The 461373-nt window shown below is 51.7% G+C and carries 421 protein-coding genes, 4 tRNA genes, 1 other RNA gene, 3 pseudogenes, 1 riboswitch and 1 other annotated feature (2 of these 431 cut by a window edge); of the genes and pseudogenes, 221 read left to right on the top strand and 208 right to left on the bottom strand.

Features of this window, described 5'->3' with window-relative positions:
• From MUG06_RS06930 to rluE, 8 genes are all read right to left on the bottom strand, one after another.
• On the bottom strand, positions 1-493 hold the 5' end (the start) of the coding sequence (locus MUG06_RS06930; protein ID WP_243078141.1) for a cupin domain-containing protein. The gene continues 632 nt to the left of window position 1, outside the view; only the first 493 of its 1125 coding nucleotides appear in the window; the start codon lies at positions 491-493; the stop codon falls past the left edge of the window.
• A 70-nt stretch (positions 494-563) separates the two neighbouring features.
• The gene (gene phoQ, locus MUG06_RS06925; protein WP_243078140.1) at positions 564-2009 is read right to left on the bottom strand and encodes a two-component system sensor histidine kinase PhoQ; all 1446 of its coding nucleotides are present in this window, start codon (positions 2007-2009) and stop codon (positions 564-566) included.
• 2 nt (positions 2010-2011) lie between these two features.
• On the bottom strand, positions 2012-2680 hold the full coding sequence (phoP, locus tag MUG06_RS06920) for a two-component system response regulator PhoP (protein WP_215847044.1): 669 nt from the start codon (positions 2678-2680) through the stop codon (positions 2012-2014).
• Between the two features lie 104 nt (positions 2681-2784).
• Positions 2785-4155: an adenylosuccinate lyase gene (gene purB, locus MUG06_RS06915; RefSeq protein WP_243078139.1), complete on the bottom strand. Its 1371-nt coding sequence runs from the start codon at positions 4153-4155 to the stop codon at positions 2785-2787.
• Between the two features lie 42 nt (positions 4156-4197).
• Positions 4198-4839, bottom strand: a complete 642-nt coding sequence (gene hflD / locus MUG06_RS06910) for a high frequency lysogenization protein HflD (RefSeq protein ID WP_215847042.1) — start codon at positions 4837-4839, stop codon at positions 4198-4200.
• Between the two features lie 35 nt (positions 4840-4874).
• Positions 4875-6023, bottom strand: coding sequence for a tRNA 2-thiouridine(34) synthase MnmA (mnmA, locus tag MUG06_RS06905; RefSeq protein ID WP_243078138.1), 1149 nt, complete (start codon positions 6021-6023; stop codon positions 4875-4877).
• Between the two features lie 42 nt (positions 6024-6065).
• Positions 6066-6539: an NUDIX domain-containing protein gene (locus tag MUG06_RS06900; protein WP_215847040.1), complete on the bottom strand. Its 474-nt coding sequence runs from the start codon at positions 6537-6539 to the stop codon at positions 6066-6068.
• A gap of 47 nt (positions 6540-6586) precedes the next feature.
• Positions 6587-7246 (bottom strand): 23S rRNA pseudouridine(2457) synthase RluE, encoded by a 660-nt coding sequence (rluE, locus tag MUG06_RS06895; protein WP_243078509.1) that lies wholly within the window; start codon positions 7244-7246, stop codon positions 6587-6589.
• 110 nt (positions 7247-7356) lie between these two features.
• On the opposite strand from rluE, the gene icd reads away from it, so the two are divergent.
• Together icd and MUG06_RS06885 are read left to right on the top strand one after the other, a co-directional pair.
• Positions 7357-8607 carry an NADP-dependent isocitrate dehydrogenase gene (gene icd / locus MUG06_RS06890; RefSeq protein ID WP_215847039.1) on the top strand — a complete coding sequence of 417 codons (1251 nt, stop codon included), beginning with the start codon at positions 7357-7359 and terminating at the stop codon, positions 8605-8607.
• Positions 8608-8661: 54 nt separating this feature from the next.
• On the top strand, positions 8662-8943 hold the full coding sequence (locus tag MUG06_RS06885; RefSeq protein ID WP_243078535.1) for a hypothetical protein: 282 nt from the start codon (positions 8662-8664) through the stop codon (positions 8941-8943).
• 46 nt (positions 8944-8989) lie between these two features.
• Here the strand turns inward: MUG06_RS06885 and MUG06_RS06880 are convergent, their stop codons facing one another.
• Both MUG06_RS06880 and MUG06_RS06875 read right to left on the bottom strand, forming a co-directional pair.
• On the bottom strand, positions 8990-9160 hold the full coding sequence (locus MUG06_RS06880; protein WP_215847037.1) for a YgdI/YgdR family lipoprotein: 171 nt from the start codon (positions 9158-9160) through the stop codon (positions 8990-8992).
• A gap of 247 nt (positions 9161-9407) precedes the next feature.
• Positions 9408-9656, bottom strand: coding sequence for a CsbD family protein (locus tag MUG06_RS06875; RefSeq protein ID WP_215847036.1), 249 nt, complete (start codon positions 9654-9656; stop codon positions 9408-9410).
• A 184-nt stretch (positions 9657-9840) separates the two neighbouring features.
• On the opposite strand from MUG06_RS06875, the gene MUG06_RS06870 reads away from it, so the two are divergent.
• A complete protein-coding gene (locus tag MUG06_RS06870; RefSeq protein ID WP_215847035.1) occupies positions 9841-10047 on the top strand; it encodes a DUF2767 family protein in 207 nt (68 codons plus the stop codon).
• Positions 10048-10081: 34 nt separating this feature from the next.
• Here MUG06_RS06870 and MUG06_RS06865 read toward each other — a convergent pair whose 3' ends face one another.
• The 3 genes from MUG06_RS06865 to MUG06_RS06855 form a co-directional block, all read right to left on the bottom strand.
• Positions 10082-11095, bottom strand: coding sequence for a phosphatase (locus MUG06_RS06865; protein WP_243078137.1), 1014 nt, complete (start codon positions 11093-11095; stop codon positions 10082-10084).
• A gap of 17 nt (positions 11096-11112) precedes the next feature.
• Complete coding sequence (locus tag MUG06_RS06860; protein WP_215847033.1) at positions 11113-11670, bottom strand: hypothetical protein; 558 nt, start codon at positions 11668-11670, stop codon at positions 11113-11115.
• 64 nt (positions 11671-11734) lie between these two features.
• Positions 11735-12064 (bottom strand): hypothetical protein, encoded by a 330-nt coding sequence (locus MUG06_RS06855; protein WP_215847032.1) that lies wholly within the window; start codon positions 12062-12064, stop codon positions 11735-11737.
• 214 nt (positions 12065-12278) lie between these two features.
• Between MUG06_RS06855 and MUG06_RS06850 the strand changes: the two genes are divergently transcribed.
• From MUG06_RS06850 to MUG06_RS06835, 4 genes are all read left to right on the top strand, one after another.
• Positions 12279-12458, top strand: a complete 180-nt coding sequence (locus MUG06_RS06850) for a hypothetical protein (protein ID WP_243078508.1) — start codon at positions 12279-12281, stop codon at positions 12456-12458.
• A gap of 136 nt (positions 12459-12594) precedes the next feature.
• Entirely contained in the window at positions 12595-12819 is a 225-nt protein-coding gene (locus tag MUG06_RS06845) for a YgdI/YgdR family lipoprotein (RefSeq protein ID WP_215847031.1), read from the top strand.
• A 143-nt stretch (positions 12820-12962) separates the two neighbouring features.
• A complete protein-coding gene (locus tag MUG06_RS06840) occupies positions 12963-13346 on the top strand; it encodes a hypothetical protein (protein WP_215847030.1) in 384 nt (127 codons plus the stop codon).
• Positions 13347-13368: 22 nt separating this feature from the next.
• A complete protein-coding gene (locus MUG06_RS06835) occupies positions 13369-13782 on the top strand; it encodes a GNAT family N-acetyltransferase (RefSeq protein ID WP_215847029.1) in 414 nt (137 codons plus the stop codon).
• Here MUG06_RS06835 and MUG06_RS06830 read toward each other — a convergent pair whose 3' ends face one another.
• Both MUG06_RS06830 and ldcA read right to left on the bottom strand, forming a co-directional pair.
• Positions 13783-14445 (bottom strand): MBL fold metallo-hydrolase, encoded by a 663-nt coding sequence (locus tag MUG06_RS06830; protein WP_243078136.1) that lies wholly within the window; start codon positions 14443-14445, stop codon positions 13783-13785.
• A gap of 25 nt (positions 14446-14470) precedes the next feature.
• Positions 14471-15391, bottom strand: coding sequence for a muramoyltetrapeptide carboxypeptidase (gene ldcA, locus MUG06_RS06825; protein ID WP_215847028.1), 921 nt, complete (start codon positions 15389-15391; stop codon positions 14471-14473).
• Positions 15392-15559: 168 nt separating this feature from the next.
• On the opposite strand from ldcA, the gene emtA reads away from it, so the two are divergent.
• The gene (emtA, locus tag MUG06_RS06820) at positions 15560-16189 is read left to right on the top strand and encodes a membrane-bound lytic murein transglycosylase EmtA (protein WP_215847027.1); all 630 of its coding nucleotides are present in this window, start codon (positions 15560-15562) and stop codon (positions 16187-16189) included.
• Positions 16190-16223: 34 nt separating this feature from the next.
• On the opposite strand, the gene MUG06_RS06815 is transcribed toward emtA, so the two are convergent.
• Positions 16224-17171: a sugar-binding transcriptional regulator gene (locus MUG06_RS06815; protein ID WP_215847026.1), complete on the bottom strand. Its 948-nt coding sequence runs from the start codon at positions 17169-17171 to the stop codon at positions 16224-16226.
• A 184-nt stretch (positions 17172-17355) separates the two neighbouring features.
• On the opposite strand from MUG06_RS06815, the gene MUG06_RS06810 reads away from it, so the two are divergent.
• The 8 genes from MUG06_RS06810 (at position 17356) to MUG06_RS06775 (ending at position 26319) form a co-directional block, all read left to right on the top strand.
• The gene (locus MUG06_RS06810; RefSeq protein WP_215847025.1) at positions 17356-18297 is read left to right on the top strand and encodes a D-ribose ABC transporter substrate-binding protein; all 942 of its coding nucleotides are present in this window, start codon (positions 17356-17358) and stop codon (positions 18295-18297) included.
• Positions 18298-18309: 12 nt separating this feature from the next.
• Entirely contained in the window at positions 18310-18909 is a 600-nt protein-coding gene (locus MUG06_RS06805; RefSeq protein ID WP_243078135.1) for a DUF2291 family protein, read from the top strand.
• Complete coding sequence (locus MUG06_RS06800; RefSeq protein WP_215847023.1) at positions 18909-20423, top strand: sugar ABC transporter ATP-binding protein; 1515 nt, start codon at positions 18909-18911, stop codon at positions 20421-20423. The genes MUG06_RS06805 and MUG06_RS06800 overlap by 1 nt, the downstream gene beginning before the upstream one ends.
• Before the next feature lie 2 nt (positions 20424-20425).
• Positions 20426-21532 carry an ABC transporter permease gene (locus tag MUG06_RS06795; protein WP_243078134.1) on the top strand — a complete coding sequence of 369 codons (1107 nt, stop codon included), beginning with the start codon at positions 20426-20428 and terminating at the stop codon, positions 21530-21532.
• Positions 21533-21623: 91 nt separating this feature from the next.
• Positions 21624-22454, top strand: coding sequence for a transketolase (locus tag MUG06_RS06790; protein ID WP_215847022.1), 831 nt, complete (start codon positions 21624-21626; stop codon positions 22452-22454).
• Positions 22447-23391, top strand: a complete 945-nt coding sequence (locus MUG06_RS06785) for a transketolase C-terminal domain-containing protein (RefSeq protein WP_215847021.1) — start codon at positions 22447-22449, stop codon at positions 23389-23391. The genes MUG06_RS06790 and MUG06_RS06785 overlap by 8 nt, the downstream gene beginning before the upstream one ends.
• Before the next feature lie 2 nt (positions 23392-23393).
• Positions 23394-24881: an FGGY-family carbohydrate kinase gene (locus MUG06_RS06780; protein WP_243078133.1), complete on the top strand. Its 1488-nt coding sequence runs from the start codon at positions 23394-23396 to the stop codon at positions 24879-24881.
• Positions 24882-24900: 19 nt separating this feature from the next.
• On the top strand, positions 24901-26319 hold the full coding sequence (locus MUG06_RS06775) for an L-fucose/L-arabinose isomerase family protein (protein ID WP_243078132.1): 1419 nt from the start codon (positions 24901-24903) through the stop codon (positions 26317-26319).
• Between the two features lie 68 nt (positions 26320-26387).
• On the opposite strand, the gene MUG06_RS06770 is transcribed toward MUG06_RS06775, so the two are convergent.
• Both MUG06_RS06770 and MUG06_RS06765 read right to left on the bottom strand, forming a co-directional pair.
• Entirely contained in the window at positions 26388-27491 is a 1104-nt protein-coding gene (locus MUG06_RS06770; RefSeq protein WP_215847020.1) for a mechanosensitive ion channel domain-containing protein, read from the bottom strand.
• A 98-nt stretch (positions 27492-27589) separates the two neighbouring features.
• Positions 27590-28324 carry a flagellar brake protein gene (locus MUG06_RS06765; RefSeq protein ID WP_215847019.1) on the bottom strand — a complete coding sequence of 245 codons (735 nt, stop codon included), beginning with the start codon at positions 28322-28324 and terminating at the stop codon, positions 27590-27592.
• Positions 28325-28538: 214 nt separating this feature from the next.
• Here MUG06_RS06765 and MUG06_RS06760 point away from each other — a divergent pair, with 214 nt between their 5' ends.
• Positions 28539-28787 carry a GlsB/YeaQ/YmgE family stress response membrane protein gene (locus MUG06_RS06760; RefSeq protein ID WP_215847018.1) on the top strand — a complete coding sequence of 83 codons (249 nt, stop codon included), beginning with the start codon at positions 28539-28541 and terminating at the stop codon, positions 28785-28787.
• 117 nt (positions 28788-28904) lie between these two features.
• Here the strand turns inward: MUG06_RS06760 and MUG06_RS06755 are convergent, their stop codons facing one another.
• Entirely contained in the window at positions 28905-31007 is a 2103-nt protein-coding gene (locus MUG06_RS06755) for a TonB-dependent siderophore receptor (RefSeq protein ID WP_243078131.1), read from the bottom strand.
• 174 nt (positions 31008-31181) lie between these two features.
• Complete coding sequence (treA, locus tag MUG06_RS06750; RefSeq protein ID WP_243078130.1) at positions 31182-32867, bottom strand: alpha,alpha-trehalase TreA; 1686 nt, start codon at positions 32865-32867, stop codon at positions 31182-31184.
• Between the two features lie 221 nt (positions 32868-33088).
• Between treA and ghrA the strand changes: the two genes are divergently transcribed.
• The 3 genes from ghrA to MUG06_RS06735 are packed head-to-tail and all read left to right on the top strand — an operon-like array spanning position 33089 to position 35421.
• Positions 33089-34030 carry a glyoxylate/hydroxypyruvate reductase GhrA gene (gene ghrA, locus MUG06_RS06745; protein ID WP_243078129.1) on the top strand — a complete coding sequence of 314 codons (942 nt, stop codon included), beginning with the start codon at positions 33089-33091 and terminating at the stop codon, positions 34028-34030.
• A gap of 57 nt (positions 34031-34087) precedes the next feature.
• On the top strand, positions 34088-34825 hold the full coding sequence (locus MUG06_RS06740; protein ID WP_215847014.1) for a phosphatase: 738 nt from the start codon (positions 34088-34090) through the stop codon (positions 34823-34825).
• Between the two features lie 26 nt (positions 34826-34851).
• Positions 34852-35421, top strand: a complete 570-nt coding sequence (locus MUG06_RS06735; RefSeq protein ID WP_215847013.1) for a molecular chaperone — start codon at positions 34852-34854, stop codon at positions 35419-35421.
• Between the two features lies 1 nt (position 35422).
• On the opposite strand, the gene MUG06_RS06730 is transcribed toward MUG06_RS06735, so the two are convergent.
• Both MUG06_RS06730 and MUG06_RS06725 read right to left on the bottom strand, forming a co-directional pair.
• The gene (locus MUG06_RS06730; RefSeq protein WP_243078128.1) at positions 35423-36787 is read right to left on the bottom strand and encodes a CoA transferase; all 1365 of its coding nucleotides are present in this window, start codon (positions 36785-36787) and stop codon (positions 35423-35425) included.
• A 46-nt stretch (positions 36788-36833) separates the two neighbouring features.
• Positions 36834-37718: an EamA family transporter gene (locus MUG06_RS06725; RefSeq protein ID WP_243078127.1), complete on the bottom strand. Its 885-nt coding sequence runs from the start codon at positions 37716-37718 to the stop codon at positions 36834-36836.
• 180 nt (positions 37719-37898) lie between these two features.
• Between MUG06_RS06725 and MUG06_RS06720 the strand changes: the two genes are divergently transcribed.
• A complete protein-coding gene (locus MUG06_RS06720) occupies positions 37899-38621 on the top strand; it encodes a glutamine amidotransferase (RefSeq protein WP_243078126.1) in 723 nt (240 codons plus the stop codon).
• On the opposite strand, the gene MUG06_RS06715 is transcribed toward MUG06_RS06720, so the two are convergent.
• Complete coding sequence (locus MUG06_RS06715; RefSeq protein WP_243078125.1) at positions 38609-39172, bottom strand: methyltransferase; 564 nt, start codon at positions 39170-39172, stop codon at positions 38609-38611. The two genes, MUG06_RS06720 and MUG06_RS06715, sit on opposite strands and share 13 nt — an antisense overlap.
• 232 nt (positions 39173-39404) lie before the next feature.
• On the opposite strand from MUG06_RS06715, the gene MUG06_RS06710 reads away from it, so the two are divergent.
• Both MUG06_RS06710 and MUG06_RS06705 read left to right on the top strand, forming a co-directional pair.
• Entirely contained in the window at positions 39405-40925 is a 1521-nt protein-coding gene (locus MUG06_RS06710) for an aldehyde dehydrogenase family protein (RefSeq protein ID WP_243078124.1), read from the top strand.
• A gap of 262 nt (positions 40926-41187) precedes the next feature.
• Positions 41188-41403, top strand: a complete 216-nt coding sequence (locus tag MUG06_RS06705) for a hypothetical protein (RefSeq protein ID WP_243078123.1) — start codon at positions 41188-41190, stop codon at positions 41401-41403.
• A gap of 264 nt (positions 41404-41667) precedes the next feature.
• On the opposite strand, the gene MUG06_RS06700 is transcribed toward MUG06_RS06705, so the two are convergent.
• The 3 genes from MUG06_RS06700 to MUG06_RS06685 form a co-directional block, all read right to left on the bottom strand.
• On the bottom strand, positions 41668-41898 hold the full coding sequence (locus MUG06_RS06700) for a hypothetical protein (protein ID WP_243078122.1): 231 nt from the start codon (positions 41896-41898) through the stop codon (positions 41668-41670).
• Between the two features lie 320 nt (positions 41899-42218).
• Entirely contained in the window at positions 42219-42419 is a 201-nt protein-coding gene (locus MUG06_RS06695) for a hypothetical protein (protein ID WP_243078121.1), read from the bottom strand.
• A gap of 598 nt (positions 42420-43017) precedes the next feature.
• Positions 43018-43476 (bottom strand): adhesin, encoded by a 459-nt coding sequence (locus MUG06_RS06685; protein WP_243078119.1) that lies wholly within the window; start codon positions 43474-43476, stop codon positions 43018-43020.
• Between the two features lie 105 nt (positions 43477-43581).
• On the opposite strand from MUG06_RS06685, the gene MUG06_RS06680 reads away from it, so the two are divergent.
• Positions 43582-43794, top strand: a complete 213-nt coding sequence (locus MUG06_RS06680) for a SymE family type I addiction module toxin (RefSeq protein ID WP_243078118.1) — start codon at positions 43582-43584, stop codon at positions 43792-43794.
• 54 nt (positions 43795-43848) lie between these two features.
• Here MUG06_RS06680 and MUG06_RS06675 read toward each other — a convergent pair whose 3' ends face one another.
• Positions 43849-44322: a hypothetical protein gene (locus tag MUG06_RS06675; protein ID WP_243078117.1), complete on the bottom strand. Its 474-nt coding sequence runs from the start codon at positions 44320-44322 to the stop codon at positions 43849-43851.
• A 1-nt stretch (position 44323) separates the two neighbouring features.
• Positions 44324-45211, bottom strand: coding sequence for a VENN motif pre-toxin domain-containing protein (locus MUG06_RS22795; protein ID WP_279233925.1), 888 nt, complete (start codon positions 45209-45211; stop codon positions 44324-44326).
• Between the two features lie 225 nt (positions 45212-45436).
• Between MUG06_RS22795 and MUG06_RS06665 the strand changes: the two genes are divergently transcribed.
• On the top strand, positions 45437-45556 hold the full coding sequence (locus tag MUG06_RS06665; RefSeq protein ID WP_243078116.1) for a SymE family type I addiction module toxin: 120 nt from the start codon (positions 45437-45439) through the stop codon (positions 45554-45556).
• A gap of 39 nt (positions 45557-45595) precedes the next feature.
• On the opposite strand, the gene MUG06_RS06660 is transcribed toward MUG06_RS06665, so the two are convergent.
• From MUG06_RS06660 to pth, 9 genes are all read right to left on the bottom strand, one after another.
• Entirely contained in the window at positions 45596-45898 is a 303-nt protein-coding gene (locus MUG06_RS06660; RefSeq protein ID WP_215847004.1) for a hypothetical protein, read from the bottom strand.
• Positions 45899-46378: 480 nt separating this feature from the next.
• Positions 46379-46657: a YrhB domain-containing protein gene (locus MUG06_RS06655; RefSeq protein WP_215847003.1), complete on the bottom strand. Its 279-nt coding sequence runs from the start codon at positions 46655-46657 to the stop codon at positions 46379-46381.
• Positions 46657-47520, bottom strand: coding sequence for a toxin glutamine deamidase domain-containing protein (locus MUG06_RS06650; protein ID WP_243078115.1), 864 nt, complete (start codon positions 47518-47520; stop codon positions 46657-46659). The genes MUG06_RS06655 and MUG06_RS06650 overlap by 1 nt, the downstream gene beginning before the upstream one ends.
• A gap of 546 nt (positions 47521-48066) precedes the next feature.
• The gene (locus MUG06_RS06645) at positions 48067-48483 is read right to left on the bottom strand and encodes an immunity 63 family protein (protein ID WP_243078114.1); all 417 of its coding nucleotides are present in this window, start codon (positions 48481-48483) and stop codon (positions 48067-48069) included.
• Between the two features lies 1 nt (position 48484).
• Complete coding sequence (locus MUG06_RS06640) at positions 48485-57565, bottom strand: hemagglutinin repeat-containing protein (RefSeq protein ID WP_243078113.1); 9081 nt, start codon at positions 57563-57565, stop codon at positions 48485-48487.
• Between the two features lie 9 nt (positions 57566-57574).
• Positions 57575-58105 (bottom strand): toxin-activating lysine-acyltransferase, encoded by a 531-nt coding sequence (locus MUG06_RS06635; protein WP_243078112.1) that lies wholly within the window; start codon positions 58103-58105, stop codon positions 57575-57577.
• On the bottom strand, positions 58105-59790 hold the full coding sequence (locus MUG06_RS06630) for a ShlB/FhaC/HecB family hemolysin secretion/activation protein (protein ID WP_243078111.1): 1686 nt from the start codon (positions 59788-59790) through the stop codon (positions 58105-58107). The genes MUG06_RS06635 and MUG06_RS06630 overlap by 1 nt, the downstream gene beginning before the upstream one ends.
• 1025 nt (positions 59791-60815) lie before the next feature.
• Entirely contained in the window at positions 60816-61907 is a 1092-nt protein-coding gene (ychF, locus tag MUG06_RS06625) for a redox-regulated ATPase YchF (RefSeq protein ID WP_243078506.1), read from the bottom strand.
• Positions 61908-62015: 108 nt separating this feature from the next.
• Entirely contained in the window at positions 62016-62603 is a 588-nt protein-coding gene (gene pth / locus MUG06_RS06620; RefSeq protein ID WP_215846992.1) for an aminoacyl-tRNA hydrolase, read from the bottom strand.
• Between the two features lie 259 nt (positions 62604-62862).
• Between pth and ychH the strand changes: the two genes are divergently transcribed.
• Positions 62863-63141 carry a stress-induced protein YchH gene (gene ychH / locus MUG06_RS06615; RefSeq protein ID WP_215846991.1) on the top strand — a complete coding sequence of 93 codons (279 nt, stop codon included), beginning with the start codon at positions 62863-62865 and terminating at the stop codon, positions 63139-63141.
• Here ychH and MUG06_RS06610 read toward each other — a convergent pair.
• The 4 genes from MUG06_RS06610 to lolB all read right to left on the bottom strand — a co-directional run bounded on the left by MUG06_RS06610 (position 63138) and on the right by lolB (position 67087).
• On the bottom strand, positions 63138-64289 hold the full coding sequence (locus tag MUG06_RS06610; protein ID WP_215846990.1) for a GGDEF domain-containing protein: 1152 nt from the start codon (positions 64287-64289) through the stop codon (positions 63138-63140). The genes ychH and MUG06_RS06610 overlap by 4 nt on opposite strands.
• A gap of 232 nt (positions 64290-64521) precedes the next feature.
• On the bottom strand, positions 64522-65469 hold the full coding sequence (gene prs / locus MUG06_RS06605; RefSeq protein ID WP_006118899.1) for a ribose-phosphate diphosphokinase: 948 nt from the start codon (positions 65467-65469) through the stop codon (positions 64522-64524).
• 125 nt (positions 65470-65594) lie between these two features.
• Entirely contained in the window at positions 65595-66464 is an 870-nt protein-coding gene (gene ispE / locus MUG06_RS06600; protein WP_243078110.1) for a 4-(cytidine 5'-diphospho)-2-C-methyl-D-erythritol kinase, read from the bottom strand.
• Positions 66461-67087: a lipoprotein insertase outer membrane protein LolB gene (gene lolB / locus MUG06_RS06595; protein ID WP_243078109.1), complete on the bottom strand. Its 627-nt coding sequence runs from the start codon at positions 67085-67087 to the stop codon at positions 66461-66463. The genes ispE and lolB overlap by 4 nt, the downstream gene beginning before the upstream one ends.
• Before the next feature lie 216 nt (positions 67088-67303).
• Between lolB and hemA the strand changes: the two genes are divergently transcribed.
• The 6 genes from hemA to kdsA are packed head-to-tail and all read left to right on the top strand — an operon-like array spanning position 67304 to position 72617.
• A complete protein-coding gene (gene hemA, locus MUG06_RS06590) occupies positions 67304-68560 on the top strand; it encodes a glutamyl-tRNA reductase (protein WP_215846989.1) in 1257 nt (418 codons plus the stop codon).
• Between the two features lie 42 nt (positions 68561-68602).
• Complete coding sequence (gene prfA / locus MUG06_RS06585) at positions 68603-69685, top strand: peptide chain release factor 1 (protein ID WP_215846988.1); 1083 nt, start codon at positions 68603-68605, stop codon at positions 69683-69685.
• Positions 69685-70518, top strand: a complete 834-nt coding sequence (prmC, locus tag MUG06_RS06580; protein WP_243078108.1) for a peptide chain release factor N(5)-glutamine methyltransferase — start codon at positions 69685-69687, stop codon at positions 70516-70518. Before prfA ends, prmC begins: the two co-directional genes overlap by 1 nt.
• Positions 70519-70530: 12 nt before the next feature.
• Positions 70531-70929: a SirB2 family protein gene (locus MUG06_RS06575; protein ID WP_215846986.1), complete on the top strand. Its 399-nt coding sequence runs from the start codon at positions 70531-70533 to the stop codon at positions 70927-70929.
• Positions 70926-71735, top strand: a complete 810-nt coding sequence (gene sirB1, locus MUG06_RS06570) for an invasion regulator SirB1 (protein WP_215846985.1) — start codon at positions 70926-70928, stop codon at positions 71733-71735. The genes MUG06_RS06575 and sirB1 overlap by 4 nt, the downstream gene beginning before the upstream one ends.
• A 27-nt stretch (positions 71736-71762) precedes the next feature.
• Positions 71763-72617: a 3-deoxy-8-phosphooctulonate synthase gene (kdsA, locus tag MUG06_RS06565; RefSeq protein WP_243078107.1), complete on the top strand. Its 855-nt coding sequence runs from the start codon at positions 71763-71765 to the stop codon at positions 72615-72617.
• Between the two features lie 76 nt (positions 72618-72693).
• Here kdsA and chaA read toward each other — a convergent pair whose 3' ends face one another.
• Entirely contained in the window at positions 72694-73785 is a 1092-nt protein-coding gene (gene chaA, locus MUG06_RS06560; protein WP_215846984.1) for a sodium-potassium/proton antiporter ChaA, read from the bottom strand.
• 371 nt (positions 73786-74156) lie between these two features.
• Here chaA and chaB point away from each other — a divergent pair, with 371 nt between their 5' ends.
• Both chaB and MUG06_RS06550 read left to right on the top strand, forming a co-directional pair.
• Positions 74157-74387, top strand: a complete 231-nt coding sequence (chaB, locus tag MUG06_RS06555; RefSeq protein WP_215846983.1) for a putative cation transport regulator ChaB — start codon at positions 74157-74159, stop codon at positions 74385-74387.
• A gap of 216 nt (positions 74388-74603) precedes the next feature.
• Positions 74604-75281 (top strand): gamma-glutamylcyclotransferase, encoded by a 678-nt coding sequence (locus tag MUG06_RS06550; protein WP_243078106.1) that lies wholly within the window; start codon positions 74604-74606, stop codon positions 75279-75281.
• A 164-nt stretch (positions 75282-75445) separates the two neighbouring features.
• On the opposite strand, the gene MUG06_RS06545 is transcribed toward MUG06_RS06550, so the two are convergent.
• From MUG06_RS06545 to MUG06_RS06510, 8 genes are all read right to left on the bottom strand, one after another.
• Positions 75446-76888, bottom strand: a complete 1443-nt coding sequence (locus MUG06_RS06545; protein WP_215846982.1) for a serine/threonine-protein kinase — start codon at positions 76886-76888, stop codon at positions 75446-75448.
• A gap of 43 nt (positions 76889-76931) precedes the next feature.
• On the bottom strand, positions 76932-77885 hold the full coding sequence (locus tag MUG06_RS06540) for a hypothetical protein (protein ID WP_243078105.1): 954 nt from the start codon (positions 77883-77885) through the stop codon (positions 76932-76934).
• Between the two features lie 14 nt (positions 77886-77899).
• Positions 77900-78676, bottom strand: a complete 777-nt coding sequence (locus MUG06_RS06535) for a protein phosphatase 2C domain-containing protein (RefSeq protein WP_215846980.1) — start codon at positions 78674-78676, stop codon at positions 77900-77902.
• Positions 78673-79812, bottom strand: coding sequence for a type VI secretion system-associated FHA domain protein TagH (tagH, locus tag MUG06_RS06530; RefSeq protein ID WP_243078104.1), 1140 nt, complete (start codon positions 79810-79812; stop codon positions 78673-78675). The genes MUG06_RS06535 and tagH overlap by 4 nt, the downstream gene beginning before the upstream one ends.
• Before the next feature lie 36 nt (positions 79813-79848).
• Positions 79849-80547: a type VI secretion system-associated protein TagF gene (gene tagF, locus MUG06_RS06525; protein WP_215846978.1), complete on the bottom strand. Its 699-nt coding sequence runs from the start codon at positions 80545-80547 to the stop codon at positions 79849-79851.
• A 13-nt stretch (positions 80548-80560) separates the two neighbouring features.
• The gene (tssM, locus tag MUG06_RS06520) at positions 80561-82675 is read right to left on the bottom strand and encodes a type VI secretion system membrane subunit TssM (RefSeq protein ID WP_243078103.1); all 2115 of its coding nucleotides are present in this window, start codon (positions 82673-82675) and stop codon (positions 80561-80563) included.
• Positions 82675-83892 carry a type IVB secretion system protein IcmH/DotU gene (gene icmH / locus MUG06_RS06515; RefSeq protein ID WP_215846977.1) on the bottom strand — a complete coding sequence of 406 codons (1218 nt, stop codon included), beginning with the start codon at positions 83890-83892 and terminating at the stop codon, positions 82675-82677. The genes tssM and icmH overlap by 1 nt, the downstream gene beginning before the upstream one ends.
• An 85-nt stretch (positions 83893-83977) precedes the next feature.
• Positions 83978-84469, bottom strand: coding sequence for an SH3 domain-containing protein (locus tag MUG06_RS06510; protein WP_243078102.1), 492 nt, complete (start codon positions 84467-84469; stop codon positions 83978-83980).
• Between the two features lie 488 nt (positions 84470-84957).
• Between MUG06_RS06510 and MUG06_RS06505 the strand changes: the two genes are divergently transcribed.
• From MUG06_RS06505 to cobA, 7 genes are all read left to right on the top strand, one after another.
• Entirely contained in the window at positions 84958-86181 is a 1224-nt protein-coding gene (locus tag MUG06_RS06505; RefSeq protein ID WP_243078101.1) for a nitrate regulatory protein, read from the top strand.
• A gap of 262 nt (positions 86182-86443) precedes the next feature.
• The gene (locus tag MUG06_RS06500; RefSeq protein WP_243078100.1) at positions 86444-87694 is read left to right on the top strand and encodes a CmpA/NrtA family ABC transporter substrate-binding protein; all 1251 of its coding nucleotides are present in this window, start codon (positions 86444-86446) and stop codon (positions 87692-87694) included.
• 11 nt (positions 87695-87705) lie between these two features.
• The gene (ntrB, locus tag MUG06_RS06495) at positions 87706-88578 is read left to right on the top strand and encodes a nitrate ABC transporter permease (RefSeq protein ID WP_215846975.1); all 873 of its coding nucleotides are present in this window, start codon (positions 87706-87708) and stop codon (positions 88576-88578) included.
• Between the two features lie 10 nt (positions 88579-88588).
• The gene (locus MUG06_RS06490) at positions 88589-89377 is read left to right on the top strand and encodes an ABC transporter ATP-binding protein (protein WP_243078099.1); all 789 of its coding nucleotides are present in this window, start codon (positions 88589-88591) and stop codon (positions 89375-89377) included.
• Positions 89378-89387: 10 nt separating this feature from the next.
• Positions 89388-93455, top strand: coding sequence for a nitrite reductase large subunit NirB (nirB, locus tag MUG06_RS06485; protein WP_243078098.1), 4068 nt, complete (start codon positions 89388-89390; stop codon positions 93453-93455).
• Positions 93452-96067: a nitrate reductase gene (locus MUG06_RS06480; RefSeq protein WP_243078097.1), complete on the top strand. Its 2616-nt coding sequence runs from the start codon at positions 93452-93454 to the stop codon at positions 96065-96067. Before nirB ends, MUG06_RS06480 begins: the two co-directional genes overlap by 4 nt.
• The gene (gene cobA, locus MUG06_RS06475) at positions 96064-96882 is read left to right on the top strand and encodes a uroporphyrinogen-III C-methyltransferase (protein ID WP_243078096.1); all 819 of its coding nucleotides are present in this window, start codon (positions 96064-96066) and stop codon (positions 96880-96882) included. Before MUG06_RS06480 ends, cobA begins: the two co-directional genes overlap by 4 nt.
• Positions 96883-97052: 170 nt before the next feature.
• Here cobA and MUG06_RS06470 read toward each other — a convergent pair whose 3' ends face one another.
• A complete protein-coding gene (locus tag MUG06_RS06470; protein ID WP_215846973.1) occupies positions 97053-97865 on the bottom strand; it encodes a DeoR/GlpR family DNA-binding transcription regulator in 813 nt (270 codons plus the stop codon).
• 352 nt (positions 97866-98217) lie between these two features.
• On the opposite strand from MUG06_RS06470, the gene MUG06_RS06465 reads away from it, so the two are divergent.
• The 8 genes from MUG06_RS06465 to MUG06_RS06430 all read left to right on the top strand — a co-directional run bounded on the left by MUG06_RS06465 (position 98218) and on the right by MUG06_RS06430 (position 106767).
• On the top strand, positions 98218-99015 hold the full coding sequence (locus MUG06_RS06465) for a GolD/DthD family dehydrogenase (protein WP_215846972.1): 798 nt from the start codon (positions 98218-98220) through the stop codon (positions 99013-99015).
• Between the two features lie 63 nt (positions 99016-99078).
• Positions 99079-100014 (top strand): D-ribose ABC transporter substrate-binding protein, encoded by a 936-nt coding sequence (locus MUG06_RS06460; protein WP_243078095.1) that lies wholly within the window; start codon positions 99079-99081, stop codon positions 100012-100014.
• Between the two features lie 45 nt (positions 100015-100059).
• Positions 100060-100671: a DUF2291 domain-containing protein gene (locus MUG06_RS06455; protein WP_243078094.1), complete on the top strand. Its 612-nt coding sequence runs from the start codon at positions 100060-100062 to the stop codon at positions 100669-100671.
• A 9-nt stretch (positions 100672-100680) separates the two neighbouring features.
• Positions 100681-102213: a sugar ABC transporter ATP-binding protein gene (locus MUG06_RS06450; RefSeq protein WP_243078093.1), complete on the top strand. Its 1533-nt coding sequence runs from the start codon at positions 100681-100683 to the stop codon at positions 102211-102213.
• Positions 102214-102230: 17 nt separating this feature from the next.
• Positions 102231-103298, top strand: a complete 1068-nt coding sequence (locus MUG06_RS06445) for an ABC transporter permease (RefSeq protein ID WP_243078092.1) — start codon at positions 102231-102233, stop codon at positions 103296-103298.
• An 11-nt stretch (positions 103299-103309) separates the two neighbouring features.
• The gene (locus MUG06_RS06440) at positions 103310-104107 is read left to right on the top strand and encodes an SDR family oxidoreductase (RefSeq protein WP_215846969.1); all 798 of its coding nucleotides are present in this window, start codon (positions 103310-103312) and stop codon (positions 104105-104107) included.
• Positions 104108-104298: 191 nt separating this feature from the next.
• Positions 104299-105762 carry a YchO/YchP family invasin gene (locus MUG06_RS06435; protein ID WP_243078091.1) on the top strand — a complete coding sequence of 488 codons (1464 nt, stop codon included), beginning with the start codon at positions 104299-104301 and terminating at the stop codon, positions 105760-105762.
• 99 nt (positions 105763-105861) lie between these two features.
• The gene (locus MUG06_RS06430; RefSeq protein WP_215846966.1) at positions 105862-106767 is read left to right on the top strand and encodes a bestrophin family ion channel; all 906 of its coding nucleotides are present in this window, start codon (positions 105862-105864) and stop codon (positions 106765-106767) included.
• 53 nt (positions 106768-106820) lie between these two features.
• On the opposite strand, the gene MUG06_RS06425 is transcribed toward MUG06_RS06430, so the two are convergent.
• Positions 106821-107894, bottom strand: coding sequence for a porin (locus MUG06_RS06425; RefSeq protein ID WP_279233924.1), 1074 nt, complete (start codon positions 107892-107894; stop codon positions 106821-106823).
• Positions 107895-108819: 925 nt separating this feature from the next.
• On the opposite strand from MUG06_RS06425, the gene MUG06_RS06420 reads away from it, so the two are divergent.
• From MUG06_RS06420 to spy, 6 genes are all read left to right on the top strand, one after another.
• Entirely contained in the window at positions 108820-110040 is a 1221-nt protein-coding gene (locus MUG06_RS06420; RefSeq protein ID WP_243078090.1) for an aspartate aminotransferase family protein, read from the top strand.
• Positions 110037-111083: an arginine N-succinyltransferase gene (gene astA / locus MUG06_RS06415; RefSeq protein WP_243078089.1), complete on the top strand. Its 1047-nt coding sequence runs from the start codon at positions 110037-110039 to the stop codon at positions 111081-111083. The genes MUG06_RS06420 and astA overlap by 4 nt, the downstream gene beginning before the upstream one ends.
• A complete protein-coding gene (astD, locus tag MUG06_RS06410; RefSeq protein WP_243078088.1) occupies positions 111080-112543 on the top strand; it encodes a succinylglutamate-semialdehyde dehydrogenase in 1464 nt (487 codons plus the stop codon). The genes astA and astD overlap by 4 nt, the downstream gene beginning before the upstream one ends.
• Positions 112540-113868, top strand: a complete 1329-nt coding sequence (gene astB, locus MUG06_RS06405) for an N-succinylarginine dihydrolase (protein WP_243078087.1) — start codon at positions 112540-112542, stop codon at positions 113866-113868. The genes astD and astB overlap by 4 nt, the downstream gene beginning before the upstream one ends.
• A 49-nt stretch (positions 113869-113917) precedes the next feature.
• On the top strand, positions 113918-114913 hold the full coding sequence (gene astE / locus MUG06_RS06400; RefSeq protein WP_215846964.1) for a succinylglutamate desuccinylase: 996 nt from the start codon (positions 113918-113920) through the stop codon (positions 114911-114913).
• 282 nt (positions 114914-115195) lie between these two features.
• Complete coding sequence (spy, locus tag MUG06_RS06395) at positions 115196-115687, top strand: ATP-independent periplasmic protein-refolding chaperone Spy (RefSeq protein ID WP_243078086.1); 492 nt, start codon at positions 115196-115198, stop codon at positions 115685-115687.
• 104 nt (positions 115688-115791) lie between these two features.
• On the opposite strand, the gene cho is transcribed toward spy, so the two are convergent.
• The 5 genes from cho to MUG06_RS06370 form a co-directional block, all read right to left on the bottom strand.
• Positions 115792-116652: an excinuclease Cho gene (cho, locus tag MUG06_RS06390; protein WP_215846963.1), complete on the bottom strand. Its 861-nt coding sequence runs from the start codon at positions 116650-116652 to the stop codon at positions 115792-115794.
• 63 nt (positions 116653-116715) lie between these two features.
• Positions 116716-117606 carry an aromatic amino acid DMT transporter YddG gene (gene yddG / locus MUG06_RS06385; protein WP_243078085.1) on the bottom strand — a complete coding sequence of 297 codons (891 nt, stop codon included), beginning with the start codon at positions 117604-117606 and terminating at the stop codon, positions 116716-116718.
• A gap of 65 nt (positions 117607-117671) precedes the next feature.
• The gene (gene nadE / locus MUG06_RS06380; RefSeq protein WP_243078084.1) at positions 117672-118496 is read right to left on the bottom strand and encodes an ammonia-dependent NAD(+) synthetase; all 825 of its coding nucleotides are present in this window, start codon (positions 118494-118496) and stop codon (positions 117672-117674) included.
• Between the two features lie 118 nt (positions 118497-118614).
• The gene (locus tag MUG06_RS06375; RefSeq protein WP_243078083.1) at positions 118615-119817 is read right to left on the bottom strand and encodes a multidrug effflux MFS transporter; all 1203 of its coding nucleotides are present in this window, start codon (positions 119815-119817) and stop codon (positions 118615-118617) included.
• Complete coding sequence (locus MUG06_RS06370) at positions 119814-120401, bottom strand: TetR/AcrR family transcriptional regulator (protein ID WP_215846960.1); 588 nt, start codon at positions 120399-120401, stop codon at positions 119814-119816. Before MUG06_RS06370 ends, MUG06_RS06375 begins: the two co-directional genes overlap by 4 nt.
• Positions 120402-120591: 190 nt before the next feature.
• Between MUG06_RS06370 and osmE the strand changes: the two genes are divergently transcribed.
• On the top strand, positions 120592-120927 hold the full coding sequence (osmE, locus tag MUG06_RS06365; RefSeq protein ID WP_215846959.1) for an osmotically-inducible lipoprotein OsmE: 336 nt from the start codon (positions 120592-120594) through the stop codon (positions 120925-120927).
• A 54-nt stretch (positions 120928-120981) separates the two neighbouring features.
• On the opposite strand, the gene MUG06_RS06360 is transcribed toward osmE, so the two are convergent.
• The 6 genes from MUG06_RS06360 to hxpB form a co-directional block, all read right to left on the bottom strand.
• The gene (locus tag MUG06_RS06360) at positions 120982-121347 is read right to left on the bottom strand and encodes a DUF6515 family protein (RefSeq protein ID WP_243078082.1); all 366 of its coding nucleotides are present in this window, start codon (positions 121345-121347) and stop codon (positions 120982-120984) included.
• Between the two features lie 197 nt (positions 121348-121544).
• Positions 121545-122936 carry an L-cystine transporter gene (locus tag MUG06_RS06355; protein WP_215846957.1) on the bottom strand — a complete coding sequence of 464 codons (1392 nt, stop codon included), beginning with the start codon at positions 122934-122936 and terminating at the stop codon, positions 121545-121547.
• A 151-nt stretch (positions 122937-123087) separates the two neighbouring features.
• A complete protein-coding gene (locus MUG06_RS06350) occupies positions 123088-123678 on the bottom strand; it encodes a metal-dependent hydrolase (RefSeq protein ID WP_243078081.1) in 591 nt (196 codons plus the stop codon).
• Positions 123679-123816: 138 nt separating this feature from the next.
• Positions 123817-124578 carry a 2-dehydro-3-deoxy-D-gluconate 5-dehydrogenase KduD gene (gene kduD, locus MUG06_RS06345; RefSeq protein ID WP_243078080.1) on the bottom strand — a complete coding sequence of 254 codons (762 nt, stop codon included), beginning with the start codon at positions 124576-124578 and terminating at the stop codon, positions 123817-123819.
• Between the two features lie 16 nt (positions 124579-124594).
• Positions 124595-125431, bottom strand: coding sequence for a 5-dehydro-4-deoxy-D-glucuronate isomerase (kduI, locus tag MUG06_RS06340; protein WP_243078079.1), 837 nt, complete (start codon positions 125429-125431; stop codon positions 124595-124597).
• 173 nt (positions 125432-125604) lie between these two features.
• Positions 125605-126273, bottom strand: coding sequence for a hexitol phosphatase HxpB (hxpB, locus tag MUG06_RS06335; protein ID WP_243078078.1), 669 nt, complete (start codon positions 126271-126273; stop codon positions 125605-125607).
• Between the two features lie 145 nt (positions 126274-126418).
• On the opposite strand from hxpB, the gene MUG06_RS06330 reads away from it, so the two are divergent.
• Positions 126419-126955, top strand: a complete 537-nt coding sequence (locus MUG06_RS06330; protein ID WP_215846952.1) for a YniB family protein — start codon at positions 126419-126421, stop codon at positions 126953-126955.
• A 4-nt stretch (positions 126956-126959) separates the two neighbouring features.
• Here the strand turns inward: MUG06_RS06330 and MUG06_RS06325 are convergent, their stop codons facing one another.
• Positions 126960-127853 (bottom strand): fructosamine kinase family protein, encoded by an 894-nt coding sequence (locus tag MUG06_RS06325; protein ID WP_243078077.1) that lies wholly within the window; start codon positions 127851-127853, stop codon positions 126960-126962.
• Between the two features lie 86 nt (positions 127854-127939).
• Positions 127940-128248 (bottom strand): type V toxin-antitoxin system endoribonuclease antitoxin GhoS, encoded by a 309-nt coding sequence (gene ghoS, locus MUG06_RS06320; protein WP_215846951.1) that lies wholly within the window; start codon positions 128246-128248, stop codon positions 127940-127942.
• 351 nt (positions 128249-128599) lie between these two features.
• On the opposite strand from ghoS, the gene MUG06_RS06315 reads away from it, so the two are divergent.
• The 16 genes from MUG06_RS06315 (at position 128600) to MUG06_RS06240 (ending at position 142884) form a co-directional block, all read left to right on the top strand.
• Positions 128600-129361, top strand: coding sequence for a DUF481 domain-containing protein (locus MUG06_RS06315; RefSeq protein ID WP_215846950.1), 762 nt, complete (start codon positions 128600-128602; stop codon positions 129359-129361).
• Positions 129362-129607: 246 nt separating this feature from the next.
• Positions 129608-131536 (top strand): threonine--tRNA ligase, encoded by a 1929-nt coding sequence (gene thrS / locus MUG06_RS06310; RefSeq protein WP_243078076.1) that lies wholly within the window; start codon positions 129608-129610, stop codon positions 131534-131536.
• Positions 131537-131539: 3 nt separating this feature from the next.
• Positions 131540-132091: a translation initiation factor IF-3 gene (infC, locus tag MUG06_RS06305; RefSeq protein ID WP_215848291.1), complete on the top strand. Its 552-nt coding sequence runs from the start codon at positions 131540-131542 to the stop codon at positions 132089-132091.
• A 100-nt stretch (positions 132092-132191) separates the two neighbouring features.
• The gene (gene rpmI / locus MUG06_RS06300; RefSeq protein WP_004157374.1) at positions 132192-132389 is read left to right on the top strand and encodes a 50S ribosomal protein L35; all 198 of its coding nucleotides are present in this window, start codon (positions 132192-132194) and stop codon (positions 132387-132389) included.
• A 41-nt stretch (positions 132390-132430) separates the two neighbouring features.
• Entirely contained in the window at positions 132431-132787 is a 357-nt protein-coding gene (rplT, locus tag MUG06_RS06295; RefSeq protein WP_098050756.1) for a 50S ribosomal protein L20, read from the top strand.
• Between the two features lie 115 nt (positions 132788-132902).
• Positions 132903-133027: a sequence feature (Phe leader region), on the top strand.
• Positions 132908-132952 carry a pheST operon leader peptide PheM gene (gene pheM / locus MUG06_RS06290; protein ID WP_106120997.1) on the top strand — a complete coding sequence of 15 codons (45 nt, stop codon included), beginning with the start codon at positions 132908-132910 and terminating at the stop codon, positions 132950-132952. It overlaps the preceding feature by 45 nt.
• Positions 133028-133098: 71 nt before the next feature.
• The gene (pheS, locus tag MUG06_RS06285; protein WP_215846949.1) at positions 133099-134082 is read left to right on the top strand and encodes a phenylalanine--tRNA ligase subunit alpha; all 984 of its coding nucleotides are present in this window, start codon (positions 133099-133101) and stop codon (positions 134080-134082) included.
• Positions 134083-134096: 14 nt separating this feature from the next.
• Complete coding sequence (gene pheT / locus MUG06_RS06280; RefSeq protein WP_243078075.1) at positions 134097-136484, top strand: phenylalanine--tRNA ligase subunit beta; 2388 nt, start codon at positions 134097-134099, stop codon at positions 136482-136484.
• Positions 136485-136488: 4 nt separating this feature from the next.
• Positions 136489-136791, top strand: a complete 303-nt coding sequence (gene ihfA, locus MUG06_RS06275) for an integration host factor subunit alpha (RefSeq protein ID WP_003853259.1) — start codon at positions 136489-136491, stop codon at positions 136789-136791.
• 202 nt (positions 136792-136993) lie between these two features.
• Positions 136994-137389, top strand: coding sequence for a DUF2502 domain-containing protein (locus MUG06_RS06270; protein WP_215846947.1), 396 nt, complete (start codon positions 136994-136996; stop codon positions 137387-137389).
• A 92-nt stretch (positions 137390-137481) separates the two neighbouring features.
• On the top strand, positions 137482-138465 hold the full coding sequence (gene btuC, locus MUG06_RS06265) for a vitamin B12 ABC transporter permease BtuC (RefSeq protein WP_243078074.1): 984 nt from the start codon (positions 137482-137484) through the stop codon (positions 138463-138465).
• Positions 138466-138503: 38 nt separating this feature from the next.
• A complete protein-coding gene (locus tag MUG06_RS06260; RefSeq protein WP_243078073.1) occupies positions 138504-139049 on the top strand; it encodes a glutathione peroxidase in 546 nt (181 codons plus the stop codon).
• Positions 139050-139799, top strand: a complete 750-nt coding sequence (gene btuD / locus MUG06_RS06255; RefSeq protein WP_243078072.1) for a vitamin B12 ABC transporter ATP-binding protein BtuD — start codon at positions 139050-139052, stop codon at positions 139797-139799.
• A gap of 68 nt (positions 139800-139867) precedes the next feature.
• Entirely contained in the window at positions 139868-140326 is a 459-nt protein-coding gene (locus tag MUG06_RS06250; protein WP_215846945.1) for an NlpC/P60 family protein, read from the top strand.
• 295 nt (positions 140327-140621) lie between these two features.
• A complete protein-coding gene (locus tag MUG06_RS06245) occupies positions 140622-141368 on the top strand; it encodes an EAL domain-containing protein (RefSeq protein WP_243078504.1) in 747 nt (248 codons plus the stop codon).
• A gap of 79 nt (positions 141369-141447) precedes the next feature.
• Positions 141448-142884 carry a protein adenylyltransferase SelO gene (locus tag MUG06_RS06240; protein ID WP_243078071.1) on the top strand — a complete coding sequence of 479 codons (1437 nt, stop codon included), beginning with the start codon at positions 141448-141450 and terminating at the stop codon, positions 142882-142884.
• Between the two features lies 1 nt (position 142885).
• Here MUG06_RS06240 and MUG06_RS06235 read toward each other — a convergent pair whose 3' ends face one another.
• Together MUG06_RS06235 and MUG06_RS06230 are read right to left on the bottom strand one after the other, a co-directional pair.
• Entirely contained in the window at positions 142886-143932 is a 1047-nt protein-coding gene (locus MUG06_RS06235; RefSeq protein WP_215846943.1) for a 3-deoxy-7-phosphoheptulonate synthase, read from the bottom strand.
• Between the two features lie 148 nt (positions 143933-144080).
• Positions 144081-144908 carry a pyruvate, water dikinase regulatory protein gene (locus MUG06_RS06230; protein ID WP_215846942.1) on the bottom strand — a complete coding sequence of 276 codons (828 nt, stop codon included), beginning with the start codon at positions 144906-144908 and terminating at the stop codon, positions 144081-144083.
• A gap of 451 nt (positions 144909-145359) precedes the next feature.
• Here MUG06_RS06230 and ppsA point away from each other — a divergent pair, with 451 nt between their 5' ends.
• Positions 145360-147744, top strand: coding sequence for a phosphoenolpyruvate synthase (gene ppsA, locus MUG06_RS06225; RefSeq protein WP_243078070.1), 2385 nt, complete (start codon positions 145360-145362; stop codon positions 147742-147744).
• A gap of 64 nt (positions 147745-147808) precedes the next feature.
• Here the strand turns inward: ppsA and rprA are convergent.
• An RNA gene (rprA, locus tag MUG06_RS06220) (antisense sRNA RprA) lies at positions 147809-147897 on the bottom strand.
• 293 nt (positions 147898-148190) lie between these two features.
• Positions 148191-149306, bottom strand: coding sequence for an AI-2E family transporter YdiK (gene ydiK / locus MUG06_RS06215; protein ID WP_243078069.1), 1116 nt, complete (start codon positions 149304-149306; stop codon positions 148191-148193).
• Between the two features lie 210 nt (positions 149307-149516).
• On the opposite strand from ydiK, the gene MUG06_RS06210 reads away from it, so the two are divergent.
• Positions 149517-152570, top strand: coding sequence for an FAD-binding and (Fe-S)-binding domain-containing protein (locus tag MUG06_RS06210; RefSeq protein ID WP_243078068.1), 3054 nt, complete (start codon positions 149517-149519; stop codon positions 152568-152570).
• Between the two features lie 33 nt (positions 152571-152603).
• Here the strand turns inward: MUG06_RS06210 and MUG06_RS06205 are convergent, their stop codons facing one another.
• Complete coding sequence (locus MUG06_RS06205) at positions 152604-153008, bottom strand: hypothetical protein (protein ID WP_215846940.1); 405 nt, start codon at positions 153006-153008, stop codon at positions 152604-152606.
• 390 nt (positions 153009-153398) lie between these two features.
• Here MUG06_RS06205 and sufA point away from each other — a divergent pair, with 390 nt between their 5' ends.
• The 7 genes from sufA to MUG06_RS06170 are packed head-to-tail and all read left to right on the top strand — an operon-like array spanning position 153399 to position 160068.
• Entirely contained in the window at positions 153399-153773 is a 375-nt protein-coding gene (sufA, locus tag MUG06_RS06200) for a Fe-S cluster assembly scaffold SufA (RefSeq protein WP_215846939.1), read from the top strand.
• A 7-nt stretch (positions 153774-153780) separates the two neighbouring features.
• The gene (gene sufB, locus MUG06_RS06195) at positions 153781-155274 is read left to right on the top strand and encodes a Fe-S cluster assembly protein SufB (protein ID WP_215846938.1); all 1494 of its coding nucleotides are present in this window, start codon (positions 153781-153783) and stop codon (positions 155272-155274) included.
• A 43-nt stretch (positions 155275-155317) separates the two neighbouring features.
• The gene (gene sufC, locus MUG06_RS06190) at positions 155318-156064 is read left to right on the top strand and encodes a Fe-S cluster assembly ATPase SufC (protein WP_215846937.1); all 747 of its coding nucleotides are present in this window, start codon (positions 155318-155320) and stop codon (positions 156062-156064) included.
• Complete coding sequence (gene sufD / locus MUG06_RS06185) at positions 156039-157316, top strand: Fe-S cluster assembly protein SufD (RefSeq protein ID WP_215846936.1); 1278 nt, start codon at positions 156039-156041, stop codon at positions 157314-157316. The genes sufC and sufD overlap by 26 nt, the downstream gene beginning before the upstream one ends.
• Positions 157316-158539 (top strand): cysteine desulfurase SufS, encoded by a 1224-nt coding sequence (gene sufS, locus MUG06_RS06180; RefSeq protein ID WP_243078503.1) that lies wholly within the window; start codon positions 157316-157318, stop codon positions 158537-158539. The genes sufD and sufS overlap by 1 nt, the downstream gene beginning before the upstream one ends.
• A 21-nt stretch (positions 158540-158560) precedes the next feature.
• Positions 158561-158977: a cysteine desulfuration protein SufE gene (gene sufE, locus MUG06_RS06175; protein ID WP_243078067.1), complete on the top strand. Its 417-nt coding sequence runs from the start codon at positions 158561-158563 to the stop codon at positions 158975-158977.
• A gap of 56 nt (positions 158978-159033) precedes the next feature.
• A complete protein-coding gene (locus tag MUG06_RS06170; protein WP_215846934.1) occupies positions 159034-160068 on the top strand; it encodes a L,D-transpeptidase family protein in 1035 nt (344 codons plus the stop codon).
• A gap of 69 nt (positions 160069-160137) precedes the next feature.
• On the opposite strand, the gene MUG06_RS06165 is transcribed toward MUG06_RS06170, so the two are convergent.
• The 6 genes from MUG06_RS06165 to MUG06_RS06140 form a co-directional block, all read right to left on the bottom strand.
• Entirely contained in the window at positions 160138-160374 is a 237-nt protein-coding gene (locus MUG06_RS06165) for a major outer membrane lipoprotein (protein WP_006118977.1), read from the bottom strand.
• Between the two features lie 303 nt (positions 160375-160677).
• Positions 160678-162090: a pyruvate kinase PykF gene (gene pykF, locus MUG06_RS06160; protein ID WP_243078066.1), complete on the bottom strand. Its 1413-nt coding sequence runs from the start codon at positions 162088-162090 to the stop codon at positions 160678-160680.
• A gap of 344 nt (positions 162091-162434) precedes the next feature.
• Positions 162435-162511: transfer RNA gene (locus MUG06_RS06155), tRNA-Val, on the bottom strand.
• A 10-nt stretch (positions 162512-162521) separates the two neighbouring features.
• Positions 162522-162598 (bottom strand) — tRNA-Val (locus tag MUG06_RS06150).
• A 3-nt stretch (positions 162599-162601) separates the two neighbouring features.
• Positions 162602-162678 (bottom strand) — tRNA-Val (locus MUG06_RS06145).
• Between the two features lie 153 nt (positions 162679-162831).
• Entirely contained in the window at positions 162832-164205 is a 1374-nt protein-coding gene (locus MUG06_RS06140; protein WP_243078065.1) for an MATE family efflux transporter, read from the bottom strand.
• Positions 164206-164408: 203 nt separating this feature from the next.
• Here MUG06_RS06140 and MUG06_RS06135 point away from each other — a divergent pair, with 203 nt between their 5' ends.
• Positions 164409-165062: a riboflavin synthase subunit alpha gene (locus tag MUG06_RS06135; RefSeq protein WP_243078064.1), complete on the top strand. Its 654-nt coding sequence runs from the start codon at positions 164409-164411 to the stop codon at positions 165060-165062.
• Positions 165063-165106: 44 nt separating this feature from the next.
• On the opposite strand, the gene cfa is transcribed toward MUG06_RS06135, so the two are convergent.
• A complete protein-coding gene (gene cfa, locus MUG06_RS06130) occupies positions 165107-166255 on the bottom strand; it encodes a cyclopropane fatty acyl phospholipid synthase (RefSeq protein WP_243078063.1) in 1149 nt (382 codons plus the stop codon).
• 313 nt (positions 166256-166568) lie between these two features.
• Positions 166569-167771, bottom strand: a complete 1203-nt coding sequence (gene punC / locus MUG06_RS06125; RefSeq protein ID WP_243078062.1) for a purine nucleoside transporter PunC — start codon at positions 167769-167771, stop codon at positions 166569-166571.
• Positions 167772-167878: 107 nt separating this feature from the next.
• Here punC and punR point away from each other — a divergent pair, with 107 nt between their 5' ends.
• A complete protein-coding gene (gene punR / locus MUG06_RS06120) occupies positions 167879-168784 on the top strand; it encodes a DNA-binding transcriptional activator PunR (RefSeq protein WP_215846929.1) in 906 nt (301 codons plus the stop codon).
• Here punR and purR read toward each other — a convergent pair.
• Entirely contained in the window at positions 168781-169806 is a 1026-nt protein-coding gene (gene purR, locus MUG06_RS06115) for an HTH-type transcriptional repressor PurR (protein WP_215846928.1), read from the bottom strand. The two genes, punR and purR, sit on opposite strands and share 4 nt — an antisense overlap.
• Before the next feature lie 280 nt (positions 169807-170086).
• Here purR and MUG06_RS06110 point away from each other — a divergent pair, with 280 nt between their 5' ends.
• The gene (locus MUG06_RS06110; protein WP_243078061.1) at positions 170087-170176 is read left to right on the top strand and encodes a YnhF family membrane protein; all 90 of its coding nucleotides are present in this window, start codon (positions 170087-170089) and stop codon (positions 170174-170176) included.
• Between the two features lie 43 nt (positions 170177-170219).
• Here MUG06_RS06110 and MUG06_RS06105 read toward each other — a convergent pair whose 3' ends face one another.
• Positions 170220-170996 carry a C40 family peptidase gene (locus MUG06_RS06105; protein WP_243078060.1) on the bottom strand — a complete coding sequence of 259 codons (777 nt, stop codon included), beginning with the start codon at positions 170994-170996 and terminating at the stop codon, positions 170220-170222.
• Between the two features lie 361 nt (positions 170997-171357).
• Between MUG06_RS06105 and MUG06_RS06100 the strand changes: the two genes are divergently transcribed.
• Positions 171358-171693 (top strand): Grx4 family monothiol glutaredoxin, encoded by a 336-nt coding sequence (locus MUG06_RS06100; RefSeq protein ID WP_208612774.1) that lies wholly within the window; start codon positions 171358-171360, stop codon positions 171691-171693.
• A gap of 36 nt (positions 171694-171729) precedes the next feature.
• Here MUG06_RS06100 and rnt read toward each other — a convergent pair whose 3' ends face one another.
• The 4 genes from rnt to MUG06_RS06080 form a co-directional block, all read right to left on the bottom strand.
• Complete coding sequence (gene rnt, locus MUG06_RS06095; RefSeq protein WP_215846926.1) at positions 171730-172398, bottom strand: ribonuclease T; 669 nt, start codon at positions 172396-172398, stop codon at positions 171730-171732.
• A 126-nt stretch (positions 172399-172524) separates the two neighbouring features.
• On the bottom strand, positions 172525-172932 hold the full coding sequence (gene gloA / locus MUG06_RS06090; RefSeq protein ID WP_215846925.1) for a lactoylglutathione lyase: 408 nt from the start codon (positions 172930-172932) through the stop codon (positions 172525-172527).
• A 114-nt stretch (positions 172933-173046) separates the two neighbouring features.
• On the bottom strand, positions 173047-174144 hold the full coding sequence (locus MUG06_RS06085) for an alkene reductase (RefSeq protein ID WP_243078059.1): 1098 nt from the start codon (positions 174142-174144) through the stop codon (positions 173047-173049).
• A gap of 92 nt (positions 174145-174236) precedes the next feature.
• Positions 174237-174833, bottom strand: a complete 597-nt coding sequence (locus tag MUG06_RS06080) for a TetR/AcrR family transcriptional regulator (RefSeq protein ID WP_243078058.1) — start codon at positions 174831-174833, stop codon at positions 174237-174239.
• A 172-nt stretch (positions 174834-175005) separates the two neighbouring features.
• Between MUG06_RS06080 and MUG06_RS06075 the strand changes: the two genes are divergently transcribed.
• The 4 genes from MUG06_RS06075 (at position 175006) to MUG06_RS06060 (ending at position 177401) form a co-directional block, all read left to right on the top strand.
• Positions 175006-175245 carry a DUF1289 domain-containing protein gene (locus MUG06_RS06075; protein WP_243078057.1) on the top strand — a complete coding sequence of 80 codons (240 nt, stop codon included), beginning with the start codon at positions 175006-175008 and terminating at the stop codon, positions 175243-175245.
• Positions 175246-175310: 65 nt separating this feature from the next.
• Positions 175311-176207 carry an aldo/keto reductase family oxidoreductase gene (locus MUG06_RS06070; RefSeq protein ID WP_243078056.1) on the top strand — a complete coding sequence of 299 codons (897 nt, stop codon included), beginning with the start codon at positions 175311-175313 and terminating at the stop codon, positions 176205-176207.
• Positions 176208-176289: 82 nt separating this feature from the next.
• Positions 176290-176802 (top strand): superoxide dismutase [Cu-Zn] SodC, encoded by a 513-nt coding sequence (gene sodC, locus MUG06_RS06065; RefSeq protein ID WP_243078055.1) that lies wholly within the window; start codon positions 176290-176292, stop codon positions 176800-176802.
• A gap of 131 nt (positions 176803-176933) precedes the next feature.
• Complete coding sequence (locus MUG06_RS06060) at positions 176934-177401, top strand: hypothetical protein (RefSeq protein WP_243078054.1); 468 nt, start codon at positions 176934-176936, stop codon at positions 177399-177401.
• On the opposite strand, the gene MUG06_RS06055 is transcribed toward MUG06_RS06060, so the two are convergent.
• The 3 genes from MUG06_RS06055 to MUG06_RS06045 are packed head-to-tail and all read right to left on the bottom strand — an operon-like array spanning position 177402 to position 180503.
• On the bottom strand, positions 177402-179402 hold the full coding sequence (locus MUG06_RS06055) for an FUSC family protein (protein ID WP_243078053.1): 2001 nt from the start codon (positions 179400-179402) through the stop codon (positions 177402-177404). It abuts the gene before it with no gap.
• Positions 179399-180256, bottom strand: a complete 858-nt coding sequence (locus MUG06_RS06050) for an HlyD family secretion protein (protein ID WP_243078052.1) — start codon at positions 180254-180256, stop codon at positions 179399-179401. Before MUG06_RS06050 ends, MUG06_RS06055 begins: the two co-directional genes overlap by 4 nt.
• Positions 180257-180260: 4 nt before the next feature.
• Complete coding sequence (locus MUG06_RS06045; protein WP_243078502.1) at positions 180261-180503, bottom strand: DUF1656 domain-containing protein; 243 nt, start codon at positions 180501-180503, stop codon at positions 180261-180263.
• A gap of 145 nt (positions 180504-180648) precedes the next feature.
• Between MUG06_RS06045 and slyA the strand changes: the two genes are divergently transcribed.
• Positions 180649-181086, top strand: coding sequence for a transcriptional regulator SlyA (gene slyA / locus MUG06_RS06040; RefSeq protein ID WP_215846918.1), 438 nt, complete (start codon positions 180649-180651; stop codon positions 181084-181086).
• A 76-nt stretch (positions 181087-181162) separates the two neighbouring features.
• Here slyA and MUG06_RS06035 read toward each other — a convergent pair whose 3' ends face one another.
• Positions 181163-181630: a glycine zipper 2TM domain-containing protein gene (locus MUG06_RS06035; protein WP_243078051.1), complete on the bottom strand. Its 468-nt coding sequence runs from the start codon at positions 181628-181630 to the stop codon at positions 181163-181165.
• A 285-nt stretch (positions 181631-181915) separates the two neighbouring features.
• Here MUG06_RS06035 and anmK point away from each other — a divergent pair, with 285 nt between their 5' ends.
• The 3 genes from anmK to MUG06_RS06020 all read left to right on the top strand — a co-directional run bounded on the left by anmK (position 181916) and on the right by MUG06_RS06020 (position 186536).
• Positions 181916-183037, top strand: coding sequence for an anhydro-N-acetylmuramic acid kinase (gene anmK, locus MUG06_RS06030; RefSeq protein WP_243078050.1), 1122 nt, complete (start codon positions 181916-181918; stop codon positions 183035-183037).
• A 298-nt stretch (positions 183038-183335) separates the two neighbouring features.
• Entirely contained in the window at positions 183336-185600 is a 2265-nt protein-coding gene (gene katE / locus MUG06_RS06025; protein WP_243078049.1) for a catalase HPII, read from the top strand.
• Between the two features lie 867 nt (positions 185601-186467).
• Positions 186468-186536 (top strand) — tRNA-OTHER (locus tag MUG06_RS06020).
• Positions 186537-187039: 503 nt separating this feature from the next.
• Here the strand turns inward: MUG06_RS06020 and MUG06_RS06015 are convergent.
• Together MUG06_RS06015 and aspT are read right to left on the bottom strand one after the other, a co-directional pair.
• On the bottom strand, positions 187040-188635 hold the full coding sequence (locus MUG06_RS06015; protein WP_243078048.1) for a bifunctional aspartate transaminase/aspartate 4-decarboxylase: 1596 nt from the start codon (positions 188633-188635) through the stop codon (positions 187040-187042).
• A gap of 42 nt (positions 188636-188677) precedes the next feature.
• The gene (aspT, locus tag MUG06_RS06010) at positions 188678-190369 is read right to left on the bottom strand and encodes an aspartate-alanine antiporter (RefSeq protein WP_215846914.1); all 1692 of its coding nucleotides are present in this window, start codon (positions 190367-190369) and stop codon (positions 188678-188680) included.
• Positions 190370-191193: 824 nt separating this feature from the next.
• On the opposite strand from aspT, the gene MUG06_RS06005 reads away from it, so the two are divergent.
• The 3 genes from MUG06_RS06005 to MUG06_RS05995 all read left to right on the top strand — a co-directional run bounded on the left by MUG06_RS06005 (position 191194) and on the right by MUG06_RS05995 (position 195088).
• Positions 191194-191718: a phenolic acid decarboxylase gene (locus MUG06_RS06005; RefSeq protein WP_243078047.1), complete on the top strand. Its 525-nt coding sequence runs from the start codon at positions 191194-191196 to the stop codon at positions 191716-191718.
• A 70-nt stretch (positions 191719-191788) separates the two neighbouring features.
• The gene (locus tag MUG06_RS06000; RefSeq protein WP_243078046.1) at positions 191789-192994 is read left to right on the top strand and encodes an FAD-dependent oxidoreductase; all 1206 of its coding nucleotides are present in this window, start codon (positions 191789-191791) and stop codon (positions 192992-192994) included.
• Positions 192995-193315: 321 nt separating this feature from the next.
• Positions 193316-195088 (top strand): sensor domain-containing phosphodiesterase, encoded by a 1773-nt coding sequence (locus MUG06_RS05995; protein WP_243078045.1) that lies wholly within the window; start codon positions 193316-193318, stop codon positions 195086-195088.
• Positions 195089-195146: 58 nt separating this feature from the next.
• On the opposite strand, the gene MUG06_RS05990 is transcribed toward MUG06_RS05995, so the two are convergent.
• The 3 genes from MUG06_RS05990 to MUG06_RS05980 form a co-directional block, all read right to left on the bottom strand.
• Positions 195147-195503 (bottom strand): hypothetical protein, encoded by a 357-nt coding sequence (locus MUG06_RS05990; RefSeq protein ID WP_243078044.1) that lies wholly within the window; start codon positions 195501-195503, stop codon positions 195147-195149.
• A 217-nt stretch (positions 195504-195720) separates the two neighbouring features.
• Positions 195721-195972, bottom strand: a complete 252-nt coding sequence (locus MUG06_RS05985; RefSeq protein ID WP_243078043.1) for a hypothetical protein — start codon at positions 195970-195972, stop codon at positions 195721-195723.
• On the bottom strand, positions 195959-196840 hold the full coding sequence (locus MUG06_RS05980) for an alpha/beta hydrolase (protein WP_243078042.1): 882 nt from the start codon (positions 196838-196840) through the stop codon (positions 195959-195961). Before MUG06_RS05980 ends, MUG06_RS05985 begins: the two co-directional genes overlap by 14 nt.
• A 283-nt stretch (positions 196841-197123) precedes the next feature.
• Here MUG06_RS05980 and MUG06_RS05975 point away from each other — a divergent pair, with 283 nt between their 5' ends.
• The 4 genes from MUG06_RS05975 to hchA all read left to right on the top strand — a co-directional run bounded on the left by MUG06_RS05975 (position 197124) and on the right by hchA (position 200144).
• Positions 197124-197711: an ABATE domain-containing protein gene (locus MUG06_RS05975; RefSeq protein WP_243078041.1), complete on the top strand. Its 588-nt coding sequence runs from the start codon at positions 197124-197126 to the stop codon at positions 197709-197711.
• A gap of 177 nt (positions 197712-197888) precedes the next feature.
• Positions 197889-198569 carry an SOS response-associated peptidase family protein gene (locus MUG06_RS05970; RefSeq protein WP_215846911.1) on the top strand — a complete coding sequence of 227 codons (681 nt, stop codon included), beginning with the start codon at positions 197889-197891 and terminating at the stop codon, positions 198567-198569.
• Between the two features lie 265 nt (positions 198570-198834).
• Positions 198835-199077, top strand: a complete 243-nt coding sequence (locus tag MUG06_RS05965) for a hypothetical protein (protein WP_243078040.1) — start codon at positions 198835-198837, stop codon at positions 199075-199077.
• 215 nt (positions 199078-199292) lie between these two features.
• Positions 199293-200144, top strand: a complete 852-nt coding sequence (gene hchA, locus MUG06_RS05960) for a glyoxalase III HchA (RefSeq protein ID WP_243078501.1) — start codon at positions 199293-199295, stop codon at positions 200142-200144.
• Positions 200145-200152: 8 nt separating this feature from the next.
• Here the strand turns inward: hchA and MUG06_RS05955 are convergent, their stop codons facing one another.
• On the bottom strand, positions 200153-201076 hold the full coding sequence (locus MUG06_RS05955; RefSeq protein ID WP_243078039.1) for a LysR family transcriptional regulator: 924 nt from the start codon (positions 201074-201076) through the stop codon (positions 200153-200155).
• 205 nt (positions 201077-201281) lie between these two features.
• On the opposite strand from MUG06_RS05955, the gene MUG06_RS05950 reads away from it, so the two are divergent.
• Together MUG06_RS05950 and MUG06_RS05945 are read left to right on the top strand one after the other, a co-directional pair.
• Entirely contained in the window at positions 201282-202472 is a 1191-nt protein-coding gene (locus MUG06_RS05950; protein ID WP_243078038.1) for an MFS transporter, read from the top strand.
• A 284-nt stretch (positions 202473-202756) separates the two neighbouring features.
• On the top strand, positions 202757-203035 hold the full coding sequence (locus MUG06_RS05945; protein WP_243078037.1) for a hypothetical protein: 279 nt from the start codon (positions 202757-202759) through the stop codon (positions 203033-203035).
• An 862-nt stretch (positions 203036-203897) separates the two neighbouring features.
• On the opposite strand, the gene MUG06_RS05940 is transcribed toward MUG06_RS05945, so the two are convergent.
• The 5 genes from MUG06_RS05940 to MUG06_RS05920 all read right to left on the bottom strand — a co-directional run bounded on the left by MUG06_RS05940 (position 203898) and on the right by MUG06_RS05920 (position 208354).
• Entirely contained in the window at positions 203898-204125 is a 228-nt protein-coding gene (locus MUG06_RS05940) for a YgdI/YgdR family lipoprotein (RefSeq protein ID WP_215846908.1), read from the bottom strand.
• A 15-nt stretch (positions 204126-204140) separates the two neighbouring features.
• Positions 204141-204374 (bottom strand): YgdI/YgdR family lipoprotein, encoded by a 234-nt coding sequence (locus MUG06_RS05935; RefSeq protein WP_215846907.1) that lies wholly within the window; start codon positions 204372-204374, stop codon positions 204141-204143.
• A gap of 2028 nt (positions 204375-206402) precedes the next feature.
• The gene (locus MUG06_RS05930; RefSeq protein WP_215846906.1) at positions 206403-206654 is read right to left on the bottom strand and encodes a hypothetical protein; all 252 of its coding nucleotides are present in this window, start codon (positions 206652-206654) and stop codon (positions 206403-206405) included.
• A gap of 146 nt (positions 206655-206800) precedes the next feature.
• On the bottom strand, positions 206801-206995 hold the full coding sequence (locus MUG06_RS05925) for a hypothetical protein (RefSeq protein WP_243078036.1): 195 nt from the start codon (positions 206993-206995) through the stop codon (positions 206801-206803).
• A gap of 108 nt (positions 206996-207103) precedes the next feature.
• Positions 207104-208354 (bottom strand): mechanosensitive ion channel domain-containing protein, encoded by a 1251-nt coding sequence (locus MUG06_RS05920; RefSeq protein ID WP_243078500.1) that lies wholly within the window; start codon positions 208352-208354, stop codon positions 207104-207106.
• A gap of 315 nt (positions 208355-208669) precedes the next feature.
• Here MUG06_RS05920 and MUG06_RS05915 point away from each other — a divergent pair, with 315 nt between their 5' ends.
• The 4 genes from MUG06_RS05915 (at position 208670) to pdxY (ending at position 211989) form a co-directional block, all read left to right on the top strand.
• Entirely contained in the window at positions 208670-208984 is a 315-nt protein-coding gene (locus tag MUG06_RS05915; protein WP_215846905.1) for an MliC family protein, read from the top strand.
• An 18-nt stretch (positions 208985-209002) separates the two neighbouring features.
• Positions 209003-209659, top strand: a complete 657-nt coding sequence (gene pdxH, locus MUG06_RS05910) for a pyridoxamine 5'-phosphate oxidase (RefSeq protein WP_215846904.1) — start codon at positions 209003-209005, stop codon at positions 209657-209659.
• Between the two features lie 140 nt (positions 209660-209799).
• Positions 209800-211074 (top strand): tyrosine--tRNA ligase, encoded by a 1275-nt coding sequence (gene tyrS / locus MUG06_RS05905; RefSeq protein WP_243078035.1) that lies wholly within the window; start codon positions 209800-209802, stop codon positions 211072-211074.
• Between the two features lie 54 nt (positions 211075-211128).
• Positions 211129-211989 carry a pyridoxal kinase PdxY gene (gene pdxY / locus MUG06_RS05900; protein ID WP_215846902.1) on the top strand — a complete coding sequence of 287 codons (861 nt, stop codon included), beginning with the start codon at positions 211129-211131 and terminating at the stop codon, positions 211987-211989.
• 31 nt (positions 211990-212020) lie between these two features.
• On the opposite strand, the gene gstA is transcribed toward pdxY, so the two are convergent.
• Positions 212021-212626 (bottom strand): glutathione transferase GstA, encoded by a 606-nt coding sequence (gstA, locus tag MUG06_RS05895; protein ID WP_215848285.1) that lies wholly within the window; start codon positions 212624-212626, stop codon positions 212021-212023.
• A 139-nt stretch (positions 212627-212765) separates the two neighbouring features.
• Entirely contained in the window at positions 212766-214262 is a 1497-nt protein-coding gene (dtpA, locus tag MUG06_RS05890) for a dipeptide/tripeptide permease DtpA (RefSeq protein ID WP_243078034.1), read from the bottom strand.
• A gap of 893 nt (positions 214263-215155) precedes the next feature.
• Between dtpA and MUG06_RS05885 the strand changes: the two genes are divergently transcribed.
• Positions 215156-215854 carry a CTP synthase gene (locus tag MUG06_RS05885; protein WP_243078033.1) on the top strand — a complete coding sequence of 233 codons (699 nt, stop codon included), beginning with the start codon at positions 215156-215158 and terminating at the stop codon, positions 215852-215854.
• Positions 215855-215913: 59 nt separating this feature from the next.
• On the opposite strand, the gene MUG06_RS05880 is transcribed toward MUG06_RS05885, so the two are convergent.
• The 3 genes from MUG06_RS05880 to MUG06_RS05870 form a co-directional block, all read right to left on the bottom strand.
• Complete coding sequence (locus tag MUG06_RS05880; RefSeq protein ID WP_243078032.1) at positions 215914-217260, bottom strand: enolase C-terminal domain-like protein; 1347 nt, start codon at positions 217258-217260, stop codon at positions 215914-215916.
• Positions 217238-218578, bottom strand: a complete 1341-nt coding sequence (locus tag MUG06_RS05875; RefSeq protein ID WP_243078031.1) for an MFS transporter — start codon at positions 218576-218578, stop codon at positions 217238-217240. The genes MUG06_RS05880 and MUG06_RS05875 overlap by 23 nt, the downstream gene beginning before the upstream one ends.
• Positions 218579-218842: 264 nt before the next feature.
• The gene (locus MUG06_RS05870; RefSeq protein WP_243078030.1) at positions 218843-219562 is read right to left on the bottom strand and encodes an HPP family protein; all 720 of its coding nucleotides are present in this window, start codon (positions 219560-219562) and stop codon (positions 218843-218845) included.
• Positions 219563-219782: 220 nt separating this feature from the next.
• Here MUG06_RS05870 and MUG06_RS05865 point away from each other — a divergent pair, with 220 nt between their 5' ends.
• The 8 genes and pseudogenes from MUG06_RS05865 to MUG06_RS05830 all read left to right on the top strand — a co-directional run.
• Complete coding sequence (locus MUG06_RS05865; protein WP_243078029.1) at positions 219783-220985, top strand: M20 family metallopeptidase; 1203 nt, start codon at positions 219783-219785, stop codon at positions 220983-220985.
• 11 nt (positions 220986-220996) lie between these two features.
• A complete protein-coding gene (locus MUG06_RS05860) occupies positions 220997-222289 on the top strand; it encodes an NtaA/DmoA family FMN-dependent monooxygenase (RefSeq protein ID WP_243078028.1) in 1293 nt (430 codons plus the stop codon).
• A gap of 236 nt (positions 222290-222525) precedes the next feature.
• Positions 222526-223059 carry a GNAT family N-acetyltransferase gene (locus tag MUG06_RS05855; protein WP_243078027.1) on the top strand — a complete coding sequence of 178 codons (534 nt, stop codon included), beginning with the start codon at positions 222526-222528 and terminating at the stop codon, positions 223057-223059.
• Positions 223060-223108: 49 nt separating this feature from the next.
• Positions 223109-224725: an ABC transporter substrate-binding protein gene (locus MUG06_RS05850; RefSeq protein ID WP_243078026.1), complete on the top strand. Its 1617-nt coding sequence runs from the start codon at positions 223109-223111 to the stop codon at positions 224723-224725.
• A 16-nt stretch (positions 224726-224741) separates the two neighbouring features.
• Positions 224742-225734: an ABC transporter permease gene (locus tag MUG06_RS05845; RefSeq protein ID WP_215846897.1), complete on the top strand. Its 993-nt coding sequence runs from the start codon at positions 224742-224744 to the stop codon at positions 225732-225734.
• Positions 225731-226564, top strand: a complete 834-nt coding sequence (locus MUG06_RS05840; RefSeq protein WP_215846896.1) for an ABC transporter permease — start codon at positions 225731-225733, stop codon at positions 226562-226564. The genes MUG06_RS05845 and MUG06_RS05840 overlap by 4 nt, the downstream gene beginning before the upstream one ends.
• Positions 226561-228168, top strand: coding sequence for an ABC transporter ATP-binding protein (locus MUG06_RS05835; RefSeq protein ID WP_243078025.1), 1608 nt, complete (start codon positions 226561-226563; stop codon positions 228166-228168). The genes MUG06_RS05840 and MUG06_RS05835 overlap by 4 nt, the downstream gene beginning before the upstream one ends.
• A 100-nt stretch (positions 228169-228268) precedes the next feature.
• Positions 228269-228460 (top strand): annotated as a pseudogene (locus MUG06_RS05830) (hypothetical protein); the annotation flags it as partial.
• A gap of 13 nt (positions 228461-228473) precedes the next feature.
• Here MUG06_RS05830 and nth read toward each other — a convergent pair.
• The 9 genes from nth to ydgT all read right to left on the bottom strand — a co-directional run bounded on the left by nth (position 228474) and on the right by ydgT (position 236278).
• A complete protein-coding gene (nth, locus tag MUG06_RS05825; RefSeq protein WP_243078024.1) occupies positions 228474-229106 on the bottom strand; it encodes an endonuclease III in 633 nt (210 codons plus the stop codon).
• Positions 229103-229807 (bottom strand): electron transport complex subunit E, encoded by a 705-nt coding sequence (locus MUG06_RS05820; RefSeq protein WP_243078023.1) that lies wholly within the window; start codon positions 229805-229807, stop codon positions 229103-229105. The genes nth and MUG06_RS05820 overlap by 4 nt, the downstream gene beginning before the upstream one ends.
• A complete protein-coding gene (rsxG, locus tag MUG06_RS05815; protein ID WP_243078022.1) occupies positions 229800-230432 on the bottom strand; it encodes an electron transport complex subunit RsxG in 633 nt (210 codons plus the stop codon). The genes MUG06_RS05820 and rsxG overlap by 8 nt, the downstream gene beginning before the upstream one ends.
• Before the next feature lie 3 nt (positions 230433-230435).
• Positions 230436-231494, bottom strand: a complete 1059-nt coding sequence (gene rsxD / locus MUG06_RS05810; protein ID WP_243078021.1) for an electron transport complex subunit RsxD — start codon at positions 231492-231494, stop codon at positions 230436-230438.
• The gene (rsxC, locus tag MUG06_RS05805; protein ID WP_243078020.1) at positions 231495-234227 is read right to left on the bottom strand and encodes an electron transport complex subunit RsxC; all 2733 of its coding nucleotides are present in this window, start codon (positions 234225-234227) and stop codon (positions 231495-231497) included.
• A complete protein-coding gene (gene rsxB / locus MUG06_RS05800; protein WP_215846889.1) occupies positions 234220-234798 on the bottom strand; it encodes an electron transport complex subunit RsxB in 579 nt (192 codons plus the stop codon). The genes rsxC and rsxB overlap by 8 nt, the downstream gene beginning before the upstream one ends.
• Positions 234798-235379: an electron transport complex subunit RsxA gene (gene rsxA, locus MUG06_RS05795; protein WP_243078019.1), complete on the bottom strand. Its 582-nt coding sequence runs from the start codon at positions 235377-235379 to the stop codon at positions 234798-234800. Before rsxA ends, rsxB begins: the two co-directional genes overlap by 1 nt.
• A gap of 123 nt (positions 235380-235502) precedes the next feature.
• Positions 235503-235946, bottom strand: coding sequence for a DUF2569 domain-containing protein (locus tag MUG06_RS05790; RefSeq protein WP_243078018.1), 444 nt, complete (start codon positions 235944-235946; stop codon positions 235503-235505).
• 116 nt (positions 235947-236062) lie between these two features.
• Positions 236063-236278: a transcription modulator YdgT gene (ydgT, locus tag MUG06_RS05785; protein ID WP_215848284.1), complete on the bottom strand. Its 216-nt coding sequence runs from the start codon at positions 236276-236278 to the stop codon at positions 236063-236065.
• Positions 236279-236985: 707 nt separating this feature from the next.
• On the opposite strand from ydgT, the gene ytfQ reads away from it, so the two are divergent.
• Genes ytfQ through yjfF form a run of 4 tightly spaced genes read left to right on the top strand, consistent with a single transcriptional unit; the run spans position 236986 to position 241509 of the window.
• Positions 236986-237942: a galactofuranose ABC transporter, galactofuranose-binding protein YtfQ gene (ytfQ, locus tag MUG06_RS05780; RefSeq protein WP_243078017.1), complete on the top strand. Its 957-nt coding sequence runs from the start codon at positions 236986-236988 to the stop codon at positions 237940-237942.
• A gap of 54 nt (positions 237943-237996) precedes the next feature.
• A complete protein-coding gene (locus MUG06_RS05775) occupies positions 237997-239517 on the top strand; it encodes a sugar ABC transporter ATP-binding protein (RefSeq protein ID WP_243078016.1) in 1521 nt (506 codons plus the stop codon).
• Positions 239510-240523, top strand: a complete 1014-nt coding sequence (ytfT, locus tag MUG06_RS05770) for a galactofuranose ABC transporter, ATP-binding protein YtfT (protein WP_215846887.1) — start codon at positions 239510-239512, stop codon at positions 240521-240523. The genes MUG06_RS05775 and ytfT overlap by 8 nt, the downstream gene beginning before the upstream one ends.
• Positions 240520-241509 (top strand): galactofuranose ABC transporter, permease protein YjfF, encoded by a 990-nt coding sequence (yjfF, locus tag MUG06_RS05765; RefSeq protein WP_215846886.1) that lies wholly within the window; start codon positions 240520-240522, stop codon positions 241507-241509. Before ytfT ends, yjfF begins: the two co-directional genes overlap by 4 nt.
• Before the next feature lie 65 nt (positions 241510-241574).
• Here yjfF and MUG06_RS05760 read toward each other — a convergent pair whose 3' ends face one another.
• From MUG06_RS05760 to MUG06_RS05750, 3 genes are all read right to left on the bottom strand, one after another.
• Positions 241575-242039, bottom strand: coding sequence for a GNAT family N-acetyltransferase (locus MUG06_RS05760; protein WP_243078015.1), 465 nt, complete (start codon positions 242037-242039; stop codon positions 241575-241577).
• A 250-nt stretch (positions 242040-242289) separates the two neighbouring features.
• Positions 242290-243792 carry an L-arabinose isomerase gene (araA, locus tag MUG06_RS05755; protein ID WP_243078014.1) on the bottom strand — a complete coding sequence of 501 codons (1503 nt, stop codon included), beginning with the start codon at positions 243790-243792 and terminating at the stop codon, positions 242290-242292.
• 14 nt (positions 243793-243806) lie between these two features.
• On the bottom strand, positions 243807-245492 hold the full coding sequence (locus MUG06_RS05750) for a ribulokinase (protein WP_215846884.1): 1686 nt from the start codon (positions 245490-245492) through the stop codon (positions 243807-243809).
• A 366-nt stretch (positions 245493-245858) separates the two neighbouring features.
• Between MUG06_RS05750 and MUG06_RS05745 the strand changes: the two genes are divergently transcribed.
• The 5 genes from MUG06_RS05745 (at position 245859) to MUG06_RS05725 (ending at position 251552) form a co-directional block, all read left to right on the top strand.
• Positions 245859-246842, top strand: a complete 984-nt coding sequence (locus MUG06_RS05745; RefSeq protein ID WP_243078013.1) for an arabinose ABC transporter substrate-binding protein — start codon at positions 245859-245861, stop codon at positions 246840-246842.
• 67 nt (positions 246843-246909) lie between these two features.
• Positions 246910-248430 carry an L-arabinose ABC transporter ATP-binding protein AraG gene (araG, locus tag MUG06_RS05740; protein WP_243078012.1) on the top strand — a complete coding sequence of 507 codons (1521 nt, stop codon included), beginning with the start codon at positions 246910-246912 and terminating at the stop codon, positions 248428-248430.
• Between the two features lie 12 nt (positions 248431-248442).
• The gene (gene araH / locus MUG06_RS05735; RefSeq protein WP_215846883.1) at positions 248443-249429 is read left to right on the top strand and encodes an L-arabinose ABC transporter permease AraH; all 987 of its coding nucleotides are present in this window, start codon (positions 248443-248445) and stop codon (positions 249427-249429) included.
• Positions 249430-249515: 86 nt separating this feature from the next.
• Complete coding sequence (araC, locus tag MUG06_RS05730) at positions 249516-250433, top strand: arabinose operon transcriptional regulator AraC (RefSeq protein WP_243078011.1); 918 nt, start codon at positions 249516-249518, stop codon at positions 250431-250433.
• 78 nt (positions 250434-250511) lie between these two features.
• Positions 250512-251552, top strand: coding sequence for an oxidoreductase (locus MUG06_RS05725; RefSeq protein WP_215846882.1), 1041 nt, complete (start codon positions 250512-250514; stop codon positions 251550-251552).
• 82 nt (positions 251553-251634) lie between these two features.
• Here MUG06_RS05725 and add read toward each other — a convergent pair whose 3' ends face one another.
• The 3 genes from add to malX form a co-directional block, all read right to left on the bottom strand.
• Positions 251635-252630 carry an adenosine deaminase gene (gene add, locus MUG06_RS05720; protein WP_215846881.1) on the bottom strand — a complete coding sequence of 332 codons (996 nt, stop codon included), beginning with the start codon at positions 252628-252630 and terminating at the stop codon, positions 251635-251637.
• Positions 252631-252877: 247 nt separating this feature from the next.
• On the bottom strand, positions 252878-254044 hold the full coding sequence (locus MUG06_RS05715; protein ID WP_243078010.1) for a MalY/PatB family protein: 1167 nt from the start codon (positions 254042-254044) through the stop codon (positions 252878-252880).
• Between the two features lie 33 nt (positions 254045-254077).
• The gene (gene malX / locus MUG06_RS05710; protein WP_215848283.1) at positions 254078-255667 is read right to left on the bottom strand and encodes a maltose/glucose-specific PTS transporter subunit IIBC; all 1590 of its coding nucleotides are present in this window, start codon (positions 255665-255667) and stop codon (positions 254078-254080) included.
• A 181-nt stretch (positions 255668-255848) separates the two neighbouring features.
• Between malX and malI the strand changes: the two genes are divergently transcribed.
• Positions 255849-256880, top strand: a complete 1032-nt coding sequence (gene malI, locus MUG06_RS05705; protein ID WP_243078009.1) for a Mal regulon transcriptional regulator MalI — start codon at positions 255849-255851, stop codon at positions 256878-256880.
• A 216-nt stretch (positions 256881-257096) separates the two neighbouring features.
• Entirely contained in the window at positions 257097-257513 is a 417-nt protein-coding gene (gene uraH, locus MUG06_RS05700) for a hydroxyisourate hydrolase (RefSeq protein ID WP_215846880.1), read from the top strand.
• 100 nt (positions 257514-257613) lie between these two features.
• Here the strand turns inward: uraH and MUG06_RS05695 are convergent, their stop codons facing one another.
• Both MUG06_RS05695 and manA read right to left on the bottom strand, forming a co-directional pair.
• Positions 257614-259113: a YdgA family protein gene (locus MUG06_RS05695; RefSeq protein ID WP_215846879.1), complete on the bottom strand. Its 1500-nt coding sequence runs from the start codon at positions 259111-259113 to the stop codon at positions 257614-257616.
• 124 nt (positions 259114-259237) lie between these two features.
• The gene (gene manA, locus MUG06_RS05690) at positions 259238-260422 is read right to left on the bottom strand and encodes a mannose-6-phosphate isomerase (RefSeq protein ID WP_243078008.1); all 1185 of its coding nucleotides are present in this window, start codon (positions 260420-260422) and stop codon (positions 259238-259240) included.
• 187 nt (positions 260423-260609) lie between these two features.
• Between manA and fumC the strand changes: the two genes are divergently transcribed.
• The gene (fumC, locus tag MUG06_RS05685; protein WP_243078007.1) at positions 260610-262007 is read left to right on the top strand and encodes a class II fumarate hydratase; all 1398 of its coding nucleotides are present in this window, start codon (positions 260610-260612) and stop codon (positions 262005-262007) included.
• 59 nt (positions 262008-262066) lie between these two features.
• Here the strand turns inward: fumC and tus are convergent, their stop codons facing one another.
• Positions 262067-262996 carry a DNA replication terminus site-binding protein gene (tus, locus tag MUG06_RS05680; protein ID WP_215846877.1) on the bottom strand — a complete coding sequence of 310 codons (930 nt, stop codon included), beginning with the start codon at positions 262994-262996 and terminating at the stop codon, positions 262067-262069.
• A gap of 213 nt (positions 262997-263209) precedes the next feature.
• Between tus and MUG06_RS05675 the strand changes: the two genes are divergently transcribed.
• Both MUG06_RS05675 and MUG06_RS05670 read left to right on the top strand, forming a co-directional pair.
• Complete coding sequence (locus MUG06_RS05675) at positions 263210-264394, top strand: MFS transporter (protein ID WP_243078006.1); 1185 nt, start codon at positions 263210-263212, stop codon at positions 264392-264394.
• A 190-nt stretch (positions 264395-264584) separates the two neighbouring features.
• The gene (locus MUG06_RS05670; protein ID WP_215846876.1) at positions 264585-265073 is read left to right on the top strand and encodes an Rrf2 family transcriptional regulator; all 489 of its coding nucleotides are present in this window, start codon (positions 264585-264587) and stop codon (positions 265071-265073) included.
• A 109-nt stretch (positions 265074-265182) separates the two neighbouring features.
• On the opposite strand, the gene oqxB is transcribed toward MUG06_RS05670, so the two are convergent.
• Together oqxB and MUG06_RS05660 are read right to left on the bottom strand one after the other, a co-directional pair.
• Positions 265183-268335: a multidrug efflux RND transporter permease subunit OqxB gene (oqxB, locus tag MUG06_RS05665; RefSeq protein ID WP_243078005.1), complete on the bottom strand. Its 3153-nt coding sequence runs from the start codon at positions 268333-268335 to the stop codon at positions 265183-265185.
• Positions 268336-268347: 12 nt separating this feature from the next.
• The gene (locus MUG06_RS05660; RefSeq protein WP_243078004.1) at positions 268348-269508 is read right to left on the bottom strand and encodes an efflux RND transporter periplasmic adaptor subunit; all 1161 of its coding nucleotides are present in this window, start codon (positions 269506-269508) and stop codon (positions 268348-268350) included.
• 302 nt (positions 269509-269810) lie between these two features.
• On the opposite strand from MUG06_RS05660, the gene MUG06_RS05655 reads away from it, so the two are divergent.
• From MUG06_RS05655 to MUG06_RS05645, 3 genes are all read left to right on the top strand, one after another.
• On the top strand, positions 269811-270152 hold the full coding sequence (locus tag MUG06_RS05655; RefSeq protein ID WP_215846874.1) for a helix-turn-helix domain-containing protein: 342 nt from the start codon (positions 269811-269813) through the stop codon (positions 270150-270152).
• Positions 270153-270237: 85 nt separating this feature from the next.
• A complete protein-coding gene (locus tag MUG06_RS05650; protein ID WP_243078003.1) occupies positions 270238-270672 on the top strand; it encodes a ribonuclease domain-containing protein in 435 nt (144 codons plus the stop codon).
• Between the two features lie 2 nt (positions 270673-270674).
• Complete coding sequence (locus MUG06_RS05645) at positions 270675-270944, top strand: barstar family protein (protein ID WP_243078002.1); 270 nt, start codon at positions 270675-270677, stop codon at positions 270942-270944.
• Here MUG06_RS05645 and MUG06_RS05640 read toward each other — a convergent pair.
• The 4 genes from MUG06_RS05640 to MUG06_RS05625 form a co-directional block, all read right to left on the bottom strand.
• Positions 270941-273316: a virulence factor SrfC family protein gene (locus MUG06_RS05640; RefSeq protein WP_243078001.1), complete on the bottom strand. Its 2376-nt coding sequence runs from the start codon at positions 273314-273316 to the stop codon at positions 270941-270943. The genes MUG06_RS05645 and MUG06_RS05640 overlap by 4 nt on opposite strands.
• Positions 273313-276276 (bottom strand): virulence factor SrfB, encoded by a 2964-nt coding sequence (locus MUG06_RS05635; RefSeq protein WP_243078000.1) that lies wholly within the window; start codon positions 276274-276276, stop codon positions 273313-273315. Before MUG06_RS05635 ends, MUG06_RS05640 begins: the two co-directional genes overlap by 4 nt.
• Before the next feature lie 2 nt (positions 276277-276278).
• The gene (locus tag MUG06_RS05630) at positions 276279-277598 is read right to left on the bottom strand and encodes an SrfA family protein (RefSeq protein WP_243077999.1); all 1320 of its coding nucleotides are present in this window, start codon (positions 277596-277598) and stop codon (positions 276279-276281) included.
• A gap of 161 nt (positions 277599-277759) precedes the next feature.
• On the bottom strand, positions 277760-278929 hold the full coding sequence (locus tag MUG06_RS05625) for a benzoate/H(+) symporter BenE family transporter (RefSeq protein ID WP_243077998.1): 1170 nt from the start codon (positions 278927-278929) through the stop codon (positions 277760-277762).
• 107 nt (positions 278930-279036) lie between these two features.
• On the opposite strand from MUG06_RS05625, the gene MUG06_RS05620 reads away from it, so the two are divergent.
• From MUG06_RS05620 to MUG06_RS05610, 3 genes are all read left to right on the top strand, one after another.
• Positions 279037-279582, top strand: coding sequence for a helix-turn-helix domain-containing protein (locus MUG06_RS05620; protein ID WP_243077997.1), 546 nt, complete (start codon positions 279037-279039; stop codon positions 279580-279582).
• An 81-nt stretch (positions 279583-279663) separates the two neighbouring features.
• Complete coding sequence (locus MUG06_RS05615; protein ID WP_243077996.1) at positions 279664-280089, top strand: MarR family transcriptional regulator; 426 nt, start codon at positions 279664-279666, stop codon at positions 280087-280089.
• 17 nt (positions 280090-280106) lie between these two features.
• Entirely contained in the window at positions 280107-280664 is a 558-nt protein-coding gene (locus MUG06_RS05610) for an isochorismatase family protein (protein WP_243077995.1), read from the top strand.
• A gap of 119 nt (positions 280665-280783) precedes the next feature.
• Here MUG06_RS05610 and pqqU read toward each other — a convergent pair whose 3' ends face one another.
• Positions 280784-282913, bottom strand: a complete 2130-nt coding sequence (gene pqqU / locus MUG06_RS05605; protein WP_243077994.1) for a TonB-dependent receptor PqqU — start codon at positions 282911-282913, stop codon at positions 280784-280786.
• A 224-nt stretch (positions 282914-283137) separates the two neighbouring features.
• Between pqqU and MUG06_RS05600 the strand changes: the two genes are divergently transcribed.
• The 3 genes from MUG06_RS05600 to MUG06_RS05590 are packed head-to-tail and all read left to right on the top strand — an operon-like array spanning position 283138 to position 285345.
• Complete coding sequence (locus MUG06_RS05600; RefSeq protein ID WP_243077993.1) at positions 283138-283650, top strand: GNAT family N-acetyltransferase; 513 nt, start codon at positions 283138-283140, stop codon at positions 283648-283650.
• 51 nt (positions 283651-283701) lie between these two features.
• Positions 283702-284562, top strand: a complete 861-nt coding sequence (locus MUG06_RS05595; protein ID WP_243077992.1) for an NAD(P)-dependent oxidoreductase — start codon at positions 283702-283704, stop codon at positions 284560-284562.
• A complete protein-coding gene (locus MUG06_RS05590; protein WP_243077991.1) occupies positions 284563-285345 on the top strand; it encodes a helix-turn-helix transcriptional regulator in 783 nt (260 codons plus the stop codon). It begins immediately after the preceding gene.
• Here MUG06_RS05590 and leuA read toward each other — a convergent pair.
• Entirely contained in the window at positions 285266-286981 is a 1716-nt protein-coding gene (gene leuA, locus MUG06_RS05585) for a 2-isopropylmalate synthase (RefSeq protein WP_243077990.1), read from the bottom strand. The two genes, MUG06_RS05590 and leuA, sit on opposite strands and share 80 nt — an antisense overlap.
• Before the next feature lie 190 nt (positions 286982-287171).
• Here leuA and MUG06_RS05580 point away from each other — a divergent pair, with 190 nt between their 5' ends.
• From MUG06_RS05580 to MUG06_RS05540, 9 genes are all read left to right on the top strand, one after another.
• Positions 287172-288104: an ABC transporter substrate-binding protein gene (locus MUG06_RS05580; RefSeq protein WP_243077989.1), complete on the top strand. Its 933-nt coding sequence runs from the start codon at positions 287172-287174 to the stop codon at positions 288102-288104.
• An 89-nt stretch (positions 288105-288193) separates the two neighbouring features.
• Positions 288194-289213, top strand: a complete 1020-nt coding sequence (locus tag MUG06_RS05575; protein WP_243077988.1) for a dipeptidase — start codon at positions 288194-288196, stop codon at positions 289211-289213.
• Positions 289214-289361: 148 nt separating this feature from the next.
• Complete coding sequence (pqqA, locus tag MUG06_RS05570) at positions 289362-289433, top strand: pyrroloquinoline quinone precursor peptide PqqA (protein ID WP_215848281.1); 72 nt, start codon at positions 289362-289364, stop codon at positions 289431-289433.
• A gap of 174 nt (positions 289434-289607) precedes the next feature.
• Positions 289608-290525 carry a pyrroloquinoline quinone biosynthesis protein PqqB gene (gene pqqB, locus MUG06_RS05565; RefSeq protein ID WP_243077987.1) on the top strand — a complete coding sequence of 306 codons (918 nt, stop codon included), beginning with the start codon at positions 289608-289610 and terminating at the stop codon, positions 290523-290525.
• Positions 290526-290528: 3 nt separating this feature from the next.
• Positions 290529-291284: a pyrroloquinoline-quinone synthase PqqC gene (pqqC, locus tag MUG06_RS05560; protein ID WP_215846860.1), complete on the top strand. Its 756-nt coding sequence runs from the start codon at positions 290529-290531 to the stop codon at positions 291282-291284.
• 3 nt (positions 291285-291287) lie between these two features.
• Positions 291288-291566, top strand: coding sequence for a pyrroloquinoline quinone biosynthesis peptide chaperone PqqD (gene pqqD, locus MUG06_RS05555; RefSeq protein WP_243078499.1), 279 nt, complete (start codon positions 291288-291290; stop codon positions 291564-291566).
• A complete protein-coding gene (gene pqqE, locus MUG06_RS05550; RefSeq protein WP_243077986.1) occupies positions 291553-292695 on the top strand; it encodes a pyrroloquinoline quinone biosynthesis protein PqqE in 1143 nt (380 codons plus the stop codon). Before pqqD ends, pqqE begins: the two co-directional genes overlap by 14 nt.
• Entirely contained in the window at positions 292695-294980 is a 2286-nt protein-coding gene (gene pqqF, locus MUG06_RS05545; protein ID WP_243077985.1) for a pyrroloquinoline quinone biosynthesis protein PqqF, read from the top strand. Before pqqE ends, pqqF begins: the two co-directional genes overlap by 1 nt.
• A 124-nt stretch (positions 294981-295104) precedes the next feature.
• Positions 295105-295689, top strand: coding sequence for a YceI family protein (locus MUG06_RS05540; RefSeq protein WP_215846859.1), 585 nt, complete (start codon positions 295105-295107; stop codon positions 295687-295689).
• A gap of 218 nt (positions 295690-295907) precedes the next feature.
• Here MUG06_RS05540 and dld read toward each other — a convergent pair whose 3' ends face one another.
• Positions 295908-297602, bottom strand: coding sequence for a D-lactate dehydrogenase (dld, locus tag MUG06_RS05535; RefSeq protein WP_243077984.1), 1695 nt, complete (start codon positions 297600-297602; stop codon positions 295908-295910).
• Between the two features lie 458 nt (positions 297603-298060).
• Here dld and MUG06_RS05530 point away from each other — a divergent pair, with 458 nt between their 5' ends.
• From MUG06_RS05530 to MUG06_RS05465, 14 genes are all read left to right on the top strand, one after another.
• Entirely contained in the window at positions 298061-299041 is a 981-nt protein-coding gene (locus MUG06_RS05530) for a 6-phosphofructokinase (protein WP_243077983.1), read from the top strand.
• A 10-nt stretch (positions 299042-299051) separates the two neighbouring features.
• Positions 299052-299366, top strand: a complete 315-nt coding sequence (locus MUG06_RS05525) for a PTS sugar transporter subunit IIB (protein ID WP_215846857.1) — start codon at positions 299052-299054, stop codon at positions 299364-299366.
• The gene (locus MUG06_RS05520; protein WP_243077982.1) at positions 299359-300726 is read left to right on the top strand and encodes a PTS sugar transporter subunit IIC; all 1368 of its coding nucleotides are present in this window, start codon (positions 299359-299361) and stop codon (positions 300724-300726) included. The genes MUG06_RS05525 and MUG06_RS05520 overlap by 8 nt, the downstream gene beginning before the upstream one ends.
• Positions 300713-301555: a class II fructose-bisphosphate aldolase gene (locus tag MUG06_RS05515; RefSeq protein ID WP_215846856.1), complete on the top strand. Its 843-nt coding sequence runs from the start codon at positions 300713-300715 to the stop codon at positions 301553-301555. The genes MUG06_RS05520 and MUG06_RS05515 overlap by 14 nt, the downstream gene beginning before the upstream one ends.
• A 64-nt stretch (positions 301556-301619) precedes the next feature.
• Positions 301620-301889: a hypothetical protein gene (locus tag MUG06_RS05510; RefSeq protein ID WP_243077981.1), complete on the top strand. Its 270-nt coding sequence runs from the start codon at positions 301620-301622 to the stop codon at positions 301887-301889.
• 9 nt (positions 301890-301898) lie between these two features.
• Positions 301899-302336 carry a PTS sugar transporter subunit IIA gene (locus MUG06_RS05505; protein ID WP_215846854.1) on the top strand — a complete coding sequence of 146 codons (438 nt, stop codon included), beginning with the start codon at positions 301899-301901 and terminating at the stop codon, positions 302334-302336.
• Positions 302333-302974 (top strand): glucokinase, encoded by a 642-nt coding sequence (locus tag MUG06_RS05500; protein WP_243077980.1) that lies wholly within the window; start codon positions 302333-302335, stop codon positions 302972-302974. Before MUG06_RS05505 ends, MUG06_RS05500 begins: the two co-directional genes overlap by 4 nt.
• Positions 302925-303368 carry a thiol-disulfide oxidoreductase DCC family protein gene (locus MUG06_RS05495; protein ID WP_243077979.1) on the top strand — a complete coding sequence of 148 codons (444 nt, stop codon included), beginning with the start codon at positions 302925-302927 and terminating at the stop codon, positions 303366-303368. The genes MUG06_RS05500 and MUG06_RS05495 overlap by 50 nt, the downstream gene beginning before the upstream one ends.
• Positions 303369-303551: 183 nt before the next feature.
• Positions 303552-304346 (top strand): SDR family oxidoreductase, encoded by a 795-nt coding sequence (locus MUG06_RS05490; RefSeq protein ID WP_243077978.1) that lies wholly within the window; start codon positions 303552-303554, stop codon positions 304344-304346.
• Between the two features lie 91 nt (positions 304347-304437).
• Positions 304438-304791: a hypothetical protein gene (locus MUG06_RS05485; protein WP_243077977.1), complete on the top strand. Its 354-nt coding sequence runs from the start codon at positions 304438-304440 to the stop codon at positions 304789-304791.
• Positions 304792-304836: 45 nt separating this feature from the next.
• Positions 304837-306837 carry a protein-disulfide reductase DsbD domain-containing protein gene (locus MUG06_RS05480; protein ID WP_243077976.1) on the top strand — a complete coding sequence of 667 codons (2001 nt, stop codon included), beginning with the start codon at positions 304837-304839 and terminating at the stop codon, positions 306835-306837.
• Positions 306837-307559 carry a DsbA family protein gene (locus MUG06_RS05475; protein ID WP_243077975.1) on the top strand — a complete coding sequence of 241 codons (723 nt, stop codon included), beginning with the start codon at positions 306837-306839 and terminating at the stop codon, positions 307557-307559. The genes MUG06_RS05480 and MUG06_RS05475 overlap by 1 nt, the downstream gene beginning before the upstream one ends.
• A complete protein-coding gene (locus MUG06_RS05470) occupies positions 307556-308056 on the top strand; it encodes a protein disulfide oxidoreductase (RefSeq protein WP_243077974.1) in 501 nt (166 codons plus the stop codon). The genes MUG06_RS05475 and MUG06_RS05470 overlap by 4 nt, the downstream gene beginning before the upstream one ends.
• Positions 308057-308959: 903 nt before the next feature.
• Positions 308960-312064 carry an efflux RND transporter permease subunit gene (locus MUG06_RS05465; protein WP_243077973.1) on the top strand — a complete coding sequence of 1035 codons (3105 nt, stop codon included), beginning with the start codon at positions 308960-308962 and terminating at the stop codon, positions 312062-312064.
• A gap of 84 nt (positions 312065-312148) precedes the next feature.
• Here MUG06_RS05465 and MUG06_RS05460 read toward each other — a convergent pair whose 3' ends face one another.
• Positions 312149-312484, bottom strand: coding sequence for a cupin domain-containing protein (locus MUG06_RS05460; RefSeq protein ID WP_215846848.1), 336 nt, complete (start codon positions 312482-312484; stop codon positions 312149-312151).
• Positions 312485-312622: 138 nt separating this feature from the next.
• Here MUG06_RS05460 and MUG06_RS05455 point away from each other — a divergent pair, with 138 nt between their 5' ends.
• Positions 312623-313261: an RpiB/LacA/LacB family sugar-phosphate isomerase gene (locus MUG06_RS05455; protein ID WP_243077972.1), complete on the top strand. Its 639-nt coding sequence runs from the start codon at positions 312623-312625 to the stop codon at positions 313259-313261.
• A 43-nt stretch (positions 313262-313304) separates the two neighbouring features.
• Here the strand turns inward: MUG06_RS05455 and MUG06_RS05450 are convergent, their stop codons facing one another.
• The 6 genes from MUG06_RS05450 to MUG06_RS05425 are packed head-to-tail and all read right to left on the bottom strand — an operon-like array spanning position 313305 to position 319684.
• Positions 313305-314069 carry an ABC transporter ATP-binding protein gene (locus MUG06_RS05450; protein WP_243077971.1) on the bottom strand — a complete coding sequence of 255 codons (765 nt, stop codon included), beginning with the start codon at positions 314067-314069 and terminating at the stop codon, positions 313305-313307.
• Between the two features lie 9 nt (positions 314070-314078).
• Positions 314079-314945, bottom strand: coding sequence for an ABC transporter ATP-binding protein (locus MUG06_RS05445; protein ID WP_243077970.1), 867 nt, complete (start codon positions 314943-314945; stop codon positions 314079-314081).
• Complete coding sequence (locus MUG06_RS05440; protein ID WP_243077969.1) at positions 314917-315822, bottom strand: ABC transporter permease; 906 nt, start codon at positions 315820-315822, stop codon at positions 314917-314919. The genes MUG06_RS05445 and MUG06_RS05440 overlap by 29 nt, the downstream gene beginning before the upstream one ends.
• Positions 315819-316844: an ABC transporter permease gene (locus tag MUG06_RS05435; protein ID WP_215846844.1), complete on the bottom strand. Its 1026-nt coding sequence runs from the start codon at positions 316842-316844 to the stop codon at positions 315819-315821. The genes MUG06_RS05440 and MUG06_RS05435 overlap by 4 nt, the downstream gene beginning before the upstream one ends.
• Positions 316841-318472: an ABC transporter substrate-binding protein gene (locus MUG06_RS05430; RefSeq protein WP_243077968.1), complete on the bottom strand. Its 1632-nt coding sequence runs from the start codon at positions 318470-318472 to the stop codon at positions 316841-316843. The genes MUG06_RS05435 and MUG06_RS05430 overlap by 4 nt, the downstream gene beginning before the upstream one ends.
• Positions 318473-318529: 57 nt before the next feature.
• Positions 318530-319684: a mandelate racemase family protein gene (locus tag MUG06_RS05425; protein WP_243077967.1), complete on the bottom strand. Its 1155-nt coding sequence runs from the start codon at positions 319682-319684 to the stop codon at positions 318530-318532.
• 609 nt (positions 319685-320293) lie between these two features.
• On the opposite strand from MUG06_RS05425, the gene MUG06_RS05420 reads away from it, so the two are divergent.
• From MUG06_RS05420 to MUG06_RS05400, 5 genes are all read left to right on the top strand, one after another.
• Positions 320294-321172: a manganese catalase family protein gene (locus MUG06_RS05420; protein ID WP_215846842.1), complete on the top strand. Its 879-nt coding sequence runs from the start codon at positions 320294-320296 to the stop codon at positions 321170-321172.
• A gap of 49 nt (positions 321173-321221) precedes the next feature.
• Entirely contained in the window at positions 321222-322052 is an 831-nt protein-coding gene (locus MUG06_RS05415) for an MBL fold metallo-hydrolase (protein ID WP_243077966.1), read from the top strand.
• Between the two features lie 111 nt (positions 322053-322163).
• A complete protein-coding gene (locus tag MUG06_RS05410; RefSeq protein ID WP_243077965.1) occupies positions 322164-323279 on the top strand; it encodes an ABC transporter substrate-binding protein in 1116 nt (371 codons plus the stop codon).
• 165 nt (positions 323280-323444) lie between these two features.
• Positions 323445-323852: a DUF2231 domain-containing protein gene (locus MUG06_RS05405; RefSeq protein ID WP_243077964.1), complete on the top strand. Its 408-nt coding sequence runs from the start codon at positions 323445-323447 to the stop codon at positions 323850-323852.
• A 12-nt stretch (positions 323853-323864) separates the two neighbouring features.
• A complete protein-coding gene (locus MUG06_RS05400) occupies positions 323865-325169 on the top strand; it encodes a sorbosone dehydrogenase family protein (protein ID WP_243077963.1) in 1305 nt (434 codons plus the stop codon).
• Positions 325170-325795: 626 nt separating this feature from the next.
• Here MUG06_RS05400 and idnD read toward each other — a convergent pair.
• The 4 genes from idnD to MUG06_RS05380 form a co-directional block, all read right to left on the bottom strand.
• Positions 325796-326836: an L-idonate 5-dehydrogenase gene (gene idnD, locus MUG06_RS05395; protein WP_243077962.1), complete on the bottom strand. Its 1041-nt coding sequence runs from the start codon at positions 326834-326836 to the stop codon at positions 325796-325798.
• An 11-nt stretch (positions 326837-326847) separates the two neighbouring features.
• On the bottom strand, positions 326848-328209 hold the full coding sequence (locus MUG06_RS05390) for an MFS transporter (protein WP_243077961.1): 1362 nt from the start codon (positions 328207-328209) through the stop codon (positions 326848-326850).
• Positions 328210-328212: 3 nt separating this feature from the next.
• Positions 328213-329511, bottom strand: coding sequence for an MFS transporter (locus MUG06_RS05385; protein WP_243077960.1), 1299 nt, complete (start codon positions 329509-329511; stop codon positions 328213-328215).
• A gap of 77 nt (positions 329512-329588) precedes the next feature.
• Entirely contained in the window at positions 329589-330356 is a 768-nt protein-coding gene (locus tag MUG06_RS05380) for an SDR family oxidoreductase (protein WP_243077959.1), read from the bottom strand.
• A 276-nt stretch (positions 330357-330632) separates the two neighbouring features.
• Between MUG06_RS05380 and MUG06_RS05375 the strand changes: the two genes are divergently transcribed.
• Together MUG06_RS05375 and MUG06_RS05370 are read left to right on the top strand one after the other, a co-directional pair.
• Entirely contained in the window at positions 330633-331334 is a 702-nt protein-coding gene (locus MUG06_RS05375) for a FadR/GntR family transcriptional regulator (protein ID WP_243078498.1), read from the top strand.
• Positions 331335-331421: 87 nt separating this feature from the next.
• Complete coding sequence (locus MUG06_RS05370) at positions 331422-332675, top strand: enolase C-terminal domain-like protein (RefSeq protein WP_243077958.1); 1254 nt, start codon at positions 331422-331424, stop codon at positions 332673-332675.
• A 125-nt stretch (positions 332676-332800) separates the two neighbouring features.
• Here MUG06_RS05370 and MUG06_RS05365 read toward each other — a convergent pair whose 3' ends face one another.
• Complete coding sequence (locus MUG06_RS05365; protein WP_243077957.1) at positions 332801-334120, bottom strand: MFS transporter; 1320 nt, start codon at positions 334118-334120, stop codon at positions 332801-332803.
• A gap of 379 nt (positions 334121-334499) precedes the next feature.
• Complete coding sequence (locus tag MUG06_RS05360) at positions 334500-335483, bottom strand: GT-D fold domain-containing glycosyltransferase (protein WP_243077956.1); 984 nt, start codon at positions 335481-335483, stop codon at positions 334500-334502.
• A gap of 683 nt (positions 335484-336166) precedes the next feature.
• On the opposite strand from MUG06_RS05360, the gene MUG06_RS05355 reads away from it, so the two are divergent.
• Positions 336167-338527 carry a membrane-bound PQQ-dependent dehydrogenase, glucose/quinate/shikimate family gene (locus MUG06_RS05355; RefSeq protein ID WP_243077955.1) on the top strand — a complete coding sequence of 787 codons (2361 nt, stop codon included), beginning with the start codon at positions 336167-336169 and terminating at the stop codon, positions 338525-338527.
• A gap of 184 nt (positions 338528-338711) precedes the next feature.
• The gene (locus MUG06_RS05350) at positions 338712-339701 is read left to right on the top strand and encodes a hypothetical protein (protein WP_243077954.1); all 990 of its coding nucleotides are present in this window, start codon (positions 338712-338714) and stop codon (positions 339699-339701) included.
• A 54-nt stretch (positions 339702-339755) separates the two neighbouring features.
• Here MUG06_RS05350 and MUG06_RS05345 read toward each other — a convergent pair whose 3' ends face one another.
• Positions 339756-340148: a GFA family protein gene (locus tag MUG06_RS05345; RefSeq protein ID WP_243077953.1), complete on the bottom strand. Its 393-nt coding sequence runs from the start codon at positions 340146-340148 to the stop codon at positions 339756-339758.
• A 404-nt stretch (positions 340149-340552) separates the two neighbouring features.
• Between MUG06_RS05345 and MUG06_RS05340 the strand changes: the two genes are divergently transcribed.
• The gene (locus tag MUG06_RS05340; RefSeq protein ID WP_243077952.1) at positions 340553-341017 is read left to right on the top strand and encodes a YlaC family protein; all 465 of its coding nucleotides are present in this window, start codon (positions 340553-340555) and stop codon (positions 341015-341017) included.
• A 131-nt stretch (positions 341018-341148) separates the two neighbouring features.
• Here the strand turns inward: MUG06_RS05340 and MUG06_RS05335 are convergent, their stop codons facing one another.
• Entirely contained in the window at positions 341149-341358 is a 210-nt protein-coding gene (locus tag MUG06_RS05335; RefSeq protein WP_215846832.1) for a hypothetical protein, read from the bottom strand.
• A 281-nt stretch (positions 341359-341639) separates the two neighbouring features.
• Positions 341640-343355 (bottom strand): annotated as a pseudogene (locus MUG06_RS05330) (FHIPEP family type III secretion protein); the annotation flags it as partial.
• On the opposite strand from MUG06_RS05330, the gene lafU reads away from it, so the two are divergent.
• Positions 343345-344232, top strand: coding sequence for a putative lateral flagellar export/assembly protein LafU (gene lafU, locus MUG06_RS05325; protein ID WP_243077951.1), 888 nt, complete (start codon positions 343345-343347; stop codon positions 344230-344232). The pseudogene MUG06_RS05330 and the gene lafU overlap by 11 nt on opposite strands.
• A 165-nt stretch (positions 344233-344397) precedes the next feature.
• Here the strand turns inward: lafU and MUG06_RS05320 are convergent, their stop codons facing one another.
• Positions 344398-345177, bottom strand: coding sequence for an A24 family peptidase (locus MUG06_RS05320; RefSeq protein ID WP_243077950.1), 780 nt, complete (start codon positions 345175-345177; stop codon positions 344398-344400).
• A 210-nt stretch (positions 345178-345387) separates the two neighbouring features.
• On the bottom strand, positions 345388-346419 hold the full coding sequence (locus MUG06_RS05315; protein ID WP_215846830.1) for an NADP-dependent oxidoreductase: 1032 nt from the start codon (positions 346417-346419) through the stop codon (positions 345388-345390).
• 329 nt (positions 346420-346748) lie between these two features.
• On the opposite strand from MUG06_RS05315, the gene MUG06_RS05310 reads away from it, so the two are divergent.
• Positions 346749-347048 carry a putative quinol monooxygenase gene (locus MUG06_RS05310; protein ID WP_243077949.1) on the top strand — a complete coding sequence of 100 codons (300 nt, stop codon included), beginning with the start codon at positions 346749-346751 and terminating at the stop codon, positions 347046-347048.
• Positions 347049-347148: 100 nt separating this feature from the next.
• Here the strand turns inward: MUG06_RS05310 and MUG06_RS05305 are convergent, their stop codons facing one another.
• The 3 genes from MUG06_RS05305 to MUG06_RS05295 form a co-directional block, all read right to left on the bottom strand.
• Positions 347149-348249, bottom strand: a complete 1101-nt coding sequence (locus MUG06_RS05305; protein ID WP_215846828.1) for an NADH:flavin oxidoreductase/NADH oxidase — start codon at positions 348247-348249, stop codon at positions 347149-347151.
• A 145-nt stretch (positions 348250-348394) separates the two neighbouring features.
• Positions 348395-349276 carry an ROK family protein gene (locus MUG06_RS05300; RefSeq protein ID WP_243077948.1) on the bottom strand — a complete coding sequence of 294 codons (882 nt, stop codon included), beginning with the start codon at positions 349274-349276 and terminating at the stop codon, positions 348395-348397.
• Between the two features lie 193 nt (positions 349277-349469).
• Positions 349470-350555 carry an aldo/keto reductase gene (locus tag MUG06_RS05295; protein WP_243077947.1) on the bottom strand — a complete coding sequence of 362 codons (1086 nt, stop codon included), beginning with the start codon at positions 350553-350555 and terminating at the stop codon, positions 349470-349472.
• A 287-nt stretch (positions 350556-350842) separates the two neighbouring features.
• Here MUG06_RS05295 and MUG06_RS05290 point away from each other — a divergent pair, with 287 nt between their 5' ends.
• Both MUG06_RS05290 and MUG06_RS05285 read left to right on the top strand, forming a co-directional pair.
• Positions 350843-351808: a UV damage endonuclease UvsE gene (locus tag MUG06_RS05290; protein ID WP_243077946.1), complete on the top strand. Its 966-nt coding sequence runs from the start codon at positions 350843-350845 to the stop codon at positions 351806-351808.
• 210 nt (positions 351809-352018) lie between these two features.
• On the top strand, positions 352019-353002 hold the full coding sequence (locus tag MUG06_RS05285; protein WP_243077945.1) for an SDR family oxidoreductase: 984 nt from the start codon (positions 352019-352021) through the stop codon (positions 353000-353002).
• 131 nt (positions 353003-353133) lie between these two features.
• Here the strand turns inward: MUG06_RS05285 and MUG06_RS05280 are convergent, their stop codons facing one another.
• A complete protein-coding gene (locus MUG06_RS05280; RefSeq protein ID WP_243077944.1) occupies positions 353134-353271 on the bottom strand; it encodes a hypothetical protein in 138 nt (45 codons plus the stop codon).
• 406 nt (positions 353272-353677) lie between these two features.
• Here MUG06_RS05280 and MUG06_RS05275 point away from each other — a divergent pair, with 406 nt between their 5' ends.
• The gene (locus MUG06_RS05275; protein ID WP_215846823.1) at positions 353678-353857 is read left to right on the top strand and encodes a general stress protein; all 180 of its coding nucleotides are present in this window, start codon (positions 353678-353680) and stop codon (positions 353855-353857) included.
• Positions 353858-354247: 390 nt separating this feature from the next.
• On the opposite strand, the gene MUG06_RS05270 is transcribed toward MUG06_RS05275, so the two are convergent.
• Entirely contained in the window at positions 354248-355816 is a 1569-nt protein-coding gene (locus MUG06_RS05270; protein WP_243077943.1) for a sensor domain-containing diguanylate cyclase, read from the bottom strand.
• Between the two features lie 200 nt (positions 355817-356016).
• Between MUG06_RS05270 and MUG06_RS05265 the strand changes: the two genes are divergently transcribed.
• Together MUG06_RS05265 and MUG06_RS05260 are read left to right on the top strand one after the other, a co-directional pair.
• Positions 356017-356268: a helix-turn-helix transcriptional regulator gene (locus tag MUG06_RS05265; RefSeq protein WP_215846822.1), complete on the top strand. Its 252-nt coding sequence runs from the start codon at positions 356017-356019 to the stop codon at positions 356266-356268.
• On the top strand, positions 356261-357493 hold the full coding sequence (locus MUG06_RS05260; RefSeq protein ID WP_243077942.1) for a type II toxin-antitoxin system HipA family toxin: 1233 nt from the start codon (positions 356261-356263) through the stop codon (positions 357491-357493). Before MUG06_RS05265 ends, MUG06_RS05260 begins: the two co-directional genes overlap by 8 nt.
• A 129-nt stretch (positions 357494-357622) precedes the next feature.
• Here the strand turns inward: MUG06_RS05260 and MUG06_RS05255 are convergent, their stop codons facing one another.
• From MUG06_RS05255 to MUG06_RS05240, 4 genes are all read right to left on the bottom strand, one after another.
• Entirely contained in the window at positions 357623-358792 is a 1170-nt protein-coding gene (locus MUG06_RS05255) for a dihydrodipicolinate synthase family protein (protein WP_243077941.1), read from the bottom strand.
• Positions 358793-358808: 16 nt separating this feature from the next.
• Complete coding sequence (locus tag MUG06_RS05250; protein ID WP_243077940.1) at positions 358809-360050, bottom strand: MFS transporter; 1242 nt, start codon at positions 360048-360050, stop codon at positions 358809-358811.
• 65 nt (positions 360051-360115) lie between these two features.
• Positions 360116-360949 (bottom strand): sugar phosphate isomerase/epimerase family protein, encoded by an 834-nt coding sequence (locus MUG06_RS05245; RefSeq protein WP_243077939.1) that lies wholly within the window; start codon positions 360947-360949, stop codon positions 360116-360118.
• 10 nt (positions 360950-360959) lie between these two features.
• Positions 360960-362111, bottom strand: coding sequence for a Gfo/Idh/MocA family oxidoreductase (locus tag MUG06_RS05240; RefSeq protein ID WP_243077938.1), 1152 nt, complete (start codon positions 362109-362111; stop codon positions 360960-360962).
• A gap of 268 nt (positions 362112-362379) precedes the next feature.
• On the opposite strand from MUG06_RS05240, the gene MUG06_RS05235 reads away from it, so the two are divergent.
• Entirely contained in the window at positions 362380-363015 is a 636-nt protein-coding gene (locus MUG06_RS05235) for a TetR/AcrR family transcriptional regulator (protein ID WP_215846816.1), read from the top strand.
• Between the two features lie 57 nt (positions 363016-363072).
• Here the strand turns inward: MUG06_RS05235 and MUG06_RS05230 are convergent, their stop codons facing one another.
• The 5 genes and pseudogenes from MUG06_RS05230 to MUG06_RS05210 all read right to left on the bottom strand — a co-directional run bounded on the left by MUG06_RS05230 (position 363073) and on the right by MUG06_RS05210 (position 367681).
• Positions 363073-363990: a bestrophin family ion channel gene (locus MUG06_RS05230; protein ID WP_243077937.1), complete on the bottom strand. Its 918-nt coding sequence runs from the start codon at positions 363988-363990 to the stop codon at positions 363073-363075.
• 424 nt (positions 363991-364414) lie between these two features.
• On the bottom strand, positions 364415-365125 hold the full coding sequence (locus MUG06_RS05225) for a lipopolysaccharide core heptose(II) kinase RfaY (protein WP_215846814.1): 711 nt from the start codon (positions 365123-365125) through the stop codon (positions 364415-364417).
• A 577-nt stretch (positions 365126-365702) separates the two neighbouring features.
• Positions 365703-365984: a DNA topology modulation protein FlaR gene (locus MUG06_RS05220; protein ID WP_243078534.1), complete on the bottom strand. Its 282-nt coding sequence runs from the start codon at positions 365982-365984 to the stop codon at positions 365703-365705.
• 163 nt (positions 365985-366147) lie between these two features.
• Positions 366148-366248, bottom strand: a pseudogene (locus tag MUG06_RS05215) (GTPase); the annotation flags it as partial.
• A gap of 41 nt (positions 366249-366289) precedes the next feature.
• The gene (locus tag MUG06_RS05210) at positions 366290-367681 is read right to left on the bottom strand and encodes a M24 family metallopeptidase (protein ID WP_243077936.1); all 1392 of its coding nucleotides are present in this window, start codon (positions 367679-367681) and stop codon (positions 366290-366292) included.
• Between the two features lie 129 nt (positions 367682-367810).
• Positions 367811-367913, top strand: a riboswitch (TPP riboswitch).
• A 62-nt stretch (positions 367914-367975) separates the two neighbouring features.
• Between MUG06_RS05210 and tenA the strand changes: the two genes are divergently transcribed.
• Genes tenA through MUG06_RS05190 form a run of 4 tightly spaced genes read left to right on the top strand, consistent with a single transcriptional unit; the run spans position 367976 to position 371139 of the window.
• The gene (gene tenA, locus MUG06_RS05205; protein ID WP_243077935.1) at positions 367976-368692 is read left to right on the top strand and encodes a thiaminase II; all 717 of its coding nucleotides are present in this window, start codon (positions 367976-367978) and stop codon (positions 368690-368692) included.
• Positions 368680-369420 (top strand): ABC transporter ATP-binding protein, encoded by a 741-nt coding sequence (locus MUG06_RS05200; RefSeq protein WP_243077934.1) that lies wholly within the window; start codon positions 368680-368682, stop codon positions 369418-369420. Before tenA ends, MUG06_RS05200 begins: the two co-directional genes overlap by 13 nt.
• Complete coding sequence (locus MUG06_RS05195) at positions 369417-370181, top strand: ABC transporter permease (RefSeq protein ID WP_243077933.1); 765 nt, start codon at positions 369417-369419, stop codon at positions 370179-370181. The genes MUG06_RS05200 and MUG06_RS05195 overlap by 4 nt, the downstream gene beginning before the upstream one ends.
• Positions 370174-371139 carry an ABC transporter substrate-binding protein gene (locus MUG06_RS05190; protein ID WP_243077932.1) on the top strand — a complete coding sequence of 322 codons (966 nt, stop codon included), beginning with the start codon at positions 370174-370176 and terminating at the stop codon, positions 371137-371139. Before MUG06_RS05195 ends, MUG06_RS05190 begins: the two co-directional genes overlap by 8 nt.
• 42 nt (positions 371140-371181) lie before the next feature.
• On the opposite strand, the gene MUG06_RS05185 is transcribed toward MUG06_RS05190, so the two are convergent.
• From MUG06_RS05185 to MUG06_RS05145, 9 genes are all read right to left on the bottom strand, one after another.
• On the bottom strand, positions 371182-372150 hold the full coding sequence (locus tag MUG06_RS05185; RefSeq protein WP_243077931.1) for an XdhC family protein: 969 nt from the start codon (positions 372148-372150) through the stop codon (positions 371182-371184).
• Positions 372137-372712, bottom strand: a complete 576-nt coding sequence (locus MUG06_RS05180; RefSeq protein WP_243077930.1) for a nucleotidyltransferase family protein — start codon at positions 372710-372712, stop codon at positions 372137-372139. The genes MUG06_RS05185 and MUG06_RS05180 overlap by 14 nt, the downstream gene beginning before the upstream one ends.
• Before the next feature lie 64 nt (positions 372713-372776).
• Positions 372777-375164 (bottom strand): xanthine dehydrogenase family protein molybdopterin-binding subunit, encoded by a 2388-nt coding sequence (locus MUG06_RS05175; RefSeq protein ID WP_243077929.1) that lies wholly within the window; start codon positions 375162-375164, stop codon positions 372777-372779.
• On the bottom strand, positions 375161-376153 hold the full coding sequence (locus MUG06_RS05170; protein WP_243077928.1) for a xanthine dehydrogenase family protein subunit M: 993 nt from the start codon (positions 376151-376153) through the stop codon (positions 375161-375163). Before MUG06_RS05170 ends, MUG06_RS05175 begins: the two co-directional genes overlap by 4 nt.
• Positions 376150-376638, bottom strand: coding sequence for a (2Fe-2S)-binding protein (locus MUG06_RS05165; RefSeq protein WP_243077927.1), 489 nt, complete (start codon positions 376636-376638; stop codon positions 376150-376152). Before MUG06_RS05165 ends, MUG06_RS05170 begins: the two co-directional genes overlap by 4 nt.
• A gap of 393 nt (positions 376639-377031) precedes the next feature.
• A complete protein-coding gene (locus tag MUG06_RS05160; protein ID WP_243077926.1) occupies positions 377032-377829 on the bottom strand; it encodes an inositol monophosphatase in 798 nt (265 codons plus the stop codon).
• Positions 377830-377852: 23 nt separating this feature from the next.
• Positions 377853-378908, bottom strand: coding sequence for an ABC transporter ATP-binding protein (locus MUG06_RS05155; protein ID WP_243077925.1), 1056 nt, complete (start codon positions 378906-378908; stop codon positions 377853-377855).
• The gene (locus tag MUG06_RS05150) at positions 378905-381133 is read right to left on the bottom strand and encodes an iron ABC transporter permease (protein ID WP_243077924.1); all 2229 of its coding nucleotides are present in this window, start codon (positions 381131-381133) and stop codon (positions 378905-378907) included. The genes MUG06_RS05155 and MUG06_RS05150 overlap by 4 nt, the downstream gene beginning before the upstream one ends.
• Before the next feature lie 80 nt (positions 381134-381213).
• Positions 381214-382242, bottom strand: coding sequence for an ABC transporter substrate-binding protein (locus MUG06_RS05145; RefSeq protein WP_215846805.1), 1029 nt, complete (start codon positions 382240-382242; stop codon positions 381214-381216).
• Positions 382243-382472: 230 nt separating this feature from the next.
• On the opposite strand from MUG06_RS05145, the gene MUG06_RS05140 reads away from it, so the two are divergent.
• From MUG06_RS05140 to MUG06_RS05125, 4 genes are all read left to right on the top strand, one after another.
• Complete coding sequence (locus MUG06_RS05140) at positions 382473-383507, top strand: LacI family DNA-binding transcriptional regulator (protein ID WP_243077923.1); 1035 nt, start codon at positions 382473-382475, stop codon at positions 383505-383507.
• Between the two features lie 85 nt (positions 383508-383592).
• Positions 383593-384135 (top strand): cysteine hydrolase family protein, encoded by a 543-nt coding sequence (locus MUG06_RS05135; protein WP_243077922.1) that lies wholly within the window; start codon positions 383593-383595, stop codon positions 384133-384135.
• 265 nt (positions 384136-384400) lie between these two features.
• Entirely contained in the window at positions 384401-385294 is an 894-nt protein-coding gene (locus MUG06_RS05130) for an SDR family oxidoreductase (protein WP_243077921.1), read from the top strand.
• Positions 385295-385357: 63 nt separating this feature from the next.
• Positions 385358-387193 (top strand): glycoside hydrolase family 15 protein, encoded by a 1836-nt coding sequence (locus MUG06_RS05125; RefSeq protein WP_243077920.1) that lies wholly within the window; start codon positions 385358-385360, stop codon positions 387191-387193.
• 153 nt (positions 387194-387346) lie between these two features.
• Here MUG06_RS05125 and ampC read toward each other — a convergent pair whose 3' ends face one another.
• The 3 genes from ampC to MUG06_RS05115 all read right to left on the bottom strand — a co-directional run bounded on the left by ampC (position 387347) and on the right by MUG06_RS05115 (position 390030).
• A complete protein-coding gene (gene ampC / locus MUG06_RS05120) occupies positions 387347-388492 on the bottom strand; it encodes a class C beta-lactamase (protein WP_243077919.1) in 1146 nt (381 codons plus the stop codon).
• A 31-nt stretch (positions 388493-388523) separates the two neighbouring features.
• The gene (locus MUG06_RS22840; RefSeq protein ID WP_332628022.1) at positions 388524-388775 is read right to left on the bottom strand and encodes a hypothetical protein; all 252 of its coding nucleotides are present in this window, start codon (positions 388773-388775) and stop codon (positions 388524-388526) included.
• 67 nt (positions 388776-388842) lie between these two features.
• Positions 388843-390030, bottom strand: coding sequence for a glycosyltransferase family 4 protein (locus MUG06_RS05115; protein ID WP_279233956.1), 1188 nt, complete (start codon positions 390028-390030; stop codon positions 388843-388845).
• Positions 390031-390666: 636 nt separating this feature from the next.
• Here MUG06_RS05115 and hpxO point away from each other — a divergent pair.
• The gene (hpxO, locus tag MUG06_RS05110; RefSeq protein WP_243077917.1) at positions 390667-391824 is read left to right on the top strand and encodes an FAD-dependent urate hydroxylase HpxO; all 1158 of its coding nucleotides are present in this window, start codon (positions 390667-390669) and stop codon (positions 391822-391824) included.
• A gap of 52 nt (positions 391825-391876) precedes the next feature.
• Here hpxO and dcp read toward each other — a convergent pair whose 3' ends face one another.
• The 5 genes from dcp to guaD form a co-directional block, all read right to left on the bottom strand.
• Positions 391877-393919 (bottom strand): peptidyl-dipeptidase Dcp, encoded by a 2043-nt coding sequence (gene dcp, locus MUG06_RS05105; protein ID WP_243077916.1) that lies wholly within the window; start codon positions 393917-393919, stop codon positions 391877-391879.
• A gap of 106 nt (positions 393920-394025) precedes the next feature.
• The gene (gene xdhC, locus MUG06_RS05100) at positions 394026-394805 is read right to left on the bottom strand and encodes a xanthine dehydrogenase accessory protein XdhC (protein ID WP_243077915.1); all 780 of its coding nucleotides are present in this window, start codon (positions 394803-394805) and stop codon (positions 394026-394028) included.
• Positions 394792-397158, bottom strand: a complete 2367-nt coding sequence (xdhB, locus tag MUG06_RS05095; RefSeq protein WP_243077914.1) for a xanthine dehydrogenase molybdopterin binding subunit — start codon at positions 397156-397158, stop codon at positions 394792-394794. The genes xdhC and xdhB overlap by 14 nt, the downstream gene beginning before the upstream one ends.
• Positions 397148-398590 carry a xanthine dehydrogenase small subunit gene (gene xdhA, locus MUG06_RS05090; RefSeq protein WP_243077913.1) on the bottom strand — a complete coding sequence of 481 codons (1443 nt, stop codon included), beginning with the start codon at positions 398588-398590 and terminating at the stop codon, positions 397148-397150. Before xdhA ends, xdhB begins: the two co-directional genes overlap by 11 nt.
• Positions 398587-399915: a guanine deaminase gene (gene guaD, locus MUG06_RS05085; RefSeq protein WP_243077912.1), complete on the bottom strand. Its 1329-nt coding sequence runs from the start codon at positions 399913-399915 to the stop codon at positions 398587-398589. Before guaD ends, xdhA begins: the two co-directional genes overlap by 4 nt.
• A gap of 424 nt (positions 399916-400339) precedes the next feature.
• On the opposite strand from guaD, the gene ydfG reads away from it, so the two are divergent.
• Entirely contained in the window at positions 400340-401086 is a 747-nt protein-coding gene (ydfG, locus tag MUG06_RS05080; RefSeq protein WP_215846797.1) for a bifunctional NADP-dependent 3-hydroxy acid dehydrogenase/3-hydroxypropionate dehydrogenase YdfG, read from the top strand.
• A gap of 31 nt (positions 401087-401117) precedes the next feature.
• Here the strand turns inward: ydfG and MUG06_RS05075 are convergent, their stop codons facing one another.
• The gene (locus MUG06_RS05075) at positions 401118-401444 is read right to left on the bottom strand and encodes a YnfA family protein (RefSeq protein WP_215848277.1); all 327 of its coding nucleotides are present in this window, start codon (positions 401442-401444) and stop codon (positions 401118-401120) included.
• Positions 401445-401575: 131 nt separating this feature from the next.
• Between MUG06_RS05075 and MUG06_RS05070 the strand changes: the two genes are divergently transcribed.
• Complete coding sequence (locus MUG06_RS05070) at positions 401576-401899, top strand: DUF1283 family protein (RefSeq protein WP_215846796.1); 324 nt, start codon at positions 401576-401578, stop codon at positions 401897-401899.
• A 51-nt stretch (positions 401900-401950) separates the two neighbouring features.
• Positions 401951-402247, top strand: a complete 297-nt coding sequence (locus MUG06_RS05065) for a DUF1161 domain-containing protein (RefSeq protein ID WP_243077911.1) — start codon at positions 401951-401953, stop codon at positions 402245-402247.
• 29 nt (positions 402248-402276) lie between these two features.
• Here the strand turns inward: MUG06_RS05065 and MUG06_RS05060 are convergent, their stop codons facing one another.
• Positions 402277-403743, bottom strand: a complete 1467-nt coding sequence (locus MUG06_RS05060) for an MDR family MFS transporter (protein ID WP_243077910.1) — start codon at positions 403741-403743, stop codon at positions 402277-402279.
• Between the two features lie 388 nt (positions 403744-404131).
• On the opposite strand from MUG06_RS05060, the gene MUG06_RS05055 reads away from it, so the two are divergent.
• The 4 genes from MUG06_RS05055 (at position 404132) to osmV (ending at position 407571) form a co-directional block, all read left to right on the top strand.
• Entirely contained in the window at positions 404132-404848 is a 717-nt protein-coding gene (locus MUG06_RS05055) for an ABC transporter permease (RefSeq protein WP_215846793.1), read from the top strand.
• Positions 404849-404920: 72 nt separating this feature from the next.
• Positions 404921-405778 (top strand): glycine betaine ABC transporter substrate-binding protein, encoded by an 858-nt coding sequence (locus MUG06_RS05050; RefSeq protein WP_243078497.1) that lies wholly within the window; start codon positions 404921-404923, stop codon positions 405776-405778.
• Between the two features lie 9 nt (positions 405779-405787).
• Positions 405788-406435, top strand: coding sequence for an osmoprotectant ABC transporter permease OsmW (osmW, locus tag MUG06_RS05045; RefSeq protein WP_215846791.1), 648 nt, complete (start codon positions 405788-405790; stop codon positions 406433-406435).
• Complete coding sequence (gene osmV, locus MUG06_RS05040; RefSeq protein WP_243077909.1) at positions 406435-407571, top strand: osmoprotectant ABC transporter ATP-binding protein OsmV; 1137 nt, start codon at positions 406435-406437, stop codon at positions 407569-407571. Before osmW ends, osmV begins: the two co-directional genes overlap by 1 nt.
• Positions 407572-407613: 42 nt before the next feature.
• On the opposite strand, the gene MUG06_RS05035 is transcribed toward osmV, so the two are convergent.
• From MUG06_RS05035 to MUG06_RS05020, 4 genes are all read right to left on the bottom strand, one after another.
• Positions 407614-408990 (bottom strand): nucleobase:cation symporter-2 family protein, encoded by a 1377-nt coding sequence (locus tag MUG06_RS05035; RefSeq protein WP_243077908.1) that lies wholly within the window; start codon positions 408988-408990, stop codon positions 407614-407616.
• 198 nt (positions 408991-409188) lie between these two features.
• Entirely contained in the window at positions 409189-409887 is a 699-nt protein-coding gene (gene bioD / locus MUG06_RS05030) for a dethiobiotin synthase (protein ID WP_243077907.1), read from the bottom strand.
• 113 nt (positions 409888-410000) lie between these two features.
• On the bottom strand, positions 410001-411218 hold the full coding sequence (locus tag MUG06_RS05025; protein WP_215846789.1) for an ROK family protein: 1218 nt from the start codon (positions 411216-411218) through the stop codon (positions 410001-410003).
• A 127-nt stretch (positions 411219-411345) separates the two neighbouring features.
• Complete coding sequence (locus tag MUG06_RS05020; RefSeq protein ID WP_243077906.1) at positions 411346-412242, bottom strand: LysR family transcriptional regulator; 897 nt, start codon at positions 412240-412242, stop codon at positions 411346-411348.
• A 93-nt stretch (positions 412243-412335) separates the two neighbouring features.
• Here MUG06_RS05020 and MUG06_RS05015 point away from each other — a divergent pair, with 93 nt between their 5' ends.
• From MUG06_RS05015 to MUG06_RS05000, 4 genes are all read left to right on the top strand, one after another.
• Entirely contained in the window at positions 412336-413586 is a 1251-nt protein-coding gene (locus tag MUG06_RS05015; protein WP_243077905.1) for an MFS transporter, read from the top strand.
• 170 nt (positions 413587-413756) lie between these two features.
• Complete coding sequence (locus MUG06_RS05010) at positions 413757-414014, top strand: hypothetical protein (RefSeq protein WP_243077904.1); 258 nt, start codon at positions 413757-413759, stop codon at positions 414012-414014.
• A gap of 114 nt (positions 414015-414128) precedes the next feature.
• Positions 414129-414671, top strand: a complete 543-nt coding sequence (gene cybB / locus MUG06_RS05005) for a cytochrome b561 (protein ID WP_243077903.1) — start codon at positions 414129-414131, stop codon at positions 414669-414671.
• 174 nt (positions 414672-414845) lie between these two features.
• Positions 414846-416030 carry a sugar transporter gene (locus tag MUG06_RS05000; protein WP_215846786.1) on the top strand — a complete coding sequence of 395 codons (1185 nt, stop codon included), beginning with the start codon at positions 414846-414848 and terminating at the stop codon, positions 416028-416030.
• Positions 416031-416091: 61 nt separating this feature from the next.
• Here MUG06_RS05000 and MUG06_RS04995 read toward each other — a convergent pair whose 3' ends face one another.
• Positions 416092-416349 (bottom strand): YdgH/BhsA/McbA-like domain containing protein, encoded by a 258-nt coding sequence (locus MUG06_RS04995; RefSeq protein ID WP_215846785.1) that lies wholly within the window; start codon positions 416347-416349, stop codon positions 416092-416094.
• A 25-nt stretch (positions 416350-416374) separates the two neighbouring features.
• The gene (locus MUG06_RS04990) at positions 416375-416632 is read right to left on the bottom strand and encodes a YdgH/BhsA/McbA-like domain containing protein (RefSeq protein WP_215846784.1); all 258 of its coding nucleotides are present in this window, start codon (positions 416630-416632) and stop codon (positions 416375-416377) included.
• A 298-nt stretch (positions 416633-416930) separates the two neighbouring features.
• Between MUG06_RS04990 and MUG06_RS04985 the strand changes: the two genes are divergently transcribed.
• Positions 416931-417581 (top strand): TetR/AcrR family transcriptional regulator, encoded by a 651-nt coding sequence (locus MUG06_RS04985; protein WP_215846783.1) that lies wholly within the window; start codon positions 416931-416933, stop codon positions 417579-417581.
• A 51-nt stretch (positions 417582-417632) separates the two neighbouring features.
• Here the strand turns inward: MUG06_RS04985 and rhaM are convergent, their stop codons facing one another.
• Genes rhaM through rhaB form a run of 4 tightly spaced genes read right to left on the bottom strand, consistent with a single transcriptional unit; the run spans position 417633 to position 421511 of the window.
• Entirely contained in the window at positions 417633-417947 is a 315-nt protein-coding gene (rhaM, locus tag MUG06_RS04980; protein WP_215846782.1) for an L-rhamnose mutarotase, read from the bottom strand.
• Positions 417937-418779, bottom strand: a complete 843-nt coding sequence (rhaD, locus tag MUG06_RS04975) for a rhamnulose-1-phosphate aldolase (protein WP_243077902.1) — start codon at positions 418777-418779, stop codon at positions 417937-417939. The genes rhaM and rhaD overlap by 11 nt, the downstream gene beginning before the upstream one ends.
• Before the next feature lie 10 nt (positions 418780-418789).
• Positions 418790-420046: an L-rhamnose isomerase gene (locus MUG06_RS04970; protein ID WP_243077901.1), complete on the bottom strand. Its 1257-nt coding sequence runs from the start codon at positions 420044-420046 to the stop codon at positions 418790-418792.
• Positions 420039-421511: a rhamnulokinase gene (rhaB, locus tag MUG06_RS04965; protein ID WP_243077900.1), complete on the bottom strand. Its 1473-nt coding sequence runs from the start codon at positions 421509-421511 to the stop codon at positions 420039-420041. The genes MUG06_RS04970 and rhaB overlap by 8 nt, the downstream gene beginning before the upstream one ends.
• Positions 421512-421804: 293 nt before the next feature.
• Between rhaB and rhaS the strand changes: the two genes are divergently transcribed.
• A complete protein-coding gene (gene rhaS, locus MUG06_RS04960; protein ID WP_215846779.1) occupies positions 421805-422626 on the top strand; it encodes an HTH-type transcriptional activator RhaS in 822 nt (273 codons plus the stop codon).
• A gap of 11 nt (positions 422627-422637) precedes the next feature.
• On the top strand, positions 422638-423510 hold the full coding sequence (gene rhaR, locus MUG06_RS04955; RefSeq protein WP_243077899.1) for an HTH-type transcriptional activator RhaR: 873 nt from the start codon (positions 422638-422640) through the stop codon (positions 423508-423510).
• Positions 423511-423554: 44 nt separating this feature from the next.
• Here rhaR and rhaT read toward each other — a convergent pair whose 3' ends face one another.
• Positions 423555-424589 (bottom strand): L-rhamnose/proton symporter RhaT, encoded by a 1035-nt coding sequence (gene rhaT / locus MUG06_RS04950; protein ID WP_243077898.1) that lies wholly within the window; start codon positions 424587-424589, stop codon positions 423555-423557.
• A 358-nt stretch (positions 424590-424947) separates the two neighbouring features.
• On the opposite strand from rhaT, the gene MUG06_RS04945 reads away from it, so the two are divergent.
• Both MUG06_RS04945 and MUG06_RS04940 read left to right on the top strand, forming a co-directional pair.
• Complete coding sequence (locus tag MUG06_RS04945) at positions 424948-425271, top strand: hypothetical protein (protein WP_215846778.1); 324 nt, start codon at positions 424948-424950, stop codon at positions 425269-425271.
• 35 nt (positions 425272-425306) lie between these two features.
• Positions 425307-425405 (top strand): YoaK family small membrane protein, encoded by a 99-nt coding sequence (locus MUG06_RS04940; protein ID WP_008925225.1) that lies wholly within the window; start codon positions 425307-425309, stop codon positions 425403-425405.
• A 4-nt stretch (positions 425406-425409) separates the two neighbouring features.
• Here MUG06_RS04940 and MUG06_RS04935 read toward each other — a convergent pair whose 3' ends face one another.
• Positions 425410-425676, bottom strand: a complete 267-nt coding sequence (locus MUG06_RS04935; RefSeq protein ID WP_215846777.1) for a DksA/TraR family C4-type zinc finger protein — start codon at positions 425674-425676, stop codon at positions 425410-425412.
• A gap of 337 nt (positions 425677-426013) precedes the next feature.
• Between MUG06_RS04935 and aldA the strand changes: the two genes are divergently transcribed.
• Positions 426014-427450 (top strand): aldehyde dehydrogenase, encoded by a 1437-nt coding sequence (aldA, locus tag MUG06_RS04930; protein ID WP_243077897.1) that lies wholly within the window; start codon positions 426014-426016, stop codon positions 427448-427450.
• Between the two features lie 142 nt (positions 427451-427592).
• On the opposite strand, the gene MUG06_RS04925 is transcribed toward aldA, so the two are convergent.
• A complete protein-coding gene (locus MUG06_RS04925) occupies positions 427593-428861 on the bottom strand; it encodes an MFS transporter (protein ID WP_243077896.1) in 1269 nt (422 codons plus the stop codon).
• On the bottom strand, positions 428858-430291 hold the full coding sequence (locus tag MUG06_RS04920; RefSeq protein ID WP_243077895.1) for a M20 family metallopeptidase: 1434 nt from the start codon (positions 430289-430291) through the stop codon (positions 428858-428860). Before MUG06_RS04920 ends, MUG06_RS04925 begins: the two co-directional genes overlap by 4 nt.
• A gap of 165 nt (positions 430292-430456) precedes the next feature.
• Here MUG06_RS04920 and MUG06_RS04915 point away from each other — a divergent pair, with 165 nt between their 5' ends.
• Positions 430457-431374: a LysR family transcriptional regulator gene (locus MUG06_RS04915; RefSeq protein ID WP_243077894.1), complete on the top strand. Its 918-nt coding sequence runs from the start codon at positions 430457-430459 to the stop codon at positions 431372-431374.
• A gap of 20 nt (positions 431375-431394) precedes the next feature.
• On the opposite strand, the gene MUG06_RS04910 is transcribed toward MUG06_RS04915, so the two are convergent.
• A complete protein-coding gene (locus tag MUG06_RS04910) occupies positions 431395-432987 on the bottom strand; it encodes an ABC transporter substrate-binding protein (protein WP_243078496.1) in 1593 nt (530 codons plus the stop codon).
• A gap of 119 nt (positions 432988-433106) precedes the next feature.
• Here MUG06_RS04910 and pepT point away from each other — a divergent pair, with 119 nt between their 5' ends.
• Complete coding sequence (pepT, locus tag MUG06_RS04905; protein WP_243077893.1) at positions 433107-434333, top strand: peptidase T; 1227 nt, start codon at positions 433107-433109, stop codon at positions 434331-434333.
• 37 nt (positions 434334-434370) lie between these two features.
• Here the strand turns inward: pepT and MUG06_RS04900 are convergent, their stop codons facing one another.
• The gene (locus tag MUG06_RS04900; RefSeq protein WP_243077892.1) at positions 434371-435150 is read right to left on the bottom strand and encodes a transporter substrate-binding domain-containing protein; all 780 of its coding nucleotides are present in this window, start codon (positions 435148-435150) and stop codon (positions 434371-434373) included.
• 13 nt (positions 435151-435163) lie between these two features.
• Positions 435164-436330, bottom strand: a complete 1167-nt coding sequence (locus tag MUG06_RS04895) for a methionine aminotransferase (RefSeq protein WP_243077891.1) — start codon at positions 436328-436330, stop codon at positions 435164-435166.
• A 126-nt stretch (positions 436331-436456) separates the two neighbouring features.
• On the opposite strand from MUG06_RS04895, the gene MUG06_RS04890 reads away from it, so the two are divergent.
• Positions 436457-437347, top strand: coding sequence for a LysR substrate-binding domain-containing protein (locus tag MUG06_RS04890; RefSeq protein ID WP_243077890.1), 891 nt, complete (start codon positions 436457-436459; stop codon positions 437345-437347).
• On the opposite strand, the gene MUG06_RS04885 is transcribed toward MUG06_RS04890, so the two are convergent.
• Positions 437296-438957, bottom strand: a complete 1662-nt coding sequence (locus MUG06_RS04885; RefSeq protein ID WP_243077889.1) for a methyl-accepting chemotaxis protein — start codon at positions 438955-438957, stop codon at positions 437296-437298. The two genes, MUG06_RS04890 and MUG06_RS04885, sit on opposite strands and share 52 nt — an antisense overlap.
• A 214-nt stretch (positions 438958-439171) precedes the next feature.
• A complete protein-coding gene (locus tag MUG06_RS04880) occupies positions 439172-440692 on the bottom strand; it encodes a carboxylesterase/lipase family protein (RefSeq protein WP_243077888.1) in 1521 nt (506 codons plus the stop codon).
• 191 nt (positions 440693-440883) lie between these two features.
• On the opposite strand from MUG06_RS04880, the gene MUG06_RS04875 reads away from it, so the two are divergent.
• A complete protein-coding gene (locus MUG06_RS04875; RefSeq protein ID WP_243077887.1) occupies positions 440884-441318 on the top strand; it encodes a DoxX family protein in 435 nt (144 codons plus the stop codon).
• Between the two features lie 40 nt (positions 441319-441358).
• Here the strand turns inward: MUG06_RS04875 and MUG06_RS04870 are convergent, their stop codons facing one another.
• Together MUG06_RS04870 and MUG06_RS04865 are read right to left on the bottom strand one after the other, a co-directional pair.
• Positions 441359-442699, bottom strand: a complete 1341-nt coding sequence (locus tag MUG06_RS04870) for a VOC family protein (RefSeq protein WP_243077886.1) — start codon at positions 442697-442699, stop codon at positions 441359-441361.
• Between the two features lie 67 nt (positions 442700-442766).
• A complete protein-coding gene (locus MUG06_RS04865) occupies positions 442767-444101 on the bottom strand; it encodes an aromatic acid/H+ symport family MFS transporter (RefSeq protein WP_243077885.1) in 1335 nt (444 codons plus the stop codon).
• Positions 444102-444429: 328 nt separating this feature from the next.
• On the opposite strand from MUG06_RS04865, the gene MUG06_RS04860 reads away from it, so the two are divergent.
• Positions 444430-445350, top strand: a complete 921-nt coding sequence (locus tag MUG06_RS04860) for a LysR substrate-binding domain-containing protein (RefSeq protein ID WP_243077884.1) — start codon at positions 444430-444432, stop codon at positions 445348-445350.
• On the opposite strand, the gene smrA is transcribed toward MUG06_RS04860, so the two are convergent.
• Positions 445347-445913: a DNA endonuclease SmrA gene (gene smrA / locus MUG06_RS04855; protein WP_243077883.1), complete on the bottom strand. Its 567-nt coding sequence runs from the start codon at positions 445911-445913 to the stop codon at positions 445347-445349. The two genes, MUG06_RS04860 and smrA, sit on opposite strands and share 4 nt — an antisense overlap.
• 313 nt (positions 445914-446226) lie before the next feature.
• On the opposite strand from smrA, the gene MUG06_RS04850 reads away from it, so the two are divergent.
• Both MUG06_RS04850 and uspE read left to right on the top strand, forming a co-directional pair.
• Positions 446227-446979: an FNR family transcription factor gene (locus MUG06_RS04850; protein WP_215846767.1), complete on the top strand. Its 753-nt coding sequence runs from the start codon at positions 446227-446229 to the stop codon at positions 446977-446979.
• Positions 446980-447098: 119 nt separating this feature from the next.
• Positions 447099-448055 carry a universal stress protein UspE gene (gene uspE, locus MUG06_RS04845; RefSeq protein ID WP_215846766.1) on the top strand — a complete coding sequence of 319 codons (957 nt, stop codon included), beginning with the start codon at positions 447099-447101 and terminating at the stop codon, positions 448053-448055.
• Positions 448056-448115: 60 nt separating this feature from the next.
• On the opposite strand, the gene pntB is transcribed toward uspE, so the two are convergent.
• Entirely contained in the window at positions 448116-449504 is a 1389-nt protein-coding gene (gene pntB, locus MUG06_RS04840; RefSeq protein WP_215846765.1) for a Re/Si-specific NAD(P)(+) transhydrogenase subunit beta, read from the bottom strand.
• Between the two features lie 3 nt (positions 449505-449507).
• The gene (gene pntA / locus MUG06_RS04835) at positions 449508-451037 is read right to left on the bottom strand and encodes a Re/Si-specific NAD(P)(+) transhydrogenase subunit alpha (protein WP_243077882.1); all 1530 of its coding nucleotides are present in this window, start codon (positions 451035-451037) and stop codon (positions 449508-449510) included.
• A gap of 542 nt (positions 451038-451579) precedes the next feature.
• Between pntA and ydgH the strand changes: the two genes are divergently transcribed.
• Both ydgH and MUG06_RS04825 read left to right on the top strand, forming a co-directional pair.
• Entirely contained in the window at positions 451580-452536 is a 957-nt protein-coding gene (ydgH, locus tag MUG06_RS04830; protein ID WP_215846763.1) for a DUF1471 family protein YdgH, read from the top strand.
• Positions 452537-452740: 204 nt separating this feature from the next.
• The gene (locus tag MUG06_RS04825) at positions 452741-454132 is read left to right on the top strand and encodes an amino acid permease (RefSeq protein ID WP_243077881.1); all 1392 of its coding nucleotides are present in this window, start codon (positions 452741-452743) and stop codon (positions 454130-454132) included.
• On the opposite strand, the gene MUG06_RS04820 is transcribed toward MUG06_RS04825, so the two are convergent.
• The gene (locus tag MUG06_RS04820; protein ID WP_215846761.1) at positions 454129-454542 is read right to left on the bottom strand and encodes a hypothetical protein; all 414 of its coding nucleotides are present in this window, start codon (positions 454540-454542) and stop codon (positions 454129-454131) included. The two genes, MUG06_RS04825 and MUG06_RS04820, sit on opposite strands and share 4 nt — an antisense overlap.
• A gap of 181 nt (positions 454543-454723) precedes the next feature.
• Between MUG06_RS04820 and rstA the strand changes: the two genes are divergently transcribed.
• The 5 genes from rstA to MUG06_RS04795 all read left to right on the top strand — a co-directional run bounded on the left by rstA (position 454724) and on the right by MUG06_RS04795 (position 459920).
• A complete protein-coding gene (gene rstA, locus MUG06_RS04815) occupies positions 454724-455449 on the top strand; it encodes a two-component system response regulator RstA (RefSeq protein WP_215846760.1) in 726 nt (241 codons plus the stop codon).
• Positions 455446-456747: a two-component system sensor histidine kinase RstB gene (gene rstB / locus MUG06_RS04810; RefSeq protein WP_243077880.1), complete on the top strand. Its 1302-nt coding sequence runs from the start codon at positions 455446-455448 to the stop codon at positions 456745-456747. Before rstA ends, rstB begins: the two co-directional genes overlap by 4 nt.
• A 21-nt stretch (positions 456748-456768) precedes the next feature.
• Positions 456769-458256 carry a carboxypeptidase M32 gene (locus MUG06_RS04805; RefSeq protein ID WP_243077879.1) on the top strand — a complete coding sequence of 496 codons (1488 nt, stop codon included), beginning with the start codon at positions 456769-456771 and terminating at the stop codon, positions 458254-458256.
• A gap of 171 nt (positions 458257-458427) precedes the next feature.
• Entirely contained in the window at positions 458428-458841 is a 414-nt protein-coding gene (asr, locus tag MUG06_RS04800) for an acid resistance repetitive basic protein Asr (RefSeq protein ID WP_243077878.1), read from the top strand.
• Between the two features lie 269 nt (positions 458842-459110).
• Entirely contained in the window at positions 459111-459920 is an 810-nt protein-coding gene (locus tag MUG06_RS04795; protein ID WP_243077877.1) for a serine protease, read from the top strand.
• 119 nt (positions 459921-460039) lie between these two features.
• Here MUG06_RS04795 and hrpA read toward each other — a convergent pair whose 3' ends face one another.
• A protein-coding gene (gene hrpA / locus MUG06_RS04790) for an ATP-dependent RNA helicase HrpA (RefSeq protein WP_243077876.1) crosses the window boundary here: on the bottom strand, positions 460040-461373 show its end. Its footprint extends 2569 nt past the window's final position; only the last 1334 of its 3903 coding nucleotides appear in the window; the start codon falls outside the window, past its right edge; the stop codon is at positions 460040-460042.

Genomic DNA, 461373 nt, shown 5'->3' with positions numbered 1-461373 from the left:
AGGGTTCAACCTGAAGCAGGTCTGGATGGGGACAATGCTGTTTCATTGGCACTTTTTCACCCACACGCCAGCGACGGCGTCCGGTGCCCTGAATAATGAAGACATCGTACTGGTCGAGATGCGGGCCAACGCCGCCGCCCGGTACAGCAAACGAAATCATCAAATCATCGATGCGCCAGTCAGGCAAAAAGCGGAAAGGGCGCATTAGCGCTGCGGAGGGTTCATGCCAGTTATTAACGGCCTGCACCAGCAACGACCAATTGTTCTCACCCAGATGATCAAAACTTTCAAACGGACCGTGGCTAACCTGCCATTTGCCATCCTGATGACTGACCAGGCGACTGTCGATTTCATTTTCCATTGCCAGACCAGCCAGCTCATCAGGAGAAATGGGATCAATGAAGTTTTTAAAGCCACGCTTTAACACCACCGGACGTTTTTGCCAGTAGCGTTGAATAAAATCGGGCCAGTTGAGATCGAGCTGATAGTCCATAGAAGGTTCCGCTTAGGGCTGTAAATGTCGCAAGTATAACAGCCCGAACGCCTTTCTACTCGCGGCGATGTCAGACTTCCTGGCGTTGAAAAATGACTTCCATCCGTGTGCCACCCAGCGAACTGGTTGAGGCAATAATCTTGCCGGCATATTGCTCAAGAATGTCTCGCGCCACCGCCAGACCTAATCCCTGTCCGGGCCGCAGCGTGTCGGCACGTTGTCCGCGCACGAAGACCAGGTCGCGCTTACTTTCTGGTATGCCAGGACCATCGTCATCAATATAGATATGCAAAGACTTCTCGGTTTGATGCGCGCTGACTTCGATGAATTCCAGACAATATTTGCAGGCGTTATCCAGCACATTGCCCATCACTTCCATAAAATCATTTTGATCGCCAAAAAAGGTCAGCTCAGGTGAAATATCGAGCGTGATTGCCACGCCTTTGCGCTGATAAACCTTGTTGAGAGCGGAACACAAGCTGTCGAGCAAGCCTGAAACTGAATGTAGGTCGCGCTGCAAAGGATTGTGATCGGCCTGCATGCTGGCGCGATGCAGGTAATAGCCAATCTGTTGTGAAATCCGACTAATCTGTTCCAACATCACTGGCTCAGCCTGCTCAACCGTCAGTTCCTTGCCGCTGCGTAACGATCGTAAGGTACTTTGCAGCACCGCCAGCGGGGTTTTCAAACTGTGCGTGAGATCTGACAAGGTAGTGCGATAGCGCGTATAGCGCTGCCGTTCATTGGTTAATAACAAGTTGAGATTGCGCACCAGGCTTTGCAATTCCTGCGGCGGGTTATCAGCCAAATTTTCACGCTGACTGGTTTCCAGCTCACGTACCTGCTGAGCAAGATGACCGATAGGACGCAAACTCCAGTGTGCGGCCAACCACAGCAGTGGAATAATTAAAATCAAATTGGCCGCTAACACATAGCTAAACCATGACCACACGACATCGGAATGTTGTAATTCCTGGGGAATGGAATCGACCACCACGATGGTCAGTGCGGGCAAATTGGTCGTGGCATCATAACGATTCACGGCTACCGAGTGGGTAAAGGTGTCGTCGCTGTCGGTATCCCAGGCGTGAAGCCGTCGCTGCGCTGAAATATTGTTACCCATCGCTGCCAGACTGGTGCGATTGCTGGTATCGATTTCGTAGAAATCAGGCTTGAGCAGCCAGTCACGGTGAATCTTATTGCGAATCTCAGGCACATCGCGCTGCTGCCACAGCAGCTTGCCTTGTTCGTCATAAATAAATACCAGCGTCGGGAAGTTCAACGTCATGCGCTCGGGTTGAGCAATGGTGAGCTGATTCTCTTTCCACTGAGCAAGCGTAAAGAACAAATTGCTCTCACCGCGCATCACGCGATAGGTATTTTTATCAAAACTCACGACATAGCCAATCACAGCGACCATGCCGTAGGAGAGGGACAGGAAAAGTACGATGGCCGCTGACGCTAACAGGAAGCGAGCGCGCAGCGAAATAGGGCGGTAGCGTTTAAGCCAGGACATGTTTACAGGTCAAAGCGATAACCTTGCCCACGCACGGTAGCGATGACTTCGGTGGGATGCAGCGCCAGAATTTTTTTGCGCAGACGGCCCATCAACACGTCAATGGTATGACTTTCGCGCAACTCGGCATCGGGATAAAGCTGTAGCATCAGCGAATCTTTGCTGACCACTTTGCCTGCGTTACGAATCAGCGTTTCAACAATCGTGTACTCAAAGGCCGTCAATTTAACCGGCTGTTCGTTAACGGTGAGTTCGCGACGGGAGAGATCAACCTGAAACGGTGACATGTCGATGATTTGCGAAGCGTGACCGCTGTTACGGCGCATCAAGGCTTGCAGTCGTGCGGCGACTTCTTCGATATGAAAAGGTTTGGTGACATAATCGTCAGCACCGGCTTCTAGCGCTTCCACTTTGGCTTGCCAGCCTTCGCGGGCAGTGAGCACTAAAATCGGCTGACGCACTGAATCACTGCGCCAGCGGCGAATCAGTGACATGCCATCTTCATCCGGTAAGCCCAGATCAACTAACGCGATGTCCGGCAGATGTTCCTGCAGAAAGTAATCGGCCTCTTTGGCGTCTTCGGCGGCATCAACCTGATGACCCATATCACGCAGTTGAACCGCAAGATGGTGGCGCAGCAGGGCATTATCTTCCACAACCAGAACACGCATAGAATTTCCTTACCATCAAAACGAAACGAATTGAGAGAAGTATACGCGAAGTGAATTAAACAGCAGGTTAACGCAGGCGGGTACGCACCCGCCTGCGTCAGGCATTACTTCAGGTCATCAACCATCTGAATAGCGCGGCCAATATAGTTGGCTGGCGTCATCTGCTTCAGACGAACTTTTTCTTCTTCTGGCAGCGCCAGGCTGTCGATAAAGGCTTGCATACCGGCAGCATCAACACGTTTACCACGGGTCAGCTCTTTCAGCTTTTCATACGGCTTTTCAATACCGTAGCGACGCATCACGGTTTGGATCGGCTCAGCCAACACTTCCCAGTTGTGATCCAGTTCGTCGAGCAGACGATCGCGGTTCACTTCCAGTTTTGAGATGCCTTTTAACGTCGCCTGATAAGCGATCAGCGCATAGCCAATGCCCACACCCAAGTTACGCAGTACGGTTGAATCGGTCAGATCGCGCTGCCAGCGAGAAACCGGCAGTTTGCTGGCCAAATGCTGCATTACCGCATTGGCCAAGCCCAGGTTGCCTTCAGAGTTTTCGAAGTCGATCGGATTGACCTTGTGCGGCATGGTTGACGAACCAATTTCACCGGCAATGGTTTTCTGCTTGAAGTGGTTCAGCGCCACGTAACCCCAAACATCGCGATCAAAATCGATCAGAATGGTATTGAAACGCGCAATGCAGTCAAACATCTCAGCGATGTAGTCATGCGGCTCAATTTGGGTAGTGTACGGGTTCCAGGTAATGCCCAGCGAGGTGACAAAGTTCTCGCTCAGCTGATGCCAGTCAACTTCAGGGTAAGCCGCAATGTGGGCGTTGTAGTTGCCCACGGCACCGTTGATTTTTCCCAGCACTTCAATGCGACCGAGTTGACGCAGCTGACGCTCCAGGCGGTAAGCGACGTTAGCCATCTCTTTACCCATGGTAGAAGGCGTAGCCGGTTGACCATGCGTACGTGAAAGCAGAGGAATGTCACGGTATTCGTGCGCCAGACCTTTTACAGCATCAATCAACTGCTGCCAGTAAGGCAGGATCACATCACGGCGCGCGGTTTCCAGCATCAAAGCGTGAGAGAGATTGTTGATATCTTCAGAAGTGCAGGCAAAGTGGATAAATTCAGAAACGGCATGCAGCGCAGGCACGTCTGCCACTTTTTCTTTCAGGAAATACTCAACCGCTTTAACGTCATGGTTGGTAGTACGTTCGATGGTTTTGATGCGTGCAGCGTCAGTTTCGTCGAAATTAGCCACAATCGCGTCAAGGAAAGCGTTTGCGTCGGCATCAAATGCAGGAACTTCCTTGATCTCTGCGGTATCAGCCAGTTTTTGTAACCAGCGTACTTCAACCTCAACGCGGAATTTCAGCAAACCGTATTCGCTGAAAATCGCACGCAGCGGGCTGACTTTATCGCCGTAACGACCATCGACAGGTGAGACGGCGGTCAGAGAGGATAATTCCATCAGTGCAACTCCTGAATCATTAAACAAAAATGCCGCACTGACTTAGTAAGTCAGTGGCAGCCGGGATAAAAGGGTTTTTGCTTCACGCAGCAGACGCTGGCGCGAGAACATCAGCTGCAGGCGGCCACCGCCAACCTGCTGCCAGAGCACCGCTGCACGAATACCCGCTAACAACGTCGCGCGTACTTTGCTTTGCAACAGTGGATTCTGTAATACCGTTGGTGAACCCGTCACCTGAATGCGTGGGCCGAGCGGGCTGATGACATCGACATAAATACCGGCCATAGCGCTGAGAATAGTTTCAGACTCCAGCTCATAGTGCGCCAGTTGACGATCCAACTGTCCAATACGCTGGGCCAGCGTCGCCATCGCTTGCTTGTTAGCGCTGAGTTTGCGCTCCAACACCATCATGCTCAACGTGTAACGCGTCAACTCCGCGCCTGAGCCTTGACGGCTGCTGCTGTTCAGTACCGCCATTAATGTTTCCAGGCCGAGGCGCAGGTTAGCTTCTTCGTTACCAAACACCGCCAGGGTCGAAGAGGGATTCAAATCCAGCACGCTGCGCAGCGATACGGCAAGTTCTTCCGACGGGCAATGTCCCTGATGCGCGAGTAGCTGCACCAGATGCGCGGCCTGGCAAATGCCGGCCAGCGCAACGGTAATTTCTTGATAATTCTTAGCCACGGTTACTCCTGTGTACGCGTCGTTAAGGTCGACGTTTAAGCGGCAACCCACGGCAGGCGCTCTTCGATAATACCGCCGCCAAGGCAGATTTCGCCAAGATAGAACACCGCTGACTGGCCCGGCGTGACCGCAGCCACAGGTTCGTCAAAGCGCACTTCAATACGATCATCGCCATGCGGAATAATTTCACAGGGAATGTCAGCCTGGCGATAGCGCGTTTTCACGGTGCAACGCAGTGGCGCAGTGATGGGCTGACGATTTACCCAGTGCAGCTGTTGTGCAATCAAACCCACCGACATCAGACGAGGATGATCGCCCCCTTGGGCAACAATTAGGCGATTGCGCTCAACGTCTTTGTCGACTACATACCAAGGATCGTCGTTGCTCTCTCTCATGCCGCCAATGCCGAGACCTTTGCGCTGACCCAACGTGTGATACATCAAGCCCTGATGTTCACCGACAACGTCGCCGTCAACGGTTTCAATTTCGCCCGGCTGAGCCGGCAGGTAGCGCGCAAGGAAGTCACGGAATTTGCGCTCGCCAATGAAGCAGATGCCGGTGGAATCCTTTTTCTTCGCAGTAATCAGATCCAACTCTTCGGCGATACGGCGAACCTCGGGTTTTTCCAGTTCGCCCACCGGGAACAAGCTTTGTGCAATCTGCTGGTGGCTGAGCGTGTAAAGGAAATAGCTTTGATCTTTATTACCATCGAGGCCGCGCAGCAGGTGGCTTTGGCCATCAATGTCCTGACGACGCACATAGTGACCGGTGGCAATGAAATCCGCGCCCAGATCTTCTGCGGCGAATTCAAGGAAAGCTTTGAATTTGATCTCTTTGTTACAGAGGATATCCGGGTTCGGCGTACGGCCCGCTTTATACTCTTCGAGAAAATGCTCGAAGACGTTATCCCAGTATTCCGCAGCAAAGTTAACTTTATGCAGCTTCATGCCAAGCTTGTCGCACACAGCTTGCGCATCGGCCAGGTCGTCCGCGGCGGTGCAATACTCCTCACCGTCGTCCTCTTCCCAGTTCTTCATGAACAGACCTTCAACCTGATAACCCTGCTGTTGCAGTAACCAGGCGGAAACGGAAGAATCAACGCCGCCGGACATACCGACGATCACTTTTTTCTGGCTGTTGTCCAGGTTGCAGTTTTGAAGAGTGTTCCGGGAAATATCAGACATCACAGGCTCGCATAACGATAAAAAAACAGGCGGCGCATTCTATCATGCGTCGGCGTGGCGCGCACCTTCATGAAAAGGCCAGTTAAATGGGCTGACCAAATGTAAAGGATAACGCGCACCTTGCTGCCATAAGCGTACGCTTTCTGCCACCAAAGGCGAGCGCAGGTTAGAGGCAGAGAGAATCTGCGCTGGCGGCAACCACCAGCAGCAATCTATGTCGCTGTCCTGTGGCGCGGTCGGCAGCTTTTCAGCGAGATCCAGACCAAAAAGGAAACGCACAAAAGGTGTATTGTCCGGTGCGATCCACTGTTGAACGCCGAGGAAATAGTGCATCGGTTCATCGATGCCGGTCTCTTCATACAGCTCACGCTGTGCAGCGGCTAACAGCGTTTCATCGGCCTCTAAATGACCCGCTGGCTGATTCCAGGTTGCGCAACCGTTGATCTGCTCTTCAACCACGAGCAGTTCACCTTGGGCGTGAACCAAACAGGCCACTGTGACATGAGGTTTAAACATTGAATCTCCGCAATTGTTAACCTGACGTTATCAAAACGGCAGGGCATTTAGGGCGTTTCAGTGACATCGCACCATTCGCCAGAAGGCAAATCATCCAACGTAAAATTCCCCATCGCATAGCGAATCAGGCGCAGTGTAGGGAAACCGATATGTGCTGTCATGCGGCGAACCTGGCGATTACGCCCTTCATACAGGGTAATTTTAAGCCACTGCGTGGGGATGTTTTTGCGTTCACGAATAGGGGGTTGACGCGGCCATAACCACGTTGGTTCGGCGACTTTTTCTATACCTGCGGGCAGCGTCAGGCCATCTTTCAGATTAACGCCATCGCGTAGCGGTTGCAGATCGCTCTCCTGCGGCTCGCCTTCAACCTGCACAAAATAGACCTTGCCGGTGCGCTTGCCAGGCTGCGTAAGCGCGGCCTGCAAGGCACCATCGTTGGTGAGCACCATCAAACCTTCACTGTCGCGGTCCAGCCGACCAGCGGCGTAAACATCGCTAACGCTTACGTAATCTTTCAGCGTGCGCCGTCCCGCTTCGTCAGTAAATTGCGGTAGCACGTCAAAAGGTTTGTTAAAGAGTATGACGCGCCGCGGTGCATCTGGGCGCGTGGGCGAGCGCCGTACCGGACGTGCTGGGCGGCTGAATCGTTTATCCTGGTGAATTCGTTGAGAAGTTTTTCGCATAGGCTTTGCAGTCAGAAACAATCGGCGCATTATAACGCGAAATTGCGGTGATTGGCGTAGCGGAAATATTCAAGTAGTATTGATCCGCATCTTACAAATCATTAACAAAAAATCGCTCGAAGGAGAGGTTGATGGAAAGCAAAGTAGTTGTTCCGGCGGAAGGTCAAAAAATCACCCTGGATCAGGGAAAACTGGTTGTCCCAAATAACCCAGTGATTCCTTATATCGAAGGTGATGGTATCGGCGTTGACGTATCACCTGTCATGCTGAAAGTGGTTGATGCCGCTGTGAAAAAAGCCTACAACGGCGAGCGAAAAATTTCCTGGATGGAAATTTACACCGGTGAGAAATCCGTTGAGCTTTATGGCCAGGACGTTTGGCTGCCGCAAGAAACCCTCGACTTAATCAAAGAATATCGCGTTGCCATCAAAGGCCCGCTGACCACCCCAGTCGGTGGCGGTATTCGTTCTCTGAACGTTGCCCTGCGCCAGGAACTCGACCTGTACGTGTGTCTGCGTCCAGTGCGTTACTACAAAGGCACGCCAAGCCCGGTTAAACGTCCAGAAGAGACCGACATGGTGATCTTCCGCGAAAACTCAGAAGATATCTATGCCGGTATCGAATGGAAAGCGGGTTCTGCGGAAGCAGATAAAGTGATCAAATTCCTGCGTGAAGAGATGGGCGTGAAGAAAATTCGCTTCCCAGAGCAGTGCGGTATTGGCGTTAAACCGTGTTCAGAAGCAGGCACCAAACGTCTGGTTCGTGCAGCGGTTGAATACACCATCACCAACGATCGTGATTCACTGACGCTGGTTCACAAAGGCAACATCATGAAGTTCACCGAAGGTTCTTTCAAAGACTGGGGTTACCAGTTAGTGAAAGAAGAGTTCGGCGGCGAACTGATCGATGGCGGTCCGTGGATGAAGTTCAAAAACCCGAACACCGGCAAAGAGATCATTGTTAAAGATGTGATCGCCGATGCGTTCCTGCAGCAGATCCTGCTGCGTCCAGCGGAATATGACGTTATCGCCTGTATGAACCTGAACGGTGATTACATCTCTGATGCCCTGGCGGCGCAGGTTGGCGGTATTGGTATTGCGCCGGGTGCGAACATCGGTGACGAATGTGCGCTGTTTGAAGCGACTCACGGTACTGCGCCGAAGTATGCAGGTCAGGACAAAGTGAACCCAGGTTCAGTTATCCTGTCCGCAGAAATGATGCTGCGCCACATGGAGTGGTTCGAAGCAGCTGACTTAATCGTAAAAGGTGTTGAAGGCGCTATCGCTAACAAAACCGTGACTTACGATTTCGAACGTCTGATGGACGGAGCCAAACTGCTGAAATGTTCAGAGTTTGGTGACGCAATTATCGAAAACATGTAATTGCTGTCGTCCCAAAAACCCCGCGATGGCTAATGCGATCGCGGGGTTTTTTTTATGATTATTTTCTTGGCCTCTATTTTTGGTTCCAGTGCCGCCATTATCAAGCGCGTTGATAATGTTATACAATCTGCCACCAAAGCGACTAGGCCGGTGTGGAGAGAATTAACCATGGCGAATCAGCAATATCTTTTTTGGGTAATGGCGGGGGCGTTGACGCTGTTATTTCTGGTGGTCTCGGTGTTCGTGGGTATGTCACGGACAGCAAAACACGGCTACATTACCTTCGGCATTATGTTTGCGATATTAGTCGTCGGCGCATTCATTATTAGCCGCTAGCGCTTGGGTACGATAAAAAAAACCGGCGCCCAGGCCGGTTTTTTTATTATGACTGCGGCTGTCCTACCGGACCCGAACCCAGGGTGCCACCCGGTGATGCCTGACCACTTGGCGCATGTGGACGTCCATCTTCTTTCACTGCGCTGCTACGATGTGAACAACCTGCCAGAGCAGTAAGCGTTGCTACAACCAGAAGTAATGCTGAAGCCTTCTTCATGTGACCACCTTTTTGGAAAGTTAATGAAAGTGTTTCTAAAATTGCGAAGTTTTAAGCATAGACAACGAAACCATTCCATCCAGTAAAATGTGTTTATTTTTCATGGGTTTTATCTGAAAGGAGAGGCTTTATTACTGGGGGTGAAAGCAGAATGGAAATCAATTTTGGAAAAAGGTGTAAGCAGAATGGGGAACACAGACAAGCAATAAGATAACGGAAGCCACAGGCTTCCGTTAATAGAAGGGGATTATTTACGTCCCAGCAGGAAGCCGATGAAGACACCGACGCCTGCGGCTACAGCTAATCCAGCAAACGGATTCGACTGCACCTGATCTTTGATGCAATCAGCCGCATCGCGTGCAGCATAGCTAGCCTGGTTTGAATAGCGACGTGCTGCACCCTTAGCTTGATGCTTAGGTGAATTGGTCGCTTCACCCCATTGTTCTTGCGCTGCACCCGCTGCTTCTTTTACTGCGTCTTCAATTTTTCCTGACATCTTTATCTCCTTGGTTTTAGTTACACCTCAAAGCGTAGCAAACGTGGCTGATTCTGCGGCGAAAGAAAGTAAATGAATCACTAAAAATCATTTCCGGCTGTGAACAGCGTTAACTTTGCAGGCTAAGCGTTTACTGTCTAACCTTTTCGAAGCAGCTCCTTTCAACAGCGAAAACGGAGGAACCATGAAACGTGATGTGCTGAATGAAGACGATTATGATGAAGTTTGTCGGGTGATTGGCGATGCTGTGATTATGCTGGCAGAAGCAGGCCATGACACCAAACGAGACGAAATATTCGACTTGTTAAAACGCACCCGGCATCATCGCGCACGCAGTGAACGCGATGAGCAGAAAATGCTTGAACATGCGATTCGCTTGATAAAACCCTGAGGTTAAAAAACCGGTATTCAACCGGTTTTTCTTTTTACTGCAGCAGCACACCTTGAATTAAATTCGCCTTAACCACTTCCACCTGATTAATCTTCAGGGCCTGCATATAACCTTCTACCAACAATAAATTACTGACATCAGTTGCACGGTAGTCACCGTTTAGTTCGCTGTCGCCTTTCCAGACTTGCTGTTTCGACAATGCTGTCAACGCCGCTAAGGTGTAGCGATTCTGTTTGTCAGGCAGCTGGTTTTTAATGGAGAAGCCATGTACGCCACCAATACCAATCACACGACGTGTAGAGGCATCTTGCTTGATCTGTGGCGAAACATCGTTACTGGCGTAAAATTCAACGAAACGCAGCACCGACTGGCGCCAGGAACCAATCGGATTAGGCGATCCCTGCGAAGGCACATTTCTTAACACGCTCAGGATAAAGTTTTTGAGCGTGACTGAAGCCAGTTTGCCTTGATAAACATCAGCAATCGGTTGACCTTGCTCTGGGCGATACGCTGTCATCTGCATTGACCCGCCGCCAATATCCCACACCAGCAAATCCTGATCCTTAACCTGCGGATCATCTAGCGCAGCTTTAGCGGAAAGAAAACCCAGTTCGGCTTCCTGCTGTTGGGAAATGATGCTGAGCTGAACGCCTGCCTGACGGTTAAAGCGGTCAATCACAGCCTGACCATTATTTGCCGAGCGAAACACGGCCGTGGCAACGCCAGTCATCCGTTGAGGATGATAGCGGCGAGCGTGGCTGACTAATTGCATCAGCGCATCCAGACCTTGCTGCTCAATGGTGACATCGAGCTGATTATTGCTGGCATGTGACAAGGCATCGTTGTAACCCACAGGCCGCTGATCTTCATACAGCACTTTTTCAATGCGATGGTGACAGACATCGACCTGTGCAACCGCAATTTTAGTGGTGCCGGAACCCATATCAATGCCGGCACGCGTTTGCAGGCAGTTGGCCGCCTGTGTAGAAAAAGCAAAAAACAGTGAGGCAAAAAGCAGCGGTAAAGCAGGGCGCGCAAACAGTCGCATATCGATTCCTGTGTTATTTAGGGCGAAATCAAGGGCGCAGACGCGGGATACCAGCTCACCAGAAAATGACGTAAATGATCAAAGCACCATTCCGCATCTTCCGCTTGTTGGCAATAAAACTGGATGGTGATTTTTTCGTAGTCGCGCTGACGTTGACGCAGGGGTGACCAGCACCAGTCCAGCACCGATCGCGCATAATTCACCAGCGAACCGGCAGCCATAGCGTGCTGCGTTTCTTGTTCTGTCAGGTAGCTGTAAAAGGCGTGTTCAAGCTGAAGCGCTTCTTCATGCGTGTGCCGCAGTAAATCTGGGCGAAAAGCCACATCGATGAAGCCGTATACTGCATCGCTTTTTTGCTGCCAGTCGCAGGTTAGCGTCATGAATTTGCCATCCTGCAAATTCACCTCTTCCAGCAGACGCCGCAAATTAGCGGAATGGCGAATAACAGCAATCTCTTCAATGCGATCGGTTTCTAGCGTGAGATCAATTCCGCACGGATTGACGGAGCCATCGGCATTATGCGTAGTGGGGAAGGGGAAATCGATATAACCGTTGTTATCCAGACGCTTTTCCATAAGAAGGATGACCTGCCGCTTGACGTTTTCTGACAATAAACCATCTGGCGGCAGGATTCACCCTTTAAGGGCACGTCCAGGTAATCTGCGTGTCTTGATGAGGATTTATAAGACGAAACTGTTTATTGGAAAGCCTTTGGGCGTAATAACCTTCACGCGTAACGGCGGAGGGCACATATTTGAAACGATCCACTGATTTCAATGTCCCACTCTCCACGGTGACGTTGTCTTTGCTCACGGTGAAAGCGTTGACCAAGTCAAAAATAAGGGCGTTTGTTTGTCCCATGGGTCGACCATAGATAGTTGAAACTTCTCCCGGACAATCAACGCCTTGTGGGCCAGATGAACATCCGGTGAGAAAAATAAAGAGTGTTAAAATGCCGAGTCGCAACATGATCCTGTTCCTGCTTCAATCCCTGGGAATCCGGTGACGCTGATTTTATCGCGTTGCGTCACTAATAGCTTGATCATAGCAGTTTTAAAGCAGGTTCCCATTTGCTATTTGTTTAATAGGTAAGCAACAGGAATGTAAAAGGGTGACTTTGGTAACAGTTAAACGGTATTCTTGCCATCTTTGCGCGACAGTTAAGCAAAACCAGGGATAAATGATGAAAGAAGAAGAAGCCAGTCTAATGATTATTCAGCACGCGATTGAGAAGCTTGACGTTGAAAAAAAGCAGCAAGTCAATGCGTGTGCCGGTGCAATTCGTGAAGTCATGCAGGCGTATGATGATGATTATGCTGGATTAGCACTGATGTTAATTGCGGCAGAGGTCGCAGCGGAATAATTATTTAGAAGTCTGCATCGTAGGACGCGGTGCAGACTTTTGCTGCTTCTTTCCTTACGCTTCAATTCCACCTTTTCCTGGTCTCAATTCCACCTTGCTGTGCTAAACCTGATGATTCTCAACCAAGGAGAATCCGATGAAAAAGACATTGATGCTGATTGGCGTGTTAACCAGCGGGTTAGTGCTGGCAGGTTGCGCAGATGATCATATCTTGCACACGCATGATGGTCGCACCATCGTGGTGGAAGGCAAGCCGCAGGTTGATGATGATACCGGCCTGATTACTTACAAAGATATTTACGGTCATGAGCAGCAAATTAATCGTGACCAGTTAACAGAGATGTCTACTGTTAATCATTAATTAGCCATGCGGCTTGACGCTGCAGTGATGTGAACTGCACATCTCGGCCCGTTTCCTACGGGCCGTTCGCCTTTCTTCTCTGTTCGATTATGTTAAGCTAAAAAAATCCCAACAAAATCATAAATCTTCAGCGGAGAGACCCAATGAAGGCTGCAATTATTGCCGCAACACTTTTGGCCTGCCACATTGCCCCAGCCTGGAGTGAAAGTGAGTTCCAAATCAACTGTCCAGGTCGCCCCACTATGACCGTTTCCCGCGCCGAATATGGGCTTAGCACCGTGATGTGGCCGAAAGGCCATTTTCAGGTCGCTGCGGGCCAACAACGCACACGCCTGCAAGATGGCGATAAAGTGGCGATTACCCGCTTTCGTAATGGCGATCAGCTGATTGTTAATAAAAGCAGCGATCAGATGTTTTTCGTCTATCGCGACAGCGATAAACTGCTGCCCTGTAGCCGTACTGACAAGCGCGATGTCGATATCATCAGCCTGGAGCGCTACGACGACAGCCAACATCCTAACTCTTAATCCGGTCGCGACAGGAGCACGCATGCAACTGAACATCACTGACAAGGTTACGCATCACGATTTAGATGAGATCCGCTTAGGCTTAAACGCGTTTAATAGCCGATTTATTAATATCGATGAAGTCAAATCTATTGGCGTGTTTGTCAGCAATGCGCAGGGCAAAAAACTGGCCGGATTGACCGGCTCAACCAGCGGTAATTGGCTGCGCATTGATATGTTATGGGTGAGTGAGGCGATGCGCGGGCAGGGCGTGGGCAGTCAGTTGATGCAAGCCGCAGAGGAGGAAGCGCGCCGCCGCGGTTGCTTGTATGCACAAGTTGATACCGTGAGCTTTCAGGCGCGCCCTTTCTACGAAAAGTTAGGTTATACGCTGCGGTTTAGCCTTGATCACTATCCGCGCCATCATCAGCGTCACTATTTAAGTAAAGCCCTTTAATCAAAACAGCGGCTGCTGGCGCAAATCCAGCGGCTGTTGCTCCGCTTCATCTATCGCCGCTAACCAACTTTGTAACGTCACCTTTTTCCACGAAAGGTGCCCGCGCGTGGTGCTCATCAGCACCACATCAGGCCGTAGCGTGCGGAAAAACTCCAGCGACTTTTTTAGCTCGGCAGGATTGCTATCCGGCACCAATACGCTGATCCAGCGCTCATGCGACCGTGTAATGGTATCGCCGACAAAAAGATAAGTCAGGCCCAGCGGCGAGTGATAGAGAAAGCTACAGCTGCCGGGTGTATGGCCTGGCGTGGGCAGCAGATGAAAATCACCAAAGTGGGTTTCCTGCTGGCTGAAGGTGTCGTCAGGCTCAACAAAACGGCTGATAGGCCCGAGTGAACGATTATGGCAATAGAGCGCGCTATTAAAGCGTTGCTGAATTATTGCCGCACCGGGTGCAGATTCATGCCAGTGCGTGAGGTAGTGACGGATCACGCCGCCGGCATCGGCTAACACTTCATGGTCGAGGGGGTTTTCTACACGACCAATCAACAGGTTGCCGCGTGGATGACGCAACATAAACCCGTGCATCATTAAATCATTAACGGCATCTTCCACCGGAAATTCCGGGGTTGAGATCCACAAATCGTCATACAGCGGCTTCAATGTCGATCTCCCAAACTACAAAAATTTAGCGCAAAACAGGCTGTCCAGTCGCTTGCAGCTGCGCCTGACCTTGCATCACCTGCAAGCGAGCGCTGGCACCCAACGGCAACGTTACGGTGTCGGCCGCGTGGCCAAAGGCAAGATCGCTAATAACGGGCAGTCCGCTTGTATCACGGACGCGTTGCCAGACGGTAGAAAAATCAAAGCCGTTGTCATAATCAGACAGCGCGGTGCTGGTAAAGCTACCCGTCACAATCGCCTGCTGGCGTCCCAAAATGCCGCATTGTTGAAGCTGAATGAGCATACGTTCGATACGAAAAGGGTGCTCATTGACATCTTCAATCACCAGAATGCCGTTTTCGATTTGCGGCATCCACGGCGTGCCAATCAGCGAGCAGATCATCGCCAGATTCCCACCCCATAGCGTGCCTTGCCACTCGCCGCTGTCCGGCGTATCGCTTTGCCACGCCACATTGACTGTAGGTGATGAGACCGCCTGCCAAAAGTGACGCAGCGTAAATTCAGATAAAACCTCTGCGCCAAAGTTTCCCGCTAACATTGGGGCGCTAAACGTAATTAACCCCACTTGCGCTAACAACGCTAACTGAATGGCGGTGAAATCGCTGTGACCACACAACGCCAGCGGTTGATTGAGTAAACGACGCTGCAAACCAATGTAATCGATCGACTCCAGCAAGCGGCTGGCACCATAACCGCCGCGCACCGCCAGTACGATATCCGGCAGTGTTTGCAGCTGCGCTAGCTGATTAATATCGGCCAGTCGCTGCTCATCGTTGCCGGCAAAACGCTGGAACCGACGCGTAATCACGGCGTCATTTTCTACCTGATGCCCGGCATCACGCAAACGTTCGACACCGCGTAATGCGGCAAGCTGGTTGTGACAATAACCGGAAGGGGAGATGAGACGAATTTGACGGGGAACCATAATGCTTTCCTGCTGTTAGCGGGGGATCATTCTCACGCGATAATGACGAAAAGTGACGATGAAGTCATCCCGCCACCCCCTTTTTTATGCATTTAGGATAAACGGTAATTTTGCTCTACCGCACGCCAGGTATGATAGCCAGCGTAACTCCTGCAACGAGATTAAAAATTGCTGAAAATTCGCCACCTTATGCTCTCGGCTTTATTACTCTCTGGCTGTGCCAGCGAACCGCCAAAACCCCACGTCAAAGAGAAGAACACGCCGTTAACGCAGGCAGCGCCTTCGAATGTTAATGACGCCTGGGCGTTCTTTACCGAAGATGCCGCCAGTCATTATGGTGTTGATGAGAAGTTAATCAGCGCCATTATTAGTGTCGAATCGGGTGGCAATCCAACGGTAGTAAGCCGTTCTAATGCAGTGGGTTTGATGCAGATTAAAGCCTCTACCGCAGGACGTGAGGTCTATCGCACCCAAGGACGTCGTGGTCAGCCGAGCAGCGCCGAGCTGCGCGATCCGGCCAAAAATATCGATATCGGTACGGCGTATTTGAAGATCCTGCAGGATTCAGTATTGTCGGGTATTCGCGATCCCTTGACACTGCGTTATGCCACCATCGTCTCTTACGCAAATGGCGCAGGCGCATTATTACGCACCTTCTCACGCGATCGCGATCGGGCCATTGCAATGATCAATGCCATGTCGCCAGATGAGTTTTATCAGCATGTGCAAAACAAACATCCGGCTGCGCAGGCACCGCGCTATCTTTGGAAAGTGACAACCGCTTACCGCACCATTTAATTCTAACCGGACAGAGCATCAACGGCTGTCCGGTTTACGCCATCAATAACCGCGCCGTCGGATAATCCACGATGAGTACATTCACATAACCGCCACGCAGTGCGCCGCGAATCGCAGGCGCTTTATCTTTTCCGCCCGCCAGCGCCACGACCTGTGAACACTGCTTAACCTGCGCCAGCTCCATACCAATCACCGGATCTTCGTCCGCCGTTAAAACCGGCTCGCCAGCAGCATCAAAATAGTGCAGACAAATATCGCCCACCGCGCCGCGTTCGGCGAGCGTGCGCAACATCTCTTCATCGTAATAGTTGCCAGAATTACGCAATAGCGCCGAAGGTTCCAAATCGCCAATCCCGACAATGGCTAAATCGACTTCATCAAATTTTTGTAGCACTTCCGCGACATCGGCATTGGCTGATAAACGCTGGCGATCGCTGACTGAATGTTCAATCGACTGTGAAGGCAATAACCAGGCCGGACAATTCAACAGGGCGGCAAGATTCTGCGTTAAAATCGTTGCCTGCACATTGCCGTTGGCACCCACGCCACCCAGCAATTGGATCACACCTTTACAGGGTGAATTCAACGGATGCAGCGCATCCACCATGGCGCGAATAGTCCCGCTCCAGGAGGAGATGCCAATTAGCTCATCAGCACGTAAACGCGTCTCCAGATAGTGCGCTGCCGCTGAACCAATGGCCTGCTTAATCTGCAGTGCCGACGCGTTATCCGGTACATCTACCACGATCGCCTGCGGCAGGCTAAAGCGCTGCTCGATGGCCTTTTCCAGTTCAGGAAATACATTGGCAGGTGGCACCACGCTGATCTTCACCACACCTTCTTTCACGCTGCGATTAAGAATGCGTGAGACAAACGATTGCGACAATTTTAGCGACTGGGCAATCTCTGATTGCTTCATCCCTTCGACATAGTAAAGCGTGGCAATCTTTACCATCAGCCGCTGTTCATCCTGTTTAGCCATCGATTATTCCTTCTCTGATTCTGCCCGGTATTGTTAACCAGGGCGGCAAAAATCACAACGCAGGACAAATTGTGATCGTTTTCGCTTTTTGACGATCTGGCATTGGACGATACGCCAAGGCAGGCGCATAGTCAGTTTGCATATAAAATCGCAATTGAATATTTATTCAAGCGGAGAATAACCGATGAACGTACCTCTCGTCAAAATTACCCTACTGGCTTCAATGATGGCATTTTCAGCCGCTTCGCTGGCCGCAGATAAAGGCTTGCTGGCAATTATTACCCCTTCACACGACAACCCATTTTTTAAAGCCGAAGCCGACGGCGCGTTAGCCAAGGCCAAAGAGCTGGGCTATGCCACGCTGGTCGCCTCACATGATGATGATGTGAACAAACAGAATCAGCTGATCGAAACCGCTATTGCCCGCAAAGCCAAAGCGATCATTCTGGATAACGCCGGCGCGGATGCCACCGTTGGTCCGGTACAAAAAGCCAAAGATGCTGGCATTCCGACCTTCCTCATTGATCGTGAAATCAATAAAACCGGCATAGCGGTGGCGCAGATCGTCTCCAATAACTATCAAGGCGCGCAACTCGGTGCAGAAAAGTTCGCCAAGCTGTTAGGCGGCAAAGGGGATTACGTTGAGCTGCTGGGGAAAGAGTCCGATACCAATGCAGGCGTGCGTTCGCAGGGTTATCACGATGTGCTGGATGATTACAGCGACATGAAAATGGTGGCGCAGCAAAGCGCTAACTGGAGCCAAACCGAAGCCTTCAGCCGCATGGAAACCATCCTGCAAAAATATCCCAACATCGTTGGTGTGATCTCCGGTAATGACACCATGGCGCTGGGTGCCGAAGCCGCGCTGAAAGCTGCAGGCAAAACCAAAGTGATTGTGGTCGGCTTTGATGGCAGCGACTACACGCGTGATTCCATTCTGAATAAAGGCAACATCAAAGCCACCGTGCTGCAACCTGGCTGGGATCAGGCACAAATGGCCATCACGCAAGCGGATTACTACCTGAAAAACGGTAAAGCGCAGAAAGAAGAGAAGCAGTTAATGGATTGCGTGCTGATTGACGACAGCAATGCATCGAAACTGAAAAACTTCAATCTGGCTAAATAAGGCGGAGTGCGCATGAAGCGGATGCTGATTCTGTTCGGGGCGATGACATTTCTAAGCGCCTGTACGGTGGTGGATCTGGATGCAGACGGCAAGCCGATCCTGCCAAAAGATCCTAACGCCAAGCCGGGCTACACCGATCAAACGCCGCAGCAGATCGCGGAGGAGAGTTGGCAATCTCGTGTAATGGAAACAGCAAACGGCCATGCGCTGAGCTGGGCTGATATGGAAACCAAAAGCCAGACGGTAAAAGCGGGCACCAGCGAAAGCGTGTTCGTGCGTGCCAGCGGCATCGTCACGGCTTTTGATACCAGCAATGCCCGAGAACATAAATTAACCGTCACGATCAACGGCAAGTCGGTGAACATCAATATCGGCCCGGTATTGCGCAGTAATGGCATCCGCGATGCCGCCGGTTTCCGCTTTGAAGAGTTCACGAATCAGGTGCAGTACGCGCAACTCACTCGCGCGTTGAACCGACATGCGGTGAAACAGTTGCCCAAGGTCGATGAAAGCTGGGTCAACAAACCGGTGCAAGCACTGATGGCGGTGACAATGCAACGCGGCAATGTTGATGATGTAGTCGCAGTTGAGCTGAAGCCGGGGACTCCCTGATGAGCAATGACATCATTCTGCAGGCGAATAACATTTCGATGCTGTTTCCCGGCACGTTAGCGCTGGATCGGGTTGATTACCGCGTCTGGCGCGGCAAAGTTAATGTGATTATCGGCGAAAACGGTGCGGGTAAATCGACCCTGATGAAAATTCTCGCCGGCGTTCAGCAGCCAAGCAGCGGTGAACTGCTTCTTAATGGCGAAAAAGTGACGCTGAATAGCACGCGGGATGCAGCACGTCACGGCATCGGTATGGTTCATCAGGAGTTAAACCTGTTTGAAAACCTGTCGGTGGCAGAAAACGTGTTTCTGGGCCGAGAATTGCAAAGCGGCATTCGGCCAATTAATGAAGCGGAGCAGGAGCGCCGCACAGCCGCACTGATGCAGCGGCTGGATCAAAAGATCTCGCCCAAAGAGCGCGTGGGTAACCTCAAGGTTGGGCAGCAGCAGCTGGTGGAAATTGCTAAAGCGCTGGCGGAAGACGCAGATATTCTGATCCTCGATGAACCGACTTCGGCGTTGAGTAAAACCGAAGTGGAAATTCTGTTCCGCGTAATCCGCGAACTGACGCGGCAGGGCGTTTCGGTCATCTATATCTCGCACCGGCTTGAAGAGCTGATGGCGATTGGTGATGTGATCACTATCCTGCGCGACGGACGTTTTCAGGCGGAAGCCAACGTCACTGAAATCGATGTGCCGTGGATTGTGCGCGAAATGTTGGGCAGCGAACCCGTGACTAACTTCCTGCCAGAAGAGCGTGATTTTGGTGCGCCGATGCTCGAAGCGCAGCACATCACCTGCGTTAGCCCAAACGGCAATACGCTGGTGGATGATGTGAGTTTTCAGGTACGCGCCGGCGAAATTGTGGGTATTTATGGCTTGATGGGCGCGGGTCGCACCGAACTGTTTGAATGCCTGTTAGGTAGCCAGCGCAATTATCTCGGCAAGCTGTGGCTCGACAGCAAGCCGCTGCCAACCCGACTACCTACCGCCGATCGCATCCGCATGGGCATGAGCCTGGTGCCCGAAGATCGCAAGCGCTCCGGTATTTTCCCGGTCTCGTCTGTGGCCAGTAACCTCACCATTGCCAGCCTGTGGCGGCGGTTATCGCATCGTGTGGCTATCGCTCAGCAGCAGGAGCAGGAGGCGGTTGCCCGCACGGTAGGGAATCTGGCGATCAAAGTCTCCTCACCCGAGGTGGCGATCAGCGCGTTAAGTGGCGGTAATCAGCAGAAGGTGGTAATTGGCCGATCGCTGTTGACCAATCCTCGTTTGCTGCTGCTGGATGAACCCAGTCGCGGCATTGATGTTGGTGCCAAAGCGGAGGTATTTCGCATGATGGTGCAGCTCTCAAAACAGGGCATTGCCGTGCTGTTTTCGACCTCAGATCTCAAAGAAATTATGGCGGTGGCCGACCGTATTTTAGTGATGTCCGGCGGCAAACTCACGGCTGATATTCCGCGTGATCAAGCGGAAGAGTCAGCGCTGGTTAAAGCAAGTGCGCAGGGGTTTTAAACATGAAAACCAATCCAGCCGTGGCGCTGGCCACTCAACCCGTCAAGGCGTTTAATTCGCGCGAAAGCTTTCTGCTACTGCTGCTGAAGCTGCGCACCTTTATTGCGCTGATTCTTATCGTCGGCTTCTTTTCCATTACTGTGCCGGACTTTCTCGCGGTGGGCAGTATGGTGATCATGGTGAAACACATCGCCATTAACGCCTTTCTGGCGCTGGGTATCACTTTTGTCATTATCACCGCCGGCATCGATCTTTCCATCGGCGCCACGCTGGGTCTATGCGGCATGATTGCGGGTTGGCTGATCACTAAAGGCATTGTGCTGCCGTGGTTTGGTATCGCGATTTTCCTCGATGTCTGGCTCATCGTACCGATTGTTCTGCTGGTCGGCGCCTTAATTGGCGCAGGTAACGGCTGGATCATCACCCGCTATAACGTGGCCCCGTTTATCTGCACGCTCGGCACGATGTATATCCTGCGCGGTGCCGCGATGTTGACTTCCGGTGGCGAAACCTTTCCCGGTCTGCAAGGCAATCCGCAACTGGGCAACACCGGATTCGATAAAATCGGGGCAGGCAATTTCCTCGGCTTACCTTACGCCATCTGGATGATGGTTGTGCTGGCGCTGGTTATCGCCTATATCGCCCGTCGGCTGCCGTTTGGCCGTCAGGTTTATGCCATTGGTGATAATGAACGTGCGGCTGAGCTTTCAGGCGTCAGGACTAAACGGGTCAAAATATGGGTCTATACGCTGTCCGGTTTTTGCGCCGCGATAGCGGGCATCGTGGTGTCGTCGCAATTGGTGGCGAGCCATCCCGCTAACGGCACCGCCTTCGAAATGAATGCGATTGCCGCAGTGGTGTTAGGTGGAACCTCGCTGGCGGGGGGACGCGGCACTATTCTCGGCACCTTAATCGGCGCTTTCGTTATTGGCTTTCTGGCTGATGGATTAATCATGATGGGCGTGAGCGAATTCTGGCAGATGGTGATCAAAGGCATCGTCATTATCATCGCCGTTATCATTGATCAGACGCAGAATCGTATGCAGCAAAAAGCCGCTGTGGTTGCGCAGAAAGCGCTGATAGAGGAGGGCGGTGAAGCAAAAGGTTAATCGGTAACGGTGCAAGCCACGCTTGCTTGCACCCTTTTTTTGGCTGCTATGAATATATATTCATAAACGATTTAAAATTCAGAGGTAGTGTATGAATCCTTTCAATCTCTCGGTGGATGAGCTGAAAAGCAAAGCGCGTGCGATACGCCGTCGCATTATACAACTCAACGCGGGCAGCCCAGCGGGCGGCCATACCGGTGCTGATTTATCGCAGGTCGAAATTCTGACGGCGCTCTATTTCCGCATTCTGAATTGCGCGCCCGATCGCACAGAGGACGATCAGCGCGATATCTATATCCAGTCTAAAGGGCATGCGGTAGGCGGTTATTACTGCGTGTTAGCCGAAGCGGGCTATTTTCCCACGGAGTGGCTGCCGACCTATCAGCATGCCGATTCGCATTTGCCGGGCCATCCAGTGCGGCAGAAAACCCCCGGCGTGGAGTTGAATACCGGCGCGCTGGGACACGGTTTACCGGTGGCGGTTGGCATTGCCATTGCCGCCAAGAAAGACAACAGCAAACGCCGTATTTTTGTGGTCACTGGGGATGGCGAGCTGGCGGAAGGCAGCAACTGGGAAGCGGCGCTGGTGGCGGCCCATTACGGTCTCGACAACCTGATCATCATCAATGACAAAAATAAACTGCAATTAGCGGGCAGTACCCAAGAGATCATGAACACCGATCCGCTGCCCGAAAAATGGCGCGCCTTCGGTCTTGAGGTCAGGGAATGCAGCGGCAATGACATGGCTGCGGTAGTCGAAGCCATCGAAAGCCTGCCGCAAAACGGCAAGCCGCAGGTCATCGTCGCCCATACCGAAAAAGGGTTCGGCATCTCCTTCATTCAAAGCAAACCCGAATGGCATCACCGTGTGCCGAAAGGGGAAGAGATAGACCTGGCCATGGAGGAACTGAAAGATGAGTAATGCACAACATTTAGCTAGCGTGATGGTGACCGCATTTATCGATGCGGTGAACCGTGGCGTGGATCTGGTACCGGTGGTCGCAGATTCAACCTCAACCGCCAAAATTTCGCCTTTCATCAAAGCATTCCCGGATCGTCTCATCAATGTCGGGATCGCCGAACAGACGTTGGTTGGCACCGCCGCTGGCCTGGCGCTGGGCGGTAAAGTCGCCGTCACCTGCAATGCCGCGCCTTTTCTGGTCTCACGTGCCAATGAACAGGTCAAAGTTGACGTCTGTTACAACAACACTAACGTCAAACTGTTTGGCCTGAATGCCGGCGCCAGCTACGGCCCGCTCGCCAGCACCCACCACAGCATTGATGATATCGCCGTCATGCGCGGCTTCGGCAACATTGAAATCTACGCGCCTTCGTGCCCGCTTGAGTGCCGCCAAATCATTGATTATGCGCTGGAACATGTGGGGCCAGTTTACATCCGGCTCGACGGTAAAGACCTGCCACAACTGCATGAGGAGAGCTATCGATTCAAGCCTGGTCAAATCGATCAATTGCGGGAAGGCAAAGAGATTGCACTGGTGGCGATGGGTTCCACGGTTCACGAAGCAGTTCACGCCGCGACGCAACTTGCTGAGCAAGGTATTTCAGCCGGTGTGATCGCCATTCCATCGATTAGACCTTGCGATACCCAACAACTGCGCAACCTGTTAAATCACTATCCAGCGGTGATTACCGTTGAAGAGCACAACGTGAATGGTGGCGTCGGCAGCCTGGTCGCAGAAGTCTTAGCAGAAGGTGGTTGTGGCATTCCCTTGCTGCGTTTGGGCATTCCAGACGGGGAATACGCCATTGCGGGCGATCGCGCCTCAACCCGCGCTCATCACGGCATTGACGCTGCCAGCCTGGTAAAAAATGCATTGCGCATCTGCGCAGGAGCGTAAGCATGACAGAACCTGTGATTCTGGCGATTGACGAAGGCACCACCAATGCAAAAGCGATTGCGGTTGATCGTCTGGGCAAGGTGGTGGCACGCGGCAGCCAGAGTTTGACGCTGGAACATCCGCAGCCGGGGCTGGCGGAGCAGGATCCCATGGCCATCTGGCAGGCAGTTAAGCAGGCGATCACACAATGTCTGGCGCAGTGTGCTGGCGCATCCGTTGCGGCGGTCGCGATCAGTAATCAGCGTGAATCGGTGTTGATTTGGCAGCGTAGCAACGGCACGCCGCTCACGCCGCTGGTGAGCTGGCAGGATCGCCGATCCGAATCGTTTTGTCGCGATCTGCATCAGGCAGGAAAAGCGCCGCGCATCACCGGTCTGACCGGCCTGGCGGTTGACCCGATGTTTCCTGCTGCCAAGCTCACCGGCATGCTGGCAGCCATTCCCGACGGCGCAGCGCGTGCAGCTGCGGGCGAACTGTGCATCGGCACTGTGGAGAGCTGGCTTACCTGGCAACTTACTGCAGGCGACTGTTTTATTACCGATCATGCCAACGCGGCACGCACCCAGCTTTACAGTTTGCACCGTAATGACTGGGACGATGAGCTGCTGGCCCTTTTTCAGCTGCCGCGCGCGGCGCTTCCGACCATTACCCCCTCGGCCAGTGAACAGGGTGTGGTGGCCGTGAATGACATTGCGGGTTTATCACCGGGCACACCAATCCTGGCGCGTATCGGCGATTCTCATGCGGCGTTACAGGCCCAACGCCGGGGCGACGCAGAAGTGGTAAAAGCCACTTATGGCACCGGTTCATCACTGATGATGTCAATGGCGACGCCATTGATGACCGAAAATGGTTTGAGCACCACCGTGGCGTGGCATGACGGCGAGCTGCGTTATGCCTTTGAAGGCAACATTACTCACACCGGTTCGGGCGCGGCCTGGCTGGGTAAAATGTTGGGTATTCAAGATCCACGCGAGTTGACTGCGCTGGCAGAAAGCACCGTTGATAATCAAGGCATCTATTTTGTTCCAGCACTCTCGGGACTGGGCGCGCCCTGGTGGGATCTCAAAGCCCGCGGCATGGTGTGTGGGCTGACAGATGCCGCCACACCCGCGGTTTTAGCGCGCGTCGCGTTAGAGTCGATCACCTTTCAAATCGCTGACGTGTTCTTCGCCATGGAGCAAGCCAGCGGCCAGCACCTTCCCGCGCTCTGCGTGGATGGCAGCGCAACTGAAAACGGCTGGCTGATGCAGCTACAGGCCGATGTACTACAGCGTCCGCTTCATCGCGTGCCAACCGCTGAAGTCTCTGCGCTGGGGGCCGCTTTGCTGGCAGGAAAAGTGCTGGGTTGGTGGCAGCAGGGCAATGAAATGCAGGCGCTTCAAGGCGGCAGCGTAATTCTGCCGCGTGAACACCACGCGCAAAAAATGCAGGAAAACTATAAAGGCTGGCTCGATGCGGTGGCCCGTTGCCGCTATCAGCCACAATAACTTTCTTCGGAGCAGAGCAATGTCAAAACTTCCTCAGCAGTTGACCTTCGGCGTCATCATTGGCAACCGCGGTTTTTTCCCCAGCTATTTGGTGGGCGAAGCGCGCCAGCAGGCGGTAGCGCTGTTTGAAAAACTCAATATCAATACCGTGATGTTGAATGAATCGCAAACCAACCTCGGCGGTGTTGAAACGCGCCAGGAAGCCAAAACCTGCGCCGAGCTGTTCCGCCAGCATCGTGACAATATTCACGGCATCGTGGTTTTACTGCCTAATTTTGGCGATGAAAAAGCGATTGCGGAAGCGTTGCGTCTTTCGGGGCTGAATGTGCCGGTGTTGGTGCAGGCAGAAGAAGATAACCTCGATAAAATGGGACTGGCGACGCGCCGCGACAGCTTCTGCGGCAAGATCTCGCTGTGCAATAACCTGCGCCAATATGGCATTCCTTTCAGCTTAACGCGTCAGCACGTTTGCGCCTTAAGCGGTGAAATATTCATGCAAGATTTGCAGCGTTTCACCCAGTTGTGCCGGGTCGTCCACGCCATGCGGCGGGTACGCGTCGGCGCGATTGGTGCGCGTCCGGCGGGGTTTAATACCGTGCGATACAGTGAAAAATTATTGGAAAAGATGGGCATCGCGGTAGAAACCCTCGATCTGTCAGAAATTTTTAGCCGCATCAAGCGGCTGCGTGACGATGATATTCGGGTAGCCGAAAAGCGTGAAATTCTTGAAGCGAACGCCGACGCGCGCGGCATCCCCGATGAAAAGCTGCAAACTATGGCGAAGCTGTTTGTGGTGATCAGCGAGTGGGTGAATGAAAACGATATTGATACCACCGCAATTCAGTGCTGGACTTCGTTACAGGAGAATCTTGGCATCAATGTCTGCTCCATTATGAGTGTGATGTCGGGTCAACTGATGCCCAGTGCGTGTGAGGTTGATGTAATGGGCGCGCTGTCGATGTATGCGCTGGCCAGCTGTTCACTCAATCCCGCGTCGTTAGCGGACTGGAATAATAATTTCGGTGACGATCGCGATAAATGCGTGCTGTTCCATTGCGGCAACTTTGCCAGCGCCAGCCTGGAATCACCAACCATGGGAACCGCCGATATCATTGGCACTACCGTCGGGAAAGAGAACACCTGCGGCGCGGTGCATGGACGAATGAAAAGCGGTGATCTGACCTATTTCCGCCTCTCGACGGATGATTTTAACGGCGAGATCAAGGCTTACGTCGGAGAAGGATTATCCGTTGATGATCCACTGGACACAGTGGGATGCCGCGCTGTGATTCAGGTGCCTCAACTGGAAAATTTACTGGCGTGGATCTGCCGTAACGGCTTTGAGCATCATGTGGCGATGAACCATTCAGCCACTGCCGCGGTGTTGCAAGAAGCGTTCAGCAACTATCTGGGCGTAAGTTGTTATCAACACAGTTAAGGTTTCAACGCCTCATCCCTAAACGAAAAGGGGATGAGGCGATTTTTTACCTGCCTTGCCGTTGAGGTTTACTCATTGGCGACCGCCTTTAAATCGACTTGCGGTAAGCTGCCGCCGCTGAATTCGACCTGACGAATTGGGAAGGCGAAACGAACGTTGCGCTCTTCTAACGCGGCCATTAGCTGCAAGTTAATTTCCTGCTGAATATCCATATATTTGTTGTAGTCGGCATCAAGGACAAAATAGACCACTTCAAAGGTCAGTTTGGAGTCATCAAAAGCCAGAAAATGCGCACGATCGAAACGTGTCATCTCAATGCCCTGAATAATGTCTTTGACCAACGTGCTGATTTCACGCACCTGCTTTGATGACGTGGCGTAGCTGATACCAAATTTGAACACGATGCGGCGCTGCTGCATGCGTTTGTAGTTATGGATCGTCTGCTGCAACAGAATGGTATTCGAACAGACAATTTGCTCACCGCTCAGGCTGCGCAAGCGCGTTGTCTTCAAGCCGATATGTTCAATCGAACCGGCAATGTCGCCAAACACCACAAAGTCGCCATGTTCGAACGGTCGATCTAAACCAATCGCCAGAGAAGCAAACACATCACTCAGCACCGTCTGAATCGCCAGTGCAATGGCAATACCGCCAACGCCTAAACTGGCGACCAGCGCAGTAATGTTAATGCCCATATTCGACAGAATGGCGAGCACCATCATCACCCAAACCAGGATGCGCAACAGAATACCCAGGATCACGGTGGTGACTGGATTACGCACATGCAACGGATCGCGCAGCAGGCTCTGAAGCCACAGCCGAATACCGCAATCGATCCACAACGCAAGTTGCACAATAAAGGCCAGAAACCAGCCATGCGAAATGGTGTTGCTCCAGGTTGATGGCAGATCAACGAATTTCAGCGCAATCAACAGGGAAAAAATCAGCAACAGCGTCTGGCTGGTGCTGCGTAATATCTCCACCACAATAGCAGTTGCACGAACGTGGCGGTGCTCGCTGTAGCGGGCGATACGGTTGGATATGAATCTAATCAGTGAACGGAGGATCCAGTAGATAACTAGCGTGGCGACCACCACGATAGCGCTGTTAATCCAGAAGGTTTGGTTAAAAAATATCGATTGAAAATGACGTGATGAAAGCCAGTTTTCCATTGGGGAGAATCTCCTTGCTGGGATCCGGTTTGAGGGAATAAGCAAGAAGAAGCATAGCCTGGATGCGCCAAATGTGTACGGCACATCCAGAAAGGAACTTATTGAAAACGATTAGCTTTGTCCCGTGCCAGGCGTTCTAAGGCAAAAATAACCTGCTGCAACTGCCGTTCCTGAAGCGGTTCGATAGTGGTAAAACGGAAACTCAGTCGCGGCGTGATGCGCGTTTCGTTTTTGCTGGAGACCAGGCTGCGCTCGCCAATATGCATCAGCTTTGCCCCTACTTCGAAATGACCATATTCGCCCAGCTCGACCCGGAAAGACTTGAATGCATCGCCAGGTTTTAACGCTTCAGGCAGCGCTTCATCAACCAGCACGCCAATACCGCCTAGCGAGAGATCCTGCAGACGAAAACGGGCTTTCTGCCCATTTGGCCATTGCGTATGACACCAAAATTGCGGTTCAAGTGGTGCATCAATGCGGAAAAATTCCCGGCGTTGAATCTGCCACAGCAACGCAGGCAGCCCAGCGCTAAATGCAGGCAAGCCTTCATGTTCAGTCATCTCCAGCGCGGCAAGACTGAACTCTACTTTGGCACCCTTGGTTTCAGCCGAAATACTCACTTCGCGACAGTTCAGCGCGTAATCGTTGTCCAGATTATTACTGCCTAAATCGAACACGATACGATCTTCATCTGCGGCTAACATGCGGCTGATAAATTGCCCACGTGAAAAGGTCACCATGAGCGGTGTTTGATAGCGCAGCAGCTCCTTCATTACTCCCAGGACAGCTAGCGTTCCTCTTTTGAGGTATTGTTCGTTATCGGATTCTTTCACTCACTGGCTCCAAATGATTGCTTCGTCATCATTTCTGTTTCCTTTGCCACTTGTCCGTTATCGACCTGCACAAAAAAAGCTTTAGCTTGCTAACTAAATTTTTTAACTGTGACACAACAGGCAAAATTGAAAACTGTGTCTATACTTATTGCGGTAAACCGCTTGATTAATCAGGCGAACACAATGTAATCAGAAAAAACGCAAGGAGTAGTTAATGGGCATTCTTTCATGGATCATCTTTGGTTTAATCGCCGGTATTCTCGCTAAATGGATTATGCCGGGCAAAGACGGCGGCGGCTTTATTCTTACCATTGTGCTCGGTATCATCGGTGCAGTTGTTGGTGGCTGGATCAGCACCCTGTTTGGTTTCGGTCGTGTGGACGGATTCAACTTCGGCAGTTTCGTGGTTGCGGTAATTGGTGCCATTGTGGTGCTGTTTATCTACCGTAAAGTTCGCAGCTGACGTTCAGCGTCAAAGACGATCTAAACAAAAAAGGGGACGAAGTGATTCGTCCCCTTTTTCATGTTTTGCGTTTAGCGTCTTACGCTTAAAACTGTATGTTTGTCATCTCAGTGGTGATTAAAAATCCACTCCCACCGTCGCCATCACCGTACGTTCTGCGCCCCAGTAACAATAACCGGTGCCGTAACAGGCCGCGACATAATTGCGATCGGTTAGGTTATTAGCATTAACCTGCACCCATGTGCCTTTCAAGCTGCTGTTCCAGGCCCCTAAATCTGCGCGTACCGAAGCATCAAACAGCGTAACGGAAGGCAAACGCGTGGTGTTTTCGTTATCAGCCCACTGCTTGCCGATATAACGCACACCCGCGCCCGCGCTGAGACCGTAATCGAACTGATAATGTCCCCAAAATGAGGCCATGCTGTTTGGCGTCACGTAAGGTGTGTGCCCATCGTTGCCATCCACTGAATCTTTGAAGCGCAAATGATTAAGCGTGTAGCCCGCGATCGTACTGAATCGTGGGGTGATCTGATTACGCGCCTCTAGCTCAATACCTTGCGAATGCACTTTGCCTGAGGGGGTAAAAGTTGCCGTGATCACATCGCGGTTAGAGACATTTTTTTGCATCAAATCATAGATCGCTAAGGTGTAGAGATCGCGCGTGCCGTTCGGCTGGTACTTCAGACCCGCTTCATACTGCTCTGCGGTGGTGGGTTTTAGCAGATTATTGTTGTTATCCGTCAGCGCGGTTGGCGTAATCGCCTGACTCCAGCTCACGTACGGCGATAAGCCGTTATCAAAGGCATAAAGCAGGGCTGCGCGTCCGCTGATGTGATCGTCCTGACGACGATCGCTGCCGCTGTTGTTAGCGACAATGCGGTCATAGCGACCTGAAAGATCGAGATGCCAGCGATCCAGCTTCATCTCATCTTGCAGATAAAGACCGGTTTGATAATAGCGACGCGTCGCTTCTGTCCAGCCGTAGCCCGGCATCGCACCCACTTGTTCACCGGTTACGGCATTCAGCGGGTTAGCATCACCTGACGCCTGGCTGATCTCATTCTTGTAACGGTGAAAATCGACACCAACATTAACGCGATGCTCCAGCGCGCCCGTTGCGAACTCCGCCTGCAAGCGGTTATCGGTAGCCCATGCAGAAAGTGATGAACGTTCACCTGAATAATAGCGGTTCAGTAAATCGCTGTTCGCTGTGTTCCACCCAATCTGATACACCTGATCGAGATCGACATTCGAGTGGCTGTAGCTGCCGGTTGAAGAGAAAGACCAAATTTCATTAAAGCGATGCGAGAAGTCGAAACTGTAGATTTGCTCATGGCGCTTGAACTGGTCGAGATCGCTGTTGCCTTCATAAAAACCGTTGCTGAGTTTATATCCGTTGTGTTCGGTAATGCTGCCTTCACCCGGCACTGATCCGTGATAACCACCAGAAGGATCTTTCTGCAGATAGGCTTTCAGGATCAGGTGCGTATCTTCATCCGGCTGCCACATCAGCTGCGGCATCAGGGCATATTTTTCTTCGCGGGTGTGATCGTATTGCGTATCGCTGTTGCGCGTGATGCCAGTCAGGCGAAATGCCCATTGATCGTTGATCGCATTGGTGTAATCGAAAGCCGCGCTGGTGGTCGCGTTGGATCCTGCTGAAAGCTGAAAATGTCCCTCTTCGCGGTATTGCGGGCGTTTGGTAATCATATTGACCAGGCCGCCCGGCACGGTTTGACCATAGAGCGCCGAAGAGGGGCCTTTGATCACGTCAACGCGTTCGAGAAACCAGTTATCCACCTGCATGACATTGAAACTGCCGCCATCGCTCATAACACGCAGGCCGTCGATAAAGGTGTTATCGACATCGCCGCCGTGGAAACCGCGCAGCGAAATGGTGTCGTAACGCGTCGCCGCACCGGCAAAATTGGTGAAGACGCCTGGCGTATAATTCAGTGCCTGATTGAGATCCTGTGCACCCTGATCCTGAATCTGCTGGCGAGTAATCACCGATACGGATTGGGGTGTGGTGATCAACGGCCGATCGCTTTTAGTCGCGCCCTGGCTGGTGGTCGCCAAATACCCCTGCGTTGGTGATTCGGCGCTTTCTTCTGGTTGTGCCGTGACAATCAACGTTTCAGCCGCGAAGGAAAATGTCGGAGCAGTAAGCGCCAGCGCACAGTAAACCGCGCTGCGTTTCACAGGAGAAGGCAGTGTCATTAGCGATCCTTTCAGGTCAGATTAAGGCAAGGAAACAGTATGGTAAAGATTCTCATTGTTATATTGAGAATCATTACCATTTGTTAAATTGAGTGCAATTCTGCCTGCCGATGAAAGGAAGTCAAGGTAAACAAGCTGATACTGTCGGTTTGATCCGACAGTATCAGAATAGGATCACTGCGTTGAAGCGGAACTCTGAGGAATGTCGTGGGCGCTGTTACAGGTTTTGTCTTTTGGACAATACTTGTCGAGCAGCATCAGCGTGACGCCGTTGGTCCAGCCAAAACCATCCTGTAGCGGATATTCACCGCCACCGCCGCCACCCAGGTTTTTACCCTCAACCACATACTTTTCTACCAGTTTATGTTCTTTATCGTAGGTGGTTTGCACGTTTTGCAGGAAGCGCAGGCCAACCTGTTTGGCCAGTTGCGGTTTTTTGTAGTGTTCCAAACCCTCTACCGCGACCCATTGCAGCGGTGCCCAGCCATTAGGTGCATCCCATTGCTGGCCATTATTCACCGTGGTGGTCACTAATCCGCCCGGTTTCAGCAGCTGTTTTTCAACCGCGCTGGCGGTACTGTCGGCCTGCTTATCGCTGGCGACGTGCAGGTAGAGCGGGAACAGAGCTGCGGCGGTGAGCTGCGGATGAACCTGCTTTTTCTTCCAGTCGTAATCTGCGTACCAGCTTTGCTTGCTGTCCCATAAATAGCGGTTGATCGCGGCCTGACGCTTCTCAGCGCGGTCAGCGTACTGCTTCGCCACATTGCCCTGTTTATTCAGCAGGTAGCTTTTCGAGAGAACTTTTTCCAGATGGAAAATCAGGCTGTTCAAATCGACCGGTGCTATCTGCGTGGTGCGGATTGTGGCCAGGTTATGTGCATCGGTAAACCAGCGTGAACTGAAGTCCCAGCCAGACGCCGCGCCTGAGCGCAACTCACGGTACATTTCCGCTTTATCGCGCTGCGGGGCCTTTTTCGCGGTGTTCACGTCATCCATCCAGGATTCGGTACGCGGCACATCACGGGCATCCCAATACCGATTGAGCAGGGTGCCATCGGCGAGTTTAATCACGCGCTTGCTGGCATCGCCGGCTGCCACGATGTCGCTGTCTGCCATCCAGTAGTCATACTCTTTCTGCAACTGCGGCAGATAACGCGTATAGGCTTTGTCACCTTCGTGGGTAGCCAAGAGATCAACCATCAAACTAAAGAAGGGCGGCTGTGAACGGCTGAGATAATAGCTGCGGTTGCCGTTGGGAATATGGCCGTAGCGATCCAGCAGTGAGGCGAAGTTATCCACCATATCCTGCACGCGATCCCAATGACCACTTTCTGCCAAACCTAACATAGTGAAATAGCTGTCCCAGTAATAGACCTCACGGAAGCGGCCGCCGGGAACAACATAAGGTTTCGGCAGTTGCAGCAGCGAGTCATATTGCCCGGCGCTTTTGGCGGTGCGAGTCAGTACTGGCCACAAACCATCAATGTGTGCACGCAGGCTTTGACCGGCTGGCGGCACATATTTGTCGCCATTAGTGGGCAGCGTAAAATTCGCTGACACAAAGCGTTTTAGGTCAAAGCTGCGTTGATTCTTTTGCATCTGCCAGTCGGCAAGAATCGAGGCGGGATCATATTTAGGTAGCGCATCAGCAAAGGTCTTTTGATCAGGATAAAATTTTGCTTGTTGCACAGCGTTAAATAATGGCCCTAAACGCACATCGGGCGGCTGCGGCTGATTGCTCAGCATGCGTGAATTATCATCTGCGTGAACAGTAAATGCGGGCACGCTCAGCAACAGCGTAAGCAGTAATGGTGCGTAGCCCTGACGCCCTTCAGTGGCGTTTACCTCAGTTTTTATCATCGGTTGTTCTCCTTGTCCGAAAAGCGGGTCGCGCGTAACGCATTGACCACTCGAACAACTTTAGACGCTATCTCAGTGTTTCACCCTGAAGCGAGCCGGAAATGTGAAGGCGCGGGAATAAATCGCTAAAAGCAGGGAATCAAAATCCTGCATTTAGTATGGATTTTTCCTTGTCTTCGTTGCCTTTTTCCCCGACGCTGAAAAGAAAAAAGGAGAGCAGTATGGAGATTATCTGGTTTCACCCCTCGCAAGACGCCACGCTCTGGATCAAGGGCTTACAACAACGACTGCCGCAAGCACGCGTGCGTCGTTGGCAGCCGGGCGATAACGCACCCGCCGATTACGCGCTGGTGCGTTCACCGCCAATAGAGATGTTGAGTGGAAGAGAAAATCTACGCGGCGTGTTTGCATTGGGCGCTGGCGTGGATGAGATCCTCGCGCAGCTTAAACGCCATCCCGACATGCTCTCCGATGCGGTGCCGCTGTTTCGTCTTGAAGACACCGGCATGGCGCGTCAGATGCAAGAGTACGCGACGCATCGCGTACTGGATTGGTTTCGCCGCTTTGATGATTACCGACTGCAACAGCAGCAGCCGTGCTGGCAGCCGTTGACGGGCTACAAACGTGAAACGTTTACCGTTGGTATTCTCGGTGCAGGGGTTTTAGGCCAACGCGTCGCTGAAAGCCTGAAATATTGGGGCTTCCCACTGCGGGTCTGGAGCCGTTCGCCTAAGCAGCTTGAAGGCATCACCAGCTTTGCCGGACGCGAATCGCTGAATGATTTTTTGCACGGCACGCAGGTGTTAATCAATCTACTGCCTAGCACTGCCGAAACGCATAACCTGATTAATCGGGACTTCTTGCAACAGCTGCCGCAAGGGGCTTTCTTCCTGAATTTGGCGCGAGGCGCGCAAGTCGTTGAGGACGATCTGCTGGCTGCTTTGAACAGTGGTCAACTCAAAGCTGCCGCCCTGGATGTGTTTCAGGTTGAGCCGTTGCCAGAAGGTCATCCGCTGTGGTCACATCCGCGTGTCACCATTACGCCACATAATGCGGCTGTCACGTTACCGGAAGAGGCGATGGATTATATCGCTCACGCCATCACGCAGCGCGAAGCAGGTGAAATGCCGCGAGGTTGCGTTGATCGCCAGCGCGGCTATTAATTATTAAAGCTCTGTTTTTTATCCCAGCCCATGACGGGCGATCAGCAGGAGAAAAAGATGTATCCGGTAGATCTGCATATGCACACCGTCGCCAGTACCCACGCGTACAGTACGCTGCACGATTACGTCGCGCAGGCGAAACAGAACGGCTTAAAGCTGTTTGCTATTACCGATCACGGTCCCGATATGGCAGATGCACCGCATTACTGGCATTTCGTCAACATGCGCATCTGGCCGCGCGTGATCGATGGCGTGGCGATTTTGCGCGGTATCGAAGCGAATATTAAAAACCAGCAGGGCGAGATTGATTGTTCTGGCCCGATGTTGGATGCGCTGGATTTAATCGTGGCCGGTTTCCACGAGCCGGTTTATGCCCCACGGGATAAAAAGCATCACACCGACGCGATGATTGCTGCCATGGCGGGCGGGCTGGTGCATATAATTAGCCATCCGGGTAATCCGAAGTTTCCGGTAGATATTCCGGCGATTGCTGAAGCGGCTGCACATTATGACGTTGCGCTAGAGATCAATAACTCCTCCTTTACCCATTCGCGCCCAGGCAGTGAACCAAACTGCCGCGCGATTGCTCAAGCGGTACGGGATGCAGGCGGACGTCTGGCATTTGGTTCAGATTCCCATACCGCCTTTACGCTGGGTCATTTTGAGCACTGTTTGCGGATTACACGTGAAGTGGATTTTCCTGAAGATCGCGTGTTAAATGTCACGCCGCGTCGACTGCTCGATTTCCTTGAGCAGCGTACCGGCAAACACATTGCTGAACTGGCTGATTTTTAACTTTATTGCTTCAAGGATTCTGACTCATGAATGAGTTTTCCATTCTGTGCCGCGTGATCGGCTCGCTATTTAATCGCCAACCGCAAGATCCGCTGCTGGTGCCGCTGTTTACGCTGTTGCGTGAGGGCAAATTGCAGGCGCAATGGCCGCTGGAACAAGACGATCTGTTAAAGCGTTTACAGCAGAGCAGCGATCCACAGGCGTTAGCCGCAGACTACAACGCGCTGTTTGTCGGCAGCGACTGTAAAGTTCCGCCTTATGCATCACAATGGCCAGAAGGGAAAACAGAGGCGGAAGTCCGCGCATTTTTATCCTCACGCGGAATGCCGTTGAGCGATGCGCCTGCCGATCATTTTGGCGTGTTGATGCTGGCGGCTTCCTGGTTGGAAGATCAGTCTGCGGAAGATGAAAGTGCGGCCCAGTTAGCGCTGTTTGAACGCTATTTACTGCCTTGGTGCGGTGCGTTTCTGGGTAAAGTCGAAGCGCATGCGACCAGCGCGTTTTATCGCACGCTGGCTGCATTGAGTCGTGAAGCGATTCAGGCCATGTATAACGAACTGGCTGAAAGCGCTGAAGAAGACGAAGACGACGAATAAGTTACCAGCTCGCCGGATGCGTACCCGGCAAGCATCCTGGCGTCGCGCAGATCAGCGCGGTGCCAGGAAGGTAAGCCGCAGAACGCAAGCGCACGCCCAAACCCCATTGCGTTAACTCAAACATCGCCAGATTATCGCTGACTTCAGCATGAATACCGGATTGCTGGCTTCCCTCGGGATAGCGATGCTGTTGCAACATTAATGCTGTTCGCGCCAGCGATAAACGCGCCTGGCTGCCATTGCCTGATTCTTTACGCTGACGCAATCCTTCCAGCACCGCAGCCGCCATAAGATAGCCGGTGGCATGATCCAGCGCCTGCACGGGCAGCGGCGTGGGTTTATTGCTGTGTTGACTGCGCATGCCTTGTTCAGCAATGCCGCATCCCATCTGTACCAGGCTGTCAAAACCCCGACGATTACGCCATGGGCCTTGCCATCCCCATGCATTCAGGCTGACATCCACTAAACCGGGCGCCAGCTGCTGCCGCGTTTCGGCATCAAATCCAAGCTTTTCCAGCGCATCGGCGCGATAACCCTGCACCAAAACATCGGCTTCACGCAGCAGTTGAGTGAACGTCTCGCGATCCGCCTGAAGGTTTAAGTCCAGCACCGCACGACGTTTGCCACAGGTGATCTCTTCATCCAGCGTCGGCTCTTGCCAGCCGGGTGGATCAATACGCAGCACATTCGCGCCGAGGCTGGCAAGAAAGCGTGTTGCAACGGGCCCGGCAATAATGCGGGTTAAATCCAATACCTTGATGCCCAACAGCGGACGTGCAGTAGGCAACGTCCAGGTGGGGACAGGGCCGGGCGCAGTGGTTTGCCAGGCGATCAGCGGTTCCTGATTCACCGCCTGGCCTTGAGGATGCTGCTGCCAGGCTTCTGCGCTGCGCATCTCAGCGGCACAACCGCCAGCAGCAATAATCGCCTGTTCCAGTTCAGTCGTCTGCCATCGCGCCACCTGCTGCGCTAATGCCTGGCGATCGGGATGCCGGCCCAGCACGCTTTCCATCGCCTGGCGATGATGGGCGGCGTTGGTGTGCAAACGTATCCAGCCATCCGCGCTGGCGTAATCGCCCGCAAACGGATCCCACAACGCGGGCGCAGGGCGGTTAAGAGGCATGAAGCTGTGTTGAAACCAGCGCGAAGCCAGCCGCACGTTTATCTCAACGGGCTGCGATGAAGTTATCAGGTTTGCGGCAGCTTGGGTCGCCAGGCCAAGGCTGCTGGCCGCCAGTTCGCTGACGGCATAAGCGGAGGGAAATGTGCGGGTATCAACAAAGGTGGGCAACGGTTGCGGTGCAATATTGCCGCGCAATCCTTGCCACATCTGCTGCCAAAGTGACGCGGCGAGCTGATGGTCCATGTTTATGCTCCTGAGAATCACGTTCTCTCAAGCATAGCACGCTGCTTTAACGTCGACGAAGACGCGGGAAACGTGCGTGCATGCGCAGGTTACGCAGGTTAATCACGGCAATCGCTGTTCCCAAAATCACCAGCGAGGCGCCAATAATTTTAAAGCTGTTCAGACTGTCACCCAATACCACAATCCCCATCAAGACCGACAAGACTGGCGTCAGCAGCGAGTAGGGCATGATCAAATTGACGTTGTATTTTTTCAACAGCATGTACCACAGCGTGTAAGCAACAATCGACGAGGCGATAGCGCTGTAAAAAATGGCAAACCAGCCGCGCCAGCCTGCGTGACTCAACGCCGTCAGCTGATGAGATTCCATGACTAACGAAGCAACGCCAACAATCGGAACCGCCAAAAAGGCAATCCAGCCGGTCATGGTCAGTGGTTTAATCGAGGGTGATTTTTTGACGATCAGGTTGCTGACGGCCCAGCCGGTAGCGCTGCACAACAGCAGGCATAGTACCCACCACGTAGGAATGGTTGGGCTGCCGGATAGCACCACCACGCCGCTCAGTGAAACCAAAATGCCAAACAGCTGCACCATTTTTAGCTTCTCTTTCAGCACCACCATCGCCAGCAACATGGCAATCGGCGTGCCGAGCTGCACCACAATCGCGCCGGTTCCGGCATCGGTGTAGCGCATTCCGACGAACAGCAACGAGAAGTGCATAAAACCGAAGGTGAAGGCCAGCAGCAGCAGCCAGGGGAATTGCTGCCGGTTTATACGGCAGAACGGCACCAAAATAATGGCGACCACCACGAAACGCATCCACGTCAGGAACAGCGGCGGTAACTCCAGCAAGCCCCATTTCACTGCTACGTTATTGAAGGCCCAGATACACACCACCATTAAGACCAGAAAAAAATGCCGCGCCGCCACAATACCATCCTTTAATTAGTTACCTTTGCACACTAATGATGGCACGATCTGGGGGCATTCTGTCAGGAGATGAAAGATATTTTCTGTTTTTACTTCCAATGGAAAATCATAAGACTTTTAAGGCGATTGCTGGCAGACTGATTTTCCGAAACGCCCACTTCGCAGAGGATTCGATTCGGTATGATAAAAACGCCTGCATTACCCCTTGCCTTAATTCAGCTAGAAGTTCCTCCCGCAAACGTCGTGGCACAAATTGGCGAACAGCCCGCCTGGTTTATTGACGCGTTAGATTTACAGCCCGATGAGTACGTTATTGTGCGCCCGCATTTGGGTGAAGCGCTGCCTGAATTTAGCCAAATTTCCGCTGCTATTCTCAGTGGTTCCTGGGCGATGGTGACTGACCACGCCGAATGGAGCGAGCGCAGCGCAGCGTGGGTACGCGCCGCTATCGACGCTGAGTTGCCATTGCTTGGCGTTTGCTATGGGCATCAGCTGATGTCCTATGCGCTAGGCGGTAAAGTGGCAGACAATCCGCAAGGCTGGGAACGCGGTTTATTGCCGCTGGTGTGCAGCGCGCAGGCGCAACAGGATCCGCTGCTGTCCGCGCTACCCAAATCTTTCAGTGTCTGGCTTTCACATCGACAATCGGTGATTACACCGCCGCCGCAGGCGCAGGTGCTGGCGCATTCTGCCAAAGATGGCTATCAAATCGTGCGCTATTCACCGCAGGCATTGTCTGTGCAGTTTCACCCAGAATTTACTCAGCAGATCATGCGTGCCTGTTTGCCAGAAGGTGTGGAAATGAGCGGGGCAGAATCAGAAGACGCTGACTGGGCGCGGGAGTTGCTGAGCGCGTTCTGGTTACAGACGCGCCCGGCAATCAAGCAGGCTCAAGGCGCATAGTGGCGCGTGCAGCGATAAACCCAGGCGGGTGGCACGTTTTTAAGCACCCGCTGGCGTTCCCAGGTGAAATAGCGCGACAGATCGGGTTGCGTCAGTGACGTATATTGAAACTGTACAAATACGCCGGTTGGGCTTAACGCATTAAATACTGCTCGCAGGATCGCATCACGCAAAGCAGGTGGCAGTGATAACAGCGGCAGGCCAGAGAAAATGGCATCGTATTTCCCGTTGAGGTATTCCGCTGAACAGGTACGAACCGTCATGCGAGGATCGTCCATTGCGATGAGTTTCTCTGCCAGCGAACCGCTGATCTCAAACACATCCAGCGTCGCTTCCGGCGACATACGCGCCAGGAGTTGGCGGGTTAAGACCCCATCACCTGCACCTAACTCCGCAATATTCAGTTGATTATCCCACGCGACTGAATGGGTCATGGCTCGGCACAGTGTGCCTGACGAAGGCGTAATGCTGCCCATTTTGCGCGGATTACGAATGAACTGATGAACGAAGTCTGCTTTTTTGCGCATTAAGGTAAAAGCCGAAGCCAGCATGCTGATCTCCTGTATGAATACTTCCTCATATTGACTGTTTCTCAGCGACAAGTTTCTTTTATGTGAGCGCAGCGGGGAAAAGTCGGAATTATCTGTAGCTTTACGTCGCGCAACTATTCCTTCGTCGCGGTCACAGTTTCCTCTCTCTAAATCTGACAGTCTGACGAAGATCAGCCATGTTAATAATAAGTTTAATTGTTGTTACATCCTGCACTCTACAAGGAGAAACACCATGCGTTACGCCGCTCCCGGAGAACAAGGTTCTCTCATTCAGCTACAAAAAAACTATGGCAACTTTATTAACGGTGAGTTTGTAGCGCCGGTTAATGGCAACTACTTCACCAATACCTCGCCAGTGAACGGATCAACAGTGGGGGAGTTTCCGCGCTCCGATAGCGCTGATGTCGATAATGCCGTGGCCGCCGCCGCTGCTGCCGCTGATGCATGGGGGAAAACCTCGCCGCAGCAGCGCGCACTGGTGCTGTTAAAAATTGCCGATCGGCTGGAAGAGAATCTTGAATATATTGCTGTAAACGAAACCTGGGATAATGGCAAACCCGTACGTGAAACCCTGGCTGCTGATATGCCGCTGGCTGTTGACCATTTCCGCTATTTTGCGGGCTGCGTGCGGGCGCAAGAGGGCAGTGCGGCAGAGATTGATGAGTTTACTGCGGCCTATCATTTCCATGAACCGCTGGGCGTGGTCGCGCAGATTATCCCGTGGAACTTCCCGCTATTGATGGCGGCGTGGAAACTCGCTCCGGCGCTGGGGGCAGGCAATTGCGTGGTGTTAAAACCCGCAGAACAGACGCCGCTTTCTATCACGCTTTTTGTTGATCTGATCAAAGATCTATTACCTCCGGGTGTCATAAACGTGGTGCATGGCTTCGGTAAAGAAGCGGGTGAAGCACTGGCCTCGCATCCTGGGATTGCCAAAGTTGCCTTTACCGGCTCAACCGCCACGGGCGGCCATATTCTCGAACTGGCAGCGAAAAGCCTGATTCCTTCTACCGTTGAGTTAGGCGGAAAATCACCGAATATCTTTTTTGAAGACATCATGCAGGCGGAAGAGAGCTTTATTGAGAAGGCCGCAGAAGGCGTGGTGCTCGGCTTCCTAAATCAGGGCGAAGTCTGTACCTGTCCTTCCCGTGCGCTGGTGCAAGAATCAATTTATGAACCTTTCATGGCCGCCGTGTTAAAACGCATCAAAACCATCAAGCGTGGTGATCCGATGGATACCGAAACCATGATTGGTGCGCAAGCGTCACAGCAGCAGTTCGATAAGATCCTCTCTTATCTGGAGATTGCGCAACAAGAGGGCGCAGAAGTGCTGGTGGGCGGTGGCGTGGAAAAACTGGAAGGATCGCTTTCCAGCGGCTATTACATTCAACCGACGCTGCTGAAAGGCAACAATAGCATGCGGGTATTCCAGGAAGAGATTTTTGGGCCGGTGATCGGTATCACCACGTTTAAAGATGAGGCGGAAGCGGTCAGCATCGCCAATGATTCGATTTACGGATTGGGCGCCGGCGTCTGGACGCGTGACATCAACCGCGCCTATCGCGTGGGCAGGGCAATCAAAGCCGGACGCGTCTGGACCAACTGTTACCATCTTTATCCGGCACATGCGGCATTTGGCGGTTACAAAAAATCGGGCATTGGCCGTGAAACCCACAAAATGATGCTTGATCACTATCAGCAAACCAAAAATCTGCTGGTAAGTTACAGCATTCAGCCGCTGGGCTTCTTCTAATCTCTCGGGCGTGTTGCAGCCGTTGCAGCGCGCCCGTTTTTATCAACGACGGGTTGTCGCTGTGAGAAAATACGCTGAAAGAGAAGATGCGCCGCGCGGGTAGATCGGATGAATCACGGTTTGCTGTCATAAAATAGTCAACTACGCATGTCAGAGTGCAGCAAGTTCAGAAGTCAGAATGCGTTCAAGATCAATCAGGTTTTGTCGATAGTAAGTTACAACTCTTCGTACACTGCGCGTCTTTCAATATAAGGAGATAATTGTGGAACACGTTTATAGTTATTTGAGCCAACATGATGAAGTGCTTGATGCTGTTGAGGAGAGCATTATTACCGTGAATCTGCCGGGACGTCAGTCGGTGTATGTTATCTGTCAGGAAGATGCGGATTTGCTGTTAGCAGTGAAATCACAAGAAAGTGAAAGTATGGAGCGTCAGGAATCGATTCATCAGCTGGATCAGCAATATCGCTTCTGGTAATAAAAATCCGCTAAGCCCGAAAAAGATCCTACTCATGGCGTTAACAAATCGGGCGCATATTTCCCAACAGATTCACCAGCAATTTATTTTGCTGTGGGTCCACTTTTATAAATAAAAAACCTCCATATTTAATATTTATGTCAATTTATCAGGGTTGAAAATATTTTAAATGGCGGGGGGATAACCAAAATCCAATTATCTAACGAGTAGGTGTGTGCGTTTGGCAGGTTTGAAAGATCCCATCCAAAAAGGAATGGGGTGTATTTAACGTTTTTTTATTTTAAACATATCGATAAGTTTAAATAAAATTGCTGCGAGTGTAATGGCTGAGCCTGCAATTACCCCAAAAGAAATAGCTCTTATCACCTGATGAAATGGATAGTAAAAATGCCCCTTGGATATATAAATTAATGCTGCTCCGCCCACCCCCACAATCAGATTGGCCAGCACGCAAAAAATGCAAGAATAAATAAATAGCTTTATATATTTAATCATTACTTCTCATTTCCTTTCTCATCTTTAGGAGGGCTGTTTAATCCATCCTTAACAAATCCATTGATAAACTCAAAATCACCTGCACCAATGATATCGTACGCTAAGCCCGGCACACTATTATCGTCGATGATTTTATCAACTCCAATAGGAGCAAATTTGCCGAATGCACCGCTTAATCCAGAGGCTACTCCAGCACCAGATAATGCTATAGGATTAGGCCCATTAGTAAATGCTGTTCCTCCCAGCGCAATCCCAACGTTTGTCCATAGACCACGTCCCGGAGCAAGACTGCCGGTTGCTCCCGCCGCCGCAGCACTCCATTAATCAAACGCCTTATTTTTGTTGCCTTGGTTGCTCATTTCATAGAACTGGTAGCCCGTGTTTGCGCCACTGCCTATCGCCGCTCCGGCTACAAACTGACCAAGAGACGCCGCTGGCCCAAGATAAGTCGCACCTGCTACCAAAACACCATCCTTATAACCTTCGACAATAGCTTTGGTAATATTCGCACCTTCAGGCAAATCACCTTTGGCGATCTTATCTAGTCCGGCTTGTTTCTGTTCCGGTGTCAGATTGTTATTTTCCGCGTACTGATTCCACGATTAATTCGCCGCACCAATACTCGTCATGCCCGTTCCCAGACTGAACGCATTATTATCAACCGTTGTCTTAACGGCCTGTGCTCCCGCAACCGCATCCGCCGTATTACCTCCAGACAGACTACCCGCAAACCCAGCCGGCAGGGGAGCGAGCGCGCTCACCGTTTGCTTCTCTATTTGCCCCTACTAATGGGTCATCACCATTTATTTGATAAGTTAGTGCGCTACCTGATATTTCCCACCCAACAGTTCCGAAAAAATTATTCCTCATGCTGGCTACTCTGGCCCAGATTGTTTATGTTATTAGATATTAAATCGATATTTAATCCATAATCCAAGGACGATTGTACCGCTAACAAACGAACCAATTTTAATGCTCAAAAACAAAATATCAACAACAGAAATATTGATATCACCTGTTTCAAAATAAAAAATAATGGGTTTGATGAATAGTGCAAAAAATGAACTTAAACTCATTATTATCATCAGAACCATAAAAACAGCGAGCCAACGGTAAAAGTTATTTTTCATTTTCATTCCCCAGTTGCAAGCTATTCGTAGCTTTAGAACCACCTTGTCCAGTTGCTTCTGTAATTATTGATGAAATAGCATTACCGGATATTCCGGGTATTGGTGATAAAGGTAATGGCTTACTTATCCCCATATCCATATCAACCCACTCGTAATTTTTCCATGCTGGGTTTACCCATTTATCTAATGAAATTGTGGCCGCCTTACCGATTCCATAACCGAACCCCGAAGCAGCACCACTTATTACACCACCTTTTATCGGGTCATCTCCGATCAGATAGCTTGATGTCACGCCACCTGTCGCATTCCAACCTACAGTTCCAAGGAAGCCTGTATTTGCAGTAAATGCACCTACATAACCGGCAATTAGAACATCTGTTGGATTTATTGCTCCATTAACCAGGTATTGGATACCCGCATTTGCGGTTGCGCCAATACCCGCTGTCATCTGCATTCCACCAGGTAAATATAACAATCCACCTGATGCTAAAGCTGCTGTGTAAGCTTTGTTTTTTCGGCCCGCTGACCACAACAACTATATGAGGTAGTTACTATGGCTGCGCAACATCATAAGTGCGAACACATCTCAACCAAAGCCCGGCGTTATACCGGGAGCTACATCCGGGATCAGCAGAAGTTTCAGCCGTCACCGTCCATCACCCTTAAGGGGCACTGGATGGCAGATTTTGGATTTGAGACCGGCCAGAGGATCAAGGTGATCCCGGAGGCTGGAAAGCTGATTATCCGGCTGGCGGATGAAGGTTAACTGACTGGTATGCATAGTAAAAACCCAGTTGATTGGCTGGGGTTTCTGTTTTACTTAAGTTTGAGCTATGGTAATTTCATCTGTAGTTATTAGAACTGCCTGAATACTCGCATCAAGGTTATGTTCATCCAACCATGAAAGACCGTCTCTTTTTAGATGAAATTTAATTGTTGGTAACAATGTCTCATCATCCAGAGATATAATAACGTTTAATTTATCAACATATATTTCATTCCACTTTTTAATTATGGAATTACTAAAAATAATTGAATATTCAAAATATCTTTCATTTACATAATCATCCATATGAAAAGAGTTTACAAAGCATTCAAATGAAATTTCGTCTTCAAAATTGTCAGGAGAGTTTGATTGGCAATATGAAAATAATTTTTTGGACAAAAAACACCCGCAAATTTCAATAAAACCTTCAGATACAATACTTTCTAGCTCATAAGTCAGGCAGTTTTTTCCTATTTCCGTCCAATTAATCTTGACAAGCTGGGTACGCATTAATCTATTGGTTAGCATATTATTTTTCTCCAAGATATTTTTTTATGCCTTTATCGATCGCATTTTTAAAAGCAGGATCATTCAGCTTATCATTTACACCCTTAGGTGCTCCGGGGAATGTTTGTGTTATCGGATCATAATAATATTTGTTATTACTACTATCTTGATAATGTATTTGACCAGCTCTTTTTCCTGGCGCAGGATTCTCAACATCTATCCTCTCTTTTCCTTTCCCCATCCATAAGGTTTTGCTTGGAACCGTTGGACCATTTATACCAAGCATTGCTCCATCTTTATTTAAGATGTAATTAGGCTTCCCGGCCTTACTCACTCCACCCAGCGCACTTAACGCCACGCCTGCAATAATATCTGCCTGAGCCTGATCAAGGCCATATTTCGCCATAATCTGCTCTGACACTTTATTGCTGGCAACGATCCCGTCAGCGTCCATCTGATGCGCCCAGGTCGCTGTCAGATCGTAGACCATCCTGATCGGGATATCTTCGCCCATCGCCCGATCCAGCGCTTGTTTCACCGCCATGCTGTCGGTAAGTACATCACCGTATTTCTGCTGGCAGGTCGCCGGACTGGTCACGCAGTCGCTGATAAGCTGCTTCTGCTGGGCGGTGCTCAGTTCTTCATACTTGGTGACAATGCCGCCGCAGTCGCCGCCGCCAGCCTGACACTGCTTCATTTCAGCGGACCTGGCCTCTATCTGCTTACTGCTCAGATAGTTATTCTCCACCGTCGTCATACCCGCCTGAGCCTCTGCAGCCGCATCCGCCGTACTACCGCCAGCCAGACCGCCCGCGAGGCCAGCTGCCAAGGTCGCCAGCGCGCTTACCGTCTGCTTCTCTGTCTCACTGAGCTCGCTGACCGGTTTGCCGTAAGCATTTACGGCTATCATGCCGACCATCTCCGCCGTCGCGGCACCGCCCGCACCAACGAGAGCATTATTCCCCTGAGCCGCTGCCAGTGCGGCATTTACCGCTGCGTGGGCCGCTAACCCTTGTGCCGTCTGGCCTTAAGCTGCTTTTCCACTATCCGACTGACTATCGACCACACCCCGACCGGGGGCCGACTGCTCAGCCCCAGACCGGTTCACATCGCCCACTTCCAGCAACCCGCACAGATGCGGCTGGCTACTGTCTTCTCCATCAACTGGCTGGCCGAGGCGGGATTTGGGATAGATACACCAGTTACTATCGCTGTTGAGCGGGGGCAACTGGTGATCCGGCTTGCGACTGAGTGACAAAAAAAGATCCCGGCAATTTTGCCGGGATCTCTAAGGTTATTTGCTTAATAGTTCATTAAGATGCCTCAGAGCATCAAGTAAATCAGGATCATCTGGAGAAATAGATTCATTTCTGAACAAAGCAACAGCATATATCTGCTCTAATACGAACCAATATTCATGGAAATCGTTTTTCCACTGAATATCTACCGACTGTAGACAAAATAATAAACCTTCTAAATTATCAATCAGTTTTTTAAGAGTAACTTTCCCTGATTCAAAAAGGGACAATGTTTCTTTCATCAGAGAGATCTGGCGTTCATCGTACTCACTGATATTCATATCTGACAGTAAAATCATTGTTTTATCCTTCCAAAGTCGACAGTTACGACTGTGCCAGTTTTGGTATCAGCAATAACGGTTATATTGTTCTTACTGTCATAATAAGCTGTTGTACCGGGTCGTTTACCTTGTATCGCATTTTCTGGTCGTATTGCATTTTCCACAGTAGTAGGCGTTATACCCTGCTTCTGCATACGGTCTAATGAGTGCCCAGAGTAGTCACGATTTCCTATCATTACTGGCTTATTCTGACCATCTATAATATTTAGCGGATTACCTTTTGAGCCAGTGGGCGTTTTTGCGGAGATCTCATTACTAGCTCTGTCGACTGACTTGCATAAAAAAACCGGCGCTATGGCCGGGCCTCATTACATGAACCACTCATGAGCGACTGTGCTGAAGCTCACCACAGCCTCTAACATGATCCAGTTACGGCGACGGGAAGATGGGTTTTCACAGCGTAAAAACAAAGATCCCGGCTAATCAGCCGGGATCTTGCTAGTTCAGGTTATTTTTCTTTTCTTCGTAGTCCTGTAGGTACTTTTCTATGGGGTAGGCTGTTCCAAGCTCATGTATTTCACCAGTATCTTTATCAATTATGAACGGCGAATTCCCTGCGAGTTGAGCGGAAAACTCTCCAGTCTCAAGATATTCGCGGGATTGAAAGCAAAAAAACCATCCTTCTGCAAAACGTCCCTGAAGCGTAATAACTACAGGAATATCTGCATCTTTCAGATAATTTGTCGCTTTTTCTACTGCCTCATCAAAATTAATCATCAGTTCGTTCTCAATAATTGGAATGATTTAAACTGGCTAAGATCGGCAGGTTTACCGGTTTGTCCATCAAGGAATCGGATCGTACCATTTTGGTTTACAACATTAAATACGTGCCCAGGCTGGCCTGGGCCATATGAGCCAAAAACAATCCCCCTCGACCCAGAACCTGCATCTGCCATTTGCTGCATAATATTTTCAGACGAAGATACGTATTTGAATTTGTTACCATATTGTTTTTCCAAAACGGTCAAGGGAATACCATTTTGATGATTGACAGGCAAAGCCGATGCAGGATTTCCAGCCAACGTAGCATCTGTGGCAACAGAGCAGTTCACACAATTATGTGTGCGGCCTGGCTCAGGATACCCTGGATTCACATTTTTAATTGAGCCAGCACTTTCAGAAACAGCCAAATACGCTTTAGCCAGAACATACTGCACCAGCTTCGCTTCACTGGTCGGCATACCGCTAGCTATGATTTCCGCGGCTTTCGTCGGCGTCATCGTTTCATTCGACGTCAACGCACTGACCGGCACCCCGAAGAACTCACCCCAGGCGGTCAACAGACCTTTAACCGCATCTTGGCCTTCCGGCATATCTCCTTTAGCCGCTTTCGCTAAAGCTTCAGATATCTGATCTACTCCTGCGCCATCCCTAAGCATCTGCGCACCGAGTGAACTCTGAGACATGCCGTACTGCTGCATCCCCAGACTCAGCGCATTTTTCTCCACAACAACTTTATCCGGCGTGAACTTCTCCACCGGACACAGCAATGCCAGACGCGGTGCGCCTTCCGAAGACGTCTTCGCCCAGTACTCACTTCCCGGCCAGGTAAAATTCCCTGATACGCACTTTTCACCCACGGACGCACACGCCCCGGTACTGAGTACTAGAGCCAGCAATAGCATAAGCAGGGAGGAGAGGATTTTAATGCGCGGCAGTAAACGGTGCCGTCAGCCGCTGGTAATCCCCTGATTTTGTTTTGTGACCACCATCATTACCCGAACCTGTAGCGGGGCCGCTGCTTGCTGTGGCTCCGCTACAGGTTGGCCGGGCGCGGGCTAGCGAGGCCCGTATGTTGCACTGCCGCCAGACCGGGGTTTGATTTTGCATGACCACACACAACCGGGGCGGGTTGCGGAAGCTGACCGACACGGGAACGAGCAACGCAGTGCGAGCCGTGACGGGCAGACGCAGCCGGGCGGGCATGAACGCTTTAAGCGGAGGTCAACGGCCGACCACCCTTTGAGGTGTTTGCTGAGGATTGCCGCTGAGGCCAGGACAGACGAGGAGCCGCCACGGACGGCGGCGACTGCGATGCTGAAGAACGATTACTGAAGCCCACAGCAGAGGCGCAGCCTGTGCGCCACGCCGCACTAAGATGCCAACACCGGCGGCCAGCCGCTCACCTATAGATAAAGGCTATCGTCGTAGGGCGATTCAATCAGAATTTTTTGAATTTCATGTCGTGCTTCTGGTTCCCATGCTGAATTCAGATTCGCCATTAATTCAATGAATTTTGGAAAAGCAATGCGTCTTCCATCTCTGCCTTTCACCCTGTGCTCTAACTCATATTGGAATGCTGTTTTATAAGCAAGCGCTGACATGATCCAATAAAGTAGTTCATCTAACGATCTAGTAACTTTCCTCGAGAATTCATAGCCTTTTTCTGAATAAATATAATTATATACATTATTTTCAAATGTAATATATGGAGTGCCATCACCAATAGGAGCGGTACAAAGATTAACCGAAAATCTTGGGAGACCAGCGTCTAAAATCATCTCGTCAACTTTTTTTTGTATTTCATCTATATTGAGTAGCATATCAGTGAACCTCACGAATATATCCATTCTTCAAGAGCCATTCCACATTCACTCGCTCTTGCATATTAGGTAATATTTGGATGCCGCCACCTGGCTCACCAAAAGCGGGGGCAATTTTTCCTTGTATAGCAGGTAATGGTTTTATTACCTCATATTCATAGTATTTTTCAGCTTTGGCTCCCGGCGCAAGAGCACGTTGTTCGTAAGGTGTTCCTTTTGGTGCAAGGAAAGAACCATTAGGCTCTCCATATCTATCCAAGTGAGTGCCTACCGGAATTGTAGTTTTGACAGGATCTCCTTCAAATCCCAAATTCTTAGGCCAATCCCAACCACCATTAGCATTCTTGAACCTGTCGTAGTAAGAATAACCTCCGGCTTCATTATCTGTGACTCCGCTCGAAGAATTAGGGTTCTTAGGAATACTTTCTTTGGTCACATCTTTGGCCAAAGAACTAATCTTATTTGCGGCGGCGACTCCCAGCATAGGAGCTATAGATGCAGCAACAATCTTCATCCCGTCATATGTTGATACGTATTGCTCCGCTGTCGCCTTGTCAACCCCAAGTTGCACCATGGCATAGTTCACCATCGCATCCTTCACCTGCTGCTGATTCTGGGCATCAACACTGGTGATATTCAGCAGGTTCACTATCTGCCCGTAAGCATCGCCGTACTGCTGGCTGGCTTTTGAGTTGTAGTTACCGGTGTTCTCGTACTCACCTTTGGTAGCAATGACTTCCAGCCTTGCACTGGCACAACCCGCACTTCCTGCATTTCCGTTACCACAGGCATCAATGACCTTCTGGTCACTGGTGATATCTTTTTCACGCAGTTCGTTAACTTTCTGCTGCGCTTTCTCGCGTTCAACAGGGTCTTTACTGTTGAGTTTCTGCTTCGCCAGCTCAAGCTCTGTCTTTTCAGACACGCTCAGATAGTTATTTTCAACAGTCGTCTTACCGGCCTGAGCCCCTGCAACCGCATCCGCCGTACTACCGCCAGCCAGACCGCCTGCCAGGCCAGCAGCCAGTGTTGCCAGCGCGCTTACCGTCTGCTTCTCGGTTTCGCTCAGTTCGCTGACCGGTTTGCCGTAAGCATTTACGGCTATCATGCCGACCATCTCCGCCGTCGCGGCACCGCCCGCACCAACGAGAGCATTATTTCCCTGAGCCGCTGTCAGTGCGGCATTGACCGCTGCGTGGGCCAGCACCTTGCCAGCATCATCCATTCCGCTGTGGCCGATAACATTGGTAATATACGGCGCAGAAGCCCCGGCCAGTGCTTTACTGATGTCACTGCCTGCAAGCCCCTGAACCGCCGCTGTTGCCGCCTGGATAGCCTGCTGAACTTTCCCGCCGGTGCCAAAGCCACTTTCGCTAAAGGCCTGGTTATAGAAGTTTTGGTACGCCTGGCCGCTGATGTCGTCCGCCGTTGGCGTATTGCCGGGGTTGGCTTTACGCCAGTCATCCTTTGCCGCCTGCAGCTGCTCCGGCGTCACGTCCTTCATTTTATCCGTTGCTGTTTTCGATGCTTCAATCTGCCCCTGCGTGCGGGCAATATCGCCCACCTGATTACCAATCTCGCCAATCAGCTGCGCTTCTTTCAGCCGGTTCTGCTCTTTTTCCTTATCAAAGATTTGTCCCAGCCCCGGATTGGCGTTCTCCACGTCGCGGCTCAGGTCGGCGACGTCCTGTTTCTGCGCGTGCTGGTCACGGATAACAATCGTGCCATCCGATACCGCCGCTTTGGTGGTGCTGTCCGCGCTGGCCGCGTTGTTCGCGCCGGTCAGCAGGCCGTTGGCCATATTCCCGGCAAACTGGCTGCCGATGCTGCCGCCGGTGCTGATGCCCGCGCTCTGGTGCTCGGTTTTAAACGCCGCGCTGTTGTGGATGTCGCTGAAGCCCAGCGTGCCGGTGTCGAGCCGGTTCAGGCCTGCATCTGCGGTGGCGCCGATAACCGCGCCGTTGAGCTGGGTGTGGCCGCCCACCGTGATGTCGAAGCCGCCTTTGCCCGCCAGCAGGCCGGTCTGCTCCTGCACCGACGTGTAGTCGCTGTGCATCTTGTCTTTGCTCATATTGATGCTGGCCGAGCCGGTCATCGAGCCAAAGCTGAAGCTCGCGCCCGCGCTGGTGTTTTTCTGCTGCGCGTCATAGGTCGCGCTGTCCTGTTCACTGGTCAGCGTCAGGTCGCGACCCACGTCAGCTTTGATGGATTCGCCGCTGACCTGTGCGCCGGTGAGGGTGGTATCGCGTCCGCTCACCAGCGTCACGCGGTTACCGGCCATGACCTGCGTTTCGGTGTGGCTCAGGCTGTCGCTGTTCTCATGGCCGCTGCCCTTGTTGATACTCGCTGAAACGTTGATGCCGCCGCCGCCCGAACCGCCGCCAAAGCCAATGCCCAGCGAGCCGCCGCTCGACGAGCTGGTGCCGCGCGAGCGCTCGGTTTTCTGACTGGAGGTGAGGTTGAGGTCGCGGCTGGCGTTAAGCAGCACGTCATTACCCGCCTGCAGCTGGCTACCCTGAACGTTAATGTCGCCGCTGCTGGCTATGACGTTCAGGCTATTACCGGCGGTGAGCGTGCTGCCCTGATGCGTTTTCTGTGTCAGGTTTGTCTCAGACTTCGACTGCTGGCTGCCGTAAGAGAGGCTGACACCAATCGCGTTATCGCTGCTGACCGCACCCGGCTGGGTCGTCTGCGCCGCCTGCACACCGGAAAGGGCGGCCTGTACGCCTTTCAGCGCCTGAAGCCTGCCGTTGCTCTCGTCGCGGGCGTCTTTCGCGCTGGTTACCGCCGTATTCAGCGCGCTGCCCGCCACGCCGGAGAGCGCCAGCGTCAGGCCACTCTGTTTCGTTTCATAGGTATCACGCTGGCTCAGCCCCTGTTCGGCGGCGCTGACCGTGACGTTTTTTCCGACCAGCGACAGATCTTTACCGGCGATGGCATCTGAGCCGTGTACCAGCAGGTCGTTGCCTGCCTGCATCGTCAGGTTGCCCAGCACGCTGCCCACCGTGCTGCCACGCACGCTGTCAGTATGCGTCGTTGTCGTGGATTTCTGTGCTGTGCTGCCGTAGCTGACGCCGATGCCGCCGGTACCAGACAGGCCCGATTTATTCTCCTGAATCATGCGCGACTCATCACGCTGCTCAGCGGCGGTAGTAACGGTCAGATTATTGCCCGCCGCCAGCCGCACATCTTGCGTACCGACTACATCGCTGCCCTTAACCAGCAGGTCGTGACCGGCCAGCAACTGCACGCTGTCGCCAGAAAGCGAACTGCCCACCGTCGTACGTGCATCAATAGTGGTGTGTGTCTCACGGGTGGTTTTTGATGCGATGCCGCTGCTGCCGCTGGCTTTAGTATGCTCGTCCATCTGCGTGCGGGATTCGCCGCTGACAATGCTCAGATCGTTGACCGCGCTCAGTGCCAGCTTGCCACCTGCGTTGATGTCTGCCGCCGTCGCCAGCAGATTATTGCCTGCTGCCAGGCCCACGTTGCCTTTACCGACAATCTCCGTTCCCCGCTGCGTGGATGACGACTGATGCAGCCAGTTGTCGCTGTCGAAATTGAGATTATCGCGACTACCGGTGGTGACGGCGTTCAGGTTCAGATCGCGTCCGGCGATAATAGCCGTGTTGCCATTTTCGCTGCTGTTAACCACCTGCGCGGCGGTCAGGTTGATGTCGCGTCCGGCCTGCAGCGCCAGCGTGCCATCGCCTTTATCCACGTAAATACCGGCGATACGATCGAGACTGGTGCGGGCAAAGTTGCCGTCGGCGCTTTCAGCCATACGGGCCGTGGTGGTGACGTTAATGTCACGGCCGGCCAGCGCCGCCAGCGCAGAGCTGCCTTTCAGCACGCCACCGAAATTATTGATGTCGGTGCGCGCTTGCAGGCCGGTGCTGTCGCCCTGAATCAGTCCGCCGAGATTATTAATATTTTCTGCCACTACCAGCGTGTCAGCGCGCGCATTGATGCGTCCGCTGTTGTTCAAATCGCCGCTCAGGTTCAGGCTGACGTTTTTCCCGGCCAGCAGCGCGCCGCTGCCGTCAAGGTCGCCAGATTGCACTTTGGCAAACAGCTGCGGCACCAGCACCTGCTGCTGGCTGCCGTCCGGCAGGGTGACGGTCTGCGTCACCAGCCACACCATGTCGCCGGTCATCAGGCTCATCTGCCCGGCGGTCAGCGTCATACCTGGTGCCAGATTCAGTTGCTGACCAAAGGCGATGCCGGCATCCATCAGCGCTTTGTACTGCGTCTGATCGCTGTCGTAGCCCTCCAGATAGCGCTGGCCGGTCAGGCCAATAACCTGCTGGCGGATAAGATTCTGCTCGTAATAGGCGTCGCCCAGGCGTTTGTGCACGTTGTCAGGATTGGCCTCGAACGCCTGCATCATGTAGTCGGAACCGAGCCACTTCTGCGCGTTGGTGAAGCGCGAATCGGTTTCAACCAGGTAATCGCTGCCAGTCGGATTCATTTTGTACAGGCTGTTATCCGGCAGGCGCGTGTTCGGGCCCTGGGTGCGGATCACGCTGCCCGCCGCATCGCCATTCGCAGCGGTATTCACCGGTACTTCAAAGGTTTTACCCGGCGGCAGCAAAACCGCGTTACCGGGATTAAACGCTGCGCCTGCGCTGAGATCGCCCAGCCAGATTTCGCCCACGCTACCGCCCGTCCGGTTATCAATCACCAGACCGCTTCCGTCAATTTTCTGATGCTCTTCAAGGGTGCTGGGTTTTAAGGTGATGTTCTGGATAACGGTGGGCGGAATGTAATCCGCCGTACTTTTGCCCTGACTGTCGCCACCTTTGTCGTGAATGCGCCAGTAGTGGAAAGCCTTACCAGCGTCGCTGATGTGCCGTTCTCCGGCCACCTCCACGTTGTCGAGCGTGGCGGCGTTTATCACCAGATTATTTCCGGCGATGATCTGGCTCTTGTCGTTCAGCACGTTGCCAGCATTAATCGTCAGATTGCCGCCAGCGATAATCCGCGCCGGGTCGCTGGTTTTAATCCGCGTTTCATCAACGGTGCGTTCGTACTCGTAGCGATACCAGTTGTCGTTTTTATCGTTTTGTCGCCATGGATAATCAGGCGTCAGCACGAAATTAACCTCATCATGCTCAAAACTCACCTCATCGCGACCGTAGCGATTGGCATTACCGGAGACCTGATATTCCTCGATGTTTTCCCGCGACACTTCGACAATCTCGGTTTCAAAATGGTCGTTGATGTTGTTCAGACTACCGACGTTAAGCAGCATATCTCCGGCGGATTCGAGGGTAGCGCTGTGGTTATTAACGGTTCCGGCCTGTCCGGTGGCGTGCCCGTTAGCGTCGATGGCACCGCCAAGGCGCATTGCGCCGTCGCTGTAAATCAGCGCGTGGTCGCGGTTATTGAGTGTTCCCACGCCGAGATCCAGGCGCTGACGTGCTGCGATGGTGGCTGCGATGCCGTTTTCGGCGAGGTTATTGAGCGTGCCCGCCTGAATGCTGAGAAAATCGCCGTAGATGCGCCCGGTGCCGATATTGCTGACAGTCTGTCCGTTCAGCCGGGTGGAATAACCGTCGATCAGGCCGTAATTGATCAGCGTGTTACTGGCGTCGAGGATTGTGCTGTAACCGCTGAGTTCAGCGTCCTGCAGGTTAACCAGATTGGCGGCGCTGACGTGCAGCGTCTCACCGGCCTGAATCAGTTTCTCATTGCGGATGTCGCCGTGGCTCACGAGCGCCAGATTGCCGTTGGCCTGCAGGTTGCCCTGATTGGTGAAGCTGTTCACCAGCGTCACTGCCATATTTCCGGCGGACTGCAGTGCGCCGCGCAGGTTGGTCAGCGCGCCGGCAACGAGAGAGAAATCGCCTTTGCTGGCGAGCGTGCCGTCGGTGTTATCGAGGGAAGTGTTATCCAGTGCCAGATTGTTGCCGGAAATGACCTGGCCTTCACGGTTGCTTACATCGCCGCTGCGCAGGATAAAATCGCCTTGAGCGCTAATCAGGCCGCGGGCATTGTTGAAGGCGTTGCCCTGCGTATTCCAGTCAAGAACGCCGCCGGACTGTAGGGTCCCTTGCAGGTTATTGACTGACTGCGTTTGTGTGGTGATGCCGTTCAGCCCGGTGATTTGCCCGAACTGGTTTAGCAGCTGTCCGGACGCAAGGTTGATGGCACCGGATGCCAGCAACGCGCCGCGCTGGTTATCCAGCTCACCTGTAGCCAGAAGCATATCGCCCTGGCTGATAAGGCCACCGCTGTCACCACTATTGGTATTGCTCAGCCGCTGGCCGTGGGTGTTGATACTCAGTGCCGCACCGCTCTGAATCAGGCCACCGTTATCGTTTTGCAGCCGTTGCGTGTTAAGTGTTAAATCCCCGACTGCGCCGATTTGTCCCTGGCGATTATTCAGATTTGCTGTGGCAAGCGTTGCCGCGCCGCTGCTCATGATCAGCCCGTTGCTATTAAGCAGGTCATTGCTACGCAGCAGCAGCGACTGTCCGGCAACCAGATTTCCCTGCTGATTATCCATATCGTCTGCCGTGATGCTCAGCGCGTTCTGCGCTGCCAGTAGACCATATTGATTACGAATATCGCCGCTGAACAGGCTCATATTCTGGGCGTTAATGACGCCATTGCGGTTATCCAACAGGCCGGAACGAAGCGTCAGTGAACCGAGCGCGATAACGCCACCATCAGTGCCGCTGTCGCGGTTGATAAAGGCATTACCCAACGTATCAATGCGCACATCGCCAAGGCTTTGCAGCAGTCCGGCGGTGTTATCGAATGAACCGCTGCTGATGCTGAGTTGTTCAGCAGCGGCAATCACGCCACGCTGATTGTTGAGCGTGCCACTGCCAAGCTGCAGTGTGGTGTTTGCGGCGGTGAGCAGCCCGTCGTTGTTGTTCAAACCGTTACTGGTCACCGACAGTGTCTGACCGGCATTGATTTTGCCCGTGCTGTTGTTCAGTCTCTGGCTGGTCAGTTGTGTGTTGCCCGCAACGGCGCTGATGGCACCCGCAGCGTTATCTATCACCGCGGCGAGAACGTTAAAGTTCTGGCTCGCCGCCAGCGTGCCGCTGCGGTTATCCAGCGTCTCCGCGATGGTGGTATTCAGCGAACCGGAACCGGCGGCAATGACGTGTCCGTGCTGGTTATTCAGCGCACCGGCGTTCAGGTGCACGTCACCGTTACCAGCAATTTTTCCGTCGCTGTTATCCAGCGACGAGGCGACGCTAATATTCATTGCGCTATTGCCGCTTTGCACCATCTCACCCTGACGATGAGAAAGGGTGTTCGCATCAATACGGATCTGCGCAGCGGCGGTGGTCGCGCCGTCAAGATTGAGGGTATCGCCGCGCAGCTGCAGCCCGCCGTTGGTGATAAGGCTACCCTGGCTGCCGTTCAGCGTGGCGGCAGAAATATTCAGCTCACCGCTGCCCGCGTGCTGAATTTTGCCCAAGCCGTTATCCAGCAACTCGGTGTACAGCGTCAGGTTGTCGCCGTTGCTGGCAATAGTGCCGCTGCTGTTGTCGATACCTGCTGCGTGCGACAGCAGCAGATCGGTTTGATCTAACTGATTAAGTACGCCCTGGCGGTTGGAGAGAAGTGGGGCGCTTAACGCCAGCTTGCCCGCCTGGATTTTGCCGCCGTCATTGTTAATACGCATGCTGCTGCTGGCTTGCAGGCTGCTCTTTGCCTCAACCGTTGCGCTGCGGGTGCTGACGTCTCCCGTGCTGGCGCTCAGATTAATGTTGTTGGCGTAAGTCTGGCTGCCGCTGAGATCGACCGCTGTGCCCTGAGCATTCAGATTACCCGCCGCGAGGTGACGACCCTTGCTGGCGAGTTGCCCATGCGTGGTCAGGCTCAAATCGCCTTGTATGCCCAGCGCGCCATCGGACGTCATACCAGCGGCAAGGACCCCGCTGCTGGCATTATTAAGTGAACCTGCCTGAATGCGGTTATTGCCCGCGGATGCCATTACGCCCTGATTAATTACCTCGCCAGCGGCCTGAACCTGACCGTCGCGCTGAGCGTAAACCGTGCCGCTGTTGCGAATATCGGCCTGGCTTGCCAACGCAATATTCTGCGCGCCGTTGATGCTGCCGCTGTTCTCAATGCGACCGTTGCTGGAAAGCGTAAAGTTGCCCGCCGTCGCGCCCAGTGAACCGGCGTTGCGCACGCCGACGCCCTGTTCGGTACCAATCAGGCGGATTTTACTGGCGTACATGCCGCCCAGCGCCGCCACGTCCAGCGCCACCTGTGGACGACTGGCCGCATCAGTCTGGCCTGCCGTCAGCGTTTCATGCGTCGCGTCCACCTGATTACGACCGGTAGTGACCCTGAGATCGTTGGCCCAGACGCCGGCATTCACCTTAACCGTGCGGGCAATGATGTCTGTGTAATCCTGACCGCGTGAATCCAGCCCTTTACCGTTGATGACGATGTCACCACCGCTGACCTGATAGCCCGTCAGATTGCCGTTATTGACCTGCACCTGACCGGTGGTCAGCGTCGCGCGGTTGGCGTTGATGAAGCCACAGCCGTCACAGGTGATACCGGACGGGTTGGCGATCACCACCTGCGCTTTTCTACCGGCGACTTCCACATAGCCATTGAGCTGGCTGGGGTTGCGTGAATTCACCTCGTTGAGGATCACGCTGGCCTCGCCGCGTGCCAGCCACGGGTTGCCGGTGACCATGCCGCCAAGCTGAGTATTAGTGTTGCCGTGTGAGTTGTTGAGGATCACGCCCTTCTGATCAACATCAAACTGGTTGTAGTTATTGCGCGATACGCCGCCCGCGCTGGGCGTCTGAATGTTTACCTGCGGCGTGCCGTTGGTCGCGCTGACAACGGTGGGCTGCTGGTTTCCCGGTGCCTGGCTGTTAGCAACAATCTGCGCCTGTGCAGGCAATACGGTAACGCAGCCCAGCGCGCTCAGCAGGGCGAAGCGCAGCGCCGATAGCGCACATATCCGGCTGGAAGTCCGCTGCATCCGGCACGCACGCGCCTGCTTGCCCTGACCGCTGCGGGCGATATCGGCGACCACCATCAGCATGCCGCGCGCTTTGTTGAAAATGATGCGATAGAGAAGTTTGTTCATCTGATCTCCTTATCCGATTTCAGGCAACGCCACGCTCAGTGGATGTGCCTGCTGCCATTGCAGGGCGTCGCGCCCGCTGACTTTCTTTCCATGATAAAAATGCACCCGCTGGCCGCGGAGATTGCCCTGTTGATCCTGCCAGCGGAAGCACTGCTCCGGCAGGATCACTTCACACATCAGCCGCAGCAGGTTGCGGATGTCACCAAACGGCGCAATGAAATCGGTGATCCACAGGCGGTTGCCGCTGGTCCAGTCTGCCTCTTTCATCATCACCGAGGCATGCGTGAGATAGCGCTGTTCAGCCTCTTCATCCATCCACGCCCAGCCGAGGAAGAACACCGGCCTGCCATCTTTTACGGCGATGGCGTACTGCTGTTGTTTAATCAGCGGCAGCAGAAGCGTCGGCAAGGTGTGCAGCGGTGCATCGCGGTGACGATCCGAGTGCATCCACAGCCATACCGCCATGCCCAGCACTTCGGCCTCGCTGGCCTCATCCGCAACCAGCCACGGCGCAATTAACCGGTACCCCTTGATCTCCATCAGTAGTGCCAGTTCAGGTTGAAGCCGAGCGTCAGGCTGCTGGTCTGATAACCAGCAGGCTTAGAGAGCGGAATACCGGCAAACAGGTCATAGCTGGTGCGCAGGGCGTAGCCGCGCAGTCCCACTGCGCCTCCGGCCAGATGCTTGCCGATCAGATAATCCTGCCCGCTGTTGCGTCCGCTGACTTCGCCGTAATCCAGCGCCAGATAGAGTTCCTGTGACGGCAGCGGCGTGGCCCAGCCGATGTCGTTGCGCAGAGTCCAGCCTTCATCGGCGTTCAGTGTGCGCTGGCCGTCAAAGCCGCGCACCGACCAGCGGTTACCGAGGGCAAACTGGTCCTGCGGCGTCAGCGGCGTATTGCTCATCTGGCGCAGATACTGGGTGTTAAAACTGAATCGCTGACTGAGCAGTGAGAACGGCACGGCCAGCTGGGCGTTAAGCTGGACAATTTTTGCCAGCGCGGTGGCTTCACCCCAGTACTCTTCAGGCGCAGGCTGAGCGCCAAACCAGCGGGTACCGCGCTGATAACTCACGCCCGCATCCAGCGTGGCGCTGCCGATATAGTGGCGATGCTGCAAGCCGAGTCGCCACGCCGAAGTCTGACGGCGTTGCACGTCGATTTCTGTGTCGTTGATGAAGTTGCGGGTTTCACGCGTTATTACGTCATAGCTCAGCGTGGTTTTCTGGCTGCCGTTGCGGTGCAGCACGCGGCTGAGATTCGCGTTTAGGCTTTTACTCTTGCCGCTATATTCATAATCGGTGAACGCACCAGCTACCGTCTGGTGGTAGCTGTAATCACTGGTGGTGATGCTCGCCAGCCAGTAGCCAAACGGCACCGAATAGCTGCCGGTAACGTTTTTCGTGCCTTTGTCATTGCCGAACTGCAAATCATGGCTTGCCGAGACATAGAGCATATCGCTCAGCGAAAGGGGGTTATCGAGATAGAGCGTCAGTCCGCCCTGATAGCGTCCGGTGGACGTTGAGCCGGAATCATCGAGCGATGCGGCCAGTCGCCACATCTTGCTCTGATTCCACTGCACGGCCATCACACTTTCACCGGGCGCACTGCCGGGGATCAGCGCCATATCAGCCTGAACGGTAGGCAGGCGTTGCAGGTTCTCCAGTCCCTGCTCAGTATCACGCAGGTCGTAGAGCTTGCCTTCGCGCGAGGGCAGGGCGGTGGCAAGCGTCACGTAACGATCGCTGGAATCGGTGCGACCAATATGGCTAATTTTTCCGGCCACTAGCTGAAGTGTGAGCGTGCCTTCGGTTAAATCCTGCGGCGGCGCCAGCACCCGACTGGTGACGTAGCCGCTGTCGATCATGCGGTTCAGCAGCATGCTCATCAGCAAATTAATCCCTTTGACGCCCAGGCAATGTCCCTGACCCTGATTGGCCAGACGCTGCAAAGGTAACCAGCCCGGAAAATCATTCAGGCCGTTCAGCGTGATGTGCTGAATATCAAAACAGGGATTTTCCGCCGGGAAGCTGACGCGGGAAGAGCTGACCGCTGGTGTGGATAAACGCACGTCAGGCACTGGCGGCTGAAGTTGCGCTTCAATCGCTTTCTGACGCTGTTGTTGAATGATGTCCTGCTCAGCAGCGATCGCTACATGAGGAAATATAATGCCTATTGCCAGTGCATATGCGCTGACGGCAAGCGATATGCCTGCGTTCTCTTCCATGAGTGTATTCCATATTAATGGTTGTCCTTAACTACAATTTATACTCTACCGGTTTATTTGTGGGTGGCAATATTTAAGATGGTTTTTTGATAAGTGAAAATATAGGAAATTTCCTGCGTTCATTAAAGGTTCTCTTAAAGCAAGTGAGGCGCTAAAAATTAGGGTTACGTAATATCGCTGCCGAGAGGAATATCTGAATGGCTTAATTGTAATAGTCTGTCAGGGGTAAAAAAAAGCACAGGATATAGGGTCATGAATAAAGTGCGTGAGTACAAGGCTCTCTGCAAATCAACAGAAAATCGAGCTACATTTCTTGAGAAAGATTGATTGAAAATGTGCTGCACTTATCCCTTAAAGCTGAATCAAATGAAGATAAATATAGAGGCTTTTCTTCTTTGTTGAGATGAACCCATTCCCGCCCTTAATTGTCAGGCATTGATTGTCGACCATGGCAGTCTAAAAATCTGCTGGGTCATACACATTAAAACAGGCGCCTTTCGTAAGCGCGTCATCATCTTTATTTGATTTATAATGAGATGTGCTAAATGGAATAATAAAGAATTAACGAGAGAAGAAATTAAAAAATCGTAGTCGCCAGGTCTTTTAGACAAGAAGTTAATTCTCTTTCATTTTCTGATCGGGAAAAGGACATTCCATGAAGTTATTATATTTCAGTCTCTCCTTAACCCCATCCATCAAGACTAATCTTGCTTTTTATTTTTCCGAAGATATGAAGACCTGTCTCTGATAAACACCGGACGTTAATATATTCAAAAGGGCGGACTGGACTCACTGTTGATCCTGCCTGAAATCCTGCTCCATTCAGACACAGAATTCCGGCATGATAAACAGTTCCCTGAGCGGAGGCTGTGCCGATGAAAAGTCACCATTTACCGAAGGGCAAATGTTCATTTCTTTTACCGTTGTTGTACTCACTTAAAATGAAAAATCCACGCAACGGCGTGGATTTTATGGCATTTGTTAATCTTCATAAGGTTCAGTAAAACCTCATGAGACAACAGATTTTAGACGTTAAACAAGAAGTTCATCACATCGCCATCTTTAACGATGTACTCTTTTCCTTCTGAACGCATTTTGCCAGCTTCTTTAGCACCTTGTTCACCCTTGAACGCAATAAAATCATCGAATGCGATGGTTTGCGCACGGATAAAACCTTTCTCGAAGTCGGTGTGAATTTTACCTGCAGCTTGTGGAGCAGTCGCGCCAACAGGAATAGTCCAGGCGCGCACTTCTTTCACACCCGCGGTGAAATAAGTTTGTAGATTCAGCAGCGAATAACCGGCGCGAATAACGCGGTTCAGGCCTGGCTCTTCCAGACCCAACTCTTCCATAAACTCGGCACGATCTTCATCTTCCATCTCAGCGATATCTGATTCAACGGCGGCACACACAGGCACCACAACCGAACCTTCAGCTTCAGCGATAGCACGTACTCGATCGAGATACGGGTTGTTCTCGAAGCCGTCTTCGTTGACGTTAGCGATGTACATGGTGGGTTTTAGCGTCAGGAAGCTCAGATAACGGATAGCCGCTTTGTCGTCAGCATCCAGATCCAGCGAACGCAGCATACCGGCGTTAGACAGGTGCGGCAGGCATTTTTCCAGCGCAGCCAGCTCAGCTTTAGCATCTTTATCGCCGCCTTTGGCTTTTTTCTGCACGCGCTGAATGGCACGTTCACAGGTGTCCAGATCCGACAACGCCAGCTCGGTGTTGATCACGTCAATATCTTCGGCCGGGTCTACTTTGCCTGAGACGTGAATGATGTTGTCGTTCTCAAAGCAACGAACCACGTGACCAATCGCTTCGGTTTCACGGATGTTGGTCAGGAACTGGTTGCCCAGGCCTTCACCTTTGGATGCGCCTTTAACCAAACCGGCGATGTCGACGAACTCCATGGTAGTCGGCACCACACGCTGCGGCTTAACAATTTCTGACAGCTGATCGAGGCGTAAATCTGGCATTGGCACCACACCAGTGTTGGGTTCAATGGTGCAGAAAGGGAAGTTTGCTGCTTCGATGCCCGCTTTGGTGAGCGCGTTGAACAGGGTGGATTTACCGACGTTCGGCAGGCCCACAATACCGCATTTGAATCCCATGGTTTGATACCCTTTATAACTGGATGGATAAAACATCGCAGGATGCTTTATCGGAAACGAAATAAAAAATTTCGCGCATTATACACAGAATCGCGACGACCTGGACGTTTAGCTTGGCTTGAAGGCGTGCAAACGATTCATCGCTTTTATGCGATCCTCTTTCAGCCACAATTCAGTGCAGCGCACGGCTTCATCTACCGCATCATCAATCAACTTCTGCTCGCTTGCAGGCGGTTTCCCTAATACAAAACCGGTGACTTTATTGCGATCGCCCGGATGACCAATGCCGATGCGCAGGCGATGAAAATTATTATTATTTCCCAATTTACTGATGATGTCCTTCAGGCCATTGTGTCCGCCATGGCCGCCACCTTGCTTGAATTTAGCCACGCCTGGCGGTAAATCGAGTTCATCGTGTGCGACCAAGATCTCTTCCGGCGCAATGCGGTAAAAGGTCGCCATCGCCGCGACGGCTTTGCCACTCAAATTCATAAAGGTGGTTGGCACCAACAGGCGTACATCTTCACCAGCAATCGCCAGCCGTGCCGTGTAGCCGAAGAATTTACCTTCTTCCTTTAAAGACTGATTATGGCGCTCTGCCAATAAATCCAGATACCAGGCACCCGCATTGTGGCGCGTGGCGGCATATTCTGCGCCCGGATTGGCGAGGCCAACAATCAGTTTAATGCTGCTCACGATGAATATCCTGCTGTTATACGAAAAGGGCATTAGTTTACTTCGCTGCTGCCGAGATGACAAAGGCTGCAAATGCAAGATAGTTCATTGCGGTGATTAATCATTTTTCATCTAAATCAACACGCTACCCGTAAAGATGTGTCAGCGTTTGTTGTCGATGTGTGATCGCACACGCAACGTTGCTGCCAGCCATTGCCTAAACTTATGACGAGTTAACATTGTGTGCGGTTTTAATTGCTCATACAGATGGAGGTGGAAAATGAAACGTCATCATTCTCATGTGGCGGGTAATACCTTGATGGTGCTGGGACTATTAACCATGGTGCTGGGCGTCGGTTATTCGATTCTGAATCAGCTGCCTGCACTTAACCTGCCGCAGTTTTTAGCGCACGGTGCAATGTTCAGTATCTTCATTGGCGCGTTGCTTTGGTTAGCGGGCGCCCGCGTTAGCGGACGCGAAAAAATTGAAGATCGCTATTATTGGTTGCGCCATTACGGTGATAAACGTTGCCGCCGCTCGCGCCATTCCTCACATTAAATCACAGCACTGAGGGTGAGATATTGTTCAGTACGGTTTCTGCCGCTGGCCTTGGCGCGATATAACGCTTCATCGGCCAGCGCCAGTAATATATCGAATCGGCGTTCGCTGTCGTTAGAGGAGGCAAAACCGATGCTCACGGTATAATTGATCGTATCGGGCTGAGAATTTTCCGTCGCAAGTCTCACGCGCTCACACCATAACCACGCTTCTGCTGCTGGTGCCGGAATAATGGCCGCAAACTCTTCCCCACCCAAACGGGCAAAACGGCCTTCTTTGGGCAACAACTGCTGTACTACCTCACAAAAATCAATCAGCACACGATCACCTTGCTGATGTCCAAAACGATCGTTGATGCTTTTGAAATGGTCGAGGTCAAACAAGACAGCTGTGAAGGCGCTATTTTGACGTCGGCAACGTGCCACAATTCTCTCAGAGTCATTAAATAATGCGCGGCGGTTCCAGACGTTGGTCAGGGGATCGTGTAATGACGCGTGCTTGTGCGCGATCTGGGTACGCTCATTAACCATCGCCAAAATGGTGAATGTCAGGCCAATCACAAACAAGATGGATTCCAAAATGACATAGACCGAAAAAGTCGATCCGCCGATGGCACCTTTAAGTGGGCTGGCGGCAGCACTGTCGAGAAAAATACGCGCCAGATGAAACAGTAAGTGAATCCATAACAGCAGTTGAGCGGGCCAAAAAGTGACTTTGAGCGTAGCTCGCTTGAGCCACAAAAGATGTATCAGCGCGCAGGTATAGATAATGCAGATGATGCATATCACGAACACGCGTTTAGGCAGCGAAAAGTAAAATGCAGGGAAGAAGCACAAAACTGCCCAGAGCAACCCACCTAATAACCAACTGATTCCAATGGATTTTCCGCAAAAAAGTCGAAAGGCATTAAGTAAGCCGCCATAGGCGAGCATCATCAGGATATTTCCCACTGCGACAGGTAAAAACTGCAAACCCATGCTGCGTAAGCTACTGAGGAAAACCGCGACAAGCGTTAAAATCAGTGAAAGGCAGGTGAAGCCCAATACGCGATCGTACTGCGACCCCATCCAGGCAAAAACCATGATGATACTCAAAAACCCCAGCACGTAGAGCTCGCATATAAACAAGGTATAAATGTCGAGGTTCATGGTGTTAGGCGTTCTCGTGAAAAGTGCCGAGCAAATTAACATTAATTAATTTGTGGCAAAAGCCTTGATGCCAGGCTGAGATGAAAAAAGTGATTGGCTTTTACAATAACGGTTTTGGTGAATAATTATCGCGGGAATATCAGATGAGAAAGCAGGTTAATACAGAGAACAATCGACGTAGCGTTGTGCTTTAAAAAGAAAAAACCGGGCGCGTGGCCCGGTTTAGCGAAGATTAATGCTCGAACATTGCCGAGATTGATTCTTCGTTACTGATGCGGCGAATCGCTTCGGCCAACATGCCAGACAAAGTCAGCGTACGGACGTTTGGCAGAGATTTCATCTCTTCAGACAGCGGAATGGTGTCGCAGACGATAACCTGATCGATCACTGATTTGCGCAGATTTTCCACCGCGTTGCCAGAGAAAATCGGGTGGGTAGCGTAAGCGAACACGCGTTTTGCGCCGCGTTCTTTTAATGCTTCAGCCGCTTTGCACAGCGTGCCGCCGGTGTCGATCATGTCGTCGACCAGCACGCAATCGCGGCCAGCAACGTCACCAATAATGTGCATAACCTGAGAAACGTTCGCGCGAGGGCGGCGTTTATCGATGATTGCCATATCGGTGTCGTTCAGCAGTTTGGCGATAGCGCGAGCACGCACTACGCCGCCAATGTCCGGGGAAACAACAATCGGATTTTCCAGACCGATCTGCAGCATGTCTTCCAGCAGGATCGGGCTGCCAAATACGTTATCAACCGGGACGTCGAAGAAGCCCTGGATCTGCTCGGCGTGCAGGTCAACCGTTAGAACACGGTCAACTCCAACGCTGGAAAGGAAGTCTGCCACCACTTTGGCGGTGATCGGCACACGCGCAGAGCGCACACGGCGATCCTGACGGGCATAACCAAAGTAAGGAATGACTGCGGTAATACGACCAGCAGAAGCACGACGCAGCGCGTCGACCATCACAACCAGTTCCATCAAATTATCATTGGTTGGAGCACAGGTGGACTGGATGATGAAAATATCACCACCGCGTACATTTTCATTAATCTGTACGCTTACTTCACCATCACTGAAACGGCCAACTGCGGCGTCTCCCAGGCTGGTGTAAAGGCGGTTGGCAATACGTTGTGCTAGTTCCGGGGTGGCGTTACCAGCAAATAGCTTCATATCAGGCACGAGAAGAACCTCAGGCTTTGCGTCCAGAGAATGAACGTCATGACAGTAACCGGCGAATACAGTCATAGGCGTTCACACGGGTGTGTTAATGCGAAACGTGCAGTGTCTGGAACGTGGTGACACTGTCACGCAGTCGCTGGTCGCTCGGAAAGTGTACGCCGTAGCGGAGAGACATTAACACCTCTTGCTACAAAACCACGTACTCCTTTCGGAGCAAGTTCCAGCACCTGACGTGCGGCGGACTCGGTGTCAAATTCAGAAAACACGCAAGCACCGGTGCCAGTCAGGCGCGACGGCGCGTATTCTAGCAGCCAGGAAACAAGCTCATCAACCTCACGAAAACGTTTTCTTACCACTGCTTCACAATCATTGCTGAATGGAGCAGCTAAAAGCGCTGCTAAATCACGCACAGGCGTGTCACGCGTTAAGCCCGGATCATTGAACACTTCAGGCGTACCAATGCTGACGCCAGGATGTGCCACCAGATACCACTTTTCCTCAGGCTGGGCGGGCTGTAGCTGCTCACCCACGCCTTCAGCAAATGCAGCAAAACCTTCAACAAAAACCGGCACATCGGCACCTAATTGCAGGCCCAGTTTTGCCAGTTCGTCTGATGTTAAATTGCACTGCCATAAATAATTTAGCGCGACTAAAACTGTTGCCGCATTTGATGAGCCACCCCCTAAACCGCCGCCCATCGGTAACGTTTTCTCAATACTGATTCGCGCACCAGCCTGAGCAAGCAGTGGATTTGATGTCTCTGCAGCCTGTTTGAGCAGTTTAGCGGCCCGCACAATGAGGTTCTGCTCATCGGACACACCCGCAACCGGCGTCAATAAGCTGATGTTGCCGCTTTGGTCAGGTTCGATATGCAGTGTGTCACCATAATCAAGAAACTGAAACAGCGTTTGCAGGTTGTGATAGCCGTCAGGACGACGGCCAGTGATGTAAAGAAACAGATTCAGTTTTGCCGGAGCAGGCCAGGTAGTGATCATTGAACGGTCCAGCTGTCCATGCGCAATTTAATGCGTTGGTCGCCTTCTTTCAGCTCCAGATTAGCCGGCAGCGGTGGCGTGACCTTGCTGTCGTAATCCGAGATAGTGACCTGCCATTGTTGCCCATCACGGCTGTAGTTAAGGCTGCTTAGCTGATACTGGTCGTTCAACTGATACGCTTTGCTGTCACCCGGTAAACCCATCATCCACTGACGCAGGTTAGCCAGCGGAATATCCATACCGGTTAATTGCGAAATCATTTTTTCAGCGTCAGTGCTGACGTAACGTTTGCCTTTGTTATCCACTAATTGCACCACCGAACCTTGCGCATCAAGCTGCAATTCAGTGCTGCCCAGCGGATTGGTTAACAGCAAGCGATAGCGATCGGGTGCGGTTTGCTGCCAGTTAAAACGGGCGTAGACTTTTTGCTTGTCCGATAAATAAGCAAACGCGCCGCGCGTCTGGTAATGCGTCACTTTTGTGACCGCTTGCTGATGCTGTTGCCACTGTGGCGCGGTAACGCTTGGCCCCGGACCTTGTTGCGGTTTGTTAACGCTACAGGCGGCCAGTAATACGCTGGCAAGGGGTAAAAGGCGCAACAGATTGCGTGGGGAATTAAGCATCAAGTGGTCATCTCCTCAGACACGTTTTTAATTCGTAACGGATAACGCTAACCATCCGCATTTAAGCAGTCAATGCTGTTATACGCGAAATTGCATACCTTCAGGTTAATCTTATTACAGTCATAGGCTTTGTATGGCTTTTCTTGATCTGTTGCATCTTGTAGAATGCGCCTCACAAAACCCTGACATTATTGGGACATCCCAACTCAAATCACCATGACGCTGCTCGCACTTGGAATCAATCACAAAACTGCCCCCATTGCTCTGCGCGAACGTGTATCGTTCGGGCCGGAGACGCTGGAGCAGGCTTTAAATAGCTTGCTCTCTCAGCCAATGGTGCAGAGCGGCGTGGTATTGTCGACCTGCAATCGTACCGAACTTTACCTGAGTGTAGAGCAGCAGGTTGACCTCCAGGAGCGTTTGGTGAGCTGGCTGTGTGAGTACCATCAGCTGGATGAGGATGACGTGCGCAACAGCCTTTACTGGCATCATGGCAACGAAGCGGTGAGTCATTTAATGCGCGTTGCCAGCGGTCTTGATTCGCTGGTGCTGGGTGAACCGCAAATTTTGGGGCAGGTTAAAAAAGCCTTTGCTGATTCTCAGCGCGGTCATGCACTGAGCAGTGAGCTGGAGCGCATGTTCCAGAAAACCTTCTCTGTTGCCAAACGCGTGCGTACTGAAACGGAAATTGGTGCTAATGCCGTTTCTGTGGCTTTCGCTGCCTGTACGCTGGCACGCCAAATTTTCGAGTCCCTTTCAACGGTCAATGTGCTGCTGGTTGGCGCAGGTGAAACCATTGAGCTGGTGGCGCGCCATCTGCGTGAGCATCAGGTTAAAAAATTAATTATCGCTAACCGTACCCGCGAGCGTGCTGAAACGCTGGCCGCGGAAGTGGGCGCGGAAGTCATTAGCCTGGCAGACATTGATTCACGCCTGGCCGAAGCTGACATTATTATCTCTTCCACTTCCAGTCCGCTGCCGATTATCGGTAAAGGCATGGTGGAACGTGCGCTGAAAGCGCGTCGTAACCAACCGATGTTACTGGTCGACATTGCCGTTCCACGTGATGTCGAACCGGAAGTGGGTAAACTGGCCAACGCCTACCTTTATAGCGTAGACGACCTCCAGGCGATCATTGAGCAGAACCTGGCGCAGCGCAAAGCAGCGGCAGTTCAGGCTGAAAGCATCGTGGTACAGGAGAGTGGCGAATTTATGGCCTGGCTGCGTGCACAAGGCGCAGTTAACACGATTCGCGAATACCGTTCACAGGCGGAAGACATTCGCGCTGAGCTAGAAGGCCGCGCATTGCAGGCCTTGCAGCAAGGTGCCGATCCGCAGAAAGTCATGCAGGAACTGGCGCATAAACTGACAAATCGCCTGATTCACGCACCAACCAAATCTCTTCAGCAGGCCGCCCGCGACGGCGATTCAGAACGCCTGCAGATTCTTCGCGACAGCCTGGGTCTCGAGTAGACAACTGGCTGTTGCCACCTGTTACGGGAATCCCACATTTAAATGAAAACCTCAATTGTTGCCAAACTGGAAGCGCTGCAGGAGCGCCACGAAGAAGTGGAAGCTATGCTGGGCAACGCGGCTGTGATTGCCGATCAGGATCGTTTCCGTGCGCTTTCGCGCGAATATGCACAACTCAGTGATGTCACTCGCTGCTTCCGTGAATGGCAGCAGGTGCAAGAAGATATTGAAACCGCCAAAATGCTGCTCGACGATCCCGAAATGCGCGATATGGCACAGGAAGAGTTGCAGCAGGCGCGTGAGCAAAGTGAAACGCTGGAACAGCAGCTGCAAGTCTTGCTGCTCCCGAAAGATCCCGATGATGAACGCGCCTGTTTTGTTGAAGTCCGTGCAGGCACGGGCGGCGATGAAGCCGCGATCTTTGCTGGCGATCTGTTTCGTATGTACAGCCGCTACGCCGAAGCGCGTCGCTGGCGCGTAGAGATTGTCAGCGCCAACGAAGGCGAGCATGGCGGCTATAAAGAAGTGATTGCTCGCTTCATTGGTGAAGGCGCCTATGGCCGGCTGAAATTTGAATCAGGTGGTCATCGTGTGCAACGCGTCCCAGAAACCGAATCACAAGGGCGTATTCATACTTCCGCCTGTACCGTGGCGGTGATGCCGGAATTGCCAGAAGAAGAGATGCCAGAAATCAACGCGGGCGATCTGAAAATTGATACTTTCCGCTCGTCGGGTGCGGGCGGTCAGCACGTCAACACCACCGATTCTGCGATTCGTATTACTCACTTGCCAACCGGCATCGTTGTGGAGTGTCAGGACGAGCGTTCACAGCATAAAAACAAAGCCAAAGCACTGGCGGTGTTGGGTGCCCGTATTCACGCGGCAGAGATGGCAAAGCGTCATGCGGTAGAAGCCAATACGCGTCGCAACCTTTTGGGCAGTGGCGATCGTTCTGACCGAATCCGCACCTATAACTTTCCTCAAGGGCGCGTCACCGATCATCGTATCAACCTGACAATTTATCGTTTGGATGAAACCATGGAAGGCAAACTGGAAAGTCTGATTGAGCCTATCGTGCAGGAATATCAGGCAGATCAGTTGGCGGCGCTGGCTGGTCAGGATTAATGGATATTCGTCACTGGCTAAAACACGCGATTGCGACCTTATGCGGGGGTGACAGCCCAAAGCGCGATGCAGAGATTCTGCTGAGTTTTGTCACCGGCAAATCGCGGAGTTGGCTGATGGCATTTGATGAAACGTTGCTTAACGACCAACAGCTTACACAATTGGACGCGTTACTGCTGCGTCGAGCGCAGGGTGAACCGGTAGCGCATTTGATTGGCGAGCGAGAATTCTGGTCGCTGCCTTTGCGCGTCAACGATGCGACCTTGATTCCGCGCCCGGATACCGAAATTCTGGTTGAGCAGGCGCTAGTGCGTCTACCGGCTACGCCTTCTCGCATACTCGATCTTGGCACTGGCACCGGTGCGATTGCTCTGGCGATAGCCAGCGAACGTCCCGACTGTCAGGTGGTAGGCGTAGATCGTATCGAAGCGGCCGTGGAGCTGGCGCAGCTTAATGCCGAACAGCTCGGACTTTCTAATGCTTCTTTTTCGCTGAGTCACTGGTTCCGTGACCTTGCCCCCAGCCGTTTCAATCTTATCGTTAGCAATCCACCTTATATCGATGCCAATGATATCCATCTCGGACAGGGCGATGTACGCTTTGAGCCGCGCAGCGCCTTGGTGGCAGAGGAAGCGGGATTAGCTGATTTAAGAACGTTGATTGAACAAGCCCCGCATTGGATAGCCGCGGGCGGCTGGTTGCTGTTGGAACATGGCTGGCAGCAGGAACACGCGGTGCGCCAGTTGATGATTAAAAACGGTTATCAAGCCGTGGCAACGGCAAATGATTATGGCGGTAATCCGCGCGTGACCTTTGGTCAACTGGCAAATTAACAAGGAACTGACATGTTTGCTTATTATCCTCTGATCAAACATTTACACCTGCTCACGGTGGCGATCACTATCACACTTTTCTTGTTGCGTTTTTACTGGCAACGCAGCAGTTCTGCCATGATGATGCGCCGCTGGGTACGCATTCTGCCGCACGTTAATGACACTTTGCTGCTCATTACGGGCGTCATGTTAGTTATGATCACCCATTTTTACCCTTTTTCTCCGCAAGGAAGCTGGCTGACTGAGAAGCTATTAGGGGTTATCATCTACATCGCCTTAGCTTCCGTGGCACTGAGTCGTCGTCCGCGAACTGACCGCACCCGCTGGATCGCCTTTATTGTGGCGTTAATCGCGCTGGTGATAGTCATCAAGCTGGCGGTAACCAAAATGCCGTTATTGGGGATCGTATGACCGCCACCGAACAATTAGATTATAGCCAGACGCCGCTGTGTGAAGCGGTGATTGGTGCCACGCTTGCCATCCGCGCCGATTTCCCGGCGTTGTCAGTGGAAGCGCAATTGGCGGCCTTAGTGGCTGAAGCACGCGAGTATGTCAGCTGCGAAAAAGATGCCGATTTGCAACTCGAAAAGCTGCTTGAACTGTTTTATCGCCAATGGGGATTTGGCGGGGCAAGCGGCATATACAATCTTTCAGATGCGCTGTGGTTAGATAACGTACTGAAAACGCGTCAGGGTACAGCGGTGTCGCTGGGCGTCATTCTGCTGCACATCGCTGCCGAGTTAGAACTGCCGCTGATGCCGGTTATTTTTCCAACCCAGCTTATTCTACGTGCCGACTGGATTGATGGTGACAAATGGCTGATCAATCCTTTCAATGGCGAAACGCTGGATAAACATACGCTTGAAGTGTGGTTAAAAGGCAATATCAGCCCAACCGCACGTCTGTATGACGATGATCTGGACGGCGCGAAAACAGTCAGCGTAATGCGCAAGATGCTCGATACGTTGAAAGCTGCATTGATGGAAGAGAAGCAGATGGAGCTGGCGCTGAATGTGAGCCAGGTTCTGCTGCGTATTGATCCTGATGATCCTTATGAAATTCGCGATCGCGGTTTGATCTACGCGCAGCTCGAGTGCGAACATATCGCGCTCACTGATTTAACGTACTTCGTTGAACAGTGTCCTGAAGATCCGGTTAGCGAAATGATTAAAGTTCAGATACACGCAATTGAACAAAAACAAGTGACGCTGCATTAAGGGCGCCTTCACAGATAAGGAAAGGGCATGACACAGAAAGTCGTGAGTATTGGTGATATCAAGGTTGCAAACGATCTGCCGTTTGTACTGTTTGGTGGTATGAACGTGCTGGAATCACGCGATCTCGCCATGCGCATCTGCGAGCACTACGTAAAAGTGACCGAAAAACTCGGCATTCCTTACGTGTTCAAAGCTTCTTTTGATAAAGCGAACCGTTCATCTATTCACTCTTATCGTGGCCCAGGCCTTGAAGAGGGCATGAAGATTTTCCAGGAGCTGAAGCAGACCTTTGGCGTGAAAATCATCACAGATGTGCATGAAGCTTCACAAGCGCAGCCGGTTGCGGATGTGGTTGATGTTATTCAGTTGCCGGCATTCCTGGCGCGTCAAACCGATCTGGTTGAAGCGATGGCGAAAACCGGTGCCGTTATCAACGTGAAAAAACCGCAGTTCGTCAGCCCGAGCCAGATGGGCAATATCGTTGATAAATTTGCGGAAGGCGGCAACGATAAAGTGATTCTTTGCGATCGCGGCAGCAACTTCGGTTACGACAATCTCGTGGTCGACATGTTGGGCTTTAACGTGATGAAAAAAGTCACCAATAACAGCCCGGTGATTTTCGACGTCACGCATGCGCTGCAAACACGCGATCCGTTTGGTGCTGCTTCAGGTGGACGTCGTGCGCAGGTTGCTGAGCTGGCTCGCGCGGGTATGGCGGTTGGCATTGCAGGTTTGTTCATCGAATCGCATCCTGATCCCGCTAACGCGCTGTGCGATGGCCCATCAGCGCTGCCGCTCGACAAACTTGAGCCGTTCCTGGCGCAGATGAAAGCGATTGATGAGCTGGTAAAAAGTTTCCCGGAACTCGACACCAGTAAGTAATCAGCCGCAAAAAAGAAAAAAGAGCGAGAAATCGCTCTTTTTTTTCGCGCTGAATAAGCTGCATCAGTCGGCTGAATTACAACATGATGGTAATCAGATAACCGGCAAACAGCGCCAGATGTGCTGCACCGTTCAACACGTTTGTGCGGCCGGTTGAGAAGGAAATCTGACACAGAATCAATGATGCCATCATGATCACCATTTGCGGTGGCTCAAGACCAAATATCAAATCCTGGCCGGTCAACGTAGCAATGATGGTTACCGCTGGAACGGTTAACGAAATAGTCGCCAGGACTGAGCCAAAGAAGAGATTCATGGCTCGCTGCACCTGATTCATCAACACCGCTTTGATTGCGCCTAAACCTTCCGGCGACAAAATTAACAGCGCCACCAGGAAACCGGTGAACTGCTGCGGTGCATTCCACTCTGAAAGTAAATACTCCAGCGTGTTGGCATTCATTTTGGTCACGGCAATCACGGCGATTAAATGGACGATCAACCATCCTGTATGCCAAACGTTGCTGTGTGCGGACGGTTTACCATGACTCGGGTCGCCATCGTCGCTGTCATCTTCATGTTCATAGACAAACAGACTTTGATGCGTCTTGGTTTGAATCAGCAAAAATACGCCATACATCGCCGCAGAAATGGCGGCAATAATCAGCGCTTGCGTCGTAGTAAAGTTACCGCCTGGCAGGGCATTGGGAAAGACCAACACCAAAATAGCCAGCGGAAAAATCGCAATCAAATATTGTTTAACGCCCGCCAGATTCACATATTGGGTAGCAAATTTGCGCCCACCCAGCAGTAAGGCAAAACCTACCAATCCACCGGTGACAATCATGACGATTGAATAGAGCGTATCGCGCATCAATCCGGGTGCTGCGTCGCCCGTTGCCATCAATGCCGAAATTAAACTCACCTCAAGGATCACCACCGACAAGCTGAGAATCAGTGATCCATAAGGTTCACCCAAGCGATGCGCAAGCACGTCGGCATGTCGTACTACGCTAAAAGCACTACTTAAAATAGCAATCAGCGCCAACAAGTTGATGCCAATAACGATTGGCATTGAAGTTTGTCCACTAAAAAAATAGAGGACACCCAGCGTGATGAGGGGAAATATCAGCCAGAATTCCTTGTGACGCGTTTTCTCATGTGTTGGCATTCACCATCCTCTTAAGCTGTTCAAATAGACGGAACGTGTTAGCGCACCCGTAAAATATAATGAAAATAATCAACTTAACCAGTTTAACTTTTAACCGTCATAAGATGTAAATATTTACTGGTTTTTACTTTAAGCAATAATTTTGTTAAAACGGAATTAAGAAGCTGTTATCTGATTTTAGTGATTATTAATCAGCAGGATGTGATTCTGCTATTTACACTTATCAATCGATTAATCCTCTTGTTTAAGGTGGATTAATGCGTTTTATCTCGTTTAAATTTCGTTTAATAAGCTAAGGTCGTATTAACTCAAGTTTGAGATTTTCCCAACTTCGACCAAACTTAAAGTCGGTGTTAAACACAGGAGGAGTTATGCCTTACAGTAGCCGAAGTGGATTACCGGACAGCGTTAAGCATGTGCTACCCGCACATGCGCAAGATATCTATCAAGAGGCGTTTAATAGCGCTTGGTCGCAATATAAAGATGAAGAGGATCGTCGCGGCGATGACTCGCGAGAAGAGGTGGCGCATAAAGTTGCCTGGTCAGCCGTGAAAAAAGAGTACGAAAAAGGTGAAGATAATAAGTGGCATCCCAAGCATTGAGTGCTCATTCCCTTCGGGGCCAGAAAAATCTGGCCCTTTTTTATTTTTTTCCCAAAAGGTTCGCCTTCTTTTTTTATCTTGTGAGCACCATCACGCTTGTAACCCTCAATAAAAATGAATTACTGTCGTTTTATAGAACGAAGCGCGAGATCGCTTTAGGTCAGCACAAGAGGTGAGTCATTCAGACAGGACGTCAAACGTGTCGAGGAGGTCAGATTGTTAACTCGGGAATTTTTATTAAAAGCGGATTGTAAAACGTCGTTCGGTGATATCGAAGAGACGTTGTTATGGAGTTGCGAGCAGCGTGCGGCTTCACTGGCGGCCACACTGGCATGCCGTCCCGATCACAGCCCGGTATGGATCTTCGGCTACGGCTCTCTGATGTGGAACCCTATTTTTGAAGCGGATGAAGTCGCATCCGGTTCACTGGAAGGCTGGCATCGCGCCTTTTGCCTGCGTTTGATTGCGGGGCGCGGAACATCAAGTCATCCCGGTCGCATGTTAGCGCTGAAAGAGGGCGGCAAAACCAGCGGATTGGCCTTTCGTTTGCCGGAAGCACGCCTGCATGAAGAGCTGGCGTTGCTGTGGAAGCGCGAGATGATTACCGGTTGCTATTTGCCAACCTGGTGCGAACTCGCTTTGGATGATGGTCGTAGCGTAACGGCGTTGGCGTTTATCATGGATCCGCGTCATCCGCTGTATGAATCCGATTCTTGCCCGGATGCGATTGCCCCCTTAATTGCTGCCGCGACTGGGCCGCTCGGCTCCAATGCGCAATACCTGTTTTCACTGGAGCAGGAGTTGGCAAAGCGCGGGATGGAAGAGGAAAACTTGAGTCGGCTGGCGCATCAGGTGCGGGCGCTGCAATCTTGTTGCAATCAGGCGCAAGGATAACTGACCGTTTGCGTGTGCTGCCCGGTTGACTGAATCAGGAAATTGTTTGGTTAAAGAGGGCGATAATGCTTCCGTTTAAGAAAAACTCGCCTGAAGAGTAAAGCGCCAACGAGTCGGCGATTTACTCTGCATCAGGCAAGCTTTTTTCACTAAAAGGTTAAGCGTTAATTTCCTGGGTTAATTAACCAGGTGCCTGGTTTATCAATGGTCAGAGATTGCGTGTGCGTGATGTTGCCCGCATGCACTTCCAGGCGATATTGGCCCGCAGCCAGATTCAATGCCGCAAAACCGCTGCTTCCCGGCTTCACTTCAAGCGGTTGACCATTCAACACGATGCTTTCACCATTCCCCAGCTTGAGATAAACCGTGGCCAAAGCGACAGGCACGGCGGCAACGCTGCTGGAGGCTGGCGAGTTTGCCGAGGTCGTTGGCGCTACGGATGTGTTCTCAGCCACTGGGGCAACGCTGCGCTTATTCACCATCCATGTTACGGCAATGACAGCCAGCAATGCCACGCCAGCGATGCCCAACAAACCCGGCGACAGGCGACGAACGTTGCGAGGCGTGACCGGCTCAATGATGGATGCGCCATGATTGACCGCCATCACCACCGGTTCAGGTGCGTCAACGGGCTCTTCAGCCACAACTACCGGCGCAGGCGGCATATCCGCCGCAGCTTGCAGGCTGTTAACCACGGCTTCAACGTCGCTGACCGGCAAGTCGATCAGGGCAGCGAATGCATCAACGCTCTGCGGACGATCGCCTGGCTTCATCGCTAATGCGCAATCTACCGCGTGCAACAGCGACAGCGAAAAACCTTCCAGCTTGCGCTCAACCAACGGGAGATAGTTATCTTCAATGCAGCGTACTACGCTCACCGGTGGCGGATTACCGGTAATCAGGCTGTGTAACACCGCACCCAGCGCATAGATATCGGTCCAGGGACCTTGTTCCACTTCGCCTTCTTCACTGTATTGCTCTATCGGCGCAAAGCCGGGTTTGAGCATAATCTCGGTTTCATCCGATAAATTGCCAATCTCTTTGCGCGCTGATCCAAAGTCGAGCAACACCGGCAATTGATTATCTTGAATCTGGATATTATCGAGCGAAATATCACGGTGAAGATAACCCGCCTGATGAATGGTATTAATGGCGCCTAACAGCGGCGGCAACAGGCGGCGAATCCAGGCTTCCGAAATCGATTCAGGGCTGGTTGTCTGCCACTCTTTGAGCGTCATGCCGCTGTAATAGAGCGTGCCCATATACGCGGTGCCGTTCTCTTCCCAAAAGCGCAAAACGTGCAGCAAGCCGGGATGATTAAAACGCGCCAGCAGACGAGCTTCCTGAATAAAGCTGTTCAGTCCGGCATTAAATAATTTTTGAAAACGCTCGCCACGCAGTTCAAGTGACAAATCCGTGGCGCGTTGCGCCAGTGAAACCGGCATGTATTCTTTGATTGCGATGGTGCGTTCTAACTGATGATCCCATGCGCGGTAGACAATGCCGAAGCCGCCACCACCAATCACTTCCTTGATCTCAAACTCATTAAACCGGTAACCGTCAGGCAGAGCATTCGGAACCATTTTTTGATTATCATTAGCCGACATAGTGAACTCTCTGAACACGCCTGTTCGCCAGGCTGCGCGGTAATTAATTGATGTTACGCCAGGCACCGATGGCCGGATCAACCAGATCCGCGTGCAGGGTGTCGATGAGTAACACATTCACTTTTTGCTGTGGCATAAAATGCGGCCCCCAAAGGGCACGCAAGGTTTCAACTCGCGATTTCACCGCGTTGGCGTCTTGCTCTGCAGTACTCTTTTCCATCTTCACCAATAAGGTGCCATTAAAGCGCCAGAGATGCTGTTTTGCATCAAAGGGCAAAATCAACCAGCTATCGGTAGCATCCGGACGCGTAACTATCATGCGTTGATTATTGGCGGAGACCACCTCTAACGGACTGCCGCTAATGGATAAATTAGCGATCGGGTAACCTTGATAAAACGTAACCGGCACATTCACGGACTTTCCTGTTCCCGCCAGGGTCAACTCACTTTTGCCTTCTACCCAGCCGTCTGGTGAACACTGCTGTTTGCGGACATCAGGAATAAACATCGATTCTGCATTATCATCCCACGCGGTGCGAAAATGACAGCCGCTGGGCAGATCAAAGTGCTGCAATGGCGTGCTGTCAGCCGGACGCGATAAATCGAGTGGGGCGGCATTGCTGTCGCTGGCGCTCGTGGTGGCATCAGCCATGACAATGGGGCGCCAGTTTTGTAATTTGCTGGCGCTGCCGCTGGCTAAAACGCCGCCATCTTTGTCCGTCATTTGCCACGGCACAACATCAAGCGTGCCGCATTGGTTAGCTAACAGCGTGCCAACACGCGGTAAAAAAGTGGTAAGAACCGCCGAATCTTTGCTCTTACCCGAAACGATGCGCAACGGCAGCGTCTCTTTACACCAGTCGTCAGGCGCTTTGCTCACCACATTATCGATATAGACTTCCAGCGCCAGGCTGGGCGAATAAACCACACGATAATTTTCCGCCTGCACGTTAAAGGCAATCAGCAGGGTGGCAATGCCGGGCAACCACAATTTCATATGAATCCTTGGAATCAATAACGAGGCGGCAGAAAACGAGCCGAATCAGCCAGCGAATAGAGCAAGGTGGCCTCTTGAGGCTCACCAATCCAAACAGCCAAAGCACTGAGATTATCTTTTTTAACGCTACGGCTCACCGCGCCTTCCATCAGCGCCAACCACTCTTCGCAAGCGTTAACCATGCGTAACGCTTGTTCCATCTCATTGGTGGTCAGGTTAAGCCAAAACCCATCGGTGCAGACTAAAAAGGCGTCACCATCTTCAAGCTGAATTTCATCAGAAAAACTCACCGGACGAGACGGGGCTGCACCGAGCGCATTATAGAGTAAATTACTGTTAATGCCGGTATTTTCATAGCCTGCTTCTTTGAGCTGTTGCGCCAGACTGTGGTCACGCGTCACCTGATGTAGCATGCCGTGACGAAAGTGATAAACCCGGCTGTCACCTGCATGCGCCCACCATGCGCGCTGTTGTTCACGGTCAATAAACAGGACCGCAAGCGTGGTGCTCATGCGTGAAAATTTCGGATTTTTTCCTTGGGCTTCATGCAGTAATGCCCGACAGTGTTCAACGGCTCGCTGGGTAAACGCGGGCGAAAAATCTTCACACGCTTTGAGTTGATTGATCAGGCTATCACGCACCAGTTGGGCCGCTTTGTCACCGCCAGGTAAACCAGCAACACCGTCGCACACCACAAAGCAGGCTTTACTGTCGTCGAGTTCAGCACCGGTACGATCCTGATTTTCATCGCGTAAACCCTGCTGGCAGCGGCTGGCAAAAACAATTTTCATGCTTCATCCACTCGCGTCTGAGAATCTTTGTACTGGTTGACTTCCATGTCATAGGCATGAAGAAAGGCTTCGCCAAACAAGGTGTGGAAGTCATCTTCAATTTCGCCTGCGGTGCGCTGATAGTTACGCATGAAATAGTCCCACAGCGCGGCTTTTTTGAGGGTGGAGAATGGCAGCTTCGGCAACATACCATCAACGCGCGCTTGTTCTTCCAAACGTTGCGGATTAAAGGATTGCAGCATGGCGGCAATAATGGCGCGAATACCGGCTATCATGCCTAGCTGGTGCGCCTGCAAATCCACCAGCGCATCGCGCACCGCCTGTTCCGGCGGCATAAAACCAGGCATCTGGCTTTGATACATTTGCATCAAAACGGTTTTACCTGAGGGCAAAATTTTGAAGGGATTATTGGCCTCGTTGAGGATCATCGTCATGTCAGCTTTCACGCCGCGCTTAAGAATAGAGCGCGATGACATTAAGGCAACGGTACCTTGCGAAAACAGGCTTAACATACGGCCGGTAATGCGCATCTGTTCCTCATCAATCGGCGTAGCATGGCCGTTGTTCAAACCCATGCCTTCCAGCAGCGCGGCGATCAGTTTGTCTTGATCGTAAGGCTGCGTATGAGACTGACGCTGCGGTTCATTCGTTTGGGGATCAATTGCCAGACGTGCGTCGCTGTGGCGCTCATGACGTGTAGGGCTGCTCTCCGTTTCCACCGCCAAGGCATCGACATCATGCTGTTCACCAATGCCCAATGGATTGGTGAGTTGCGCAGCTTCAGCGCTGAAGAATGCCAGCGGATCGTCTTTGCTTTCATGACTGCGTGCAGGATCGCGCACTTCCAAAGCATATTCGCCAATACGCAGCGCATCACCGTGCTTGAGATGCACCTGCATTCCGCGACCCAGCGTGACACCGTTATGTTCAACCGGCGTGACGCTGCCTTGATTGGTCAGACGGCACTCGCCTTCGTTGGAGAGGTGCACCAACGCCTGTAAACGTGAAATTGCCCGCGATTCATCAGGCAAGACCAGATCGTTATCCTGACTGCGTCCAATAGTCCCACCGGGCGGAAGGAACGCCACGGTTTTCATCGGAACCTCTGTAGTGCATTGCACAATGGTAAATTGCATGGGTCATCCCGTATTGAAGGGCAAACGCAACCGGCCTCACTCAAACATTGGTGGATAAAGGCCATTACGTCCCGGCTGTGCACCTGCCGCCGGGTTAAAGAGTAACGAAAACAGATCTGCAGTCAGGTTGCCGCTGTGCTTGTGAGTGGCATGCACGAAACCATCACTGCGATTACTCCACCAGTAACTCATGTGCTGCTGGGGATCGAAACGTTCCGCCACTTCACGCCAGCTGAGCGTGCAGGGCAGATCCTGAAAACCAATCACATCCATGATGTCTGACGGCTGCTTTACCGGCACCAGCAACGGGGGCAAGCGTTGAATATGCTGCTCTAGCTGTTCAGCATTCAGCGGCTGTTGTACCGCCTGTAGCAAGGTCGCGCCGAGATCCTGAAACCAGTCACCGGAAATAGTCAGCTGCGCCGGGTGCCATTGATTCAGTGAGAAGCTGTGCAGCGCCACCAGCGGCCAGGCGCGGCCCACGCGATCGCACGAGGGCAATAAACACCCCATCTGAATCTGCTGCCTGCCCGGCGTTATTGGCAAAACAAAATTCCACACCGGTGCGCGCAAAAAAGCCGCGCAGTTGGCATTTTCTTGCATATGCCACTGTATCAAACCCTGCTGAAACCAGTGGCTCCAGGGCGTGATGTGCTTCTCGCTGAGTCGATGATGTAGAAAGTCGCCTGTTGAAGGCAACTTGCCATACCAGCCGGGAACAGTATACGCAGCCATGTTCACCTCACCATTACTCGCTATGCAGGGTCAATCGCTCTCCAACGCGCAAAGGCGTTACGGCAAGCGTATTGCTATCGTGACCCGCATTTTTCAGATTTTCCGCAAGTTTACGCATCATCAATGCGTTATCGCGCGCATAAGGCGAAGATTGAATTTGCTGATCCAGCAACTGACTCAGATGCCAGTCAAGCTGCTGTAAATCACGGGCGCTGACATTATTGGGCAGCGTGCGTTGCAAATTCTGTAACAGCCAGGCGCGCAGAAATTCTCCATCATAATTACGCGGCTCATAAAGCATTTGATAGGCGCGTAATGCATTTCGGCTATAGGTATTGTCATCGCCTGGATCGCTACGCAGCAGATTCGTTACCTGCTGAGCCACACGCGGCAGCAGTAAAGACTTAAGCGCATTTTGATAAAGCACCCACGCGGCGTCACTCACTTGCGTACCGCGAAATAAGCCAACCCGCATAGTAAGCGGCGGATTATCGAGAGAAAACTTATCCGACAGCGGCAGCTTCACCAGGCTATTTAGAAAGGGTAGCAGATCGAAAATATTATCGGCTGGCTGATGAATCACTTGCTGACTTTGTTGGATAATTGGCGCGACGCGCGTTTCCACCAGCTGCAAGTAGTGCTGATTTTGATAATAGCTGAGTGACCACAATCCAGACAAAATCAGTAAGGCTCCCGCCAGCACGCCGTAGCCAATCCAGTGGAAAAGTTGGTTGCGGTATTCCCAGTGGCGGTTGCTGCCAGCCAAACCGCTCTCTCTAAAGATCAATGTGCTGAGCAGATCGCGAATAAAGAAGCTCTGGCCTTTGTTACCGGGAATAGGGCTGCTGCGATTGACGCTATCCCAGGCCGCAATTGAATGATCGCCTGGCTGGCGCAGTTGCAGCTTGCGGCTCAACTCCCCCATGACACGATCAAACGGCAAGCCTTCCTGGGTGCCGCTGGTAAAGAACAGGCCGCGCGGACTCCACGCCACGGCATCTTTATGATCGGAAAAAACAATATCGAGATATTCATTCAGTAAAGGGCGCAGTGAAGCGAATTCTTGCGGAAACAAGAAAGATTCAGCCCGCTGATTCAGATCGCGCTCTTGCGCCATATGCTGCGCTAATTGCTGCTGAAGCTGTTGCTCAAGACGGTGATATTGCTGCGAGAAATTGGCGTGCCAGTCATCCTTGTTCGGCTTGCCCAATTCCCAGTTAAAGGTAAAGCCCCAGATAGCGTCACGTTGTGACTTGTCGATAGCGCCAAAAAAGCTCATAAAGCCTTTCAGCAAATCGGTCTTTGTCACCATCACATAAACAGGAAAATGAATGCCGGTATGTTGATGCAATTCCGCCATGCGTTCACGTAGCGCCGTTGCCTGAGCAAAACGCGCTTCAGCAGAGTCACTCAACAGATCGGCGACGCTGATAGTCATGATCACACCGTTAATCGGTTGTCGGGTGCGATAGCGCTTCAGTAAATTGATAAAGCTGCGCCATTCGCTGGCATCACGAGCGCGCTGACTCTCCTGCAGGGCATAACGTCCAGCGGTATCGATTAACACTGCGCTATCGGTAAACCACCAGTCACAGTTGCGCGTGCCACCCACGCCGCGAATCGCGTTTTTGCCAAAACTGTCAGTCAGGGGAAATTCCAGGCCCGCATTTAACAATGCGGTGGTTTTACCGGCGCCTGGCGCGCCCATGACTAAATACCACGGCAACTGATAAAGATAGTTGGCGCTGACTCTGGATAGCCAACTGCCGCGCTGGCGACGGCCAAACTGGGCGCGTTTTAACTGCGTCGCCGCGTCACTAAAGCGTTGGTTGAGCAACTCTTCCGTAATCTGGCGTTCAGCCGGATCGTCGCTGTCTGAAAGCTGCAGTTGCGTCAGTAATCGGCTATTGAACCAGGCACGATACAAGGACGGAAGCAGTTGAAACAGCACCCACAAGACGATCAGCGCGCCGACAGTTAATTGACGATTCAGCGCGGGTTCCAGCGGGCGCGTATCACCCCATACCCAGAGCGGGCCAAGCATCCATAGCAGACAGCTCAGCGCGGTTACGCCAATAAAACTCCACAGCAGCCGATGAGTTAAAAGCAAGCGAACGGAAGCGCGCATTATTGAGCTCCTTGATGATTACTGAGCGTTTCGGGCGCGGCAAACAAGGTAATTTCAACGCGACGGTTGCGGGTGCGGTTTTCACTGCTGTCATTGGGCAACAGCGGATCGCTGTCACCGCGGCCTTCAGAACGAATGACGTGTCCATCGGCGAGTTGAACCTGCATTAATTGCGTCACTGCACGAGCGCGGGCGAAAGAAAATTCATAACTTGAGGCGAAACGGCTGTTGTCGACCGGACGATCGTCAGTGAACACCGACACCAAAATCGTTCCTTTCACGTCCTTCATCGCTGCGGAAACACGCGCCAGCAAGGCACGACCCACAGGATTGATTGCCGTGCCTTCGGCGGCAAATAGCTTGTCAGCAGGAATAATCACTTTACTGCCGAACGCGCCATCGCTGACTTCCAGCTGACCGGCAGCAATGACATCATTAAGACGCTGGCGCAAATCCAGCAGCGCCTGAGGCGAAGAAGGGCGGCGACCTACCGTAATTTGCGGCAAAGGCGTCTGATAGATAGCGCGCAGCAATGGCTCAGCAGCGTTGCCTAATCGCCAGTTCAGGCCGCTGTATATCAGGCAGGCGATTAATGCCACCAAGGTGGCGCAGGCCCAGAGCGGCACCATCGGACGTGCCAATGTGCTGACCAGCGGGTGCACCACCACTAACGGTGCAGGTGTCACGCTACGCTGCGCACGGGTTTCATCGATTAAGGTTGCCAGACGTTTGCGAATGCCTTCGCATTGGGCGCGGCCACTCTCATTACCGCGATAGCGGCCTTCATAACCAAGTAACAGGCAATAATGCACCACTTCCAGTAGCCAAAGATGTTGCTGTGGACTTTGAGAGATGCGCGAGAGCAGCTGGAAAAATTTTTCACCACCCCAGCTTTCGTTATGAAATGTCACCAGCATGCCGTTGCCGGACCAGACGCCGCGCGTACCCCAAGGCGTTTGCGCCGCCGCCTCATCCAATGCGCTGCACAGGCAGTATCGCGCGCCAATGATCATCTCAAAGGGCAAGCCGGCTTGTTTACAGCGCTGTTCAAACTGACGAATTTCATCGATAAGTGACTGGCGTAGACCGGCAGGATCGTCATGCGTAGCCGCCTGACGAATTTGCACTACAGCGTTCAGCAAAGGCGCTGCAGCATTCAGTAATAGATTCTCATTGCCTGAGGTAGTTGCCTCACGCGCAGGGGATTCCACAGTCATTAATATGTGTTCTTCCAGCCAATGGCAAATCCCTGAACCCGCAGACCAGGGCGGTGCTGCGGGCAATATGCGCCGGATTCCATGTTTAGTCTAAGATCCAGGTCGCGGTATCGTTAGTGCGACAGGCTTTACTTGCGCCGCCAACAGCAACGCAGACTTGTTTTGTCTTACGTGGACGCGGACGATCGCTACGTACGGTCGCCTCATAACGGCTGCTTTCCACGCCTGATTTCAATGGGACATAGCCAATCATTGGGCCGTCGGCTTCGTCGGCGATGGCAAGCCAGTTGTTTTCCACGCTGCCTAACACTTCAAAAGGTTTACCACTTTCCAGATAACGCACCACTTTGCCGCCGTAATCTGGGGTGGTCATCACAGATGCGCTATATAAAGCGCGCCAGGTTTGATTAACTGGCTCAAATTCCTTCGGTGCTAACACGGCGTGTCGATGTACCAATTTAACGTTGTTAACGACGCTGGTGACCAACGTATCATCGGTGACAGGGGGCGGCGGAGCCTTACAACCAGCCAAAGCCAACACTGCCAACAGCGTTAACGCGAAACTCTTTTTCACCATGTTCGTCGTGATCCCATCAAAGTATCTGCATATTGCCCGGCATCATGCAGTTGTTCGCCGAGGCTGGCTTTGCGCCGTGATTAAAATTGCCGGTTAAAAAAACGGCCAACTTACATTGAGGTAGTGCCGCCCTCAGTCTACCTAAGACTTTTGAGAATTCAAACCATTGCGCACCTCATCGATGCGTGTTAACGCGAGGGCCTTTAGGTAAACGAAGGCGCAAAAAAAACGCTGTAGTTTGTGATAGTTAAATCGAATTAAATGATTAACGTCATAAAGGAAGTAATGATAGTGGAACCTATCCTGTCACGCACCGCTTATCTTGGAAACTATTAAGTTTTTCTAATTACTTGTTAACAGAAATCTTAACGTCTTTCACTTAATTTTCTCATCAAAATCAGAATTTCCGGGGTAACGGCGATCTCACTCTTTTAATAAAGCGGCATGGCTTTTGCTTGAATTGAACTTTACGCGATGAGGGTTGGGCGATGACGGATGCGCTGAAGTACCTGCAAGCTTCATGTGAAAGTGATATTGCCAGCCTGCAACGCTTGCTGCGTACCGGCCAGTTACTGGCTGCTGTGAGCGAATTAGTACATCAACTGCAGCGAGAACGTGGCGCAAGTAATATCTGGATCTGCTCACAGGGAAAACTGTTCGCGCAAGAGCGGCGGGCGCGCGAGCAGGATGTGATTCAGTGCCAGCACGCTTTTTACCAGGTTTTACCGCCTGCGCTGGCGCAACCGGGTTACAGCCGGATGTTTATGCTGATTGCGGCGACTTTACAGGCGTTAAACGATCTCCCGACGCTTCGCCTTCAACTTTCTGATCAGCAATTGAGTCACGCGCAGGCGATGTCCGCGTTTAATCACATTATTCGCAGCTTATTAAATCTGGTGTTTGAAGCCGCTGACACCGCCAGCCATCCCGAAATTTCACGCGCGTTGATCGCATTGTTCAGTTTTATGCAGGGAAAAGAGCTGGCGGGCCAGGAGCGTGCAACCGGTTCGGCAGGATTCACCGTAGGGCAATTTAGCGCGGAGCAGCGTCGCTGCATGGTGGCGCTGATTGATGCGCAAGAGCAGAGTTTCGCAACCTTCAGCCAGTTTGCAGATGTCGACGCGCTGGCTTGCTGGCAACCGCTGGCGCAGGCCAGCCGTGAAATCGAGCGTTTACGGCGCATCGCCTGCACCGGCGGTCAAAGCGAAGAGACGGGTGCGCTGAACTGGTTTTCGCTGCTGTCGGTTCGTATCGATCACATGAAACGCATAGAAGATCATTTATCGGCAACGTTAATGACGCGCTGCCGTGAAGCTATTGCCGTCGCAAAATTACAGGCGGAAGCCCCACTCAAGGTGGCGCAAGGTGACAGCAGTTTTGCCCTGTATGTTTCCGGCGCTGACTGGCTCAATGGCGAAGCCGCAACCCTGAACAGCGATGGATTAGCGCCGCAATTAGGACGTTCGGTATTGTCAATGATTGGCGAACAGGCTCAGCGTTTACGCAATCAGGCTGAGGAACTGGCTTCAATGCGTGCCACGCTGGATGAGCGAAAAATTATCGATCAGGCCAAAAGCTGGTTGATGCAGCAGCACGGTCACAGTGAAGAGTCTGCGTGGCAGGCGCTGCGTAAAAGCGCCATGAATCAAAACAAACGCATCCTGGACATCGCTAATGCCGTGCTGGCTGTGGCGGCCACGTTAAAGGGGTAACTCAAAGGAGGTAGTTGCACAAAGCCTGTGCGTAGAGTGCGTCAGCAGGGTGCAAATTTGTGTGATTTTCCATCAGTTGTGATGGAAAAGCCTTGCCAGCTGGCTTTCAACACATTGGCACAGGCTTTGCTTTACCTTACAGACAATGCGCATTTGTTTCGCCAACGGCGGTGAAGCGAGTGCTTTGGATAAAGGCGTCCATCCGCGTGCTACGGCATGTCGGAGGACGCCTTTTTTTATTTCATTTTTTCAGGTGCCAATGATGAGCAAAACGCCTTTTTCACTCTCACGCCGTCAGTTGTTATTGGCTGGAGCCGCAGTAGGTGGCAGCTATTTATTGCCAGGTTTGCATCATGCCGCCTGGGCGGCGGGATCGGATGCACCCGAAAAAACCACGGTGCGTGTCGGTTTTATTCCACTCACCGACTGTGCGCCGGTCGTTATGGCATCGTTGAAAGGTTTCGATAAGAAATATGGCATTACGCTGCAGGTCAGCAAAGAAGCCAGCTGGGCTGCGGTGCGCGACAAGCTCACATCGGGTGAACTGGATGCCGCGCATGTGCTTTACGGCATGCTTTATGGCCTGCAACTGGGTGTCGCAGGACCGCAGCACGACATGGCTAACCTGATGACACTCAACAACAACGGTCAGGCGATAACCCTCTCTAACCAGTTGAAAGCGCAAAACGTAACGGATGCCGCCAGCCTGAAAAAAGCCATCGATGCTAAAGCCAAGGGCAGCTACACCTTCGCCCACACGTTTCCCACCAGCACTCACGCCATGTGGCTCTATTACTGGCTGGCGAATGCCGGTATCGACCCATTTGAAGATGTGCGCACCGTTGTCGTGCCGCCACCGCAAATGGTGATGAACATGAAGATTGGCAACATGAGCGGCTACTGCGTCGGTGAACCCTGGAACCAGCGTGCCATCAGCGACAACATTGGTTTTACCGCCGTGACCAGCCAGCAGATCTGGCCAGATCACCCGGAAAAAGTGCTTGGAACACGTGCGCAATGGGTCACTGAAAATCCGAATACCGCTCGCGCGCTAACCGCGGCCGTGCTGGAAGCGGCTCGCTGGATCGACGCTTCAGACGATAACCGCCGTGAAACCGTCAAGGCGTTGGCGGGGCGCGCATGGATCAACACCAAAGTCGAGACGCTGGAAGGCCGGATGCTTGGCCACTACGAAAACGGTTTGGGACAAACCTGGCAAGATGCTCACGCCATGCGTTTCTTCCACGATGGCAGCGTCAACTTCCCCTATTTATCAGACGGCATGTGGTTCCTGACGCAGATGAAGCGTTGGGGCCTGGTGAAAACTGATCCCGATTATCTGGCCGTGGCACGCCAAATCAACCGCATAGATATCTACAAGCAGGCCGCCAGCGCGGTCGGTAACGTCACGCTGCCCGCCAGCGAGATGCGCAGCAGTACTTTCATTGACGGCAAAGTGTGGGATGGAACCGATCCTGCCGCTTACGCCGCCAGCTTTGCCATCAAACGTTAACAGAGGTTGTCATGAAAACTGAAGCTCGCGCCCTGGCGCAACCTGCGAAAACAGAGAGTAGCGCAACCATTATTCCGCTACAGATTGCCCCTAAAGCGGCGGCTAAACCGGCCCGTCTGCGTCCACTGCTAGAGCGTGTCATCCCTGCGTTGAGCGGTATGCTGCTGCTGGGTTTGGTGTGGCAAATCGCCGCCTTGTCGAGCCAGGGTTTTCCCACGCCGTATGCAACCTGGCAGGCGGCACAAACGCTGTTCGCCGATCCGTTCTATAACAACGGCCCGAACGATCAGGGTATCGGCTGGAACGTGCTCGCGTCACTGCAACGTGTCGCCATTGGCTTTGGGCTGGCTGCGCTGGTGGGCATTCCCGCCGGTTTTCTGCTGGGGCGCTTTACCTTTATGTCACGCATGTTCAATCCAATTATTGCGCTGCTGCGCCCGGTGAGTCCGCTGGCGTGGTTGCCGATTGGCCTGCTGTTATTTCAACGCGCTGAACCCGCTTCCAGCTGGACCATTTTTATCTGCTCTATTTGGCCAATGATCCTCAACACCGCCGAAGGTGTGCAGCGTATTCCGCAGGATTACCTCAACGTTGCACGGGTTTTGCAACTCTCCGAATGGACGGTGATGCGTCGCATTTTACTGCCTGCGGTGTTACCGGCGGTATTAACCGGCGTGCGCCTGTCTATTGGTATCGCCTGGCTGGTGATTGTCGCCGCTGAAATGCTAACCGGCGGCCTGGGCATCGGTTTCTGGATCTGGAATGAATGGAACAACCTCAACGTGGAAAACATCCTGATCGCCATCCTGATTATCGGTGTGGTTGGGTTGCTGCTGGAGCAGGGCTTGATGCTGCTGGTCCGTCGTTTTAGCTGGGAAAAATAAGGGGATCGCCATGCAACATATCATTCGCGTACAGCAGGTCAGCCAGCGCTTTAACACATCTGGCGGCGATTTCCTCGCGCTCGATAACGTCAGTTTTGACATCCGCGAAGGAGAAACCTTGAGCCTGATCGGCCATTCCGGCTGTGGCAAATCTACTTTGTTGAATTTGATCGCCGGGCTAACGCGCCCCAGCAGCGGCGTGTTGTTGTGTGATAACCGTGAAATCACCGGTCCCGGCCCAGAGCGTGCGGTGGTATTCCAAAACCATTCCTTGCTGCCGTGGTTAACCACCTACCAAAACGTCGAGCTGGCGGTAAAGCAGGTATTCAAAGGCAAGATGAGCAAAGCGGAAATCAGCGACTGGATCGAGCATAACCTCAATCGCGTGCAGATGAGCCATGCGATGCACAAACGTCCGGGCGAAATCTCTGGCGGCATGAAACAGCGTGTAGGCATTGCACGCGCCTTAGCGATGAAGCCGCGCGTGTTGCTGCTTGATGAACCTTTTGGCGCGCTGGATGCATTAACCCGCGCCCATTTGCAGGACAGCGTGATGCGCATCCAGCAAGAGTTGAATACCACCATTGTACTGATCACCCACGACGTAGATGAAGCGGTGCTGCTGTCGGATCGCGTGCTGATGATGACCAACGGACCTGCGGCGCACGTGGGCGATATGCTCGATATCGACTTGCCACGTCCGCGTTCACGCGTCGCGTTGGCTGACGAGCCGCGTTATCACCAGCTGCGCCAGAAGATCCTGCACTTCCTCTACGAAAAACAGACCACTGCGGCGTGAGGATCGCACCATGAAGCAACAGCTGCTGGTAATTGGCAACGGAATGGCGGGCATGCGCATGGTAGAGACCCTGCTGGCACTGGCCCCGCAGCGTTACGCCATCACCGTGATTGGTCGTGAACCGCTGGGCAATTACAACCGCGTGCTGCTGTCTCCGGTGCTGGCGGGTGAAAAAGCGTTTGCCGACACGCTGATCCACGATCGTGACTGGTATGTCGAAAATGGCGTTCAGCTGCTGGCGGGTGAAACGGTTGAGCGCGTCGATCTGGCAACCCGCTGTGTGCAGACCGATCAACGTCAGCTGCACTGGGATCGACTGGTATTTGCTAGCGGTTCGCAGCCGCGGATGCCGGTGATTCCTGGTATCGATCATCCTAAAGTCAGCGGCTTTCGCAGCCTGCGAGATGTTGAAAAATTACTCAGCGCATCTGGCCCGGTCGTGGTGTTAGGCGGCGGTTTTCTCGGTATTGAAGCCGCCGCAGCGCTGAAAGCGCAAGGCCGTGACGTGACGCTGGTGCATCACAAACCCTGGCTGTTGGATCGCCAGCTGGATGCCAAAGCGGGGGAATTGCTGCTCGCCCAACTGCGCCGTCGCGGTATTCGCTGCGAACTCAACAGCGGCGTAACTGAAGTCACTGAACAGGGCGCGGTTCTGACTAACGGCAGCGTCGTCATGGCGGAGCAAGTGGTGATCGCCATCGGTGTGCAACCGGAAAGTGCCTTGGCGCAGGCGGCGGGTGTGCCTTGTCAACGTGGCATCTGCGTTGATCGTCAGTTGCGCAGCACAATTCCCAATGTTTACGCCGTGGGTGAATGCTGCGAGATAGCCGGAGAGACCTTTGGCCTGGTCGCGCCTTGTCTGGCGCAGGCTGAAGTATTAGGCGCGCAGCTGGCCGACGCGCCACGCGCCGATTTTTACCACGAAAAGAGCGGCACACGCCTGAAGGTCAGCGGCATTTCTCTGTTCAGCGCGGGCGACATTCGAGAAGCGCCGTCGCTGACCAGTTTTGATCCGCTTTCTGGCCACTATCGCCGTCTTTTTCTCAAGCACGGACGGCTCAACGGCGTGCTGTTGTTTGGCGACAGCCAGCAGGGCGCATCGCTGTTAACCCGTCTAAACGCTGCCGAGCAGATAAGTCTGAACACGCTGTTTGGCCTTGATGAACCTGAAACGCAGCCGCAGGCTGCAGGAAGCTTTGTGATGAATAAACCGACATTAGCTGTGCTGGGTCACGGCATGGTCAGCCACCATTTTTTGGAACAGCTGGTCGCACGTGAACTGCATCAGCACTATCACGTGGTGGTCTATGGCGAAGAGCCGCGCATGGCTTACGATCGCGTGCATCTTTCAGCGTATTTTACCGGTAAAAGCGCGGAAGAATTGTCGCTGGTGAGCGATAACTTTTTTGAGCAGTACGGCATTGAGCTGCGTCGCGGTTGTCAGGTCGTTGCGATTGATCGCCAGCAGCGCAGCGTGCGTGACAGCGCCGGAAACGAACTGGCGTGGGATAAGTTAGTGCTGGCAACCGGATCGCGTGCCTTCGTACCGCCAGTGCCGGGCCACGATGGCGATCGCTGCTTTGTTTATCGCACACTGGACGATCTCGATGCGATTGCGGCCTGCGCCAAAAACAGCACACGCGGTGTGGTGATTGGCGGCGGACTGCTGGGTCTTGAAGCGGCGAATGCCCTGAAACAGTTAGGCCTGGAAACGCACGTCGTGGAGTTCGCGCCGCGCCTGATGGCGGTTCAGCTCGATGAGGGCGGCGCATTGATGCTGCGTCAGAAAATTGACGCGCTGGGCGTCACCGTGCACACCTCAAAGCAAACTGAAACGATTGAAAAGCAAGAAGATGGCAGCGTACTGTTGCGCTTTGCTGACGGCGGCGAACTGCCCACCGATCTGGTGCTGTTTTCAGCGGGCATACGTCCGCGTGATGAGTTGGCGCGTGACGCCGATCTGGTGCTCGGCCCGCGTGGCGGCATTGAGATCAACGATCACTGCCAAACCAGCGATGACGATATTTTTGCTATCGGCGAATGTGCATTATGGAACGGGCAGATTTTCGGCTTAGTTGCGCCAGGCTATCAAATGGCGCGCGTGCTGGCAGGACATCTGGCCGCCGAAGCCAGCGCTTTTAGCGGTGCCGATATGAGTACTAAACTCAAGCTGTTGGGCGTGGAAGTGGCCTCGTTTGGTGATGCGCACGCGCGTACAGCGGGCAGTCAAACCTATCACTGGACCGATGGCCCTAAAGGCGTCTACAAAAAAATCGTGGTGTCAGCAGACGGCAAACTGCTGCTTGGCGGCGTGTTGGTAGGCGACAGCGAAGACTATTCATCGCTGCTACAGATGATGCTGAATCAGCTACCATTACCGGCTTCGCCAGCAACGCTGATCTTACCTGCACTGGCTGGTACACCGAGTAAAGCGTTGGGTGTGGCAGCATTACCCGACAGCGCTCAGGTCTGTTCCTGTCACAATGTGAGCAAAGGCGATATCTGCTCAGCGGTGCGAGACGGTTGTGGCGAGTTGGCCAGTGTGAAAAGTTGCACCAAAGCAGCAACAGGCTGCGGAGGGTGTTCCGCGCTGGTGAAGCAGGTGATGGAATTCCAGCTGGAAAACCTTGGCGTCGAAGTGAAAAAAGAGGTGTGCGAGCACTTTGCCTATTCACGTCAGGCGCTTTACGACCTGATTCGGGTAGAGAAAATCCAAACCTTTGATGCGTTACTGGCGGCGCATGGTCGCGGTCACGGCTGCGAAGTCTGTAAGCCGTTGGCGGCTTCGCTGCTGGCCTCTTGCTGGAATGATTACCTGTTAAAACCGGCTCATCTGCCCCTGCAAGATACCAACGATCGCTACTTCGGCAACATCCAGAAAGATGGAACTTACTCGGTGGTGCCGCGTGTCGCCGCGGGGGAAATTACGCCACAAGGTCTGATTGCGATTGGACAAGTGGCAGCACGTTACGATCTCTACACCAAAATAACAGGCGGTCAACGAATCGACCTGTTTGGCGCGCGCCTCGATCAGCTGCCCGCAATTTGGGAAGAGCTGCTGATGGCAGGGTTCGAAACCGGTCATGCCTACGGTAAATCGCTGCGTACGGTGAAATCTTGTGTCGGCTCAACCTGGTGTCGCTACGGCGTGCAGGATTCCACCGTGTTTGCCATCGCGCTGGAGAACCGCTACAAGGGCCTGCGCGCCCCGCACAAAATCAAAATGGCCGTTTCAGGCTGCACCCGTGAATGCGCCGAAGCGCAGAGCAAAGATATCGGGGTGATCGCCACCGACAAAGGCTGGAACCTGTATGTGTGCGGTAACGGTGGCATGAAACCGCGCCACGCGGACTTATTCGCCAGCGACCTCGACGATGAAACCTTGCTGCGCTACGTTGACCGTATCCTGATGTTTTATGTGCGTACCGCCGACCGTTTACAGCGCACCAGCGTGTGGATGGACAACATGGAAGGCGGCCTCGACTACCTGCGTGACGTGATCATTGAAGACAGCCTCGGCATTGGCGCCATGCTGGAACAAGAGATGCAGCACGTGGTGGAAAGCTACCAGTGCGAATGGCAAACCACGCTGCAAGATCCGTCACGCCGCGCCTTGTTTACCCCAACGGTGAACAGCAACGAACCTGATGAAACCTTGCGTTATGAGCAAGTACGGGGACAGCGTCAGCCCGCCGCCGCGAACGCGATCCCTGTTATGCATCTGCCCGCTGAACCCTGGAGCAGGGTATGCGATCTCGATTCTCTGCCGTTGCAGGCAGGAATTGGCGCACGCCTTGGCAGCGAGCGCATTGCACTGTTCCGTTTTGGCGATGAACTCTACGCGCTGGAAGATCGTGAGCCAGGCAGCGACGTCAGCGTGCTGTCGCGCGGCATTCTCGGCGACGTGGGTGGCGAACCGGTAGTGATTTCGCCGCTCTACAAGCAGCGCGTGCGGCTGCGTGACGGGCAAAGCCTGGATAATCCGCAGCACCAGCTACGCTGTTGGCCGGTGAAACTGGAAGCGGGACAAATCTGGCTGGCAAACCGACCACTTAATCTCATGGCGAAGGCATCATGAAAACCACCTGTCCTTATTGCGGCGTCGGCTGCGGCGTTAGCGTCACGCCACAGGGCGATGAACAGGCGCAGGTCGCGGGCGATCTCCAACATCCAGCCAATTTCGGTCGGCTGTGTGTAAAAGGGGCCGCGCTGGGTGACACCCTGAAAAAGGACGGGAGACTGCTTTATCCGCAGGTCAATCAGCAACGCGTGAGCATGGACGCGGCGCTAGAGGCCGCAGCGAACGGGCTGCGTGAGATCATTGAACAACATGGCCCGCAGGCGGTGGCATTTTACGGCTCGGGCCAGTTGTTGACAGAAGATTATTACGTCGCCAATAAGCTGATGAAAGGGTTCATCGGGGCCGCCAATATCGATACCAATTCGCGGCTCTGCATGGCATCGGCTGTTGTAGGCTATAAACGCGCGTTCGGTGCCGATGCAGTGCCGTGTTGCTATGAGGATTTTGAACGCGCGGATGTCGTGATCCTGGTAGGATCAAACGCAGCATGGGCACATCCGGTTGCGTATCAGCGGCTGGTCAAGGCCAAACAGCAGCGACCAGAAATGCAGGTGATAGTGATCGATCCACGCCGCACCGCAACCTGCGATCTTGCCGATCTGCATTTGGCATTACGTCCTGGTAGCGACAGCGTTTTGTTTGCCGGTTTGCTGAACTGGTTGGTAGAAAACAACGGTGTAGATACCCGCATGCTCGCGCACTTGGCCGATGTGGAACCGGCGCTGCTCGCGGCGCGCGAATGGGATCTTGCTCGGGTTGCTGCGCACTGCGATCTTGAACCGGAACAGGTTACTGCTTTCTGGCAGCTGTTTACCTCATCGCAACGCGTGCTGACCTTGTGGTGCATGGGCGTTAACCAATCCGTCAGCGGCAGCGACAATAACAACGCCATTATCAATGCACATTTGCTCAGCGGAAAAGTGGGTTTGCCGGGCAGCGGGCCGTTTTCACTTACGGGTCAGCCCAACGCGATGGGGGGCCGTGAAGTGGGGGGATTGGCGAATCAACTCGCGGCCCATATGAATTTTAATGATGCCGATTGCGATCGTTTGCAGCGCTTTTGGCAAAGCCCAACCATAGCGCGTCAGCCTGGTTTGACGGCGGTAAAGCTGTTCGACGCTATTGAGCGGGGTGACGTAAAAGCGGTGTGGATTATGGGCACCAATCCAGCGGTGTCGATGCCAGAAGGCAATCGCATTGCGCAGGCGCTGGCAAAATGTCCGTTGGTGATTGTTTCCGATGTATTAGCGCAAACCGATACCAGCGCCTTCGCTGACATTCTATTGCCCGCGCTGGGGTGGGGTGAAAAAAATGGCACAGTAACCAACTCCGAGCGACGCATCTCCCGTCAGCGTGCGTTTGCAGCTGCGCCCGGTGATGCCAAACCCGATTGGTGGCTGCTGGCGCAAGTGGCGCAGCGTTTGGGTTTCGCCGCCGCCTTTGGCTGGACCCATCCGGCGCAGATCTTCCGCGAACACGCTGCACTTTCCGGCTTTGAAAACCACGGACAGCGCGCCTTTGATATCAGCGGGCTGGCGCAGTTAAGTGACGACGGCTGGGATAAATTGCGTCCGATTCAATGGCCGGTTAATGCACAGCATCCTGATGGTTGCGCACGTTTATTCAGCGATCGTCGCTTCTTTCATCCTGACGGGAAGGCGCGTTTGCTGCCGTCCGCAGAGACAAAAACAGTCACTGTTAATAGAGATTATCCGCTGTTAATGAACACCGGTCGCGTGCGCGATCAATGGCATACCATGACGCGTACCGGGGCAGTGCCGCGTCTGATGCAACACTGCGATGAGCCTTTTGTCGCGCTGCATCCTCAAGATGCCATTGCGTATGGCTTACCTGCAGGAACACTGGCGCGCGTGCAATCGGTTCACGGCTGGATCACTGCACGCGTTACCCACGACAGCGGACTTCGACGCGGCGAACTTTTCGTGCCGATGCACTGGAACCGTCAGTTCAGCCAGCAAAGCAATGTAGACATGTTGGTAGCCGCACTCTGCTGCCCAGCATCGGGGCAACCCGCCTTAAAGCAGACGGCGGTGCGTATTCAACCGCTGCGCGTAGATTGGCAAGGTTGGCTATGGCAACGCAGCGATCAAGCGCCGAAAAATCTTCGCTATTGGGCGCGTGCGCCACAACAGGGCGCGCAGCGTTTTGTATTGGGCGGAGAAGGTTCTGTATCAAACTGGCTCGCTTCACACACGGATTTGACTTCAATGCAGTTGCAGGTTGCCGAAGGCGGCCAGGATTATCGGCTACTGGCGTGGCGCAACGGTGCGTTACAGCTGGCGTTTTATGCCGCTTCTCGCTTACCGCACCTCGATCACGCTTTCATTACTGCGGCTTTTCAGGCTGCGCCAACGCGTGCCATCGATCGTCATTCGCTACTGGCGGGGCAAGCTGCGCAAGGTGACGTGGCGGGCCGCATTATTTGCAGCTGCTTTAGCGTAGGCGAACAAACCATTTTAAATGCGGTGGCCCAAGGCTGCCGTAGCACACAGGCGCTGGGCGCCAAACTCAAGTGCGGAACAAATTGTGGCTCCTGCATCCCGGAGCTAAAACAACTGCTGTCATCATGCGTGACGGAGGAATCATGACGCTTGCTATTGATGCATTGGATAAACTGCTGACGCCCAATGGCGAAGCTTCGGAACATGGACGTGTTTGGTTAGTGGGCGCGGGTCCCGGTGATGTTGAGCTGCTCACGGTAAAAGCGTTACGGTTGTTACAACAAGCGGAAGTGGTGGTGTATGACCGATTGGTGAGCGAGGCGGTGATGGCGGAAGTGCCCGACAGCGCCTTGTGTATTGATGTGGGTAAGCGGCCTGGTTATCACGGGTTAAAGCAGTCGCAAATCAATCAGCTGCTGGTGGATTTAGCGCTGAGTGGACGCAACGTGGTGCGGCTAAAAGGCGGCGATCCCTTTATTTTTGGGCGTGGCGGTGAAGAGATGGTGAGCCTGCAACAAGCCGGTATTGTGTGTGAGGTGGTACCCGGTATCACGGCGGCGGTGGGTTGCGCCGCCGCCAGCGGAATTCCCCTGACGCATCGCGATTGTGCGCAATCGCTGCGACTGATTACCGGACACGGGCGCAGCGGTGAACCGCAACTGAATGATGCATCGTTGGCCGCTGCGAATCAGACGTTAGTGTTTTATATGGGATTGAGCTGGAGTGCCTCAATCAGTGCGCAGCTGTTGGCTCAAGGGCGCGATGCGGATACGCCAGTAGCCATCATCGAAAATGGGACGCGACCCGAGCAGCGCGTGTTGATCACGACATTGAAGGCGTTAGCGCAAACGGTTGAAAATGAAAAGCCGGTTTCACCGTCGTTGCTGATGATTGGTGATGTGGTGCGTTATTACCGTGCTGATTTAAAGATTGCTGAAGATGAATCTATAAAACAGGTGTAGATAAATTACTGATATGACTTTATCTGGCGTGCGTGAGTCAGGTAGGGCGCATCCGCCGCAGGGCTGCGGCGGATGCGCCTACAGCGAGGTATTGACGGCGTCTTTACGCAATCGCCCTTTATTCCCAACTGAACGACACCCTGTTTTTTTACGGCGCGTTTAAAACGGACTCACATCGCCCGCCTCAACGGCAACGGCGCAACCAACACCCTCACGCCCAACGCTTCGAATGCATCAACCTGTGCTGAAGAAATACCGTTGTCGGTAATCAGGCAGTGAATTTTGCTCCAGTCACACGGCAGCGCAAACATCGACACCTTATCGATCTTGCTGGAATCGGCGACCACATAAACCGTGTTGGCCGAGTTGATCATCGCCATTTTAACTTTAATGTCGGTTTCGCTGGGAAAGCTCAAACCGAGGCGCGGTGAAATACAGGCGGTTGCCAGAAACAGCTTCTCTGCCAATACATTTTCGAAGAAGTTTGCCGCTTTTTCGCCAGATGTCGACAATGTTGGAAATTTAAACGTCCCGCCTGTTAACAAGATATTTATTCCCGGCTCGCCACCCAGTTTCAGCGCAATGTTCACGGCGGTTGTGACTACCGATAAACGGCGAATATGGCTGATCGCTTCGGCAATGGCGGTGGTAGTGGTACCCGAATCGAAAATCACTGTGTCGCCATTTTCGATATGCTGCGCGGCTAAACGTCCTATCGCTTCCTTCTCTTCAAGATGTGTTTGCCGCTCCAGCAGCAGCGCGCCGGTATTCTGTTTTCCGGTCATTAATGTTGCGCCACCGTGGTAACGCTGTACAAAACCTTGTTTTTGCAGCATCCGCAGATCGGTACGTAACGTGGCTTCCGTTAAGCCAAAGGTTTCAGTCAACGCTTTGACGGTGACCGTGCCATCCTCACGGATCATTTCCAGAATCTTTTCGCGGCGTTGCTGCATATCAGCCAACTGCTCACTCTTGCTTTTCAATCGAAATGCTCCCTTTTCCAATCGCGTTAGGTGTAGGCGAACGTGGACCTGATGCTGAGTCTACCGCGCCATTTTTGCGAATGCGAGATGATGAAAACGGCCAATGATTTTCGAACGAAAATAAACAATAAACAGGTTATTGAATCTTCACATTGGGTTCAGCATCTTTATCCATGCGATTTTTTCTGTTTGTAATGCACATCACGTCTTTTCAATAAGATAATTAATATCTCTCGCCGAGTTGTATGAAATTTGATCTCACCCACACATCCTTTCAATTCGATAGCATATATTTTTGTTCGAAAATGATGATTTGCGATTGAGAAAGTTAAACCCTGAAGGAGTGTAACGAATGAGCGGTGAATATGACGTAAATCTGCGCTATGGCGTGGACACGGCGCAAGATCTCAGCGGCAAAGTCGCGGTGGTGACCGGCGGACTCGGCGGTATTGCCATGGCGAGCAACGCCATGCTGCTGGAAAAGGGCGCACGTCTGGCGCTGCTCTATCCGCCGTTTGAAGCGGAGAAAGTCAGCAGCCTCAGTGTCGGGTTTGCAGCAGAAAGCGTGCAGTTTGTCTGCTGTGACGTCACCGATCCTGCTTCGGTTGAACAGGCTTTTGATCAGGTTGAAGCACATTACGGTCATATCGATATTCTGGTGAATTGCGCCGGTTACGTGATGCTGCAACCGGTACTGGAGACTGATTTTGCCGAGTGGCAGAAGCAGATTGCCGTCAATCTCACCGGGCCATTTCTCTGCTCACAAGCGGTGGGTAAACGTATGGTTAAGGCGGGCAACGGCGGCAAAATCATCAATATCGCCTCTCAGGCAGCCTCAATCGCTATCGATAATCACGTGGCTTACACCTCGGCAAAAGCGGGCTTGCTTGGCATGACCAAGGTCATGGCGAAAGAATTTGCGCCGCATCGTATTAACGTCAACACGCTCTCGCCCACGGTGGTATTAACCCCGATGGGTGAGAAAGCCTGGCGCGGTGAAAAAGGCGAGCAAATGAAAAAACTTATCCCACTGGGCCGTTTTGCCTACACCGACGAAATCGCCGCCGCCGTGCTGTTTTTTGCCAGCAACGGCAGCGACATGATCACCGGCGCCGATCTGATGATCGATGGCGGTTTCACCATTTGGTAATGCTGTGCCAATTCCAGAGAAACAAAACACCCTGCGATAACGATAAATAGAGAGAACATCACCATGAAAAAACGTACTTTGCTGTGCACTGCAATGGCGGCCTGCCTGATCTCTCACGCGGCATTTGCTGCAGAGAAAGGCACCATCATGATTCTGGTTAACTCGCTCGATAATCCTTATTACGCCTCAGAAGCCAAAGGCGCCAACCTCAAAGCGCAACAACTTGGATACAAAACCTCCGTGCTGTCTCACGGTGAAGATGTGAAGAAGCAAAGCGAACTGATCGATGCCGCGATTGGTAAAAAAGTGCAGGGCATTATTCTGGACAACGCCGATTCCACCGCCAGCGTGGCGGCGATTAAAAAAGCCAAAGATGCCGGTATTCCCGTGGTGTTGATTAACCGTGAAATCCCGGTTGATGACGTGGCGCTGGAGCAGATTACCCACAACAATTTCCAGGCCGGTTCCGATGTTGCCAACGTCTTTGTTGAGAAGATGGGAGAAAAGGGCAAGTACGCTGAACTGACCTGTAATCTCGCCGACAACAACTGCGTAACCCGTTCCAAATCCTTCCATCAGGTACTCGATCAATATCCCGACATGCAAAGCGTGGCGCGTCAGGATGCTAAAGGCACCTTGATTGATGGCAAGCGCATCATGGACAGCATTCTGCAGGCGCATCCCGATGTAAAAGGCGTAATTTGCGGTAACGGCCCAGTGGCGCTGGGCGCGATTGCGGCGCTGAAAGCCGCAGGACGCGATGACGTCACGGTGGTGGGCATTGATGGTAGCAACGATGAGCGCGACGCGGTTACCGCAGGAACGCTGAAAGCCACCGTCATGCTTCAGGCGCAGGCGATTGCCGCGCAGGGCGTCACTGATATCGACAACTTCATCCAGAAAGGGATCAAACCGGCCAAACAGCGGGTGATGTTCCGCGGCATTTTGATCACGCCAGAAAATGCCAAAGGTGTGCAGGACTTCAATTATAAGTCGTAATTAACCGCCGCCGCGCCCGTGAAAACGGGCGCCAGGGAGAATGAGATGGATAAACGACTCTGGCTGATGCTGATAGCAGTTGTGCTCGGTGGTTGCCGTATTGTGTCGCAGCAGGAGCTGGCTGATCTGAAAAATCCCCCCAATCCAAACATGACGAATATTGCGCAAACCTGGCAGCAAAAACTGGTGCCGCAGGTCGCAGGTGAAGCGAAACCGCTGGCTGAGTTGATGAAGTCTTTGCAGTCGGCTCCCGATTTTGACAGTGCCTGTAAAACCTACGGTTATCGCAGCCAGGAAGAGAATCCCTGCGTATTCAGCGTGAGTGTCAGCGGTGATGTCACCGCAGTTAACACCACTTCTCGCAGTGGAAAGATGACGGTTAAAGATATTTCAGGTGACAGCGTCACAATTCAGGTTGGGCCAATCATTCGCGGCACTGCACTGCGCGATGCATATAAAGGGGCCAGCTATCAGGACTTCAACGATCAGGTGATGTTTGGCGATTATGGCCGGGCGATCAATCAGCAGGCTTCCACATTAATGCAGCAGTTCAAGCCAAAAGTGGGCGACAAAATCACGGTGGCGGGCGTATTCAGTGCCTGGGACATTCCGCAGAAACTGCCGGATATCACGCCAGCGCAAATCACGCGGCAGTAAGGAGGGCATATGCAAAATCCTCAATCGCAACAGGCTACCGATGTGATCATTGAAACGCGCAATGTCTCGCGGGTTTATCCTGGCGTAACGGCGCTCGATCAGGTCAATTACCGCGTGTATCGCAACAAAGTGAACGTGCTGATTGGCGAAAACGGCGCAGGAAAATCCACCATGATGAAAATGCTGGCGGGTGTAGAGACGCCGTCATCAGGCGAGATTTTACTGGAGGGAAAACCGGTGTCGCTGACCTCAACGCAGCAAGCAGAGAAGCGAGGGATCAGCATAATTTTTCAGGAGCTGAACCTGTTTCCAAACATGAATGTGATGGATAACATCTTCATTGCCAATGAGTTTTTTCAGCGCGGCGTGATCAATGAAAAGTATCAATATGCGCTGGCAAAAACGCTGCTGGAGCGGCTGGAGCTGGACGTTGATCCCTATGCGGCGCTAGGTGAACTCGGCATTGGTCATCAACAGCTGGTAGAAATTGCACGTGCGCTATCGAAAGACACCCGCGTGCTGATCATGGATGAACCGACCAGCGCGCTGAGCCAGTCGGAAGTCAGGGTGCTGTTTAACGTCATTGAACAGCTCAAACGACGTGGCGTCACTATTATCTACATTTCTCACCGGCTCGAAGAGCTGATGGAAATTGGCGATCACATCACAATTTTCCGCGATGGGCGCTTTATCAGTGAGCGCGAAGTGCGTGATGCCAGCGTGCCGTGGATCATTGAGCAAATGGTAGGCGACAAGAAAAAGCACTTCGATTATCACGCGGCGGCGCAAGGTGACACGATCTTGCAGGTAGAAGGCTTGACCGCGCTGCATCAAAACGGCGGATACAAGCTCAATGACGTCACTTTTTCGCTACGAAAAGGGGAAGTGATCGGCATTTACGGTTTGCTGGGCGCAGGACGCACCGAACTGTTTAAAGGGCTGATTGGCTTGATGCATTGTCAGTCGGGCAGTGTGTTGCTCAACGGTGAAAATCTGGCGAAGCGTAATTTCCAGCAGCGGCTCAAACGCGGCATCGCACTGGTGCCGGAAGATCGCCAAGCCGAAGGCGTAGTGCAGCTGATGTCGATCACCGCCAATATGACGCTCTCCGATCTCAGCCTGCGTGGCTTTCGCCGTGCGCTGCGAATGCTTAATCCCGGTAAAGAGAATCAGCGCGTTAATGAAATGATTGGGCATCTGGCGATCAAAGTCAGCGATGCCGAGCTGCCGATCACCTCATTAAGCGGCGGTAACCAGCAGAAAGTGGTGCTGGGCAAGGCATTGATGACCGGGCCGAAAGTGGTGCTGTTGGATGAACCCACGCGCGGTATTGATGTTGGCGCAAAAACCGATGTCTATCACCTGATTGGCAACCTGGCACAGCAGGGGCTGGCGGTGATGTTTTCCTCATCCGAACTGGACGAGGTGATGGCGCTGGCCGACCGCATTTTAGTCATGGCGGATGGACGCATTACCGCCGATCTGCCGCGCGCTGAAGCGACACGAGAAAAACTGATCAGCGCTTCGACACCGCAAGCTTAAGGTTGCTGGAGAATTTCATGAATCAAAAATATTTGCTCTATATGTATCTCCTCAAGGCGCGAACCTTCATCGCGTTACTGATTGTGGTGGGCTTTTTCAGCGTAATGGTGCCGAATTTTCTGACGACGTCCAACCTGCTGATCATGACTCAACATGTCGCCATCACCGGTTTACTGGCAATTGGCATGACGCTGGTGATTTTGACCGGCGGCATTGATTTATCCGTGGGCGCGGTAGCTGGGATTTGCGGCATGGTAGCGGGTGCGCTGCTCACCAACGGCGTGCCGCTTTGGGGCGGTAATACGCTGTTCCTCAACGTGCCCGAAGTGATTCTTGTGGTGGCGATTTTTGGCGTGCTGGTGGGATTGATCAACGGGGCAGTGATCACCCGGCTGGGTGTTGCTCCCTTCATTTGTACGCTCGGCATGATGTATATCGCACGCGGCGCGGCGCTGCTGTTCAACGACGGTAGCACTTACGCCAACCTGGTCGGTCTGCCGCAACTGGGTAATACCGGTTTTGCGTTCCTCGGCTCGGGCACGCTACTGGGCGTCTATATCCCGATCTGGTTAATGCTCGGCTTTTTGCTGTTGGGCCTCTACTTAACCCGTAAAACGCCGCTTGGGCGTTACATCTACGCCACCGGCGGTAATGAAGGGGCGGCGCGCCTGGCTGGCGTACCTATCATCAAAGTAAAAGTTTTTGTCTACGCCTTCTCTGGCTTGTGCGCGGGTCTGGTGGGGTTAGTGGTGGCGTCGCAGTTGCAAACTGCACATCCGATGACCGGCAACATGTTTGAAATGGATGCCATCGGTGCCACCGTCTTGGGCGGCACCGCGCTGACAGGCGGTCGCGGCAGGGTTTCCGGCTCGATTATTGGTGCGTTTGTTATCGTTTTCCTTGCCGACGGCATGGTGATGATGGGCGTTAGTGATTTTTGGCAGATGGTGATTAAAGGACTGGTGATTGTGACAGCTGTGGTTATCGATCAGTTCCAACAACGTCTGCAAAGCAAAGTGGTGCTGTTGCGTCGCCATGAGCAAAAGCAGCAATCCACCCCAACATCTAACGTCAGTCATGGCTAAACGGAGGCAAGATGACACGAGATTTCAGTGGAAAAACGGTGGTGATTACTGGCGCCTGTCGAGGAATTGGTGCAGGCATTGCGGCCCGCTTTGCCCGCGATGGGGCGAACCTGGTCATGGTATCGAATGCGGATCGCGTGCATCAGACGGCCAATACCTTACAAAAGCAGTTTGGCGGCGAGATTCTGTCGTTACAGGTTGATGTCACCGTTGAAAGCGAGGTGCAGCAGCTTTATCAGCAAGCATTTAAACGGTTTGGCAGTATTGATGTTTCAATTCAAAACGCCGGAGTTATCACCATTGACCGGTTTGACGCAATGCCTAAAAGTGATTTTGAGAAGATCCTGGCGGTCAACACCACCGGCGTCTGGTTGTGTTGCCGCGAGGCGGCGAAATATATGGTGCAGCAGAACAGCGGCAGTTTGATCAACACCTCTTCGGGGCAGGGGCGACAAGGTTTTATCTACACGCCCCATTATGCCGCCAGTAAAATGGGCGTGATCGGCATTACTCAAAGTCTGGCGCTGGAGCTGGCACCGTGGCACATCACGGTAAATGCGTTTTGCCCAGGCATCATCGAAAGCGAAATGTGGGATTACAACGATCGCGTGTGGGGCGAGATTCTGAGCAGCGACAAGAAAACGTACGGCAAAGGCGAATTGATGGCGGAGTGGGTTGAAAATATTCCGTTGAAACGTGCCGGGCAGCCAGATGATGTTGCCGGGCTGGTGGCGTTTCTCGCCTCAGACGATGCTCGCTATATCACCGGGCAAACCATTAATGTGGATGGCGGGTTAATATTCTCTTAATTCCTGCCGCTGTAATCAGGGGTTTGCCAGGTGGCAAACCCTTTTTTTTGCCTGTTTTTTAACCTCAGAAAATTCTCGGATAAGCACAAAAGATGAGACCTGTCCTGCACGGCTGTCACAATATGTTAAGGTAAACTCACTTGGTTGTGTAAATTCTTCCACCTTAAGACCCAAAAACGACCTCATTGCTTATGTCTTCAACCTTATTGAAACGAAAATCGCTGACATTCTGTTTGGTGGCCTCGACAATCGTCTCCACTGCGCCTGCTGCTGCGCTACAACCCGAAACTCGGGTAGCAGAAGCGCCGTTTGACGATCCCGCCCGTTTCCGCCAATCGCTGGAGAATCTGCCCTCGTTGGGCAATTACGATAACAGCGCGGAGTGGAGCAAAAAGCTCGCTTCGGTAGCGAAAAGCATTGGTGAAGCCAGTCAAAACAGCAGCAGTGAGGCTTCATTCGGTCAGCAAGCTGGCGTATGGGCGTTTAACCATCTACGTGATGAAGTGGCGGATCGCGTTGAGAACGAAGGACAGTCGCTGCTTTCTCCTTATGGCAATGCGACCCTGGATCTCATGGTCGACATGGATGGCAACTTCACCGGCACGGGTGGCGATCTGTTTAGCGCGTTAGCAGATGAAAACAGTTATCTTACGTTTAGCCAGGTTGGCCTCCATGACACTTCAGATGGATTAGTCGGGAATGCGGGTTTGGGGCAGCGTTGGGAAGCGGGGCAGTGGTTACTCGGTTACAACACGTTTATCGATCGCATTTTCAGCAGCGGTTTACAGCGCGCTTCAGTGGGTACGGAAGCGTGGAGTGATAATCTGCGCTTTTCCGCTAACTATTATCATCCGCTTTCGGGTTGGAAAAACCTCGGCGATAACCAGCAGCAGCGTATGGCGCGCGGTTATGACATTACCACACAAAGCTACCTGCCGTTTTATCGTCAGGTGGGTATGTCTTTGAGCTGGCAGCAATATTTGGGGCAAAATGTCGATCTGTTTAACAGCGGCAACCGCTATCACAACCCTTCAGCGATGACGTTTGGCCTCTCATACACTCCGGTGCCGCTGGTGACCTTTTCTGCTACGCATAAAACCAGCAGCGCGGGCGAGAGCCAGGAACAACTCGGCCTTAAACTGAATTACCGTTTTGGCGTGGCGTTGAGTCAACAACTCAATGCCAATAACGTCGCGGCTGCGCACTCGCTGCGGGGAAGCCGCTACGACAACGTAACACGCAGCGACACGCCGGTGCTGTCGTTCCGTCAGCGTAAAAACTTATCCGTTTTTCTTGCTACGCCGCCCTGGCAGCTAAACGGCGGCGAAAGCCTGCCGCTTAAGCTGCAAATTCGCGCCAGCAACGCAATCAAAGCTGTGAGCTGGCAAGGCGATACACAAGCGCTGAGTTTGACACCGTCATCAGATAATAATGATCCACAAGGCTGGAGCGTCATTCTGCCGCCATGGGACAATTCCCCCGATGCGACGAACGAATATCGCTTGTCCGTGACGTTGGAAGACACCAAGCAGCAACGTGTCACGTCCAACTGGATCACCCTTAAACTTCAGCCGCCCATGGCTGTTCGCGAGCAGCAGGATGATCGCTACGATTTGATGGCACCCACCGAAAAGAGCCCAGCGATGAGTCTCTGATCCAACGCAAAAAAAGTGTGACAATTGTCACACTTTTCCAGTGGAAAGTTTTTAAGGAAACTCGCAGAATCAGCGAAAATTCTTATACACCTGCTCACCATGATCCTTCGTCCGCAACGCCACTGGTTCGTTCGTTTGTTCGCCTGGCACGGCTCTGTGCTGCCTGATATTTTGTTTCGCTTATCGCTGAATTTAATGATGTCACTGATCGCGCTGGCATCACTGAATTGGTATGAAACGCTGGGCATTAAACTCACTCTGGCGCCGTTTAGTTTGCTGGGGGTGTCTATCGCGGTGTTTCTCGGTTTTCGCAACAGCGTCTGTTTTGCCCGCTTTAGTGAAGCGCGGCATTTTTTAGGTGCCTTGCTTATCGCCTGTCGTACTCTCCAGCGTCAGGTGATGGCGGTTTGCCCCGCTGATGCGCCGCGAGTACAAAGGCTGTTACTGGCATTTTGCGCCAGCCTTAAACATCAGCTTCGTCGCACCGATGCGCGTGAAGATTTAACGCGTTTATTAGGGGATGAAGCGGAAGGGTTACTTCAGCGGCATTCACCTGCAAACGTGTTGCAGTTGCAGCTCTCACACTGGCTGGCAGAGCAGCGTCGTCAGGGAAATATCAGCGATGTTGTCTGGGGCAATATCGACAATAACCTCAACCAGCTTGCCGCAGTATTGGGCGGTTGTGAACGTCTTGCCAGCATGCCGGTGCCTTTTGCTTACGGCCTGCTGCTGCACCGCACAGTCTATTTTTTCTGTACCTTGCTACCGTTTGCGTTGGCACCCGATCTGCATGCGATGACGCCGCTGGTTTCGATGTTTATTGCCTATACCTTTCTCTCGCTGGATACGCTGGCGGAAGAGCTGGAAATGCCGTTCGGGTATGAAAACAACCACCTGCCGATGGATGCTATCTGCACCAATATTGAGATCAATCTGCGCGAGATGGCGGGTGAATCCGACTTGCCGCTGCCCATGCAGCCGGATAAATATTATCGCCTGACATAAAAAGAAAACGGCCCGGAAGACACAGGCCGGGCCGTTAAGTGAGGGCAGGGCGATTAGAACTGGTAGATCAAGCCAAGTGCAGTGATATCGTCGGTCGCCAAGCCGAGTGCGTTATCATCTTTCAACAGGTTGATGCGGTATTCACCGTAGACCGACATGTTTTTGTTGAAGTAATAGGTCGCACCCACAGAGGTATATTTGATGATGTCAGCATCACCAATGTTCTCGATCTCTTTACCTTTTGACGAAACGTAGCCGACAGAAGGACGAATGCCGTTCAGGAACTGATACTGCGCAACGGCTTCAAAGTTCTGCGCTTTATTAGCAAAACCACCAGAAATTGGTGTGGCATTCAGCGTTTCGCCGTACATTGCTGCCAGATAGATCTGGTTGGCGTCATATTTCACGCTTGTTGCCCAATGTTGTGCTTTCTCGCCTTTACCGCGTGCGGCAGCATTCTGGGTTTCAGTACGATCAAGGCTGGCAAATGCGCCGGCGAAGCTCAAACCAAAATCAAAGTCGTAGGTCGCAGACAGCGCATAGCCATCACCGTTTGAACGGCGCACGCCGTCGGTATTGCCGCTACGATCGTTTTTCCCTTGATACTGGGCGGCGATATTCAGGCCATCAACCAGACCAAAGAAATCTTTGTTACGCCAGGTCAGCACGCCCGTTGAACGGCCAGACAAGAAGGCGTCGGTATAACCGGAATCGCCCCCAAAGAATGGCAACATGTCGGTGTTAGCCAGCGCGTCATAAACCAGACCGTAGTTACGGCCATAATCCAGCGATCCCGCCTGGCCAAATTTCAGGCCCGCGTAGCCAAGACGCGTACGGTTACCGGTTTGTGCATCGCTGCCTTCAGAGTTGCGCAAACTGTATTGATATTGCCAAAATCCGTAACCGGTTAACTGATCGGTGATTTTCGTTTCACCTTTGAAACCAAAGCGCGCATAGGACGATGTATCGCCATTGTTACTGTCATCATCAGAAAACAGGTGAGAAACGTTAATCTTGCCCACTAAATCGAGCTTATTACCGTCTTTATTATAAATTTCTGCTGCTTGAGCAGTGGAGATACTGATCAATAACGGCATTACAGCCGCCAGTAAAGAGCGCTTCATCATTTTAATATTTACCTGTATCAATTAATTATTATCCCCCAGAGAAGGGGTGAAAAGAAAATGACACAGAAACATAATTCATCCTAGCGTAATAACTGTAACAAAATGTATATTTAATCTTTGTTATCACAAAAACGCATATTTAAGGTTTATTTTTCCTTAAAGAGATTAGATTTTCATATGAAAGATAAATCGCCGGTTTTGTTTTATTATACTTAAAGATCAAGCATTTAATGATTTAAGTGGACTTAATTCCATTCAAGTAAGTTGTTCGGGTAATGAGTAGAACAAAAAAAGTGTTATAGCAATATGATCAGGCTTCATTATCAAATAAAAGCATTTCCATATCTAATGATTAGCCTGATCATGTTTGTTTTTTACACAGCAAGACAAGATATTTCTGCTTTTCTAATAAGGTTAGAAATAGATATGGAATAACGCACAGTGCGTTTTATTGATGATTAAAATGCATGCTAAATTTTGCTTTGTTTAAATTCTGTTTAATATAGATAATAAAAACCTGGCTTGTTTATCCCTTATTTCCCCGTTTGCCCCTTTCTTTAATTCACGTGATTCCTCGCTTGCACTGCAAATGCGCAAATTGCCCTCAAATTGGGCAGCAGATGCCCGTTTTTGGACAATTAATTTATCAGCGATCACAAAAGCGATATTTCATAGCGCAATTGCATAATTCCGCTATTTAATACTCGGCGCAAGCGCCTCGTTAAGATAATTATTCACTAATTATGCAAATAAAGTGAATGGTACTCGCACTTAACTCATTGATATTTGGTAAGTCAAAACGTTTTATGCATTTTTGTCCTTGGCTGGCACGCTATCTGCAATCTAGAGTAGAGCAGCGTTAATCAAGAATTTAACAACTTTAAAACAATAGCTTTACCCAGCCGGGAAAGCAGGAGAGAGAGTTATGTCACTGCACGTTTCACGTCACGACTTTGATCAATGGATGATGCCGGTTTATGCGCCTGCTGCTTTTGTGCCGGTGCGTGCCGAAGGCTCAACGGTTTGGGATCAAAACGGAAAAGATTATATCGATTTTGCGGGGGGCATTGCCGTTAACGCATTGGGCCACGCGCATCCTGCTCTGCAACAGGCGTTGCAAGATCAGGCCGCTCGCCTATGGCACACTGGTAATGGCTATACCAACGAACCGATTCTGCGTCTGGCAAAACAGTTGATTGATGCCACTTTTGCCGATCGGGTCTTTTTCTGTAACTCAGGCGCGGAAGCCAATGAGGCCGCATTAAAGCTGGCCCGTAAAGTTGCACACGATCGCTTTGGTGCGCATAAAAGCGGCATTGTCGCCTTCACTAACGCCTTTCATGGTCGCACCTTATTTACTGTCTCTGCGGGTGGTCAACCTGCCTATTCAAAAGATTTTGCGCCGCTGCCGCCCGATATTCAGCATGCTGCGTTCAACGATCTTGAAGCCGCCGCCGCGCTGATCAACGAAAATACCTGTGCAGTGATTGTTGAGCCTATTCAGGGTGAAGGCGGTGTATTACCGGCCGAGCCCGCTTTCCTGCGCGGCTTGCGCGAGTTGTGTGACAAACATCAGGCGCTGCTGATTTTTGATGAAGTGCAGAGTGGCGTGGGCCGCACGGGTTCACTTTATGCCTATATGCATTACGGCATCACGCCGGACGTATTAACCAGCGCCAAAGCGCTTGGCGGCGGATTCCCAATTGGTGCCATGTTGACGCGTGAAGATTTAGCCTTGGTCATGGGCGTGGGCACGCACGGCACCACTTACGGTGGCAATCCGCTGGCGGGCGCGGTCGCAGGCAAAGTCATGGAACTGATCAATCAGCCAGAAATGATGGCGGGCGTGGCACAACGTCATACCTGGATTGTTGAGGCGCTGGATGAGCTGAATCAGCGTTTACATCTGTTTAAACAGGTACGGGGACTCGGACTGCTGATTGGCGCGGTATTGAGTGATGACTTTGCCGGTAAGGCAAAACAGATCAATCTTGCTGCGGCTGAGATGGGCGTCATGGTGTTGATCGCCGGGGCAAATGTAGTGCGTTTCGCCCCTGCACTGAATATCAGCGAGCAAGAACTCAGAACAGGTATGGCACGTTTTGCCGAGGCGTGTGAATCCTTTGCGCGAGGAACATCGTCATGATGGTTATTCGTCCGGTTGAACGGGATGATTTAAGCCAGTTAATGGCGCTGGCGGGCAAAACCGGTGGCGGGCTAACCTCGCTGCCCGTTGACAGCGCCACCTTGCAGGCGCGTATCGAACGTTCGCTACAAACCTGGGATGGCAGCTTGCCACGCGCCGAGCAGGGTTATGTATTTGTCCTGGCGGATAGCGAAGACAATCGCGCGGTCGGCATTTGCGCCATTGAAGTGGCGGTGGGTTTACAAGATCCTTGGTACAACTTTCGTGTTGGCACGCATGTGCATGCCTCCAAAGAACTCAACGTCTATGCAGCGTTACCCACGCTCTATTTAAGCAACGATCACACCGGCAGCAGCGAGCTTTGCACCCTGTTTCTCGATCCCGATTACCGCGACGGCAAAAATGGCTATCTGCTGTCTAAATCGCGCTTTCTGTTTATGGCCAGTTTCCGCGATCGCTTTATGGATCGGGTCGTGGCAGAGATGCGTGGCGTCAGCGATGAAACAGGGCATTCACCCTTCTGGGACAGCGTGGGTAGCCGCTTTTTTTCTATGGAATTTAGCCAGGCTGATTTTCTCAGCGGCACCGGTCAGAAGGCGTTTATTGCCGAGCTGATGCCGAAACATCCGCTTTACATTCATTACCTGACCGAAGAGGCGCAGGCGGTAATTGGCGAAGTTCACCCTAAAACCGCCCCCGCGCGCGCGGTGCTGGAAGCGGAAGGTTTCCGTTACCTGAACTATATCGACATCTTTGATGGTGGCCCAACGCTGGAATGCGATATCGATCGCATTCGCGCGGTGCGCAAAAGCCGTGTAGTGAATGTCGTAAAGGGTAAAACCGAGGCGGAGGGTCCACTCTGCCTGGTAGCGAACAGCCAGTATCGCCAGTTTCGCGTGGCGCTCTTGCCGGTCGATCCTGAAAGCGGCAGCGTGCAATTAACGGATGCACAGATGCAGGCATTGAAATGTCAGCCGGGTGATAGCCTGCGCGTAGTGACACTTTTCAATGAAAATAAGAACCGCGAGGAGAAAACAGCATGACGCAGATGATTAAAGGCGAATGGTTGGCCGGTAGCGCTGAAACCCTGACTAAACAGGATCCGGTCAGCGGCGAAACGCTGTGGCAAGGTCAGGCTGCGTCAGCACAACAGGTTGAGGCCGCGTGTGAAGCTGCCCGCGCAGCCTTTCCTGCGTGGGCGAAGTTACCTTTTGCGCAACGCCAGGTGTACGTTGAAAAATTTGCCGCCCAGCTTGAAGCCAACAAAGTTGAGCTGGCAGAAACCATTGCGCGCGAAACCGGTAAGCCGCGCTGGGAAGCGTTGACCGAGGTTGGGGCGATGATCAATAAAATCGCAATTTCCATCAAAGCCTACCATACGCGCACGGGTGAACAAGCCGATGGCGAAAGCTCGCTGCGCCACCGTCCACACGGCGTGTTAGCGGTATTTGGGCCGTACAATTTTCCGGGCCATCTGCCGAACGGACATATTGTGCCCGCTTTACTGGCAGGCAACTGTGTGGTGTTTAAACCCAGCGAACTTACGCCACTGACGGCTGAGAAAACCGTGCGCTTATGGCTGGCAGCCGGATTGCCTGCAGGCGTGTTGGCGCTGTTGCAAGGCGCACGCGAAACCGGACAGGCATTGGCGTCGGATAACCAAATTGATGGATTACTGTTTACCGGCAGCGCCAACACCGGGTATCAATTACATCGACAGTTTGGCGGACAGCCTGAGAAAATGCTGGCGCTGGAGATGGGCGGCAATAATGCGCTGATCGTCGAAGATCCTGCAGATATTGATGCCGCAGTGCATGTTGCGTTGCAATCAGCGTTTATCACTGCGGGTCAACGCTGTACCTGCGCTCGCCGCCTGCTGGTAAAGCGGGGAGCGGCGGGAGATGCTTTCCTGCAACGTCTGGTTGAAGTTAGTGCACGCTTACAGCCGGGCGCTTGGGATGCCGAGCCACAGCCCTTTATGGGCAGCGTGATCTCTTGCAGCGCGGCAGAGAAAATATTCCATGAATGGCAGCAGCGGGTGAACGCAGGCGGTAACGTGCTGCTGGAAATGCGTTGGCCCGATCGCCAACGCGCGCTGCTCACACCAGGCATTATCGATCTTACCGAGGTCCAAAACCTGCCCGATGAAGAGGTGTTTGGTCCATTGCTGGGCGTTATTCGCTATGACGATTATGACCAGGCTATTCGGCTCGCAAATCAGACGCGGTACGGTTTGTCATGCGGTTTAATCTCGCCTTCACGTGCGCATTTCGATCAGCTGCTACTGGAAGCGCGCGCCGGGATTGTGAACTGGAATAAACCGTTAACCGGTGCTGCCAGTACGGCGCCATTCGGCGGCATTGGCGCCTCTGGTAATCATCGAGCCAGCGCCTGGTATGCCGCCGATTATTGTGCCTGGCCAATGGCTTCGCTGGAAACGCCCGATCTCACGCTGCCTGCCGCTTTATCGCCGGGTCTGGATTTCTCAGGAGCGACAAAATGAAAGCGCAAGAAGCTAACTTTGACGGATTGGTGGGGTTAACTCACCATTACGCCGGTTTGTCGTTTGGCAACGTCGCTTCAACGCGTAATCAGCTCCAGCCTTCTAATCCACGGCTGGCAGCCAAACAGGGCGTGCTGAAAATGAAAGCGCTGGCAGACATGGGATTTGTGCAAGGCGTGATTCCGCCGCATGAGCGTCCTAATCTGCCTTTGCTACGCCAGCTGGGTTTCAGCGGCAGCGATGAGCAGGTGCTGGCTAACGCCGCGCAGACGGCGCCGGGTTTATTGTCTTCTGCCAGTTCCGCCTCGGCAATGTGGGTGGCGAATGCGGCAACGGTTTCCCCTTCAGCGGACAGCGCCGATCGCCGGGTGCATTTTACGGTTGCCAACCTCAACAATAAATTTCACCGGGCAATTGAAGCCCCAGAAACGGCGCAATTACTTCAGGCTATCTTTCGCGATCCGCAGCACTTCAGCGTGCATGACGCGCTGCCGCAAGTTTCAATGTTTGGTGATGAAGGGGCGGCCAACCACAATCGCTTTGGCGGTGATTATGGCGAGGCGGGTGTACAGCTGTTTGTTTATGGACGCGAAGCCAGCCGCGAGGCGACATCGCCTCACCGTTTTCCCGCACGACAAACCCGTGAAGCCAGCGAAGCGGTGGCGCGCTTGCACCAGCTTTCCGCTGATCAGCTGCTCTTTGCTCAGCAAAACCCGGCAGTGATCGATCAGGGCGTTTTTCACAACGATGTTATTGCGGTCAGTAATCAAAACGTCCTGTTTTGCCATCAGCACGCATTCGTAGAGCAGGCCGCGTTGCTGGCACAGCTGAAACAGCGCGTGCCCGGTTTTGTTGCGATTGAAGTGCCAGAAAATCGGGTTAGCGTGCAGGAAGCGGTGAACACCTATCTGTTTAACAGCCAATTGCTTAGCCGGCCTGATGGCAGCATGATGCTGGTTTTACCTGAAGAGTCACGCCAACATGCCCGCGTCTGGGATTTCCTCTGTGAGGAAGTCGAAAAGGGCGGCCCGCTGCAGGCGCTTAAGGTGTTTGATCTGCGTGAAAGCATGGCAAACGGCGGCGGCCCAGCGTGTCTTCGTTTACGTGTGGTACTGACGCCGGAAGAGCAGCGGGCAGTGAATCCAGCCGTATTCATGAATGATCGTCTGTTTACTGAGCTGAATGACTGGATTGATCGTTATTACCGTGATCGCCTGACGCAAGCCGATCTTGCTGACCCACAACTACTGCGTGAAGGACGTGAAGCGCTGGATGCGTTGACCAAGCTGCTAGACTTAGGAAATGTGTACGCATTTCAGCAGTGAAGTGCGGGCAGCTGCGGCTGCCCTTCACTTCACGCGATAAGGAGGAACGATGCAGGATTTTTTACAACAGACGCTGTCCGGTAGAGCGCCACGCAAACGTAAAGGTGAAACTGCGCACCTTCACTGGCAATGGCTCGACCACGGCATTCTGTTGATGGAGCCAAAAGAAAAAGCGCTTCAGGCAATGGTGATTTCAGCAGGGATACACGGTAATGAAACCGCGCCGGTGGAGATGCTTAATCAGCTGTTGCTGCCGTTATTAAACGGCGAAAAACCGCTGCAACAGCGGCTGTTAGTGATCTTGGGCAATCCGATCGCGTTAAAAGCCGGTAAGCGTTACATGCATTACGATATTAATCGCCTGTTTGGCGGACGCTGGCAGCAGATTGTCGATGGGGATGAAGCGCACCGCGTCTTGCATCTTGAACAAGCGGTGGAAACGTTCTGGCAAGCGTGTGAGGTGGACGAAACGCGCTGGCATCTGGACCTGCATACCGCTATTCGCGGCTCATATCACACGCGCTTTGGCGTGATGCCGCAGAGCGATCGTCCATGGCCGCCGGCGTTTCTCGACTGGCTGGCAGCGGCGGGTATGGAAGCATTGGTATTTCATCGCGCGCCCGCTGGCACGTTTACCCATTTTAGCTGTGAACATTTTGCGGCTGCCAGCTGTACGCTGGAGCTGGGTAAAGCGCTGCCGTTTGGTAAGAATGATTTGTCTCAGTTCTCCGCTGCTCAGCAAGCATTGGCTGCACTGCTTTATGGCGAGGCTTTACCGGATATTACGCAACGACCAAAACATTATCGCGTAGCGCAACAGATTACGCGCAAGAGCGAAAGTTTCGTTTTGCATATGGGCAGCGACACGCTGAACTTCACGGCGTTTCCACAAGGGACGTTGTTAGCGGAGGATGGCGAGACGCGCTACTACGTTCAGCAGGCACGAGAATATGTCTTGTTTCCTAATCCCAATGTCGCACTGGGATTGCGTGCAGGATTGATGTTAATAGAAGAGGGCGAGCAGACCCAGGCGCTGCCACTCTAGAATGGGCTCTTTTTGACCTAAACCCGCGGGAGTTTTGCTTCCGCTTTCTTACCAGAACCCTTACACTCCTCCTTAATTTCTCGCGTTTCCGCAGTAAATTCATACTCTTTTGCAATTCCTCACGCATTTCTTCTCATTCTCTTCATGATTGCCGGATTTCTGTCTTTTATGCTTTCACGGCTTTACTCAGCCTCTGAGTAGTTGACGTTCAGCGTCGTATGCTTGTTTCCGAAGACACGACAGAGCGCTGTCGTCATTAATCTGAATAATAAGGACACTATTATGCGTAAACTGACTTCCCTTTTACTGGCTTCTTCGCTGGCGTTTGGTGCAGCTAGCGCTGTCCACGCTGCGGCTGACAACTTGACGCCACCACCAGCAGCCGGTAGCGAAAAGCCAATGCATAAGCCGCCGATGCACCATGGCATGAACATGATGTTTAAAGGTCTGAACCTGACCGATGCGCAAAAAACAGAGATGCGCGATATCATGAAACAGAGCCGCAAAGAGATGAAGCGTCCGTCGCTGGAAGAGCGTCGTGCTAATCATGCGCTGATCGCCGCTGATAGCTTCGATAAAGCCAAAGCTGAAGCGCAGGCTGATAAAATGACCGTCAATGCAAAAGAGAATGCGGTTGCCATGATGGAAACGCAGAACAAACTCTATAACGTGCTGACGCCTGAGCAGAAAAAACAGTACAACGCGAATTTTGAAAAGCACCTGACCGAGAAAGGCCCGCATGACGGCAAAATGACGCCACCACCAGCGGAGTAATTCGCGCTGATACTCTAAGGTCTTGAGACCGCCGACGTTGTCCACCTCATTCGTGTCGTGGGCAGCGTCGGCGGTTTTGTTTTGCCAGGGCTTTTAGTGGCGTGCTACAGAGGATGAATCGGATATTCACCCGACAGAACCGGGCGGCAGAGAATTTTGTAGCCGTCGTGATCGAATCCACCCGGCGCACGCTTCAGCAACTTTGCTTCTTCCAGCGTCGTAACCGAGCCCAGATAGAACCAGTGATCGATGACGTGAATCTGCGTCATATTTTTACCGGTTTCGACCAATCCCACCGCACCTTGCCATGGCCAGCAAAACACCCGGACATTCTCCAGTGCTGTTAGCAGGCGATCTTGATGATCGCTGATCGGCTCTTTACCGCAACACGCCCCCGCGCACTTACGTAACGCTGAGCGGAAGCAGCCGCGCTGGGCGCTAAGCGCTTCCAGTCCCAATAATCCATGACAGAGTTGATAGTCGTCCGCCAGTTGTTTGAGCCTTTCCAGTGCGGCAAAACGGCTGCGATAGAGACCAAACAGATTCGGTGACTGGGTAAAGTCGAGTTCACGCGCATACACCACCTGCGGTTTACCGTCGGTGATCTGCAAGGAGCAGAGTTGACGATTTTTTCGCAGGCGTTTGTTGAACAGCGGCTGCTGGGTTTTGATCATCTGCGCTTCAAGCAGCAGCGCGCCGAGATCGCCTGCGGTGGGGATCCATGTCACGCGGCGCGACTGACGCAGCATTTTGGCTTCATCCGGCGTTCGGAAATGGGACATCACGCGTGAACGTAAATTAACGCTTTTACCGATGTAGAGTGGCAGCGTTTCGCTTTCACCATGAAAGGTATACACGCCGGGTACATTCGGCAGGCCTTCCAGCCATTCACGCAGGTGTTCGGGATATTGATAAATAGCAGCCGCGTCGAACTCGAGGCGGTGCGTTGCTGCACGTCGGACCAAGATGAACTCCAATTACTGGTTGTCCATACAGTCTAACAGGGCGGTGAAATGTTCGCCAGCGGCTTAAAGTCGCCGCGTTGCCAGCCAGCAGACTATCGATCCCAGCGTGATCATTAATACGCCTTGCCAAAAAGCCAGCGCAGGCGTTAAACCCAGCCACAAAGATGCCAGCAAGGCGGATAATACGGGTGTGAAATAGGACGCCGTCGCCAGCAGCGTGAGGTTGCCATGCTGAATGCCGTGATTCCACGCAGAATAGGCAATGGCGGTGGACGTTCCCATAAACAGCACCTCCAGCAGCGGGCGCAGGCCAAAGTGCAGCGGTGCGCTTTGTGCATCAAAGACATATTTCAGCCACAGCGCCAGCGCGGTCATCATAAAAAATAGCGTCACACCGTTGGTTCCGCGTGAATAACGCCGTGTGATGTTATTGTAGAGCGCCCAGGCGATGGCCGCGATAAAGGCCAATGCGTAAGCCAGCGGATTACTTGAAAGATTGTTCAACAGCAAAGCGGGGGATCCTGCGCTTTGACCTTTCATCACCCAGATAATCCCCAGCAGTGAGAGCGCTAATCCGGGCCACAGCCACAGGCGAAAACGCTGCTGATTAAAGGGAATCGCCAGGATGATGGTCAGGCAGGGCCACAAATAGTTGATCATCCCCAGTTCCAGCGATTGGTTGCGATTGCTGGCAAGGCCAATCGCTAATGCCAGACTGATTTCATAACCGACAAACAACGCACCACCTCCCCATAAATAGGCTTTCGGCATAGCGCCGATGTTGGGGATACCGCGCGTGAAGCAGAGTAATAATGCGGTTGTCGAATAAATTAACGCGGCGCCACCGGTGGCACCAAAAGCCTCACTGACACTGCGTAACAGGCCAACGGTAGTGCTCCAGAGCAAAATTGCGGTAAAACCAATCAGGGTGGCACGAGAAAGCGGGGTTAGCATTGATGACTCAACAGGACTGAGTGGAGAGTATTTCCCCTGCACGCAGGCAGGGGAAATCGGTGGGCTTACTTCCAGAAATCGTCGAAAACGGTGATCGGTGGACGACGTTTATGCTCGGTTTTCAGATACCAGCCTTCAATAATATGGGCAGTTTCAGGTGCAACCTCTTTGCCTTCAAGGTAATCATCAATCATCTCGTAAGTGACACCAAGCGCGACTTCATCTTGCAGGCCAGGACGTTCGTCTTCCAAATCTGCAGTCGGCTTTTTCAAATAGAGATGCTCTGGGCAACCCAGCTCTTTTAGTAACTGCTTACCCTGACGCTTATTGAGGCGGAACAGAGGATTGATATCGGTACCGCCATCGCCGTACTTGGTAAAGAAGCCGGTTACGGCTTCTGCGGCGTGATCGGTGCCGACCACAACACCTTTGGTCATACCCGCAATGCTGTACTGCGCTTTCATGCGCTCACGCGCTTTCTCGTTACCACGGATAAAGTCGGAAAGCGTAATGCCCGCCTCTTGCAATGCACGTTCACTGGCAAGCACCGCTTCCTTGATATTCACCGCCAGCGAACGATCTGGCTTAATGAAGGCCAACGCATCCTGACAATCCTGCTCATCCGCCTGCACGCCAAAAGGCAAGCGCACCGCGATAAAGGTGTAATCATTATCGCCTGTTTCTTCACGCAACTCAGCGATAGCCAACTGCGATAATTTACCAGCGAGCGTGGAATCCTGGCCGCCACTTATACCCAGTACCAAGGTTTTTAAGCCTGTATGGCGCTTAAGATAGGATTTGAGAAAATCGATACTGGTGCGAATCTCTTGTTGAGTGTCGATTGTTGGCTTAACGCCAAGGGCTTCAATGATTTCCTGCTGCAGTGACATGAACATCTCCTCAAGTCAGTAGCCTGTCGGCACGATGCGAACTGTCTATTAAAGCTAACGTGCATAACCGAAAACAACAAGTCAAAGCGACGGATGTTTTCGGTTAACCGTTGCTAAATCAGGCAGTTTTCACCTTGGGTTCAGGTTTTTTTGCCAGCAGCGTGAACATCACTATCGCCGACATGAAGCAGCCAAAGATCGTTGCCGTCATGCTTAAGACTGAGGTTCCGCCGATACCGGTGATCGGCACAGCCAAAGCGCCCAGACTGAACATCGTGACGCCAATAACAGCCGATGCGCTGCCTGCACGATGCCCCTGGCTCTGCATTGCCAATGAAGAGGCCGTGGTCGCAATCACACCATTACTGGCGATGGTAAAGAAAAGCGCGACCAGCAGCAGCGGTAATGGCGCAGCGGTGAGGGCGGCCAGCAACAGCAGGCTTGAGGCGACAAAGGCCAGCGTCAAGCCGCCTTTCAGCACGCGATATTCACCCCAAAGCGGGCAGAGGCGGGCGCTGGTTTGCGAGGCGATAACCAGGCCAACACCATTGGCAGCGAAGCAGAAGCTGAAGGCCTGCGGCGATAAACCGTAAATTTGCTGTAAGACGAAAGGTGAAGCGCCGATATAGGCAAACATGCCTGACATCATAAAGCCTTGGGTCAGGCAAAAACCCATAAAGGGACGATGCGTTATCACCTGACCTAAAGCGGCATAGGCTGAAAAGATGGATCCTTTACTGCGGCGCTCTTCAGGTAACGTTTCATGCAATTTCCAACGTGCGAGGAAGATCAGCAACACGGCGATGCAGCCCAGCACCACAAAAATGCCACGCCAGTTAAGCACCGTCATCAGCACGCCACCCAGCACGGGCGCAGCGATGGGCGCCAGACCGTTAACCAGCATTAGCAGAGCAAAGAAGCGAGTAAGCTCGTGCCCGCTGTACATATCACGCGCCACCGCACGTGATAACACTGCGCCGCCCGCACCGGCTAATCCTTCGAACAGGCGCGCCAGCAGAAGCTGGTTAATATCCTGTGCCAGTGCGCACCCTATCGAGGCGATAAACAGCAGAACCAGCGATAACATCAGTGGGCGAATGCGGCCAAATTTGTCACTCATCGGGCCAAACAAAAGTTGTCCCGCGCCAAGCCCTAATAAACCTGCTGTCAGGCTGAGTTGTGCAGTGGAGGTTTCAGTATTCAGATCGTGCGCGAGTTGTGGCAACGCAGGTAAATAGAGATCGATACAAAGCGGCCCAAGTGCTGCCAGTAATCCCAGCGTGATGGCATAGACCAGCCGGTTAGAGTGTGCAGGTGTCATTTATCCTCTGAATTTTTAACAATATGATGAATCAAGGCGTGGTAAAGGGAGTGAAGGGAGGTGGCTGACGCCTTCTGCGGTGTCAACTGACGAAAAGCGGTACCTTCAACCAGCACCGCCAGTACCTCAACGCGAGCGGTAATCTGCTCTTCATTAAGCTGCGGATGATTCAGCTGCATGTTATGGCAGGCATTACTGAAAATACGCTCATCAGCAGCGCTCAGTATTTCTGCCACGCGTGGATTGCGGCTCGCTTCGGCAGCCACTTCCAGCATCAGCATTTCATCCTCCTCGCTTAGCGTTATGCGACAGGCAAGCAGGGTTGCAATGTGCTGGGCGTCGAAATGGTCGCTCATGGCCGCAACTTTGTTGTCGACTATGCGCTTTACCATCTCTTCAATCAGCGCGTCTTTGCTGGGAAAATAGCGATAAATTTGCCCGACGCTGAGATTTGCCCCCCTTGCCAGCTGCGCCATACTGGCCGCGTGAAAACCGAATTGGCGAAAGCAGTGACGCGCCGCTGAGATGATTTCATCCTTGCGGGTACGATGGCGTTCTTCTCGGGCTTCACGCTGTTTAGTCATGCCAACTCCAAATAATAGTTTTGAGAGTGCTTATTCTCGCTGGCGATTATACGGATGCCTTGACGTCAAAACAGCTTTCTTTACTAAAACCTGACGCTTCGGACTGCACTTAAAGTTCGCCATAAACTTGATAAACCTGCATTTATGTTCCAGGCTTCTCTGACATGGACAAAAAATGAGGAACAACAAGATGAATAAAGTGATGGGATGTATCGCTGCGGCGCTGACGCTGGCTGCTCTGTCTGGTTGTACGACTTACGATCGCGCAGAAAGCTACGTGACTAAGCCGGTAGTTAAGGATGTTAAAAAAGGGATGACGCGCGATCAGGTTCGCCAAATCGCCGGTACGCCGTCAACTGAAATCACGATGGTTCACGCACGCGGCACTTGCCAGACTTATGTACTGGGCGAGCGCGATGGAAAACCGCAGACCTACTTCGTGAGCTATAGCGATACCGGTCGCGTTATGAATTATGGCTTCCAGAGCTGTGCTGAGTACGATACTGACCCACAAGCTAATCAGTAATCGCAGATTGAAAACAAACGGCCCGTCAATGACGGGCCGTTTTTCGTTACGGGGTTATAAACCCGAAGGGCGCGGGACCTCAACATAATCGCCGTTGATTTCACGCTGATAGTAGTGACCATCCTGCACATAAAACCGCTTGCCGTTAAAGTCCAGGACGCGCATGCCGCCGCCGGAAGGTTCAGCAGGAGGCTCAACGACAACGTAATTGTCGCCCTGTCGCTGATAGTAACTGCCATTGAGCAGGTAATAGGTGAGTCCACCAATCAATACGGCGGTAGCGGCGTCAGGCAGGAAACCCAGTCGACCTCCGCCTCCCCAATGTGGGCCCGGCCCATGCCCCCAATCACCAGGATGAGCAAAGGCAAAAACAGGCGATAACAGGGTTAACGCCAGTACCGAGGCGATAACTTTTTTCATGCGTATTCTCCTACTAAGACTGCCTGCAGGATTCTCTTTTTAGCGGGTAAAGACAAGCTGAAAAACAGCGATTTTTCGCCTGCTTACTACGCTTAACGCTTTCTTAACGGGGCCGCCATGATGGCGAGAAATTGTGGAGGACTTTCTGCGGGAAGATAAGAAAGCCTGGCGTAAAGTCGCCAGGCTTTGGGCTGAATTTAGCGATGCGCCAGCTCGGCGTGCTCGTCGCTTTCCAACACTTTTTTGTCTGTTAAACCTAACCAGCGGCTGGTCAACGAGCCTGCTGTCATTGAACCATTCACGTTCAAGGCGGTACGGCCCATATCAATCAACGGTTCGATGGAGATTAGCAGCGCCACCAACGTTACCGGCAGGCCCATTGCAGGCAGTACAATCAGCGCTGCAAAAGTCGCACCGCCACCCACGCCTGCTACGCCTGCAGAGCTAAGCGTAACAATGCCAACCAGCGTCGCAATCCACAGTGGATCAAATGGGTTGATACCGACGGTAGGCGCCACCATTACCGCCAGCATGGTTGGGTAAAGTCCAGCACACCCATTTTGACCGATGGTGGCACCAAATGAGGCGGCAAAACTGGCAATGGATTCAGGAACACCCAGGCGACGCGTCTGCGTTTCAACACTTAATGGAATGCTGGCAGCGCTGGAGCGGCTGGTAAAAGCAAAGGTAATTACCGGCCAAACTTTTCGGAAGAAGCGCATCGGATTAATGCCATTTACCGACAGCAGGAGCGCATGCACGGCAAACATCATTGCCAGACCCAGATAAGAGGCCACCACGAAGCTGCCGAGTTTAACAATGTCTTGCAGGTTCGAACCGGCAACCACTTTGGTCATCAACGCCAGCACGCCATACGGCGTCAGCTTCATGATAAGACGCACCAGCTTCATTACCCAGGATTGCAGCGTATCAATCGCCACCAGCACGCGCTGACCTTTTACTTCATCATCTTTCAGCAGTTGCAGTGCAGCTACGCCGAGGAAAGCAGCAAAAATCACCACGCTGATGATCGAGGTTGGGTTCGCGCCTGTCAGATCGGCAAACGGATTTTTTGGGATAAAGGAGAGCAGCAGTTGTGGAACGCTGAGATCGGAAACCTTGCCAACATAGTTGCTTTGAATAGCACTCAGGCGCGCGGTTTCTTGCACACCTTGCACTAAACCTTCAGCGCTCAGGCCAAACAGGCCGGTAACAAATACGCCAACCAACGCTGAAATCGCCGTAGTAAACAGCAGCACACCAATAGTAAGTACGCTGATTTTACCCAATGACGAGGCGTTATGCAGGCGTGCCACGGCGCTGAGAATGGAGACAAACACCAACGGCATGACGATCATTTGCAGGAGCTGCACATAACCATTACCGACAATATTGAACCAGCTAATGGAGGTTTTCAGCGTTGCGCTGTTTTCACCATAAATCAGCTGTAATACCAAACCAAAAAGCACACCGATCACTAAACCGGTCAGCACTTTTTTCGACAGGCTCCATGAATTGCGACCGAACCGCGAAAGCAGCGCCAGTAGCAGCACAAAAGCCACAATATTGAGAATAAGAGGAAGGTCCATACTGAAACTCCAGAGTAATGCTGCAGAAAGTAAGCGGTATGCAGCATAATGTTAATCACGAATTAAGCCTGACCGAATGGTATCAGCAGGTTGTGGTGCAGCCTTATATCCAAATGGAATGCTTTATAACTTAATGTCGTGATTTGTCTGTTTACTGTGCGCTTTGTGCAGAAATAAGGCGACTGACGCCATTTTGCAGCGTATCAAACAATTGGCTGGGCCAACCGTTTGCACCAAAGGAAGGCATTCCGACCGGAAACCACAGGGCATATCCCACCAAGCCAAGGCACAAAACACGTTCCAGCTGATTGCCTTTTTGGCTTCTGAGAATCGGCAAGCGAAAACGCCAGCGGCAGGGCCACAATAGCGGTACACCTGCAGGTGTAAGCATGTCTGCCACAATATGGCTGAGATAACCCAGCGTCATGCCTTGCAGCACATCAGCCGGAAGCGGCCAATCTTTGGGAACGTTGACTTGAAACAACCATAATGCCGCAGCGACTGCCAGCAGGCTGTGAGTGAATCCGCGATGACCAAAGACGCGTGCGATAGGCTGAGAAATCCATCTTAATCGTTGGCCGAGCAGGGATTTAGGGTGATCGATATCGGGCAGCAAGCAGGTAAGTAACGTTGCTGGGATCAAATGCCACCAATCCGCTTCCGCCATCACTGGCGTGAGTTCGGCGCGTTTAGCGAATATAGCGCTGGCAATGGCAAAAATGATGTGGCCTTCGCCCGTCATGATAAAACCTGGCTGCAAAAAACTGTCGATGCATCCAGTATAGGGATTTAACCAGTAAATGAGAACATGTGACGCTGTAACGAAGCGTTAATTTTTTTCAAATAATAGCGGGCAACGTTACGTGGCCCGCCCAAATCATTAACGTGCCAGCCATCCTCCATCAACGGCGAGGGTATACCCATTGATATAGTCGGAGGCGGCAGAAGCGAGAAAAACAACCGGTCCCATCATGTCATCAGGATTACCCCAGCGTCCGGCTGGAATGCGGCCAAGAATTTCCTCGCTACGTGATTCGTCGTTACGTATCTGCTCGGTATTATTGGTCGCCATATAGCCCGGCGCGATGGCATTTACATTGATGTGGTGTTTTGCCCATTCATTGGCCATCAGGCGGGTTAAACCCATCACTGCACTTTTTGAAGCCGTATACGAAGGAACGCGAATCCCGCCCTGGAAGGAGAGCATGGAGGCAATGTTGATGATCTTGCCGCCGTGACCTTGGGCAATAAACTGGCGTGCTACCTGCTGAGAGAGAAAGAACAAGCTTTTGCTGTTGATGTTCATGACATCATCCCAGTCTTTTTCACTGAAGTTCAGCGCATCTTCGCGACGGATAATGCCGGCATTGTTTACCAGAATATCAATTTTACCGGCGGCGGCGACGGCTTCTTCGACAACCTGAGAAACCACTTCAGGATGAGTAAGATCGGCCTGCACGGCCCAAAATTTGCGACCCAGCGCTTCGACTTTGCTTTGGGTGTCATCAGGACCGGCACGGTTGACACCAACGATATCGCAACCTGCTTGCGCCAGTCCAAGCGCCATTCCTTGTCCTAAACCGGTGTTGCAGCCGGTTACCAGCGCCACTTTACCTTCCAGATTAAATGCATTCAGTATCATTTTGCTTCTCCTCTGCTTAACGCAGTTCGCTGATTTTGACGTGATCCATGTCATCAAAGACCTGATTTTCACCCACCATGCCCCAGATAAAGGTATAGCGCTGTGTACCCACGCCAGCGTGAATTGACCAGCTAGGCGAGATGACGGCTTGCTCATTGTGTACCAACAGATGGCGTGTCTCTTGCGGCTTGCCCATCATATGGAACACCGCAGTTTCTTCGCTCATATCAAAGTAGAAGTAGACTTCCATGCGGCGCTCATGAGTGTGACATGGCATGGTGTTCCACAAGCTGCCTTCTTCCAGTTTGGTTAAACCCATGGTCAGTTGGCAGGTGGGTAAAACATCGGGCACGATGAATTTATTGATTGTGCGGCGATTGGATGTGGCTGCATCGCCTAACGTTGTCGACGAGGCTTCTTGTAGCGTGATTTTTTTATCAGGAAAGGTGCTGTGCGCGGGCGCACTGTTGTAATAAAACTTTGCGGGCTGAGCGGGATTGGCGCTGCGGAAACTGAGGTTGCGGGCACCTTTGCCGACATACAGCGCTTCTTGATTGCCAATTTCCCAGGTTTTGCCATCAACCTCAATCACGCCCGGCCCGCCTACGTTGATCACGCCGAGTTCGCGTCGCTCAAGAAAGTAACTCACGCCAAACTGCTTGCCGAGCTCATCGCCGAAGTTAACGGTACTGTTCACCGGCATTACACCGCCGATAATGATGCGATCAATGTGGCTGTAGGTCAGCGTGTAGGTATCTGCTTCGAAGATTTTCTCAATCAGAAATTCGCGACGAAGCGCGGCGGTATCCAACTGCTTGGCGTGATCGCTGTGAATGCTTTGACGAACGTCCATCTCAGGCCTCTCTGCAAAATTGTTGTGCGCGCCCCGGTTGGGGGATTCTTTGCGCATCTTAGGCAGAGTGGTATGTGAATTCAATAAAAATGAAACGTTGTTTTATTTATTTGCGGCAGAGATCAATTCTCTGAACTTTGGTAAATAAAAGCCCGCCTGCTGGCGGGCTGAATTTAGCCTTGAAGATGGGCAACGGTTAATTGCGTGAGATCGTCGAGTTTAACATTGGCCAGCGACCAACGCGGATCGTCACGGTATTCGGCTGCGGGTACAACAATAGAGCGCATGCGTGCGGCTTTAGTGGCAATCATGCCATTAAACGAATCTTCCAGCGTGACGCAGTTCAAGGGATCGATACCGAGTTTGGCAGCGGCATCCAGATAAACCTGCGGATGCGGTTTGCTGTAAGGCAAGGATTCCGCAGAAACCAGGACATCAAAGTAGGCGCGCAAATCAAAAATTTCTAATACGCGCTCAAGCATATGTAGCGGTGAAGCAGAAGCGAGGCCAATTTTCATTCCCTGCTGCTGACACAGTTCTAACGCATCTTTCACGCCTGGAAGCAGCGGACGCGTCTCCTCAATCAGTGAAAGCGAACGCGCAATAATGCGGTTCGTCACTTCGTGTTGGCTTGGGCCATTCCACGGCAGTGTTTCGTACCACATTCTCACCACCTGATCGATACGAAGGCCGAGTGTGTCAGGCAGCTCATTACGGCGCGTCAGGTCAACGTCCAGCGTCGAGAAGATATCCATTTCAGCCTGATCCCAGAGAGGTTCAGAATCGATAATCAATCCATCCATATCGAATAAGGCAGCAAGAACAGGGCGGTGATAAGACATACGACGTCTCCTTATTTAAGTTTGCGCTACCTTAACACGACGGCATGAGGTGTGCTTAACGGGCGCAGTAGGCTCATTTTTTTGGGAAATTTCCCCCTGCGCAGGTAGACTGAGTGCACATTGGATTTTGGGTTCAGGAGATATCATGACCTATCAACAGGCTGGCCGTATCGCCATCCTTAAGCGCGTCGCTGGCTGGATAATCTTTTTGCTGGCATTGCTTTCAACGGTAATTTCCGTGCTGAGCTTTATGTTTAAGCACAGTGAAAAGCAGCCAGGTATTGATGCTGTGATGCTGGATTTTGTGCATGTAATAATCGATATGGTGCGCTTCAATACGCCATTCCTGGGCTTCTTCTGGCATAACTCGCCGGTGCCCGATTTTAATGGTCAAATGAATCTCGGCTTCTGGATTATCTATATTCTGATTTTTGTGGGGCTGGCGCTGGAAGCATCAGGTTCACGCATGGGGCGCCAGGCGCGTCATATAAAAGAAGGTGTTGAGGATCAAATGATCCTTGAGCAGGCAAAAGGCAGCGAAGGGCGCTCGCGTCAGCAATTAGAAGAGAAGATTCGTGTGCCGCGTCACACCCTGTTCCTACAGGTTTTTCCGCTTTATGTTTTGCCTGTCGTCATTGCGATAGCGGGATATTTCGCGCTCTCCCTGCTGGGATTCGTTTAAGCAATCAGGCCGGTTTGGCCTGATGCTGTGTTAACTCATCTTCATCCAATAACTGGCCAATGGCGAATTGCGCTTCGCCAAGCCAGTTACCACCAAAGACATTGGCGCGATTCAACAAATAGTAGAGTTGATAAACCGGTTGTCGCTGCGAAAAACCATCTGGTAACGGCCAAACTGCTTGATAACCCTCATAAATCTGACGCGGTAAATCCTCAAACCAGGTCAGCATTGCCAAATCACATTCACGATCGCCCCAGTAACAGGCCGGATCAAAAATCCACGGGCCTTGTACACTGCTAGCGCAGTTTGCAGGCCAGAGATCGCCGTGAAGCAGGGAAGGTTGCGGATGATGGGAAGCCAGCACACGCTGAACGCAGGCCACAATCAGATCTGTATCACCATACTGAACCCCTTTTTCAGCCGCGAGTTGCAGTTGCCAACCAATGCGTTGTTCAGCAAAGAAAACTGACCAGCGGCGTAACCAGCTGTTGGGTTGGGGGGTTGTAGTGATGTTGTTATCGAAGTCGAGGCCGAACTGAGTTTGTTCGCTCCACTGATGCAGATGTGCCAGCTGCCTGCCTAGCTGAAAAGCACTTTGTTCATCCAACGGTTGCGGAGCGATGTACTCAAGCAGGAGAAAGCTGTCATCGCGATAGCTTCCTACACCATAAACCTTAGGCACGCGCACAGTTTGCGTGCGCTCAAGCAGCGCCAGTTGATCGGCTTCCCAGGTAAACAGCGATAACATTTCGCGGCTGTTGCATTTGACGAACACGTCGTGCTCGCCATAGCGAACATGCCAGGCGGGATGGACGTCTCCGCCGGGGAGTTCATGGCGTTGTGTGATTTCGGCGTTGCCTAACTGCTCGCTTAACAGACGACTAATGGCTGACCACATTGGGCTATCCTCTTTATTCGCTGCGTAAGATCGATTGTCACGCTTAAATATTCACCAAAACCGCCGCGTATGCACGGCTTATCTGGTTAAGGAGAAGAACTTTTATTCGCGGCGTCTTGTAAGAAAGCGTCCAGCGTTGAAATAGTCACTTCAGGAGGCTTTCCTAAAATGCTTTCACCTGCCGCCGTGGCCTGCTGTTTCAATTCCGCTTCTTCAAGGGTTGTGACGATACCAAAACTGTTGGTACCCAGTTCGTGGGGATGCCCTTCATCATCCGTCAGCGTGGTAGTGAAGCCTGCTGACGTCATGCTGCTGGTCAATTCGAGAATATCGCCTAGACCAGATTCTTGAAAATGAAAGGTCACAATATAACGGGTTAACGATTGGCTACTCATTCTTCACCTCCACGTGTTTTTACTGTCCTCAGCGTAGACTACGATGAAAAAATGGGCGAGTTATTAAGGAGATGAGATCAAACTTTTGTTAATTTCGCGAGTAAAGAGATGTAAGGCGATAAATGCATCTTAAGAAAAATCTTCTGTTTATCAGGATGTATTTGCGTTAACTGCCCACTATAATGCCCCGCGTTAATCAGAAGGATCCCAATAATCAAGCGGTGTCAGGCCAAAAAGCGCGCTTTTTGCAGCGTTAATATTTGTTTACAAATCTTACCGTAAATTGCATTGCTTGACTTAGGAAACACTTCAAACTCTCCGTTTTTTAAACTGTCGCACGGATCACATTTAATGAAAGCCTTCAACAAGCTGTCTGCTGTTCTTTTGCTCTCTGCTGGAGCGTTTTGTCATCAGGCATTGGCCGATAACGCCGTCTTTACGTCTATGGATGATCCTTCCACGGCCAAAAAACCGTTTGAAGGTTCTGCGGCTGCAGGTTATCTGGCTCAAACCGGTAACACCACCAGCTCATCGCTGACCGCGCAAACCAACATGACCTGGTATAAAAGCTCAATGGCTTATAGCTTGTGGGGCAATGCGGCTAATACCTCATCTAACGATGAGCGTTCTTCCGAAACCTACAACATTGGCGGCCGTAGCCGTTATAACGTGAGCAACTACGATTACCTGTTTGGTCAGGCAAGCTGGTTGAGCGACCGTTTCAACGGTTACGATTCACGTGACGTGTTAACCGCGGGTTACGGTCGTCAGCTTCTGAATGGTCCAGTGCATTCGCTGCGTGCTGAATTCGGTCCGGGTGTACGCTATGACGATTTCCACGACGGTGGACATGAAACTAAAGCGTTGGGTTATGGCGCTGTTAGCTACCAGTGGCAGCTGACTGACACCACCAAGTTCGTACAAGGTGTGTCTGTATTAAGCAGCTTCGGTGAAGATACCACGCTGAACTCAGAAACTGGCCTGCAGGTAGCGATCAACGATCACTTCGCGTTGAAACTGGCTTATAACGTGACCTGGAATAACAATCCGCCAGAATCTGCGCCAGATCGCACCGATACCAAAACATCGATCATGCTTTCTTACGCGATGTAATCGCGATTTAGCGATCTTGGTTAAAAGCAGCCTGGCTTGATGTCAGGCTGCTTTTTTTTGATCTCTCCAAGGCTTAGGTGAAAAGGCATGGGTTTTTCTCCTCGCGTAAAACTGCTATCATCTGCGCCGCACTACAATCCTGGCGTCATTCCGACAATGTGGGTCTGACATTACGCCAGGCAAATAAATTTACTCAATGTGCATGTAGGCTTTCGTGTGGCTTACCACTGCAATTAAGGATATGAAATGCCTGTAATTACGCTTCCTGATGGCAGCCAGCGCTCTTTTGATCGCCCTGTCAGTGTCATGGATATCGCGCTGGATATTGGTCCAGGCTTAGCCAAGGCCTGCATTGCTGGGCGTGTAAACGGTGAGATGGTTGATGCAGTTGATCCCATCACCGAAGACGCCTCTGTCGCCATCATCACTGCGAAAGACGAAGCTGGTCTGGAAATTATTCGTCACTCCTGTGCGCATCTGTTGGGCCATGCGATTAAGCAGCTGTGGCCAGACACAAAAATGGCGATTGGTCCGGTGATTGATAACGGCTTCTATTATGATGTCGACATTGATCGTACCCTGACCCAGGAAGATATCGACCTGCTGGAAAAACGCATGCATCAGTTGGCTGAGTCCAATTATGATGTTGTGAAGAAAAAAGTGAGTTGGCAGGAAGCACGCGACGTCTTTGCCGCGCGTGGTGAAGTTTATAAAACCACCATCCTTGATGAGAACATCAGCCATGACGATCATCCTGGCCTGTATCATCACGAAGAATACATCGACATGTGCCGCGGTCCGCACGTGCCGAATATGCGTTTCTGCCATCATTTTAAATTGCAGAAAATTTCCGGTGCGTACTGGCGCGGTGACAGCAATAATAAGATGCTGCAGCGTATTTACGGTACCGCTTGGGCAGATAAAAAGCAGTTGGCGGCTTATCTGCAACGTTTGGAAGAGGCTGCAAAACGCGACCATCGTAAGATTGGTAAGCAGCTTGACCTCTACCATATGCAGGAAGAAGCGCCGGGTATGGTGTTCTGGCATAATGACGGCTGGACCATCTTCCGCGAGCTAGAAGTGTTTGTTCGCAGCAAGCTTAAAGAATATCAGTATCAAGAAGTTAAAGGTCCATTTATGATGGATCGCGTGCTCTGGGAAAAAACCGGGCATTGGGAAAACTATAAAGAAGCGATGTTCACCACCTCATCTGAGAACCGTGAATATTGTATCAAGCCGATGAACTGCCCGGGCCACGTGCAGATCTTCAACCAAGGCTTGAAGTCGTACCGCGATCTACCGCTGCGTATGGCTGAGTTTGGTAGCTGCCACCGTAACGAGCCATCAGGTGCGTTACATGGTTTGATGCGTGTACGTGGCTTTACCCAAGACGACGCCCACGTTTTTTGTACTGAAGAGCAAGTTCGTGACGAAGTGAATAGCTGTATTCGCATGGTTTATGACATGTACAGCACCTTCGGCTTTGAAAAGATTGTGGTAAAATTATCTACCCGTCCAGAAAAGCGTATTGGCACCGATGACATGTGGGACCGTGCCGAGGAAGACCTTGCTGCTGCGTTGAACGAGAACAATATTGAGTTCGAATTCCAGCCTGGCGAAGGCGCTTTCTATGGTCCTAAAATCGAATTCACCTTGTACGATTGCCTTGATCGTGCCTGGCAGTGCGGGACAGTTCAGCTAGACTTCTCACTGCCGAAGCGTTTAGAAGCCACTTATGTGGGTGAAAACAACGACCGTCAGACGCCAGTGATGATTCACCGCGCGATTCTGGGTTCGATGGAGCGCTTCATTGGCATTTTGACCGAGGAGTTTGCCGGTTTCTTCCCTACCTGGTTGGCACCGCTGCAAGCTGTAGTAATGAATATTACCGACGGACAAGCAGAATATGTTGAGTCTTTGACACGTAAGTTGCAGAATGCTGGCATTCGTGTAAAAGCAGACTTGAGAAACGAGAAGATAGGCTTTAAAATCCGCGAACACACATTGCGTCGCGTCCCTTATATGTTGGTCTGTGGTGATAAAGAGGTGGAAGCTGGCAAAGTGGCCGTTCGCACCCGCCGTGGTAAAGACCTTGGGTCGATGGATGTCGATGTGTTTGTTGAGAAACTGCAACAAGAAATTCGCAGCCGAAATCTTCACCAATTGGAGGAATAAAGTATTAAAGGCGGAAAACGAGTACAACCGACGCGTCCAAATCGAATCAACAGTGAAATCCGCGCGACAGAAGTGCGCCTAACAGGCGTTGATGGCGAGCAGCTTGGCATTGTCAGTCTACGTGAAGCTTTGGAAAAAGCTGAGGAATCGGGCGTTGATTTAGTAGAAATCAGCCCGAATGCCGAACCGCCGGTTTGCCGCATCATGGACTACGGCAAGTTCCTCTATGAGAAAAGCAAATCTTCTAAGGAACAGAAGAAGAAGCAAAAAGTTATTCAGGTTAAGGAAATTAAATTCCGTCCTGGAACCGATGATGGCGACTATCAGGTCAAACTACGCAACCTGATTCGCTTTCTGGAAGAAGGCGATAAAGCCAAAATCACGCTGCGTTTCCGCGGTCGTGAGATGGCGCACCAGCAGATCGGTATGGAAGTGCTTAATCGCGTCCGTAAAGATCTGTGTGAAGATCTGGAATTGGCCATTGTTGAATCTTTCCCTTCGAGGATTGAAGGCCGCCAGATGATCATGGTGCTCGCACCTAAGAAGAAACAGTAGGCTTTCAAGTAACACCAACCGCGCAGCGTTCGCGCTGTGCGGGGATGTGTTCGCCTGTCTGGGTCATGTTATTAACAATGCGAAGTGGATATTTTTTAAAATGCCAAAGATTAAAACTGTACGTGGCGCGGCTAAGCGCTTCAAGAAGACCGCTTCTGGCGGCTTCAAGCGTAAACACGCAAACCTGCGTCATATTCTGACTAAAAAATCTACTAAGCGTAAACGTCACCTGCGCCCTAAAGGCATGGTTTCTAAAGGCGATCTGGGTCTGGTTATTGCCTGCCTGCCGTACGCATAAGTCCATTTTTTTTAAACAGAATATAGAACAGGAGAGCTCATATGGCTCGCGTTAAACGTGGTGTAGTTGCTCGCGCACGTCACAAAAAAATCTTAAAACAAGCTAAAGGCTATTACGGTGCACGTTCACGTGTATACCGCGTTGCCTTCCAGGCTGTTATCAAAGCTGGTCAGTATGCTTACCGTGACCGTCGTCAACGTAAGCGTCAGTTCCGTCAGCTGTGGATCGCACGTATCAACGCTGCGGCGCGTCAGAACGGTATGTCTTACAGCCGTTTCATCAATGGCCTGAAAAAAGCTGCCATTGAAATTGACCGTAAAATCCTGGCCGACATCGCCGTATTCGACAAAGTGACATTCTCTGCACTTGTTGAAAAAGCGAAATCAGCTCTGGCGTAAGTCAGTTGAAAAAGGGAGCTTGCTCCCTTTTTTATTGCCTGTAACTCAAGCAAAAGATTGACATTTTCACCGCTGCGCATTTCAATAGCACCCTTAATTAATAACAAGGTAACCGCAAGCATGAATGCTGCTATTTTCCGTTTCTTTTTTTACTTTAGCGCCTGACATTAGGGGCTTTTGCGCATAAGAAAAGAAACGAAAAATCGCGCCGAAAGCCTCCCTCGTGGAGGCTTTTTTGTTTCTGGCGATAGTACATTGGACCAGCAGGTCCCAACGAGAACTGACCAGCCTGACTGGAAGAAGAGGAAAACATGTCCCAACTCGCAGAACTGGTGGCCAAAGCCACGGCGGCCATTGACGGGTCGACGGATATCGCCGCCCTTGACGCAGTACGCGTCGAATATTTGGGTAAGAAAGGATATCTGACGCTTCAGATGACCACACTACGCGAGCTGCCGGCAGAAGAGCGCCCAGCAGCAGGCGCGGTAATCAATGAAGCCAAGCAGCAAGTGACTGAGCATCTGACTGCGCGCAAAGATGCGCTGGAATCTGCAGCACTGAATGCACGTCTGGCAGCAGAAACCATCGACGTATCTCTGCCGGGTCGCCGCACTGAAAATGGTGGCTTGCATCCGGTTACGCGCACCATTGATCGTATCGAAAACTTTTTTGGTGAGTTAGGTTTCGCAGTCGTTACCGGCCCAGAAATTGAAGATGATTATCATAACTTTGATGCGCTGAATATTCCGGGGCACCATCCCGCTCGTGCCGATCACGATACCTTCTGGTTTGATGCTACGCGCCTGCTGCGCACGCAAACTTCGGGTGTACAGATTCGTACCATGAAAGAGCAGCAGCCACCCATTCGTATCATTGCGCCAGGGCGCGTGTATCGTAACGATTACGACCAAACGCACACGCCAATGTTCCATCAGATGGAAGGCCTGATTGTCGATAAAAACATCAGCTTTACCAATCTGAAAGGCACATTGCACGATTTTCTGAACAACTTCTTTGAAGAGAATTTGCAGATCCGCTTCCGTCCTTCCTATTTTCCCTTTACCGAGCCATCAGCAGAAGTCGATGTAATGGGTAAAAACGGCAAGTGGCTTGAAGTATTGGGCTGCGGCATGGTGCACCCGAACGTTCTGCGTAACGTAGGCATCGATCCTGAAATCTATTCTGGCTTTGCATTTGGTATGGGCATGGAGCGTCTGACCATGTTGCGCTATGGCGTAACCGATCTGCGTGCTTTCTTCGAAAATGATTTACGTTTCCTCAAACAATTTAAGTAAGGGCAGGTTATCCAATGAAATTCAGTGAACTCTGGTTACGCGAATGGGTAAATCCAGCCCTGGACAGCGCAGCGCTGTCTGAGCAAATCACCATGGCAGGTTTAGAGGTCGATGGCGTAGATCCTGTTGCTGGCGCGTTTCATGGCGTGGTAGTGGGTGAAGTTGTTGAATGCGGACAGCATCCGAATGCCGACAAACTGCGTGTCACCAAAATCAATGTAGGTGGCGAGCGCCTACTGGACATCGTCTGTGGCGCACCAAACTGCCGCCAGGGCCTCAAAGTCGCAGTGGCTACCGTTGGCGCAGTGCTGCCGGGTGACTTCAAAATCAAAGCCGCAAAACTGCGTGGTGAGCCGTCTGAAGGCATGCTGTGTTCATTCTCAGAGCTGGGTATTTCAGATGACCATAACGGCATTATTGAACTGCCTGCAGAGGCGCCGATTGGCACCGATATTCGTGAATATCTGCAGCTCAATGACAACACCATTGAAATCAGCGTGACGCCAAACCGCGCAGATTGCCTCGGTATCATCGGTATCGCCCGCGATGTCGCAGTATTGAATGGTTTACCGCTCAACGCACCGGAAATCAATTCGGTTGCTGCGACCATCAATGACACTTTCCTGATTCGCGTTGATGCAACAGAAGCTTGCCCACGCTATTTGGGCCGCGTAGTGAAGGGCGTTAACGTTGCTGCCTCCACACCGTTGTGGATGAAAGAAAAGCTACGTCGCTGTGGTATTCGATCTATCGATCCGGTGGTTGATATCACTAACTACGTCCTGCTGGAGCTGGGCCAGCCGATGCACGCCTTCGACCTTGACCGCATTGATGGCGGAATAGTGGTGCGTATGGCGAAAGAAGGTGAAACCTTAACGTTACTGGACGGTACTGAAGCCAAATTGAGCAGCGACACGCTGGTCATTGCCGATCATCATAAAGCGCTGGCAATGGCCGGTATTTTTGGTGGTGAGCATTCTGGTGTAAATACTGAAACGCAAAACATCCTGTTTGAATGTGCCTTTTTCGATCCGCTGGCGATTACGGGGCGTGCCCGCCGTCAAGGTTTGCACACCGATGCCTCGCATCGCTACGAACGCGGTGTTGATCCGGCGTTGCAGCACAAAGCATTGGAACGCGCTACGCAACTACTGCTGGACGTTTGTGGGGGCGAAGCGGGTCCGATAATCGACCAGACGCACCAGGCATCTTTGCCGCCGCGGGCCACTATTATTTTGCGTCGTGAAAAACTCGACCGCCTCATTGGTCATGCGATTGCAGACGATCAGGTGACGGATATTCTGACGCGCTTGGGTTGCCAGGTCACTGTGAGCGAAGGTGAGTGGAAAGCCGTTGCGCCAAGCTGGCGTTTCGACATGACGATTGAAGAAGATCTGATTGAAGAAGTCGCGCGTATTTACGGCTACAACAACATCCCAGACGTGCCGGTTCAGGCTGGTTTGATCATGACTCAGCATCGTGAAGCGAATCTTTCCCTGAAGCGTGCCAAAACCTTGCTGGTTGATAAAGGTTATCAGGAAGCGATCACCTACAGCTTTGTTGATCCAAAAATTCAACAGCTGCTGCATCCGGGTGAAGAAGCGCTGATCCTGCCAAGCCCGATTTCCAGCGACATGTCGACTATGCGCCTGTCACTGTGGACTGGATTGTTGAGTGCGGTGGTCTACAACCAGAATCGCCAACAGAGCCGCGTTCGCTTCTTTGAAAGCGGATTACGCTTTGTGCCGGATACACAAGCCGATTTAGGTATTCGTCAGGATCTTATGCTGTCTGGCGTATTGAGCGGTAATCGTAACGAAGAGCATTGGGATCTGGCGCGTCAGTCGGTTGACTTCTATGATTTAAAAGGCGATTTAGAATCGCTGCTCGATTTAACCGGCAAACTGGATAACATTAGCTTCCGTGCAGAAGCCAATCCGGCACTGCATCCGGGGCAAAGCGCAGCCATTTATTTACAGGATGAACGAATCGGATTTATCGGGGTGGTTCATCCTGAGCTGGAACGTAAGCTTGATCTCAATGGTCGCACCTTAGTCTTTGAACTGCTTTGGAATAAGGTTGCAGACCGCGTCCTGCCTGACGCGCGCGAGATTTCACGCTTCCCGGCAAACCGTCGTGATATCGCCGTTGTGGTGGCTGAAAACGTCCCAGCAGCAGATATCATCGCGGAGTGTAAGAAAGTTGGCGTAAATCAGGTAGTTGGCGTAAACTTGTTTGACGTGTACCGCGGTAAGGGCGTTTCCGAGGGCTTTAAGAGCCTCGCTATCAGCCTGATTTTGCAGGATACCAGCCGGACACTCGAAGAAGAGGAGATTGCCGCGACCGTTGGCAAATGCGTTGCGGCATTAAAAGAGCGATTCCAGGCAACCTTGAGGGATTGAACCTATGGCGCTTACAAAAGCTGAAATGTCAGAATACCTGTTTGAGAAACTCGGGCTTAGCAAACGCGATGCAAAAGAGTTAGTGGAGCTGTTTTTCGAGGAGGTGCGTCGCGCTTTGGAAAATGGAGAACAGGTAAAATTGTCTGGGTTTGGTAATTTCGACCTGCGAGACAAAAACCAGCGTCCAGGCAGAAACCCGAAGACGGGAGAAGATATCCCAATCACTGCGCGTCGCGTCGTGACATTCCGTCCAGGGCAGAAGCTGAAAAGCCGCGTCGAGAACGCTACACCCAAAGAAACTGACTAATTTCAGTATTCAAAAAAGGCCGCGAAAGCGGCCTTTTTCATATCCAGCGTCCGCAGATAACCTTAAAAGCGCTCACAATATCTTCACTCTGTCAGGATTATGTAAGCTTCTGGAAAACATCTGGAAAATCAGCACCTACTGATAGTGACCTGCCAGCGGCTTTTGTTATAACAGCGCCATCACATAACAAGAGGTCAGGCTGATGAAAAAGACAGCTATTTTATTAAGCATCCTGTTAGGCATGCCGCTGCTAGCAAACGCAAATGTTTCCGTGAGCATTAACACGCCGGGCGTTTCCGTCCATATTGGCGATCGCGATAATCGCGGTTATTACTGGGACGGTTTTGACTGGCGTCAGCCTACCTGGTGGAAGCAGCATCAGGGGCGCCACGTTGGCCTGAAAGGCCCGCACGGTTACTGGAATGGAAATGGTTGGCAGTCACAGCATCCAGGCAATCGTCAGCCAGCAAAAGCACCACAGCGGCATGACAACAAACCGCAGACCCATAACACCCAGCAGAATCAGGCTAAACCGCAGCAAAATCATGACAACAATGGTCATGGCAACAACGGTCAACCGATTCCACCACATAAATAAGTTTGCGGCGCCTCAGGCGCCGCTTCTCTATCCTTTCTTTTTTTTACAATCCCACTACAATCAAATCTCTGTTTTCTCAGCCAATCCTGCTTATGTCTCTGCTAGACCAGCTCGCCCGTCAGGCCGATCGTCGTAGCCAAAAATGGTTATACGGCTTAGGTTTCATGCTGCTTATATTGTTATTTTTTAGTCTGTGTGCGGGTGACAGTTGGATCGCACCTTCACAGTGGATGAGCGACAGCGGCAAGCTCTTTGTCTGGCAATTGCGCATGCCGCGTACCTTAGCGGTGATGCTGGTCGGTGCCGCGTTAGCGGTGTGTGGCGTGGTGATGCAGGCACTGTTTACTAATCCGCTGGCAGAGCCGGGATTACTTGGCGTATCTAATGGCGCTGGCATTGGCTTGGTGCTTGGCGTGCTGCTAGGCAGCGGTTCATTGTGGAGTCTCAGTCTGGCAGCCATCTCAGGTGCCCTGATCATTACCTTAATTTTGCTGCATTTTGCTCATCGTCAGCTCTCGGTCACGCGTTTGCTGTTAACTGGCGTCGCCTTGGGCATTATCTGCAGCGCCATCATGACCTGGGCCGTTTACTTCAGTACCAGCCTCGATTTACGGCAGTTGATGTATTGGATGATGGGGGGCTTCAGCGGTATCGACTGGCGCTATGGCTGGATGATGTTGGCTTTATTGCCCGTGACGTTGGCGCTGACTCAAACATCACGCGTGCTTAATCTGTTGGCGTTGGGAGAAACTTCAGCACGCCAGCTCGGCCTGTCGCTTTTTTTCTGGCGCAATATACTGGTGCTGGCGATGGGATGGCTGGTCGGCGTAAGCGTGGCGATGGCAGGTGCAATTGGTTTTGTCGGTTTGGTCATTCCGCATTTATTACGGCTGAGTGGATTAAGCGATCATCGCTATTTATTACCGGCAGCGGCATTAGCGGGTGCCAGCGTGCTGCTGGGTGCTGATATTATTGCTCGTCTGGTGTTAACCTCCGCAGAACTGCCAATTGGTGTGGTCACGGCAACGCTTGGCGCGCCTCTGTTTATTGCGCTATTAGTGAAATCTTCGCGCTAGCTTCGGCTGGCTTAATGCATCAACAACAGGAATTCGTTATGAGCATTTATCAAACTGAACTGGTTACGCTTGATGGGGAAAAAACCTCACTGTCTCAGTGGCAAGGCAAAGTATTGTTGGTCGTTAACGTAGCGTCAAAATGCGGTTTAACACCTCAGTATGAAGAGCTGGAGAACATCCATAAAGCCTGGCAGGAGCAGGGTTTTAGCGTATTGGGTTTCCCTTGCAACCAGTTTCTTGAGCAAGAGCCGGGCAGCAGTGAAGAGATCAAAACTTTTTGCAGTACCACCTATGGCGTAACTTTCCCGATGTTTGCCAAAACGGACGTCAACGGAGAAAGCCGCCATCCGCTGTATGCGTTATTGACAGCAGCAAAACCCGATGCGGTGCGCCCAGAGGGCAGTGGTTTTTACGAGCGCCAGGTAAGTAAAGGGCGTGCACCTAAGGCGACAGGCGATATCCTGTGGAATTTCGAAAAATTCCTGATTGGTCGCGATGGACAGGTGGTACAGCGATTTGCGCCTGATATGTTGCCAGAAGATCCGATTATTCTCGAAACGATTAAAGCGGCTTTAGCAAAATAGATGTTCTTTAGCCTGAAAGACGCAGCCGTCTCTGGACGGCTGCTGCCTTTTACCGCCGAATTACACAGCGGTAAGTTAATGCATGTTGTTGGGCCAAATGGGGCCGGGAAAAGCACCTTACTTGCGCTGTTAGCCGGTTTACAACCTTATGATGGCGAAGCCAGTTTATTGGGTAATCCATTGCATGAATGGCGCGGATCTGCATTAGCTCAGCTGCGTGCGTGGTTACCGCAGCAGCACATTCCCCTCAGCCCAATGCCGGTTTATCACTATATACGTCTGCATCTGCAATCTACACTGCCGCAGGCCGATCAACGGCTCACTGAATTACTGGATAAATTCCAACTACGCGACAAACTCAGGCGATCGTTAACCGAGCTTTCCGGTGGCGAGTGGCAGCGTGTGCGTTTGGTCGCGGCCTGCGCACAAGTCGACCCGCAGATTAATGCGCAAGGTCGCTTGCTGATCCTTGATGAGCCGATGACCGCACTCGACATTGCACAGCAAAAAGCGGTGGATGAGGTCATCAAAGAACTGTGTCAGGCAGGTATTTGCGTTATTGCCAGTAGCCACGATCTCAACCACAGCCTGCTTCATGCTGATAGCGCGTGGTTGCTGCATCGAGGCAAGCTCATGGCGCAGGGTGAACCTTCACGCGTTTTGACGCCAGAGCGCCTGTCACCCTTGTATCACATCACGTTTCGTCAGCTGGAACTGGAAGGGCGCACGCTGCTCACTGTCATGCCGTGACGGCTTGCCACGCACAGCGCTTTGCCGCTACATTAACGCGGTTACGATTTTAAAAAGGACGTTCTGCGATGCGGATGGGATTGCTCATTTTAGTGCTGCTGTTAGCGGGCTGTAGTCATCACGCACCGCCGGTTAACGGACGTCTTTCCGATTCAATTACCGTGATTGCGCAACTTGATGACCAACTGGGTCACTGGCACGGTACGCCGTATCGTTATGGTGGCATGAGCCGCCGTGGTATCGATTGTTCTGGCTTTGTCTACCTGACTTTTCGCGATAAATTTGCGCTTCAGTTGCCGCGCACCACAAGGGCACAAAGTGATATGGGAACGCGCATCGATAAAGACGACCTCTTGCCAGGCGATTTAGTTTTCTTCAAAACCGGCGGTGGCGAAAACGGTTTGCATGTAGGGATCTATGATACCGACAACGCTTTCATTCACGCCTCGACCAGCCAAGGGGTTATTCGATCATCATTAGATAATGTCTACTGGCGAAAAGTGTTTTGGCAGGCAAGGCGCATATAGATACAGCGCATATTGCCATTTTTAAGGCCTATTAAATCAGACGAAACCGCCTTTTTTAGGCTCTTATTTAGAATGGTACTTTACCCGAAGGGTTTTTAATTATAACAATAGCGCTGAAAATTTATTTTCAATCCCAACCGGAGTACGTCCCGGTTTATTTGGCTTAAGGTTGGATGTCGGGCAGCAAAGTGAAACTGAGGTATTAAGTTACCGCCTCTTCCATGATTTGGATCTATTGCCTGCTTGTTTTCAATCATATACGATGCGCCAATCGCCACATATACTGGCTCCAGAAATGAAAATTCACATATCCGCCGACTACCAGTCGGAGATTTGGCTTTATCCTGCTTATGCATTAAATGGGCAGTTAACCGCGGTTGAGCTGGTCACTCAGTTCATCCATGAAAGTGCGCCTATCACCTTGCCGCAGGACTTGCTGTTGCCGCAGCTTGATGAAGCGCAGCAACTGCGTCTGTTGCAAAGTCAAATTTTGCTGCTTGAAAAGCACCAGGCTTTTTTTGAGGCGCAGGGTGTGGTGGCCTTGATGCGTGTTGACGCTAATATGTCTCAAACCCTCCTTGAAAGTGATTTCCTGACGCGGAAAATAAAACAGCTCTCCTTTCTGTTATTAGATTTAAGCGAATCCTTTCCACATTTAGCACAAGGTCTCAACGATCCTTTAATCGCCGCCCTTCATCAGCAATTCCGATTATCACTTTCACATTTTGGTGCAGGAAAATCTCCAGCTAACGCGGTTTACGATAATTTATTTAGCTGCATAAAAATGGATAAACAATTTATTCATTCACTGGCTAAACGCGCGTCCTTCCCATCCTTTATTCAAAGCATTCTTGATAATTTTCGTTCTCACTGTGAGCAAATGATAATTTGTGGTGTAGATGATGATCAATTACTGAATAAGGTAAATAAATTATCGGGTGCGGATTTACAAGGTGCCCTATTCCCGGTGGTTAAGTCTGATTCACTTGAGGAACTCTTGTACGCCTATACCTGCCTGAGCACGTCACAGCAGCCGCTATAACCTGTCTAAACTCTGTTTTCGACGTTACACTGAAGGTTTTATAACGACAGCGTGAAATGAGCGCTGCTCGGGAGAAACTATGTTATTCGACAACAGTTGGTTTCATGAGCTGAAAGGATGTTACACCGCCCTGAATCCTACACCGCTGGAAGGCGGACGCTTGCTTTACCACAATGCGCCCTTAGCGCGCGCCATGGAACTGGACGAGACCTTATTTGCAGGCGAGGGCCACGGTGTCTGGCATGGCGCTGCGTTATTACCCGGTATGCAGCCCTTGGCACAAGTCTATAGCGGTCATCAATTTGGCGTTTGGGCCGGCCAATTGGGCGATGGGCGCGGCATTTTACTTGGCGAACAGCGTTTAGCTGATGGCAGTAAACTTGACTGGCATTTAAAAGGGGCAGGTCTGACGCCTTATTCGCGTATGGGTGATGGCCGTGCAGTGATTCGCTCAACGGTGCGTGAATTTTTAGCCTCTGAAGCATTACACCATTTAGGTATTCCTACCTCACGCGCGCTGACAATTGCGATTGGTGATGAACAGGTACGCCGCGAAACTACCGAGCGCGGTGCCATGCTAATGCGCATCGCAGAGAGTCATCTACGCTTCGGTCATTTTGAGCATTTCTATTACAGCAACCAGCAAGACAAAGTGCAGCTGTTGGCGGAGTACGCTATTCGTCATCACTGGCCGCAATGGGTTGATGAACACGATCGTTATCTGTTGTGGTTCACTGACGTGGTAAAACGCACCGCTGGAATGATTGCGCAATGGCAGAGCGTGGGATTTGCGCACGGCGTGATGAATACCGACAACATGTCGATTTTGGGTTTGACGCTGGATTACGGTCCTTTTGGTTTTCTCGATGATTATCAGCCCGACTTTATTTGTAATCACAGCGATTACCAGGGACGATACAGCTTCGAAAATCAGCCCATGATTGGATTATGGAACCTCAATCGTCTGGCACATGCTCTGTCAGGGTTAATGAGTACCGAGCAGCTTAAACAGGCATTAAGCCATTATGAACCTGAACTGATGCGTGTCTGGGGCGAACGCATGCGAGCTAAATTAGGTTTACTCAGTGCCGACAGCGTAGATAACGAAATATTGTCCGGCCTGCTGACGCTGATGACCAAAGAGCACAGCGATTACACCCTGACTTTCCGCATGCTCAGCGATACGCAACAAAATGAGGCGCGTTCACCTTTGCGTGATGAATTTATTGATCGGCAAGCTTTTGATGATTGGTATGAGAGCTATCGTGTGCGTCTGTTGCAAGACGAAGTCAGCGATGAAACACGACAAGCGGCCATGAAGAAGGCGAATCCGGCGCTGGTGTTGCGTAACTATATGGCACAGCAGGTCATTGAAGAGGCGGAGAAGGGTGAAAAAAGCGCGTTAGCGCAATTGCACCAGGCGTTACAGCAGCCATTCAGTGATGAAACGGCCGCTGAATATCGTCAGCGACCGCCAGACTGGGGCAAAACGTTAGAAGTGAGTTGTTCCAGTTAAGTTAAAAACGGCTTGAGACCGCCTCGGCCAGCAGGGCAAGCACATCTTCGCTGTCCTGCCAGCTGAGGCAAGGATCGGTAATCGACTGGCCATAAACCAACGGCTCGCCGCTTACGACTTTCTGATTGCCTTCCTCAATAAAGCTTTCAATCATTACACCCGCGACCGCATGCGAACCAGATTGAATCTGTTGCGCAACCTCAATCGCTACATCGCGTTGACGACGATGCTGTTTCAGGCAGTTACCGTGGCTGAAATCAATCACCAATTGTTCGGGTAAGTTGAATTCACGCAGATTTGCTGCCGCCTCTGCGACATCGCTGGCGTGATAATTAGGTTGTTTACCACCACGCAGAATAACGTGACCGTGCGGATTACCGCTGGTTTGATAAATCGTCATCTGGCCATTTTTATCCGGTGATAAAAACATGTGGCTGGCGCGCGAGGCGCGAATGGCATCGACGGCAATCCGCACATTCCCGTCAGTCCCATTTTTGAAGCCTACCGGGCAGGAGAGGGCAGAAGCCATTTCACGGTGAATCTGACTTTCAGTGGTGCGGGCACCGATGGCACCCCAGCTAATCAAGTCGGCAATAAACTGGCCGATCACCATATCGAGGAATTCAGTCGCGGTGGGCAGGCCGAGGGCATTAATGTCAATCAGCAGCTGCCGCGCAATCCCAATGCCGCGATTCACATCAAAACTGCCATCAAGATCCGGGTCAGAAATTAATCCTTTCCAGCCAACCACGGTACGCGGTTTTTCGAAATAGGTGCGCATCACGATTTCTAACCGATCCTGGTAGCGTTCACGCAGCGCGTTAAGGCGCTTAGCGTAATCCAGGGCCGCCTCGGGATCGTGCAAAGAGCAAGGGCCGATAATCACCAGCAGGCGGGGATCTTCTCCGGTTAAGATGCGCGCAATGCGTTTACGTGCGGCGGTAACGTTCTCGGCAATAGCCGTGGAAATCGGATGTTCTGCTGCCAGACTGGCTGGCGTTATCAGGCCGCCAATACGTGCTGTACGCAGTTCGTCAGTTTTGTTCATGGGTTTCTCGAAAGCTGTTCTTCGCAACGGTGAAATACCGGGAAGTGATGAGGGTCACAATAAACCATTAGCCTGCGAATTCAACCCAAGTACCCGAAAAGAGGAGATAACTTACGGCAGCGACGCTTTACATCGCCGCCGTAGTTAATTAATACATGCGACGAGTCAGCCCCATGATATCGAGGATTTTAGTGGCGATCTCTTCAACCGAATAGTTGGTGCTGTTGAGATAGCGAATCTGGTGCGTGCGGAACAGCGCTTCCACTTCACCCACTTCCAACCGACACTGGCGCATCGAGGCGTAACGGGTATTTTCCGCACGCTCCTGCCGAATGGCGGCCAGACGTTCGGGGTCAATGGTAAGTCCAAACAGTTTGTGCTGATGTTCTCGTAATGCAGGCGGCAATTTAAGGTTATCCATGTCATCTGCAATAAACGGGTAATTTGCTGCACGGATGCCAAACTGCATCGCCAGGTATAAGCTGGTGGGCGTCTTACCGCAACGAGACACGCCCAACAAAATGACCTGCGCCTGCTCCAATCCTCGCAACGAAATGCCGTCATCGTGCGCCAGGGTGTAATCAATTGCCGCAATACGCGCATCGTATTTACCGAGGTTGGTGGCATCCAGGCCGTGAGTTCGGTGCGCGACAGGCGCTGGTGATAAGCCCAACTCCTGCTGCAACGGTGCGACCAGTGCCTGAACTATGTCCTGACAAAACCCCTCACTTTGTACGATGATATCGCGCACTTCTGGCGTCACAATCGAGAAGAACACTAAGGGCCGAACCCCACTTTGTTGATAAAGCGCGTTAATCTGCGCTTTGACGGCTTGCGCACGCTGGACGTTTTCCACAAAAGGTAGCGTCAGGCTGGTGATGTTTACCGGAAATTGCGAAAGCACGGCATGCCCCAGCACCTCAGCGGTGATAGCAGTACCATCGGAAATATAAAAAACGCTTCTGTCAGTACTCATAATCGATGCCTGCCTTTGACGTAGAATGTAAGGAATAGGACGATTCACATAAGATTAAGTAAAACAAAAAATCCATATTTTATTTTTATGAATATTTCATTTTTTTAATAATGATACGGATTCATCCCGCATAAATAAATGAAATGCTGTTTCTTAAATTTTTATTTTGCGGCCCACTTCAATATAAAGCAGTAATAGCGCGGTTTTTTGTTGCGCAACAAAAAATAGCGCATAAGTGGCTGAAATCGAGCCAATTACATTGCCATCAGTCATTTAGCAAAAATTAAGCTGTTTGCGCAACGTCCAGCAATAATAGGTACAATTCCGAAATTAAGAATTATCGTTAGCTTTAACGATTCAACACTTAGTCTTTATTTGGGCAATGTGCCAGGCTGTTTTGGCAAATTGCAAGATATTCCATGTGCCCACTCATTTTTAAAGGATAAGCTCAATGTCCAATAAAGGCGAACAGCCGCTAGTGCTCTGGTATAACCAGCTTGGCATGCATGATGTTGATCGGGTGGGAGGCAAAAATGCCTCCCTGGGTGAAATGATTACCAACTTGTCGTCGCTGGGTGTTTCCGTCCCCAATGGTTATGCGACCACATCTTATGCATTTAATCTGTTTCTCGATCAAAGCGGGCTGAACCAGCGTATCTATGAACTGCTGGACAAGACCGATATTGATGATGTTGATGAACTGGCGAAAGCCGGTAAGCAGATTCGTCAATGGGTTGTGGATACGCCATTCCAGCCGGAGCTGGAAGCCGCCATCCTCGAAGCCTACCAACAACTTTCCGCTGATGATGCGGAAGCTTCATTTGCGGTGCGCTCCTCAGCCACTGCGGAAGATATGCCTGATGCCTCCTTTGCCGGTCAGCAGGAAACGTTTCTGAACGTACAGGGTATTGATGCGGTGATGATTGCAGTGAAGCACGTTTATGCTTCATTGTTTAACGATCGCGCTATCTCTTATCGCGTGCATCAGGGTTACGATCACCGAGGCGTGGCGCTGTCTGCAGGTATTCAGCGTATGGTGCGTTCTGATCTCGCTTCTGCGGGTGTGATGTTCACCATTGATACTGAATCGGGCTTTGATCAAGTAGTGTTTATCACGGCTGCCTACGGCCTTGGCGAAATGGTGGTACAGGGCGCGGTCAACCCGGATGAATTCTACGTACATAAACCGACCCTTGCGGCTAATCGTCCTTCGATTGTGCGTCGCAACATGGGATCGAAAAAAATTCGCATGGTGTACGCTGATTCACAGGAACATGGTGAACAGGTGCGTATTGAAGATGTGCCTGAAGCTGAACGCGATCGCTTTAGCTTAAGCGACGATGAAGTACAGGCGCTGGCGCATCAAGCCGTGTTAATTGAGCAACACTACAAGCGTCCAATGGATATTGAGTGGGCTAAAGATGGCCATACTGGCAAGCTGTTTATCGTTCAGGCGCGCCCGGAAACGGTACGTTCAAACGGCCAGGTGATGGAGCGCTATAACCTGCAAGGCAAAGGCACCGTTGTAGTAGAAGGTCGTGCGATAGGGCATCGCATTGGTGCGGGTGAAGTTAAAGTCATCCACGACATCAGTGAAATGAACCGCATCGAAAAAGGCGACGTATTAGTGACAGACATGACCGACCCTGACTGGGAACCGATCATGAAAAAGGCGTCAGCCATTGTCACCAATCGCGGCGGGCGTACTTGTCATGCCGCCATCATTGCACGTGAGCTGGGTATTCCCGCCGTTGTTGGTTGTGGCAATGCCACCGATTTACTGAAAGATGGCCATAAAGTGACGGTTTCCTGCTCTGAAGGGGATACCGGCTACGTTTACGACGATTTAATCGATTTCGATATCACCAGCTCGCAGGTCGATGAGATGCCTGATCTGCCGCTGAAAATCATGATGAACGTCGGTAATCCCGATCGCGCCTTTGATTTTGCCTGTTTACCGAATGAAGGCGTCGGCCTGGCGCGTCTGGAGTTCATCATCAACCGCATGATTGGCGTGCATCCCAAAGCGTTGCTGGAATTTGATCAGCAAACGCCTGAGCTGCAGCAGCAAATTCGCAAGATGATGAAAGGCTTTGATGATCCCATCGAGTTCTATATCGCTCGTCTAACGGAAGGCATTGCAACTCTGGGCGCAGCCTTTGCGCCGAAGCGCGTTATTGTGCGTTTGTCGGACTTCAAATCTAACGAGTATGCCAACTTAGTGGGTGGCGAGCGTTACGAACCGCATGAAGAGAACCCAATGCTGGGATTCCGTGGCGCGGGCCGTTATGTTGCTGACAGCTTCCGTGACTGTTTTGCACTGGAATGCGCAGCCGTTAAACGTGTGCGTAATGATATGGGGTTGAAAAACGTCGAAATCATGGTGCCCTTCGTCCGTACCGTTGCGCAAGCCGAAGCGGTGGTTGAAGAGCTGGCGCGCCAAGGGCTGAAACGGGGTGAAGATGGATTGAAAATCATCATGATGTGTGAGATCCCTTCAAATGCCCTGCTGGCCGATCAGTTCCTGCAACACTTTGACGGCTTCTCTATCGGCTCAAATGATATGACGCAGCTGGCGTTGGGATTAGATCGCGACTCAGGTGTGGTTTCTGCACTGTTCGATGAGCGCAACGAGGCAGTGAAAGCGCTGCTGTCGATGGCGATTCGTGCCGCGAAGAAGCAAGGAAAATATGTCGGTATTTGTGGACAAGGACCTTCAGATCACCAGGATTTCGCAGCCTGGCTTATGGAGGAGGGCATCGACAGTTTGTCGCTCAACCCAGATACTGTAGTTGAAACCTGGTTGAGTTTGGCAGAGTTAGATAAGCCTGCATAACTATCCAGAGAGAGACCAATACAGGGAAAGGTCAGCATTGCTGGCCTTTTTTATTATCTGGCAGACAAAAAAAAGCCCATCACAGGGGATGGGCAAAGACTACACACAGCAATTCTTTTCTTACTCAGGGAAATAAGGTTGTTTTAGAAATCAGGGGTTTGATTCAAAACATAAGAAACATGTTATTCACCCGGCCCTCTGGCGTCTTTAAGAATCCTCTTATTAGTTTAAAGCCAATAATATTTTGTCACGTTTACCAGGCCGTTTGGGTTAAAAAACAGTGCATAAAATAATCTTTTTTAAGCATGTTAGCGGTAATTTGCCCGGAAACTGGCTTTTTTCTTAAAATTCGCTAATGGATAAAAATAATGTTGTGACGAAAAAGAATCAGGGCAGTTAACTACCATTAACCGCCCTAATCATTGTAAGGAGAAGGGATAAAGGGATTAGACGACTGGATTTTCTTCGTCGTGCTCGGCGAGTTCTTCGACCACAGCCAAGGGATCATCGCTGGGTGGAGGAGCTTCATGCGTCCAGACTGACACCAGACGATAAGAGACTGCCAGCACCACGGGACCAATAAACAGTCCAATCATGCCAAAGGCGATTAATCCGCCAATCACGCCAGACAAAATCAGGATCATTGGCAAGTCAGCGCCTAGTCGGATCAGCATCGGACGCAGCACGTTATCCAGCGTGCCGACCACGCAACTCCAGATAAGTAATACCGTGCCCCAGGTGGTGTCACCGCTCCAGTAAAGGTAAATGATGGCGGGCACCAAGACTAAAAGCGGGCCGATTTGCACCAGGCAGCAAAGAATCATCAATACAGTTAGCAGCGTGGCATAAGGGATGCCAGAAATCGCCAGCCCAATGCCGCCCAATATGCCTTGCACTAACGCCGTCACCACCACGCCCAACGCCACAGCGCGAATCGCTTGTCCAGCCAGTAATACTGCCGCATCACCACGCCTGCCTGCCATACGAAAGGCAAAGTGGCGGATACCGTGTGCAGCTTGCTCACCGCGCCAGTAAAGCAACACGCTAAACAGCAGCATGACGGCAAGGTGGATCATGAAGCGGCCAAAATGGCCAGCTTGTGCCACGAAAAATCCGGTGGTGCGGCCAATATAAGGCTGCACTTGCGTCATGATTGCCGCGCCGCCACCTGCCACTAACTTGTGATAGCTGGAATAAAGTTTCTCGCCAATCATCGGAATGCTGTTCAGCCAGGTCAGCTCTGGCATCATATGACTTTGCGTTGCCCATGCAAAAACGGGCGCGCTATTATCGATCAAGCTGTTGACCAATAACGCGATGGGAAAGATAAACAGCAGCAGCAAAATAATCGTCATGGCGATGACCGCTAATGACCGTCTTCCCCATAAAAGGTTTTGTAACTTCAACATCAGTGGCCAGGTTGCAATCACCACCATACTGGCCCAGGCAAAGCCCAGAATAAAAGGCTGCACCACCCATAAACAGGCAACGATCAGCAGGAGAATAAACATCAGGGTGAACAGTATCTGCGGTAGATCCATATCCCGGTACAGGCTTTTCATAAGTGACTCATGACCTCGTTTGAATCCTTCAATTCCGGGCTTTATGCGCCCAGCTTAATCATGGGCTATTTAATGCCGTTTAAACAGGGTGCAAAGGAAACGATTTTACGTTTCTTGAAAAAACGGCAGCCCGATTAAAAATGTGATAAAACGAAGGATTAACGCAAATAATGCAGACGCAAACGTTTACAACATCTCGGTCTCACACTCATGATCCCACAGATTTCCCAGGCGCCAGGCCTCGTTCAACTGGTGCTGACGTTCCTTGAGTCGCTGAAAGAGCAAGGCTTTACCGGCGACACCGCGACCAGCTACGCCGATCGTCTTTCGCTGTCCACCGACAACAGCATTTATCAATTGCTGCCTGATGCGGTGCTGTTCCCCCGTTCAACTGCTGATGTGGCGCTTATTGCCCGTTTAGCGGGTGAGGAGCGCTTCGGCAGCTTGATCTTTACGCCACGCGGCGGCGGGACTGGCACCAACGGACAGTCGCTCAATCAGGGTATTATTGTCGACATGTCGCGACACATGAACCGCATTTTGGAAATCAATCCCGAACAAGGATGGGTGCGGGTTGAAGCGGGCGTGATTAAAGATCAGCTCAATGCCTATCTAAAGCCGTTTGGCTTCTTCTTTTCACCGGAATTATCGACCAGTAACCGTGCGACACTCGGCGGGATGATCAATACCGATGCTTCAGGTCAAGGTTCGTTGGTTTACGGTAAAACGTCCGATCACGTTTTAGGTTTACGCGCGGTATTGTTAGGCGGCGATATTCTTGATACCCGGCCGATGGCAACCGCATTAGCGGAAACGCTGGCGCAAACTCAAACTCCGGAAGGTCGCATTTATCAGCAGGTGTTAACCCGCTGTCGCGAGCAGCGCGAATTAATCCTGGAAAAGTTCCCCAAGCTCAATCGATTCCTGACCGGATATGACTTGCGCCACGTCTTTAGCGACGATTTGCAAACCTTTGACCTGACGCGTCTGCTGTGTGGCGCAGAAGGCACACTGGCTTTCATTACCGAGGCGCGACTGGATATCACACCCATTCCGAAAGTACGTCGACTGGTTAACATCAAATATGACTCTTTTGATTCAGCGCTGCGTAACGCGCCGTTTATGGTTGAAGCAAAAGCGTTGTCGGTAGAAACGGTCGATTCAAAAGTGTTGAACCTGGCGCGTGAAGATATCGTCTGGCATTCCGTTAAAGAACTGATCGCGGATGTGCCGGAAAAAGATATGCAGGGACTGAACATCGTAGAGTTTGCGGGTGATAACGCCGAACTCATTGAGCGTCAGATCAGTGGTTTGTGTGTGCGGCTGGATGAATTAATGCTTCAGCAGCAGGGCGGCGTGATTGGCTATCAGCTTTGCAACGAACTCGACGGTATTGAGCGCATCTATAACATGCGTAAAAAAGCAGTGGGACTATTGGGTAATGCCAAGGGCCGCGCCAAACCGATTCCCTTTGTGGAAGATACGGCAGTGCCGCCAGAAAATCTTGCTGACTATATCGTTGAGTTCCGCGCGTTACTGGATGGTCACGGCTTGAGTTACGGCATGTTTGGTCATGTGGATGCCGGTGTTTTACATGTGCGTCCAGCGCTGGATATGTGCGATCCTCAACAGGAGATGCTGATGAAACAGATCTCCGATGAAGTCGTGGCGCTGACAGCACGCTACGGCGGTTTGTTGTGGGGGGAACACGGTAAAGGCTTCCGCGCACAATACAGTCCCGCCTTTTTCGGCGAAACGCTGTTCAACGAACTGCGTCGTATTAAAACGGTTTTCGATCCGCATAACCGTCTGAACCCAGGCAAAATTTGTACACCCTTCGAAAGTCATGCGGAAATGATGCAGGTTGATGCGGTGAAACGCGGTACTTACGATCGTCAGATTCCGCTGACGGTGCGTAACGACTGGCGTGGTGCAATGGAATGTAACGGCAACGGCTTGTGCTTCAATTTTGATGCGCGCAGTCCGATGTGTCCGTCGATGAAAATCACCCGCAACCGCATTCACTCGCCGAAAGGGCGCGCTACGCTGACACGTGAATGGTTACGGCTATTGGCAGAGCAGGGCGTTGATCCGCTTGAGTTGGAAAAACAGCTGCCTGAAAATCGGGTTTCAATGCGTACCTTTATAAGTCGCACGCGTAACAGCTGGCATGCGAATAAAGGTGAATATGATTTTTCGCATGAGGTCAAAGAGGCGATGTCAGGCTGCCTGGCCTGTAAAGCGTGTTCGACACAATGCCCGATCAAAATTGATGTGCCTAACTTCCGCTCACGCTTCCTTCAGCTTTACCACACGCGCTATCTGCGTCCGATAGGCGATCATCTGGTGGCTGCGGTAGAGAGTTATGCGCCGCTAATGGCGAAAGCGCCAAAGGTGTTTAACTACTTCCTCAGGCAACCCTGGATGCGTGATATGAGTAAAAAGCACATTGGCATGGTTGATTTGCCGCTGCTTTCGTCACCTACGCTTAAGCAGCAGCTAAGTGGTCATTCCGCCATGAATATGACGCTGGAACAGCTGGAGGCCGTAAGCCATACACAGCGTAAAGAGTATGTGCTGGTGGTGCAGGATCCTTTTACCAGTTTCTATGAAGCTAAGCTGGTTAATGACTTTGTGAAGCTGATTGAGAAGCTAGGCTATCGTCCGGTGCTGCTGCCGTTCTCTCCGAACGGCAAAGCGCAGCATGTGAAAGGTTTTCTGCAACGCTTTGCGCGTACCGCCAGTAAAACGGCTGATTTCCTGAATCGTATGGCAAAACTGGACATGCCGATGGTGGGCGTCGATCCCGCTACCGTGTTGTGTTATCGCGATGAATATCGCCAAACGTTGGGTGAAGCTCGCGGCGACTTCAACGTTCAGCTGGTGCATGAATGGTTGCAAACTGCGCTAGCTGAGCGAGCCGTGCAGAACAGTAGCGGAGAAGCCTGGTATTTGTTTGCGCACTGTACGGAAGTCACTGCGTTACCTGCTACGCCTAATCATTGGCAAGATATTTTCTCCCGCTTTGGCGCTAAGTTAGAAAACGTCAATGTTGGCTGTTGTGGCATGGCGGGAACTTACGGTCACGAAAGCAAAAACCTCGAAAACTCGTTAGGGATTTACGCACTTTCCTGGCACCCACAGTTGCAAAAGCTCCCGCGACAGCGCTGTCTGGCAACGGGGTATTCCTGCCGCAGCCAGGTGAAACGCGTTGAAGGTAATGGCATGCGTCATCCACTTCAGGCATTGTTAGAGATAGTGTAAAAAAATTGTGCGCGACGTCACGACGTGGCTGGATTAGAATATCCAGCCCGCGTGGCGGACAAAGTCGCTTTGTAGCGTGGTCGCTTTGTCCCACTCGCCGACCATCGCCAGTTGATGACAAAGACGAGTGAGTGATAAACGCGCAAGTTGGTAGGCCTGAATGCGGAACAGGCGATCGCGATCGGCATTACCCATTTCCTGCACTAAACGGTGATGCAGTTTACCCATCGCATGCAGATAGCTGTGATCGTCACCATTGAGCTGGCAGATTTCAGCCATATCCAGACAGGTATCGTTGAACTGGCGTAACTGTTGAATAGTACAGTCGGCCCGATCAAGTTTTGCCTGCGACATATAAAAGTCGACGGTGATATCGCGCATTGAAAACGTATATTCGTCGATTTTGTGCTGAAGCCAGGCTGAGACAGAAAGCGTCATAAAGCCATCCTGAAGCGTGAATGATAATAATTATCATATTCAATTAGGTCAGGATTGCAATTGCCGGGCAGAAATATTTATCGATTTATCTCGCCTGTTAAAACAATTGGAAATAACAATCTGTTTACATCGCAGAAAGGCGTAACCTATCAATTACGCTTTTACCAGAAAGTGGTGAAAATAAATTTCACTATTTATTAACAGGTTACATCATGCCTCTTCATATTGGCTGTCTCGCCGCAAAGTGAGTTGAAGAGGCTATGCTTAATAAAGCAGCAATTAAAAACAGCACAAGATGATTATCCCTGCAAAACAAGAGGTTGAAGTGATCACGCAGATCACTACCATAGGGGGATAGCCTGAAAAGGTCCGGACTCAAGAGGTATCAACATGGCATCTGTTAATGCAGACTCTTTCTCACCTGACGATTTCGTCTGGAAAGGGTTAACACTGACCGAAACCGCAGCGCAGCAAATTCTCAATCTGGTCGCACAGGACCCGGAAGTCAAGGGCTTGCGACTGGGCATCAAACAATCCGGCTGTGCCGGTTTTGGTTATGTTATGGATCTGGTTAAACAACCAGTCGATGACGATCTTCAGTTCTCGTTTCATGGCGCAACTCTGTTTGTGCCGCTTCAGGCGATGCCGTTTGTTGATGGCACCGAAGTGGATTACGTTCGCGAAGGCCTGAATCAGATCTTTAAATTCAATAACCCTAAAGCTCAGCACGCCTGCGGGTGTGGTGAAAGCTTTGGCGTCGAGTAAGTGAAATATGTCACGACACAGCGAAGCATCTGACGATGTACAAATGTGGGAAGGCAAGCTCAATTACAAAGAGGGCTTCTTTACCCAATTGCAAACCGAAGAATTTGCTCACGGCATCAATGAAGATGTGGTGCGCGCAATCTCGGCCAAGCGTAACGAGCCAGAGTGGATGCTGGAGTTTCGTCTAAAAGCCTTTCGCGCCTGGCTTGAAATGGAAGAGCCGCACTGGCTGAAAGCGCATTACGAGAAGCTCGATTATCAGGATTACAGCTATTACTCCGCGCCTTCTTGCGGTAACTGCGATGACAGCTGTGAATCTGAACCGGGAGCAACTCAAGCTTCTGGCAGCACACCTGCCAGCGATTATCTGACGCAGGAAGTTGAAAACGCGTTTAACCAGCTGGGCGTTCCGGTACGTGAAGGCCGGGAAGTGGCTGTGGATGCCATTTTTGACTCCGTTTCCGTCGCCACGACCTATCGCGGCAAACTGGCTGAGCAGGGCATTATTTTCTGCTCATTCGGCGAAGCGATTCATGATCACCCTGAGCTGGTGAAAAAATATCTCGGCACGGTTGTCCCGCCGAACGATAACTTCTTCGCCGCGCTGAACTCTGCAGTCGCCTCCGATGGCACCTTTGTTTACATCCCGAAAGGGGTGCGTTGCCCAATGGAGTTGTCGACCTATTTCCGCATCAATGCGGCGAAAACGGGTCAGTTTGAGCGCACCATTTTGATTGCCGACGAAGACAGCTACGTCAGCTATATCGAAGGATGTTCTGCGCCTGTGCGTGATACCTATCAGCTGCACGCAGCGGTAGTAGAAGTGATCATCCACAAAAATGCCGAAGTAAAATATTCAACGGTCCAGAACTGGTTCCCAGGCGGCGAAGGCGAAGGCGGTATTTTAAACTTCGTTACCAAGCGCGCGCTGTGTGAGGGCGACCACAGCAAAATGTCGTGGACGCAGTCTGAAACCGGATCGGCAATTACCTGGAAATACCCAAGCTGCATTCTGCGTGGCGACTATTCGGTTGGCGAATTCTATTCCGTTGCCTTGACCAGCGGCCGTCAGCAAGCGGATACCGGCACCAAGATGATTCACATTGGTAAAAACACCAAGTCGACCATCATCTCTAAAGGTATTTCTGCCGGTAAGAGCCAAAATACCTATCGCGGGCTGGTGAAAATTATGCCAACCGCAACGAATGCACGTAACTTCACTCAGTGCGATTCTATGCTTATCGGCCCTGATTGTGGCGCACATACTTTCCCGTATGTTGAAACGCGTAACAATACGGCGCAGCTTGAGCACGAAGCGACGACGTCACGTATCGGCGAAGATCAGATGTTCTATTGTCTGCAGCGCGGTATCAGTGAAGAAGATGCGATTTCAATGATCGTCAATGGTTTCTGTAAAGACGTTTTCTCTGAGCTGCCACTGGAATTCGCCGTGGAAGCACAAAAACTGTTAGCTATCAGTCTTGAGCACAGTGTGGGCTGATTGCCGGCACATGCGTTGCCGGAAGCAATGTGAAGGATTAAGTATGTTAAGCATTAAAGATTTACAGGTTAGCGTTGAAGACAAAGCCATTCTGCGCGGTCTGAACCTTGAGATTAAACCGGGTGAAGTTCACGCCATCATGGGCCCAAACGGCTCCGGTAAAAGTACGCTGTCAGCTACGCTGGCGGGGCGTGAAGATTACGAAGTAACTGGCGGTTCGGTAACGTTCAAAGGCAAAGATTTGCTGGAACTGGAACCTGAAGAACGCGCAGGCGAAGGCATCTTCATGGCGTTTCAATATCCTGTAGAAATTCCAGGCGTCAGCAATCAGTTCTTCCTGCAAACCTCGGTAAACGCGGTACGTAAATATCGCCAGCAGGAAGAGTTAGATCGCTTTGATTTCCAGGATTTCATTGAAGACAAAATTCATCTGCTGAAAATGCCAGAAGATTTGCTGACCCGTTCAGTCAATGTTGGCTTCTCCGGCGGTGAGAAAAAACGTAACGATATTCTGCAAATGGCCGCGCTGGAGCCAGAGCTGTGCATCCTTGATGAAACCGACTCCGGTCTGGATATCGATGCGCTGAAAACCGTAGCAAACGGCGTAAACAGCCTGCGCGACGAGAAGCGTGCTTTCATTATCGTTACGCACTATCAACGTATTCTGGATTACATCAAACCAGATTTCGTGCACGTGCTGTATCAGGGCAAAATTGTTAAATCTGGCGATTTCTCGCTGGTGAAACAGCTGGAGGAGCAGGGTTATGGCTGGCTTACCGACGAAGAGTGAGAACGCGCTGCAACAGTGGCATCACCTGTTTGAATCACGCGGTGAAGTCCGTTCGCTGCAGGCTCAGCAACATTGGCAGCAGCTAATGCGTGTGGGTTTACCGACCCGCAAGCATGAAAACTGGAAATACACCCCGCTAGATACGCTGCTGTCTCAGCAGTTTGTTCTCCCGCAGGGGCAAGCGCTCAGTGCCGAACAGGTTGATGGTTTTGCCTTACCGCTTGACGCTATCCGCCTGGTGTTTGTTGATGGCCGTTTTCAGGCCGCTTTAAGCACACGTGATACTGAACTGTTTGAGATTCAGCACAGCCTGGCGGCCGAACGCCGTCCGCTGCCTGCACCTGTTCAACCGGAAGTCTTTTTGCACCTGACGGAAAGTCTGGCGGAAGAGGTGACGTCGATTCGCCTGGCGCGTGGCAAATCTGCGGCGCGTCCGCTCTATTTGCTGCATATCACTAGTGGTCAACAAGATGGTATGAACACGGTACATCACCGTCATCATCTGCAGCTTGAACAAGGCGCCGAGGCGGAAATCATCGAGCATTACGTGACGCTGAATGCGACCACGCATTTCACGGGCTCACGTTTTACGTTTGACGTGGCTGATAACGCACGGTTGAAGCACACCAAGCTGGCGTTTGAAAGCAGCGAAAGCTATCACTTTGCGCACAATGATATTGTCATTGGTCGTGATGCAGACGTCAGCAGCACCAGCTTCTTGCTGGGCGCAGGCCTGACGCGTCACAACACCAGCTCGCAGCTGAACGGTGAAAACACCCAGCTGGCAATTAACAGCTTGGTGTTGCCAGTGAAACAGGAAGTAGCGGATACCCGTACTTATCTGGAGCACAACAAAGGCTATTGCACCAGTCGTCAGATGCACAAAACCATCGTGCGTGACAAAGGGCGTGCGGTATTTAATGGTCATATTAAAGTGGCCAAGCACGCGCTGAAAACTGACGGGAAGATGACCAACAACAACCTGTTGCTGGGACGTTTGGCGGAAGTGGACACCAAACCGCAGCTCGAAATTTATGCGGATGATGTGAAGTGTGGTCACGGTGCAACGATAGGTCGCATTGATGACGAGCAGATGTTCTACCTGCGTTCACGCGGTATTAAACAGGATGCAGCACAGACCATGATCATTCACGCTTTTGCGGCGGAATTGACTGAAACACTGGAAAATGAAGTGCTGCGTGTAGCAGTACTGCAGCGTATTGCTGAACGCTTTCCTGGAGGCGATGCATGATGAAATTCGATCTCGAGCGGATCAGGGAGGATTTTCCTATCCTGAAGCGTGAGGTCAACGGTCATCCGCTGGCCTACCTTGATAGCGCGGCCAGCGCACAACGTCCGCTGACGGTGATTAATGCCGAAAGCCATTTTTATCAGCACGGCTATGCAGCCGTGCATCGTGGCATTCATACCTTGAGCGCCCAAGCGACCAGTGACATGGAAAACGTGCGCGATCAGGCTGCACGTTTTCTGAATGCCTCTTCGCCAGAAGAAATTGTTTTTGTTAAAGGCACCACAGAAGGTATTAACCTGGTTGCTAACAGCTGGGGCGGCAGTCAGCTGCAGCCTGGCGACAACCTGATTATTACGGAGATGGAGCATCATGCCAACATCGTGCCGTGGCAGATGGTGGCTGAGCGTACCGGTGCTGAAATCCGCGTTCTGCCATTAACCGATAACGGTGAACTGGCTGTAGATCAGCTTGCAGGCTTGATTGATAACCGTACGCGCCTGCTGGCGGTGACGCACGTTTCTAACGTGCTTGGCACGATTAACCCTGTCAAAGCGCTTGTGGCGCAAGCCAAAGCAGCAGGATTGGTCACGCTGATTGATGGTGCGCAAGCAGTGATGCACGACAAAGTCGATGTGCAAGATATTGACTGCGACTTCTACGTCTTCTCCGGCCATAAATTATATGGACCCACCGGCATTGGTATCTTGTACGGCCGCAAAGCGTTGCTTGACGCGATGCCACCGTGGGAAGGCGGTGGCTCAATGATTTCCAGCGTAGTGCTGCCAACCGGCACAACGTGGAACACGTCGCCATGGCGCTTTGAAGCGGGTACACCGAATACGGGCGGCATTATCGGTTTAGGCGCGGCGTTAGCTTATGTGCAAGCATTGGGACTTGATACCATTCATCAACGTGAAAGCGTGTTGATGAACTATGCGTTAGACAAGCTTTCGTCGGTACCAGATATTCACATTTATGGGCCGCCAACACGCACAGGCGTGATCGCCTTTAACCTCGGCAAGCATCACGCGTTTGATGTGGGCAGTTTCCTCGATCAATACGGCATTGCGATTCGTACTGGACATCATTGCGCCATGCCGCTGATGCGCCATTACGCTGTACCAGCGATGTGCCGCGCCTCTTTCACTTTCTATAACAGTGAAGAGGAAGTGGATCGCCTGGCGGCAGGCCTGACGCGTATTCATCGTCTGCTGGGTGGTTGAGTAGAGTAAACGGAGTCACAAATGGCGAATTTGCCAGAAAAAGAGAAGCTGGTGCGCAACTTCAATCGTTGCGCTAACTGGGAAGAGAAATATCTTTACATCATTGAACTGGGCGCAAAACTTCCAGAATCCTCTGAAAGCTTGCATCAGCCTGAGAACGTGATCTCAGGGTGCCAAAGCCAAGTGTGGATCAAAATGACGCCACAGGCAGATGGCACCATCACCTTTGAAGGTGACAGTGATGCGGCAATCGTTAAGGGATTGATTGCAGTGGTTTTTAGTTTGTATCAAAACCTCTCTGCGGCTGATATTGTCGCGCTCGATGTGCGTCACTGGTTCGGTGAACTGGCCTTGATGCAGCATCTTACGCCCACGCGTTCGCAGGGGCTGGAAGCGATGATTCGGTCTATTCGCCATACCGCTCAGAACCTCTCCTAAGCTAAACTCCACAGACGCCAACCGGCGTCTGTTTTTTTATCTAAAGAGAAAATTGCATGAAACCTGCTTTATGTATGGCCGGTGCATTGCTGCTGACCTGTTTTGGGCTCTCTGCACCCACATTTGCCACGGAATATCCTCTTCCTCCCCCTGATAGTCGCCTGATTGGTGAGAATACGCTTACCCAGGTTCCCGATAACAAACGTCCTCTTGAAGATATTGCTGCCCGATACAAAGTAGGGCTGCTGGGCATGCTGGAAGCGAATCCCGGTACCGATCCCTGGCTACCGAAAGCGGGAACACAACTGACCGTACCGCTACAGATGATTCTGCCTGACACGCCGCGCGAAGGCATTGTGGTCAATCTCGCGGAGTTACGCCTTTATTACTATCCGAAAGGCGAAGACAAAGTGATCGTTTATCCTATCGGGATTGGCCAGTTAGGTGCAGCAACGCCAACGATGGTCACCAGCATCAGTCAGAAGGTCCCTAACCCGACCTGGACGCCTACCCAGAACATCCGTAAGCGTTATGCGAAAGAGGGCGTTACGTTGCCTGCTGTAGTGCCTGCTGGCCCCGATAATCCGATGGGCCTCTTTGCGTTGCGTCTGGCGCGCGGAACAGGTCAATATCTTATTCATGGCACCAATGCAAAATTTGGTATCGGGATGCGCGTAAGTTCTGGCTGTATTCGCCTGCGTACTGAAGATATCGAAGCGCTGTTCAATAGCGTGCCAAAAGGTACGCGGGTGCAAATCGTGAACCAGCCGGTGAAGTATGCGGTGGAGCCTGACGGTAAACGCTATGTGGAAGCGCATCAGCCGCTGTCACGTACCGACAAAGATGACCCACAAACCATGCCGATTGCGTTAAGCGCTAATCTCAAAAGCTTTATGAAAAGTGATAAGAGCGACACGGCACTGATCAAGGCGACAATAGAACGCCGCTCAGGGATGCCGATATTGGTGAGTAGCGGTGAGAAGGTTAAGGATGATACGCCGCTGCCAGCTGTGCTGCAGGGAGCGCAGGAAGGACAAAGCGCGACCATCAGTCAGGCAATGGGTGAGAGTGCTGAGACTTTGCCTCAATAATACATTTGAGTCAGGAACGATAAGCAAAAAAAATGGCGCCTCAAGGGCGCCATTTTTAAACCAGAACTCTTACTTGCGGTAAGAGTGAGCCTGGTTGTCCAGACGCTGGTTAGCGCGTGCTGCGTCATCTTTAGCAGCCTGAACGTCTGAACGCACTGCGTTCACGTCGTTGCTCAGTTGGTCAACTTTAGCGTTCAGAGTCTGAACGTCTGAAGACAGCTGGTCGATTTTAGCGTTGCTTGAGCAACCAGCCAGCAGAGTTGAACCCAGAATTACCGCGCCCAGTACCAGTTTAGTACGATTCATTATTTATACCCTCTAGATTGAGTTAATCTCCATGTAGCGTTACAAGTATTACACAAAGCTTTTTAAGTTGAGAATAAATTTTTCATGAGAAGATGCTTAAACATGATCGTTCGCTCAAAGAAGCAGCGGTTAGCAGAATATGATAAAAAAATTTAGCGAAAACAGAGAGATTTAATCGGATTAACCTTAATTTAAAGCGAATTTGAATAGTTATTTTCTATTGGAATTTTCCTGCATTTGTATTAAGTACAAAATAAAAAAAGCGCCCCTGAAGGCGCTTTTAAATAAATACTCAATTATTAATTAAAGTACGTGTACTGAGGCAGTATTTGTGGTTCCACTTGGTACTAACGCACCGGATACCAGCACGACAACATCGCCTTTCTGACCATAGCCACTTTCTAATGCCGCTTCTTTACCCAGACGATAGAAATCATCCGTTGAAGCAATTTCGGATACTAAACGCGTTTCTATCCCTTTGCTCAGAATTAACTGACGCGCTGTGGTCGCGTTGGTAGTCAGCGCCAGAATGGTGGCGTTAGGGAAATATTTACGTACTGCTTTCGCTGACTTGCCGCCTTCGGTTGCAACCACAATCAATGGCGCTTCCAGTTTTTCTGCGGTTTCAACAGCACCACGACAAACGGCTTCGGTGATGCGCAGTTTGCGGGTATCGTTTTGGCTATCGATGCGTGATTTCATGACGCGATCGGTACGTTCGCAGATGGTCGCCATGATGGTGACCGATTCCAGCGGATATTTACCTTTAGCGCTCTCACCAGACAGCATAACGGCATCGGTGCCGTCCAGAATGGCGTTGGCAACGTCACCCGCTTCAGCGCGAGTAGGGCGTGGGTTTTTGATCATCGAATCCAGCATCTGCGTAGCGGTAATCACCACTTTGCGTGCTTTATTACATTTTTTGATCATCATCTTCTGAGCGAAGATCACTTCTTCAACCGGGATCTCAACACCTAAGTCACCACGTGCAACCATGATGCCGTCAGAAGCTTCAAGGATTTCGTCGAAGTTGTTCAGGCCTTCCTGGTTTTCAATCTTAGAGATGATCTGGATATGCTCGCCGCCATGCTGCTTAAGGTGCTCACGGATTTCCAGCACATCAGAACGTTTACGGATGAATGAAGCCGCAACGAAATCTACGCCTTGCTCACAACCGAAAATCAGGTCGCGCTTATCTTTTTCAGCTAATGCAGGCAGTTGAATAGATACGCCTGGCAAGTTTACGCCTTTGTTTTCACCGAGATCACCGTTGTTCAATACTTTGCAAACCACGGTGTTTTCAGTGACTTCGGTCACTTCCATGCCGATTAAGCCGTCATCTACTAATACCGTGTTGCCGATTTTCAAATCAGCGGTAAAGCCTGCATAAGTCACAGCAACGCGTTCGCTATTACCAATGACGCTTTGATCGGTAGTAAAGGTAAAGGTTTGACCCGCTTTCAGGGAAGCATCATTGCCACCTTCAAGCTTCATGGTACGAATTTCAGGACCTTTAGTGTCCAGCAGGATGGCTGCCTGATGACCGGTTTTTTTAATCACGGCGCGCATGTTAGTAATACGTTGGCCATGTTCGGCGTAGTCGCCGTGAGAAAAATTAAGGCGCATAACGTTCATGCCTGCTTCAAGCAGTTGGGTCAACATCTCTTCAGATTCGGTTTTTGGACCGATAGTACAAACGATCTTAGTCTTTTTCATGACAGGATTTCTATAAGTTGTGATGGATGATAAAGGTTGAGATTCGATGGCGATGCACCGAAGTGAAAATTCTGATTGAAATCGAAACGGGCGATACAGAGTAAGAATAGGTGACGAAGGCCAGGCGTGCAGGGAAGTTGTGCGGTTACGCTAGATAACCACCACGTTGTTGTTGCGCAAATAATCTGAGTTATCGCAGTAAGCACGTGATCGCTGAAACCTTTCAAGTGAACAACGCGGCACAGTATAATCGCTAAGTATGCGAAAACCAATTAAAAAGCGGTACGGGTTTGCGATGTAGATCAAGAAAAACGGGGTTTGCGCAACAGGATAAAAAATGAGAGTGGTGCGCTCTAGTGGACTCGAACCACCGACCCCCACCATGTCAAGGTGGTGCTCTAACCAACTGAGCTAAGAGCGCATTTAAAAATTGGTGCGTCCGAGTGGACTCGAACCACCGACCCCCACCATGTCAAGGTGGTGCTCTAACCAACTGAGCTACGGACGCACTTGGTGCGCTCTAATGGACTCGAACCATCGACCCCCACCATGTCAAGGTGGTGCTCTAACCAACTGAGCTAAGAGCGCAACATGCTGTCAGGGCGACAGCGGGGACGAATATTAACGGCACGCTAAGAGACTGGCAAGGGGAAAAATGTTTTTTTCGTGATGACTGTCGAGCAACTGCGCTATGCGCCGTTTTTTTAGACATAACGGGCCTTTTCAGGCCCGTTCAACGACTTAGCGCGCCGCGCGTGTCAGAATTAATTGCGTGGGTAACTGCTGTAAACGTCGGATGCGCCACAGCATCATTATTGCGGCAGAGGTTAGGCCAATAATAAAGCCACACCAGAAGCCTGCCGGACCCAGGCGTGGCAGCACCCAATCAGTCATTGCCAGAATATAGCCCGTTGGAAAGCCGAGCAGCCAGTATGCAATAAACGTGATAAAGAAGATTGATCGCGTATCTTTGTAACCGCGTAAGATACCGCTGCCAATAACCTGAATAGAATCAGAGAATTGATAGATAGCGGCCAACAGCATGAGTTGGGCTGCTAATGTAATAACTTCAGGATTATCGGTATAAAGCAGCGCAATGTCGTGGCGGAATGTCACGGTAAAAAGCGCTGTTATCGCCGCCATGCTGATGCCAACGCCTTGGGCCGTCCATGCTGCCACGCGAGCTTGCTCGGTGGAACCTTGCCCTAACCGGTAACCCACGCGAATGGTAGTAGCGACCCCCAGTGATAAGGGCAAGACGAACATCAGAGAACTAAAGTTCAGCGCTATCTGGTGGCCTGCGACATTGATAATACCAAGCGGTGAAACCAAAAGTGCAACGACCGCAAACAGCGTTACTTCAAAAAAGAGTGCCAACGCTACGGGCAGCCCCAGCGTGACCAAACGGCTAAGGATAGGACGCGAAGGAGGTGACCAGCGGCTCTCTATGCGAATGTCGCGCATACTGCCCATTCTGCGAACCCAAAAGCGCATACAGATGAACATCACCCAATAGACCGATGCTGTTGCCACACCACATCCCACACCACCCAGCGCGGGCATACCGAAGTGACCATAAATAAAGATGTAGTTTAATGGGATATTCACCAGCAAACCGAGGAATCCTAATACCATGCCTGGTTTGGTTTTTGACATACCCTCGCACTGGTTACGCAGGACCTGAAAAAACAGATAGCCCGGCGCACCGAACAGCAGCGCATGGAGATAGCCCTCGGCTTTAAGGGCTAACAGCGGATCGATGTCATGCATCGAACGAATCAAATAGCCCGCATTCCACAGCACCAGCATGATTAAAATAGAAACAAAAAAGGCCAGCCAGAATCCCTGGCGAATTTGTTCGCCGATGCGTTCGCGGCGACCTGAGCCGTTGAGTTGCGCAACGGTGGGCGTCAATGCAAGAAGAAGACCATGGCCAAACAGGATGGCCGGAAGCCAAATGGAAGTGCCGACAGCAACGGCGGCCATATCCGTGGCGCTGACTGCGCCGGCCATAATGGTATCCACAAATCCCATTGCGGTTTGAGCCACCTGAGCCAGGATGACTGGAATCGCAAGGGCCAGCAATTGACGCGCTTCTGTTAAATACTTCTGCACGTAAACACCTGACTTATTTAATTAATGAAGGGACGCTGAAAGCCCCGGGGAAAAGCGCGGCTTAGTGTAACTGGCGTGACAAGATTCGCCAATCTTTGTCACACGATGCGTTTTGCTAAGCTGTAAAGCAACACGCAGGGCTGAAACCTAACAGCCTTCATTAGCTGTGATAAACTAGCGCAAACTTCGCAGAGGCAAAGACTATGTTTACCGGTATTGTGCAGGGCACCGCAGAAATAGTGTCCATTGAAGAAAAAGAGTTGTTTCGTACCCATGTAGTCAGACTGCCGCAAGAATTATTGCCAGGTTTAGCATTGGGCGCATCAGTAGCACATAACGGTTGTTGTTTAACCGTTACTGCTATTGAGGGCGATCTGGTGAGTTTCGATTTAATAAAAGAAACATTGCGCGTAACCAACCTTGGCGATCTACAGCCGGGCGATATCGTGAATATAGAGCGGGCAGCGAAATTCAGCGATGAAATTGGTGGCCATCTGATGTCAGGTCATATTATGACCACTGCTGAAATCTGCAAAATTATCCAGTCTGAAAACAACCGTGAAGTCTGGTTTAAAATTCAGGATCCGGCGCAGATGAAATATATTCTGCATAAAGGTTTTGTCGGCATTGATGGTATTAGTCTAACAGTGGGTGATGTCACGAAAACCAAGTTTTGTGTCTACCTGATCCCAGAAACGCTGGAGCGGACAACGCTCGGTGCGAAGACCTTTGGGGATCGAATCAACATTGAAATTGATCCACACACACAGGCGATTGTGGAGACGGTAGAGCGCGTTTTGGCTCAGCGTGAGTCCGCCGCGATTAAAGTATTATCCGAGCAGGGCGATCGAGAATAAAAAGCAGAAGGCGCATTGAGCGCCTTCTGCTTTTAATCCAGACTTCAGCGTGCCACGCGTAACCCACCTTCGACACCGCGGCTAAACACCACTTGCCATAACTGAATGTCTCGAGCACGAAACGCGCCCGCACACGCATTCAGATAATATGAGAACATGCGCTTAAAGCGTTCACCATAATTATCTGCCAGCTCAGGCCATGCCTGTAAGAAACGCGCGTACCAGGCCATTAATGTCGTGTCGTAATCAGCACCAAAGTTGTGCCAGTCTTCCATAACAAAATGCGGCTCGCTGGCGTCAGCAATATGGCGCATTGAGGGTAAACAGCCGTTAGGGAAGATATATTTATCAATCCATGGATCAACATTCATATCCGTTACAATGGCGCCAATAGTGTGAAGTAAGAAAAGGCCATGAGGCTTTAAATTACGATCCACTACATCGAAATAGGTCGCGTAATTTTTGGGGCCGACGTGTTCAAACATACCCACTGAAACGATGCGATCAAATTGCCGATCAAGATCGCGATAATCCTGAAGCAGAATAGTGACATCCAAGCCTTCACAGCGCTGCTGGGCCAGTTTTTGCTGTTCAGCTGAAATCGTGACGCCATGTACCTTAACGCCATAATGACGCGCCGCATAAGCGGCGAGTCCGCCCCATCCGCAACCAATATCTAACAACGACATACCCGGCTCAAGCTGCAGCTTGCGGCAGATCATATCTAATTTGGCTTCCTGAGCCGCCTCTAAGGTTGTTGCGTCTTTCCAGTAAGCACAGGAATATTGCATATAGGGATCGAGCATCAGCGTAAATAAATCATTGCCTAAGTCGTAATGCTCTTTACCTACCATCCATGCGCGCTTTTTCGATTGTAGATTCGTTAATCGCGCGGCAGCAATGCGCAAAGTATCTTTGAAATGGTGCGGTAATTTCTGGTCCAGTTTGTGCTTAAGCACGCGGTGAAAAAATATATCCAGCTGTTCACACTCCCACCAGCCGTCCATATAACTTTCGCCTAAACCGAGCGAACCTTCCTGCAAGACACGTTTGAAAAAATCAGGATTAATAACCTGAATATCCCAGGGGCGAGTACCATTGATTTCGATATCTGCTTGTTCCAGCATTTCATGAACGATGCGATACCAATGGTTTTCTTCAAGGCTCACTTCTTCTATAAACGATGAACTCATAGCTTCTCCATCACCTGTCCAACCTGAACCTGAGAAAAAGAATAGCCAATTTCTCAGGGGTTTTGAGAAAAGTCACGGAATGGCCCGTGCGCCTGATATCCGACGTATTACAGAGGATTGAAAAGGAACAATGTTGGTCTCTCACAATAGAAAACAGAGATATTGTGCAGACGCCATCCCAGCGACAAAGTCGCTAAAAACACTCTAATTATGTTGTTGATTTGTAGCAGATTTATTGACCCGAATGAGTATATTATCACTCGGGTCAGTATTCAATGACTTATTGTTAGGTTGCTAATTAAAATCTTTCGCCTCAGTGATTATCCTGGCAAACGGATTTTGACGAGGCAACATCAGTTTGTGCGCTCACCTGGCGTTGGATACGGTATCCTAGCAGGGCAAGCAAGATTGTCAGTGCCATAATCATTGTGGTGGTATGTAAGGCATGTTGCAAACCCGCAGAAACGGCAAGGCTGGCGGCGAAACATAATCCTAATTGCAAACAGTTTTGCAGCGCTGCCGCTTTGCCCGTTGCATGAGGAAAAGGTTGTAGGGCGCTGGAAACGACAATGGGATAAATTGCACCGTTAGCTAACGCCATGCCGCAGAACGGCAGTAGCAGCGCCGTCAGGTTATTGACACCTGCCAGTGCAACAGCAAACAGCACCAGAATGCTCACGCTGTAAATGACTAACATCCACGGCAATAGCTGCGCACCGTTAAAGCGATTGAGCAGGGCGCGACAACCAAAGCCACCGATCAAAAAGGCGATGGTTTGCGGCACATAGCTCAAGCCAATATCGGCAGGCGTTAATCCGATGTCTGCCAAAATAAAGGGCGAACCGGTTAACCAGGCAAAAAAGCTGGCCGAGCAGGCAGCGTAAATTATGACGTTTCCGCGATAAACTGAAGAGCGAAGCAGGGTGATAAAACCGGGCTTTTGCAGATCGTTATTGGAGACTTTACGTGTGGAGGGTAAACGCAACGTCACGGCAATCAATGCAACTGCTGTGAGTGTCAAAACCAAAAAAATTGAACGCCAATGAAAATGACCGATAAGCCATGCGCCCAGCAGCGGCGCAAGCGCAGGTGAAAGTGCCACCAAAGGCATAATCGTCGCGAATACCTTATTCGCGCGCGCCTGCGGATAGCGATCAACCACTAAAGCCTGCCAACTCACCGCTGCGGCACAAACACCTACCGCCTGAATAAAGCGCAGCACCAGCATCAAAATAGTGTCAGTCACCCACAACATGCCTGCACAGCCCAAGGCAAACAGCGTCAGGCCTGCGAGTAAAACGGGCTTGCGCCCAATGCGATCAGACAGCGGTCCCCAGAAAAGCTGCGCGCAGGCGAATCCCGCAAGGAACAAGCTCATGCTGGCACTGATGATACCCGGTGACGTATTAAACGTTTGTTGCATGGCGCCGAACGCAGGTAAATACATGTCTGTTGCTAAAAAGCCCAGCATACTGAGCAGCGCAAGGTAAGGGATAAAGCTCTTATTCGATAACATCTTTTTCTCATTTTTGCAGAATGAACGCGGCAGAGTGTAAAAGGTGCGTTTAAACCTGTGAAACGTTAATATTTGCCACTGGCTGTTAAAAATTTTGAAGGCAGATTATGTGGTCAGAATATGCATTGGAAGTTGTGGATGCGGTAGCACGCGGTGGAAGTTTTAGCGCAGCCGCACAGGAACTACACCGCGTTCCTTCTGCCATCAGCTATACGGTACGGCAGCTTGAAACCTGGTTGGCGGTTCCGCTATTTGAACGTCATCATCGCGAAGTGGTTTTAACCCCCGCAGGCGAACATTTTGTCCGCGAAGGACGCACTGTTATCAAAAAAATGCTGGCAACCCGACGTCAGTGTCAACAACTGGCAAATGGCTGGCGCGGGCAGTTAAGCATCGCGGTAGACTGCATTGTTAAACCAGAACGAACGCGGCAGTTAGTGAAAGACTTTTATCGTCATTTTCCCGACATGGAATTAATCATCAGTTACGAAGTGTTTAATGGTGTGTGGGATGCCTTAGCAGACGGGCGAGTTGACGTCGCGATTGGGGCAACCCAGGCTATTCCTGTGGGCGGACGCTTCGCCTTTAAAGATATGGGCGCGCTCAACTGGCGCTGCGTAGTGATGCGTGAGCATCCTTTAACACAGGCAGAGGCATTAGATGATGACACTTTGCGCAGTTGGCCGTCGTTGGTATTAGAAGATACATCACGGGCGCTGCCGCGTCGTATGACCTGGACGCTGGACAATCAGCGACGTTTGGTCGTGCCGGAATGGCAAACAGGGTTGGATTGTGTTTTGGCGGGGTTATGCGTTGCCATGGTGCCGGGGCATCTGGCTCGCCCGTTACTCGATTCAGGTGAACTGGTTGAACTCACGTTACCGGAAAGTTTTCCAGAAAGTCCTTGCTGCGTAAGCTGGGCGGAAGATCGCGCATCACCGGCGCTGGGTTGGTTGCTCAGCTATCTAGGTGATGCGCAAACACTTAATCAGGAATGGTTAAGTGAGGATTAACGGCGGTAATCGCGGAAAGGGCCATAACCTACTGAGCGACGCTCAATCAGTGTGGGATGAACCTCAATGGTCTGAGACTCTTCGCGTTTACTGGTAATACGATCCAACAACATATCCAACGCTTTTTCCCCCAACTCCGCTTTTGGCTGATGCACGGTAGTTAATGCGGGTGCGAAATAGCGTGCGTTGCGCACGTTGTCATAACCGATCACGGAAATATCTTGTGGGACGCGTAATCCCATTTCATCTGCGGCACAAATGGCACCCATCGCCATGATGTCACCACCACAAAAAACGGCAGTCGGTCTTTGTTTCTGCGAGAGGATTTGCTGCATCGCCTGATAACCTGACTCAGGCTCGAAGTCACCTTGTACGATCCACTCTGCGCGAGGCTGGATATTGGCTTCTTCCATGGCCTTCAGGAAACCTGCGTGACGTCCGCCACCCGTGTTGCGTTCCATTTGGCCCGGAATGGCGCCAATGTCGCGGTGTCCACGTTCGATTAAATAGCGCCCGGCAAGATAACCGCCGTGGAAGGCGTTATCGAGCACGGTGTCGGTAAAATCGCCACGCGATTCACCCCAATCCATGACCACCATGGGAATATTGCGATTTTCTTCCAGCATCTTCAGCAGATCGTCTGGATATTCGGAGCACATCACCAATAAGCCATCAACGCGTTTCTGCGCCATCATGGACAGGTAAGCGCGCTGTTTTTGCAAATCGTTATGCGCATTACCTAAAATCAGGGTGTAGCCTTTGTCAAAACAGTGATTTTCCACAGCCTCAATGATTTCAGCAAAGTAGGGCGCTTCGCTGGAGGTGGCGAGCAATCCCAGCGTTTTGGTGTGATTTACCTTCAGGCTTCGCGCCACTGCGCTCGGCGAATAATGCAGCTCCTGAATGGCTTGCCAGACCGCATTACGCGTTTCCTCTGCCACGAAACGCGTTTTATTAATGACGTGAGAGACGGTCGTTGTAGAAACTCCCGCGCGTTTCGCCACATCTTTGATTGTTGCCATGAAAAAGAGACTCCCGAGCTTATCTTAACTAGTTGATAAGCATGATGTTAAACGTTTGCGTCAACGTAGGGTTTTGCCCGCAAATATACTGCTTTTTTGCCGGTAATATGGCGTCTGTGCGGAAAAAAAAGCCAAAGGAAGACAGCGAACGGAACCGACGTTGCGCGCGTTGCGCAACAAAGGCGGGATTCTAACAAGGCTGAACGGATAAAACGAGATTTTTACTGGGCCTTATGGGAAAATGCTTTATCCACACAAACTGTGAGGCCAAGGAGAGATGATGAGTACCGAGATGAAACTGGCATTGATGACCACTGGCGGGGCATTATTGATGATCGTCGCTTTTAGCTTTACCGCTATTTTGCATTAATAAAAAAAGCCGGTTTAACCGGCTTTTTTTATGCTTAATGATTCTATCGTATGGTTTTCGGCGTCATCATTCGTCGGGCACCAATATAATGACGCTGCCAGTAATCTTTGCCTAATGCGCTGATCTGAATATCTTTGCCGGTGCGCGGCGATTGAATAAACTTCCCATCGCCTAAATAAACGCCGACGTGATCGGCGGTGCCGCGTCCATTGATGCGAAAGAATACTAAATCACCTTTCTCAAGCAATTCTCGCTTGATCGGCGCAGCATCACGCAGGTGATACATCTCATTGGCGGTACGTGGGATTTTAAACTTCAACAAATCTTTGTAGGCATACCATACAAGACCGCTGCAATCGAACCCGGTATGTGGAGAAGTACCGCCCCACTGATAAGGTTTGCCCAACTGACCCATGAGTTTTGCCATCGCTGTCTCGCGCGCTTTTTGATAGCGCTGACGATGGGCCTTACTCATCTTAATCGTACCGAGCTCATTGGTTTCGGCTGCGATAACTTTTGATGAACGCTGACGACCGTAATGTTTACTTGAGGATTTAAGCGTAATTTTTTTAGCGGAGGTATTATGTGCAACTAACTCGACTTTCTTCTGTTTTTTGAGTTTAAGTTTTTGAACGGAAGTCAGACGGGATTTCTTAACTGCGGTTTTTACCGGGCGTCGTTTACGCCGCTCATCTTCGCGTGCACTTTTTTTCTCTACTTTATGCTGGCTGGCCTTAACCGGCGCATGCGGTGAAGCAGATGCGACGTTAAAGAACAGCTGGGCAAAAGCCAGTATGAAAAGCGTAATGATTAGACGCATAGTCCGGTTACAGTTGAGCTGTCAGGTTAAAAACGGCCATAACAGGGTTGGAAAAATCTGATCCAGGATCAGTGCCGAGGCCATTCTAGTCCAGATGTTTTTAAAAAAGTAAGTCCTTTTTCTATTAATCTGTTAGCTGATTGAAATTGGAGCGAAAATGAGCAATTTCAGCACCTTATATCAGCGAAATTATTGCTAATTATTAATACATTAATGCGCATTAATGATATGAAAGTGTTATTTCTTATACAGCGACTTAACAAACATGGCGGTTTGACCTTCCGAAAGTAAATTCTCATTTTCAGTCCGAGGGCGAAGTCGCTACAATAAACAAACACGAAGTGACGAATTAAGGAAGGCAATTATGAGTACTGTAGAAAAAATTCAGCGCCAGATCGCAGAAAACCCGATCCTGCTGTTCATGAAAGGCTCGCCGAAACTGCCAAGCTGTGGTTTCTCTGCTCAGGCGGTTCAGGCGCTGTCAGCCTGTGGTGAGCGTTTCGCTTACGTGGATATTCTGCAGAATCCAGATATTCGTGCTGAACTGCCGAAATACGCAAACTGGCCAACTTTCCCACAGTTGTGGATTGATGGCGAACTGGTCGGCGGTTGTGACATTATCGTTGAGATGTTCCAGCGTGGCGAACTTCAATCGCTGATCAAAGAAACCGCTGAGAAGTTTAAAGAAGCGGAATAAGAAAAAGGCCGACAAATGTCGGCCTTTTTACGTTATCTATTCTGAGGCGCTTTCAGCCGCATCGCCTTCTGCAAAGGGTAAGGGCCATCCACCCAGCCGCTTCCAGCGATTAACCAATTCACAAAACAGCGTGGCAGTTTGCTCAGTATCATAAAGAGCAGAATGCGCCTGTGTACTGTCAAACTCCATGCCTGCCGCTTTACACGCTTTCGCTAAAACCGTTTGTCCCAAGACTAAACCGCTCAATGCTGCGGTATCAAAAGTAGCAAAGGGATGAAAAGGATTACGCTTGAGGTTTGCCCGTTCAGCAGCAGCGTTCATAAAGTTCAAATCAAAGGTCGCATTGTGCGCCACCATAATGGCACGGTTACAGCCGGTATCCTTGATCCCTTTGCGCACCATTTTAAAAATGGCATGCAGTGCGTCATGTTCATCGACAGCGCCACGTAGCGGGTTATGCGGGTCGATGCCGGTAAAAGCCAACGCTTCGGGATGCAACAGCGAGCCTTCAAAAGGCTCAACGTGAAAATGCAGCGTCTGGTCGAGGTGAATCCAGCCATCTTCATCCATTTTCAGCGTTGTAGCGGCAATCTCTAACAGCGCGTCGGTTTGCGCATTAAAGCCAGCGGTTTCTACATCAATAACCACCGGAAAGAAGCCGCGGAAGCGTTGATTGAGCGCGTTTGGGGAATTCGATTCAGACATCAGGATCTCATTGCAGGGAATGGGCAGCGCGCATTATGACAAAAAACAGCGTTGGGTGCAGCAGGCCACAAAGGGCTGGGGAAATATCAGCCTGCCGACAACAAGGGCAGGCTGAGGCAATCTTGTTTAGTGACCAAGACCTTTACCGGCGTCTTTATTCTCGATTAACTCGATTTTATAGCCATCTGGGTCTTCCACAAAAGCGATGATCGTAGAGCCGCCTTTGACCGGGCCCGCTTCACGGGTGACTTTTCCACCGTCGTTGCGAATACGATCGCACGCTGCAGCGGCATCATCCACGCCCAACGCGATATGGCCATAAGCATTACCCAGATCGTAGCTCTCTACGCCCCAGTTGTAGGTCAATTCAAGCACGGCACCTTCGCTCTCTTCGGTATAACCTACAAACGCCAGCGTATATTTATATTCGGTATTTTCGCTCTGACGCAGTAAACGCATACCCAGCACGCGAGTATAAAAATCAATGGAGCGTTGCAGATCGCCAACGCGAAGCATGGTGTGAAGTAAACGCATAACATCCTCTTTAATCAAAACGTCATCGAATGATGACACAAGCGCTAAGTATAGCGACGAACAGAGTGAAAGAATAATCGCTGCCGCAACAAAACGTTACGACAGCACAGTCACTTACAGCGTGGGATAATCGGTGTAGCCTTCAGCACCGCCGCCGTAGAAGCTTTCTGGGCGCTGAGGATTAAGTGGCGCATCTTGCTGCAGACGCTCGACCAGATCGGGGTTGGCGATATAATCGCGACCAAACGCCACGGCATCAATCAGTCCACGCGCAATCAGGTCATCCGCTTTTTCTACTGTATAGGCACCGGCACCAATGATGACGCCAGGGAACAGCTTCCGCACTTTCTCACGGAACGCGTCGGTGTAGGGCGTGCCGCCAGCCCAGTCAGGCTCAGACATATGCAGATAGGCAATGTTACGCTTCGCCAATTCACCGATATACCACAGTGCAGCTTCTTCTTCGTCTGGACCGTTATCCAGATTCTGGAAGCTACCAATGGGAGAAACACGAATACCTATGCGATCGGCTGACCAGTTTGCAATCACAGCATCAACAACTTCCAGCGCAAAACGGCCACGCTTCTCAATGCTGCCGCCATATTCATCGGTACGCGGGTTTGAATCTGGCGCAAGGAACTGATGAATCAGATACCCGTGTGCTGAGTGAAGCTCAAGCAAATCGAAATCAGCTTCACGCGCGTTTGTCGCCGATTGACCAAAATCTTTTACGATCTGCTGGATTTCCGCCACGCTTAATTCGCGCGGTGTCGAGGTATCTTCACGATAAACGCTGCCATCAGCAGCGCGAAGTGAAGTACGCGTACCTGCAGGAATAGCCGCTGGTGCTACCGGTGCGTTGCCTTCTGGCTGCACGCTGTGATGCGAAATACGTCCGGTATGCCAAAGTTGTACAGCGCTGTGACCGCCCGCTTCATGAATACCGTTATTGATCTCTTTCCATGCCGCGATTTGTGGCTGGGTGTGCAATCCCGGCGCGCCGGCATAGCCCTTAGCCTGGAAAGAGATCTGCGTGGCTTCGGTGATAATCAAGCCTGCGCTGGCACGTTGACGATAATATTCGCCCATCAGTGGAGTCGGTATATCGCCTGGCTCAATGCTGCGCAAACGGGTCAGCGGCGCCATGAAAACACGGTTTGGAACGGTGATTGCACCGACTTTTAGCGGACGAAACAGCTGGGTACTCGCCATGTAAACTCCTTATTAGTAGACCAGTCATCTATTAAGTGGCATTTTAAAAAACAAAATTGTCTTTTTAAAATCTCAAAAGTGCCATTTTAAAATCAGTGCGCATTTAGCCACTGTTCGATGGTAATGAGTGCGAGATGCATAGGTTGCACCTCACGGAAAATCTTGCTTTGTAAACTTGCGCCCAACCATAAAAGGTAGAGTAATTCGGCCATTTGCGCAGGCTGTTGCGGCAAGTTGACCGCTTCCTGCTGCTGCGCGGTCTGCAAAGTTTGAGCATAAACAGCAATGATTTTACTGGCGCCGAGTTGCAAAGCCTCTCGCATCGGTTCAGAGAGATCACACACTTCGGCTGAAAGCTTAACGCCTAAACAACCCACAATATGACCTTCTTCACGAAACAAACGCTCTGCGCGACGAAAATGGTTAAGTAATCGTTCTCGGGCACTTCCGGTTTCTTGCTGCAACTGATACTCAACATCTTGCAAATAGCGTGCAAAGTAACGTTCCAGCAAGACAACACCAAACACTTCCTTTGATCGGAAGTGATAATAGAAAGAGCCTTTCGGTACTTCTGCTAGCGTCAGCAGTTCGCTCAATCCCATGCCGGTAAAACCGCGTTGCAGACAAAGCTGCTCGCCTGTAACCAGCAAATGTTCTCGGGTATCGTTGCGTTGTCGCGTTATGTTCATGTCGGCCAGACTATTAGACCAGTTGGTCTATTGCAATGCCAAATTGCGCTTTCGGCACATACTGTTTAGTTTGTAGGGAGAGCAATAGCGCAAATTACGCCCGTTTATTGGGGTTTCTTGCTTAAAAACACTACGCTCTTTTTAGACCTCATGTTTTTTATTCGGAGATGCGGTGGCGGAGCAACTTGAATTTTTTCCCGTTCCCAGCCCTTGTCGCGGCATTTGTCAGACGGATGCGCGCGGCTTTTGTGTGGGATGTTTGCGCAGCCGTGATGAGCGGTTTAACTGGATACGCTTCAGCGATGGACAAAAGCGTGAAGTATTGCGCTTATGTCAGCAACGCCGTATACGCATGCTGCGCCAGAAGAAAATAGACGAGCCGCTTGATCCTGAACAACCTTCATTGTTCTGACGCGTTCCCCGTTTCCGTTATACTCCCTTACACGCCTTCAGCCCTTTCAATACAGGATGTTCACGATGTTAGAACCGCAATTGATCGCACCGCACGGACCCACTTTTTCGCCGCTAATTATGGGCTATTGGCGCCTGATGGAATGGGACATGACGCCGCAGCAGCGGGTGGCCTTTATAGAACACCATCTTGCGTTAGGCATTACCACTGTTGATCACGCCGATATATACGGTGAATATCGCTGTGAGGCTGCCTTCGGTGAAGCGATGAAACTGGCGCCAGCATTACGCAAACAGATGCAGATCGTCACTAAATGCGGTATCGCCACACGCGCTAAGCCAGAGCACCACATTGGTCACTACAATACCGATAAATCCCACATCCTGAGCAGCGCTGAAAAATCACTCAGCCATTTAGCGACCGATTATTTAGATCTGTTATTGATTCACCGTCCCGATCCGTTAATGGATGCAGATGAAGTCGCTGAAGCGTTCATTGCGCTGCATCAGAGCGGTAAGGTGCTCCATTTTGGCGTCTCCAACTTTACACCTACACAGCTCACGCTATTGCAAACGCGCTTGCCTTTCTCTTTAGTGACAAACCAATTAGAAATATCGCCGGTTCAGCAAAGTGTGTTACTGGATGGATCGTTGGATCAATGCCAACAACATCGCATTCGCCCAATGGCCTGGTCATGTTTGGGGGGCGGACTTTTATTCAGCGATCCACATTATCAACCGCTGCGTAATGAGCTCGAAACGGTGCGGCAGGAGATAGGTGCGTCAAGTCTGGAACAGGTGGTGTATGCCTGGGTGATGATGCTGCCCAGCAAGCCATTGCCCATCATTGGTTCGGGTAAAACACAACGCGTTAGCGAAGCTGCAGGTGCTGTGCAATTGAAGATGAATCGCCAGCAATGGTTCCGCATTCGTAAAGCGGCGCTGGGTTACGACGTGCCCTAAAGCGTAAAATTGCGTCAAACTTGAGCAAGATAACGCATCTAAGGCCAGGCTTATGGAACCCTGGAATGTAAAAGGAGTAACAATGAAAACGATAGCGTTATTGGCAATGTTAACGTGTGGCGCAGCACAAGCGGCTTCAGAGCAGGTCACCCTCCATCAGGTTACGGCTGAAGGCATCGGTAAAACGGTTGGCACAGTGACAATCGAAGAAACGCAGTATGGTTTACAGTTCACCCCTAAATTACAGGGATTAACACCCGGTATTCATGGTTTCCATGTTCATGCTAAAGGAAGCTGTGAACCGGGGCCTTCTGAAGGCAAAACGGTAGCGGCCGGTGCAGCGGGTGGACATTTGGATCCCGCCAACACGGGTAAACACCTCGGCCCATACGGTGAAGGTCATTTAGGCGATTTACCGGCCGTTTATGTCGATGATAAAGGCATGGCCAGTTATCCGGTGCTGGCACCGCGGATCAAATCGCTCAGCGAGGTCAAAGGTAAAGCATTGATGGTACACGTAGGCGGTGACAATCATGCTGACCATCCTCAGCCATTGGGCGGCGGCGGGGCGCGTTATGCCTGCGGCGTAATCTGACTTTACGGGCGGCTAGCCTTTGCCGCCTGCTTTCCTCTACGTTGTTTACTCTTTAGCGCTATCATCATAAACCGTTCCCCCCTATGATGTTGATTCAAGTAAGAAAGGTTGATGAGCTAAGGAGCAGGTGAATGAAACTATCGGGCGCATTATTATTGTGTCTGCTGCTAGTGGGATGCGATCAACCTAATGACACGCAGTTGGTGACCGAAACTGGGCGGCAACTTCAACGCACCATCGATACTAATCCGATGCGCGGCGTCTGCGAAAATATTGCTAAAGGCCGTGAGTGGCTGAGCAAAAACACCATGCGCAAGCTGGAAGCCAAAGGCTGTCAGGATGTGTTGCGCAGCGCCACTGAAACCAATTTCACTGATACCACCATCACGCACCGCGCCATGACCATGGTGTGCGGCGGAATTGAAGGCAAAAGCTTTACCGGTACCGCTATTATCAGGCGCTTTATCTTTTCACCTGATGAGAAAGCGCTGGTGATTCAGCCGATGGCGGAAGTGGACAAAACGCGTTTCGAAGGGCACAAAACGTTGCAGCAACTGCAGGATGAATTTAGCCGCCAACAGCAGCAATATTGCCGGTAATTAATCAGGTACAGCCTGTTTAAGTTGTGCCAAAGAACAGCGTAAACGCCAGAGAATTCCCGCTAATGTATTGGCCTCACTGTTTTCTTCCGTCAGTAGCTTATCAATAGTCGTGGCCAGTTCATCCAGCGTATTGTCGAGCGAGCCATGCCGCACACCATGGCTGCTGATAATTTGCTGTAAATTATGCAGACTGCCCTCGCGTATTTGCCCAAGCGAGGGTGATGAAGGCTGCCAGTCACGTAATTGCCAGACGATGTGCGAACAGTTAAGCAAAACCACGCCCCAGCGCAGTAACCAGACGCGCGCCTGCTCATCACGACTGTTACTCAGTTGGCTGATGTGGTGATAAATTTGTGACTCAAACCGATCTTCGCTTAAGCGCGGCCGCCGTCGTAGCTGATCGAGAAACGCTACGCGTAGCGCACGAATATGACGGCGACTGCGCCGTGCATCCGAACTCGGTCGTAAAATCTGAAACGCCAACCATGCCAGTAATACACCACAGACTTTCGCAATGTTGTCATTGAAGAAGTCTGCGTAATCCCAACTGGGTGGATTGGTCACAGCAATAAACGATCCCATAAAGACAATAAATTGCCCCCACATGCCTGCCCGCTGTTTTTGTTGCAGCTTAAAGAGTTGCAAAGTGATCAGGAGCGGAAACAGCAACAGCAGAAATTGCCACAGCTGATTGATCTGCACCATAAAGCCAAACTTCATCACAAAGCTGAACACGAACAGCCACAGCAGCGTTTTCAGTAACAAGCTCACGCTGCCACTGGGCGAAGGGGCGGAAGAGTAGAGCACACAGGCGATGGCCGTTAAGGTCAAGGCAGAAGCGCCAGATGACCATTGGGTGTTAATCCAGAAAGCACAGCCTAATACGATGACGCTAAAGGTGCGAAGCGCGCTCCAGCCCGCCTCAGCGCTGTCGCTTTCACGGGCCAGCGAAGCCACGCGCGGCGGCTGAAAACGGGTGTCAGCATCGGCGTGTTCAAGTAAGCGGATCCAACGCGAAACGTTTAAGTACATCCAGCAGAAGTAGCGCAGGCGCTGGCAGAATGCGCGCTGACGATAATCACCGTCTGCGGCGGGGGTGATAGTGCGCAGTATTTGTGCCAGACGATATTTATTGCAGTGCGGCGTGGCCAACTCTTCTGTGAGCTGCTGCATAGCAGCGTAAAGCGCTGCGGGAGCGTCCGGCCAGTTCAATAACATACGGCGTAAACTTGAGAGCACGCTGGTCAGCCGCAATTGCTGATGCAGTACATAGTTCAGTACATTGTTCTGCCGTCGATAGCGGTAATGACTCCAGAAGGCCTGAATGCGCAATAAATTCATGGTCAGGATCTGGCTAATGACGTTTTCATGTGCCGTTCGCACGTTATCGACATCATTCTGCTGTAGCAGCAGGATGGCATGATCCAGCAAACGCGCATGCATCTGTTTCAGCGAATTCATAAGGGCATCGCCGTCGGAGGTGCTGGGTAATACCATCATCATAAATCCGGCACATAAAATGCCTGAAATCACTTCACAGACCCGCGCCTGCGTAATAGTCCAGAGATCAGACACATCGGTAATATCAACGCTGCTAAAGGCAATAATTGCAGCGGTATAGCCCGCCAGCGAAAAAGCGTAGGCGACGTTATTTTGATAGTGATTGGCGATCCAGGTACAAAAAGCCAGCCAACCCGCAATAGCAAAGGTAAAAAGCCAGGGTTCATTCAGTGTATGACCCGCAATCAGCAGTGCAGCAGTTGCACCAAGCAAGCTGCCAACAATACGCCCAAGACTTTTACTGATCGCACCGCCGACGGTAGGAAAGCTAATCACAGCAGCTGAAGTCATTGCCCAGTAAGGCTCATCCAGCTCCAGTCCATACGCAATGCTCAACGCCATACACATTGCCAGCGCATTTCGTAACGCATAGCGCCACTGATTCGCGTTAGCTTTTATCCAGGGCAATTGATCCCAGGCGAGCCACTGAAAATTCATGGCTGAATGTTGATTGTGCAGGTTGTACCTGCAACTAATGGAACGTTATCGGGAATCGCGGCGAGGCGAATACGCACCGGTACGCGCTGCGCAAGCCGCACCCACGGCACGTTGGGTTTGATATCAGGAACCAGCTGGCTATCCGTATCAATACTTTGATCATAAATGGCGCGACCAATGCTTTCGACTTCGCCTTGCAAGCGTGCGCCATTGCTGTACAGCACAATTTGCGCCGCTGCGCCGGGACGAATATGACGCAGTTTGGTCTCTTCAAAATAGCCCATTACGTAGTAAGAGTGGCTGTCGACCAGCGCAAACAGCGGCGTTCCGGCAGTGGCGTAATTCCCTGGACGCAAAGTGAGGTTACTGATCCAGCCGTCAGTTGGCGCGGTAACGGTGGTTTGCTGGAGGTTCCAGCGCGCTTGATCCAACGTCGCCTGCGCAGCTTTGGCACTTGCCGCCATGGCATTGGCGCTCAAACGATAGGCATCTAAATCTTCGGCAGAAATCACGTTGCGCGGCAGGCTGGCACGGCGATTAGCTTCATGTTGCGCTTTAGCGAGATCGGCCTGCGCTTTGTTTAACTGCGCCTCCGCATTATGCAGCGCGATTTCCCATGGCACGGTATCGAGAGTGAGCAGTTGCTGGCCTTTATGTACGAACTGGTTGTCTTTCACCGCGAGGCTCACAATGCGTCCTGAAACCTGCGGTGTAATATCCACCAGCTCAGCGCGCACTTTGCCATCTCGTGTCCACGGTGACTGCATGTAGTAATTCCAAATCCACCAACCTGCCAGCAGCGCTAAGGTGAAGACAATCAGGGTTGAGAAATACTTTACCGCATTGAATTTCATATAATTATCCGTGACCAATAATCCAAAGTGCAGCGGTAACGCACAGCACAAACAGCGAGAAATCGAATAAAGTGGGATGCCAAACATCGCCCGAATAAACCCAGCCGCGTATCAAGGGATGGATGAGCAACCAAAAAAAGAAGCCAAGTAGCACCGCTTTAAAGAGGGGAGGAAAGAAGAGTGAAGCACCAAAAACCAGGTCAGTAAGCGGTTTGGCGCCAGCAAAATGAGATGTGGGCACGTTCATCATCCTTTGTTAACCCAGGTGTCTGTCTCAAAAAGCGTAGATGAGAGGCAGCGACTTGGCCTGAGATTTGTAATTTGTCCTTTAACCTCGCAAAATAGTGTAAAATCTGGCTTGATAGCTAGCAAGCTAATTATAAGGAGATGAAATGGATACGCCCCTCGGAACGGATTTATCTCGCCTGGTGCGCATCTGGCGCGCGTTGATTGATCAGCGTTTAAAACCGCTTGAGCTGACCCAAACTCACTGGGTGACGTTGCACAATATTCATCAACTGCCGCCAGAGCAGTCGCAAATTCAATTAGCCAAAGCCATTGGTATCGAACAGCCATCGCTGGTTCGTACGCTTGATCAGCTTGAAGAAAAAGGGCTCATTACCCGTTCGACGTGCGCCAATGACCGCCGTGCCAAACGCATTAAACTGACCCGTCAGGCTGAGCCGATTATCGAAAAAGTTGAAAATGTGATCGATGCAACCCGCGACGATATTCTGGCAGGAATCAGTCGCGATGAGATTACGCAGATGGTAACGCTGATTACCCGACTCGAAAAAAACATTCTGGAACTGCAGAATCGCGAGAAATAATGCGGAAAGTCGTATGAGGAGTCACGCGAGCAGTAAAAAAAAACCGACGCCCGGCGTCGGTTTTTTTATGCATTGTTTAGCGAGGTGAAACAGTTATCTGGCTGCCATTCGACGCCATTACGACGCGCTGACCCACTGAGTAGCGCGTGGCGGCTTGTTTTTGCACCACCATGATGGTGTTGCCGTCATCTTTGCGAATTTCAAGCTCAACGCCGTCGGCTTTGTTAACCGCACCTTGCACGCCTTGACCCGCTACGCCGCCCAATACCGCACCACCGGCTGTTGCCAGGCTGCGACCCGCGCCGCCGCCGATGGTATTGCCCAGGAAACCGCCTAGCACAGCACCCCCGATCGCACCAATTACGTTATTTTCATCGCCACCCTGAATCTTAACCGGGCGGACAGAAACCAAGGTGCCATAAGAAACGCTCTGGACCTGTTTAGCTTCATTTGCGCTATAGGTATCACCTGACAAGGTATCTGTATTGCTACAACCTGCCAGCATCACACCGGTCAAAGCGACCACAATTACACGCTTAATCATTTAAAAACTCCTTTAATCGAGAATGCGCCACGTTTATCGCGATATCCTGAAAACAGTATAAGCACAAACCTGGCAAATTAATCTTAGTCCGAAAAAAACGCGGTTGGCGGAAGCATAGACTACGAGGTGTCAACAATAATTCAATCGATGACAAAATAGTGTTGCCCTACGGTATTTGCTGCTGTGTCACGGTAGAAAGAATCATTTAATCATAGAATTAGCCAGCAGAATTTGTCAGGCTACCCACATCAGCAATGAACTTCCCGGCGGAAGTAAGGAATGACAATGAAATCAGGACGTTATATTGGCGTAATGTCCGGCACCAGTCTGGATGGTGTCGATGTCGTGCTGGCAGCGATTGATGAAAATATGGTTGCACAACAGGCGAGCTACTGCCATCCAATACCGCAGGCATTGCGTCATGAGGTTTTGGCGATTTGCCAGGGACAAACATTAACACTGTCGCAGTTGGGCCAATTAGATGCACGTCTGGGCAAGCTGTTTGCTGAAGCGGTCTTGACCTTAATGCAGCGTGAATCGCTGGAAGCCAGCGATGTGGTCGCTATTGGCTGCCATGGGCAAACGGTTTGGCATGAGCCGCTAAGCGCAGCACCCAATACCCTACAAATTGGTGACAATAATCAGATTGTCGCGGCAACCGGCGTTACCGTGGTGGGCGATTTTCGTCGGCGTGATATGGCGTTAGGTGGACAAGGCGCGCCGCTGGTACCCGCCTTTCATCAGGCGCTGTTAATGGACACCACTGAACGTCGCATGGTGCTGAACATTGGCGGTATCGCCAATCTCTCTTTACTGATCCCTGGCCAGCCGGTGCGTGGTTTTGATACCGGGCCAGGCAATATGCTGCTGGATGCCTGGATTTGGCGTAATCAGGGCAAGCCTTACGATAAAGATGCACACTGGGCCCGAAGCGGTACGCTGATTTCTGCGCTGCTGGAGAATTTACTGCGCGAACCCTGGTTGGCTTTGCCGCCGCCCAAAAGCACCGGGCGTGAATACTTTAACTTAGGTTGGCTGGAACAGCATCTGCGTGCCTTTCCTGGTGTGGCACCGCAAGATGTTCAGGCAACACTCACTGAATTCACGGCATTAACTATCGCACAGCAGGTTCAACTCAATGATGGCTGCGATCGGTTAATGGTGTGTGGTGGCGGTAGCCGAAATCCATTGTTGATGGCGCGTCTTGCAGCACATCTTCCCGGAACCGAAGTCACCACCACCGATGCAGCAGGCATCAGCGGTGATGATATGGAAGCGCTGGCTTTTGCCTGGCTGGCTTTTCGCACGATGTCAGGCATGCCGGGCAACCTGCCTGCCGTAACGGGGGCGCGTGAAAAGAGCATTTTGGGTGCGATCTATCCCGCAAACCCTCTCTATCGGCGTTGAGTTTTAGCATCATGTAAACGCGCAGGCAGACGAGTTTATTCCAAAGAATCGCATTATCTGGCGCTGCGGGCGATCTTAAAACGTTGGCTGTTTTCAGATGGCTCGCTTACTGCAGATAACGAAGCCCATTAAACTTTATCGGGCGTTCCTTCCGCAAACCGCCATTATTCCGCGTCTCCCACTCTGATTGAACACATCCTCCAGATAAATTACTAAATCCTTGTTATTTCTCAGTGTATCCAAAAGGGTGTTCTATAGTTAATCGCGTGATAAGCGATAACTACAGGAGAAATGCGCAATGTCGAAAGAGAAAGACAATAAAGAGATGAGCCACCGCGCGCCGTCAACCGGGCCGGAATCTGCTAAACCAGGGTTAGGTTCACTGGCACCTAAAGATGCTTCACATCAACCTTCTTCACATCCTACACCGCCAGGGAAAGAGCCTACGGCGCCCGGGAGTCTTAAAGCGCCTGATACGCACAATGCTAAGCTTGACCAGTTAGCTGCTAACCGAAAAAACGGTGAAAATGCCGCCCTAACCACCAATCAGGGCCTACGAATTTCAGATGACCAGAATTCCTTGCGCGCCGGCACACGCGGCCCGACGCTGCTTGAAGATTTCATTTTACGTGAAAAAATTACGCATTTTGACCATGAACGTATCCCGGAGCGTATCGTCCATGCCCGTGGCTCAGCAGCGCACGGCTATTTTCAGCCTTACCGCTCACTAAAAGATCTCACTAAAGCTGATTTCCTCGACGATCCCGACAAGATTACGCCGGTTTTTGTTCGTTTCTCTACCGTTCAAGGCGGCGCAGGATCGGCCGATACCGTGCGCGATATCCGCGGCTTCGCCACGAAATTTTATACTGAAGAGGGCGTTTTTGATTTAGTCGGTAACAACACGCCGGTTTTCTTTATCCAGGATGCTCACAAATTTCCAGACTTTGTCCACGCAGTAAAACCAGAGCCGCACAATGAAATTCCGCAAGGGCAGAGTGCACATGACACCTTCTGGGATTATGTTTCGCTGCAACCCGAAACGCTGCACAACGTCATCTGGGCGATGTCTGACCGTGGTATTCCGCGCAGCTACCGCACAATGGAAGGCTTTGGTATCCACACTTTCCGGCTGATTAATGCCGAAGGCAAAGCGACCTTTGTGCGTTTTCACTGGAAGCCGGTAGCGGGTAAAGCCTCACTGCTGTGGGATGAATCGCAGAAGCTCACCGGCCGCGATCCTGATTTTCATCGCCGCGATCTCTGGGAAGCGATTGAAGCGGGTGATTTCCCAGAATATGAGTTGGGGCTACAGCTGATTCCAGAAGAAGATGAGTTTAAGTTTGATTTCGACCTTCTTGATGCCACCAAGCTGATCCCCGAAGCGCTGGTTCCCGTTCAGCTGGTGGGTAAAATGGTGCTGAACCGTAACCCAGACAATTTCTTTGCTGAAACTGAACAGGTTGCATTCCACCCCGGTCATATTGTTCCCGGTCTCGACTTCACGAACGATCCGCTGTTGCAGGGCCGTCTTTTCTCCTATACCGATACGCAAATTAGCCGACTTGGTGGACCCAACTTCCACGAGATTCCGATTAATCGCCCCGTTTGCCCTTACCATAATTTCCAGCGTCAGGGCATGCATCGCATGGAGATCGACACCAATCCTGCCAACTATGAACCTAACTCCATTAATGACAACTGGCCGCGCGAAACGCCACCGGCAGCGAAAGGGGGCGGTTTTGAGAGTTATCAGGAACGCGTAGAAGGTCATAAGGTCCGCGAGCGCAGCGCGTCGTTCGGTGAATATTATTCTCAGCCGCGTTTGTTCTGGCAAAGCCAGACGCCTGTTGAGCAGCAGCATATTATCGGTGCCTATTCGTTCGAGCTGAGTAAGGTGGCTCGCCCTTATATTCGTGAACGTGTACTCGATCACCTGCTGCGTATAGATATAAAGCTCGCGCAGGGCGTGGCGGAAAATCTTGGTATTGCGTTGACGGAAGAGCAGTTGAATACGGCGCCGCCAAAAGAGGTGAATGGCTTGACCAAAGACAGCAGCCTCAGCCTTTACGCCACGCCAGGCGGCAGTATCAAAGGCCGCCAGGTCGCGCTGCTGCTGAGTGATGGGGTAAAATCTGCCGATGTATTAACGATTCTGCAGGCACTGAAAGCGCAGGGTGTACATGCAAAACTGCTGGCTTCGCACATGGGTCAGGTTCGTGCAGATGATGGCTCGGTGCTGCCTGTCGACGCAACGTTCAACGGCTTGCCTTCGCTCACCTTTGACGCTGTTATCGTCCCAGACGGCAACATTGACGCGCTGCTGCTCAGCGGTGATGCGCGTTACTTCCTGCTGGAAGCGTATAAGCACTTAAAAGTGGTCGGTTTAAGTGGCGATGCCCGTCGTTTCAAAGCGCAGTTTGGTTTGGGCGATGCTGACGTTGAAGAGGGAATCATCGAAGACAGCAAAGCCGAAGATGCGTTCATGAATGAATTCCTTTCTGCGATGGCATCACATCGCGTTTGGTCACGCAGTCAGAAAGCACTCTCCGTTCCGGCTTAATTGTTTACAGGGGCGTTTTCGCCCCTGTTTGCTTCTCTGCCAGCCGCTGCCGCCAGATTTCCCCTGCCTTTCCAGGTAAACTCGATTAATACCTTATCAGGGCACTTTTTATTGCCGCCTCGCGCTTAAAGGGCCGACGTTACCCGCGTGAAGAAAATATAAAGTGGTTTTCCGTTTCGCTAATCAAGTAGACGTGAGTGGCTTCGCCGCTTGAGGAAACAAATGTTATATCCTGGCCAATGCTCATTGAACTGAACGCCTCCACTGGTTGGGCTTGTTTCTGTATTTCAAGCACTATCCGCGAGGGGAAGGATTTATCATTCACCGTGTCAATGTGATAATTTCCTGTAAATTCAATGTCAGGGTTATCCAATATGTAAAATTGTCCTAGCGGCATAATAATATCCTCTTTGAAATGAGCGGGTTACCAAATTATTCAAAATTAATTGCGCAGGGTATATAACATAATAATATAGCACACGATTATATTACTGGATAAATGAACGACTTAGCTAAAAAGGGTGATCGCATTTGCGGGTTAATTGCCGCTTGCGCTTGCTTCAATAAATAAGCGCATTATTATCAATGCTACTAATCTATGGATAATATCTATAGCCATCATTTTTAATCCAGGCTGAGATTCTTAGTATGCTAACTTTTGAATGTCCCTCATGCGGCTGTAAAAAATTCCAATTTACTTTTTGCAGCGAAACGCGATTGCGCAGCCATGGAGCATCCTGCGCGCAATGCCGGGCCATAATGACGTTCGAATCCTGTCTTCAAAACACCGCTGCGCATTCTGATTATCGGGCGCTTAGCGGTTCTCTGGCCGAAACAGACAGGAAAAACTGAAAATCAGTAAGCGATACGGGCGTGGTATAAGGCATTACGGCAGCTGATAAGCTGACGATGCGGGTTCAAGTCCTGCTGCCCGTTCCCGTTTACACTTGCCGAACGGAAAGTATGGCTCTCTGTTATAGGGGGCAACGGCGTCGGCTATGTAATCGATGAAATTATTTATTTCTTCTGTTCTAATGAGTTAATAGGCGTCGATCCAGTTAATTTTTAAATTCTTTCGTTATTATTATTTCCCTGACGACAGGGCGCGAGTTTTTTTGCCGATTGGTGAATGAGGGATATAAATCCGTTGGCAAGCCTGGTGGCATCCGTACTGAAAAACATCGCAATTCTTTAATAAACCCCCACTGTTCCACTAAGAGGCAGTTAAAGAATTGGCCTTATAGCTTTCATGGTTTTTGTTCGAATAAATATTTTAGATAAAATCAACAGGATAAAGAAGCGAAAAGGATAAGTAGTAGCGTAATGTCACATTCCACGCAGGATAGCTTTTTAATAAGCCCGGTTTCCCGGGCTTTTTCAGTCGATGGCGGTCAGAAATTATCGTGTTTTAGCACTAAACAAACTCAGCCTTATTTCCGCTATTTTTTCTTAGTCGCAAGGCTATATTCTTTATACGCCTGCTCCATCATCTTGCGTAAAGCCTTACCTATAGCGGCATACTCATATTCATTGAGGTTTGCCAGAGAAATGCGTCCTGCGGGTTTTTGCGTGCCGAATCCTCTCCCTGGCAGCATGACGATGCCGGTTTGCTCTGCAATCTTGAACAGCAGATCGGTTGGGTTAAGCGTTTTATTGACCCATTGGGCAAACTCGTCACCGTAAACCTGACGCGAGATCGCCTCAAGATCCAGCAACGTGTAATAATCTACCGCTTCCTCATTATCGATATGGGAAATACCCAACTCTCGGTATAGCACCGCCTGACGCCGACGAATAATTTCGGACACGGCAGATTTGTAGCCATTTTCGCCATCCATCAATGCAAACAGACTGAATAACACCATCTGCACCTGTTGTGGGGTAGATAAGCCAGCGGTATGGTTCAACGCCACGCTGCGACTGTCAGCGACCACGCGGTCAAGGAAACGGAGTGCAGCCACATCCGGCGTCAGTGAAACATAGCGTTCGTCTAACCGTTTTTTCTCATCCGCACTGAGTTTGCTGATTTTATCATCAAGAATATTTTGTTGATGCGTGGCAATCACGCCCAGTCGCCAGCCGGTTGCGCCAAAATATTTTGAAAACGAATAGACCAGAATGGTGTTTTGCGGACAGGTAGCAAACAGAGATTTAAAGTTATGTGCAAAGGTGCCGTAGACATCATCAGTAAGGATGATCAGATCGGGCCGTTTCTCAACGATACTGCTCATCTTTTCTAAGCTGCGCGCGTCCATTTTCACCGACGCGGGATTGCTGGGATTGACGCAGAAAAAAATCTTCACGTCGGGATCCAATAGCTTATCGAGTTCTTCATCCGGGTATTGCCAGTTTTCTTCAGGAGAGGCGTTGATCATCACACTCTCCAGCTGGTAATCCTCAAGCTGTGGAATTTCGATATAAGGCGTAAAGATAGGCGCACCCATCGCCACCTTATCTCCCGCTTTAACAAGCCCGTTGGTTCGCAGCGTATTGAACAAATAGGTCATGGCTGCGGTGCCACCTTCCACAGCGAACAGATCAACATCTTCAGCAGAAATAAGCCCGCCTATCATCTCCTTAACGATATATTCACGGGTCACTTTTTCGCTGAGTCTTAGCATTCGCGGCGGAACCGGATAATTTGCGCCAAGAATACCTTCCACCATCTCATGTAAAAAGTCTGAAGCTGAAAGACCTAACTGATCGCGAACGTAGCTGACAGCGCGTGAGAGAAAGGCGACACCAGGGTGCTCATGCTCACGTGACAAATAGGCGTCAAAGCGCGCCTCAATGCCTTCAAGACGCGGCAGGCCACCAATGCCATGAGGCAGATAAGAGTAAGAAAGCTCCGCCTCTTCGGTTGCAAACAGTCCAAGTCGCCAAAAGGCACGCCGAGGCAGAGTGGCAAGGAAATTAGGATTGCCCCGACCCGCATTGAGCATAAGGCGGTCGGATTTGCTTGAGGCCAGCTCAATCAGCGCATCCTTGAGTTCAAAGGGGCTAAGTGATGCATATTTCTCGTAAGGATTGGACATGATAATACTCTCCTGAAGGAAGCATTTACGTACAGGTAAAGGTCAGACCAGCGCAACAATAAGCGGGCCCAGCAACGTGAGAAACACGTTTGCCAATCCATAGGTCACCGCAAACGGCGCGGTAGGAATGGAGTTGCCCGCCTTATCAAGGATTTCACCAAAGGCAGGGTTCGCGCTGCGCGTACCGGAGAGCGCGCCGGCAAAAACAGCAGTGTTGTCGTAATGCAGAAGGTAGCGGCCAATGAGCAGGGTGATCATCAAAGGCACCACTGTCACCACAATGCCGATTAAAAAAATTGAGATGCCGTTAGTCATCACGGTCTGCACGGCCTGCAGGCCTGATTGCAACCCCACTACAGCAACAAATCCTGCCAGACCGAGATCACGCAGTAAGCCTGAAGCGGGAAGCGGCATATTACCGATAAGCGGTTTGCGGGCCTGATACCAGCCAAACAGCAGGCCTGAAAGTAATGCACCGCCGCCGCTGCCCAGCGTGAGCGGCACCGCCCCGATGCGCAGCACCAACAAGCCCAAAATCAAACCAAAAGAGAGTCCCAAACCGTGAAACATAAGATCGGTCTTGGGACTTTTAATGAGCACCGGACCGGCTAACGTCGCGGCACGTTGAATATCCTGTTCGCTGCCGTACAGCGTCACAACGTCATTATGCTGAATGACGGTGTCTTCTTTTACCGGCACCAGGGTTTCCCCGCGCTTAAGTGCTGCCACATAAATGCCGTGTCGAACTTCGCCGGAGATTTGATGGCGAAGCTCACCAATGCGTTTTCCCACTAGCGAGGGATTTGTCAGCAGGGTATCCGTAGTTTGCATGGTCATCTCTGGCCCTTCATCCGCAGCCAGTTCTTTTCCGAAGGAAGGGGCGAGAGAAATAATGCCTTTACGGCGACCCACTAACAGCAACACATCGGTCTCGTTCAACCGCATTTCAGGTGTGACAGCAATCACTTTATCGTTGCGTTTTAGGCGCTCCAGCGTGACGGGAAAAAGAGGATCTGCGCTGGCCTCAATTTCTGCAATGGTCTTGCCTCCAGCCGGCCCAGCGAGAAATACCCGTCCGACTAATTCGGGCAGCGCTGGCTCCTGACCGGGCGCAAGCACCGTGGTTCCCTGCATCAGTTCAAGTTCTGCCTTGAGGGCATCTTCACGTATGGAACGGCCCATGATCCTTGGCAGGATGTTCACGCAGATGATGATGGCGCCCAACGATCCAAATATGTATGTCACCGCATAGCCAACAGCGACATTACCTTGCATTTGTTGCAGCTGTGTTGGATCAAGACCCAGTTTGGCTATCGCCGCACTGGCCGTGCCGATGATGGCCGATTGGGTAAGTGCACCCGCAGCAATACCTGCCGCGATGCCTTTATCCAACGCAAACACTTTGGCCATCGCCACTATGGTAACCAATGACGAGATAACCAGAATCAGCGCCAGAGCAATTTCCCGAATCGTCCGTCGCCCTAATGAGGAGAAGAATTTAGGACCGCTTTCAAAACCTACCGCATAGATAAAAACGGCAAACAGTACATTTTTAATGCCACTGTCGATGGTGACTCCAACCTGGCTAATTAACACGGCAACCAGCAGCGCACCGGCCACGCCGCCCAGCTGAAAAGCGCCCAGTTTGAACTTACCAATCCATGTGCCGATAGCGAGCGAAAGAAACAGGGCGAGTTCCGGCGACAGACGAAATACTTCATGAAGCAAGTTCATAGAAGGGTATCCTGCAATACGGTTCATGGGGTTCTACAGGCAATGCTATGCCTGAAGAAAATATATTCATTAAAGGGTTTCATTATTAATAACACCCTAAACAGGGTAGCTGCATCTGTTAGCATTACAAATAAAATTCGCTCTGTTAGATTAATATTTTTTATTTCAGCTTGATGTGGAAATTGCAGGGCGTTCTATTATGCTTTCTAAAACAGACTGATTTTAACAAGGGTAAGTCTATAATTTCATTCGGCGATATACGTCCTGTTAGTTATGTTCAGGGCCAGGATTTATTGCTTTTTTCCATTATTTTGGAATGGTGGTCACAGTTCGAATCCCATAAATGAGACTGCCTGAGGTATCACTTGATGGGATTAACCTGACATAAAGAAAGGCGAAAGGGGTACAGCTAAATTAACGCTTGCCAGTAGGTTTATATAAATTTCAATGTCATTTAGATTATGTTTAAGTTGTTTTTTTTCTTTAAGTTTCAATAACATTTGTATTTTATTTGTAATAAAACCGTCATCAAAGAGTGGATTTAAAAAGTATAATTAAAATGCTACTTATCAATTTAGTTACAAACTATTACGTTAAGAATATTTATACCCATTAAAAATTATTCGGTTATAAAGTAATGCATAAACGCTGATCTAACTGTTGCTTGTTTTTTTGACTGGATCGAAATTTATTATGTTTTTAACATCAGTGCCTGCGTTAATGCGTAATGCAGCTATCAGTATAAAAAGCATCTTTTTATTTCTCGGCGTTAGCGCTATCAGGCGCTAAACATAACCTTTCACCTGGCGTAAATGAGGCGTTCTATGTCTATTGATCCTAATCAAGCTATATCAAATGATTTGTCAAATTTTGTTGGTACACATTTTGTTTATACTTATGATAATGGCTGGAAATATGAATGGTATGCGCGCAATGACAACACTTGTGATTATCGAATACACCAAGGCTTGGTAGGTGGCAGGTGGGTAACTAACCAAAAAATGCATGCTGTACAGTTTGCACCGGGTATTTTTAAAGCTGACTGGCACGAACCCACAGGCACATGCGTGAGTCTGCTGTTTGACCTGAACAGGAAGATTGTGCATGGCACGATATTCTTTCCGCAATGGATAGCCGGAGAAGGGCAACATCCCGAAAAAACCATCTGCTATCAGAATGAGTTCATTGATGATATGCATCGTTTTAGAGATGAGGGACCGGCTTATCCCTATGTGATCATTCCTGAATTTGCTCAGGTAACCTATATGAAAAATGAAGGGGCTGATAATGACGACGTCATTAATATGGCGCCCGGTCAGCTGCCTGAAGACTTTTTTGAAGGAAAGTAAGCTGACTCTCTCCTTGTCTAAATGATAATTATTATCATAAACTGACTTCATACAAAATGAAGGATTCGCTATGAAGTCATCCTCTACTGAAATCATCTCATCGGACTGTTGTATCGTCGGCGCTGGCCCGGCAGGTTTGATGCTTGGCTACCTGCTTGCCCGCGCAGGCTTGCGCGTTGTGGTGATCGAAAAACACCCTGATTTCCTGCGCGACTTTCGCGGCGACACCATTCACCCCTCTACGTTGCAAATCATGCATCACCTTGGGTTACTTGAAGCGTTGCTTAAGTTACCTCATCAACGCGCAGAAAAACTTCAGGTAGAAGTGGCAGGACAGGAAGTCACCATGGCCGACTTTTCACGTCTGCCGGTAAAGTGCCGCTTTATTGCTTTTATGCCACAGTGGGATTTCCTGAATTTTCTGGCAGAGAAAAGTGCTCAATTCCCCGGCTTTACTTTGCTTAAATCGACCCGGTTTGATGACTTCCTGTATGACAAAGAGGCGGTTTGCGGGGTAAAGGCCTCAGCAGAACATCGGCTGTTCGCTATTCGTGCACGCGTAGTAATTGGTGCCGATGGGCGTCGTTCAGCGGTCAGAGAAAAAACTGGTCTGACAAGCCGGGTATTCGGAGCATCACGCGATGTCATTTGGTTTAGCTTGCGTAAACAACAGGGCGATCCGAAATGGGAAATGGGACACAAAGGCCCGCGTCAAAATTTCATCATCACCGATCGCGGCGATAACTGGCAATGCGGCTATACCATTCCGAAAGACCATTTCACTGCACTGAAATCGGCGGGTCTGCCCGCGTTAAAAAAGAGCATTGCGTCGGTCGCCCCTTTTTCCGAAACGCGTATGAATGAACTCGTTGAGTGGGATCAGCTCAAGCTGCTTTCTATTCGCATTGACCGGCTTGATAAATGGATGAAGCCCGGCGTGCTTTGCATCGGCGATGCGGCACATGCGATGTCGCCCATTGGTGGTGTCGGTGTCAATCTGGCCATTCAGGATGCCGTTGCGACGGCCAACGCGTTAACCGTGCCGTTGCTAAAGGGCGAAGTGCAACTGCGCGATCTGGAGAAAGTACAGAAGCGGCGGCAGTTCCCTACGGTTGCTACCCAATTTCTGCAGATAAAAATGAGCAGCAACAAAGGAAAATCCACGGGTAAAAGCAAGATGCCCACCCTGATTCGCCGCCTTCCTTTTCTGCGCTTCGTTTTCGGCCGGCTGATTGGGTTGGGATTCAGAACGGAAAAGCCGCAAAACTTTCGATAAAACAGGGCTGACAGGGCATGTACACCTCTTTTTAGCTCGCTGCATATACCCTTTCATGTAGAGGGTTGGAGCAGGCTGAATCGTTTAACCTTTTTTGCGCATAAAGCGTTTTTTCAATGAAATCCTGACGACAGTGGATCTATAATTCTTTTGACTTGGGTGAAATACGAATCGTCTTGATTCAGATGTAAATGTTAGTAAGGAATTGCGGAGCCTGTGATACAGTTTCGCGCATAAACTAATAGAAGTGGATGCTATTTTCTTCCTCTATTTTTGGCGTTAATTTTTTGTGTTTTTCGCCCGCAGTCGATGGAGGCTTCAGTGCAAAGTAATCAAAGTGGCTACGAAGAAAGACGTCTCAAAGCGGTTAAAGCGCTTATGTCACCTGATGAAAGCAGGGATCTGGTGCTGGAAGAGTTTGTTCATCTGGCCGGACAAGTGCTAGGCATTTCAGGAAGTTTCATTTCCATCATTGATGATGACAACCAATATATTAAAGCTGCACGCAATTTTGCGCTTAAACAGTCAACCCGAGAAGATTCTCTTTGTCGTCATGTGATAGAGGGAGAGGGGCAACTTGTCATTCATGACACGCTGCTCGATGCTCGCTTTTCGGCGCATCCTTTTGTCGAAGGTGAACCGCATATTCGATTTTATGCGGGCGTTTCACTGATGAATAATGAAGGTTCCGCGTTGGGAACGCTTTGCGTCACCGATGTGCAACCTCACGAATTCAGTGAAGCCAAACTCACCACGCTAAAATTAATGGCAAATCTGGTGATGTCATTTCTGGATGCCTGGAGCCATGCCGGTTTCGCAGATTTCATGACGCATTTGCCTAACCGCCAACGGCTGATCAGAGATATTCAGCAACTTGTGGTCAATCAGCCTCATCATACCTTTAGATTGATATTGATCGATTGCATCGATATTCCGCGCTCTTATGAACTCGCACGCACGGTAGGCATTGCTCCGGTTGAGAAATTGCTCCGGCAGATGGCCTCGTTGGTGGCCGATCGTCTTCACTTACAAGCGGGGAAAAAGCTTTATTCGTTTGCTCCAGGTCGCTTTGCGATCATTCAGGAGAGTGAAGGGGCTTTGAACGCGGAAAAAGTTAGCCAGCTCCTGCAAGGTATGAATGCGGAATTGGCCGAAAATATTGCGATTGAACTGGAGGTTTATACCGGAGAAACGGTGTTTACTCCCGCTGAGATGTGTGCCAATGAGATACTACGTCAGGCAGTGAGTGCGCTGCATGAAGCCATTGGACAAGACATTAGCGCGATGTCTTTCGATGAATCTTATGACACACGCCACACCGATGATTTTCTTATCATGAATGATCTCGCCGTGGCGCTGAAAAAGGATGAGGGCCTGTATGTTGCTTATCAGCCGAAGGTTTGCCTGAAGACCGGCAAAACAGTGGGACTCGAAGCCTTGATTCGCTGGAATCATCCTGAAAGAGGGGAATTATTCCCGGCAGATTTTATTCCATTAGCGAAAAAAACCAACCTACTCTCTGATCTCACCGAATGGATTATTAGTCGGGTCATTGATCAATTAAAAAAATGGAACGTCGAGTATACGCTGATTCCCGTATCGATTAACGTCAGTGAAAAAGACTTCTCTAAAGCTGATTTTGCCAGCACGCTAGCAGCAAAAATAGATGCAGCGGAACTGCCGAGAACGCTCATTGGTATTGAATGTCTGGAAAATGAGCTAATCACGGAAAGCGATGTCGCTATTAAAGGGTTGGAATCGCTCAAATCCTACGGCTTTATTATTTCACTGGATGACTTTGGTACCGGTTATAGCAATATCAGTTATCTTCAGGATATTCCGTTGGATGTCATTAAAATTGATATGTCATTAATTACACGTCTGGGAAATGATGCTCCATCCAACATTATTGTCAAAAGCATTATTCGCATGTTAAAAGAGCTGGACTATACGGTATTAGCCGAAGGGGTCGAGACAGAAGCGACTTTGCGCCTGCTTAAAGAGTATGGTTGCGACCAAATTCAGGGCTACTTCTTTTCGAAACCGCTGCCAGCCAGCGATATGGAACATTGGCTCTATCAAAAAAGAGCCTAATAGCTACGCGCACGGGTTAGTACCCGTGCGCGTAGAATCGTATCAGCCATTCACCGCATTACAGACAGGCTTTGAGAAGTGACAGACGATCGCTCTGCACGGTATCACCCATTTCAAAGGTTTTATAGAATTTCACTTCAGACCCTTTTCCTCTTGAATAGATATCAGCAAACATCGAATCTTCCCAGGTATACACGCTGATTACCTGCTCTGTTTTTTCGATATGAGATGTCTCATCTTTAGCAATAACGGCAGTTGTTGACCAGGCATTATAAATACACTCGCTTAATTGCTGAGAAGATCTATTGCTATGCATCTGGAAAGCAGCAGGCTTATTTCTTGCGTCATCAGGTGTAACCTGACAACCGGTGAGTAAAAGTGAAATGACCAGAAAAGGAATTCGGAGCTGGATCATAGTAAACCTCTAGCGATCGCTGAATTACCTATTTAATTTTGCTGTCATTTCACCGCATATTCATTTGGCAGGTGAAGGCAGCACATATCCATCTTTAATGCTTTGCCTAAGGATTGATGCTCATTGTATTTTCAATGCAAAAAAGAACAGCGTAATTATTAGGATGATTATCCACCGTCTGTTAAAAACCTTCACATTAAACATATTGAAAATAATATTAATGCGTCATTTGAAAAAATAAAATGATTCTCATCGAATACGCTAATAACGAAAGGGCAACGGTTTTCATAATCTTCCAACCAATTATAACCTGAGTGTTAACGGTCAACGGGTAATCTGCATTATTTGCTAGGTAGGTCACAGAGCAAAAAGCGTTGAGCGCATTTATCGCTTTATCGGTTGGGTTTATTAACGGTAAAACTGCCATGACGCGCACGGCAGTTTCAGAAAAAGGATCAACGTTGTTCACCGCCAAGCACGTCGCGGATGCGTTTGGCAATCACACCAACATGGGTTTCAAGCGCAAAATGTCCGGTATCCAGCAGCTCAACCACCGCATTGGCATTATCACGCTTGTAAGCTTCAGCGCCCGGTGGAATAAAGAAGGGATCGTGCTCCCCCCAGATAATCAGCGCAGGTAACTGCGTTTTACGGAAGAAAGCCTGAAAATCGGGATAACGAGACAGATTGTTTGCATAATCCAGAAACAGATCGAGCTGAATTTCCTTGTTGCCGGGACGCTCAAGCCACAAAGCATCCAAATAATACGCCTCCGGCGCGACGCGTTCCGGCTCTGTTACGCCATGCAGATACTGCCAACGCGTGCCTTCCAGGTTCAATATGGCGTCATGAACAACCTGGCGATTCTCCTTACTGGGATTAGCCCAGTAAGCTTGAACCGGTGCCCACGCGTCACCCAATCCTTCCAGATACGCATTACCGTTTTGCGAAACGAAACCCGTTACCCGTTCAGGATAATTAAGGGCAAGCCGCAAGCCCGCAGGTGCACCGTAATCAAAGACATATAATGCATAGCTTTCCAGCCCCAGAACATCAACAAAGTCCGTTAAGGTTTGGCCAAGTGAATCGAAGCTGTAGTGATAATGACGTTCTGGAGGAACTTCAGTTAAACCGAAACCGGGCAAGTCAGGGGCAATCAGATGAAACTTATCAGCCAGCAAAGGAATCAACTCACGAAACTGGTGAGAGGAGCTTGGAAAACCGTGTAATAGCAGCAGGGTGGGATGAGAAGGTTCACCGGCTTCGCGGTAGAAAACCCGGACGCCATCGGCTTTGGCAAATTGATAGCGCACCGGGAAATGCTGATTCATTGTCATGGCAATATTCCTTAAGGGTAACTGTTAAAAATAGATTTAGAGGTTACGGTGTTCAGTATGCGCGCCTGTTGTAACCAGTCAATTGCTAATTTAAGGGTTACGGGTTTTGCCAAAGCGACTCTTATATAAATTATTTTATAAAAACCTTCATAATCAAAGGTATATTCAGGTATCGAGACGCTATTTTTATTTTTTTAGCCGTTGAGCAGGCTATGCAGTAACTGTTCAAATGTGATTTTATCGGTTACTATGGCGATAGGTTTTTACAGTTTTGAGGTGTTCAATGTCTTCTCTTGTTCAAACGCACTCAGGAAGCGGCCCGTGGTATCTCGCGGATCATGCTGCGCTTGATTTCATCAATACAGTGGCGCAGGTCGATGGACAACCGCATGATTTTTTCCAAACAGATGACGATGTTAAAACCTGGTTCACACAAGCTGGGTTGAACAGGCTATCCGACTCAACCGAATATGAATCCGGCGCACTGTTGCAGGAAGCGCGCCAACTGCGCGAAACGATCAGACGTTTGGTATTGCACAAAAAAAAGGGTGAGCGGCTTCATCCTGAAGAGTTGAACCGTTATTTGGCGCTGGCAAACAGTTATAAAAAGCTTGTCACGGACGAACAGGGTTTGCTGAGAATTACCCGGATTTATGCCAATCAAACGCCCACTCAGTGGCTGGAGCCGATGGCGGATCTTGCTGCTTCACTGCTCGCAGAAAAGGATTTCAATTTGGTGCGTGAATGTGAACATCCAGAATGCACGCTTTGGTTTTTTGACCGCACCAAAGCACATCGCCGCCGCTGGTGCAGCATGGCGCTGTGCGGTAACCGAGCAAAAGTCGCTCGATTCCGTCAGCAGCAAAAATAGATGGCGTCGTTGTTCTGTAACGTATGGCTCGCGATACGCTGCGCATTCGCTGGCTTAACACCGCCAGCCAGTGACGACGTTATGCATAATGCCTCATGAAAATTATGCTCAACGCCAATTCATTTTCTGCTTTGCTATGCTTTGAATATTGAGCAATCACATCGTTGAATAAACACCATGTGTGGACGTTTTGCGCAGTACAACAGCAGAAATGAATATTTTGATGCATTAAAGATCAAAGATGACGAAATCATTTACGACCCGCAGCCAATAGGGCGATTTAACGTTGCACCTGGCACTAAAGTCTTGCTGTTGAATGAAAGAGATGAACATCTTCATCTGGATCCGGTTTACTGGGGTTATGGTCCAGATTGGTGGCATAAACAACCGCTGATCAACGCGCGCGGCGAAACGGCAGCGAGTGGTCGTATGTTTAAACCGCTGTGGCACCATGGACGCGCTGTTGTACCTGCTGACGGTTGGTTCGAATGGAAAAGAGATGCCAGCCACAAGCAGCCCTATTTTATCTATCACCAGAACAAGCAGCCGCTGTTCTTTGCGGCCATCGGCAAAGCGCCTTACGACAAAGATCATGGTCATGAAGGCTTTGTGATTATTACGGCGGCCAGCAATAAAGGCATGGTCGATATTCACGATCGCCGGCCCTTGGTGCTCTCATCGGATGCCGTTGCCGAATGGCTAAGCCCTGAAACAACGCCTGAACGTGCGGAAGAAATTGCGCAAGACGCCGCACTGCCGGAAAAGGCGTTTGCCTGGCATCCGGTTGATAAAGCCGTCGGCAGCATTAAACATCAGGGGGCAGAGTTAGTAGAGAGAATTGATCATCCCCTGGTTTGATTGCCTATTAAAACGACACCGCAACTTATCCTGATTACGCCTTTTGTTGCGGCTAGAAGGCGACTGTAAAGTGGCTAATAATCCGAGCGTGCTGATTACCTGCAGCAGTTCAACGCGCATTCCCGTCCGTGCCCAATAACAACCGTTAACGGTGAATGGTTCTCTCCACAGGCATTAGCTATCAGCCGAGCTGATAAGCGAAGGCTATCGCATTGAAAATAAATACCGTCTGGCCGGGAAGGGGTTGTGCAGGAATAATCAGGTCATGACCACATATCGTGTACGAGTCGGGTTTCATAACCCATCAGCCCTGACATTCATGCAGTTGGATGAAATTCTTGAGCCGCAAAGATTTTGGAGAACGGACTCTTGCGGCGGACGGTTCCGTTATTTCATGGAGTATGAATATGAATCAATGAGAGACCTTTGTTCTGTCTGTTCACTGGCTTATTCGCAGGCATGCAAAGTGAAGAAGTGCCCGCTGATACTGGTCGAAGTCAAAAGCTAACCCCAAAAAACGCAATGCAGCCGATGAGCTTAATGAACGCGAAAACACACAGTAACCCTTATCAGCATCGGCTGCTGCTGACTTCACGATAAGATAACTCACCCAAGCAACAGCGAACGCACACAGAAAACATAAGCCCGTCACATGGTTTGTGGTTTCAAAATGCACTGCTGCGATGTTCTATGCTTAACCGTAACTAGCATGGAGATAAAATGATGTCAGCCGAACTCAGCAAACTACCCACACCCGATAAAGCGGAACACAACGCCTATTTTCCTTCAGCGTATTCGCTCAGCCAGTTTACGCAGCCTAAATCTGACCTCAACGACACCGAGTACGAAAAGCCTTACGCAGGCAATAAAAAAATTTTGGTGATCTGCACCGATGAGCGGTATTTGCCGCTTGAAAACGATACGCTCTTTTCAACCGGGAACCATCCGGTTGAAACGCTACTTCCCTTGTATCACCTGCATCAGGCGGGTTTTAACTTTGACGTTGCTACCCTCTCAGGGCAAATGGTCAAGTTTGAGTTTTGGGCCATGCCAGAACAGGATGAAGCCGTAGTGGGATTTCTTAACCGTAGTTTGCCGCTGTTTCGTTCGCCTCTGAAGTTGAGCGAAGTGGTTAAGGCACTCAATCCTCACTCAGACTATGCGGGGATATTTATTCCGGGTGGACATGGCGCTTTGATTGGTCTGCCTGAAAGCCAGGCAGTTGCTGACGCTATCCGCTGGACGCTGGCAAACGACCGCCATCTGATTTCAATTTGCCATGGGCCTGCGGCGTTTATCTCTCTGGATAAAGGGGATAACCCATTGCAGGGTTACGCCATCGCTGCTTTCCCTGATGCTATTGACAAGCAAACGCCGGATATCGGTTACATGCCTGGGCATCTGACCTGGTATTTTGGTGAAAAACTGGAAGCGCTGGGTCTTAAACTCATAAACGACGACATAAAAGGCACGGTGCATAAAGACCGCAAAGTACTCACCGGGGATAGCCCGTTTGCCGCTAACGCGTTAGGTAAACTTGCGGCAGAGACGTTGTTAAAAGCGCATGGTGAATGACGCTGGCATTACGCTTCGCTGCCAGCAATGCGCATTGACGCGCCTTTAACGCGCAGCGCATCAACCACCAGTGAAAACGCGGGCGACGGCTGGCGACGGCTGGGGTAATAGAGGTAATAGCCAGCAAAAGGGGGACACCACTCTTCAAGCACTCGCACCAATTTACCTTCGCTAAGATAGGGTGATAACTCCTCTTCAGGCAACCAGGCAATGCCGTGCCCCGCCAACGCGGCATCCGCCACATGCAGAGAGGAGTTGAAAATTACTTGCCCATCAACCCGTACGTTCACCTGCTTACCCTGATGTTCGAAGTCCCAAACGTACAGCCCGCCGCCGCTTACCATCCGCACATTGATACAACTGTGCTGCATAAGATCACGCGGCGTAAGGGGAGGCGGGTTCTGTGAGAAATAGGCAGGCGAGGCGGCAACCGCCATTCGCAGTTGCGGCCCAATCGGTACAGCAATCATATCTTTATCGATGGTATCGCCAAGACGCACACCCGCATCAAATCTTTCCGCGACAATGTCGGTGAAACCATAATTCACGTTGAACTCAATTTTTATATCCGGATATTGATGCATCAGAGGCGTGAGTTTCGGTAACAGCGTGGTACGTAAAATATGATCACCACTGGTAATGCGCACTGTGCCGGCCGGTTTTTCTCTAAGTTCAGTAAGAATCTCCAGTTCCGTCTCGATTTCATCGAATCGATGCCCAATCGCCAGCAATAAGCGCTCTCCAGCAACGGTGGGCGATACGCTGCGCGTGGTACGCGTTAACAAGCGAATCTGCAAACGGTTTTCCAGAGAAGTAATCGCCTGGCTCAGCGCGGGCTGAGTCACGCCCAAATGGGCTGCCGCTCGGGTAAAACTGCCTTCACGTGCCACGGTAACGAAGGAAAGCAGGTCATTGAGATTACGTTTGATCATGCCGATCACCCCTGTCATTTATAAATGTTACTTATAACCTCAGTAAGCATTCATTAGCTTGTCCTGCTGTGCGACTTCTGTAGAATTTTAACGACACCTTTTATCCCCATGCATTTTAAAAATTTCTGCGTATTCCTTTTGGTACACGCAAAGGCTTCGGCTTGCCTGAAATTTACCTGCGCATTAATGGCGCCCGAGGAAAGTTATGACTGATCAGATACAGATGGTAAAAAAAGAAGTTGAGGAAACGGCCTGCTGGAGCGGTGTATTGGCGATGACATTGTGTGTCTTTGCGCTGGTGGCATCAGAATTTATGCCAGTCAGTTTGCTGAGTCCTATTGCTCAGGATCTTCACATCAGCGAAGGGCTGGCGGGACAGGGAATCTCGATTTCCGGTGCGCTGGCGGTGTTGACCAGTTTGCTGATTTCATCCGTTGCCGGTAGCCTGGATCGCAAACAGCTGCTTTTGGCTATGACGGCATTGATGATGACCTCAAGTGCGGTAATCGCTTTAGCAAACAGCTACGTTATCTATATGACGGGCAGAGCGTTGATCGGTGTAGCCATCGGCGGTTTCTGGTCACTGTCGGCGGCTACTGCTCTTCGTCTGGTACCCAGCGCCAGCGTGCCGCGAGCACTGGCAATTTTTAACAGCGGTAATGCGCTGGCAACGGTTATCGCTGCACCATTAGGCAGCTATCTCGGCGCGATGATGGGCTGGCGAGGCGCGTTTCTTTGCCTGATCCCCGTCTCTTTAGTTGCTTTTATCTGGCAATGGATCAGTTTACCGACCTTGGCCATGGATAAAGCGCAGCAAAAGCGTGGCGGGGTGATATCCCTGCTGTCTCGCCGCTTAGTGGTTAGCGGGCTGCTCGGCTGTGGCCTGTTTTTTATGGGGCAATTTGCGCTCTTCACTTATTTGCGTCCCTTCCTCGAAAACATCACGCAGGTTGATGTCTCCACCTTATCTCTGACGTTACTGGCGATAGGTATCTCAGGATTTATGGGGACTTTACTGATTGGCCTGTTTCTCCGGGCAAACTTCTATCTCACCTTAATTGTGATTCCAGTCGCGATGGCGATCATCGCGGTTACGCTGATTGATTTTGGTCATCAAACCGGTCTGGTAATGGTGTTGCTGGCACTGTGGGGATTAGTCGCCACTGCAGCTCCTGTTGGCTGGTGGACATGGCTGGCACGAACCCTGCCAAACGATGCCGAAGCGGGAGGTGGATTGATGGTCGCGGTGGTGCAACTTTCCATTGCGCTCGGTTCAACCGCCGGTGGCCTGATGTTTGATCATCGCGGTTATCAAAGCACCTTTGCCCTAAGCGCCGCGCTGTTGCTGCTGGCTGCGTTTATCACTTGGCTGACAGCACGCAGTGAAAAAAAATAGATTTGTGAAGCAGGCGCTGGCCTGATTGTTTATCGATCAATAAGGTCGGCGTAATGAAAAGTTTCATCTGACACATGAATGGCGGCGGGTCTGGCTGACACAGTGCGGCCAGACCAATGAAAGCAGGCAACAACTGTTCTGCTGAAGCGTCGAATCAATGCGTTAGATGAGGTTGAAAAAAGCTTTTTTTATCACTGCTGCGACGAGTGATTACACTATTATTTACCTGGCCCGACCAGATCGGTTGCGTTTGGGCGTAATGATAATAGAACCAGGTAGATGTAATGAACTTTAAGCAGTTTCAAACCAGGATTGAGCTTTGGTCCACACTTTATTTCTCAGCAGTCATCAGCAGCCAATATGGTTCAGATTATGAAATATACGTAACTGACCAAACAAGTAATGCGAAAGGCAAACTGTTTATTACTTCTGCTGCAGACGAAGCTGAGGCGAATCAGCTTATTAAGCAGTTTAGTTTGTGGTTGATAAAGATAAACAGTGAGAACAGGAAACAACAACGCGATAGGTATCATGAAGGTGAAATTGATTTTTCCATTAAATAATATTCGCCAGCCTATTTCGATGAGATGTAATAATCCCTTTTTACTGTAAACAGCAGAAAGCATTAAGCTGGCCGAATAAATAAATCAGCCCTTGCAGATAAAACAGAGCGCTAACAGCCTGTTTCTCTGTATAGGGCTTCATCAGGAAAGCAAGTCGGACAGGTTGGTCTTAATTCACGGACGCTTTTGACGGCGCAGTACATGCGCTAAACCGACAAGGGCAGGATCAAAAATCGACTTGAACCTGCGCCTATCAGGCATCATAAAACCCGGTTTTCTCTAGCAATCTGCGCGCATACATATGCTCCGCATCGGATGCGCCTCTGTCAGTGACCTCACGCATCAAGCAAACAGAAACGTCCCCTAAGGCAGCAGGGCGCCTGCATCCACTTTTGTCATACCATTCAAAAGACCAGCTGTCTGATTTCCGACGATGATAAATAGTCAGCCAGGTACTGCAATTGGCAGGATATCCGCTGAATACTTCCACTCGCTTATCCGAAATTTTTTTCGTTAGCGAAAGCAGTAAGGTCAATGCCGATGACACCATGGATGCATTGGATACTGTATTCATGAGGGCCTCTGAGTAACAAGTCACTTAACTGTGAAGTTGATGTAAATGGTTTGCTGTTGGGGCGCGTATCAATCATTTGTGTTTCACCCGCTTCGGAGCCAGATGCCACTTATCTTCTGGCAAAGCGTAATCTACAGACCGGTTTTCCGTGAGCGAGAGATCGCCTGTCGCGCTTAAATCATAGCGTAATCGTAAAAAAATACAGGGATTGAGTAAAAAAGTTCATCATTGCTGTAACGTCACAAAGAAAAAGCCGCCCTGAGGCGGCTGGGGGAATCGATTCGATACTTACTTCGGTACTTCTGAAACCGATTTTACATCGGTTTTATTAATCTGCTGTTTAACACCGTTAGCGTCGGTGTAAGCCAGCAAACCTGCATCTGATTCTGCAGGTTTGCCGTCACTGATGATCGTGCGGCCATCATTGGTATGAATGGCATAACTTGTGCTGGTGCAGCCCGTCAATGCAGCCATACCCAATACTGCTGCCAGCGGTAAAATCAGGAATTTTTTCATATCAGTCACCTTATATTAGTTATCAAGTTCGCTCATATTGCTTATCTGATTGCGGTTGATCTGCTCTTCCTTGCCAGTCTGTGCATCCTTGTAAGAGACTAAACCGGTATCGTTATCGATCTGAGGTTTGCCGTCAGTCACGATTGTGCGTCCATCTGTGGTCTTAATTGATTGGTTGGCAGCACATCCAGCAAGCGTACCTAAAGAAATGACCAATAAAGCAACAGTTGAAAGGGATTTCATATTCATTTTCATCTCCTTGAATTAAAAACAGACCTTAATAGCGTAGACAATATTTGAAAAATTTCCGCTTGGAATTAAGTGACTGGATAATAATTAAACAACAAAATCAGTCAGATAGAATAATCCTGGCTATATAGAGTCTTGTTAAAAGCATTTATTGCAAAAGTAACGACGTTTTTATAAGCACAAGTGTTCACAATTAAACACGCTGCAAGCTTAAATTTACATTTGAATTTATGCTATTTTTACTGCAACTATTTTGTTTTTCAAATCGACTATTGCCAACAATAAATGACTGATTGCTCTGCTTACGTCAATTTCACGCTATTCTTCAGAAATTTTGCGTTGAATTAATGCTGAGCAGGGCTGCTATGCTGTTGAGTAGCCGTTCAGTCGATTAAATAAATGCCTGCCACAATCGCGCTAACAGAAAGAATATGTAATAGCTCAGTCATTGTTATTTCTCCTGATGAATACCTGACCTCTACAGTGAAGAAGCTGACAGCCAATACGTCAAAAAAATTTACATTTTTCTGAGGCTGTCGAAGTTGAATACGTTTTACAGGCAGGCGTTTTAGGTTGGGGCAGGATAATAAAAGAGACCTCTTTACTTCTGCATAGCCCGTTAATAAAAACGGCAGAGGTAACGAATATCCATTTTCAGTGATGAACGAGGTGTCTAAAAGCGCGTGTTTTTTCCAAAAAAAATCCTCTCTTTTGAGAGGAAAATATAAGAAATTGTCGAATTTAGAATCTCTCTTAAATCATTTCCCTGGTGAAGGCATGACTCAAAGAGTTTCCTCACTGTAACATACTGCGCTAATCGGTCTAGAGGGCTGATCTTTGGAAAAAAGGTTTTCCATCTAAAGGTTAGCTGACTAATTTTTGGGATAAGTATTGTATTCAACAAGTTGTGAAATGTGGAATTTAAGTGTCGTTTTAATTGAAATAAAAACTAACAAAAGCAAAGAGAAATTAATGATTTCTTAACAGTTTACGTGACGCTTTCGGCTCTTATCAGCGTCAGGGTTACAGAAAAAAAGAAAAAGGTGTTTTATAAAATTACTGGCGTCATTCTAATTTTGGCATTCAGAGCGATGAGGTAATGACACTGAGACGCAGAAATAAGCTGTTTGCAATAAATCTGGGAAATTAAAATCCGGAACTTGAAACCAAGAACGTGTAATCAGGGGTTTAAAATCAGGAAAGGGAAGACTCAATAACGCTTTGATACCGTCAGGAAAAAGGTCTATTCAAAAAAGATGACAGAAAAAAAAGCCTCTGGAGGTGGAAATCCATAACACCTGCAGAGGCGATGCAATGCATCGTTCGTTACGCGTGGCTGAATGCCACCGCATGACGTTATACAAAAAGAGTAGGCTTGTACAATTTTATCCGGTGCAAATTGTGTGGTCTGAGGTGTCATGAAAGGGCTGTTTATAACACCCTCTTTTAGCCACAAGCTGATTAAGGATAGGGTCGCGCGGGAAGCATAAAATAATCTTGCGTAACGTGAGTTAAAGAGATAGCCACAACGCTTTGTAAGGGCAGCCGGTCTTGAGGTTAATTAAGGTCTTCAATCTTATTGTTGCAATAAAAATACTGTTTAAAGAAGTGATTAAAAAAGCCCCCTGATTTGGGGGGCTAAAGGGTAGGAGTTAGTACATGCTCTGCGACCGGAGCGGATTTCGTCACAGAGCCATTTGAATATAGACAACGTTAAAAAAGATGTAGGGACCTTTTTTAAAAAATAGAGCTATTAATCATGCAATTAAAAAGTATCTTTTGGTTATTTTTATTTATTACAGTTACTTGCTAAGCCTGAAATCGGTTACTAAGAATTATCTTTAAAAGGCACTGTGCTAAATATTTTTCAACAGCCAAGGAAAAATAAAGCGCTGTGTAAAACTGATTCAGAGGCTAAAAATTTATAATGACGATAAATAAAAGGCGGGAAAGAGACGCTAGCGTGATGCCGAACGACAAAATTTAAGGAAAAGGCAGGCCACCTGAAACGTGGCCTGAGATGCACTGTCAATCCATTGAAGGCGGTTCATATTTAATGTACTGACGAACAGCGTCGTGAATGTCTCTGTTATCACCTTCATCCAGGCCGCGACCTGCATACTCTTTGGCCAAGGCTTCAAGCACGTCATCGAATTTGCCTTTGTAGTTAAGATTATTGAGGGCGATCTGCTGCCCCATAATTTCTCTTAATACGTGGGTTTCGATTCTCAGTTGATGCACCGTGTCTTCAAGGTTCTTGATGCGATCTTCGTCTGACATATTACCTCCACTGTTAAAACAGACAGAATAGTCAAGCGACTCCCCGGCAGGCAAGCGCAGTGTCGCACTAAAGTGACCTGTCCGCACATTGGCGGGCTTTATTACGCTTGCGGGTTAAGTAAACCTGGTGTGTAGGCTTATCGACGCTACTTGCTGGGCGGGGTGTTCATGCGCTTTAAAGCATTCACACCGAGCAGGATGAAATAAAAACCCGGTAATAAAAGTAAGAGGGTGAGCAGCGGATTGAAACCCGTCTCTTGTGCTCTGCGAAAACACGCTAAGAGCAAGGTAAACCAGGCAAACAGACCTATCGCGGCCAAGGCTGCGCCATAATTTTTCATTTTGAATTCTCCCCATACGCTGAGGAAAGTATCGGCAGCCCAGCCGAAGGTATGAATAAATCATCATGACCGCTGATGCCCTCCTGCTACGACTCAGACCGTTCTGTATCAAACGTGGTTATCACGCGCATTGATTGCCGGAGCCTGCTGTGAGAGGCGTGAGAAATCAGTGCCTGCCGGGTGCTGATAGAGCCGCAAATCGAAGTAGCCGACAATGGCATAGATGTATTCGAATATCTCTGCTTGCGTGTTCTCGTAATCGATCCACAAGGTGGAGGAGGTGAAGCAGTAAACTTCGATCGGTAAACCATCGGGTGAAGGCTTTAACGCACGCACCACGATATACATCTCTTTATTAATATCATCACGTTGAGAAAGAAAGGCGGTGAGATATTTGCGGAAAACAGTGAGGTTGGTAATGCCATTTTCCAAAAACCAGCGGTCGCCAACGGCCGTGATATCACGACCATCAAGCAGCACCGAAAGCGGCTCACTGACCGCACGTATTTGGCTCATCGATTGAAGCATCTCCTGATTCACGAAAGTCACCGATCGCTGATCCAAATAGAAGCTTCGCATGATGCGACGCGCGCCGGAGGAGAACATCGCCTGCCAGTTGGTATAGATTTCCGTCAAAAAGTTTTTAGTCGGAATGCGGGAAATCGTATTGTCCCAGTTACGTATGGTGATGGTGTGCAGGGCGATATCAATCACTTCGCCGCTGATACTGTTTTCAGGCATTTCAATCCAGTCACCGAGCTGCAGCACATCATTGGAGGAAACCTGGATATTTGCCACCAGTGACAGCAAAGTGTGCTGAAAGATCAGCATCAAGACGGCGGCCACAGCACCCAAACTGGAAATAATAATCGCTGGCGACTTATTAGACATAATCGCCAGAATCATGATCGCGGAGAGGATATGAACCAGTATTTTTCCTATCTGGATGTAGCCCTTAATCGAGTGATTTTTGCGTTTCGACTTTTTCGAATAGGAGTTATTAACGATCTCCAGCACTTCGGTAAAAAACAGTGAAAGATAAATAAAGAACAAAATGCCGCAAATGGTTTTGATAGCAATAAGTAAATGCTCGGGAAGTTCCGGCATAAATTGCAGAAAATAATAGACGGTAATGACAGGGATAAAATTCGAGAGTTTCTCTGAAATTCTGACATCTTTATCGAGGGGGACATCTTTTTTATGGCTGCTAAAAAAGACTTTTCTCACCACTTTAACCACAAAGAACTTACAGATCAGGTGCGCAATCATACCTGTCAAAATTAATAAAATAATGCTGAAGGTGGCGGAAAGAAACGCATTGCCCTCAATGAAATTCGTTAAATCCTTAATGTAACTCATCATAACCATATGCCTAAAAATGTTAGGGCGAATTCAAACATATTCAGGCAGGAAAGTGTATGCGGGGAATGCGCAAAATGAACAGGCGTTGCTGGGAGGTACTGACAGTTTGGCGGGGCCTTTATTCACTCATTTGAGGCGATGAGCACCTCCGCCTGTAAAGCCACGGCAACAGTCATGCCCCATCGCATGAGCCTAAAACAGCGCGAGTAACGTTTCGTTACCTCACTCCGACGGTGATTAGTGTGGATTCTGACTTACTTAACATTCATTCCTTCTTATAATGTTGTCACCATTTGCTCAGGAGATCCCACCATGTTGAAAGGATTGACCGTTGGCGCTGTGCTGGTTTTGTCTGGGTGCAGTTTGATGCACACGCAGCCCGAGCAGCCAAAAACGCTGCATTATCGTTGCGGAACGCTGCCACTGACTGTCACGCTGGATAATGCGCAACAGCAAGTCAGCTTTATTATGGATGGCAAGCCGCTCACGTTGAAGCAGACTCAGTCTGCCTCTGGCACGCGTTACAGCGACGATAATTATGTTTTCTGGTCAAAGGGCAACGGCGCATTTATCGAGCGTAATGATAAGATTGTCGTCAACGATTGTGAGCTGCAACCTGCCAATTAATTTGAAAGAGTCATCATCATGAGCGACAGCGCATCTTTTCAAACTATTTCCCATCTGCGTCGCGAGTACACCCGCGGCGGATTACGCCGTAAGGATCTGCCCGACGATCCGCTGGTTCTGTTCGAAAACTGGCTGAAGCAAGCCTGCGAAGCCCAGTTGCCCGATCCTACCGCCATGACTGTCGCGACGGTGGATGAAAATGGACAACCTTACCAACGCATCGTGTTGCTCAAACATTATGATGCACAAGGCATGGTTTTCTATACCAATCTTGGCAGCCGTAAAGCGCTGCAGTTAGCCAACAATCCGCGCATTGCGCTGCATTTTCCGTGGCACTTTCTTGAGCGTCAGGTAATGGTGCTGGGTGAAGTCGAAAAACTGTCACCGCTCGAGGTGCTGAAATACTTCCACAGCCGGCCGCGAGACAGCCAAATTGGTGCATGGGTGTCGAAACAGTCGAGCCGCATCTCTGCGCGTGGCGTGTTGGAAGGAAAATTCCTTGAGCTCAAGCAAAAATTCCAGCAAGGGGAAGTGCCCTTACCGAGTTTTTGGGGCGGATATCGGGTGAAATTTCATACCGTTGAGTTCTGGCAGGGCGGTGAACATCGTCTTCACGATCGCTTCATCTATCAACGTGAAAGCGATGGCTGGAAAATCGACCGACTCGCGCCTTAAAACTGTACCTTTCTCGCCTTTCAACGCTGGCACAGAAGTCGCCAGCGCTTTATGCTATAGCCCTCGTTTTTTTTGATTCCGCAACTCAGCGGAAAGCTGTGTACCAGCCTAGGTGCAGTCTGATCAATTTGGAGTCAGTGATGACCAGCAGTAACCTGATACAACAATTGCAGGAGAGGGGCTTGATCGCCCAGGTGACGGATGAAGACGCGTTAGTAGAGAAACTGGCGCAAGGGCCAATTTCGCTCTATTGCGGCTTTGACCCCACTGCTGACAGCTTGCACTTGGGCCATCTGGTACCGCTGCTCTGCCTGAAGCGTTTTCAGGATGCCGGACATAAGCCGGTTGCGCTGGTCGGTGGTGCTACCGGCCTGATTGGCGATCCGAGCTTTAAAGCCGCAGAGCGTAAACTCAATACCAGCGACACCGTGGGTGAATGGGTTGAGAAAATCCGTAAGCAAGTCGCGCCGTTCCTCGACTTTGATTGCGGCAGTAACAGTGCCATCGCGGCCAACAATTACGACTGGTTTGGCAGCATGAACGTGCTGACTTTCCTGCGTGACATCGGTAAGCACTTCTCTGTGAACCAGATGATCAATAAAGAAGCGGTGAAGCAGCGTTTGAACCGTGACGATCAAGGTATCTCGTTCACCGAATTCTCTTACAACCTGTTGCAGGGCTACGATTTTGCCTGCCTGAACGAACTGCACGGCGTTTCTTTGCAAATCGGCGGTTCCGATCAGTGGGGCAATATCACTTCGGGTATCGATTTAACGCGTCGTCTGCATCAAAACCAGGTGTTTGGTTTAACCGTTCCCCTGATCACCAAATCGGATGGCACCAAATTTGGTAAAACTGAAGGCGGCGCGGTCTGGCTCGATGCCAAGAAAACCAGCCCATACAAGTTCTATCAGTTCTGGATCAACACCGCAGACTCTGACGTCTATCGTTTCCTGAAATTCTTCACCTTCTTAAGCATCAACGAAATCAATGCGCTGGAAGAAGAGGACAAAAACAGTGGTACCGCGCCGCGTGCGCAATATGTGTTGGCTGAACAGGTCACGCGTCTGGTACACGGTGAAGAGGGCTTAGCCGCCGCTAAACGCATCACCGCGAGCCTCTTCTCTGGCTCGGTCAACGACATGACTGAGGCAGATTTCGAGCAGCTGGCGCAGGATGGCATGCCAACCATTTCGCTGGGCGCTGAGGACGATCTGCAACAGGCGCTGGTGAAAGCGGAGCTGGTGCCATCACGCGGCCAGGCTCGTACCATGATTGGTTCCAATGCCGTGGCACTCAACGGTGAAAAACAGTCTGACGCCGAATATCGCTTCAGTGATACTGACAAACTGTTTAACCGCTACACACTGCTGCGTCGCGGTAAAAAACATTACTGCCTGATCAACTGGCAGTAAGCTTTCAGGGCCGACTTTCGGCCCTTTTTTATGGCAAGGGCAGTACAGGGTAAAATGAAAAATATTCTCGCAATCCAGTCACACGTTGTTTTTGGTCATGCCGGGAATGCGGCAGCGGAATTTCCGATGCGCCGCATGGGCGCAAACGTTTGGCCATTAAACACGGTTCAATTCTCCAACCATACGCAATACGGTCACTGGACCGGCACGGTAATGCCGGCGACGCACTTGACGGATATCGTTAAAGGCATTGCGGATATCGATCGCCTCAAAACCTGCAATGCGGTATTGAGCGGATATCTCGGTTCAGCCGAGCAGGGCGAGCAGATCCTTGAGATCGTGCGTCAGGTGAAAGCGGCCAACCCGGATGCATGGTATTTCTGCGATCCAGTCATGGGACATCCTGAAAAAGGCTGCATCGTTGCGCCTGGCGTGGCGGAATTTCACTGCAAGATGGCTTTACCCGCCAGCGATATCATTGCGCCGAACTTGCTTGAGCTGGAAATGCTCAGCGAGCGCACTGTCACCAGCGTGGAAACCGCCGTGGACGCAGCACGTCAGCTGATTACCCAAGGGCCGAAAGTGGTGCTGATTAAACATTTGGCGCGTGCCGGACGTCGTAGCGATCGCTTTGAAATGCTGCTGGTTACTGCCGATGAAGCCTGGCACATCAGCCGCCCGCTGGTGGATTTTGGTGTTCGCCAACCGGTTGGCGTCGGTGATTTAACCAGCGGCCTGTTGCTGGTCGATTTGCTGCACGGAAAGTCACTGCAAGATGCACTAGAGCACGTCACGGCAGCGGTATATGAAGTGATGCTGAAAACCCATGAAATGGGCGAGTATGAACTGCAACTGGTCGCCGCGCAGGATGCGATTGCGCAACCTACGCAGCACTTTGCTGCCGAGAAGTTATAACGCAAAAGGGCCGACTTGTCGGCCCTTGTCTCTACTCTAACCCTTCCGCCTTCAGCGCCGCCTGTACCGCTGGACGTTCCTTCACGCGACTGAACCAGCTTTCCAATGCATCCAGGTGAGACAAGTCTAATTTAATCGCATGGGCCCATCGCGTGACGACAAACAGATAAGCGTCTGCCACGCTAAAACGCAGCCCCATTAGCCACTGCTTCTCCCGCAACGCGTCATCGACGTAACTGAATTTATTCTCCAGCTGCGCGCGTAGCAGCGCTTTATACTCTTCGGGTGTCGTCGAGCTGAATAACGGGCTAAATCGCTTGTGCAGTTCGCTGCTAATGAAGCTTAGCCATTCCAGAGTGTGATAGCGTGTCAGGCTGCCAACGGGGGCCAGAAGATGGCGATCGGGCTTCAAATCAGCCAGATACTGCACAATCGCCACGCCTTCCGTCAGCACCGTGCCATCATTAAGCTCCAGCGCGGGGACCTGTCCTTTAGGGTTGATCTGCCAGTAATCTTCACTGCGCTCGGTTATTTTCTTCGCCAAATCGACATTCACCTGCGTAAAGTCGTGCCCGCATTCACGCATTACGATGTGCGGTGAGAGCGAGCAGGCACCTGCCTTGCAATAGAGTTTCATCATGTTGACTCCAGGTTGCGATGGGATCTTTGCATAATAAATCGTCAACGCGGAATTGCCAGTGATGAGGATCAGGGAATTACCCGTAGGACAAAAACAAAAAAGCCGGGCATAGCCCGGCTGAGTGAAAACTGAAGTCTTACGCTTCGGCTTTCTGCATTTTTTGCTGCGGATCTTGCGTCATACGGTTCAGCAATGGCGCAGTAATCAGCATCAGCAGCGCGATGACCGCGGTAGCAATACCAATTTCCTGGAATACCTTGCTGTAAGTCACGAGCGAGATCAGCGGATCGGTTACGTTCTCTGGCACTGCCATCAAATTCGCCACTTTACCGGCGATAACGGCGGCACCTGCGGTGGTCAGGAACCATGAACCCATGATGAATCCCATCAAGCGCTGCGGCACTAGCTGTGCCACCATCGCCAGGCCCAGGCCCGAAATCATCAGCTCACCGATACTTTGCAATCCGTAGCTCAGAATCAACCAGTTTACCGAGACAATACCGGCATCACTGGCAAACTTCGCACCGACCGGCAGCACCAGGAATGCAGCGGAACACAGCACCATACCAATCGCAAATTTATGCGGCATGGGCAGTTTATCGCCCAGTTTGTTGTAAACCGCAGCCAGAATCGGGCTGGCCAGCATAATCCAGAACGGGTTCAGCGCCTGGAACTGCTCGGGGGCAAAGGTAATGCCGAGAATGCTGTGTTCAACGTTGCGGATAGCAAAGAAGTTCAGTGACGTTGGCATCTGCATGTACAGCACAAAGAACACAATCGCTTCAACCATCAGCAGAAAGGCCACGATCATTTTACGACGCGCGAGACCGTGCAGAGAAAACGCTTCTTTAGCGAAGACCAGCACGATACCCAAAGCGATGACCGCCAGCACTAAACGCGCAATCGACTGGTGATGCAGCATCCAGTTGGCCAGTGCAACCAGCAGCACCACACCGACTAACGTCATTAACAGTTTCCCGATGTTCAGCGGGGCGAAGTCCGGTTTAGAACCGTAATCTTTCACCATACGTTTGCAGAACAGGAAGTTGAACAGGGTAATCACCAGGCCGATAACCGACAGCGAGAACGCCACGTTATAGCCATATTTCGCTGCCAGCCACGGTGTCAGCATCATCGAGAACAGCGAACCGATGTTGATCGACATATAGAACATGGTGAAAGCACCATCAATACGCGGATCATCCTTCTGGTAGCAGGTCGAAAGCAGTGAAGAGGGGTTCGCTTTGAACAGACCGCTACCGACGGCGATCGTCGCCATACCGATATAAACGATGCTCACGTTGTGGCCAGAAAACGCCACCAGCGCATAACCCAGCGCCAACACCATGACACCTAAAACGATCACGCGTTTGGTGCCTAGCACTTTATCGCCCAGCCAGCCGCCAATCGCCACCAGGCCGTAAACCAGTGCGCTGAAAGAGGAGAACAGAGTGATGGAATCGGATTCGGACATACCCAGTTGTTTTACCAGATAGACCGCCATGATGGCCTGCAGGCCGTAAAAACCGAAACGTTCCCACAACTCGATTGAGAAGATTAAGTAGAACGCCTTTGGCTGTTTAAACGCGTTAAGGCTGACAGCCTCATCAGTGTGTTTGTTTGCAGTTGACACGAGTACCTCAGTTTTTTCATACCCTGCTTCGTGACAGGAATTAAGTCTGCGTCATGTGAACATTTCATGCGCAAGATTGTTATTAGAAGGGAAAGGCGGCGCCTAATTTGTCTGATTAAGCTCAGCAGGGCAAGAATTTTCTAACCACTGTAATACCTTGTTAAGGTAGGGTTAAAATCCTTATAAAAAACCCTTAATCGGATTTAAATTTCGAGTAGATGAATTATACCAGTATAAAAAGCATGGGCGCGAGGTGGTGAGATGATAAAAATAGCATTAGCTGCTGTTGGCGTGTTATCTGGTTATATACGTTGCTCAAGGTTATTTATGCAGCATAATTGCCGAGCAAATAGGGCTTATAGGGTCTTTTTGGCTAAATTGCGTACGCTCAACGCGCGGGATTGACGCATAAGTGAGCGAATGACGATCTTGCGCACAAATAGATGATTTAATTCAGGAAGAAAAAGAAGTAAACGTTTGCGTGGCTGAAATTTGCGCGCCAAAATTTTTCGCCCTTATCGTTTTAATAAGCGAAAAATAACCCGGTTAAGTGTCCTCTTGTGAGGCCATAAAGCGAAACGTGTCGGGTGAACGCCCATTCCTGTATTGACCTGGCGTAACGCACGTTTTCTTAACGTTCACTTTTCATTCGTAGGCTCATTATCGCTTCTGTTGCAAAAGCAGGTGCCTTCTAAACCAAGGAGGAGATAAGGGCTGTGCCGTAAAGCGTCCACCACAAGGATGCGGCGGACGAGTCTACAAGGCGGTATTTACGGCGGCTTTACGCATCGCCTTATCTCCGACTGAACACATTGATGTCACGCATCAACGCCATTCTCGACAACAACTTAACACTCCGCTAACCTCGTCATTTCCCCCTGAAGGATCTCATCATGTCTTCTGCTTTACGCTTATCTTTGGTTGGTGATTACCGTGCAAACGCTGTTGCCCACCAGGCTATTCCGCTCGCCATTGATCGCGCTGCCGCCCAGTTGAACATCGCTGTTGAAGCAAACTGGATACCCACCGAAACGCTCGGTGATCTGGGCGTGATCAAGCAGAGCGATGCAGTTTGGGTGGTGCCAGGAAGCCCCTATAAAAATGATCCAGGCGTATTCGCCACACTTCGCTGGTTACGCGAAAACCACAAACCCTTCCTGGGGTCATGTGGCGGTTTTCAGTACGCGATAATTGAATATGCCCGCAATGTGCTGGGCTGGCAGGATGCAAACCATGCTGAAACGGATCAAGGCGGCAGAATGGTCATTGCGCCATTAAGCTGCTCGCTGGTAGAACAGCGCGGTGAAGTGATCTTTACAGCTGACTCGCGTATCGCTAAAGCGTATGGCGCGTTGAAAAGCGAAGAGGGTTATCACTGCAATTTTGGCGTAAACCCAGAATTCAGCGCGGCGCTGGCGGACCATAATCTGCGTATTACTTCCTGGGATTTAGCGGGTGATGTGCGCGGCATTGAACTGATCGATCATCCATTCTTTGTGGCAACGCTGTTTCAGTCGGAGCGTGCTGCGTTGCAGGAAAAAGATTCTCCGTTGGTGATGGCCTGGATGCAGGCTGCACTGGCGCAACGTTAAGCCAGAAATAGCCTGTGAAATCTCACAGGCTTATGATTTACCTATCCAATGAAGCGAGTTCAGCCACGCAAAAGTGCAGGGCGTTTGGCATTAAACGTCCAGTTATCGATCAGAAACTGCATGCCCAGCGCATCGTTGCGGTTCTTATCTGGCAGTGATTGATAAAGCGCATGGGCTTCTTCTACGCGCTGCATATTGAGCGTAATGCCAAGTCCTGGTCCAGGCGGCAATTCCAGATGCCCATTGCGAATCTGAGGCGCTTCATGAGTAAGCTGTTGACCATCCTGCCAAATCCAGTGTGTATCAAAGGCCGTAATGCGATCGCCCGGTGCAGCAGCCCCTAAATGCGCCACCATTGCCAGCGAAACGTCAAAATGATTATTGGAGTGACAGCCGGTAATCAAGCCCCATTCATTGCACAGTTGCGCCACCGTATGAGCATTACGCATCGTCCAGAAATGCGGATCGGCCAGCGGGATATCAATCGCATTAAGCTGCAAGGCATGTTGCAACTGACGCCAGTCGTTGGCGATCATATTGGTGGCAACGCGTACGCCGGTGGCGCGCTTGAACTCCGCCAGCGTTTCACGTCCCGAATAACCCTGCTCGGCACCACAAGGGTCTTCCAGATAAGGAATGCGTCCGGCAAGCTGTTTACCGAATCGAATGGCCTCATCCAGAGACCAGCTGGCGTTAGGGTCGACCGTCACGCGCGCCTGCGGAAAACGTGCTAACAGCGCTTCAACCGTTTCCACTTCCTGTTCAGCGTGATGTACGCCACCTTTGAGTTTGAAATCGCAGAATCCGTAACGTTCGGTCGCCGCTTCAGCCAACCTGACGACGGCCTCGCTGCTCATTGCGGCCTGATGACGCAACCAAAACCACTCATCTCCCTGCTGATCGCCGGTTTGATAATTCATTGTGGTCAGTTTGCGGTCAGCAATATAGAAGAGATAACCCAGTACCGGAATGCGATCGCGCTGCTTACCGCTGGCCAGCAGATCGGCAACCGGTAAATTGAGATGTTGACCCAAGAGGTCAAGTAGCGCGGCTTCTATCGCAGCAGCAGCATTGTAAAACTTTTCGGGATTCATCTGGGGAATATGAATCTCATCAGTGTGCGCGCTTTGCTGTACCCGCGCATCACTGGCAAACAGCGTGCCGATGGTCGCATTGAGGCGCAACAGATCGCTGCCTTCAATCTGCGACCTAAAGCGTTCCAGTAATGCCAGCGTTGAGGCGTGACAAGGACTTTCCCCCACGCCGGTGCGTCCTGCTGAATCCGTCAACATCACCAGAATGCGGGTGAAATAACAGTTATGCGCGCCGCCGATATTCAGCAACATACTGTCGTATCCGGCGACCGGAATGACGCGCATGCTTTTAATGACTGGACTGTCTGACATGATCTTTCTCCAGTTGAGGGGAAGGCGGGGAAGGTTTACGGCGCAGCAACAACCACAAACCGGTGATAATTGACACGCTGGTCAGCGCATACAGGCCGCCGGTTGTTGAACCGGTTTTCATTTCGAGATAGCCAAAAACGGTTGGGGCGAAAAAGCCGCCGAGATTACCTATCGAGTTCACCAGCGCAATGCCGGGCGCGACAATAGAAGCAGGAAGCTCACCTTGCGGCATTGGCCAGAAGAAAGTGGCACTGACTTTTGACCCGATACACGCCACGATCATGGCAACGAAACCAAACCAGGGTGAACCCAACGTCGCCATAAAAGTGCCGCAGGCCGCGACCAACATGGCCATTCCCAGCGCTTTATCCAGCTTATTGCGATGGCGATCGGAAAAACCACTCAACAGGTTGATGGCGATAATCGCGCAGAGCCAGGGAACGGCGGTCAGCAGACCAATGCCAAAGCTACTGAAGCCCTGAATACGCTGAATAATCTGTGGTAGCCAGAACACCAACGTATAGCCGGTCATGGTCATGGTGAAAAAGATCACGCAGAAAAACAGCAGGCTGCGATTGCGCAACAGCGACATCTTGCCTGGCTCACGGTTGAGTTGGTCACGCTCAACATCTTCGTTATGAAGCTGTTGAGCCAGCGCGCGTTTCTCCTCCTCGCTCAGCCAGCGTGCATCCATGGGTTTTGAAACCAGCACGCCTGCCGCAACGATCCCGACCAGAATCGAGCCGCCGCCTTCCAGGAACATCACCCATTTCCAACCGGCAATGCCCAAAATGTCATGCATCATCAGGATGGAACCGGTCAGCGGCCCCGAGAACAGAAACGCCCCAGCGGTGGCGCTCAGCACCATGGCCGTCGCGCGTCCACGCCAGGCGTTGGGCACCCATTGACGAAAATAGAACAGCACGCCAGGAAAAAAGCCCGCTTCTGCCACGCCGAGTAAAAAACGCAGCGCGTAAAACTGCACTGGCGACGTGACAAAGCCGGTCAGCACCACCACCAGTCCCCAGGTAATCATGATGCGTGTCAGCCAAACTCGCGCACCGAAGCGTTTCATCATGATATTGCTGGGCACTTCGAACAGCGCATAACCGATAAAGAACAGGCCCGCGCCCAAGCCAAAGGCAGCGGCGCTGATTCCGGCGTCCGTTTGCAGTTCAGCTTTGATAAAGCCGATATTGGATCGGTCGATTTGATTGATGATCAGCATTACCGCCAACATCGGGATAATTCGGGTAAAGAATTTTTTGATGGCGGAGGCGATCAAGGCATCGTGCTGAGTTGATACAGCGGTATCCATCTCTCTTCCTCATTGACGACGAAATTAGAGAGAGCAGTGTAGGTGGCTGAAAAAACAGGCTCTATAGGCATCGGCCCAAGCCAAACTGGGCGTTCGGCCTGGGCTGCTTTGTTATCAGGGTGTTACAATTTTACCGGTGCGATGTCTGTGATAAAACTGTGGGGTAGATCAACTTACCTGTTTTTTTATCAGAACGGGTCTGCGTCGTGACAGGCGCGGCATCGATAAGCAGTGAAGTTGTACACATGACGCGTTTGAGGTGATTCAGCTATTAAGCAGGCGGCGTTCGGCAATCTGCTCAGCACGCTGTAACAGCGCCTGCAAGTCATCTTCATCAATATCCAGCAGCTCACCACTTTGCAAAGCTTCATGCAGATCGGTGCGCGTCAGCGGTATCGGCAATGACAGCGGCTGCGGCTTCACCTCTTCTGGGGCCAGTGGATGAGGATAGCGGCGGCCCGATAAATTATTAAAAATAATCGCCAACAGCGCCAGCGTCGCAGAGTTGAGCAGCACCGGCGTTAACACAAACTGATAACCGAGATGCTGTACCGCCGGACCGCCAATCACGGCAGTGAGCGCTACCGCGCCGCCGGGTGGATGCAAACAGCGCAGTTGAAACATCAAGACAATGGCGAGGCAGGCGGCCACGCCACAGGCAAGTGCAGGATTTGGAATCAGTAAGCTGACGGTTACGCCCGCAAACGCAGAAAGCGCGTTGCCACCCACCACCGACCAAGGCTGTGCCAGTGGGCTGGCGGGAACACCAAACAGCAGCACCGCAGAGGCACCCACTGGCGCCACAAACCACAGGTTCAACTCACCCAACATCCAGTGACTCAGCAGGCTGGTCAAAACCAAGCCAATTCCTGCGCCTAGGCTGGCTAAGAAAATCTGTTTTTTCCCCACGGCCAGCGGATGCGGCCAGAGACGTGACAAAAAAATACGCGTTCTGCGTAGCCAACTTTTGGGCTGTTCGTCCATTGTCTTGTTCACTTATTTTTTCACTGAGTGCGTCATAACATTTTCTTATGGTTGAGGCGGGCAATTTTCCATCATCAGCATCATCGTAACAACCCGACAAACTGTAATGGTTAAGCGCTTATGCCCTGTTTCCCACTTTAGATAGCACTTTTTCTTTTTAAACAATCGAGAGCAACAAGCTTAGATTAATCGCCATCGATGACGAAAAGAGAGCATGGAGATGAGTGATAGCGCATTACGTCTGAACCTTGAAAGCAACCTTGAACGGCATGCTGCCCGCTATATCGCGCTGGCTAAAACCATTCACCAGCAGCCTGAAACCGGCAATGACGAATACTTCGCCAGCGGTGAGCTAACCCGATTGCTCAGTGAGCAGCAGTTCACGGTCACGCGGCACGTCGCGGGTCATGAAACGGCCTTCTTTGCCGTGAAACAGAGCCAAAAACCAGGCCCGACCATCGCGTTTCTGGCTGAATACGACGCGCTGGTCGGGATTGGACATGCCTGCGGACACAACATCATTGGCGTCACCAGCGTGGCGGCAGCGATTGCACTTTCACAGGTGCTTGATGAAACCGGCGGTCGCGTGGTGGTGCTGGGCACGCCAGCAGAAGAGGGGGGCAAAGGCGGAAAAGGCGGCCCGAAAGGCAATGTGAAAGCGCGCTTTGTGGCGGCGGGCCTGCTCAATGATGTCGATGTCGCGCTGATTATGCACCCGGCGGGTAAAACGCGGCTGACTGAAGAGACGCTGGCGAATAACCATCTCTATTTCCACTTTCATGGCAAACCTTCTCATGCAGGCAGTGCGCCGCATCTAGGGATTAACGCACTGGATGCGCTGGTGCTGCTCTACAACGGCATCAGCGTATTACGTCAGCAACTGCCGGATGGCGTGCGGGTACACGGCATCATCACCCATGGCGGACAGGCGCCGAATGTCATTCCTGACTATGCGGCAGCGCATTACTACATTCGCGCCGACAGCCGTGAAGTGGTGGAGTCACTGGAGCCGCGTCTGCGTGCCATTGCAGAAGGGGTGGCGCTGGCAACCGGCACGCGTGTCGAGATTGATCATCAGGTGGGCCCTCGTGATTTCAAACGCAACAGCGCGCTGGACGCCTTGCTGCATGAAGAGCTGACGGCGGCGGGTGAAACCGTCGATCTTTCGCCACAGCAGGGCAAAGTCTCTACCGATACGGGCGATATCAGCCACGCGGTGCCGACAGCGCACCCCTTTCTCAAGATTGGCCCCGATGACCTGATCTTTCATACCGTGCCGTTCCGAGAAGCCGCTAATTCCGAACAGGGCTACCAGGCGTTGATCACCGGTGCGCGCGTACTGGCACGCAGCGGATTACGTTTACTCACCGAACCGGAGCGCCTGCAGCAGGTAAAAGCCCATTTTGCCCGCGGGCACGCTTAAAGGAGAATCTTATGACGCGTAGAAAACTAAAAACCCTGGTGGGTGCCGCGAACGTGGTCGCTGCCGCCAATGACGACGCGCCGGGAAAAGGCATCGCGCATGCCGTCGAGTTGGCAAAAATTGCCGAGCGGGAAAAAATCACCGGTCTGTTCACCGCCGATCTGCTGCAAGCCGATCCCGCAGGGTTGGCAGGAACCACCGGCAGTCAGGATCCGTTAATCGTGCTGGCCGCGCTTAGTCAGGCGACCTCACAGATTGGCTTGATTGCCACTGTCAGCACCAGTTGGCAACATCCTTACACGCTGGCGCGGCTGATTGGCACGCTCGATCACGTCAGCGCCGGGCGCGCAGGCTGGAACGCGGTAACGTCTTCAGTGGGTGAAGAAAATTTCGGCGATACACCGCTGCCCTCACCGCAAGAGCGTTACGCGCGCGCCACCGAATTTATTGATGTCTTTAATGCGCTGTTTGACGCCAATGACCGCGACGCGGTACAGCGTAGCGACAGCGGCAGCATTCGCATCGATCCCGCGCGTCTGCATGCCATCAACCATCGCGGCGATTACTTCCAGGTGGCGGGACCGCTGAATGTGCCGCCACCACCACAAGGGCGTCCGGTACAGTTTCAGGCGGGTCAGTCAGACGCGGGCGTCACGCTGGGTGCGCGTTATGCTGAAGTGATCTACACCTCGCAGCCCACGCTGAGTGCCGCGAAACGTTTTGTCAGTGATGTGCAAGCGCGTGCGCGGCGCTTTGGGCGCGAACAAAATCTGCCGTTGATCATGAACTCCTTTCACTCAATCATTGGTGACAGCGACGCAGATGTGGCACGGCGCCTGCGTGAAAAGCATGAACGTATCGATTATCAGCAAGGTCGCCTGCGGCTGGCTGACATGCTCGGCGGGGAGATAGAACTCAACACTCTGCCGTTGGATCAACCGCTGCCGAGTTTTCTCATTCCCGATCTGGCGCAGGTAAACCGGCGACAAGGACGCGCGTCGATCTTCCGTGAATTTGCTCTGCAAGGCTTAACGCTGCGGGAACTGATTATCAAAGCGGAAGAGACCGGACACTGGTTTGTCGCCGGAACACCTGAATCGCTGGCGGATGCCATTCAGGCGCGTTATCAGGCGGGCGTGCTGGACGTGATTTCGCTGCATGGTTTGGGACAGCCTGATCAACAGGATCGCCTGCTGAACGGCTTGCTGCCGGAACTGCGTAAGCGCGGTTTGCTGGATGAGGATTATCAAGGTCACGATTTCCGCAGCAGCCTGGAGTTAGCCGCGCGACCAGACTCGCATTAATCGCTGCCAATGCATTGCGGCCGGGATAATGACTCTCCAGGCCGTTTTTTCATATTTAAAACAACCTTAGCTGAAATTATTCATTGGTTTTCACCATAAGGTTTAAATAGTGATGCTGAACCCTAAGCGAAACTGAATATCCCATATTTCTCAAATCCATTGTCATATTTCTAGGTTTACATTTCTTCCTGCGAATTTTAATAATCGCTGCGTGATCAACCCAAGGAAACGGCAAAATGAGTCAATTTATTCAGACGGCAAAACCTGAAGATGCAGAAGAGATATTTGCGTTGCTCCAGCGCGCGTATGCGGATTTGCTGCCGCTGAATATCCATTTCACCATCAGTCAGGGCACCGTTGAGCAGGTGCGCGCCACCATCCAGCGTGAGACGGTGCTGGTGCTGCGCAAAGGGAGACGGGCGCTGGCAACGGTCACTGTGCGCTTTCCCTGGACGCAGGATCACAATGCCCCTGCCAATCTGCCTTTTATTCACTGGTTTGCCGTGGACCCCGATTTTAAAGGCCAGGGTTATGGCCGAGAAATATTAACCTGGGCGGAAAATAATTTACTGAGGGAGACTTTAAAAGCACCTGGCGTTTATTTGGCGACAGCGGTTAAACATCCCTGGCTCAGCGAACTTTATCAGAAACGCGGTTATCAACCTTTCCATCATCGCACCAATCCATTAGGTGAAGCGCTGGTCTTCTTGAAAAAGGATCTTAATTCCACGCTTACGCCAGCCGTCAGTAAAAATAGTCAACACGCCTGATATTGCGAAAAACAGGGCGAATAATAAACCTGCATTATACAAGGATTATATGAACGCGAATTCTTTGCGCATCGCGCTGGGCTTAACCTACCTGCTGGGAACCTCTTTATCTCTTCACGCCGCGGAACAGCCCAAACAAGGCGGCTCGCTTACCTGGGGCGTGGAAACCGAACCCAGCCCCTTTAACCCGCAGCTGAATGGCCAGTCAAAGGCCGAAGTGGTACTGCGTTCGGTATGGGAATCACTGCTGGCTCGCCAGCCGGATGGCCGCTTTGTGCCTTGGTTGGCGGAGCGTTTTGAAGCCAGTGAAGATGGAAAATCCTACCGCTTTACCCTGCGCCGCGATGTCACCTTTTCCACTGGCGAAAAGCTCAATGCCAACGCGGTTGCGGAGAACTTTCGCCATACGCAAGATGCCGCTTACTGCGCCGGTTCAAGCCTCTGCGCGATGGGTAATCGCATCGCCAGCATTGAAACGCCTGACGAGCAGACGCTGGTGATCACCCTGAAACAAGCCTATTCGCCGTTTCTCTCTTTTGCTGCGTCGCTGGAGATTTTGTCGCCATGCAGCTGGCATTCAACCCAGCTGAAATCGGGTGGCAAAGAGATTGCGGGCACCGGGCCGTTCATTCTCGAAAGCTACGAGAAAGGGCAGCAGGTGACTTTCGTGAAAAACCCGAACTACAACTGGGCGCCCGCCACGGCAAAACATCAAGGGCCAGCTTATTTAGATCGCATCACCTATCGCTTTCTCCCGGAATCATCGGTACGAACCGGTGCGTTGCTTTCAGGTCAGGTTGACGTCATTGAAGGCATTTCGGGTAACGATGCCGGTGAGTTCAAAGAAAATGAGGATTTTAGCTATCAGCATGCGCTGAATACCGGCACGCCTTATTCGCTGTTTCTGAACGTTGAATACGGCGCAACGCAAGACGTTAAAGTGCGTCAGGCGCTGCTGCAAGGGTTGGATATCGATCCGATTCTCACGTCGGTGTACCGCGGCGAGCGCACCCGCGCATGGGGGATTACGTCGCCTATCGATCCGCTCTACAACAACGATTTGGAAGGCAAGTACGGCAACCAGCCCGATGAGGCCAATAAACTGCTGGATGAGGCGGGCTGGCAAACTCGCGACGGCCAAGGTTTCCGCAGCAAAAATGGCGAGCGCCTGAGCATTGAAGTGATTCAGGCGCAGGCGACGGTACGTGATCAACGCGATGTACTGTTACAGGCGATTCAGGCGCAGGCGCGCCAGCGGCTGGGTGTTGAGCTGAAGCTGCGTTACGTCGACTCCGGTACCTATACCGAGGTGCGTAACACCGGCAAATTTGGCTCAATTGCCAACTCCAATACCGAAACGGACGGCATCGACATCGAAAACCACTATCGTCCGGTTAAAGCGGGGGGATCGATCAACTACAGCCGCGTCAACAGCCCAGAGATCAACACGTGGTTGGATCAGGCGGCCGACACGGCTGATCTCACCCAGCGTCGCCAGCTCTACAGCGAGTTGCAGCGCTATGCGTTGCCGCAGCAGGCGCTCGCCGTGCCGCTGTATGAGCCGGAAGATCAGATTGCAGCCGCCCGCTATGTGCATGGCGTGGGTTTCCGCAGCTTCAAGCAGATGCCAGAAAATGCCTACGACGTCTGGTTAAGCGATCATTAATTCGGGAGAAAAAAGCATGAGCCTTGAGAGCATCATTAGCCGCGAACCGCGCATCAAGCCGGTGAAGCGATGGCGCAATGTGCTGGCACGTCGTATTGCCGGGCGACTGCTGGGTGGCGTGCTGGTGCTGTGGGCGGCGGTAACGCTGGCGTTTCTCGGCGTGCATCTGGCGCCGGGCGACATCGTGAGTTTGCTGATTGGCGAGCAGATACGCACGCCCGCTATTGAGGCGGCGATCCGCGCAGAATGGGGCCTTAACGAGCCGCTGTGGTGGCAATATTTGCATTATATCTGGCGCGTGCTGCACGGCGATCTCGGACGCTCTTACATCCTCAATATGGATGTTACGCAGCTGATGCAATCTCAACTCTGGCCGACGCTGAAACTCACGCTGGCGGCGTTGCTGGTCAGCGTGGTGTTTGCCGTCACTGTTGCGGTGGCGACGGCGAATCGTCGCTGGGGACGGCGCATTGCCAACGGGGTGGAGCTGTTGCTGGCCTCAACACCCTCCTTCTGGATGGGCATTGTGCTGCTGTTTTTCTTCAGCTTCACGCTGCGCTGGTTCCCGGTCGCGGGTGATCGCCATCTCTCTTCACTGGTGTTACCGGCTTTGTCATTGGGGCTGGCGCAGGGCGCAGTGATTGCTCAGGTGCTGCGCCGGGAGTTGGAAAAGGCGCTGGAATCGCCCTTTACCCTGACACTACGCGCCTGGGGCGTGGGTGAAACCACGCTTCGTCTGCGCCATGCGTTGCGGCATGCGGCGCTGCCCGCCGTCACGCTCACCGGTTGGCTGGTGGGCGGATTGCTCAGCGGCGCGGTGATCACTGAGCAGGTGTTTGGTCGCCCCGGCCTCGGCAAACTCACGGTTGACGCGGTGCTGGCGAGCGACATGCCGGTGGTACTGGCGGTGGCGATCCTTTCGGCGGCGATTTACGTGGCAATGAGCACCTTAGTCGACATTCTGGCGCTGTGGATTGATCCACGTCTGCGTGGGGAGGAGCAGCGATGACTGCACTATTACAACGTTTACCTGGTGCATTTCCGCTGACAATTTGGAGTGCGCTGTTCTGCCTGTTGCTGGTGGCGCTGGCGGTTATTGCGCCTGGCTGGTTGAGCTCTGGCGATCCGCTGTTGGCCGATCCCGTCAACGCACAATTGCCGCCTTCGGCACAACACTGGCTGGGCACCGATCAGCTCGGGCGCGATCTGCTGACCCGCGTGATCTACGGTAGCCGCTACTCCATGTTGATCAGTATTGCGGCGATGGGGCTGGCGGTAGTGTTGGGTACGCTGTTGGGATTACTGGCTGCGCTGGCGCGCGGCGTGGTAGATGAAATGCTGAGTCGTGCGGTGGATGTGATCTCCGCCTTTCCCGATCTGCTGCTGGCGCTGATGCTGATCGCCTTTACCGGTCCCGGCACCAATAACTTGATCATTGCACTGGGCGTGGCGTCCATACCGCGTTTTGCCCGCGTGGTGCGGGCGCAAACCTTCTCAGTGATGCATTCGGGCTATGTTGAGCAGGCGCGCACATTCGGCTTGTCACGTTTTACTCTTATTACCCGCCATATTCTGCCACACGCCATTGCGCAGGTTCCCGCGCTGGCAACGCTGGGATTAGGTACTGCGATCATTGGCACCGCTGGCTTGAGCTTTCTCGGCATGGGACCGCAGCCGCCCACAGCGGAATGGGGGTTAATGCTGGCAGAAGGGCGAAATTACTTACGCAACGCCTGGTGGATCGCTGTGTGGCCGGGCGTATTTATCACGCTAACCGTGGTAGCGGTTAACACGCTAGGACGTTACTGGCAGGGGCGTTTTGAAGGAGGGGAAGCATGAGTCATCCCGTGATCGACATTCAAAATCTCTCTATCCGCTTCGGGTCGCAGCAGGTGGTGAAAAACCTTTCGCTGCAACTCTGGCCGGGCGAATCGGTGGCGCTGGTAGGAGAATCCGGTTCGGGAAAAACTCTGACGGCGCGCAGCTTGATTGGCCTGTTACCGCCAGGTGCAACGCTGAGCGCCGATCGCTTTGTTCTTGAAGGGTGTGACATGCTCAATGCTAGCCCGGCGCAGTGGCGTGCGCTACGTGGACGGCGAATCGGCTACGTATTGCAGGATGCGCTGGTGTCGCTTGATCCGCTGCGGCGCATTGAGCAACAGTTGGCGGATGCCCTGACGGCGGCGGGTCAGGGCGATAAAAGCACCTTGCACGCGCGCAGCGTGGCGCTGCTGAAGTCAGCGGGAATGCCTGATGCCGAAAGCCGGCTGGCGCGCTATCCGCACCAGCTCTCCGGCGGTCAGCGACAGCGCGCACTGATTGCCACGGCACTGGCCGGAAGCCCAACCTTGCTGATTGCGGATGAACCCACCACCGCGTTGGATATGACCGTACAGCGTCAAATTCTGCAACTGCTGGCGCAGCGGCGTGAGGATGGTCACGCGCTGCTGCTGATCAGTCACGATCTCGCGGTGGTCGCCGAGTTGGCCGATCGCGTATTGGTGCTGCGCGATGGCGAAGTGGTTGAACAAGGCGACAGCCGCGTGCTGCTGCGTCAGCCGCAACATCACTGGACGCAACGTTTGCTGCGCGCCGTGCCGACGCCCGCGACGCGTGGATTGCGGCTGAGTGAAGCCCAACCGACACCGCTTCCGCCGCGTCCCCAACGCACGGCTGAACCGCTGCTGGAGGCGATCGGGCTCAATAAGTCTTACGGCGAACGGCAGGTGCTTAACAACATTCATTTTCAGCTTCATGCAGGCGAAACGCTGGGCGTGGTGGGCGAATCGGGCTCAGGAAAAACGTCGCTCGTCAAAGTGGTGCTGGGATTAACGGAACCCGACAGCGGCACGCTGCTGCTTGAAGGACAACGCTGGGATCGTCAGAGCGAAAAGGTGCGGCGCAGTCGTCGCGCGCGTTTACAGCTGATTGCTCAGGATCCGTTCAGCTCCTTTGATCCGCGTTACAGCGTGGAAAAGATCATCGGTGAAAGCCTCGACAGCGTCGGTATTAATGGTGATGCGCGGCGTCAACGGGTAAGGCAACTGCTGGATGAAGTGCAGTTAGGTGATCGCTTTATGAACCGCTACCCGCAGCAACTTTCGGGCGGCCAGCGACAACGCGTCGCCATCGCGCGGGCTTTTGCGCCAAATCCGGCGTTACTGGTGGCGGATGAGCCGGTGAGTGCGCTGGATGTCTCGGTGCAGGCGCAGGTGCTTGATTTACTGGCCGATATGCAGGCCGAGCACGGCACGGCGCTGCTGTTTATCTCCCACGATCTGGGCGTCATTCAGCACCTTTGCGATCGCGTGTTGGTGATGCAAAACGGTCACATTGTCGAAAGCGGCGAAATGCATCAGGTCTTTACTGCGCCGCAACATCCGTGGACGCAAAAACTGTTACAGGCGCTGCCGGTGCTACCGGATTGGCAGCCGCAAATTTAAAGGAGAGAGTATGAGTCAGACACAACGCCAGCTTCGTTTAGGCGCCATTATTCAGGGCGTATCCGGCAACATGTCTGCCTGGCGCCATCATTCAGGGCGTGTCCGAGGCGGCACGCCGACTGCGTTCGACGATTTTGTCGATCAGGTGATTCCGCTGCTACAGGCGCGGGGCATATATCGTACGGAATATGAAGGCGAAACGCTGCGTGAGCATTTAGGGTTGGCGGAGCCGCTGAATCAATTCGCTGTGCGCAAACAGCAGGTGCATGCGCTATCAGGCGGTATTTATTAGGCGTGGCGCACGCTTATTCAACTTTTTCAGCGTACTCGCACAGATCTTCGATCAGGCATGAACCGCAGCGTGGCTTGCGTGCTACGCAGGTGTAGCGACCATGGAGAATCAGCCAGTGATGACAATCAACCTTGAAGTTCTTTGGCACCACTTTCAATAGCTTCTCTTCTACCTGTTCAACGTTCTTGCCCGGCGCAAAGTTAGTGCGATTGCAGACGCGAAAAATATGCGTATCAACCGCAATCGTCGGCCAGCCAAAGGCGGTATTCAGCACCACGTTAGCCGTTTTTCGGCCTACGCCCGGTAACGCTTCCAGCGCCGCGCGATCTTCTGGCACCTCACCGCCGTGCTGTTCCAGCAGGATGCGGCAGGTTTTGATCACATTTTCTGCTTTGCTGTTAAACAGACCGATAGTTTTGATGTACTCCTTTACGCCATCAACGCCCAGCGCCAGCATCGCGGCCGGGGTATTCGCCACCGGATAGAGTTTAGCGGTGGCCTTGTTGACGCTGACATCCGTGGCCTGCGCTGACAGCAACACCGCAATCAGCAACTCAAATGACGAAGCAAAATTGAGTTCGGTGGTAGGGTGCGGATTGTTGGCCTGCAAACGGCTCAGGATCTCGACGCGTTTTGCTTGATTCACACGGCTTTCCCGGTATTGCCTGACAGTTCAGCCTCTGCAGCCGCTTCAGCGCGACGCGCTGCACGCTGTTTCATCTTCTGATCGATCAGATATTTACCTGCCAGCATCATGCCGAGGCCGATAAACGCGCCCGGTGGCAGCATGGCTAACAGCATCGGTGAATCGAAATGCACCACCTCAATACGCAGCACTTTGGCCCACGGGCCGAGCAGCTGATCGGCACCGTTAAACAGCGTGCCGCTGCCGATGATTTCACGAATCGATCCTAGCACCACCATCGCACAGGTCGCACCCATACCAATAGCGAAACCGTCGAGCGCGGAGAGGGGAATGCTGCTTTTCGAGGCGACCGCTTCCGCACGGCCCACCACAATACAGTTGGTCACAATCAGCGGGATAAAGATGCCCAATGATTGATACAAACCGTAGGCGTAGGCGTTGATCAGCATCTGCACGCAGCTCACTACCGACGCGATAATCATTACGTAGATGGGAATACGGATTTCCGAAGGCACCCAGCGGCGCGAGGCGGAGATAAAGCTGTTGGTCAGCGTCAACACCAACGTGGTCGCCAGGCCCAGACCTAATGCATTGGTGGCGGTTGCAGTCACCGCCAGCAGCGGGCAGAGGCCCAGCAGCTGCACCAACGCCGAGTTATTTTTCCATAACCCGCCAACCAGCAGGTTTTTAGCTTCACTCATTTGCGTCTCCACACTCGGGTAACGAAGAGAGTTCCCCAGGAAGGGTTTCAATTAACAGCGCGGCGCGTTTAGTGGCATTCACCACCGCACGCGGCGTGATGGTGGCACCCGTAAACTGGTCAAACTCACCGCCATCTTTTTTCACTGCGAAGGCCGTATCATTGGCGCCATGTACCACTTTACCGTTAAAACTGTTGATCCAGTCGGAAATGCGCAGTTCGATTTTATCGCCGAGGCCCGGGGTTTCATGATGTTCAACCACGCGAACGCCCAGCACCTTGCCTTTGAAATCAGCCCCAACCAGCATTTGAATCGCGCCAGAATAACCGTCTGGTGCGGTGGTCTCAAGTGCGGCGGCAACCGGTTGATCGCCTTTACGCGCCAGAAAGAGATGATGCGGATCACTATTACCCAATGCAGGATTAGTGACAACGTAACACTCTTTCTGAATGTTGTTGTCATAAAGCTCGGTAGGAACCACCTGATCCAGCAAATTTTTCTGCTGCAACTGGGTTTGATGTTCCACCGTCGGTTTGGTTACGGTGTTCACTACCGCCGTAAAGCCTGTGGTGATCGCCGCGAATATTGCCAGCGTGACGCCGTTTTTACGAATCGTTTCCAGCATCGTTTATTCCTTGTGATGGCCGTAAACGCGCGGCTGGGTGTAATAGTCGATCAGCGGCACACAGATATTCGCCAGCAATACGGCAAAAGCAACCCCATCCGGGTAGCCGCCGAAACTGCGGATCAGCCACACCAGCAAGCCAATCAGTGCGCCGTAGATCAGACGTCCGCGATTGGTGGTTGATGCCGTAACGGGATCGGTCGCGATAAAAAACGCACCCAACATCGTGGCACCTGAAAACAGATGAAGGGTTGGGCTAGTCAGTGTTTCCGGCGAAAAAATCCAGCCGATCGTGGCGCAGAACGCCAGCGAGAGCAGCATGGCTGCGGGAATGTGCCAGCGAATGGCCTTTTTCCACAGCAAAAACAGGCCACCGACCAGATAACCCAGGTTGATCCATTGCCAGCCCAATCCTGCCAGCATGCCGCTGTAGATCGGTTGAGCCAGTAATTGATCGGCGCTGTGTCCGGCGCGCAGACCGGTTTTAAAGGTGTCGAGCGGCGTCGCCTGGCTTACACCATCGGCACCTATCTGCAACTGTTGCATGGTGTCACCGCCCAAGGTGTGGCCAGTAAACACCATACTAAGGGAGTCGAGCAGCGTCGGTTTAATCGCCTGCAGCGTGTCGGGCGGCATCCAGCTGGTCATTTGCACCGGAAACGAAATAAGCAGCACGACGTAGCCAACCATTGCCGGGTTAAACGGGTTTTGCCCTAAACCCCCGTAAAGCTGTTTGGCAATTACAATGGCGAACACCGTACCGACTACCACCAACCACCAAGGGGCCAGCGGCGGCAAGCTGATACCAATCAGAATGGCGGTAAGCAAGGCGGAGTTATCAGCCAGATTGCTGGCAATCGGCGCTTTGCGTAAGCGTAAAACGGCGGCTTCTGTGATCCACGCCGTGAGCGTAGCCAGCAAGACTTGAATCAGACTGCCATAACCAAAAAAATACCACTGAGCGGCGAAGCCGGGTACAGCCGCCAGCCCCACCAGCAGCATGATATTGCCTGTGCTGCGGCGGTTGTGGGTATAAGGAGAACTTGCAATACGAAAAGCCATTTATTCCTCAAGCGTCGAAGTCGACTGCGCTTTACGCGCTTTGGCACGGGCGATGGCAGCAGCAATAGCAGCTTTGCGCGCATCTTCGGGTTGATTCAGTTCAGGAGCTTGTTCAGGCTCTGCATAGGCGCTGTTGGCTTGTTCTTCTGCCTGCTCAGCATCTTCGACTTGAGTGCGGGCGATATGCGCCATTTCGGCTGTATCACGCGCTTCTTGCCTGGCTTCAGCCGCGGCATTGTCTGCTGCCGTGGAGGCTGCGGCGGCTTTTTTCGCTTTGGCGCGGGCAATGGCTGCGGCGACGGCAGCTTTACGCGGATCTTCCGGCGCGTCGGCAACAGGCTCAGCAGCGGTTTCCACCATTGCTTCCGCTGCGGCGGCTTTTTTCGCTTTGGCACGGGCAATGGCTGCGGCGACGGCGGCTTTACGCGGATCGTCCGGCGCGTCGGCAACAGGCTCAGCAGCGGTTTCCACCGGCGCCTCCGCTGCGGCGGCTTTTTTCGCTTTGGCACGGGCAATGGCTGCGGCGACGGCGGCTTTACGCGGATCTTCCGGCGCGTCGGCAACAGGCTCAGCAGCGGTTTCCACCATTGCTTCCGCTGCGGCGGCTTTTTTCGCTTTGGCGCGGGCAATGGCTGCGGCGACGGCGGTTTTGCGCGGATCGTCCGGCGCGTCGGCAACAGGCTCAGCCGCGGTTTCCACCGGCGCGTCCGCTGCGGCGGCTTTCTTCGCTTTGGCGCGGGCAATGGCTGCGGCGACGGCGGCTTTGCGCGGATCGTCCGGCGCGTCGGCAACAGGCTCAGCCGCGGTTTCCACCATTGCGTCCGCTGCGGCGGCTTTTTTCGCTTTGGCGCGGGCAATAGCTGCGGCGACGGCGGCTTTACGCGGATCTTCCGGCGCGTCGGCAACAGGCTCAGCAGCTGTTTCCACCGGCGCCTCCGCTGCGGCGGCTTTTTTCGCTTTGGCACGGGCAATCGCGGCTTCGACGGCGGCTTTACGTGGATCCGCTGCTGGCTCCTCATGTATTTCAACGGCTTCAGCGGGTGAGCTGGCTTTCTTCGCCTTGGCGCGCGCGATGGCGGCTTCAACTGCCGCTTTACGCGGATCGGTAACCTGGCGGCTCAATGCCTGGGTTTCAGCTTGTGTTTCTGCCTGACGCAAACGTGCCTGCGCATGACGCGCTTCACGTTGCGCTTCCAGCGTCGCGTCATCCACCTCGGCATCCTGCTTAGCTTTCACGCGCGCTTTAGCGGCGGCAAACTCAGCATTATCGCTGCGCGCAGCGCGCTGTTTAGCATCAACATGGCGTGCTTCACGCGCCAGTTTTTCACGTTCCAGCCTGGCCTGACGCGCTTCGAAACGGGCTTTGGCTTCTAATGTACGTTTTGCTTCAAGATCGATGGCGCGCAGTTCTGCTTTTTCCTGGCGGTAATATTGCACCAGCGGAATATTACTTGGGCACACATAGGCGCAGGCCCCGCATTCGATGCAGTCATCAATATGATGCGCGCGCGCTTTATCGTGATCGCCGCCCTGGCTGTACCAGTAAAGCTGCTGTGGCAGCAGGTTAGCGGGACAGGCATCGGCACAGGCAGAACAGCGAATACAGGATTGTTCTTCGTCGTTATTGCCCATTTCGTGGCTGGAGGGAGCCAGAATGCAGTTGGTGATTTTCACCACTGGAACATCTAACGAGGGCAGCGTGAAGCCCATTAACGGCCCGCCCATGATCACCATCTGTTGCGGTGCGGGACGAAAACCGACCTGATGCAGTAAATGGCTGATTGGCGTACCAAGGCGGCTCCAGACATTACGCGGCTGCGCGATGGCTTCACCGGTTAACGTGACGACGCGTTCGGTAATCGGCTCACCGTTAATAATGGCGCGCTTCACCGCCCACGCGGTGCCGACATTTTGCATCAGTACGCCAATATCGGTGGAGCGTCCGCCGTGCGGCACTTCTTTACCGGTGAGAATCTGGGTTAACTGTTTGGCGCCGCCCGAAGGATATTTGGTTGGAATGACGCGGATCTCTAAATCCCGCTCACTGCCTAAGGCGTGCTTTAACGCCGCAATCGCTTCCGGCTTGTTGTCTTCAATGCCAATCAGCACGCGCTCAGCTTGCAGCGTCCACGCCAGAATGCGGCTGCCTTCCAGCACTTCAGCGGCGCAATCCTGCATCAGGCGATCGTCTGCGGTGATATAAGGTTCGCATTCGGCTGCATTGATGATCAGCGTCTTGATGCCACGCAGACCACCTTTGAGCTTGGTCGCAGTCGGAAAACCTGCGCCGCCTAAACCCGCCACGCCTGCGTCGTGAATGCGCTGCACGATGTCAGCACGTTCGTGTTGGCGATAATTGGGCAGGGGATCAAGCGGCATCCAGCGATCTTCGCCATCCGGCGTCATGAAAATACAGAGCTCAGACAAGCCGGAAGGGTGCGCTGTCATGTGCTGACCAATATCGTCAATCACCCCTGACGTTGGTGCATGGACTGGCAACATCCGACCCTGCCCAAAGGTCAGCGGCTGACCGCGCAGCACTTTATCGCCAGGCGAAACACAAATCTCGCCCTCATGACCAATGTGCTGCTTTAGGGGAATGATGAATCGGTGCGGCAGCGGCAGTTCGCTCAGGGGCGTGCCGTTGGACTGGGTTTTCATTTCGGGCGGATGAATGCCGCCCTGAAAATCCCAGATCTTATCTTTTTTGAAGAAATTTAACAGATTAAGCATGACGCTCTACCGGAATTACCCGAACAGGAATGGTTTCAAGATCCCACTTCCAGTTGGCAGTGGTGGTTGCCACGGGACGCATCTCAATGCAGTCGGTAGGACAAGGCGCAACACAGAGATCGCAGCCGGTGCAAACGTCGCTCAACACGGTGTGCATAGCACGCGTTGCGCCTACGATGGCATCAACCGGACAGGCTTGAATACACTTAGTGCAGCCGATACAGTTCTCTTCATCGATAAACGCGACGGTACGCACCGGCGCTTTGGCCTCTTCGTCGCCGTCAATCGGTTGTGGATCCACGTTCAGTAATTCAGCCAGCTTGAGCATGGTCTGCTCGCCACCCGGTGCACATTTATTGATCGCTTCGCCATTATTGCCGACAGCGTCTGCATACGGACGGCAACCCGGATAACCGCATTGACCACACTGGCTTTGCGGTAGGATCGCGTCGATTTGTTCGACGATAGGGTCTTCTTCGACCTCAAAGCGGCGTGAGGCGTATCCCAGCAGGGCACCAAATACCAGGCTCAGGGCACTTAATACAGCAATAGCTATCCAAATCGCGGTCATCAGAATTTCACCAGACCGGTAAAGCCCATAAAGGCCAACGCCATCAGACCGGCGGTGATCAGCGCAATCGAGTTGCCCTTAAAGGGCATCGGCACATTCGCCAGCACCAACCGCTCACGCATGCCAGCAAAAAGCACCATCACCAGCGAGAAGCCCAACGAGGCGCTGAAGCCATAAAGCGCAGCCTGAAGAAAAGTGTGGTTGAGGTTAACGCTCAACAGCGGCACGCCAAGCACAGCACAGTTAGTGGTGATCAACGGCAGGAAAATACCCAGCAGGCGATAGAGCGACGGGCTGGTTTTACGCACCACCATTTCGGTGAATTGCACTACTACTGCGATCACCAGGATATAAGCCATGGTTCGCAGGTAGACCAACTCCAGCGGAACAAGAATCAGGTGGTTTACCAGCCAGGCACAGATTGACGCCAGCGTGATAACAAAAGTGGTGGCGAGTCCCATGCCAATTGCCGTTTCCAGTTTTTTGGAAACGCCCATAAAGGGACAGAGGCCGAGAAACTTCACTAATACGAAGTTGTTCACCAGCACTGTGCCAACAAAGAGAAGAAGATAATCGGTCATTTTTTCGCCATAAATTCAAGAAGCGGCTTATTATCAGGGATAAAAGCCTCTATCTCAACTCCCACGCCCAATCAGGCGTGGAAGACCGCACTCAGAATTAAATTATTGACGTTTCTCACCGCGTTACGGTTGGACAAAAGTCGCTTTAACGCGTTGAGAACGTTTGAAGTAGGGCGCAAATACCGCTGCGGCTAACAAGGAAAACAGTAAAGTTTGCAGTGCTTTAGCATCTGAAACGGGTGAAAAGGCGAAGGTTTTCAGTGCCAGTAATACCGTAACCAATAACCACAACACATAGTGACGGGGTAAACGGTGCGAGCGTTTAAAGAACAGCCAGCAAACCCACAAGCTGTATAACCAGACAGCCGCAGCAGTCAGCAAAGAAAATCCCCACTGCATTAATAAACTGCTGCCGTGTGAAAACAGCGTGGTGCGCCATTCCGCATTAAATAAGGGCGTAAGGTACATCGCCATCACCAGCGCTGTGGTTAACAGGGTCATGATCAGCCAGGCCAGCGGCAGCAATAACCAGCCACCAAGACGCGGCACAGCAACCTGTTCATTCATAGCAAGTGTTCCTGTTTTGGGATCGAAGCGCAGCAGAATAGCATGTCCAAACGGGGCACGCCCGACATGGACAAGAGGATTGATAAAATGGAGAAAAGTGGCGCGGCAAAAAAAGATTAAACCACGTAACGCCAGACCGTTTTGGGTACGCGGCCCAAATCATATAAACGTCCGCCAGAAGTGAGCTCGGCACGTCGATGATCGGCAGCGCGGTACATATTGATAATTTCTTTGTCGTCGGTGAGCGAATAATTGAGATGGTCGTAAAGCTTTTCCAGGCTTTCAAAATTATTCACTTTGCGAAATTTAAGCAGGTAATCTTGCGCAGTCATCATTGCCATAACAGTAGTGGGAACAAAGGAGTGCTCAGTATAAAGAGCAACCTTTAGCTGTCCAGATCTCGATTAGAAAAAAAGCGTAAATTAAGACTAACTGACGAGATGTGACGTTAAAACGGATGTTTTTAAGAGTTTCAGTGCGACTTCTTCACTTTCATTTTCTGGCTTAAACAGCACGTTAACCGGTTTTTCTGCCTCATTGCCTTAATTGACCCAAAAGCTAAAAATTTTAGCTGTGTTGTTTTTTGCGCGTTAACGCGCATTGTCCGCCCATAATTAGCCGTGTTTAGTGGCCTTTTTAGACGGTTAACCGCAGCGTGAGAGTTATTCCCGTTTTTCAATCGGCGTCACAAGGTTGCTGAATGTACTTAGGCCATAAGGCGCGCCTTTGTGCGGGTAATCACAAAATTAATTATTTATCTTTTCAGGTTACTCATAACCATTCTTTACGCATCCTTGTAATCGCTTCCAGTTGCTGAGCGCATAAGCGGTTCTGTTTATTACAATTATTTAACCTGACCACAATTTAAATGCAGTCAATTTATCCATAACCCTGTTGCCTTAAATTGCCTGTTAGTATGCGTAACTCCTTTATATTGCTCTATTTTGTGAAGCAGGTCGCCATTATTTGCGTGGTTTTAGTCCAGGCTAAACAGGCTCTTTACCCTATACAGCAAACGCCCTTCAGAGGAATGAAAATTATGTGGAAACGTTTACTTCTGACTACTTTGGTCAGCGCCGCGTTGACTGGTCCGGTGCTGGCAGCAGATATGACGGTTGGCTTCTCGCAGGTGGGTTCTGAATCCGGCTGGCGCTCAGCAGAGACCAACGTGGCGAAAAGCGAAGCACAGAAGCGCGGCATTACGTTGAAGATTGCCGATGGACAGCAGAAACAAGAGAACCAAATCAAAGCGGTACGTTCCTTTATCGCACAGGGCGTCGATGCAATCTTTATCGCCCCCGTGGTGCAGACAGGCTGGGAACCGGTGTTGGAAGAAGCCAAAGATGCCAAGATTCCGGTATTCCTGTTAGACCGCGCCATCGTGGTTAAAGATAAATCGCTGTATATGGCCGTCGTCACGGCAGACAACGTATTAGAAGGCAAACTGATTGGCGACTGGCTGGTTAAAACGGTGGGTAGCAAGCAGTGTAACGTGGTTGAGTTGCAGGGCACAGTAGGTGCCAGCGTGGCGATTGACCGCAAGAAAGGCTTTGCCGAAGCGATCAGCGGCCATCAAAACATCAAAGTGCTTCGTTCACAGTCTGGCGATTTCACGCGCAGCAAAGGCAAAGAGGTGATGGAGAGCTTCATCAAAGCTGAGAATAACGGCAAAAACATCTGCATGGTGTATGCGCACAACGATGACATGGCCATCGGTGCGATTCAGGCGATCAAAGAAGCGGGTTTGAAACCGGGCAAAGACATTCTGACCGGTTCGATTGATGGCGTACCCGATATCTACAAAGCGATGCTGGCGGGTGAAGCCAATGCCAACGTTGAATTAACCCCTAATATGGCGGGCCCAGCTTTCGACGCGCTGGAGAAATTCAAAAAAGAGGGCACGCTGCCGCCAAAAATTATCAAAACCGAATCAAAACTGTTCTTACCTGCTGATGCTCAGGCCGAGCTGGACAAGAAAAAAGGCATGGGTTACTGAGTTGAAGACCGCCCTTTGGGGCGGTTTTTCATGACCTGAGGCGGAGCTAGCCGAATGACCATACACAACGAAGATGCACTGTTAACCATCAGCGGCGTCAGTAAAGGTTTTCCCGGCGTGAAGGCGCTGGATAATGTCTCTTTCAGCATACGCAAAGGCGAAATTATGGCGCTGCTGGGAGAGAATGGCGCGGGGAAGTCCACGCTGATCAAAGTGTTAACCGGTGTCTATACCCGCGATGCCGGCACTATCACATTAAACGGCAATGCCATTTCTCCTCACAGCACAGCGGATGCGCAGGAGATAGGCATTGGCACGGTTTATCAGGAAGTGAATCTGCTGCCCAATATGTCGGTGGCGGACAATCTGTATATTGGTCGCGAACCGCATCGTTTTGGCATGATCGATCGTAAACGGATGATCCGTGATGCGGATGCCCTGATGCGTAACTACGGTTTTGCCCTCGATGTCACTCGCCCACTTGGCCATTACTCAGTGGCGATGCAGCAGATCATTGCGATTTGCCGCGCGGTCGATCTCTCTGCTCAGGTGCTGATTCTAGATGAACCCACCGCCAGCCTTGACGCCAGTGAAGTGGAAATGTTGTTTACCCTAATGGCGCAGTTGAAAGCCAAAGGCATGAGCCTGATTTTTGTGACTCACTTCCTTGACCAGGTTTATCGCATCACCGATCGCATTACCGTGTTGCGCAATGGTCAGTTTATCGCCACGCGTGATACCGCCTCGCTGCCGCAGATTGAATTGATTAAATTGATGTTAGGCCGCGATCTGATGGAAACCGCCTTGCAACGTCAAGGCAGCACCTTGCGCAGCAATCAACCGGTGGTTTCATTCGAAAATTACGGCAAAAAGGGCACCATCGAGCCGTTTAATTTGCAGGTTCGGCCCGGCGAAGTGGTGGGCCTGGCGGGGTTATTGGGTTCAGGACGAACAGAAACCGCTGAAGTGCTGTTCGGTATTCGTCGCGCCGATCGCGGTACAGCCACCATAAAAGGCAAAGTGCAGCATATTCGTACGCCTGCCAAAGCGTCACGGCTGGGAATGGGTTTTTGCCCGGAAGATCGTAAAACCGACGGCATTATTGGCGCGGCCTCGGTGCGAGAAAACATTATTTTGGCTCTGCAGGCGCAGCGCGGCTGGTTACGACCCATTAAGAAGCGCGAGCAGCAGGCCATTGCTGAACGTTTCATAAAAAGCCTGGGTATTCGAACGCCGCATGCCGAGCAGTCGGTTGAGTTGCTTTCGGGCGGCAACCAGCAAAAGGTCTTGCTGTCGCGCTGGCTGGTGACCAAACCGCAATTTCTGATCCTGGATGAGCCAACCCGCGGCATCGACGTGGGTGCGCACGCTGAGATCATTCGTCTCATTGAATCCCTGTGCGCAGATGGACTTGCGCTGCTGGTTATCTCCTCTGAACTCGAAGAGCTGGTGGGCTACGCCGACCGCGTGTTGATCATGCGTGATCTAAAGCAGGTGGCCGAAATCCCGCTGGAACAGCTTTCGGTGGCGTCGATCGTTAACGCCATCGCCGACGGAGGAGCACAACATGCTTGAATCCCATATGACACCTGAAAAATCACCACGTAAGTGGAAGCTGCCACCGGGAATGCCGCAAATTGCGGCGTTAATTCTGGTTTTGCTGGTGGACAGCTTCGTTGCCAATAACTTCTTTGCCGTGCATTTGCAGGACGGACGTCTGTTTGGCAGCCCCATTGATATTCTCAACCGGGCGGCACCGGTTGCCTTGCTGGCGATTGGGATGACGCTGGTGATCGCGACCGGCGGCATCGATTTATCGGTGGGCGCGGTAATGGCGATTGCCGGTGCCACCGCAGCCACCCTAACCGTTGCCGGACACAGTTTGCTGTTTATTATTCTCGCCACGCTGGGAACCGGATTTTTGTGCGGTTTGTGGAACGGTGTTTTGGTGGCCTTGCTGCGTATCCAACCGTTCGTTGCCACGCTGATTTTGATGGTTGCCGGGCGCGGCGTTGCACAGCTTATCACGCAAGGCCAAATCGTCACTTTCGACAGCGACAGTTTGGGCTGGTTTGGCAACGGTTCGCTCTGGATGTTGCCGGTGCCAGTATGGATTACCGTGGCGGTGGCGCTGCTGGTTTGGCTGCTTACGCGCAAAACCGCGCTGGGCCTGTTTATCGAAGCGGTGGGAATTAACCTGCGCGCTGCGCGTAATGCAGGCGTAACCGGCTGGCTGGTGGTGATGTCAACCTACGTGATCAGCGGTATTTGTGCGGCAGTAGCGGGTTTGATTATCGCCGCAGATATTCGCGGTGCAGATGCTAACAATGCCGGTTTGTGGTTGGAGCTGGATGCCATTTTAGCGGTGGTGATTGGCGGCGCGTCGCTGATGGGCGGGCGCTTCAATATTGCGTTGTCACTGATTGGTGCGTTGATCATCCAGTCAATGAATACCGGCATTTTGCTCTCTGGCTTCCCGCCTGAACTGAATCAGGTCGTGAAAGCGGTGGTGGTGATGTGCGTGCTGCTGTTGCAGTCGCCGCGCTTTATAGCGATGTTTAAACGGAGACGTTCATCATGATCAAGCGCCATCTTCCCTTGATGATCACTTTGCTGGTTTTTGTGGCGGGTTATCTGTTCTGCCTGAGCCAGTTCCCGGGATTCGCTTCCACGCGGGTGATCTGCAACATCCTTACCGACAATGCTTTTCTCGGCATTATCGCTGTCGGCATGACGTTTGTGATTCTGTCCGGCGGAATAGATTTGTCCGTAGGCGCAGTTATCGCCTTTACCGGTGTGTTTCTGGCACGCGCAATTGGCGACTTCCATCTTAATCCGCTGGTGGCCTTTGCCTTGATTTTGTCTCTGGGCGCGTTGTTCGGTGCCATGATGGGGTGGTTGATTGATGCGCTGAAGATCCCGGCCTTTATTATTACGCTGGCGGGGATGTTTTTTCTGCGCGGTTGCAGTTATCTGGTTTCTGAAAACTCGATTCCGATTGATCATCCGTTCTACACCACGCTCTCCAGTTTTGCCTGGAAAATCCCCGGTGGAGGTCGGCTCAGTTTGTTGGCGGTGATCATGTTGCTGGTGGTGTTTGTGGGCATTATTCTTGCCCACCGCACGCGCTTTGGGAATCAGGTTTATGCCATTGGCGGTAGCCTGACTTCAGCCCAGTTAATGGGCGTTTCAACCCGCGCTACCACCATCAAAATTTACATGCTCTCTACGACGCTTGCGACGCTGGCGGGGATCGTGTTCTCAATATATACCTCGGCAGGCTACGCGTTAGCCGGTTTGGGCGTTGAGTTAGATGCCATCGCGTCAGTGGTGATTGGCGGCACGCTGTTGTCGGGTGGGGTTGGAACCGTGCTGGGCACGCTGTTCGGCGTCTTGATTCAGGGACTGATTCAAACCTGGATCAACTTCGACGGCACGCTGAGTTCCTGGTGGACCAAAATCGCCATCGGTATTCTGCTTTTCGCCTTTATTGCGTTGCAACGTTTGCTCACGGTGATGTGGGATCGTCAGAAGAACGCGCCCGTTAAACGCATCAGTACCTCTTAAAAAATGATGTTGTAAAAATGAGGTATTGAACATCAGGCGGCTCAAAACGAGCCGCCTTTTTAGTGTCATGAATCGAGCGACATCACCATTAATGTCACCTCTTCGTCAGCAATGACCCGTTGCTCAACTGCCTGCCAGCCTAAGCGTTGATAAAACGCCTGTTGATCTGGCGTGTAGAGCCACAACGCTTTAATACCGTTCTGCTTCGCCAGCGCAACGCAGCGGCTAATCAATGATTTAGCAATGCCTTGTCCGCGAAACGCGCTGTCAGTCACCACTTCGCCCAGCCAATATTCACGCGCCAAAGCATCATTGAGTTCATAACGGATCACGCTACTGGTGGCGATGACTTTGTCAGCGTGCTCCGCAACCAGTGTGAATTCGCTGTGCGCTGAATCATTGCGCGCATTGAGCCGTTGCAGGATGGCGGATTGATTTGACCAGGCAGGTAAGGCAGACCATTCGCGGAACAGGAGATGTGCGGTTTGAGCAGGAAATGAGGACGCTTCACTAAGAAGTTGGATTTTCATTGTTATCTTCCATGCTGGGCAACATTAAAGGGGTTTTTGAAAGATGAAAACACGGTGTTGTTAATTCACGCAAGGGGCAGGTTTGAAAACAAGTGAAGCGAGGGAATAAAGGCGTGAATGATGGGTAGAGGAGTAAAACGTCCGCCGGGGATAGGGCGGACGTGCAATGGCGTCTTTACGGAGCTGCCCATCAAGTGCGACTGACCGCTCCGATTTTTTACCGCTGAATGAGAGTTAACCCGCTAACCTATCAACGTTTCATGCGGTAATAGGCTTCATTCCAGCGCAGCGCATCTTTGAATGATGGCAATTGTGTCTGTTCATCAATCACCAACACTTCGATGTCGTTCATCTCGCCATACAGATACATATCATCCAGTGTTAACGCCTGGCTGAATACCGTATGGTGCGCGCCACCGGCTAAAATCCACGCTTCGGAGGCTGTCGCCAGCGAGGGTTGCGCACGCCACAAGGCGCGGGCCACCGGCAACTTCGGCAGCGGTTTTGGCTGTTCAATCGCATCGACCACGTTCACCAGTAAGCGGAAACGATCGCCCATATCAATCACGCTGGCGTTAATTGCACGGCCTGCCGGTGTAGAGAAGATCATGCGCGCCGGATCGGCTTTATCGCCAATGCCGAGGAACTGCACATCGATCAGCGGCTTCTCTTCAATCGCAATAGAAGGGCAAACTTCCAGCATGTGCGAACCCAGTACCAGATCGTTGCCCGGTGAGAAGTGATAGGTGTAATCCTCCATAAAGGAGGTGCCGCCAGGCCGATCGCCCGCGAGGATTTTGAAAATACGCAGCAGCGCGGCAGTTTTCCAGTCACCTTCACCGGCAAAACCATAACCTTGTCCCATCAAGCGCTGCACCGCTAAGCCGGGCAACTGTGTCATACCGTGCAGCGTCTGGAAGTTAGTGGTGAACGCGTGGCAACCTTCGCCTTCAAGAAAACGCTTCAGCCCCAGTTCAATACGGGCTGCATCCAGAACGTTCTGGCGCTTTTCTCCGCCGGTCGCCGCCACGTCGGTAAAGCGATAAAGGCTTTCATACTCATCAAGCAGCGCATTTACGTCGCCATCGCTGACGCTGTTAATCACGTCGACTAAATCGCCCACGCCCCAGCCGTTTACTGAATAACCAAACTGGATTTGTGCGGCCACTTTATCGCCTTCGGTCACGGCCACTTCACGCATGTTGTCGCCAAAACGGGCCACCTTCAGCTGCTGGCTGGCCTGTTTTGCCACCGCCGCACGCATCCAGTTGCCGATACGCTGCTGGCTTTGTGCATCCTGCCAATGGCCGGTTACTACGCTGTGTTGTAACCCCATGCGTGCGCCGATGAAGCCAAACTCACGACCGCCGTGTGCGGTCTGGTTCAGGTTCATAAAATCCATATCCATGCTGTCCCACGGGATCTCAGCATTAAACTGGGTATGGAATTGCAGCAGCGGCTTATTCAGGACGCTCAGGCCACCGATCCACATCTTGGCGGGGGAAAAGGTGTGCAGCCAGGTAATGATCCCAACGCAATGTTGATCGTGATTCGCGTCACGACACAGCGCCAGCGCTTCGTCGGGGGATTTCACCAGCGGCTTAAGCTCCAGACGCAGCGGAATGCCAGACGCCTGATTCAAGCCTTCCACAACCTGTTGTGCATGCTGTTCTACCTGACGTAACGTTTCCGCTCCGTAAAGATGCTGTGTGCCAATCACAAACCATACGCTGTGCGCTTTAAACTGTTCCATAAACTCTCTCCTGACTACGTAGCGGAAACGGAAGCGGGACGTGCGGCGTAATGCGGTTCTGCCGTCACGGACCATTCTTGATAGCGTTGATAAAGCTGCTGATAGCGCGCCACGCGCGCCTGATCGGGCTGTAAGGTGACGGCAATCGGGCTGGCCATTACCTGTTGGGCATCGGGTACGCTGGCGTAAACGCCTGCGGCGACTGCGGCAAAAATTGCGGCGCCCAGGGCGCAGCACTCATCTGAGGCGACGATATCCAGTGGACGGTTCATCACATCGCAGCAAGCTTGCATGATGGCAGGGGATTTACGTGCAATGCCGCCCAGCGTCAGGATGTTCTCAACAGGAATCTGTTGCTGCTCAAAACATTCCATAATGGCGCGGGCACCGAAGGCCGTGGCAGCGATCAATCCGCCAAACAGTGCAGGCGCGTCAGTGCCGAGGTTAAGATCGGTGATCACGCCTTTCAGACGTTGATTAGCATTTGGGGTGCGACGACCGTTGAACCAGTCCAGCACCACCGGTAAATGCTCCAGTTTTGGATCCGCTGCCCAGGCATGGGTAAGATTTTTAATCAGATCTTTTTGTAGCGCGGCGAGCTGCGGCTTCAATTCAGGATGTTGCTCAGCGGCCTGTTGCAGCGGCCAGCCCAGCAGTCGGCTAAACCAGGCGTAGATATCGCCGAACGCCGATTGTCCCGCTTCGCAGCCAATGGCACCAGGCATCACGCTGCCGTCAACCTGACCACAAATCCCCTTAATGGCGCGATCACCCACGGTTTCAGCATCGGCGATCAGGATGTCGCAGGTTGATGTACCGATCACTTTAACCAAGGTATAAGGCTTGGCACCGCCGCCGACTGCGCCCATATGGCAATCAAAGGCGCCGCCTGAAAGGGTCACTTTTTGCGTCAAACCCAGGCGCTGTGCCCAGTGATCGCTGAGGGTGCCGACCGGAATATCTGCGGTCCAGGTCTCTTCAAACAGCGGCGAATCGAGTTGCTGCGTCAGCAACGGATCTAATGCATTGAGGAAATCTACATCCGGCAAACCATTCCACTCGGGATGCCATAACGCTTTATGACCGGCGGCACAGCGTCCCCGGCGCAGTTGCGCGGGCGCGGTAGTTCCGCTCAGTAAAGCGGGTACCCAATCACACAGCTCCACCCATGACACCGCCGCTTCACGTACCGCATCATCTTCACGCGACACGTGCAAAATCTTGGCCCAAAACCATTCAGAGGAATAAATGCCACCAATGTAGCGGCTGTAGTCCGGGAAGCGGCCGCTGTGACAGAGCTGATTGATCTCTTCAGCTTCTTCAATAGCGGTGTGATCTTTCCACAGCACAAACATTGCGTTGGGATTGTCAGCAAATTCCGGACGCAGCGCTAACACATTGCCGTCACGATCAATCGGGGCGGGCGTTGAACCGGTGGTATCCACGCCAATGCCAACGACGGCGGCGCGTTGTTCCGCACTCAGCGCGTTGAGCACACCCAGCATCGCCTGCTCCATGGCGTCGATGTAGTCCTGCGGATGGTGACGAAAGCGGTTGGTGTGAGGATCGCTATAAAGGCCTTGCTGCCAGCGCGAGTAATTAACGACTGCGCTTTCAAGCTCTTTGCCGCTCTGGCAATCCACCGCCAATGCACGTACCGAATCACTGCCAAAATCCAGTCCGAGGGTGATGGCCCGCATCGGATATCTCCTGTTGTGTATTGATGCTCCTATCCTGGAATTGACACAGATTAAGGGTTAGTCATCGCTGGCTGAGAATATGCACTTTTCTGCCATCAGTAATGATTTTGTGATCCATGGCAAAAGTTAAGTACCGGTTAAAATCGCTGAATATATGGACCAATTTGCCGTGATTTGAAGATGTGATACCGCTCTACATTTTTCTTCTCCATTCCAGCTAAAACTAGCGCAGCGTTTGAACAGGCAATCACCAACTCGCTTCCTAACGCACTGATTTACATCTGTCCCTAAAAAACAAAATTGACTGGTAGCGTTTACACCGATTCGTTATTAGCAGCGATAAAACAACTAGCGCCGGAGAGCATCATGCATAAATTCACTAAAGCGTTCGCGGTCATTGGGCTGGCAGCGGTTATGTCACAATCCGCTATCGCCGAGACCATGAAGCTTGGTTTTTTAGTCAAGCAACCGGAGGAACCCTGGTTCCAGACCGAATGGAAATTCGCCGATAAAGCCGGAAAAGATTTGGGCTTTGAGGTGATCAAAATTGCCGTTCCCGATGGTGAAAAAACCCTTAATGCCATCGACAGCCTGGCCGCCAGCGGCGCGAAAGGTTTCGTTATCTGTACACCCGATCCCAAACTCGGTTCCGCTATTGCGGCCAAAGCCCGCAGCTATGACATGAAAGTTATCGCGGTCGATGATCAATTTGTGACGGCCAAGGGCAAGCCGATGGATACCGTGCCGTTAGTGATGATGGCGGCGACCAAAATTGGTGAGCGTCAGGGGCAAGAACTCTATAAAGAGATGCAAAAACGCGGCTGGGATGTGAAAAGCACCGCCGTGATGGCGATCACTGCCAACGAACTCGACACGGCGCGCCGTCGTACCGGCGGTTCAATGGACGCGATCAAAGCAGCCGGTTTCCCGGCTGGCCAAATCTATCAAGTCCCGACCAAATCCAATGATATTCCTGGCGCGTTTGATGCCGGTAACTCTTTGCTGGTGCAGCATCCTGAAGTGAAACATTGGCTGATTGTTGGCATGAACGACAACACCGTGCTGGGTGGTGTGCGTGCGACAGAAGGTCAGGGCTTTAAAGCCGCTGACGTTATCGGTATCGGTATCAACGGTGTGGATGCCATCAGTGAACTCTCCAAAAACAACGCGACCGGATTCTACGGGTCGCTGCTGCCAAGCCCGGATGTACACGGTTATAAGAGCAGCCAGATGCTCTACAACTGGGTAAGCAAAGGGGCAGAACCGCCGAAATTTACTGAAGTGACCGACGTGGTGTTGATCACCCGTGACAACTTTAAAACGGAACTGGCGAAGAAAGGGTTGATGTAAACCCGCACAGCGCTTCCGCACCTGTATCAAGGTGCGGAATCTCCTCGGCTAACCCAATGGAGTTTCCATGAACACTGATTCAGCCTTTCTGTCGTTTCATGGCATCAGTAAAACCTTCCCCGGCGTGAAAGCGTTGCAGGATATCTCGTTTGAGTGTCACGGCGGCCAGGTTCACGCGCTGATGGGTGAAAACGGTGCCGGTAAATCGACGCTGTTAAAAATCCTCAGCGGCAGCTACCAGCCTAGCGGGGGTGAAATCCGCATCAAAGGCAAGCCGATGAGTTTCCAGCTCACCACCGATGCGCTCGATGCAGGCGTGGCGATTATTTATCAAGAGCTGCATCTCATCCCGGAAATGAGCGTGGCGGAAAATATCTATCTCGGTCAGATGCCACACAAACATGGCTTGGTTAATCGCAAGCTACTGCGTTACGAAGCGGGTTTGCAGCTTAAAAATTTGGGCATGGATATCGATCCCGACATGCCGCTGAAATACCTGTCGCTGGGTCAGTGGCAGATGGTAGAAATTGCCAAGGCGCTGGCACGCAATGCCCGCATCATCGCCTTTGATGAGCCGACCAGTTCGCTGTCAGCGCGTGAGATCGACAATCTCTTCCGCGTGATTCGTCAGCTGCGCGCAGAAGGACGCGTGGTGCTGTATGTATCGCATCGCATGGAAGAGATCTTTGCACTGAGCGATGCCATTACCGTGTTCAAAGATGGCCGCTATGTGCGCACATTCACCGACATGGCTACCACGCATCACGATGATTTAGTACAGGCAATGGTCGGACGAAACCTCGGCGACATTTACGGCTATGCGCCACGTGAAAAAGGCGCGGTGCGACTGGAGCTGGACAAGGTCGAAGCGAAGGGCGTACGCACCCCGATTTCGCTGCACGTTCATGCAGGGGAAATTGTTGGCTTGTTTGGTCTGGTCGGTGCAGGACGCAGCGAACTGCTGAAAGGGCTGTTTGGTGCGACGCGACTGCGCGGTGGGCAGGTCAGGCTGGACGGTAAACCATTAACGCTACGTGAACCGATTGATGCGATTCGCGCGGGCGTCATGCTCTGCCCGGAAGATCGCAAAACGGAAGGGATTATCCCGGTGCACTCGGTCCGTGACAACATCAACATCAGTGCGCGACGCCATAACCTGGCGGCGGGATGCCTGATTAAACAGGGCTGGGAAACGAAAAACGCGGATAACCATATTCGTTCGCTCAATATCAAAACGCCCGGTGCCGAACAGCTGATCATGAACCTCTCCGGGGGGAATCAGCAAAAGGCGATTCTGGGCCGCTGGTTGTCGGAAGAGATGAAAGTGATCCTGCTGGATGAACCGACGCGCGGCATTGACGTGGGCGCTAAACATGAAATTTATAACCTGATTTATCAACTGGCGAACAGAGGTATTGCGGTGCTGTTTGCCTCCAGCGACTTACCGGAAGTCATGGGTCTCGCTGACCGCATCGTGGTCATGCGTGAAGGTGCGATTGCCGGTGAAATAATGCACGACGATGCTACGGAGCAGCAAACGCTGAGCCTGGCGATGCCGAAAACTACTCAAGCGGCCGCCGTGGCCTGACAGGAGATCAACATGGCTTCATCCACGACATCTAATACGCCGCCGCCAGCCTCACGCAGCGGCCTGCAGTTTGGGCGTATCTGGGACAACTTCGGCATGCTGGTGGTGTTTGCGCTGCTGTTCGTTGCCTGTGCAGTCTTTGTGCCGAATTTCGGCTCGTTCATCAATATGAAAGGCCTGGGATTGGCGATGTCGATGTCTGGCATGGTCGCCTGCGGCATGTTGTTCTGCCTGGCATCCGGCGATTTTGACCTGTCGGTTGCGTCAGTGATTGCCTGCGCCGGTGTCGTCACCGCCGTGGTGATTAACATGACGGAAAGCCTGTGGATTGGCGTTGCCGCAGGCCTGGTGCTGGGCATGCTGACAGGATTCGTTAATGGGTTCGTGATTGCGCGTCTAAAAATCAATGCGCTGATCACCACGCTGGCAACGATGCAAATTGTGCGCGGTCTGGCCTACATCTTCTCTGACGGCAAAGCCGTAGGGATTGAGGACGAGCGCTTTTTCGCTCTGGGTTTTGCCAACTGGCTGGGGATTCCCGCGCCGATTTGGCTCACCATCGCGACCATGCTGATTTTCGGTTTCTTGCTGAATAAAACGACCTTTGGGCGTAATACGCTTGCGATTGGCGGTAACGAAGAAGCTGCGCGTCTGGCGGGTGTGCCCGTGGTGCGTACTCGCATCATCATCTTCATTCTTTCCGGGCTGGTCTCGGCTGCAGCGGGCATCATTCTGGCTTCGCGTATGACCAGCGGTCAGCCGATGACCTCGCTGGGTTATGAGCTGGTGGTGATTTCAGCCTGCGTGTTAGGCGGCGTGTCCCTTAAGGGTGGGATTGGCAAGATCTCCTATGTCGTCGCCGGGGTGTTGATTCTCGGTACCGTTGAGAATGCGATGAATTTATTGAATATCTCGCCATTCTCACAGTATGTGGTGCGGGGTTTGATACTGTTAGCCGCGGTAATTTTCGACCGCTACAAACAAAAACACAAAGCCTGATTCAGGGGCAATGACGCCGTTTTCAGTAACCACGCGGACGCAAGCAGCGTCCGCGTTTGAACAATTAACGACGATGTGAGGGCACTATGTATCACCGTGAATTGGCTGCGGAACAACACAATCCCTTGTTGCCGGGTTACTCGTTTAACGCCTGGCTGGTAGCAGGTTTAACGCCGATTACAGCGGATGGACCGCTGGATTTCTTTATCGATCGTCCGCATGGCATGAAAGGCTACATCCTGAATTTGACCATCAAAGGCAAAGGTCAGGTTTTTGATGGCGAAAAGGCTTTTGAGTGTGAACCGGGCGAAATGCTGCTGTTTCAGCCAAAAACGGCCCACTATTATGGTCGCGCGCCCGACAGTCCTCAATGGTTTCACCGTTGGGTCTATTTCCGCCCGCGTGCTTACTGGAATGACTGGCTGCAATGGCAAGATGAGAAAGAGGGCGTAGGTCGATTACAGCTTCCTGAATCACTGCGGGGGGAATTTGATCGCCTGTTCGCCAGCATAGAGCAAACCCATAATTCAGGCCGCCGCTTCGCTGAAGAGTTGGCGATGAATTTGCTCGAGCGGCTTTTGCTGCGTGCGGTAGAGGAAGATCCGCGCAGTCATCAGCAAGTGCGCGATCCGCGCGTGATTGAAGCTTGCCAGTACGTGACAAATCATTTGGCGAGCGAAGTGAAAATTGAAGACGTAGCGCGTCACGTTTGCCTTTCGCCTTCACGACTTGCGCATCTGTTCCGCGAACAAATGGGTGTTAATCTGCTGCGCTGGCGCGAAGATCAACGGGTTATTCGCGCGAAACTGCTGCTGCAAACCACCCAGGAACCGATTGCGACTATTGGCCGTGAAGTCGGTTATGACGATCAACTCTACTTCTCACGCGTATTCCGTAAACGCGTTGGCGTGAGTCCCAGCGATTTCCGCCGTCGCAATCTGGATGGGCACGACAGCCTGGCTGCGCAAACTGCCTGGCCAATGGCACGAAGTGCTATCTCCTGATTTTTAGGGGGATTCCTCCTTGTCCTCGCCTGGCTAATGGTCTTAAATCAGTCACACTAGCGAACAAGAGGAATGAGAATGAGCGATAAACTTCGTGTTGGTTTGATGGGATATGGCTTCGCCAGCAAAACGTTTCATGCACCGCTGATTGCGGGCACGCCGGACGTTGAGCTGGCTGCTATTTCCAGCAGCGATGCCAGCAAAGTGCACGCCGACTGGCCATCTGTTCAGGTGGTAGCTGATCCTCAAGCGTTGCTCGATGATCCTACTCTGCAATTAATTGTTATTCCCACACCGAACGACACCCACTTTCCGCTGGCAAAAGCGGCCCTGAATGCGGGTAAGCATGTGGTGGTAGACAAGCCTTTCACCGTGACGTTGTCACAAGCGCGTGAGCTGGATAACCTCGCCAAGGCCAAAGGTCTGCTGCTTTCTGTGTTTCATAATCGTCGCTGGGACAGTGACTTCCTGACGCTCAAACAGCTTCTGGCTGAGGGCACGCTGGGCGAAGTCCGTTATCTGGAATCGCATTTTGATCGCTTCCGTTTAGAAGTGCGCCAGCGCTGGCGTGAAATGAAAGGTGCAGGCAGCGGCATTTGGTACGATTTAGGCCCGCATTTGCTGGATCAGGCGATTCAACTGTTTGGTTCACCGGTTGCGATTAACGTTGATCTTGCCGAGATGCGTCCTGGTGCGCAGACCACCGATTATTTCCACGCCACGCTGACTTATCCGCAACGTCGTGTTGTGCTGCATGCCAGCATGCTGGTGGCGGCTGAATCACCCCGTTATGTGGTGCACGGCACCAAAGGCAGCTACGTTAAATATGGTCTTGACCCGCAGGAAGATCGCCTGAAATCTGGCGATTTCCCACCGAAAGAAGAGTGGGGTTACGATATGCGAGATGGCCAACTGACGCTGGTTGAAGGCGACGGCATGACCGAAAAAACGCTGATGACGCAGCCAGGCAATTATCCTGCCTACTATGCCGCAGTGCGTGATGCGATAGCAGGGCGCGGCAATAATCCGGTCACCGCTGAAGAGGCTATTCAGGTGATGGAGCTGATCGAACTGGGTCTGCAATCGGCTGAGAAACGCCAGACCTTGTCGCTGAAGTAAAGGTTACTGAAGCACCTGTACGTGACAGAAAAGAAAACGGGCCATGCAGGCCCGTTTTTTTATGCATCCATGACGGCATGTTTTACTGAATTTTCGCCCGAATTGCCGCTTTTTCGTCGTTGCTCAGAAAAGCGATAGCTAATCCATTCTCCTGCGCCTGGCGCATCTGAGCCTGGCTCAAACCGGCAGCAGGCGCGGCGTGCTGATACTCATGCGCCAGCTCAATGCCCTGAACGGCGGGATCATCGGTATTGATCGTGGCAAGAATGCCATGCTCCAGGAAGGTCTTTAACGGATGCTGCGCCAGTGATTTCACGGTGCTGGTTTGAATATTGGAGGTCAGGCAGGACTCAATACCAATATGATGCTCCGCCAGGAAATCCATTAATGCGCGATCTTCAATCGCTTTCACACCATGGCCGATGCGTTCTGCGCCTAGCTCACGGATGGCTTGCCAGATACTTTCTGGGCCCGCAGCTTCACCTGCATGCACCGTAACGCGGAAACCGGCATCACGCGCACGAGTGAAATGGCTGAGAAATTCGCTGCCGGGGAAACCCAGTTCGTCACCGGCTAAATCCACTGCAGTGATATGATCGCGATGCGCCAGCAAGCCTTCCAGCTCATTCAGGCACGCTTCATCGCCAAAAGTACGGCTCATAATGCCAATCAGACGAATATCAATGGCGTGCTGCTGGCAACCCGCTTTGATGCCGTCAATCACCGCTTCCACCACACCGGCAATCGGCAGGTTATGGTTCATCGCCATGTAACCGGGTGAAAAACGCAGTTCAGCGTAGTGAATGCCTGCGCGCGCGGCGTCTTCGACATTTTCCATTGCGATACGGCGGCACGCGTCCAGATTGCCCAACACTTTTACGCCCCAATCCAGCTTCTGCAGGAAGCTGACCAAATCCGGCTCGTTTTGCGTGACCTGCACATGTGGGCGCAGCGCCTCTAAACTGTTAGCGGGCAGGGTAAGATTAAACTGGCGGCCTAAATCGAGAATAGTTTGTGCACGAATGTTGCCATCAAGATGGCGATGAATATCGGTCAGGGGAAGGTGTGATTCAATCATGGCGCACTCGCTCAGTTGTCGGTTATTTATCGAAGAAACTCTATCGAAGATACTGTCGATAACGATATCGAGAAGTACTTGAGAAGTTTTAGAGAAGTCGATGAGAAGTGCAGAGGATTATAAAAACATCTTGCGCAACTGCGCCAGCAATTTGCGCAACAGCATGGCTGGATGCTGGTTAATTGTGCGGGAAAGCCAGGCGGTGTGGATTGCCGCCCGGCCAATAAGCGCGTAAAGGCTTGAATTATCAGGTCTGAAGGGCTGCAATCAAGCGAGAGACGCCGTCTTCCACTTTGCTGCGTGGACAGCCAACATTAAGACGTAAAAAACCGCGGCTGGCAGCGCCATACGTCGATCCCGGCATGATCGCCACTTTTTGCTGGTGAATCAGCGTTTGCTGCAAAGCGTCTTCGTCAATGCCCAGCGGGTTAAGATCGATCCACGCCAGATACGTCGCTTGCGGCAGGCGCCAGTTGAGAGGCGGAAACGCGCTATTCAAGCGTTCAGCCACGCAGGTCAAATTGCTTTGCAAATAGGTGCGTAAAGCATCTAACCACGTCGCGCCCTCACGATAAGCAGCGATGTGCGCAGCAACGGCCAGCACGGCAGGTGAAGAGAGGCCATCGCTGTTTTTCAGTGCCTGAAACCAGGCGGCACGATCGCATTGACGGGGAATGATTCCCCACGCGCCAGTCAGTGCCGGGATGTTGAAGCTCTTTGACGCCGAGGTAAACAGCGCCCAATCGCTGCGCGCCACTTTCGCCCACGGCGTATGCGGCTGGCTGCCCATCACCATATCCATGTGGATTTCATCACTGATGACACGCACACCATGCCGCTCACACAGTGCAGCCATCTGCTGCAACTCCTCCAGCGTCCAGACTTTGCCGGTGGGATTGTGTGGACTGCACAGCAGCATCACCTTACAAGTTGGGCGGGCCAGCAGCGCCTCAAGTTTAGTCATGTCACAGAGCCAGCCTTGTACGCTGTTAAACAATGGCATGTCCAAAACCTGGCGTTGATTAGCCAAAATGGTTTTATAAAACGCGTCGTAAGCCGGCGTGTGGATCAGCACTTCGTCATTCACATCGCTCCAGTGGCGCAGCATCTGCGCCACCATGTAAATCACCGAAGGCCCGTAAACCAGCGATTGTGCTTCAGGCTGATAGTCGAAACGGGTTTGCATCCAGTGAACAATCGCCGAAAGAAACGCGTCATGCTGCCAGCGGCTGTAACCGAAGACACCGTGCTGCACGCGCTGCTCCAACGCCTGCAAAATGCAGGGCGCGGTAGCAAAATCCATATCAGAAATGGTGAACGGCAGCAGGTCGGGAACGCCAAAGCGGTCAGCCACGAAATCCCATTGCGTACATGCCGTGCCGCGACGGTCAATGACCTTATCAAAATCAAACATCGGCTTTTCTCTTAAGGTTGCAGGTTAGGTACGTTACGCGGTCACGTCCATCAAGTGTGACAACTCGTCTTTCACCGACTGCACCTGCGGGCCAATCACCACTTGCAAGCTGGTTTGATTAAGGTGAATCACGCCGATCGCGCCGTTGGCTTTCAACGCAGCATCATCCACTTTGCTCATATCGGCGATAGTTAAACGCAGGCGCGTCAGGCAGTTATCCAGTGAGGTAATATTTTCAACGCCACCCAGCGCCGAAAGAATGGCCGGTGAGTTGTAACCTGACTTGCCTTTGCCCGCGCTACTGACTTTTTGCTCTACGGAATTTGCCGTTTCGACTTCCCGCCCTGGCGTTTTGATATTAAACCGCACGATAGCAAAGCGGAAAATGGCGTAATAACCGACAAACCAGACGGCGGCAACCACGGGAACCCAATACCATTTCGTGGATAATCCATGCAGTACGCCGAACACCACGAAGTCGATAATATTGCCGTCGGTGTTACCAATCGTGACACCAAGAATCGCCATCATGGTGAAGCCTAAACCGGTCAACAGCGCATGGAGTAAATAGAGGAACGGCGCGACAAACAGGAACAGGAATTCAATCGGTTCGGTGGTGCCACCCACCACGCAGGCAACCACGCCGGAAATCAGCAGCCCTTTAATTTTATGGCGATTTTCAGGGCGTGCGCAGTGATAAATCGCTAATGCCGCACCGGGCAACCCGCCCAGGAAGGCCGGCATTTTACCCTGCGACAGGAAGCGGGTCGCACTCTCAGCAAATCCGTGGGTTTCTGGACACGCCAGTTGCGCCTGGAAGATGGTCAGCGCACCGCTGACGGTTTTGCCGCAGACATCCAGCGTGCCGCCCGCATCGGTGAAACGCATAATCGCAACCAGAATATGTTGCAGGCCAAACGGCAGCAGCAAGCGCTCGCCGGTACCGAAGATCATCGGGCCGAAATCACCTGCACTGTTGATCATCCAGCCCAAGCCGGTAATGGCGCGAGCAAAGAACGGCCAAATCAGCGGAACGATCAACCCAACAACACCCAGCACCAGCGTGGTGATGATGGGAACGAAACGCGTGCCGCCAAAAAAGGCCAACGCGTCGGGTAGGCGGATATGATGAAAGCGTTCATGCAGCCAGAACACGATAATCCCGACAATCACCGCACCCAAAATCCCGGTATCAATGGATTGAATTCCAAGAATCGACTGCACGTTATTGGCTTTCAATAACGCGGCATCGGTGGTCGGCAGAATACCGTTGATGTTCAGCCAGAAGTTAATACTGAGGTTAAGCACCGCATAGCCGACAAAGCCGGAAAACGCGGCCACGCCTTTGTTCTCACGCGCCATGCCGAGTGGAATAGCGACGGCAAACATCACCGGTAAATAGCTGAAGGCGAATGAACCCAGTTTTGCCATCCATAAAAACAGATATTGCAGCAAGGGTTGATCGAGTAAAGGAATCAGCGTCAGGACATCGTGACTGCTCAGCGAGCTACCAATGCCAAGCATAATGCCGCAGAACGATAACAGCGCAACCGGCAGCATAAAGGTTTTACCCAGGCTCTGGAAAAACTCCCAGAGGGACATTTTTTGTTGTGGGGCGGGCATCATGACTCCAGCAAGGATTAGTAACGGTTAGGAAGTAATGCGATGATAAAACGTTTTATCAAGTCGTAATGCGCGATAAATCACACTGTTTGTGCGTCATGCGATATTAATTTTTCCCTCAGCGGTGTAACGTTTTATCGAAATGTTTAAGGCTTTATGACCGCTTACGTATTGAGAAACCATGTCGCAGCATAAAATCACCATTAATGATGTCGCCGATGCGGCGGGCGTTTCCGTTACCACTGTTTCGTTGGTGCTTTCTGGAAAAGGGCGCATTTCCGCTGCTACCGTGTTACGGGTTAATCAGGCTATTGAGCAACTGGGCTTCGTACGCAACCGTTCTGCATCAACCTTACGCGGCGGCGAAAGTGGCGTGATCGGCTTGATCGTGCGCGATCTCAGCCATCCTTTTTATGCCGAAATGACGGCTGGTCTCAGTGAAGCATTGGAAAAACAGGGCAAATTGCTGTTTCTCACCCAGAGCGGCACGCAAGGTCAGCATCTTAATCGCTGTTTTGATTCGCTGGTGTCGCAGGGCGTTGATGGCGTGGTGTTAGGGGGTGGCACCGATCAGGCCGCAGAAATCATTACGCGGGTGCGTGAGCAAAATATCGCGATGGTTTGCGCTGCACGCGCCAGCAGTGTTGATGACGTTGATACGATTCGTCCTGACAATGCACAAGCGGCGCGGCTCGCGACCGAATATTTGATTCGTCAGGGACATCAGCGCATCGGTTGGCTGGGCGGAAACAGCGCGTCGTTAACCCGAGCTGAACGTATTGGCGGTTACTGCGCGACGTTACTGCAATACGGTTTGCCGTTTCGCCCGGAATGGATCGTAGAGTGTGGTAACACGCAAAAAGAAGCCGCCGACGCGGCTATTCAACTATTAAAACAGCATCCTCGATTAACCGCGATTCTGGCCTATAACGCATCAACGGCAATGGGATGTTATTTCGGCCTGTTGCGCACCGGGCGTGATATTGGTCGCGGCGCGGTAGACAGCTATTATGGTCAGCAAATGGCGCTGATGGGATTTGGTGATGAGCCGCAGGCGGAATTAACCGATCCACCTTTGACCTTTGTGACCAGTTCGGCGCGAGATATTGGCCGGGCAGCGGCAGCGCGTATTTTATATCGCATGGCAAATCCCACGGCGGAGCGGCAAGATTTAATTATTCCGCCGCAGCTGATTGTGCGGGGGTCGGCCTAGCGTGTTCGTCATATATCTTTTTCTCCGCGTCAGGCATACCCACGGCCTTGCGCGATTTCATCCCTTTTGAATATTTCGCGTAAAATTTGCGCTATTTAGCGGATAGATTTGCAGCGTTAATTTAGGAAATTTCACATTTTTTCCCGCGAATTTTAAAGTCGCCATGGCTGGCTATAAGATTTGGCTGCATTCAATTTCTAATAAAGGGAAGAACCGATGAAAACAACATTACTGGCGGCGTTATTACTTTCTACCTCTGTTTCAGCCATCGCGGCGCAGCCTGAAGCGATGAAAAATCCGCTGAGCGTTCATGTCCTGAACCTGCAAACCGGCGTGCCAACCGCAGGTGTTGAGGTTGAACTGGATCAGCAACAAGAGGATAAATGGATTAAATTGGCTACTGGCGTGACGGATAATAATGGCCGCATTCCAGCGCTCTATCCACAAGGTAAAACGCCGACAAGCGGCAATTATCGCGTCGTGTTCAAAACCGGGGATTATTATAAAAATCAAAAACAGAAAACGTTCTTCCCTGAAATTCCCGTCGAATTTACCTTAGAAAATAATGGTCAGCATTATCACATTCCGCTGCTGTTAAGTCCGTTTGGTTATTCCACTTATCGCGGCAACTAATAAATTAAACGTCGCCGACCAAACGTCAGTGAAAGCATAAAAAAATGCCGGCCCCTTTCGGGGTCGGCATTGTTATTCATTCACGCTAAATAGCGAAATTTTATTGTGGCATGCCTTCATTGGTTGGCATACCGAGCATATAACGAGACAAAAACTGCTCCAGCGTCATTTTGTCGCCATTCATATTAACCTGACCATTAGCATATTGCAGACTGGTAATAATATTATCATCCTGCTGCTGCGTCAGACGGAACATCTGTCCCATTGCCGCTAAACCTTTGACCTGCTGATCGGCCAGTTTCTGCGCCTCATCTGCCTGATATCCTTCTGCCAGCCCAACATGGCGCATGGTTTCGGTAGCCATTGGCATATTAATGTTCAGCTTGGTGTCGAGCGTTTTCAATACACGATTAACCATGGCGCTCAGGCTCTGTGGTTCACCCGTCACGGTTGCCGGATCGTTAAAGTTAGCGGTGAGATTAAAGCTGCTTTCGCCTTTCTCATTCTTCCAACTCAACGGCGCGATGCTGATGGCTGGCGAGCCCTTCAACAGCGTCGGTAGGTTGTTCAGCAGAATGGTGTGAACGCCCGCTTGATAACGGATAGGATCATCCGCCAGGCCTTGTTGGTTAAGCAGATCCTGCATCTGCGCATTGTAATTATCAGAGAAGGTCTTAACTGCCTGCGCGTCAAACTGCGACAGCTTCATTTTCAGCGTGGCTTCGCCAAAATCTTGCTGCTGAAGCTGGATGCTGTCGACGTGATAATCGATATTGCCACCGATTTTTCCAGACTGATTATCAAAGGAGGAAGTGCCTTTCAGTTTTTGCAGTGTTAATGCATCTTGTCCATTAATGCTGGCATTGACCTTTTCAACTTCAATAGCCTGATCGCCGATGCGCACGCCTTCCGGGCTAAGATGAGTGTTACCACTGACTTTTAAGCCATTCAGCGTGAACAGCACCGGCTGGCCCATCTCATTTTTGCTGGTTAACGCAACGCTACCGATATCGCTATCCAGTGACACTTTATCGCCCTTGCTGTCAGCGCTGACGTTAAGCACGCCGCCATTCGTTGCAGCACGTTCACCGGTTTGCGCATTTTGATAATCAATAGGCAGGATTTTCAGCGCGGTGTCGGTAGCACCGCTGTAACCGATGCGCGTCTCCGCGTTGATCAGAGACTGATTGTTGGTCAACTCAAACAGCTTTTTCACCGCATCGGTATTAGCCAGTTCGGTATGTACCGACGCCATGCTCGGAATAAGATTGAAGTGTTTTAACTGGGCAAACGGGAAAGGGCCGTGGCTGATGTTTTCATTCAATACGATGCTTTGACCCGGCTTCAGCAAAGCATTGTCTTCCGTTTGCGATGTCGCCTGAATCACCAGTTTGGTCTGACTGCTGAAGACACCACGCTGATAATCTTGATAGCTAATCTTCAGTCGGCTATTGGGTGCGTAAGCGTTCAACTGGGTGTTGGCGTTTTGCACCAGTTGATCCATGTGCGTTTCGAGCTGCTTGCCAGTGAACCAGGCTGCGCCGGTCCAGATTACGCCCAGTGCTACAATCACACCCACGGCAACGTTGGTCTTTTTCATTGCTGAGTCGTCCTTATCCTTGAGTCCGCCTACGCCGCTGATCGTGTTCGGCGCGTGAAGAAAAAACGCCCGCGGGCGTTATTTAGCTAATAGGTTGAAATAATAGCAGTTAAGCGCCAAAACGTCAGCCGCATCCGTGTAAGTCGTTAAAGACGCGCGCTAAACGTCCCGTTCCGGCCACTGTGATCGATGCCTCATTTGCGGCAACGAAGCAGGATTCACCAGGCTGAAGCACCACTTGCTCTGTGCCTTTAGCGATGATTGCCTGACCTTCAATACAGAACAGCAGGGCAGCGCTCTCCTGGCTCACCGCCTGCGGCACCGCATTCAAGGTATGAATAGCGAAGGCAAAGTCATCAACCGGAATCGGAAAGCGTAATTCACTCTCCTGCTGCTCAGGCTGTGTCAGTAACTGATCGGCAGGTTTCTCGACGAATTTAACGTTCGCCATCAATTCAGGGATATCGATGTATTTTGGCGTTAAACCCGCGCGCAACACGTTATCCGAATTCGCCATCACTTCCAGCGCAACACCTTTCAGGTAGGCGTGGGGCGTTTCGGCAAACAAGAACATCGCTTCGCCGGGTTGCAGCGTAATGACATTGAGCAGTAAAGGAGAAAACAGGCCGGTATCGTCTGGGTAATCGAGCGCAATGGTTTTGATGGTCTGCCAGGGTTCGCCTTCGCGGGCATTAAGGGCAGATTTCAGTACGCCAAGCGCCAGTGATTTAGCTTCGCCTTGCAGCGAAAGCAGCGTGGTGAACAATTTCGCAAGATTCTCTTGATCGGGATGCTGAAGAAAATGCGCAATTTGAGGATGCGCGCCCGCAACGGGCTCCAGCAAAGAAACCATTTCTGAGAAAGCGCGAAAACCGTTCATCGCCTGAAAAGGGGTTAAGGCGTAAACCAGCTCAGGTTTATGGTTGGCATCTTTATAGTTACGTTCGGCGGCATTCAGCGGAATAGACGCAGCATTTTCCCGTGAAAATCCCTCTTCAGCAGCGCTTTTACTGGGATGCACCTGAATTGAAAGGGGCTGATCAGCACACAAAACCTTAAACAGAAAAGGCAGTTCACCAAAGCGCTTAGCCACCTGATTGCCCAGCATGGCGTCTGGATGGGCATCAATTACGTCGCGCAGCGAGCGAACTTTACCGTGGTCGTCTACGGTTGATGGACTTTTGGGATGCGCACCCATCCACATTTCCGCCATCGGTAAACCTTTTGGGTTAGCGATGCCATAAAGTTCTGTTAAGGCCGTTTTGCTGCCCCAAGCGTAATTTTGCAGCGAATTGTTCAGTTTTTGCATCATTTACCCTTAATCACGGGAAGTTATTGTGTTTATTAAAGCAGAAAGTGTTAGTGAAAATACATATCAAGTGCAATAAGCATGGCAGGCTCGCATAATGTTAAATTATTGTATGTAAGAATCTCGGCCGCCCAGATCAATTTATGGGCGTTTAAATCCCAAAAACTGTGCTAAAGGAGACGTATTCATGGCAGCCAATCGCATTGAAAAAGATTCAATGGGGCCCATCGATGTACCGGCAGATAAGTTATGGGGCGCGCAGACTCAGCGCTCGCTGGAACACTTTCGTATTTCAACTGAAAAAATGCCGACCGCGCTGGTGCATGCATTGGCATTGACCAAGCGCGCTGCTGCCAGCGTGAACCGTGATTTGGGCTTGCTCCCGGATGAACGTGCGGAAGCCATCCTTAAAGCTGCAGACGAAGTGCTCGCCGATCAACACAGCGATGAATTTCCGTTGGCTATCTGGCAAACCGGTTCCGGTACCCAGACCAATATGAACATGAATGAAGTGCTGGCGAACCGCGCCAGTGAAATCCTCGGCGGCGAGCGCGGCATGTCGCGTTTAGTGCATCCTAATGATGATGTAAATAAAAGCCAAAGTTCTAATGATGTCTTTCCGACGGCGATGCACGTTGCCGCGGTGATTGCGCTGCGTGAGCAGCTGATCCCGCAAATCCATGTGTTAAAGAAAACCCTGAGTGAAAAGTCTGAAGCCTTCAAAGACATTGTGAAGATTGGTCGAACGCATCTTCAGGACGCTACGCCGCTCACGCTAGGCCAGGAAATCTCCGGCTGGGTGGCGATGCTGGAGCACAACCTTAAACATATCGAGCAGAGCATTCCGCACGTTGCCGAGCTGGCGTTGGGCGGCACCGCGGTAGGCACCGGCTTAAATACGCACCCGGAATATGCGGTTCGCGTGGCTAAAGCATTGGCAGAGTTAACGCAGCAGCCTTTTGTCACCGCACCCAATAAATTTGAAGCGCTGGCAACCTGTGATGCTTTAGTGCATGCGCACGGTGCGTTGAAAGGGCTGGCAGCTTCATTGATGAAAATTGCCAATGATGTGCGCTGGTTATCGTCGGGCCCGCGTTGCGGCATCGGCGAAATTGCTATCCCGGAAAACGAGCCGGGCAGCTCAATCATGCCTGGCAAAGTGAATCCGACGCAGTGTGAAGCGATGACGATGTTGTGCTGCCAGGTGATGGGTAACGACGTGGCCATTAACATGGGCGGCGCATCCGGTAACTTCGAGCTCAACGTCTTCCGTCCGATGGTGATTCATAATTTCCTGCAATCGATTCGCCTGTTGGCCGATGGCATGGACAGCTTTAATCATCACTGTGCGATCGGTATTGAACCCGTACGTGAGCGTATTGAGCAATTACTGAATGAATCGTTGATGCTGGTTACTGCCTTGAATACGCATATCGGTTACGACAAAGCGGCTGAAATTGCTAAGAAGGCACATAAAGAAGGGCTGACGCTGAAAGGGTCAGCGTTGAAACTCGGTTATCTCACCGAAGAAGAGTTTGATGAATGGGTTCGCCCGGAAGAGATGGTCGGCAGCATGAAGCAGTAAGTGTTTTAGTCGGGAAGGCCAGCGTGATGCTGGCCTTTTTTATGACCGGCTTTATTTGCCTAAACCGGCACATCCACCCAAAGATGCAGGCGGGGAATCAGCAAATAGAGCTGCTCAGCGGCGGGTTTATGGCGGTAAGCGATGTTATCCGCGTCATAATTCAGCAGTTCACCCAGCACAGGCACCTGTGTGCGATCGCGGCATAACACCAAAATCGGCGAAGGGCAGGCAAGCTGAGTTTGTTTCTTCTCATCGGCACGCCAAACACGCGCAATAGGCTGTACTTTTACCGGGCGCTTGATTTTCAAGCGAGCGGATGTGGGTAATGCCCGCACGCTTTCCAACTCCTCCTGAACTTTTTGCGCCCACTGTTCGCGCGACCACGGTGCTTGCGAACGTCCAGCCTTGAGGCTTTTATCCAACTTTTCCATGATTTCTTCGCGCGTTACATTCTTGATCACATGTTTGTTCGCCCAGCCAAAACGTAGGCTGTCTGGCGCTTGCAGTAAAGAAACGGTGCGGTAAGCGTTTAATGTAATCAATCCGCGAAAATGGTGGTGGACGAATTCGAAGCGCGCTTCACTTGGTAAACCCGAATCAACGGTGATCAGTTTTTCCAGCAGCGCTTTCAGTTGATTCACCTCATCAACTTGCGCAGTGATCGCCTGCTCCATCGCGTCATCGCATTCAATGCAAATCGCCCCCGGCAGGCGCACCGCTGCTTTGGTACTGAGTTTTTCCGACTGATGCTGCATGAACAGGCGACAATAATGATTCAACGCCATGTCGCGCGCGGCTTCTCCCAGATGTTGCTCAACTTCAATTTGCGTAATGGGATCATGCTCGCGGCCTTTTTCAATTGGCGGCAGGCTAAATACGCGTGCAATCAGCAACGGTTGGGATTCAAGGGTCGCTCTCAGGCGACCAAGCGCCCGTTCTAAATCATTTACGCACTGGTGTAGATCTGCCACTAAGTCGTAGCGCGCCATATTCGCCTCCTTAATTACAACATCCTTACTGTCGCAGAAGTTAATTTCCCCCGCAATAGTGATTATAGTTACAACATACTTTAAAAGTATTCGTTAAAATCGTGCCTGCATTCAGGCTAAACAGAGAAAAGCGGGTAGCTTCGCTTCTGTCACCATTTTTCCTTATCCCAGAACATGTTATAAAAATGCTTTGCCAGCTAACGGATTTCAGTAGTGAACCAAACAAACAAACCAGGCGTGGCCGCCATTATCACGTTGGGTTTAGTGCAGATACTTTCCTGGGGCGGATCGTTCTATTTGATGGCGGTGATGGCGAATCCCATTGTTGCGGAAACCGGTTGGTCGCAACAATGGGTTTACGGCGCATTATCGACCGGCATTTTAGTGTCAGGATTGCTGGCACCGCTGAGCGGACGCATCATTGCCAAAACGGGGGGGCGCCTGCTGCTGGCCTTAAGTGGGGCAGTCATGGCCGTAGGCTTGGTGATCATGGGCTTGAGCCAATCACTGGCGCTGTTTCTGTTTGCCTGGGTCATTATCGGCATTGGCATGGCAATGGGTTTATACGATGCGCTGTTTGCCACGCTCGGAACACGTTATGGCGGCCAGGCGCGTTCGGCGATCACCGGCATCACGCTGATTTCTGGATTTTGCACCACACTCGTCTGGCCCGGCACCGCGTTGCTTATTCACTGGCTAGCGTGGCGTGGCGCCTGCTTTGCCATCGCCGCTATGCTTCTGCTCTCTGTTCTACCTGCCTACTTTTATGCGCTACCCAATGTCAAACCGGTTCGCAACCTGAAACCGAAATCCGCAACGCAGACTAACAGCGACATCGCACCGTCGCTGTTTTGGCTGCTGTGTGCCATTTTCACGCTTGCGTCGGTGATTATGACGGCGATTTCAGTGCAGCTGATCAGCCTGCTGCAGGCCAGCGGTCATAGCTTGACGTCGGCGTTGGCTATCAGCGCCATTCTGGGCCCGTGTCAGGTGGGATCGCGCATTGTTGATATCGCTTTTAAGCGTGGGCATCCTATCTGGACCACCTTTTTTTCGGTGGGATTAGTGGCGATCGGCTTGCTGCTATTAGCCTGCTTTCCCCACATGGCCTTGCTCAGCATGGTGCTTTACGGTGCCGGAAATGGATTACGTGCCATCGTGCGGGGAACTTTACCGCTGGCGATGGTCAAACCGGAAGCCTATGCAATTGTCGTCGGGCGGATGGCGCGCCCGGCGTTGATTGGTCAGGCACTCACACCGCTGGTAGGGGGTTATGTGTTCGAAACCCTGGGCGCACCCGCCACGCTAGGGTTGCTTTGCGTCCTGGCAATCATTAACGTGTTATTGGTCATGGTGCTAAAACAAAGGCTTCCCGCACCTACGGCAGCGATAAACTAACGCCAGAACAATTTGGCAGTTAGCAGGCTAAGCACCTTGTGCTATCGTGCCGCGGGCTTTGGTGAATACGTGCCTTGTCGCTGTGGCCTTGCTTCAAAAAAGCAACAGTGTTTGTTATATTTATTGCTCATTCAGTGTTCACTTATGCGGCAATAAAACAATAAGATGCACCGCAACTCAGGATAAAGAAATGCTTGATTACCGCTTCCCGACAGCTTTGCAAATGGTTCTTAGCGTAGCGATGGCGGAGCAAATGGGAAAACGCTCAACCAGCGCAGTTCTGGCTTATGGCCTTGAAGCCAATCCCAGCTTTATACGCAAACTGATGGTTCCTTTAACACGTGACGGTATTATCGTCTCGACGTTAGGCAGAACCGGTTCGATTCATCTGGGGCGTGCTGCTGCAGACATCACGCTACGTGACATCTATGTCTCTGTGATTGAAGACAAGAAAATCTGGGCATCGCGCCCTGATGTCGCACCACGTTGTCTGGTCAGCGCCAACCTTTGCTGGTACTTCAAATCCATCGCAGACGAAGCCGAGCAGGCGTCGCTGGATGTGTTAGCTAAACGTACCGTCGCCGATGCGCTCAATGAGCTAAAGAAACGCGACACCAGCAACTGTACCGCTGTGCCTGAACCCGATGAGGTCGAAGACTTCTGTAAGAAAAGCCGCTGATGCGGCTTTTTTTCTGTCCCGGTTTCCATGCTTTAAGCCTGTTTTAAAAAACGACGCTCAATCTTTTTCCAAAAAAAAGGCAATCCGAAGATTGCCTTTTTTATTCACATCACGCCGGTTGCAACGTTTCTTTCGGTGCCTTACGAGTCACCCATTTACGCAGAGCGACATAAAATACGGGCGTCAGGAACAAACCAAACAGTGTGACGCCGAGCATCCCGGCGAACACGGTAATCCCGGTAACACCGCGTACTTCTGCTCCAGCACCTTCGCCTAATATCAGTGGAATGGTGCCAGCAATAAAGGCAATCGATGTCATCACGATAGGGCGTAAACGCAGGCGACACGCCTCCAGCGCAGATTCCACGATCCCTTTGCCTTGGATTTCCAGTTCGCGGGCAAACTCCACAATCAGAATGGCGTTCTTACACGCCAGCCCCATCAATACCACTAATCCAACCTGAACAAACACGTTGTTATCACCGCCAGTTAACCAAACGCCCACCAGCGCCGAAAGCATGGTAATTGGCACAATCAGGATCACCGCCAGCGGTAACGTCCAGCTTTCGTAAAGGGCGGCAAGCACCAAAAACGCCAGCAGAACGGCAACCGGGAACACAATCAATGCGGTGTTGCCTTGTGTGGATTGCTGATAACTCAGATCGGTCCATTCGATATTCATGCCATTTGGTAACAGCTGATCGGACATCGTTTCCAGTTGCGCCATCGCCTGCGCCGAAGAAAGCACCCGCGGATTGGCATCACCAATCAAATCCGCCGCCGGATAGCCGTTGTAGCGAATCACCGGATCGGGCCCGTAACTGGTGGTGATATTGACCATGCTACCAATCGGCACCATTTCGCCGCGATCGTTGCGAGTACGCAGGTTGGAAATGTCCTCTACGCTGTCGCGGAAATCGCCATCGGCTTGCGCCATGACTCGCCAGGTGCGGCCAAATCGGTTGAAGTCGTTGACGTAGGATGAACCTAAATAGGTTTGTAGCGTGCTGAATAGCTCCGTCAGCGACACACCTTGCGCTTTGGCTTTATCGCGGTCCACTTTCACATCCAGCTGCGGCACATTTGCCTGGTAAGATGAGATCGGGAACTGCATCCCTGGCGTCTGCATTACCGCGCCGGAAAGCGTATTAATTGCGGTTTGCAGTGCCCCGTAGCCTAAACCCGCGCGATCCTGCACATAGAGCGAATAACCCGATCCTTGCCCCAGACCCAAAATCGGTGGCGGCATAATCGAAAAGCCAAATCCTTGCTGTATCTGGGCAATCTTCGCATTGATCTCTGCGTTGATTTCCGCCGCGCTGTGCTTGCGTTGATCAAACGGTTTTAAACCAAAGAACACCGTGCCGCTGTTGGGCGTGTTGGTGAACTGCAGCGCGTTCAAGCCGGGGAAGGCCACCGCATACGCCACGCCCTCGGTTTGCATACCGATTTCGCTCATTTTACGAATCACGGCATCGGTGCGCGCCAGCGATGAACCCTCTGGCATTTTCACGCCGCCAATCAGGTACAACTTATCCTGGGTGGGAATGAATCCCCCCGGCACGCTGTGGAACATCCAGCCCGCGCCCGCCAGCAACAGCACATATACCGCAAAGACCGCGCCGCGACGTCGCAACGTTTTGCCCACCATCGACTCATAACCGTGCGCACTGCGCTGGAAAAATCGGTTAAAGGGACGGAACAGCCAGCCAAACAGGCGATCAATCAGGCGCGTTGGCATATCTTTTGGCGCATGATGATCCTTCAACAGCATGGCCGCCAGTGCGGGTGATAGCGTGAGCGAGTTAATGGCGGAGATCACGGTGGAAATCGCAATGGTAACCGCAAACTGCTTATAGAATTGCCCGGTCACGCCCGACAAAAACGCCATCGGGACAAACACCGCACACAGCACCAAAGCAATAGCGATAATGGGTCCAGAGACTTCACGCATCGCCTGATGCGCTGCCGCTTTGGGCGACAATCCCATCTCAATATTTCGTTCCACGTTCTCTACGACCACAATCGCATCATCAACCACGATGCCTATCGCCAGAACCAGCCCGAACAGACTCAAGGTATTGAGGGAGAAACCCAGCAGGTAAAGCACGCTAAACGTACCGACCACTGAAACCGGCACCGCCAGCAAAGGGATGATCGACGCACGCCAGGTTTGCAGGAACAGAATTACCACCAGCACCACCAGCACCACCGCTTCCAGCAGCGTTTTGACCACCGCTTTGATCGAGTCCCGCACGAATACAGTCGGATCGTAGGGGGCAGCCCATTTCACGTCGTTGGGGAAGCGGGTGGCCAGTTCATCCATTTTGGCACGTACCGCATTTGAGAGGTCAATGGCATTCGCGCCGGGTGCCTGGAAGATACCAATACCGACGGCATCTTTGTTGTTGAGCTGCGAACGCAAGGCATAACTGCCTGAACCCATTTCGATGCGCGCTACGTCACGCAGTCGCACCAGCGAACCTTCATCTGAGGTTTTCAGAATGATGTCGCCAAATTGCTGTTCGCTTTCCAGTCGGCCTTGCGTGTTGATCGACAACAGAAAATCGCTTTGTTTTTTCAACGGTTCCGCGCCAAGCTGACCGGCAGAAACCTGCACATTCTGCTCCTGCATCGCGGTAATCACGTCCGAAGCGGTTAAGCCCCGAGCGGCCACTTTGTTGGGATCAAGCCAGACGCGCATCGCATATTCGCCTGCACCAAAAATCTGGATCTGGCCTACGCCCGGTAGACGCGCCAGCTCATCTTTCACTTTTAAGGTTGCGTAGTTGCGCAAATAGAGCGAATCGTAGGTGCTGTTCGGCGAGAACATGTGCACCACCAACGTTAACGTCGGCGACTGCTTCTGTGTCGTGATACCCAGGCGGCGTACATCTTCCGGTAAGCGCGCTTCGGCCTGCGCCACACGGTTCTGCACCTGAACCTGCGCCTGATCGGGATCGGTGCCCGGGCGGAAAGTCACGGTCGTGACCAGCACGCCATCGGAGCCGGCAACCGATTTCATGTACATCATGTTCTCAACGCCATTAATCGCTTCCTCAAGCGGCGTGGCCACTGAATCGGCAATCACTTTGGGGTTGGCACCGGGATATTCAGCACGAACCTGTACGCTGGGTGGCACCACATCGGGATATTCGCTGATCGGTAACAGCGGAATTGAAATAGCGCCGGTCACGAAAATCAGGATCGACAGCACGGCGGCAAAAATCGGCCGATCAATAAAAAAGCGGGAAAAGTCCATAACGGCCTCGAATTAGTGAGCGGCTGTCGCACGCATGGCGACTTGCTGTGCAGTCACCGCCATGCCAGGCATAAACACTTTTTGCAGACCATCAACAATCACCCGATCGCCCGATTGCAGTCCCGACTTAACAATACGTAAGCCGTCAACCATGGCGCCGGCTTGAATATCACGGCGTTGCGCTTTGCCCTGACCATCAACGACGTAAACGTACTTGCGATCTTGATCGGTTAATACCGCTTTATCGTCAATCAACAGTGCATCAAACTGCGCGCTGCCGGGTAAACGGACGCGCGCATAAAGGCCTGGCGTGAGCTGGCGCTGGGGGTTGTCGAGCAGGGCGCGCATACGAATGGTGCCGGTGCTGGCGGTTAATTGATTGTCGAGGAAATCGATCTTGCCCTGATGCGGATAACCTTGCTCGTCCACCAATCCAATCTCAACCGGCAGCGCGTTACGCTGTTGGCCCTGGCGCGTCATCGCTTGATAATGCAGGAAGGTCGCTTCATCGACTTCGAAATAGACGTACATTTTCTCTTGCGAAACTAATGTGGTGAGCACGCTGGCGCTGTCGCCTGCGCTGACTAAATTGCCGGAGGTGATCATCGCGCGGCTGGCGCGGCCATCAATCGGCGCGGTCACGCGCGTGAAGTCGAGGTTCAGCTGCGCCATATCCACTGCGGCTTCAGCCGCTAACACATCAGCCTGCGCCTGGCTGGAGGCCGAACGACGCTGTTCCCACGCTTCGCGAGAAATCGCCTGCGTTCCGATCAGTTTCTCCGTACGCGCAGATTCGCTGCGTGCCAAACTGGCCTGACTGCGCGAACGTGCCAGTTCCGCTTTTGCCTGCTCCAGCGCGGCGCGATAACTGCGATCGTCGATCGTGAAAAGTACCTGGCCTTTTTTCACTTCATCGCCTTCGCGGTAATTCACTTCATTGATATAACCAGAGACGCGCGGACGCAGCTGCACGCTCTGCACCGCTTCAACGCGCCCCGTGAAGCTATCCCATTGGCTAACCGGTTTGATCAGCACGTCTGCTGCACTGACTTGTGGCGGTGGTGGCGGGGCGTTTTGCGCCACACCGTTATCGCAGCCGCTCAATTGGCTGATGAGCAGCACCATCCCCAGAAGGGTAGAACCCTGACGAACCCACTTCGTTTGTCTGTTCATTATTGTTATTCCGCCTAAAAGGAAAAAACGGCCCGCAGGCCAATATTTGCAACTTTGACGATTGCAATTAATTACGAGGAGTGTAGGCTTGTGCAACTCGCAACTGCAAGAATATCTGATACACTTTATGTGCGGTTTGGTAGGCGCCCTATTGAGGTGTGAATCGCGTTAGAAAAACCCTATAAGCTGTGCGGCATTTAATGTACTAATAAAACTTGCATTAACTGGCATAGTCAGTCACCCTTTAAGTGTAACTGCAATTGATACTGATACCATTCGTCAACGCGACGGGAGAACATAGAATGATGAGCGATGCCTTTATTCACGATCTAATCGACTGGATTGATAACAACATTGAAGCACGTCTGGATTTGGACACGGTTTCTGAGCGCGCAGGTTATTCCAAGTGGCATCTGCAGCGTATGTTTAAAGAGCACACCGGTTATCCGCTGGGCGAATATATCCGGGTGAAAAAACTCAAGAAGTCGGCAGATCGCCTGACCAGCACCAACGAACCGATTCTCAACGTCGCAATTTCTTTAGGTTTCGATTCGCAGCAGTCATTTAATCGCAGTTTTAAACGTCAATACGGTGTTGCACCGGGAGCATGGCGACGTGATAGCGCGCATTCGCACGCTGCCTAAGCCGCTGGGGCCAGCTTGTCTGGCCCGCGCTGTTTCTGGCCGTTAAAACTGTTATGATCCGCATCCTGCTGTCACGGATGCCATTATGTCGAAAAAACTCTGGATTGGACTTTTCTTGGTCCTTGCCGCCTGTTGGGTTGGCCTCAAACCTTATTTACCCTCTTCTTCTGCACCTGCTGCCAGTGATATCACTGCGCTCACTGATGTGCGCACCGTTGCCCGTTATATCCTGCAAAACCAGCAATTACCTGACTATTATCTGACCAAAAGTGAAGCGCGTCGTCGCGGCTGGAATCCCAGCAAAGGCGATCTGTGCGATGTTTTGCCAGGAAAAGCGATTGGTGGAGACCGATTCTCGAACCGTGAAAAGCGCCTGCCGCAACGGCAGAACCGCCAGTGGTATGAAGCGGACGTAAATTATCGTTGTGGGCACCGCGAAGCGGATCGCCTGGTCTACTCTTCAGATGGGTTAGTTTATCTCTCAACCGATCACTATCGCAGCTTCAAACAGGTGCCATAATCATGCTGATTCTGAGCTTTGATTTTCGTCAGTTGGCGGATCGTGATGCGTTTTATGATCAGTTGGCGCAGCAAAGCCATTGCCCGTTTCCGTTTGGCAATAATCTGGATGCGTTGTGGGATTGGTTGACGGGCGGGATGGCGTTGCCAGCGGAGATTCATTTACGCCATGTCGATAAGCGTCATCACCATGATACGTTCGCGCCGGTGTTGGCGCTGCTGGAAGAAGCGGCGCAGTCGCTGGAAGGCGAGCTGCGCCTGATCGTCGATTAAGCGCGCAGCGGTTTCAGCAATGCAATCAACGCGTCACGTGCGGCAACGGGTAAATCACCGCCGCCGGTGTAACCGTTGTTCTCAATGATCACCGTATTGAGTCCCACTAACCAATCATAAATGTAGTAAGCGGTATGATTGGCGGGCGCGACCGAAAGACGGGTTAAACGCTGTCCGGCACCGAAGCTAACGCTGGGCGCAGGCGGGCGAGAGAAGATCGATTGCCCCCGATTCACGCGACTCGCTGGACGCTCCGATTCGGGTCGCTGCAAAAAGCCGAGCCAGGCAACAAAATCCCCTAACACTGTCATCGCGCGCGTCACTTGACGATCGGCACGCGACTCATGCGTCACGGTATGCGCATCGGATTCATGCAGCGCCTGCTGCAATTTCTGCGTCATCTCAGCGCGGAAACTCGCGGTGATCAACTCTTCTACCAGCCATTCCATGGTGGCTTTATCGATATTCAGTAACGCCAGCAGGCTGCGATTTTCCGGCAGTTGACGTAAATGATCGAGCCATAAACTGAACACCTGATGCGGAAACTGCTGGGTGTTTTGGCTGGCTTTGCTCTGCTGCACGGGTGCCTGCTCGACTTCTGCATTGCTGAACAGATCAAACTCAAAGCCAATACCAAACTGATTTTCAGCCGCATTGAGCGGCGTCAGGCTGGTGGCGTTAGGCGCAGCAGATTGATTCAGCCACAATTGACGCAACGCTTCACGCGGCGGCTGCAAGCGCTCCAGCAATTCACCGTGCAAACCGGTGCGGTGCTGCAAACATTTCAACAAAATATCGGCGATATTCTGTTTACGCGCTGCCTGTTCTGGGCTGGCTTCTGCCTCGGTCCAGGGTTGTAAACGACGCTCAACCACGGTGTGTTGAATCTGCGCCAACTGCGTCACCAGCAATTCACGGCGCGCTTCCGGCTGCATTTCTTCTTGCAACCAGGCCGCCATGCGATCAACACCTGCGCGATCCAGCGCCAGCATCGAGCCCCAGCGTTGTCCCGGCTGACCAATCTGTCGCTGAACCGCTTCATCTACATTCATCTGTTGATGGCGCGCGTCATAAGGCGTGATGGCCCAAATCAGACGCGGCTTTTCGCCACTTTCATTCACCGGCTGATGACGCTGCCATTCGCGTAGCGCCTTGCTGGCGATATCCGCATCCTGACGCTGGCTGGCCGCAGTGCAGACCAGTAACAGATCGATACTCTGACGCGTGGCGTAAAAGCCGGGCAGCAGGGCGCGTTTCTGTTCCAGCAGGCGCGCCCGCAGCGGATCTTGCTGCTGTAAACGCTGAAGCTCTTCCGCCGAAGCGCGGTCAGCCGGCACGCCTGGCGCAGGCAACTCCAGCATATCGGCATCATCGTAGAGCGCGGTACGCGGCGTAGAACTCAGCGGAATCAGCACTTCCAGCGTCAGCAGCGCCAGTTGACCCAGCGTTACGCTCTGCGGTTTGCCGATGCGATTGCCATTTAATGGGCAAACATCAATGAGTCGTTGCTGATCCTGCTCGCTGGCCGGGACGATCAACTGTTCGGCTGGCAGTGAAGCCTCGTCCGTCAGCAGGCTCAGCGGGGCCAGCACGCGACTGCTGTTGCGTAGTTGATGACGCAAATGCAGCAGGCCGCGTAGCCACTCATTCAGTTGCGGTTCAGCTGGCCACAGCAAAGAAAAGAGCTGTACACGGTCATCCACGCTGAGCCACGGCGCCAGTTCTACCGCCTGCGGCCAGAAATGACGATCCAGCAAGGCATCATAAAAATGATGGCGGCGACACCATGACCACAATGTCACTAGCGCATCACTTTCCAGCCCAGCCAGGGGCGTGGTCAGGCGATGACGCTGCAGGCGCTGCATCACGCTGTCAATCTGCGCAATATTAGGTTGCGTTACGCCGCCACCGCAGGCAATCGCCAGACGTAAAATTTCCGCTTCGCTCAGCAGCGTTAATTCCACTGGCCATTCACCCGACAGCGGTTCGCGCTGGTGGCTGAAACGCGTGGCGGTCGCATAATCAAGGTTATCGGGATTGATGTGTTGAAAGTAGTTCAGCGATTTGTCGCTCAGACGCGTCACCAATTGACCTTGGGCATCGGCGACCATCTCGCTCAACAGCCAGGCTTTACCCGCCTGAGATTGACCAAACAGCGCCAGCGTTACTGGACGCGCAACCTGTTGGGCCAATGCATGGGTTTGCACGCGCGCCTGTCGCAGTTGTCGTGTCAGCGTTTCCGCTTCCAGCGCCAGACGCGGCGACTGCGCACGGGTAGTATCAATCCAGTCAAGGCTGGCATTCAGGGCGTCCTGCAACAGGCTAAGACGTTTTGCCAGCGTCTGCGGCTGGCGCGTTTTTAAAGATTTCATCGTTTACACACGCTCCCGCTGTCGATCCAATATTGCGCATTGGCGTTGCCGGTCGCTGAAAGCGTATTCAGTTTGAGGCTCAACTGATCGAGCGGCACCCGCGTGCCGTCGTCAAGACGCGCATCACTCAGCACCAGATTTTCCGGGCCTTGCGCATCCGGGCCAGGCTTAACCGCTAACTTCACGCGCAATACGCTTTCACCGGCGACTTTACGCGCCAGCGCGGCATCATTCAGCGTCAGGCTATACAGCGGTGAAGCAGGCCAGCGATCGTTATCCAGCTGACGGAAGCCAAGGCAGACGTTACCGCGAATGCGGAAGCTGCTTTTACGATCCAGCGCGAAACTACTGTCATCGAGATCGATCTCGCTGTAGCAAAGATTCTCATCGGTCAGCGCCTGGTTTTCATCCAGCATGCCCAGATACCGAATGGTGGAGTAAGGTTCGAAATCGCCCGCGCGGAACCAGAAGCTGCTAAGACGCAGATCCAGCGCCAGCAAGCAGAGCATGGCACCCACGGCCGCGGTGGATTTTGGGTTATCGATGCGGCCCAGTTTGTTAAACGGATACCAGTCGCTGGTGTGATAGCCTTCCAGCGACAAAATACGGCTGCCCGGCAGCGGCTGTAAGTGGCGTACCAGCGCCTGAATACCCGGGAAACGCGACGGCCGACCGGTTAGCAGCAACACATCGCATTGATACAGCGACACCACTTCACACATTGAACGCAGCGCAGGAATAATCGCCATGCGGTGCTGCATAAACTCGGCGTGCAGCTGCGCCATGCTCACCACCAGCGGCACATCAAGCAGATCAAAGCGGCTGTTGCCACCCAGTTCGCGCTGAATTTCACCGTTCACAAACGAGAGAACGGCATCGCTCGGACGCTGTTCAACCAGCTCGCCAAACAGCGCATTAATCTCAGCGTGACTCTCCAGCGGATCCCAGTTTTCGTAACGCTCTAACACGGCCTGCGCCAGAGGAATAAACAGTTGCAGCGTGGCCTGTTGGCGCAGCGTAGCTTGCCCATCCATGCGGCTGTCATGACCAAACAGCTTGTTGATCAGCGGCTCAGCCAGCGTCAGTCCCGCTTTTTGCAGGCCATTTTGCAGGGCAGGCAGGATCCACAGCTGAATCACATCCAGCAGAATATCGTCGCCCGCCACTTTAAATCCTTCGCGGAACAGCAGACGCGGCGTGATCTTAACGTTGTTGCCCTGACCATCATCAAGGCGATATTGGGTAATGGCTAAATCGGTGGTGCCGCCGCCAATATCGATGGAGGCGATGCGCAGGCTTTTGCCGGGCAACTCATCGGTTTCACGCGGGCGATCGGGACGCGCCATGCTGCTGAAGAAATCTTCGGCGCGACCAGCAAAATTGACCTGAGTTTCATTAAACAGCCACACCATCTGGCCGCAGGTGGCTTCATCCCACTCCATCTGCACGTCGGGTACCGGCTTGCGGCTTTGTGCCTGGCTTTCTGGCGTAAAGTCAGCATCAGCGTCGTGCCAGCCTTCCGCTTTCCACACCAGCGCAATCGCTTCCTGCATACGGCGACGGAAAATTTCACGCTCCGGTTTTGGCATCGCCGAAGGCAGCGTCAGAATCACATGACGTAACTGGCGCGGGGCATGGCTTTGTGGCATGCGTTGACGCTGTGCGGCGCTGTTCATTTGCATCATGGCTTGCGCTAACAGTTCGCACAGCATAAAGGTCATCAGCGAACTGCGGCTGTAATGGGCAGAGAATACCGGCAAGCGATCGTCAATCGGCAGCGCATGCAGCGGCTGGCCTTCATCATTAACCAGCGTAGTGAAAGGGGCGGCGCAGGCCAGCGGTTCCACTTGCAACCCTTGCTGGTTGAAACGCCAGCCTGGCTGATAGCGTGCTTCATCCCACAAATAGCGGCGTGGACTGGATAAACCGGTGCTGCCTTCCAGCCCGGCGCGTTGCAGCGCAAGACGGCTCGCTTCGCGACCGACACGGGTGAGTGACGGCCACATAAACGCAGATTCGCGCCCGCTTTCCAGCGAGAAACTGGCCTTGCCGAAACGCGCTTCGGCGAACTCCAGGCGGCTGTCGAACAGCTCGTTATAAACCTGATGCGGCTGTGACAGATCGCGCAGTTGCAGTTCGTAGGTTTGTTTTAAACCGTTAGTTTCTTCGGGATGATCTTCAACCAGAATGCCGCAGGTATGCGAATTCCCGACATCAAGAATGATATCGACGTTCACAGCGGGCGTTTGCAGTGAAGCGGCCTGAATATGGATATCGCTGAGAGTGAGTTGCTCACCGAGCAGCTCCAGCAAATTCAGGTAGTGCGCCTGATATTCAAATTCGCGCAGCGCCTGATTGATCGCTTGTTCACGACGATCCTGCACGCGATCGGTAAAGGCTTCACGCAGCCAACCGTCAACCCAAGTGTTGTCAAGAAACTCACCCAGCTCGTAATTGTGCCAGGCCAGCGCAAAGGTCACGCCGTTTTGTGCGTCTGCGGGAGAGAGGCCCAACTGCTCACCACCCTCGTCATTGGCGACGCAGCGGGTGTCAAAAGCCAGGCTAACGCGATGGGTATTGCCTGCAGCATCCGGTTTATCCAGCGCGACCAGACGCATGCGCGCCCAGTTTTCGGGTCCACCAATAAAACGGCGTCCACTGGCGCAGCGCAACATCGGCAGCGGCAACCAGCAGGCGGCGAGCAGCGACAGCGAATCAGCCAGCGCAATGTCAGATTCAGGACGCACCACTTCCGGTGCGCCGCCATCTTCAGGATAAAGCAAGAATTTACCGCCATTCCCGTCAACGTTCAGGCGCAGCAGCGGGCCATTAGCGGTCTGGCGTACAAACTGGCGGCGCGCCTGGGTGGCTGAAAACTGCAAGCCGAAGTCGAGAAACTGCACGCCGCTGTCTTCAATCAGCGTAATTTTTTGTTTGTCATCGATCAGGGGAGCCAACATGTTTATTTACTCTCACGCTTAATCGTCATTGGGAATACGTTGTCATTGCCATATTGCGCTTCGCAAACTGCCGCGCCAATGTTGGCATGGCACACCAAAAGCGGCATGCGGTAGCGAGAGTTATCGCTGCATCTTGCGGTATAACGACTTTCAATCACCAGATTACCGGCGCTGGTCATGGCGGCGCTGACGTCAGCTTTGCAGCGGGTGTTGCCTTGTGCAATCTGCACACTGCCTTTGCCGTTGTTGAACTGAAAGCGCATCTCGGGCTGCTTACCGGTCGGCGTTTTGATCTGCTCAATAGTGACGCGCCAGCGACCATCAATCACGCGCACCAAACCATCACGTACTGCATCGGGTGTCACCACCAGATCGTCCGGTTTTGCTGGCACCGCAGGCGTCACCACACTGGAAAGGGTAGCAGACGGCGCAGCGCTTTCAGTGGCAACCGATGCAACCACGCTTGCTGGGGTTTGCGGCAGCGTATTCGCTAATTTTTCGGCAGAAACCAGTACCGCAGGCGGTTTACTCACACTTGCTGTGACGGGCTGGGCTGGCGCGGCGGGTTTACGCTCAGCCGTCGCTGGCGTATCAGGCTGTGAAGTGTGTAGCACCACTGCCATGGCTACCGCAGCGGCAATCGCGACAGGCGGCAACAAATACCAGACACGGAAACCGGCACGGCGTGCTGCTGGTGCTGGCTCAGGTGCCATAACCGGCTCAGGTTCAACCGACTCGACAACCGGTTCTGGCGCGACATTTTCAATAATGGGTTCGATAACCGGTGCGACAACTGGCTCGGGCTGCGGGTCGATCACTAATTTTGGTAAGGTCACTTCCAGGCTGTCACGCAAACAGGCCAGCGCGTCATCGCGACTGCGTTCCTGAGCATCAACGAAGCCCCAAAAGGTGATAACCGGTTTGCCATCCACCAGATAAACGTATTGCTGATCGGGAAACTGCAAGGTCTTGCTTAACAGCGCGCCAAACAGGCGCATGGCAGGATTTTCCGCTGCGCGCGCGCGTACACTGAGATCGTTCATATCCTGCTGATAAGCAGTAAGCTGCTGCAGCGCTTGGCGGCGTTCGTGATCGCTGGCACCCAGCCAGGATTTTACCTTGCCGGAAAAGGGCGCATACCAGTCGAGGCGATCGCCGCGCTCGTTGGCTTGGGGAATAGCAAGGCAGTTTGCTAGCGCGCTTTGACGGCGCAGGCGCAGGGTTTCACGAATTTGCAGTGCAGAGGCGTAGACCGGCTGGCCGTTTTCACCTAAGGCCAGCACCGCATCAAGATTACCGCTGCGCAGAAAAGTTTTTGCCACCTGTTGGGCCCTTATCGGTCGTTGTCTGAGGCAGAAAATCGCGAGTTATCGGCGATTACGGTAATTTTACGCGGGGCAATGGCAAATCAAACGGCAGATAAAGGGGATAAATGCGTGTTTTTTTCACGCGCTGCCGGAAAAAACAGCAGCGCGCAGGACGATCAAACCGATTTTTTGCTCAACAGCAGATGCGCTGCCACGCCGCCGACCAGCCCCCAAAAAGCGGCGCCGATGCCCAGTAGCGACACGCCCGATGCGGTAATCAGAAAGGTGATCAACGCGCTATCACGCTCGCTAGAGTGCTCCAGCGCGCGCTGCAAGCTGCCGCCGAGCGTTGCCAACAGCGCCAGACCCGCCAGCGCCTGAATCAGCACCGCCGGCAATGCGCTGAACAGCACGCCAATCAACGCACCCGAAAAACCCGCCAGCAGGTAAAACAGGCCGGCAATGGCTGAGGCTAACCAGCGGCGACGTGGATTGGGGTCAACCTCTTCGCCCATGCAGATCGCCGCTGTGATGGCTGCCACGCACACCGAAAACCCGCCAAATGGCGACATGATCAAGGCGATCAATCCCGTCCAGCTCATTAGCGCGGATACCGGCGGGGTATAGCCGTGCGCCTGCAATGTGGCGATACCGGGCGCATTTTGCGACGCCATCGTGACCAGAAAATAGGGCAGACCTATGCCAATCAGCGTGGTCAACGTAAAGTGCGGCATGACCGCATCGGGCAAAACAAAGCCAGGCGAATGCGAAGGAAAATGGATCGCGCCTTGGGCCATGGCGACCGCAACGCCCACCATCAGCGTGACCAAAATGGCGTAACGCGCCAGCCAGCGGCGCGCCAGTAACCAGGCCAGGCACATGCTGCCGCACAGGGTGAAATCAGTGTGCAAGTCGGCGAATGTTTGCAGGCCAAAGCGCAATAAAATGCCCGCCAGCATCGCGGAAGCCAGCGATTGTGGAATGTAGTTCATCAGCCTGGCGAACAATCCCGTCACGCCGCACAGCACAATCAGCACGTTGGCAAAGACAAAAACGCCCACCGCGTCGTTGATGGAAATGCCGTGAAAACTGCTGGCGAGCAGCGCCGCGCCCGGTGTCGACCAGGCCGCGAGAATCGGCATGCGGTAAAGCAGGGAAAGGCCCAGAGAAGCGATACCCATGGCGATGCCAATCATCGAAAGCCAACCACCAATCTGCATTGGGCTGGCACCCGCCGCTTGCGCGACCTGATAAATAATCGCGCCGGTGCTGCTGTATCCCACCAGCACGGCGACAAAACCTGAAACGACCATCGGTAACGTAAAACCAGAAGTGGCGCGGAACATGGCTGAGATCCTTTGTGCGTTATAGCGCACATCCTCGCATGATGCGCTATAACGCACAAGTGGTACACTGCCGTTCAGCAAGCAGGAGCCTGTAAGCAGGAGAACGTATGGAAAATTGGCATCAACATCTCAGTGATGCGCTGAAGCAGCTCAGACAAGCCAATGGCTGGAGCCTGACTTTAGCGTCGGAGCGAACGGGCGTCAGCAAAGCGATGCTGGGCCAAATTGAACGCGGCGAATCCAGCCCAACGGTGGCGACCTTATGGAAAATTGCTACCGGATTTAACGTTCCTTTTTCTTTCTTTATTCATGACAGCACGCTGCAAGAGGGCGAAACAGCGTCATTCAGCCAACCCAATTCACAGATGATTGTGCGGCCACTGCTGCCTTACGACGCTAAACTTCGTTTTGATCTGCTCGCGGTTGAACTCGCTCCCGGCGCACAAAGCGATTCTTCGGCGCACGAAACGGGCGTGATTGAGCAGGTAGTGGTGCTGGAAGGGGAACTATTATTGAGCCTGGAGGGTATTTGGCGGCGGTTACAGGCGGGAGAAGCCTTTCAGTTTGCCGCCGATGTGGCGCACAGCTACCGCAATCCGCTGAAAGTGACGCTGCGTTTTCATAGTCTGATTCACTATTTAGCCCGCGCCTGATTTTACAATTTGATACGAAGGTAAACTACACAGTTTACCTTCGTATTTGTAGAGTGATGCGTTCACAGTAAGGAGCAGGCAATGAGCAATAGGGATGTCTCCGCAGCGGAACTGCGCAGCGTAATAGGTAAGCTAGGTCGCCGATTACGCGAATCAGCCCCGCCGGGCGAGCTGAGCTGGTCGCAGATACTGGTTCTTGGACATTTGGTGCGGGACGGCGCGATGACCATTACCGAACTGGCTACAGCAGAAGGGGTGCGTACGCAATCTATGGGTGCCACCGTCGCCAGCTTGCAGTCAGCAGGAATGGTACAGGGCGAACCGGATGCGCAAGATGGCCGTAAAACACGCTACACACCGACACAAGCCTGCCGGGAACTGATCGCCGCCAATCGCGCTTTACGTGATGACTGGCTGATTAAGAGTATTGAAACCCGGTTTTCAGCCGCTGAGCAGCAGCAGCTACTGCTTGCTATTCCCTTACTGCAACGACTCGCTGACAATTAATCCTGAGAGGACTCAACATGGCTGTAACCACACTTGATGCAAAAACCGCGCTGATCGTTATCGACCTGCAGCATGGCATCGTCGCATTGCCGGTGGTACATGAACCACAACCGATCATTGACCTGTGCGCGCAGCTTAAAGATGCGTTTCACGCCAAAGATTTGCCGGTGGTTTTGGTAAACGTGGCGGGCGGTGCGCCAGGCCGCAACGAGCAAGGCGGTCACAGCGGTGAGCTCCCGGCTGATTGGGCCACGCTGGTCCCGGAAATGACGCCGCAGCAGGAAGATATCACCATCACCAAACACAGCTGGGGCGCATTCAACAACACGCCGCTGCATGAAGAGCTGCAAAAGCGTGGCGTGACGCAGGTTGTGATTTGCGGCATTGCCACCAGCATTGGTGTGGAGTCAACGGCGCGTCAGGCGTATGAGTTAGGTTACAACGTCACGTTGGCGGTGGATGCCATGACCGATCTCAATGCAGATACCCATACCAATAGCGTAAAACTGATCTTCCCACGTCTGGGTGAAACGGGCAGTACTCAGGATGTGCTGGCGCAGGTCAGCGCCTTGTAATCAGTAGAGGGATTGTTCCAGGGATTGAGCAGCACACTCATTCCCTGGAAACTTTTGACAACTTCGCAGAATTTGTGCCTCGCATAATCCGTATGTCGAGGCATGTTCACTGAAGATTTTTACTGAAACGCGTAACTGACATTCAGGCCGACGCTGTAATTACGGCCCGGTGCAGATTCGAAATAACGACCGTTGCTTTCATTGACGATCACCGAACCGACATAGTGACGATCAAACAGGTTATCGGCACGGCCAAACAGATCCAGCGTCCAGTTTTGCACCAGCCATTTGTAGCCACTGTTTATTGACGTGACGGTATAAGACGGCGCTTTCACATCCCCTTCATCGTCAGCGGCAATATTGCTCATGTAACGCATCTCAGCACCTGCATAGAAGCCTTGCTCTGGCGCGTATTCCAGACCGGCGTAGGCCATATTACGCGCAATGCCGGGAATGCGATTACCGTCGCAGCTCTCATCGCCACAGGCGTTGGTGCGATAGCGTGCATCCAGTAGGGTGTAAGCCATCTTCACACGCCAGTCGTAAGCGAACTGCTGATCCAGGCCCAATTCCAATCCGCGACGACGGGTTTCCCCGGCATTTTTATAGGTGGTGCGCCCGCCGCTGCTGGTGTCTGCCACAATCTCATCCTGCGTATCCGTCTGGAACACGGCGGCGGTAATCAAGCCATTGCCGATACGCTTCTTGGTGCCTAACTCGAGGGTGTCGCTGGTGGCTGGTTTCAGGCCAAGGTTCAGCCCCGACTGACCATCCGAGCGATAAGAAAGTTCGTTGATGGTGGGCGTTTCAAAGCCGCGGCCCGCAGAAAGATAGGCATTCCAGCTGTCGTCAAACGCATATTTCAACGACGCCGCAGGCAGCCATTTGTGGTAACGCGCATCGCCGCTGTCATCGCCATTACCTGCGGTGACGTAGTTGTCGTTAGAGTCGAAATTAACGGTACTGAAGCGCACACCAGCGTCCAGCGAGAGCTGGTTAGTGAATTGCCACGTCGTTTGCAGATAAGGATCAAGGTTCCACATCAGGTTGCGTTCATTACGACGCAAATTGCCCTGGCTACCGTAATCATAAACGCCGTTGTTGATAGTGTAGTTTTCGAAGCCTTTGCGCCGCTCGGTCATGGTTTCATAATCGAGGCCGCCGGTTAGCGTCACGGGAATTGAGAACAGCGCGTCGCGGTGCGTCCAGCGTGTATCAACACCTTGATAATGACGCGTTAGCGAAATCACGCCGCCGGGATGAGCAGGATTGCTCTGAACGCTGGCAGGAATAGACTGGAATTGTGTGGTTTCCCGCATGCCCGCATACATCATGATGCTGAGATCGTCGTTTTCACTCATCTGACGCTGATAGTGCAGCCCGCCTTGCGTCTGATCCACCGTTTTACGCGTGTCATACAGCGACACGTTGCTCACCACCTGACGCGGATTATCGCGCCACTGATCGGGCGTTAATCCGCCCGGATCTTGCGCATCAATGTGCACGCTGTTGAACAGCAGCGTCAACGTGCTGACATCATCAATGCGCACACCCAGTTTGGCGTTGCCAAGGTTTTTCTGTGCCGAGCTGTGATCGCGGTATCCGTGAGTGGTAAAGCGTGAGGCTGAAACGGTGTAATTTACGTCGCCTGCGTGCGTGCCATCGCCGGTTGCGCCGCTGGCTTTCACGCTGTTGCGCCAGCTGCCGTAGCTGCCGTACCAGGTTCCCGCTTCAAGCGTGGTGGGTTGCTGACCGGTTTGGGTATCAACGTTAATCACGCCGCCAGACGCGTTGCCATACAACGCTGAAAATGGCCCGCGCAGCACTTCTACGTGATCAATCGATCCAATATCAATGTTTGAGGTTTGACCCTGACCATCTGGCATGGTGGCGGGGATGCCATCCACATAGATACGTATTCCGCGCACGCCGTACGTCGAACGTGAACCAAATCCGCGCACCGACAACTGTAAATCTTGCGCATAGTTTTGCCTGTTTTGGATCTGCAAACCCGGCACGCTGGTTAAATTTTCTGACAAGTTAACGCGAGGTGCGGCCTGACGCATGTCATCACCTGTCACCACGCTGACGGCGGCGGGCGTATCCAGTTCAGAAAGCCCTGAAGGTCCTGGAGCCGCACTGACAACCAGAGTATTACTGCTCTCATCCGCAGCCAGTAACGGCAGAGGGAACACCGCAGGCAGCATCAACAGCGGAAGGTGCGCCTGACGAAGTAACGCTATTTTCATTTATTAGAAGCCTACAAAAAAAGAGGAATGAACCAGCTGGAACATTGTGTGCATATGTTAAGGGTTTTGTTGCATCTTTTAAAAGCGTAAATGATAAAGCGCTGCTTAGCGAAAACCTATGGCTGAAAATGTTCAATGCTGTTACGTATTTAGGCTGGATTTTTTGATCGATTGCCGCCAGTCTGAATGTTTTGCTTTTCAGGGCTATACGCAAGGAAACCGGCATGGAACTGCTGTACCGCGCCAGCGAGTCAGAGATTGCGCTGCTGAGCCAGATTGGCGAAACCAGCTATCGCCACCATTTTGCGGCGTTATGGCATAACGCCAAAGAGTGCGATGACTTCATCGACAGCGTCTTTTCACCCGCCAGCTTGCGTCGTAGCCTGCATGGCAGCGGCAGTCAGTGGTATTTACTGATGCAGGATTCGCCCTGTGGCGTGGTGCAAATTGGCACCGATCAGCGGCGGCCAGGCAGCGAACTCAGCGGACTGTGCCTGCATAAGTTTTATCTGCTGCCAGACATCACCGGGCAAGGCGTGGGGCAGCGTGTATTTAATGAAATTTGCGCCAAAGGGCGTGAATTACGTCAGCCGCTGCTGTGGTTGGAAGTGCTCGAACAGAATAGTGCGGCACGTCGCTTTTATACGCGTCAGGGTATGATGCAAACCCACGAAGTGCTGTTTCGCAGCCCCACACAGCAAAGCCGGGTACAGATTTTAAGTCTCGATTTATCCTGAATCTGTTCTGTTGCACAGGTTCGCCAAATTTAACCTTAAGAGGGAATCAGCATGAGTCAGAAACCTGAAGTGGCGGTATTGGGATTGGGCGCAATGGGCCACGCGTTTGCCGCTAACCTGCTGAAAAAAGGCTTTACCGTTCATGGCTGGAACCGCACCCGCGCACGCGGCGAGGATTTAGTCGATGCAGGGCTTAAATTAGCTGACACGGCATCTGATGCGGTTAAGCTGGTCGACGTAGTGATCACCATGTTATCCGACGGCGACACCACCGAAGAGGTCTTGCACTCCTTAAAATATGCGCTGAAGCAGGGGGCAACAATTTGTCAGATGGGCACCATCGGCGTTGAAAAAACGGATGCGCTGATCGCTTTCTTCGCCGATGTGCGCGATGACATCCTTTTCATTGATGCACCGGTTTCGGGGACCAAAGCACCTGCCGAGAATGCCCAAATTTTGGTGATGGCCAGCGGCGATCAATCGCGCGCTGGGGCGGCTGAAACGGTCTTTGCTGCTATTGGGAAAGGGACGCAGTGGCTGGGCGAAGCGGGAAAAAGCTCGCGGATGAAATTAGTGGTCAACAGCTGGCTGATTGGCTTGATGCAGAGTCTGGCGGAGAGTACCCGACTGGCTGAACAGTTTGGTTTTTCCACCGACGACCTGTGGAAAGTGCTGGAGGGCGGCCCGCTGGCTGCGCCTTACGCCAAAATGAAGCTGGGCATGATTGCCAGCGACGATTACACCCCGCAAATGCATCTGATCTGGGCATTAAAAGATGCGCGTCTGGCGCTGGACGCTGCCGACAGCAACCTGCCTGCGTTAGAAAATATCGCTGATGTCTGGCAACAAGCGGTGGATGCGGGCTACGGTGAGCAGGATCTGGCCGTCATCTATAAGTATTTAAAGGCCTAAATGAGCACCACGCTGGCATTTAATTTTGCTACGCGCCCGCTGGTGCCGTTGGCGCATGACTATGCACACGGTGCCAGCGAACCCTGGCATCACCATACTTGCGCACAGTTGATTCATACGCTGAGCGGCGTGGTGCGAGTGGAAACGGAGCAGGGAAGTTGGGTTGTGCCGCCTAGCCGTGGTGTCTGGCTTCCTGCCTATACGCGGCACGCGCTGCATATCACCGGTTCGGTGGCGGCGCGGACGCTGTTTGTTGATCCCCTGGCGCGAGCGGATTTGCCTGCCAGCTGTCAGGTGGTTCAGATTTCACCGCTGCTGCGTGAACTGATTATCAGCGCGATAACTTTGCCTGAAGCTTATACGCCGGGCAGTCGCACGGAACGCATCTATGAACTGCTGCTGGATGAAATTCGTGGCATGGATGTATTGCCGTTTGAACTGCCATCGCCGCAAACGCACCGTTTGAAAATGCTCTGCGATCTTATTCAACAACGTCCTGGCGAAAGCTGGACGCTGGAGCGTGCCAGTGAACAGCTCAATGTGTCGAGCCGCACACTGGCGCGCTATTTTATCCGTGAAACCGGGTTGCATTTCAGTGACTGGGTGCGACGTGCGCGTCTGGCCATCGCCCTGACACAGCTGGCGCAGGGCGAATCGGTGTTACGCGTGGCGCTGGATCTCGGCTATGAAAGCCCAAGCGCCTTCAGCGCGATGTTTCGTCGTCTGCTTGGCATGTCGCCTGCAGATTATTTTCCGGTGTCAGAAAGCGACTTGCCGCGTTAAACAGCGCCTGCAGCGAGGCGCGCGAGGTATCGTTATCGATGCTCACGCCCCATGCACGCTCTCCCGCCATGTTCAGGCAGCTGACGTAAGCCACCGATCGGCTGTCACTGCGTTTGCCTAGCGTGTGCTCATGATAATCCTCAATGGTCAGCGCCAGCCCGAGTGATTGACGCAGCGCATTCACCGCTGCCGACAGCAAACCGTTACCGCTGCCGCATAAGCGCAAGGCTTTGCCATCCTGCGCTGCGTTAGCGTTAAGCTGCGTTTGCGCGCCCGCATCGCTTTGGCTTTCTGCATTCAACAGGCGCAGCGTTGGCTGCTCCACGCCATACTGGCGACAAAAGAGCTGCCAGATAGCATGTTGCGTCATCTCTTTGCCGTGGCGATCGGTTTCACGCTGTACGCATCCACTGAAATCCTGCTGCAAGGCGCGCGGTAACTGCAAACCGTGATTCTGCTCCAGCAACCAGGCCGCACCGCTTTTGCCCGATTGGCTATTCACCCGAATCACCGCTTCATAACTGCAACCTATATCGGCTGGATCCAGCGGCAGATAAGGCATTTGCCAAACGGTCTCGGCGTTTTGTCTGCGGATGGCGAACCCTTTTTTGATCGCATCCTGATGCGAGCCGGAGAAAGCGGTAAATACCAGTTCACCGGCGTAAGGATGACGCGGATGCACTGGCAGCTGATTGCAGGCGGTCACCACTTCAATCACCTCATTCATCTGGCTGAAATCGAGCTGTGGCGCAATGCCTTGCGTGTAGAGATTCAACGCCAGCGTAATCAAATCGACGTTACCGGTGCGCTCGCCGTTACCGAACAAGCAGCCTTCAACCCGATCTGCACCCGCCAGCAGAGCCAATTCGGCGCAAGCTACGCCGGTACCGCGATCGTTATGCGGATGCACGCTGATACAGACATCCTGACGGCGACTGAAGTGACGGCAGAAATATTCAATCTGATCGGCGTAGACATTCGGCGTGTTCACTTCAACGGTCGCCGGCAGGTTGATGATCATCGGACGTTCTGCGCACGGCTGCCATATTTCCGCAACGGCTTCACAAATTTCCAGTGCAAATTCTGGCTCGGTAAAACAGAAGGTCTCGGGTGAATACTCAAAGGTCCAGTCGGTTGCGGGTTGCGCTTCGCAGCCGGTTCGAATTTGACGCGCGCCTGCGGTAGCCAGCGCAATGATCTCCGCTTTGCTCTGCTTGAAAACCCGCTCGCGGAACAGCGGCGCGGTGGCGTTATACATATGAATAATGGCGCGCGGCGCATCCTGCAACGCAGCAAAGGTGCGTTCAATCAGATCCTGGCGTGCCTGGGTTAATACCTGCAAGGTAACGTCGGCAGGCACACGCGCCTGTTCAATTAAGTCACGGACAAACTCAAAATCGGTTTGCGATGCTGAGGGAAACGCGACCTCGATCTCCTTAAAGCCACAGCGCAGCAGCAGATCCCAAAATTGCAGCTTACGTGCGCGGTCCATCGGCTCTGCCAGCGCTTGATTGCCATCGCGCAGATCGGTTGAAAGCCAGCGCGGGGCGTGCGTCAAACGGCGTGAAGGCCATTGGCGATCGGGCAGAGCGATAACCGGCTGCGGGCGATATTTACTCTCGGGTTGGGTCAGCATCGTATTCTCCTCATTAAGTGCCTTTAGTCTGGACCGAACGCCGTGTCTGAATCGCCCGCAAAACTGACAACCCATCGCGCAAAAGTGACAATCGCATATACCGTAAATGGCAAACCTCATGAGGAATCGGCATCGCTGAAATTCTCGTCGCAGTTTAGGCTGAAGCTCTTTTGCACGATGAGAATCAATAATGAAAAAACAGGTAATTGTCCTCAGTGTATTGCTGGCGGGCACCCCATCAGCGCAGGCGGTGACGCTGCGCATTGCCGATCAAAAAGGGAATATGCATGCCGAAATGGAAGCGGCGAATCAGCTGCAAAATCTGGCTTACAAGATCGAATGGGCAGAGTTTCCTGCTGCCGCGCCACTGGCCGAAGCCTTGAATGCCGGAGCCGTTGACGCCGGGATTATTGGCGATGCACCGCTGCTGTTTTCGGTGGCAGCGGGCTCGCAGGTCAAAGCGGTGGCGGTTAGCAAATCAGTACCGGTCGGCCTGGCACTGCTGGTGCGTCCCGATTCTCCGATTAAAAATGCCGCCGAGCTTAAAGGTAAAAGCATCGCTACCGGACGTGGCTCTATCGGTCATTTCCTTGCCCTGAAAGCGCTTGAACAAGCGGGGATCAGCGACAAAGAGGTGACATGGCGCTTTTTGACACCTTCCGATGCGCGCATCGCGCTGGAGAGTCATTCGGTTGATGCCTGGTCAACCTGGGATCCTTATACGGCGTTAGCCGAAGTGACACACAGCGGGCGCGTATTGATAAACGGCAAAGGCTTATCAACGGGCAACAGCTTTTTAGCAGCGACCGATGCGGCGCTGGCGGATCCCGAAAAGCAGGCGGCATTGCAGGATTACGTTAATCGCCTGGCTGCTGCCGATCGCTGGGCGAATAAAAATGTGAAAGCTTATTCGCAAACGTTGGCGAAAATTATTGGTTTTCCGGCTGAAGCCGCAGAAAAATCGTTTTCGCGCCGCCAGTCGCACTGGCAGGCCATCGACGATGCCACTGTCCAACAACAGCAAGAAACCGCTGATTTTTATACGAAATATGGGTTAATTAAGAAAAAATTAGATGTGAAACCGACCTTTTACCACGGTTTGAGCGTGGCGCAAACCGGCTAGCCGACCTTAAAGCAATACGTGCGCTGCGGTTTGGCTAACCCGCAGCGCACGCGTAGCATGGCGCGATGTTTTACAATCCTGAATCCTCTATGCTGACTTTCGACGGTCATAACGACTTACTCCTTAATCTGTGGCTTCACCATCGCGAAGCACCTGCTGCGGCCTTCTTTGACGGCATTGAGCGCGGTCATCTCGACTTTCCACGTATGCAGCAGGGCGGTTTTGGTGGTGGCCTGTTCGCTATCTTCATCCCGCCGCAAAACTACATCGCTAAAATGGTGCCGCAGCAGGCAGATCATCCTTATCAGCCGCTGGAGATCATGTGGCAGCAGCTCGATATTTTGCAGCAGATTGCCGATGCCTCTGGCGGGCGAGCCAAAATTTGCCGCACCGCAACTGAGATTGCACAGTGCCGCGAACAAGGCGTGCTGGCGATGGTGGCACATATCGAAGGCGCAGATGCGCTGGATGGCGAAGGTGAATTGCTGGCGGCATTCTACGCAGCAGGCGTGCGCAGTATAGGGCCGTTCTGGAACTTGCCTAACCGTTTTGGTACGGGCGTTAGCGGCAGTTTTCCCGCGTCACCCGATACCGGGCCGGGGTTGACGGTGGCAGGCGAAACGTTGATCCAGCAGGCGAATGCGCTGCGGATGATGATTGATGTATCGCACATGAATGAAAAAGCGTTCTGGGACACCGCGCGGATCTCTACCGCTCCGCTCGTCGCCAGCCATTCCAACACTCATGCGTTGTGCGCTCAGCCGCGTAATCTAACCGATGCGCAGTTGGGCGCGATTCGCGACAGCGGCGGTGTTGTCGGGATCAACTTTGGTAACGCCTTCTTACGGCCAGACGGTAAACGTGACAGCGACACCCCTTTGGCAGAAATTGTTAAGCATTGTGATCATTTGCTAAGGACAATGGGCAGCGATCATGTGGCGTTGGGGTCCGATTTTGACGGCATATCCACGCCCGATGCGTTAGGCGATGTCAGTGGATTACCCAAGCTGTTCGCCACTCTGCGCGATGCAGGCTATGATCAGGCATTGTTAGAAAAGCTGGCGTGGGGAAACTGGCAGCGCGTTTTACACGCGACCTGGCAGCGATAACAATTTCCTTACGTCTTGCGGGTTGATCTCGTCGCAGCATTGGCGCAACATCTGTCGGCAAAATTGTGATGGGGATCGCATTTGAGTCCCTGCCGCAACTGTTTCAGACAGATAATCATCTGTTCATTACTTTATGAGGAAGAGAATTATGTGGAAAAAACCAGCATTTGTTGATTTGCGTTTAGGTCTGGAAGTGACGCTGTACATCTCCAACCGTTAATGTTTATGCCCGCCACTCGTGCGGGCATTTTTATCCGTCATACTTCAAGCTGCAGATGCATTGGCTGAACGCGCTCCCGGTCATTGACGTGAGTCAGCGCTTGGGAAAAGGCCGTTACCGCCCGCATGCAACGTGAATTATTCAGGATATTATTTCAACACGTGGTTTTCCTTCATGTTTATTAAAGTCCTCGGATCGGCCGCCGGTGGCGGATTTCCTCAGTGGAACTGCAACTGTGCCAATTGTCACGGCGTGCGTAATGGCACTATTCAGGCCCAACCACGTACCCAATCCTCAATCATCCTGAGTGATAATGGCGAAGACTGGGTGCTGTGTAACGCCTCGCCAGATATCAGCCAGCAGATCCTCCACACCCCAGAATTAACTAAAAAGGGCGTTCTGCGCGGCACGAATATTGGCGGCATCATCCTTACAGACAGCCAAATCGACCACACTACCGGCTTGCTGAGCCTGCGAGAAGGCTGCCCGCATCAGGTATGGTGTACGCCAGAAGTGCATAACGATCTCACCAGCGGTTTTCCGATTTTCACCATGCTGAAACACTGGAACGGCGGCTTGCAGCATCGTCCCATTGCGCCGCTGAACACCTTTAGCGTGGATGTGTGTCCCGACCTGCAATTCACGGCTATCCCTATTTTAAGCAACGCGCCGCCTTATTCGCCGTACCGCGATCGCCCGTTGCCGGGTCATAACGTGGCGCTGTTCATTAAAAACCGCACCAATGGTCAAACCCTGCTGTATGCGCCGGGCCTCGGTGAACCTGATGACGTAATTTTGCCGTGGTTAAAACAGGCCGATTGCCTGCTGATCGACGGCACCGTCTGGCAAGATGATGAACTGCTGGCCACGGGTGTGGGTAAAAACACCGGCAAAGCGATGGGGCATCTGGCGCTGGCAGAAGAGCAAGGTTTGATGGCGCTGCTGGCGTCATTACCGGCCAAACGCAAAATTCTTATTCACATTAACAACACCAACCCGATCCTTAATGAGCAATCACCCCAACGACAGTTCCTGACGCAACAGGGCATTGAGGTGAGCTGGGACGGGATGGCGATCCACCTTCAGGACTAAATCATGCAGATCACTGAAACGCTGTCGCCACAGGCTTTTGAGCAGGCGCTGCGCGACAAAGGCGCCTATTACCATATCCATCATCCTTACCATATCGCCATGCACAACGGTCAGGCGACGCGCGAGCAAATTCAGGGATGGGTAGCAAACCGCTTCTATTATCAAACCAATATTCCGCTGAAAGATGCAGCGATTATGGCGAACTGCCCGGACCCGGCCACGCGTCGTAAATGGGTGCAGCGTATTCTTGACCACGACGGCAGCAACGGCGAAGAGGGCGGCATCGAAGCCTGGTTGCGTCTGGGTGAAGCGGTGGGCATGAATCGCGAAGCGCTGCTGTCAGAGCAGCACGTGCTGCCCGGCGTGCGTTTCGCGGTCGATGCTTACGTTAACTTTGCCCGTCGCGCCAACTGGCAAGAAGCGGCATGCAGTTCGTTAACGGAACTCTTTGCTCCGCAGATCCATCAGTCGCGCCTCGACAGTTGGCCGCAGCACTATCCGTGGATCAAAGAAGAGGGATATTTCTACTTCCGCAACCGTCTGGGCCAGGCGAACCGCGATGTTGAGCATGGTTTGGCGCTGGCGCTGGAATTCTGCACCACACCAGAAAAACAGAACCGCATGCTGGAAATTTTGCAGTTTAAGCTCGATATTTTATGGACGATGCTGGATGCCATGACCATGGCCTATGAACTTAAGCGTCCGCCTTATCACACCGTCACCGACAAGGCGGCGTGGCACACCACTCGACTGGTATAAATGATGAATGACAACACTATCGCCGCGTTTCGTCGCGGCTATCGTATGCAGTGGGAAGCCGCGCAGAATAGCCATGTGGTGCTTTATCCTGAAGGCATGGCCAAGCTGAATGAAACCGCTGTCGCGATCCTGGAGCTGGTCGATGGCAAGCAAGATATTGCAGCCATTATTGCCACGCTTGATGCGCGTTTCCCGGAAGCGGGTGGCGTTGGCGCGGACGTAAAAGAATTCCTGCAATCAGCCTATGAACAGAAGTGGATACAGTTCCGTGAACCCGCTTAAACCCGGCGTCAATCCGCCACTATGGCTACTGGCGGAGCTGACTTATCGCTGCCCGCTGCAGTGTCCGTACTGCTCGAATCCGCTGGATTTTGCTCAGCAAGAAAAAGAGCTCACCACCGATCAGTGGATTGAGGTGTTTCGTCAGGCGCGTGCCATGGGCAGTGTGCAGCTGGGCTTTTCCGGCGGCGAGCCGCTGGTGCGTAAAGATCTGCCTGAGCTGATCCGTGCCGCCCGCGATTTAGGTTTCTATACCAACCTGATCACCTCTGGCATTGGCCTGACGCACAACAAACTGGATGCGTTTGCTGACGCCGGGCTTGATCATATCCAGATCAGCTTTCAGGCCAGCGATGAAACGCTGAACGCCGCACTGGCAGGGTCGAAAAAAGCCTTTCAGCAGAAGCTGGAGATGGCAAAAGCGGTGAAAGCGCACGGCTATCCGATGGTGCTGAACTTTGTTTTGCATCGCCATAACATCGACCAGATCGACAAAATCATCGATCTCTGCATTGAGCTGGAAGCGGATGATGTTGAACTCGCCACCTGCCAGTTTTATGGCTGGGCACAGCTCAATCGCGAAGGTTTATTGCCCACGCGTGAGCAAATTGCGCGGGCAGAAGGCGTCGTTAACGACTATCGCCAGCGCATGAGTAAAAGCGGTAATTTGACCAATCTGCTGTTTGTTACTCCCGACTATTACGAAGAGCGACCGAAAGGCTGCATGGGCGGCTGGGGTGCGATCTTCCTCAGCGTAACGCCGGAAGGCACCGCGCTGCCGTGCCACAGCGCGCGCCAGCTGCCGGTTGAGTTTCCTTCGGTGCTTGAGCAGAGCCTGGATGACATTTGGTATAACTCGTTTGGTTTTAATCGTTATCGCGGTTACGACTGGATGCCGGAGCCTTGCCGCTCTTGCGATGAAAAAGAGAAGGATTACGGCGGCTGCCGTTGTCAGGCTTACATGCTTACCGGCAATGCGGACAACGCCGATCCGGTTTGCAGCAAATCGCCGCATCACGGCAAAATTCTTGAAGCCCGTCGCGAAGCGGATTGCAGTGATATCAAAATTGGTCAATTGCAATTCCGTAACCGCAGCAATTCTCAGCTGATTTATAAGTCACGTAACATCTGATGATTCGCCGCCTGAACCTGAATGGATTAGCCGTGACGCTGGTGCATCAACCCGATGCGCGCGATTCGGCAGCGTTGATACAGGTTAAGGCGGGCAGTCATGACGAACCGGATCGCTGGCCAGGTTTAGCGCACTTGCTGGAGCATTTACTGTTTACCGGTAGCCAGCGCTGGCCCGATCGCGATCGGTTGATGAGCTGGATTCAGGCTAACGGCGGACGTGTTAATGCCACCACGCTGGCGCGGCGCAGCGCCTATTTTTTTGAAATCACAGCGGATCGATTTGAGGATGGATTAGCGCGGTTGCACGATATGCTCTGCGCGCCCTTGTTTGAAACTGCGGCGATCAAACAGGAAATGGCCGTCATTGATGCTGAATATCGCTTACTTCAGCATCACGTGCCTGCGCAGGCTGAGGCGGCGCTGTTTAGCCTGGTCGCTGAGCCACAAACATTTCATCGCTTTCAAATAGGTAGCGCGGATGCCTTTGGCGCTAACGTTGTCGCGTTGCAGCAGGCGCTGCGTGATTTTCATCAGCATTTTTACGTTGCCAGTAGCCTGCAGCTTTGGCTGCAGGGACCACAATCGTTAGATGACCTGGCGCATCTGGCGCAGCGATTTGCTGAAACGCTGCCGCAAGGTCAGGTTCAACTCACTGTACCGCCACTGCAATTACTCCCTGAAATGAAGCCGCACGCCATGCTGAGCGAGGGCGTAGCCCAATACTGGCATTCGTGGATCTTAGATGCTCAATGGAGTGACAACGTCACGTTATTGCGTGAGTTTTTACTGGATGATGCGCCCGGCGGTTTAATGGCATCTTTGCGCCAGCGCGGTATTGCCAGCGAAATCGAATTGAAGTGGCTTTATCAATCGGATAAGCAGCTTTGGCTGGTGGCGATTTTCACCACCGAGCAGCCCGATCGGCTGAGTGAAAGCGTGCAACACGCTTTACAGGCTATCGGGGAAACCTGTGAAGAACAGCAGATGCATTATCTGCAACTGGCGCAGCAGCGTTTTAACGCGCTGTCACCGCTGGAGCAGCTGCGTCAGCGCGTGTTGGGGTTTGCGCCAGCCGAGCCGAAAAGGTTTCACGCTTTTATCGCGGCATTGCAGGCTGCGCCTTCCGCTACGCTATTTTGCTCGAATGCCATTTATTCAAATAAAGCGCTGGGCGAAAGCGTCAAAACCCAAGGGTTTGAGCTTAGCTTAGCGCCGCGAGAAACAGCGCCACAGCGTCAATCTGCTGTTACCGCTTTCGCTTTTTATCCGCTAAAAACCGAACTCATCTGCTCGCCACTGCCAACCGCTGCCGTGACGCTGTTGCACCTTGCGTCAGACAAAGCAGCAACCCTGATTCTGCGTCCTGAATTTTTCAGTAATCTTTCCGCTGAGTCTGGTGAGGCGTGCGCGAAGCGACTGCGCCCGCTGTTTGCCACGTTGCGCCATGCAGGCGGCGGCGGTGAATGGGGGGAAGCGCAGGGCGTTTGGCAGTTGACTCTTCGCCTGCCGGATAACCAGAAGCTTGCGGACTGGGCGCTGGAACAGGTTGCTGATGCGCTCGCGGATAATCGTTCTGGTAGTGATCCGCAGCAACCTGAAAGCATCGCCATTCGTGAGCTGCTGAAGAGGTTGCCTCAGCACTTAACTTCTGCAAGTGGCCCGACCTGCTGGCGGGCCGTGCTGTGCGGGGGAAGTGAAGCTCTGCACCACGTCATTGCACGGCGCTTAGCCACGTTTTCACTGCCCGTTAATCCACTGCTGCGCAGTGCCCATGTGTCTTCACGCAGTTGTGTGTCGCGCATTGAGCATCCTGGTCGCGATAACGCGTTGTTACTGTTTATCCCCCTAGATCAACGACACCCGCTCGCGGCACTACGTGCTTTAGCGCAGATCTATGAACCGCGTTTTTTCCAGCGTTTACGGGTGGAACAGCAGATCGGTTACGTGGTGAGTAGCCGTTATTTACGTAGCGCGGATCACGACGGCGTACTGTTTGCGCTGCAATCACCCAACCTTAGCGTCGGTAGGTTGTTACAGCATTGCAAAAGATTCTTACGCTCGTTGGACAATGAGATCGCTACACTGGATATCGAAGCATTAAAAGCGCAGCTCCGTGTTGATGAGAGCAATGCGGCCTTAACGGCATTGCGAAGGGAGCAGGGTTTGCACGATTTGACGCAAACAAGCATTGATGCGCTGACGTTAGACGATCTGCAACAGTTACATACTCGTTTAACGAATCAGCGTCGCCGCTGGCGGGTACTTTTTACGGCTGGACGTTAATGTGATAGCCACGCTGCGATATTGCTGAATTTATTTGAAAAATATCAGCAAATCTCTTCACTGTTTATTCCTGCCATATTAGACGACACTCCTAATGAATCTGTTTTTTAATAAGGAATGTCGTGTGAAAAACGTTAAGCGCATTGCGCTGCCACTGTTAGCTGTTGCCAGCCTGTATGTCCCTTTCTCGCAGGCGGAAGCCATGCATTATCAGCTCAATCCTGAGCACACTTCGGTTATTGCGACCTGGACACACTTTGGTTTTTCACATCCAACCGCCGATATCCCTGACTCAACGGGTTCGCTGGTGTTTGACAAAGATCATCCTGAGCAATCACGCGTAGACGTTACGCTGCCGGTGAGCAAAATCGACAGTCATGTTGCGGCGCTGACCAAAGAATTTAAAGGCGCGGAATACTTCGACGTGGCTAAATATCCTAATGCGACGTTCCACAGCACCAAAGTGGTGGCGAAAGGCGACAATAAATTTGATGTAGAAGGTAATCTGACGCTGAAAGGCATCACTAAACCGGTTACGCTGCATGCCACGCTGAATCAGCAAGCGATGCATCCGATGGTGAAGAAGCAGGCAATTGGTTTTGATGCCACCGGCACTATTAAGCGTTCTGATTTCAAGCTGGATAAGTATGTCCCTGCGGTAAGCGATGAGATCACGCTGACGATTTCGACTGAAGCTTACGGTAAGTAAGTCGCCGTTTGCTCTAGGGCAAACGACCTCATCTGCGCGCTGGCCCCCATCCCGGCCTTCCCCCGCGAAGCGGGGGAAGGAGACGCTGCCACATGCAGGTAAATAGCTGGCATAGGGCAGCATCTTCCTCCCCCATTTATGGGGGAGGATTGAGGTGGGGGACAAACGACCTCGCACTTAAGAGGATTGAGGTGGGGGCCAGCCAGCTACTCTTGCCTTCAGCCCCAATACTTTTTCTTACTGGTTTTGCCAATTCCCGGATTACAGCTATTGGTCGGATCCAACTGACGCCAGTGCTGCTCATGCTCACAGGATGCGTGGTACAAATGCCCGACATTATGCTCCGCCGGATATTTCGCGCCGCGCTGCTCCAATACCTCAATCACCGCCGCTTTAAACGCTTTCGCATCTACGCCAGGTTTTAGCACGTAATCCTGATGATTGACGAAGCAGAAGAAATGCCCACAGCAAGAATCCACCTGAACCTGGTCAGCCAGATGATCCGGCAACACCAGCCGCCAGCTCTCGTCGTTGCGGCGCAGAGCCACATCAAACGCCACTAACCGCTCATCCGGGTTATAGCCAAGATAATCGCAATACGAAATAGTGCAGCCGCCCACGCCAAAACGCACCAGAAACGCATCCGCGGCTTCGCGTGCATTACAGAGGAAAAACTCGCCGTTTTGATCGCGGAAGAAATTTTCCAGCAACTGCTGCAGTTCCGCCGTTTGCTGCGCCTCAACTTTAATCATCAAATGATGTTCAAAGCGTGCGTGGTAATCAAGAATGCGCGGCGCAACGAAGCGCGGTGTGACCTGATTAAAAAATTGCAGCATTTTATCGATGCTGTTTCTGGGCAGAAATTTGAGATGACTGACGCGTACATCCCACTTGGCTTTCCTGGCCATCAAGCCGGGCAGTGCCTGTGCGCCCAGCTTGCCGATCGCCAGATACATGTGCTTGCTGTAACGCACCGTTAAATCAAACGCGTTGCGATGGATATATTCAGCCTGTAACGGTAATTCGTGCATGTTCGCCAATAGATAACGGCGCAGCGCCACCAGCGCTTTCTCATCTTGGGTGCCGATATAAAATGTATCGCTTTGCTGGCTGGCTTCAAACGTCGGCAGACGCACGGCAAACACCACCACTTTGCCTGCGCTGCCCGAACTTTCATGCAGGTAACGCATGTCGCCATTAAAGCGAGAAGGGCTGTCAGCCTGCGTATCGCGCAGCTGATCGGCGTAATCATCAGCCCAGATTTTACCGTCCCAGTCAGGCTGATCGCCGGTGGTAAATTCTTGTTGCTCAAGACGACGCAGCATCTCTTCCGGCGTATCGCCTAACGCAATGCCGAGATGATTGATCATCTCCAGCCGACCGTCGTCATGAATACGCGCAAAAAGCGATTTTTCTGTGAATGCCGGGCCACGTCGAATCAGAGAGCCGCCGGAGTTATTGCAAATACCGCCAATCACCGATGCCCCAATGCAGGACGATCCGATCACTGAATGCGGCTCGCGTCCCAACGGTTTTAAAATGTTCTCCAGTTCGGTCAATGTGGAGCCAGGGAAGGCGATCACCTGACGCGATTGATCGATAACCTGCACGCCTTTTAACAGCCGCGTACTGACAATGACGACATTGCGATCATAATCATTGCCGTCCGGCGTCGAGCCGCCCGTCACGCCAGTATTGGCAGCCTGCATTAAGATAATGGCATCGTTTGCAACGCAAACTTGTAGCGTTTGCCACAGTTGCCACAGCGTTTGTGGCAGAACAACGGCAAAGGCTTCGCCACGTCCAACCCGGAATCCTTTGGTGTACCAGGCTTTATCATCCTGATGGGTCAATATCTGTTTAGCGCCGACCACCTCACCCAGTTGGCGGAGCATTTCCTGCGAGGACGTCATGATTTCTCTTCTGAAGTGAATAAACGCCTTATTGGACAGGCTGACCTTGGGGCAAGTCAATCATTGATCGGCGCTAAATTAGGTTTTAGGCACTATTTACCCCTGCTGTTTTTAATTATGAGGGCGGACAAGAAATTGGATAAATAAGCGACTGAACCGCTGAAAATGAGGTGAAAATCACAAATTTGAATTGTGCTGTTAAAGCGAAAAAAGAGAAAGCACGTGTTAAAAAATCGCGCGAAGTTATTAATGGTTAATCTATTGATGTGTAATGTTTTTTTATTATTTAACCTGAGATTCATATTGTGATAATCATCACATAAATCAGTCATGAAAACCTGCTGTCAACGCTCTGCATTTAAAAATTCCTGTCATTAATGTGATCTCCATTGCAAATACAAAGCTCTTATCCCGCAACAATGATTTCCAGACGCAATACAGCCAATGGAGTGTCCAACATGAGAATTGGGATGGTGATCAGCGGTGGTGATGTTACCGGCATTAATAATTTTATTTTCCAAATGGGTCGGATGGCGCAAGCGGATATGGTGTTATTTAACGGCGGCATACCGGGTTTATTAGCCAATCGTCATCAGGACGTGTCCCAACGCGACTTAATGGATTTTTCAATCGCCTCAATTCCGGTCATGCAGTCTGGCAGGACCGATAAAAAATTAGTACGCAGCGAATATGAATTAATTGCGCGCCAGCTGAAGTCGCTACGCATTGATGTATTAGTGATGGCGGGTGGCGATGGTTCACTGCAATTTTTGCATACACTCAGTGAATTTGGCGTTAATTGTTTTGGCGTCGGCATGACCATCGATAACGACGTGTTTGGCAGTGATTACACCATCGGGTTTTCTACGGCTTGCGAACAAGTTTTAAAAGAAGTGGCGAAATTGCGGAATACTGGCCGCGCGTTAACCGGTCGCGTTTTTATGGTGGAATTGCTGGGTGGCTATTGCGGGGAATTAACGTTGCAATCCGCGATTAAATCCAATGCGGATTTTGCGCTGATTCCAGAATGCCAAATCCCCACGCCGCAGTTGGCTGAGCGTATTACGCAGCGACTGGCCGCGCAGAACAGCGTGGTGATCCTCTGTTCAGAAGGTTACACCCGCGAATATTCTCCTGGTTTTCAAGGGGCGATCGATACCCTGATTAAACAGCTTGAACCGATGATTGGCGTGCGTATTCGCAAAACCATTATCGGTTACGGTCTGCGTAATGGTGATCCTACCTGTGAAGAGATTTACCAAGGCACCATTATGGCCAGTGAAGTGGTTCGTTGTATTCAATCTGGAATGCGGAATAAAGCGGTCATTATTAATGGCAGCAATAAACCGATTCCCATTGATTTAATAAGCATGAAGAAACGCTTGGTCGATATTGAAGGGCACCATTATAAACTCGCTAAACAACTGAATATCTTGTGAGGAGAACACCATGCTGAAAATTTTATGTGTTTGTGGTTGCGGTCTGGGATCCAGTTTTGCAATTGAGATGAGCGCTAAATCGGTATTAAAGAAACTGGAAATTGAAGCGGATATTGATCACACCACCATATCTGAAGCCAACGCCTTTAAATCCGACATCATTCTAACGCAAAAAGCCTTTGCTGATGTATTGAATGCCGACGCCAGCCCGGAACAGATTAAACGCGTCATTATTCTCAATAAGCTCACCGATAAAACGGAAATTGAGGAGAAGCTCGTGGCGTTTTTAAAAGAACACAACATGAAGGTTCCTAGCCATGAATAGTGTGATTGATTTCCTGGTAAAAGACTTATTAGGGCAGGCATCAATTCTGATCGCCTTTATTGCCCTGATTGGTCTGCTGCTGCAAAAAAAATCTGCAGGGAAGGTGGTGGAAGGCACCTTTAAAACCCTGCTGGGGTTCTTAATTATGATGGCCGGTATTAATATCATTGTCGGCACATTAACCTTCCTGAACACCATATTTACGCACGGCTTTGGCATGCAGGGTTATATCACCGATGTGGCTGCCATCGCCGGGTTAGCGAACCGCGAACTGGGTTCTGAAGTGGCACTGACCTTGCTGGTGATTTTCATCGTCAACATTATCATTGCGCGCATTACCCCGTTCAAATATATCTTCCTGACCGGACAAGCGTTGTTGTGGATGGCCACAATTGGCGCTGTCATCGGTTATAAAGCGGGGCTGACAGGCTTACCTCTGATCCTTACTGGCGGCATTTTCGGCGGCATCATGGCGGTGGTTATGCCTGCGCTGGCACAACCGGTGGTACGACGTATTACGGATTCTGACGATGTCGCGCTCGGTCACTTCTGCACCATTGGCTATCTGGTGACGGCGGCGGTGGCGAAAGTGGTCGGCAAAGGATCGCGCTCAACCGAAGACCTCAAACTGCCAGACAACTTCAAGTTTCTGCAAGACACTTACTTAGCGATGGCGGTGGTGATGGTGCCGATGTACCTGATTCCGGCTGTCGCCGCAGGCCCGGCTTTTATCGCGCAATACAGCAACGGCATGAACTACCTGATGTATGCGTTTATGCAGTCTATCCAGTTCGTTGCTGGGGTGTTTGTGCTGTACAGCGGCGTGCGTCTCCTGCTTAACGAGTTAGTTCCTGCGTTTCGTGGCATCGCCATGCGTCTGGTACCTGATGCCAAACCGGCACTTGATTGCCCGGTGATGTTCCCGTATGCACCGAATGCCGTGATTGTTGGCTTCCTGGCCACCACGCTGGGTTCGGTGGTCGGCATGATCGTCTTCCCGATGTTTGGGTTGGCGATGATCCTGCCAGGCCTGCTGACCAACTTCTTTGCAGGCGGCACCGCAGGCGTGTTTGGTAATGCGTTGGGCGGGCGTCGCGGTGCGATAATCGGCGGCTTCGTTCACGGTCTGTTTATTACCCTTCTGCCTGCAATTCTGGTCCCGATGCTGGAAAGCTACGGCTTCACCGGTGTCACCTTCAGCGATTCCGACGTCATCAGCACCGGTTTGGTTCTGGGACATGCGTTCCAAAATAACTGGCTGTTCGTCGCCCTGTTTATTGCCTTTATTACCGCTATTGCCTGGTTTGTTAACGGAAAACCCACTAAGCCGCAAGAGGAAAAAATTCATGAAACTTTATAATTTCGCCGAGCTGTTACATATCGCTAAAGACCGTGAATTCAAAGCTGTTGGTTCGTTTAATTTACATTGCCTTGAGATGTTGCCCGCTTATTTCAAAGCGGCGGAAAAAACCAACAGTCCATTAATGATTCAGATTTCGACCGGCACCGCAAAATATCTTGGGCACAGATTATTGGTTGATGCGATTAAATCGCTGGCAGAAAGTAAAAATGTTCCAACCTGTTTGCATTTAGATCACTGTTCTGACCTCGACTCCATTCAACTGGCAATTGATACCGGCTTCAGTTCTGTGATGTATGACGGTTCGCATTTATCCATCGAAGAGAATATTGCGAATACCCGTAAAGTGATTGATATGGCGCGGCCATTAAATGTCTCTGTTGAAGCAGAACTGGGCGCGATTGGCGGGTCGGAAGATGGCAAAGTGGTGGCGATGGAGGAGATTGCGTTCACCACCGTGAATGACGCCAAGCGTTTTGTCGATGAAACCGGCGTGGATATGCTGGCTATCTCTATTGGCACGGTTCACGGCTTGTACACCGGCAAGGCGCACATTCAGCATCAACGTTTAGCTGAGATCACCGAGGCGACGCGCACGCCGCTGGTGTTACACGGTGGCACTGGCGTCAGTGATGAAGATATGCGGTTAGCCGTCCGCAGCGGTATTGAAAAGGTGAATGTCGGCACGGAAATGAATGTGCAATGGGTAAGCCAATGCAAAAATACCTTTGAAAAAGGCAAAGTGAACGACAGCGTACGTAATTTTCTCGTCCCGGCTAATGATGCAGTCACGAGTGTATTAGTCGAGAAGATGCAGTTATTCCGTTAATTTTTTAATCCTAAATGATGCATTAACCTGAGGTGCCCCGGCACCATTCGGGGCGGGAGACGCTATGTTTGGATTCATGAAAAAGAGTGCGGCAAATAATAGCCAGCAAGAGGAAGAGCAGGATCGTCTGGCTGAATCAAGCCGTGAGAAAATAACGGCATTAGAAAACAAGCTGGCTATTAATCCACGCGATGGCGAAACGCAGAAACAATTAATGCTGGAATATAACCGTGCATTAACGGTATTTGCGAAAAGTCGACGTTATCGCAATGAAATTGATCCGCTGTTTGTCAAAATCGATGAATTGCGCAATGTTGTTCGCAAATCGATTTAAGGAGCCGTAATGACGATTAAACAGTTATTGCAAGAGGCAGACGCGATTCAGGTTGGCATCGACGCCACGGATTGGCGTCAGGTTATCGCTATGGCGGCGCAACCGCTGGTCAGCGGAGGCTACGTCAAAGCCTCTTACCCGGAAGCGGTAATTGCCAACACCCTAACGCACGGCGCCTATTACGTATTTGAAGAGGGGATTGCGATTCCCCATGCCCGACCCGAAACCGGTGTGATCCGCGACTGTTTTAGTATGATTTTGCTCTCTGAGCCGATCTCATTTGAAGGCAGCGACAAAGCCGATATTGTCATTATGTTTGGCGCGCGCGACAGCAATGCGCATATCGAAGAGGGCATTCGCGCCATTGTATCGTTGCTGGAGGATGAGGATACGCTGGTTCGCTTACGTCAGGCCAGCAGCGTCGCGGAGGTCATCGCCATCTTATGACCCATGAAACTCCCCTAAAACGTGTGGTGCTGATAAACGGCATTCCTGCCTCGGGTAAAAGCACCTTAACCCGGCTGATGTCGCAGCAGTTTGGTTTGCCGGTGCTGACCCTCGACAGCGTGAAAGAGCCCTTTATGGCCAGCTTCGCGCCCGTGGATCGCCAGCGCAATCGGCAGCTGGGCTGCGCGGCCTATCAGGCGATTTGGCAAATAGTCGGTCAGGCACCTGCAGAGTGCATTTTTCTGATTGATGCCTGGTTTGGTTTTCAGCCTAAACATGTGCTGGAACAGGGGTTGCAGCAGGCGGGCGTAAGCGAAGTGCTGGAGCTGTGGCTGCAAATTACCCCCGATGAAGCGGTGGCGCGCTATCAATCCAGACTCGCGCAACGTATGCCAGGCCATCCGGGCGCGGAATACTTACCTGAGCTGCGGCGGTTGGCGGAGCAAGCCCAGCCGATGGCGCTTGGGCCGGTATTACGCGTGGGTTCGCAAGAGGCCGATCAGCTACGCGCCGTTAAATGGTTGCGCCACCAACTTGCGACAACAGGCTACACTTTTCCTCTGAGTGAACGCGTGAAAGAGGATGATCATGTCACCACCGCCTTATCTGCAACCGGGCGAGAGCGTCGTGCTTTATGACGGCGTCTGCAAACTCTGTAATGGCTGGGTAAATTTCCTGCTGCGTCATCGTGTGGCGCGGCAGGTTCGTTTTGCCTCAGTGCAAAGTGAAGAGGGTAAAACCTTGTTGAAGTGGGCCGGTTTACCGCAAGAAAATGTCAGTACCATTGTCTATATTGCCGATCAACAGCATTGGCTGCGTGCGCAAGCGGTGTTTCGCGTTATGCAGAAAATGGCTGGGCCGTGGCGCTTTCTCAGCGTGCTGCGCCACTTTCCCGACAGCATCAGCAACTTCGCCTACGACCGCATCGCCCTCAATCGCTACAAGCTGTTTGGCCGCTACGACAGCCAGCATAGTCTTACACCCGACTATCCGGGCCGTTTTCTGCATCAAAAAGAAAAAAGCGCTGAATAGGTTTGCTGACGGGGAATCGGTCCGCGTTTTCTGCTGCTGTTGAACGGGTCTTCAAAAGGCTCAACGTTTTGTAACCGGCCAGCAAGATGGGTTACAAAGCATGTTCGAACAATGCTGTTTTCTCTCTTTCAGCCAGGCTCTTACCAAGAAAATCGATTCTTTAGCCACTTACAGGAGTGCAGCATGAAAATAGATCTCAGCGGAAAAGTCGCCCTGGTGACCGCGTCAACGGGCGGCATTGGTTTTGCTATTGCACAAGGGTTAGCTGAATGCGGCGCAGAAATCGTGCTCAACGGACGCAGCGAAGCCACCCTCGCTCACGCGCAGCAGAAGCTGAATGCCGCCGTGCCGGGCGTGAAAATTCACAGTGCCATTGCCGATCTCGGCAGCGCGCAAGGCGTGGACACGCTTCTGAAAGGCTTGCCGGAGATCGATATTTTGGTCAATAACGCGGGCATTTACGGGCAAAAAGATTTCTATGACATCGATGACGCGCTTTGGGAACAATACTGGCAAACCAACGTCATGTCTGGCGTGCGTTTATCGCGTGCTTTATTGCCTCACATGGTCGAAAAAGGCTGGGGCCGCGTGGTGTTTATCTCTTCTGAATCAGCACGTAATATTCCAGCAGACATGGTGCATTACGGAGTGAGCAAAACCGCACAGCTTGCGCTGGCGCGCGGTTTAGCTAAATTTGTGGCGGGATCGGGCGTCACCGTGAACAGCGTTTTACCGGGACCAACGCTGTCAGACGGCTTCGCCAGCATGATGGAAGATGAAATAAAACGCACCGGTAAATCACTCGAAACGCTGGCGAAAGAGTTTGTCATGGCGCAACGGCCTAGCTCGGTCATTCAGCGCGCTGCCTCGGTAGAAGAGGTGGCAAACATGGTGGTTTATGTCTGTTCACCTTTGTCATCGGCGACCTCGGGTGCAGCTCTCCGCGTAGATGGGGGAGTGGTTGACGATATCGTCTGATGACGTTAACTCGACAAAATTTTACACAGCGACGGGTTGTGCTTAGGGTCAGAATGCATACCATAAGCACACTTTTCTTTTGGACCCGATCATGAAGATTTCGCAACAGCGCGCAAAATGGATTTTAGTGGTGGCTTGCCTGCTGCTGGCGCTTTGCGTGGTTGAAAGAACGGTGCAGCGCGTGGTGAATCCACCTGTACCTGCTCAGCCAACTCTCTCCGCTTCGCAAACGAATGAAAGCCTGGTGGGCGAAAGCCGTTGCGCGCTCAGTGCAAAATCTTTGCCTGGCCATACGCCGCTACTCGATCTCGCCTTGCCTGTTTTACTGATGCTGTGGGTAATGTCCCACGCTATTACGCTGCCGATTTTGCGCAGTGCACTTACACTTTCTTCTCCGCTAGCGCCTCGACGGCGACATCTGACTTTCTGCGTTTTCCGACTGTGATACGCGCGCTTATCCCGCGTTAATTCACTTTTTTCGGAGAACATCATGACTATTTTTATCAGAAGCTTGCTACTGCTGCTGGCGGTGAGTTTGCCCGCGGTGCATGCGGCAGACAGCGGCTGGCTGCGTGATGCGCAGAACTCGCATGCAGAAGTACGGCTGCGCAGCGCGCCACACGACAATACGCAACAGGTACTACTGGATATTCGGCTGCAACCGGGCTGGAAAACTTACTGGCGTACGCCAGGCGAAGGCGGTGTTGCGCCAACCATTCGCTGGCAGCAATCCACCCTTCAAAGCCGCTGGTATTGGCCAACACCCGCCCGCTTTGATGTCTCAGGACTGACCACCCAGGGTTATCACGGCGATGTCAGTTTGCCGCTAGCCATCAGTAATCTGCAAGGCGACCGCCTGGCGGGGACGCTCACGTTATCTACCTGTTCCAACGTCTGTATCCTCACTGACTACGCTTTTTCGCTGGATCTCACGCAGCCCGCTCAGAGAGAGTTTGCCACTGACTATGCCCGCGCGATGGGCCAGGTTCCCGTGTCATCGGGGTTAACCGACAAGCTGCAAGCCCATTACGTCGCGAATGAAGTGCAAATTCGTGCCGAGCGCCAGGCAGGATGGCAACAGCCTGAACTGTTTTTTGATAATCCTGCCGGCGCAATGATGGGTAAACCGATCATCAATGTTGATGGCACGGTGTTGGAGGCACGAGTACCGGTCAGCGATGAGTGGGGCGATAACGCGCCGGAGTTGGTCGGTGAAACCGTGTCACTGGTGATTGCCGACGGCGGGATTGCTCAGCAGAGCGAAACGATACTGGGCCAACACGCGCTGTTGTCGTCAGACAGCACCCACTTTTTAGTGATCGCCTTGATGGCGCTGTTGGGTGGATTGATCCTCAATCTCATGCCCTGTGTGTTGCCGGTGTTAGCGATCAAGCTCAGCGGGCTGGTGCAGCAGCAGTCGCTGAGCCGCGCTCAGACGCGGAAGCAATTTCTGGCTTCCAGCGCCGGTATTATCGCCTCGTTTTTACTGCTGGCGCTGCTAATGAGCGGGCTGCGATTAAGTGGTCAGGCGCTGGGTTGGGGCATTCAATTCCAAAGCCCTGGCTTCTTGATTTTCATGGTGTTGGTCACTTTTTTATTCAGCGCAAGCCTGTTTGATCTGCTGCATTTACGGCTGCCATCCTCGCTGAATACCCGTCTGGCGACGCACGGTAACAACGGCTTGCTGGGGCATTTTACCCAAGGCGCGTTTGCCACTTTGCTGGCAACGCCGTGCAGCGCACCTTTTCTGGGCACCGCGCTGGCCTACGCCTTGACCGCGCCGCTGCCACAGCTCTGGCTGCTGTTTTTCTTTCTCGGCGTTGGCATGAGTTTGCCTTGGCTGGCGGTGGCGGCGTTGCCCGGCGTGGCGCGATGTTTGCCGCGTCCGGGACGTTGGATGGTGCATCTGCGCAGTGTACTGGCATTGATGATGTTGATGGCTTGCTTCTGGCTGCTCAGCTTGTTGATGGGCCACTGGGGACGCAACGCGGTAATGCTAACAGCCGCTGGGTTGATGCTACTGCTGGTCGGCTGGCTCATTAAGTGTGGGGCGCTGCACAAGGCGATTGCGCTGTTTTTCACTGTGACGCTGGCGGCGGCCTGGCTGTTAATCACCCGCGTTCCGTCTGAACGCGATGCACTCAACTGGCAACCATTAAGTGAAGAGGCGATTGCCGCTGCGCAGGCCAATCACCAGCGGGTATTTATCGACGTTACGGCCGACTGGTGCATTACCTGCAAAGTGAACAAATCGCGCGTGCTGTCAGATGCCGAGGTGCGCGACGCGTTGAGTGCCGAAGATATCGTGCTGCTGCGCGGCGACTGGACGCATGCCGATCCACTGATCGGGCAATTCCTGCAACGTCGCGGCAGTGTCGCAGTGCCGTTTAATCAAATTTATGGCCCGGCATTACCGCAAGGCCACATTTTATCGCCGTTGCTGTCGCGGGATGCGGTGATCTCTACGTTAAAAAATGCCAAGGAAGAATAATGAAAAAGTTTCTGTTACTGACGTTGATGTTGAGCACGGCCTCAGCTTTTGCCGCTGCGCCCTTTACCCCGGAACAAGAAGCCCGCATCAAAGAACTGATCCGTGAAACACTGGTGCAGAATCCAGCGATTCTGGCTGAAGCTGCCGATGCTTTTGATAAGCAGGCCGCGCATGCTCAACAGGATAGTGTGAAGCAGATGATCGTGAAAAATCATGACCTGATTTATAACGACGCCGGTTCGCCGCGTGTGGGGCCTGAGAAAGCCGCGTTGACGCTGGTTTATTTCACCGATTACAACTGCGTTTTTTGTAAAAAATTTGAAGCAGATATTGAGCGCGTCATGAAAAAATATCCGCAAGTGGCGGTGATCTTCAAACCGCTGCCGTATCGCTCCGAAACCTCACTCAGTTCAGCACGACTGGCGCTGACAGTATGGGAGCAGCAGCCGAAAAACTTCCTGACGCTGCATGAGCGATTAATGGCGAAAAAAGGCAATCACGATGAAGCCAGCATTAAAGCCGCACTGAAAAAAACGGGCATTACCTTGCAGGAGCCGAGCAAAACGAGTCTTGATACCATCAACACGAATCTGACCTTAGCGCAGCAGTTGGGTTTACAAGGCACACCCGCCACGCTGGTAGGCGATCACATGATCAGTGGGGCGGTACCCTACGAGCAGCTAGAAACGGCGGTGAAGGCGGCACTTAAGGCGGCTAAATGATGCGATTCAAGCGTTGGCTGCGAGAAGGCGTCTGGTTATTGTTGATTGCTGCCGTTGCTCTGTGGGGCGTTGATCGCTTGCGCGCACCGGCTTTACCGGATGATTTTGCCACGTTGGTGGTGAAAGATATGCAGGAGAATCCGCTTTCTTTGGCGGAACTCAGCGAATCGCAGCCACTGCTGATTTACGTCTGGGCCAGTTGGTGCGGTATTTGCAAACTGACCACACCCAGCGTTGCAAAGATGATTGCCAACGGTGAGACGGTGTTAAATGTGGCGCTGCGTTCAGGTGACAACGCACGCGTGCAGCAGTGGATGAGTAAGAAGGGGCTTAACGGGCCGGGCATTAATGATGAAAAAGGGGAGCTGACGCAACATTGGGATATTGCGGCAACGCCGACTTTTATCGTGCTGCATAAAGGGAAAGTGACCAGCAGCACCAGCGGCTGGACCAGTCGCTGGGGGCTTGAATTCCGATTGTGGTTAGCTCATTTTTAAATCAATACGTTATTTGTATGCGTTAACGGCCTGTTTTTAGTCGAATAGTCCAAAAATAGTGCCAGCCCCTTAAACGTTCATCGTGTATATATGACAAAAAGTGGCTGGCGCAGGACGCATGTTCTCGTCGTTGAATAACAGCAACATAGCGCGTTTAAAGAATTAAATTTTTGATGCTGAACATATAAACATGTCTTTAAAAACAGTGTTGACACTGTTAAAAAAAGCGGTAAATTAGAACTCAACGGAGAGAGAAAATATATTTCCGTTACATCAAGTCCAGAAAGTTTGATGTAGGCTATACTGTAAGAGTACGTTGAGAAGTTCCTGAAGTTGTAGTAAATCGCGATGATGTAAGGCCATGTTTTTTAAGTTATTTACGTTACGGCAGGGTGGGTTTGTTGATTCATAAAGCCGTAATGAAAGTAAGGCAACGCATCAAAAAGTATATATCGCGATGGGGTGTGCAAGTTTAGCCGGGCCTGACATGACTTTGCCTCTAAAAAAGCCTATCAGGTGGTTTAAAACCGTTAATAATAATGACGTTTGATTCTGAGGAGCCATTATTATCTGTGAAAACTTGTTCATAAAGCAGTATTGAAAGTAGTAAGTCTCTATTAAGTTAATTAATGTTAAATGTTGAAAAAGTAGTACCCTAAAAGCCCTGGCTATCACAGTCAGGGCTTTTATCATTTCTACGGTCTATACTGCTTTTTTCTCTTAACAACCCCTTGAAAACATTTCCAAAGCCAGGGTCATTCCACGATACGCCAGACATAGCGCCTTTCTGTTCAGTAATGAATCGTAAACAATGCCGCGCTAATTTCATAATGCTATAGCCTTAATCAGCCTGCAGGAGTGTAGGTATCGTTTCCGCCTGATAAAAAGGAAGAGGCCCACTGAATGTTTTCCCGCTTTTTTATTTATCGCCCGGTGTTTGCCTGGGTGATAGCTATCTTGATTATGCTGCTCGGCGCGCTTTCCATTACCCTGTTGCCCGTAGAACAATACCCTGACGTCGCACCGCCTGCGGTCAACATCAGCGCAACCTATACCGGTGCATCGGCCGAGACGCTAGAAAACAGCGTTACCCAAGTCATTGAGCAGCAGCTGACCGGGCTGGATAATTTGCTTTACTTCACTTCCAGCAGCAGTTCACAGGGCAACGTTTCGGTGACTGTCACGTTCAGCCAAGGAACCGATCCAGACACTGCGCAGGTTCAGGTGCAAAATAAGGTGCAGCAGGCACTGACTCGATTACCCAGCGAAGTCCAGCAACTGGGCGTGACCGTAACGAAATCGCAGTCAAACTTTTTGCTGGTGATGGGGCTGTATGACACCACCGGGAAAAGCAACAGCACCGACATTGGGGATTGGCTGGTCAGCAACATGCAGGAGCCGTTGGCAAGGACAGAAGGCGTGGGGGATATTCAGGTGTTTGGCGGGCAATATGCCATGCGAATCTGGCTTGATCCTTTCAAACTCAATGCCTATTCACTGCAACCCTCGGATGTTTCCACGGCCATTCGCGCGCAGAATATTCAGGTCTCTGCCGGGAAAATCGGTGGGCTTCCCTCTCCAGATAATCAACAACTTACAGCAACCGTCAGGGCGCAGTCGCGTCTTCAAACGCCTGAACAGTTTCGACATATCATCGTAAAAAGTGACAGAAATGGTGCGATTGTTCGTGTCGGCGATGTGGCTCGCGTCGAGTTAGGCGGTGAAACTTACGATATGACCACGCGTCTCAACGGACATCCGGCTGCGGGTATCGGTGTGATGCTGGCACCGGGCGCGAATGCACTCGATACCGCCACGCTGGTTAAGCAGAAAGTCGAAGAGTATCGACATTCCATGCCTGCCGGGTATGAAGTGGCATACGCGCTGGACAGTACCGACTTCATTAAAATTTCCGTAGAGGATGTGGTGATTACGCTGATTGAAGCTATCGTGCTGGTCGTCGTCGTAATGTACCTGTTTTTGCAAAATATTCGCGCAACCATTATTCCTGCGTTGGCGGTGCCCGTGGTGTTATTGGGGACGTTCGGCGTGTTGGCGCTGTGCGGTTATACCATCAACACGTTGACGCTGTTTGCCATGGTACTGGCCATCGGCTTGCTGGTAGATGATGCCATTGTGGTGGTCGAAAACGTCGAACGCATCATGCATGACGAAGGTTTGCCAGCCAGAGAAGCAACAGAAAAATCGATGAAAGAGATCTCCGGCGCATTGATTGCTATCGCGCTGGTGCTATCGGCGGTGTTTCTGCCCATGGCTTTTTTCGCCGGTTCAACAGGCGTAATTTATCGCCAATTTTCTGTCACCATTATCGCCGCAATGACTTTTTCCGTGCTGGTGGCATTGACGTTAACACCAGCGTTGTGCGGCATGTTGCTTAAACTTGGCAAACCGCATCAAAAAGGATTTTTTGGTGGTTTTAACCGCTTTTATGCGGCAACCGAGCGTAAATATCGCCATAAAGTCGTGAGCACGCTGCGTCGGCCGCTGATCATGATCTCGCTGTACAGCGCGATGGGGTTGGTGTTGTTTTTTATGTTTACCCGCCTTCCGGGCAGTTTTCTGCCGACAGAAGATCAGGGCAGCATCATGCTACAGGCAACGCTGCCAGCCGGGGCAACAGCCAGCCGAACGGAAGCGGTTAATAAGCAGATTGTTGACTGGTTTCTCACCCAAGAAAAAGAGAATATCGATGTGGTATTCACTATCAACGGCTTTAACTTCAGCGGCGCGGCGCAAAACGCCGGTATGGCATTTATCAAGCTTAAAAACTGGGATCAGCGTGAGGGAAGTGAAAACTCAGCGGAGGCGATAGCCGGGCGCGCTACCTATGCGCTTTCCTCAATCCGTGACGCGCAAATCTTCGCGCTGACGCCACCGTCCGTGCCAGGTTTGGGACAGAACAACGGCTTTACCTATGAACTGCTCGCCAGCGGCGGTACCACGCGCAGCGAACTGGAAAACCTGCGCGATCAGTTGTTGCAGCAGGCCACGCAAAGCCCGGCACTCTCTGCGGTGCGGGCAAATATTCTGCCGCAAATGCCACAGCTACAAATCGATATTGATACCAACAAAGCGGTGGCGCTGGGTCTGCAGCTGGATGACATCACCGATACGTTAACCAGCGCGTGGGGCGGCGCATATATCAATGATTTTATCGATCGTGGTCGCGTCAAACGCGTTTACATTCAAGGTGATGGACAGTATCGATCGGCGCCTAACGATCTGGACAAATGGTTTATCCGCAACAGCGAAGGCGGCATGACGCCTTTCTCTGCTTTTGCGTCAACGCGCTGGACTATGGGACCGGAAAGCCTGAACCGCTATAACGGTTCTGCCGCGTTTGAAATTCAGGGCCAAAATGCTGAGGGATACAGCTCGGGAGATGCGATGGCGACCATGGAGCGACTGGCTAACGCGCTGCCTGCGGGAACAACCGGGGCATGGAGTGGACTCTCATTGCAGGAAAAGCAGGCGGGGGGGCAATCGACCGCGCTGTATGCCATCTCCATTTTGGTGGTGTTTCTCTGCTTAGCGGCGCTGTATGAGAGCTGGTCTGTGCCGTTTTCTGTGTTACTTGCCGTGCCGCTGGGTGTGCTTGGCACGGTGATCGCCGTGGCGCTACGCGGATTAAGCAACGACATCTACTTCCAGGTCGCTTTGTTAACCACGGTTGGGCTGACCTCGAAGAACGCGATATTGATTATTGAGTTCGCAGAAGATGCTGTACGGCAAGGACGCTCGCTGAGTTCAGCCGCGCTACAGGCTGCCCGAACGCGTCTGCGCCCGATCATGATGACCTCGCTGGCCTTTATTGCCGGTGTGGTGCCGCTTGCGATTGCGACAGGTGCGGGCGCAAACAGCCGCATTGCGATAGGCACCGGGATTATCGGCGGGACGTTAGCCGGTACAGTACTGGCGCTGTTCTTCGTCCCGCTGTTTTTTGTCTTGGTTAAACGCTATCTCACCCGGCATGGATCCGCTAAATAAATCGCTGAAACCTCAAGCCTGTACGAGCATGTGCAGGCTTAAGGTGCGGCAAACAGTCAGATGATTAAACAGCAAAAGCGCGATTTACTGCGTATTGGCGGTCAAAAAATCTTCGCGCTGCGGCGTGAAGGTGTCCAGCAGCGTTCCCGCTTCCAGACAGACACAGCCGTGCACCACGTTGGGTGCTTTATACAAAGTATCGCCCGCAGCGACTTCCTGCGTGACACCCCCAATCGTAAAGGCGAAACGTCCGCTTAACACATACGTTAACTGCTCATGTGGATGATGGTGTAAAGGACCAACCGCATCCTTTTCAAAGATTACTTCAACAGCCATCATGCCGCCGCCGTGAGCCAAAAGGCGACGCATAACGCCATTGCCTAAATCTTCAAGCGGGCGGTCTTGTTTATAGATAAACATGTGAACTCCTGATGTTGGTCGGGCATGCGGTGGTCGTTTTGTGACAGCACTCACAGCGATGGGGTGATTTAACCCATGCACTTTAGCGTTTTTTTATTAAAATGAAACGGTGTTTCAATTAAATGCTAAGGGTAGATCATGAAAATTGCGTTAATGATGGAAAATAGCCAGGCGGCTAAAAACGCCACCGTATTGAAAGAACTGGAAGGCGTTGCTCAGCCATTGGGCCATCAGGTTTTTAACGTCGGGATGAGCGACGAGCAAGATCACCATCTGACCTACATTCACCTCGGCATTCAAGCCAGCGTGCTGCTTAACAGCCAGGCGGTGGATTTTGTGGTAGCGGGTTGCGGCACCGGACAAGGCGCACTGATGTCGCTGAATATTCATCCGGGTGTGGTCTGTGGCTACTGTATCGATCCTGCGGACGCCTATCTTTTTGCGCAAATTAACAACGGTAATGCGCTGTCGCTGCCGTTTGCCAAAGGCTTTGGCTGGGGTGCGGAACTTAACCTGCGCTTTATCTTTGAGAAAGCCTTTACCGGCGAAAAAGGGCTGGGCTATCCACCTGAGCGTAAAGAGCCACAGGTGCGTAACGCTGGCTTGCTGAATCAGGTTAAAGCGGCAGTGATTAAAGAGAACTATCTGGATACGCTGCGCGCTATCGATCCTGAACTGGTGCGCACCGCAGTGAGCGGCCCACGTTTCCAACATTGCCTGTTCGAGCACGGACAAAATCAGGAAATCATCAGCTTCGTACGCCAGCTGACGCAGTAAATTAGCGACGAAGTGAAAGGGCGGCTCAGGCCGCCCGTTTTTTTTATTCCTGTTCCGCCAGCGCCGGATTGTAATGACGACTCGCGTCCACCAGCATCCGCGTGTAGGGCATGGTCGCCCGATCGGCAACCAGCGTGTCAACATCCAGCGTTTCCAGCACCTTGCCATGCTGCATCACCGCCACGCGATGGCAGATATGCGCCACCACGCCTAAATCATGCGTCACCATTAAATAGGTCAGATTACCTTGCTGTTGCAGGTCGCTGAGCAGGTTGAGGATTTCTGCCTGCACCGAGACATCCAGCGCGGAGGTTGGCTCATCCAGCAGCAGCACGCGCGGCTCAAGAATCAGAGCGCGGGCAATGGCCACGCGCTGACGCTGACCGCCAGAAAGCTGGTGCGGATAACGCGTCTGAAAAGCGCGGTTCAATCCCACTTTCTCCAACATGCTGATCACCCGCTGTTGCCGCTGCCCGATGCCGTGAATCTGCAAGGGCTCTTCCAAAATATCGCCAATAGTATGACGCGGATGCAGCGAGCCGTAAGGATCCTGAAACACCATCTGCACCAGGCGGCAGCGTGTGTGATCGATACGATGATCAAGAGGCTTTGCGTTAATCGCCAGTTCGCCTTGCCAGTGATTAAACAGGCCCGCCAGACATTTCAGTACCGTGGTTTTCCCAGAACCCGATTCACCCACCAGACCAAAAATCTCACCCTCTTTCACACTGAGATTAACGTCGTACAGCACCTGATTACGCGCGCCATCGTCGCCAAAGCTCAGGTTGAGATTGTTAACAGTAATCATCTTGACTCCTTACCCGTTCATCCAGCTAACGTGACGTTGTAACACCGGCAGGCGCGCACGGCGATGATCGATATCTGGCAAAGCAGCGAGTAAACCTTGGGTGTAAGGATGTTGCGCTTGATCCAGTTCGCTGGCGGCCAGCGATTCCACCACCCGTCCGGCGTACATCACCAGAACGCGATCGCAGAAGCTGCGCACCAGATTGATATCGTGACTGATAAAAATCAGTCCTAAACCGCGTGCTTTTACCAAGTCGTCAAGCAGCGCCAACACCTGCAATCGCACCGATACGTCCAGCGCTGAAGTCGGTTCATCGGCAATCACCAGTTCAGGCTCGGTAATCAGCATCATGGCAATCATCACGCGCTGGCCTTGCCCGCCAGAGATTTCGTGCGGATAGAGTTGGTAAACACGCTCAGGATCGCGGATGCGCACCACCTCCAACATCTCCAGTGCCCGCTGACGGGCGGCGGCATGTTGTCCGCGATGATGGCTGCGCCAGGCTTCAGCGATCTGATCGCCGACGCGGATCACCGGATTAAGCGAATATTTTGGGTCCTGCATGATCATCGAGATGCGTTTACCACGTACGGCACGCATTTGTGCCGGGCTGGCGCGCAGCAGGTCGATATCGCCGAATTGCATGCGGCTGGCTTCAATGCGGGCTTTCGCGGGGTGCAGTTGCAGTAGCGCACGGCCCACAGTGGATTTGCCGGAACCCGATTCACCCACAATCGCCAGCTTTTCCTGTCCAAGTTGAAAGGAGACGCCCCGCACTGCGGCGGTGGTCTGGCGTCCGTTGACAAAGTTAACGTGCAAATCACGCACGTCGAGCAACGGCGAAGCGTTACTCACTGCGGGGATCGAGCAGGTCACGTAGGCCATCTCCTAAAAAGTTAAACGCCAGGCTGTTAATCAGAATCGCTAAACCCGGAACGGTCACTACCCACCAACATTCCAACATGTAGGTGCGGCCGCTGGCGATCATCGCGCCCCATTCAGGATCGGGTGGCTGTGCGCCAAGGCCGAGGAAACCCAGCCCAGCAGCAGTCAGAATGATACCCGCCATGTTCATGGTGATGCGGATAATCACCGAGGGCAGACACAGCGGCACGATGTGTTTCCACAGCACGCGCAGCGGAGAAGCACCTTGTAGCCGCACCGCAGAGATAAAGTCAGCCTGACGCAGCGACAGCGTTTCAGCGCGTGCCAGACGTGCAATGGGTGGCCAGGCTGTCAGCGTAATCGCAATGACCACATGTTCCAGGCCGGGACCTAGCGCCGCCACGAACGCCAGCGCCAATACCAGACTGGGAAAAGAGATAAAAATGTCGGTCACGCGCATCAGTACGCTGTCGACCTTGCCGCCAAAGTAGCCAGCCGTCACGCCCAGCAGCAGCCCGAGCGGGCCAACAGTAATCGACACCAGCAACACGATGTAGAGCGTGATGCGTGCCCCCCAAACTAACCGGCTAAAGATGTCGCGACCAAATTCGTCGGTGCCGAACCAATGCTCGGCGCTGGGCGGCGTTAACGCATTATTTAAATCCTGAATCAGCGGGTGATAAGGCGCAATCCAGGGTGCGAACAGCGCCACAATGCACAGCACCAGAACAATGCCGCCGCCAATCGCCGTCAGCGGATTGCAGGCCATGCGCCAGAGAAAATGAGCGGTACGCGCAGCAAAGCGTTGGCAGCGCGCCAGCTTTTCCCGCGTCGCGCTGACATGAGGCGTGTCGTAGGAGATCGTCATACTTTGGTCCTCGGATCAAATACCTGATAAAGCAGGTCAGAGAGCAGGTTAAGCATCACAAAAATCAGGCCGACCACCAGCACGCAGCCCATCACCGCATTCATGTCGCCTAGCATTAAACTGCCGGTCAGGTAAGAACCAAAACCGGGCCATGAAAACACCGTTTCAATTAATACCGCACCTTCCAGCAGGGAACCGTAGGCGAGGGCGACCACCGTGAGCAGCTGAACCAGAATGTTGCGGAAGGCGTGCTGCCAGATCACCTGCCATTCCGTTAATCCTTTGACGCGGGCAGTAAGAATGAACTCTTGCGACAGTTGCGCGAGCATAAAGCTGCGCGTCATGCGGCTGATGTAGGCCAGCGAATGAAAACCCAGCAGCGAAGCGGGTAACACCAAATGATTGAGCGCATTCCAAAACACCTGGCTGTTGCCCGCTATAAGCGCATCTATCAGCATGAAACCGGTACGGCGCGGCACAATGCCGTCAAGACTGAAATCAACCCGGCCCGCGCCGCCCACCCAACCCAGATGCGCATAGAACAGCAGCAAACCAATCATTCCCACCCAGAAAATCGGCGTGGAATAACCCGCCAGGCTGATCACACGTACGACGTAATCGATCACGCTGTTGCGTCGAGCCGCTGCCAGCACGCCCAACGGCACACCTAACCCGGCACCAATAACAATCGCCAACGTGGCCAGTTCAACGGTGGCGGGAAACACCCGCAGGATATCGTTGACCACCGGTTGGCCGGTAAGCAGCGCATGACCTAAATCGCCATGCAACAGCGCGTTAAGGTAGATACCGAACTGCACCCACAAAGGTTTGTCGAAGCCGAGTTGCTGATAAACCTGCTGATAAGTGGCGTTGTCAGCGTCGGGTCCAACAATCGCTAATACGGGATCCAGCGGCATCACGCGGCCAATGAAAAAAGTCAGCAGCAGCAGGCCAAACAGCGTAATAAGCACCTGTACGCCACGTTTGCTGATGCGGCGAACCTGGTTTTGAGTCAGCGTCATGGGCGACCTCCCGCTAAGGTATCCGGCGTTTTCCATACGTCGCGCAGGAAAGTGGTGGCCGATGGATGCGGCTGATAATCCTGCACACGGTTATTAACCACCACCGAATCCACCATTTGTGATATCGGCATCAAGGCCGGCACCAGTTGGTCATATCGGCGTTGAATCGCGAAATATTCTTGCTGCTGTTTGGTGCTGTCGCGCTCGACCAGCGCCTGATCAATCATGCTATTGAGCTGGGCATCGTAGAAACCGGTGCGCCAGCCCTGAAAATTGGTCAGGCGTGCGCTGTCGGCATTGTTTGGGTTATAGACCAGCGAACGCAGGCTGGAGTGAGGATGAGGTTCAACGCCGCTGCCGCCACGGCCCACCAGCAAGTTAAACTGGCGATCGCGCATTGCGCCGTAGATCTGATTACCGGTGCCAGTGACAATTTTGGCGCGGATGCCGCCTTGCAGCAGCGTGGACTGTATCGCGATAGCGATGTTCAGAAAGGGTTGGTCAGCTAATACGCGCAGCGTAGTGTCAAATCCATTGGGATAACCCGCTTCAGCCAGCAACGCTTTGGCGCGTGCAACATCCAGTTTGTAGCCAGGATCGGGCAGGGTGGCAGGCATATTTGCCTGAATCGGGCGCTGATGCAGCACGCCATATCCGGTCATCAAGCTTTTATTAATTCCCTGATAATCTACCAGATACCGTACCGCTTCACGCACTTTGACATCCGCGAAGTGGTCATCCTTCATGCTCATCGCCAGATAGTAAATAGTGCCTTTCTGTACCGCGTCGATAGCCAGGTCGGGATCGTTACGCAGGGCGCGTACGTCGGGAATCGCCATGTTGCTGGCAATATCCAGATCGCCTTTTTGCATCATCAAACGCAGGGTTTGTGACTCTTGTAAATGGCGAAATACCACGCGTGACATTTTTGCCTCGCCGCGCCAGTAATGATCTGCTCGGCTCATGCGCAGCACATCTTTGGCCTGCCAGACATCAAGGCGGAAGGGACCTGAACCCGCTTCGTTGGTGGTTAACCAGCGGTTGCCCCAATCGCCTTTCACTTCATGTGATTTCACCGTTTTGCTGTCCAGCACCACCATGCTGCCCAACGCCGCCAGCGAATAGATCACCAGCTTGGGATCATTGGGTTTCGGCAGGGTCATCACCACGGTGCGTGCATCGGGTGCGGTGATCATCTGATCCACATTTTCTTTCGTGAAACCATACGATTTCCACACCGATGCTTGCGCCAGATTCAGGTGCAGCACACGACGCATTGACCAAATCACATCGTCACTGCTCAACGCATTGCCGGAATGAAAGGTGACACCGTCACGAAGGTGGAAGGTGAGCTGCTTGTTATCTGGGCTGATCTCCCAACGTTCCGCCAGTGCAGGGCGCACGTTGGTCAGTTGTTTAGGATCGAGTTCAACCATGCCGTCATACAGATTCACCACAATACCCACCACTTCATTACCGGTCATGGCGGCGGGATCCAGCGTGAGCAAGTTATTCATGTTCATGCCAACGATCAGCTGATCGTCAGGCGTTTTCGCCTGTAACGACGCGCTGCCCGCCAGCAGCAGCAGCGTGACAAGCCACGCGCCGCAGCGGTTGTAGAGTTTCATAATGTCAGTCCAGCAGGTCAGAGGTTATTATTGTTTGCCGTACTTGGTTATGGCGATTTACCAGCGTTCGAGCGTATGGGTTTCTATCCAGCTAAAGTTAATGTCTTCTCCTAATCCAGCGCGGGTTGGCAAATGCACAAAACCCTGGTCATCCATCGGATCGACCAGGCTGTTGAGATAGGCAGGAGGCTGTTCGTAATCAAGGAAAGGGTGTAACAGGCCGCGTTCATACCAGCGACAATTGCGGATCGCGCCGACCACCGCAATGCTGGCTGCGCCATTGCCATGGACTTCGCAATCCATACCAAAGGCTTCTGCGAGGCTGGCAACTTTCATGGTCGCTGAGATTCCCCCTACGCCATTGGCACCCGCACGCAAAATGTCGCAGGCGCCTGCTCGCACCCAATCAGCACGGCTGTGATGTTTACCGCCGAGGCTTTCCGGTCCCAGCACATCAATCGACAGGTTTTCAGCCAGCCAGGCGTAAGAGGCCATGCTCTCTTCTTCCATCGGCTCTTCAAACCAGCTGAAATTTAATTTTTCTAAGGCTCTGCCGATGGTCAGCGCTTCGCTGCGGCTGTACCAGTGATAACCGTCCAGCATCAGCGCAATATCGGGTCCTACCGCTTCGCGTACCGCCGCACAGGCTTTAATATCCATGGCTGTGCTGGGCGCAAACGAAACGGGCGGCATCCAGGTGTGGAGCTTGATCGCTTTGTAGCCGCGCTGTACCAGCTTTTCAGCAAAGCGTGCATATTCATCAGGAGTTGATAATCCCCCCTCCAGTTCATCACCACACATGGTGCTGCCGTAGGCGGGAATCTTCTCGCGATAGCCGCCCAGCAATTTGTGCACCGGCTGCTGCAGTTTGCGACCAATTAAATCCCACATCGCTTGTTCAACGGCAGAAAGCGCGCGTTCGGTGAGCTGATGTGCACTTCCACGTTGCCAGTGCACCAGATCTTGCCACAAACGTTCGCGGTCAAAGGCGTTTTGCCCAATCAGCACTTTGCGAAAAAAGGCATTCACCACATGTGAACGCACCACTTCGGCAGGTGCAAAGGCATAGCCGCAATCCCCTTCATCACTGGTGATCGTTAATAACGCCATTTGCGCATCTGTTTCGGGGCCGGGATGAGAGTGGCCGGCGCTGTCTGAGCGGCGCTGAGTAGGATAAGTAAAAAGGGTGACATCGATTGCGCTGATCTTCACGGTTAAGCTCCTGTAGCTGATCGTTTGGCGTAATAAATAAAACGCCGTTTCATTTTTATAATCTAGCCTTCACATTTTATTAACGCATTAGCCAAAACAAGAACATTGCTGACTAATATGTGTGCAGTTGCCTAAGGCGTTGTGAACACATTCACGAAAGCGCGGCGTTTTGTGAGCCAGGGCACGCAGAGATAGGGTTTAAGCAGATTGGGCAGTGATACTTTTCAGCGTATTTTCCCCAGTTAATTCAAAAATTAACGCCTGTTAGCGAAGCGTTAATAATCTCTGTTTTTCCTTTCATTATTTAAAGTGCTATTTAAGAAGCTGATAACTTTTACCGCTACGTATTTATGGGCGGAAATTTTAATAGGATTAAATAAATAATAAATTTTAATAAAATATATTATTAATATAAAAATCAATAATTTATTTTCGTAAAATATAAACATTCCACGCCTCGCTTTCTAAAGTTGGCTTGCGGGTTATCTGTTTCTCTTCAATAAATTAATAGTCACATAATTAGCGGGTTTATCTTGAGGTGCAATGAAAAGCGCCTTAAGTGCAGATAAGCCCTTTAGCGAGATTGATTGACTTTATCTGGAGAGCGCAATGTTTCGTCATGTTAAACAAATGCAATATACCGTTCGCGTTGCTGGTCCAAATCCGGGGCTGGCTAACTTACTGTTAGAACAATTTGGTGGGCCTCAAGGGGAACTGGCGGCAGCATGCCGTTATTTTACCCAAGGGCTGGGCGATGAAGATCCGGGTCGTAAAGATATGCTGCTGGATATCGCTACTGAAGAGTTAAGCCATCTGGAAATTATCGGTAGTCTGGTTGGCATGCTCAACAAAGGTGCTAAAGGCGATCTGGCTGAAGGTGTGGAAGAGGAAGCCGAACTTTATCGTTCACTCACTAACGGCGGCAACGGCAGCCACACCACCGCGTTACTTTACGGTGGCGGCCCGGCGTTAACCAACTCCGCCGGTGTGCCCTGGACAGCAGCCTATATCGATACCATTGGCGAAGTTACCGCCGATCTACGATCCAATATCGCCGCTGAAGCGCGCGCTAAAATCATTTACGAACGTCTGATCAACGTAACCGATGATCCCGGCGTAAAAGATGCGTTGGGCTTTTTGATGACGCGAGAAGTGGCGCACCAGATCTCGTTTGAAAAAGCGCTCTATGCAATCCGTGATAATTTCCCGCCAGGAAAATTACCACCAATCGAGCAGTACGCGCACACGTATTACAACATGTCTGAAGGGGGCGATATTCGCGGTAGCTGGAATTCAGATGAGAATTTCGATTATGTAGCCGATCCGCAACCTGCAGTAGACGGTGGTGATGGTTTATCCAAAGTGACCTTGTCTGATAAACAAAATACACATGTTGAAAATATGGCCATCCGCACCCAATCCGATCCCACCATCAATCCTTTAACCGGAACCGATCTGGGCAAAGGCATACCAAAAGAGCAGCAGTGATCGGGAGACGTGCCTGTTGACGCAGGCACGCTGAATAAAAGGAGAAGTCATGCGCATTCATCATCTGAACTGTGGATGTATGTGTCCAGTCGGTGGCGCGTTGTACGATGGTTTCAGTGCATCACCTTTCGCCCATTTAGTGTGTCATTGCCTGTTGCTGGAGACCGATGCACACGGCTTGGTTTTAGTGGATACCGGCATGGGATTACAGGATATCCAACGTCCCGCCGATCGCCTTTCGGGCTTTTTCCGCGCCATGAACAACATCCGTTACGATAAGCAACTCAGCGCCTGGCAGCAGGTGGTGAATTTAGGGTTCAAGCCCGACGATGTTCGCCACATCATTCTGACGCATCTGGATTTTGATCATGCTGGCGGCATCACCGATTTTCCACAAGCGCGTGTGCATCTGTTACAGCGAGAACTGCAAACGGCAACCGGGCAACAAAGCTGGTTACGACGTCAGCGCTATCGGCCTCAGCAGTGGGGCAGCCACGATGGCTGGCGTGGTTATCCTGATGGGGGCGAGCGCTGGTTCGGTTTTGACGCCGTCAGGGCCATTGATGAGTTAAGCGATGACATTCTGCTGGTGCCGCTGCCGGGACACACATTAGGGCACGCTGGCGTCGCGATCCGTCATGGAAAAGGCTGGATGTTGCATGGTGGCGACGCCTGGTTTTATCGCGGCGAAATGCACCAGGAAACGCGCCATTGCACGCCCGGTTTGCGCTTCTATCAGTGGATGATGCGCAGCGATACACAAGCATGGCGTACTAACCAACAACGATTACGTGAACTGTCGTTGCAGCACAATGATGAGGTCACGATGTTTTGCAGCCACGATGCACGCGAGCTTCAGGCCTTCACTTCACGGCGCTAATAGTATTCCTAAAATCATTTTCATCGATCGCTTCCCCTTATCTGATTTATGAGTGATAGTAACGGCGATTTACAATAATAATTCTCATTATCATTTATATGGGTTATTTCGATGAAAAAATGGATGTTAGCGCTGGGGTTAATCACGCTGGTAGGATCGGCATCGGCTAAAACAATTACTGATGTCGCCGGGCGTCAGGTCGATGTCGCCAATGAATCAAAACGTATTATTTTAGGTGAAGGACGACAGATCTATTTGTTGGCTGCCTTTGATACCGAGGCGCCGTTTCAACGGGTAGTTGGCTGGCGCGATGACTTTCACAAAGCGGATTGGGATGGTTATCAGGCGTATGAACAGCGCTATCCGCAAATTAAAAAACTGCCGACCTTTGGCGGGGCAAAGGATGGCACGTTTAACGTAGAGCAGGCGCTGACGTTAAAACCGGATTTAGTACTGATGAACCTTGAGTCCAAAGCGGCAACGGATGAGGGCAAACTGATTGAAAAATTGCAGGCTGTTGGTATCCCGGTGGTGTTTATCGATTTCCGTGAAGCGCCGTTTGTGAATGCTGAGAAAAGTATTCGTATTATGGGTGAGTTGGTGAACAAACCAGCCCGTGCGCAGGCGATTATCGACTTCCGCCACCAGCAAATTCAGCGTGTCACTTCACGTTTGCACAGTTTCAACGGCTATCGCCCGAAAGTCATGATCGATCGTGCAGGCGGTTACAGCGACGAATGTTGTATGTCATTCGGCAATGAGAATTTTGGGCAAATGGTGGAAATGGCCGGCGGCGATAACATTGCCAAAAATCTCATTCCTGGCACCTTTGGTACTCTCAATCAAGAGCAAATCATTGCCAGCCGCCCAGATGTGGTGGTGGTCACGGGTGCAAACTGGAAAAATTACAATACGGTAGGGAAGTGGATTGGCGTTGGGCCGGGGGCTGACGTCACGGAGGCAACGGCGCGCTTAAAAACGCTGATGATGCGTGATGCTTTCAAAACCCTACCGGTTGCACATAACGGCAATGCACACGCCATCTGGCATCAGTTCTATGACAGCCCTTACCAGTTTGTTGCTATTCAGGCATTGGCAAAATGGCTGCATCCCGATCTGTTTGCCGATCTTGATCCAGATAAGACCTTCCGTGAGTTCCATCAGAAATTTTTACCGCTACCTTACCAGCCTGGTTATTGGGTAACGTTACCCGCAGATAAACGTTAATGTTCCCCTCGGCGGCAGAGATGCCGCTGTTTAATTTCTTTTTCTTGCTGAATTAACCTGCCACTTTTCTTCATGTTTACTAATATTTTACAGGCGCGAAGTCGGTTGCTTGAGGAAGCGAAGTGCCGTCTTCACCCCGTTTATTAACAGAATATGGAGAGGAAAATGCGCACTACCTCGGGAAGGTCGGCTTTCGCCGTTACGCTTTACGCTCTGCTTGAGCCGCTGCCGTTGGGCTTTTTTAGCGCCGCCTGGCTATTCGATATTATCTACATGCGAGGCTTTGAAATCATGTGGACCGATGCCGCCAGCTGGCTCATTGTTTTTGGTTTGGTCATAGCGGTTCTGCCACGTTTAATCAGCCTTATTTATCTATTTCGTGGCAGTGCAGCACCCGAAAAAACCCATTTTTGGCTCTCGTTGCTGGCCATTATCCTTGCTGTGCTAAACGCCTTCATTCATAGCCGTGATGCTTATGCGGTGGTGCCATTAGGCGTCATACTTTCTACGCTGGTGGTGGCACTATTGCTGCTGGCAAATGTTCAACTCGCGTTACGTCAACGCACCGCTTAAGGAGAAGCCGAGATGAAAATGCAGCATAAAACGTTACTCGCCGTGACCTTAATTGCCTTGCTGGCGGGCTGTGACGATGGCGCGCTGATTGATCCGCAAAAGCAAACCGGCCCCAATCCTGAACTGCCACAGGCGCAAAATTTTGTTATGCCGCCAATGCAGGTGCCAGAGGGCGTACCGTGGAAAGCGGGTGAAATGCCGAAAGTGGCAAAAGGGCTAAAAATCGAGAAGATCGCCGAGAACTTGCAACATCCACGTCAAGTCTACGTACTGCCGAATGGCGATGTGCTGGTGGCGGAGTCTAACGGGCCACCAAACGCGACAGCCAGGCCGAAAGAGCTGATAACAGGCTTGATTCAAAAATCTTCGGGCAAAGGCGGCGCAGGCGGCAACAGCATTACGCTGCTGCGTAACGTAAACGGTAAGTGGGAAAAACATCGCTTTATCGAAAATCTGTTTTCACCGTTTGGTATCCAGCTGGTGGGTAATACGCTGTATGTCGCGAATGCCGACAGCTTGGTGAAATTTCCTTATACCGAAGGCGAAACGGAGATTCGTACCGCGCCTGAAGAGGTGACTGACCTGCCGGGCGGACCGATCAATCATCACTGGACGAAATCGCTGCTGGCAAGTCCCGATGGCAGCAAGTTGTATGTGGGAATAGGATCCAATAGCAACATCACTGAAAACGGCATTGGCGCTGAATATCGCCGCGCGGCGATCCTTGAAGTCGATGCTGCCAGCGGGGCAAGTCGCATTTACGCCAGCGGATTACGTAATCCTACCGGTATGCAGTGGGAACCGCAGAGCGGTAAGTTGTGGGCCATTGTGAACGAACGCGATGAAATTGGTTCGGATCTGGTGCCGGATTACCTGACGTCGGTGCAGGAGAAAGGCTTCTACGGTTGGCCTTACAGCTATTTTGGTCAGCACATTGACCCCCGTGCCGAACCGCAGCGTCCCGATCTGGTTGAGAAGGCCATCAAGCCCGATTACGCGCTGAGCTCGCACGTCGCACCGCTGGGCCTCCTGTTCTACCAAGGTGACAACATGGCGCAATATCGCGGTGGCGCGTTTGTAAGTGAACACGGGAGCTGGAACCGCAAGCCGTTAAATGGTTATCAGGTGGTGTGGGTGAAATTTGAGCAGGGTCAGCCGGTGGGTCAGCCGCAGCCGATTGTTACCGGTTTTTTGACGGATGATCAAAAGCACGTTCGTGGATTGCCAGTAGGATTAGCTGAAGATAAGCAGGGTGGCGTTTTGATCGCCGATGATGCGGGTAACAGCATCTGGCGCATTAGCGCAGCAAACGAATAATCGGTTAAATGCTGGGCAATAAAAAAGGATTTGGCTTGAGGCCAAATCCTTTATTTTTTTGTTCGTTCCCCGGCTGGTAACCGGCTTCGAACGAGGTGCTCAGCACTCTCCACAAAAGTTATTCTAAATAGTGAGGCGAAGGTTTTCAAGTTTGGCTAAAATACTGTATGGTTATACAGGTGTTGAGGGATGAGTTCAGCCTCAAGATTGACTGGCCGCTCCCAGGGGCACGGTTTTTAAATCCCGGCAGGCATCAGGTGGTGCTGGCCTGTGGCTTTAACCTTGAGTGCCGCTCAGCTCTCTCCACAAGATGTGCTTAGGCACCCGGCGGGTAGAGTCAAAGCCTCGGTAGCCGAACAGCGCGCTCCTGTAAAAGGAGAAGGAAAGTGATGGAACTGACAAGGCTGATTCTGGATATCATCCGAATCATTTTGCAGATCATCGTTGCCCTTATGCAACTGACCGGTAAAGCATACTAACCGGAACTTGAGACAAGGCGGAGCTAACCACTCCGCCTTTTTTCACAGCCGTTAATCCGTTTTTTTCAGTGTCAGTCAGGCAATACCAGCACGCTGACTACGCCCGCTAATCGCCAGCCATATCAACTACAACGGCGCATTTATCATTTAAAAAATCAGCTGCACCTTGGCGGCGCGCTCTTTATCCGAAGCGAGCTCCAGAGCGGAAGCGGCTTCCTGCATAATCATTTCTGCTGACAGCAGTGGCAGAGGGTTAATTTTGCCGAGTTCAAGCCAGCGAACCGCAGTGGTAAACTCGGTGGTAAAACGGAATGAACCGCGCAACTGTACCTCTTTCACCAGCAACGGACCAACAGGATAGTTCACCTCTGCCGCGCCCATGCCAAGCTGAACAATAATGCCGCCAGGCCGTGTAAACGCCACCAGCGAACTCACCGCGGATGCCGCACCGGACGCCTCGAAGCAGACATCAAAATGGCCCCCTTTTTCTGCCCAGACCGCAGAGTGTTTTTCATCACGCGGGTCAACCGCTTGGCTGGCACCCATTTCTGTAGCCAGCTCGCGACAGCGCTCACTGATATCGGTTGCGACCACTTCTGTCGCGCCAGATGCCAGCGCTGCGGCAATCACCAGGCAACCAATCGGCCCTGCACCCGTCACCAATATGCGCTTCCCGGTCAAATCGCCTGCCTGGCGTACCGCATGAATGCAAACCGCGAGCGGTTCAGCAAAAGCGATGACTTTAGCCTCAGCCCCGTCGTTGTAGGGCACGCACTGCAACGGATTGACCACCACATACTGGGCAAAGCCGCCGTTAACATGCGGGAAAAACTGCGCGCTACCCATAAAACGCATTGAGCGACAGAGATTCTGTTTCCCCTCCTGACACAGCATACACTGCTGGCACGGTTGAGAAGGGTTGATTGCCACACGCTGGCCGGGCTTTAGTTCGCTGTCTTGCGGTGCCTGCTCGATAATGCCGACAAACTCATGGCCCAGCACCATTGGCGCTTTAAGCACTGACATACCGGCGCGGCCATGCTGGAAATAGTGTATGTCAGAGCCGCAAATACCGCCGCGCTCCACCTTCACCAACACCTGTTCATCGTTCCATTGAATCTCGCGCGGTTCACAGCGCACATCATGCGCGGCATTGACGATCACGGCGTTCACTGTTTTCTGATGCATTATGCTTCTCTCTATGCGTTAGACGGGGTCTCAAATTTTTTCTTTTGATCGGCGTGTTCTTCTCCGGGCGGTGTCATGACTTCAATTTTTCCCACCAGCATCAGATAAGCCAAAAAACCCATCAGCGCGACGGCGGCGATATACCACATGGCGTACTGGAAATTGTGGGTTTTCTGCAGAATAACGCCAATGATGATTGGGCTAACAATGCCGGAGAGATTGCCGAAAATATTCAAAAATCCACCAATAGTACCGATCAGATGGCGAGGAATGACATCGCTGCACACGACCCATCCGAGATTGGAGAAGGCGTTAGCAAAAAACGCGATCGACAAGATAACGATGGCGATCACCGGGCTGTCTTGGAAGAAGTTCACTAATACAATTGAGCAGGTCAGCAACATGCCCGTCATTACCGGCAATTTACGCGCAAAAGTGCGACTGCGGCCGCGCTTCAGCAGGAAATCACTTAGGGTTCCGCCGCACAGCACACCGGCCATCGCCATCATGTACGGAAACATGGCACCGATGCCGGCCTTATCAATCGACAAATGCAGGCCTTTTTCCAGGTACACGATAAACCACGTCAGGAAAAAGTAGAGGGTGGACGAGGCTGCGAACTGGGCAATAAACAGGCCCCAGGTGGTGCGCTGACGAAGAATATATTTTACCGACGACCAATTGACCTTACTGCTACCACTTTGCTGGTTGGCTGAACCGTGACCGCCACCCTGGCGAATAAGCGTTAGTTCAGCGCTATTTACCTTGCTGCTGTGCTGTGGATCGCGATAGGCGATGAGCCAGTAAAGACCAAACACAATACCGACTAAGCCAGAGAGATAAAACGACATCTCCCAACCCCATTTGCTGACAATAAGCGACAGCAGCGGCGTCAGCAGCGCCAGACCAATATATTGCGCGCTGGAGTAGGTTGCGGTTGCTCTGGCGCGTTCATGATCGGGAAACCAAGTAGCAATGATCTTGGTATTGGAAGGGAAAGAGGGCGCTTCAGCCACGCCAATCAACCCACGACACACCAGCAACATCATAAATGAGGCGGTTGCCGTGGTGAAAAAATGGTGCGAGGCCAGTCCCATCAGTAGAGTAAAAAGACTCCAGAGTACAATCGCGCTGCCATACAGCCAGCGCGAACCAATGCGGTCGAGCAGATAGCCGACCGGAATTTGGCTCAGGGCATAAAACCAGGTAAACATCGAGAAGAGTAAACCCAGTTGTGTCGCTGAGAGATAAAACTCACCCTGAATATGAGAGCCTGCGACGGCCAGATTAGCCCTGTCCATGTAGTTAATGGCGGTGACAACAAACAGCATGAGCAGAATGTTTAAGCGCGTATGGGTAGGTTTAAGGGTCATCGATTATCCTCTCTCAGTAAACAGAGGGGTACGAGCAGCCGGTGTTGCCTGGCTACTAAAGGTGGTGAAGGCAGTAAGCAATACCGCGACAATCAACGATCCCCCCATGAAAACATAGGATGCGGCAGGGCCGCCGGTTAAACCGTTGAGATAGCCGACAATCCAGGCACCGACAAAAGAACCCAGCGCACCAAAACAGACCACAAATGACATCGCGCCAGCGACCACATTCCGAGGCAGCATTTCAGGGAGAGCGGCGAAGAAAGGTCCATAAGGTGTGTACATCGCGCCACCGGCGATCACTAACAATCCCCACGAGATCCAGAAGTGTGTTGCGCCAAGTGTAAATGAAGCGATAAAGCAGACTGCGCCTAATCCAAGGAACAGCAGCACAATAGCTTTACGTTGCTGAAATCGGTCAGAAAACCAGGAAGCACCCAGCATTAGCGGAACGGCAAGCAGATAGGGGGCGGCGGAAAGCCAGCCAGTTGCAACAATTCCCATTCCTGAAGCGCTTTTTAACATGGACGGCAGCCACATAATGAAACCGTACATGCCGATGTTCCAGAAGAAGTGAATAAAGGCCAGCGCCAGAACTTTGGGCGAACGAAAGGCTTCTCGATAATTCTTCACCGGTTTGATTGACTGTTGTTCAGCCGCAAGAGCGTTTTCAACGGCACGCTTCTCAGGTTCACTCAGCCATTTTGCATCGCGTGGGCGATCGGCATAGATCCGCCACCAGATGAAGGCCCATAAGATTGCCGGCACACCTTCAATAATAAACATGCCGCGCCAGCCAAACGAATTCACCAAATAACCTGAAAGAATCGACATCCACAATACGGTGATGGGATTGCCCAGGAATAAAAAGGTGTTCGCTTTTGAGCGTTCTTCTCGCGTAAACCAGTGGCTTAGAAAAATCAGCATGGCAGGCATCACTACACTTTCCGCAACCCCTAACAGGAAACGAATAGCTGCCAGTAATGCCACGCTGTGCACCATACCGGTGGCGGTGGCCAGTGCGCCCCACAGAATCAGACTCCAGAAAATCAGCCGCTTAGCCGAATGTTTTTCTGCGTAAATGCCACCAGGCACCTGAAAGCAAAAGTATCCAAGGAAAAAGAGTGCGCCAAGCAAGGAAGAGATCGCTGGCGTAATATGCAGATCTTCTGCCAGCCCGGCTGCAGCACCAAAGCCGTAGTTGGCACGATCAAGGTAGGCGAGACTATAGGTAATAAAGGCGATGGGAATGAGTTTTCGCCAACGACTGGCGGGTAAAATCCCTGCAATTTTCTGGTTCATAGTGTGACCTCGGGTCGCTCATTGAGTAGGGTACGGCCAAGTCTTCATGCTCAGCTCAGATCGTCCTGGGAAGTCAGTTACAGCGTTGCCAGCCAGCCGCCGTCGACGTAGATCATCTGGCCGTTAACGTAATCCGACGCCGAAGAGGCCAGATAAATTGCGGTGCCTACCAGCTCTTCGGGTTTTCCCCAGCGGCCAGAGGGATTACTGCTACAGACCCACTGATTGAAGGCTTCGTTAGCGACCAGCGCTTCGTTCATGTCAGTCAGGATGTAGCCAGGTCCAATGCCATTGGTCTGAATGTTGAAAGGCGCCCATTCCGCTGCCATCGACTTAGTCAGCAGCTTGATGCCGCCTTTGGCCGCCGTGTAAGGCGCAACGGTAGGACGAGCCGCTTCGCTGGTCAGCGATCCAATGTTGATGATTTTTCCGCCGCGCTGGCGTTCAATCATGCGTTTCGCTGCGGCGCGGGAAACCAAAAAGGCGCTGGTCAGATTCACATCCAGCACCCGTTGCCAGTCACTTAAAGCCAGCTCCAGCATCGGTTTTCGGAACTGAATGCCGGCATTATTGATGACAATATCGACCTGCACGCCTCTTTCATCGAGTTGACTGAAAACTGACTCAATGGCGGCTTCATCCGCCACGTTAAAAATAAAACCCTCTGCTTCAAGCCCCTGTGCCCGTAACTTCTCCAACGCCGTGGTCATGTGTTCTTGTTGCGTGCCATTCAGAATGACGGTTGCACCTGCTTGTGCGAGACCCTGCGCATAGGCGAATCCTAAGCCGCGCGTTGAGCCGGTAATTAGCGCGGTTTTTCCGCTCAGGTTAAAAAACGTCTGCATGATAATATCCGCCTCATGTAACATGACTAACAAGTTAAGTGGATTTGTTTTACGTCAAGCGTCTTAAAGCGGCAATTAGCACAGCGTAAATTTGTAAGATGCTTCACAAATTTTTAACTTAAGAACGATGCGATACGATGAAGGAAATTCAGATAACTTCATGATAAATAAGATGTGTTTGCTGGAAACGTAAAAAGACCCGACAAATTTTCTCTTGTCATGGCAGCGGCGACACGTTAAAAAAGCTCCAGACATGTAGGACAAGTGAGTAATGCTGTGGCGCTGGAAAGTATCCAAAAACATAATGTAGTCGATGTGATTTACGAGCAGATGAAGCAGAACATCCAGGATGGACTGTGGGAACCCGGCTGCAAACTGCCATCAGAAGCTGAACTGACGGCCACCTTTCAGGTCAGCCGTGTGAGTGTCAGAAGTGCAGTTCAGAAGCTGCGGGATCTTGGTGTGGTTGTGACGCATCAAGGTAAAGGCACGTATGTGACCCGCGAAGTGGCACGCTACGGGGCATTCAGTGATAACCAGCCGATTCTGCATTTATCACAGGAGGAATTCGATGATATGCGTGTTTTCCGTCAAACCGTGGAATTTAAGTGCATGGAGCTGGCGGTACAGAACGCCACTGACGAGGATGTGAAAGGGTTGGAAAATGCTTTAAATCGTATGCTGGTGAGTAAGGATGACTATAAAAAATATTCGCTGGCCGATTATGATTTTCATCTTGCCATCGTCAAAGCTTCACACAATAAAGTCTTCATTCACGTGATGGAGTCGCTGAAAGGGATATACGTACATTATCTCGAGGAGTTGAACCGGGTTTTGGGCATCACGCTGGAAAGCGTAGAGGCGCATATCAAGGTCTTTATGGCGTTGAAAAATCGCGACGCTTCGCTGGCGGCTGAGACGCTAAACAGTGCTATGACGCACAATGTTCATGCGATAGAAGACGTACGTCACAACTGATTCATCGAAAAGCCCTGAAGGGCTTTTTAAAGCGCCCAACATGTAGGACATCATACAACATCTTATCCAGAATACGTGAGGAACATCATGAGCAATCTGAAGATCACCGATGTAAAAACCATACTGACTGCGCCCGGCGGCATCGATCTCGTGGTAGTGAAAATTGAAACCAGCGAACCGGGTTTATACGGTTTGGGCTGCGCAACCTTTACCCAGCGAATCTTTGCCGTAGCCGCGGCGATTGAAAATTACATGAAACCGTTTCTGATTGGCAAAGACCCGGCGCGGATTGAAGACATCTGGCAATCGGCAGCGGTAAGCGGTTACTGGCGCAATGGCCCGGTAATGAACAATGCGTTATCCGGCATTGATATGGCACTGTGGGATTTGAAAGGCAAGGTGGCTAATTTACCGGTGTTTGAAATGTTGGGTGGCCAGTGTCGGGATGGCGTTCCGCTTTATCGTCACTGCGACGGTGCAGATGAAATTGAAGTGGAAGATAACATTCGGGCGCGCATGGAAGAGGGCTATCAATATGTGCGTTGTCAGATTGGCATGTATGGTGGAGCGGGAACCGACGATATGCGTCTGATCGCCGGCAAGCTGGCTAAAGCGCGCAACATTCAGCCAAAAGTGTCGCCGCGCAGTCAGACACACGGCATTTACTTTGATCCAGATGCGTACGCGCGTGCGGTTCCGCGCTTGTTTGATCATCTGCGCAGCAAGCTGGGATTTGGCGTTGAGTTTATTCATGACGTTCACGAACGTATTACACCGATAGCCTCAATACAGATGGCAAAATCGCTTGAGCCTTATCAGTTATTCTTCCTTGAAGATCCGGTTGCGCCTGAAAATATCGACTGGCTGAGCAAATTGCGCAGTCAGAGCAGCACCCCGATTGCGATGGGTGAACTCTTTACTCAAATCAACGAATGGAAGCCACTGATTCAAAATCAACTGATTGACTATATTCGCTGCCATGTCAGTACTATTGGCGGGATTACACCGGCGAAAAAACTCGCGACCTTTGCTGAGCTTTACGGGGTGCGTACCGCCTGGCATGGTCCGGGCGATATTTCACCGGTTGGGGTGGCTGCGAATTTGCACATCGACATGAGCATCCCCAATCTGGGTATACAGGAATACACGCCGGTGAATGACGCGTTGCAGGACGTTTTCCCCGGTTGCCCTGAAATTGATCGCGGTTATGCCTATCTGAGCGATCGACCTGGATTGGGCGTAGATATCGATTTAAAAGAAGCCGCTAAATATCCGGTATCCGGCGGCATTCCAGAATGGACCCTTGCGCGTCTACCCGATGGTACGGCCGCACGTCCTTAATACCTCAGGAAAAGGCGTTCAGTGGTGGCAAGGCGAGCATAGTCGCCTTATGCAACTAGCCGGAACGTGAGACAAGGCGGAGCTAACCACTCCGCCTTTTTTCATGTTAACGCGCTGATGCGCCGTCAGGCCGTTTGCTGCGTCACGTTAGCCTCAGTTTGAGGGTGCAAGCGCTTCTCCGGTTGCAGCAGCGTCATCGCCAACATGCTGCCAAACGCGATCACAGCGGTGACGGTAAACATGGCGTTATAGCCATAATATTCGGCCAACCAACCGCAGAGCATCGGGGAGATGATCGCGGCGAGATTGGCAATAGCCAATGTCATGCCGCTGTAGGTTCCGACCGATGATTTCGGCGTTACGTCAATCACCACAGACCAGTAAACATTGTTCACCAGGGCGTTCAGTGCGTTGCCCAGCGTCATCAAGGCGATAATACCCGCCGCTGAGTGCATCCACGGAATCGCCATAAAACAGCAAGCGGTGCCGCACAGCGTGACGGCGGCAAAAACATTACGTGCCAGACGCAGATTGTTGAAGCGAGCCAGCAGCCAGTCGGCAAAACGTCCCCCGAGCAGCACGGTAATACAGGCACCGCTCCATGGAATCATCGCGACGTACCACAATGCGTGCAGATCGTAATGAAAGTTATCCTGCAGATATTTCGGCATCCACGTCACCAGCGTAAAGGTGATGTAGAGAAAGGAGAAATAGCCCAGCGCATTGCACACCAGCGTGCGGCTGGTAAAAAAGCGCCACCACGGCAGCGGGGTATCGTCGTGTTGAGTCACCTTTTGTCCGCGGTGAATAAACTCACGTTCTGCGGCATGGGTTGCAGCGCTGGTATCTGGGCTATCGCTGAAGGTGCGGGCAAAAAGCAGCATTGCCAGCAGCGACATCACGCCAAGCAGGATAAACATCATGCGCCAGTCGTTGGTCAGCAGCAGCAGACCGACAGCAATCGGCGCTGTCAGTAACGATCCAACTTGGGTGGAAAGCAGGCCAATGCTCAGAGCGAAACCGCGTTCGTTATCAGGTGCCCAGTGCGCGATGGCTTTGTTCATCAACGCGTACGCCGGGCCTTCCGAAAAGCCAAACATGATGCGTAACGCCGCAAACCCCATGATGGCCGATCCGCCAAACAGCGCCATGCCTAAATCACCCGCCCAGGCAGTGGCAATTTCCAGAATCGACCAAAGCACGCCAGCCATCATCCAGACTTTTTTAGTGCCGATACGATCGGCCAGAAAGCCACCACACAGCGATCCAAACAGATAGCCAAAGCCAAAATAGCCCAGCACCGCGCCAAGCTGCACTTTTGAAAAGTGATATTCCGCTGAAATGGCATTCGCGGCAAATGAGAGTGCGCCGCGATCAACGTAGTTAATCAGGGCAATGAGAAACAGCATTGAAAATATAGTGTAACGATAGCGACCCGGGTTCATCTCATCTCTCCTGAATAAAAAACTGACAGAAGTGATAAGCAAAATAGATGCCTGAAATGATTAACTATTGTAAAAACAGGGACATAAAACTATAAAAGAGGCCCGTAGCGAGACGGAACATCAATATTGCTGATTAATTGTACGGTTGATAATGAGCCTGCGCATCAATTTGGTGCGGATTTTGCTCGCTACATGACAACCAGATGCTTCTGTTGACGCTGGCAGGTTAGCGTTAAAATCCATGATATAGGAATTATTCCGCGCACCCGGCTAAAAGCCTGACGGTGCGAAAGGATTGTGGCTGCAAGCGGTGAGTGCGCGCCTTGAACAAACAATCGCTTACCGCCTGGAGGGGCGGCATAAATCCTTTGAGCGAACGTCAGGCAGCCGTTTCATGGGAAGAAGCCAAAGGCGGCTGATGAAGGGTGATCGCGGCGGGTGTGGTTTCATCGATATGACACAGAATTTGTTGCTGATAATTGCTATCCAGCACAGCGCTATTTTCACTTAATAACACACCCACTTCGTTTACGTTTTTCCCTTCAACTTTTATTTTTGTGGTAGCTGAAGCCAGCATCCACTCATATTCGATATCTACATGCCCACTATCAATACAGCGAATGCCTTGCAAACTGAGATCATAAGCCAGCACGGTTGCCGTCGGGCCCAGTGAAATAAGGACCAGATCAAATTCACTGGCGTGGACTAAAATAGAGGCATAGAGCGGGTCATAAACTGAAAAAGCGTTGCGATTAAGCGTAGTTATCCGCTTAATTTCTTTTGCACCATCCAGTAAGTCGTTACCTAATCCCAATCGTGTTCCGCTTCCTTCAACGATTAATACTTTTCGGTCCTTAAACAGTAATTTAAATTTGTCGAAAATGACGCGTGATAAATTTTTACTTTTGTAATCATGATAAGGGCGCGTTACGGACGTATTGCCATATTGATAATTCTTACTCAACAAGTTTTCATAGCGTGAAAAGTAAAATGATTTATGGAAGAACCAAAACAGGGCGGCACCTGAACGCATCTGGCGGGTGTTACGAAAACCATCGGGCAGGCAGATCAGACAATCGGGATTATCCTGCGGACTGCGCTGCAACAGCGTTTTAAGCCGGGCTGAGAGGCGCTCATCAAAGGGTTGAAAGCCAATATTCTTGTAGTAAGTCATTTCCAGTTCGCCATCACCGTACCGTGCCAGCGAGAGCTTTTCATTTCTTAATAACAGATCTATCGTTTCTTCAATTGAAAGGATAGCTATTTTATTTACTTTTTTCTGTGCTGCGGGGTATTTAACCGAAGCGTGAAGGAACTTGATCGGAAAACGGAATTTCCGATAGATAGAATAAAGCATGGCCATTATTTACCTGCCTTTAAGGTGGCGATTTAACGCATTCTGGTGGCGTTAAAACAGAGAATCATCAGGAGCATGTTAATATTATCTATAACACGTTAGGAATTATTTCAAAGCTGCGAAATATCCTAAAGAGAATAATGAGCATGAAATACAATCATTAATTAATGTTTTATTAAAAAATGATTTTTATGAAATAAGAAGAAGTCGAGATGAATGATAAGTTTCAATAACGAGAATGGAGGGCGCTGAAAATTCAACCCGCTGAAAATATTAGTAATTATTTTATTTTGGTTCTTAAATCAATTTAAATTGATCGTTATACTTCATCCGCTATTAAGAATAATTGCAGGACAACATGAATTAACTGTTAAACCATTTTTGATCTTTCAACAGGATTTACGTAAAGATTCGTACGAATGGGTGAGAGAATTAATCCTTGTTTTGCACAAAAGATGCGATAAATCTGGGGAAATGGTTAATTTTATGTGATGAATGTCACGGAAAAGTCTTAACAAAAAGCCTTCAAAGCCCGCCGCTACGCTAATATTCGCCCGCCAATTCGTTAATTAAACTAAACACTCGCCCTTTACAGTGATTTTACAAAATCATTACGTTGGTTAAAATCGCGTTGATTTTATGTGTTTTTATTTGAGTAATCATCATTATTGATGGCCTGAGGAAGGATCATGGTTAACAAAATTACCAGTGTAATCATCGCAATCGTCGCGGTTGTGATGTTGTACATGGGGGGAGAACTCCTGCTGCTTGGAGGCAGTGCATTCTATGCGCTGATGGCGGCAGGTTTATTGATCACAGCAATTTTACTGTTCCTGAATAAACGCAGCGCCTTAACGTTTTATGCACTGCTGATGTGGATCACATTATTTTGGATTATCTGGGAAGTCGGTTTTGATAAGTGGCAATGGATTCCACGCGGCGACCTGTTTGGCGTAATCGGCGTATGGCTGGCGCTGCCGTTTGTCGTCCGCCCGCTTTATCAAGGTCAACGCCGCTTCCATCCGCTGCTGGGCAGTACGGTTGTGATCATGGTTGCCTTGGTGATTGGCCTGTGCTTTTACGATCCGCTGCCGCAACAGGGCACTATCAGCAATACGCGTGCGCCTTCTGCCTCTACGGGCGCGGGTAATGACTGGAGCGCGTATGGCGGTTCAACCAACGGCCTGCGTTTCTCGTCACTGAATCAGATCACCAAAGATAACGTCAAGGATCTGGAAGTGGCCTGGACGTATCACACGGGTGATTTGCGCCAGGGCGATGACGCGACCGAATACACCTTTGAAGCTACGCCGCTGAAAGCCAACGGTATGTTGTATTTCTGTACACCGCATAACGAAGTGCATGCGCTTGACCCCGAAACGGGTGCGGTGAAATGGAAAACGACGCCGGATAAAAATCGCTCTTATCTGCAACAGCATCAAACCTGTCGTGGCGTGAGTTATTACGAAGAGAGCAACGCGGCTGCAGAAAACAGTGCTGCGCAACCCGCAATGTGTCGCAAGCGCATCTTCAACGCGACCACCGATGCACGTCTGATTGCCTTTGACGCTGACACCGGCAAACGCTGCGCCGATTTCGGCCAGAACGGCGAAGTCAATCTGCGCGACAATATGGGCGAAGTGCGTCCACACGCTCTAATGCAAACTGCGGCACCGCTGGTCGCTGGCAATCTGGTGATTGTTGGGGGCTCGGTGATGGATAACGGTTTTAACACCGGCAATCCATCGGGTGTGATTCGCGCTTATGATGTGATCACCGGCCGTTTGGTCTGGAACTTCGATCCAGCAAACCCGGAAAACACCGCGCCGGTTGCGGCTGATGCGACCTATCCACAAGATACGCCAGTCGCATGGGGCACGCTAAGCGCTGACCTGAAAAATGGCCTGGTGTACGTACCATTTGGTAATGCGTCACCGGACGAAGTGGGCATTGAGCGTGATGCCAACAGCAACACCGAGAAATTTCGCGATGCGCTGGTCGCGCTGGATCTGAAAACCGGTGCCTTCAAATGGCGCTATCAGAGTTCAAACCACGACTTGTGGGATCGCGATAATCCTTCTCAGCCATCGTTGGTTGATATCACCTACAAAGGTAATGCGCAGCCTGCTGTGATTCTGCCGACCAAAACCGGCAACCTGTTTGTGCTGAACCGTCTTACCGGCGAACCGGTTTATCCGGTTGAGCAAGTCAAGGTCTCAACCGAAGGTGGGGTGGAAGGCGAGAAGTTTGCTGCTACGCAGCCCGTTTCCAGCCTGAACTTCATTCCGCAACCGCTGACTGAAAAATCGATGTGGGGCATCACACCGTTTGATCAGATGAGCTGCCGTGCGAATTTCCGTGAACTGCGTTACGACGGCAACCCATGGACGCCATCAACGGAAAAAGGCACGTTGGTTTTCCCAGGCAACATCGGGGTGTTTAACTGGGGTTCGGTGGCTATTGATCCTGAACGTCAGATGTTGATTGCGACGCCTGTTCGTCTGGCCTACAAATACAACTTGATCAAACGTACGCCTGAGACCGCCACTCAGCGCACCTTCACCAAAGATGGTCAGCCTTACTGGAATGAAAACTTCCACGGAGACTATGCCATTCATATCCAGCAGCTGGCTTCCGGTCTCGGTATTCCGTGTATCGCGCCGCCGTGGGGACGCATGGTGGGTGTTGACCTGAAAACCGGTAAAACAGAATGGCTGCGCCGCGTAGGCACCACCAAAAACCTGAAAACCAGCTTCCTGCCGGGCCGTTTCCCAATCGGATTCCCGATGGGTATGGTGGCGCACGGTGGGCCGCTGGTCACTGCGGGCGATGTGGTTTTCCACGGCGCAACGGCAGATAACTTCTTCCGCGCTTATGACAGCAGCACCGGTGAGTTACTGTGGCAGACTGAACTGACTGCTGGCGCACAAGCCACGCCATCAACCTTTATGGGTAAAGATGGTAAGCAATATGTGGTTATCGCCGCAGGCGGTCACGGCTCGCTGGGTACACAAGCGGGTGACAGCGTGGTCGCGTTCCGACTGAAGTAAGCGTAACAGGCTGAGTGCCAGCGTGTCTGGCACTCAGCTTTTTGATTTGCCGATTATTTAATTCAATACTTCTACACCCATTCCTCAGCTTCGCGCTATCGAAAACAGCCACCTCAACCTATAATTACAGCCCTTTTTGGCATCCTGCCGCTTCGCTATCCTTACGTTCCACTAAAGAGAAAAAATGAAAACGTTTTTTATCTTCCTGCTGACAGGTTTGGTCTTGCTGCTCTCGACCGCAGCGCAGGCAGTTGATTGCCAGCGTGCAAGCAGCCCGACCGAACAAATGGTGTGTCGCGATCCCGAGTTGCGCTGGTTGGATCACACCTTAGATGCCCGCTGGCTTGAACAGCTGGTGGGGCAAGCACAGCCCAACGGCAAACTCTATACCGAGTGGCTGCAACAGCGTAAAGCCTGTAGTAGCCCGTTTTGCCTCAAGCGCGCCTATTTTCAGGGTTACGGCCAACTGTTTAACGCTAATCGCCATATCGACTGGAGTGGTGAGTGGTGGAACGTCAGCGCCACCAATGGCGAAAGCGGACGTCTGGTGATTAAAAACGCCAGTGATTTTTCTGCCGAACTGGATCTGCACGCCGTACGGGGTGCTTACAAAATTGATATCGATAGCGAAGCGCGCCGCTACTATGGCGTGCTCTATGTCAACAATATCAACGGGGCAGAAAATTGCGCCATGATTGTGGTACCGCGTCAAGACGGCAATCTGGAAGTCAGCACACAAAGCAATGGCAGTTGCGCATTACTTTTCCCCACCGACGTACGGCCTGATGGCGTTTATGTAAGGGGAGATCACGATCCCCGTCCAGCCTCGACGCTGCTGAATACAGGAATCTTACCCGATGAAAAACTGGACAGTGCGTTTCGCCAGTTGGCAGGTGACGAATATGCGCAATACGTCGCCACGGCTAATGCCCTGCATTACACCCAAGATCTGGATAATGTGTCAGCGAAAGCCATGACTTTGCGCGTCATTGGCGAAGCCAATCGCCGTGCGGCAATCATCATGTACAACCCAAGTGGCAGTATTTGGGCAATGCGTGTTGCGCCCAATGCGCAGAACAAACTGGAATTCCATTACCTGACCAATCAGGAAGACAAAAGCGCTATCCCTAAAACGATTCAGGGATGGCGCAGCCACTTTATTGTTACGCAGTAAATCACGCTGACCACGTCGATCTTATTCAGGTTGGCGTCATCAACGTCCGCCGATTTAATCTTCAAATCGGCTTGTGGCGTCACGGTCGCCTTCATAACGCCTTATCAGCGGAAACGGAGGCAACCAGGATTCACGACGCACGATCCAACTTTCGTAAGTCGGCTTTAACTGGTCGGCGCTATCCAACGATCCCAGATTTACTTCGATTTCATCGTCGGAGCGTGCGAAAACAGACGAGCCGCAGTGTGGACAGAAAAAGCGTCCAGCATAGTCACGCGTTTCTCCCACAATGGTCACCGCCTGCTGAGGGAATATGGCAGAGGCGTGAAAAAGCGCGCCATGATGCTTACGGCAGTCAAGGCAGTGGCACAGGCCAACCCGGTAGGGAAGTCCTGAAGCCTCAATACGCACATTGCCGCACAGGCAACCGCCCGTAAATTTTTCCATACGCTATCTCCTCAAAATAAAGGAAGTGGAATAGTTACCCTTAGGTCGAAACAGGGCAGTTCTTACTATTCAGCGATTGCGCATAAAGATGAAGTTTTTAAACCTGTAGTGTGATGGAGGTGGCAGCGTTATCGCCACACAGCAAAAGGCGAAACCATCGTCGCTCCCGTTAAACCGCACTGATAAATAACCGCTAGCGCCTCAAGGTCTTCTGCTTCCACTGCTTTTCCAGCGGCTAGGCAGAGAACAGCGTGAATAGGGGATCTTTGGCTGATTATTATTTGATTTAACCTATTGATTTATAATTTAAAGTGGGGGTTTTCGAAACTGGAAGACGGGGGTGATTAGGTGTAAAATGCAGCATGAAATTATTTTAATTACCGTTGCGCGCAGGATAACAGTAAATGATTGAGCCCTTAGAGCAGAGATTACAACGCGAACTTGACCACATTAACACAACAGAAAAAAGAGACGATAAACCCTATTTTGATATCTCCTTTATCAAGGAATATTCAGGGCTTTATGCTCTGATGTGGATTCTTTTTCTCATCACGTTGGGCGTGCTTCTGTATGTCGATACCTTTGGCAAAGCCGAAGTCATTGTCTGCTGCCTGATCTTTTTCGTGCTTAACTTTTTCTTCTTTTTCCATATCAATCCCTCTTATAAAGCCAAAGATATCGATAAAGGGGCGTGGAAAAACTGTTACACCGGCGACTGGTATATGGAAGTTCACGTTCGGGAAGCGTTTATACAAGAACTATTGAGCGGAGACCTGCTCACGCAGGAGGAAAAAGCCACTCTTGACCGACAATACCAAAAGAAAGGCTATCTCTATTTTGCTGATATCTACAGATTAAGACATAAATAAACGGGTGTTGTTGGTAAGTGCCGCTGTTTTTAATTTCCGCTTTGATGCCACACAATGCTTCGTCTCTTCCCCATGAAGCAGAGAGAGAAAAACGCCATCCTAAATAAATCTGGGATGGCGTCATCACTGAATTACTCGTTAATGCGTTGTTTCATCTCACGCGTATGCCTGGAATAATCTTCACCGCATTCGGCTGAACAAAATGCGGTATCTGATACGACAGGTTCATCTTTGCACCAGATGCATTTTCCGTCAGGACTTTTGAGTCGTGGTTGTCGGGCCGAAAGTGCGGCTGTTATCAACGCTTCCTCGCGTTCCTGAGCTAAATCAGCATCGTCCATTATTGCTCCTTTATTTTGACCTTTCAGGTAGTTAAAAAAGACAAACAAAAACATCCAATTTCAGCGGTAAGTATAACCTAACGGCCTCGCTTAAACTTTTCACGTTTCACCTAATCAAAAATATCGGCTGGTGCCGTTTTAATTGACTGCAAGTTGGGTAATGCTAGCAAAAAAAGGGGAAAACGCTTTAACCGGTCGTTGATTTACTCTAATTAAAATAGAAAAACTTAAACGCCAGCCCCAACATAATGCCAGGGATGACGTCAGGGCTGTCCAGTCAATCACTCCACCACGCCAACCACATTCAGGTTAGCGTCATCCGGGATCTCATTGTAAGAAAGCACATGCAGGCTGCTGGCGAACAAGCGAGCGTAACGCGCAATCAGCGGACGCAGTTGCGGCGTAACCAGTAAGACCTGCGTCAGGTTTTGCGCTTTCAGTTGTTCGGTGATCACCGGCAAGGTTGACTGCAACTGCGTCAAAATATTGGGATCCACCGGGAAGCTGTCGAGCGAGACTTTGCCCGCCTGCTGCGCCTGATTGAGTGAGTTGAGCAACAGGTTCTCCAGTTCGCTGTTCAGTGTGTAAGCCGAAAGCGGCTTGTGGTCTGGCGCGATAGCCGCCACCATGGCGCGGCGCAGCGCGAATCGCACATCTGAAGCCAATAGAATCGCATCTTTGGTCACGGCACTTGATTCCAGCAACGTGGTCGCGATGGTGGTGATATCTTTCAGTGAAACCTGGTCAGTCAGCAGCAGACGATAAACGCGCAGCAGTTGACTGTGATTCAACGCCTGACTGAGATCTTCAGCCAGTTTGGGTGCCATCGCAGCCAGACGATCATGCAGTTGAGTAATGTCATCGTAATTGAACAATTCAGGCAGATTTTCGCGCGCTATCTTGTTGACGTGCGTCGCAATAACGCTGGCACAATCCACCACTTGATAACCAAGATTGAGTGCCTTGGCTTTCTGCTCAGCCAAAATCCAGGTCACGGTTAAGCCGTAGGCGGGATCGGTATCCAGCACACCATCAATTTCGCCATATTGTTCCGGGGTCGGGATCGCCATCAGGCGGTCGGGATGCACTTCGCCGGTTGCCGAGCGCACCCCGTTGATCTGAATGGCGTACTGGGCGGGTTTAAGGCGAAAATCTTCGCGAATGGCAATTTCAGGCAGCAGCACACCACTGGTTTCAGAGACCACCTGGCGCACGCCGCGTACGCGCTGTTTCAGCGGGCTGCCGCGTGAGCTATCAACCAGCGGCACCACTTTGTAACCAAGGTTTAGGCCAATCGGCTCAACCATTGGAATGCTTTGCCAGTTTATCGGCGCAACGTCCTCTTCCTGCTGGAGTGCCTGAGTCAGGGCTGCGATCTCTTCAGCATTCTGGGTGGGTTTTGCCACCTGGCGGCTTTGACGCCATCCGGCAAACACCAGCAGGGCGGTGAACAGCAGGAAGACGGTGTGTGGCATGCCAGGAACAATCGCGAGGATAAACATCACCAACGCTGCGCTATAAAGCGTGGTCGGCTTAGCCAAAATCTGCGACTTAACTTCTTCGCCAATGTCGTTGCCATCGCTGACGCGGGTCACGATGATCGCCGCCGCTGTTGACAACAGCAATGACGGAATCTGTGCCACTAAGCCATCACCAATGGTGAGCAGAACATATTGTTCAAAAGCCTGACCGGCGGGCAAGTTGTGTTTGAATACGCCAATTAAAATCCCGCCAATCACGTTGATCAGCAAGATCATGATGCCTGCGACCGCATCACCACGAACAAATTTAGAGGCGCCGTCCATCGAACCATAGAAGTCCGCTTCGTTACCCACATCGCGGCGGCGGTCGCGCGCCTGTTCCTGATTAATTAAACCGGCATTAAGATCGGCATCAATCGCCATCTGTTTACCGGGCAATGCGTCCAGCGTAAAGCGCGCAGAGACCTCTGAGATACGTTCTGCGCCTTTGGTGACCACCACAAAGTTGATTATCAAACGATCGGCCAAAAAAGCGCACAACGCACATCACGGCGGTGCGTGGAAAGTGGCCTTCGCGGACTTTACACTGGCGATGATGGCGCTGTTTATGGTGCTGTGGATCATGGGTTCGGTAACAGAAGAGGAGCGCAAAGAGATCGTTGCACAGCTGCACGGCACCTCTATTTTTAACGAGTCTTCCTTTAATCCGCTGCAAGATTCCGGGGAACAAGGGGCAGTGCTGGTGGGAGAAAGCCTCGCAGCACAGTCTGAACCCGTTCGCGAGGAGGCTGACAGCGTGCTGGATAGCGCCTTAGACAACGCGCCCAAAGAGAGCCTTGAAAGCGTGTTAAGTCGATCGGATACCGAGCTGGAAGCGTTACGCCAGCTAATAATGCGAATCATGCAGAACCTTAATACCCAAGGCAACTTAGTGCTGGAAAAAGTGCCGCAAGGGCTGCGTATTCTGATTCAGGATGACAGTAACCGCATGATGTTCCCGCGAGGCAGCGCGGTATTGACCCCTTATTTCAGCAAGTTGCTGGTTGAACTTGCGCCAGCGTTTAACCGCCTGGATAACAAGATCATGATCAGCGGTCATACCGACGCCGCGCAATACAGTGGCAAGGCGGCTTATAACAACTGGAATCTGTCGGGCGATCGTGCTTTAGCGGCGCGTCGTACGCTGGAGCAGGGTGGCCTGGAACAAAATCGCATTATCCAGGTTAACGCCATGGCGGGACGCATGCCGCTGGATACGGAGAATCCGCTGGCCGATCGTAACCGTCGTATCGAAATCATGGTACTGACCGAAGCCGCAACAGACTCTCTTTTCCAGTTCTACGGCGTTAATGGTGAAAAGGTGGTTAAGCCGATTACTCAGCATCTCAGGTAGCGGCAATAAAGGGCAGTTTTGTCGTCATCCATGAAGCGAAGTGCCATTGAGCCGATTTGGCTCGACCGGTGGTAAGTGCCACCGGTTCTTTTTAGCGATCAAACTCAAAGAGGCCAGCTGGGATGGATGCTCCACCGCTCGCAATCTCCATACCGCATTACGTTTTTACAGCCGCGATAGACAATTGCTGAAATACAGGTCAGCCCCCGCCAGGGAAAGCCACGGACCAAAGGGAATCGCACGGGACAAGGCTTGGTTGAAAAGAGATTGATTAAGCAGCATCCAGGTTAACCCACCTCCGGCAGCAATAAGCAACAGTTCAGGCAAAGATTGCCAGCCAAGCCAGGCGCCCAGCGCAGCCAGCAGTTTGGCATCGCCCATTCCTAATCCCTCACAACGCCGCAAGCAGCGATAGCTGGTGGCCAATAGCCACAACAGGCTATAACCTGCGGCCGCGCCAATAACCGCATCGCCTAAACTTCCCGGCAACACTGCATAAACGTGCAGTAATAAACCCAGCCAAAGCAAGGGAAGCGTTAAGGCATCGGGTAACAGCTGGTGTTTGATATCTATCAGCGTTAAAGCCAACAGCGTCCAACACAGCACCAGCGCTATGATTAAAAAGCGATCCTGTGGCAGTTGCCAGGCGGACACGACACCGATTAACAAGGTCAGGGCTTCGGTAAGCGGATAGCGCAGGCTAATCGGCGCCTGGCAGTGAAAGCATTTACCGCGTAGCAGCAGCCAACTTAGCAAAGGAAGGTTATCGCGCCAGCGTAAAGGGGTTTTACAGTCTGGACAATGGGATCGAGGGCGACAGAGCGTCACCGGAGACGTCGGCTGAAGAAGCTGTAGTGGCAATCGATAGACCACCACATTAATAAAACTGCCGGCAGAGAGCGCAATGAAAACAGTGATCGACCCGGTAATGATGTCAACATCCATGCTGTTACCTCTGATGAACCAATTGCAGCGGAAAGAGTGGATGCAACAGTAAACGCAACCACGCTCCGCCGCTATTGCGTCTCGGTGATTACAGGGGATTTCACTGGGTTTTATGCGCTGCGCCGAAGCGTTGAGATTTTGCTGCGTTAACCCGTGTCAGAAAGGGCTGACACGGGGATAAATGAAGCGTCTTAGCGTAACGCCAACGGGCTACTCTGAAACTTTCACCACGGTCTTGCCGAAGTTTTTTCCGTTGAGCATATCGATAAACGCCTGTGGCGCGTTTTCCAGCCCATCGATAACGTGTTCGCGATAATGAATCTTCTTGTTCTCAACCAGCGGCGTCATGACGGATAAGAACTCAGAATAACGATCACCGTAATCCTGGAAAATGATAAAGCCTTGCATACGGATGCGGCGCTTGAGGATGCCCGCCATAATTAACGGCGTTCTGTCGGGGCCTTCCGGTAAATCTTTTGCGCTATAGCCCGAAACCAATCCACACACTGGCACGCGTGCAGCGGTATTTAGCAGAGGAAACACCGCGTCGAACACTTTTCCGCCGACGTTTTCGTAATAAATATCAATGCCATCTGAACAGGCTGCGGCGAGTTGTTCAGCAAAATCGTTGCTGTGATGATCAATACAGGCGTCGAAGCCCAGTGTCTCTACCGCATAGCGGCATTTTTCTTCACCACCCGCTACGCCAACCACGCGGCATCCCTGCATTTTACCTAACTGACCCACCGTTGCGCCCACAGGGCCAGTGGCTGCGGCAACCACTAAAGTTTCACCCTTTTTAGGTTGCCCAATATCCATCAAGCCCATATAAGCCGTGAAGCCAGGCATCCCCAAAATACCCAGCGCCCATGAAGGATGGGGCAGGTCATTGCCTAACTTCGCTAAACCGGAACCGTCGGAGAGGGCATATTCCTGCCACCCGCTTTGGCCTAATACCCAATCTCCTTCCTGATAATCAGCATGTTTTGATGCGGCGACCTGAGAAACGGTGCCGCCCACCATAGGTTCATTCAACTCGGCAGGCGCGGCATAAGACTTTCCGTCATCCATGCGACCGCGCATGTAAGGATCCAGCGACAGATAAGCGGTGCGCAACAGCACTTCGCCCTCTTTCAGTTCTGGAATCGGCTGTTGAACAAAACGGAAGTTATCTTTGGTAGGTTCGCCATCAGGACGTGAAGCCAAAAGCCATGCGTGATTTTGCGGTTGCTGATTCGACATTGTTTCTCCTTTTTCATCTTCAGTGTGCTGCATTAACGAAGGTGTTCTTCCGTTAGAGTGTAGGTCTAGCAGAGCCTGACCAAGAGGGATTAGCGGTTTGTGGGGTAAGAAATTTTTTATCGTGACGCATTTAAACGGGTATTACCGCACGGATGTCGCAGACATAACCCGTTGAAGAGGCTACGCTTCATGGCGAACGGCGGTTGAAGTGACGTTATTGCCTCGCAAGAGTGCGATGCCATAACGCTCAACGCGTTCTCAACAATCCCTAACCTGCAAACGACAGGCTCGGGCTTCATTTGAGTGAGCCTTTTGACAAGGAGTTAAAGATGACCGTACCCGTGGTGGCTATTTTTACCGCTAAAGCTGGCAAAGAAGAGGTTGTAGAAGCGCTGTTCAAAGGCGTGGTTGAGACGACGCTGGTGGAAGAGGGCTGCATTACGTATCAGCTCAACCGTGACAATGACAATGCACGTCGTTTTGTCTGGACTGAAGAGTGGGCGTCGCGTGAGGCGCTGCAAAAGCACCTGGAAGCGCCCCATATCGTTAAGCTTTTTGCCGATCTGCCAGCGCATATTGAATCTTCAGAGGTGATCATTCTGAATAAGGCCGCAGGCGGACACGCTTAAGAGTTATCAATGTACGATGAAAAAACGGGGCCGCGATGGCCCCGTTTTTATTCCTTCATCAATAAAGACGCTGACGCGTTTTGCGATAAGTCATTATCAATTACTCGTTTGACTCCAGTATGCCTTTGACGCCGTGCGGTTCAGAGCGCAAATATTGTGGCGGAACACTGACTTTGCCTTTTAATTCTGCTGCTGCGTGCCATGGCCAGCGTGGGTCGTAGAGAATGCCGCGAGCCAGCGCCACTAAATCGGCCTCGCCCTCTTGCAGCAAGGTTTCTGCCTGTTGCGGTTCTGTAATTAGCCCAACCGCAATCACTGGAATCGTCACTTGCTCACGAATATCGCGGGCAAACGGAACCTGATAACCCGCTTTGACCTCAATTTTCTGATCCTGCGACAACCCTCCGCTGGAGACATGGATATAGGCGCTGTTCAGTGATTCAAGCTGTTTAGAGAAAGCGATAGATTGCGTCACATCCCATCCACCTTCGACCCAGTCTGTTGCTGAAATGCGTACGCCAACAGGGATGTTTTCTGGCACGGCATCTCTCACCGCGCGAAAGACTTCCAGGGGGAAACGCATTCTGTTCTCTAAAGAGCCGCCGTATTGATCGGTGCGCTGATTCGATAATGGAGAAAGGAATTGGTGCAATAAGTAACCGTGCGCAGCATGTACCTCGATCAGTTGAATCCCCAAGCGAACGGCACGCTGCGCGGTTTCAACAAAGGCTTTTTTAACGCGCTCCAGAGCGGCTTCATCCATGGCGATAGGTGGGTTTTGTTGTTCGCTGTAGGCCAGCGCTGAAGGCGCAACAGTTTGCCATCCACCCGCATCCAGACTTAACTGCTCACCGCCTTCCCATGGTGCGGCACATGACGCCTTGCGACCTGCGTGACCCAGCTGAATACCGATCGGTATAGATGAATATTGGCGTATATCTTCCAGCACTGTGCGAAGCGCAGATTCCGTTTCATCATTCCATAGCCCCAAATCCTGCGGGGTAATGCGGCCAATATCTTCAACGGCAGTTGCTTCGATAATCAGCAAGCCGGCACCAGAAAAGGCCAGTTGACCGAGGTGTATGCGATGCCATGCTGTTGCCTTGCCCGCGTCAGCAGAATATTGACACATGGGCGCAATCACGATTCTGTTATCCAGTGCTAACTGACCAATGCTGATGTTGGAGAAAAGTTGACTCATGAAAACCTCTTTTTGCTTTACCGACTGAAATGGCCTTCAACAACTATAGAACTGACTGTTTTCTTATGCGCCTTAAAAGATGAATAGGGTGCAAAAACAGCAAGATATGTTAATGATAAGCGGGCGACATGCCGGAGCCGCGCAGTTATTTATCAACATCCTGGCTTTGCAGGAAGTGATAAACCGCACCCAGCATGCCTGAATCATTGCCGTGGGTTGCCGTATCAATCGAGATATCCTGACTGAACCATTCAAGATGAAACTTGACCTCGTCTAAAAAGGATTCTCGTTCGGCAATACCGCCGCCAATGAATATCGTTTCGGGGTCAAATATGGAGGCCAAATTAAAGATGCCAGAACAGAGATCCTGGTAGAAGGTCGTCACCAGGCGGCTGGCGATGGCGTCGCCTTGGTCATAGTGATCAAAAACATCTTTACCAGAAACGTCTTTAGTAGATAAACCTTTCTGCTCGCTGTAATACTCGCGCAGCGCGGTCATGGTGCAGGTCTTACTCATGCTGTAATGCATGATATTGCTGCTGGCAGGGCGAGAGGTGAGGAGGCAGCCAAACTCACCGGCACGATCGCGTTTGCCGCGTATCAAGGCGTTATTACAAAAGGCGGCACCACCCAGGCCTGTGCCGATGGTCAGCATCAAAAAATCTGACATTTTGCTGGCTTTACCCAACCAATATTCTGCCAGCAGGGCACAATGCGCATCGTTTTCGACGCTCACCGGTAATGCGGTTTTTTCTGATAACCATTCGGCAAGCGGGAACTGATCAAACTCTCTGACCGTGCCTCCCATGGATATAAAGCCGCGCTGTGCATCAACGTAACCCGGCACGCTAATCGCAATACCTTCACACTCACTGTTTTTCTTCAACCAACCCAATATTTCATTAAGGATTTTATCGCGAGAATTGTGCGAGATATCCGCGCTCTCCTGACACAGCATCTCACCCTCATTAGTTACAACACCCATTTTCAACGAAGTACCACCGATATCAAACGCCGCAATCTTCATTTTTTTCTCCCAGAAAGACAATCAACGCTTAGAAGTATAGAGGGCGATGAAAACACCAAACGTTAAAACGCGTTTAAGCGTCTTTAGTCACTGATTTCACGCTTAAAAATAAGCTTGATGAAAAGAGGATCTAACAATCGAAGTAACCCGGGATGTGTGGGGCATAAGCCGCCCGGCAGGCGGCTTAACCGTATCATTTAACAGACAAATCCTTTCTGTTATCGATTGTCTGCCGATGTTCATCTAAAAATGGCTTTTCAGCGGCATCTAAACGATCCATGCCGCTGGTAAACCGATGCCAGTAAGGATATTGCGGAGCAGGACGGGTCACTTGTTCAATTTTCTGCCGCTGTTCATCGCTTAAAACCAGATCGACGGCAGCCAAATTGTCGCGCAAATGCGCTTCAGTGCGGTTGCCAATGAGTAATGACGTGATGCCTGGACGGGTAGCGAGCCAAGCCAGACAAACTTGCGCTACTGAGGCATCAAGTTCTGAACCGACTTCAGCCAGCACATCAATCACGTTATAGGCGTGTTCCATATCGTGCACATAGGGTTCCGGCCAGCCATTACCTTGACGTGACGATTCAGGCGTTTTGACATTACGGCGCACCGTTCCGGTTAACAAACCTTCACCAAGTGGGCCCCAGACCAGCGTGCCAATATCTTGATCCCGTGCCATCGGCAGCAGTTCATATTCTGCTTCACGCGATTCAGGCGTGTAATAAATTTGCTGGCTGATGGGTTTGAGAAGGTTATATTTTTCAGCGCAACCCAGCGTCTTCATCATTTGCCATGCCGTGTAGTTTGAGGTGCCGAAATAGCGGATTTTCCCGCTTTTTACTAAATCCTCTAACGCTCTAAGCGTTTCTTCAACGGGCGTAACACCATCCCAATTGTGGATTTGATATAAATCGATGTGATCGGTTTTCAACCGGCGCAGGCTCGCTTCACAGGCTCTGATTAAATGATAACGGCTCGCACCGCTGTTGTTAGGATCGTCGCCCAGCGGACTGCGCGCTTTAGATGTAAGAATAACGCTGTCGCGCTTGTCGCCCAACGCATCACCCACAACCTGTTCTGCGCCGCCCATTGAGTAAAGATCAGCGGTATCGATCATATTCACGCCATAATCCAGCGCAATGTCGATAAACCGGCGCGCTTCTTTTGCATCAACGTTACCGGTTTTTTCAAACCCAGCTTTACCTGCGAATGGCACCGTGCCCAAGGCGAACTGCGAGACCAGTAATCCTGAATGACCTAGCTTGTTGTACTGCATATTTCATTCTCCCTTTCTGGTTAATTAAGCGGTTTGGCACAGAGGGCAAGCATCTTCTTGTGATAAACGTCTTGTTATAAATGTGATGGAAGGAAAGGGTAGAAAGCATCTGTGATTGTTGCAAATGCCCAAAGCACATTAACGCAAGCCGTTGAATCATCTCATCGCGGTGCATTACGTTGTGTACACGTCTCTATAAGTGGAAAGTCGCTAAATTTTTCAGCGCCCGGCTGCGGGTTTGTTAGACTTATATTGTTATTTTTAAGGGATGTATAAGAGGATGAGTAATGAAATTAGGCTTCGCATGTAAATATATCAATTCAGATTTAAAACAACTTTTTCCTCTGAAAGGTACTACGCGCACCCGGTTTTTAAGCCTGAATGAAGCGCAAAGAGAAAGCGTATTAGCCGATCTGGCAACGTTGAATTTAACGCATCTTCGCTCAACTCTGGAACAGTTAGCTTTATTACCTGAAGCACTGAGGATGATGAGAATTGGCAGCGATTTATTGCCGTTATATACCGTTCCTGAAGCAAAAAAGCCTTATGCGAATTTATTACCCGATTTATACCCACTGTTTTTAGCCTGCGGCAACGTTGCCAAACAAAATAATATCAGGCTCTCATTTCATCCAGGGCAATATACCGTATTAGCCTCAGACAATCCGGCCGTGGTCGAGCGCGCTATCGACGATGTGGAGTATCATACAACTTGCGCTAAATTAATGGGTTATGGTCAAGAATTTCAGGATTTCAAAATCAATATCCATATGAATGGCAAGCTTGGGTTCAGTGGTTTTAAGGCATCATTTTTGAAGCTCAGCACCGAAGCCCAGCGTATGTTAACCGTGGAGAATGACGAGATATCATGTTCACTTGATGATGTGTTACAAGCCAAGGATCTCTGCCCAATCGTGCTGGATATTCATCATCACTGGGTTAAAGAAAATGAATTTATTAAACCTGATGACCCTCGCATCGCATTAATCAAAGCATCGTGGCGAGGCGTAAGGCCCGTTCTACATTACTCAATTTCCCAAGAGGGATTAATTCCTGAGCAAGGCTTTCCTGATCAAAACATTTTAGGTCTCTCTAAATCGAAGTTAAGGGCGCATTCTGATTTCTATTTTAATGAAACATTAAATGACTGGGCTTTATCTTTCACAGATTTCGATATTATGTGTGAAGTTAAAATGAAAAACTTAGCCAGAGATCCGTTATATAAGCGTTTACTTGCCAATCTTGATCGCTGATGGGCCAGCATGCTGTGCGGCTCCTACGCTGCTCTTGTTTGTCGCCGTTGTTTTTCTCTGTCAGTGGGTTGGCTTTTCATTATCCTTGGCGGCTTGCTGAGCGATAACGTCATACGCCTGCTATGCCTTCTGCTCAGCCAGAGTCTATAAAGACATAATCCCCTCTGACAAATCAGCCTTGGCGCTCCTCGTCAGGCTTTAGGAGGCGTTATGAGTATAGTGGTGATTACGGGCGGAACGGCGGGCGTGGGTAGATCAACAGCCGAACGCTTTGCCCAAGCGGGTTTTGATGTGGCGGTAATTGCCCGCAGTGAAGCGGGTCTGGCAGAGACCGTGAAAAACGTAGAGAAGTACGCTGTCCGAGCGCTCGGCATCAGCGCAGATGTCGCAGATGCCCGCCAGGTTACGCAAGCAGCAGATCGTATTGATGCTGAACTCGGCCCACCTGATGTGTGGATTAACTGCGCCATGTGTACGGTTCTGGCACCTTTTGATGCCTTCAGCGATGACGAATATCGCCGCGTAACAGACGTGACTTATCTGGGCAGTGTCAATGGAACCCGAGAAGCGTTGCGACTCATGAAGCCGCGCAATAAAGGGATCATTATCCAGGTAGGTTCTGCCTTGGCGTATCGCTCAATACCGCTCCAGTCTGCTTACTGCGCTGCAAAAGCCGCTATCCGCGGATTCACCGATTCACTGCGTTGTGAGCTTATTCATGAGAAAAGCGCGGTCAGGCTGACAATGGTGCAGTTGCCGGGAATAAATACGCCGCAGTTTGACTGGGCGCGCAACAAACTGGATCGTCCGCTTCGGCCTGTTGCGCCGGTTTATCAACCTGAGGTGGCTGCCAACGCTATTTTTAACGCCTCACAGCGCAACGTGCGTGAAGTTTGGGTAGGTAAAACCAGCTTTCAGTCCATTGTGGGCCATTTTCTCTTTCCTGACTTGCTCGACAAGATGATGGCAAAACAGGCTTGGGAAGGGCAGAAAGAGTCAGCGCCCATCACGACACCAAAACCGGACTACCTGGATAAGCCAGTGGAAGGTTTACATCAGGCGCACGGACGTTTTGATCAGGAAGCAAAAGAGAAGGCGATAACGGTGGATGCCCGATTACCCGGCAACATCGTGCTCACGGTAGCCGGGCTGGCGCTGCTGGCGTTGTGCAAACGTTACGGAAAAGCACGTTAATGTATGGGCACTGCCGGCGTTTTCCGGCATTGCCCAGCAGATTTACCTGGCGCTTTTTTAACCGTGAACCCGCGATAACCATAACCGCTGAGATCATCTTCTCACGGATATTTTTTAAAGCCGGAAAGCGATTATTCGCATCCGGCCAGCTGTTCCGTGAGTTCATCAGCGCCCGCTTTGCTGATCTCCACCTTCAGCGGCTTCTCGCTGAAATCTGTCAGTAACAACACTGCGCCGTCGTGATCTTCTGAGCAAAGGGCATAAGGCACGGTGACTTTCTGCCAAGACTCTCTGTATTCTTTTTTCGTACCGATTTTTGTCAGTCAGCGGCTGATTGACGCGGTGAAACTGTCGCAAAACGTAGGCATAAACTGTTTCGGTATTATTTTCTATGGGTGTCAGAGTGTAACTTTATGTGAATTTACAGCTGTAAAGACTCGCTCTATGCGTGGCGCTAAACCCGCATAATATAAGTAAAACTTATCGCTGCCGCTTTGTTTATAAATGTACATGCTAATGTGCCCTGTACAAATATGTCTAAAAATCCCCTGAAATATATTTGCAAGCCTGGCATCCTTCTCTACTATTAATCCTGCAACACGAAGAAAACGTTCAGCGTAATTAGCATTATGCTGTTTGCCATTAAATTAATGACAATATGTTCAGGAGGAATTTATGGCCGAACATCGTGGTGGTTCAGGTAATTTTGCGGAAAACCCTGGTAAAGCATCTGAAGCCGGTAAAAAAGGCGGACAGAACAGCGGCGGTAATTTCGCAAATGATCGTGAGAAGGCTTCTGAGGCTGGTAAAAAAGGCGGCCAAAGCAGTCATGGTGGCGGACGCAAGTCTGAATAAAAGGGCGATTAGCTTCTTTTAGCCACAGGCCCCGGCACGTTCAGTGTCGGGGCCATGTTTTTTTTAGTACGCTATTTTTAATAAAAGTACCCGCATTGTCAGTCGTGGAATTAATTTAAATATCGTAGTGCTCATTTATTTTTAAAGAATAGTTCTTTGATCTTTCCGTCTAAATTGCAATTTTGTTCATTTAAATTTCATAATGCGCTTAAGTTTAATAGATATATATTTAGCGCATTAACGCAAGGCTAAATAAGTCAGTCTGTTTTGGTAAACACAACTGAATCTTCTACATCCGCCCAATCCTCTGCATACAGATGATTTTTTTGCTTTATGCATCCGCTTACGGTTCACTAATAACCCCATTCGCTTTTGTAGATTATCGAACTCTTATAGCGCCACCCGATTTCGCCCATGGTGTTTGGCGCGGTAAAGGGCAGCATCTGCATGGGTGAGAAGCTGTTGCACATCTTTCTCTTTTCCACTTGCCGTGATCGTGGCACAACCGGCACTGATAGTGACGATACCTGCTGGAACGTCGGTTGTCTGGTGAGAAATCGAGAGGCTACGGACCGCTTCAACAGCGCGCATAGCCACGCGTAAAGCATCTTTTTGCTGAGTGTTCGGCAGGATAATTGCAAACTCCTCACCGCCATAACGCGCCACTAAATCAGCGCTGCGATGGGGCATTTTACTCAGCGTATCACCCAAACGCCGTAGGCATTCGTCGCCATTAGTATGACCATACGTGTCGTTGTAACGCTTAAAATAATCGACATCGATCATCAGCAACGAAACGGGTTCCCCGTTTACAGCTGAGCGCATTAGGCACTCGTGCAGATAGAGATCAAACTGCCTGCGGTTAGCCAGTCCAGTTAGCCCATCAATCATTGCCATCGATTTTAAGCTGTTGTTCACGAGCGTTAATTCATCACGCAGTTGAGTCAGCTCAGCTTGATAACGCAGATTCATGCGCGCCTGGCGCAGAATGAAAAAAATCATGATCAGGATGCCTGCCAGTAGCGCCAGGTTTAACGTGACATCCTGCACCCGGCTTTTCATCCACTGTTTTATCAGGCTCTGTTTGTCATAACCGGCGGCGACCACCAGCGGATAACGCTCAGAGCGTGCGAATCCAAAGATGCGTTTTTTTCCATCCAACGCCGCACTCCATTGTCCGCTACCGCGATCAGACTTCATCAACATTTCGCGAAACAGACAACTTGAAGAAAGGTTTTTTCCTATGTAACTGTCTGGCATTGGGCGGGCGTAAAGCACCGTGCTATCAGCAAGCATCAAGACCAAAACATCGCTGTTGCCCATCTCATAATAGCCGTAATAATGTCGGAAATAATCCACCTTTATTGTGGCTAACAGCACGCCGCCAAACCCACCACCCGCGCTGGTCACTCGCATGGAAACCGGTATAACGAGCTCGCCAGTACTGCGGCTGCGAATAACCGGCCCGATATGTACGCTGTTGCGCGGATTGTTACGGTGATAGACAAAATAGTCGCGATCGGAGTTATTAATGCCGACCGGCACCGGTTGCGCCGAAGTAGCAATCCACTTACCGCTGGCATCATAAAAAAACAGGCCATGCAGCTGGGGCAGGCGGCTCTTAAGGTCTCGCATGGTTAAACTCAGCCTGGAACCCTGGGCACCCGCGGCGATGTTACTCTGAAGATCGCGTTGCAATTCTCTAAGCGTAATTTCCGTTTGCAAGAAAGTATCTTCCGCCTGGCGCGCCTGAGAAAGTGAAAGGTTGATGGCTGTATCCTCAGCGTTGCGAATCATTCGTTGCCAGGATTGACTGAGTGACCAGGCATTAATGGTCAGCACGGCAACGATCAGCAGGCCGCCAAAAATCCAAATGCTTCTGACCAGCGGGGAACGAGCAATGCGTTCTGCCTCCGGTTGCGCGTTGGGCTTCTGTGTAAAAACGTTTCTTATCTCCATGCATAAAGTAAAGCACAGTTAATTATTCCCTGATGATGAGGTAACACGGGTAAACCAAGGCTATTTGGCTGTTTGTTACAAACATCGCGCTTGTTAACGTCGCGCATTTAAGAGGAAAAACGGGTTGAATATGTCACTATATAGTGACATTATGATGAATAACGCAATATTGTCACTATATGGTGACATTTTGAGGGTTTATGCTGCCGGGTTTGAAAGCGATAGGAATGAAGTGCCGTGAAAAACGCAAAGCAAAAGGGTGGACGCAATCCGCTGCGGCTTTGCGTGCTGGCATTCAAAGAACGGTAATTTCAGAAATTGAGAACGGTGCCTACACCGGCTCGCTGAAATCCTTGACCCTTTATCTGACGGCGGTGGAACTGATATTAACCGTTCAGTCTTCAGGTTTACCGCAGTTGGATGAACTTGAGGCGCTCTTTGACGATGACTGACCTCAAACAGCTTTCACAACCTGTACGTCATATCGATGTTTATAACGGCGGTGAATACAGCGGCAAGCTCATCCACGAACACGGCAGTTACAATTTCACCTATGCTGACACCCGTCGGCGGCGCGTGTCGCTGACCATGCAGCCCGATAACAAAATGAGTTACAACGCCAGTCGGCTGTTCAACATCTTTGAAATGAATATCCCGGAAGGCTACGTTCGCTATCATATTGCTGAACGTCTACGCCGCTACGTGGGAAACATTTCAGACATGCTGTTTCTTGCTTTGCAGCAGGATACGGGCATCGGTGCACTCTCATACGTGAGCAATATTGATTTGCCCACGCCAGCGCCAGAAAAGCTTGAAGAGCTGCTGAAATGGGATCACAAAGAGAGCGCATTCGAATATCTACTGAATAAATATCTGCTCAACACCTCTATTTCCGGTGTACAACCCAAAGTGATGATCAGCACTGAAAGCCGAGGCGCAGTGCTTTATCCCAATTTGATCGCGAAAACCGGCGATGAAGAGTATCCACGGCTGGCAGAAAATGAATTTATCTGCATGTCGTTGGCCAAAACCTGTGGATTACCGGTCGCGCCGTTTTGGCTGTCCGATAATAAAGAGCTGTTTATCATGGAGCGTTTCGATATCGCGGGCGATAAGCGTTTAGCGATGGAAGATTTCTGCGTCCTGGCGGGGAAAACCTCTGATCATAAGTACGCCGGCTCTTATGAAACCGGCGCCAAAATTGTCGCTCTTTTTACACGCGATCAGTCTCAGGTTGAGCTTTACTGGCGCTACGTTTTGTTCAGCTGCATGGTGGGCAACGGCGATGCGCATCTCAAGAATTTCTCACTGTTATATTCCGCAAACGGTGAGCCGACCCCAACACTTTCGCCGCTTTATGATGTGGTTAACACGTTTATCTATCCCACCAACGATAAAGAAATGGCGCTGAAAATGAATAAAAGCAAGCTATTCCCAGACCGGGATAGCCTGATCAAATTTGGTCGCGAACTTAAAATCGTTAAACCTGCCAGCGTATTGGAAGAGTTCGCTGATTTGATTAGCGATCAGTTGGCAAACCCAGATCTGTTTGGCGAGTTTCCTGAGTTGCAGGCGGCGATCAGCCGTTCTTTAACCAAGGCGGGCGCAACCAATAACCTCTTTTTAAAAACGGATGTGAAACGGCCTAAAAAACGTAAAACAGATTCTCTGCTGTAGCCTTTTTCGACTCGCTCATACAGGCATGATCGGCGGCGGGGTGTTGCTGCCTGGCTTACTGTTCTGGTGATGTCGCCACCGCCAGGGTATTTCCCCCTCCGTTTCTGCCTTGAAGCGGAGGGGAGCCGTTTAAATCCCATGGAGCTTAGCCAGTAACCACATCCTTTCCGACGCAACGTCAGCGTTATCGAGTAATCCCGCTTCGTCAGCCAGGCGAAACAGCGTGCAATAATGTGTGAGACTGCGTGCGCTCTGCATACCGCCCAGCAGGGTAAAATGACGCTGATGTCCATTGAGCCAGGCCAGAAATACAATGCCCGATTTGTAGTACTGCGTTGGAGCGGCAAAGATATGTCGTGCCAGCGGCAGCGTCGGAGCAAGAATCTGATGATATTTCTGCTGATCGCCTTGCGCCAGCGCATGCAGCGCGCCAGAAGCTGCCGGTGCAATCGCATCCAAAATCCCTAGCAGTGCGTGTGAATAGCCCTGACTGTCGCCCGCAATCAATTCGGGATAATTGAAGTCGTCGCCGGTATACATTTTGACGGAGGCGGGAAGCTGACGGCGCATCTCGATTTCGCGATCTTTATCCAGCAATGAGATTTTGATGCCGTCGATTTTCGCTGCGTTGTTGCGTATCACCGACAGGCAAATTTCCATGGCGCTGTGGATCTGCCCTGCGCCCCAGTAATCCCGCAGCGCCGGATCAAACATATCACCCAGCCAATGCAGAATCACCGGTTCACGCACCTGCTTTAGCACGGTGTCGTAGACGGTTATGTAATCTTCAGGCCCCTTAGCGATGGCGGCCAGTGCCCGACTCGCCATCAGGATAATGCGACCACCGCAGGCTTCAATGGCCGCAATCTGCTGTTCATAAGCATTGATCACATCATTTAAGGTCAAACCCGTGAAATCAGTCAGGTGATCGGTGCCCGCGCCGCTGGCAATAGTAACCTGCGGAAAATCCTTTGCCTGGGCCACACTGCGTTGAATCAGCTCAAGGCTGGTTGGCCAGTCAAGTCCCATGCCGCGCTGAGCGGTGTCCATCGCTTCTGCCACGCCAAAACCCAGTGACATGAGATGGCGTCGATATTCCAGCGTTGACTCCCAGTCGATAGCCATATCACCTGTAGGATTCTGCATCTTTACAGGATCAGCAACCACGTGTGCCGCGGCAAACACCTTGCGGTTAAACACCGGTTTTTGCGGTACGCTCCAGTGTCGTTGGCCTTTCACCACATAGCTGAACGGTTGCCCGTCGCTGTCCACTAAACGCACCTTATTACTGATCGTCATTTTCTGTCCCTCTCGATTAATGCTTAACCAGACGCCCATGCGGCACGGCGTCTGCGGCGTTTTTTGTGGCGGAAACGGGGAGTTTACGCACACCCAGCAGCACAAAACTGCTGCAAAGGATCACTGCGGCAGCTACCAGCCACACGGGTTGCAGCGTGTAGGTTTGAGCGAAATAACCTGCCACGATGGGCGAGATGCCGCCTGCCGCCATTCCCATATTCATGACAAAGCCAATGGCCGAGCCGCGTAGAGAAGGGGGAACCAGTTCGGCGGTAATAGACAGCACGATAGGCGTGATGGGATAGCCCAAAAAACCCAGCAGCATCACCAGCACAATCACCAACGGAACGGAGAGATTGACAACCATCGCCGCCATCAGAAATCCGCTGGCAATGGTGATGGTCATCAGGATGTTGCGGCGGCGAAGAAAATCGCCTTTATCGCAGTAACGGCCAAGCAGGAAGCCACCCAGCGCGCCGGTGAGTCCCAGCAAACTGGCGATGGTCCCAGCGGTACCGATCGTCAGATTTTTTACCTGCATGAGATAGCTCGGTGCCCACAACAGCACAATCCACCAACCGGCCAGCAGCACGAAGTAATAGCAGGCCATCATCATCACCGGCGCATGACGAAACAACGTGCGCAGCGGCACTTTTGCAGCCGCCTGACGGGCAATAAGGTCGGCCGGTTTACGATCGTTTTTGACCAATACGGCATACAGCAACGCCACGAGCATGCCCATCGCACCGGCGACATAAAACACCACGCGCCAGCCAAACACCGGCCCCAGCACCGCGCCCATCCACGTGCCAAGAAAGCCACCAATCGGATAACCCATCCAGTAAAGCGACATTACCGTAGTACGTTGCTTATCACTGGTGACATTGGCGACCTCCAGTGAGGCGGCAGGCCAGAAGATGCCTTCACCGATGCCGGTCATCACTCGGTAAAAAATCAGGCTCGATAAACTACCCGCCACGCCAGTGAACAAAGTGGCGAGCGAAAACATCATCAATCCCAGAATCAAAACCGGTTTTCCGCTGAGCTTGTCGGCAATAATCCCGGCAATAAACAGAAAGAGAATAAAGCCAAAAAAGAAGGAGGAGAGCAGAATGCCGCTTTCGCCTTTACCCAGACCAAACTCAGCGGCAATCAGGCCAATCGCCGACGACACCGTCATTCGATCAACCGAGTACATCATGTATCCCAGGCCGCAAAGCACGGTGACCAGAATCATTTTTCGGGTATCTGTATTCATATTTTTCTCGACATGTCTGTTGACCGACGAAAACAGCTTTTCAGCTCTGTCAGATACAAGTGATGTTAACCGTGTTCCTGATGGCGCATTTTGCAGGTGCGCAGCACCTCGTCAGGATCTTTCATCCACCAGTTGAGGCGGGAAAAAATTTCGACTTCATGAAAACCGTCATAACCCAGTGCTTCAACGGCCAGACGAAAACCGCGAATATCAATCACGCCATCGCCCATCATGCCGCGATCTTCGAGCAGGTCCTGTGTCGGGTTAAGCCAGTCGCAGATGTGAAAAGCCAGCAGTCGTTTCTTTCCCGCTCGCTGGATTTCGTGATGAAAATCTGCATCCCACCACGTGTGATAGAGATCGACCGCGAGGCCCAATCCCTCATCACCCAGATCGTCAATCAGATCGTTGGCCTGCTTTAAACTATTGATGCAGGCCCGATCAGCGGCATACATTGGATGCAGCGGCTCAATGGCTAACGGCATTCCGCGGGGCCGGGCATATTCCAGCAAGGTGTTCAGGCCGTCATGTACTTGCTGACGGGCGCCCGCTAAATCTTTGGAGCCAGCGGGTAATCCGCCCACCACCAACACCAGACAAGCCGCGTTTAACTCAAGCGCTTCATCCACGGCGCGAAAATTGTCGCTGAGGTTGTTATGGCGCTGTTCAGCGGTATTAGCCGGAAACATCCCGCCGCGGCAATATCCGCTGACGCTAAGTTCATGTGTTCTAATTAGCCGGGCCGTTTGCTTGAGCCCCAGCTCGGCGACCTGATCGCGCCAGGGTGAAATGCCGCGAATCTCGTGGCGGGCACAACCTTCAATAATCTGCTGGAGATTCCACTGCTGGCGAACCGTTGCCGTATTCAGAGAAAGTTTATGTGGATTGGGTCGCTGCATGATGTGATCCTCAACGCTCTAATGAAGGCACATCAATCCAGCGCCGCTCTTTCCAGCTTTTAAGTGCCAGATCCACCAGTTGCAGACCTTTGGCGCCTTCCAGCAGGCCCCAGCGATAATCGCCTTCGCCCCAAACGTGCCGCAGAAAAAGTTCCCACTGCACTTTGAACGCGTTGTCATAGGTTTGGGTTTCAGGCACTTCCGCCCAGTCGGCAAAAAAGTTATGCGTCTGGCGAACATCGGGGTTCCACACCGGTTTTGGCGTGTTGACGTTGGCTTGGGTGAAGCAATCAGTTAGACCGGCAACCGCCGAACCGTTAACGCCATCGACTTGAAAAGTCACTAAATCATCTCGGCGAACGCGAACACACCAGGAACTGTTGATTTGCACAATCGTGCCGTTGTGCAGCTCAAAGGTTGCGTAAACGGCATCATCCGCCGTGGCTTGATAGGGTTGATGTTGCTCATCCCAGCGTTGAGGAATGTGGGTTGCGCCAATACAGCTGAGACTTTTAATCTCACCAAACAGGTTGTCGATGACATAGCGCCAGTGACAAATCATATCGAGAATAATGCCGCCGCCATCTTCACTGCGATAATTCCACGATGGGCGCTGCGTAGGTTGCAGGTTGCCTTCAAATACCCAGTAGCCAAACTCGCCACGCACCGATAACACTTTACCGAAAAAGCCCGATTCATTTAGCAGCTTGAGTTTCTGCAAGCCCGGCAGCCAAAGTTTGTCCTGAACGACACCGTGGCAAACGCCTTTTTCCTGGGCGAAATGGTAAAGATTCAACGCGTCATCCAGGCCCATCGCCACCGGTTTCTCACTATAAACATGTTTACCTTTGCTGATGGCTTTTTTCAGCAGAGCAGGGCGCGCCTGGGTGGTCGCCGCATCAAAAAAGATGATGTCATTCGCGTTATCAAGTGCTTCATCAACATCCGTTCCCCAGCGGTTGATGCCAAATTCCTGCGCCAGTGCGGCGATCTTTTCCGCGTTGCGACCTATCAGAATCGGGTCAGGCATGAGGCGATCACCATTGGCCAACGGCACGCCACCTTGCTCGCGAATCTGTACAATCGAACGGATTAAGTGCTGATTTTTCCCCATCCGTCCTGTAACGCCATGCATGATGATGCCAACGGGAATCTGAGCCATTCATTCACCTCATTGTTGAAAATCGCTTTGCCGCGTGAGTTGTGATCGAGACGACATAACGCCTCAAATCTTCAGGAAACGATGAGCAAGCCGGTTAATAGTTATTCAACTAACTGGTTGATGGCTTCACTATAGGAGTCAAAAATCATTTTAACTTTGATCAATTTCACATAACCAACTAGTTGGTTGAAAATTTTTCCTTGCTTGTTTTACCGACAAATTAAGGCACTATACTGTTGAAAAGCGCAGCGAAAATGAGGAGAGGAGTTTGGCTAACAGGGGCGTTAAAGATAAAAATGATTCGGCTGATAAACAGCAGCGTATTCTCCAGGCTGCCCGTGCAGAGTTTGCAGAGAAGGGGTTTGACGGGGCGCGTGTAGACAGTATCGCAGAACGTGCTCAGGCGAATAAACAGCTTATTTACTACTACTTCACCAACAAAGATGTGCTGTTTACTCGGGTGTTGGAAGATGCGTATCGGGATATACGTGAGCACGAAGCGGCGCTGTCGCTGGATGAAGTTCCTGCCAATGAAGCGATCCTCAAACTGGTTGAGTTCACCTGGCACTATTATCTAAAAAATCCAGAGTTCATCCGCCTGCTGAACAGTGAAAACCAACTCAAAGCGCGGCATCTCAAAGATTCATCTGTGACCGTAGAGATCAACCAGAGTTGGATCAGCATTACCAAAAGCCTGCTGGAACGCGGCGTCCTTGAAGGTAACGTTAGGACGAATATTGATGTCATGCAGCTAAATATCAATATCTCAGCGCTGGGTTTCTTTTATCTGATCAACCAATCAACGCTGTCGATTCTGTATCAAAAAGATCTCAGTGAAAAAGCGGCGTTGGCAGAGCGTTTGCGCGTGATGAAAGAGTGTATAGCCGCATGGATTAAACCCTGATGCGCGCTTTTTATGTTAAATAAACCCGGCGCCCACACGCCGGGTTTAGCCCTTGAATCATGTTAAGTTGTAATGGTTGTCTGGCTTCAAGGGCTCGGGAAGCGGGTAATCACTCTGCAGCGCCTTTAAATTGCGCTCGATAATCACACAAAGCGCATCCAGCGGCAGGTCGTTGGCAGCCATACCAAAGGGATCTTCCAGTTCTTCTGCCAATGATTCCAGTGACAAAAAAGTATAGGAAACAAACACTGATACCAGCGGCGTCATGTAGTGCAAATCGGCGACCAGCGCAAAAGGCAGTAGGGTACAGAACAGGTAAACGGTGCGATGCAATATCAGGCTGTATGCAAAAGGAATAGGCGTTGTCACGATACGCTCGCAACCGCCCAGCACCTGAGAGAGATGATTGATATTGGCATCAATACTTTGCCAGACAATATCAGAGATTACGCCACGTTGACGCTGTTCACCCAACCAAATCCCCATACAGAGTAACAGCTGATTGCACGGCGATGGATCGTTCATCACCTGATCATGCCAGCGTGGCGGCAGTAGACGGAGCAGATCAGCGCGTCCGTCGGTTTGGCGCAATTGATGTTTCAGGCTCCAGTTAAACGCCATCATCAGTGCAGAAATTTCGCGAACCGCAGCGTCATCGGACAACAGCGTGCTTTTGATTTGGCGTAACAGCGAGCGCTGAGTGATCAACAATGAACCCCAAAGCGTGCGGGCTTCAATAAAGCGGGCGTAACTGGCGTTGTTACGAAAACCAAGGAAGATAGCGATAGCCACGCCAAGTAAGCTAAAAGGTGCAAGAGTGAGGTGAACGCCCAGCGACTCGTACCATTGGTAACTCAGTACCGCAATAACAGACATCAACACGTTGAGTGACAGGCGAAACATAATTTTTGATAACACGGAACCATGCCAGACAAACAAACGGCGGAACCAGTGTTGGGAAGGACGAATAATCATAAGGTGTGATGAGGGCTGTTTAAATGTCGTTGCTAAAGAGTACGCTGCTGTAAAAACAAAATCGACCTCGAAAAAGCTGAGAGGATCATTTGGGATGCGCGTTGTAATGAAAAGCCGGGTTTGAATGAATGAAGGTAAGACGGAAAAGGGAGTAAAGGGCTTATAGTCAGGTTTAGCCGCACCGATGTTTATCCTATTTAACATAATATACATTATGCGTACTTTAGCTTATGGCGGCTTAATTCAGATGTCCGCGTCTGGCTATATTGATATGGCAGCTTTACCGCTCTTTTTCAGAGCTACCCATTTTGACGCTGCTACGCGAAAGTTACGCCGGTTTCGGCCTGCACTTGCCGCAGAAAAGCTCAGCAAGCGTCACTTTTTGGCCGAAACAGAAACACTGCGCACTTGCCGAAAATATCCTTTAAAAGGCAAACATCTTCGCCAGAACATGCTTACCGCTTTTGATTTTTTGTCGGAGGTGGAATTTCGCTTTGAGCAGATAGTAGGAAAAGTCCCTCTCTATCTCCTTGATGTTGAAACGACTCTCCAGCGCCAGGCGATCTTCTGCCACTCTGCGTCGGGTGAACTTCTTACCGGATAAATCGATAATACGCAGCCCGTGTTCAGAAAGGATAAAGTTGCCTTTATGGGCGTCACCAGAAATGAGTTTATGTTGATGCAATAACGCCATGTTATGCACAAGGTCCTGTTTGATTACCTCAGGAATGACATCAAACTCATTCAGCACCGTGCCGGGAATGTATTCATTCAACATAATGTAGAGATCGGTATAAGGACCCTGTTTGCGCTGCGCTAACAGGTAAACGTCATTTTGAAAACGCATGCCTCTTGACCAGAGCTCGTCATTGAGTTGAATCAGACTTAAAAAGTAATCTTTTCTGAAAAAGGATTTAAGCACCCTCTCGATTTTTTTACCGTTGGGTTTGAATACTTTCAATATATATAATTGTTCCTGGTGCTGGACCAGCATGACCTTGGTATTGTCCTTGTTGCGGAACACTTTACGTATCGGAAGACGTAAATGAACAAAATCCTCCAGGATCTCGTTATACGGAACACGACTCTCTTTGAAGCACAGCGTAAGATTATTATATTTAGTTTTGTGCAGCATAATTAGCCTACGGCCAGAGTGAAAAAATGGATAATTCCGTTAGGTATAGACCCGATCTGCGCCCTTCGCGACTCTGCGGCGGCGGAAAAGCCATACAATCGTAATAGCGGTAAAAATATCGCCATAAATACCTCCTGCAATATCTGCCAGGCCGCTGACCTTAACGGGTGAGCACCTGCAAAAAGGCAGACAATAAAAGTAGGAATTATCGACATATAGCTATAACAATCTTGTTAGAAAATGCTTAAAAGTAATAAAATCTCACCTTTATTACAGAGTGATAATAACGTTAATCAATCACTTAAGTCTCATAATTCTATTATGCGAAAATTTTCGAGCAGATTATTTACGCGCATGTCTAAACCTTCAGTAAATAACATTGAGATTCACTGAAAATAGCACGTTGGGCGTATCTTTATTACGCCTTATCCGTTAAGAAGCAGATTGATCTGTTTAACTTCGCTTGACCGAATAGCCTGCATTATATGGATATCGTTTTATGCCTGTGGCCAACACGTTGGCTTCTTCGTTATGTACCCCCTTCTCTTTTTAACCACTGACGTCCGCTGCAGCGGGTTCATTTCAACGCCCACTCTTTCCAGCAACGCTTCACCTGCTCTGCTGATAACAAGGCCACTTTTGGCATTGTTAATTCATCAAATATCGTCCGGTGATGCGCTCTGTTCTTCGGGGTGGTGAAAAGCAGATATTTCAACATGTCGCTATTAATGCGATCGCGCTGATGTTCTGCCAGCACGCCACCTATTCGTTCACGCTGGAAGACGGTACGGCGGAAATAACGCATTAGCATCAAGGGTAAACTGATATCCAGTAAAATTACGCCTGTTGCGCGATCCATTCTTTCCTTCAGGCAGCTGGAGTAATTACCCTCAATAATCCAACACTCTTGATCGATAGCCGCTCGATGCAGGGCTAAAAAATGCGATTTAGGTCGCGCCTGCCAATGCGTGCCAGGTAAATGATAAAGCTGATCAAGGTGTATTGCGGGGTAAGATGTTTTATGAGAAATCGCATTGGCCAGCGTCGATTTTCCACTGTTAGATGGCCCTATAATAGCGACTCGCGGTCCAAGAAAAGATAAAGATTTAATGTCACTGCTCATCGTTAACGCCTGTTAGTCATAATGTAAATGCGACCTGCTCATTACTTAACGCGAACCAGTGCGCGAGTTTTATCCAACAAAAAAGGACGCAGATAACCTACCGTATTAGAAAGTAAAATCACCTCATCTGAAACCTTAATATTTAATACCTCTTTCAAATAACGTTTGCGAATTTCCATCCTTTTCCATACTTCGGGGAATTGTGCCGCTAGCTGCTGTTGCAATGTAATGTCTGCCAGCCCAACCGTATCTTCTATGCTACTGCCGCCATAACCCGGCAAAGAGGGAATAATATCAATCTGCAATAGCATCCCGCTGGTTAATGGAATTGTGGAATCAGGATAGATTGGTGAGCAAAGCCACTCTTCATCCGCCACCAAATGCCCCGGATTCAAATGCCAGTGATAACGCGCTTTTGGTAGAACATTCTCGACAATGGCATACATTTCTCCGCCCGTGATGCCTACCCGCAAACTCTCGAGCCAGGTCACCACGGCATGATAATACGGCGTGGCTAACTGCGTCAGCCAGTCAGAAACCGCGTCGGGCAACGCGGTGTCGTCGGCAACTGCATAGGCTGAGCGACTGGTGAGTCCACCTTTGAAGCCAACCGTCAGCGAGATCTTATCGCCCAGGCAGATGCGTTTATCCGAAGGATAAAGGTTGGCATACGCAAAGCGATCCCCGCTGGCGGCAATCATAATAACGTTATTCGGTTGACCGTCGGCAGCCAGCAAATGGCCGATCTCTTTTTCGCTTTTGCCGAGTTCAATGCTGTCCAGCGCGCTAAGGACATTGGTTGAGGCCAAATTGGCGCCATATTCATAAAAAGCGATTTCATCTGCCCGGTTTATGCAGCGAACGCCATATTCAGGCGAGATAAATATCCCCGTTGCGTTAACAACACAATGTTGCCCCCCTGCCGCCTTCTTAACCGCATCAAGAATAAATGCAGGCAGATCAAACAGGCTGCTTCGCTGCTCAGCATTGCCGGTGAAAAGCTTCCACCCGACGACGCCCACTTTTTGCCCAGCGGTTAAACCTGCGCTTGCGAGCAACGTCTCTAACGGCTGTTCATGTGTCATGGGTTGATTGGGCAGCGAAAAGATCGGCGCATGCAGAGGTAATCCTGCATTACGTGCATAAGGCACAAGTTTGAGGTTCTCATTACCTATGATGTAACTAATAGCACCTTGATCACTGAGTACTAAAAGTGCCTCTTCAAAACGCGGAATAAACCCCGCCAGATACTCAAAATTGCCGCCATGTTCTTTATCTGCATAGATAACCAAGTGCGCCAGCCCGTGCTGCTTCATCATATTAACCACTTCAACCACGCGTTGCTTCAGGGTTTCATCAGATAAAACGGGGCTCGCGATATGACGGAAGCATTGCGGTGGCGAAAGCGTTTGTAGCGAATAGCGTGTATCCATGGCGTCTCCTGAAGAGTTAAAGAGAGGTTTCTCTGTTAAAAGCAGAGGGAAATTTGCAGTAAGCGTGGCTAACTCGGCCAAACCCACAATATCGACACGTTGAATTCACCCTTTAATTGACGTATAAAAAGTGTCTCCGAGGGGTGTCCTGAAATGGGCTGAGATGGCGTAAGCCGAACCCTTTGAACCTGATCTGGGTCATGCCAGCGAAGGGACGGGTTGGCAATATTGCACTCAGCAAATGCCTGTTCTTACCTTAGTATGCCCGGATCTCCACTTATCACTGGAGGTCCCATGTCTCTCTCAATGTTCAATGATGGCTTATATGGCCGTCTTCGCCAGCAGGCGGGTCAACACTGGCACGATTATGTCTCGCACACTTTTGTGCAACAGCTCGCTGCGGGTACCCTGCCGCACGCCGCTTTTCAGCGTTACCTCACGCAAGATTATCTCTTCCTGCTGCATTTTGCCCGCGCTTACGCCTTGTTGGTCAGCAAACTCCATACGCTACCCGAAATGCGTGCGGCAACCACATCCCTCAACGCTATTGTCAGTGAGCTGCCCTTGCATCTCACGTATTGCGCGCAATGGGGATTGAGCGAAAGCGACATCGTCAACGACGCTGAAGCGCCAGAAACGCTGAACTACACCCGCTACGTTTTGGATATTGGACATTCTGGTGATGCGCTGGATTTGCTGGCGGCATTGATGCCTTGTGTCGCAGGTTATGCCGAAATTGGGCTTGGTTTATTAAACAATCCCGCCACTGTGATGCGTGATAATCCCTATGCTGCATGGATACAAAACTATGGCGATGAAAGCTATTTGGCTGGCGTGCAGGCTTCACTGACGCTGTTTGAAAATATTGCCCGCCAGCGCGGTGGTGAAAGCCGTGTTGATGCGCTAGCCAATATCTTCACCACTGCAACGCGCTTAGAGAGCGCATTTTGGCAAATGGGACTCAATGCCGGTAACACCTCAAACGCGTTGATTTCCGCATGCAGGCGCTAAGCGCCATTCCCGGTATTAAAGTGCGCGATCTCAGCTTAAAGTTCGGTGAGCAGATCATTTTTGACCGGCTGAATATGGATATCACCGGCGGCGAATTCGTGGCGCTTCTGGGTGCCAGCGGTGCAGGGAAAAGCAGCTTGTTACGTATTATTGCTGGCCTTGCGCCGCCCACTTCTGGCTCGGTGACGGGCAGCGATAATCAACCCTTGGCGGGTCGCATTGCCTGGATGGGGCAAAAAGATCTGCTTTATCCGTGGCTATCAGTGATAGATAACGTGGCGCTGGGCGCGCGTTTGCGGGGCGAAAAAGTCGATCGCGATTGGGCAAGGCATTTGCTGGCGCGCGTAGGCTTGAGCCGCGAAGAAAAATCCCTGCCGGCCACCCTTTCCGGCGGTATGCGTCAGCGTGCTGCGCTGGCCCGTACCCTCTATGAACGGCAACCGATTGTATTGATGGATGAGCCGTTCTCCGCGCTGGATGCCATTACCCGCACGCAAATTCAAACCCTGGCGGCTGAATTACTGGCACAACATACCGTGCTGTTGATTACCCACGATCCCGCTGAAGCCTGCCGCTTGAGTCACCGTTTGTTGGTGTTTTCACCCTATCCTTTCGGCATTGATGACTCGCACAGCATTGCTGGATTACCGCCGCGTGCGCCCGACGATCTTGATTCGATGAGAAGTCAGGCTGAGCTGTTGCAACAACTGATCAAGGCGGCAGGATGAAACACAATCGTCTTGCACGCAGCAGGCGTGGGCTCAGCGTTTTTATCGGCCTGATTGGCGTTTGGTGGCTGGCAACAAAATGGGGTGACATCCCTGCTTTCTTGTTGCCCGCGCCGCGCGCCGTGTTGCTTGCCGCCTGGGATAATGCGCCGTTCCTGGCCTACCACTCGCTGATTACGCTGTCAGAAATTGCCAGCGGATTCGTCATCGGTGTCTTGCTCGGCTGTAGCCTGGCGCTGTGCATGATCTACTCGCCACGGCTGCAACGTTGGCTGATGCCGCTGGTATTGACCAGCCAGGCGATTCCGGTGTTTGCGCTGGCCCCGCTGCTGGTGCTGTGGTTTGGCTTTGGCATGAGCGCAAAAGTGGTGATGGCAGTGTTAGTGATCTTCTTTCCGGTCACATCCACGTTTTTCGACGGTATGCGCCGCGTCAATAACGACTACCTCGATCTAGCCCGCACCCTGCGCGCTTCGCCGTATGCCCAGTTACGTCACGTACGCCTGATGGCGGCCTTGCCTGCGTTTGGTTCAGGATTGCGCATGGCCGCCGCCGTGGCACCGATCGGCGCGATCATCGGCGAATGGGTCGGTTCGGCTGAAGGATTGGGCTACGTCATGCTGAATGCCAATGCTCGAATGCAGAGTGATATGTGCTTTGCCGCCCTGTTTATTTTGGTGCTGATGACGCTTCTGCTTTGGAGCGTGATTGATGCTTTGCTGAAACGTGTAATCAACTGGATGCCTGACAACGATGAATAACCTCAATCACCCACGTAAAACCCTGTTTAAAACGCGACTAACCGCCCTGATTGCCAGCGCCGTTTTAGCCACCAGCGCCAGCGCCAATGAAAAACTCACTCTCATGCTCGACTGGTACATCAATCCCGACCACGCGCCGATCATGGTTGCTGAGCAGATCGGCGCATTTAGCGCGCAGGGGCTGGATGTGCAGATTATCCCCCCCTCCGATCCCGCTTTACCGCCCCGCCTTGTGGCGGCTAAACAGGCCGACTTAGCCATTACTTATCAGCCGCAAATCCATTTTTTTGCCGATCAGGGTTTGCCGCTGGTACGCGTAGGCACCTTAATTAACACGCCGCTTAACACCGTTATTTCGTTGGATAAAAGCATTAAGACGCCAGCCGATCTCAACGGTAAAACCGTGGGATATTCTGTGAGCGGCATCGAGCAGGCGACATTGGACACCATGCTCAAACATGAAAATCTCAACGCAAACGCAGTCAAACTGATCAACGTAAACTTTCAGCTCACCAGCGCCCTGTTAACCGGAAAGGTGGATGCCGTGATTGGCGGCTACCGCAATATCGAAGCATTGGAGATGACATTGCAGGGTAAAGATCCGGTTGTGCTTAACGTCGAGGATTATGGCGTCCCGGCTTACGATGAATTAATTATTGTGGCTAACCGCGATGCCGTTGCCGAACCGAAGATCAAAAAGTTTCTTATCGCGCTGGAGAAAGGTACAGCCTATTTACGTGCGCACCCTGAAGAGAGCTGGAAGGTTTTTGCTCGTCAGCATCCTGAGTTAAATACCCCGTTGAATCATCAGGCGTGGATGAAGACGCTGCCGCTGTTTGCCACGGAGCCTGCGAAGTTAGATAAACCGCGTTATCAGGCTTATGAGCAGTTTTTATTTGATAACAAGCTGATTAAGAAAATCACGCCAGTTGAACAATACGCGACAGAAATGAATTAACGTGTTGGGTTAGCCCTGTTGCGGGCTAACCCACTTCAGCGGTTAAAGGTTTTTGACCCTTACCACATCTGCCATCACCGACAAGGCGATCTCTGCCGGTGTTTTACTGCCAATCCTAATGCCCACGGGCGCCTGAATGCGCGTCAGCTCTTCTTCACTCAGTCCCCCGATCTCCACCAGCCGCTGTCGGCGTTTAGCGCTGTTTTTAACTGAACCCATCACACCGAGATAAAACGCAGGGGTATTAACCGCCTCCATCATGGTGAGTTCATCAATACGCGGATCGTGCGTCAGAGAAAGTATCGCCACCTTACTGCTGATTTCATGATTCTCCAGCCACTTAGCCGGATGCTGCGGCACAATAGTGACATGATATTCCGCGCCAAAATGACGTTCTGTTTCAGCCAGCTGCTCGGGGCGATGTTCACAGACGGTGATCCTAAAACCGAGGATCAGCGCAAGCCGAATGCACTCAAACGCCACCACCGAATAACCGGCAATCAACAGTTGCGGCACCGCACCCACGGGGATCACGACCTGATTCTGCTGATGCGATAACGCGGGCAGTACATGCGCTGTAGAAACGATCTCCCACGCGGCGCGTTGCCCAAGCTGCACATTCTTTACCAGATGCTGTTTACCGATCAACGCGGTTTGCATGGCGGTAAGCAAAGCATAACTCTCCGTGTCAGCGGGAAGATACTCGATCAACACATCCACACTGCCGCCGCACGGCAACGCCACATTGGGACGTAATCCCCCTTCGCCATAACGCACAATTTGGCTGCTATCACGATAGGCACCTGACGCCAGCTGTTGCAGAAAATCTTCCTCAATACAGCCGCCTGAAAGCGAGCCGCAATGTTCACCCTGAATGTTAATGGTCATCATGGTGCCGGGCGCACGCGGTGACGAGCCATACGTATGCAAAACGGTACAGAGCCACACCGGCTGCTGCAATTGATGCCAGCACAAAGCACAATCAATAACCCGTTGATCAAGCGTAATCATTCTGTTCTCCCGAGTTCAGGTTGACGGGATAATCGATATCGTTAAGGCATCCGGGATCGTGCAACGTAATTAAGGTGGCGGGATGCGCCGCCAGTATCGAACGCGCCCCTTCATCCTTGTGCAAATCCACCAGCTGGGGATAGAAAATTCGACTGAAGCCCACCGGATGACCGGCCTGAGCATCCACCAGCGGCCTGACTATGGATTCAGTCGCTAGCGCATGTATAACAGCCAAATAGCTGGATGTTTTTAGCCACGGCATATCACCGAGCGCGATAATCCAGCCGTCATAGTCCGCCGTTGCACGGACGCCTGCAGCAATCGACTCACCCATCCCCTGGCTCTGGCAATAGATGGGCTGACACCCGTTGAGCAGCGCGTGTATCGCCCGATCTTCTGGCTGGGTAACAACGTACACGTCGGCGCCCGTCGCCATGGCGTGGCGCAGGGTATGCGATAACATGGGAAGCCCCTGAATCTCAGCCAACAGTTTTTGACCGCCGCCCTGCTTGCGAAAACGCCGCCCGAAGCCAGCAGCCATCACCAAAATTGCCACTTTCATTTATGCGTACCGAGGTAAAGGCCACAAACGAGGCGCAGGCAAAAGCCCTGCGCGCAGTATCCGATCAAATCAGTTTTTCCATGGTGATGGGCAATTCACGTACGCGCTTACCGGTTGCGTGGAACACCGCATTACTGATTGCCGCAGCCATGCCGACAATACCCAGTTCACCCACCGCTTTGCCGCCCATCGTTGTAGCCTTGTAATCTGGCTGACCGACATCAATCGTAGTGATTTCTGGCACATCTGCACTCACCGCCACCAAATAATCGGCGAGATTATTATTGATAACCCGACCATTACGCGGATCAAGGGTGCCTTCTTCCAACAACGCTTGCCCCAGTCCCATCACCATTCCCCCTATCCACTGGCTGCGTGCCAGCGCGGGGTTATAGAGCCTTCCGCTGTCAAAAGCACCGACCATACGCTTCACGCGTACTGTGCCAAAGTCTTCATCCACGCGAACTTCAACAAACAGCGCGCTCCAGCTATGTGCCGAAACATCTTCTGGCCGCGTAATGGTATTGAGTGCGCTGAGCATTTTGTCGCGCTCTTCAGCGGAGGCATTACCTTTAAAGGTATCAGCAGAAAGTGCAAGCGAAGGTAAACCCGCTAATGACAGCAACTGTTCAAACGTCACTTTACGGTTGGGACGCATAGTCATCGCCACTCCGTTATCCATGACCACTAACTTGTCACGCGGTGTGCCAAACAACGGTGAATCAGGGGTTTCGATGGCCAGCGTGAACAGACGTTCACGTAACGCCAGCGCCGTTTTAAACACGGCCGCGGTGAGATTACCTGCCAACTGGGACCCACCGGCCACGCCCGCTGTCGGCAGGCGCGAATCACCCAGTTCGACCTGAATACGATCTTGAGGAATTTTCAGCACATCGGCTGCGGTCTGCGCCAGGATAGTGTAAGTGCCGGTCCCGATATCCGCGCCCGCGCTCTTCACCGTAAGGTGTCCATCCGGTTGCAGAACCAGAGTCGCTTCCGCCGGTTGCAGGTTCACTGGATAGGTTCCACTGGCCATTCCCCAGCCGATCAGCTCTCGCCCTTCGCGCATCGAACGCGGTTCCATACTGCGTTTACTCCAGCCGAATGCTTCAGCGCCCTTTTGATACGCCTCTTTCAGCTGGCGAGAACTCCAGGGTTTACCCTGTTGATAATCGTGATCGGCCCAGTTTTTTATGCGCAACGCCAGCGGATCCATATTCAGTGCATAGGCCATTTCATCCATGCTGACTTCCAGGCTAAACGCGCTGGGGTTTTCACCTGGCGCGCGCATCCATCCAGGCGTCACGGTGTTAATCGGGACAACGCGATGATGAGAGGTCACGTTCTCAATCGCATACATCCGCGCAGTGACACGGTTGGTGCCTTCGGCAAACACATCATCAAGGGACGTTTCGTTATAGCCATCATGAATAATGGCGGTGATTTTACCGTCGCGCGTTGCGCCCATCTCCAGAGATTGATGGGTAGACGCACGGCCGCCAAAACCGGTAAAGGTCTGCGGGCGCGTTAGCGCGACTTTCACCGGACGCTTCAGTTCACGTGAGGCCACGCAGGCGAGCGCAACGTGGGTGGCAGGCGACGCTTTTGACCCGAACCCCCCACCAACATAAGGCGAGATAATCTCAACCTTGCTGATATCGATTCCCATCCATTCAGCAATGGCGGTACGCGCGCCCGCCACCCATTGGCTCGGTTCCCACACGGTCAGCTTGTCATCCTGCCAGTGCGCGATACAGGCGTGCGGTTCCATCGGCTGATTGTATTCACGCGGCGTAATAAATTTATTTTTAATTCGCACCTCGGCCTGTTCCATTGCCTGCTGCGCATTTCCCATGGTGATCGTCAGCGAATCCTGATCCTGCGGTTTAGCGCCTTTGTCTTCCGGGAAAATCAGCGCGGGCGTCTCGGCGTACGCCACTTTAATCAGGGAGGCGGCATGTGTTGCCTGCTCAAAGGTTTCTGCAACCACCAAGGCAATGTTCTGCCCGTTATGGATGATGCGATCGTTCTGAATCGGGAGATAGGTGGTTTGGGCAGCACCGCCCTCAGGAATCGACCTCGGTTTGTTAATTTTCAGGCTATTGAGGTGCGAATAAACGGCCAGTACGCCTTCTGAGCGGCGTGCCGCCTGTGTCTCCATTGCCGTTATGCGGCCGCTGGAGACAGTTGATTGTACTACCACGCCATACAGCACGTTTTCAAACTGATGTTCAGCGGCATACGTGGCGTGCCCGCTGACTTTTAACGTGCCATCTTTACGCTGTGGCGCAGCACCTAAACCCTGTTGAGGCGGCGTCTGTTCAGAAAGGGGCAGTTGATGTTGTTGTACGGCACGAACGCTTTTCACGTGGAGACCTCCTGCGGCCATCACCGATACAGCGGCAGTGGCCTTGAGCAAATTTCTGCGTGTTTTGTCAGTGTAATTTTTCATGAAGGCTTCCCTACCGCTAATAAGGCCCGACTGATGACGCGCGGAACCAGGACAATTTTGGCTTGGTTATGCGACAGCGCTTTGGCGTTAATCACCGCCAACTCGGATGCCTGACGGATCAGCACTTCACTGAAGGCTTTACCGCGCAACGCATCTTCCACTTCATAAGCACGCCAGGGTTTGGTGGCCACGCCGCCGATAGCAATGTGCACATCGTTAATGATGTCGCCTTGCATCTCAACGCCCACCGCCGCACTGGCCGCCGCAAATTCATAAGATGCGCGATCGCGCACTTTCAAATAGTGAGACTGCCGTAACGCGGCAGACAAAGGCACCTCTACACCGACGATCATCTCGTCGGCGGCAATATCATGTTCTTGATGTGGCGTGTCGCGTGGCAGCAGAAAGAACTTTTCAACCGGTACACGACGTTCCTGCTGTTGGCTATTACGCAGGATCACCTGCGCCTGAAAAGCGGTTAACGCTACTGCCAAATCACCCGGATAAACCGCCACGCACGCTTCGCTGGCGCCTAAAATAGCGTGACCGCGATTGATTCCCTGAATTGCCGAGCAGCCCGATCCGGGTTGGCGCTTATTACACGCGGGGAACGTAGCGGGATCGCGGAAATAGCCGCAGCGCGTACGCTGCCGTAAATTGCCGCCAATGGTCGCCATATTACGGATTTGCGGTGAGGCTGCCTGCCAGAGGCTTTCATAGATAGCAGGTGCCAGACGCTGACACTCTTTATCTGCTGCCAGCTCGCTCATGCGAACCAAGGCGCCAACACGTAAAGTATCGTGACTGAAATTGATGTCGCGCAGCGTGGTTAAGCGGGAAATATCCACCAGCTGTGGCGGCGCTTCAACATTGCATTTCATTAAGTCGAGCAGCGTGGTCCCCCCGGCTAAAAAACGTGAGGATTCAGCCACGTTGAGCTTAACGGCTTCGTCGGCGCTGGCGGGGGTTTTAAAGATAAACTCATTCATGATGCATCCCCTGACATTTCTGCTGCGGCCTGTTTTACCGCCTCAACAATGTGGGGGTACGCACCACAGCGGCAGAGATTGCCACTCATATATTCCCGAATTTCAGCGTCGCTACCCGCGTGGCCCTCTTTGATGCAGGCGACGGCAGACATGATTTGGCCCGGCGTACAGTAACCGCATTGGAAGGCATCATTGGCCATAAAACAGGATTGCACCGGATGCAGTTTGCCCTGTTTATCCGCCAGCCCTTCGATAGTGGTGACTTTCCCGCCTTGCGCTTGTGCCGCTAACGTCAAACAACTCAATACGCGCTGCCCGTTTACGTGCACAGTACAAGCACCACATTGACCCTGATCGCACCCCTTTTTGGTGCCGGTTAATTGCAAATGCTCACGCAGCGCATCCAACAGCGTTACCCTTGGATCAATAGTCAGGTGTTGCGTCTCATCGTTGATCATCAACTGAATAGTTATTTTCTCAGACATTGCGATTACCTGTTCCAGTGAAGGTAAATGGCCATAAAGGTGTAAAACACCGACCGGCTAAAATTAAAAAATCCGCGAAGCTTCTCGTCGCCTATCTGTTTTCTGCGCAGCATCTCGCGTGCTTTTTTACTGTGCAGCACAAAAACCACACCAAGGATGTGTAATAAAAATCCTAACAGAAATATTTCTAGCCATTATGCCTATTCATTTATGAGCCTATTTAGTTGAACTAATAAATGATTTAAGCGGGAGATGATCGCACAGAGGGGTAATTGTCTTTACGGCGGTGGAGGGGCTGCTTTACAGAAGAGACGCTCGCTTTGCATCGAAGTGGCGCGAAGATGATGTCAATGAACACCGCAGGTAGGGTTAACGGCCTGCGGTGTCGAGGAGTCAGAGACCGGCAATGCGCCGTAAATCGGCTTCGGCGCCCGGTGCCACCGCTAAAACCTGCGCACCCTTAGTGATGCGTTCGCCTTCGGTATTAAACGGATGATACCAACCGCCCGCCTCTTTCACTAAACAGTAACCCGCCAGGCAATCCCAGGCGTGCATATAGGGTTCGTAATAGCCAACGACGCGTCCTGCCGCTACCCACGCCAGCATCAGCGCACCCGAACCGATGCGAATAAAATTGCCCCCCGCAGCCAGCAGAGACGCGAGGATTTCGCCAACTTTTTCCGGGCTGACATAGCTGTTCGCCCCAAAACCGGTGACATGATTTTGTAAGGTTCGCGTAGCATCAACCTGTAATGTGCGGCCATTCAACGTCGCGCCCTGGCCCAACGCCGCCACGTAACACTCCTGATAAAAAGGCGCGAAAATCACGCCGATCACCGGCACGCCTTCATGCAGTACCGCCACTGACACGCACCAGTTCGGCATGCCATTCAAAAATGGGCTGGTGCCATCGATCGGATCGACCACCCACGTATACGCCGAGCTTCCCGGCTGCAATCCATATTCTTCACCGAGGAATCCGTCGTCGGGAAACGTGTCCCGAATGCGGGCGGCGATCAGCTGTTCCACTTCGCGATCGGCAATTGACACCACATCCTGCAAATCATGCTTGGTTTCTATCACCAGCGTTTCGCGGCGATTGAAATAATCTAAGGCAACCGCGCCGCCGCTGCGCGCTGCGGCTTCCGCTAACGCCAGACGTGCGGAAAGTTCACTGTTTTGCTGTTCCATAGGTTTTCCTTGAAGTTAACCGGTTAACGCGCGATCAGGGCCAAACCCTGCGGTTTAAAATCCACGGCAACGCGGGTCGATAACGCCAGCCGTTGCTCCATCATTGAATCGACGATAAACAGCGAACCCAGTTCGGTTTGCACTTCATATTCAATGTGATTGCCAAGCCAGGTGCTATGGGTAATTTCGCCTTTTAATGCGCCCGTACCTTCACCGCGTAACGTAATAAATTGCGGCCGCACCGCCAGCTGCGCAGCACCTTTCTGCGCGCCTTCTCCACGTATGCGATATTGCTGGCTGCCAATCCTGACCAGCGCCTCGCTGCCTTCCAGCTGTTCGACTTCACAGGGCACAATGTTAGCTTCTCCCATAAAGTCAGCGATGAAGACCGAGCTGGGCGAGTGATAAAGCGTTTCCGGCGCGCCCTGCTGAGCAATATTCCCCTCTTTCATGACAATAATCTTGTCAGAAACCGCCAGCGCCTCTTCCTGATCGTGCGTCACATACACAGCGGTAAATCCCAGCCGCTGTTGCAGATCACGAATATCGGTACGTACTCGCCTTCTTAACCGTTCATCCAGGTTTGATAAGGGTTCATCCAGTAACAGCACCTGCGGCTCCAGCACCAACGCTCGCGCCACCGCGATACGCTGCTGTTGCCCACCGGATAACTCCGAGGGCAGCCGCTCTCCCTGATGCTCCAGCCCAACCAGCTTCAACCCTTCACGCGCCCGATCCTGCGCTTCCCGCTTGGTGAGCCCAGAGGAAAGCAGCCCGTACATGACATTGTCTAAGGCGTTCATATGCGGAAACAGCGCATAGGATTGAAACACCATCGCCACATCCCTTTCGTTGGCCGGCAACTGCGTAACATCTTTACCCCCAATCAAAATGCGGCCCGAGGTGGGATGCTCCAGCCCGGCCAGCAGCCGCAACGTGGTGGTTTTCCCACAGCCGGAAGGCCCCAGCAACGTGACCAGCGTACCCGGCTCAACCGTTAAGGAGAGATCGGGTAGCGCGGTGAATCCGGCGAAGCGTTTGGAGACATGTTCAAAAACAACCGATCCGGGTGAGATCATACGATTCGCTCCTGAGTTAATACCGAAGGGGGCGGCGTGGGAACGTCCACACTGCGGGTGCTGCGACGTAAGCGGCGTTCGCCCACCAGCAGCTGAAACGCGCCGATAATGACTAACATCACCACAATCAACACGGATGAATAAGCAATGGCGACGCCATACTCACCGTTTTCAACCAGCCCGACGATGTAAGACGTCGCCATGTTGTATTGGGCGCTGACCAGAAAAATCACGGCACTGATGGAGGTGATGGCGCGCACGAAGGCATACACCAGCGCCGCGCTGATTGCCGGTTTGAGCAGCGGCAGCACCACTTTACGTAAGGTGCGGAAACTGTTGGCACCCAGGGTTAATGAGGCTTCATCAAGACTTTTATCGAGCTGGCTCATGGCCGCAATGCCACCACGCACGCCGACCGGCATATTGCGGAAGACGAAGCAGGCAATCAGGATCATCGCGGTGCCGGTGATTTCCAGCGGCGGCAAGTTGTAGGCCATGACGTAGCTGACGCCGATAACGGTGCCGGGGATGGCGAAGCTCAACATCAACATGAATTCAAACGTCTGCCGCCCCGCAAATTTCTGCCGTACAATCAGCCAGGCGGTAAGCAGGCCAACAATGGCGGTGAGCGGCGCAGCAATCAAGGCGATCTCCAGCGTGGTCCAGAACGAGTTCCACGCCACGCCGCTCCATATCAGGCTGCCATCACTGACGCTGACGCTGAAGGCGTGAATATAGTGATCGAGAGTGAGATTATTATTGAGCCCCCAGGATTGCACGAACCCGCCGATCAGGATCATGCCGTAAATCACCAGGGTGAAAATGCCCCAAGGGATCACCAGGCCATACACGCTGTAACGTACCGGTGCGGGCAATTTACCGTGTGTGCCGCCATCACCTTTGCCGGTCACGGTGGCAAAGCTTTTGCCAGACAGCCACAGGCGCTGGATCAGGAATGCCGCCAGCGTGAAGCCCAGCAGAATCATCGCCAGTACCGCCGCGCGGCTCGGATCATTTTGTGCACCGACAACCGAGAAGAAAATCTCGGTTGAAAGCACGCCGTGACTGCCACCCAACACCATTGGATTACCAAAGTCCGCCATGCTTTCGATAAAGCTAATTAAGAAGGCATTTGCCAGACCCGGCGCCATCAGCGGCAGCGAAACCCGGCTGAAGGTGCGCCAACGATTAGCGCGTAAGGTTTGTGATGCTTCCTCCAGAGAAGGACTGACGCCCTCCACCACCCCAATCAGTACCAGAAAAGCGATGGGGGTAAAGGAGAGCACCTGCGCAATCCAGATACCGGTTAAGCCATATAACCAGCGGCCGGGTTCAATACCAAACAGCGTGGCGAGATGCGCAGTGACGACGCCCGAACGGCCAAATAACAGAATCAACGCCAGACCAATCACAAATGGCGGCGTGATGATGGGCAGAATGGTCAGCATGCGCAGCGCTTTTTTACACGGCAGCGGCGTACGCGTGGCCGCCAGCGCAAAGGCCAATCCCAGCAACGTGGATCCGCTGGCGGTCATCAGAGCCAGCCACAAGGTGCGCCAGGCGGTGCCGCAGGTGCCACCAGCCAGACATGACAAGCTCCAGATTGAGGGATCTTGCATATTGTTGATCAGGCCATCGGGTTTAAAGCTGCCGTCAATATCCTGCACCGAGGCCACAAACAGGCTCAGCACGGGATACAGCACAAAGGTCGTGACCAGCGCCACCAGCAAAACAATGGATGCCACGACAAATGCATCGCCCCGCAGTACGCCACGCTCAGCCAGCGCAAACGAGAAAATAAGCAAAAAAACGGTCAGCAGCAGCAGCGCGCCTGCGCCCATTGCGGGTTGGCCTTGCGCCAGCGGGCCAAGCAGATTTTCCAGCCAGAGCCAGTTCCAGCCGCTGTAACCGATCACGTGTCCCTCGACAACCAGATAAGCGACGCCGACTGCGCTCAAACCCAGCAACAGCAAACTTCGCGTCTGACCTGAAGGCAACAGGCAACTGGCTCCGCAAAGTAAAAATAGCCCGGTTGCGATAGCCAGCCACGGATGTTCAAACGTAACAATCTGCCATAGCGCGGGCGCGCTGGCAGCATCGCCCCATAACGTTGTTAGCCAGCCGCCATCGAAAAAACCATTTTCAAGGCTATACCACGGCAGCAACGTCAGCGCGATAGCGCCCGCGATCAGTACGCCGCTTAAGCGGCGATTATACGCATTCATGAATTACCTCGACCCTGTAAGGAAGCGGAAATCAGGCTCAGGCCACCGCTGTTCAGTGTTCGGCGTGTCACACCGGAGCATTACTGTGCGCTGGATCCAATCTCTTTATCCCAGCGTCCTAACAGCGCTTTGCGCTTCGCTGAATCACCGTAGGTTTTGAAGTCGTAATCGATCAGCTTGATGTTTTCAAAACGTGGTGCGTATTCCGAGATTTCAGCACTGCGATTAGACGGTAGCTGGAAAGATTTTGCCTCTTTCATGTGTGATTGCGCCTCGGCGCTGAGTGCCCAGTCATACCAGATTTTGGCGCTGGCGAGATTACGCGCGCCTTTGATGATCGACATTGAGCCAATCTCATAACCGGTGCCTTCACAGGGCGCGACAGATTTAATCGGGAACCCATCAACCTGCATCGCCACCGCATCATGCATAAACACAATACCAATCGTCGTTTCGCCACGTGCCGCCGCTTTTACCGGCGCAGAACCTGACTTGGTATATTGCGAAATATTGGCGTTGAGCTTTTTCAGGTAATCGAACGCCTTGTCTTCACCCATGATCTGCACCAGCGTCGCCAGGGTGTTGTAAGCGGTGCCGGATGAGTTCGGGTTAGCAATCTGAATTTCGCCTTTGAACGCGGGGTCGAGCAGATCGGCCCAGCACTTCGGCTCTTTAAGCTTTTTATCGGCCAATAATTTGGTGTTATAGCCCCAGCCTAACGCGCCCGCATAAATGCCCACGGTGCGATAATTTGAAATCTCCGCCTGTTTTTTTGCCCAATCCTGCTGCTGGTCTAATAACGGTGACTTATAAGGCTGCGACAACCCCTCTTCTGCGGCCTGCATATGGGGATCGCCGGTGCCCGCCCACCAAATATCGGTTCTCGGGTTGCGAGCTTCGCTACGGATACGCGCATAGGCTTCACCGGCTGAAAGCCTGACCATACTGACTTTTATATCGGGATGTGACTGGCTGAAGATGCGTGTCATCTGCTCACAAACCACCACGTCTGCGGAGCAAATCATATTGAGATTACCGGCTGCATAGGCAGAAAAGGACAGCGTCGAGCTACTTAAAACCAGAACGGCGGCGAGCGATGAATAACGCATGATGTTCTCCTGATGTGTAGGGTGGCGCTTCACTGGCACCTTTTTTTGCACGTGTGTGCAAATTAGTAGAGAAGCGGTAACACGCTGTCAATCCGCTTGTTGTGCAATTGTTAGGCGATGTCACAAATATTAAACATTATGGTGAAATTGTTTTTTGCACAGCTTTGCAATCTGAGGCAGACTTATTGCATCGTTAAACAGGCGAGTCTTTTGCGGGTGGAAATGTGTTGATGAACAATGACAAATGGGTAGTGAGCGCGCAGGACGTCGCGGAACGCGCGGGCGTTTCTCGCTCCGCCGTTTCGCGCACCTACACACCCGGTGCCAGCGTTTCTGAAGCGACCCGCGCCCGTGTTTTGAAGGCCGCCGAGGAGTTGGGGTATCACGTCAATCATCTGGCGCGCGGGCTGGTGCGCAATCGAAGCGGCATCGTTTGTTTGATCGCGTCTGAGGTTGATACGCCCTATCGTGCCAATCTGGTGCGCTGGCTAACCCAGTTTCTGCAGGAAGCGGGCAAAATTGCCATGTTAATTAATACCGATCGCTCTGATGACAGCGTTTCTGCCGCGTTGCAGCAGGCAATTAATTTTCGCGCTGATGCCTCGATTATTCTTTCCGGCATGCCCGACAGCGCCATTACCCGTCTCTGTTCAAAGCATGGACAACATTTGGTGCTGATCAATCGAGATGAATCGCTGCCGGGTTCGTTGAGTATTAATCTCGATTCACGCTCTGCGGCTGAGATGGCAGTGATGGCTTTTTTACGCGCCGGATGTCGTCACCTGGCTTTTGCTAATTCCCTGGCGGGAACGCCCAGCCTGATGAAGCGTGAAAAGGATTTCCTTGCCGCAGCAGACAAAGCAAACTTACCGGTCACAGTAGAACGCTTTGGGACGACCTCTTATGAAAGCGGCCAGATCCTGGCGCATCGGTTGCTGACCCGCGACAATCGTCCGGATGCGGTTTTCTGCGTTACCGATCTCATTGCTTGTGGTTTTATGGATGAAGCACGCCATCGCTTCTCGTTGAGAATCCCCGAAGATTTATGCATAGTCGGCTATGACAACATCACGCAGGCGGGCTGGTCATCCTATAACCTCACCACCTTTGCGCAGCCTGTGGAGCGCTTTGCCCGCGATGCGGTGCAGTGGCTGATTGACGCTGAACAGCTGGATCACACCCTTCTACTGCGATCGGAACAGCAAAGTGATAGCCGGATGTATGAAGCAGAGGTGAAATGGCGCGGTTCAGTACGTGGCGGTTGAATAAAAAACCAGGCAAAACCGCAAGCCCCGCCTGTTCTGGTTGGGGTGAGAACGCCGGCCCAGAAGGCATTAACGGAGAGTAGAGATGGAATCTTCCCCCTTTTGTTCCAAAGCGTTGCTGATTATTGATATGCAAAATGCGCTGTTTTACGGCAGCGAAGATCCTTTCAATAGCACTGAAGTGCTGGCGAACATCAATCAGTTGATCGCAAAAGCGCGGGCTGCGGGTGCACCAGTATTTGCCGCCAGGCATACCGGGCCCGCCGGTTCCCCTTTTGATCCTGACAATCCGATTACCCATCTGATTGAGGAGCTACAGGTTGAACCCAATACAGATGAGGTGTTTATCAAGCGCTTCCCCAACTGCTTCCGGGATACCGGTTTGCATCAAAAACTCAAAGCGCGCGACATCAATGAACTGGTTATTGTTGGCATGAAAACCCAATTTTGCGTTGATACGACCTGTCGGGCTGCCGCAGATGCCGGATACAGCGTGGTGCTGATCGCCGATGCGCACACCACGACCGATTCTAAAGTCATTCCTGCCGAGGCGATTATTGCCCACCACAATGACACGTTATCGGGGCCCTTTGTTAAAACCTGTTTGACTAAAACCTATATTTTTTAATAACCAAATAGAGGGTAAACCGCCCTCTAAAATAAATGCACCATTCATATTTGGTTATACTTTTTCTTGCAATATCCTTTCTTATTGAAATAACCCCTTATTGCCCTACCTCAATTGCAAATAGTCGCTCCGCTTATTTAAATAGTCTCATTTCGTTACGTTATCAAATTTAGCTAACTGCCTAAATAGTCGCCTGTTGGATGTGACAAATATCACCTTTGTGCCAGGCTTATATTCTCAGATAGCAAAGTTCAAGGAGCCAGATATGACAACGCCAACCAATAAAACCCTCGATTTGAACGAATATCCAAAACCACCCTTTGAAGAACAATCACAAGATGTACCGGGTTTAGCCAGCAAAATGGTACCGGTTCCCGACCATGGCGAAACCAGCTATCGCGGCACTGGACGCCTTACCGGCCGTAAAGCGCTGATCACGGGCGGTGATTCGGGTATTGGTCGCGCCGTAGCGATTGCCTATGCACGAGAAGGTGCGGATGTGGCGATCAACTATTTACCTGCTGAGGAATCTGATGCAGCTGAAGTGATTAAGCTGATTCAGGCGGAAGGCCGTAAAGCTATCGCTATTCCTGGGGATATTCGTAGTGAAGATTTTTGCCAGAAACTGGTTAAAGACGCGGTAGAACAATTAGGTGGCCTGGATATTTTGGTCAATAACGCGGGTCGCCAGCAGTTTAATGAATCCATTCGTACGTTAAGTACAGAAGATTTTGACGCTACGTTTAAAACCAACGTCTATGCGATGTTTTGGATCACGAAAGCGGCAGTGGATTATTTACCGCGCGGTGCCAGTATTATTAACACCTCTTCTGTTCAGGCATTTAAACCCAGCGAAATTTTGCTGGATTATGCACAAACTAAAGCCTGTATCGTGGCGTTCACTAAATCCCTTGCGCAGCAGCTTGGCGAGGAAGGCATTCGCGTAAATGCTGTGGCACCGGGACCTTTCTGGACGCCATTGCAAACCAGCGGTGGTCAGCCGCAAGAAAAAATTAAACAGTTTGGTGCGTCAGCGCCACTGGGCCGCCCGGGTCAACCGGCTGAGATCGCCCCACTGTATGTCACGCTGGCCTCAACGGAATCCAGCTACACTTCAGGACAAGTCTGGTGCACCGATGGCGGTACCGGCACACTGTAATTAAACGCCCAATGTGGCCGCATCATGCGGCCATTTTTCTGTTTTTCGTATACCAGGATGATTATGGAAAACCAGATTTTCGACTCTCCAACCCGAGACAATGGCTTTGCCGGCCTGGGCGATTATGCCGCCATTGGTGAAGGACGCTCAGTGGCGCTAATAGCGCCCGACGGTTCAATAGACTGGTGGAGCGCGCCCAATCTGGATTCCACTCCACTGTTTGACCGCCTGCTCGATCCTAACATCGGCGGCTATTTTCAAATCGTTCCTAACGCACCTTATCGCGTATCGCGCCAGTATCGTGAAAACAGTAACGTTTTAGAAACGCGCTTTGAAACCGATGCGGGCAGCGTACTGCTCACCGAATCGATTAACAGCACGCTGGCAGGTCGCCTGCCCTGGAGCGAGCTGGCACGGCGCATAGAAGGTGTTGAAGGCCATGTCGAACTGATTGTTCGTCTGCGCTTTGGTACAGCGGCTGAAACCCGCTCGCCGTGGATTGCAGAAAGTGATCAGGGCAAGGTTTTTCACATTGCCAATGTGTTGGCGATGGTGCGTACCAGCGAAGATATCGATATTGATCATTTAGATGATGAAAAACTCACCGGGAAACTGCGCACCTCACCTGGCTCAAGCTCACTCTGCGCACTGTTAATCAGTGAAAATGAACCGCTAGCGGTGCCTGAACTTTCGGCAATCGATAACCGCATCGATACCAGCGATATCGCCTGGCGCGACTGGGTTGAAAGCCTGAGTTATGACGGCAGTTTTCCGCAATTAGTAAAACGCTCCGCCCTGTCGCTGAAATTTCTCTGGTACTCCCCGACGGGGGCGTTAGCTGCGGCGGCGACCACGTCCCTCCCTGAAGGCATCGGCGGCGAAAAAAATTATGATTATCGCTTTGCATGGGTACGTGATGCTTGCCTGATCATTAAAGCGTTTGTCTATCTGGGTGCGCTCGAAGATTGTAAAGCCGCATTTTCCTGGCTGTCGAAAACCATTATTCGTCATGGGGTGAGATTACGTGCCTGTTATACGCTTGAAGGCGATATTGTGCCTGAAGAACGCTATCCCGAATTAGCGGGATATCAGGATTCACTGCCGGTTCGCGTGGGGAATAATGCGCGCGATCAACTCCAGTTAAGTATGTACGGCGACATGTTGGGAACGGCCCGGCTGTTCATCAAAGCGGGACACGTTTTGGATCTCACTACATCGCGCATGCTGGGCGAACTGGCTAACTGCTGTGCCGATAATTGGCGTCAGAAGGATGCCGGTATCTGGGAGTTACCAGAAAAGCAGCATTATACCCACTCGAAAATGGCGTGCTGGCTGGCGCTTGATCAGGCTGTCGCCATGGCAGAGAGGAAATACATCGAACCTACCTGGGTTGAGCGTTGGCGGCGCGAGCGTGATCGCATTAGCGACTGGATAGAAACGCATTGTTGGTCGGAGAAGAAACAGGCTTACCTGTTTTACGTAGGCTGTGAAGATCGTCTCGATGCCTCGCTGGGGTTGATGCATCACTACGGCAACACGGTCAATCCTGAACGTATGCTGTCCTCTTACTGCGCAATCAAAAAAGAGTTAGGCCATGATACCGCCATGCTCTATCGCTACAGCGGTGTAGAAAAAGAGGAGAGTACTTTTCTCGCTTGCTCATTTTGGCTGGCTGAAGCCTGGGCTGCGCTGGGTGAAATTGAATTAGCAAAAGAGACGATGACCGACATTCTGGCTGCGCTAAACCAACACGGTAATGTTGATATTTTTAATGAGATGTTTGATGTCCGCAGCAATAGCTGGCGCGGCAACATGCCGCAAGGATTGAGTCATCTGGCATTAATTTGTGCAGCGCAGGCGATTACTGAACATCAAAAAGAGCAGACGCAGTCAGAATGACCGGGTTACATGCTCGGTGATTTCACTGAGTGGGTGAAGCGTGCCGCGCGCTGCAAATCGCGCATGATGTGTCTTCCACTCTGTGAGAAAGCCGCCTCCAACAAAATGCAATGCAACGACTCGCCAGCCGCGTTAAGTGGGCTGGCGTTTCTTTTACTGCAGCGCTTCCAGAATGTGAAATGCCGCTTTAATGCGTTCTTGATTGGGGTAATTTTTATTAGCGAGCATCACAATGCCGGTGTTGCGTGCTGGAATAAAAGCGATGTAAGCCCCAAATCCGTTGGTGGCACCCGTTTTATGAACCCATGAAGCGCGATCGGTCGGTCCCGCAGGCGTTACCATTTTTGTTGGTTGTGCTGATAACGCCACGTTGTTGTCGCTGGCATCCACCAACGTTTGCATAGCAACCGGCCAGTTATAAATTTCCCATCCCAAACCCTGGAACATTAAACCGGTTTCAAAGTAGCGTGACTGTGATGTCATGATGGCGTTTCGCAGCAGCGTATTACCGGATGATAAGCCGTTGGGATTGGCATTCGCCTGCATAAAGGTGAGCATATCGCGTGCCGACGATTTTATCCCATAGGCTTCGGCGTCGAGCATGCCGGGTGAAACGCGTATCGGCTGGCCATTTTTGTAGCCCCATGCGTAATCAAACATCATGGTTTTCGGTACGGTGAAGAAGGTTCGCGTCAAACGCAGAGGCTGAAACACACTTTTGATCATTGCTTCTTCGAAGCGGCCTTTGGTCATCAAGTAACCAAACAAGCCAATACTGGCGTTGGAGTACTGGCGAATCGTGCCCGGTGCCGCTTGTGGCTGCCAGTTTTGGTAATAGCTCAGCAGCGAAGCCTGATCGGTAACAGTATCAGGAAGCTGCAAAGGCAATCCGCCAGCTGTATAGGTCGCGAGATGCAACATTCTGATGTTTTGCCATTGCGCCCCTGAAAGTTCCGGCCAGTATTTTTTCACTGGCTCAGTAAGACGCAGATCGCCGTTGCGTATCAACACGCTGGCCAACACACCCGTAAAGGTTTTGCTCACGGATCCTAATTCAAAAATGGTGTTTTCCGTGACCGCTCGGCCTGATTCAACATCGGCCAAACCAAAATTAATGTACTGCGCGCGGCCTTTATAAAGCACCGCTACCGACATGCCAGGGATCGCCTGTTGCTTCAGCAGCGGTTCGATGGTTTGTTGGACCAACAGAGTGACCTGCTGTGACGTCAAATCGGGTGAGGCGACAACACTGCAGGGCGAAAGAGAGAAAAGTAAGACCAAAGAGAGCAGCTTTTTCATTAGCGATTATTCGTTTCTTCACTGAATCAAATTATTTGCATTGAGATGCACATGATTGCACGCATATTTGTGCCTGTGAACTGCAGGAGCTGTTATTCCGGGTATTACATTGTGAACGTTCTACATAGCAGTTGGTTTGACAGGCTGAAACGTCACATTTAGCCGCAATGGGTGTGAGTTGGGCAAGAGGCGCACGAGAAGGAAACATAGCGGCGGTTTGAGCGAAGGCGCTGCTGAACAGAAATGCGCACAGCAGCAGGCTAAGGCTTAGGATAGATTTCATGATGGTTCTCCAGATGAACGCTGCATTAAGTATGGTCAATGCACAACGTCACGTCAGAGAAATCTTATCAAATTGAGATCATCGGCGGATGACGCACAAATTCTGCTACGCCACGGTGATAAATATCGTTGAGTTGGTGAATATAACGCAGCGGACAATGTTGCTCTCTGATACGTGTAATGCCGCCCTCACCTTTTTCATGGGCGATGGTGGGATCTTCAATAATATCCATCAGCGTGCGTTTTAAGGCATTAATCAATGCCTGACGCAGGTGGTCTTTTTCAGTGACGCTGGAGATACTGTATTCACGGTCATCATTTAAGGCCCCACCAATACACCAGCCCGCGCCAGGTGGGTTAATTTCAGGTAAAGCGCGCACATTACTGGTTATTACCGGACAGCCACTGGATTGCATTTCCAGCACGGAAAAGCCGTAAGTCTCTTGCCAGGTGGGCAGCAAACCGACATCACTGTGGCGAAACAGCGCCATTAGCGCGGCATTATCCATGCGGGTTTGATGTTTAAAACAGCGATAGCGCTGTATACGGTTTTCAATACTGCGATAAAACTCTTCATTGTCCTGATATTGCCGATGCGCAATGTTATGGCGCTTAGTGAGATCACCAATTAACTGCACCTCTAATTGTGACTCATCAATCTTTTTCTCATCCAGCAATTGCGTTATTGCCAGTACGACTTCAGCACCGCCCTTGCGATAAAACTCACCGCCCGCAAAAACCAGGCGCAATTTCCCTGGGGAACGTGGCATTTTTTGTTGGCAAAACAGTTTTTGTGGTGGATGAAGCACCACCGTCTTGGCTCGCATACGCTTTGCAATATCAGGTTTATGTTGAAAGAGCTTCATCTGAATGTTCAGCGTGGCCTCTGAAATAGCGATTAATCCGAAGCAGTTGTCTTTTAATACGTGGGGGATCAAACGCTTTAGCTCAGGGTTATCTTGTTTAGCGACCCCTGCGACAGGCAACACGCGGGGTAATTCGGTTTCAAAAGTCGCTAACCATTTTCGTCGGGTTATCGCGACCTCATTGAATAAGTGCAAAATATCTGGCTGCTGTCGTGCCAATAAGGGAAGCGGTAAAAACACAAAAGTTTTATTCTTTTGAAGAATGCGCGTGCGAAAAGGATTGAGGAAGTAAAAGAGATTGTGCTTTTTTAGATTTAGATATGTGTTATCCGGGTTAACAATAATATTACGCCGCTCCGGATATTGGTTATTGGTTATGCCTATTTTCATCATTTTCTTCCGAGGCCAGTGTTTCCTACGTTGATATATATCATGAGACGAGAAAGCGAGAACCTACGGAACTTCTTAAAAAACCCCACCAAAGAAAAACATCTAAAAAGATTAATCATTCACAATTTAATAACAAAGTCGCTTTCTTGAGTTAATTTAAGATATCCCGCAGAAAATAAGTCCCGATCATTCATAAAAACAATCAGTAACTGCTTGATTAATTAAATTGATTAATGCCCTTTATTTATTCTTACCGCTATTAACGCAGTGATGAATAAATCCTCATTACGTTAAGTTAACTCGCAGGCCGGCCTTGATCTAATGATTATTTTTAAACAGATTAATTATCGCGCCGGAAAATATCAAAATTACATACAGATTATTTAACTAACGTTTCAGCGGTTTTGCTTTTCTCGCGCCACTTTGATGAAACAAAAGGTGCAAACAGCGCGTTTAATGATTTTAAGTGCACCATATTAGAGCAAATCAGTGCCTCTTAAACGTGCATCAGCGTGTCTCATCAATTTAAATTTGCCATTATCTTACTCATTTTATTAAGTTTAATTTTTACGGATACGGCGTTCTCGGCATTGGTACAAAAGTTGCAAAGATATCTTCAGATGACAGGAGAGAAATATGAAAGCGATTGTGATTGGTGGCGGTATCGGCGGAATGAGTACCGCGATTGCACTGGAAAAAGCGGGTTATGAAACGGCAGTCTATGAAGCGGTCAAAGAGATAAAACCGGTAGGCGCGGCAATTTCCATCTGGCCAAATGGCGTGAAGTGTTTAAATGCCTTAGGGATGAAAGAGGCGCTGCGGGCGCTGGGTGGAAATATGGCTTATATGGCCTATAACGATTTCGCTTCAGGCACCACGCTAACGCGCTTTAGCATGTCGCCGCTGGTGCAACAGGTTGGTGAATACCCTTACCCGGTTGCACGCGCAGAACTGCAAGCAATGCTGATTGATACTTATGGGCGCACGCGCATTAACTTTGGTAAACGCGTTATTCAGGTTGAGCAGAGCGAAAATGGCGTCATTGCGACCTTTGACGATAACAGCCAGGTAAGCGGAGATTTCCTGATTGCTGCTGATGGTACGCATTCCGTGATCCGCCAATATGTCGTCGAGCAGGCGCCAGAACGGCGTTACGCCGGCTATGTTAACTGGAATGGTTTAGTTGAAATTGATGAATCCATTGCGCCAGCCGATCAGTGGACCACTTTTGTCGGTGAAGGCAAACGTGTTTCACTGATGCCTGTTAGCGGTAACCGCTTCTACTTCTTCTTTGATGTGCCATTACCGAAAGGCTTACCCGAAGATCGCACTACCCTTAAAGATGATTTGCGAGGTTATTTCAGCGGCTGGGCTGAACCGGTACAGAGGCTGATCGCGACGATTAATCCAGAGACCACCAATCGGGTTGAAATTCATGATATCGAACCTTTTAGCAGTTTCGTTAAAGGTCGGGTGGCGCTGTTAGGAGATGCGGCACACAGCACCACTCCCGACATTGGCCAGGGCGGTTGTGCAGCTATGGAAGATGCCATTGTCCTTGCTTCAACGCTGGCATCACACTCGCTGGGTATAGAAGATGCATTGCTGCGCTATCAGTCGCGGCGCGTTGAGCGAGTAAAGGATTTAGTGCTGAAAGCGCGTAAGCGTTGCGATGTCACGCACGGCAAAGATCCGGTCGTGACGGCTGAATGGTATCAATCGCTGAAAAAAGAGACGGGTGAACGCGTATTAGCGGGCATGTGTGAAACCATCGAAGGCGGTCCATTCGGTTAATCACGGGGTCATCGATAAAGGGCGATTGGCTCGAAAGCCGACCGCCCTTGCCTTACTCAGCTAAACCGCGATTTTTTAACATCGGTTCAATCTGCGGTTCGCCGCCACGCCAGCTTTCATACAGTTTTTTCAGATCACTGCTGTTGCCGCGAGACAGGATTTTTTCACGGAATATCTGCCCATTTTCGCGATTTAACCCGCCATTCTCGACAAACCATTGGAAGCCATCGTCAGCGAGCATTTGCGTCCAGATATAAGCGTAATAACCTGCCGCATACCCTCCTCCCCAAATATGTTGAAAGTAGCTGGAGCGATAGCGCGGGGGTACGGCGGCGAGCGCCAGATTATCGCTTTGCAGCGCCTGCTGTTCAAAACCATCAACTGATTTTGGGCTATTGCTGCCGTTCAGGCTATGCCAGTGCAAATCCAGCAGCGCGGCTGCCAGTAATTCACTCATGTCATACCCTTTGTTGAACTTCTCAGCACGTACGATTTTCTCATGCAGTTCGGCGGGCATCGCTTCGCCGGTTTGATAGTGACGCGCAAAATTGCGGAAAACCGCGGTTTCGCTGGCCCAGTGTTCATTAATTTGTGAAGGGAACTCGACGAAGTCACGCGGCGTGGCGGTGCCAGAGAGGCTCGGATAACGCTGGGTTGCAAATAAGCCGTGCAGCGTGTGACCAAATTCATGGAACAGCGTGATAACTTCGTCCCAGCTCAGTAGCGCCGGTTCGCCAGCGGGCGGTTTGGTGTAGTTGCAGACGTTGTAAATCACCGGCTTGCTATCGAGCAACGTCGATTGATTGACGAAATTGCTCATCCACGCGCCACCCCCTTTGCTGTCACGCTTGAAGAAATCGGTGTAAAACAGCGCCATTGGCTGGTTATCTGCATCAAAAATTTCATAAACCCGCACGTCAGGGTGATAAACAGGCAAGTCGTGACGCTCAGAAAAAGTGATGCCAAACAGCTGCGTCGCTGCCCAGAACACCCCTTTTTCCAGCACATTGTTGAGCTCAAAGTAGGGTTTTATCTGGCTCTCATCCAGATCGTATTGCGCATGACGCACTTGCTCAGCGTAGAAACTCCAGTCCCAGGCGCTAAGCGTAAAATCAGCCTGTTGCTGATCAATTGTCTGTTGAATCGCAGCGGCTTCGCGTTCGGCTCGGGCACGCGCAGCCGGCACGATATTACGCATAAAGGCAAAGGCCGCATCCGGGGTTTTCGCCATCTGATCCTGCAATTGCCAGGCTGCATAGCTGGCAAAACCGAGCAGCCTTGCCTGTTCTGCACGGACCTGCGCCAAACGCAACACCCCTTCACGCGTATCGTTTTCATCGCCCTTTTCGCTGCGCGTCCACGCAGCCTGGAACAGGGCATGACGCGTATCGCGCTGTTTCAGGCTCTGCAAAGCGGGTTGCTGCGTGGTGTTTTGCAACACCAGCAGCCAGGCATTTTCCAGACCGCGCGCTTTGGCTGCCGCTTGCGCCACAGCGAGGTCGGCAGCACCTAAACCGTCAAGCTGCTGAAGATCGTTAATCACTAAACCGCCCGCTTTGGTTGCGGCCAATAATTTGTTGGTGAATTGCGTGCTAAGTTTGGCGGCTTCCTGATTCAGCGCTTTAAGCGTGTGCTTCTGTGCTTCCGGCAGATTAGCCCCCGCCAGCTGAAAGTGCTGCCAGGTGACTTCAACCAAACGCCTGGATTCGGCATCCAGTTTGGCACGCTGTTGATAAACCGCATCGAGTCGAGCAAACAGCGGACGGTTCAGCATAATTTCATCATTCAGCGCAGTGAGTTGCGGCGCGATCTCTTCATCGATCTGTTGCAAATAATCGTTGGTATGCGCCGCGGTCATCGCACCAAACACTAAATTGACGCGGCTTAAAAACTGGCCGCTCCGTTCCAGCGCTTCGTAGGTATTCAGAAAGGTTGGCTCATCTTTATTGTTGGCTATCGCCAATACTTCCTGGCGCTTCTCTTCAATACCGGCTTGCATAGCAGGTAAAAAATCGTGCAGCTCGATCTGATCAAAGGGCGGTGCCTGATACGGTAAATCGCTGACGCTAAAGAAAGGGTTTTGTCGGGCGTTCATAGTCGCTCCTGGAGGGCCAATACAACACATCATCGCAAACAGCATCCTGACAGGTTGTTGTTGCTTGAACAACGTAGACAATTTTCTACTGATAAGAAATTTGCGGCTAATTAAGCCTGTGCTGCTGATAAACAGTGATGATTTCACCCGCAATGGCCACGGCAATCTCTGCGGGCAATTTGCCTTTGACATCAGGCAGACCAACCGGGCAGCGCAGTTGCGCCAGTTGGTCGGCAGAAATGCCTTTGCCTTCCAGACGGTAACGAAAACGCTGAGATTTTGTTTGAGATCCAATGAGACCGACATAGCGGAAATCACCGCGCTTTAATATGGCCTCGGTTAACGCCAGATCCAGCGGATGATGATGCGTCATGACCACGAAATAGGTGTCGGGTGCCGCCTGCGCCACGCAATCCAGCGGATCTTCAGGCTGAACCACCGTCACGCCCGCAGGCACAGAAGTGAACTGCGCTGCACGGCTATCAATCCAGCTTATGTGACAGGGTAACGTAGACAGCAACGTCACCAGCGCTTGCCCGACATGACCTGCGCCATAAACCTGAATCATCGGTTGCGCCTGTAACAACGGCTCAAACAAAATGGTGGTCATGCCGCCACAACACTGGCCTAAACGTGCGCCAAGAGAGAAATCTTCACTGCGCGGCGCTGTCTGGCCGCTGTGTAGCATTTCACGGGCCTGCGCGATGCACTGAAATTCCAGATGACCGCCACCAATGGTCAAATACGTTTCGTGTGGCGTGACCACCATTTTGCTGCCGCTGTCGCGCGGCACCGAGCCGCGCTCACTCAAGACGGTAATCAATACGCAGCTTTGCCGTTTTTCGCGTAGCGCGTGTAGCACGGTTATCCAGTCATGATAAATCATCGCAGGCTCCTGCTAACCGCTGCGCGCCCCAGAAGACACGTTCTGGCGTAGCGGGCGCATCCAGCATGGGATGTTGACGATAATCATCAACGCTGGCCACGGCATCTTGCAAAGCACACCACGCGGCAATGCCAAGCATGAACGGCGGCTCACCCACGGCTTTGGAATGGAAAACAGTGTCCTGTGGATTTTTGCGGTTTTCGACCAAAGTGACGCGCATATCAGGCGGTACGTCACTGATTGCCGGGATCTTATAGCTCGCGGGGCCGTCAGTCAGCAATTTGCCTTTGGCATTCCACACCAGCTCTTCGCAGGTCAACCAGCCTACACCCTGAACAAATCCACCTTCCACCTGACCTATGTCTATCGCCGGATTCAAGGATGCACCAACGTCATGCAGAATATCGGCGCGCAGCAGGCGATATTCGCCGGTTAAGGTATCGATCACCACCTCGCAACAGGCTGCGCCGTAAGCAAAGTAATAAAACGGCTTGCCACGGCCCGCGAGCCGATCGTAATGAATGCCCGGTACGCGGTAATAGCCGTTTGCTGAGAGCGGCACCTGATTAAACCACGCCAGCTGCGCCACTTCGGCAAAGGTGTAATGCTTATTACCGGCCCGCACAATGCCGTTGCGGAAACCAATGTCACTTGCATCGCACGAATGCAGCTTACACAGCATTTCAGTTAGCCTGCCGCGCAAAATCTCTGCCGCATTCTGTGCTGCTTTGCCATTGAGATCGGTGCCGCTGGAAGCGGCAGTCGGCGATGTGTTTGGCACCTTGCCGGTATCGGTGGCGGTAATTTGAATGCGATCAACGTCGATTTGCAGCACTTCAGCCACAATTTGCGCCACTTTGGTGTTAAGCCCCTGGCCCATTTCAGTGCCACCGTGGTTAAGCTGCACCGTACCGTCGGTATAGATCAAAATCAGTGCACCAGCCTGATTAAGAAAGCTGGAGGTAAAAGAGATGCCGAACTTAACCGGCGTCAGCGCCAGGCCACGTTTTAAAAACGGACTTTTGGCATTGAATTCAGTGATCTCTGCGCGACGTGCCTGATATTCGCTGCTGCGTTCCAGCTGTTCGGTCATTTCATCCAGCAAGTTATCTTCGACCTGCTGGTGATAATGCGTGATGTTACGTTCGGTCTTGCCGTAATAGTTGCGCTTGCGAAGATCCAAAGGATCCAACCCACGCTGCCGCGCCACGTGATCCATGATTTGTTCTATCGCTACCATGCCCTGCGGACCGCCAAAACCCCGATAAGCCGTGTTAGAAGCCGTATTGGTACGGCAGCGATAGCCGGTAATCAGTGCATCACCGAGGTAATAGGCGTTATCGGCGTGGAACATTGCACGATCGACGATGGATCCACTGAGATCCAGTGAATAACCGCAGTTTCCGGCAAGATCAATTTTAACCCCACAAAAACGTCCATCATCATCCACGCCAACATCGTAGCGAACAAAGAAAGGATGCCGCTTACCGGTAATGCGCATGTCGTCACTGCGCGCCAGGCGCATTTTCACCGCGCGGCCGGTTTGCCGTGCTGCTACTGCGCATAAACACGCCACGCCCGCCGCCTGCGTCTCTTTACCACCGAAACCACCGCCCATACGACGCATATCAATGGTGACTTTATTCATGGTAATGCCCATGACTTCCGCTACCAGCTTCTGCACTTCCGTTGGGTTTTGCGTAGAAGAGAAGACTTGCAGCGAGCTGTCCTCGCCCGGGATTACCATCGCCGTCTGGGTTTCCAGATAGAAATGCTCCTGACCGCCAATATGGAATTGCCCTTTGATACGGTGCGGCGCACGCGCTAAAGCAGCTTCTGCATCGCCTCGCTGGTGGATATGGGGTTCCTGCACAAAACTGCCCAGCGCCAGAGCTTGCTCAACATCCAACAGCGGCTCCAGCACTTCATAGTCGATAATGGCGGCTTCCGCCCCCAGACGAGCGGCTTCAGCTGTTTCCGCCGCGACGGCGATAATGATTTGACCGAGATACTCCACTTTTTCATGAGCCAACAGCGGATCGCCCGGTTCCAGCGGCCCGACATCGTTAATGCCCGGCACATCTTGCCAGGTCAATACGCTGATCACCCCAGGAATGGCGTAACACGGCTGAACATCTATACGTGTAATACGAGCATGAGCATGTTCGCTCAGCCGCGGGCACAAATGCAGCAGGCCTGGCAGTTCAGGTTTGTCATCAATGTAGATCGCTTCGCCAGAAACATGTTTTTCAGCGCTTTCATGTTTATTGCTGCGGCCTACGCCACTCTGGATCTCTGCGGCGAATTGCGCCTTGATGACATCTTCTGAAAGCGCGGGACGATTATGAGACATAGCGGCTTACCTCCGTAATGGTCACATCGCCATTGTAACGATGGTAATAACGACGCAGTAAATTGCGGGCTACCTGCAAGCGATAATCTGCACTGGCGCGGAAATCACTTAGCGGCTGGAAATCATCGGCAAGCGCAGCACAAGCTTGCGCCAGCGTTGTCGCATTTAAAGGCTGGCCTGTTAATGCGTGTTCGCAGGCGCTGGCACGTTTTGGTGTTGCCGCCATACCACCAAACGCAATACTGGCATTGCGCACTACGCCATTTTCAACCCAAATATTAAACGCCGCGAACACTGCAGAGATATCATCATCCAGCCTTTTAGAAACTTTCCACGCGACGAAATCAGGTGACACTGTCACTTTAGGGATACTTATCGCACGGATGAACTCCCCTTCAGCAAGCAGCGTTTGGCGATAGCCCGTGAAAAAATCATCAAGCTTAACGCTGCGCTGCGTTTCGCCCTGCTGTAAAAGCAATGACGCATTCAGCGCCAGCAGCATCGGCGAGGCATCACCAATCGGTGAAGCGTTCGCGATATTGCCGCCAAGCGTCCCCTGAGAACGAATTTGCAGTGAAGCAAAGCGTTGCAGCATTTCGCTGACGCCAGGAATACGTTCAGTTAAAAATGCGCTGATGGTGTTTAGTGCAGCGCCTGCTCCCAGCAGCCACGTTTCGTCAGTTTCACTGCAAGTTTTTAATGCGTCGATGTGCTCCAACGCAATGAGCGTTGGCAGCGGTTTATAGTGCTGAGTAAGGGTTAGCGCGAGATCGGTGCCGCCTGCCACCAGTTTCGCGTTGGGATGCTCGAGGTAAATTTGCGCCAGCTGCTGCACCGTTTTTGGCAGAAAACAGCGATGTCCGTTGCCGCTCAGCTCCTGCATCTGATCGTGTGTCAATCCCTCAAGACGCTGCACCACCTGCGTGGCTGTCTGGTCAAACTTATCACTACTGGGTTGCGAGCAAAGCTGTTCGGCAGCATCCATAATCGGGCGGTAGCCGGTGCAGCGACACAAATTGCCTGCCAGCGCGGTTTCTGCCTGATGGCGATCCCAACCGTTAGCCTGTTTTTGCAAGCTAAACAGTGACATGACAAATCCCGGGGTACAAAACCCGCATTGTGAACCGTGACAATCCACCATCGCCTGCTGGGCAGGATGTAACTGGCTACCTTGTTTAAGATCTTCCACGGTAATGAGCTGCTTACCCTGTAATGTACTGACCAGCGTCAGGCAGCTGTTAACGGTTTCGTACTGCATTTTTCCTGCAACAGCTTTACCTAATGTCACGCTGCAAGCTCCGCAATCGCCAGAGGCGCAGCCTTCTTTGGTGCCTGTGCGCCGTTGGCGAGTGCGAAGATAATTCAGTACCGTGAGATTCGGGTCGATTTCGGTTTCAGTGACCAACTGATTATTAAGCAGAAACTGGATCATGCGGCTTTCTCCCCGGCGTCACGATGCCAAACCGGACGACCATTTACCCAGGTTTGCGCGATATTGCGGTCGTCGCCCAGCGTCATTAACACGAACAACTTTTCCCAGATATCTTTACTGTTGCCGATGCGTAAGGTTTGCAGCGCGGATACGGCAGGATCGAGCACCACAAAATCCGCCTCTTTGCCCGGATTAAAATTGCCGATGGCGTGGTCGAGATCCAGCGCATGCGCACCACCCAACGTCGCGTGATAAAAGGCTTCAGCGGCGCTGATTTTGTATTGCTGTAGCTGGCCGACTTTGTAAGCCTCACCCAGCGTTTGCAGCATATTAAAGGTCGTGCCTGCGCCGACGTCAGTGCCAATGCCCACTTTAACGCCCTGCTGCCAGCTGCGTTTGATATTGAACAGGCCGCTGCCGAGAAACAGATTTGAGGTGGGGCAAAAAGCAATGGAAGAATCGGTATCGTGCAGGCATTGCCACTCTCTCTCTTCAAGATGAATACAGTGAGCAAAGACGCTGCGGCGGCCAGTTAATTTATAGTGATGATAAACATCCAGATAACCTGCGCGCTCCGGGAACAGCGCTTTTACCCAGGCGATTTCTTGCGGGTTTTCACTTAAATGGGTATGCAACCAGGTATCGGGAAATTCTTCGCGCAGCTGCTGGACCTTCTCAAGCAAAGCGGGCGATGAGGTCGGCGCAAAGCGTGGTGTTAAGGCGTAACTCAAGCGGCCCCGCTCATGCCAGCGCGTGATCAGCGCTCGCGTTTGCTGATAACTCTCTTCGGGCGTTTCCGTCAGATAATCAGGTGCATTGCGATCCATCATCACTTTGCCGGCAATAATGCGCATATCCAGCGCTTCAGCCTCGCTAAACAGTGCATCCACTGATTGAGGATGTACCGTGCCAAAGACCAGCGCGCTGGTGGTGCCGTTAGCCAGCAGCTGATGAAGGAAAAACGCGGACATCTGCGCCGCATGATCGGGACAGTGATATTGCGCTTCCACCGGAAACGTATATTGATTCAACCATTCCAGTAGCTGCTCGCCAAACGCGCCAATCATTTCAGTTTGTGGGTAATGAATATGCGTATCGACAAATCCCGGCATGATGAGCTTGCCGCGCATATCGATAATGTCGTGCGTGTTGAGTTGTTCGCTCACGCTTTGCCATTCATGCAAACCAACCACGCGCCCTTCACGCAGCAGCAGCACACCATCTTCCAGGTAACGGGCGTGCTCGAGAATGGCTTCTGGCTGTTCCGCGATAGCAGCAAAATCGAAAAAACTGGCGCGGATAGCCGTATCTTTAGTTAAAGGCATGAGATTTCCTTCTTGTGAGAAAACATCGGGCTTTCTCATTAATTATGCAGGTAATGGCCTTAAACAAGATTAGCAAGAGGCATGCCAATAATTGAGTTTTGCATATCATTTAAATATCAATAGCTTATGAAGATTTGGCAGTAACTTCTAAATGTAACCACCTTGGATCTGTGCGCAAACGGTTGCTCATTAAAGCAACCGTTTGCTATTAGGGTTTTATCAAAAAGAAAGACACAAAAAAGAGGTTACCCGCATAAAACGCCCCACCGTGATGCACTTTTTGAGTGCGTCGTGCGCTAAATAAGCGCATAGCGCGGCGGCAGAAAAATCCCTTTACAGCGCAGGCCAGATTTCGGCAGGCACAAGCTAAAACGAAATGGTATGGTGAATGCGTCGAACCTGAAATTGCATAAGGAACAGTGAGATGATTATTTTTGTTACCGGCGCGACGGCCGGTTTTGGTCAAAGTATCACCCGCCGATTTATCGAGACAGGTCACAAAGTTATTGCCAGCGGACGCCGCACCGAGCGCCTACAAGCACTTAAAGATGAGCTGGGCGATAACCTTTATACGGTACAGCTTGATGTGCGTGATCGTGCGGCGATTGATGAAGCCGTGGCGGCATTACCTGCAGAATGGCGCAACATCGATATTCTGGTGAACAACGCTGGGCTGGCGCTGGGTATAGAACCGGCACATAAAGCCAACGTTGAAGACTGGGAAAACATGATTGATACCAACACCAAAGGGTTGGTTTACATGACGCGCGCCCTGCTGCCGCACATGGTTGAACGCAATGTCGGTCATGTCATTAATATCGGTTCGATTGCAGGCAGCTGGCCTTATGCAGGCGGCAATGTTTACGGTGCGACCAAAGCTTTTGTGCGCCAATTTAGCCTTAATCTGCGCACTGATTTACATGGCACCGCACTGCGCGTAACGGATATTGAGCCAGGTTTAGTCGGCGGAACAGAATTTTCGAACGTTCGCTTCAAGGGCGACGACGATAAAGCAGGCCAGGTTTACGAAGGTGCAAAAGCATTGACCCCTGAAGATGTTACCGAAGCGGTTTATTGGGTGGCAACGCTGCCGAAACACGTCAACATCAACAGCCTTGAAATGATGCCGGTGAGCCAGACGCTGGCGGGTCTGAAAGTGCATAAACCCTAATAATATCGCCAGCCCCAGCGGCTGGCTCTTTTCAGGCGCGTCCCCAACCCATCACAATGATCAGCATGCCTGTAAAAGCAATGGCGGCGCCGCTCCAGTCCCACACGCTCAGCTTTATGCCATCAACTACACGCAGCCACAGCAACGCCGTTAAAACATACACGCCGCCGTAGGCCGCATAAACACGCCCACTGGCTGCCGGATGAAGTGTCAGCAACCAGACAAACAGCGCCAGACTCGCCGCCGCAGGAATCAACAACCACACCGAAGCGCCCTTTTTTAGCCATAGCCATGGCAAAAAACAGCCAATAATTTCTGCCAGTGCGGTAATGAAAAACAGCAGAGCGGTTTTAATCAGCATTTTACTCTCATAACAGTAAACAAAACGCTCATCGCTGGTGAGCGAAGAAATGGCGATGATATACTATGCAAATCCGTGGCAACAGCCGTTACTGTGGGCACTGTCTGCGTTAACCGAAGGAAAATATCATGAAAAAATTGATTCCAGCCCTGATGGTGGCTCTGCTTTCTGCTTCCGCATTTAGCGTTAGCGCCACCACTAATCGGGTGATTATTGAAGATGGCAGCAGCGCTGCGAGCAATGAAGCCGCGCGTCAAAGTAAAGAGCAATGGAACGACACGCGTATGCTGCGTAACAAAGTTAATTCGCGGGTGGAAAAAGAGTTCGATAAGACAGATACCGCATTTGATACCCGCGATAAGTGCGAACAGAGCCTGAATCTCAATGCATATTGGGAACCGAACACCCTGCGTTGCCTTGATCGTCGTTCTGGTCGTCCCATAGCACCCTGATTACATTCCGCTGCTATAGTAATGACGGACCTGTTACATAAGGAGAAGGTAATGAAGAAACAGACTGGATGGTGGGTAGCGGCGTTACTTGCCGTGCCAATACTGGCACAGGCTTCATGTGAATCGGTGAAAGCGGATATCACCCAGAAAATTATTCAAAACGGTGTTCCTGAGTCAGGCTTCACGTTAGACATCGTGGCTAATGATCAGGTTGATCAAGCAGGCGGCCAGGTAGTCGGTCACTGTGAAAATGACACACAGAAAATCGTTTATAAGAAAACCAGCCGGGACGATGAATCCAGCGTGCCCGACAGCGCAGGCAGCTCACAAGACTCGCCAGCGCAGTAATATTCAGGGCGACATCGTCGCCCTTTGCTTTACTCCGCATGTTCTGGCCGCTGACGCGGCATCAACCAGGCTACCCACAGCGACAACGCTGCAATCAACAACGCAACCACAAATACCCAATGCAACGACACTGCAATGCCCTGCACCATCTGATGCAATGTGTCGGCGGGTAAGGCCTTGCGCGTCTCTTCTGACATGATTTGCTGTACCGGATCCTGTGCATGCGGTAATCGCCACGCCAGGTTGATATTCAGCACCGCGCCCATTATAGCTGTACCAATTGCGGAGCCGATCATACGACTGAACATGATCGAGGCGGTGCAAATACCGCGAATATCGTAATCTGCATGATTCTGCACCGAAACCAAAAAGGTTGTGCTGGTCATGCCCATCCCGGTGCCAATCACAAACGCAGTCAATCCAGACTGATAAATTGAACTGCCTGTTTGCAGCAGCAACAGCAACGCACTGCCGGCAATCAGCAGCAATGCGCCCAGCTGAGCGGTAAAGCGGTAGGAAGTATGCAGCATTAATCGACCACTGAGCGTGCTAGCCAGCGGCCAACCTATCGACATCATCGCCAGCGCACTGCCTGCGGCTAAAGGTGTGCCGCCGGTAATGCCCTGGATCCAGGTGGGCAAAAAAGCGCTGATCCCCATCATCGCCGCGCCAATAATTAAATTGCCTGCATTACCGGCAATAATCAGTCGGCTACGCCAGATAATTATCGGAAATAAAGGGGCTTCAGCCCGCTGTTCATGCCGCTTGAGCTGCCAGCCAGCAAAAAGTGACAGTGCAACAAAAGGCAGCAGCCAATACCGCAGTAACTCCGCCTGAAGCAGTGCAATCAATAAGGCACTTACGCATACCATCAACCATGCGCTACCTGCCAGATTAAGCGGTTGTGGCTTTTCATCTTGCTGATGAGCGGGAAGCCAGCGCGCCAGCATCAACATGCTGATCACCCCAATGGGGAGATTGACCCAGAAAATCACCGGCCAGCTGAAATGCTCAACCAGCCAGGCACCGGTAAGCGGGCCAATAATCGCCGCCACGCCCCAGACGCTGGATAACCAACCCTGCACGCTGGCGCGTTCACGTGGAGAATAAATATCCGCGACGATGGTTGAGCTAAGCGGCATGATGGCTCCAGCCCCTAAACCCTGAAAAGCACGGAACAGAATGAGCCAGGTCATGCTGTGGGCAAATCCACATAAAATGGAGCCGATAAGAAAAATGGCGGTGCCGATAAACAGCATCTTTTTACGTCCCCACATGTCCGCGAGTCGGCCATATAAAGGAACGCTAACGGCTTGCGTGAGCAAATAGATAGAGAAAACCCAGCCGAACTGCGAAAAACCGCCCAGTTCAGCAATGATGGTTGGCATAGCCGTAGCAACTATCGTTACCTCGATGGCCGCCATAAACATCGCCAGCATGCAGGCAATCAAAACCCAATGACGCTGACCCGTTTGAAGTTGTGCGCTCTCAGTCATAACTCTCCTTTTTTATGCAGCAAGGCTAGCGCATAAAAGGCGTAAAGGGTTTCCTCTTAGTGCGCTCGTTGTGTGACAGCGTCACGTTAAGTCGATGAATTTTTTTTATTGTCGCCTATCGTCAGTAATTACGCGGGATCAGCTCGCATTTCAAGGTGTTCTATCTGACTGATTTTGCCCATAAAAACTAGCGCGCTTCGCTTTGCGCTGCTATAGAAATAAAGCAACTTTTTCGCTCCCCGCTGAAAAAGTGCAGATAAGCACACTTTTATCTGCGATTTACGACAGACACAGTATTGGAAGCTTCTGCCCGTTTTTAGCTTTTGTTGTGCTGTCACTCTTTGCCATAACAAATGAGATCGACTGAATAAACAGGGAGACTCACCTTATGCAAAATGCTTCGCTGGCCAAACGCGCCGGTCTTGCGCTGCTTGCCGTCGTTATCGTGCTGGCTGTGCTGGTTTGGGGGATTGGCTGGGACACGCTGGTCGCGCGCAAAGTCGATTTACTCTACCTCGGTCAACAACATCTTTTCCTGGTGTTTTGGTCAATGCTGTTCGCTCTGCTGGTTGGCATTCCCAGCGGCATTATCCTTAGCCGCCCTTTTGCCCGTCGCTGGGCTGAATACGTCATGCAAATCTTTAATGTCGGTAATACGTTGCCGCCGCTGGCCGTATTAGCGTTAGCGATGGTCGTGATCGGCATTGGCGATCGTCCCGCGTTGATTGCGCTGTTCCTGGCTTCGCTGCTGCCCATTGTGCGTAACACCTTCTCTGGTCTGAGCGCCGTGCCTGCATCGCTGATTGAAGCGGCGAACGGCATCGGCATGACCAAGTTCCAGCGCCTGCGCCAGGTTGAACTGCCTAATGCGCTGCCGGTGATTTTAGCCGGTGTGCGTATTGCAACGGCGATCAATGTCGGCACCGCTCCGCTGGCTTTTTTGATCGGTGCCAGCAGTTTTGGCGAACTGATCTTCCCCGGTATTTACCTGAACGACTTCCCTACTTTAATTCTCGGCGCAGTCGCCACGGCTTTGGTTGCGCTGGTTTTAGACATGTTGTTGGCAGCATTGGGACGTTATCTCAGCCCGCACGCTGCGGCATAACATTTAAGGAGCTTTGTGATGCTGAAGCGTTGGATAAAACAGACCGCCCTCGCCCTAACGGCAACGCTGGCGATGAGTCAGGCGGCGCATGCCGCTGAACCGATCGTGATGTCGACGAAAAGCTTTACCGAGCAGCATATTCTTTCTGCAATGACGGTAATGTGGCTACAAAAGAAAGGCTTTCAGGTCGTGCCGAAACGTAACATCGCTACGACGATTGGCCGTAATGCCATGATCAATAAACAGATTGATATGACCTGGGAATATACTGGCACATCGCTGATTATCTTTAACCACATCAATAAACCGATGTCGTCTCAAGATGCCTATAACACCGTGAAACAGCTCGACGCCAAACTGGGGCTGGTTTGGCTCAATCCCGCCCCGATGAACAATACCTATGCCTTCGCTATGCAGCGTTCGCGGGCGGAAAAAGAGGGAATCACCACGATGTCTCAAATGGTGGCGAAGCTGGAGCAAGTACGTAAAACCGATCCTGACAAAAACTGGCGGTTAGCGTTGGATTTGGAGTTTGCCGGGCGCTCGGATGGAATGAAGCCTTTGCAGGAAGCCTACAACATGCCACTGGATCGCCCACAAATCCGTCAAATGGATCCGGGTCTGGTTTACAACGCGGTGCGTGACGGCTTTGTCGATGCAGGTCTGGTATACACCACTGACGGACGCGTCAAAGGCTTCGATCTGAAAGTACTGGAAGACGATAAACATTTCTTCCCGAGCTATAACGTGACGCCGGTGGTGCGGAAAGATGTTCTGGAGAGCCATCCCGGTTTAGAGGACGCATTGAATCAGCTTACTCCACTGCTGACCAACGAAGCGATTACCGAAATGAACAAGCGCGTGGATATTGATCATCAGTCACCGCAACAGGTGGCACGCGACTTTCTTAACTCAAAACACATGCTGTAAGGAGGCATCATGGATACCCTTCACTACATCATGCATAACTGGAATAGCCTGCTTAACCTCACCTGGCAACATACCTGGTTGGTGCTGGTTGCCGTTGGTTTTGCCATCGTCATCGGCGTACCGCTTGGCATTTTGATTGTGCGTTTTAAATGGCTCGCTACGCCGGTATTGGGCATCGCTACGGTGGTGCTCACCATTCCGACCATTGCGCTGTTTGGCCTGATGATTCCGCTGTTTTCCATGATCGGTCAAGGCATTGGCGCATTACCGGCAATTACCGCAGTGTTTCTCTATTCTCTGCTGCCGATTGTGCGTAACACCCACACAGCGTTGGAAAACCTGCCGCCGGGCCTGCGTGAAGCAGGACGCGGTATCGGGATGACCTTTTGGCAACGTCTGCGTTGGGTAGAAATTCCTATGGCGCTGCCGGTGATCTTTGGCGGGATTCGTACCGCTGTGGTGATGAACGTGGGTGTGATGGCGATTGCCGCAGTTATTGGCGCAGGCGGTCTTGGCCTGTTGCTGCTGGATGGGATCAGCGGCAGTGATATTCGTATGTTGATTGCCGGGGCGCTGATGATTTGCCTGCTGGCCATTATTCTTGACTGGCTGCTTCATCGTTTGCAGCTGGCGCTGACTCCTAAGGGGATTCGATAATGATAAAACTGGAAAACCTGACGAAAACCTTTACGCAAAAGAACGGCACTACCATGAAAGCCGTGGATAACGTCAGTCTTGAAGTCCCTGCCGGGGAAATGTGTGTGCTGCTTGGCCCTTCAGGCTGCGGCAAAACCACCACCTTAAAAATGATCAACCGCCTTATTCCTGCCACCAGCGGGAAAATTTTGATTAATGGCGAAGATACCAGCACGCAGGACACCACAACGTTACGCCGTAACATTGGTTATGTGATTCAGCAAATTGGTCTGTTCCCCAACATGACCATTGAGGAAAACATCACGGTCGTACCGCGCATGCTGGGCTGGGACAAAAAACGTTGCCATGAGCGCGCAACTGAACTTATGAGCATGGTCGCGCTGGATCCAACCAAGTTCCTGCATCGCTATCCGCGTGAAATGTCGGGCGGACAGCAGCAGCGTATCGGCGTGATTCGTGCCTTGGCAGCGGATCCACCGGTGTTGCTGATGGATGAACCTTTTGGCGCTGTCGACCCCATCAACCGTGAAGTGATCCAAAACGAATTTCTTGATATGCAGCGCCAGTTGAAAAAAACCGTGATGCTGGTGAGTCACGATATTGATGAAGCGCTGAAACTGGGTGATCGAATAGCGGTGTTTGGTCAGGGCAAAATTGTGCAGTGCGCCAGCCCGGATGAACTGCTGGCAACACCGGCTAATGAGTTTGTGGGGTCGTTTGTGGGCCAAGACCGCACCTTGAAGCGCCTGCTATTAGTGCAAGCAGGTGATGTTACCGATCAACAGCCGACGATTACCGTTAGACGCTCGACGCCGTTGTCAGAAGCCTTTGGCATGATGGATGACAATGACATGCGGTCTATTACGGTGGTCGATAATGATGGTAAACCTCTGGGCTTTGTGAAGCGTCGCGAGGCACGCAACGCCAGCGGAAACTGCGAAGACATCCTGAACACCTTTAAAGTGACCGGTAAAGCAGAAGAAAACCTGCGCGTGGTACTCTCTAAGCTTTACGAGCACAACACGGTGTGGATGCCTATCGTGGATGAGGAAGGACGTTATAGCGGAGAAATTTCGCAAGATTATATTGCGGATTATCTGAGCTCTGGACGAACGCGCCGCCGCTTGAATCCTTGATGAAAACGCAAAAACAAAAAAGGGCCATAACGGCCCTTTTTCTTACTGCTCTTTTACGGTTTCGCCTTCGGCTAACGGTAGTGTGCCCTGCTCAGTAGGCAAAATAATGTTAAGAAGAATGGCTAAAATACCGCCTGTGGTAACAGCATGTCCAAACAGGTTAGTGATCAGCACAGGGAACTGTTTCAGCACATCGGGTACCGCCTCAACGCCTAAGCCAATGCCAAAAGAGATGGCCACAATTAACATTTCGCGTCGGCCTAATGGCGTTTGCGTCATCACACGAATGCCTGCCGCGACCACGCTACCAAACATCACAATGGTTGCCCCGCCTAAAACCGGCGGCGGAATCTGCTGCAACAGCGACCCAATCGCCGGGAAGATCCCCAACAGCGCCAGCATTAGGCCTAAAACCATACCCACGTAACGACTTGCAACGCCGGTCATTTGAATCACGCCGTTGTTCTGCGCAAAAGTGGTATTGGGAAAGGCGGAGAAAATAGCGGCCAGCATGCAGCTAATGCCATCCGCCATAATGCCACCCTCTAACCGCTGTTGAAACTGAGGGCCCACAATTGGCTGCTGAGACAACATACAGTTGGCAGTGAGATCGCCTACCGCTTCTATCACCGCGATCACAGAAACCAGCGCGATCGGCACAAAGAGGGTCCAGTCAAAATTAAAACCGAATTTGAAGAACGAAGGCATCACCAGCCAAGCGGTTTCAACGGCAGGCTTAAGTTGCAAGTGCCCCGTCAACGCAGCGGCGATACATCCCACAGTAATCCCCACCACCACAGCGACTAAGCGGGCCCAACGGTTACGCGAGCGATTCAATGCCACAATCACCAGCAAGGTTAATGCGCCTAATGCTAAGTTACCGGGCGCACCAAAATCCTGCGCGTTATGTCCTCCCGCCCAATCGGTAATGCTGACTTTTATCAGGCTAATACCGATCAACGTAATAACCGTGCCCGTGACCACGGGCGTTAGCACTTTACGCAATTGTTTGACGCAGCGACTTAACAGGATAGGAATGAAGGCTGCCACCATGTTGCAGCCAAACAGCATCGCCATAATCTCTTCCGGTGAGCCACCCCGCGCTTTCACCATCAATCCGCCAGAGAGAATCACGCCAAGGAAAGCGAAGCTGGTACCCTGTAGACAAATCATGCCTGCACCTATCCCTGCAAAACGGCGCGCCTGAATAAACGTACCCAAGCCAGAAACCAGCAAAGACATACTGATCAGATAAGGGATATAGGCCTGAAGCCCTAATAGCGACCCAATGATCAACGGCGGCGTAATGATTCCGACCACGCTGGCCAAAACATGTTGTAGCGCGGCAAAAAAAGCGGGTACAGGCCCGATCCGAGCATCAAGCCCGTACAGCAAACCTTTCTCGTGCGATTGCGACATAATGGTGCTCCGGCAAATAGTTATTAGCTGTGCTATTTATCAAAGCTGCTAATGCATTTTTTGCGCCACACCGTCAGCTCACAGGCTGAAAATAAATCAGGTTATTGTTAAATATGAGAAATTATTCAGAAGAAACAGCACGACGCCCATGAAACTTTACGTTCACCGTGCTGCTTTTTGATGCCATTTGTTGCAGGGCTAGGCGCTGTTTGCACTTATACTGTGCACGCCTGCCTCAAGTAATAATGATATGTCCAGGTAAGCGGTGAGATCGCGTTGCTCTGGGCGGGGCAAATAAGGAAGCTCGCCCACCAAAGGTGCGGCAATTTTGGCGCGGAGAACATCAATGATGTCCGCGTAGTGTGCCAGGCCAGGATTGATGCGATTTGCTACCCAGCCCAAAAGGGGTAAACCGTCACGGACAATGCTTTCTGCCGTTAACAGTGCATGGCTTATGCAACCCGATTGAATACCCACCACCATGACAACCGGGAGTTGCTGCTCGACTACCCAAGCAGAAAGCGGCCGTTCATCGTTCATCAGGCTACGCCAGCCGCCGGTTCCTTCAACAACAACCCGATCGACTTGCTGTTGCAAACTGTTTAAGCCGTTAGTGAGTTGAGCATAATCGATGCTGTTGTGTGGGTGGATGCAGATTTCCTCTTCCTCGAAAATCAGTGGATTGATCGCTTCATAAGGAAGCGCAAGAGAGGACGCGCTTTGCAGAATTAAAGCATCTTTATTTCTCAGGCCGTTCTGTGTAGACGCGGCACAGCGTGCAACGGGTTTATAACCCACTGCGCTCAGGTTCGCCTGCGTAAAACATTGCAACAGCGCGCGCGATACTACCGTTTTCCCAACAGCAGTATCGGTGCCGGTGACAAAGAGTGTTTTCACCCCATCCTCCTTCAGACTTGGTTTGTCCAGTCGACAATGAACATAAGTACGAAGAGGCATAGTAAGGAAAGGGTTCGCGACGCAACTTGCGTTAGCGCAAGGTTAAGTCAGGCTTAACCTTGCAATAGCTTCACCAGTAAATATCCACTGTAAAGCGCATCTTTGATTAAAGCGGCGGCACCTAATGTTCCGGGCTCTCGAAATTCGGTTGTAGCCAGATTAATTTCGGCACTGTAAGCGGGTAAGGCTTGCTGATGAATGGTGCTACTTACTGCGGGGAATAAGACTTCAGCAGCCTGATTAAGCGGTGAACCGATAAGAATTTGTTGCGGATTAAAGATGTTAACCATCATAGCTAACATGCGGCCAACGTGATGGCCGACACTGGCAATAGCATCACATGCCAGTCGATCACCCGCGAGTGCGGCCGAGCAAAGCGATTCCAGCGTCAGCGGTTGCTGATGCAACGTGCTGTCGAGTTGCGATGCTAATCGCTGTGTGACCAGCGCCAGCAAACTGCCGGTGCTGGCGACGGTTTCCAGGCAGCCATGATTGCCGCAATAGCACTGTTTACCGTATGGATCGATTTGAGTATGACCGATTTCGACTAACGCCCTGCCTCTTTTATGCAGTAGCTGACCACCGCTGATCACGCCTGCACCGACCGTTTCATCAATGACAATCTGAATGACATCCTGCGCGCCGTGTGAAGCACCGAACAGTGATTCTGCTAAAGTCCAAGCGGAGATATCATGCTGAATAAAAACCGGTAGTCCGGTACGGGCTGCAAGCACTTCACCGAGCGGCATATCCTGTACAGCATAGCCGGGTAAACGATGTACCACGCCAGATGCCGCATTGATCAGTCCGGGCAACGTGATCGCAATTGCCGTCAAACGCTCCAGTTTTTGCTGATGGCGAATGAAAAACGCATCCACCTCATTCACAAGTGAGGCCAGTAACGGCTGTTGAGTTTCTTCCGGTAACGGCAGGATCTCTTCAACCAGTGAACGGCTACTGAGATCGCGGAGGGTCATGGTCATCTCACCATGATGCAGGCGGATCGCCAGATAGTGCCAGGCAACAGTATCCAGTATCAAGCCAATTGCAGGCCTTCCACGGCTTCCTGGCTCCTGAAATTCCGTTTCCTGCACCAAATGCGCTTCTAACATTTCACGCACAATTTTGGTAATACTGGCTGGCGCGAGCTGTGCCCGTTTAGAGAGTTCGATACGCGAAATGGGACCATAAAGATCAATTAATCGGTAAACGACGCCTGCATTAGTCTGCTTAATTTGGTCAATGTGGCCAGGTTGACTGTCCAGGTTCACACCCTGCTCCCGGTTATTTTCGCGCTTCTAAATAAACATGAGATATGGTGCGGCAGATTAGCCTTGAGCGTCAAATATTTGATTGGAAATGTGATTTGTCGCACACATTGCTGATGGGAAAGAGGGATTACCCCGCAAAGTCACGCCGCAGTAGCTGCATCATTCGATCCATTTGCGCATTTATTTCGCGCTCCCCTGACCAGACCAACCACAGTTCTGATAACGCATCAGGCTCTTCCAGCGGTAACCACACAACATCGGCTAGACGTGCGCGCCGAAACGAAGCGGGTAAAATCGACACGCCTAAGCCTGTGGCAACTAACCCTAAAATGGTCATGGCTTCGCCGACTTCCTGCGTGATATAGGGTTTGATTTGATAACGATGCAGCAGCGCCAGGATTTCACTGTAAAGTGCGGTTCCCCCTTGAGGATCAAAAAAGACAAAAGGTTCAGACGCTAAATCCTTGATGGAGATTTTGTCCGCATCCACCAAAGGATGGGCCCAATGCACCACAGCGTAAAGCGGTTCACTGAGTAGCAGTTGATGACGGAGATCGCCCGGCAGCGGCGTATTACGCATAACACCTAAATCAAGCCGACCGTCATGTAGCGGGGCTAACTGCTGGCGCGTGTTGATTTCCTGCATCTGAATATGCACTTTCGGCCAACGCTTGCGAAACTGATACAACGCATTGGAAAGCACGCCCGTGAAAGGCGCCGAGGACGTAAAACCAATACGTAACTCCCCTTCCTCACCACGATGTAAGCGTGCTGCCCGTTCTGCCGCTTGCTCCACCTGCAACAAAATAGCGCGTGCATCTGTCAACAACTGCTGCCCGGCGGCGGTGAGTTTTACGCTGCGGTTGGTGCGATTAAACAGTTGCGCGCCGGTTTCCGCCTCTAGCTGCATAATTTGCTGACTCAGTGGCGGTTGAGAAATATTCAGGCGCTGTGCGGCGCGCCCAAAATGCAGCTCTTCGGCCACAGCGATAAAGTATCGGAGATGACGCAACTCTATATTCATATGTCAAACATCTTATTTGAGATTATTAATATATTAGACAACCTAATCCAGCTTTTCTAGAGTTGACGAATCAGGAACAAAGGAGGTATTTCCGTGAGTCGCTCTTCTCAGGCGGTGATAATTGATGATGAATCACCCCGTTCGCCCGCTTCCGTCTCGACGTCAGGATGGATAGAACGCGGAACGCCGCAATTCATGCGCGTGACTCTGGCGCTGTTTTCTGCCGGTTTAGCCACGTTTGCACTCCTTTACTGTGTTCAACCTATCTTGCCGGTTCTCTCCGAGCAATTTGGCGTTTCGCCCGCTGCAAGCAGTATCTCTCTGTCGATTTCAACCGGTTTAATGGCATTAGGTTTGCTGGTAACGGGCCCGCTGTCTGACGCCATTGGACGGAAACCGGTGATGGTAACCGCGTTGATGCTGGCCGCTATCTGTACGCTTGTCTCTGCGACCATGACCAGCTGGCACGGCATATTATTGATGCGCGCTTTGATTGGTCTGTCGTTAAGCGGTGTTGCTGCGGTGGGAATGACCTATCTGAGTGAAGAGATCCACCCCCGCATGGTTGCTTTTTCAATGGGGTTATACATCAGCGGTAATTCGATTGGTGGCATGAGTGGCCGCCTGATCAGCGGCGTTTTAACAGACTTTTACTCATGGCGGATTGCGATTGCAGTGATTGGCTGCTTTGCACTGGCTTCTGCGGTGATGTTCTGGAAAATTTTGCCCGCTTCCCGCCATTTTCGTCCCGCCTCACTACGACCGCGCAGCCTGATCATTAACTTTCGCCTGCACTGGCGTGACCAAGGCTTGCCGCTGCTGTTTGCTGAAGGCTTCCTACTGATGGGTGCCTTTGTGACCCTGTTCAATTACATCGGCTATCGGTTACTGGGTGCGCCGTGGCATTTGAGTCAGGCAGTGGTCGGCTTATTGTCTGTGGTTTATCTGACAGGCTCGTGGAGCTCTCCCAAAGCCGGGGCGCTGACCAGCAAACTGGGGCGTGGACCGGTGATGTTCGGCGCTACAGTAATTATGCTGACCGGGCTTCTTATTACGGCTTTCAGTTCTGTTTGGGTCATTTTGATTGGCATGATGCTGTTCACGGCGGGCTTCTTCGCCGCACACTCTGTCGCCAGCGGCTGGATTGGCCCCCGCGCCCGCCGTGCCAAAGGTCAGGCCTCGTCACTCTATCTGTTTAGTTACTATTTGGGTTCCAGCGTTGCCGGAACCTTGGGCGGGCTTTTCTGGCATCGCTACGGCTGGACAGGCATTACCCTTTTCATCACCGTATTGCTGTTGCTTGCCTTACTCGTCGCCAGACGGTTGCAATGTCGAAAGCTGTAATTTAATTAATCTCTTACAAAGGGCGCGCAAGCGCCCTTTTTTGATCGCCAGACGATAAATTGTTAGGTTATCAGGGCCAAATGAAACAAAACGTATTTTCCTCGCTATAATCGATTCCATTCCAACGATAAATGTAATTTTTCATTTTTTAACAGCAATGAGGATGCCCTATGGCTCTTTACTATTACGTCAATAAACAATCAGGGTATAACGATAACCATGTGGTCCATGCTTCAGGGTGCAAATACTTGCCGTCCCAGGCGGGACGACTTTTTCTGGGCAGTTTTTACGCCCCAACAGCCGCTATTCAGCAAGCACGCAAATATTATCCCAATGCATTAGGATGCGATAACTGCTGTCCCGTCACGCTAAAAAAAAAGCTGAACATCCAGAATAGCGTGGTACTAAAGCATATGGTCTGTCTCTGATAGTAGCCTGCCCTTCACGGCAGGCTAATATTGCTGCTGCTGTGTCAATTTGTTAAGCATTTACATCCGTTTCCGCTATGTTAGGCTTCTTAATTCTTTTTGTTCGGATTTAACATGCGGGAAAAATTTGCGGCGTCACAGATTGCCTTACACTGGCTTACCTTCTTTCTCATTGTTATTGCTTATAGCACTATCGAACTTCGCGGCTTTGCCCAGCGTGGTTCGTGGCAAGGTTATACGCTAATTGTTACGCATTTTAGTGCCGGCGCGACGGTACTGGTTATCATGCTTTCCCGGTTATTTCTGCGCATACGCCATCGCAGCCCGGCGATTTTGCCACCCGCGCCGCGCTGGCAAACAGGACTGGCGCATCTCACTCACACCTTAATTTATGCCCTGTTCATCTCGCTGCCGATTTTAGGGCTCGCTTCGCGTTATCTGCGTGGTCGCGACTGGTGGTTATTTGGCCTGTCGATGCCGGTTGCCAGTGAACCCAACGTCGATTTATCCGATACGTTGATTGGCTGGCATGAAACGCTGGCACCGTTGGGTTATTGGCTGGTAGGGCTGCATGTTGTTGCGGCACTGTTTCATCACTATCTTTTGAAAGACAACACGCTGATGCGCATGATGCCGGGTCAACGGCGCGGTAGATAACCTCAGGCTATCGCCTTCACTGGGGGCGATAAAAAATATTCAATAATAAAAGCGGATTTCAAGGTTTCGTAATCCGCATTCTTCATCCACAATAGTCGCTAAATTGTGACGCAAGTCACTTTCACTGGATGCTCAACGTCATCCAATTTCGCTGTTCTGACTAATTGACTCCTCATGCAATCAATAACTGTTTCCCGTAAAACGGCCTGGCTACGCGTGGTGCTGCTGGCAATCGCTGCGTTTGTTTTTAACACCACCGAATTTGTGCCTGTTGGCCTGTTGTCTGATATTGCCGCCGACTTTTCGATGAAAACCGCTGATGTTGGTATCATGCTGACCATCTATGCGTGGGTCGTCGCGCTGCTTTCATTGCCGTTGATGCTGCTAACGCGCAACGTTGAAAGGCGCATGCTGCTGGCGGTGCTGTTTGTCATCTTTATCGTGAGTCATGTGCTGACAACTTTCGCCTGGGACTTTACCTCGCTGATTGTTTCTCGTATCGGTATTGCGTTGTCGCACGCGGTTTTTTGGTCGATCACCGCCTCACTGGCGATCCGCGTTGCACCTGCGGGCAAGAAAACACAGGCGCTGAGCATGTTAGCGACCGGAACTGCGTTGGCGATGGTATTAGGCGTGCCGATTGGACGCGTCGTTGGGCAATACCTTGGCTGGCGCACAACGTTTGGCATCATTGGCCTTACCGCGTTGGTGTTGATGATCATGCTGGCTCGCATTTTGCCGCGCCTGCCAAGCGAACACACCGGTTCTCTCAGCAGCGTGCCAATGCTGTTTCGCCGCCCGGCATTAGTCAGTATGTATGTGCTGGTTACTTTAGTTGTGACGGCGCATTACACCGCTTACAGCTACATCGAGCCTTTTATGCAGGTGGTGGCGAACTCTGGTGAGAATTTTACCACGCTGCTGCTGCTGCTGTTTGGATCGGCGGGTATTTTGGGCAGCATCCTGTTTAGCTCACTGGGTAATAAATTTCCGTCTGCGCTGTTAATTTCGGCGGTAGCACTGATTACGCTGTGCATGGGATTACTGATTTTTGCTGCGGTTCGTCCTGCAGCTATCTCGACATTGTGCGTAATTTGGGGCATGTCGATGATGATGATTGGTCTGGCAATGCAGGTACGGGTGCTTTCGCTGGCGCCTGATGCGACGGACGTCGCCATGTCATTAATGTCTGGCATCTATAACATTGGCATTGGTGCCGGTGCACTGTTAGGCAACCAGGTTAGCCTGCATATGCGAATGGCTGATGTAGGGAATGTCGGTGGGATAATTGGTCTGGTTGCGCTGCTCTGGTGTGTCTATATCTTCCGCCGTTATCCGCAGTTACGTTCAAACGGCTAAAAAAAAGGCTTCAGATAAGTTTCCTTATCTGAAGCCTGCTTAGTGACTTATTTATCACTGTTTATTTATAAAGAACGGCTGTGCCATGCAGGTTGTTGTTGCCAGAGGTCGAAGTGATGCGGAAAGACTTTGCCCCTACATCGCTGGCCTTCTCGGAGAGCTGTTGCTCAAGCGAAGTGAGATTAGTGCTGCCGGTGGCGCTAATCACACCCACTTGCTGTTGATCTAATGGCGTATGACTCACTTCCTGCGCAGCTAGCGAGGTAAACGAGACGCTGCCTAGCGCGATTGCCATCAAGGCAATATGTAGCTTTTTCATAACGAACCCCTTCTCAATTCTTCAATTACTGATAAATCACAGCAGTGCCGTGCAATTTGTTCTGACCGGTTGTTGAGATAATGCGGAATGATTTGGCACCCGCTGCGTCTGCTTTCGCATTCAATTGCGCTTCAACCGAGTCAAGGCTGCTACCGGCCTGAACAGAAATGGTACCGACCTGCTGTTGGTTCAGTGGATCGCTGGAAACTTGTTCTGCAGCAAAAGCACCAAAAGTCAGAGTAGAAAGTGCAACCGCTGCCAGAGTGAATTTGATGTTGTTCATAATATTTTCTCGCTTACGAATGAGGTTTTAAAATCGTTGCCGCCATTTAATTAACGACCGTTAAATAAATGATAGACCTGTTACTCGGTTGTCGTCAATATTTATTTAATGAGCGTTATTTTAATCGCGAAGTGGCGTGATTATGGGCTTTAGCATGGATTTTCACTTAACCATTGGGGCGAATAGTTTGCGGTAAGGCACAAATTGGCAACGCGTTTACAGCCCGTTGACAGAGCGCCTTGCTAATTAAGTTAATGATCGGTAATTTATTAGAGTGTTTCTAAAGTAGTGAGGTTGTATGAGCCAGGTACAAGATTGCGATGTGAAGAAATGTCGGGGCCGCCCAAAAGTGTTTGATCGTGAGGCTGCGCTGGATAAAGCACTGACACTTTTCTGGACGCATGGTTACGAAGGAACATCGCTGGCCGATTTAGTCGCCGCCACTGGCGCTAAAGCACCCACACTCTATGCAGAGTTTGTTAATAAAGAAGGTTTGTTTAGAGCGGCTATGGCGCGCTATACAGAAAAGTTCTGTGCTTATCGTGAAGCGGCACTTGATGATGATCATCTTGCGGTAGATAAAGCCATTGAAGGCTATTTCCGCGCGACAGCCGCCTGCTTCACTGACCGGAATTCCCCTTCTGGCTGCTTCTTTATCTGCACGTCGACGGCGTTGTCCGCATCATCCAGCGAAATTGCTAATATGCTGAAGCAGCAAAATCAGGCGCAGGAAGCGACGTTGAGTCGTTTTTTAGTGGCGCGTCAGCAGCGCGGCGAACTCAACCAAAAAGTAAACATTGAGTCATTATCGCGTTATCTCGCCTGTATGCTGCAAGGGATGTCTGTGCGGGCACGTGAAGGGGCTTTAAGAAAAGATCTCGACAGCATTATTGATACGCTGATGGCAATGTGGCCAACGTTAACCGGTCTGTGTCAGGGCCAGCACTAAATAAAGGGGCGTATTATCCGCCCCTTTTATTCGCAAAATTACTGCCAAACGCTATTCCAGAAAAAACACCGGCTTCAATGCCTGGCTTTTAGGGCTGTTATCGGGATTCGATGGCATCAAATCTTTCATTGAAGCCCACCAGCGCTGACAAACGTCTGTTTGTGCCACCGCATTCCACTGCTCTTCCGACTCAATCTCAACGCTTGCAAACAGTAAATTACGATCGGCATCCAGCCAGATGGCATAATTGTGCGCGCCGTGCGCTTTGAGCGTTTCGGACAGCTCTGGCCAGATAGGTGAATGGCGACGCTCATACTCTGCATGGCAATCTGCGTTCACCTGCATAACAAACGCTCTACGCAGCATTGGCAGGTCCTACATCCAGCGCTGGCTGCCACGGTTTCACGCCGAAGCGTTCACCCAAAGCAATCAACTGATCAGTGGTAATGCTTTGACGTATACCGCCCATCGAAAGCACTTTCACAATCACTTCTGACGATTTTTCTGCGGTGTCGATTAAGCCGAAAGCTTCATCCAGCGTTGGTCCGGTGCCAAAAATCCCGTGGAAAGGCCACATCACCAGCGTATGCGACTGCATCTGTTCGGCGGTAGCGGCGCCAATGCCGTCGGTGCCCGGTACCATCCATGGCAGAATGCCCACACCATCCGGGAAGACCACCAGACACTCGGTACTGCCTTCCCATAACAAACGGGTAAAGCGAGCAGAATCGAGTTCAACCACATAGCTCAGCGCCATAAAGTTTGTGGCATGACAATGCATGATGACGCGATCTACACCGTTACTGACCTCTTTACGCACACAATGCGACTGGAAGTGCGAGGCCAGCTCTGAGGTTGGCAATCCGCCATTCGACAAGCCCCAATGAATTTTGTATGACAAGCCTTTATCATCTACCTGCAGCAATACCAGACAATCCGCTGGATCGAGCTGTACATTGCGGAAAAATTTACCGGAGCCAGTGACCAGGAACCAGCAGTTTGCCAGCGCTGGCGCAGGTTGTGTCAGTTCGATGCAGCGCGGCTCAGCATAGAAATCCGCAGCAAAAGGCTTCACCTCCTCTTCCAGCAAACGCAGGCTCACGTTGCCGCCGTTGCGCTCATCCCAGCCCTTCAACCACATGTCGCTCGTGGCTTTAACCATTCCTTTAACAAACCAGGAAGAAAGAATGCTTTGCATAGTGAAATCCTTAACGTTGATTCAAAATTTGCTGTTCGTAATGACGGACATCGCTTAACCAGCTGGCATCAGCCGGGACGTCGTGACGCAGGCACCAGGCTTCCCACACCGCCTGCCAGGGCAGTGATTTTTGTTCTTCCAGCAGCGCCAGGCGAGCGGTGTAATCACCCTCCGCTTCCACCTTACGCAAGCGGTCGGTAGGTTCCAGCAAGGCGCGCAGCAGCGCTTTTTTCGCGTTACGCGTACCGATGACCCACGCGGCGATGCGGTTAATGGATGCGTCGAAGAAATCGAGACCGATATGTACTTTATCGAACAGCTGGTGGCGTACGATTTCACTGGCAATGGCTTGCGTTTCATCGTCAAGAAGCACCACATGATCGCTGTCCCAACGCACCGGGCGGCTGACATGCAGTAACAGGCGCGGTACGTACAACATGGCGGCAGAAATTTTGTCAGAGATCACTTCGGTTGGATGGAAATGTCCGGCATCCAGCGTTAATGCGGTTTGACGGCTGCTGGCGTATCCCAGGAAGAATTCATTTGACCCGACGGTGTAACTTTCGGCACCTATACCGAACAACTTACTTTCGACCGCATCAATATGATGTTCTGGATTGAGCTTCTCAGCGATAATTTCATCCAGCGCGCTCATCAGGCGTTGACGCGGAGCCAGGCGATCAACGGTGATATCTTTCATGCCATCTGGCACCCAAATATTCATGACGGAAGGCGTACCAAGTTGCTCGCCAAAGTAAGCAGAAATACGGCGGCTGGCTTTGCAATGATCAATCCAGAACTGGCGAATATTTTTATCGGTGTGAGACAGCGTGAAGCCGTCTGCGCTTAAAGGATGTGAGAAGCAGCTTGGGTTGAAGTCCAAGCCCAGTTTATTTTTCTTAGCCCATTCTACCCAGTTAGCGAAATGTTTCGGTTCAATAGCATCGCGATCAACCGGCGTGTCGCTTTCCAGATAAATAGCATGCAGATTCAGGCGTTTAGGCCCAGGAATCAATGACAACGCTTTCTCAAGATCGGCGCGCAGCTCTTCTGCTGTACGTGCACGACCGGGATAATTTCCCGTTGCCTGAATCCCCCCCGTTAAGGTGCCTTGCGGGTTTTCAAATCCACGAACATCATCTCCCTGCCAGCAGTGCATTGAAACAGGCACGCTGTCCAGTCGCTTAATGGCTTCTTCTACATCAACACCAATTTCAGCGAAACGTTGTTTAGCCAGTTCAAAGGCTTGTTCAATTAGCTTAGTCATAAGCGAGTTCCTTAGCAGGTTGGCTCAGCGCGGTGAAGCGTGCCTGGCTGGCACCAAAAGCGCTGTTAGTTTGTGGTTCAAATTTTTCGAGTGGGAAGTTCTTCGCTACGCAGCGACGGAAATCCGCCACGTCGGTCAGTTCGCCGAGCGCGATCAGCTGGCATCCGACGTTGCCGAGCGTTGAGGCTTCAATTGGCCCCGCCAGCACAGAGATTTCACAGGCATCGGCACAAAGTTGATTAAGAAAATGATTTTGGCAGCCGCCGCCGACCACGTGTAACTGACTGAAATTTTGTCCACGCAGCGTCGCCAGCTCACCCATCACTTCACGATAAAGCAGCGCCAGGCTGTCAAAGATGCAGCGGGCTAAAGCAGCAGCAGATTGCGGAACGGGCATACCTTGTTCAGCGCAGGCATTTTGAATTTCACCTACCATGCTGTCGGGATTGATGAAGCGCGCATGGTTAGGGTTAATCAGCGAGCGGCAGGCGGGTTCGTGTGTTGTTTCGGCGATCAGTTGGCACAAATCTTCAATATTCAGTTCGCTGCAAATTCGCTGTAGTAGCCATAAGCCCATGATATTTTTCAGTACCCGATACCCTTCTGCGCCACCTTCATTCGTAATATTGGCGCGCATCGCAGCTTCTGAAGCGTAAGGTTGTAAGCTTTCAAACCCCATCAATGACCATGTGCCTGAACTGAGGTAAGCGGAATCATCCTGCATCAACGGCGTGGCCAAAACCGCGCTGGCGGTATCATGGGTGGCAACGGCGATCACCGGAATGGGTTCGCCGGTTGCGCTTTTCCAAAAGCCGATGGTGTTGCCTGGCGCCTGGGGCTTACCAAACCATTTAGCCTCAACGCCTGCCCATGCCAGCAAATCGGCATCCCATTCGCCGCTTTCGATATTCAGCATTTGGGTCGTCGTGGCGTTGGTATATTCCCAGTTCATGTTGCCAGTCAGGCGATAATGCAGGTAATCAGGAATCATCAGAGCATGTGCTACGTCAGCTTGCCAGTCGGGTTGCGACTCATGCAGCGCACGCATTTGATACAGCGTATTAAAAGGCAGGAACTGAATACCGGTGCGTGCGTAGATGGCACTTTTGCCCACTTCTCGCAGGGCACGCTCCATCACGCCGTGAGTACGTGCATCACGATAGCTAACCGCTTCGCCAACGCGCGCACCCTGGGCATTCAGCAGCACCATGTCGACACCCCACGTATCAATACCGATGCTATCGGGTACGATACCTTCCTGATCTAACTGGGCCAGACCAGCACGAATCTCCTGTTCGAGCTGATCGACATCCCAACAGTCATAGCCGGCGCGGCGTTGACGTTGATTGGCGAAGCGTTTGACTTCACGCAGATTGAGATGGCGGGTCGCTGCATCCCAGTGGGCAAGCATCACTCGTCCGCTGGATGCGCCTAAATCTATGGCAACGATATTTCGCTTACTCATGGCGTGTTCTTCCTGTGATTTGATGTTCACAGAGTAGAAACCTTGCCCTTTCTGCACCTTCCGCATACTGCCAGTGGCGCATTAGCGCTGGCAGACTTGCAAAGATGTTCGTGAGGGAGATCACAGAGGTGGCATGCGAGGGGATGTGACATTCGCCGCAATTCTGTTATCTACTGCGGCTTTCTTAAATAAACAGCATAATTCCTGCTGAGTTAAGGTAAAAATTCAAGGTAGAGTTTGGGTGTCCTCTTTAGACTCGGTTACGTTTTTGTTAACGATAATAAGAGGCGACCATGACCATTTTACACAGTGCCGATTTTTTCCCTGAAGGTGATTACGCGATAGCGATTGAACCTCGCGTGCCGCAACAGGCTTTTCCAGAGCATCATCATGATTTCCACGAAATTGTGCTGGTTGAACAGGGATCGGGAATTCATGTCTTTAATGGTCAGCCACAAACGTTATGTGCAGGATGCGTCTGCTTTATCCGCGATCACGATCGCCACTTATATGAGCAAACGGAAAACCTTTGCCTGACGAATGTGCTTTACCGCAGCCCCAGCGCGTTTCGTTTTCTCTCTGGCCTGCAAGCGCTGCTGCCCTGCGACCAGGATGGTCAATATTCATCACATTGGCGCATCAATCATAAAGTGATGGCGCAGGCGTTGAACGTGGTGGCACAAATGCGCCAGGATCAGGCCTGGTCACTGGAAAAACAAGCGCGTCAGGAGCAACTGTTCTTGCAGCTGCTGGTGTTATTGCGTGAAGCCTGCCGTGACGAAAATGCACAGGATCAGGAGGCGCGTTTACACCGTTTACTGGACTGGTTGAACGATCATTACAGTGATGAAATTATATGGGATGAGATAGCGGATCGTTTTTCGCTCTCGCTGCGTACGCTACATCGGCAAATGAAGCAGCAAACAGGCAGTACGCCGCAGCGTTATCTCAACCGGCTGCGCTTGTTGCAAGCGCGTCACTTGCTGCGTCACAGTGATATGCGCATTACGGATATCGCCTTTCAATGTGGTTTTGGTGACAGCAATCACTTCTCTACTTTGTTCAGGCGTGAATTTGGCTGTGCTCCACGGGCGGAGCGCCAGCAGATGTTATAGAGGAGCCAGCCATGACGTTGTTACTCAGCCGAGAGGATTATTTTCCTGCCCCTAACCTCCCGGTTGCGGTGGCAGAACGTATGCCACAACCCTCATTTCCCCCTCATCGGCATGAGTTCAGCGAAATTGTCATCGTTTGGCGAGGCAATGGCTTGCATGTCTTGAATGATCGACCTTGGTTAGTCACCTGCGGCGACGTTTTCTATATCCGAGATAATGATTGCCACAGCTATGACAGCGTCAACGATTTAGTGCTGGATAACATTCTCTATTGTCGCGATCGCTTTGGTTTGGGACTGGACTGGCAGCAACTCATCCCTTCACAAGGTCACGATGCGCCAGGATGCTGGCGCTTAACCACGCGCGGCATGGCGCTGGCGCGCGGCGTGATTAGTCAGCTTGAACGGGAAAGCCGCAAAACCGATCCTCTCTCCATTCAACTTTCAGAAGCACTTTTCCTTCAGTTAGCCATCATCTTGCGTCGTCACGGCTATGCCGCTGATCGGCCTTGGGCTTTGCCTGAAGGTGAACAACTCGATTTGTTGATGTCAGCACTGCAAGGTGCCGTTGCCAGGCCCTTTGACCTTGCCGTGTTTTGTCAGCAAAACCAGCTCAATGAGCGATCGCTAAAACAGCTGTTTCGTCAGCAAACCGGGATGACCGTTGGCCATTACCTGCGCCAACTGCAACTGTGTCAGGCAAAGTATTTATTGCGTACACAAGACTGTTTAATCGGAGAAGTGGCCGCGCGCTGCGGCTTTGATGACAGTAACTATTTTTCTGTGGTATTCACGCGAGATACTGGATTAACCCCCAGCGCCTGGCGCCAGCGTTTTCTTTCGCCTCGTCACACGCTTAAAATTCCTGATACTGAAAAACAATAAAGCGAGCCGGTTAAGGCTCGCTGTAATGCATCTGGATATAAGATCTACACCGCCATGCCTAAGCCAACGATATTGGCAGCGATGATAATGACCACGCAGCCAATCGACAGTACGCTAACCGGACGGCGCCCCGCTGACTTCCATTCTTTCAGCAGCAGGCCAACCAAGCCACCACACAGCACATACAAGCTCATGTGTAGCATCCAGCTTACATAGTCATACTGCGGTGGGATTTTGGCGTGGCCCCATGCATAGAAGAAAAATTGCAGATACCACATGGTGCCGCCCAATACAGCAAAAGCTGCGTTGGCGAGCAGCAGTGGCTTAGCCACAGAAAAATCTTTGCGTATCGACAACTCGGGTTTGGTCATCAAGCGGAAGAAACAGAAACCAAGGTTAACCAAGGCGCCCCCTCCCATGATGACAACATAGCTTGGTAAAGCGACATACAGGGGATCAATGCCTAATTGCCCTGCCGCCTCATGCATAGGTTTGGCTGCGTCCATGGCGAAGGACATGCCAGCAGAAAAAATGCCGCACATCACAGCCAGTACTAAGCCTTTCTTCAGGTTGAACTCTTCGGCATTGATTCCCAGTGCGCGTTCTTTAAGTAAACCCGCACGCGAAACAATCGCTACGCCGATCAAAGCCACAAACACACCTAACAGCGTTAGCAACCCGCCCGTGGAAGCAAAGAGCTCGCCAAAGCGACCCTGAATCAGGGGCGTCATAAGCGTACCGACGACCAGCGTGATGCCAATGGCGATACCAATCCCCATCGACATGCCAAGGTAACGCATCGTTAACCCGTAGTTGATGTTTCCTATGCCCCACATCGCACCAAACAGAAACACCGGCATCAACTGTGAAAGAGTAAAACTACTGTAATACGCCCAGAAATTTGGCAGTAATACGGCGCTGACTGCCCAAGGCAAAATCAGCCAGGACATGATGCCGCCAACTGACCACATGGTTTCCCATGACCATCTTTTCACCTGTTTAAATGGCGCGTAGAAACACGCGGCACTGGCAGCTCCGACAAAATGCCAGAAGATACCTGCAATAATGGCACTGTTCATTGTTATTCCTTCGTAAGGTTGAGGCCTACAGAAATCCGAAGATTCCCGCTTAGCACGCAGTCTACGTTTTGCAGGAATTCATCAGCCTTTGAATGGCTGCCGAAGGCGAAGGCGTAGTGGCAATATTTAATTGTTATTCCCGTCAGAGATCACAAAATCACATTTGTCGGAAAGTCGGGCACTCAACCTGTTAAGTCGCTTATTATTATGATTTTTTTACTGAATTGCTGTGTGGCGCAGCACATTTTCGTGTTGGTTGCCGCCCTATCAGCAAAATTGGCAAAGAGACAAAGAACGCTTTTCATTGCCCAGCCAAGGTCGTATAAACAGGGAAAATCCATCGATATCAGGGATTGTGATGACAACGAAGTGGTTAACGCTGTTTCTCTCGCGCGCCGTCAGCCGCGTGATGCTGGATGATATCCGCGCGATTTTGCCTGCCGAAGCGGTAAAAATATTTATCAATGGACTCGATGAGTCGCATTACGCGACGGTGGAATGTATTCAAATTGAGGAAAACTGCGCGCTGGTGGCTTCAGCCATTGTGGTCTGGCGTCAGTTAGGGCATGTGCATCACATTACTTATCAGAAGGGTGACGTTTTACGTCAGGTGGATGACGAGACGCAGTTTCAGCTCTTCACCCTGCTGAAAACCCATCGCGCAGTGTTGCAGTTAGCGTGATAAAATCGCTTTTTTCACTGAATAGCAGGAAAATAATGAGAATTGGTATTTTGTTTCCCATCGCCATTATCGTGGCAGGCGTCGGCTTTCTCGCCTGGTTCATCGGCAGCGGTCTGGCAATGCCCGGTTCCTGATCTTTTAGCGCAGCTGGCTGTCTTTGCTGCCGCGACGATTAAACAGTCCTGCGCCCTTCTGCTGTTTATCCATTTTTTCCTGGCAGGCTACGCAATAGCGCACACCTTTCAGCGCCTTACGTCGCGCTTCAGGAATGGGCTCGCCGCAAGCTTCGCACTCTGTGGCACTTTCACCCTGACCTAGCGACTGACGGACACGGCTAATCTCGTCATTCACCGTGCTGTCGATCTGTTCTTGCACTGCGCCGTCAGACGCCCAACCATTTGCCATGATCTCGCCCTCGTTTAAACCACCCTATCCAACCTGCTTTACGCTGCAGATGCGTTGATTCACCTCGTTTGTCCCCGTCACCTGACGGCGTAATCACATGAGAAAGCACAAGCTTGTCGCCTTCCTGACGCGCGAATCATTTAAGGTATAACACCTTTATTTTACAACAAACTCGCAGATTTGCTGTGAAGGTCACGTCAACCTGCGATTGACTGCCATGTCTGATTCTCCGCTGGCAACCAGAAAAAGGTGCTACACCTTGATCTGTTTCAGGCTGCACTTATTACATCCTTTAGCTTACATAAATGTAACGTACCGATAGCGGAGAGCACTTCGAATGACAACTCATCTTCAACATTATATTAATGGCGAATTTGTCGCCCACCAGAACGATAAATGGATTGAAGTTATCAACCCTTCAACCGAAGCATTGCTGTCACGTATTCCTGAAGGCAGTGCTGCCGACGCCAGCCGTGCTATCAGCGCAGCAGAAGCCGCGCAGCCAGGCTGGGAAGCGTTGCCCGCTGTTGAGCGTGGTATTTGGTTACGCAAAATTGCGGCCGCTATTCGCAAGCGAGAGCCTGAACTGACGGCAACCATTGTGGCCGAAGGCGGTAAAACGCAAGGACTGGCACAGACTGAAGTGTTGTTTACCGCCGATTATCTTGACTATATGGCGGAATGGGCGCGCCGCTATGAAGGCGAAATCATTAACAGCGATCGTCCCAATGAGAATATTTTCCTGTTCAAAAAGGCGATTGGCGTTACCACCGGTATTTTACCGTGGAACTTTCCCTTCTTCTTGATTGCGCGCAAAGCCGCACCGGCGTTGATTACCGGCAACACCATCGTCATTAAACCCAGCGAAGTGACCCCAAACAATGCCGGTATTTTTGCTGAAATTCTGCAAGAGATCGGATTACCCAACGGCGTGATCAACTTTGTGTACGGTTATGGCCCAGAAGTGGGACAGGAACTGGCTGCAAACCCGAAAGTGGGCCTGGTCAGCCTGACTGGCAGCGTCGGTGCTGGCATCGCCACCATGGAAGCGGCAGCCAAAAACGTCACTAAAGTGTCGCTGGAGTTGGGCGGTAAAGCGCCCGCCATCGTGATGGATGATGCTGACCTGGATATCGCCGTAAAAGCGATTGTTAGCTCACGCGTCATCAATACCGGACAAGTCTGTAACTGCGTGGAGCGTGTTTATGTGCAGGAAGGCATCTACGATCGCTTTTTGACAGCCATTACAGCTGCCTTTAAAGAGGTTAAATTCGGCAATCCAGCCGAAAAAGCGGATATCGATATGGGGCCACTGATCACTTCCGCTGCATTGGCTCGCGTTGAGCAAAAAGTGGCCAACGCGCTGGCGGATGGCGGCAACCTGGTGCTGGGTGGCAAACGTGCTGGCGATAAAGGGTTCTTCTTTGAGCCAACCATTATCACTAACGTGCGCCAGGATATGGAGATCATGCGTGACGAGATCTTTGGCCCGGTATTACCTGTCATGACGTTCAAAACGCTGGATGAAGCCATTGCACTGGCGAATGATTGCGAATATGGCTTAACTTCCTCGATTTTCACGCAAAACATCAATACGACGATGAACGCGCTGCGTAAGCTGAAGTTTGGTGAAACCTACGTTAACCGTGAGAATTTTGAAGCGATGCAGGGTTTCCATGCGGGCTGGCGGAAATCAGGCGTCGGCGGAGCCGATGGAAAACATGGACTGGAAGAGTATCTGCAGACCCATGTCGCCTATCTGCAATTCACCTAATTCTCCATCATAGTTATTGGCGCAGAGACGTTGGCGTCGCTTGTTCACCCTGGTCGCCTGCTTGAATAAGCACTTGGGCGCACTGCGGCTCACATTGTTTCAGATAGCAAGCCGGGCCGCACTTTTCAGCGGCCCGATCTCTTTATGCCATGCGCTTGCCGCTACGCAATAGGGCCAAACCACTCAATAACGCGACGGCCATCAAGTAATAGCTTGGTGCCAGGCTGCTGCCGGTACTGCTGATCAACATGCTGCAAATCAGCGGTGCAAAACCTCCAAAAACCGTTACCGCCACGTTGTAGCTGATCGCCATGCCGCTGGCTCGGGTGGTGAGCGGGAAAATATCCGCCATCACCGACGGCACGGTCGAAAAATAGATCGATTTCAGCAGCGCCATCCAACCGACCAACAGAATGAGCGTAGTTGGCGTGGTGTGATTCACCATCCCTTTGAATGCCGGATAGATGGTGATGATCAGCAGCAGCAGCGATCCCCACATCAAGGGTAAACGTCCAATTTTCTCCGCCCATAACCCCATCACCGGCGTGACCACCGTCAGGATAATGCCTGCCACCAGCGTGGCACTAAACGCTACCGATCCCGGTAAATGCAGCGTTTTCGTGGCGTAGGTTGGAATGTAGTTCAGCATGTAATTGACGGCGGTTGAAATCACCATTAAGCCAATCGCCAGCGTAATCAGCGACTTCTGCTTGCCAAACAGCGCTTTCAGCGGCGCTGCATGCTTCTCCTGTTGAACGAAGCTGGCAGGTTCATGAATGTTGCGGCGAATATACCAGCCCAGTGGACCAATCAGCAGGCCAAAAGCAAAGGGAATTCGCCAGCCCCAATCCTGGATCTGCGCCTCTGTCAGTAGCTGCGTTAATCCCAGGCCAAACGCCGACGCCATTAAGGTACTCGCGCCCTGCGTGGCGAACTGCCAACTGGCGATGAAAGCTTTGCGTTCCGGGAAGTGTTCAACCAAAAACGCCGTTGAGCTGCCAAATTCGCCACCCGCAGAGAATCCCTGAATCAGACGCGCCATTAAAATCAGCAGCGGCGCAGCCAGGCCGAGGGTGGCATAGCTCGGCATAAAGGTAATCATCGCGCCGCCCAGCATCATCAAATTGATGGAGAGCAAAAGGGCTTTCTTGCGCCCATGACGATCGGCGTAGTTGCCTAGCACAATGGCACCCAACGGACGAATCAAAAACGAGACACCAAAGCTGCCAAAAGTCAGGAGCATGGACACTGAAGGATCGCTGGTAGGGAAAAAGTTGTGTGCAATATAGCTGGCGAAGAAACCATAAACCGCAATATCAAACCACTCCAGCGCATTACCGATACAGGTCGCAAACAGCGTTTTATGCAGGCTCGGTTTTGCTAATGGCATTTCTTGGGCCAGACTGCTCATTTTACACCGCCCTGATAAGCACGATGGCGAGCTATCAGCTGTTCGCCCTCTTCACCTAACTGCCAAAACAGGCGTGTCATGATCTGCAAACCTTCACGCGCTATTGACTTCAGCATATGTTCATTCACGCCATGCTGACCGCAGGCGGGATAGGAATGCGGCACCCACAATGTGGGTAAACCGAGAATGTCGGAGAAGACTTCATTCGGCAGCGACCCCCCAAGATTGGGCAGTAACGCGGGTTTTTTGCCGCTGCTAATAGCCAGACTTTCCAGCGCCCAAGTCACCAGCGGATTGAGAGGATCAAGACGGGTAGCCGGTGAACCTCGCATAAACTCAACATCGACATTATCAAAACCGTGCTGACGCAAATGCGCTTCAACGTGCTGCACCAGATTCTGCCAGTCTGTTCCCACAACAAAACGCAGCTGACAAACCGCCGTGGCCTTACCAGGAATTGCATTCATCGGACGCGCTAAATTGCCGGTTTCATACGCCAGCACTTCCAGCGTATTCCAGCCATACAATCGTTCCGTCGGAGATAACCCTGGCTCGCCCCAGTGGGCTGCCAGTTCAGGATCGCCCGGCATACCGCCCACTTCAACGTCGCTGAGAATTTCACGTACCGCCTCGGTGAGAGAATCGGGTTTCAGCGCCTCAACCTGTAACACGCCCTGGGCATTGACCAGAGAGGCGATAGCATTGGCGAGTTGCGTGCCGGGATTGCTGAGCAAACCGCCCCAGTTGCCGGAATGGTAAGCGTTGTCGCGAGCGTTAATCGTCAGGCGGAAGTTTACCGCGCCGCGTGAACCAAGAAACAATGTGGGGCGAACAGCATTGAGGCGCGGGCCGTCAGAGGCGATAAACAGGTCGGCGCGTAGTAATTCTTGCTGCTGCTGACAAATTTCTGCCAGCCCAGGCGAGCTGATCTCTTCACCCATCTCAAACAGGATTTTACAGTTGAAGCCCAGTTTGCCGCCGCGCGCAGAAAACACCTGCTCCAGCGCGGCCAGGTTGACGCAGTGCTGGCCTTTATTATCTGCGCTGCCGCGTCCATACCAGCGATCGCCCTCTTCTTTGAGCTGCCAAGGCGACAAACCTTCCCGCCAGTTTTCATCATCTCCAAACACCACATCGCCATGCCCATAACAGAGCAGCGTTGGCAGAGCAGCATCTTCAATGCGTGTAGCAATCAGGAAAGGTCGATTAGCCGCTTGTGGATTGTCAAAGAAGTGCAGAGTAAATCCCAACGCCTTGAGTTGAGGCGCAATTTCATCGCGCAGGTAATGATCTAATTCCTGGTCACGATCCTGACGCTGACTCTCTGTTACGCAGGCGATGCGGCGTGCTAAAAGCTGTTGAAATTCGCCACTATCGAAATAACGCATCGCCTGTTCTACGGCCTGCTGTACGCTCTGTTGCTGTGTCATGTTTGCCCTGCATTTTTTGTCTTAATAATGAACCTATAATTGTCAAAAAATTAGCGTTGCCACAATCATCAATTTATCGAGTAAGCTTTGCTTTTAAGACAAAGCTTATTTGCCCGATTAAGAGGCATGCCCCTTTTTAAGGCACCTGAACACGAAGGTTACGCAATGCTCAGTAGTGAAATACGCTATTTTCTCGCCGTGGTTAACCAGGGTTCCTTGAGCGCCGCCAGTGAACAGCTGTTCGTCGCGGTGTCGGCAATCAGCCGACAGATTCAACGGCTGGAGGCGCAGGTTGGCGTACCGCTGTTTGAACGCCACGCTCGCGGCATGGTGTTGAATGAAGCGGGTGAAATCTTTGCGCATCACGTCCGGAAAAGTCAGCTTGATATGGAATATGCACTGGCTGAAATTAAAGGACTGAAAGCGGTGCGCCGCACGCAAATAAGGATTGCTTGTACCGATGGAATGGCATTCAGCCTGTTGCCGGGGCTGCTAGCGGAATTCAGGCTGGCTAATCCCAGCGTGCTGTTTGCTATGAAAGTCACGCATTCACAGGGCGTGGCGGAAGCGGTGCGAGCCGGAGAATGTGATGTCGCGCTGCAATTTAGTCTGCATCCTGAGCGGGGCGTTGAGGTGTTGGGTTCGTGGCCTGCCCCGGTTTTGCTGGCGATGCAAACCACACATCCGCTGGCAAAACGGCAGGTCACGCTGGCTGATTTAAGTCACTATCCGCTGGCGCTACCGGGGCAAAACACCACTGTGCGCCAACTGTTTGATCTCTCTTGTCAGATGAACGGCAGCGTGGTTGAACCGGTGCTGACCTGCGATTATTTTTCTACCCTCTACAACTTCTTGCTCCATACGCCGCAGGCGGTGACGATTTGCAGCGCCTTTACACTGTTGTTTAGGCAAGAAAAGCCGCAGCTGGTGTTGCGTTCAATGGGTGTTGATCAACTTAGCCAGCGCACGCTGCAGCTGCAAACCGTATCGGGTCGACAGCGCAGCGCGGCATTGAATCTGTTCCTGACGTTCCTACAGCAACGTTTAACGGAGATGGATGCACAACTGCGGCAGGCGGGTTAACTGGCCTGCCGCAAGCGGCATTATTTGATGTCTACCTGATAGAAAATGTGCTTCCCAAAAGGATCGACTTCATAGTTGCTGACAGATTTGCGTACCGGCTCGAATATTGTCGAATGCGCAATCATCACGGCAGGCATCTGGTCATGCATGATCTGCTGCGCCTGAAGATAAAGTGCAGTGCGCTTGCCCTGATCTGGCTCTTTACGCGCTTCAGTAATTAACTTCTCGAATGGCTGATAACACCATTTGGAGGAGTTAGAGCCGCCCTGAGCAGAGGTACAACTATAAAGCGGGCCAAAAAAGTTGTCTGGATCGCCGGTTGCGGTGGTCCAGCCCATCAAGGCCGCCTGATGCTCGCCGCTGCGCACACGTTTAAGGTACTCACCCCATTCGTAACTGACGATATTGGCCTTGATACCGACTTTTTCCCAATCTGCCTGAATCATCTCAGCCATACGACGCGCATTGGGATTATAAGGTCGCTGTACTGGCATCGCCCATAGCGCAATTTCAGTGCCGGGTTTGATGCCTGCTTCTTTTAACAGCGCCTTGGCTTTTTCGGGATCGTAGTCGTAATCCTTGAGGTCTTTATCCGCGCTCCAGACACCCGGCGGCAGAATGTTTTTCGCTACCGTGCCGGTGCCTTTAAAAATGGCCTCAATAATAGCGGGCTTATTGATTGCCATTGCCAGTGCCTGGCGCACTTTAACGTTATCCATAGGCGCTTTGGTGGTATTGAACGCGAGGAAACCGGTGTTTAATCCTGCTTTCTGAGCCAGCGTGATAGTCGCGTTCTCACGCATTTTTTCTAAGTCTGCCGGATTAGGAAATGGCATAACCTGACACTCATTTTTTTCCAGCTTGGCATAACGCACCGAGGCATCCGGCGTGATGCTGAAGATTAAGCGATCCAGCTTGGCTTTGCCCTGCCAGTAATCCGGGAAGGCTTTATAGAGAATGCGCGAATCTTTCTGATACTGCGCCAGTTCAAACGGTCCCGTTCCGATCGGGTCCATATCCACCTTTTCTGGCGTTCCCGCTTTCAGCATTTTATCGGCATATTCCGCCGAGTGAATGGAAGCAAAGTACCAGGCAAGATCGGCAAGAAATGGCGCTTCTGCGTGGTTCAAGGTAAAGCGAATGGTGTGATCGTCGACGCGGTCGATGCTTTTGATCAGTGTCGAAAGCTCAAGGCTTTCAAAGTTGGCGTAAGTGCCGCCAGAGACATTGTGATAGGGATTTTTGGGATCCATCTGGCGCATAAACGAAAAAATCACGTCATCTGCATTGAAATCGCGCGTTGGCTTAAAGGATTTATTACTGTGAAACTTAACGTTCTGCCGTAGATGGAAGGTATAAACCGTGCCGTCTGGACTGATTTCCCAGCGCTCTGCCAGGCTTGGCACCAGTTCAGTGGTGCCGGTTTTAAAATCGACCAAGCGATTAAAAATCGGTACCGCGCTGGCGTCGACGCTGGTGCCAGAGGTGTAAATCTGTGGATTGAAATTCTCTGGTGAACCTTCTGAACAGTAAACCAGGGTTTTCGCGTTAACGCTGCTGGTGATGCTTATCCCAGCGGTAAGCAGCGCTAACATGGCCATCTTCATTTTCATCATTACTCTCGCTTTTTATTGACTTCCGTTGATCAGAATAACTAAATGAATCATTCATATGCTTCATTGATAGCACGATTCGGCAGCTTAGCGAACCTCAGAACCAATAAGGATTAGTGATGACCGGCAAACTTGAGACGCAGTTAACCCAACGCTTTTTTCGCTACCTGGCAGTAAGCAGCCAAAGCGATGCCAAATCCACCACATTACCGAGCACGCCAAGCCAACACGTGATGGCAAAACTGCTCGCGGATGAGCTGCTGACGTTGGGATTACAGGACGTGGTGATAGATGAACACGCCACCGTGACCGCCGTGAAGCCGGGTAATCGTCCTGACGCACCGCGCATCGGTTTTATCACCCACATCGATACGGTTGATGTTGGGCTGTCGCCCGATATTCATCCACAGATACTGACCTGGCAAGGTGAAGATTTGTGTCTGAATGCGCAGCAAGATATCTGGCTACGCCGAGATGAACACCCTGAAATTGCGCCTTATATCGGTCAGGAGATTATCTTTAGCGACGGCACCAGCGTGCTAGGCGCCGACAACAAAGCGGCCGTTACCGTAGTGATGACGTTGATGGAAAATCTGCAAGGCGATCACGGTGACATCGTGGTGGCATTTGTGCCGGATGAGGAAATTGGTCTGCGCGGCGCTAAAGCGCTGGATCTGGAGCAGCGGTTCAACGTAGATTTTGCCTGGACCATCGACTGCTGCGAACTTGGCGAAGTGGTATATGAAAACTTCAATGCCGCCGCAGCGGAAATTACGTTCACCGGTGTCCCCGCACATCCGATGTCCGGCAAAGGCGTGCTGGTGAATCCGCTGTTAATGGCGCACGACTTTATCAGCCAGTTTGATCGACTAGAAACGCCGGAGCATACCGAAGGCCGTGAAGGCTATATCTGGTTCAATGAAATTCACGCTAACGCCAGTTTGGCGACCATGAAAGCCTCAATTCGTGATTTTGATCTGGCTAACTTTGCGCTGCGCAAACAGCGTTTACAGCAGGTTGTACAAGACATTGCGGCGCGTTACCCAACCGGCAAGGTTGACATCACGATCAGTGATACCTACAGCAACATCTCTAATGCGCTGGGCGACGATCGTCGAGCGATTGATTTGATTTTTAACGCGCTGGAAGCGTTGGATATTGAACCGAAGGTCATACCTATGCGCGGCGGCACCGACGGCGCGGCACTGTCCGCCAAGGGTTTACTGACGCCAAACTTCTTTACCGGCGCGCACAATTTCCATTCCCGCTTCGAGTTTTTACCGATCACGTCATTTGTGAAATCGTATCAGGTGGCAGAAAAATTGTGTTATCTGGCGGCACGGTAGGAAAAGCAATCGGGCGCAGACGCGCCCGATGTTGGATTTACTGCTTCACGCTAACATCAATGCCGGGAAAGAATTTTTCGGCAAGCTTCTTCACCGTGCCATCACTCTGGACTTTAGCGATGGCTGCATCCAGGTTCTGCTTCAGGTTGGCATCGCCTTTACGCAGGCCAAAACCAATGCCGGAGCCCAGGATAGCGTCATCTTCTACCGGCTTGCCGATAAAAGCGAAACCTTTGCCCTGCGGCTTGTCGAGGAAGCCCGATTGTCCAGCAGCTGACATCACCAGTGTGCCATCCAAACGGCCCGCGACCATGTCGTTATAAACCTGGTTCTGATCTTGATACGCGGTCACAGTAACGCCCTGCGATTCCCAATGCTTCTTGGCATAGGTTTCCTGAATCGAACCCTGCAACACACCAATGTTCTTGCCTTTCAGCGCTGCCGCAGTTGGCTCCATTTTCTGCCCTTCTTTACCGACTAACATCGTTGGGATGCGGTAAATGGGGCGGGTAAAGTCGATATTTTTCGCCCGCGCTTCGGTGATGTTCATTGCTGAGTTGATCGCATCAAATTTTTTGGCCTGCAGCGCCGGAATCAAGGCATCGAAGCTGCTTTCAACCCAGTGACAGTTAAAGTTGCCCGCTTTACAGATCGCGTTACCTAATTCGATATCAAACCCTTCCAGTTCGCCTTGTGCATTGCGGCTTTCAAAGGGAGGATATTGTGATTCAAGACCGTAACGCAGGCTGTCTTGCGCAAAAACGGATACCGACGTCATCATGCCCAGAGCGAGAAACAGCGTATTGATTTTTTTCATTACTGACCCCTGATTATTGTTTTACGTTGCACAGCGCAGCGGCGCCAGCTTGCAACGTTGCATCATCTTTAGCGAACGAGAGACGAATAAGTTTATTGTCTGTGCCATCCATATAAAACGCCGACAGCGGGATGGTCGCCACACCGTGATCGACGATGAGACGTTTTACCATTTCGCTATCAGATTCGTCACTGAAATGTCCGTAACTGGCCAACATAAAGAAGGAGCCGGCACAAGGCAGCAGCTTGAACGGTGAATCTTTCATCAATGTCAGCAGGCGGTCGCGCTTTTCCTGATAAAACCGCGACAGAGAAAGATAGTTTTCAGCCTCTTGCAGATAATGCGCGAAACCGACCTGCATCGGGGTATCCGCCGCATACATCATAAACTGATGCACTTTTACCAACTCAGTCATCAGCGCGGCCGGTGCCAGACAATACCCCACGCGCCAGCCGGTAACGTGAAAGGTTTTGCCGAAGGAGGAGACGATAACGCTGCGCTCGGCGAGTTCTGGATGCGTTGCCATGCCGCAATGCTTACGCCCGTCAAACAGAATGTGTTCGTACACCTCATCGGACAGCACCACAATATCAGTGTTACGCGTTAAAGCTGCCAGGCGATCAAGATCGTCTGGAGTGAGAACCTGCGCGCTGGGATTATGTGGCGTATTGATAATGATCATGCGGGTGCGTGGCGTGATCGCGGCCTGTAATTCATCCCAGTTAATCGCAAAATCTGGTACCTGTAATTTCAGGCCAATCGGTTTGCCGCCTTGCAAACGCACCACCGGCGCATAGCTGTCGAAAGCCGGTTCAAAAAAAATCACTTCATCACCTGGATGGACCAGCGCAGTAATAGCCATGTAAATGCCCTGGCTTGCGCTGCCGGTTATCAACACTTCACTTGCCACATCGTAGCGTTGGCCATACAGCGTTTCGACTTTATTCGCCAACGCCTCTCGCAATGCGGGCAAACCGGTCATTGAGGCGTATTGATTATGACCTTCGCGCATGGCACGGCTAACTTCTTCAACCAACGCCGGATCGCAAGGGAAATTAGGCGCGCCCTGCGAAAGATTAATCGCTTTATGCTGGGCCGAGAGCTGACCAATGACGCTAAAAATGGTGGTACCGACATCCGGCAGTTTCGAGGAGATCTGTACGGGCGTTTCCAGGGACATGTTTACTCCGGTTGAATGCATAAAAAGCGACGGCAAGTAGATTTCTATTCAACTGAGTATGGCTTGAGTCGACAAGCGAATTGTTGTCATAATAGCCATGACAATAATGCATAGCTCGAGGTTAACGTGACACGCTCATCCCTTCCGCTTAATGCTATTCACGCGTTTCTGGTGACAGCACGTCATGAGAATCTGACTCACGCTGCCAGTGAATTGTGCATCACACAAGGCGCGGTTAGCCGCAAAATCGCCGCGCTGGAAAGCTGGCTTGGCTTTGCGTTATTTGATCGCCATGCACGTGGCTTACGTCTGACGCCGCAAGGCGCGGCGCTGTTACCAGAGCTGCGCCAGGGATTTGAATTGATGTTGAGCGCGACGGAAAAGGCCAGCCGCACCCACATCAGCATTCGCCTTAAAGCGCCCACCTGCGCCATGCGTTGGTTGGTTCCCCGACTGGTTTCATTAGAAAAAGCACGGCCCGAGTTGCATGTCGCCTTAACCACCACGCTTGATCATGTGTCGCAACTGGATAATTTCGATGCTGCGATTGTCTACGGCAAGCCGCAGCCCGAAGCCATGCTGTTATTTGAGGAGTCGGTAACGCCCGTGATGGCGACAGGATTGCCGCTACCTGCCAGGGTTGAGGATGTAGCGGGCATGACATTTTTGCACCCCACCAACGATACCCGTGACTGGCAATTATGGCTGGATGCGCAGCAGGTCGCGCTCACCATGAAACGTAATCAGCACTTTGCCACCATGGATCTGGCCATTAGCGCCGCCATTCAGGGGTTTGGCATTACAATGGCGGATATCAATCTGGTCGAAAACGATATCGCCAGCGGCAGACTGGTTGCGCCTTTCGCTGGCGGTGTGAAAACTGGTGCAGCCTACAGTTTATTACAGCGACCGTCGGCTGAAGCGCCACCTTTCCTGGCGGATTTGGTGGCGTGGTTGTGTCAGTCTCAGAAAGTCACCCATTCGCCGTTATCGACGGCAGGTTTAGTCAAAGGTTGAAGAGACGGTGCTTTTGGTGGCGCGCTTTTTGTTATCGGACGCACCTCGTGATGAGCATTGGAAAGGCGGAATTTGGCAACCGAGGCTTGCAGCGCTTCGGTTTGCAGCGCCAGTGCGCTAGCGGCGGCTGAGACTTCCTCAACCAGTGAGGCGTTCTGCTGCGTCACGCTGTCCATTTCTGTTACTGCGGTGCCTACCTGGGAAATGCCTTTGCTCTGCTCTTCAGAAGCGGCTGCGATTTGCTTCATGATCGCATCCACATCCTGTACTGATTTGAGAATGTTGTTCATGGTGATACCCGTGGTACCAACCAATTCCGCGCCCTTTTCAACGCGCTGAACGGAATCCTCAATGAGCGTCGCAATCTCTTTTGCTGCGCCAGCACTGCGCTGCGCCAGGTTGCGCACTTCGCTGGCGACCACGGCAAAACCACGACCTTGCTCACCCGCTCGCGCCGCTTCAACCGCTGCGTTCAGGGCCAGAATATTGGTCTGGAATGCGATACCGTTAATGACGCTGGTAATCTCAGCAATCTTTTTCGAGCTGCCAGAAATGCCCTGCATAGTATTGACCACTTCGCTGACCAAACTTCCGCCGCGTTGCGCAGTGGTTGACGCCGTTTCTGCCAGCGAGCTGGCCTGACGTGCATTGTCGGCATTGAATTTCACCGTCGCCGTTAACTGCTCCATGCTGGCAGCGGTCTGTTCCAGCGCGGCCGCCTGCTCTTCGGTACGTGAAGAGAGATCGTTATTACCCGCTGAAATTTCTGCCGCACCGCGTGAAATATTTTCGGTACCGCTGCGAATAGCACTGACAGCTTCGCGCAGGCTGTCCTGCATTGCGCTCAACAGCGGCACTAATTTGCCGACGCAGTTGCGACCAAATTCCTGTACCGGCTGGCTCAAATCGCCTTTGGCGATGACGGCAAAATGCTCACGCACACGGTCCAGCGGTTTCACCAACATCGCCACCAGATAGCGATCGGTGAACAGTAAAATCACCAATCCTGTAATCACCGCCACCATGATGATCACTTTTGTCACGGCGGTCAGGCCATCAACTGCAACGCGCGTTTCATCAAGCTTAACGGCGGCAGCCTGATTAAACTGCTCCGCGCTGGCACCAAACGCGCGGCTCAACGCAGGCGTAACGTTATTGGCCTGCTGACGATATTCCTCCAACGATCCTTGCTGGGCGCGTTGCAGCTGTAAGGCCACACCTTCGTCCAGCAGTTTTTGCCAGTTGCTGATCACGCCGTCCACGACTTCAGCACGCATTGGACCCGGGGCTAATTGCTTAAAACGCACCAGCTGCTGCGCCATGCTTTCAAGCGCCTGTTGTGCAGGCGCATAGGCGGTATCCGCAAGCGTGGTGCCCGCCGCTTTGGCTTCCATTACACGTGACAAACGTGTAACCACGCGAAAATATTGATCGTTTCCTTTGCTTAAGACAGTCATCTGCTCAACCAAATGGCGATCGACGTCGTTGCCTTCACTGAGTGAGCCCAATGCGTGAATGCTGAACAGACCGACAGCGCTCCAGAGCAGGCAAAACAGCCCGAGAACGGTAAGCATGACAGCACGAATGCTGAAGTTTCTGAGAATTCCCATACCTAAATCCTTTACGGTGATAACCGACGTTGGCCCAGCTTAAGCGGGCATAGAGAATTTATCGGCAGGGAATGGGGAAGATGTAACGGTTTTATTGGCTAATTTATTGTTGCGTTATTCTTTAGTGACGTGGGTAACACAACCAATAATCATCAAGTTAGCCTGGAATGATGAACCGGATTTCATTCACGCCACTTGATGATTAGCAAGCTTATTAAAGTTTGACCATGTGCGTCATCATCAGGCGAAACAGCCGCATACGCGCCTTCATAAAATTACGCTTCAGCACAATGCGATCTTCGCGCTCATCGCCCAGCGATAACGTAACGTCCTCACCCGGATGCCAGACTGGCCAGGGAACTTCCCCCTCAAGCTGGTGTTTGAATTCGCTGGCATCGCGGGCAAATGCAAACCAGTAGGCACACACCCGGTCAGAAAAAGCCTTGTCCTTCGCGGTATAGGCGCGATTATCATTGGCGGTCGGCATCTGAGCCAAGGTATTCATCACATAAGGCACTTCATTACCGTGCCAGGTGCCGTGAGGATAAAGATCGCGGGCGTTTTCGGAGACATAATCAAACCAGTAACGCCAGCCAGGCATACCAATATTATGCTGAGCCCGCATCACCAGCCAAGGCACCACGCTAAATGCCATATCGCGCGCAACGGCTCGGCCCAAACGCTGGTCGTCGTGAATGTCATACAGCCATTTGAGCAGGCGATAGCGCATCCGATTTTTATCACGCAGCTGGTGCAATACGGCTGTGGCATCCACACCAAAAAATTCCAGCACGCTGGCTTCATCGCTGTTACTGCCAGCGATAAGCGGAATCCGATGTTGCCGGGCGGCGAAAAAGGTTTCCAGCATCGGCTTAGGTAATACAGCATCTCCGGCTATGGGAACCGGGCCAATCATCAGTGGCTGTTCCAGAGACCAGAACGCATCTGCGGGGAGATCACGCAGCTGTTCGGCGCTGGCATTTTCCGTCAGGCCAAAGTGTTTTGCCACGCTGACGCCTTGCTGCAACGCTTTTTTGCGCGGCGTGTCCGGCAAGCTGTAAGCACTTTGCACAATTCCTTTATGAAAGAGTCCTTCGGCTAAAGGAGAACAGCAGAGTGACAGAACACTGCGCGCGCCCGATGACTCACCAAAAAGTGTGACGTTGCGGCGGTCGCCACCAAAAGCAGGAATATTGCGCTGTACCCATTGCAGTGCAGCGATTTGGTCAAGCAGACCAAAGTTATTCACTACGCCGTTGGCGGGGTACTCTTTATCCAGCGCCGGATGGGCAAAAAATCCCAAATGGCCTAAACGATAATTTACCGTAACCACCACCGCGCCACGTGATGCTAACGGTTTACCGTTATAGGGGGCTAAACCGCCCGCGCCGATGGTGTAACCGCCACCGTGCAGCCAGACCATGACCGGTAACGGTTTTACCGGCTCAATGTCCGGTGTCCAGACATTAAGATAGAGACAATCTTCACTGAAATTTCCTGGATCGCCACCGCCTACGGCCAGGCAATATTCACGGTTCTGCCAGCTGGCAGCACCAAACATGGTGGCATCGCGCGCCTCTTGCCACGGCTTTACCGGCTGCGGCGATCGCCAGCGAAGCGGGCCTTCTGGCGCGGCTGCATAAGGTATACCTTTGAAGACAAAGAGATCATCATCCATGCTCCCTCGTAACTCGCCTTCCGCAGTCATGATCCTCAGACCTGTTTCATTTTTCATCACTGATTCCCTGTTAAAGCATCTTTCCATTATTTGCAGGGCTTAAGACATTGTCTATGTCTGAGACACATTTGCAGAATATGCCGAAGGTTGGTTGAAAGGTCTGAACAAGATAATCAAAACTATTGAATATGCAGTAAACGATTTTTTCTTTAGATTTGTTTATTCAATCCGGTAGAGGAGCGTGACGCATGTTCAGTGGCATCAACCAACTGTTTGTGCGAATGGCCGATCATCCCGAAATGGGTAAACTGTTGTTACGAATAACATTTGGTGGCTTGCTGCTTTTTCATGGCCAGTTCAAAGTTATTCACGGCGTCGGCTGGATTGCGCGTCTTCTTACGCAAAAGGGTCTACCGGATTTCATCGCTTACGGTGCTTACATCGGGGAAATAATTGCCCCCATCATGATCATCATTGGCTTATTTACCCGTCCCGCTGCCTTCATCATTGCAATCAATATGCTGGTGGCGACGTTGCTGGTGAAGAGCGGCGATGTATGGCATCGCTCTGATGTCGGTGCATGGTCGTTGGAAACCGAAGCGCTCTATTTTTTAGGTGCGCTGGTGATAATGTTGATGGGTGCGGGAAAATATACGCTGGTGCGCGATACGCGCCTGCAATAATAAGAAATGAAGGGGCGACAGCAATGTCGCCCTTTTCTTTTTACTGTTCTAAACCGCAGCGCTGTAATGAACGCTGCTGTCGATCTGCATACAGCTGCATTTCATCGATGACTTCACTGCCTAACGCCTGTTCAAAGCTGGAACGACTGGCCTTGCCTGCCGATCTTGCCTGCGACTTGTCGCCTAAATTGGACTGAAAAATCCCCGCCGCGCTGACAGGTAAAAAATCCTCATACGTAATGGGATCGGCGATAACACGGCCCTCTGCAATCAGCGTTTCTAACGCATCATGCTGGCGCGGCGGCGATGCCAACCCTTTCTCGCTAAGACGATAATCAAACCACGCAAGCTGCTGCTGGCGGAGCGTAATTTCATCATCAGGAAAAGCACCAAACACACTCGCTAAATGCTGCTGATGCTGCTGATTATCGCTGCCGCTGCCCGCGTTATTCAGCAGTTGATCATAGAGCGCTCGCCCTTTAGGCGTGAGTGCTATGCCGCGCTGTTCAATTTCGCCAAAGCGTGCCGTGTGCGTGCCATGATGTCCATCTTTGAAGGTTATCGGCTCTTCCAGCGCTTTAAAACTGGTTTGACGCAGTAAAATAGGCACCTGACGGCGCGGCGGACCTTCTATCAACGTTTTGGGTTCAATGCCGCGTGACGGCATCATCTCCTGCACGCGATCAATATCCAGCGTGCGCGGGGTCAAGTGATTGATGTGGCAGCCCGGAAAGCAGACAACATCAGCGATCAGTCGATGCTGCTGATTCAAAGCCTGATAGGTGGCGCTGTCAACGCTGCTATGAGAATGCCAGCGGAAGGTTTCCAGCGCTTCATCAACAAACATGGCCGCATCGTCTGCGTGCAATCCGCCTTGCTGCTGGTGTTGTTTAATCAGTTGACGACAACGCGGCGTAAAGATATCCCGCGCCGCAAGGATTTCTGCGGCCTTTCTGCGCAGCAGCTCATCGTCGATTAATTCAAGGCGAAGCAGTGAAGTGAAAACACGAAAAGGATTGCGGCGTAAAGCTGTGTCACTGATGGGCCGAAACGCGGTGGAATGCACCGGCACGCCCGCTTGAGAAAGATCGTAGTAGCCAACGGGAAACATCCCCATTATGGCAAACATCTGTCGCAGCATGGAGAGTTCGTCAGCGGTGCCGACACGAATAGCGCCGTGACGTTCAACGCTAAGTCGGCTGAGTTCATCTGACGCAGAAAGACGATTTTTTAGGCCAACATTGGCTTCTAATGTGCGTTCGTTGACGGTCATAACCAGCTGCATCAGCGTCCCGTATTGCGGAACTTCTTGCTGATAAAGGGCCGACATAGCTTTAGAGAAGCGTGTGCGAATTGCGTCCGCACTTTGAAAGTTGTCCATTTTATCCACCTGACACCGAGAACGTTGCAGCTACTTTAATGCAACGCGCTGATGCCAGCGGAAAAAATCACGAATTTGTGATCGGCTTAAAGCCGTAGCGATTTTTTAAGATCAACATCAGGGTTGTGATGACAGCGGGAATAGCCAGTAGCAGGAAAATGGAATTAAATGACCAGCCCAGCGACAGCATTTCTGCGCCGATAAAAGCGCTAAGAATGGCACCAATGCGCCCAACGCCGTGCATCCAGCTGGAGCCGGTAGCACGCGCATGCGTGGGATAATAGCTGGCAGAAAGTGCATTCATTCCCGTATTTGCGCCGTTGAAGCAGAAGCCGCTGCAAAAGGCGATGCCGCTCATAATACCGACCTGTGCCGGTGAGAAACCCAGCGCTACAATTGCAATACCCCCGCAAAAATAGATGCCCGCTAAGGCCAGGTTGGCGTTAAAGCGATCCATTAACCAACCTGCGAACAGCGAACCCAGCGTGCCGCCAGCTTGATACATGGCGGTAATGATCGCGGCTTCCGTAACCGACATCCCCAAAGTATTGACCAACGACGGCAACCAACTGCCAATCAGATACACCAGGAACAAGCCCATAAAATAGCCGCCCCACAGCATCAGGCTGCCAAACAGGTAGCGCGGAGAAACAACCGTACTGATGGCACCGCTATGCTGTGGAACGGCTTCTACCGCATGAAAATCGGTGTCTGGGCGTGTGGTGCCAGGCAGCATACGCTCCAAAATGGCATGTATCCGCGCTGCAGGCGCGCGCCGACTGATCAGGAAGCGTACAGATTCAGGCAGGCCGCGCAGCAAAAACGGCAGCACGATCAACGGTAGAATCCCGCCCAGCAACAAAACGGAATGCCAGTCGTAGCGAGGCAGCAACCACGAAGCAGCAAAGCCTCCGCTGGCAGCACCAAAGGTAAATCCACAAAACACCACGGTGATGATAAAAGCGCGGCGGCGTTCTGGTGCGTATTCAGCCACTAACGTGCCGACATTGGGCATTGCAGCCCCTAATCCAAGCCCCGTCAGGAAGCGGAACAACATCATCTGCTCGATGTTTTGCGATAGCGCGGTCGCTAACGTCCAGAGGCCAAAAAAGAATACGCTCAGGATAATCATCATTCGACGCCCATAGCGATCGGCCAGCGGACCGGCAACCATTGCACCGATAGCCAATCCTATTAAGGCTGCGCTAATGACCACGCCTAACTGATGATTGGTCACGCCCCACGCAGCTTTAAGCGTTGGCGCGATAAATCCCATAATTGCGATGTCCATGCCATCGAGGGCAACCACAATGAAACACAATGCGATTAACCGTTTCTGCCAACGGCTTAAAGCACGTTGGTTTATTAACTGGCGAACATCCACCGCCTCGACGCTGGTCACTGAAATACTCCTCACTTCGCGATCAGGATTAGACATCAGTTTTGGTAAAAAAAACGGCGCTAATGATAGCCGATCGTTAACAATAAAACGCCCGATTTTTATATGATATTGAGAATTATTCAACCTTTTTATTGGTAAGTGATTGATTGTAATATGGCTACCATGCATCCTTACTCGAATATATTTGTCGCATGTTCTTATCAAATTCAGCAGCTTATTGCTGTATTCCGATTTAAGAATTCATTTGTTAATGTTATTTTGCAGCAAAGTTAACAGAATCCATTTTTTAGGGTTGCCAGCCTCTTGAGTTTGTCATTAAGTTTGAACAATGGACAAAAACATCATCTTTAATCAGCGCATACGACTGCGCCACTTACATACTTTTGTTGCCGTCGCGCAGCAAGGCACTTTAGGCAGAGCGGCAGAAACGCTGAGCCTGAGCCAGCCTGCCCTGTCGAAAACATTGAATGAACTGGAAGAGTTAACGGGCGTTCGGCTTTTTGAGCGGGGTCGACTAGGCGCACAGCTGACTACCATGGGCGAACAGTTTTTGACACACGCCGTAAAAGTGTTGGATGCGCTAAACCATGCGGGTCAAAGCTTTAATGAACCGCTCACTGACCGCCCTATCATCATTCGCTTAGGCGCACTAACCACAGCGGCAATGGGTATGTTGCCGCAAATTCTGGATCGTTTTCATCAACTGCAACCGCATACCACGGTACAGGTCGCAACCCTGCACAATAATGTCTTATTAGCGGGACTGAGAGCGGGCGAATTTGACATTGGTATTGGCCGAATGGCTGATAGCGAAATGATGGCAGGTTTAACTTATGAGCTGCTGTTTCTGGAATCACTTAAGCTGGTTGTTCGTCCTGAACACCCCCTTTTATGTGACAACGTCACATTATCCCGTGCGATGCAATGGCCGGTCGTGATTTCACCGGAAGGAACGGCGCCACGCCGAATTGCGCAGCAGATGCTTGATGAACAAGGCTGCGTATTGCCGCCTAATTGTGTTGAGACCTCCTCAACATCGCTTGCCCGACAGCTTGCGCTGCGTTACGACTATATTTGGTTCGTCCCTTCTGGCGCTATTAAAGAGGATCTCACGCATAATGCCGTATGTGCATTGCCGATTAATTCTTCTGGTGCGGGCGAGCCGGTGGGAATCATCACCCGCACCGGCAATACGTTGAGTTTGAGTACAGAAGTACTGATGTCAACGATTCGCAAATTTCACAGTTAGCGGCTGCGTTTGGCGTGCTTTTCCCAGTTATCCAGGCGCGCTTTGTCGGTTTTGCGCATGCCGACATAGAGCGCCCCGCTGCCGCCATGCTGGGCTTGCGCCACGCAAAAGGTTTGAACCTCATCAAATTGTTTTAGCCAGCGCGCAAGATAACTGCGTACGATGTTTGCATGAGATTCGTTGTCACGCCCTTTGCCATGGATGATGAGTACATTGCGTAGCCCCTCTTTTCTCGCCTGCTGGATGAAGCTAAACACTGCCTGACGACAGGTTTCAACCGGCTGACGCAGCAGATTCAGGCTGGCATCAAGTGGATATTCCCCTTTACGGAGTTTATCTAACACGCCTTGCTGAATACCGTCAGCTTTGTATTCCAGCAAGGTATCCAGCGGCACAATATCGAGAAAGCCGCGTGTCAGGAAATTATCCTGCTCCGCTTCTGCCTGAGTTGGACGCGGAGCTTTGGTTGAAGGGGATTTTAACCACAAGGTGTTGGCTGTATCTTTCAGTGGAGTGACATCACCGATGGCATCTCGAAAAATATTGTCTTCATCAAGGTTCATGGTTTTTCACACCTAATATAATGATGGGTCGCAATATAGACCCCGTCAGAGAGAGTAGCAAAAAGCGGAATACCTGCGCTAAAGCTGTTTTTTACTTAAGAATATCAAAAGAAAATGTGTGCGTGAGATCAATAAAGCGGCAACATTTCGTGACACATGACACATTTTAATACCGCCAAGGCCCGTCATGCCGCCCTTCCCGCCTGGAAAATCCATCCTTACACTTGGTGAGGATAATACTGCTCGGATGAGTTCCCTTCGGGCTGAAAAATGTTAAAATTGACCGCAGTCAATTATCGTAGAGCTAACCATTATGATCCCTGAAAAACGCAGCATTCGTCGTATTCAGTCAGGCGGTTGTGCTATTCACTGCCAGGATTGCAGCATCAGTCAGTTATGTATCCCTTTTACGCTAAACGAACATGAGCTGGATCAGCTCGACAACATTATTGAGCGTAAAAAACCGATACAGAAAGGTCAAACTCTCTTCAAAGCCGGCGATGATTTAAAATCGCTCTATGCTATTCGCTCCGGCACCATTAAAAGTTACACCATCACCGAACAGGGCGACGAACAGATCACCGGTTTCCATCTTGCTGGCGACTTAGTGGGTTTCGACGCCATTATGGGCAACAACCATCCAAGTTTTGCTCAGGCATTAGAAACGGCAATGGTATGCGAAATTCCTTTCGAAACGCTGGACGATCTCTCTGGCAAAATGCCGGCTCTGCGTCAGCAAATGATGCGTTTGATGAGTGGTGAAATCAAAGGCGATCAAGACATGATTTTACTGCTCTCCAAAAAGAATGCGGAAGAGCGTTTAGCTGCCTTTATTTGGAACCTTTCTCGCCGTTTTGGTCAACGTGGTTTCTCACAGCGCGAATTTCGCCTCACCATGACGCGCGGAGATATCGGTAATTACCTTGGTTTGACGGTAGAAACGATTAGCCGCTTGCTGGGACGCTTCCAAAAAAGCGGAATGCTGGCGGTTAAAGGAAAATACATCACTATTGAAAACCACGCTTTACTGGCTGAATTAGCCGGCCAGAGTCACCAGGCTGCATAGATAATTGCCGGGTCGATAAAATGTTATTTTATTGATCCGGCAACAACTTTTTCCCTTCTTCCCGTCATAAACATAGGCTATCTTTAATCCAATTGCTTTGGTGTATGGAGAATGCCCTTATGTCACGCTACCAAAATATTCTGGTTGCCATTGATGCTCAGCAGGACGATCAGCCAGCGCTGCGTCGTGCGGTTTATCTCAACCAACTCATTGGCGGCAAAATCAAAGCCTTTTTGCCTATCTATGATTTCTCTTATGAGATGACCACGCTGCTGTCGCCAGATGAGCGCTCATCAATGCGTCAGGGCGTTATCAGCCAACGAACTGAATGGATTCGTGAGCAGGCGCAAGCGTATCTGGACGCGGGTATAGAGATTGAAATAAAGGTTATTTGGCATAATCGCCCTTATGAAGCCATTATTCAGGAAGTGCTAAGCCAGAAACATGATTTAGTCCTGAAGATGGCGCATCAGCACGATCGTCTCGAATCCGTGATTTTCACCCCCACCGACTGGCATTTGCTGCGTAAATGTCCCTGCGCAGTCTGGATGGTAAAAGATCAGCCTTGGCCGGAAGGCGGTAAAGCGATTGTCGCGGTCAATCTCGCCAGCGAAGAGCCGCATCATGATGGACTGAACCAAAAGCTGATCCGCGAAACCAAGCTGCTTGCCGATATGGTGAATCATACCGAAGTCCATTTGGTTGGCGCGTATCCCATCACACCCATTAATATCGCCATTGAACTGCCTGATTTCGATCCCGGCGTCTATAACGACGCCATTCGCGGCCAGCATTTAGTGGCAATGAAAGCGTTACGCCAGAAGTTCTCAATTGGTGAAGAGTTCACACACGTCGCGAAAGGTTTGCCGGAAGAAGTGATTCCTGATTTAGCCGGTCATCTCAGCGCAGGTATCGTGGTGTTAGGCACTATTGGGCGCACTGGATTGTCCGCCGCATTCCTCGGTAATACTGCCGAACAAGTCATTGATCATCTTCGTTGTGATTTGCTGGCAATAAAGCCAGATGACTTCACTTCACCGATTGATTTAGACGATGAGGAAGATGAGGAAGATTAATCTCTTCTCAACAAAAAAAGGCGGCTCATAGAGCCGCCTTTTTTATGGCATACCTAATGATTACAACGCTTTTAAAATGCCTTCAACGCTGGCTTTTGCATCGCCAAACAACATGTGTGTGTTGTCTTTGAAGAACAGCGGGTTCTGCACCCCAGCGTAGCCGGTATTCATTGAACGTTTAAAGACGATAACATTTTGCGCTTTCCACACTTCAAGCACTGGCATACCCGCGATTGGACTGCGCGGATCTTCCAGTGCTGCCGGGTTTACAGTGTCGTTAGCACCAATCACCAGCACCGTGTCGGTATCGCTAAAGTCATCGTTGATCTCATCCATTTCCAACACCACGTCATAAGGTACTTTGGCTTCGGCCAGCAACACGTTCATGTGACCAGGCAAACGTCCTGCGACCGGATGAATACCAAAGCGAACTTTGATACCCCGCGCGCGCAATTTGTCAGTGATTTCAGCTACTGGATATTGCGCCTGCGCCACCGCCATACCATAGCCGGGTGTAATGATGACCGACGTGGAGGCTTTTAACATTTCTGCCGTTTCTTCAGCCGTGATTTCACGGTGTTCACCCGCTTCGTCACTCTCGCCTGCTACGCTGACATCAGTACCGAATCCACCAGCAATAACGCTGATGAACGATCGGTTCATCGCCTTACACATAATGTACGAGAGGATGGCACCCGAAGAGCCAACCAGCGCGCCGGTAACGATCAGCAAATCATTGCTCAGCATAAAACCTGCCGCCGCCGCCGCCCAACCTGAATAGGAGTTCAGCATCGAAACCACGACCGGCATGTCTGCACCGCCGATGGAGGCCACCAGATGCCAGCCAAACGCCAATGCAATGACTGTCATGACAAACAGTGCAAACACCTGCGCGCCTGAGCTATCGGTATTAACGAACCACAGCAACAGCAGGAATGAAACCACCAACGCCAGCAAGTTCAGCTTGTGCCGATGTGGCAGCATCAATGGACGCGACGAAATTTTGCCACAGAGTTTGCCAAACGCCACCAGAGAACCGGTGAAGGTCACTGCACCAATAAAGATACCGATAAACACTTCGGTCAGATGGATATTCTCCATCACATTCGGCAAACCGGGGGCATGATCGATATAGCTGTTGATACCAACCAATACCGCCGCCAAACCCACAAAGCTGTGCAGGATAGCCACCAGCTCTGGCATTTCGGTCATTTCAACTTTTTTCGCCAGACGAATACCAATTGCACCGCCAATCACCATCGCCAACAGAATCCAGACCACGTTGCCACTGTCTGGGCCAAAAATGGTGGCGATCAGCGCAATTGCCATGCCGCTGATACCAAAGGTATTGCCCCGCTTGGACGTCTCATGTTTTGAGAGGCCAGCCAGACTACAAATAAACAAAATTGCGGCAACAATGTATGCTGCAGTCACTAATCCGCCAGACATGTGTTACCCCTTACGAAACATTTTCAGCATGCGTTGAGTGACGGTAAAGCCACCAAAAATATTGATGCTGGCGATCAGCACCGCAATAAAGGAAATAAACGTAACCCATCCACCGTGCCCCATTTGCAGCACTGCTCCCACCACGATAATGCCGGAAATGGCGTTGGTGACTGACATTAGCGGTGTATGAAGCGCATGGCTGACATTCCACACCACGTAATAACCCACCACGCAGGAGAGCGCGAAAACGGTGAAGTGCGACAGGAATTCACTCGGTGCTACGTTTGCCAGACAAGCGAACAGCACGATAGCCAGCGCAATCAGCAGGTATTTACGTGTTGGAGAAGCGGGTTTTGCCTCCGCTTTTTTCAGCGGTTGAGCAGCGGGTGCCGCTTTAGGCGCAGCAGAAACCTGAATCGGCGGAGCTGGCCAGGTCACTTCTCCCTCGCGAATCACAGTAACGCCACGTACCACAACGTCATCAAAGTCGACAGCGATCTCGCCGTTTTTCTCTTTGCATAACAGTTTGATCAGGTTAAGCAGATTGGTGCCATAAAGCTGAGACGACTGCGTAGGTAAACGGCTTGGCAGATCGGTGTAACCGATGATTTTCACGCCATTAGGCGTCACAGTAACCTGATCGGCAACGGTTAACGCGCAGTTACCGCCAGTTTGTGCCGCCAAATCAACGATGACGCTGCCCGGTTTCATGCTGGCAACCATCTCTTCGGTGATCAGTTTGGGGGCCGGTTTGCCGGGAATCAACGCGGTGGTAACAATAATGTCAACATCCTGCGCCTGGCTGGCAAACAGCGCCATTTCGGCCTTGATAAAGGCTTCCGACATGACTTTGGCATAGCCATCACCGCTGCCCGCTTCCTCTTCGAAATCGAGCTCGAGAAATTCGGCACCCATGCTCTGTACTTGCTCTTTTACTTCAGGGCGAGTATCAAAGGCACGCACGATAGCGCCCAAACTGCCTGCCGCACCAATTGCCGCGAGTCCAGCTACGCCAGCGCCAATTACCATGACTTTAGCGGGAGGAACTTTACCCGCTGCCGTGATTTGACCGGTAAAAAAGCGGCCAAACTCATGGGCGGCTTCAACAATGGCTCGGTAACCCGCAATGTTTGCCATTGAGCTCAGCGCATCAAGCGACTGCGCGCGTGAAATGCGCGGCACTGAATCCATCGCCATGACAGTTACATTGCGCGCCGCCAGTTTTTCCAGCAGATCGGGATTTTGCGCTGGCCAAATAAAACTCACTAAGGTGCTGCCTTCACGCGCCAGTAAAATCTCTGCATCATCAGGTGCGTTCACTTTAAGGACGATGTCAGATTGCCACACCTGCTGGCTGTCAGTCAGTGTCGCGCCGGCGCGACGATAACTTTCGTCATCAAAGCTTGCACGCTTACCGGCGTCATGCTCGACAGTGACGCTAAAACCCAGCTTAATCAGTTGTTCAACGGTTTTCGGCGTGGCAGCCACGCGCGATTCGTTTAACAACCGCTCTTTGGGAATTCCAATTAACATAATGTTCCCTTTTATCGGTTAAAGGATGATCGCCTGTTACCTGCATGACAGTACAACGCCTGAAACACGGTTTCAGGCGCTTATAAATGAAATGCATTTGTTTCGAAGTATTTATAACCTACTGAAAATATGTCTGCCGATCTACACTCATAACGCATACTTATGACATTCACACAATTATTCAGTCTCAGAGAATAAATCCCGTGCTTTAACACTGCTAATCGACTCTTAAATAAAATTATCTGCTAAGCAAAATCGTGTCATGACGCACATCGCATCGACAAAAACCGTTATTTAACAATATATTAACTGTTACAGCGTTAAGCCTTACCACTTAAACGGGTTAATTGACGCTGATCGCAGCCATAATATCTTTTCGTCATAGATGAATGAAAAAAAGAGTCTTCATTAACGAGATATGCCGCAAAAAATGGCTGCGACAGCCTGTTTATAACATGCAATAATCAGCGGCTAATCTGTTATACATCAAGAGTCCAGCACGTTTTCGTACTCATTTTTGCGTAAGGCGAAGGATCATTTTTATGAAGCTGAAGAACACCATTCTGGCGACGACCTTGTTATCTCTGTTAGCAGCTAACGCATATGCTGCGCAGGAACTGACGCCGGAAAAAGCGGCCGCGTTGAAGCCATTCGAACGTATTAATATCACCGGCCGTTTCAACGCGATTGGCGACGCTGCCGACGCGGTGTCAAAGCGCGCAGATGAGATGGGCGCCACCTCTTATTACATTCAGGGCATCAATGACAGCAACGGAAACAGCGGCAACTGGCGCGTGACAGCTGATCTCTACAAAGCCGATGCCGCTAATGCAGACAGTGACAAACATCAATACCGTAGCTTCAATGGCGTGAAAGAATTGCCAAAAAATGAAGCCTTCATGCTTGAACCTTTCGATACCGTATCAGCCAGCGGTTTCTTTGCCAGCCAGCCGGATGTTAATGACGCCATCTCTAAAGCAGCCAAAGAGAAAGGTGCAGCCTCCTTCTTTATCGTGCGCCAGATTGATGCCAACAACGGCGGTAACCAATACGTTACGGCTTACGTTTATAAAGCGGATGCCAAAGCGCGCAAGGTGCAAAGTCCTAACCTGATCCCAGCCAATTCCGAAGCCGGTAAAGCGGCTATCGCTGCGGGCGGCGCGGCAGCGAAGAATGTCGAGATTCCTAACGTTGCGTCTTCAGAAACACCAAGCAACAATGTTGGACGCTTCTTCGAAACACAAAGCTCCACCGGTAAACGTTACACGGTAAATTTGGCAAACGGTAAATCAGTTCAGGAAGTCAACGCCATTACCGCTGCGCAGATGCAGCCGTTTGATACCGTGACCTTCACCGGGCATTTTGGATCGCCTACCGAAATTTCTGAAGAAGTCGCTAAACGTGCAGCCGATAAAGGCGCTAAGTTCTATCACGTGACGCGTCAATGGCAGAACCAAAGTGGCGGTAACCTGACTGTTACCGCAGACATCTTTAAGTAAGATTCTCAGGGCGGCGCCCGCCGCCCTGTTATTTGCATAATCCCTGCCCGCTTTTGCATATTCACGCATTGCCATCTCATTCAGCACTCCGTAAAATCTTCCGCCTGCTTTTCAGGGTATTTCATCGTTCCTGTCGCTTAAGCTACGATATAAATTCGATAAATGCCGTTTTACCCAGCCACTTATGCTAGCAGGAAGGATGTTTTGGAGAAAAAATTAGGTCTTAGTGCCTTAACGGCGTTGGTGCTCAGTTCTATGCTGGGTGCAGGCGTGTTCAGCTTGCCGCAGAACATGGCGGCCGTAGCCGGTCCGGCGGCGTTGCTGATTGGCTGGTTGATCACGGGCGTAGGGATTATTTTTCTGTCGTTGGCTATGTTGATGCTTACGCGTCTCAAACCCGAGCTAGATGGCGGCATATTCACCTATGCGCGAGCAGGATTTGGCGAACTCATGGGGTTTTGCTCGGCGTGGGGATATTGGCTTTGCGCGGTTATCGCCAACGTCTCTTATCTGGTGATCGTTTTTTCCGCGTTGAGCTTCTTCACCGACACACCCGATCACACTGTTTTTGGCGATGGCAATACCTGGCAAGCGATGTTGGGAGCGTCCGTTTTGCTCTGGCTGGTGCATTGTCTGGTGCTTCGTGGCGTACAAACCGCAGCCAGCATCAATCTTTTAGCCACTTTAGGTAAATTGATCCCCCTTTTGCTGTTCATTGTCCTGGCGGTGATGGCGTTCAATTACGACCGATTCCACTTTGATTTTTCCGGCGTCACGCTTGGCCAACCGCTGTGGGAACAGATCAAGCAAACCATGCTGATCACCTTATGGGTTTTCATCGGGGTTGAAGGCGCAGTGGTTGTTTCCTCTCGTGCACGCAATAAAAAAGATGTAGGCCGTGCAACCTTGCTGGCGGTGCTTGCCGCGTTGTTGGTCTATTTACTGGTGACGTTGCTTTCATTAGGCGTTGTGCCGCGAGCAGAACTGGCAGAAATGCGTAATCCTTCCATGGCGGGCCTGATGACGCATTTAATGGGAAATTGGGGTGATGCAGTGATTGCTGCCGGATTGATTGTGTCCGTCTGTGGCGCTTATCTGAGCTGGACGATAATGGCAGCAGAAGTTCCCTTTATCGCTGCGCAGCAAGGCGCGTTTCCGCGCAGTATTGCACGTCAAAACAGCCGCAACGCCCCATCAGCCTCGCTTTGGCTGACCAACGGGAGCGTTCAGGTTTGCCTGATCCTTATTGCCCTGACAAAGGCTGATTATAATACGCTGCTTAATATCGCCTCAGAAATGATTCTGGTGCCCTATCTGCTAGTGGGTTTGTATCTGATTAAAGTGGTGCGAGGAAAAGGTCAACCGCTGCCAATGGCTATCGGCATCGGTGCCAGCACTTATGGCATTTGGCTGCTTTATGCCTCTGGTCCCCTGCATCTACTGATGTCAGTGGTGCTTTATGCGCCGGGTCTGCTGCTGTTTCTGTTTGCCCGTCGTGGCGGGCGAAGCGATATTGCGCTTACGTCGCTTGAGCGCGTAGCAATGGGATTGTTGATTGCTGCCACGTTGCCTGCAATGTGGCAGCTAACGAATTAATGTGATTGTTCGGGAATGGAGACACACAGCAGGTCAACCTGCTGTGTTAAATCGACCGGCTTGCGGTATTCCTGCTGGATGCTGTCGAGCTGCTGCTCGGAGAGCGGATAAGGAAGCTGGATATCAAAGCGGTTAATGTGCTGCTGTTCAGCAAGGGTGATCAAACGAGCGATGTTAATCTCGTCGCTGACCTGAGTTGAAATGATTTGTAATGCTAATTCTTTCAGGTGCTCGTCAGTGGCCTGTAAACTGTGCGCAGATTTGCGTGTCACCATGCCGAAGATCGGCAACACGCCATAAATGGCATCAACAAAACTCCAACGTTTCTTGCAAGATGCGGAAAGAAAATCACTGTAATTGAAGCAGATGCGGTCACTGTATATGGCTGATGCCAGCTCTTTATCAGACACACTCACGCTCCTCATGTTTATCGTTACGGTTCCGAAACTTGCGCAAAAAACGCAGGGCTAATGATGGCACATTTTGCGGGTTCTATACCAGTAACATAAGGATATTTCGTGCGGTCGCGTAGAGCTCAGGACCAGGAAAAGTTATGCTGCATTCCATACTTACATGCCTTGTTAGTAAAATATGAACAGAATCGTTTACGTTGAAGATGAACCTGAAGTGGGATCACTGATTGCCGCTTATCTGGGACGTCATGATATTGAGGTCATTGTAGAAACGCGCGGGGATCGTGCCGAGGCAACCATTGCCCAGGAACAACCGGATCTGGTGATGCTGGATATCATGTTGCCGGGCAAAGATGGCATGACAATTTGCCGTGATTTGCGTGCAAATTGGCAAGGTCCCATTGTGTTGCTGACGTCGCTCGACAGCGACATGAACCACATCTTGGCGCTTGAGATGGGCGCGCAAGATTACATCCTTAAAACCACGCCCCCGGCTGTTTTACTGGCTCGATTGCGTCTGCATTTGCGTCAGTCACAGCAAAGTCAGCCTGGCGAAGCCCCTGCGATCATCGCACCGCATAAAATGCTGCGTTTCGGCTCGCTAACCATCGACGCACTCAATCGCCAGGTGACGCTGTTCGATGAGCAGATCGCCCTTTCCACCGCTGATTTTGAGCTGTTGTGGTTTTTAGCCAACCATGCCGGACAGATCCTCAACCGCGATGCGCTGCTGAAAACCTTACGCGGCGTAAGCTACGATGGCTTGGATCGCAGTATTGATGTCGCCATTTCGCGCCTGCGCAAAAAGCTGCATGACAGTGCAACCGAACCTTTTCGCATAAAAACCATTCGTAACAAAGGCTATCTTTTTGCGCCGCAGGCGTGGGATACCCGTTCAGTATGAGAAAGCTTTTTATCCAGTTTTATCTGCTGCTGTTTGTCTGCTTTCTGGTGATGACGTTGCTGGTGGGATTGGTCTACAAATTCACCGCTGAACGTGCCGGGCGACAATCAATGAATGACTTGATGGCCAGCTCGCTCTATTTAATCCGCAGCGAACTGCGTGAAATTCCACCACGCGACTGGAATAAAACCGTTAAAAGTCTCGATCTCGGTTTGTCGTTTGATCTGCATATTGAACCGATGAGTAAATATCAGCTTGATGAGATCGATATGCGGCGCCTGCACGCGGGTGAAATCGTCGCCCTCGACGATCAATATACTTTCTTGCAGCATATCCCGCGCAGCCATTACGTTTTATCTGTCGGCCCCATTCCCTATCTGTTCTACCTTCATCAAATGCGGCTGTTGGACATCGCACTGCTGGTGTTCATCGGCATGTCGCTGGCGCTACCGGTCTTCATCTGGATGCGTCCGCACTGGAAAGAGATGCAGCGCTTAGAAAAAGCAGCGCAACGATTTGGCCGAGGAGAACTGGATGTTCGTACCCATTTTGACAGCACCTCCAGCCTGTTTCGCTTAGGTATTGCCTTTAATCAGATGGCCGAAAACATCAATACGCTGGTGGCCAGCAAGAAGCAGCTGATTGATGGCATTGCCCATGAATTGCGCACGCCATTGGTGCGGCTGCGCTATCGGCTCGAGATGAGCGATAACCTAACGGAAGCGGAGCTAGCGGCATTGAATCGTGATATCGGCCAGCTTGAAAGCTTAATTGAAGAGCTGCTGACCTATGCGAGACTCGATCGTCCGCGTGTCGATTTAAATCTTAAATCATTGGATCTGGCCAATTGGTTGCGCGAGCGGCTTGATGATTTCCGCGCGATTAATCCTCACACGCAAATCGATCTGGATTTACCTCAACGAGAAAATTACGGCGTTTCAGATACTCGATTAATGGAGCGTGTACTGGACAATTTGGTCAACAATGCGCTGCGCTATGCGCAGCAGCGGCTGCGTATCAGCCTGTGGTTTGACGGTTCGCTGGGCTTTTTACAGGTTGAAGATGATGGCCCCGGCATTCCCCTTGAGGAGCGCGAACGGGTGTTTGAACCTTTTGTTCGTCTTGATCCCAGCCGCGACCGCGCCACTGGCGGCTGCGGGCTGGGTCTGGCGATTGTTTATTCTATCGCTCAAGCGTTAAGCGGCAATGTCGCCATTGAAAGCAGCCCGCTCGGCGGTGCCAGCGTTCGCTTTTGCTGGCCGGTTGATCTACCCTTGCGGGACATTCCGCTGCGTTAAAACTTCCACAAGGAGCCCTACGTGTCCTCAGCGTATCAACAACTTAGCGCCATCTTTCAGCGTCTTTCTCGTTTCAGCCATCTTTCTGCCATTGCCGGTTGCGATATGCAAACCACCATGCCGCCGGGCGGCAGTCGTGCGCGCGGTGAAGCACTGGCCGAAATGAGCGTATTACAGCATGAAATTTTAACCGACAAACGCGTCGGTGATTTAATTCAGGAAGCAGAACAGCAGTCGCTGAACGACGTTGATCGCGCTAATTTACTGGAAATACGCCGCGCTTATCAGCAAGCCACACTCTTGCCCGCCTCGCTGGTTGAAGCAAAATCGATTGCCGGTTCACATTGTGAACATGCATGGCGTCAGCAGCGTCCCGCTAACGACTGGAAAGGCTTCTCTGCCAACCTGAAAGAAGTGGTTCGCTTAAGCCGCGAAGAAGCCCAACTGCGTGCCGATGCCAACGGCAGCTCGCGCTACGATGCGCTACTGGATGTCTTCGAGCCAGGCATGACCAGCGCTAAACTCGACAGCACATTTGGTGAGCTTAAAACCTGGTTACCGGACCTCCTCCAGCAAGTGGTGGAGAAGCAGTCGCAGCAGGAGATTATCCATCCGAAAGGCCCTTTCCCCGTTAACGCGCAACGCGAACTGGGTCTGGATATCATGAAGGTGCTGGGTTTCGATTTTAATCATGGTCGTCTTGACGTCAGCGCCCATCCATTTTGCGGTGGTGTGCCGGAAGATGTACGCATCACCACGCGTTATAACGAGAATGAATTCCTCAGCGCCATGATGGGCGTCATCCATGAAACCGGCCACGCGCGTTACGAGCAAAACTTACCGCAGCAGTGGCGTGGTCAGCCGGTAGCGCTCGCACGTTCCACTGCCATTCACGAATCGCAAAGTCTGTTCATGGAAATGCAGTTGGGCCGCAGCCGCGAATTTCTGCAGCGCATGTTGCCGCAGGTAAAGATACAGATGGGTGACCAGCCCGCACTGCAGTCTGATAACTTTGTTCGTTTAACACAGCAGGTGAAGCCGGGATATATTCGCGTAGATGCCGATGAGCTGAGCTATCCAGCACACGTGGTGCTGCGTTACGAAATCGAACGAGCGCTGATCGAAGGCGAGATTGAAGTCGACGATATTCCTGCCTTATGGGATGAGAAAATGCAGCAGTCGCTGGGCATTGATACCCGCGGCAACTATCGCGACGGCTGCATGCAAGATATTCACTGGACCGACGGCGCATTCGGCTACTTCCCGACCTACACCTTGGGTGCGATGTACGCGGCGCAGCTGTTCCAGGCGGTGAAAAAAGCGATTCCGCAGTTAAGTGAGCTGATTCGTGAAGGGGATTTGCAGCCGGTATTTAACTGGCTACAACAGAATATCTGGCAGCACGGCAGCCGTTTTTCAACCGAGCAACTGCTGTTGAACGCCACTGGCGAAGCCCTTAATCCACACTATTTCCGTCAGCATCTTGAACAACGTTATCTGCACAACTAAGCTTTCGGCGGTCGTTTGGCCGCCCTCTTTTCTCATTGCCTTCCTCGCTTCGTACAATCCGTTACACGCCGATACCAATCACCCACGGAAGCCGTGACGGGTTTTGCATATAGTCTTTTCACCGGCCCCGCAGTGGGCTACACATGAAAAAATCGTCCGAGGAATTTTGCAATGAAAAAATTATTTGCGCTGGTGATCGCCGCTGCTATGGGTATCTCTTCTGTTGCTTTCGCTGCTGAAACAACAGCTGCGCCAGCTGCTGCTGCCACCACAACCACCGCAGCGCCAGCAAAAACTGTGCATAAAACTGCACACAAGAAACATCACAAAGCGGCTGCCCAGAAAGCGCAGGCTGCTAAAAAAGTTCATCACAAAAAAGTGGCGAAGAAAGATGCCGCTCAAAAAGCACAGGCCGCTAAGAAAGTTCACCACAAGAAAGCGATGAAGAAAGATGCGGCTCAGAAAGCGCAGGCTGCTAAGAAAGTTCATCACAAAAAAGCTGTGAAGAAAGCCGCTCCGCAGAAAGCGCAGGCTGCTAAAAAAGTTCATCACAAAAAAGTTGTGAAAGCTGCTGCTAAAAAATAAGACTTAGTCCTGAAGCGTGAATGATTAAAAGCACCCGGTTTTGCCGGGTGTTTGTTTAATGGAGTGGCTGAAATGGTGCATCGCTATCGCTTCGAAATTATATTGATTGTGATGATCCTGTGCGGCGTAGTCGCAGCCTGCTTTTTTATTTAGTCGTTGTAGTGTGCTGATAATCCCAATAAAACTCCCTTTTTAACCGCTCACCGACTATAGTTATCGCTCAAGCGTGATGACCTTATCCTCTACTTATTCTCGCCATTGAGAGAACTATGCGCCTGGCTATCTTGTTACTTGTTGGATTATTCAGTTTTAACACCGTTGTACATGCCGATGAAGATGATGACGCGCCCAATCCTGACGAGATCAAGACGCTGTTCTTTGGTAAAGATCACCGTAAAGCGATCAGCGATATCACCGCTGTACCTTGGGATGCCATCGGTCAACTTGAAACCGAGAGCGGCAACCTGTGCACGGCTACGCTGATTTCACCCCATCTGGCGTTAACTGCTGGTCACTGTTTGTTAACCCCGCCCGGTAATTTTGATAAACCGGTGGCGCTGCGTTTTATGGCCAGCGATAAAGGCTGGCGCTATGAAATCCACGATATTGATGCGCGCGTTGAACCTTCACTGGCTAAACGTTTGAAGGCTGATGGCGAAGGATGGATCGTCCCGAGCAATGCGGCTCCGCTTGATTACGGCTTAGTGATTCTGCGTAATCCGCCCTCGGCTATTACACCTATTCCGCTGTTTGAAGGCTCGCGCAGCGATCTTACTGCCGCGTTGAAACAAGCCGATCGTAAAGTGACACAAGCGGGATACCCGGAAGATCACCTTGATACGCTCTACTCGCACAGCGACTGTGTGATTACGGGCTGGGCGCAGCGCGCGGTGCTATCACATCAATGTGATACGCTGCCCGGCGATAGCGGATCGCCTCTGTTACTGAATGGTGATAAAGGCTGGCAATTGATAGCGGTGCAGAGTTCAGCCCCGGCGGCTAAAGATCGTTATCTGGCGGATAATCGCGCCATTTCCGTGACGTCGTTCCGCGATAAACTGGAAGCACTGGCGCAGTAAACGTTTGGCAAAAGCGCATGTGACAGCAATAACCGACACGCGTTGATAAGGCTTCAATCCATATTTAGCCTCGCCCGCCACATCCTTGTGGCCGAGGCTTTATGACTGATGCCAAACACCTATCCGGCAATCTGCTCCATGCTCTGCATAATACGTTTATCTGAGATCGGATAAGGCGTGCCAAGCTGCTGAGCAAATAAGCTGATCCTTAACTCTTCTATCATCCAGCGAATATTCAGCACCTCTTCGTCATCCAAACGCTGTGGCGGCAGTTTATTGCGCCATGCCTGATAAGCCTGCTCAACTGCCTGCACACGGAGCATGCGCGCACGATCGCTGTGCGGATCGACAGGCAATTTCTCCAGCCGACGCTCAATGCCCTGCAAATAGCGCAACGTATCCGCTAAATGTTTCCAGCCGTTGCCCGTGACAAACCCACGATAAACCAAGCCATTCATCTGCGCTTTGATATCGGAAAGCGCCAGAGCCAGCGTCATATCAACGCGCCCTTTCAAACGCTTGTTGATGTTGAACACCACGGTCAAGATCTGCTCAACCTGCTTCGCGATGGTGACCACCGTTTCATTCAGCTCAGCGCGAACTTTTTCATGCAGCTGGGCAAAATCGTCCTGTTGCCAGGCTGGCCCGCCCGCCTCTGCGATCAGCTTATCGATTCCGCAGGCGATACAGTCATCTATCAGCTCCAGTACTTTGCCGTACGGATTGAAATAGAGTCCCAGTTTGGCTTTGTTCGGCAGTTTCTCGTGCAAATATTTAACCGGCGACGGGATGTTAAGCAGCAGCAAGCGGCGTTGACCGCGCCACATCATTTTCTGCTGCTCCTGCTCGCTGTCGAACAGGCGAATCGCGACGCTATCCTTTTCATCCACCAGCGCTGGCCAGGCTTTTACCTGATAACTGCCGCGCTTCTGTTCATAGCTGCGCGGTAAATCACCAAAGCTCCAGATATGCAGGCCGCTCTGCTCCAGCCCGTCATCTGCCACTTTCGACAACGTTTCCTGCACTTTCCCTTTAAGCTGCGCTTTCAGCGCCGTTAAATCTTTGCCTTCCTGCAGCTTACGATTGTGTTCATCGATAATGCGGAAGGTCATTTTGAGATGATCGGGTACCTGTTCCCATTGCCAGTTTTCACGTTCCAGCGTGACGCCGGTCATACGACGAAACTCTCGCGCTAACGCATCCAACAGCGGCATTTCCATCGCGGTCACGCGCCCTAAGAAGGCGTCGGCATAGTTGGGTGCGGGCACCAAATTACGGCGCAGCGGCTTCGGCAGCGATTTAATCAGCGCAATGACGAGTTCGCGGCGAATGCCTGGGATCTGCCATTCGAAACCCTGATCCTCAACCTGATTCAGCAGCGGCAACGGAATATGCACCGTCACGCCATCCGCATCGGCGCCGGGTTCAAACTGATAACTCAGCTTCAGTTTGA

This window comes from Pantoea sp. MQR6 (assembly GCF_022761075.1).
Taxonomy (GTDB): Bacteria; Pseudomonadota; Gammaproteobacteria; order Enterobacterales; family Enterobacteriaceae; genus Pantoea; species Pantoea phytostimulans.
The sequence above is the reverse complement of the archived record's forward strand: the minus strand, read 5'-3'. Positions and strand labels throughout refer to the sequence as shown.

Excerpts from the sequence above, each read along its gene's own strand:
- phoQ (WP_243078140.1), bottom strand. The coding sequence starts at position 2,009 with ATGTCCTGGCTTAAACGCTACCGCCCTATTTCGCTGCGCGCTCGCTTC.
- phoP (WP_215847044.1), bottom strand. The coding sequence starts at position 2,680 with ATGCGTGTTCTGGTTGTGGAAGATAATGCCCTGCTGCGCCACCATCTT.
- purB (WP_243078139.1), bottom strand. The coding sequence starts at position 4,155 with ATGGAATTATCCTCTCTGACCGCCGTCTCACCTGTCGATGGTCGTTAC.
- mnmA (WP_243078138.1), bottom strand. The coding sequence starts at position 6,023 with ATGTCTGATATTTCCCGGAACACTCTTCAAAACTGCAACCTGGACAAC.
- MUG06_RS06900 (WP_215847040.1), bottom strand. The coding sequence starts at position 6,539 with ATGTTTAAACCTCATGTCACAGTGGCCTGTTTGGTTCACGCCCAAGGT.
- icd (WP_215847039.1), top strand. The coding sequence starts at position 7,357 with ATGGAAAGCAAAGTAGTTGTTCCGGCGGAAGGTCAAAAAATCACCCTG.
- MUG06_RS06885 (WP_243078535.1), top strand. The coding sequence starts at position 8,662 with ATGATTATTTTCTTGGCCTCTATTTTTGGTTCCAGTGCCGCCATTATC.
- MUG06_RS06880 (WP_215847037.1), bottom strand. The coding sequence starts at position 9,160 with ATGAAGAAGGCTTCAGCATTACTTCTGGTTGTAGCAACGCTTACTGCT.
- MUG06_RS06875 (WP_215847036.1), bottom strand. The coding sequence starts at position 9,656 with ATGTCAGGAAAAATTGAAGACGCAGTAAAAGAAGCAGCGGGTGCAGCG.
- MUG06_RS06870 (WP_215847035.1), top strand. The coding sequence starts at position 9,841 with ATGAAACGTGATGTGCTGAATGAAGACGATTATGATGAAGTTTGTCGG.
- MUG06_RS06865 (WP_243078137.1), bottom strand. The coding sequence starts at position 11,095 with ATGCGACTGTTTGCGCGCCCTGCTTTACCGCTGCTTTTTGCCTCACTG.
- MUG06_RS06860 (WP_215847033.1), bottom strand. The coding sequence starts at position 11,670 with ATGGAAAAGCGTCTGGATAACAACGGTTATATCGATTTCCCCTTCCCC.
- MUG06_RS06855 (WP_215847032.1), bottom strand. The coding sequence starts at position 12,064 with ATGTTGCGACTCGGCATTTTAACACTCTTTATTTTTCTCACCGGATGT.
- MUG06_RS06850 (WP_243078508.1), top strand. The coding sequence starts at position 12,279 with ATGAAAGAAGAAGAAGCCAGTCTAATGATTATTCAGCACGCGATTGAG.
- MUG06_RS06845 (WP_215847031.1), top strand. The coding sequence starts at position 12,595 with ATGAAAAAGACATTGATGCTGATTGGCGTGTTAACCAGCGGGTTAGTG.
- MUG06_RS06840 (WP_215847030.1), top strand. The coding sequence starts at position 12,963 with ATGAAGGCTGCAATTATTGCCGCAACACTTTTGGCCTGCCACATTGCC.
- MUG06_RS06835 (WP_215847029.1), top strand. The coding sequence starts at position 13,369 with ATGCAACTGAACATCACTGACAAGGTTACGCATCACGATTTAGATGAG.
- ldcA (WP_215847028.1), bottom strand. The coding sequence starts at position 15,391 with ATGGTTCCCCGTCAAATTCGTCTCATCTCCCCTTCCGGTTATTGTCAC.
- MUG06_RS06815 (WP_215847026.1), bottom strand. The coding sequence starts at position 17,171 with ATGGCTAAACAGGATGAACAGCGGCTGATGGTAAAGATTGCCACGCTT.
- MUG06_RS06810 (WP_215847025.1), top strand. The coding sequence starts at position 17,356 with ATGAACGTACCTCTCGTCAAAATTACCCTACTGGCTTCAATGATGGCA.
- MUG06_RS06805 (WP_243078135.1), top strand. The coding sequence starts at position 18,310 with ATGAAGCGGATGCTGATTCTGTTCGGGGCGATGACATTTCTAAGCGCC.
- MUG06_RS06800 (WP_215847023.1), top strand. The coding sequence starts at position 18,909 with ATGAGCAATGACATCATTCTGCAGGCGAATAACATTTCGATGCTGTTT.
- MUG06_RS06795 (WP_243078134.1), top strand. The coding sequence starts at position 20,426 with ATGAAAACCAATCCAGCCGTGGCGCTGGCCACTCAACCCGTCAAGGCG.
- MUG06_RS06790 (WP_215847022.1), top strand. The coding sequence starts at position 21,624 with ATGAATCCTTTCAATCTCTCGGTGGATGAGCTGAAAAGCAAAGCGCGT.
- MUG06_RS06785 (WP_215847021.1), top strand. The coding sequence starts at position 22,447 with ATGAGTAATGCACAACATTTAGCTAGCGTGATGGTGACCGCATTTATC.
- MUG06_RS06780 (WP_243078133.1), top strand. The coding sequence starts at position 23,394 with ATGACAGAACCTGTGATTCTGGCGATTGACGAAGGCACCACCAATGCA.
- MUG06_RS06775 (WP_243078132.1), top strand. The coding sequence starts at position 24,901 with ATGTCAAAACTTCCTCAGCAGTTGACCTTCGGCGTCATCATTGGCAAC.
- MUG06_RS06770 (WP_215847020.1), bottom strand. The coding sequence starts at position 27,491 with ATGGAAAACTGGCTTTCATCACGTCATTTTCAATCGATATTTTTTAAC.
- MUG06_RS06760 (WP_215847018.1), top strand. The coding sequence starts at position 28,539 with ATGGGCATTCTTTCATGGATCATCTTTGGTTTAATCGCCGGTATTCTC.
- MUG06_RS06755 (WP_243078131.1), bottom strand. The coding sequence starts at position 31,007 with ATGACACTGCCTTCTCCTGTGAAACGCAGCGCGGTTTACTGTGCGCTG.
- treA (WP_243078130.1), bottom strand. The coding sequence starts at position 32,867 with ATGATAAAAACTGAGGTAAACGCCACTGAAGGGCGTCAGGGCTACGCA.
- ghrA (WP_243078129.1), top strand. The coding sequence starts at position 33,089 with ATGGAGATTATCTGGTTTCACCCCTCGCAAGACGCCACGCTCTGGATC.
- MUG06_RS06740 (WP_215847014.1), top strand. The coding sequence starts at position 34,088 with ATGTATCCGGTAGATCTGCATATGCACACCGTCGCCAGTACCCACGCG.
- MUG06_RS06735 (WP_215847013.1), top strand. The coding sequence starts at position 34,852 with ATGAATGAGTTTTCCATTCTGTGCCGCGTGATCGGCTCGCTATTTAAT.
- MUG06_RS06730 (WP_243078128.1), bottom strand. The coding sequence starts at position 36,787 with ATGGACCATCAGCTCGCCGCGTCACTTTGGCAGCAGATGTGGCAAGGA.
- MUG06_RS06720 (WP_243078126.1), top strand. The coding sequence starts at position 37,899 with ATGATAAAAACGCCTGCATTACCCCTTGCCTTAATTCAGCTAGAAGTT.
- MUG06_RS06715 (WP_243078125.1), bottom strand. The coding sequence starts at position 39,172 with ATGCTGGCTTCGGCTTTTACCTTAATGCGCAAAAAAGCAGACTTCGTT.
- MUG06_RS06710 (WP_243078124.1), top strand. The coding sequence starts at position 39,405 with ATGCGTTACGCCGCTCCCGGAGAACAAGGTTCTCTCATTCAGCTACAA.
- MUG06_RS06700 (WP_243078122.1), bottom strand. The coding sequence starts at position 41,898 with ATGATTAAATATATAAAGCTATTTATTTATTCTTGCATTTTTTGCGTG.
- MUG06_RS06685 (WP_243078119.1), bottom strand. The coding sequence starts at position 43,476 with ATGACAGCGGGTATTGGCGCAACCGCAAATGCGGGTATCCAATACCTG.
- MUG06_RS06680 (WP_243078118.1), top strand. The coding sequence starts at position 43,582 with ATGGCTGCGCAACATCATAAGTGCGAACACATCTCAACCAAAGCCCGG.
- MUG06_RS06675 (WP_243078117.1), bottom strand. The coding sequence starts at position 44,322 with ATGCTAACCAATAGATTAATGCGTACCCAGCTTGTCAAGATTAATTGG.
- MUG06_RS22795 (WP_279233925.1), bottom strand. The coding sequence starts at position 45,211 with ATGATAGCCGTAAATGCTTACGGCAAACCGGTCAGCGAGCTCAGTGAG.
- MUG06_RS06665 (WP_243078116.1), top strand. The coding sequence starts at position 45,437 with ATGCGGCTGGCTACTGTCTTCTCCATCAACTGGCTGGCCGAGGCGGGA.
- MUG06_RS06660 (WP_215847004.1), bottom strand. The coding sequence starts at position 45,898 with ATGATTTTACTGTCAGATATGAATATCAGTGAGTACGATGAACGCCAG.
- MUG06_RS06655 (WP_215847003.1), bottom strand. The coding sequence starts at position 46,657 with ATGATTAATTTTGATGAGGCAGTAGAAAAAGCGACAAATTATCTGAAA.
- MUG06_RS06645 (WP_243078114.1), bottom strand. The coding sequence starts at position 48,483 with ATGCTACTCAATATAGATGAAATACAAAAAAAAGTTGACGAGATGATT.
- MUG06_RS06640 (WP_243078113.1), bottom strand. The coding sequence starts at position 57,565 with ATGAACAAACTTCTCTATCGCATCATTTTCAACAAAGCGCGCGGCATG.
- MUG06_RS06635 (WP_243078112.1), bottom strand. The coding sequence starts at position 58,105 with ATGGAGATCAAGGGGTACCGGTTAATTGCGCCGTGGCTGGTTGCGGAT.
- MUG06_RS06630 (WP_243078111.1), bottom strand. The coding sequence starts at position 59,790 with ATGGAAGAGAACGCAGGCATATCGCTTGCCGTCAGCGCATATGCACTG.
- ychF (WP_243078506.1), bottom strand. The coding sequence starts at position 61,907 with ATGGGATTCAAATGCGGTATTGTGGGCCTGCCGAACGTCGGTAAATCC.
- ychH (WP_215846991.1), top strand. The coding sequence starts at position 62,863 with ATGAAACGTCATCATTCTCATGTGGCGGGTAATACCTTGATGGTGCTG.
- MUG06_RS06610 (WP_215846990.1), bottom strand. The coding sequence starts at position 64,289 with ATGAACCTCGACATTTATACCTTGTTTATATGCGAGCTCTACGTGCTG.
- ispE (WP_243078110.1), bottom strand. The coding sequence starts at position 66,464 with ATGATCACTACCTGGCCTGCTCCGGCAAAACTGAATCTGTTTCTTTAC.
- lolB (WP_243078109.1), bottom strand. The coding sequence starts at position 67,087 with ATGCTTAATTCCCCACGCAATCTGTTGCGCCTTTTACCCCTTGCCAGC.
- hemA (WP_215846989.1), top strand. The coding sequence starts at position 67,304 with ATGACGCTGCTCGCACTTGGAATCAATCACAAAACTGCCCCCATTGCT.
- prfA (WP_215846988.1), top strand. The coding sequence starts at position 68,603 with ATGAAAACCTCAATTGTTGCCAAACTGGAAGCGCTGCAGGAGCGCCAC.
- prmC (WP_243078108.1), top strand. The coding sequence starts at position 69,685 with ATGGATATTCGTCACTGGCTAAAACACGCGATTGCGACCTTATGCGGG.
- MUG06_RS06575 (WP_215846986.1), top strand. The coding sequence starts at position 70,531 with ATGTTTGCTTATTATCCTCTGATCAAACATTTACACCTGCTCACGGTG.
- sirB1 (WP_215846985.1), top strand. The coding sequence starts at position 70,926 with ATGACCGCCACCGAACAATTAGATTATAGCCAGACGCCGCTGTGTGAA.
- kdsA (WP_243078107.1), top strand. The coding sequence starts at position 71,763 with ATGACACAGAAAGTCGTGAGTATTGGTGATATCAAGGTTGCAAACGAT.
- chaA (WP_215846984.1), bottom strand. The coding sequence starts at position 73,785 with ATGCCAACACATGAGAAAACGCGTCACAAGGAATTCTGGCTGATATTT.
- chaB (WP_215846983.1), top strand. The coding sequence starts at position 74,157 with ATGCCTTACAGTAGCCGAAGTGGATTACCGGACAGCGTTAAGCATGTG.
- MUG06_RS06545 (WP_215846982.1), bottom strand. The coding sequence starts at position 76,888 with ATGTCGGCTAATGATAATCAAAAAATGGTTCCGAATGCTCTGCCTGAC.
- MUG06_RS06540 (WP_243078105.1), bottom strand. The coding sequence starts at position 77,885 with ATGAAATTGTGGTTGCCCGGCATTGCCACCCTGCTGATTGCCTTTAAC.
- MUG06_RS06535 (WP_215846980.1), bottom strand. The coding sequence starts at position 78,676 with ATGAAAATTGTTTTTGCCAGCCGCTGCCAGCAGGGTTTACGCGATGAA.
- tagH (WP_243078104.1), bottom strand. The coding sequence starts at position 79,812 with ATGCAATTTACCATTGTGCAATGCACTACAGAGGTTCCGATGAAAACC.
- tagF (WP_215846978.1), bottom strand. The coding sequence starts at position 80,547 with ATGGCTGCGTATACTGTTCCCGGCTGGTATGGCAAGTTGCCTTCAACA.
- tssM (WP_243078103.1), bottom strand. The coding sequence starts at position 82,675 with ATGCGCGCTTCCGTTCGCTTGCTTTTAACTCATCGGCTGCTGTGGAGT.
- icmH (WP_215846977.1), bottom strand. The coding sequence starts at position 83,892 with ATGACTGTGGAATCCCCTGCGCGTGAGGCAACTACCTCAGGCAATGAG.
- MUG06_RS06510 (WP_243078102.1), bottom strand. The coding sequence starts at position 84,469 with ATGGTGAAAAAGAGTTTCGCGTTAACGCTGTTGGCAGTGTTGGCTTTG.
- MUG06_RS06505 (WP_243078101.1), top strand. The coding sequence starts at position 84,958 with ATGACGGATGCGCTGAAGTACCTGCAAGCTTCATGTGAAAGTGATATT.
- MUG06_RS06500 (WP_243078100.1), top strand. The coding sequence starts at position 86,444 with ATGAGCAAAACGCCTTTTTCACTCTCACGCCGTCAGTTGTTATTGGCT.
- ntrB (WP_215846975.1), top strand. The coding sequence starts at position 87,706 with ATGAAAACTGAAGCTCGCGCCCTGGCGCAACCTGCGAAAACAGAGAGT.
- MUG06_RS06490 (WP_243078099.1), top strand. The coding sequence starts at position 88,589 with ATGCAACATATCATTCGCGTACAGCAGGTCAGCCAGCGCTTTAACACA.
- nirB (WP_243078098.1), top strand. The coding sequence starts at position 89,388 with ATGAAGCAACAGCTGCTGGTAATTGGCAACGGAATGGCGGGCATGCGC.
- MUG06_RS06480 (WP_243078097.1), top strand. The coding sequence starts at position 93,452 with ATGAAAACCACCTGTCCTTATTGCGGCGTCGGCTGCGGCGTTAGCGTC.
- cobA (WP_243078096.1), top strand. The coding sequence starts at position 96,064 with ATGACGCTTGCTATTGATGCATTGGATAAACTGCTGACGCCCAATGGC.
- MUG06_RS06465 (WP_215846972.1), top strand. The coding sequence starts at position 98,218 with ATGAGCGGTGAATATGACGTAAATCTGCGCTATGGCGTGGACACGGCG.
- MUG06_RS06460 (WP_243078095.1), top strand. The coding sequence starts at position 99,079 with ATGAAAAAACGTACTTTGCTGTGCACTGCAATGGCGGCCTGCCTGATC.
- MUG06_RS06455 (WP_243078094.1), top strand. The coding sequence starts at position 100,060 with ATGGATAAACGACTCTGGCTGATGCTGATAGCAGTTGTGCTCGGTGGT.
- MUG06_RS06450 (WP_243078093.1), top strand. The coding sequence starts at position 100,681 with ATGCAAAATCCTCAATCGCAACAGGCTACCGATGTGATCATTGAAACG.
- MUG06_RS06445 (WP_243078092.1), top strand. The coding sequence starts at position 102,231 with ATGAATCAAAAATATTTGCTCTATATGTATCTCCTCAAGGCGCGAACC.
- MUG06_RS06440 (WP_215846969.1), top strand. The coding sequence starts at position 103,310 with ATGACACGAGATTTCAGTGGAAAAACGGTGGTGATTACTGGCGCCTGT.
- MUG06_RS06435 (WP_243078091.1), top strand. The coding sequence starts at position 104,299 with ATGTCTTCAACCTTATTGAAACGAAAATCGCTGACATTCTGTTTGGTG.
- MUG06_RS06430 (WP_215846966.1), top strand. The coding sequence starts at position 105,862 with ATGATCCTTCGTCCGCAACGCCACTGGTTCGTTCGTTTGTTCGCCTGG.
- MUG06_RS06425 (WP_279233924.1), bottom strand. The coding sequence starts at position 107,894 with ATGATGAAGCGCTCTTTACTGGCGGCTGTAATGCCGTTATTGATCAGT.
- MUG06_RS06420 (WP_243078090.1), top strand. The coding sequence starts at position 108,820 with ATGTCACTGCACGTTTCACGTCACGACTTTGATCAATGGATGATGCCG.
- astA (WP_243078089.1), top strand. The coding sequence starts at position 110,037 with ATGATGGTTATTCGTCCGGTTGAACGGGATGATTTAAGCCAGTTAATG.
- astD (WP_243078088.1), top strand. The coding sequence starts at position 111,080 with ATGACGCAGATGATTAAAGGCGAATGGTTGGCCGGTAGCGCTGAAACC.
- astB (WP_243078087.1), top strand. The coding sequence starts at position 112,540 with ATGAAAGCGCAAGAAGCTAACTTTGACGGATTGGTGGGGTTAACTCAC.
- astE (WP_215846964.1), top strand. The coding sequence starts at position 113,918 with ATGCAGGATTTTTTACAACAGACGCTGTCCGGTAGAGCGCCACGCAAA.
- spy (WP_243078086.1), top strand. The coding sequence starts at position 115,196 with ATGCGTAAACTGACTTCCCTTTTACTGGCTTCTTCGCTGGCGTTTGGT.
- yddG (WP_243078085.1), bottom strand. The coding sequence starts at position 117,606 with ATGCTAACCCCGCTTTCTCGTGCCACCCTGATTGGTTTTACCGCAATT.
- nadE (WP_243078084.1), bottom strand. The coding sequence starts at position 118,496 with ATGTCACTGCAGCAGGAAATCATTGAAGCCCTTGGCGTTAAGCCAACA.
- MUG06_RS06375 (WP_243078083.1), bottom strand. The coding sequence starts at position 119,817 with ATGACACCTGCACACTCTAACCGGCTGGTCTATGCCATCACGCTGGGA.
- MUG06_RS06370 (WP_215846960.1), bottom strand. The coding sequence starts at position 120,401 with ATGACTAAACAGCGTGAAGCCCGAGAAGAACGCCATCGTACCCGCAAG.
- osmE (WP_215846959.1), top strand. The coding sequence starts at position 120,592 with ATGAATAAAGTGATGGGATGTATCGCTGCGGCGCTGACGCTGGCTGCT.
- MUG06_RS06360 (WP_243078082.1), bottom strand. The coding sequence starts at position 121,347 with ATGAAAAAAGTTATCGCCTCGGTACTGGCGTTAACCCTGTTATCGCCT.
- MUG06_RS06355 (WP_215846957.1), bottom strand. The coding sequence starts at position 122,936 with ATGGACCTTCCTCTTATTCTCAATATTGTGGCTTTTGTGCTGCTACTG.
- MUG06_RS06350 (WP_243078081.1), bottom strand. The coding sequence starts at position 123,678 with ATGACGGGCGAAGGCCACATCATTTTTGCCATTGCCAGCGCTATATTC.
- kduD (WP_243078080.1), bottom strand. The coding sequence starts at position 124,578 with ATGATACTGAATGCATTTAATCTGGAAGGTAAAGTGGCGCTGGTAACC.
- kduI (WP_243078079.1), bottom strand. The coding sequence starts at position 125,431 with ATGGACGTTCGTCAAAGCATTCACAGCGATCACGCCAAGCAGTTGGAT.
- hxpB (WP_243078078.1), bottom strand. The coding sequence starts at position 126,273 with ATGTCTTATCACCGCCCTGTTCTTGCTGCCTTATTCGATATGGATGGA.
- MUG06_RS06330 (WP_215846952.1), top strand. The coding sequence starts at position 126,419 with ATGACCTATCAACAGGCTGGCCGTATCGCCATCCTTAAGCGCGTCGCT.
- MUG06_RS06325 (WP_243078077.1), bottom strand. The coding sequence starts at position 127,853 with ATGTGGTCAGCCATTAGTCGTCTGTTAAGCGAGCAGTTAGGCAACGCC.
- ghoS (WP_215846951.1), bottom strand. The coding sequence starts at position 128,248 with ATGAGTAGCCAATCGTTAACCCGTTATATTGTGACCTTTCATTTTCAA.
- MUG06_RS06315 (WP_215846950.1), top strand. The coding sequence starts at position 128,600 with ATGAAAGCCTTCAACAAGCTGTCTGCTGTTCTTTTGCTCTCTGCTGGA.
- thrS (WP_243078076.1), top strand. The coding sequence starts at position 129,608 with ATGCCTGTAATTACGCTTCCTGATGGCAGCCAGCGCTCTTTTGATCGC.
- rpmI (WP_004157374.1), top strand. The coding sequence starts at position 132,192 with ATGCCAAAGATTAAAACTGTACGTGGCGCGGCTAAGCGCTTCAAGAAG.
- rplT (WP_098050756.1), top strand. The coding sequence starts at position 132,431 with ATGGCTCGCGTTAAACGTGGTGTAGTTGCTCGCGCACGTCACAAAAAA.
- pheS (WP_215846949.1), top strand. The coding sequence starts at position 133,099 with ATGTCCCAACTCGCAGAACTGGTGGCCAAAGCCACGGCGGCCATTGAC.
- pheT (WP_243078075.1), top strand. The coding sequence starts at position 134,097 with ATGAAATTCAGTGAACTCTGGTTACGCGAATGGGTAAATCCAGCCCTG.
- ihfA (WP_003853259.1), top strand. The coding sequence starts at position 136,489 with ATGGCGCTTACAAAAGCTGAAATGTCAGAATACCTGTTTGAGAAACTC.
- MUG06_RS06270 (WP_215846947.1), top strand. The coding sequence starts at position 136,994 with ATGAAAAAGACAGCTATTTTATTAAGCATCCTGTTAGGCATGCCGCTG.
- btuC (WP_243078074.1), top strand. The coding sequence starts at position 137,482 with ATGTCTCTGCTAGACCAGCTCGCCCGTCAGGCCGATCGTCGTAGCCAA.
- MUG06_RS06260 (WP_243078073.1), top strand. The coding sequence starts at position 138,504 with ATGAGCATTTATCAAACTGAACTGGTTACGCTTGATGGGGAAAAAACC.
- btuD (WP_243078072.1), top strand. The coding sequence starts at position 139,050 with ATGTTCTTTAGCCTGAAAGACGCAGCCGTCTCTGGACGGCTGCTGCCT.
- MUG06_RS06250 (WP_215846945.1), top strand. The coding sequence starts at position 139,868 with ATGCGGATGGGATTGCTCATTTTAGTGCTGCTGTTAGCGGGCTGTAGT.
- MUG06_RS06245 (WP_243078504.1), top strand. The coding sequence starts at position 140,622 with ATGAAAATTCACATATCCGCCGACTACCAGTCGGAGATTTGGCTTTAT.
- MUG06_RS06240 (WP_243078071.1), top strand. The coding sequence starts at position 141,448 with ATGTTATTCGACAACAGTTGGTTTCATGAGCTGAAAGGATGTTACACC.
- MUG06_RS06235 (WP_215846943.1), bottom strand. The coding sequence starts at position 143,932 with ATGAACAAAACTGACGAACTGCGTACAGCACGTATTGGCGGCCTGATA.
- MUG06_RS06230 (WP_215846942.1), bottom strand. The coding sequence starts at position 144,908 with ATGAGTACTGACAGAAGCGTTTTTTATATTTCCGATGGTACTGCTATC.
- ppsA (WP_243078070.1), top strand. The coding sequence starts at position 145,360 with ATGTCCAATAAAGGCGAACAGCCGCTAGTGCTCTGGTATAACCAGCTT.
- ydiK (WP_243078069.1), bottom strand. The coding sequence starts at position 149,306 with ATGAAAAGCCTGTACCGGGATATGGATCTACCGCAGATACTGTTCACC.
- MUG06_RS06210 (WP_243078068.1), top strand. The coding sequence starts at position 149,517 with ATGATCCCACAGATTTCCCAGGCGCCAGGCCTCGTTCAACTGGTGCTG.
- MUG06_RS06205 (WP_215846940.1), bottom strand. The coding sequence starts at position 153,008 with ATGACGCTTTCTGTCTCAGCCTGGCTTCAGCACAAAATCGACGAATAT.
- sufA (WP_215846939.1), top strand. The coding sequence starts at position 153,399 with ATGGCATCTGTTAATGCAGACTCTTTCTCACCTGACGATTTCGTCTGG.
- sufB (WP_215846938.1), top strand. The coding sequence starts at position 153,781 with ATGTCACGACACAGCGAAGCATCTGACGATGTACAAATGTGGGAAGGC.
- sufC (WP_215846937.1), top strand. The coding sequence starts at position 155,318 with ATGTTAAGCATTAAAGATTTACAGGTTAGCGTTGAAGACAAAGCCATT.
- sufD (WP_215846936.1), top strand. The coding sequence starts at position 156,039 with ATGGCTGGCTTACCGACGAAGAGTGAGAACGCGCTGCAACAGTGGCAT.
- sufS (WP_243078503.1), top strand. The coding sequence starts at position 157,316 with ATGAAATTCGATCTCGAGCGGATCAGGGAGGATTTTCCTATCCTGAAG.
- sufE (WP_243078067.1), top strand. The coding sequence starts at position 158,561 with ATGGCGAATTTGCCAGAAAAAGAGAAGCTGGTGCGCAACTTCAATCGT.
- MUG06_RS06170 (WP_215846934.1), top strand. The coding sequence starts at position 159,034 with ATGAAACCTGCTTTATGTATGGCCGGTGCATTGCTGCTGACCTGTTTT.
- MUG06_RS06165 (WP_006118977.1), bottom strand. The coding sequence starts at position 160,374 with ATGAATCGTACTAAACTGGTACTGGGCGCGGTAATTCTGGGTTCAACT.
- pykF (WP_243078066.1), bottom strand. The coding sequence starts at position 162,090 with ATGAAAAAGACTAAGATCGTTTGTACTATCGGTCCAAAAACCGAATCT.
- MUG06_RS06135 (WP_243078064.1), top strand. The coding sequence starts at position 164,409 with ATGTTTACCGGTATTGTGCAGGGCACCGCAGAAATAGTGTCCATTGAA.
- cfa (WP_243078063.1), bottom strand. The coding sequence starts at position 166,255 with ATGAGTTCATCGTTTATAGAAGAAGTGAGCCTTGAAGAAAACCATTGG.
- punC (WP_243078062.1), bottom strand. The coding sequence starts at position 167,771 with ATGTTATCGAATAAGAGCTTTATCCCTTACCTTGCGCTGCTCAGTATG.
- punR (WP_215846929.1), top strand. The coding sequence starts at position 167,879 with ATGTGGTCAGAATATGCATTGGAAGTTGTGGATGCGGTAGCACGCGGT.
- purR (WP_215846928.1), bottom strand. The coding sequence starts at position 169,806 with ATGGCAACAATCAAAGATGTGGCGAAACGCGCGGGAGTTTCTACAACG.
- MUG06_RS06110 (WP_243078061.1), top strand. The coding sequence starts at position 170,087 with ATGAGTACCGAGATGAAACTGGCATTGATGACCACTGGCGGGGCATTA.
- MUG06_RS06105 (WP_243078060.1), bottom strand. The coding sequence starts at position 170,996 with ATGCGTCTAATCATTACGCTTTTCATACTGGCTTTTGCCCAGCTGTTC.
- rnt (WP_215846926.1), bottom strand. The coding sequence starts at position 172,398 with ATGTCTGAATCGAATTCCCCAAACGCGCTCAATCAACGCTTCCGCGGC.
- gloA (WP_215846925.1), bottom strand. The coding sequence starts at position 172,932 with ATGCGTTTACTTCACACCATGCTTCGCGTTGGCGATCTGCAACGCTCC.
- MUG06_RS06085 (WP_243078059.1), bottom strand. The coding sequence starts at position 174,144 with ATGGCGAGTACCCAGCTGTTTCGTCCGCTAAAAGTCGGTGCAATCACC.
- MUG06_RS06080 (WP_243078058.1), bottom strand. The coding sequence starts at position 174,833 with ATGAACATAACGCGACAACGCAACGATACCCGAGAACATTTGCTGGTT.
- MUG06_RS06070 (WP_243078056.1), top strand. The coding sequence starts at position 175,311 with ATGTTAGAACCGCAATTGATCGCACCGCACGGACCCACTTTTTCGCCG.
- sodC (WP_243078055.1), top strand. The coding sequence starts at position 176,290 with ATGAAAACGATAGCGTTATTGGCAATGTTAACGTGTGGCGCAGCACAA.
- MUG06_RS06060 (WP_243078054.1), top strand. The coding sequence starts at position 176,934 with ATGAAACTATCGGGCGCATTATTATTGTGTCTGCTGCTAGTGGGATGC.
- MUG06_RS06055 (WP_243078053.1), bottom strand. The coding sequence starts at position 179,402 with ATGAATTTTCAGTGGCTCGCCTGGGATCAATTGCCCTGGATAAAAGCT.
- MUG06_RS06050 (WP_243078052.1), bottom strand. The coding sequence starts at position 180,256 with ATGAAATTCAATGCGGTAAAGTATTTCTCAACCCTGATTGTCTTCACC.
- MUG06_RS06045 (WP_243078502.1), bottom strand. The coding sequence starts at position 180,503 with ATGAACGTGCCCACATCTCATTTTGCTGGCGCCAAACCGCTTACTGAC.
- slyA (WP_215846918.1), top strand. The coding sequence starts at position 180,649 with ATGGATACGCCCCTCGGAACGGATTTATCTCGCCTGGTGCGCATCTGG.
- MUG06_RS06035 (WP_243078051.1), bottom strand. The coding sequence starts at position 181,630 with ATGATTAAGCGTGTAATTGTGGTCGCTTTGACCGGTGTGATGCTGGCA.
- anmK (WP_243078050.1), top strand. The coding sequence starts at position 181,916 with ATGAAATCAGGACGTTATATTGGCGTAATGTCCGGCACCAGTCTGGAT.
- katE (WP_243078049.1), top strand. The coding sequence starts at position 183,336 with ATGTCGAAAGAGAAAGACAATAAAGAGATGAGCCACCGCGCGCCGTCA.
- MUG06_RS06015 (WP_243078048.1), bottom strand. The coding sequence starts at position 188,635 with ATGTCCAATCCTTACGAGAAATATGCATCACTTAGCCCCTTTGAACTC.
- aspT (WP_215846914.1), bottom strand. The coding sequence starts at position 190,369 with ATGAACTTGCTTCATGAAGTATTTCGTCTGTCGCCGGAACTCGCCCTG.
- MUG06_RS06005 (WP_243078047.1), top strand. The coding sequence starts at position 191,194 with ATGTCTATTGATCCTAATCAAGCTATATCAAATGATTTGTCAAATTTT.
- MUG06_RS06000 (WP_243078046.1), top strand. The coding sequence starts at position 191,789 with ATGAAGTCATCCTCTACTGAAATCATCTCATCGGACTGTTGTATCGTC.
- MUG06_RS05990 (WP_243078044.1), bottom strand. The coding sequence starts at position 195,503 with ATGATCCAGCTCCGAATTCCTTTTCTGGTCATTTCACTTTTACTCACC.
- MUG06_RS05980 (WP_243078042.1), bottom strand. The coding sequence starts at position 196,840 with ATGACAATGAATCAGCATTTCCCGGTGCGCTATCAATTTGCCAAAGCC.
- MUG06_RS05975 (WP_243078041.1), top strand. The coding sequence starts at position 197,124 with ATGTCTTCTCTTGTTCAAACGCACTCAGGAAGCGGCCCGTGGTATCTC.
- MUG06_RS05970 (WP_215846911.1), top strand. The coding sequence starts at position 197,889 with ATGTGTGGACGTTTTGCGCAGTACAACAGCAGAAATGAATATTTTGAT.
- MUG06_RS05965 (WP_243078040.1), top strand. The coding sequence starts at position 198,835 with ATGACCACATATCGTGTACGAGTCGGGTTTCATAACCCATCAGCCCTG.
- hchA (WP_243078501.1), top strand. The coding sequence starts at position 199,293 with ATGTCAGCCGAACTCAGCAAACTACCCACACCCGATAAAGCGGAACAC.
- MUG06_RS05955 (WP_243078039.1), bottom strand. The coding sequence starts at position 201,076 with ATGATCAAACGTAATCTCAATGACCTGCTTTCCTTCGTTACCGTGGCA.
- MUG06_RS05950 (WP_243078038.1), top strand. The coding sequence starts at position 201,282 with ATGACTGATCAGATACAGATGGTAAAAAAAGAAGTTGAGGAAACGGCC.
- MUG06_RS05945 (WP_243078037.1), top strand. The coding sequence starts at position 202,757 with ATGAACTTTAAGCAGTTTCAAACCAGGATTGAGCTTTGGTCCACACTT.
- MUG06_RS05940 (WP_215846908.1), bottom strand. The coding sequence starts at position 204,125 with ATGAAAAAATTCCTGATTTTACCGCTGGCAGCAGTATTGGGTATGGCT.
- MUG06_RS05935 (WP_215846907.1), bottom strand. The coding sequence starts at position 204,374 with ATGAATATGAAATCCCTTTCAACTGTTGCTTTATTGGTCATTTCTTTA.
- MUG06_RS05930 (WP_215846906.1), bottom strand. The coding sequence starts at position 206,654 with ATGTCAGACGAAGATCGCATCAAGAACCTTGAAGACACGGTGCATCAA.
- MUG06_RS05925 (WP_243078036.1), bottom strand. The coding sequence starts at position 206,995 with ATGAAAAATTATGGCGCAGCCTTGGCCGCGATAGGTCTGTTTGCCTGG.
- MUG06_RS05920 (WP_243078500.1), bottom strand. The coding sequence starts at position 208,354 with ATGAGTTACATTAAGGATTTAACGAATTTCATTGAGGGCAATGCGTTT.
- MUG06_RS05915 (WP_215846905.1), top strand. The coding sequence starts at position 208,670 with ATGTTGAAAGGATTGACCGTTGGCGCTGTGCTGGTTTTGTCTGGGTGC.
- pdxH (WP_215846904.1), top strand. The coding sequence starts at position 209,003 with ATGAGCGACAGCGCATCTTTTCAAACTATTTCCCATCTGCGTCGCGAG.
- tyrS (WP_243078035.1), top strand. The coding sequence starts at position 209,800 with ATGACCAGCAGTAACCTGATACAACAATTGCAGGAGAGGGGCTTGATC.
- pdxY (WP_215846902.1), top strand. The coding sequence starts at position 211,129 with ATGAAAAATATTCTCGCAATCCAGTCACACGTTGTTTTTGGTCATGCC.
- gstA (WP_215848285.1), bottom strand. The coding sequence starts at position 212,626 with ATGAAACTCTATTGCAAGGCAGGTGCCTGCTCGCTCTCACCGCACATC.
- MUG06_RS05885 (WP_243078033.1), top strand. The coding sequence starts at position 215,156 with ATGTCTTCTGCTTTACGCTTATCTTTGGTTGGTGATTACCGTGCAAAC.
- MUG06_RS05880 (WP_243078032.1), bottom strand. The coding sequence starts at position 217,260 with ATGTCAGACAGTCCAGTCATTAAAAGCATGCGCGTCATTCCGGTCGCC.
- MUG06_RS05875 (WP_243078031.1), bottom strand. The coding sequence starts at position 218,578 with ATGGATACCGCTGTATCAACTCAGCACGATGCCTTGATCGCCTCCGCC.
- MUG06_RS05870 (WP_243078030.1), bottom strand. The coding sequence starts at position 219,562 with ATGGACGAACAGCCCAAAAGTTGGCTACGCAGAACGCGTATTTTTTTG.
- MUG06_RS05865 (WP_243078029.1), top strand. The coding sequence starts at position 219,783 with ATGAGTGATAGCGCATTACGTCTGAACCTTGAAAGCAACCTTGAACGG.
- MUG06_RS05860 (WP_243078028.1), top strand. The coding sequence starts at position 220,997 with ATGACGCGTAGAAAACTAAAAACCCTGGTGGGTGCCGCGAACGTGGTC.
- MUG06_RS05855 (WP_243078027.1), top strand. The coding sequence starts at position 222,526 with ATGAGTCAATTTATTCAGACGGCAAAACCTGAAGATGCAGAAGAGATA.
- MUG06_RS05850 (WP_243078026.1), top strand. The coding sequence starts at position 223,109 with ATGAACGCGAATTCTTTGCGCATCGCGCTGGGCTTAACCTACCTGCTG.
- MUG06_RS05845 (WP_215846897.1), top strand. The coding sequence starts at position 224,742 with ATGAGCCTTGAGAGCATCATTAGCCGCGAACCGCGCATCAAGCCGGTG.
- MUG06_RS05840 (WP_215846896.1), top strand. The coding sequence starts at position 225,731 with ATGACTGCACTATTACAACGTTTACCTGGTGCATTTCCGCTGACAATT.
- MUG06_RS05835 (WP_243078025.1), top strand. The coding sequence starts at position 226,561 with ATGAGTCATCCCGTGATCGACATTCAAAATCTCTCTATCCGCTTCGGG.
- MUG06_RS05820 (WP_243078023.1), bottom strand. The coding sequence starts at position 229,807 with ATGAGTGAAGCTAAAAACCTGCTGGTTGGCGGGTTATGGAAAAATAAC.
- rsxG (WP_243078022.1), bottom strand. The coding sequence starts at position 230,432 with ATGCTGGAAACGATTCGTAAAAACGGCGTCACGCTGGCAATATTCGCG.
- rsxD (WP_243078021.1), bottom strand. The coding sequence starts at position 231,494 with ATGGCTTTTCGTATTGCAAGTTCTCCTTATACCCACAACCGCCGCAGC.
- rsxC (WP_243078020.1), bottom strand. The coding sequence starts at position 234,227 with ATGCTTAATCTGTTAAATTTCTTCAAAAAAGATAAGATCTGGGATTTT.
- rsxB (WP_215846889.1), bottom strand. The coding sequence starts at position 234,798 with ATGACCGCGATTTGGATAGCTATTGCTGTATTAAGTGCCCTGAGCCTG.
- rsxA (WP_243078019.1), bottom strand. The coding sequence starts at position 235,379 with ATGACCGATTATCTTCTTCTCTTTGTTGGCACAGTGCTGGTGAACAAC.
- MUG06_RS05790 (WP_243078018.1), bottom strand. The coding sequence starts at position 235,946 with ATGAATGAACAGGTTGCTGTGCCGCGTCTTGGTGGCTGGTTATTGCTG.
- ydgT (WP_215848284.1), bottom strand. The coding sequence starts at position 236,278 with ATGACTGCGCAAGATTACCTGCTTAAATTTCGCAAAGTGAATAATTTT.
- ytfQ (WP_243078017.1), top strand. The coding sequence starts at position 236,986 with ATGTGGAAACGTTTACTTCTGACTACTTTGGTCAGCGCCGCGTTGACT.
- MUG06_RS05775 (WP_243078016.1), top strand. The coding sequence starts at position 237,997 with ATGACCATACACAACGAAGATGCACTGTTAACCATCAGCGGCGTCAGT.
- ytfT (WP_215846887.1), top strand. The coding sequence starts at position 239,510 with ATGCTTGAATCCCATATGACACCTGAAAAATCACCACGTAAGTGGAAG.
- yjfF (WP_215846886.1), top strand. The coding sequence starts at position 240,520 with ATGATCAAGCGCCATCTTCCCTTGATGATCACTTTGCTGGTTTTTGTG.
- MUG06_RS05760 (WP_243078015.1), bottom strand. The coding sequence starts at position 242,039 with ATGAAAATCCAACTTCTTAGTGAAGCGTCCTCATTTCCTGCTCAAACC.
- araA (WP_243078014.1), bottom strand. The coding sequence starts at position 243,792 with ATGGAACAGTTTAAAGCGCACAGCGTATGGTTTGTGATTGGCACACAG.
- MUG06_RS05750 (WP_215846884.1), bottom strand. The coding sequence starts at position 245,492 with ATGCGGGCCATCACCCTCGGACTGGATTTTGGCAGTGATTCGGTACGT.
- MUG06_RS05745 (WP_243078013.1), top strand. The coding sequence starts at position 245,859 with ATGCATAAATTCACTAAAGCGTTCGCGGTCATTGGGCTGGCAGCGGTT.
- araG (WP_243078012.1), top strand. The coding sequence starts at position 246,910 with ATGAACACTGATTCAGCCTTTCTGTCGTTTCATGGCATCAGTAAAACC.
- araH (WP_215846883.1), top strand. The coding sequence starts at position 248,443 with ATGGCTTCATCCACGACATCTAATACGCCGCCGCCAGCCTCACGCAGC.
- araC (WP_243078011.1), top strand. The coding sequence starts at position 249,516 with ATGTATCACCGTGAATTGGCTGCGGAACAACACAATCCCTTGTTGCCG.
- MUG06_RS05725 (WP_215846882.1), top strand. The coding sequence starts at position 250,512 with ATGAGCGATAAACTTCGTGTTGGTTTGATGGGATATGGCTTCGCCAGC.
- add (WP_215846881.1), bottom strand. The coding sequence starts at position 252,630 with ATGATTGAATCACACCTTCCCCTGACCGATATTCATCGCCATCTTGAT.
- MUG06_RS05715 (WP_243078010.1), bottom strand. The coding sequence starts at position 254,044 with ATGTTTGATTTTGATAAGGTCATTGACCGTCGCGGCACGGCATGTACG.
- malX (WP_215848283.1), bottom strand. The coding sequence starts at position 255,667 with ATGCCCGCCCCACAACAAAAAATGTCCCTCTGGGAGTTTTTCCAGAGC.
- malI (WP_243078009.1), top strand. The coding sequence starts at position 255,849 with ATGTCGCAGCATAAAATCACCATTAATGATGTCGCCGATGCGGCGGGC.
- uraH (WP_215846880.1), top strand. The coding sequence starts at position 257,097 with ATGAAAACAACATTACTGGCGGCGTTATTACTTTCTACCTCTGTTTCA.
- MUG06_RS05695 (WP_215846879.1), bottom strand. The coding sequence starts at position 259,113 with ATGAAAAAGACCAACGTTGCCGTGGGTGTGATTGTAGCACTGGGCGTA.
- manA (WP_243078008.1), bottom strand. The coding sequence starts at position 260,422 with ATGCAAAAACTGAACAATTCGCTGCAAAATTACGCTTGGGGCAGCAAA.
- fumC (WP_243078007.1), top strand. The coding sequence starts at position 260,610 with ATGGCAGCCAATCGCATTGAAAAAGATTCAATGGGGCCCATCGATGTA.
- tus (WP_215846877.1), bottom strand. The coding sequence starts at position 262,996 with ATGGCGCGCTACGACTTAGTGGCAGATCTACACCAGTGCGTAAATGAT.
- MUG06_RS05670 (WP_215846876.1), top strand. The coding sequence starts at position 264,585 with ATGCTTGATTACCGCTTCCCGACAGCTTTGCAAATGGTTCTTAGCGTA.
- oqxB (WP_243078005.1), bottom strand. The coding sequence starts at position 268,335 with ATGGACTTTTCCCGCTTTTTTATTGATCGGCCGATTTTTGCCGCCGTG.
- MUG06_RS05660 (WP_243078004.1), bottom strand. The coding sequence starts at position 269,508 with ATGAACAGACAAACGAAGTGGGTTCGTCAGGGTTCTACCCTTCTGGGG.
- MUG06_RS05655 (WP_215846874.1), top strand. The coding sequence starts at position 269,811 with ATGATGAGCGATGCCTTTATTCACGATCTAATCGACTGGATTGATAAC.
- MUG06_RS05650 (WP_243078003.1), top strand. The coding sequence starts at position 270,238 with ATGTCGAAAAAACTCTGGATTGGACTTTTCTTGGTCCTTGCCGCCTGT.
- MUG06_RS05645 (WP_243078002.1), top strand. The coding sequence starts at position 270,675 with ATGCTGATTCTGAGCTTTGATTTTCGTCAGTTGGCGGATCGTGATGCG.
- MUG06_RS05640 (WP_243078001.1), bottom strand. The coding sequence starts at position 273,316 with ATGAAATCTTTAAAAACGCGCCAGCCGCAGACGCTGGCAAAACGTCTT.
- MUG06_RS05635 (WP_243078000.1), bottom strand. The coding sequence starts at position 276,276 with ATGTTGGCTCCCCTGATCGATGACAAACAAAAAATTACGCTGATTGAA.
- MUG06_RS05625 (WP_243077998.1), bottom strand. The coding sequence starts at position 278,929 with ATGTTCCGCGCCACTTCTGGTTTTACGTTACCGATGGTCGTTTCAGGT.
- MUG06_RS05620 (WP_243077997.1), top strand. The coding sequence starts at position 279,037 with ATGGAAAATTGGCATCAACATCTCAGTGATGCGCTGAAGCAGCTCAGA.
- MUG06_RS05615 (WP_243077996.1), top strand. The coding sequence starts at position 279,664 with ATGAGCAATAGGGATGTCTCCGCAGCGGAACTGCGCAGCGTAATAGGT.
- MUG06_RS05610 (WP_243077995.1), top strand. The coding sequence starts at position 280,107 with ATGGCTGTAACCACACTTGATGCAAAAACCGCGCTGATCGTTATCGAC.
- pqqU (WP_243077994.1), bottom strand. The coding sequence starts at position 282,913 with ATGAAAATAGCGTTACTTCGTCAGGCGCACCTTCCGCTGTTGATGCTG.
- MUG06_RS05600 (WP_243077993.1), top strand. The coding sequence starts at position 283,138 with ATGGAACTGCTGTACCGCGCCAGCGAGTCAGAGATTGCGCTGCTGAGC.
- MUG06_RS05595 (WP_243077992.1), top strand. The coding sequence starts at position 283,702 with ATGAGTCAGAAACCTGAAGTGGCGGTATTGGGATTGGGCGCAATGGGC.
- MUG06_RS05590 (WP_243077991.1), top strand. The coding sequence starts at position 284,563 with ATGAGCACCACGCTGGCATTTAATTTTGCTACGCGCCCGCTGGTGCCG.
- leuA (WP_243077990.1), bottom strand. The coding sequence starts at position 286,981 with ATGCTGACCCAACCCGAGAGTAAATATCGCCCGCAGCCGGTTATCGCT.
- MUG06_RS05580 (WP_243077989.1), top strand. The coding sequence starts at position 287,172 with ATGAAAAAACAGGTAATTGTCCTCAGTGTATTGCTGGCGGGCACCCCA.
- MUG06_RS05575 (WP_243077988.1), top strand. The coding sequence starts at position 288,194 with ATGCTGACTTTCGACGGTCATAACGACTTACTCCTTAATCTGTGGCTT.
- pqqB (WP_243077987.1), top strand. The coding sequence starts at position 289,608 with ATGTTTATTAAAGTCCTCGGATCGGCCGCCGGTGGCGGATTTCCTCAG.
- pqqC (WP_215846860.1), top strand. The coding sequence starts at position 290,529 with ATGCAGATCACTGAAACGCTGTCGCCACAGGCTTTTGAGCAGGCGCTG.
- pqqD (WP_243078499.1), top strand. The coding sequence starts at position 291,288 with ATGAATGACAACACTATCGCCGCGTTTCGTCGCGGCTATCGTATGCAG.
- pqqF (WP_243077985.1), top strand. The coding sequence starts at position 292,695 with ATGATTCGCCGCCTGAACCTGAATGGATTAGCCGTGACGCTGGTGCAT.
- dld (WP_243077984.1), bottom strand. The coding sequence starts at position 297,602 with ATGACGTCCTCGCAGGAAATGCTCCGCCAACTGGGTGAGGTGGTCGGC.
- MUG06_RS05530 (WP_243077983.1), top strand. The coding sequence starts at position 298,061 with ATGAGAATTGGGATGGTGATCAGCGGTGGTGATGTTACCGGCATTAAT.
- MUG06_RS05525 (WP_215846857.1), top strand. The coding sequence starts at position 299,052 with ATGCTGAAAATTTTATGTGTTTGTGGTTGCGGTCTGGGATCCAGTTTT.
- MUG06_RS05520 (WP_243077982.1), top strand. The coding sequence starts at position 299,359 with ATGAATAGTGTGATTGATTTCCTGGTAAAAGACTTATTAGGGCAGGCA.
- MUG06_RS05515 (WP_215846856.1), top strand. The coding sequence starts at position 300,713 with ATGAAACTTTATAATTTCGCCGAGCTGTTACATATCGCTAAAGACCGT.
- MUG06_RS05510 (WP_243077981.1), top strand. The coding sequence starts at position 301,620 with ATGTTTGGATTCATGAAAAAGAGTGCGGCAAATAATAGCCAGCAAGAG.
- MUG06_RS05505 (WP_215846854.1), top strand. The coding sequence starts at position 301,899 with ATGACGATTAAACAGTTATTGCAAGAGGCAGACGCGATTCAGGTTGGC.
- MUG06_RS05500 (WP_243077980.1), top strand. The coding sequence starts at position 302,333 with ATGACCCATGAAACTCCCCTAAAACGTGTGGTGCTGATAAACGGCATT.
- MUG06_RS05495 (WP_243077979.1), top strand. The coding sequence starts at position 302,925 with ATGTCACCACCGCCTTATCTGCAACCGGGCGAGAGCGTCGTGCTTTAT.
- MUG06_RS05490 (WP_243077978.1), top strand. The coding sequence starts at position 303,552 with ATGAAAATAGATCTCAGCGGAAAAGTCGCCCTGGTGACCGCGTCAACG.
- MUG06_RS05485 (WP_243077977.1), top strand. The coding sequence starts at position 304,438 with ATGAAGATTTCGCAACAGCGCGCAAAATGGATTTTAGTGGTGGCTTGC.
- MUG06_RS05480 (WP_243077976.1), top strand. The coding sequence starts at position 304,837 with ATGACTATTTTTATCAGAAGCTTGCTACTGCTGCTGGCGGTGAGTTTG.
- MUG06_RS05475 (WP_243077975.1), top strand. The coding sequence starts at position 306,837 with ATGAAAAAGTTTCTGTTACTGACGTTGATGTTGAGCACGGCCTCAGCT.
- MUG06_RS05470 (WP_243077974.1), top strand. The coding sequence starts at position 307,556 with ATGATGCGATTCAAGCGTTGGCTGCGAGAAGGCGTCTGGTTATTGTTG.
- MUG06_RS05465 (WP_243077973.1), top strand. The coding sequence starts at position 308,960 with ATGTTTTCCCGCTTTTTTATTTATCGCCCGGTGTTTGCCTGGGTGATA.
- MUG06_RS05460 (WP_215846848.1), bottom strand. The coding sequence starts at position 312,484 with ATGTTTATCTATAAACAAGACCGCCCGCTTGAAGATTTAGGCAATGGC.
- MUG06_RS05455 (WP_243077972.1), top strand. The coding sequence starts at position 312,623 with ATGAAAATTGCGTTAATGATGGAAAATAGCCAGGCGGCTAAAAACGCC.
- MUG06_RS05450 (WP_243077971.1), bottom strand. The coding sequence starts at position 314,069 with ATGATTACTGTTAACAATCTCAACCTGAGCTTTGGCGACGATGGCGCG.
- MUG06_RS05440 (WP_243077969.1), bottom strand. The coding sequence starts at position 315,822 with ATGACGATCTCCTACGACACGCCTCATGTCAGCGCGACGCGGGAAAAG.
- MUG06_RS05435 (WP_215846844.1), bottom strand. The coding sequence starts at position 316,844 with ATGACGCTGACTCAAAACCAGGTTCGCCGCATCAGCAAACGTGGCGTA.
- MUG06_RS05430 (WP_243077968.1), bottom strand. The coding sequence starts at position 318,472 with ATGAAACTCTACAACCGCTGCGGCGCGTGGCTTGTCACGCTGCTGCTG.
- MUG06_RS05420 (WP_215846842.1), top strand. The coding sequence starts at position 320,294 with ATGTTTCGTCATGTTAAACAAATGCAATATACCGTTCGCGTTGCTGGT.
- MUG06_RS05415 (WP_243077966.1), top strand. The coding sequence starts at position 321,222 with ATGCGCATTCATCATCTGAACTGTGGATGTATGTGTCCAGTCGGTGGC.
- MUG06_RS05410 (WP_243077965.1), top strand. The coding sequence starts at position 322,164 with ATGAAAAAATGGATGTTAGCGCTGGGGTTAATCACGCTGGTAGGATCG.
- MUG06_RS05405 (WP_243077964.1), top strand. The coding sequence starts at position 323,445 with ATGCGCACTACCTCGGGAAGGTCGGCTTTCGCCGTTACGCTTTACGCT.
- MUG06_RS05400 (WP_243077963.1), top strand. The coding sequence starts at position 323,865 with ATGAAAATGCAGCATAAAACGTTACTCGCCGTGACCTTAATTGCCTTG.
- idnD (WP_243077962.1), bottom strand. The coding sequence starts at position 326,836 with ATGCATCAGAAAACAGTGAACGCCGTGATCGTCAATGCCGCGCATGAT.
- MUG06_RS05390 (WP_243077961.1), bottom strand. The coding sequence starts at position 328,209 with ATGACCCTTAAACCTACCCATACGCGCTTAAACATTCTGCTCATGCTG.
- MUG06_RS05385 (WP_243077960.1), bottom strand. The coding sequence starts at position 329,511 with ATGAACCAGAAAATTGCAGGGATTTTACCCGCCAGTCGTTGGCGAAAA.
- MUG06_RS05380 (WP_243077959.1), bottom strand. The coding sequence starts at position 330,356 with ATGCAGACGTTTTTTAACCTGAGCGGAAAAACCGCGCTAATTACCGGC.
- MUG06_RS05370 (WP_243077958.1), top strand. The coding sequence starts at position 331,422 with ATGAGCAATCTGAAGATCACCGATGTAAAAACCATACTGACTGCGCCC.
- MUG06_RS05365 (WP_243077957.1), bottom strand. The coding sequence starts at position 334,120 with ATGAACCCGGGTCGCTATCGTTACACTATATTTTCAATGCTGTTTCTC.
- MUG06_RS05360 (WP_243077956.1), bottom strand. The coding sequence starts at position 335,483 with ATGGCCATGCTTTATTCTATCTATCGGAAATTCCGTTTTCCGATCAAG.
- MUG06_RS05355 (WP_243077955.1), top strand. The coding sequence starts at position 336,167 with ATGGTTAACAAAATTACCAGTGTAATCATCGCAATCGTCGCGGTTGTG.
- MUG06_RS05350 (WP_243077954.1), top strand. The coding sequence starts at position 338,712 with ATGAAAACGTTTTTTATCTTCCTGCTGACAGGTTTGGTCTTGCTGCTC.
- MUG06_RS05345 (WP_243077953.1), bottom strand. The coding sequence starts at position 340,148 with ATGGAAAAATTTACGGGCGGTTGCCTGTGCGGCAATGTGCGTATTGAG.
- MUG06_RS05340 (WP_243077952.1), top strand. The coding sequence starts at position 340,553 with ATGATTGAGCCCTTAGAGCAGAGATTACAACGCGAACTTGACCACATT.
- MUG06_RS05335 (WP_215846832.1), bottom strand. The coding sequence starts at position 341,358 with ATGGACGATGCTGATTTAGCTCAGGAACGCGAGGAAGCGTTGATAACA.
- MUG06_RS05320 (WP_243077950.1), bottom strand. The coding sequence starts at position 345,177 with ATGGATGTTGACATCATTACCGGGTCGATCACTGTTTTCATTGCGCTC.
- MUG06_RS05315 (WP_215846830.1), bottom strand. The coding sequence starts at position 346,419 with ATGTCGAATCAGCAACCGCAAAATCACGCATGGCTTTTGGCTTCACGT.
- MUG06_RS05310 (WP_243077949.1), top strand. The coding sequence starts at position 346,749 with ATGACCGTACCCGTGGTGGCTATTTTTACCGCTAAAGCTGGCAAAGAA.
- MUG06_RS05305 (WP_215846828.1), bottom strand. The coding sequence starts at position 348,249 with ATGAGTCAACTTTTCTCCAACATCAGCATTGGTCAGTTAGCACTGGAT.
- MUG06_RS05300 (WP_243077948.1), bottom strand. The coding sequence starts at position 349,276 with ATGAAGATTGCGGCGTTTGATATCGGTGGTACTTCGTTGAAAATGGGT.
- MUG06_RS05295 (WP_243077947.1), bottom strand. The coding sequence starts at position 350,555 with ATGCAGTACAACAAGCTAGGTCATTCAGGATTACTGGTCTCGCAGTTC.
- MUG06_RS05290 (WP_243077946.1), top strand. The coding sequence starts at position 350,843 with ATGAAATTAGGCTTCGCATGTAAATATATCAATTCAGATTTAAAACAA.
- MUG06_RS05285 (WP_243077945.1), top strand. The coding sequence starts at position 352,019 with ATGAGTATAGTGGTGATTACGGGCGGAACGGCGGGCGTGGGTAGATCA.
- MUG06_RS05275 (WP_215846823.1), top strand. The coding sequence starts at position 353,678 with ATGGCCGAACATCGTGGTGGTTCAGGTAATTTTGCGGAAAACCCTGGT.
- MUG06_RS05270 (WP_243077943.1), bottom strand. The coding sequence starts at position 355,816 with ATGGAGATAAGAAACGTTTTTACACAGAAGCCCAACGCGCAACCGGAG.
- MUG06_RS05265 (WP_215846822.1), top strand. The coding sequence starts at position 356,017 with ATGCTGCCGGGTTTGAAAGCGATAGGAATGAAGTGCCGTGAAAAACGC.
- MUG06_RS05260 (WP_243077942.1), top strand. The coding sequence starts at position 356,261 with ATGACTGACCTCAAACAGCTTTCACAACCTGTACGTCATATCGATGTT.
- MUG06_RS05255 (WP_243077941.1), bottom strand. The coding sequence starts at position 358,792 with ATGACGATCAGTAATAAGGTGCGTTTAGTGGACAGCGACGGGCAACCG.
- MUG06_RS05250 (WP_243077940.1), bottom strand. The coding sequence starts at position 360,050 with ATGAATACAGATACCCGAAAAATGATTCTGGTCACCGTGCTTTGCGGC.
- MUG06_RS05245 (WP_243077939.1), bottom strand. The coding sequence starts at position 360,949 with ATGCAGCGACCCAATCCACATAAACTTTCTCTGAATACGGCAACGGTT.
- MUG06_RS05240 (WP_243077938.1), bottom strand. The coding sequence starts at position 362,111 with ATGGCTCAGATTCCCGTTGGCATCATCATGCATGGCGTTACAGGACGG.
- MUG06_RS05230 (WP_243077937.1), bottom strand. The coding sequence starts at position 363,990 with ATGATTATTCGTCCTTCCCAACACTGGTTCCGCCGTTTGTTTGTCTGG.
- MUG06_RS05225 (WP_215846814.1), bottom strand. The coding sequence starts at position 365,125 with ATGCTGCACAAAACTAAATATAATAATCTTACGCTGTGCTTCAAAGAG.
- MUG06_RS05220 (WP_243078534.1), bottom strand. The coding sequence starts at position 365,984 with ATGGATCGCGCAACAGGCGTAATTTTACTGGATATCAGTTTACCCTTG.
- MUG06_RS05210 (WP_243077936.1), bottom strand. The coding sequence starts at position 367,681 with ATGGATACACGCTATTCGCTACAAACGCTTTCGCCACCGCAATGCTTC.
- tenA (WP_243077935.1), top strand. The coding sequence starts at position 367,976 with ATGTCTCTCTCAATGTTCAATGATGGCTTATATGGCCGTCTTCGCCAG.
- MUG06_RS05200 (WP_243077934.1), top strand. The coding sequence starts at position 368,680 with ATGCAGGCGCTAAGCGCCATTCCCGGTATTAAAGTGCGCGATCTCAGC.
- MUG06_RS05195 (WP_243077933.1), top strand. The coding sequence starts at position 369,417 with ATGAAACACAATCGTCTTGCACGCAGCAGGCGTGGGCTCAGCGTTTTT.
- MUG06_RS05190 (WP_243077932.1), top strand. The coding sequence starts at position 370,174 with ATGAATAACCTCAATCACCCACGTAAAACCCTGTTTAAAACGCGACTA.
- MUG06_RS05185 (WP_243077931.1), bottom strand. The coding sequence starts at position 372,150 with ATGATTACGCTTGATCAACGGGTTATTGATTGTGCTTTGTGCTGGCAT.
- MUG06_RS05180 (WP_243077930.1), bottom strand. The coding sequence starts at position 372,712 with ATGAAAGTGGCAATTTTGGTGATGGCTGCTGGCTTCGGGCGGCGTTTT.
- MUG06_RS05175 (WP_243077929.1), bottom strand. The coding sequence starts at position 375,164 with ATGAAAAATTACACTGACAAAACACGCAGAAATTTGCTCAAGGCCACT.
- MUG06_RS05170 (WP_243077928.1), bottom strand. The coding sequence starts at position 376,153 with ATGAATGAGTTTATCTTTAAAACCCCCGCCAGCGCCGACGAAGCCGTT.
- MUG06_RS05165 (WP_243077927.1), bottom strand. The coding sequence starts at position 376,638 with ATGTCTGAGAAAATAACTATTCAGTTGATGATCAACGATGAGACGCAA.
- MUG06_RS05160 (WP_243077926.1), bottom strand. The coding sequence starts at position 377,829 with ATGGAACAGCAAAACAGTGAACTTTCCGCACGTCTGGCGTTAGCGGAA.
- MUG06_RS05155 (WP_243077925.1), bottom strand. The coding sequence starts at position 378,908 with ATGATCTCACCCGGATCGGTTGTTTTTGAACATGTCTCCAAACGCTTC.
- MUG06_RS05150 (WP_243077924.1), bottom strand. The coding sequence starts at position 381,133 with ATGAATGCGTATAATCGCCGCTTAAGCGGCGTACTGATCGCGGGCGCT.
- MUG06_RS05145 (WP_215846805.1), bottom strand. The coding sequence starts at position 382,242 with ATGCGTTATTCATCGCTCGCCGCCGTTCTGGTTTTAAGTAGCTCGACG.
- MUG06_RS05140 (WP_243077923.1), top strand. The coding sequence starts at position 382,473 with ATGAACAATGACAAATGGGTAGTGAGCGCGCAGGACGTCGCGGAACGC.
- MUG06_RS05135 (WP_243077922.1), top strand. The coding sequence starts at position 383,593 with ATGGAATCTTCCCCCTTTTGTTCCAAAGCGTTGCTGATTATTGATATG.
- MUG06_RS05130 (WP_243077921.1), top strand. The coding sequence starts at position 384,401 with ATGACAACGCCAACCAATAAAACCCTCGATTTGAACGAATATCCAAAA.
- MUG06_RS05125 (WP_243077920.1), top strand. The coding sequence starts at position 385,358 with ATGGAAAACCAGATTTTCGACTCTCCAACCCGAGACAATGGCTTTGCC.
- ampC (WP_243077919.1), bottom strand. The coding sequence starts at position 388,492 with ATGAAAAAGCTGCTCTCTTTGGTCTTACTTTTCTCTCTTTCGCCCTGC.
- MUG06_RS22840 (WP_332628022.1), bottom strand. The coding sequence starts at position 388,775 with ATGAAATCTATCCTAAGCCTTAGCCTGCTGCTGTGCGCATTTCTGTTC.
- MUG06_RS05115 (WP_279233956.1), bottom strand. The coding sequence starts at position 390,030 with ATGAAAATAGGCATAACCAATAACCAATATCCGGAGCGGCGTAATATT.
- hpxO (WP_243077917.1), top strand. The coding sequence starts at position 390,667 with ATGAAAGCGATTGTGATTGGTGGCGGTATCGGCGGAATGAGTACCGCG.
- dcp (WP_243077916.1), bottom strand. The coding sequence starts at position 393,919 with ATGAACGCCCGACAAAACCCTTTCTTTAGCGTCAGCGATTTACCGTAT.
- xdhC (WP_243077915.1), bottom strand. The coding sequence starts at position 394,805 with ATGATTTATCATGACTGGATAACCGTGCTACACGCGCTACGCGAAAAA.
- xdhB (WP_243077914.1), bottom strand. The coding sequence starts at position 397,158 with ATGTCTCATAATCGTCCCGCGCTTTCAGAAGATGTCATCAAGGCGCAA.
- xdhA (WP_243077913.1), bottom strand. The coding sequence starts at position 398,590 with ATGATCCAGTTTCTGCTTAATAATCAGTTGGTCACTGAAACCGAAATC.
- guaD (WP_243077912.1), bottom strand. The coding sequence starts at position 399,915 with ATGCCTTTAACTAAAGATACGGCTATCCGCGCCAGTTTTTTCGATTTT.
- ydfG (WP_215846797.1), top strand. The coding sequence starts at position 400,340 with ATGATTATTTTTGTTACCGGCGCGACGGCCGGTTTTGGTCAAAGTATC.
- MUG06_RS05070 (WP_215846796.1), top strand. The coding sequence starts at position 401,576 with ATGAAAAAATTGATTCCAGCCCTGATGGTGGCTCTGCTTTCTGCTTCC.
- MUG06_RS05065 (WP_243077911.1), top strand. The coding sequence starts at position 401,951 with ATGAAGAAACAGACTGGATGGTGGGTAGCGGCGTTACTTGCCGTGCCA.
- MUG06_RS05060 (WP_243077910.1), bottom strand. The coding sequence starts at position 403,743 with ATGACTGAGAGCGCACAACTTCAAACGGGTCAGCGTCATTGGGTTTTG.
- MUG06_RS05055 (WP_215846793.1), top strand. The coding sequence starts at position 404,132 with ATGCAAAATGCTTCGCTGGCCAAACGCGCCGGTCTTGCGCTGCTTGCC.
- MUG06_RS05050 (WP_243078497.1), top strand. The coding sequence starts at position 404,921 with ATGAGTCAGGCGGCGCATGCCGCTGAACCGATCGTGATGTCGACGAAA.
- osmW (WP_215846791.1), top strand. The coding sequence starts at position 405,788 with ATGGATACCCTTCACTACATCATGCATAACTGGAATAGCCTGCTTAAC.
- osmV (WP_243077909.1), top strand. The coding sequence starts at position 406,435 with ATGATAAAACTGGAAAACCTGACGAAAACCTTTACGCAAAAGAACGGC.
- MUG06_RS05035 (WP_243077908.1), bottom strand. The coding sequence starts at position 408,990 with ATGTCGCAATCGCACGAGAAAGGTTTGCTGTACGGGCTTGATGCTCGG.
- MUG06_RS05020 (WP_243077906.1), bottom strand. The coding sequence starts at position 412,242 with ATGAATATAGAGTTGCGTCATCTCCGATACTTTATCGCTGTGGCCGAA.
- MUG06_RS05010 (WP_243077904.1), top strand. The coding sequence starts at position 413,757 with ATGGCTCTTTACTATTACGTCAATAAACAATCAGGGTATAACGATAAC.
- cybB (WP_243077903.1), top strand. The coding sequence starts at position 414,129 with ATGCGGGAAAAATTTGCGGCGTCACAGATTGCCTTACACTGGCTTACC.
- MUG06_RS05000 (WP_215846786.1), top strand. The coding sequence starts at position 414,846 with ATGCAATCAATAACTGTTTCCCGTAAAACGGCCTGGCTACGCGTGGTG.
- MUG06_RS04995 (WP_215846785.1), bottom strand. The coding sequence starts at position 416,349 with ATGAAAAAGCTACATATTGCCTTGATGGCAATCGCGCTAGGCAGCGTC.
- MUG06_RS04990 (WP_215846784.1), bottom strand. The coding sequence starts at position 416,632 with ATGAACAACATCAAATTCACTCTGGCAGCGGTTGCACTTTCTACTCTG.
- MUG06_RS04985 (WP_215846783.1), top strand. The coding sequence starts at position 416,931 with ATGAGCCAGGTACAAGATTGCGATGTGAAGAAATGTCGGGGCCGCCCA.
- rhaM (WP_215846782.1), bottom strand. The coding sequence starts at position 417,947 with ATGCTGCGTAGAGCGTTTGTTATGCAGGTGAACGCAGATTGCCATGCA.
- rhaD (WP_243077902.1), bottom strand. The coding sequence starts at position 418,779 with ATGCAAAGCATTCTTTCTTCCTGGTTTGTTAAAGGAATGGTTAAAGCC.
- MUG06_RS04970 (WP_243077901.1), bottom strand. The coding sequence starts at position 420,046 with ATGACTAAGCTAATTGAACAAGCCTTTGAACTGGCTAAACAACGTTTC.
- rhaB (WP_243077900.1), bottom strand. The coding sequence starts at position 421,511 with ATGAGTAAGCGAAATATCGTTGCCATAGATTTAGGCGCATCCAGCGGA.
- rhaS (WP_215846779.1), top strand. The coding sequence starts at position 421,805 with ATGACCATTTTACACAGTGCCGATTTTTTCCCTGAAGGTGATTACGCG.
- rhaR (WP_243077899.1), top strand. The coding sequence starts at position 422,638 with ATGACGTTGTTACTCAGCCGAGAGGATTATTTTCCTGCCCCTAACCTC.
- rhaT (WP_243077898.1), bottom strand. The coding sequence starts at position 424,589 with ATGAACAGTGCCATTATTGCAGGTATCTTCTGGCATTTTGTCGGAGCT.
- MUG06_RS04945 (WP_215846778.1), top strand. The coding sequence starts at position 424,948 with ATGACAACGAAGTGGTTAACGCTGTTTCTCTCGCGCGCCGTCAGCCGC.
- MUG06_RS04940 (WP_008925225.1), top strand. The coding sequence starts at position 425,307 with ATGAGAATTGGTATTTTGTTTCCCATCGCCATTATCGTGGCAGGCGTC.
- MUG06_RS04935 (WP_215846777.1), bottom strand. The coding sequence starts at position 425,676 with ATGGCAAATGGTTGGGCGTCTGACGGCGCAGTGCAAGAACAGATCGAC.
- aldA (WP_243077897.1), top strand. The coding sequence starts at position 426,014 with ATGACAACTCATCTTCAACATTATATTAATGGCGAATTTGTCGCCCAC.
- MUG06_RS04925 (WP_243077896.1), bottom strand. The coding sequence starts at position 428,861 with ATGAGCAGTCTGGCCCAAGAAATGCCATTAGCAAAACCGAGCCTGCAT.
- MUG06_RS04920 (WP_243077895.1), bottom strand. The coding sequence starts at position 430,291 with ATGACACAGCAACAGAGCGTACAGCAGGCCGTAGAACAGGCGATGCGT.
- MUG06_RS04915 (WP_243077894.1), top strand. The coding sequence starts at position 430,457 with ATGCTCAGTAGTGAAATACGCTATTTTCTCGCCGTGGTTAACCAGGGT.
- MUG06_RS04910 (WP_243078496.1), bottom strand. The coding sequence starts at position 432,987 with ATGAAAATGAAGATGGCCATGTTAGCGCTGCTTACCGCTGGGATAAGC.
- pepT (WP_243077893.1), top strand. The coding sequence starts at position 433,107 with ATGACCGGCAAACTTGAGACGCAGTTAACCCAACGCTTTTTTCGCTAC.
- MUG06_RS04900 (WP_243077892.1), bottom strand. The coding sequence starts at position 435,150 with ATGAAAAAAATCAATACGCTGTTTCTCGCTCTGGGCATGATGACGTCG.
- MUG06_RS04895 (WP_243077891.1), bottom strand. The coding sequence starts at position 436,330 with ATGTCCCTGGAAACGCCCGTACAGATCTCCTCGAAACTGCCGGATGTC.
- MUG06_RS04885 (WP_243077889.1), bottom strand. The coding sequence starts at position 438,957 with ATGGGAATTCTCAGAAACTTCAGCATTCGTGCTGTCATGCTTACCGTT.
- MUG06_RS04880 (WP_243077888.1), bottom strand. The coding sequence starts at position 440,692 with ATGAAAAATGAAACAGGTCTGAGGATCATGACTGCGGAAGGCGAGTTA.
- MUG06_RS04875 (WP_243077887.1), top strand. The coding sequence starts at position 440,884 with ATGTTCAGTGGCATCAACCAACTGTTTGTGCGAATGGCCGATCATCCC.
- MUG06_RS04870 (WP_243077886.1), bottom strand. The coding sequence starts at position 442,699 with ATGGACAACTTTCAAAGTGCGGACGCAATTCGCACACGCTTCTCTAAA.
- MUG06_RS04860 (WP_243077884.1), top strand. The coding sequence starts at position 444,430 with ATGGACAAAAACATCATCTTTAATCAGCGCATACGACTGCGCCACTTA.
- smrA (WP_243077883.1), bottom strand. The coding sequence starts at position 445,913 with ATGAACCTTGATGAAGACAATATTTTTCGAGATGCCATCGGTGATGTC.
- MUG06_RS04850 (WP_215846767.1), top strand. The coding sequence starts at position 446,227 with ATGATCCCTGAAAAACGCAGCATTCGTCGTATTCAGTCAGGCGGTTGT.
- uspE (WP_215846766.1), top strand. The coding sequence starts at position 447,099 with ATGTCACGCTACCAAAATATTCTGGTTGCCATTGATGCTCAGCAGGAC.
- pntB (WP_215846765.1), bottom strand. The coding sequence starts at position 449,504 with ATGTCTGGCGGATTAGTGACTGCAGCATACATTGTTGCCGCAATTTTG.
- pntA (WP_243077882.1), bottom strand. The coding sequence starts at position 451,037 with ATGTTAATTGGAATTCCCAAAGAGCGGTTGTTAAACGAATCGCGCGTG.
- ydgH (WP_215846763.1), top strand. The coding sequence starts at position 451,580 with ATGAAGCTGAAGAACACCATTCTGGCGACGACCTTGTTATCTCTGTTA.
- rstA (WP_215846760.1), top strand. The coding sequence starts at position 454,724 with ATGAACAGAATCGTTTACGTTGAAGATGAACCTGAAGTGGGATCACTG.
- rstB (WP_243077880.1), top strand. The coding sequence starts at position 455,446 with ATGAGAAAGCTTTTTATCCAGTTTTATCTGCTGCTGTTTGTCTGCTTT.
- asr (WP_243077878.1), top strand. The coding sequence starts at position 458,428 with ATGAAAAAATTATTTGCGCTGGTGATCGCCGCTGCTATGGGTATCTCT.
- MUG06_RS04795 (WP_243077877.1), top strand. The coding sequence starts at position 459,111 with ATGCGCCTGGCTATCTTGTTACTTGTTGGATTATTCAGTTTTAACACC.